Source organism: Thalassobaculum fulvum (assembly GCF_014652915.1).
GTDB lineage: Bacteria > Pseudomonadota > Alphaproteobacteria > Thalassobaculales > Thalassobaculaceae > Thalassobaculum_A > Thalassobaculum_A fulvum.
The window spans coordinates 1-451,752 of record NZ_BMZS01000004.1; the positions used below are offsets into that span (position 1 = coordinate 1).

Annotated in this window: 411 protein-coding genes, 6 tRNA genes, 1 pseudogene and 3 riboswitches (1 of these 421 only partly in view); of the genes and pseudogenes, 208 read left to right on the forward strand and 210 right to left on the reverse strand. The window is 70.4% G+C overall.

Features of this window, described 5'->3' with window-relative positions:
* The 7 genes from IE246_RS09335 to ssb all read right to left on the reverse strand — a co-directional run.
* A partial coding sequence (locus tag IE246_RS09335) for a DUF4347 domain-containing protein (protein ID WP_189988716.1) occupies positions 1–1,260 on the reverse strand: 1,260 nt, incomplete at its 3' end.
* Between the two features lie 423 nt (positions 1,261–1,683).
* Positions 1,684–1,759, reverse strand: a tRNA-Lys gene (locus IE246_RS09340).
* A gap of 107 nt (positions 1,760–1,866) precedes the next feature.
* Positions 1,867–2,478: a pantetheine-phosphate adenylyltransferase gene (gene coaD, locus IE246_RS09345; RefSeq protein ID WP_189988717.1), complete on the reverse strand. Its 612-nt coding sequence runs from the start codon at positions 2,476–2,478 to the stop codon at positions 1,867–1,869.
* Positions 2,475–5,261, reverse strand: a complete 2,787-nt coding sequence (gene gyrA / locus IE246_RS09350; RefSeq protein ID WP_229836910.1) for a DNA gyrase subunit A — start codon at positions 5,259–5,261, stop codon at positions 2,475–2,477. The genes coaD and gyrA overlap by 4 nt, the downstream gene beginning before the upstream one ends.
* A gap of 246 nt (positions 5,262–5,507) precedes the next feature.
* On the reverse strand, positions 5,508–7,238 hold the full coding sequence (locus IE246_RS09355) for a sensor histidine kinase (RefSeq protein WP_189988719.1): 1,731 nt from the start codon (positions 7,236–7,238) through the stop codon (positions 5,508–5,510).
* A gap of 63 nt (positions 7,239–7,301) precedes the next feature.
* The gene (locus IE246_RS09360; protein WP_189988720.1) at positions 7,302–8,147 is read right to left on the reverse strand and encodes a class I SAM-dependent methyltransferase; all 846 of its coding nucleotides are present in this window, start codon (positions 8,145–8,147) and stop codon (positions 7,302–7,304) included.
* An 8-nt stretch (positions 8,148–8,155) separates the two neighbouring features.
* A complete protein-coding gene (gene ssb / locus IE246_RS09365; protein ID WP_189988721.1) occupies positions 8,156–8,674 on the reverse strand; it encodes a single-stranded DNA-binding protein in 519 nt (172 codons plus the stop codon).
* A 360-nt stretch (positions 8,675–9,034) separates the two neighbouring features.
* On the opposite strand from ssb, the gene uvrA reads away from it, so the two are divergent.
* A complete protein-coding gene (gene uvrA, locus IE246_RS09370) occupies positions 9,035–11,917 on the forward strand; it encodes an excinuclease ABC subunit UvrA (protein WP_189988723.1) in 2,883 nt (960 codons plus the stop codon).
* A gap of 9 nt (positions 11,918–11,926) precedes the next feature.
* On the opposite strand, the gene IE246_RS09375 is transcribed toward uvrA, so the two are convergent.
* Positions 11,927–13,192 carry a hypothetical protein gene (locus IE246_RS09375; RefSeq protein ID WP_189988725.1) on the reverse strand — a complete coding sequence of 422 codons (1,266 nt, stop codon included), beginning with the start codon at positions 13,190–13,192 and terminating at the stop codon, positions 11,927–11,929.
* A gap of 202 nt (positions 13,193–13,394) precedes the next feature.
* Between IE246_RS09375 and trmFO the strand changes: the two genes are divergently transcribed.
* On the forward strand, positions 13,395–14,786 hold the full coding sequence (gene trmFO / locus IE246_RS09380) for a methylenetetrahydrofolate--tRNA-(uracil(54)-C(5))-methyltransferase (FADH(2)-oxidizing) TrmFO (RefSeq protein ID WP_189988727.1): 1,392 nt from the start codon (positions 13,395–13,397) through the stop codon (positions 14,784–14,786).
* Positions 14,787–14,789: 3 nt separating this feature from the next.
* Here the strand turns inward: trmFO and IE246_RS09385 are convergent, their stop codons facing one another.
* Positions 14,790–15,629 carry a phytoene/squalene synthase family protein gene (locus tag IE246_RS09385; RefSeq protein ID WP_189988730.1) on the reverse strand — a complete coding sequence of 280 codons (840 nt, stop codon included), beginning with the start codon at positions 15,627–15,629 and terminating at the stop codon, positions 14,790–14,792.
* A gap of 72 nt (positions 15,630–15,701) precedes the next feature.
* On the opposite strand from IE246_RS09385, the gene IE246_RS09390 reads away from it, so the two are divergent.
* Both IE246_RS09390 and IE246_RS09395 read left to right on the forward strand, forming a co-directional pair.
* Complete coding sequence (locus tag IE246_RS09390; RefSeq protein WP_189988732.1) at positions 15,702–16,496, forward strand: squalene/phytoene synthase family protein; 795 nt, start codon at positions 15,702–15,704, stop codon at positions 16,494–16,496.
* A gap of 4 nt (positions 16,497–16,500) precedes the next feature.
* A complete protein-coding gene (locus tag IE246_RS09395; protein WP_189988733.1) occupies positions 16,501–17,340 on the forward strand; it encodes a squalene/phytoene synthase family protein in 840 nt (279 codons plus the stop codon).
* Positions 17,341–17,353: 13 nt separating this feature from the next.
* On the opposite strand, the gene IE246_RS09400 is transcribed toward IE246_RS09395, so the two are convergent.
* From IE246_RS09400 to yajC, 6 genes are read right to left on the reverse strand one after another with little or no spacing between them, the layout of a single operon-like run.
* Entirely contained in the window at positions 17,354–18,433 is a 1,080-nt protein-coding gene (locus tag IE246_RS09400; protein ID WP_189988735.1) for a hypothetical protein, read from the reverse strand.
* On the reverse strand, positions 18,420–19,583 hold the full coding sequence (locus IE246_RS09405) for a 2'-deoxycytidine 5'-triphosphate deaminase (protein WP_189988737.1): 1,164 nt from the start codon (positions 19,581–19,583) through the stop codon (positions 18,420–18,422). The genes IE246_RS09400 and IE246_RS09405 overlap by 14 nt, the downstream gene beginning before the upstream one ends.
* 28 nt (positions 19,584–19,611) lie before the next feature.
* Positions 19,612–19,998 carry an Mth938-like domain-containing protein gene (locus IE246_RS09410; protein ID WP_189988739.1) on the reverse strand — a complete coding sequence of 129 codons (387 nt, stop codon included), beginning with the start codon at positions 19,996–19,998 and terminating at the stop codon, positions 19,612–19,614.
* A gap of 4 nt (positions 19,999–20,002) precedes the next feature.
* Positions 20,003–20,959: a protein translocase subunit SecF gene (gene secF / locus IE246_RS09415; protein ID WP_189988741.1), complete on the reverse strand. Its 957-nt coding sequence runs from the start codon at positions 20,957–20,959 to the stop codon at positions 20,003–20,005.
* A 16-nt stretch (positions 20,960–20,975) separates the two neighbouring features.
* Positions 20,976–22,538 carry a protein translocase subunit SecD gene (secD, locus tag IE246_RS09420; protein ID WP_189988743.1) on the reverse strand — a complete coding sequence of 521 codons (1,563 nt, stop codon included), beginning with the start codon at positions 22,536–22,538 and terminating at the stop codon, positions 20,976–20,978.
* Positions 22,539–22,571: 33 nt separating this feature from the next.
* Positions 22,572–23,003, reverse strand: a complete 432-nt coding sequence (gene yajC / locus IE246_RS09425) for a preprotein translocase subunit YajC (RefSeq protein ID WP_189988745.1) — start codon at positions 23,001–23,003, stop codon at positions 22,572–22,574.
* Between the two features lie 245 nt (positions 23,004–23,248).
* Between yajC and IE246_RS09430 the strand changes: the two genes are divergently transcribed.
* Genes IE246_RS09430 through IE246_RS09440 form a run of 3 tightly spaced genes read left to right on the forward strand, consistent with a single transcriptional unit; the run spans position 23,249 to position 25,264 of the window.
* Positions 23,249–24,151, forward strand: a complete 903-nt coding sequence (locus IE246_RS09430) for an ATP-binding protein (protein ID WP_189988747.1) — start codon at positions 23,249–23,251, stop codon at positions 24,149–24,151.
* 28 nt (positions 24,152–24,179) lie between these two features.
* Positions 24,180–24,551, forward strand: a complete 372-nt coding sequence (locus IE246_RS09435; protein ID WP_189988748.1) for a CidA/LrgA family protein — start codon at positions 24,180–24,182, stop codon at positions 24,549–24,551.
* A complete protein-coding gene (locus tag IE246_RS09440) occupies positions 24,548–25,264 on the forward strand; it encodes an LrgB family protein (RefSeq protein ID WP_189988750.1) in 717 nt (238 codons plus the stop codon). Before IE246_RS09435 ends, IE246_RS09440 begins: the two co-directional genes overlap by 4 nt.
* On the opposite strand, the gene IE246_RS09445 is transcribed toward IE246_RS09440, so the two are convergent.
* The 15 genes from IE246_RS09445 to argS all read right to left on the reverse strand — a co-directional run bounded on the left by IE246_RS09445 (position 25,261) and on the right by argS (position 39,182).
* Positions 25,261–26,127, reverse strand: a complete 867-nt coding sequence (locus IE246_RS09445) for an FkbM family methyltransferase (RefSeq protein ID WP_189988752.1) — start codon at positions 26,125–26,127, stop codon at positions 25,261–25,263. The genes IE246_RS09440 and IE246_RS09445 overlap by 4 nt on opposite strands.
* Positions 26,124–27,281, reverse strand: a complete 1,158-nt coding sequence (locus IE246_RS09450; protein WP_189988754.1) for a LysM peptidoglycan-binding domain-containing M23 family metallopeptidase — start codon at positions 27,279–27,281, stop codon at positions 26,124–26,126. Before IE246_RS09450 ends, IE246_RS09445 begins: the two co-directional genes overlap by 4 nt.
* A gap of 62 nt (positions 27,282–27,343) precedes the next feature.
* Positions 27,344–27,997, reverse strand: coding sequence for a protein-L-isoaspartate(D-aspartate) O-methyltransferase (locus IE246_RS09455; RefSeq protein ID WP_189988756.1), 654 nt, complete (start codon positions 27,995–27,997; stop codon positions 27,344–27,346).
* Positions 27,994–28,782 carry a 5'/3'-nucleotidase SurE gene (gene surE / locus IE246_RS09460; RefSeq protein WP_189988758.1) on the reverse strand — a complete coding sequence of 263 codons (789 nt, stop codon included), beginning with the start codon at positions 28,780–28,782 and terminating at the stop codon, positions 27,994–27,996. Before surE ends, IE246_RS09455 begins: the two co-directional genes overlap by 4 nt.
* Complete coding sequence (serS, locus tag IE246_RS09465) at positions 28,779–30,068, reverse strand: serine--tRNA ligase (RefSeq protein WP_189988760.1); 1,290 nt, start codon at positions 30,066–30,068, stop codon at positions 28,779–28,781. The genes surE and serS overlap by 4 nt, the downstream gene beginning before the upstream one ends.
* A gap of 108 nt (positions 30,069–30,176) precedes the next feature.
* A complete protein-coding gene (tatC, locus tag IE246_RS09470; protein ID WP_189988762.1) occupies positions 30,177–30,980 on the reverse strand; it encodes a twin-arginine translocase subunit TatC in 804 nt (267 codons plus the stop codon).
* Between the two features lie 3 nt (positions 30,981–30,983).
* Positions 30,984–31,676: a Sec-independent protein translocase protein TatB gene (tatB, locus tag IE246_RS28120; RefSeq protein ID WP_189988764.1), complete on the reverse strand. Its 693-nt coding sequence runs from the start codon at positions 31,674–31,676 to the stop codon at positions 30,984–30,986.
* Positions 31,677–31,735: 59 nt separating this feature from the next.
* A complete protein-coding gene (locus tag IE246_RS09480) occupies positions 31,736–31,978 on the reverse strand; it encodes a twin-arginine translocase TatA/TatE family subunit (protein WP_189988766.1) in 243 nt (80 codons plus the stop codon).
* A 105-nt stretch (positions 31,979–32,083) separates the two neighbouring features.
* The gene (locus IE246_RS09485; protein WP_229836835.1) at positions 32,084–33,193 is read right to left on the reverse strand and encodes an ABC transporter ATP-binding protein; all 1,110 of its coding nucleotides are present in this window, start codon (positions 33,191–33,193) and stop codon (positions 32,084–32,086) included.
* 51 nt (positions 33,194–33,244) lie between these two features.
* The gene (gene scpB / locus IE246_RS09490) at positions 33,245–33,919 is read right to left on the reverse strand and encodes an SMC-Scp complex subunit ScpB (RefSeq protein WP_189988768.1); all 675 of its coding nucleotides are present in this window, start codon (positions 33,917–33,919) and stop codon (positions 33,245–33,247) included.
* A complete protein-coding gene (locus IE246_RS09495; RefSeq protein ID WP_189988770.1) occupies positions 33,916–34,731 on the reverse strand; it encodes a segregation and condensation protein A in 816 nt (271 codons plus the stop codon). The genes scpB and IE246_RS09495 overlap by 4 nt, the downstream gene beginning before the upstream one ends.
* 18 nt (positions 34,732–34,749) lie before the next feature.
* The gene (locus IE246_RS09500) at positions 34,750–35,442 is read right to left on the reverse strand and encodes a site-2 protease family protein (RefSeq protein ID WP_189988772.1); all 693 of its coding nucleotides are present in this window, start codon (positions 35,440–35,442) and stop codon (positions 34,750–34,752) included.
* Positions 35,442–36,470, reverse strand: coding sequence for a beta-N-acetylhexosaminidase (gene nagZ, locus IE246_RS09505; RefSeq protein WP_189988774.1), 1,029 nt, complete (start codon positions 36,468–36,470; stop codon positions 35,442–35,444). The genes IE246_RS09500 and nagZ overlap by 1 nt, the downstream gene beginning before the upstream one ends.
* A 1-nt stretch (position 36,471) precedes the next feature.
* The gene (locus IE246_RS09510) at positions 36,472–37,428 is read right to left on the reverse strand and encodes an SPOR domain-containing protein (protein WP_189988776.1); all 957 of its coding nucleotides are present in this window, start codon (positions 37,426–37,428) and stop codon (positions 36,472–36,474) included.
* Complete coding sequence (argS, locus tag IE246_RS09515) at positions 37,425–39,182, reverse strand: arginine--tRNA ligase (protein WP_189988778.1); 1,758 nt, start codon at positions 39,180–39,182, stop codon at positions 37,425–37,427. Before argS ends, IE246_RS09510 begins: the two co-directional genes overlap by 4 nt.
* Before the next feature lie 263 nt (positions 39,183–39,445).
* Here argS and erpA point away from each other — a divergent pair, with 263 nt between their 5' ends.
* The 5 genes from erpA to IE246_RS09540 all read left to right on the forward strand — a co-directional run bounded on the left by erpA (position 39,446) and on the right by IE246_RS09540 (position 43,589).
* Entirely contained in the window at positions 39,446–39,802 is a 357-nt protein-coding gene (erpA, locus tag IE246_RS09520; protein ID WP_189988780.1) for an iron-sulfur cluster insertion protein ErpA, read from the forward strand.
* A 70-nt stretch (positions 39,803–39,872) separates the two neighbouring features.
* The gene (locus IE246_RS09525) at positions 39,873–40,667 is read left to right on the forward strand and encodes an exodeoxyribonuclease III (RefSeq protein ID WP_189988782.1); all 795 of its coding nucleotides are present in this window, start codon (positions 39,873–39,875) and stop codon (positions 40,665–40,667) included.
* Positions 40,664–41,536 (forward strand): GFA family protein, encoded by an 873-nt coding sequence (locus IE246_RS09530; protein ID WP_189988784.1) that lies wholly within the window; start codon positions 40,664–40,666, stop codon positions 41,534–41,536. The genes IE246_RS09525 and IE246_RS09530 overlap by 4 nt, the downstream gene beginning before the upstream one ends.
* Positions 41,508–41,948, forward strand: coding sequence for a GFA family protein (locus IE246_RS09535; protein ID WP_189988786.1), 441 nt, complete (start codon positions 41,508–41,510; stop codon positions 41,946–41,948). The genes IE246_RS09530 and IE246_RS09535 overlap by 29 nt, the downstream gene beginning before the upstream one ends.
* 132 nt (positions 41,949–42,080) lie before the next feature.
* Complete coding sequence (locus IE246_RS09540) at positions 42,081–43,589, forward strand: FkbM family methyltransferase (RefSeq protein ID WP_189988788.1); 1,509 nt, start codon at positions 42,081–42,083, stop codon at positions 43,587–43,589.
* Positions 43,590–43,623: 34 nt separating this feature from the next.
* Here the strand turns inward: IE246_RS09540 and IE246_RS09545 are convergent, their stop codons facing one another.
* Together IE246_RS09545 and IE246_RS09550 are read right to left on the reverse strand one after the other, a co-directional pair.
* On the reverse strand, positions 43,624–45,144 hold the full coding sequence (locus tag IE246_RS09545) for a M81 family metallopeptidase (protein WP_189988791.1): 1,521 nt from the start codon (positions 45,142–45,144) through the stop codon (positions 43,624–43,626).
* An 11-nt stretch (positions 45,145–45,155) separates the two neighbouring features.
* Positions 45,156–45,368 carry a hypothetical protein gene (locus tag IE246_RS09550; protein ID WP_189988792.1) on the reverse strand — a complete coding sequence of 71 codons (213 nt, stop codon included), beginning with the start codon at positions 45,366–45,368 and terminating at the stop codon, positions 45,156–45,158.
* Positions 45,369–45,529: 161 nt separating this feature from the next.
* Between IE246_RS09550 and IE246_RS09555 the strand changes: the two genes are divergently transcribed.
* A complete protein-coding gene (locus IE246_RS09555) occupies positions 45,530–46,141 on the forward strand; it encodes a LysE family translocator (protein WP_189988794.1) in 612 nt (203 codons plus the stop codon).
* Positions 46,142–46,151: 10 nt separating this feature from the next.
* A complete protein-coding gene (locus tag IE246_RS09560) occupies positions 46,152–46,628 on the forward strand; it encodes a thermonuclease family protein (RefSeq protein WP_189988796.1) in 477 nt (158 codons plus the stop codon).
* A 45-nt stretch (positions 46,629–46,673) separates the two neighbouring features.
* On the opposite strand, the gene IE246_RS09565 is transcribed toward IE246_RS09560, so the two are convergent.
* Positions 46,674–47,246, reverse strand: coding sequence for a LysR substrate-binding domain-containing protein (locus IE246_RS09565; protein ID WP_229836942.1), 573 nt, complete (start codon positions 47,244–47,246; stop codon positions 46,674–46,676).
* 104 nt (positions 47,247–47,350) lie between these two features.
* Here IE246_RS09565 and IE246_RS09570 point away from each other — a divergent pair, with 104 nt between their 5' ends.
* On the forward strand, positions 47,351–47,902 hold the full coding sequence (locus IE246_RS09570) for an EamA family transporter (RefSeq protein ID WP_189988800.1): 552 nt from the start codon (positions 47,351–47,353) through the stop codon (positions 47,900–47,902).
* Here the strand turns inward: IE246_RS09570 and IE246_RS09575 are convergent.
* The 4 genes from IE246_RS09575 to IE246_RS09590 all read right to left on the reverse strand — a co-directional run bounded on the left by IE246_RS09575 (position 47,886) and on the right by IE246_RS09590 (position 53,519).
* Positions 47,886–50,549 (reverse strand): valine--tRNA ligase, encoded by a 2,664-nt coding sequence (locus IE246_RS09575; protein WP_189988802.1) that lies wholly within the window; start codon positions 50,547–50,549, stop codon positions 47,886–47,888. The two genes, IE246_RS09570 and IE246_RS09575, sit on opposite strands and share 17 nt — an antisense overlap.
* A gap of 107 nt (positions 50,550–50,656) precedes the next feature.
* Positions 50,657–51,328 carry a DUF2497 domain-containing protein gene (locus IE246_RS09580; protein ID WP_189988804.1) on the reverse strand — a complete coding sequence of 224 codons (672 nt, stop codon included), beginning with the start codon at positions 51,326–51,328 and terminating at the stop codon, positions 50,657–50,659.
* A gap of 97 nt (positions 51,329–51,425) precedes the next feature.
* Positions 51,426–52,817, reverse strand: a complete 1,392-nt coding sequence (locus IE246_RS09585; protein WP_189988806.1) for a TolC family outer membrane protein — start codon at positions 52,815–52,817, stop codon at positions 51,426–51,428.
* 45 nt (positions 52,818–52,862) lie between these two features.
* On the reverse strand, positions 52,863–53,519 hold the full coding sequence (locus IE246_RS09590; protein ID WP_189988808.1) for a protein-L-isoaspartate O-methyltransferase family protein: 657 nt from the start codon (positions 53,517–53,519) through the stop codon (positions 52,863–52,865).
* A gap of 267 nt (positions 53,520–53,786) precedes the next feature.
* Between IE246_RS09590 and IE246_RS09595 the strand changes: the two genes are divergently transcribed.
* Both IE246_RS09595 and IE246_RS09600 read left to right on the forward strand, forming a co-directional pair.
* Positions 53,787–53,860: transfer RNA gene (locus tag IE246_RS09595), tRNA-Cys, on the forward strand.
* A gap of 82 nt (positions 53,861–53,942) precedes the next feature.
* Positions 53,943–54,017, forward strand: a tRNA-Asn gene (locus IE246_RS09600).
* 70 nt (positions 54,018–54,087) lie between these two features.
* On the opposite strand, the gene IE246_RS09605 is transcribed toward IE246_RS09600, so the two are convergent.
* Genes IE246_RS09605 through IE246_RS09615 form a run of 3 tightly spaced genes read right to left on the reverse strand, consistent with a single transcriptional unit; the run spans position 54,088 to position 56,509 of the window.
* On the reverse strand, positions 54,088–54,717 hold the full coding sequence (locus tag IE246_RS09605) for a class I SAM-dependent DNA methyltransferase (protein WP_189988810.1): 630 nt from the start codon (positions 54,715–54,717) through the stop codon (positions 54,088–54,090).
* A gap of 46 nt (positions 54,718–54,763) precedes the next feature.
* Positions 54,764–55,279 carry a SixA phosphatase family protein gene (locus IE246_RS09610; protein WP_189988812.1) on the reverse strand — a complete coding sequence of 172 codons (516 nt, stop codon included), beginning with the start codon at positions 55,277–55,279 and terminating at the stop codon, positions 54,764–54,766.
* A gap of 3 nt (positions 55,280–55,282) precedes the next feature.
* On the reverse strand, positions 55,283–56,509 hold the full coding sequence (locus tag IE246_RS09615; protein WP_189988814.1) for a bifunctional alpha/beta hydrolase/OsmC family protein: 1,227 nt from the start codon (positions 56,507–56,509) through the stop codon (positions 55,283–55,285).
* 43 nt (positions 56,510–56,552) lie between these two features.
* Between IE246_RS09615 and IE246_RS09620 the strand changes: the two genes are divergently transcribed.
* The 4 genes from IE246_RS09620 to IE246_RS09635 all read left to right on the forward strand — a co-directional run bounded on the left by IE246_RS09620 (position 56,553) and on the right by IE246_RS09635 (position 60,184).
* Complete coding sequence (locus IE246_RS09620) at positions 56,553–57,098, forward strand: GNAT family N-acetyltransferase (RefSeq protein WP_189988816.1); 546 nt, start codon at positions 56,553–56,555, stop codon at positions 57,096–57,098.
* Positions 57,099–57,240: 142 nt separating this feature from the next.
* The gene (locus tag IE246_RS09625) at positions 57,241–58,257 is read left to right on the forward strand and encodes a cysteine synthase A (protein ID WP_189988819.1); all 1,017 of its coding nucleotides are present in this window, start codon (positions 57,241–57,243) and stop codon (positions 58,255–58,257) included.
* On the forward strand, positions 58,254–59,117 hold the full coding sequence (sseA, locus tag IE246_RS09630) for a 3-mercaptopyruvate sulfurtransferase (RefSeq protein ID WP_189988822.1): 864 nt from the start codon (positions 58,254–58,256) through the stop codon (positions 59,115–59,117). Before IE246_RS09625 ends, sseA begins: the two co-directional genes overlap by 4 nt.
* Positions 59,114–60,184, forward strand: a complete 1,071-nt coding sequence (locus IE246_RS09635) for a GNAT family acetyltransferase (RefSeq protein ID WP_229836838.1) — start codon at positions 59,114–59,116, stop codon at positions 60,182–60,184. Before sseA ends, IE246_RS09635 begins: the two co-directional genes overlap by 4 nt.
* Before the next feature lie 9 nt (positions 60,185–60,193).
* On the opposite strand, the gene IE246_RS09640 is transcribed toward IE246_RS09635, so the two are convergent.
* From IE246_RS09640 to IE246_RS09660, 5 genes are all read right to left on the reverse strand, one after another.
* On the reverse strand, positions 60,194–61,267 hold the full coding sequence (locus tag IE246_RS09640; RefSeq protein WP_189988824.1) for an SDR family oxidoreductase: 1,074 nt from the start codon (positions 61,265–61,267) through the stop codon (positions 60,194–60,196).
* 112 nt (positions 61,268–61,379) lie between these two features.
* Positions 61,380–62,171: an amino acid ABC transporter ATP-binding protein gene (locus IE246_RS09645; protein ID WP_308434484.1), complete on the reverse strand. Its 792-nt coding sequence runs from the start codon at positions 62,169–62,171 to the stop codon at positions 61,380–61,382.
* A gap of 46 nt (positions 62,172–62,217) precedes the next feature.
* On the reverse strand, positions 62,218–63,567 hold the full coding sequence (locus tag IE246_RS09650; RefSeq protein ID WP_189988826.1) for an amino acid ABC transporter permease: 1,350 nt from the start codon (positions 63,565–63,567) through the stop codon (positions 62,218–62,220).
* A gap of 3 nt (positions 63,568–63,570) precedes the next feature.
* On the reverse strand, positions 63,571–64,770 hold the full coding sequence (locus IE246_RS09655) for an amino acid ABC transporter permease (protein ID WP_189988828.1): 1,200 nt from the start codon (positions 64,768–64,770) through the stop codon (positions 63,571–63,573).
* A gap of 97 nt (positions 64,771–64,867) precedes the next feature.
* The gene (locus IE246_RS09660) at positions 64,868–65,908 is read right to left on the reverse strand and encodes an amino acid ABC transporter substrate-binding protein (protein WP_189988830.1); all 1,041 of its coding nucleotides are present in this window, start codon (positions 65,906–65,908) and stop codon (positions 64,868–64,870) included.
* Between the two features lie 330 nt (positions 65,909–66,238).
* Here IE246_RS09660 and metC point away from each other — a divergent pair, with 330 nt between their 5' ends.
* The 3 genes from metC to IE246_RS09675 all read left to right on the forward strand — a co-directional run bounded on the left by metC (position 66,239) and on the right by IE246_RS09675 (position 69,167).
* Positions 66,239–67,435 carry a cystathionine beta-lyase gene (metC, locus tag IE246_RS09665; protein ID WP_189988832.1) on the forward strand — a complete coding sequence of 399 codons (1,197 nt, stop codon included), beginning with the start codon at positions 66,239–66,241 and terminating at the stop codon, positions 67,433–67,435.
* Between the two features lie 17 nt (positions 67,436–67,452).
* A complete protein-coding gene (locus IE246_RS09670; protein WP_189988834.1) occupies positions 67,453–67,797 on the forward strand; it encodes a winged helix-turn-helix domain-containing protein in 345 nt (114 codons plus the stop codon).
* Between the two features lie 149 nt (positions 67,798–67,946).
* Complete coding sequence (locus tag IE246_RS09675; RefSeq protein ID WP_189988836.1) at positions 67,947–69,167, forward strand: HD domain-containing phosphohydrolase; 1,221 nt, start codon at positions 67,947–67,949, stop codon at positions 69,165–69,167.
* Positions 69,168–69,180: 13 nt separating this feature from the next.
* On the opposite strand, the gene IE246_RS09680 is transcribed toward IE246_RS09675, so the two are convergent.
* Positions 69,181–70,782, reverse strand: a complete 1,602-nt coding sequence (locus IE246_RS09680; RefSeq protein WP_189988838.1) for a rhodanese-like domain-containing protein — start codon at positions 70,780–70,782, stop codon at positions 69,181–69,183.
* 24 nt (positions 70,783–70,806) lie between these two features.
* Positions 70,807–72,732, reverse strand: a complete 1,926-nt coding sequence (locus IE246_RS09685) for an ABC-F family ATP-binding cassette domain-containing protein (RefSeq protein WP_308434485.1) — start codon at positions 72,730–72,732, stop codon at positions 70,807–70,809.
* Positions 72,733–72,795: 63 nt separating this feature from the next.
* Here IE246_RS09685 and IE246_RS09690 point away from each other — a divergent pair, with 63 nt between their 5' ends.
* From IE246_RS09690 to IE246_RS09705, 4 genes are all read left to right on the forward strand, one after another.
* Positions 72,796–73,707, forward strand: coding sequence for a DMT family transporter (locus IE246_RS09690; protein WP_189988839.1), 912 nt, complete (start codon positions 72,796–72,798; stop codon positions 73,705–73,707).
* A gap of 68 nt (positions 73,708–73,775) precedes the next feature.
* On the forward strand, positions 73,776–75,035 hold the full coding sequence (locus IE246_RS09695; protein WP_189988841.1) for a putative sugar O-methyltransferase: 1,260 nt from the start codon (positions 73,776–73,778) through the stop codon (positions 75,033–75,035).
* Positions 75,032–77,395 (forward strand): putative sugar O-methyltransferase, encoded by a 2,364-nt coding sequence (locus IE246_RS09700; RefSeq protein ID WP_189988843.1) that lies wholly within the window; start codon positions 75,032–75,034, stop codon positions 77,393–77,395. Before IE246_RS09695 ends, IE246_RS09700 begins: the two co-directional genes overlap by 4 nt.
* A gap of 41 nt (positions 77,396–77,436) precedes the next feature.
* Positions 77,437–78,672, forward strand: coding sequence for a putative sugar O-methyltransferase (locus IE246_RS09705; protein WP_189988845.1), 1,236 nt, complete (start codon positions 77,437–77,439; stop codon positions 78,670–78,672).
* Between the two features lie 31 nt (positions 78,673–78,703).
* Here the strand turns inward: IE246_RS09705 and IE246_RS09710 are convergent.
* From IE246_RS09710 to IE246_RS09720, 3 genes are all read right to left on the reverse strand, one after another.
* A tRNA-Arg gene (locus IE246_RS09710) sits at positions 78,704–78,780 on the reverse strand.
* Between the two features lie 28 nt (positions 78,781–78,808).
* Positions 78,809–79,114 carry an ETC complex I subunit gene (locus IE246_RS09715; RefSeq protein WP_189988847.1) on the reverse strand — a complete coding sequence of 102 codons (306 nt, stop codon included), beginning with the start codon at positions 79,112–79,114 and terminating at the stop codon, positions 78,809–78,811.
* A gap of 42 nt (positions 79,115–79,156) precedes the next feature.
* A tRNA-Pro gene (locus IE246_RS09720) sits at positions 79,157–79,233 on the reverse strand.
* Positions 79,234–79,488: 255 nt separating this feature from the next.
* Here IE246_RS09720 and IE246_RS09725 point away from each other — a divergent pair.
* The 3 genes from IE246_RS09725 to IE246_RS09735 all read left to right on the forward strand — a co-directional run bounded on the left by IE246_RS09725 (position 79,489) and on the right by IE246_RS09735 (position 83,211).
* The gene (locus IE246_RS09725; RefSeq protein WP_189988849.1) at positions 79,489–81,021 is read left to right on the forward strand and encodes a T6SS phospholipase effector Tle1-like catalytic domain-containing protein; all 1,533 of its coding nucleotides are present in this window, start codon (positions 79,489–79,491) and stop codon (positions 81,019–81,021) included.
* A gap of 110 nt (positions 81,022–81,131) precedes the next feature.
* On the forward strand, positions 81,132–81,794 hold the full coding sequence (locus IE246_RS09730; protein ID WP_189988851.1) for a class I SAM-dependent methyltransferase: 663 nt from the start codon (positions 81,132–81,134) through the stop codon (positions 81,792–81,794).
* 79 nt (positions 81,795–81,873) lie between these two features.
* Positions 81,874–83,211, forward strand: a complete 1,338-nt coding sequence (locus IE246_RS09735) for a hypothetical protein (RefSeq protein WP_189988853.1) — start codon at positions 81,874–81,876, stop codon at positions 83,209–83,211.
* 7 nt (positions 83,212–83,218) lie between these two features.
* On the opposite strand, the gene IE246_RS09740 is transcribed toward IE246_RS09735, so the two are convergent.
* Both IE246_RS09740 and IE246_RS09745 read right to left on the reverse strand, forming a co-directional pair.
* Complete coding sequence (locus tag IE246_RS09740; RefSeq protein WP_189988855.1) at positions 83,219–83,662, reverse strand: DUF192 domain-containing protein; 444 nt, start codon at positions 83,660–83,662, stop codon at positions 83,219–83,221.
* Entirely contained in the window at positions 83,659–84,915 is a 1,257-nt protein-coding gene (locus tag IE246_RS09745; protein WP_189988857.1) for an acetoin utilization protein AcuC, read from the reverse strand. The genes IE246_RS09740 and IE246_RS09745 overlap by 4 nt, the downstream gene beginning before the upstream one ends.
* Before the next feature lie 63 nt (positions 84,916–84,978).
* A riboswitch (TPP riboswitch) is annotated at positions 84,979–85,089 on the forward strand.
* 64 nt (positions 85,090–85,153) lie between these two features.
* Here IE246_RS09745 and IE246_RS09750 point away from each other — a divergent pair.
* Together IE246_RS09750 and IE246_RS09755 are read left to right on the forward strand one after the other, a co-directional pair.
* Positions 85,154–85,921, forward strand: a complete 768-nt coding sequence (locus IE246_RS09750; protein WP_189988859.1) for an ABC transporter permease — start codon at positions 85,154–85,156, stop codon at positions 85,919–85,921.
* Between the two features lie 32 nt (positions 85,922–85,953).
* Complete coding sequence (locus tag IE246_RS09755) at positions 85,954–86,889, forward strand: ABC transporter substrate-binding protein (protein WP_189988861.1); 936 nt, start codon at positions 85,954–85,956, stop codon at positions 86,887–86,889.
* Here the strand turns inward: IE246_RS09755 and IE246_RS09760 are convergent.
* Complete coding sequence (locus IE246_RS09760) at positions 86,868–87,761, reverse strand: branched-chain amino acid aminotransferase (RefSeq protein ID WP_229836840.1); 894 nt, start codon at positions 87,759–87,761, stop codon at positions 86,868–86,870. The genes IE246_RS09755 and IE246_RS09760 overlap by 22 nt on opposite strands.
* Positions 87,762–88,038: 277 nt before the next feature.
* On the opposite strand from IE246_RS09760, the gene IE246_RS09765 reads away from it, so the two are divergent.
* The 13 genes from IE246_RS09765 to IE246_RS28290 all read left to right on the forward strand — a co-directional run bounded on the left by IE246_RS09765 (position 88,039) and on the right by IE246_RS28290 (position 98,678).
* A complete protein-coding gene (locus IE246_RS09765) occupies positions 88,039–88,479 on the forward strand; it encodes a Na+/H+ antiporter subunit E (protein ID WP_189988862.1) in 441 nt (146 codons plus the stop codon).
* On the forward strand, positions 88,479–88,805 hold the full coding sequence (locus tag IE246_RS09770) for an MrpF/PhaF family protein (protein ID WP_189988865.1): 327 nt from the start codon (positions 88,479–88,481) through the stop codon (positions 88,803–88,805). Before IE246_RS09765 ends, IE246_RS09770 begins: the two co-directional genes overlap by 1 nt.
* Positions 88,802–89,134, forward strand: a complete 333-nt coding sequence (mnhG, locus tag IE246_RS09775) for a monovalent cation/H(+) antiporter subunit G (protein WP_189988867.1) — start codon at positions 88,802–88,804, stop codon at positions 89,132–89,134. Before IE246_RS09770 ends, mnhG begins: the two co-directional genes overlap by 4 nt.
* A 3-nt stretch (positions 89,135–89,137) precedes the next feature.
* Positions 89,138–89,707: a DUF4040 domain-containing protein gene (locus IE246_RS09780; RefSeq protein ID WP_189988869.1), complete on the forward strand. Its 570-nt coding sequence runs from the start codon at positions 89,138–89,140 to the stop codon at positions 89,705–89,707.
* Positions 89,704–90,141 carry a Na(+)/H(+) antiporter subunit B gene (locus tag IE246_RS09785; protein ID WP_189988871.1) on the forward strand — a complete coding sequence of 146 codons (438 nt, stop codon included), beginning with the start codon at positions 89,704–89,706 and terminating at the stop codon, positions 90,139–90,141. The genes IE246_RS09780 and IE246_RS09785 overlap by 4 nt, the downstream gene beginning before the upstream one ends.
* A gap of 2 nt (positions 90,142–90,143) precedes the next feature.
* Complete coding sequence (locus IE246_RS09790; protein WP_189989606.1) at positions 90,144–90,533, forward strand: cation:proton antiporter subunit C; 390 nt, start codon at positions 90,144–90,146, stop codon at positions 90,531–90,533.
* Positions 90,530–92,029, forward strand: a complete 1,500-nt coding sequence (locus tag IE246_RS09795) for a monovalent cation/H+ antiporter subunit D family protein (protein WP_189988873.1) — start codon at positions 90,530–90,532, stop codon at positions 92,027–92,029. The genes IE246_RS09790 and IE246_RS09795 overlap by 4 nt, the downstream gene beginning before the upstream one ends.
* Entirely contained in the window at positions 92,026–93,516 is a 1,491-nt protein-coding gene (locus IE246_RS09800) for a monovalent cation/H+ antiporter subunit D family protein (protein WP_189988875.1), read from the forward strand. Before IE246_RS09795 ends, IE246_RS09800 begins: the two co-directional genes overlap by 4 nt.
* A gap of 16 nt (positions 93,517–93,532) precedes the next feature.
* Entirely contained in the window at positions 93,533–93,808 is a 276-nt protein-coding gene (locus IE246_RS09805; RefSeq protein ID WP_189988877.1) for a hypothetical protein, read from the forward strand.
* Positions 93,792–95,507, forward strand: a complete 1,716-nt coding sequence (locus tag IE246_RS09810; protein ID WP_189988878.1) for a Na(+)/H(+) antiporter subunit D — start codon at positions 93,792–93,794, stop codon at positions 95,505–95,507. Before IE246_RS09805 ends, IE246_RS09810 begins: the two co-directional genes overlap by 17 nt.
* 93 nt (positions 95,508–95,600) lie before the next feature.
* The gene (locus tag IE246_RS09815; RefSeq protein ID WP_373297873.1) at positions 95,601–96,239 is read left to right on the forward strand and encodes an SRPBCC family protein; all 639 of its coding nucleotides are present in this window, start codon (positions 95,601–95,603) and stop codon (positions 96,237–96,239) included.
* A 46-nt stretch (positions 96,240–96,285) separates the two neighbouring features.
* Positions 96,286–97,395, forward strand: a complete 1,110-nt coding sequence (locus tag IE246_RS09820; protein WP_189988882.1) for an S-(hydroxymethyl)glutathione dehydrogenase/class III alcohol dehydrogenase — start codon at positions 96,286–96,288, stop codon at positions 97,393–97,395.
* Between the two features lie 755 nt (positions 97,396–98,150).
* On the forward strand, positions 98,151–98,678 hold the full coding sequence (locus IE246_RS28290; protein WP_229836945.1) for a methyl-accepting chemotaxis protein: 528 nt from the start codon (positions 98,151–98,153) through the stop codon (positions 98,676–98,678).
* A 7-nt stretch (positions 98,679–98,685) separates the two neighbouring features.
* Here IE246_RS28290 and IE246_RS09830 read toward each other — a convergent pair whose 3' ends face one another.
* Positions 98,686–99,366: a GntR family transcriptional regulator gene (locus IE246_RS09830; protein ID WP_189988884.1), complete on the reverse strand. Its 681-nt coding sequence runs from the start codon at positions 99,364–99,366 to the stop codon at positions 98,686–98,688.
* 431 nt (positions 99,367–99,797) lie between these two features.
* On the opposite strand from IE246_RS09830, the gene IE246_RS09835 reads away from it, so the two are divergent.
* From IE246_RS09835 to ppa, 5 genes are all read left to right on the forward strand, one after another.
* Positions 99,798–100,259, forward strand: a complete 462-nt coding sequence (locus IE246_RS09835) for a (2Fe-2S)-binding protein (RefSeq protein WP_189988887.1) — start codon at positions 99,798–99,800, stop codon at positions 100,257–100,259.
* A 55-nt stretch (positions 100,260–100,314) separates the two neighbouring features.
* Entirely contained in the window at positions 100,315–102,690 is a 2,376-nt protein-coding gene (locus IE246_RS09840; RefSeq protein ID WP_189988888.1) for a xanthine dehydrogenase family protein molybdopterin-binding subunit, read from the forward strand.
* Between the two features lie 28 nt (positions 102,691–102,718).
* Entirely contained in the window at positions 102,719–103,516 is a 798-nt protein-coding gene (locus IE246_RS09845; RefSeq protein ID WP_189988890.1) for an FAD binding domain-containing protein, read from the forward strand.
* Between the two features lie 102 nt (positions 103,517–103,618).
* On the forward strand, positions 103,619–104,116 hold the full coding sequence (locus tag IE246_RS09850) for an anti-virulence regulator CigR family protein (protein ID WP_189988892.1): 498 nt from the start codon (positions 103,619–103,621) through the stop codon (positions 104,114–104,116).
* Between the two features lie 67 nt (positions 104,117–104,183).
* Positions 104,184–104,732: an inorganic diphosphatase gene (ppa, locus tag IE246_RS09855; RefSeq protein WP_189988894.1), complete on the forward strand. Its 549-nt coding sequence runs from the start codon at positions 104,184–104,186 to the stop codon at positions 104,730–104,732.
* A gap of 39 nt (positions 104,733–104,771) precedes the next feature.
* Here ppa and IE246_RS09860 read toward each other — a convergent pair whose 3' ends face one another.
* Positions 104,772–105,452, reverse strand: a complete 681-nt coding sequence (locus IE246_RS09860) for a hypothetical protein (protein ID WP_189988896.1) — start codon at positions 105,450–105,452, stop codon at positions 104,772–104,774.
* A 163-nt stretch (positions 105,453–105,615) separates the two neighbouring features.
* Between IE246_RS09860 and IE246_RS09865 the strand changes: the two genes are divergently transcribed.
* The 3 genes from IE246_RS09865 (at position 105,616) to IE246_RS09875 (ending at position 110,750) form a co-directional block, all read left to right on the forward strand.
* Positions 105,616–106,785 (forward strand): CaiB/BaiF CoA transferase family protein, encoded by a 1,170-nt coding sequence (locus tag IE246_RS09865; RefSeq protein WP_189988898.1) that lies wholly within the window; start codon positions 105,616–105,618, stop codon positions 106,783–106,785.
* Entirely contained in the window at positions 106,782–108,311 is a 1,530-nt protein-coding gene (locus IE246_RS09870) for an aldehyde dehydrogenase family protein (RefSeq protein WP_189988900.1), read from the forward strand. The genes IE246_RS09865 and IE246_RS09870 overlap by 4 nt, the downstream gene beginning before the upstream one ends.
* An 81-nt stretch (positions 108,312–108,392) precedes the next feature.
* The gene (locus IE246_RS09875) at positions 108,393–110,750 is read left to right on the forward strand and encodes a penicillin acylase family protein (RefSeq protein ID WP_189988902.1); all 2,358 of its coding nucleotides are present in this window, start codon (positions 108,393–108,395) and stop codon (positions 110,748–110,750) included.
* Between the two features lie 5 nt (positions 110,751–110,755).
* Here IE246_RS09875 and IE246_RS09880 read toward each other — a convergent pair whose 3' ends face one another.
* Positions 110,756–111,364, reverse strand: a complete 609-nt coding sequence (locus IE246_RS09880; protein WP_189988904.1) for an outer membrane protein — start codon at positions 111,362–111,364, stop codon at positions 110,756–110,758.
* A 217-nt stretch (positions 111,365–111,581) separates the two neighbouring features.
* Here IE246_RS09880 and IE246_RS09885 point away from each other — a divergent pair, with 217 nt between their 5' ends.
* Entirely contained in the window at positions 111,582–112,820 is a 1,239-nt protein-coding gene (locus IE246_RS09885; RefSeq protein ID WP_189988906.1) for a threonine ammonia-lyase, read from the forward strand.
* Positions 112,821–112,844: 24 nt separating this feature from the next.
* On the opposite strand, the gene IE246_RS09890 is transcribed toward IE246_RS09885, so the two are convergent.
* Positions 112,845–113,321, reverse strand: a complete 477-nt coding sequence (locus IE246_RS09890) for a flavin reductase family protein (RefSeq protein WP_189988908.1) — start codon at positions 113,319–113,321, stop codon at positions 112,845–112,847.
* 220 nt (positions 113,322–113,541) lie between these two features.
* Between IE246_RS09890 and motA the strand changes: the two genes are divergently transcribed.
* The 5 genes from motA (at position 113,542) to IE246_RS09915 (ending at position 118,909) form a co-directional block, all read left to right on the forward strand.
* Complete coding sequence (motA, locus tag IE246_RS09895; RefSeq protein ID WP_189988910.1) at positions 113,542–114,402, forward strand: flagellar motor stator protein MotA; 861 nt, start codon at positions 113,542–113,544, stop codon at positions 114,400–114,402.
* A 91-nt stretch (positions 114,403–114,493) separates the two neighbouring features.
* Positions 114,494–115,579: a flagellar motor protein MotB gene (locus tag IE246_RS09900; RefSeq protein ID WP_189988913.1), complete on the forward strand. Its 1,086-nt coding sequence runs from the start codon at positions 114,494–114,496 to the stop codon at positions 115,577–115,579.
* A 154-nt stretch (positions 115,580–115,733) separates the two neighbouring features.
* On the forward strand, positions 115,734–117,182 hold the full coding sequence (locus IE246_RS09905; RefSeq protein ID WP_189988915.1) for a circularly permuted type 2 ATP-grasp protein: 1,449 nt from the start codon (positions 115,734–115,736) through the stop codon (positions 117,180–117,182).
* The gene (locus tag IE246_RS09910) at positions 117,179–118,159 is read left to right on the forward strand and encodes an alpha-E domain-containing protein (RefSeq protein ID WP_189988917.1); all 981 of its coding nucleotides are present in this window, start codon (positions 117,179–117,181) and stop codon (positions 118,157–118,159) included. The genes IE246_RS09905 and IE246_RS09910 overlap by 4 nt, the downstream gene beginning before the upstream one ends.
* 15 nt (positions 118,160–118,174) lie before the next feature.
* Positions 118,175–118,909, forward strand: a complete 735-nt coding sequence (locus tag IE246_RS09915; RefSeq protein ID WP_189988919.1) for an arginyltransferase — start codon at positions 118,175–118,177, stop codon at positions 118,907–118,909.
* Here IE246_RS09915 and IE246_RS09920 read toward each other — a convergent pair.
* On the reverse strand, positions 118,886–119,785 hold the full coding sequence (locus IE246_RS09920; protein ID WP_189988921.1) for a CgeB family protein: 900 nt from the start codon (positions 119,783–119,785) through the stop codon (positions 118,886–118,888). The two genes, IE246_RS09915 and IE246_RS09920, sit on opposite strands and share 24 nt — an antisense overlap.
* Before the next feature lie 270 nt (positions 119,786–120,055).
* On the opposite strand from IE246_RS09920, the gene IE246_RS09925 reads away from it, so the two are divergent.
* The 3 genes from IE246_RS09925 (at position 120,056) to IE246_RS09935 (ending at position 125,095) form a co-directional block, all read left to right on the forward strand.
* On the forward strand, positions 120,056–121,147 hold the full coding sequence (locus IE246_RS09925) for a TRAP transporter substrate-binding protein (RefSeq protein WP_189988923.1): 1,092 nt from the start codon (positions 120,056–120,058) through the stop codon (positions 121,145–121,147).
* A 209-nt stretch (positions 121,148–121,356) separates the two neighbouring features.
* Positions 121,357–122,337 carry a TRAP transporter small permease subunit gene (locus IE246_RS09930; protein WP_229836868.1) on the forward strand — a complete coding sequence of 327 codons (981 nt, stop codon included), beginning with the start codon at positions 121,357–121,359 and terminating at the stop codon, positions 122,335–122,337.
* 91 nt (positions 122,338–122,428) lie between these two features.
* A complete protein-coding gene (locus IE246_RS09935) occupies positions 122,429–125,095 on the forward strand; it encodes a TRAP transporter large permease subunit (RefSeq protein ID WP_189988925.1) in 2,667 nt (888 codons plus the stop codon).
* A 279-nt stretch (positions 125,096–125,374) separates the two neighbouring features.
* Here IE246_RS09935 and parC read toward each other — a convergent pair whose 3' ends face one another.
* From parC to folK, 8 genes are all read right to left on the reverse strand, one after another.
* Complete coding sequence (gene parC / locus IE246_RS09940) at positions 125,375–127,612, reverse strand: DNA topoisomerase IV subunit A (protein WP_189988926.1); 2,238 nt, start codon at positions 127,610–127,612, stop codon at positions 125,375–125,377.
* Positions 127,609–128,382: a DNA repair protein RecO gene (gene recO, locus IE246_RS09945; protein WP_189988928.1), complete on the reverse strand. Its 774-nt coding sequence runs from the start codon at positions 128,380–128,382 to the stop codon at positions 127,609–127,611. Before recO ends, parC begins: the two co-directional genes overlap by 4 nt.
* A 41-nt stretch (positions 128,383–128,423) precedes the next feature.
* Entirely contained in the window at positions 128,424–129,353 is a 930-nt protein-coding gene (era, locus tag IE246_RS09950; RefSeq protein WP_189988929.1) for a GTPase Era, read from the reverse strand.
* Positions 129,350–130,033, reverse strand: a complete 684-nt coding sequence (rnc, locus tag IE246_RS09955) for a ribonuclease III (RefSeq protein WP_189988931.1) — start codon at positions 130,031–130,033, stop codon at positions 129,350–129,352. The genes era and rnc overlap by 4 nt, the downstream gene beginning before the upstream one ends.
* The gene (gene lepB, locus IE246_RS09960; protein ID WP_229836870.1) at positions 130,030–130,734 is read right to left on the reverse strand and encodes a signal peptidase I; all 705 of its coding nucleotides are present in this window, start codon (positions 130,732–130,734) and stop codon (positions 130,030–130,032) included. The genes rnc and lepB overlap by 4 nt, the downstream gene beginning before the upstream one ends.
* A gap of 151 nt (positions 130,735–130,885) precedes the next feature.
* Positions 130,886–133,027: a RelA/SpoT family protein gene (locus IE246_RS09965; RefSeq protein WP_189988935.1), complete on the reverse strand. Its 2,142-nt coding sequence runs from the start codon at positions 133,025–133,027 to the stop codon at positions 130,886–130,888.
* A 63-nt stretch (positions 133,028–133,090) separates the two neighbouring features.
* Positions 133,091–133,525, reverse strand: a complete 435-nt coding sequence (gene rpoZ / locus IE246_RS09970) for a DNA-directed RNA polymerase subunit omega (RefSeq protein WP_189988937.1) — start codon at positions 133,523–133,525, stop codon at positions 133,091–133,093.
* 88 nt (positions 133,526–133,613) lie between these two features.
* Complete coding sequence (gene folK, locus IE246_RS09975; RefSeq protein ID WP_189988939.1) at positions 133,614–134,123, reverse strand: 2-amino-4-hydroxy-6-hydroxymethyldihydropteridine diphosphokinase; 510 nt, start codon at positions 134,121–134,123, stop codon at positions 133,614–133,616.
* A gap of 170 nt (positions 134,124–134,293) precedes the next feature.
* Here folK and IE246_RS09980 point away from each other — a divergent pair, with 170 nt between their 5' ends.
* Positions 134,294–134,965: a LabA-like NYN domain-containing protein gene (locus IE246_RS09980; protein ID WP_189988941.1), complete on the forward strand. Its 672-nt coding sequence runs from the start codon at positions 134,294–134,296 to the stop codon at positions 134,963–134,965.
* Between the two features lie 9 nt (positions 134,966–134,974).
* Positions 134,975–135,664, forward strand: a complete 690-nt coding sequence (locus IE246_RS09985; RefSeq protein WP_189988943.1) for a uracil-DNA glycosylase — start codon at positions 134,975–134,977, stop codon at positions 135,662–135,664.
* On the opposite strand, the gene IE246_RS09990 is transcribed toward IE246_RS09985, so the two are convergent.
* Genes IE246_RS09990 through dapA form a run of 3 tightly spaced genes read right to left on the reverse strand, consistent with a single transcriptional unit; the run spans position 135,661 to position 137,463 of the window.
* Positions 135,661–136,101 (reverse strand): hypothetical protein, encoded by a 441-nt coding sequence (locus tag IE246_RS09990; RefSeq protein ID WP_189988945.1) that lies wholly within the window; start codon positions 136,099–136,101, stop codon positions 135,661–135,663. The two genes, IE246_RS09985 and IE246_RS09990, sit on opposite strands and share 4 nt — an antisense overlap.
* A complete protein-coding gene (gene smpB, locus IE246_RS09995; protein ID WP_189988947.1) occupies positions 136,098–136,568 on the reverse strand; it encodes an SsrA-binding protein SmpB in 471 nt (156 codons plus the stop codon). Before smpB ends, IE246_RS09990 begins: the two co-directional genes overlap by 4 nt.
* Before the next feature lie 19 nt (positions 136,569–136,587).
* Complete coding sequence (gene dapA / locus IE246_RS10000) at positions 136,588–137,463, reverse strand: 4-hydroxy-tetrahydrodipicolinate synthase (RefSeq protein ID WP_189989612.1); 876 nt, start codon at positions 137,461–137,463, stop codon at positions 136,588–136,590.
* 183 nt (positions 137,464–137,646) lie between these two features.
* Between dapA and IE246_RS10005 the strand changes: the two genes are divergently transcribed.
* Genes IE246_RS10005 through IE246_RS10020 form a run of 4 tightly spaced genes read left to right on the forward strand, consistent with a single transcriptional unit; the run spans position 137,647 to position 142,378 of the window.
* A complete protein-coding gene (locus tag IE246_RS10005) occupies positions 137,647–139,848 on the forward strand; it encodes a lytic transglycosylase domain-containing protein (protein WP_189988949.1) in 2,202 nt (733 codons plus the stop codon).
* Complete coding sequence (locus IE246_RS10010; protein WP_189988950.1) at positions 139,845–140,549, forward strand: haloacid dehalogenase type II; 705 nt, start codon at positions 139,845–139,847, stop codon at positions 140,547–140,549. Before IE246_RS10005 ends, IE246_RS10010 begins: the two co-directional genes overlap by 4 nt.
* Before the next feature lie 19 nt (positions 140,550–140,568).
* Positions 140,569–141,408 (forward strand): alpha/beta fold hydrolase, encoded by an 840-nt coding sequence (locus IE246_RS10015; protein WP_189988952.1) that lies wholly within the window; start codon positions 140,569–140,571, stop codon positions 141,406–141,408.
* Positions 141,386–142,378 (forward strand): threonine ammonia-lyase, encoded by a 993-nt coding sequence (locus tag IE246_RS10020; protein WP_189988954.1) that lies wholly within the window; start codon positions 141,386–141,388, stop codon positions 142,376–142,378. The genes IE246_RS10015 and IE246_RS10020 overlap by 23 nt, the downstream gene beginning before the upstream one ends.
* 18 nt (positions 142,379–142,396) lie before the next feature.
* On the opposite strand, the gene IE246_RS10025 is transcribed toward IE246_RS10020, so the two are convergent.
* Together IE246_RS10025 and IE246_RS10030 are read right to left on the reverse strand one after the other, a co-directional pair.
* The gene (locus IE246_RS10025; RefSeq protein ID WP_189988956.1) at positions 142,397–142,867 is read right to left on the reverse strand and encodes a bactofilin family protein; all 471 of its coding nucleotides are present in this window, start codon (positions 142,865–142,867) and stop codon (positions 142,397–142,399) included.
* Complete coding sequence (locus IE246_RS10030; RefSeq protein ID WP_189988958.1) at positions 142,842–144,311, reverse strand: M23 family metallopeptidase; 1,470 nt, start codon at positions 144,309–144,311, stop codon at positions 142,842–142,844. Before IE246_RS10030 ends, IE246_RS10025 begins: the two co-directional genes overlap by 26 nt.
* 140 nt (positions 144,312–144,451) lie before the next feature.
* Here IE246_RS10030 and IE246_RS10035 point away from each other — a divergent pair, with 140 nt between their 5' ends.
* A complete protein-coding gene (locus tag IE246_RS10035; RefSeq protein ID WP_189988960.1) occupies positions 144,452–145,084 on the forward strand; it encodes a hypothetical protein in 633 nt (210 codons plus the stop codon).
* Positions 145,085–145,122: 38 nt separating this feature from the next.
* Here the strand turns inward: IE246_RS10035 and ggt are convergent, their stop codons facing one another.
* Positions 145,123–146,913, reverse strand: a complete 1,791-nt coding sequence (gene ggt / locus IE246_RS10040; protein ID WP_189988962.1) for a gamma-glutamyltransferase — start codon at positions 146,911–146,913, stop codon at positions 145,123–145,125.
* 101 nt (positions 146,914–147,014) lie between these two features.
* Here ggt and IE246_RS10045 point away from each other — a divergent pair, with 101 nt between their 5' ends.
* The 4 genes from IE246_RS10045 to IE246_RS10060 are packed head-to-tail and all read left to right on the forward strand — an operon-like array spanning position 147,015 to position 152,232.
* Positions 147,015–148,271 carry a sarcosine oxidase subunit beta family protein gene (locus tag IE246_RS10045; protein WP_189988964.1) on the forward strand — a complete coding sequence of 419 codons (1,257 nt, stop codon included), beginning with the start codon at positions 147,015–147,017 and terminating at the stop codon, positions 148,269–148,271.
* 16 nt (positions 148,272–148,287) lie between these two features.
* Positions 148,288–148,581 (forward strand): sarcosine oxidase subunit delta, encoded by a 294-nt coding sequence (locus IE246_RS10050; RefSeq protein WP_189988966.1) that lies wholly within the window; start codon positions 148,288–148,290, stop codon positions 148,579–148,581.
* Positions 148,578–151,610 carry a sarcosine oxidase subunit alpha family protein gene (locus IE246_RS10055; protein ID WP_189988968.1) on the forward strand — a complete coding sequence of 1,011 codons (3,033 nt, stop codon included), beginning with the start codon at positions 148,578–148,580 and terminating at the stop codon, positions 151,608–151,610. The genes IE246_RS10050 and IE246_RS10055 overlap by 4 nt, the downstream gene beginning before the upstream one ends.
* Positions 151,603–152,232 (forward strand): sarcosine oxidase subunit gamma, encoded by a 630-nt coding sequence (locus IE246_RS10060; RefSeq protein WP_189988969.1) that lies wholly within the window; start codon positions 151,603–151,605, stop codon positions 152,230–152,232. The genes IE246_RS10055 and IE246_RS10060 overlap by 8 nt, the downstream gene beginning before the upstream one ends.
* Positions 152,233–152,237: 5 nt before the next feature.
* On the opposite strand, the gene IE246_RS10065 is transcribed toward IE246_RS10060, so the two are convergent.
* The 5 genes from IE246_RS10065 to IE246_RS10085 form a co-directional block, all read right to left on the reverse strand.
* Positions 152,238–153,155, reverse strand: coding sequence for a cation diffusion facilitator family transporter (locus IE246_RS10065; RefSeq protein ID WP_189988972.1), 918 nt, complete (start codon positions 153,153–153,155; stop codon positions 152,238–152,240).
* Positions 153,156–153,421: 266 nt separating this feature from the next.
* Complete coding sequence (locus IE246_RS10070) at positions 153,422–154,330, reverse strand: 4-hydroxy-tetrahydrodipicolinate synthase family protein (protein ID WP_189988974.1); 909 nt, start codon at positions 154,328–154,330, stop codon at positions 153,422–153,424.
* Positions 154,331–154,592: 262 nt separating this feature from the next.
* Complete coding sequence (locus IE246_RS10075; protein WP_189988976.1) at positions 154,593–154,988, reverse strand: VOC family protein; 396 nt, start codon at positions 154,986–154,988, stop codon at positions 154,593–154,595.
* Between the two features lie 42 nt (positions 154,989–155,030).
* Entirely contained in the window at positions 155,031–155,372 is a 342-nt protein-coding gene (locus tag IE246_RS10080) for a cupredoxin domain-containing protein (protein WP_189988979.1), read from the reverse strand.
* On the reverse strand, positions 155,360–155,899 hold the full coding sequence (locus IE246_RS10085; protein WP_189988981.1) for a DUF4142 domain-containing protein: 540 nt from the start codon (positions 155,897–155,899) through the stop codon (positions 155,360–155,362). Before IE246_RS10085 ends, IE246_RS10080 begins: the two co-directional genes overlap by 13 nt.
* Before the next feature lie 298 nt (positions 155,900–156,197).
* Between IE246_RS10085 and IE246_RS10090 the strand changes: the two genes are divergently transcribed.
* On the forward strand, positions 156,198–156,653 hold the full coding sequence (locus tag IE246_RS10090) for a VOC family protein (RefSeq protein ID WP_189988983.1): 456 nt from the start codon (positions 156,198–156,200) through the stop codon (positions 156,651–156,653).
* Between the two features lie 127 nt (positions 156,654–156,780).
* On the opposite strand, the gene IE246_RS10095 is transcribed toward IE246_RS10090, so the two are convergent.
* The 3 genes from IE246_RS10095 to IE246_RS10105 form a co-directional block, all read right to left on the reverse strand.
* Positions 156,781–158,370: an FMN-binding glutamate synthase family protein gene (locus IE246_RS10095; protein ID WP_189988985.1), complete on the reverse strand. Its 1,590-nt coding sequence runs from the start codon at positions 158,368–158,370 to the stop codon at positions 156,781–156,783.
* 309 nt (positions 158,371–158,679) lie between these two features.
* Positions 158,680–160,602, reverse strand: a complete 1,923-nt coding sequence (locus IE246_RS10100) for an ABC transporter ATP-binding protein (RefSeq protein WP_229836872.1) — start codon at positions 160,600–160,602, stop codon at positions 158,680–158,682.
* Positions 160,599–162,479, reverse strand: a complete 1,881-nt coding sequence (locus IE246_RS10105; RefSeq protein ID WP_189988987.1) for an ABC transporter ATP-binding protein — start codon at positions 162,477–162,479, stop codon at positions 160,599–160,601. Before IE246_RS10105 ends, IE246_RS10100 begins: the two co-directional genes overlap by 4 nt.
* Before the next feature lie 225 nt (positions 162,480–162,704).
* On the opposite strand from IE246_RS10105, the gene IE246_RS10110 reads away from it, so the two are divergent.
* Complete coding sequence (locus IE246_RS10110) at positions 162,705–164,405, forward strand: thiamine pyrophosphate-binding protein (RefSeq protein ID WP_189988989.1); 1,701 nt, start codon at positions 162,705–162,707, stop codon at positions 164,403–164,405.
* Positions 164,406–164,435: 30 nt separating this feature from the next.
* Here the strand turns inward: IE246_RS10110 and IE246_RS10115 are convergent, their stop codons facing one another.
* Positions 164,436–165,428 (reverse strand): NAD(P)H-quinone oxidoreductase, encoded by a 993-nt coding sequence (locus IE246_RS10115; protein ID WP_189988990.1) that lies wholly within the window; start codon positions 165,426–165,428, stop codon positions 164,436–164,438.
* Positions 165,429–165,532: 104 nt separating this feature from the next.
* On the opposite strand from IE246_RS10115, the gene IE246_RS10120 reads away from it, so the two are divergent.
* The gene (locus IE246_RS10120; protein WP_189988992.1) at positions 165,533–166,450 is read left to right on the forward strand and encodes an Fpg/Nei family DNA glycosylase; all 918 of its coding nucleotides are present in this window, start codon (positions 165,533–165,535) and stop codon (positions 166,448–166,450) included.
* Positions 166,447–166,827, forward strand: a complete 381-nt coding sequence (locus IE246_RS10125; RefSeq protein ID WP_189988994.1) for a VOC family protein — start codon at positions 166,447–166,449, stop codon at positions 166,825–166,827. Before IE246_RS10120 ends, IE246_RS10125 begins: the two co-directional genes overlap by 4 nt.
* A 182-nt stretch (positions 166,828–167,009) precedes the next feature.
* On the opposite strand, the gene IE246_RS10130 is transcribed toward IE246_RS10125, so the two are convergent.
* Positions 167,010–167,804: an aspartate dehydrogenase gene (locus IE246_RS10130; RefSeq protein WP_189988996.1), complete on the reverse strand. Its 795-nt coding sequence runs from the start codon at positions 167,802–167,804 to the stop codon at positions 167,010–167,012.
* Between the two features lie 115 nt (positions 167,805–167,919).
* Here IE246_RS10130 and IE246_RS10135 point away from each other — a divergent pair, with 115 nt between their 5' ends.
* Positions 167,920–169,149: an MFS transporter gene (locus IE246_RS10135; protein WP_189988998.1), complete on the forward strand. Its 1,230-nt coding sequence runs from the start codon at positions 167,920–167,922 to the stop codon at positions 169,147–169,149.
* A 3-nt stretch (positions 169,150–169,152) separates the two neighbouring features.
* Here IE246_RS10135 and IE246_RS10140 read toward each other — a convergent pair whose 3' ends face one another.
* The 4 genes from IE246_RS10140 to IE246_RS10155 all read right to left on the reverse strand — a co-directional run bounded on the left by IE246_RS10140 (position 169,153) and on the right by IE246_RS10155 (position 173,539).
* Positions 169,153–171,354, reverse strand: coding sequence for an alpha-ketoacid dehydrogenase subunit alpha/beta (locus IE246_RS10140; protein WP_189989000.1), 2,202 nt, complete (start codon positions 171,352–171,354; stop codon positions 169,153–169,155).
* 4 nt (positions 171,355–171,358) lie between these two features.
* A complete protein-coding gene (locus IE246_RS10145; RefSeq protein WP_189989002.1) occupies positions 171,359–172,303 on the reverse strand; it encodes a 3-hydroxyacyl-CoA dehydrogenase in 945 nt (314 codons plus the stop codon).
* Between the two features lie 293 nt (positions 172,304–172,596).
* Positions 172,597–173,340: a CbtA family protein gene (locus tag IE246_RS10150; protein ID WP_189989003.1), complete on the reverse strand. Its 744-nt coding sequence runs from the start codon at positions 173,338–173,340 to the stop codon at positions 172,597–172,599.
* Positions 173,341–173,356: 16 nt separating this feature from the next.
* The gene (locus IE246_RS10155; RefSeq protein ID WP_189989005.1) at positions 173,357–173,539 is read right to left on the reverse strand and encodes a CbtB domain-containing protein; all 183 of its coding nucleotides are present in this window, start codon (positions 173,537–173,539) and stop codon (positions 173,357–173,359) included.
* A gap of 174 nt (positions 173,540–173,713) precedes the next feature.
* Between IE246_RS10155 and IE246_RS10160 the strand changes: the two genes are divergently transcribed.
* From IE246_RS10160 to IE246_RS10225, 14 genes are all read left to right on the forward strand, one after another.
* Positions 173,714–174,229: an acyl-CoA thioesterase gene (locus tag IE246_RS10160; RefSeq protein ID WP_189989007.1), complete on the forward strand. Its 516-nt coding sequence runs from the start codon at positions 173,714–173,716 to the stop codon at positions 174,227–174,229.
* Positions 174,226–174,993, forward strand: a complete 768-nt coding sequence (locus IE246_RS10165) for an SDR family oxidoreductase (RefSeq protein ID WP_189989010.1) — start codon at positions 174,226–174,228, stop codon at positions 174,991–174,993. Before IE246_RS10160 ends, IE246_RS10165 begins: the two co-directional genes overlap by 4 nt.
* Positions 174,994–175,153: 160 nt before the next feature.
* Positions 175,154–176,752, forward strand: a complete 1,599-nt coding sequence (locus tag IE246_RS10170; protein WP_189989012.1) for an ABC transporter substrate-binding protein — start codon at positions 175,154–175,156, stop codon at positions 176,750–176,752.
* Positions 176,753–176,762: 10 nt separating this feature from the next.
* Positions 176,763–177,824: an ABC transporter permease gene (locus tag IE246_RS10175; RefSeq protein ID WP_189989014.1), complete on the forward strand. Its 1,062-nt coding sequence runs from the start codon at positions 176,763–176,765 to the stop codon at positions 177,822–177,824.
* Between the two features lie 10 nt (positions 177,825–177,834).
* The gene (locus tag IE246_RS10180; RefSeq protein ID WP_189989015.1) at positions 177,835–178,767 is read left to right on the forward strand and encodes an ABC transporter permease; all 933 of its coding nucleotides are present in this window, start codon (positions 177,835–177,837) and stop codon (positions 178,765–178,767) included.
* Complete coding sequence (locus tag IE246_RS10185; protein ID WP_189989018.1) at positions 178,764–179,639, forward strand: ABC transporter ATP-binding protein; 876 nt, start codon at positions 178,764–178,766, stop codon at positions 179,637–179,639. The genes IE246_RS10180 and IE246_RS10185 overlap by 4 nt, the downstream gene beginning before the upstream one ends.
* A complete protein-coding gene (locus IE246_RS10190; RefSeq protein ID WP_189989020.1) occupies positions 179,623–180,435 on the forward strand; it encodes an ABC transporter ATP-binding protein in 813 nt (270 codons plus the stop codon). Before IE246_RS10185 ends, IE246_RS10190 begins: the two co-directional genes overlap by 17 nt.
* A 316-nt stretch (positions 180,436–180,751) precedes the next feature.
* Positions 180,752–182,062 carry an ABC transporter substrate-binding protein gene (locus IE246_RS10195; RefSeq protein ID WP_189989022.1) on the forward strand — a complete coding sequence of 437 codons (1,311 nt, stop codon included), beginning with the start codon at positions 180,752–180,754 and terminating at the stop codon, positions 182,060–182,062.
* 52 nt (positions 182,063–182,114) lie between these two features.
* On the forward strand, positions 182,115–182,903 hold the full coding sequence (locus IE246_RS10200) for an ABC transporter ATP-binding protein (RefSeq protein ID WP_189989024.1): 789 nt from the start codon (positions 182,115–182,117) through the stop codon (positions 182,901–182,903).
* Positions 182,897–183,601: an ABC transporter ATP-binding protein gene (locus tag IE246_RS10205; protein ID WP_189989026.1), complete on the forward strand. Its 705-nt coding sequence runs from the start codon at positions 182,897–182,899 to the stop codon at positions 183,599–183,601. Before IE246_RS10200 ends, IE246_RS10205 begins: the two co-directional genes overlap by 7 nt.
* Positions 183,602–183,615: 14 nt before the next feature.
* Positions 183,616–184,491 (forward strand): branched-chain amino acid ABC transporter permease, encoded by an 876-nt coding sequence (locus IE246_RS10210; RefSeq protein ID WP_189989028.1) that lies wholly within the window; start codon positions 183,616–183,618, stop codon positions 184,489–184,491.
* A 13-nt stretch (positions 184,492–184,504) separates the two neighbouring features.
* Complete coding sequence (locus IE246_RS10215; protein ID WP_189989030.1) at positions 184,505–185,527, forward strand: branched-chain amino acid ABC transporter permease; 1,023 nt, start codon at positions 184,505–184,507, stop codon at positions 185,525–185,527.
* A 166-nt stretch (positions 185,528–185,693) separates the two neighbouring features.
* Positions 185,694–186,740, forward strand: coding sequence for a Glu/Leu/Phe/Val family dehydrogenase (locus tag IE246_RS10220; RefSeq protein ID WP_189989032.1), 1,047 nt, complete (start codon positions 185,694–185,696; stop codon positions 186,738–186,740).
* Positions 186,741–186,818: 78 nt separating this feature from the next.
* On the forward strand, positions 186,819–187,061 hold the full coding sequence (locus IE246_RS10225) for a hypothetical protein (RefSeq protein ID WP_189989034.1): 243 nt from the start codon (positions 186,819–186,821) through the stop codon (positions 187,059–187,061).
* Between the two features lie 6 nt (positions 187,062–187,067).
* On the opposite strand, the gene IE246_RS10230 is transcribed toward IE246_RS10225, so the two are convergent.
* Positions 187,068–188,540 carry an AMP nucleosidase gene (locus IE246_RS10230; protein ID WP_189989036.1) on the reverse strand — a complete coding sequence of 491 codons (1,473 nt, stop codon included), beginning with the start codon at positions 188,538–188,540 and terminating at the stop codon, positions 187,068–187,070.
* 108 nt (positions 188,541–188,648) lie between these two features.
* A riboswitch (cobalamin riboswitch) is annotated at positions 188,649–188,872 on the forward strand.
* Between the two features lie 33 nt (positions 188,873–188,905).
* Here IE246_RS10230 and IE246_RS10235 point away from each other — a divergent pair.
* From IE246_RS10235 to IE246_RS10245, 3 genes are all read left to right on the forward strand, one after another.
* On the forward strand, positions 188,906–189,541 hold the full coding sequence (locus IE246_RS10235; protein WP_189989039.1) for a HupE/UreJ family protein: 636 nt from the start codon (positions 188,906–188,908) through the stop codon (positions 189,539–189,541).
* A gap of 191 nt (positions 189,542–189,732) precedes the next feature.
* On the forward strand, positions 189,733–190,950 hold the full coding sequence (locus tag IE246_RS10240) for a polyhydroxyalkanoate depolymerase (RefSeq protein ID WP_189989041.1): 1,218 nt from the start codon (positions 189,733–189,735) through the stop codon (positions 190,948–190,950).
* Positions 190,896–191,450, forward strand: a complete 555-nt coding sequence (locus tag IE246_RS10245) for a protein-tyrosine phosphatase family protein (protein WP_189989042.1) — start codon at positions 190,896–190,898, stop codon at positions 191,448–191,450. Before IE246_RS10240 ends, IE246_RS10245 begins: the two co-directional genes overlap by 55 nt.
* 66 nt (positions 191,451–191,516) lie before the next feature.
* Here the strand turns inward: IE246_RS10245 and IE246_RS10250 are convergent, their stop codons facing one another.
* Entirely contained in the window at positions 191,517–191,873 is a 357-nt protein-coding gene (locus IE246_RS10250) for a RidA family protein (RefSeq protein WP_189989044.1), read from the reverse strand.
* Between the two features lie 91 nt (positions 191,874–191,964).
* Between IE246_RS10250 and IE246_RS10255 the strand changes: the two genes are divergently transcribed.
* The 3 genes from IE246_RS10255 to IE246_RS10265 are packed head-to-tail and all read left to right on the forward strand — an operon-like array spanning position 191,965 to position 194,618.
* Positions 191,965–193,167, forward strand: a complete 1,203-nt coding sequence (locus IE246_RS10255; RefSeq protein WP_189989046.1) for an acyl-CoA dehydrogenase family protein — start codon at positions 191,965–191,967, stop codon at positions 193,165–193,167.
* A gap of 3 nt (positions 193,168–193,170) precedes the next feature.
* The gene (locus IE246_RS10260) at positions 193,171–194,205 is read left to right on the forward strand and encodes a phosphotransferase family protein (RefSeq protein ID WP_189989047.1); all 1,035 of its coding nucleotides are present in this window, start codon (positions 193,171–193,173) and stop codon (positions 194,203–194,205) included.
* Positions 194,205–194,618, forward strand: a complete 414-nt coding sequence (locus IE246_RS10265) for a DUF6285 domain-containing protein (protein ID WP_189989049.1) — start codon at positions 194,205–194,207, stop codon at positions 194,616–194,618. The genes IE246_RS10260 and IE246_RS10265 overlap by 1 nt, the downstream gene beginning before the upstream one ends.
* Before the next feature lie 7 nt (positions 194,619–194,625).
* Here IE246_RS10265 and IE246_RS10270 read toward each other — a convergent pair whose 3' ends face one another.
* The 3 genes from IE246_RS10270 to IE246_RS10280 all read right to left on the reverse strand — a co-directional run bounded on the left by IE246_RS10270 (position 194,626) and on the right by IE246_RS10280 (position 198,753).
* On the reverse strand, positions 194,626–196,173 hold the full coding sequence (locus IE246_RS10270; RefSeq protein WP_189989052.1) for an ATP-binding protein: 1,548 nt from the start codon (positions 196,171–196,173) through the stop codon (positions 194,626–194,628).
* A complete protein-coding gene (locus IE246_RS10275; RefSeq protein WP_189989054.1) occupies positions 196,173–196,697 on the reverse strand; it encodes a YfiR family protein in 525 nt (174 codons plus the stop codon). Before IE246_RS10275 ends, IE246_RS10270 begins: the two co-directional genes overlap by 1 nt.
* Positions 196,698–196,779: 82 nt before the next feature.
* Positions 196,780–198,753, reverse strand: a complete 1,974-nt coding sequence (locus tag IE246_RS10280) for a TonB-dependent receptor plug domain-containing protein (RefSeq protein ID WP_189989056.1) — start codon at positions 198,751–198,753, stop codon at positions 196,780–196,782.
* A 344-nt stretch (positions 198,754–199,097) separates the two neighbouring features.
* Here IE246_RS10280 and IE246_RS10285 point away from each other — a divergent pair, with 344 nt between their 5' ends.
* On the forward strand, positions 199,098–199,973 hold the full coding sequence (locus IE246_RS10285; protein ID WP_189989058.1) for a DUF2189 domain-containing protein: 876 nt from the start codon (positions 199,098–199,100) through the stop codon (positions 199,971–199,973).
* Between the two features lie 55 nt (positions 199,974–200,028).
* Complete coding sequence (locus IE246_RS10290; protein WP_189989060.1) at positions 200,029–200,610, forward strand: MarR family winged helix-turn-helix transcriptional regulator; 582 nt, start codon at positions 200,029–200,031, stop codon at positions 200,608–200,610.
* A 31-nt stretch (positions 200,611–200,641) separates the two neighbouring features.
* On the opposite strand, the gene IE246_RS10295 is transcribed toward IE246_RS10290, so the two are convergent.
* The 4 genes from IE246_RS10295 to IE246_RS10310 all read right to left on the reverse strand — a co-directional run bounded on the left by IE246_RS10295 (position 200,642) and on the right by IE246_RS10310 (position 205,952).
* A complete protein-coding gene (locus tag IE246_RS10295) occupies positions 200,642–201,823 on the reverse strand; it encodes an enolase C-terminal domain-like protein (protein ID WP_189989062.1) in 1,182 nt (393 codons plus the stop codon).
* A gap of 80 nt (positions 201,824–201,903) precedes the next feature.
* Positions 201,904–203,010: a sensor histidine kinase gene (locus IE246_RS10300; protein ID WP_189989064.1), complete on the reverse strand. Its 1,107-nt coding sequence runs from the start codon at positions 203,008–203,010 to the stop codon at positions 201,904–201,906.
* A gap of 65 nt (positions 203,011–203,075) precedes the next feature.
* The gene (locus IE246_RS10305; RefSeq protein WP_189989066.1) at positions 203,076–204,317 is read right to left on the reverse strand and encodes a pentapeptide repeat-containing protein; all 1,242 of its coding nucleotides are present in this window, start codon (positions 204,315–204,317) and stop codon (positions 203,076–203,078) included.
* Between the two features lie 180 nt (positions 204,318–204,497).
* A complete protein-coding gene (locus tag IE246_RS10310; RefSeq protein WP_189989068.1) occupies positions 204,498–205,952 on the reverse strand; it encodes an amidase in 1,455 nt (484 codons plus the stop codon).
* Positions 205,953–206,139: 187 nt separating this feature from the next.
* Here IE246_RS10310 and IE246_RS10315 point away from each other — a divergent pair, with 187 nt between their 5' ends.
* Positions 206,140–206,607, forward strand: a complete 468-nt coding sequence (locus IE246_RS10315) for a PAS domain-containing protein (protein WP_189989070.1) — start codon at positions 206,140–206,142, stop codon at positions 206,605–206,607.
* Positions 206,608–206,638: 31 nt separating this feature from the next.
* Here the strand turns inward: IE246_RS10315 and IE246_RS10320 are convergent, their stop codons facing one another.
* The 11 genes from IE246_RS10320 to IE246_RS10370 form a co-directional block, all read right to left on the reverse strand.
* Positions 206,639–207,874, reverse strand: coding sequence for an MFS transporter (locus IE246_RS10320; protein WP_189989073.1), 1,236 nt, complete (start codon positions 207,872–207,874; stop codon positions 206,639–206,641).
* A 212-nt stretch (positions 207,875–208,086) separates the two neighbouring features.
* A complete protein-coding gene (locus IE246_RS10325; protein WP_189989075.1) occupies positions 208,087–208,635 on the reverse strand; it encodes a cytochrome b in 549 nt (182 codons plus the stop codon).
* A 160-nt stretch (positions 208,636–208,795) separates the two neighbouring features.
* Positions 208,796–209,497 (reverse strand): 16S rRNA (cytidine(1402)-2'-O)-methyltransferase, encoded by a 702-nt coding sequence (gene rsmI / locus IE246_RS10330; protein ID WP_189989077.1) that lies wholly within the window; start codon positions 209,495–209,497, stop codon positions 208,796–208,798.
* Positions 209,494–210,528 (reverse strand): RsmB/NOP family class I SAM-dependent RNA methyltransferase, encoded by a 1,035-nt coding sequence (locus IE246_RS10335; RefSeq protein WP_189989078.1) that lies wholly within the window; start codon positions 210,526–210,528, stop codon positions 209,494–209,496. Before IE246_RS10335 ends, rsmI begins: the two co-directional genes overlap by 4 nt.
* A 46-nt stretch (positions 210,529–210,574) precedes the next feature.
* A complete protein-coding gene (locus IE246_RS10340; protein WP_189989080.1) occupies positions 210,575–212,401 on the reverse strand; it encodes a sensor histidine kinase in 1,827 nt (608 codons plus the stop codon).
* A 234-nt stretch (positions 212,402–212,635) separates the two neighbouring features.
* Positions 212,636–213,448, reverse strand: a complete 813-nt coding sequence (locus IE246_RS10345; RefSeq protein ID WP_189989082.1) for a TrmH family RNA methyltransferase — start codon at positions 213,446–213,448, stop codon at positions 212,636–212,638.
* On the reverse strand, positions 213,441–214,250 hold the full coding sequence (locus IE246_RS10350; RefSeq protein WP_229836876.1) for an RsmD family RNA methyltransferase: 810 nt from the start codon (positions 214,248–214,250) through the stop codon (positions 213,441–213,443). The genes IE246_RS10345 and IE246_RS10350 overlap by 8 nt, the downstream gene beginning before the upstream one ends.
* Before the next feature lie 161 nt (positions 214,251–214,411).
* Complete coding sequence (locus tag IE246_RS10355) at positions 214,412–215,137, reverse strand: 4'-phosphopantetheinyl transferase family protein (RefSeq protein ID WP_189989084.1); 726 nt, start codon at positions 215,135–215,137, stop codon at positions 214,412–214,414.
* Positions 215,130–215,582 (reverse strand): MaoC family dehydratase, encoded by a 453-nt coding sequence (locus IE246_RS10360; RefSeq protein ID WP_189989086.1) that lies wholly within the window; start codon positions 215,580–215,582, stop codon positions 215,130–215,132. Before IE246_RS10360 ends, IE246_RS10355 begins: the two co-directional genes overlap by 8 nt.
* 82 nt (positions 215,583–215,664) lie before the next feature.
* The gene (locus IE246_RS10365) at positions 215,665–216,357 is read right to left on the reverse strand and encodes a B3/B4 domain-containing protein (RefSeq protein WP_189989089.1); all 693 of its coding nucleotides are present in this window, start codon (positions 216,355–216,357) and stop codon (positions 215,665–215,667) included.
* A 78-nt stretch (positions 216,358–216,435) separates the two neighbouring features.
* The gene (locus IE246_RS10370; RefSeq protein WP_189989091.1) at positions 216,436–217,245 is read right to left on the reverse strand and encodes an AraC family transcriptional regulator; all 810 of its coding nucleotides are present in this window, start codon (positions 217,243–217,245) and stop codon (positions 216,436–216,438) included.
* A gap of 128 nt (positions 217,246–217,373) precedes the next feature.
* On the opposite strand from IE246_RS10370, the gene IE246_RS10375 reads away from it, so the two are divergent.
* Both IE246_RS10375 and IE246_RS10380 read left to right on the forward strand, forming a co-directional pair.
* The gene (locus IE246_RS10375; RefSeq protein WP_189989093.1) at positions 217,374–217,937 is read left to right on the forward strand and encodes a GNAT family N-acetyltransferase; all 564 of its coding nucleotides are present in this window, start codon (positions 217,374–217,376) and stop codon (positions 217,935–217,937) included.
* Positions 217,938–218,002: 65 nt separating this feature from the next.
* A complete protein-coding gene (locus tag IE246_RS10380) occupies positions 218,003–219,010 on the forward strand; it encodes an alpha/beta fold hydrolase (protein ID WP_189989095.1) in 1,008 nt (335 codons plus the stop codon).
* A 168-nt stretch (positions 219,011–219,178) separates the two neighbouring features.
* On the opposite strand, the gene pobA is transcribed toward IE246_RS10380, so the two are convergent.
* The 7 genes from pobA to urtA form a co-directional block, all read right to left on the reverse strand.
* Positions 219,179–220,351, reverse strand: coding sequence for a 4-hydroxybenzoate 3-monooxygenase (pobA, locus tag IE246_RS10385; RefSeq protein WP_189989097.1), 1,173 nt, complete (start codon positions 220,349–220,351; stop codon positions 219,179–219,181).
* Positions 220,352–220,412: 61 nt separating this feature from the next.
* Positions 220,413–220,961: a MarR family winged helix-turn-helix transcriptional regulator gene (locus IE246_RS10390; protein ID WP_189989100.1), complete on the reverse strand. Its 549-nt coding sequence runs from the start codon at positions 220,959–220,961 to the stop codon at positions 220,413–220,415.
* 230 nt (positions 220,962–221,191) lie between these two features.
* Positions 221,192–221,887 (reverse strand): urea ABC transporter ATP-binding subunit UrtE, encoded by a 696-nt coding sequence (urtE, locus tag IE246_RS10395; RefSeq protein WP_189989101.1) that lies wholly within the window; start codon positions 221,885–221,887, stop codon positions 221,192–221,194.
* A 3-nt stretch (positions 221,888–221,890) separates the two neighbouring features.
* Positions 221,891–222,640, reverse strand: a complete 750-nt coding sequence (gene urtD / locus IE246_RS10400) for an urea ABC transporter ATP-binding protein UrtD (RefSeq protein WP_189989103.1) — start codon at positions 222,638–222,640, stop codon at positions 221,891–221,893.
* Between the two features lie 4 nt (positions 222,641–222,644).
* Entirely contained in the window at positions 222,645–223,793 is a 1,149-nt protein-coding gene (gene urtC, locus IE246_RS10405; RefSeq protein ID WP_229836879.1) for an urea ABC transporter permease subunit UrtC, read from the reverse strand.
* Positions 223,794–223,798: 5 nt separating this feature from the next.
* Positions 223,799–225,421, reverse strand: a complete 1,623-nt coding sequence (gene urtB / locus IE246_RS10410; RefSeq protein ID WP_189989105.1) for an urea ABC transporter permease subunit UrtB — start codon at positions 225,419–225,421, stop codon at positions 223,799–223,801.
* Positions 225,422–225,646: 225 nt separating this feature from the next.
* Entirely contained in the window at positions 225,647–226,915 is a 1,269-nt protein-coding gene (gene urtA / locus IE246_RS10415) for an urea ABC transporter substrate-binding protein (RefSeq protein ID WP_189989620.1), read from the reverse strand.
* Positions 226,916–227,273: 358 nt separating this feature from the next.
* On the opposite strand from urtA, the gene IE246_RS10420 reads away from it, so the two are divergent.
* Positions 227,274–228,632 carry an MFS transporter gene (locus IE246_RS10420; RefSeq protein ID WP_189989106.1) on the forward strand — a complete coding sequence of 453 codons (1,359 nt, stop codon included), beginning with the start codon at positions 227,274–227,276 and terminating at the stop codon, positions 228,630–228,632.
* A 118-nt stretch (positions 228,633–228,750) separates the two neighbouring features.
* Here IE246_RS10420 and IE246_RS10425 read toward each other — a convergent pair whose 3' ends face one another.
* The 3 genes from IE246_RS10425 to IE246_RS10435 all read right to left on the reverse strand — a co-directional run bounded on the left by IE246_RS10425 (position 228,751) and on the right by IE246_RS10435 (position 232,210).
* Positions 228,751–229,827: a tartrate dehydrogenase gene (locus IE246_RS10425; protein WP_189989108.1), complete on the reverse strand. Its 1,077-nt coding sequence runs from the start codon at positions 229,825–229,827 to the stop codon at positions 228,751–228,753.
* A gap of 79 nt (positions 229,828–229,906) precedes the next feature.
* Positions 229,907–231,022, reverse strand: coding sequence for a hypothetical protein (locus IE246_RS10430; protein ID WP_189989110.1), 1,116 nt, complete (start codon positions 231,020–231,022; stop codon positions 229,907–229,909).
* Positions 231,023–231,088: 66 nt separating this feature from the next.
* On the reverse strand, positions 231,089–232,210 hold the full coding sequence (locus IE246_RS10435; RefSeq protein ID WP_189989112.1) for a hypothetical protein: 1,122 nt from the start codon (positions 232,208–232,210) through the stop codon (positions 231,089–231,091).
* A 126-nt stretch (positions 232,211–232,336) separates the two neighbouring features.
* On the opposite strand from IE246_RS10435, the gene IE246_RS10440 reads away from it, so the two are divergent.
* Both IE246_RS10440 and IE246_RS10445 read left to right on the forward strand, forming a co-directional pair.
* Positions 232,337–232,750, forward strand: coding sequence for an ATP-binding protein (locus IE246_RS10440; protein WP_189989114.1), 414 nt, complete (start codon positions 232,337–232,339; stop codon positions 232,748–232,750).
* A gap of 26 nt (positions 232,751–232,776) precedes the next feature.
* Positions 232,777–233,109, forward strand: a complete 333-nt coding sequence (locus IE246_RS10445) for an STAS domain-containing protein (RefSeq protein WP_189989115.1) — start codon at positions 232,777–232,779, stop codon at positions 233,107–233,109.
* 12 nt (positions 233,110–233,121) lie between these two features.
* Here IE246_RS10445 and IE246_RS10450 read toward each other — a convergent pair whose 3' ends face one another.
* Together IE246_RS10450 and IE246_RS10455 are read right to left on the reverse strand one after the other, a co-directional pair.
* The gene (locus tag IE246_RS10450) at positions 233,122–233,889 is read right to left on the reverse strand and encodes an SDR family NAD(P)-dependent oxidoreductase (RefSeq protein WP_189989118.1); all 768 of its coding nucleotides are present in this window, start codon (positions 233,887–233,889) and stop codon (positions 233,122–233,124) included.
* 34 nt (positions 233,890–233,923) lie between these two features.
* Positions 233,924–235,168, reverse strand: coding sequence for an ROK family transcriptional regulator (locus tag IE246_RS10455; RefSeq protein ID WP_189989120.1), 1,245 nt, complete (start codon positions 235,166–235,168; stop codon positions 233,924–233,926).
* A gap of 219 nt (positions 235,169–235,387) precedes the next feature.
* On the opposite strand from IE246_RS10455, the gene IE246_RS10460 reads away from it, so the two are divergent.
* Genes IE246_RS10460 through IE246_RS10470 form a run of 3 tightly spaced genes read left to right on the forward strand, consistent with a single transcriptional unit; the run spans position 235,388 to position 239,570 of the window.
* Positions 235,388–236,479: a substrate-binding domain-containing protein gene (locus IE246_RS10460; RefSeq protein WP_229836881.1), complete on the forward strand. Its 1,092-nt coding sequence runs from the start codon at positions 235,388–235,390 to the stop codon at positions 236,477–236,479.
* A 56-nt stretch (positions 236,480–236,535) separates the two neighbouring features.
* The gene (locus tag IE246_RS10465) at positions 236,536–238,794 is read left to right on the forward strand and encodes an ABC transporter permease (protein ID WP_189989122.1); all 2,259 of its coding nucleotides are present in this window, start codon (positions 236,536–236,538) and stop codon (positions 238,792–238,794) included.
* The gene (locus IE246_RS10470) at positions 238,791–239,570 is read left to right on the forward strand and encodes an ATP-binding cassette domain-containing protein (protein WP_189989124.1); all 780 of its coding nucleotides are present in this window, start codon (positions 238,791–238,793) and stop codon (positions 239,568–239,570) included. Before IE246_RS10465 ends, IE246_RS10470 begins: the two co-directional genes overlap by 4 nt.
* 3 nt (positions 239,571–239,573) lie before the next feature.
* Here IE246_RS10470 and IE246_RS10475 read toward each other — a convergent pair whose 3' ends face one another.
* Positions 239,574–240,404: a DEAD/DEAH box helicase family protein gene (locus tag IE246_RS10475; protein ID WP_189989126.1), complete on the reverse strand. Its 831-nt coding sequence runs from the start codon at positions 240,402–240,404 to the stop codon at positions 239,574–239,576.
* Positions 240,405–240,796: 392 nt separating this feature from the next.
* Between IE246_RS10475 and IE246_RS10480 the strand changes: the two genes are divergently transcribed.
* Together IE246_RS10480 and IE246_RS10485 are read left to right on the forward strand one after the other, a co-directional pair.
* Positions 240,797–241,588: a bestrophin-like domain gene (locus tag IE246_RS10480; RefSeq protein ID WP_189989128.1), complete on the forward strand. Its 792-nt coding sequence runs from the start codon at positions 240,797–240,799 to the stop codon at positions 241,586–241,588.
* A gap of 11 nt (positions 241,589–241,599) precedes the next feature.
* Entirely contained in the window at positions 241,600–242,757 is a 1,158-nt protein-coding gene (locus tag IE246_RS10485; RefSeq protein WP_189989130.1) for a homocitrate synthase, read from the forward strand.
* A gap of 6 nt (positions 242,758–242,763) precedes the next feature.
* Here the strand turns inward: IE246_RS10485 and IE246_RS10490 are convergent, their stop codons facing one another.
* From IE246_RS10490 to IE246_RS10510, 5 genes are all read right to left on the reverse strand, one after another.
* Positions 242,764–245,181 carry an MFS transporter gene (locus IE246_RS10490; RefSeq protein ID WP_189989131.1) on the reverse strand — a complete coding sequence of 806 codons (2,418 nt, stop codon included), beginning with the start codon at positions 245,179–245,181 and terminating at the stop codon, positions 242,764–242,766.
* Between the two features lie 101 nt (positions 245,182–245,282).
* Complete coding sequence (locus IE246_RS10495; RefSeq protein WP_189989133.1) at positions 245,283–246,380, reverse strand: tetratricopeptide repeat protein; 1,098 nt, start codon at positions 246,378–246,380, stop codon at positions 245,283–245,285.
* 138 nt (positions 246,381–246,518) lie between these two features.
* Positions 246,519–247,709, reverse strand: a complete 1,191-nt coding sequence (locus IE246_RS10500) for an ABC transporter substrate binding protein (protein ID WP_189989135.1) — start codon at positions 247,707–247,709, stop codon at positions 246,519–246,521.
* A gap of 11 nt (positions 247,710–247,720) precedes the next feature.
* Positions 247,721–248,638: a TauD/TfdA dioxygenase family protein gene (locus tag IE246_RS10505; protein ID WP_189989137.1), complete on the reverse strand. Its 918-nt coding sequence runs from the start codon at positions 248,636–248,638 to the stop codon at positions 247,721–247,723.
* The gene (locus IE246_RS10510; protein ID WP_189989139.1) at positions 248,635–249,192 is read right to left on the reverse strand and encodes a hypothetical protein; all 558 of its coding nucleotides are present in this window, start codon (positions 249,190–249,192) and stop codon (positions 248,635–248,637) included. The genes IE246_RS10505 and IE246_RS10510 overlap by 4 nt, the downstream gene beginning before the upstream one ends.
* Positions 249,193–249,340: 148 nt before the next feature.
* Here IE246_RS10510 and IE246_RS10515 point away from each other — a divergent pair, with 148 nt between their 5' ends.
* Positions 249,341–249,988: a nucleotide-binding protein gene (locus IE246_RS10515; RefSeq protein WP_189989141.1), complete on the forward strand. Its 648-nt coding sequence runs from the start codon at positions 249,341–249,343 to the stop codon at positions 249,986–249,988.
* A gap of 6 nt (positions 249,989–249,994) precedes the next feature.
* Here IE246_RS10515 and IE246_RS10520 read toward each other — a convergent pair whose 3' ends face one another.
* From IE246_RS10520 to IE246_RS10540, 5 genes are all read right to left on the reverse strand, one after another.
* A complete protein-coding gene (locus tag IE246_RS10520; RefSeq protein WP_189989144.1) occupies positions 249,995–251,071 on the reverse strand; it encodes a COG4223 family protein in 1,077 nt (358 codons plus the stop codon).
* Positions 251,072–251,168: 97 nt separating this feature from the next.
* Positions 251,169–251,726 (reverse strand): hypothetical protein, encoded by a 558-nt coding sequence (locus tag IE246_RS10525; RefSeq protein ID WP_189989146.1) that lies wholly within the window; start codon positions 251,724–251,726, stop codon positions 251,169–251,171.
* A 143-nt stretch (positions 251,727–251,869) separates the two neighbouring features.
* Positions 251,870–253,132 carry a hypothetical protein gene (locus tag IE246_RS10530; protein WP_189989147.1) on the reverse strand — a complete coding sequence of 421 codons (1,263 nt, stop codon included), beginning with the start codon at positions 253,130–253,132 and terminating at the stop codon, positions 251,870–251,872.
* 384 nt (positions 253,133–253,516) lie between these two features.
* Positions 253,517–253,969, reverse strand: a complete 453-nt coding sequence (locus IE246_RS10535; RefSeq protein ID WP_229836884.1) for a hypothetical protein — start codon at positions 253,967–253,969, stop codon at positions 253,517–253,519.
* A 133-nt stretch (positions 253,970–254,102) separates the two neighbouring features.
* The gene (locus tag IE246_RS10540) at positions 254,103–254,549 is read right to left on the reverse strand and encodes a hypothetical protein (protein WP_189989151.1); all 447 of its coding nucleotides are present in this window, start codon (positions 254,547–254,549) and stop codon (positions 254,103–254,105) included.
* A gap of 211 nt (positions 254,550–254,760) precedes the next feature.
* Here IE246_RS10540 and IE246_RS10545 point away from each other — a divergent pair, with 211 nt between their 5' ends.
* Positions 254,761–255,834 (forward strand): hypothetical protein, encoded by a 1,074-nt coding sequence (locus tag IE246_RS10545; protein ID WP_189989153.1) that lies wholly within the window; start codon positions 254,761–254,763, stop codon positions 255,832–255,834.
* A gap of 78 nt (positions 255,835–255,912) precedes the next feature.
* On the forward strand, positions 255,913–256,335 hold the full coding sequence (locus IE246_RS10550) for a DUF6524 family protein (RefSeq protein ID WP_189989154.1): 423 nt from the start codon (positions 255,913–255,915) through the stop codon (positions 256,333–256,335).
* A 41-nt stretch (positions 256,336–256,376) separates the two neighbouring features.
* Here the strand turns inward: IE246_RS10550 and IE246_RS10555 are convergent, their stop codons facing one another.
* The 4 genes from IE246_RS10555 to IE246_RS10570 are packed head-to-tail and all read right to left on the reverse strand — an operon-like array spanning position 256,377 to position 260,401.
* Positions 256,377–257,246 (reverse strand): nuclear transport factor 2 family protein, encoded by an 870-nt coding sequence (locus tag IE246_RS10555; RefSeq protein WP_189989156.1) that lies wholly within the window; start codon positions 257,244–257,246, stop codon positions 256,377–256,379.
* Between the two features lie 28 nt (positions 257,247–257,274).
* Positions 257,275–258,867, reverse strand: coding sequence for an ATP-binding cassette domain-containing protein (locus IE246_RS10560; RefSeq protein WP_189989158.1), 1,593 nt, complete (start codon positions 258,865–258,867; stop codon positions 257,275–257,277).
* The gene (locus IE246_RS10565; protein ID WP_189989160.1) at positions 258,864–259,970 is read right to left on the reverse strand and encodes a hypothetical protein; all 1,107 of its coding nucleotides are present in this window, start codon (positions 259,968–259,970) and stop codon (positions 258,864–258,866) included. Before IE246_RS10565 ends, IE246_RS10560 begins: the two co-directional genes overlap by 4 nt.
* Before the next feature lie 5 nt (positions 259,971–259,975).
* Positions 259,976–260,401 (reverse strand): hypothetical protein, encoded by a 426-nt coding sequence (locus tag IE246_RS10570; RefSeq protein WP_229836887.1) that lies wholly within the window; start codon positions 260,399–260,401, stop codon positions 259,976–259,978.
* 317 nt (positions 260,402–260,718) lie between these two features.
* On the opposite strand from IE246_RS10570, the gene IE246_RS10575 reads away from it, so the two are divergent.
* Both IE246_RS10575 and IE246_RS10580 read left to right on the forward strand, forming a co-directional pair.
* Positions 260,719–260,910 (forward strand): hypothetical protein, encoded by a 192-nt coding sequence (locus tag IE246_RS10575; protein WP_189989164.1) that lies wholly within the window; start codon positions 260,719–260,721, stop codon positions 260,908–260,910.
* A gap of 130 nt (positions 260,911–261,040) precedes the next feature.
* Entirely contained in the window at positions 261,041–261,376 is a 336-nt protein-coding gene (locus IE246_RS10580; RefSeq protein WP_189989166.1) for a hypothetical protein, read from the forward strand.
* Between the two features lie 98 nt (positions 261,377–261,474).
* Here the strand turns inward: IE246_RS10580 and IE246_RS10585 are convergent, their stop codons facing one another.
* Together IE246_RS10585 and IE246_RS10590 are read right to left on the reverse strand one after the other, a co-directional pair.
* Positions 261,475–261,807, reverse strand: a complete 333-nt coding sequence (locus tag IE246_RS10585; protein WP_189989168.1) for a hypothetical protein — start codon at positions 261,805–261,807, stop codon at positions 261,475–261,477.
* 32 nt (positions 261,808–261,839) lie between these two features.
* Positions 261,840–262,202, reverse strand: coding sequence for a cation transporter dimerization domain-containing protein (locus IE246_RS10590; protein WP_189989170.1), 363 nt, complete (start codon positions 262,200–262,202; stop codon positions 261,840–261,842).
* 186 nt (positions 262,203–262,388) lie between these two features.
* Here IE246_RS10590 and IE246_RS10595 point away from each other — a divergent pair, with 186 nt between their 5' ends.
* The 9 genes from IE246_RS10595 to IE246_RS10635 all read left to right on the forward strand — a co-directional run bounded on the left by IE246_RS10595 (position 262,389) and on the right by IE246_RS10635 (position 273,799).
* Positions 262,389–264,488, forward strand: a complete 2,100-nt coding sequence (locus tag IE246_RS10595; RefSeq protein WP_189989172.1) for a 3-hydroxyacyl-CoA dehydrogenase NAD-binding domain-containing protein — start codon at positions 262,389–262,391, stop codon at positions 264,486–264,488.
* Between the two features lie 34 nt (positions 264,489–264,522).
* On the forward strand, positions 264,523–265,704 hold the full coding sequence (locus IE246_RS10600; RefSeq protein ID WP_189989174.1) for an acetyl-CoA C-acyltransferase: 1,182 nt from the start codon (positions 264,523–264,525) through the stop codon (positions 265,702–265,704).
* A gap of 163 nt (positions 265,705–265,867) precedes the next feature.
* Positions 265,868–267,067, forward strand: coding sequence for an acyl-CoA dehydrogenase family protein (locus IE246_RS10605; protein WP_189989176.1), 1,200 nt, complete (start codon positions 265,868–265,870; stop codon positions 267,065–267,067).
* A 36-nt stretch (positions 267,068–267,103) separates the two neighbouring features.
* Entirely contained in the window at positions 267,104–268,237 is a 1,134-nt protein-coding gene (locus tag IE246_RS10610; protein ID WP_189989178.1) for an acyl-CoA dehydrogenase family protein, read from the forward strand.
* Between the two features lie 29 nt (positions 268,238–268,266).
* Positions 268,267–269,472: an acyl-CoA dehydrogenase family protein gene (locus IE246_RS10615; RefSeq protein WP_189989180.1), complete on the forward strand. Its 1,206-nt coding sequence runs from the start codon at positions 268,267–268,269 to the stop codon at positions 269,470–269,472.
* Positions 269,473–269,797: 325 nt separating this feature from the next.
* Complete coding sequence (locus tag IE246_RS10620; RefSeq protein WP_189989182.1) at positions 269,798–270,811, forward strand: ArsJ-associated glyceraldehyde-3-phosphate dehydrogenase; 1,014 nt, start codon at positions 269,798–269,800, stop codon at positions 270,809–270,811.
* Between the two features lie 27 nt (positions 270,812–270,838).
* Positions 270,839–272,116 (forward strand): organoarsenical effux MFS transporter ArsJ, encoded by a 1,278-nt coding sequence (arsJ, locus tag IE246_RS10625; protein ID WP_189989184.1) that lies wholly within the window; start codon positions 270,839–270,841, stop codon positions 272,114–272,116.
* A 94-nt stretch (positions 272,117–272,210) separates the two neighbouring features.
* Complete coding sequence (locus IE246_RS10630) at positions 272,211–273,389, forward strand: amidase (protein ID WP_189989187.1); 1,179 nt, start codon at positions 272,211–272,213, stop codon at positions 273,387–273,389.
* Positions 273,386–273,799 (forward strand): AtzH-like domain-containing protein, encoded by a 414-nt coding sequence (locus tag IE246_RS10635; RefSeq protein WP_189989189.1) that lies wholly within the window; start codon positions 273,386–273,388, stop codon positions 273,797–273,799. The genes IE246_RS10630 and IE246_RS10635 overlap by 4 nt, the downstream gene beginning before the upstream one ends.
* Before the next feature lie 171 nt (positions 273,800–273,970).
* On the opposite strand, the gene IE246_RS10640 is transcribed toward IE246_RS10635, so the two are convergent.
* The 4 genes from IE246_RS10640 to IE246_RS10655 all read right to left on the reverse strand — a co-directional run bounded on the left by IE246_RS10640 (position 273,971) and on the right by IE246_RS10655 (position 278,425).
* Positions 273,971–275,224, reverse strand: a complete 1,254-nt coding sequence (locus IE246_RS10640; protein ID WP_189989191.1) for a ferredoxin reductase family protein — start codon at positions 275,222–275,224, stop codon at positions 273,971–273,973.
* 205 nt (positions 275,225–275,429) lie between these two features.
* Positions 275,430–276,131: a VIT1/CCC1 transporter family protein gene (locus tag IE246_RS10645; protein WP_189989192.1), complete on the reverse strand. Its 702-nt coding sequence runs from the start codon at positions 276,129–276,131 to the stop codon at positions 275,430–275,432.
* Between the two features lies 1 nt (position 276,132).
* The gene (locus IE246_RS10650; protein ID WP_189989195.1) at positions 276,133–277,098 is read right to left on the reverse strand and encodes a zinc transporter ZntB; all 966 of its coding nucleotides are present in this window, start codon (positions 277,096–277,098) and stop codon (positions 276,133–276,135) included.
* Positions 277,099–277,150: 52 nt separating this feature from the next.
* On the reverse strand, positions 277,151–278,425 hold the full coding sequence (locus IE246_RS10655; protein ID WP_229836890.1) for a M24 family metallopeptidase: 1,275 nt from the start codon (positions 278,423–278,425) through the stop codon (positions 277,151–277,153).
* A gap of 181 nt (positions 278,426–278,606) precedes the next feature.
* Between IE246_RS10655 and IE246_RS10660 the strand changes: the two genes are divergently transcribed.
* From IE246_RS10660 to IE246_RS10670, 3 genes are read left to right on the forward strand one after another with little or no spacing between them, the layout of a single operon-like run.
* Positions 278,607–281,921 (forward strand): transglutaminase family protein, encoded by a 3,315-nt coding sequence (locus IE246_RS10660; protein WP_189989197.1) that lies wholly within the window; start codon positions 278,607–278,609, stop codon positions 281,919–281,921.
* A gap of 49 nt (positions 281,922–281,970) precedes the next feature.
* Entirely contained in the window at positions 281,971–284,556 is a 2,586-nt protein-coding gene (locus IE246_RS10665; RefSeq protein ID WP_189989199.1) for a circularly permuted type 2 ATP-grasp protein, read from the forward strand.
* Entirely contained in the window at positions 284,553–285,467 is a 915-nt protein-coding gene (locus IE246_RS10670) for a transglutaminase family protein (RefSeq protein ID WP_189989201.1), read from the forward strand. The genes IE246_RS10665 and IE246_RS10670 overlap by 4 nt, the downstream gene beginning before the upstream one ends.
* A 116-nt stretch (positions 285,468–285,583) precedes the next feature.
* On the opposite strand, the gene ogt is transcribed toward IE246_RS10670, so the two are convergent.
* Both ogt and IE246_RS10680 read right to left on the reverse strand, forming a co-directional pair.
* Positions 285,584–286,105, reverse strand: a complete 522-nt coding sequence (gene ogt / locus IE246_RS10675) for a methylated-DNA--[protein]-cysteine S-methyltransferase (protein WP_189989202.1) — start codon at positions 286,103–286,105, stop codon at positions 285,584–285,586.
* A 25-nt stretch (positions 286,106–286,130) separates the two neighbouring features.
* Complete coding sequence (locus IE246_RS10680) at positions 286,131–286,568, reverse strand: Tat pathway signal sequence domain protein (protein WP_189989204.1); 438 nt, start codon at positions 286,566–286,568, stop codon at positions 286,131–286,133.
* 119 nt (positions 286,569–286,687) lie between these two features.
* Positions 286,688–286,912: riboswitch (cobalamin riboswitch) on the forward strand.
* A gap of 107 nt (positions 286,913–287,019) precedes the next feature.
* On the opposite strand from IE246_RS10680, the gene cobW reads away from it, so the two are divergent.
* The 3 genes from cobW to cobO all read left to right on the forward strand — a co-directional run bounded on the left by cobW (position 287,020) and on the right by cobO (position 292,606).
* Complete coding sequence (cobW, locus tag IE246_RS10685) at positions 287,020–288,063, forward strand: cobalamin biosynthesis protein CobW (RefSeq protein WP_189989206.1); 1,044 nt, start codon at positions 287,020–287,022, stop codon at positions 288,061–288,063.
* Between the two features lie 179 nt (positions 288,064–288,242).
* Positions 288,243–291,989, forward strand: coding sequence for a cobaltochelatase subunit CobN (gene cobN / locus IE246_RS10690; protein ID WP_189989208.1), 3,747 nt, complete (start codon positions 288,243–288,245; stop codon positions 291,987–291,989).
* A complete protein-coding gene (gene cobO, locus IE246_RS10695; protein WP_189989210.1) occupies positions 291,986–292,606 on the forward strand; it encodes a cob(I)yrinic acid a,c-diamide adenosyltransferase in 621 nt (206 codons plus the stop codon). Before cobN ends, cobO begins: the two co-directional genes overlap by 4 nt.
* 362 nt (positions 292,607–292,968) lie before the next feature.
* Here cobO and IE246_RS10700 read toward each other — a convergent pair whose 3' ends face one another.
* Positions 292,969–293,736 (reverse strand): carboxymuconolactone decarboxylase family protein, encoded by a 768-nt coding sequence (locus IE246_RS10700; protein ID WP_189989213.1) that lies wholly within the window; start codon positions 293,734–293,736, stop codon positions 292,969–292,971.
* A 204-nt stretch (positions 293,737–293,940) separates the two neighbouring features.
* On the opposite strand from IE246_RS10700, the gene IE246_RS10705 reads away from it, so the two are divergent.
* Complete coding sequence (locus tag IE246_RS10705; protein WP_189989214.1) at positions 293,941–295,722, forward strand: GumC domain-containing protein; 1,782 nt, start codon at positions 293,941–293,943, stop codon at positions 295,720–295,722.
* Here the strand turns inward: IE246_RS10705 and IE246_RS10710 are convergent.
* Positions 295,719–296,591, reverse strand: a complete 873-nt coding sequence (locus IE246_RS10710; protein ID WP_189989216.1) for a LysR family transcriptional regulator — start codon at positions 296,589–296,591, stop codon at positions 295,719–295,721. The two genes, IE246_RS10705 and IE246_RS10710, sit on opposite strands and share 4 nt — an antisense overlap.
* A 91-nt stretch (positions 296,592–296,682) precedes the next feature.
* Here IE246_RS10710 and IE246_RS10715 point away from each other — a divergent pair, with 91 nt between their 5' ends.
* The 4 genes from IE246_RS10715 to IE246_RS10730 all read left to right on the forward strand — a co-directional run bounded on the left by IE246_RS10715 (position 296,683) and on the right by IE246_RS10730 (position 299,689).
* Positions 296,683–296,985 (forward strand): YciI family protein, encoded by a 303-nt coding sequence (locus IE246_RS10715; RefSeq protein WP_189989218.1) that lies wholly within the window; start codon positions 296,683–296,685, stop codon positions 296,983–296,985.
* Between the two features lie 119 nt (positions 296,986–297,104).
* Complete coding sequence (locus tag IE246_RS10720) at positions 297,105–297,833, forward strand: hypothetical protein (protein ID WP_189989220.1); 729 nt, start codon at positions 297,105–297,107, stop codon at positions 297,831–297,833.
* Between the two features lie 117 nt (positions 297,834–297,950).
* Positions 297,951–298,532, forward strand: a complete 582-nt coding sequence (locus IE246_RS10725) for a DUF2061 domain-containing protein (protein ID WP_189989222.1) — start codon at positions 297,951–297,953, stop codon at positions 298,530–298,532.
* Complete coding sequence (locus IE246_RS10730) at positions 298,529–299,689, forward strand: cobalamin-independent methionine synthase II family protein (RefSeq protein ID WP_189989224.1); 1,161 nt, start codon at positions 298,529–298,531, stop codon at positions 299,687–299,689. Before IE246_RS10725 ends, IE246_RS10730 begins: the two co-directional genes overlap by 4 nt.
* A gap of 169 nt (positions 299,690–299,858) precedes the next feature.
* Here IE246_RS10730 and IE246_RS10735 read toward each other — a convergent pair whose 3' ends face one another.
* The 4 genes from IE246_RS10735 to IE246_RS10750 are packed head-to-tail and all read right to left on the reverse strand — an operon-like array spanning position 299,859 to position 304,897.
* Entirely contained in the window at positions 299,859–301,031 is a 1,173-nt protein-coding gene (locus tag IE246_RS10735; RefSeq protein WP_189989226.1) for an acyl-CoA dehydrogenase family protein, read from the reverse strand.
* A gap of 13 nt (positions 301,032–301,044) precedes the next feature.
* Positions 301,045–302,472 carry an amidase gene (locus tag IE246_RS10740; RefSeq protein WP_189989228.1) on the reverse strand — a complete coding sequence of 476 codons (1,428 nt, stop codon included), beginning with the start codon at positions 302,470–302,472 and terminating at the stop codon, positions 301,045–301,047.
* Between the two features lie 14 nt (positions 302,473–302,486).
* Positions 302,487–303,914, reverse strand: coding sequence for an amidase (locus tag IE246_RS10745; RefSeq protein WP_189989231.1), 1,428 nt, complete (start codon positions 303,912–303,914; stop codon positions 302,487–302,489).
* A gap of 14 nt (positions 303,915–303,928) precedes the next feature.
* Positions 303,929–304,897: a 2-hydroxyacid dehydrogenase gene (locus tag IE246_RS10750; RefSeq protein WP_189989233.1), complete on the reverse strand. Its 969-nt coding sequence runs from the start codon at positions 304,895–304,897 to the stop codon at positions 303,929–303,931.
* A gap of 104 nt (positions 304,898–305,001) precedes the next feature.
* On the opposite strand from IE246_RS10750, the gene IE246_RS10755 reads away from it, so the two are divergent.
* Positions 305,002–305,700, forward strand: a complete 699-nt coding sequence (locus IE246_RS10755; protein ID WP_189989235.1) for an HD domain-containing protein — start codon at positions 305,002–305,004, stop codon at positions 305,698–305,700.
* 6 nt (positions 305,701–305,706) lie between these two features.
* Here IE246_RS10755 and IE246_RS10760 read toward each other — a convergent pair whose 3' ends face one another.
* The 8 genes from IE246_RS10760 to gatC all read right to left on the reverse strand — a co-directional run bounded on the left by IE246_RS10760 (position 305,707) and on the right by gatC (position 313,076).
* Positions 305,707–305,934, reverse strand: a complete 228-nt coding sequence (locus IE246_RS10760; protein ID WP_189989237.1) for a hypothetical protein — start codon at positions 305,932–305,934, stop codon at positions 305,707–305,709.
* A gap of 71 nt (positions 305,935–306,005) precedes the next feature.
* The gene (locus tag IE246_RS10765) at positions 306,006–306,497 is read right to left on the reverse strand and encodes a DUF488 domain-containing protein (protein ID WP_189989239.1); all 492 of its coding nucleotides are present in this window, start codon (positions 306,495–306,497) and stop codon (positions 306,006–306,008) included.
* Between the two features lies 1 nt (position 306,498).
* Positions 306,499–306,921, reverse strand: coding sequence for a response regulator (locus IE246_RS10770; RefSeq protein ID WP_189989241.1), 423 nt, complete (start codon positions 306,919–306,921; stop codon positions 306,499–306,501).
* Positions 306,918–309,182 carry an ATP-binding protein gene (locus IE246_RS10775; protein ID WP_189989243.1) on the reverse strand — a complete coding sequence of 755 codons (2,265 nt, stop codon included), beginning with the start codon at positions 309,180–309,182 and terminating at the stop codon, positions 306,918–306,920. The genes IE246_RS10770 and IE246_RS10775 overlap by 4 nt, the downstream gene beginning before the upstream one ends.
* Before the next feature lie 48 nt (positions 309,183–309,230).
* A complete protein-coding gene (locus IE246_RS10780; RefSeq protein WP_189989245.1) occupies positions 309,231–309,569 on the reverse strand; it encodes a cupredoxin domain-containing protein in 339 nt (112 codons plus the stop codon).
* Positions 309,570–309,816: 247 nt separating this feature from the next.
* Positions 309,817–311,304, reverse strand: coding sequence for an Asp-tRNA(Asn)/Glu-tRNA(Gln) amidotransferase subunit GatB (gatB, locus tag IE246_RS10785; RefSeq protein WP_189989247.1), 1,488 nt, complete (start codon positions 311,302–311,304; stop codon positions 309,817–309,819).
* A 3-nt stretch (positions 311,305–311,307) separates the two neighbouring features.
* Entirely contained in the window at positions 311,308–312,789 is a 1,482-nt protein-coding gene (gatA, locus tag IE246_RS10790; RefSeq protein ID WP_189989249.1) for an Asp-tRNA(Asn)/Glu-tRNA(Gln) amidotransferase subunit GatA, read from the reverse strand.
* Complete coding sequence (gene gatC / locus IE246_RS10795; protein WP_189989251.1) at positions 312,789–313,076, reverse strand: Asp-tRNA(Asn)/Glu-tRNA(Gln) amidotransferase subunit GatC; 288 nt, start codon at positions 313,074–313,076, stop codon at positions 312,789–312,791. Before gatC ends, gatA begins: the two co-directional genes overlap by 1 nt.
* 84 nt (positions 313,077–313,160) lie before the next feature.
* Between gatC and ruvX the strand changes: the two genes are divergently transcribed.
* The 4 genes from ruvX to IE246_RS10815 all read left to right on the forward strand — a co-directional run bounded on the left by ruvX (position 313,161) and on the right by IE246_RS10815 (position 316,160).
* Complete coding sequence (gene ruvX / locus IE246_RS10800; RefSeq protein ID WP_189989253.1) at positions 313,161–313,631, forward strand: Holliday junction resolvase RuvX; 471 nt, start codon at positions 313,161–313,163, stop codon at positions 313,629–313,631.
* A complete protein-coding gene (locus IE246_RS10805; protein ID WP_189989255.1) occupies positions 313,628–314,542 on the forward strand; it encodes an AEC family transporter in 915 nt (304 codons plus the stop codon). Before ruvX ends, IE246_RS10805 begins: the two co-directional genes overlap by 4 nt.
* A gap of 72 nt (positions 314,543–314,614) precedes the next feature.
* Positions 314,615–315,247 carry a LysE family transporter gene (locus IE246_RS10810; RefSeq protein WP_189989257.1) on the forward strand — a complete coding sequence of 211 codons (633 nt, stop codon included), beginning with the start codon at positions 314,615–314,617 and terminating at the stop codon, positions 315,245–315,247.
* A 49-nt stretch (positions 315,248–315,296) separates the two neighbouring features.
* Positions 315,297–316,160 (forward strand): TauD/TfdA dioxygenase family protein, encoded by an 864-nt coding sequence (locus tag IE246_RS10815; RefSeq protein ID WP_189989259.1) that lies wholly within the window; start codon positions 315,297–315,299, stop codon positions 316,158–316,160.
* A gap of 10 nt (positions 316,161–316,170) precedes the next feature.
* Here the strand turns inward: IE246_RS10815 and IE246_RS10820 are convergent, their stop codons facing one another.
* Positions 316,171–317,190, reverse strand: a complete 1,020-nt coding sequence (locus IE246_RS10820; protein WP_189989261.1) for a sodium:calcium antiporter — start codon at positions 317,188–317,190, stop codon at positions 316,171–316,173.
* A 245-nt stretch (positions 317,191–317,435) separates the two neighbouring features.
* Positions 317,436–318,197 carry an SDR family oxidoreductase gene (locus IE246_RS10825; protein WP_189989263.1) on the reverse strand — a complete coding sequence of 254 codons (762 nt, stop codon included), beginning with the start codon at positions 318,195–318,197 and terminating at the stop codon, positions 317,436–317,438.
* A gap of 184 nt (positions 318,198–318,381) precedes the next feature.
* Between IE246_RS10825 and IE246_RS10830 the strand changes: the two genes are divergently transcribed.
* From IE246_RS10830 to rpmG, 9 genes are all read left to right on the forward strand, one after another.
* A complete protein-coding gene (locus IE246_RS10830; RefSeq protein WP_189989265.1) occupies positions 318,382–319,629 on the forward strand; it encodes a CaiB/BaiF CoA transferase family protein in 1,248 nt (415 codons plus the stop codon).
* A 57-nt stretch (positions 319,630–319,686) separates the two neighbouring features.
* Positions 319,687–320,682, forward strand: coding sequence for an aspartate carbamoyltransferase catalytic subunit (locus IE246_RS10835; RefSeq protein WP_189989268.1), 996 nt, complete (start codon positions 319,687–319,689; stop codon positions 320,680–320,682).
* Complete coding sequence (locus IE246_RS10840; RefSeq protein WP_189989270.1) at positions 320,679–322,007, forward strand: dihydroorotase; 1,329 nt, start codon at positions 320,679–320,681, stop codon at positions 322,005–322,007. The genes IE246_RS10835 and IE246_RS10840 overlap by 4 nt, the downstream gene beginning before the upstream one ends.
* 4 nt (positions 322,008–322,011) lie before the next feature.
* Complete coding sequence (plsY, locus tag IE246_RS10845) at positions 322,012–322,635, forward strand: glycerol-3-phosphate 1-O-acyltransferase PlsY (protein ID WP_229836971.1); 624 nt, start codon at positions 322,012–322,014, stop codon at positions 322,633–322,635.
* Positions 322,636–322,758: 123 nt separating this feature from the next.
* The gene (gene dprA / locus IE246_RS10850) at positions 322,759–323,889 is read left to right on the forward strand and encodes a DNA-processing protein DprA (RefSeq protein ID WP_189989274.1); all 1,131 of its coding nucleotides are present in this window, start codon (positions 322,759–322,761) and stop codon (positions 323,887–323,889) included.
* Positions 323,890–323,979: 90 nt separating this feature from the next.
* Positions 323,980–326,694, forward strand: a complete 2,715-nt coding sequence (gene topA / locus IE246_RS10855) for a type I DNA topoisomerase (protein ID WP_189989276.1) — start codon at positions 323,980–323,982, stop codon at positions 326,692–326,694.
* Positions 326,695–326,699: 5 nt separating this feature from the next.
* Entirely contained in the window at positions 326,700–328,934 is a 2,235-nt protein-coding gene (gene rnr, locus IE246_RS10860) for a ribonuclease R (RefSeq protein ID WP_189989278.1), read from the forward strand.
* Between the two features lie 74 nt (positions 328,935–329,008).
* Complete coding sequence (locus tag IE246_RS10865; protein WP_189989279.1) at positions 329,009–330,601, forward strand: S41 family peptidase; 1,593 nt, start codon at positions 329,009–329,011, stop codon at positions 330,599–330,601.
* An 85-nt stretch (positions 330,602–330,686) separates the two neighbouring features.
* Complete coding sequence (gene rpmG, locus IE246_RS10870) at positions 330,687–330,854, forward strand: 50S ribosomal protein L33 (protein ID WP_028792559.1); 168 nt, start codon at positions 330,687–330,689, stop codon at positions 330,852–330,854.
* Between the two features lie 115 nt (positions 330,855–330,969).
* Here rpmG and IE246_RS10875 read toward each other — a convergent pair whose 3' ends face one another.
* Complete coding sequence (locus IE246_RS10875; RefSeq protein WP_189989281.1) at positions 330,970–332,391, reverse strand: PleD family two-component system response regulator; 1,422 nt, start codon at positions 332,389–332,391, stop codon at positions 330,970–330,972.
* 6 nt (positions 332,392–332,397) lie between these two features.
* Positions 332,398–332,808 carry a response regulator gene (locus IE246_RS10880; RefSeq protein WP_189989283.1) on the reverse strand — a complete coding sequence of 137 codons (411 nt, stop codon included), beginning with the start codon at positions 332,806–332,808 and terminating at the stop codon, positions 332,398–332,400.
* A 162-nt stretch (positions 332,809–332,970) separates the two neighbouring features.
* Here IE246_RS10880 and IE246_RS10885 point away from each other — a divergent pair, with 162 nt between their 5' ends.
* Entirely contained in the window at positions 332,971–333,885 is a 915-nt protein-coding gene (locus IE246_RS10885) for an ROK family protein (protein ID WP_189989655.1), read from the forward strand.
* Positions 333,882–335,222: a DNA polymerase IV gene (locus IE246_RS10890; protein WP_189989285.1), complete on the forward strand. Its 1,341-nt coding sequence runs from the start codon at positions 333,882–333,884 to the stop codon at positions 335,220–335,222. The genes IE246_RS10885 and IE246_RS10890 overlap by 4 nt, the downstream gene beginning before the upstream one ends.
* A gap of 12 nt (positions 335,223–335,234) precedes the next feature.
* Here IE246_RS10890 and IE246_RS10895 read toward each other — a convergent pair whose 3' ends face one another.
* Entirely contained in the window at positions 335,235–336,074 is an 840-nt protein-coding gene (locus tag IE246_RS10895; RefSeq protein WP_189989287.1) for an EipB family protein, read from the reverse strand.
* A gap of 248 nt (positions 336,075–336,322) precedes the next feature.
* Between IE246_RS10895 and IE246_RS10900 the strand changes: the two genes are divergently transcribed.
* Positions 336,323–337,066, forward strand: coding sequence for a GGDEF domain-containing protein (locus IE246_RS10900; protein WP_189989289.1), 744 nt, complete (start codon positions 336,323–336,325; stop codon positions 337,064–337,066).
* A 34-nt stretch (positions 337,067–337,100) separates the two neighbouring features.
* Here the strand turns inward: IE246_RS10900 and IE246_RS10905 are convergent, their stop codons facing one another.
* Positions 337,101–338,075: an SPOR domain-containing protein gene (locus IE246_RS10905; RefSeq protein ID WP_189989291.1), complete on the reverse strand. Its 975-nt coding sequence runs from the start codon at positions 338,073–338,075 to the stop codon at positions 337,101–337,103.
* A gap of 199 nt (positions 338,076–338,274) precedes the next feature.
* On the opposite strand from IE246_RS10905, the gene rnd reads away from it, so the two are divergent.
* On the forward strand, positions 338,275–339,435 hold the full coding sequence (gene rnd / locus IE246_RS10910; RefSeq protein ID WP_189989294.1) for a ribonuclease D: 1,161 nt from the start codon (positions 338,275–338,277) through the stop codon (positions 339,433–339,435).
* Between the two features lie 37 nt (positions 339,436–339,472).
* Here the strand turns inward: rnd and IE246_RS10915 are convergent, their stop codons facing one another.
* The 6 genes from IE246_RS10915 to IE246_RS10940 form a co-directional block, all read right to left on the reverse strand.
* Positions 339,473–340,960 carry a Ppx/GppA family phosphatase gene (locus IE246_RS10915; RefSeq protein ID WP_189989295.1) on the reverse strand — a complete coding sequence of 496 codons (1,488 nt, stop codon included), beginning with the start codon at positions 340,958–340,960 and terminating at the stop codon, positions 339,473–339,475.
* A 47-nt stretch (positions 340,961–341,007) separates the two neighbouring features.
* The gene (locus IE246_RS10920) at positions 341,008–343,155 is read right to left on the reverse strand and encodes an RNA degradosome polyphosphate kinase (RefSeq protein ID WP_229836975.1); all 2,148 of its coding nucleotides are present in this window, start codon (positions 343,153–343,155) and stop codon (positions 341,008–341,010) included.
* Between the two features lie 183 nt (positions 343,156–343,338).
* A complete protein-coding gene (locus IE246_RS10925; RefSeq protein ID WP_189989297.1) occupies positions 343,339–344,118 on the reverse strand; it encodes an SDR family oxidoreductase in 780 nt (259 codons plus the stop codon).
* Positions 344,119–344,124: 6 nt separating this feature from the next.
* Complete coding sequence (locus IE246_RS10930; protein ID WP_189989659.1) at positions 344,125–344,814, reverse strand: P-loop NTPase family protein; 690 nt, start codon at positions 344,812–344,814, stop codon at positions 344,125–344,127.
* 2 nt (positions 344,815–344,816) lie between these two features.
* Positions 344,817–345,932, reverse strand: a complete 1,116-nt coding sequence (locus IE246_RS10935) for an AI-2E family transporter (protein WP_189989299.1) — start codon at positions 345,930–345,932, stop codon at positions 344,817–344,819.
* A 16-nt stretch (positions 345,933–345,948) separates the two neighbouring features.
* Positions 345,949–347,253, reverse strand: a complete 1,305-nt coding sequence (locus IE246_RS10940) for a DUF2066 domain-containing protein (protein ID WP_189989301.1) — start codon at positions 347,251–347,253, stop codon at positions 345,949–345,951.
* Between the two features lie 122 nt (positions 347,254–347,375).
* Between IE246_RS10940 and purM the strand changes: the two genes are divergently transcribed.
* From purM to IE246_RS10955, 3 genes are read left to right on the forward strand one after another with little or no spacing between them, the layout of a single operon-like run.
* Entirely contained in the window at positions 347,376–348,455 is a 1,080-nt protein-coding gene (gene purM, locus IE246_RS10945) for a phosphoribosylformylglycinamidine cyclo-ligase (protein WP_189989661.1), read from the forward strand.
* A complete protein-coding gene (gene purN, locus IE246_RS10950) occupies positions 348,452–349,117 on the forward strand; it encodes a phosphoribosylglycinamide formyltransferase (RefSeq protein ID WP_189989303.1) in 666 nt (221 codons plus the stop codon). Before purM ends, purN begins: the two co-directional genes overlap by 4 nt.
* A gap of 60 nt (positions 349,118–349,177) precedes the next feature.
* Positions 349,178–349,312 (forward strand): aa3-type cytochrome c oxidase subunit IV, encoded by a 135-nt coding sequence (locus IE246_RS10955; protein WP_189989305.1) that lies wholly within the window; start codon positions 349,178–349,180, stop codon positions 349,310–349,312.
* A gap of 75 nt (positions 349,313–349,387) precedes the next feature.
* Here the strand turns inward: IE246_RS10955 and ndk are convergent, their stop codons facing one another.
* The 6 genes from ndk to IE246_RS10985 form a co-directional block, all read right to left on the reverse strand.
* On the reverse strand, positions 349,388–349,810 hold the full coding sequence (gene ndk / locus IE246_RS10960) for a nucleoside-diphosphate kinase (protein WP_189989308.1): 423 nt from the start codon (positions 349,808–349,810) through the stop codon (positions 349,388–349,390).
* 129 nt (positions 349,811–349,939) lie between these two features.
* On the reverse strand, positions 349,940–351,517 hold the full coding sequence (locus IE246_RS10965) for a TRAP transporter large permease (RefSeq protein ID WP_189989310.1): 1,578 nt from the start codon (positions 351,515–351,517) through the stop codon (positions 349,940–349,942).
* Between the two features lie 16 nt (positions 351,518–351,533).
* Positions 351,534–352,118 (reverse strand): TRAP transporter small permease subunit, encoded by a 585-nt coding sequence (locus IE246_RS10970; protein WP_189989312.1) that lies wholly within the window; start codon positions 352,116–352,118, stop codon positions 351,534–351,536.
* A gap of 104 nt (positions 352,119–352,222) precedes the next feature.
* Positions 352,223–353,248 carry a TRAP transporter substrate-binding protein gene (locus IE246_RS10975; protein WP_189989314.1) on the reverse strand — a complete coding sequence of 342 codons (1,026 nt, stop codon included), beginning with the start codon at positions 353,246–353,248 and terminating at the stop codon, positions 352,223–352,225.
* A gap of 277 nt (positions 353,249–353,525) precedes the next feature.
* The gene (locus tag IE246_RS10980) at positions 353,526–353,975 is read right to left on the reverse strand and encodes a DNA polymerase III subunit chi (protein WP_189989316.1); all 450 of its coding nucleotides are present in this window, start codon (positions 353,973–353,975) and stop codon (positions 353,526–353,528) included.
* 16 nt (positions 353,976–353,991) lie between these two features.
* On the reverse strand, positions 353,992–355,464 hold the full coding sequence (locus IE246_RS10985; RefSeq protein WP_189989318.1) for a leucyl aminopeptidase: 1,473 nt from the start codon (positions 355,462–355,464) through the stop codon (positions 353,992–353,994).
* A gap of 137 nt (positions 355,465–355,601) precedes the next feature.
* Between IE246_RS10985 and lptF the strand changes: the two genes are divergently transcribed.
* The 9 genes from lptF to IE246_RS11030 all read left to right on the forward strand — a co-directional run bounded on the left by lptF (position 355,602) and on the right by IE246_RS11030 (position 365,780).
* A complete protein-coding gene (gene lptF, locus IE246_RS10990) occupies positions 355,602–356,711 on the forward strand; it encodes an LPS export ABC transporter permease LptF (protein WP_189989320.1) in 1,110 nt (369 codons plus the stop codon).
* Positions 356,712–356,718: 7 nt separating this feature from the next.
* The gene (gene lptG, locus IE246_RS10995) at positions 356,719–357,816 is read left to right on the forward strand and encodes an LPS export ABC transporter permease LptG (RefSeq protein WP_189989322.1); all 1,098 of its coding nucleotides are present in this window, start codon (positions 356,719–356,721) and stop codon (positions 357,814–357,816) included.
* Positions 357,813–359,981, forward strand: a complete 2,169-nt coding sequence (locus IE246_RS11000; RefSeq protein WP_189989324.1) for an LPS-assembly protein LptD — start codon at positions 357,813–357,815, stop codon at positions 359,979–359,981. The genes lptG and IE246_RS11000 overlap by 4 nt, the downstream gene beginning before the upstream one ends.
* A gap of 98 nt (positions 359,982–360,079) precedes the next feature.
* Complete coding sequence (locus IE246_RS11005; RefSeq protein WP_189989326.1) at positions 360,080–361,366, forward strand: peptidylprolyl isomerase; 1,287 nt, start codon at positions 360,080–360,082, stop codon at positions 361,364–361,366.
* A gap of 9 nt (positions 361,367–361,375) precedes the next feature.
* Positions 361,376–362,395, forward strand: coding sequence for a 4-hydroxythreonine-4-phosphate dehydrogenase PdxA (gene pdxA, locus IE246_RS11010; protein ID WP_189989328.1), 1,020 nt, complete (start codon positions 361,376–361,378; stop codon positions 362,393–362,395).
* On the forward strand, positions 362,392–363,246 hold the full coding sequence (rsmA, locus tag IE246_RS11015) for a 16S rRNA (adenine(1518)-N(6)/adenine(1519)-N(6))-dimethyltransferase RsmA (RefSeq protein ID WP_189989330.1): 855 nt from the start codon (positions 362,392–362,394) through the stop codon (positions 363,244–363,246). Before pdxA ends, rsmA begins: the two co-directional genes overlap by 4 nt.
* Positions 363,243–363,749, forward strand: a complete 507-nt coding sequence (locus tag IE246_RS11020) for a GNAT family N-acetyltransferase (protein WP_189989332.1) — start codon at positions 363,243–363,245, stop codon at positions 363,747–363,749. Before rsmA ends, IE246_RS11020 begins: the two co-directional genes overlap by 4 nt.
* Positions 363,750–363,882: 133 nt before the next feature.
* Complete coding sequence (locus IE246_RS11025) at positions 363,883–365,142, forward strand: polyhydroxyalkanoate depolymerase (RefSeq protein WP_189989334.1); 1,260 nt, start codon at positions 363,883–363,885, stop codon at positions 365,140–365,142.
* 143 nt (positions 365,143–365,285) lie between these two features.
* Positions 365,286–365,780, forward strand: coding sequence for a P-loop nucleotide/nucleoside kinase family protein (locus IE246_RS11030; RefSeq protein WP_189989336.1), 495 nt, complete (start codon positions 365,286–365,288; stop codon positions 365,778–365,780).
* Between the two features lie 7 nt (positions 365,781–365,787).
* On the opposite strand, the gene gmk is transcribed toward IE246_RS11030, so the two are convergent.
* Together gmk and IE246_RS11040 are read right to left on the reverse strand one after the other, a co-directional pair.
* A complete protein-coding gene (gmk, locus tag IE246_RS11035; protein ID WP_189989663.1) occupies positions 365,788–366,402 on the reverse strand; it encodes a guanylate kinase in 615 nt (204 codons plus the stop codon).
* 40 nt (positions 366,403–366,442) lie between these two features.
* Entirely contained in the window at positions 366,443–367,357 is a 915-nt protein-coding gene (locus IE246_RS11040) for a YicC/YloC family endoribonuclease (protein WP_189989338.1), read from the reverse strand.
* 121 nt (positions 367,358–367,478) lie between these two features.
* On the opposite strand from IE246_RS11040, the gene IE246_RS11045 reads away from it, so the two are divergent.
* Entirely contained in the window at positions 367,479–368,255 is a 777-nt protein-coding gene (locus IE246_RS11045; RefSeq protein ID WP_189989339.1) for an SDR family NAD(P)-dependent oxidoreductase, read from the forward strand.
* Between the two features lie 33 nt (positions 368,256–368,288).
* Here the strand turns inward: IE246_RS11045 and IE246_RS11050 are convergent, their stop codons facing one another.
* The 8 genes from IE246_RS11050 to IE246_RS11085 all read right to left on the reverse strand — a co-directional run bounded on the left by IE246_RS11050 (position 368,289) and on the right by IE246_RS11085 (position 377,624).
* Positions 368,289–369,776: a DHA2 family efflux MFS transporter permease subunit gene (locus IE246_RS11050; RefSeq protein WP_229836895.1), complete on the reverse strand. Its 1,488-nt coding sequence runs from the start codon at positions 369,774–369,776 to the stop codon at positions 368,289–368,291.
* 152 nt (positions 369,777–369,928) lie between these two features.
* The gene (gene mltG, locus IE246_RS11055) at positions 369,929–370,897 is read right to left on the reverse strand and encodes an endolytic transglycosylase MltG (RefSeq protein WP_189989343.1); all 969 of its coding nucleotides are present in this window, start codon (positions 370,895–370,897) and stop codon (positions 369,929–369,931) included.
* A gap of 13 nt (positions 370,898–370,910) precedes the next feature.
* Positions 370,911–372,176 carry a beta-ketoacyl-ACP synthase II gene (fabF, locus tag IE246_RS11060; protein WP_189989345.1) on the reverse strand — a complete coding sequence of 422 codons (1,266 nt, stop codon included), beginning with the start codon at positions 372,174–372,176 and terminating at the stop codon, positions 370,911–370,913.
* Positions 372,177–372,246: 70 nt separating this feature from the next.
* Complete coding sequence (locus IE246_RS11065) at positions 372,247–372,480, reverse strand: acyl carrier protein (protein ID WP_189989347.1); 234 nt, start codon at positions 372,478–372,480, stop codon at positions 372,247–372,249.
* 152 nt (positions 372,481–372,632) lie between these two features.
* Entirely contained in the window at positions 372,633–373,373 is a 741-nt protein-coding gene (gene fabG / locus IE246_RS11070; RefSeq protein ID WP_189989349.1) for a 3-oxoacyl-[acyl-carrier-protein] reductase, read from the reverse strand.
* Positions 373,374–373,390: 17 nt separating this feature from the next.
* Complete coding sequence (gene fabD, locus IE246_RS11075) at positions 373,391–374,350, reverse strand: ACP S-malonyltransferase (protein WP_189989351.1); 960 nt, start codon at positions 374,348–374,350, stop codon at positions 373,391–373,393.
* Between the two features lie 167 nt (positions 374,351–374,517).
* Complete coding sequence (locus tag IE246_RS11080) at positions 374,518–375,252, reverse strand: response regulator transcription factor (RefSeq protein ID WP_189989353.1); 735 nt, start codon at positions 375,250–375,252, stop codon at positions 374,518–374,520.
* Positions 375,249–377,624, reverse strand: a complete 2,376-nt coding sequence (locus tag IE246_RS11085; protein ID WP_189989354.1) for a sensor histidine kinase — start codon at positions 377,622–377,624, stop codon at positions 375,249–375,251. Before IE246_RS11085 ends, IE246_RS11080 begins: the two co-directional genes overlap by 4 nt.
* Before the next feature lie 328 nt (positions 377,625–377,952).
* Here IE246_RS11085 and rpsF point away from each other — a divergent pair, with 328 nt between their 5' ends.
* The 5 genes from rpsF to IE246_RS11110 all read left to right on the forward strand — a co-directional run bounded on the left by rpsF (position 377,953) and on the right by IE246_RS11110 (position 382,146).
* The gene (gene rpsF, locus IE246_RS11090; RefSeq protein ID WP_189989356.1) at positions 377,953–378,432 is read left to right on the forward strand and encodes a 30S ribosomal protein S6; all 480 of its coding nucleotides are present in this window, start codon (positions 377,953–377,955) and stop codon (positions 378,430–378,432) included.
* Positions 378,433–378,435: 3 nt separating this feature from the next.
* Positions 378,436–378,690, forward strand: coding sequence for a 30S ribosomal protein S18 (gene rpsR / locus IE246_RS11095; protein WP_189989358.1), 255 nt, complete (start codon positions 378,436–378,438; stop codon positions 378,688–378,690).
* A gap of 43 nt (positions 378,691–378,733) precedes the next feature.
* Positions 378,734–379,651: a DUF2232 domain-containing protein gene (locus tag IE246_RS11100; RefSeq protein ID WP_189989360.1), complete on the forward strand. Its 918-nt coding sequence runs from the start codon at positions 378,734–378,736 to the stop codon at positions 379,649–379,651.
* 78 nt (positions 379,652–379,729) lie between these two features.
* On the forward strand, positions 379,730–380,326 hold the full coding sequence (gene rplI, locus IE246_RS11105) for a 50S ribosomal protein L9 (RefSeq protein ID WP_189989362.1): 597 nt from the start codon (positions 379,730–379,732) through the stop codon (positions 380,324–380,326).
* A gap of 323 nt (positions 380,327–380,649) precedes the next feature.
* A complete protein-coding gene (locus IE246_RS11110) occupies positions 380,650–382,146 on the forward strand; it encodes a replicative DNA helicase (protein WP_189989364.1) in 1,497 nt (498 codons plus the stop codon).
* Here IE246_RS11110 and IE246_RS11115 read toward each other — a convergent pair.
* Entirely contained in the window at positions 382,128–382,838 is a 711-nt protein-coding gene (locus IE246_RS11115) for a DUF2161 domain-containing phosphodiesterase (RefSeq protein ID WP_189989367.1), read from the reverse strand. The genes IE246_RS11110 and IE246_RS11115 overlap by 19 nt on opposite strands.
* A gap of 361 nt (positions 382,839–383,199) precedes the next feature.
* Here IE246_RS11115 and IE246_RS11120 point away from each other — a divergent pair, with 361 nt between their 5' ends.
* The 3 genes from IE246_RS11120 (at position 383,200) to IE246_RS11130 (ending at position 385,980) form a co-directional block, all read left to right on the forward strand.
* Positions 383,200–383,922, forward strand: a complete 723-nt coding sequence (locus IE246_RS11120) for a TVP38/TMEM64 family protein (protein ID WP_189989369.1) — start codon at positions 383,200–383,202, stop codon at positions 383,920–383,922.
* 80 nt (positions 383,923–384,002) lie between these two features.
* Positions 384,003–384,830 (forward strand): CE1 family esterase, encoded by an 828-nt coding sequence (locus IE246_RS11125; protein WP_189989371.1) that lies wholly within the window; start codon positions 384,003–384,005, stop codon positions 384,828–384,830.
* Between the two features lie 82 nt (positions 384,831–384,912).
* On the forward strand, positions 384,913–385,980 hold the full coding sequence (locus IE246_RS11130; RefSeq protein WP_189989373.1) for a pyridoxal phosphate-dependent aminotransferase: 1,068 nt from the start codon (positions 384,913–384,915) through the stop codon (positions 385,978–385,980).
* Between the two features lie 140 nt (positions 385,981–386,120).
* Here IE246_RS11130 and IE246_RS11135 read toward each other — a convergent pair whose 3' ends face one another.
* Positions 386,121–386,927, reverse strand: coding sequence for a 2-keto-4-pentenoate hydratase (locus IE246_RS11135; RefSeq protein WP_189989375.1), 807 nt, complete (start codon positions 386,925–386,927; stop codon positions 386,121–386,123).
* Positions 386,928–387,053: 126 nt separating this feature from the next.
* Between IE246_RS11135 and alr the strand changes: the two genes are divergently transcribed.
* From alr to IE246_RS11170, 7 genes are all read left to right on the forward strand, one after another.
* Complete coding sequence (gene alr, locus IE246_RS11140; protein ID WP_189989378.1) at positions 387,054–388,175, forward strand: alanine racemase; 1,122 nt, start codon at positions 387,054–387,056, stop codon at positions 388,173–388,175.
* Between the two features lie 114 nt (positions 388,176–388,289).
* Entirely contained in the window at positions 388,290–389,063 is a 774-nt protein-coding gene (locus IE246_RS11145; protein ID WP_189989380.1) for an MlaE family ABC transporter permease, read from the forward strand.
* 8 nt (positions 389,064–389,071) lie between these two features.
* Positions 389,072–389,848 carry an ABC transporter ATP-binding protein gene (locus tag IE246_RS11150; protein ID WP_189989382.1) on the forward strand — a complete coding sequence of 259 codons (777 nt, stop codon included), beginning with the start codon at positions 389,072–389,074 and terminating at the stop codon, positions 389,846–389,848.
* A gap of 11 nt (positions 389,849–389,859) precedes the next feature.
* Positions 389,860–391,266 (forward strand): DNA repair protein RadA, encoded by a 1,407-nt coding sequence (radA, locus tag IE246_RS11155; RefSeq protein WP_189989384.1) that lies wholly within the window; start codon positions 389,860–389,862, stop codon positions 391,264–391,266.
* 12 nt (positions 391,267–391,278) lie between these two features.
* Positions 391,279–391,953 (forward strand): CvpA family protein, encoded by a 675-nt coding sequence (locus IE246_RS11160; RefSeq protein WP_189989386.1) that lies wholly within the window; start codon positions 391,279–391,281, stop codon positions 391,951–391,953.
* A gap of 56 nt (positions 391,954–392,009) precedes the next feature.
* Positions 392,010–393,473, forward strand: a complete 1,464-nt coding sequence (purF, locus tag IE246_RS11165; protein WP_189989388.1) for an amidophosphoribosyltransferase — start codon at positions 392,010–392,012, stop codon at positions 393,471–393,473.
* 11 nt (positions 393,474–393,484) lie between these two features.
* The gene (locus IE246_RS11170; protein ID WP_189989390.1) at positions 393,485–394,195 is read left to right on the forward strand and encodes an SDR family NAD(P)-dependent oxidoreductase; all 711 of its coding nucleotides are present in this window, start codon (positions 393,485–393,487) and stop codon (positions 394,193–394,195) included.
* Here the strand turns inward: IE246_RS11170 and IE246_RS11175 are convergent, their stop codons facing one another.
* The 3 genes from IE246_RS11175 to IE246_RS11185 form a co-directional block, all read right to left on the reverse strand.
* Complete coding sequence (locus tag IE246_RS11175) at positions 394,196–396,541, reverse strand: ATP-binding protein (protein WP_189989392.1); 2,346 nt, start codon at positions 396,539–396,541, stop codon at positions 394,196–394,198.
* 80 nt (positions 396,542–396,621) lie between these two features.
* Positions 396,622–397,131: a PAS domain-containing protein gene (locus IE246_RS11180; protein WP_189989394.1), complete on the reverse strand. Its 510-nt coding sequence runs from the start codon at positions 397,129–397,131 to the stop codon at positions 396,622–396,624.
* An 85-nt stretch (positions 397,132–397,216) separates the two neighbouring features.
* Positions 397,217–397,537, reverse strand: a complete 321-nt coding sequence (locus IE246_RS11185; RefSeq protein WP_189989396.1) for a hypothetical protein — start codon at positions 397,535–397,537, stop codon at positions 397,217–397,219.
* Between the two features lie 401 nt (positions 397,538–397,938).
* On the opposite strand from IE246_RS11185, the gene IE246_RS11190 reads away from it, so the two are divergent.
* Together IE246_RS11190 and IE246_RS11195 are read left to right on the forward strand one after the other, a co-directional pair.
* Entirely contained in the window at positions 397,939–401,736 is a 3,798-nt protein-coding gene (locus IE246_RS11190; RefSeq protein WP_189989398.1) for a beta strand repeat-containing protein, read from the forward strand.
* A gap of 151 nt (positions 401,737–401,887) precedes the next feature.
* Positions 401,888–405,814 (forward strand): Ig-like domain-containing protein, encoded by a 3,927-nt coding sequence (locus IE246_RS11195; protein ID WP_189989401.1) that lies wholly within the window; start codon positions 401,888–401,890, stop codon positions 405,812–405,814.
* A gap of 39 nt (positions 405,815–405,853) precedes the next feature.
* Here IE246_RS11195 and der read toward each other — a convergent pair whose 3' ends face one another.
* From der to IE246_RS11210, 3 genes are read right to left on the reverse strand one after another with little or no spacing between them, the layout of a single operon-like run.
* The gene (gene der / locus IE246_RS11200; RefSeq protein WP_189989403.1) at positions 405,854–407,260 is read right to left on the reverse strand and encodes a ribosome biogenesis GTPase Der; all 1,407 of its coding nucleotides are present in this window, start codon (positions 407,258–407,260) and stop codon (positions 405,854–405,856) included.
* Between the two features lie 12 nt (positions 407,261–407,272).
* Complete coding sequence (locus IE246_RS11205; protein WP_189989405.1) at positions 407,273–408,607, reverse strand: outer membrane protein assembly factor BamB family protein; 1,335 nt, start codon at positions 408,605–408,607, stop codon at positions 407,273–407,275.
* Between the two features lie 17 nt (positions 408,608–408,624).
* Complete coding sequence (locus IE246_RS11210) at positions 408,625–409,263, reverse strand: tetratricopeptide repeat protein (RefSeq protein WP_189989407.1); 639 nt, start codon at positions 409,261–409,263, stop codon at positions 408,625–408,627.
* Positions 409,264–409,450: 187 nt separating this feature from the next.
* On the opposite strand from IE246_RS11210, the gene IE246_RS11215 reads away from it, so the two are divergent.
* The 6 genes from IE246_RS11215 (at position 409,451) to IE246_RS11240 (ending at position 413,120) form a co-directional block, all read left to right on the forward strand.
* Entirely contained in the window at positions 409,451–409,789 is a 339-nt protein-coding gene (locus IE246_RS11215; RefSeq protein ID WP_189989409.1) for a DUF2794 domain-containing protein, read from the forward strand.
* A gap of 142 nt (positions 409,790–409,931) precedes the next feature.
* Positions 409,932–410,231: a hypothetical protein gene (locus IE246_RS11220; protein WP_229836898.1), complete on the forward strand. Its 300-nt coding sequence runs from the start codon at positions 409,932–409,934 to the stop codon at positions 410,229–410,231.
* 196 nt (positions 410,232–410,427) lie between these two features.
* The gene (locus IE246_RS11225; protein WP_189989412.1) at positions 410,428–410,781 is read left to right on the forward strand and encodes a PilZ domain-containing protein; all 354 of its coding nucleotides are present in this window, start codon (positions 410,428–410,430) and stop codon (positions 410,779–410,781) included.
* A gap of 39 nt (positions 410,782–410,820) precedes the next feature.
* A complete protein-coding gene (locus IE246_RS11230) occupies positions 410,821–411,372 on the forward strand; it encodes a hypothetical protein (protein WP_189989414.1) in 552 nt (183 codons plus the stop codon).
* A gap of 73 nt (positions 411,373–411,445) precedes the next feature.
* Positions 411,446–412,222 carry an SDR family oxidoreductase gene (locus IE246_RS11235; RefSeq protein ID WP_189989416.1) on the forward strand — a complete coding sequence of 259 codons (777 nt, stop codon included), beginning with the start codon at positions 411,446–411,448 and terminating at the stop codon, positions 412,220–412,222.
* Between the two features lie 7 nt (positions 412,223–412,229).
* Complete coding sequence (locus tag IE246_RS11240) at positions 412,230–413,120, forward strand: CAP domain-containing protein (protein ID WP_189989418.1); 891 nt, start codon at positions 412,230–412,232, stop codon at positions 413,118–413,120.
* Between the two features lie 31 nt (positions 413,121–413,151).
* Here the strand turns inward: IE246_RS11240 and IE246_RS11245 are convergent, their stop codons facing one another.
* Positions 413,152–413,775 carry a LysE family translocator gene (locus IE246_RS11245; protein ID WP_189989420.1) on the reverse strand — a complete coding sequence of 208 codons (624 nt, stop codon included), beginning with the start codon at positions 413,773–413,775 and terminating at the stop codon, positions 413,152–413,154.
* A gap of 138 nt (positions 413,776–413,913) precedes the next feature.
* On the opposite strand from IE246_RS11245, the gene IE246_RS11250 reads away from it, so the two are divergent.
* Complete coding sequence (locus IE246_RS11250; protein ID WP_189989422.1) at positions 413,914–414,321, forward strand: hypothetical protein; 408 nt, start codon at positions 413,914–413,916, stop codon at positions 414,319–414,321.
* Between the two features lie 7 nt (positions 414,322–414,328).
* Here IE246_RS11250 and IE246_RS11255 read toward each other — a convergent pair whose 3' ends face one another.
* Together IE246_RS11255 and IE246_RS11260 are read right to left on the reverse strand one after the other, a co-directional pair.
* Positions 414,329–415,189, reverse strand: coding sequence for a hypothetical protein (locus tag IE246_RS11255; protein ID WP_189989424.1), 861 nt, complete (start codon positions 415,187–415,189; stop codon positions 414,329–414,331).
* A 31-nt stretch (positions 415,190–415,220) separates the two neighbouring features.
* The gene (locus IE246_RS11260; RefSeq protein ID WP_189989427.1) at positions 415,221–416,192 is read right to left on the reverse strand and encodes a nucleoside hydrolase; all 972 of its coding nucleotides are present in this window, start codon (positions 416,190–416,192) and stop codon (positions 415,221–415,223) included.
* A gap of 150 nt (positions 416,193–416,342) precedes the next feature.
* Here IE246_RS11260 and IE246_RS11265 point away from each other — a divergent pair, with 150 nt between their 5' ends.
* The 6 genes from IE246_RS11265 (at position 416,343) to alkB (ending at position 420,630) form a co-directional block, all read left to right on the forward strand.
* Positions 416,343–416,558, forward strand: coding sequence for a DUF3126 family protein (locus IE246_RS11265; RefSeq protein ID WP_189989429.1), 216 nt, complete (start codon positions 416,343–416,345; stop codon positions 416,556–416,558).
* 11 nt (positions 416,559–416,569) lie between these two features.
* Positions 416,570–417,463 (forward strand): hypothetical protein, encoded by an 894-nt coding sequence (locus IE246_RS11270; RefSeq protein WP_189989430.1) that lies wholly within the window; start codon positions 416,570–416,572, stop codon positions 417,461–417,463.
* Between the two features lie 258 nt (positions 417,464–417,721).
* A complete protein-coding gene (locus IE246_RS11275; RefSeq protein ID WP_189989432.1) occupies positions 417,722–418,369 on the forward strand; it encodes a helix-turn-helix transcriptional regulator in 648 nt (215 codons plus the stop codon).
* Positions 418,370–418,526: 157 nt separating this feature from the next.
* Positions 418,527–419,348 (forward strand): DUF72 domain-containing protein, encoded by an 822-nt coding sequence (locus IE246_RS11280; protein ID WP_229836901.1) that lies wholly within the window; start codon positions 418,527–418,529, stop codon positions 419,346–419,348.
* 2 nt (positions 419,349–419,350) lie between these two features.
* Positions 419,351–419,983, forward strand: coding sequence for a hypothetical protein (locus IE246_RS11285; protein WP_189989434.1), 633 nt, complete (start codon positions 419,351–419,353; stop codon positions 419,981–419,983).
* Positions 419,980–420,630, forward strand: a complete 651-nt coding sequence (gene alkB, locus IE246_RS11290; RefSeq protein WP_189989436.1) for a DNA oxidative demethylase AlkB — start codon at positions 419,980–419,982, stop codon at positions 420,628–420,630. The genes IE246_RS11285 and alkB overlap by 4 nt, the downstream gene beginning before the upstream one ends.
* Positions 420,631–420,639: 9 nt before the next feature.
* On the opposite strand, the gene IE246_RS11295 is transcribed toward alkB, so the two are convergent.
* Positions 420,640–421,797, reverse strand: coding sequence for a glutaredoxin family protein (locus IE246_RS11295; protein ID WP_189989438.1), 1,158 nt, complete (start codon positions 421,795–421,797; stop codon positions 420,640–420,642).
* Positions 421,798–421,850: 53 nt separating this feature from the next.
* Here IE246_RS11295 and IE246_RS11300 point away from each other — a divergent pair, with 53 nt between their 5' ends.
* The 6 genes from IE246_RS11300 to IE246_RS11325 all read left to right on the forward strand — a co-directional run bounded on the left by IE246_RS11300 (position 421,851) and on the right by IE246_RS11325 (position 426,352).
* Positions 421,851–422,195 (forward strand): type II toxin-antitoxin system Phd/YefM family antitoxin, encoded by a 345-nt coding sequence (locus tag IE246_RS11300; protein ID WP_308434487.1) that lies wholly within the window; start codon positions 421,851–421,853, stop codon positions 422,193–422,195.
* Entirely contained in the window at positions 422,195–422,620 is a 426-nt protein-coding gene (locus tag IE246_RS11305) for a type II toxin-antitoxin system VapC family toxin (protein WP_189989441.1), read from the forward strand. Before IE246_RS11300 ends, IE246_RS11305 begins: the two co-directional genes overlap by 1 nt.
* Before the next feature lie 97 nt (positions 422,621–422,717).
* Positions 422,718–423,395: a hypothetical protein gene (locus tag IE246_RS11310; protein WP_189989443.1), complete on the forward strand. Its 678-nt coding sequence runs from the start codon at positions 422,718–422,720 to the stop codon at positions 423,393–423,395.
* Positions 423,396–423,686: 291 nt separating this feature from the next.
* Positions 423,687–424,613 (forward strand): DUF6615 family protein, encoded by a 927-nt coding sequence (locus IE246_RS11315; protein ID WP_308434488.1) that lies wholly within the window; start codon positions 423,687–423,689, stop codon positions 424,611–424,613.
* 472 nt (positions 424,614–425,085) lie between these two features.
* Positions 425,086–425,616, forward strand: coding sequence for a hypothetical protein (locus IE246_RS11320; RefSeq protein WP_189989446.1), 531 nt, complete (start codon positions 425,086–425,088; stop codon positions 425,614–425,616).
* Positions 425,609–426,352, forward strand: coding sequence for a hypothetical protein (locus IE246_RS11325; protein ID WP_189989448.1), 744 nt, complete (start codon positions 425,609–425,611; stop codon positions 426,350–426,352). Before IE246_RS11320 ends, IE246_RS11325 begins: the two co-directional genes overlap by 8 nt.
* A 101-nt stretch (positions 426,353–426,453) precedes the next feature.
* On the opposite strand, the pseudogene IE246_RS11330 reads toward IE246_RS11325, so the two are convergent.
* The 8 genes and pseudogenes from IE246_RS11330 to IE246_RS11365 form a co-directional block, all read right to left on the reverse strand.
* Positions 426,454–426,826, reverse strand: a pseudogene (locus tag IE246_RS11330) (GMP synthase (glutamine-hydrolyzing)); the annotation flags it as partial.
* Positions 426,827–426,892: 66 nt separating this feature from the next.
* Positions 426,893–428,518 (reverse strand): ABC-F family ATP-binding cassette domain-containing protein, encoded by a 1,626-nt coding sequence (locus tag IE246_RS11335; protein WP_189989450.1) that lies wholly within the window; start codon positions 428,516–428,518, stop codon positions 426,893–426,895.
* Positions 428,519–428,781: 263 nt separating this feature from the next.
* Positions 428,782–430,329: a glutamine-hydrolyzing GMP synthase gene (guaA, locus tag IE246_RS11340; RefSeq protein ID WP_189989451.1), complete on the reverse strand. Its 1,548-nt coding sequence runs from the start codon at positions 430,327–430,329 to the stop codon at positions 428,782–428,784.
* A 95-nt stretch (positions 430,330–430,424) separates the two neighbouring features.
* The gene (locus tag IE246_RS11345) at positions 430,425–431,000 is read right to left on the reverse strand and encodes a GNAT family N-acetyltransferase (RefSeq protein ID WP_189989453.1); all 576 of its coding nucleotides are present in this window, start codon (positions 430,998–431,000) and stop codon (positions 430,425–430,427) included.
* An 82-nt stretch (positions 431,001–431,082) separates the two neighbouring features.
* The gene (locus IE246_RS11350; RefSeq protein ID WP_189989455.1) at positions 431,083–432,420 is read right to left on the reverse strand and encodes an RsmB/NOP family class I SAM-dependent RNA methyltransferase; all 1,338 of its coding nucleotides are present in this window, start codon (positions 432,418–432,420) and stop codon (positions 431,083–431,085) included.
* 32 nt (positions 432,421–432,452) lie between these two features.
* Positions 432,453–433,913, reverse strand: coding sequence for an IMP dehydrogenase (gene guaB, locus IE246_RS11355; protein WP_189989458.1), 1,461 nt, complete (start codon positions 433,911–433,913; stop codon positions 432,453–432,455).
* 109 nt (positions 433,914–434,022) lie between these two features.
* Complete coding sequence (locus tag IE246_RS11360; protein WP_189989460.1) at positions 434,023–434,781, reverse strand: RlmE family RNA methyltransferase; 759 nt, start codon at positions 434,779–434,781, stop codon at positions 434,023–434,025.
* A 19-nt stretch (positions 434,782–434,800) separates the two neighbouring features.
* Positions 434,801–435,739 (reverse strand): Ppx/GppA phosphatase family protein, encoded by a 939-nt coding sequence (locus IE246_RS11365; RefSeq protein WP_189989462.1) that lies wholly within the window; start codon positions 435,737–435,739, stop codon positions 434,801–434,803.
* 361 nt (positions 435,740–436,100) lie between these two features.
* Here IE246_RS11365 and IE246_RS11370 point away from each other — a divergent pair.
* Positions 436,101–436,174: transfer RNA gene (locus IE246_RS11370), tRNA-Gln, on the forward strand.
* A gap of 43 nt (positions 436,175–436,217) precedes the next feature.
* Entirely contained in the window at positions 436,218–437,081 is an 864-nt protein-coding gene (locus tag IE246_RS11375; protein WP_189989464.1) for a TIGR01459 family HAD-type hydrolase, read from the forward strand.
* Between the two features lie 16 nt (positions 437,082–437,097).
* Here IE246_RS11375 and IE246_RS28125 read toward each other — a convergent pair whose 3' ends face one another.
* The 3 genes from IE246_RS28125 to IE246_RS11390 all read right to left on the reverse strand — a co-directional run bounded on the left by IE246_RS28125 (position 437,098) and on the right by IE246_RS11390 (position 441,177).
* The gene (locus IE246_RS28125; protein WP_189989466.1) at positions 437,098–438,744 is read right to left on the reverse strand and encodes an FkbM family methyltransferase; all 1,647 of its coding nucleotides are present in this window, start codon (positions 438,742–438,744) and stop codon (positions 437,098–437,100) included.
* Positions 438,745–438,799: 55 nt separating this feature from the next.
* Positions 438,800–440,188, reverse strand: a complete 1,389-nt coding sequence (locus IE246_RS11385; protein WP_189989468.1) for a radical SAM/SPASM domain-containing protein — start codon at positions 440,186–440,188, stop codon at positions 438,800–438,802.
* 89 nt (positions 440,189–440,277) lie between these two features.
* On the reverse strand, positions 440,278–441,177 hold the full coding sequence (locus tag IE246_RS11390) for a phytanoyl-CoA dioxygenase family protein (protein WP_189989470.1): 900 nt from the start codon (positions 441,175–441,177) through the stop codon (positions 440,278–440,280).
* A 386-nt stretch (positions 441,178–441,563) separates the two neighbouring features.
* Between IE246_RS11390 and IE246_RS11395 the strand changes: the two genes are divergently transcribed.
* Both IE246_RS11395 and IE246_RS11400 read left to right on the forward strand, forming a co-directional pair.
* Positions 441,564–441,725 (forward strand): hypothetical protein, encoded by a 162-nt coding sequence (locus IE246_RS11395; RefSeq protein WP_189989472.1) that lies wholly within the window; start codon positions 441,564–441,566, stop codon positions 441,723–441,725.
* A 54-nt stretch (positions 441,726–441,779) separates the two neighbouring features.
* Positions 441,780–443,630, forward strand: coding sequence for a carbamoyltransferase family protein (locus tag IE246_RS11400; protein WP_189989474.1), 1,851 nt, complete (start codon positions 441,780–441,782; stop codon positions 443,628–443,630).
* Between the two features lie 37 nt (positions 443,631–443,667).
* Here IE246_RS11400 and IE246_RS11405 read toward each other — a convergent pair whose 3' ends face one another.
* The 4 genes from IE246_RS11405 to IE246_RS11420 form a co-directional block, all read right to left on the reverse strand.
* A complete protein-coding gene (locus IE246_RS11405; protein ID WP_189989476.1) occupies positions 443,668–445,530 on the reverse strand; it encodes a hypothetical protein in 1,863 nt (620 codons plus the stop codon).
* Positions 445,531–445,568: 38 nt separating this feature from the next.
* Complete coding sequence (locus IE246_RS11410) at positions 445,569–446,828, reverse strand: hypothetical protein (RefSeq protein WP_189989478.1); 1,260 nt, start codon at positions 446,826–446,828, stop codon at positions 445,569–445,571.
* A 380-nt stretch (positions 446,829–447,208) separates the two neighbouring features.
* Positions 447,209–448,846 (reverse strand): capsular polysaccharide export protein, LipB/KpsS family, encoded by a 1,638-nt coding sequence (locus IE246_RS11415; protein ID WP_189989480.1) that lies wholly within the window; start codon positions 448,844–448,846, stop codon positions 447,209–447,211.
* A gap of 43 nt (positions 448,847–448,889) precedes the next feature.
* A protein-coding gene (locus IE246_RS11420) for a glycosyltransferase (protein WP_189989482.1) crosses the window boundary here: on the reverse strand, positions 448,890–451,752 show its 3' portion. The gene runs 686 nt beyond the window's last position; the window shows 2,863 of its 3,549 coding nt (coding positions 687–3,549); its start codon lies off the right edge, out of view; the stop codon is at positions 448,890–448,892.

A 451,752-nucleotide genomic window follows, 5' to 3' on the forward strand; every position in this document is an offset into this window, starting at 1 on the left:
CGACCCCGATTCCGTCGTGCCGTCGTCGCCGATCGCGGTGATGGCGTAGGAGCCGGCCGACAGCGAGGTGCTGAACGCCCAGGTGCCGCCGCCGTCCGGCGTGGCGGTGCCGACCGTCACGCCGTTGACCAGCACATGGACCTGGGTCGCGCCGCTCGAGGTGCCGGTGAAGGTCTGGGTGGCGGAGCTGGTGATGTTGTCGCTGCTGCTGGCACCCAGGTCGGTGCCGGCGGTCAGGTCCGGCGTCGACGGCGTCGAGGGGCCGGCCACGCTGAAGTTGATGTTGTCGAGGCCGACCCGCCAGCTGCTGCCGCTGGTGGTGTCGGCGTAGGACACGGTGAACGAGGTGATGCCGTTCCAGTCGCCGGGGTTGAGGGTGGCGATCGAGCCGACGATCGAGCCGCTGTTGTCGGCGATCGTCACCGCGGTGCCGGTGTTCGGCGTGAAGACGTAGTTGACGCCGGCGCTGAGGTTGTTGAACTCGCCCATCTGGAACGAGGTGACGTTCACCGCCGTCGAGAACGTCACCGTGTAGGAGATGTTGCTGGTGGTGAGCAGGTTCCCCGGATTGAGAAACCCGGAAGAGACCCCGGCCATCGCGGTCCCGTCGGACTTGGTCACGCTCAGCGTGACCCCGCCCTCGTTCGAGGTCAGCGTGGTGGTCGTGTTGAGGGTCGTGACCACGCCGAAGGTCGCGATGATCAGCGCGTGCGGAAAGGCTGCCCGCGCCGCCGGTGCAAAGGCGAGGTCGCCTGCTGCCGGCAGATCCCAGTTGCCGCCGCGGTCGGACGAACCGACCGGGCCCGCGGAAGCCGCGACCCGGCAGCCGAGCAGCGCCGACAGCCGCTCGACGAACGCCGCGCCATCGGTCCCCTCCGCCACCGAACAGCCGTACAGCACGATCTCGGCGTCGTCGGCCAGGGCGTCGCGAATCGGTTCGAGGAGGGCCGGGCGCGCCGCCAGCGCGGCGGCATCCACCATGCGTCCCGACAGCAGCAGGCGACCGGGAGCGCCGTGCGACAGGACGTGCAGGGCCGTCAGTTCGGGCAGCCCGGCCGAACGACGCCCGGCCAGTGCCATCGCGATCGCGGCAACCGGGTCACCCGAGACCGGCAGCCGGACGACTTCGATCCCGGGCCGCAGGCCGTCCAGCAGGATCCGGGAGTCGGCGACGCCCGGATCCACGATCAGGCATTCGGCGCCGGCCGAATCTGAAACCTTCCGCCCGATCCATGTGCCGGCTGGCGTCGTCTCAAGCATCTCTCGCTCCCCCAACTTCTGATCCCCGGCGCGTCCCGGCCCCTGGCTGCGGCCATTCAGCTTGGATGATAGTTCGCCCAACAACCCATCATCAAACATTCCAATTACTTTAGAATATTTTTAAACAAATGCTTGAGCACCCCTACCGGTCGCCCTCAACTTTCCCGGCAACCGATGCCACCGCGGCCCGCAGAAAGCACGACCGCAACGCGCAGCTCCTTCGACCCTGCCCCACGCTTCTAAAGATTTTCTTACCACGCATACGGCGACCTCGATCCGCCGGGCGTTCCGACTGGCAGCGTCCTGTCGTCCATTCGACAAATCCGCTGCGGCTCGTCATTCGCGGGCACGCGCCGCACCCGCGGGCCGAAGCCGCTCGCACCCGACGCCTTCCGGGGCCGGACGTGCCCGTCATCGCGGGAATGGTGAGCGCGACAGGATTCGAACCTGTGACCGGCTGATTAAAAGTCAGCTGCTCTACCAACTGAGCTACGCGCCCGCACCGGCCCCCGGGTCTGCATCGCGGCGGGGGCTTCGCGTCGGCCGGAACCTAGGCAGACCGCCCCCGGAGGTCAACTGTTATGGGCCGCCCCGCTCCGGCGTCGGTCAGTCGGCGAACGGGCCGGTCTGCTTGGCTTGCCCGACCTGACTCGGATCGCGGTCGAAGCGGTTCATGACCCGCTCGGCGACGCGCGGCGTGACGAACTCGGTGATTGCCCCGCCGAGCCGGCCGATCTCCTTCACGAAGCGCGAGGAGATGAACTGGTGGCGGTCCGAGGCCATCAGGAACAGGGTCTCGATCCGCGGGTTCAGCCGGGCGTTCATGCCGGCCATCTGGAACTCGTACTCGAAGTCCGAAACCGCCCGCAGGCCGCGGATGATCACCGATGCGCCCTGGGATTCCGCGAAGTGCATCAGCAGCGAGCCGAACGGCTTCACGTCGATGGCGCCGTGGAAGCCGTCCTCGCTGTTCTTGACCAGGATGTCGGCGATCTCGTCCTGGACCATCTCGACCCGCTCGTCGAGGCTGAACAGCGGCCCCTTGCCGGCGTTGCGGGCGACCGCCACGACCAGCCGGTCGACGGTCTTGCTGGCCCGCCGGATGATGTCGATGTGCCCCCTGGTGATCGGGTCGAACGTCCCCGGATACACCCCGACCCGCTCAGGCCCGACCCGCTCAGGCCCGACCCGCTCGGGACGCGTCACCGCGCTGCTCATTCCGCCGTATCCCCCTCGTCCACACCGGGCTCCGCGCCCCCGCCGCCATCGGCACGACCGGTGTCGGCACCACCGATGTCGCTACCACCGATGTCGCTACCACCGATGTCCGGGCCGTCAGCCCCGCCGCTGTCGTCGGCATCCCCGTTCTCGTCGTCGCCGGTCTCCCCGACCAGCGAGACCGAAACCACCTTCTCCTCGTCGCCGACCCGGAACAGCACGACGCCCTGGGTCTTGCGCGCCGCCACCCGGATGTCGTCGACCGGGCAGCGGATGATCTGGCCGCCGTTCGTGACCAGCATGATCTGGTCGCTGGGCGCCACCGGGAACGCCGCCGCCACCGGGCCGTTCTTGCGGGTGACGTCCATCGAGGCGATGCCCTGGCCGCCGCGCCCGGTGACCCGGTACTCGTGCGCCGAGGTCCGCTTGCCGTAGCCCTTCTCGGTCACCGACAGCACGAACTCCTCGGCGGCGCCCAGAACCGCGAAGCGCTCTTCGCTCAGCAGCACGTCGGGCGCGGTCGCGTCCTCGTCGCCCTCGCCGCTGCCGCGCCGGATCCAGGCGGCCTGGCGCAGGTAGATCTCGCGCTCGCTCTGCTCCGCGCCCTCGACGTCCCGATAGTCGACGTGGCGCAGGATCGACATCGACACCACCTCGTCGCCGCCGGCCAGCTTGATGCCGCGCACGCCCAGCGAATCGCGACCGCGGAACAACCGCACGTCGGCCACCTGGAAGCGGATCGCCTTACCCTGGCGGGTCGCCAGCAGCACGTCGTCGCCCTCGTTGCACGGCATCACCGCGATCAGCCGGTCGCCGTCGTCGAGCTTCATCGCCCGCTTGCCGGCACGGTTGATGTTGGTGAAGTCGCTCAGCGCGTTGCGCCGGACGGTACCGGCGGCGGTGGCGAACATCACGTGCAGTTCGCCCCAGCCGGCCTCGTCGGCCGGCATCGGCATGACGGTCTGGATCCACTCGCCCTCTTCCAGCGGCAGCAGGTTGACCATCGGCCGGCCTCGCGACTGCGGCGTGCCCTCCGGCAGGCGGTAGGTCTTGAGCTGGTAGACTTGGCCACGGGAGGTGAAGAACAGGATCGGGGCGTGGCTGTTGGCCACGAACAGCCGGTGCACCCAGTCCTCGTCGCGGGTCGCCATGCCGGCGCGGCCCTTGCCGCCGCGCTTCTGCGACCGGTAGGTCGCCAGCGGCACCCGCTTGATGTAGCCCGAGTAGCTGACCGTGACGACCATGTCCTCGCGGGCGATCAGGTCCTCGATGTCGTGCTCGAACTCGTTCTCCTGGATTTCGGTCCGGCGGTCGTCGGCCCATGCATCGCGGGTCGCCTGCAACTCCTCGCGCAGTACCTCCAGCAGCCGCGGCCGCGAGGTCAGGATCGCCAGGTAGTCCTTGATCCGGGCGGCGATGTCCTCCGCCTCCTCGATCAGCTTGGACCGCTCCATGCCGGTCAGGCGCTGCAGGCGCAGGTCCAGGATCGCCCGCGCCTGGGCGTCCGACAGCAGGTAGGTGCCGTCCTCGAGGACCCGGTGCCCCGGATCGTCGATGATCGCGATGAAGTCGGCGACGTCGCGCGCGTCCCAGGCGGTCTCGCACAGCCGGCGCCGGGCCTCGCCGGCATCCGGCGACGAGCGGATCAGCGCGATCACGGCGTCCAGGTTGTTGATCGCCACCATCAGGCCGGCCAGCACGTGGGCCCGCTCGCGCGCCTTGTGCAGCAGGTAGCGGGTGCGGCGGGTGATGACCTCCTCGCGGAACTCGACGAAGGCCGCGATCACGTCGCGCAGGTTCATCTGTTCCGGCCGGCCGCGGTTCAGCGCCAGCATGTTGACGCCGAAGCTGGTCTGCAGCGGGGTGTATCGGTAGAGCTGGTTCAGCACGACCTCGCCGATGGCGTCGCGCTTGAGCTCGACCACCACGCGGACGCCGTCGCGGTCGCTCTCGTCGCGCAGGTCGGCGATGCCCTCGACGGTCTTGTCGCGGACGATCTCGCCGATCCGCTCGATCATCCGGGCCTTGTTGACCTGGTACGGGATCTCGGTGATGACGATCGCGAACCGGTCCTTGCGAATCTCCTCGATCTCGGCCCGGCCGCGCATGATCACCGAGCCGCGGCCGGTGTGATACGCCTCGCGGATGCCGGAGCGGCCCAGGATCAGGCCGCCGGTCGGGAAGTCCGGCCCCGGCACGTGGGCCATCAGCTCGTCCACGGTGATGCCCGGGTTGTCGAGCATCGCCAGGCAGGCGTCGACCACCTCGCCGAGGTTGTGCGGCGGGATGTTGGTGGCCATGCCGACGGCGATGCCGCCGGCGCCGTTGACCAGCAGGTTCGGGTACTCGGCCGGCAGCACCGACGGCTCGTCGGTCGTCTCGTCGTAGTTCGGGACGAAGTCGACGGTTTCCTTGTCGATGTCGCGCAGCAGGCCCTCGGCCGCCTTCGCCAGGCGCGCCTCCGTGTACCGCATGGCGGCCGGCGGATCGCCGTCCATCGAGCCGAAATTGCCCTGGCCGTCGACCAGCGGCAGGCGCATCGAGAAGTCCTGCGCCATGCGGACCATGGCGTCGTAGATCGCGCTGTCGCCGTGCGGGTGGTACTGGCCCATGACGTCGCCGACGATGCGCGCCGACTTGCGGTACGGCCGGGTCCAGTCGTAGCCGCCGACCTTCATGGCGTACAGGATGCGCCGGTGCACCGGTTTCAGGCCGTCGCGGACGTCGGGCAGCGCGCGGGCCACGATCACGCTCATGGCGTAGTCGAGGTACGAGCGCCGCATCTCGTCTTCGATGGAGACCGGGGCGATGTCGTGGTGATCGGGTGTGATGTCGGACAACCGAGGGGTTCCGGATCAGGTGGCTGTGGATGGCCTGGAAAGGCCTTTGCGGCGCCGAATCGGGCGCGCCCGTGCTTCACGAAAACTTAGCAGAGCCGGGCGCATGCGGCAATGTTGCGGCGCCGAAGGCGGCGTCCCGGGCCGGCGACCGGATCGCATTCCCCGGGGACCGCCCGCCAGCCGGGCCGTTCAGCCGGTCACCGCGATCGGCTCCGACGGCAGACGACGCGCGGACGGGAGCCTGACGGTCGCCGCCGTGCCCACCCCGACCTCCGATTCGACGGTCAGCGTGCCGCCGTGCATCTCGACCAGCCCCTTCGCGATGTTCAGCCCGAGGCCGGAGCCCTCGGCGTCCCGCGAGACGTTGACCTTGGCCTGCCCGAACATCTGGAAGACCCGCTCGAGTTCCTCGCGCGTCATGCCGCAACCGGTGTCGGACACCGACAGGACGATCCCCTCGGCTTCGTCGGACACCGCAACCGCGATCTCGCCGCCGTCGCCCGTGAACTTCACGGCATTCGACATCAGGTTCAGCAGGATCTGCTTGATCGCCCGGGCATCGGCGATCAGCCGGACGTTCGTCGGGCGGTAGGACGACCGGATCCCCTTGGCCTCGATCCGCGGAGCCAGCAGGCCCAGGCACTGCTCGATGATCGGCCCGAGGCTGGTCGGCCCCTCGGCCAGTTCGAAGCGCCCCGCCTCGATCTTCGCGAGGTCCAGGATGTCGTTGATCAACGACCGCAGGTGGTCGCCGCTTTCGTGGATCATCCGGCCGTAGTCGCGGTAGCGCGGATCCGAGTTCGGGCCGTACATCTCCATCGAAATGATCTCGGAGAAACCGAGAATGGCGTTGAGCGGCGTCCGCAGCTCGTGGCTCATCCTGGCCAGGAAGTCCGACTTGGCGGCATTGGCACGGGCCGCCTCGGCCAATGCCCGCTGTAACGCCTCGGTGGAGGCCTGCAGCGCACGGGTCTGCGCCTCGAGCTGGTCGTGACTACGGGTCAGCGCGTCGGTCGACTGGCGCGCCCGGCGCACGATCAGGACCATCAGTGCCGTGGCCAGGACGGCAATCCCCAGCAGCGGCAGCGCGAGCTCGCGAAGCAGCGCCGTCCCCGGGCGGTGGCCGGTCCAGGAAAGGCGGGCGATGTCGCGGTCGTCGGTCGTGCTCAAGGGGATCGAGTCCGCCAGCTCGGCCGAGGCTGGCGCGAGCTTCATGTCGGACAGGAGATAGAGCTCGCCGAAGCGCCGGAGCATCGCCTCGTCGATGCGGCGCACGAAGACCAGGGCAACCGGGACGCCGTCGCGAAGCGGAATCGGCCGGTCGTCCTCCCACTTGAGGATCGCGGCGCCGGCGATCGCCGGAGCGCCGTCGAACTCCAGGAACGAGGTCGCGACGCCGGGCACGATCCCCGGCTCGCCGACGGTGCGCCGGGCATCGGCGACGATCCGCGCCAACTCCGGCGAGAACCGCGCCGCCATGTCGGCTTCCTGGATCGCCCCGTCGACCGAACCGAAGATCGGCTCCAGATCGGCATCGAGCACCAGTGTCGCGTCCATGCCGAGGCTCTCGTTGGCCCAGGCCCCGACATTGTCTTCCGCCCAACCCCGGTCGAACTCGACGGCGAGGTTCTCCACCGCGTCGTTCCAGAAGCTGTAGTCGCGGACCACCCCGCCGAGCTGCTCGGTCTCGACCCGCAGCGCGCTGCTGGCGAGATACTGATCGGAGCGGATGGCCAGGCGATTCTGGCTGTTCGCGGCGATGACGGCCAGCATCAGGATCAGGGCGACGACCGCGACGCCGAGAATCGCGATCGGGGTGACGACGTTGCGCAGGGGCGATCGCTGCGGCCCGGGCGTCCCGGCCGGCGCCGCCGCGGGTCGGGCCGGTTGCTCAGCGTTCGTCGTCGACGCCCTGCTCATCATATCGGGGTAGTAGCGACCATTGCCTTAAGGACTCGCTAACGGCCGCGGCCCCGACCGCCGTCAGTCCATCCGCGCGGAGAGCGACAGGCTGAGCGGCAATCGCGGGTCGAATCCGTGCGGCCAACGGTACTGCCCCGGCCCGCCCGGCACCAAGGCCGGCAGCAGCTTCCAGGCGATCTCGTCGTGCTCGTGCAGCCATTCGAGGCGCAGGCCGGCGCCGATCACGGCGTTCACGATGTCGGAGACGCTGTGCGCCCATTCGAAGTTCCGCCGGTTCTCGAGGACGGCGTCCGGATCGGCATAGTCCGCCGTCATCTCGAGCGCCGTCGGCTCCTCGCGATGGAAATACGGATAGCGCACCCGCAGCGTCCCGGCCGGGAGGCCGGCCGCCTCGTCGGAATCGTCGAACACCAATGCTGCCGGATGGGCGTCGCAGAAATAGAACCGCCCGCCCGGCTTCAGGAAATGGGCCGCCACCTTCGCCCAGGCCGCCAGGTCGGGCAGCCAGCAGACCGTGCCCCAGGTCACGTAGACCAGGTCGAAGCGCCCTTCGATCAGCGCCGGGGCCGCATAGACGTCGCCCTCGACGAACCGGGCGTCCAGCCCGAGTTCGACCGCCAACCCCCGTGCGGTCCGGACCGCCGCCGACGAGAAGTCGAGCCCGGTAACCCGGGCCCCGCGCTGCGCCAGGATCAGGCTGTCGACGCCGAAATGGCACTGCAGATGCAGGACGTCGAGCCCGTCGACCGGCCCGAGCTCGGCCTCCTCGATGGCATGCAGCCGCCGGGTGCCGCGCCTCAGCGCGTCGACGCCGTAGCCGTCCGGCCCGGTCGAGGCGACATGGATGCCGACCAGACCGTCCCAGAACGCCCTGTTCGCCTGGAGGTAGGGACCGGCATCGGGCATCCGAGACCTCAGAACGGGATTTCGTCGTCCAGGTCGCCGGGACCGCCCATCGGCGCCGGGCCGCCGCCACCGGAACGGCCGCCGCCGCCCTGACCGCCGCCCTGACCCCCGCCACTGCCGAAGTCACCGCCCCGGCTGTAGTCGTCACCGTAACCACCGCCGCCGCCGCCCTCGCCGCGGCCGCCGAGCAGCGTCAGTTCGCCGCGGAAGCGCTGCAGGACCACTTCGGTGGTGTACTTCTCCTGGCCGCTCTGGTCGGTCCACTTGCGGGTCTGCAGCTGGCCTTCGACGTACACCGAGCTGCCCTTGCGAAGGTACTGCTCGGCGATCCGGGCCAGGTTCTCGTTGAAGATCACCACCCGGTGCCACTCGGTCCGCTCGCGCTGTTCGCCGCTCGAACGATCGCGCCAGCGCTCGGAGGTGGCGAGCGTGAAGTTCACGATCTTGGTGCCGTCCTGGGTGGTCCGGACCTCCGGGTCGCGGCCGAGGTTGCCCACCAGAATCACCTTGTTGACGCTGCCCGCCATCGTCTCGCTCTCACTTGTCCGTCAGTTCCTGCAACGGCACGGGGGCATCGGGCTCCCGGCGGTCGCGTCGGCGGACCTTCCCACATCGCCCGGCCGGTTCCAAGCCCGTTGCCACCCGGCGGCGCCTGCGAAACCCACTTTGCAGTTAAAGGACATACCGCGGCGGGCCGATTCGATACCGATCCGCAACGAGGTAGCGAATCGGCGTACCGCCGGTCGGCGCGCCGGTTATCCACAGATACCGACAGCTTCTGTCAGCAGCCCCTGCGACCAAGTCGCATGGCCGGTGGCAATACCGTCCCCGGGCGCCCTATATTCCAGGATTGCTTCCACCCCCGTGTTCCCGAGTCGAGGCCTGCCATGGCGCCCCTTCCCGCGTCCGACAGCGAGCTCCGCGTGATCCGCGTACGCGGCGCCCGGGAGCACAATCTGAAGAACGTCGACGTCGACCTGCCGCGCAACGCGCTGTCGGTGCTGACCGGGCTCAGCGGCTCCGGCAAGTCGTCGCTCGCCTTCGACACGATCTACGCCGAGGGCCAGCGCCGCTACGTCGAGAGCCTGTCGGCCTACGCCCGGCAGTTCCTCGAGCTCATGCAGAAGCCCGACGTCGATCTCATCGAGGGACTCTCGCCGGCGATCTCGATCGAGCAGAAGACCACCTCGCGCAACCCGCGCTCGACGGTCGGCACGGTCACCGAGATCTACGACTATCTGCGGCTGCTGTACGCCCGGGTCGGCATCCCCTACTCGCCGGCCACCGGGCTGCCGATCGAGAGCCAGACCGTCAGCCAGATGGTCGATCGCATCCTGGAGATGCCGGAGGGCACCAGGCTGTACCTGCTGGCGCCGATCGCGCGCGGCAAGAAGGGCGAGTTCCGCAAGGAGCTGGCCGACCTGCGCAAGCGCGGCTTCCAGCGCGTGAAGATCGACGGCGAGCTGCTGGAGATCGAGGACGCCCCGGCCCTCGACAAGAAGCGCAAGCACGACATCGAAGTGGTGGTCGACCGGCTGGTGGTGCGCGACGGCATCCAGACCCGGCTGGCCGACTCGATCGAGACCGCGCTCGGCCTGTCCGACGGGCTGCTGTTCGCCGACGAGGCGGACGGCGGCGAGCGCCACACCTTCTCCGCCAAGTTCGCCTGCCCGGTCTCCGGCTTCACGATCGATGAGATCGAGCCGCGGCTGTTCTCGTTCAACAACCCGTTCGGCGCCTGCCCGTCCTGCGACGGCCTCGGCACCAAGATGTACTTCGATCCCGAGCTGGTGATCCCGAACCCGACGCTGTCCCTGAAGAAAGGTGCGGTCGGGCCGTGGGCGGCCAGTTCCTCCAAGTACTACGTCCAGACCCTGGAAAGCCTGGCACGGCATTTCGGGGTGTCGATGGACACCCCGTGGCAGGACCTGCCCGAGCGGGCGCGCGACGGCATCCTGAACGGCACCGGCGACGAGCCGGTGGTCATGGCGTTCGAGGACGGGCTGCGGACCTACAAGACCACCAAGCCGTTCGAGGGGGTTGTCCCGAACATGCAGCGGCGCTGGCGCGAGACCGACAGCGCCTGGGTGCGCGAGGAGCTCGGCCGCTACCAGTCGGTGGCGCCGTGCGAGGCCTGCGGCGGCCAGCGCCTGAAGCCGGAGGCGCTGGCGGTCAAGGTCGGCGGTCTGACGATCTCCGAGGTCTGCGACTTCTCGATCGGCAAGGCAGTGGCCTGGTTCGACGCGCTGGAGGACTCGCTGCGCCCGAAGGACCGCGAGATCGCCCAGCGTATCCTCAAGGAGATCCGCGAGCGGCTCGGCTTCCTGAACAATGTCGGCCTGGAGTACCTCACCCTGTCGCGCGGTTCCGGCTCGCTGTCCGGCGGCGAGAGCCAGCGCATCCGCCTGGCCTCGCAGATCGGCTCCGGCCTGACCGGCGTGCTGTACGTGCTGGACGAGCCGTCGATCGGCCTGCACCAGCGCGACAACGACCGCCTGCTGGCGACCCTGAAGCGGCTGCGCGACCTCGGCAACACGGTGATCGTGGTCGAGCACGACGAGGACGCCATCCGCGAGGCCGATTACGTGATCGACATGGGCCCGGGTGCGGGCGTGCACGGCGGCACGGTGGTGGCCAGCGGCACGCCCGAGGAGATCATGCACGCCCCGGAGAGCCTGACCGGGCAGTACCTCTCGGGCTTCCGGCAGATCGCCGTGCCGCAGCAGCGCCGCAAGGCCAGGAAGGGCCGCTTCCTGACGGTCAAGGGCGCGACCGGCAACAACCTGAAGAACGTCGACTTGACGATCCCGCTCGGCACCTTCACCTGCGTCACCGGGGTGTCCGGCGGCGGCAAGTCGACCCTGGTGATCGAGACCCTGTGGAAGGCCCTGGCCCGCCGGCTGCACAACGCCCGGGAGCATTCGGCCCCGTTCGAATCGATCGACGGCCTCGACAAGATCGACAAGGTGGTCGACATCGACCAGTCGCCGATCGGCCGCACGCCGCGCTCGAACCCGGCGACCTACACCGGCGCGTTCACGCCGATCCGCGACTGGTTCGCCGGGCTGCCGGAGGCCCAGGCCCGCGGCTACGCGCCCGGCCGGTTCTCGTTCAACGTCAAGGGCGGGCGCTGCGAGGCCTGCCAGGGCGACGGCGTCATCAAGATCGAGATGCACTTCCTGCCGGACGTCTACGTGCAGTGCGACGTCTGCAAGGGCCATCGCTACAATCGCGAGACTCTCGAAATTCGCTTCCGAGACAAATCGATAGCCGATGTTCTTGAGATGACGGTCGAGGAGGGCGCGAAGTTCTTCAAGGCCGTGCCGTCGATCCGCGACAAGCTGGAGACCCTGGAGCGGGTCGGCCTCGGCTACATCAAGGTCGGGCAGCCGGCGACTACGCTGTCCGGCGGCGAGGCGCAGCGCGTCAAGCTGGCCAAGGAGCTGTCGCGCCGGGCCACCGGCCGCACCGTCTACATCCTCGACGAGCCGACCACCGGACTGCACTTCGAGGACGTGCGCAAGCTGCTGGAGGTCCTGCAGGCGCTGGTCGAGCAGGGCAACACGGTGATCGTGATCGAGCACAACCTGGAGGTCATCAAGACCGCCGACCACATCGTCGATCTCGGCCCCGAGGGCGGCGACGGCGGCGGCCGGATCGTCGCCAGCGGTACGCCGGAAGAGGTCGCCGCGACCGAGGGCAGCTACACCGGCGAGTATCTGGCGCGCTACCTGAAACCGGCGACGGCGCCGGCCCGCAAGTCCGCCTGACGCCCCTCCCTAGACGCTGAACACCTTGCCGGCGACCGGCATTGCCGGGGCGACGCCGGCGCCCTGGACATAGTCGAACTGCGCCCGCCGGGCGGCGGTCGCCGCCTCGAACGTCGCCGCGCCGTAGAAGTAGCGGCGCATGCGGATGCCCTTGTTGGCCTGCATGAAGCCCTTGAGGGCGGTGATGTCGGCCGGGGTCGGGTTCGCCATGGCGTGGCCGTCGATGCCGATCGCCACCATCTTCAGGCCGCCGAGCTTCTCGGCGCGCTTGAAGGCCAGGCTGAAGTCCCCGATGAAGCCGGCGACGTACGGTGCCAGATAGGAGAACAACGTGTGCAGCCGGCCCTGCGGGACGTCGTCGGACAGACCGCGCACCATCAGGAACATCCGCTTCTCGGCGATCCGCGGCAGCAGCTTGCAGACCTCCAGGTACTGGGTGCGGTAGCCCTTGGCCGCCAGCGTGTCGTAGTGCACCGGCACCACCAGCAACGCCCGCCACTTCTGTGCCGCCGCATCGACCAGCGCCGCCCCGGCCCGCTGCAACACCATGCCGTCGATGGTCGCTTCCACGGCACCGGTGTCCGACGGCTCGTCCGGGTCGAACCCGAGTTCGGCGGCGTCGGGGACATGCAGCTCGGCGTGATAGCACGACACCAGCCGCTTGCGGACGTTGGCCACCGGCCAGAACCGCATGCGCATCTTGTCCTTGGCGGCCTCGACCTTGGCCGCCTCGGCGGCCTGCGCCCGCTTCTGCGCCTCCTCGACCGTCTCCTCGAGGGCGGCGGGCGACTTCAGGGCTACCGGGTCGTCGCGCGGAACCTCGAACACCATCGGCCGGACCGACACCGCGTCGCCGCCGGCCCCGGCCCCGGACAGCCGGGCGTTGACCTCGCGGCCGATGGCGTGGGCGGTCTTGTTGGCCTGCTCCTTGGTGGCCTTGCCGAACAGGACGATGAACCGCTCCTCGTTCACCAGGCAGTACACGTCGTCGGCGGTGATGTGCTTCTTGATGATGCCTTCGGTCAGCAGGTGGACCTTGTCCTTGATGCCGTGCCACTGCTCGCCGAACCGCTCCTTGAGCGCCTCGAAGCCGAGCATCTGGACGTTGCCGGCGATCAGCGCGTCCGCCGCCACCTTGTTCTGGCGGACGAACGACAGCAGCTTCGAAGAGAAGTCGGTGGGATCGCTGGGATCGAGCTTCTGGCGGTCGAACGACTGCAGGAAGCCGGTCTTGCGGGTCTCGCGGGGAATTCCGTCCTGGTAGCGATCGTCCATGCGTGCTCCGCCGGCCGCGGCACCACGCCCGCCCGAGGCCGTCATGATACCCCCCGGGTTGCTGGAGATTTAGGCAATTCGACCTTCCTGCCGTTCCGATGCCGCCGGACGTCCTCCGCGGGAGCGGTTGCACCCGGGGATCGCCACCGCTATCTGAACGCAGCATGATGAAACTTCCGTTAACCGACACCGGGGTCGCCCGATGACGTCCGCCCTTTCGCCCGTGCATGTGGTCGGCGGCGGGCTCGCCGGCTCGGAGGCCGCCTGGGCCCTGGCAAACGCCGGCGTTCCGGCGATTCTGCACGAGATGCGGCCGGTCCGCGGCACCGACGCCCACAAGACCGGTGGGCTCGCCGAACTGGTGTGCTCCAACTCGTTCCGCTCCGACGATCACGAGGCCAATGCGGTCGGGGTGCTGCACGAGGAGCTGCGGCGCTGCGGTTCGCTGATCCTGGAGGCCGGCGACGTCCACAAGGTGCCCGCCGGCTCCGCCTTGGCGGTCGACCGCGACGGCTTCTCGGCGATGGTCCAGGCGCGACTCGAAGCCCACCCGCTGGTGACGATCGAGCGCGGCGAGGTCGCCGGCCTGCCGCCGGCCGAGTGGGACAGCGTGATCGTCGCCACCGGCCCGCTCACCTCGCCGGCCCTGGCCGAGGCGGTGCGCGCCCGCACCGGTACCGACTCGCTGGCCTTCTTCGACGCGATCGCGCCGATCGTCCACACCGATTCGATCGACTTCGACACCGCGTGGTTCCAGTCGCGCTACGACAAGCCCGGCCCCGGCGGCACCGGCAAGGACTACATCAACTGCCCGCTCGACCAAGCGCAGTACGAGGCGTTCGTGCAGGCGCTGCTGGACGGCGAGAAGATGGACTTCCGGGAGTGGGAGGCCTCGACCCCGTATTTCGACGGCTGCATGCCGATCGAGGTGATGGCCAGCCGCGGGCCCGAGACCCTGCGCTACGGCCCGATGAAACCGGTCGGCCTCACCGACCCGCGGACCGGCCGGCGGCCCTACGCAGTCGTCCAGCTGCGCCAGGACAACGCGCTCGGCACCCTGTTCAACATGGTCGGGTTCCAGACCAAGCTGCGGCACGGCGAGCAGGTGCGGGTGTTCCGGACCATCCCCGGCCTGGAGAACGCCGAGTTCGCCCGCCTGGGCGGCCTGCACCGCAACACCTTCATCCATTCGCCGTCGCTGCTCGACGGCAGCCTGCGCCTCAAGGTCGAGCCGCGGCTGCGGTTCGCCGGCCAGATCACCGGCGTCGAGGGCTACGTGGAGAGTGCCGCCATCGGCCTGCTGGCCGGCCGGTTCGCCGCGGCCGAGCGGCTCAGACGGCAGCCCGAGGCGCCGCCCCGCACCACCGCGCTCGGGGCGCTGCTGGCGCATATCACCGGCGAAGCCAACCCCGAGACCTTCCAGCCGATGAACGTGAACTTCGGCCTGTTCCCGCCGCCCGACGAGGCCGAGACGGTCACCGCCAACGGCAAGCGGCGGCGGCTGAAGGGCCTGGACCGCAAGAAGGTGCAGGCGGCGCGGGCGCTGGCTGACCTCGACCTGTGGCTCGGCCACGGCCGGGCCGCCGCCGAGTAGCGCCTACAGCCCGAGGCGATAGCGCAGGACCCTGGCCGCATAGCGCCAGGCCAGGCCGGCCGCCGGCTCGGGTGGCAGGGCGAAAGGCTCGCAGCCGACCCGTTCGAGCCGGGCTGCGTGGTCCGCCGCCCGGTCGGCCAGCAGGCGCAACGGCCGGAAAGCCGGATCCCGGAATCCCGCCGAGTCGCGGGCCGCCGCGAGATGGCCGCGGGCCCGCTCGACGACCGGCCGGACCGCCGCCGACAGATGCACGGAGGCGCCCATATCTCTTATTTTCTGGTGAGATATGCCCGTTTTCTCAAGTAGTGCTGCGGGTAGCGGCGCCCGGCCGGCTGCCACAAGCACCGGTACCGCCCGCATCAGCCCGAGCAGCCCCCAGGCCGTCCCGGCCGACATTCCGGAGGCCGGATCCCCGCCAAGCACCTCGGCCAAGGCGGCGTGCAGTTCGCCCGCGGTGGCGGCGGCGTAGCGGTCGAGCTCGTCGAGGTCCGCCGGCGGCTCGTCCGCCAGGTCGGCCTCGCGGGCATCGACGATCCGCCGGAGCCGGTCGAGGCGCAGCCCCCGCCCGGCCGCGGCGTCGGCCAGCGGCAGCACGACCTCGTGGGCACGCGGCGTCCGCGCCTCGATCCCGTCGAAGGCCTCCCGCCACCACTGCAGCCGGATCGCGCCGATCGCCGGCTCGCTCACCACCTCGGCGGTCTTGGCGATCTCGTGATTGGCCGCCAGCACCGCCAGCAGCGCGTCGCGCCGCGACGCCGGCGCGTACAGGCAGGCCAGGTACCGCTCCCGGTCGTGCCGGCGGGCGATCTCGGCGCAGGCATCGCGGAACGAATTCTCTTCCATCTCGTGTCGCAAACCCGCCATCGTCCAGAACTAGAACGATCCGCAGCCCCCGTCCACCGCCGGCCCCTCGCCATGCTTCTCTCGACCCCGCGCGACATCCCGCTGCTTCCGGCCGCGCTCGGCTGCCGTGCGGCCCGGGAGATCGCCGGCGTGTACCGGTTCGCCCGCGGCCTGGACGACTTCGTCGACGATCCGCGCCGCCCGGTCGCGGCGAAGACCGGGCTCCTGACCACGGTCTCGGACTGGCTGCGCTCCCCGTCCGCGCCCGAGCTCGCGCGCGCCATCCGATCGCAATGCCGGGTGCCGCTCGACGGTCGGGTGCTCCGGCATGCCGGACGGCTCCGTCTCTTCGTCGAGCATCTGCAGCTGGACGCCGCCGGCACGCCGCTCCGCGACCGGGCGGCGTTCGACGGCTACTACCGCGGCGTCGCCGGGGTCTTCGGCGACATCGTCTGCGATGCGTTCGGCGAATCCTCCGAAGCGGTGCGCGCAGCGGTCCGGACCGCCGCGATCCGGCTCGGCATCCTGACCCAGCTCCGCGACGTCCCGGCGGATCTCGCGGCCGGGCGCCGGGTCTGCGGGCTGGAAGAGCAGGTCGCGGTGCTCGGACGTGCCGCAGCGACCGACGGCCGGCTCCGGCCCGAGATCGTCGCCGCCCATGTCCAGGCGGTACTGGCGATGCTTCCGCCCCCAGCGTCGCCCCCGGGTCCGGGCAGCTCGGCCACCCTGGGGCGCTATCTGGCGGCGGTGGAGGCCGCGAACGCGATCCTGACGGGCAGGCTGCTTCGGACGCCCGGACGCCCCGACCGCGCGACGCTCGGGCCGGCCGACCGGCTGGTCGTGGCCTGGCGCTTTCTGCGAGGCTGACCCGGTGCCGGACGTCGCGCTTGGTTCGGGATCCCTGAGGCGCTCGTCGTTCCGGTACTGCTTCCTGCACATGCAGGCGCGGCAGCAGGCCGCCATGGCGGCCCTGCACGGCCTGCTCCAGGAAGCCGACCGCCTGGCCGACGACCCCGGCGACCCGGAGCGGAAGGACGCCCGCATCGCCGCGTTCGACGGCTTCGAGGCCTACGTGCGCGATCAGTTCCGGCGTCCCGCCGGATCCGCACCGGAATTCATCGCCCTGACCGACGCCGGCGTGCGCTGGGACACGCTGGAGCCGGCGTTCGCCGCCATGCGCCGGGATCTCGAGGAACCGGCCCGGCTGGGCACCGTGGAGGAGCTCGACGCCTACTGCGATGCCGTCGCCGGTGCCCCCGGGCGCGCGATCCTGCAGATCGCCGGCTGCCCGCCGGCCCTGATCGACCCGCTCGCTCGGGAACTCGGCCGGGCGGTCCAGAAGACCAACATCCTCAGGGACCTGGAGGCGGACGCCCGGGACGGCCGCCGGTACCTTCCCGAACCGCTGGCGAGCCCGGCTGACATCGCGCGCAGCTGCCGGACCGGGACCTGCCTGACCGACCTGCCGGCGGTGGCGGCGGTCGCGGCCCAGGCCGAACGGCACTACGCGAACGCCCTCGCCGCCGTGGAAGCGGGTCCGGCGACCGTTCGCGTCCTGGTCGGCAACGTCGCGATCGCCTACCGCACCATCCTGGCGGCGCTGGCATCAAGGTCCTACGCGACCGGCTCGATCGGCCGCGTGACGAAGGTCCGGATCGCCGCCCGCATCGTCGCCCGCTCGCTGCTTGCCCGCGTCCTGGCGCGCGGCTGACCGGCGGTTCGCCTCAGGAACCGGCCAGCAGCCCACGCAGCTCGTCGTACCGGACCACCACCGTGATCGCCGGGCTGACCACCGGCACGACGACCGAGACCGCCAGCCGCGCGACATTGACCTTCGAGAGGACGCTCGCGGTGATCTGATCGATCTTCATCATCAGGTCGTACAGCCCGTCGATCTCGTCGACCGCGAAGCTCTTCGCCGTCGGGCTGTCGGCCAGGGCGGCGATCCGCTCCTGCAGCGCCGACTTGAGATGCGTGCCCGCACCGCTCACAGCCCCGTTCAGGCTGGAGATCGTCTGCAGGACGTACAGCATGTTGAACAGGAACACCGGAAACAGCACGAAGACCGACCCGAACCAGACCAGTTCGGGATGCTGCCAGCGAATGACGTGCAGCGCCGCCGCGAACAGCCCGACCACGAACGAGAAGTAGAAACAGAACGAAACGACCACGTCGACGATGCTGGTCAGCGCCGGCCCGAACGCGAACACGCTCGGCGACCGGGCGTTTGCCGGATCGGTGATCCAGTTCACCCAGGCGATCACCCGAACGCCCATGTAGATCCCGCCGCCCGACACGAACAGGACGACCAGCCCGCCGATCTGCAGCCAGGTGCGGACCGCAACGCCTCCCGGATAGCCGAGCGTCAGCGAGTAGAGCCACACCGGCAGTCCGAACGCCAGCGAGACGGCGAGGACGCCCCGGTCCGAGCCGATCGCGTCGACGACCGAGCGATACGCTTCGAGCCTGGAGCGGTCGACCAGCGTCTGTCGTGCGATGTCGTTGAAGCCGGCGATCCCCCTGTGAACGTTCTGATAGACGAACATCAGCGCGAACAGGATCAGCGCGGTGATCGCCAGGCCGAGCGCGGCGTCGGACACGACCGGCGCACCGGTCAGCGCCAGCAGTACGCACCCCACCAGGAAGTACCCGACCGCGATCATGTAGGCCAAAGTCACCGGCGAGACGCCGATCCTGCCGGCGCCGCGCCGCAGCCCGCGGACGATCCAGGTCTCCGCGTCCGCGACGCGCGCCCGCTCCGGCCGAGACCGCCGTCCCGGCGCGCCGGTCCTACCGGCCGGCAACTCCGCCCCCTCTCCCGGCCAGCGGCCGGAAGAACTTGGCGAGCGTCAGCCGCTGCTCGGCGTAGTTCGAACCGAGGTCCCGGCCGTACAGCACGTCGGGCACCGCCAGCAGCCGCTCGTATTTGAGCCGGGCGACCCGCTGGCCGTGCTCGAGCGCGAACGGCACCTCGTGCGACCGCACCTCCAGCACCGCCGGGGTGCCCCCCGGCCCCTCGCCGCGGTGGCCGAAGCCGGGATCGAAGAACCCGGCGTAGTGCACCCGGAACTCGCCGGCGGCGGTGTCGTACGGCACCATCTCGGCGCTGTAGCCGGGCGGCACCCGAACGCCCTCGCGCGACGCCATCAGGTAGAAGTCGTCGGGATTCAGGATCAGCCGCCCGGTGGCGTCCCCCAGGATAGGCTCCCAGAAGTCCAGCGGGTCGTAGTGGGCGACCTTCGAGAGATCGAGCAGCGGGGCGTGGCGACGGGCCCGATATGCGACCGGGTCGGCGCCGCGGGCCGCCAGATCGACCGATACCCAAAGCCCGTCGGCGATCACCGCCTCGGCGGACGCGCCGCCGGCGAACACCACCGGATCGAGGTCGTGGGCCTCGCGCAGCTGCCGGTCGCTGGTGCCGGTCGCCCCGACCCGGAACCGGATCTGGTTCAGCCGGTCGCCGGCCCGCACCACGATCGAGAAGGTGCGCGGCGCGATCTCCAGGTACATCGGCCCGGCGTAACCGGCGGGAACCTGCTCGAAGCCGGCGGCCCGGTCGACGATCAGCCGGGTGAACACGTCGAGGCGGCCGGTGCTGCTCTTCGGCGACGCGGTGCCGGAGACGCCGTCCGGCAGCGTCAGCCGCTCGGCCAGCGGCACGATGTAGACGCAGCCGCGTTCCAGCACCGTCGGCTTCGACAGGTCGAGCTCGTACATCTCCTGCGAGCGCTGCAGGTCGTCCAGCTTCTGCTCGACCGTGCGCTCGGGTCCCGGCAGGAAGCTGGAGACCACCCGATAGGCGCGGTCGCCGAGGCGCAGGTCCAGGCTGGCCGGCTGCAGCTGCGCGTCGAGGATCGCCGGCTCGGCCGCGATCCAGCCGTCGCGGATACCGTCGCGCAGGTGCTGGATCGCCAGGATGCCGTGATCATCGGTCTGGGTGAAATTCGCGGGCATGGGCGGGCCTGTCTCCCCGGAGAGCCGCTCAGTCGACCGGCAGCAGGGCCGCCGCGACCCGCCGGCCCTCGGCCAGCAGCAGGTTGAAGGTACGGCAGGCGGCGCCGGTGTCCATCATTTCCGCGACCGGCCCGCGCTCGCGGATCCGCTGCCGTATCGCCGGCGGAATGAACACCTGCGCCCGGCCGGTGCCGATCAGCAGGATGTCGAAGCCGATCTCCGCCCCCAGGATCGGCGCCAGGGTGTCCGGCTCCAGCGGCGCCAGCGCGGTCGCCGGCTCGACCGCCCACGGCACCGTGGTCTCGGGCATCACCAGGACCGGCCCGCGATGGAACACCTGGGCGATCCGGAAGCCGCCGTCGCCGTAACCGTGGATGATCTGGACGCCTTCCGGGACGAGCGGGGTGACGTCCATGGGCTCATCCCTCGCGTTCGGCCCGCTCGTACTCCGGCACCGCGACGTCCTCGGACGGCTCGTCCTCGCCCCGGCGCAGCCCGGTGTAGAGCAGCAGCGGGACCGCGATGAAGACCGACGAATAGGTGCCGATGACGATGCCCCAGATCATCGCCAGCGCGAAGTCCGCCAGCACCGCGCCGCCGAACAGGTAGATGGCGACCAGCGCGAGCAGGGTGGTGCCGGAGGTCAGCGTGGTCCGCGACAGGGTCTCGTTGACCGACAGCTCGAACAGGTCGGCCAGCGGCATCTTCTTGTACTTGCGCAGGTTCTCGCGGACCCGGTCGTAGATCACCACGGTGTCGTTGATCGAGTAGCCGGCGATCGTCAGCACCGCCGCCACCGTGGCGAGGTTGAACTCGTGCTGGATCACCGCGAACAGGCCGAGGGTCGAGACGATGTCGTGGGCGAGCGCCACGATGGCGCCGACGCCGAACTGCCACTCGAAGCGGAACCACACGTACAGCAGGATCGACAGCAGGGCGAGGCCGACCGCCAGGGCGCCGGCCTCGATCAGCTCCTGGCCGACCGTCGGGCCGACGAACTCGGTGCGCCGGTACTCGACTCCCTCGCCGAGCGCCGCCCGGACGGCATCGGTCGCCTTGATCTGCGCGGCCTCATCGCCCTCCTGGCGCTGGATGCGGATCAGCACCTCGTGCTCGTCGCCGAACTCCTGAAGGCTGACCTCGCCCAGCCCCAGCCCGCCCAGGTCGGCGCGCATCTGGGCGATGTTGGCCGGCGCGGACGTCCGGACCTCCATCAGGATGCCGCCCTTGAAGTCGATCCCGAAGTTCAGGCCGATGGTCGCGACCGCGACCAGCGAACCGATCACCAGGATGGTCGACAGGACGAAGGCGAGCAGCCGGCTGCGGATGATCGGCAGCTTGGCATTGCGCGGGACGAAGCGGATCGGTTTCAGCATCGCGGACCTCTCCGTCTCAAATCGGCAGTGTCGCGGGCCGCGCACGACGCGCCCACAGGGCCACGATCAGGCGGGTCACCATGACCGCCGTGAACATCGAGGTGAGGATCCCGATGCCGAGGGTGACGGCGAAGCCCTTGACCGGTCCCGAGCCGAGCGCAAACAGGAACACCGCCGCGAACAGGGTGGTCAGGTTGGAGTCGACGATGGTGGTGAACGCCCGTCGATAGCCGGCATCGAGCGCGTTGATCGGCGACCGCCCGTTGTCGAGCTCCTCGCGTACCCGTTCGAACACCAGCACGTTGGCGTCGACCGCCATGCCGATGGTCAGGACGATGCCGGCGATGCCGGGAAGCGTCAGGGTGGCCTGCAGCGCCGACAGGGCGCCCAGGATCAGGCCGATGTTCAGCAGCAGCGCCAGGTTCGCGAAGATCCCGAACAGCCCGTAGGCGACCACCATGAACCCGATCACCAGCAGCAGGCCGACGATCGAGGCGATCTTGCCGGCGGCGATCGAGTCGGCCCCCAGCCCCGGTCCGACCGACCGTTCCTCGAGCACGGTCAGCGGCGCCGGCAGCGCGCCGGCACGCAGCAGCAGCGCCAGGTCCTGCGCCTGCTGGACCGAGAAGCTGCCCGAGATGATGCCGGTGCCTCCGAGGATCGGCTCGCGGATCACCGGCGCCGAGATCACCTTGTCGTCCAGCACGATCGCGAACGGCTTGCCGACGTTCTCGGTGGTCGCCTGCCCGAACCGCCGGCCGCCGACCGCGTCGAAGCGGAAACTGACCACCGGCTGGTTGTCCTGGAAGGTCGGCTGGGAGTCGACGAGGTTCTCGCCGCTCACCATCACCCGGCGCTTCACCACGTAGAACGGCGGACCCTGGTCGTCGGCCGACGGCAGCAGCTTCGACCCCGGCGGCACCCGGCCCTGCCGGGCGTCATCGACCGACGCGTTCAGGTCGACCAGCTGGAAGGTCAGCTTGGCGGTCTGCCCGATCAGCGCCTTGATGCGCTGCGGGTCGTCGACGCCCGGAAGCTGGATCAGAATGCGGTCGTCGCCCTGGCGCTGAATCAGCGGCTCGCGGGTGCCGGTCTCGTCGACCCGGCGGCGGACGATCTCGATCGACTGCTGGACCGCGTTGCGGGTGATCTCGGTGACCGTCGCCTCCGACAGCGCGACCGTGACCCAGTTGCCCTCGGTCGCGACCTCGGTGCCCGGCTCGAGCTTGCGCGCGAGATCGCGGGCGGTGTCCAGGTCACCGGCCTCGCGGACCTGGAAGCGGGCGACACCGGCATGCACGCCCAGGCCGAGATAGCCGATCTTGGCGTCGCGCAGCTCGCGCCGGGCGCTCTCGACGATCGCCTCGAGCCGCTCCTGCACGACCACCTTGCTGTCGACCTCGAGCAGCAGGTACGACCCGCCCTGGAGATCGAGGCCGAGGTTGATCTGCCGTCCCGGAACGCCCGTCGGCACGTCGCCGAAGGCGTTCCGTTCGAACGCGTTCGGGGCGGCGTAGACCACGCCCAGGAGGCACACGAGCACCACCAGCGCGATCTTCCAAGTGGGGAACTGAAGCATGTCGCTCGCCTAGCGTCGCCTTGCCGCCGGCGGTCAGCCCGAGGTCTTCGGGGTGTCCGCCGCCTCGTCCTGCTCGTCCTCGGCCGGTTCCTCGTCCTTGTCGGGCTTGCCCTTGCCCTTCGCGGCCGGCTTGGCGGCGACCGGCTGGCCCTTGCCGCGGACCTCGGCGACCATGGTGCGCACGACCTGCACCCGGACGCCCGGGGCGATCTCGACGGTCAGCATGTCGTCGCCTTCGGTCACCTTGGTGACGATGCCGACGAGACCGCCGGTGGTGACGATGCGGTCGTTGCGGCGGATCGCCGCCAGGGCCTCGCGATGCTCCTTGGCACGCTTTTGCTGCGGGCGGATGATCAGGAAATAGAAGACCGCCATGATCGCCACGAAGGGCGCCAACTGCAGCATCAGGTCCGGGGCGCCGCCCCCTCCCCCCGCCGCCTGCGCATAGGCCGGTGAAATCAACATGCCGCTCCGTCTCCCGCGGATTTGGTTCCCAGTCTCAGCGCGCCGAAACGGGCCGCGCGAGGTGGCGGGACTATAGCGGCGCACCCGCGAATTGCAACGACCGGCGGCCGGTTCGTGCGGCGCGGCGTTGACCGTGCCCGAACGCGTCGGTAACGTCCGCCGCTTCCATGGCGGACGCCCGTTTTCGCCGCCGCAAACCGCCGCCCCAGATCGCCGAACCAGATCGCCGCACCGAGACCCGCGCCATGCCCGCCGACCAGCCGATCATTCCCGTCCCGACCGTCCCGATCCCGGCCGACGCCGAAACCCTCGCGGTGCTCGGCCGGATTGCCGACGCCCTCGAGCGGATGGCGCCGCCGCCGCAGGCGGCGTCCGACATCCACGCCGCCGACGGCTTCATCTGGGACGCCGCCCAGGGCCGGCTCGACCCGGTCAGGAAGATCAACCGCGTGCCGATCGAACTGCTGCGCGGCGTCGAGCTGCAGCGCCAGACCCTGTACGAGAACACCGAGCGGTTCGCACGCGGACTGCCGGCCAACAACGCCCTGCTGTGGGGCGCCCGCGGCATGGGCAAGTCGTCGCTGGTCAAGGCGGTGCACGCCGAGGTCAACGCCAACCACCCCGGCTCGCTGGCGTTGATCGAGATCCACCGCGAGGACCTCGAGACCCTGCCGAAGCTGCTGCAGGTACTGCGCGACGCCGACCGTCGCGCCGTCGTGTACTGCGACGACCTGTCGTTCGACCATGCCGACAACAGCTACAAGTCGCTGAAGGCGGTGCTGGAAGGCGGCATCGAGGGCCGTCCGGAGACCGTGCTGTTCTACGCGACGTCGAACCGCCGCCACCTGATGGCGCGGGACATGATCGAGAACGAGCGCTCGACCGCGATCAACCCGTCCGAGGCGGTCGAGGAGAAGGTCTCGCTGTCGGACCGCTTCGGGCTCTGGCTCGGCTTCCACAGCTGCGACCAGGACACCTTCTTCGCCATGATCGAGGGCTACGCCAACGCCTTCGGCATCGACGTCCCGCGCGAGCAGCTGCAGGCCGAGGCCCGGGAATGGCAGGTCACCCGCGGCTCGCGCTCCGGCCGCGTCGCCTGGCAGTTCATCCAGGACCTGGCCGGCCGGCACGGCAAGCGGGTCGCCTGACGGCCGGCACCGGAACGGAGGGAACGGCATGATCGAGAGCCTGACCCTCCTCCTGGTCTGCCAGCTCGCCGGCGAGGTGATCGTCGGGCTGTTCCGGCTGCCGATCCCCGGACCGGTCCTCGGCATGGTGTTCCTGTTCGCCGGCCTGCTGGTCCGCGGCGGGGTTCCGCAGGCGATGCAGACCACGGCCGGCACCCTGCTCTCGCACTTCTCGCTGCTGTTCGTGCCGGCCGGGGTCGGCGTCATGCTGCACCTCGGGCGGCTCGAGGACGCCTGGCTGGCGATCGGCGTGGCCCTGATCGCCAGCACCCTGGTCGCGGTGGCGGTGACCGCGCTCGCCATGCTGGGGCTGGAGCGCCTGGCCGGCCGCCGGGGGAGTCCCGAGGGAGGTCCGTCGTGAGACCGGTCGGCGAGCTCTGGGTGTATCTGGCGGCCAACCCGCTGCTGCACCTGACCTTGACGCTGCTGGCCTACCTGATCGGCTACCGCATCTACCGCCGGTTCGGCATGAATCCGCTGCTCAACCCGGTGGTGATCGCGATCGTCATCCTGGTCTCGCTGCTGGTCGCGACCGGGACCTCCTACGAGCGCTTCTTCGAGGGCGCGCAGTTCGTCCACTTCCTGCTCGGGCCGGCGACGGTGGCGCTGGCGATCCCGCTGTACAACCAGTTCGACCGGGTGCGGAAGTCGGCGGGTCCGCTGCTGGCGGCCGTCGTCCTGGGCTCGCTCGCCGCCTCGCTCAGCGCCGTCGCGATCGCCGCCCTGCTGGGGGCCGGGCCGGAGATCGTCGCCTCGATCGCGCCGAAATCGGTGACTACCCCGATCGCCATGGGCATCGCCGAGCAGCTCGGCGGCCTGCCCTCGCTGACCGCCGTGCTGGTAATCCTGACCGGCGTCGCCGGGGCCATGCTCGGGCCGCCGCTGCTCAACCTGCTGCGGGTCCGCGACTGGCGGGCCCGTGGCCTGGCGATCGGCGTCGCCGCCCATGGCATCGGCACCGCCCGGGCCATGCAGGTCAACGAGGTCGCCGGGGCGTTCTCCGGCCTCGCCATGGGCCTCAACGCGCTGGCGACCGCGATCCTGCTGCCGCTGGTCTGGTCCTGGCTGTTCTAGACCGGCCGATCCGGCCGGTCCTTGACGATCCCCGCGGAGAGTCGCTCGAAATCGGCCCGGTTCTCCACCGGCTGCAGCGACGCGAGGTTTGCCCGATCGAGGGTCTGCAGCCGGTGCTCCGGCACCGACAGCAGCATCAGCGTCGAGATCCGGCCATAGTCGTCGATCGGTGCGCCCTTCGGGTTCGGAGTCCGCATGTTGGCGCCGCGAAAGCGCCAGAGCCGATAGCCGGCGGCCGTAAGCGCGCCGATCGCTGGAGCCACCAGCTGCGGCCGGTCGCACTCCACGCTCAGGATCGGCCGGCACCGCCCGATGGTCCCGGCGGCGCCTCTCAGGACCAGGCCCTCGGCGCCCTCGACGTCGACCTTGATGAAGTCGCAGCGGGTCAGCGCCAGACCGTCGACGGTCCTGATCGGAGTCGAGGCCATGCCGCCGTAGCTCGCGAAAGTGCGGCTGGCGATGCTGAGACTGCCGTAGTTGACCGCACGGCCTATGGGCGGGCTGTGCAGGTCGACGAACTCGCCCTCGCCCTCCGCGTCGGACAGGATCGCCCGTTCGGCCTCGGCCTGCGACAGGCCGTGCCCCGCCAGATTGCGCTGCAGCAGCGGAAAGATCGAGGGTTGCGGCTCGAAGGCCAGCACCCGGCCTGTTGGCCCGACCGCCAGCCCCATGGCGATCGAGAAGATTCCGACGTTGGCGCCGATGTCGAGGGCCACGTCCCCGGGTCGCAGCAAGGCTTGGTAAAGGTCGATCTCGGCGCCGCTGTACTCGCCGGTGACCGCGACCGCCTGGCGGATGTAGTGGTCGGCAGCAGGCAGTTCGAGCCTGCCGAACCGCCAGTCGAGCGTTACCGTGTCGATCATCCGGACGGTCCAGCCGGCCTTTCCGGAGCGGCGGACACGCGCGCGGCCCCCAGCTCGTCGCGCGGGTCGACGGGCCGCGGCCCCTTGCGGATCTCGAAGTGGAGCTGCGGCCGGTCGACGTTGCCGGACTGGCCCACCGTGGCGATCGTCTGGCCGCGTTCGACCCGGTCGCCGCGCCGGACCAGCAGCTTGTCGGCATGCGCATAGGCGGTCGTCCAGCCGTCGGCGTGCTTGATCAGCAGCAGATTGCCGAACCCGCGCAGCTCGTTGCCGGCATACACCACGACCCCGTTCTCGGCGGCCCGGACCTTGGTCCCGAGCGGGGCCGCGATGTTGATGCCGTCGTTGTGCAGGCCGCCCTCGCGCGGGCCGAAGCCGGAGATCACCCTGCCCTGGACCGGCCACAGGAAACGGCCGGACGCCCGGGGCGGCGGGGTGAGCACCGCGGCCCGCGCGGCACTCGAACTCCCGCCCGACCGGGCGGCGGCCGGCGCCGGCGCCGAGGCGGCCTCGGTCGTCTGTCCCGACGGCCGCGGTGCCGGCAGCGGCGGTCCCTCCGTCCCGGCGGGCCGGCCGGCGACCGGGAAGTTCAGGGTGCCGCCCTCCGACCACGGTTGCTGAGGGTCGCGCGGCTCGCTCGACGCCCGGCTCGGGGCCGGCGGGGTCCGCGGCGTGCGGGCGGCGACCAGGCCGCCGTCCGACCCGTCGGTCGCTCCCGGCAGCCGTAGCCGCTGCCCCACCCGGATCTCGTAGGGCGGCCGCAGGTCGTTCAGGCCCGCAAGCCGCCTGAAGTCGATCCGGTAGTCGCGGGCGATCTCCGACAGGGTGTCGCCGGAGCGCACCACGTGCACCCGTGGGGTCGGCAGGAACAGCCGGTCGCCGACGTGCAGAAGGTAGGGCGGCGACAGCCGGTTGGTCTCGATGATGGTGCGCGAACTGACCCCGTAACGGCGCGCCAGCGCATAGACCGTGTCGCCCGGCCGGACCGTGATCACCCCGTCCGGCGGCAGCGCCCGGCCGGCGGCGGTCGACGGCGGGTTGGAGGCCGGGTCCGGGTTGGCCAGCCGCGGCAGCGACGGGCCCGACCCGCAGGCGGCGAGCGTCAGGCAGAGCAGCAGGCCGGCGGCGGCCAGTCGGAGGGTGGGGCGCAGCATGGCGGCAGTGTAAGGGGCGTCGGACTCGGGCTCAACGCGGCATGGCACGCGAGTCCGCGGGTTCATGGCGCTCCGCCGGGCCGGGCCGCTCCGCGGACCAGCGGGACGAACCGGACGTCCAGGAGCTTCTCCTGCTCGATCGCGTCGCCGCGCCGGCGGAACCGCACCAGGCGCTGCACCTCGCTGGTGTTGCCGATCGGGGCGACCAGGCGCCCGCCCTCCCCGAGCTGCTCGAGCAGCGCCGCCGGCGGCTCGGAGGCCGCCGCGGTGACGATGATCGCCTCGAACGGCGCCTGCTCGGCCCAGCCCTTCCAGCCGTCGCCGTGGCGGGTATGCAGGTTGTGGAGCTTGAGCTGGGCGAACCGCCGCTCGGCGGTCTGCAGCAGCTCGGCATGGCGCTCGACGGTGTACACCCGCCGGGCGATGCGGGCGAGAATCGCGGCCTGGTATCCCGACCCGGTGCCGATCTCCAGGACCTTGGTCCGGTCGGTGAGCTCCAGCGCCTGGGTCATGAAGGCGACGATGAACGGCTGGCTGACGGTCTGCCCGGCGGCGATCGGCAGCGCCCGGTCCTCCCAGGCCTGATCCAGGAAGGCCGGATCGACGAACAGCTCGCGCGGCACCCGCTCGAGCGCGCCGAGGACCGCGCTGCTGGTGATTCCGCGGCCCCGCAGGCTCATGATCAGGCGGATCTTGCGAGCCTCGTCGTAGCTCAATGGAAAGTCCCGGCGAGCTTCGTCAGGGTCGGGTGGTCGGTCATGTTCATGCCGATCGGCGTGACCGCCACCGCATTGGAGTGCACGGCGTTGAGGTCGGTCCCGGCGACCGTCGGGTCCTCGGTCCGCATGCTGCCGATCCAGTAGTACGGATTGCCGCGCGGGTCGTGCCCGGCGACGATCTGGTCGCCGATCTTGCGGCGGCCCTGCTCGGCCGCCCGTATGCCGGTCACCCGGTCCGGCGACACGCCCGGGAAGTTGATGTTGATCAGCGAGTTGCGTGGCCAGCCGATGGCGCAGATGCGGCGGATCAGGTCGGGCGCCAGGGTCTCCGCGGTCTCCCACGGCACCGGCCCGCCGTTCGGATACTCCTGGCTGAGCGCGATCGACGGCACGCCGAGCACCGTGCCCTCCATGGCGGCGGCGACGGTGCCGGAATAGGTCACGTCCTCGCCCAGGTTGCCGCCACGGTTGACGCCGGACAGCACCAGGGTCGGCCTGCCGTCCTTCAGGATCTCGTTGATCGCCAGCAGGACGCAGTCGGTCGGCGTGCCGTCGACCGCGTAGCGCCGGTCCTCGACCCGGCGGATCCGCAGCGGCCGGCGCAGGGTCAGCGAATGGCCGGCCCCGCTCTGCTCGGTCTCCGGCGCCACCACCCAGACGTCGTCGGTCAGCGCCGCCGCCACCCGCGACAGCACCTTGATGCCCGGCGCCTCGATGCCGTCGTCGTTCGACACCAGGATTCGGGCCCCCGAAAGGTCCTTCGGCAGATTCCAGTCGCTCATCGCACGCGCTCGATCTTCTCCAGGCCGCGCAGGTAGGGCCGCAGGGCGTCCGGGATCGCAACCGACCCGTCGGCCTCCTGGTAGTTCTCCAGGATCGCAATCAGGGTCCGGCCGACCGCCAGCCCCGAGCCGTTCAGGGTGTGGACGAACTCGGTCGCCTTCTCGCCCTTGCGGCGGAACCGGGCCTTCATGCGTCGGGCCTGGAAGTCGCCGCACACCGAGCACGAGGAGATCTCGCGGTAGCGGCCCTTTCCGTCGTCCTGCCCCGGCAGCCAGACCTCGATGTCGTAGGTCTTGTGGGCCGAGAATCCCATGTCGCCGGTCGACAGCACCATCACGCGGTACGGCAGGTCGAGGCGCTGCAACACGGTCTCGGCGCAGGTGGTCATGCGCTCGTGCTCCTCGGCCGAGCGGTCCGGGTGGGCGATCGACACCAGCTCGACCTTGCCGAACTGGTGCTGGCGGATCATGCCGCGGGTGTCGCGCCCGGCCGAGCCCGCTTCCGAGCGGAAGCACGGCGTGTAGGCCGTGAACCGCAGCGGCAGCTCTTCCTCGTCGAGGATCTGGTCGGCCGCGAGGTTGGTCAGCGGCACCTCGGCAGTCGGAATCAGCCAGAAGCCGTCGGTGGTCCTGAACTGGTCCTCGGCGAACTTCGGCAGCTGGCCTGTGCCGTACAGGGCCTGGTCGCGCACCAGTACCGGCGGCGACACTTCGGTGTAGCCGAACTCGCCGGTGTGGATGTCGAGCATGAACGAGGCCAAGGCCCGTTCCAGACGGGCCAGGTCGGCCTTCAGCACGACGAATCGGGCGCCGGACAGCCGCGCTGCCGCCTCGAAGTCCATAAGCCCGAGACCTTCGCCGATCGCCACGTGGTCGCGGGCCGCGAAGTTCCGCTCGCGCGGCGCGCCGACCTTGCGGATCTCGACGTTGGCGTCCTCGTCGGCACCGACCGGCACATCGGGTCCCGGCAGGTTCGGGACGCCGGACAGCAGCTCCTCGACCTCGGCGGCGAGCCGGCGCTCGTCCTCCTCCAGCCGGGCCATGCGGTCCTTCAGCTCGGACACCTCGGCCATCAGCGCGTCCGCTGACTCGCCGTTGCGCTTGGCGACGCCGATCTGCTTGGACGCCTCGTTGCGGCGCTGCTGGGCCTGCTGCAGTTCGGTGGTGACCCGCCGCCAGTCGGCGTCACGGGCCAGGATGGCGTCCGCCACGGGGGCGAGGCCGCGCTTGGCAAGGGCGGCGTCGAAAGCCGCGCCGTCCTCTCTTATGCGTCGGATGTCGTGCATGGCCGGGTCGTCGGGTCGCAGTTTCGGTGCCCGCCCTTATACGTAGGCGCCGGGCCGCGGTCCAGGGAGCGGCGGTCGGGCGTGCCCGCGGCTCTCGCCTCCCGGCTCCTACGGCCCTTCGGCCGCCTGCTCCTGCTCGCGTTTCTTCTCGATGAACTGCGCGCAGATAATGGAGATCTCGTAGAGCAGGATGATCGGCACCGCGAGCATCACCTGGCTGATGACGTCCGGCGGGGTCAGGATCGCGGCGGCGACGAAGGCGACCACGATCGCGTATTTGCGCTTGGTGCGCAGGCCGTCGACGCTGACGATACCCACCTTGACCAGCAGGACCAGCAGCACTGGCAGTTCGAACGCCACGCCGAACGCGAAGATCAGCCGCATGACCAGCGACAGGTACTGGTCGACCTTCGGCTCCAGCACCAGCGGCAGGTCGCCGTTGCCGCCCGGGTGCTCGAAGCCCAGGAAGAACTGCCAGGCCAGCGGAACCACGATGTAATAGACCATCGCCGCGCCCATCGTGAACAGCACCGGCGTGGCGACGATGAACGGGATCGCGGCCTTGCGCTCGTGCTTGTACAGCCCCGGCGCCACGAACTTCCAGATCTGCAGCGAGACGATCGGGAACGACACGCAGGCCGCGAAGAAGAACCCGACCTTGATGTAGGTGAAGAACGCTTCGTGCAGCGCCGTATAGATCATCCGCCGGCCCTGCTGGCCGGAGGTGATGTCGGCCAGCGGCTGCACCAGGAACGTGAAGATCGGCTCGGCCAGCCCGTAGCCGACGAAGAAGCAGAGGATGAACGCGACACCGGAAATGACGAGCCGCTGCCGCAGTTCCACCAGATGGTCGAGAAGCGGCATCTTGCCGCCCTCGAGATCGTCCTCGGGATCGTGGGTGCCCTGGGCCATCGATCAGGCCTCCCCGGCGTCGGTCGCGGCTGGCTTGCGGGTCGTCCGCTTCGGCTTGGCGGCCGGCTTCGCCGCGGCATCGCTCGCCTTGGCGGCCGTTCGCCTGGCGGGAGCTTTCGCCGGCCTGGCATCCCCGTCCGTCTTGGCTGCGGCCTTGCGTGCCGCCGGTTTCGTCGCTGCCGGTTTCGTCGCCGCCGGCTCCGTCGCTGCCGGCTGGTTCTTCGCCGGAGCCGCCGCTGCCGGCTTCGGCGCCTCGGCCGGCGGCGTCACCGAGTTGTCGGGAACCGGGTTCCGGGCGGCCGCCGCTTCATAGCTGCCGGCGGCGCTGCCGTCGGAACCGGCGAGCGCCCGGGTATCGCGGCGGGCCTCTTCGATCGCCCCCTCGATCTCGTCGGCACCGGAGGAGTCCCGCGCCTCCTCGACCGACCGGCGGATCTCTCCATCCGGGTCGACATGCTTCTCGATCGAGGCGCCGATGCCCTCGCGCGAGACCTGCTGGATCGACTTGCGGACATCGTCCAGTTCGGCCTCGCGGGCCATCTCCTCCAGGCTGCCCTGGAACTCCGAAGCGAGCGAACGCGCCTTGCGGACCCACTGGCCGACCGTCCTGATGACCCTCGGCAGATCCTTCGGACCGACGACCACGACGGCCACGAGCGCGACCAGGATGAACTCCTGCCAGCCGATATCGAACATCGTGATCCCCGCGCCCGACCGGGCGCCTCAGGCGAACGAAACGAGCGTGTGACGCCCCCTCAGCCCTTCACGGCCTGATCGGACTTGGAGGAAGACTTGGTCGACCCGCTGTCGTCGGTGACCGAACGGTTGGCCTGCTCGCTCGCCTCGCCCTCGGCTTCGTCGCCCTTCACGCCCTGCTTGAAGCTCTTCAGGCCCTTGCCGAAGTCGCCCATGAGCGCCGAGATCTTGCCCTTTCCACCGAAAAGCAGAAGCACGACGGCGAGAACCACCAGCCAGTGCCAAATGCTGAAGCTACCCATCGTAATGCTCCGAAATCTCGTTACGCCCCCGTATGTCGCGGCGGACTATACGCGACCACAGCCGCGCGCCGCAACGCAAACGCCGTTGCCATCTCATATGGCGATTCAGTCCGCGAAAACGAAGGTCTGGGCCGGATCGATCTGGATCCGCACCCGCGCCCCCGGACGCGGCAGATAGACCCCCGGAACCCGGGCGTGCAGGTGAACCGACCAGTCCGTCTGACCGGGGGCGGTCACGGTCATGTGCACCAGGCTGGTGCGGCCCAGCAGCCTGGCCTGCTCGACCACGCCGCCGGGATCGTCGGCGTACGCCGGTCCCCAGGGCTGAAGTGACACCGCCTCGGGGCGCACGACCACCGTCACCGGGGTGTCCTCCTGCAGTCCGCGGGCCGGAATGATGCCGATCGGCGTCTCCACGGCACCGCCATGGACCACGCCCTCGATCCGGTTCACCTCGCCGAAGAACGACGCCACGAAGGCGTCCACCGGCTCGCAGTACAGCTCGACCGGCGTGCCTTCCTGGACGATCCGGCCGTCGCGCATCACCGCGATCCGGTCGGCCATGAACATCGCCTCCTCGGAATCGTGGGTCACCATCAGGCAGGCCGAGCCGCTGGCCTTCAGGATGTGCAGGACCTCGTCGCGGACCCGGTCGCGCAGTCGCGCGTCCAGCCCCGAATACGGTTCGTCCAGCAGCACCACCCGCGGCCGCGGCGCCAGGGCCCGGGCCAGGGCGACGCGCTGCTGCTGGCCGCCCGACAGCTCGTGCGGAAAGGCGTGCGCGTAGTCGTTCATGCCGACCAGCGCCAGCACCTCGTCGGCGCGCGCCCGGCGGTCGGCGGCCGGCCAGCCGGTCAGCCCGAACGCAACGTTGTCGAGGACGTCGAGATGCGGGAACAGCGCGTAGTCCTGGAACACCAGCCCGACCCCGCGGCGCTCCGGCGGCACCTCGACCCCGCCGCCGGCGATGGTGACGCCCGACAGTCGGATCGTTCCCTCCTGCAACGGCTCGAGCCCGGCGGCGATGCGCAGGACCGTGGTCTTCCCGCAACCGGAGGGGCCGAGCAGGCACAGCACCTCGCCCGGCGCGACCGATACCGAAACCCCGTCGACCGCCAGCACGCGGCCGTAGCGGTGGCGGATCTCTTCCAGCTGCAGGGCCGGCGGCGCGGGTTCGGTCTTCAGGGCGGTCGCGGTCATCGCGCTGAGATACAAGGGCGTCTCCCGTCCCGCAAGTCGGCAACCGGGGCCCCGGGTCGCGGACGGTCACTCGTCCTCGGCTCCGTCGTCCGGCAGGAAGTCCAGCTGCTCGGCCTCTTCCTCGGGCTCGCCCAGCAAGTCGTCCTGCTGCATGGCAATGCTGGTCAGGCCGGCGCGGCGCTCCAGCAGGCCCATCGCCTTCAGTTCCTCGAGGCCCGGCAGCTCCTTGATGTCGCCGAGCCCGAAATGGTCGAGGAACCCGGCGCTGGTTCCCCACTGCAGCGGCCGCCCCGGCGTGTCGCGCCGGCCGCGCGGCCGGATCCAGCCGGCTTCCAGCAGCGTGTCCAGCGTCCCCTTGGAGAGCGCGACACCACGGATCTCCTCGATCTCGCCCCGCGTCACCGGCTGGTGATAGGCGATGATCGCCAGGGTCTCGACGGCGGCCCGCGACAGCTTGCGGCGGACCGACTGCTCGGTGCGCAGCATGGCGCCGAGGTCGGGTGCCGTCCGGAAGCTCCAGCGGTTGCCGTGCCGGACGAGGTTGACCCCGCGCTCGGCGTAGGCCTCCGAAAGCTCGGCCAGGATCTGCGTCAGGTCGATCGGCTCGGGCACCCGCTGCCGCAGGACCGCCTCGTCGACCGGATCGGCGCTGGCGAACAGCACCGCCTCGACGAACCGCGTCCAGCGCCGCCGCTCCTCCGCGGTCAGGAGGTCGGGCATGTCGGAAGCGGCGTCGGTCATGCCGGATTCCCGGACGACGAACCCTCGGACGGCGACCGCAGCCAGATCGGCCCGAACGTCCCCTCCTGGCGGATCTGCGCCTGCCCGTCCTTCACCAGCTGCAGGCTGGCGACGAAGGTCGAGGCGACTGCCGACCGCAGCACCAGCGAGCCCTTGAGGAACTCCGGCAGGAAGCTGAACAGGGTCCGCCATTCCGGCACCCGGCCGACCAGGCCGCGCAGCCGCTCGATGGCGTCCTCGACCGCGTACAGGTCGGTGGCGGCGATCGTCAGGGTGTGCCCCTGCTCCCTCACCTTGTGGTCGGCGTAGGCGCGCAGCAGGTCGTAGAGCGTGACGTCGTAGACCGAGCGGAACCGCGCCGACAGGTTCTCCGGCGCGCCGCGGGCGAACACGTCGACCCCGAGTTGCGGCAACGCCATCAGCCGGGTGCCGGCCTCCTGCATCGCCTCCAGCCGCAGCAGCTGGAAGCGTAGGGCCTCGGCCAGGGCGGCCGGATCCTGCTCCTCCTCCTCGGTCTCGTCCGGCGGCAGCAGCAGGCGCGACTTCAGGTAGGCCAGCCAGGCCGCCATCACCAGGTAGTCGGCCGCCAGTTCCAGGTTCAGGACCTGGGCCTCGCGGATGAACACCAGGTACTGTTCGGCCAGCTGCAGGATCGAGATCTGGGTCAGGTCGACCTTCTGGTCGCGCGCCAGGGTCAGCAGCACGTCGATCGGCCCTTCGAACCCGTCCAGGTTCAGGAACAGCGAGAGCTGCACCGGCTCGCGCCGGCGGTACTCGGGCTCGGGGCTCTCGAACGGTTCGTGGGTCGCCAAATCGCCGCCCGTGCTCAATCAGTGACCGGTGACCGCCATGATCGCCGAGGCGAGCGTCTCCACCGGTATCCACACCAGGACGCGCGCCACGTCCAGTCTAACCCCGACCTGGGCCGCCATGAAGGGCAGCAGGAACAGCACGCCGATGACGATGAACAGACCGGCCCGCTCGAGCCGCGCCATCTTCCAGGCCAGCCGGTCCGGCAGGATCGACACCAGGATCCGGCCGCCGTCGAGCGGCGGGATCGGCAGCATGTTGAAGACCGCCAGGACCAGGTTCAGCCAGAACAGGTTGCTGAGGTTGTCGGCCAGCCACTCCGAGGCGAACGCCGGAACCGCGTCCACCAGATGCACCAGGAGTGCGGCGACGACCGCCAGCAGCACGTTCGAAGCCGGCCCGGCCAGCGCCACCAGCGCCATGTCACGCCGCGGGTTGTTCAGCCGCGAGAAGTTCACCGGCACCGGCTTGGCGTAGCCGAACAGGAACGGCGCCTTGATCACCAGCAGCAGGGCGGGAAGGATCAGGGTGCCGAACGGATCGATGTGAGCGACCGGGTTCAGCGTGACCCGCCCCATCAGCCGGGCAGTCGGATCGCCGAGCCGCGAAGCGGCCCAGCCGTGCGCCGCCTCGTGCAGGGTGATGGCCAGGATCACCGGGATGATCCAGACCGTGGCGCTGCGGATCAGGTCGGCCAGGTAGGCGCTGTCCATCACGCGCTCCCGCCCCGTGCCAGCAGGCCCTCCAGTCGCGCGGCGGCATCCGCCGGCGGCGGCGCGGCGGCGGCGGTATTGCGGCGCCTGATCTCGTCGGCCGCGACCGCCCGCGCCAGCGCCGGGCCGGTCAGTTCCCCGACCGCGCCGGCCACCTCGCGCATCTCGTCCATCCGGCCGTTGCAGTGCAGGGCCAGGTCGCAGCCCGCCGCCAGCGCCTTCGCCGCGCGCGCGCCGAGCGGGCCGCCGAGCGCCGACATCGACAGGTCGTCGGTCATCAGCAGCCCGTTGAAGCCGATGGTGCCGCGGATCACGTCGTGGACGACCGTCGGCGACAGGGTCGAGGGCCGGTCGGGATCGATCGCCTCGAACAGCAGATGCCCGGTCATGCCGTACGGCACGTGCGGCGCCAGGGCGGCGAACGGCGGGAAGTCGACCGCCTCCAGGGCCGCCAGGTCGGCCTCGACCCTGGGCAACTCGGCATGGCTGTCGACCATGGAGCGGCCGTGCCCCGGCAGATGCTTGAGCACGCCGGTGACCCCGACGCCGGCCATCGCCTCGACCTGGATGCGGGCCAGCCGGGCGACGGTCCGCGGGTCCTCGCCGAACGCCCGGTCGCCGATCACGTCGTGGCTGCCCGGCTGGCGGACGTCGGCCAGCGGCACGCAGTCGACGTCGATGCCGAGGCTCGCCAGGTCCGCTCCCATCAGGCCAGCCGACAGCCGCAGCGCCTCCTCGGCCAGCGCTGGGTCGACCGCGTCCAGACGGACGAATGCCTGGGCCGGCGGATACCGCCGCCAGTGCGGCGGTCCGAGACGCTGCACCCGCCCGCCCTCCTGGTCGATCAGAACCGGCGCGTCGCGCCCGACGGTGTCGCGCAGCGCCGCCACCAGCGACCGCACCTGCTCGGGGGTCTCGACGTTGCGCTTGAACAGGATGAAGCCGTACGGATCGGCATCGCGCAGGAAGGCCGCCTCGTCGGCGGCCAGCTCTGGCCCCGCGCAGCCGAAGATCAGGGCTGTCGGCATCTCAGGGCTTCACCACGATGCAGGGCTGCGCCTTGGCCTTCAGGCTGGTGCAGATCGCCCCGGCCGCGGCCTCGGATACCCCGGTGGACTGGATCCGGTAGAACACGCCCTTGCCGGGGCCGAGGTCGACCCGCTGGATCCGGTGCTCGAGGCCGGACAGTTCGTCCGGGAAACGCCTCTGCACGCGCTTCCATTCGGCCTCGGCGGCGGCCTGTTCGCGCAGCGCACCGACCTGGATGCGGAAGTTGCCGGGTGCGGCCTTCGGGGCCGGCGCGGGTGCAGAAGGCGCGGGTGCAGATGGCGCAGGTGCAGGCGCCGGCTTGGGCTCGGCCACCGGGGTCGGCGCCGGAGCGGTCGGCGGCGGCGGAGCCGGTTCCGGCTTGGCCTCGGCAGCCGGTTCCGGGGCCGCCGGTTCTGGGGCGGCCGGTTCCGGGGTCGGAATCCGCGGCGCCGGTGCCGGCGCGACGATCCGCGCCGGCGGAATGCCGGACTCCGCCGCGGCTGGCGGCGGTGGCGGCGGTGGCGGCGGTGGCGGGACGGAAGCCTCGGCCGACGGCGCCGCCGCGGCGGCGGTCTGCGGCGGCGGGGCCGGCGGGTCGACCGGTTTCTCCGGCGGCGGCAGCAGGCGCTCGACCTTCGGCCCCTCGGCCTCGCCCGGCCGCATCGCCTCGTAGACCAGCTTGTCCTGGTTCGGCACCTGCAGCCCGCCCGGCTGCGCCGGCCGGACCTTGGTCGGGGTCGGATCGGCCTTGATCAGCGGCGCGGTCGCCTCGGAGCCGCGCTGCAGGCCCTGGTCGTAGGCGTACCAGACGACCGCCGCGAAGGCGGCCAGCGCAAACGTTGCGACGAAGACCCCGAGCGCGCGCGAGCGGCGCTGCGGCGGCTCCCGCAGCTCAGGCGGCGGACCGGGCCGGAACGACCGGTCCGCATGCAGTTCCTCGTCGCGGCCATCGCTCATTCACGCAGCTCCTCGACCGGCTGGACGCCGATCACCGCCAGACCGGAAGCGATCACCGTCGCGGTCGCCCGGACCAGGGCCAGCCGGGCCAGGGTGGTTTCGGCGTCGTCGGCCAGGATGAACCGAAGCCGGGCCTCCTCCTTGCCCTTGTTCCACAACCCGTGGAACGCGGCGGCGACTTCGCCGAGATAGAACGCGACGCGGTGCGGCTCGTGCGCCTCGGCCGCGCTCTCCACCAGACGCGGCCACCCCGCCAGGACCTTGATCAGACCAAGCTCGTCCGGGTCGGTCAAGGAAGCCAGCGGCACCTTGGCCAGCGCGGCGTCCGAGAGGTCGCGGCCGGGCAGCGCCTCGCCGGCATGGCGAATCACCGAGGTCGCCCGGGCGTGCGCGTACTGCACGTAGAACACCGGGTTGTCGCGGCTCTGCTCGCGGACCTTCTGGTAGTCGAAGTCCAGGGTCTGGTCGTTGCGGCGGGTCAGCATGATGAACCGCACGACGTCCGGCCCGACCGCGTCGATCACGTCGCGCAGGGTGACGAAGGTCCCGGCCCGCTTCGACATCCGCACCGGCTTGCCGCCGTCGAACAGGTGGACCAGCTGGCACAGCTTGACGTCGAGGCTGCCCTCGCCGCCGGTGATCGCGGTCACCGCCGCCTTCATCCGCTTGACGTAGCCGCCGTGGTCGGCACCGAGCACGTCGATCAGTTCCGGCGAGCCGCGCAGGAACTTGTCGAGGTGGTAGGCGATGTCGTTGGCGAAGTAGGTCCAGGACCCGTCCGACTTCTTCAGCGGCCGGTCGACGTCGTCGCCGAACTCGCTGGCCTTGAACAGCAGCTGCGGGCGCGGCTCCCAGTCCTCCGGGACCTTGCCCTTCGGCGGCTCCAGCACGCCGGTGTAGACCAGCCCACGCTGCTCCAGGGTGTCGAGCGCGCGCTGCACGGCACCGACCTCGACCAGCGCCCGCTCCGACGAGAACGTGTCGAACCGGATGCCCATGTCCAGCAGGTCGCGCTTGATGTCGGCGACCATCAGCTCGACGGCCCGGGACCGGAACACCTCGAGCCACTCGGTCTCCGGCCGGCCGACCCACTTGTCGCCGTCGCTGGCGGCGATCGCCTGGCCGACCTCCTTGAGGTACTCGCCGGGGTAGTGGCCCTCGGGGATCGCCCCGATGTCCTCGCCCAGCGCCTCGCGATACCGAAGGTGGGCCGATCGCGCCAGGGTCTCTACCTGGGCGCCGGCGTCGTTGATGTAGTACTCGCGGGTGACCGCGTGCCCGGCCTTCTCCAGCAGCGACGCCAGTGCGTCGCCGAACACCGCGCCGCGGGCGTGCGCCGCGTGCAGCGGCCCGGTCGGGTTGGCCGAGACGTACTCGACATTGACCCGCCGGCCGGCGCCCAGCGTCGAGTTGCCGTAGGCCGTGCTGGTTGCCAGGATCGCCGACACCTCGGCCCGCCAGACGTCCGGCGCGAGCCGCAGATTGATGAAGCCCGGCCCGGCGACCTCGGCCGCCGCGACCTCCGGCAGTGCCGCCAGCGCCTCGGCCAGCGGCCCGGCGATCGCACGCGGATTGCTGCCGACCGGCTTGGCCAGCAGCATCGCGGCGTTGGTGGCGATGTCGCCGTGACTGGGATCGCGCGGCGGCTCGACCGTCACCCGGTCGAACGGCAGGCCGTCAGGCCAGCCCTGGCGTCCGGCCAGATCCTGCAGCGCCGCTTGAATCTTCTCTCGGAACTGATTGAATACGTTCATTGTAGTGCAGCGATCATACCATGATGTTGCGGCCCTGTCGCGAGCGAAGCGCGGCTGCCCGGCCGGATACGGCCGCGATCGGGCCGTCACGGCCGGCCGGGAGGGCATGGCGGCCGCCCGTCGCGCGACTCCTGGGCGGCGAAAGGCGCGCGGACCCTACTCGCTCGGCCCGGTCACAGCAACGCGAAACCGCGTTGAACCCTTCGGTTTCCGGCCCTATATCAGTTGTTCAAGTTGGGGCGCTGAGGAGTGGAGGCCGAAGCATGCCTGACGCGGCATTGTCCGATCGTCGATTTTCGCTGACCGAGAGCGCGGCCCGTCGCATTGCCAGGTTGCGCGAGAGCGAACCGAACGGCGACGCGCTGATGATGCGCGTCGCGGTGCTGGGGGGCGGCTGCTCCGGCTTCCAGTACAAGTTCGACTTCGACGACACCGTCAACGACGACGACCACGTGTTCGAGCGCGACGGCCAGAAGGTCCTGGTCGACGACGTCTCGCTCGACCTGCTGGCCGGCGCCCAGCTCGACTACAAGGACGAGCTGATCGGGGCCTACTTCGCGGTCGAGAACCCGAACGCCACCTCCTCCTGCGGCTGCGGCACCTCGTTCGCGATCGGTTGATCGGTCGCCCCGGCCGGTTGACCGGCGGGGCCAGCATGGCACGATGCAGGCCCGTCACCGGAGGCCCGCCGTGAAGATCGCAAGCTGGAACGTCAACTCCGTCAAGGCCCGGCTGGACAACGTCCTGGACTGGCTGAAGTCGGCCGCGCCCGATGTCCTGCTGCTGCAGGAGATCAAGACGGTCGACGACGGATTCCCGCTGCTCGAGATCCAGGCGCTCGGCTACCGGTGCGCCGTGCACGGGCAGAAGTCGTACAACGGCGTCGCGATTCTCTCGAAGGTCGGGCTCGAGGACGTGCAGCCGCGGCTGGCCGGCGACGACGGCGACGAGCAGGCCCGCTACATCGAGGCGACCGTGGGCGCAGAAGGACCCGGCGGCGGCGTGCGGGTGGCCTCGATCTACCTGCCGAACGGCAACCCGGTCGACAGCGACAAGTTCGGCTACAAGCTGGCCTGGATGAAGCGCCTGAAGGCCCGCGCGGCCGAACTGCTGGCCAGCGAGCGGCCGGTGGTGCTGGGCGGCGACTACAACGTCATTCCGACCGACGACGACGTCCACGACCCGGCCGCCTGGGCCGGCGACGCCCTGTTCCGGCCGGAGACCAGGGCCGCCTTCCGCGAGCTGGTGTGGCTCGGCTACACCGACGCGTTCCGGGCGCTCGACCCGACCCCCCACAAGTACACGTTCTGGGACTATCAGGGCGGAGCCTGGCAGCGCGACGAGGGCATCCGGATCGACCACCTGCTGCTGTCTCCGCAGGCTGCAGACCGGCTGGCCGCCGCCGGCATCGACACGGCACCACGCGGCAAGCCCAAGGCCAGCGACCACACCCCGGTGTGGTGCGAGCTCGGCGAGGCGGCGTGACCAGGGTGCTGGAGGGAGGCTGCCTGTGCGGCCGTACCCGCTGGCGGGCCGACGGGCCGGTGCTGCATCGCGTGCACTGCCACTGCAGCCTGTGCCGCAAGGGCTCGGGTGCCGTCGAGGTGCCCTGGATCACCGTCGAGCGGCGGCACTTCGCCTGGACCGGCGGGCCACCGACGTTCTACCGCTCGTCCGCCGAGGGCGAACGCGGCTTCTGCCCGGTCTGCGGCACCAAGCTGACCTTCACCCACGACGACGTGCCGGACGACATCGACCTCGCGGTCGGCTCGCTCGACGACGCCGAAGCCGGCTATCCCCTCACCCAGATCCACGGCGAGAGCCGGGTCGCCTGGCTGTCGGTCGACCCGCAGCTGCCGTTCCGGGCCGACCACGACCCGGGGCCGCCGGTGACCGACCCGCCGCCGCTCGCCGGGGACGCCGAGCTCGAGGGCGGCTGCCTGTGCGGCGCCTTCCGCTATGCCGTCACCGGCCCGCCGGTGCGCAGCGGGCTGTGCCATTGCGGCCTGTGCCGGCGCGCGACCGGCGGGCTGGCCGCCGCCTGGGCGATCTGGCCGCGCGAGCGCTACCGCGACAACGGCGCCCCGACGGCCGAATGGTCGGCCTCGGCGACCGGCGCCCGGCGCTTCTGCCCGACCTGCGGCGCCACCCTCGGCTATGCCTTCACCCGCCGGCCGGACCTGGTCGAGATCATGATCGCCGGGCTCGACGACCCGGGTGCGGTGGCGCCGGACTCCCACGGGTTCGCCGCCGATGCGCCGTCCTGGCTGGTGATCGACGACACCAGGCCGCGCTGGCCGGGCCGGGTCGGCCAGGGAGAGCCCGATGACGGGCTGCTGCGCCCCGCCTTCTGAGCCGACCCGCCACGGGGCCTGCCTGTGCGGCGCCGTCCGGGTGACGTTGACCGGCGCGCCGACCGACGTGACGCTCTGCCACTGCACGACCTGCCAGAAGAGCGGCGGCGGCGCCTTCATGGCCGCGGTCGGCGCCCGCCTCGGCCAGGTGACGCTGGAGGACACCGCCGGCACCCTCGCCTACTGGCGGTCGGGCCCGGCCACGCAGCGCGGCTTCTGTGCCCGCTGCGGCACACCGGTCGCGTTCCACCAGGACGACGCGGCGCGCGACCGGATCACGGTCTGGCGCGCTCTGTTCGACGATCCGTCCGATCTGGTCCCCACCGGCCAGATCTGGACCGACAGCCGGCCCGACTGGGTGTGCCGGCTCGGCGGTCTGCCGGGCCGGCCGAAGCACGCCCGGCTGCCCTGAGGCCGACGGCCGCGGACCGGTCGGCATCGGGCCGCGGACAACACCGTCGCCGGTCGCCCGAGATCCGGTGTAGTACGATCCCCAAGATCGCCGGACGATCCCGGCCGCCGCGAACCGACGGACACGCAGGCCATGACCGATTCCATTCCGGGATATTTCTCCGCGACCGCGACCGTGAGCTACCGGTCGGCCGCGGCGTACGATCTCGGCACGCGCCGAGGCTTCGCCCGCGCCGAGCGCGAGCTGCAGCGGCTGCTGGACCAGAGCCCCGAGGCCGCGGACGCCCTGTACCTCGACCTCGTCCGCCAGGCCGGCTCGAACCCCGGGTCCCTGGCCAGTGTCCTGCAGCTGAGCTACCGACCGAGACGGCGGGCCGCGATCCAGGCGATGTTCGACATCGCCTGTTCGCTGTCGGAGACCGGCGCCCCGGAAACGATCAGAATGATTCCGGAGGCCTATCGGTTCGGCAGGCCGGACATCGCGCGCCGGATCTTCGGCAACATCGCGGCTGCCACCGACGACGCCTACGTCCTTCACCAGCTGTCGATCCAGATGCTGCAACACGAGCAGGACGACGACGCGCTCGTCGCGGCCCTGTCGGTGATCAACGGCAAGACTCCCTACCGGGTCGGCACCCTGGTCTACCAGGCCGAGTTCGCGAGCCGCCGGCAAAGCCGGGAGATCCTGCGGGACGTTCCGCCGATCACCCGGGTCGTCCTCGACGAGCTGGAACCCGGGCACCCGATCGTGTTCCTGGACGGCGGCGCCACCGGCTCGACGATGGAGGAGCAGTTCGCGGGCTGGCCCGCGGACCGCTGGAAGGTGTTCGGCTTCGACCCGCACCCGAACGCCGACCTCTCCGTCGATCACACGGCCAACGTACAGATGATCCGGACGGCACTCGGATCGTCGCGCGGCAAGCTCCACCTGTACCACACCCGGATCGACGGCGGCTCGTCGAGCTTCCGGCCCAACCTCGACTACATCAGGCACCTGGAACACGGCTCGGCGCAGTCCCTCGAGGCGCTGATGTCGGTGGTCTCCGAGAGCGACGTCGACGTGATCGATCTCGACAGCTGGCGGCGTGAGGCCGGGGTCCCTCCGTTCGACTTCATGAAGCTCAATGTGCAGGGCGGCGAGCTGGAGATCCTGCGCGGGGCGACGGAAACCCTCGACCGCTGCCTCGGCGTGCAATGCGAGGTCTCGTTCGTCCCGCTGTACCGCGAGGCGCCCCTGTTCCGCGATGTGGACGCAGTCATGGACGCGGCCGGCTTCACGTTCTTCGATGTGCGCAAGGCGACCACGAACGGGCGCCTGTCGCGGCGCAAGACCCCGATGGCGGGGTCGCGGGTCGGGCTCTACCGCTGGCCGAGCCGGCACATGACGGAAGCCCACGTCCTGTACCTTCGCGATCCGTTCCGGCCGGAGGAGCGGGATGCGCCGCGGTGGCGCGACCCGGTCCACTGGTTGCGGCTGGCGGTGGTCGCCGAGATGGCCGGCCAGGTCGGATTCGCCATGCAGCTCTGCGAGACCGTCCTGCGCGACTTTCCCGACGCCCTGCGCGACCGCGGCGCCGCCATGCAGCGCGGTCTCGATGCCGCCGACTCGTTCTACCGGAACTTCGACGTCCGCAACCGCTGAGCCGCCGGGCCGGACGCGGTCAGGCCGCTCGCACCTACAGCGCCCCGGCGCTGCCGCGCCAGACCGGGCCCTTCGGCGACAGCCGCACGCCCGGTCGCAGCCGGTGCCACGGCAGCTTGGCCGGGTCGGCCACCATCGGTCCCGGCGCTGCCGCCACCAGGATCGCCTCGGCGATCGGCGTGAAGTCGGCCCGGAAGTGGACCGAGGACTTGTTGACCAGGATCGCCTGCTCGGTCGGCTCGATGCCGACGAACCGGTACAGCGCCTGGTCGGCCATCTGCACCTTGTTCGAGGCCACCGCGATCCGCACGCCGCCGATCCGCAGCCCGGCCGACGGGCCGAGCGTCATGCGGGCGTTGCGGTAGAACGGACCGGTGCCGGTGGTGTTGCCGTCGTGCAGCGCCTCGACGACGAACTCGCCCTCGAACGGCGCGTCGCCGGGAATACCCGAATGGCCGCCCAGCTTCAGGTGGATGGTCGCGCCGACGCCGGCCGCGTGCGCCGCCCGCGCCGCCGCCGGATCGACGATCAGGCCGATGGCGGCACGCTGGACGCCGGCGGCGACCAGGGCCCGCAGCATGCCTGTGGTGTCGCTGTTGCCGCCGGCGCCCGGGTTGTCCTGGGTGTCGGCGATGACCACCGGCCGCGACGCCCCCACCGACAGCCGCAGCGCCTCGGCCACCGCCTCGTCCGGCCCGTGGATCGTGCCGGCGAACTCGGCCTCGTGGTCGGCGACGTCGGCGGCGACCGCGTCGGCCGCCCGGTCGGCATCGGCCTGGCTGGCCCCGTAGGCGAGCACGGTCGGCCCGCAGTCGACGATGTCGGCGGCCGGGAACCCCGGCAGGTATGACGCACTCCAGATCCCGTCGGTCTCCAGGACGCCCATCCGGTCGTAGATCGGGCCGGACGGCTCGGCCATCGTGCACTGCCACGACAGCGGAATGAGAAAATCGAGCTGCCTAAATGCTTTGCTTGGCACTCCTTCAACCAAAATCTTATCGAGTAGTGCTGCGGTCCGGCGGCCGGTGTCGGCCATGTCGACATGCGGATAGGTCTTGTAGGCGACCATCGCGGTGGCGAGGTCGAAGCAGGCGCGGGTGATGTTGCCGTGCAGGTCGAGCGAGGCGACCAGCGGCAGGTCCGGGCCGATCACCGCGCGCACCCGGCGCAGCAGTTCGCCCTCGCCGTCCTCGAAGCTCTCGGTCACCATGGCGCCGTGCAGGCACAGATAGACCGCGTCCAGCGGTCCGTCGGCCAGCGCCCCCCGCATGCCCTCGACGATCAGCCCGGCGATCCGCTCGAACGCGTCGTCGGTCACCTCGGCCGACGGCGCGGCAGCCGCCCAGGTGGTCGGCACCAGCTCGTGGCCGGCGGCCTGCGCCCCGTCGATGAAGCCGGCGATCGAGATGTTGATGCCCTTGACCGCCTCGAACAGGGCCGGGCCGCCGACCAGTGCCGGCCAGCCGCCACCGCGGGCGAACGCCTCGTAGTCCGCCTTGGTCGGGGCGAAGGTGTTGGTCTCGTGCTGGAAGCCGCCGATCGCGATACGGGCCATGAGGTGTCGACCTATCGATGGACGCCCGCCCAGTAGCGCAGGCCGGCGCCGAGGTTGTCGAGGACCCGGCCGTCCGACAGCAGCGGGTACGCCGCCAGGCCGAGCAGGAGGATCAGGGCCAGGGCGACCAGCGTCGCCCTGGGGTCGAGGGGTCCGGAGCCGGCTCGCGACGGAGACGGATCCGGTCTTCGGGAGTGTGCGGTTCGGCGCCCGGAAATCCGCATGGCAAGGGCTCGGCCTTCGCGCGCTGTCGCGGCGGCAAGTTTAGCCGGGCGCCGGCGGCCGGCGCAACGCGGCCGCGCCGTCGGATTCCGGTTTCGGCGCGGCCCCGAAGCCGTCATGGTGTGTCGACGCCGGGAACGACGCGGTCGATCGAGGTGGCGCGATGGAGATATCGGTTCTGCTGGTCTTCGCAGGTGCGCTGATCCTGGCCGCCGGCCTGCCCGGGCCCAGCATCGCCGCCCTGGTGGCCCAGGTGCTCACCCGCGGTGCCCGCTCGGTGCTGCCGTTCCTGCTGGCGATGTGGATCGGCGAGGCGATGTGGCTGTCGTTCGCGGTGTTCGGGCTGGTGCTGATCGCCGAGACCCTGCACGGCCTGTTCGTGGTCGTGAAGTACGCCGGCGTGCTGTACCTGGCCTATCTGGCCTGGAAGATGTGGCACGCCCCGACCGGACAGGACGCGCTGCCGGCAGCCGGCGACCGGCCCTGGCGGATGTTCCTCGCCGGCCTCGCCGTCACCCTCGGCAACCCGAAGATCATGATGTTCTACCTGGCGCTGCTGCCGTCGATCGTCGACCTGGCGCGGGTCGGCGCGGCCGCCTGGGCCGAGCTGGTGGCCACCGCGCTGCTGGTGGTGATCGCCGTGGACTTCTTCTATCTCGGGCTTGCCGACCGGCTGCGCCGGTTCGTGGTCGATCCGTCCCGCCGCAGGGCCGCCAACCGGATCGGCGCGGTCGCCATGGGCGGCGCCGCCGCGGCGATCGCCGCCCGGTCGTGAGGACGGGCCGGTGACGGTTCGCGGCCCCCTGCTGCCGATCGCCCTGCTGCCGATCGCCCTGGTGTCGAGCGCCCTGGTGTCGAGCGCCCTGCCGGCGGCGGCCGACGCGGCCAGCGCCGGCGAACCGGTCGTGATCGCCGGCGTCGCCGAGGTGGTCGATGCCGGCACGCTGGCGGTCGATGGCGTGACGCTGCGGCTCGCCGGCTTGGTCGCCCCCGGACCCCGCCAGAAATGCCTGGACGGCAACCTGCCCTGGCTGTGCGGGGCCGCCGCCCGCCAGCATCTGGCGAAGCTGGTCGGCGACCGTCCGGTGCGCTGCGAGACGGTGACGGCCGGGGTGGCCCGCTGCCGGGCCGGCGACCTCGACCTGGCGGCCGCCATGATCCGCGACGGCTGGGCGGTCGCGGGCCGCGACGGCGAGGCGTACCGGCCGCTCGAGGCGGAGGCCCGGGAAGCCAGGCGGGGGCTCTGGGAGAAGGCGCCCTGAGGCCACCGCCGGCACCGGCCGGCCTCGGCTGGCGATCGCCGGTCGCTACCCGCCCTGCTGCGGCCCGCGCTCCAGCGCCTGGAAGGCCTCCACGATCCAGGATGCCACCGCGCGCACCGATGGGTTCCGCGACAGGTCCGGATGGGCGATCGCCCAATAGTCGGCGCGCAGCGCCTCGATCGGCGCGGTCAGCCGCATCAACTCCGGCTGCGCGTCGCCGAGATAGCAGGGCAGTACGGCGACGCCGATCCCGCCGGCGGCGGCGGCGATCATGAGGTCGGTGCGCATCAGCCGCGCCACCGGCGGACGGTCCCGCACCTGCTCCCGCAGCCAGCGCATCGTGACGTAGTGCTGCTGCTCCTCGACGAATCCGAGCCACGGCAGGGTCGCCACGTCGGCCGGTGCGAGCGGCAAGGCCCGGCCGTCCGCGAACCCCGGCGCACCGTAGACGGCACATCCGAGCGACCCGACCCGTCGGGTCAGACCGCCGCCCGCCTCCGGCAGGCCGTGCCTGACCAGGATCTCGGGGGTCCGGCCGGCGGTCGGCGCCGCCTCCCCGGTCACCGCCAGCTCGATGCGCGGTCCGTCGGCGATGCCGGAAAGCCGCTTCGCCAGCACCAAGGCCGCCCATTCGCCGGCGGCGACCCGGACCGTCTCGGCCAGCCGCCCGACCAGGCCGTGCGACCGTCGTTCGACCCGCAGGGCCGCGGTTTCGACCGCGCGTGCCTCCGGCAGCAGATCCTGTCCTGGTCACCCTTGCCGCGGTCCTGTCCTGGAGTGCCCTGGTCGCGGCGAGCCGGGTGCTGCTGCTCCGCCTCGGTCTGGCCCCGTGGGCGTTCAGCTTCGTGCAGCTGCTGGTCGGCGGCGGCGTGCTGTTGGCGATGGGCGGGCGGCAGCGCCTCGACCTGGGCAGCTTCCGGCGCCCTTCGACCTGGGCCCTCGGTGTCCTCCGGGTGCTGTCGGCCGCCTCCTACACCGCGGTCCTGGCCTGGGTCAGCGTGCTGGAGGCGGGCATCCTCGCGGCGGTCAACGTGCCGATGGTGGCGCTCGCGGTCTGGCTGGCGTTCGGCCGTCGCCCGGTCCCGGGCGAGTGGCTGGGCCACCTGGCGATCGGCGCCGCCGTCCTGCCGTTGGTCGCCGGCCTGGACGGCGGGTTCCGGCACCCGGCCGTCGTGCTGATGCTGTTCAACGAGATCTGCCTGGTCGCCGGCACCCTGCTGGTGGTCGCGGTGCGGGCCCGGGCGCGGCCGACGGCGGCTATCCCGCCGCGTTGAGCCGTGCCAGGGCGGCCGCCAGCCGGTCGCGCTTCTGCCGCTCCTCGGCCAGGCGCTCGCGGTTCTCCTCGATGACCTCCTCGGGCGCCTTGGCGATGAACGCCTCGTTCGACAGCTTCTTGTCGATCTTGACGATCTCGCCCTCGGCCTTGGCGACCTCCTTGGTCAGGCGGGCCCGCTCCTGCGCCACGTCGATGACGTCGGCGATCGGCAGTTGCAGGGTCGCCTCGTCGAGCACGCCCTGCACCGAGCCGGCAGGCGCGTCGGCGCCGGTCCGCGCCTCGGACAGCCGTGCCAGCCGCAGAATCAGGTCGCGATACCCCGCCAGACGGGCCGCGGTGGCGTCCGCCGCGCCGGTCAGGATCAGCGGGATCTGCGCCGACGGCGGGACGTTCATCTCGCTGCGGATCGAGCGGACCTCGGAGATCAGCCGGATCAGCCAGTCCATCTCGGCCTCGACCGCCGGGTCGACCAGGGTCTCCGGCAGGTCCGGCCACGGCCGGCGGATCAGCAGGGTGCCGGCCTCCTCGCCGAAGCTCTCCCACAGTTCCTCGGTGATGTACGGCATGATCGGGTGCAGCAGGTGCAGCGCCCGGTTCAGCGCCCAGGCGGTGGCGGCCCGGGTCTCGGCCGCGCCGGGGTGCTCCGCGGCGCCCTCTGGGGTCTGCAGGATCGGCTTGGTGAACTCCAGGTACCAGTCGCAGAAGGTGCCCCAGAAGAACTGGTAGAGCGCCGCCGCGGCCTCGTTGAACTTGTACGCCTCGATCGCCTCGGCGACCGCCACGCTGGTCTTCTGCACCTGGCCGACGATCCAGCGGTTGACAGTCTCGCTGCAGGCCGCCGGGTCGAACGCCGGATCGGCGGCGCAACCGTTCATCTGGCAGAACCGGGCGGCGTTCCAGATCTTGGTGGCGAAGTTGCGGTAGCCCTCGACCCGACCCTCGGCCAGCTTGATATCGCGGCCCTGGGCCGCCATCGCCGCCAGGGTGAAGCGCAGCGCATCGGTGCCGTAGCGCCCGATCAGGTCGAGCGGGTCGATCACGTTGTTCTTCGACTTCGACATCTTCTGGCCCTTGGCGTCGCGGACCAGGGCGTGGATGTAGACCGTGCGGAACGGCACGTCCTTCATGAAGTGCAGGCCCATCATCATCATCCGGGCGACCCAGAAGAAGATGATGTCGAAGCCGGTCACCAGCACGTCGCCGGGATAGTAGCGCGCCAGTTCCGGGGTCTGTTCCGGCCAGCCGAGGGTCGAGAACGGCCACAGTGCCGACGAGAACCAGGTGTCCAGCACGTCCTCGTCGCGGGTCAGTTCGACCGGCGTGCCGTAGTGCGCGGCGGCAGCGGCGGCCGCCGCCTCCTCGCTCTCCTCGACGAACACCGTGCCGTCCGGTCCGTACCAGGCCGGGATCTGGTGGCCCCACCAGAGCTGGCGAGAGATGCACCAGGGTTGGATGTTCCGCATCCACTCGAAGTAGGTCTTCTCCCAGTTCTTCGGGACGAACACCGTCTTGCCGGTCTCGACCGCCTCGATCGCCGGCTTCGCCAGGGTGACGGCGTCGGCGTACCACTGGTCGGTCAGCCAGGGTTCCAGCGGCACGCCGGAGCGGTCGCCGTGCGGGACCGCGTGGCGGTGCGGCTCGATCTTCTCGACCAGATCGAGCGCCTCCAGGTCGGCGACCACGCGCTTGCGGGCCTCGAACCGGTCGAGGCCGCGATACGCCTCGGGTGCGTTCTCGTTCACCCGGGCATGGGAATCGAAGATGTTGATCAGTTCGAGCCCGTGGCGCTTGCCGACCTCGAAGTCATTGAAATCATGGGCCGGGGTCATCTTGACGGCGCCGGACCCCTGCTCCGGGTCGGCATAGCCGTCGGCCACGATCGGGATGCGGCGGCCGACCAGCGGCAGGATCGCGTGCTTGCCGACCAGGTCCTTGTAGCGCTCGTCGTCCGGGTGCACCGCGACGCCGGTATCGCCCAGCATGGTCTCCGGCCGGGTGGTCGCGACCACGATGTGGCGCCCGTCCTCCCCCTCGATCGGATAGCGGAAGTGCCAGAGGTTGCCGTCGACTTCCTTCGACTCGACCTCCAGGTCGGAGATCGCCGACTGGAACTTCGGGTCCCAGTTCACCAGCCGCTTGTCACGGAAGATCAGACCTTCCCGGTACAGCTGGACGAACACCTTGCGGACCGCGGCGGACAGCCCCTCGTCCATGGTGAAGCGCTCGCGCGCCCAGTCCGGGCTGGCGCCGAGGCGGCGCAGCTGGTTGACGATGGTGCCGCCGGACTCCGCCTTCCATTCCCAGACCTTGTCGACGAACGCCTCGCGGCCGAGGTCGCGCCGGTCGACGCCGTCGGCCGCCAGGTTGCGCTCGACCACCATCTGGGTGGCGATGCCGGCATGGTCGGTGCCCGGCTGCCAGAGCGCGTCCCGCCCGGCCATCCGGTTGTAACGGATCAGGATGTCCTGGACCGTGAAGGTGAGCGCATGACCCATGTGCAGGCTGCCGGTGACGTTCGGCGGCGGCATCATGATGGTGTAGGGGGCGGCGTTCGACGCTACGTCGCAGGCGAACGCGCCGGACTGCTCCCAGCGCCCGTACAGCTTCGCCTCGACCTCGGCGGGGGAATAGGTTTTCTCCAGCATCGCGCCACGTCCTCGACTTGCACACCTCGCGCGCCCGCAGGAAGGCGGGCGGCGGGGTTGTTTAGGACATGACGGCTGGAAAGGCTACAGCCGGTTCGCCGCCCGCTTCACCAGCGGTCGCGACGTTGCGACAGCATGACCAGGCGCTCGATCTCCTCGCGGACCAGCCGTTCGACCATCGACGGCAGATGCTGGTCCAGCCAGTCCTTCAGCATCGGCCGCATGAGCTCGCGGGTCAGCCGCTCCAGCGTGACCGCGCCGTTGCCGACCGGCAGTTCCTGGTAGTCCTCGTTGAGCTTGGCCTGAAGCTCGGCGAAAGAATGCACGGTCTCCTGGGCCTGCGACGGTGAAACCAGTCCCTCGGGGGCCGGGGCCGGACGCGGGGGTGGCGGCGGAGGAGGGGTATAAACCGGCGCCGGTGCCGCTGCCGGTGCCGGCTCGGGCTGCGGGGCCGGCTCAGGCTCGTCGCGCCTGTAGCGCTGTTCGTCGAACAGCGGCTCGACCTCCTCCTCCTCTTCGTCCTCGTCCTCCATCTCGGACAGGTCGAGGACGTCCTCCTCCTCTTCTTCTTCCTCTTCTTCTTCGTCTTCGGGCTCGGGTTCCGGCTCGGGCTCCGGTTCCGGCTCGGGCTCCGCTTCAGGCTCCGGCTCCGGCTCCGGTTCAGGCTCGGCCTCCGGCGCCGCCGCCTCCTCTTCCGGCTCGTCGCCGTCCTCGGAAATGATCCGGCGGATAGACGCCAGGATCTCCTCCATGGAGGGTTCTTGCGCGGTATCAGTCATGCTCGAGTGCCCCGCCGACTCGTCCGGAACGGCCGATATCGAATCTGAAGATTACCCGACAAGCCCCTGTCAGGCCAGAAAGTAGTCGTCGGGTATGTCAATTGCCCGGCATCCGGCCGGGAGGCTCGGTACCCCAGAGCTTCCCGGAAACGTCGACGTAGTGCGAGTCGTAGTCGTAGACCTGGACCGGCAGGTTGAGATCCTGGGCGGTCAGGCGCCCCAGGGCCTGCAGCAGCTGGTAGCTGGCAACCGTGGCGTCGCGCTGCGCCTGCACCAGGTTGACCTGACCGTCCAGCAGTTCCTGCTCGGCGTCGAGCACGTCCAGCACGGTGCGCGCGCCGACCGTGGCCTCCTGCTGAACCCCCTCCAGCGCGATCTCCGAGGACTTCACCTCGGCCTTGAGCGACTCGATCCGGGCCAGCGCGGTCTGATAGGCCTCGAACGCGCTCGCCGCCGAATCGACGACCGCGCGCCGGGTGTTGTCGACCAGCAGTCGTGCCCGGTTGGCGGTCTCCTTGGTCTGCCGGATCGAGGAGTACTCCGTCCCCTGCTGATAGATCGGGATCGTCAGCTGCAGCTCCGCCGACAGCGACGTCGTCTCGTTGTCGCCGCCGGAGGTGTCGTAGGTCTTCTGGGCCTGACCGATGAGGTCCAGGGTCGGCATCAGGCCCGCCTCGGCCTCCTCGACCGCGTGGCGCGCCGAAAGCTCGGTGAACTTCGCCTCGACCAGCGTGAAGTTCTCGCGGACGGCGATGTCCACCGCCTCGTCCCGCCCGGTCGGCAGGCCGGCGGGGGTCCCGGGTGTCTCGACGCTGCCCGGCACCTGCCCGACGATTCGCTCGAAAGCGACCCGGGCGGTGATCAGGTTGCCCTCGGCCTGGGTCCGGTCCGATCGGGCCCGCGAGACGCGGGCCTCGGCCTGGGCGACGTCGGTGCGGGTGACTTCGCCGACCCGGAAGCGGTCGCGGGTCGCCTCCAGTTGCTTCTGGAGCCGGGTCAGGTTGTTGACCTGCAGCTCCAGGGTCGCCTGCTCGCGAAGAACGTTGACGTAGGCGGTGACCGCCTGCAGCAGGGTCTCCTGCTCGCTGTTGAACAGGTTGGCACGCTGCGCCTGAACGTCGGCTTCCGCGCCGGCGATCGCGGCCCCGAACGCACCGCCCGAGTACAGCGCCTGACTGACGCTGAGGTTGCCGGTCCGCGGGAAGCTGCTGTCGTCGGTGGTCGTGACGCCCCGCGTCTTGGTGTTCTGGTCCGTAACGCCGAGGCTGAGCGAGGAACTGACGTTGGGGCGCCAGGACGCTCGCGCCTGCGATACGTTCTCGTCGACCGCCCGCAGCTGGGCGCGCGCCGCCAGCAAGCCCGGGTTGGTCTCGTAGGTCAGGGCAAGCGCCTCTTCCAAGGTCATCGCCTCTGCCGGCACGAGCCCGGTGCCGGACAGCCAGCCGGCCAGCAGCCCGGCCAGGACAATAGAGCGACGTTTCATCGGCATGACGGAACAACCCTTCTCGTCACAGGCATGGATCGGCTCGGCGACTCAGAACACGAAGCCCGGCTCGCGCCGGAACCCGGCAAGCATCGGCGTGCCGGCATCGAACAGGATCCGGCGGCCGATGCGTCCGGCCAGCTTCTCGTACAGCACGGCCTGCCCCGGTCCGACCGCCGTACCGCCCTCGATCGTCACCAGCCGCCCGCCTTCGGCAAGCTGTGCGAACAGCTCGTCGGGCAGCGTCTCGACCGCGCCGTTCACGAGGATCACGTTGTACGGGGCCTGCTTGCGGTAGCCGGCCGTCAGCGCCCCCTTCACCAGGGCGGCGTTGTCGATCTCCAGCCCCGACAGAATTCCGTTGCCCTGTTCGACCAGTTCCCCGGCGTCGTCGACCCCCACCACCGTCGAGGCCAGGCGCGACAGCAGGGCGGTCGCGTAGCCGGTGCCGCACGCGAGGTCGAGCGCGACATCGGCCGGGCCGGGCATGGCCGCCTGCAGCAGCCGGGCCAGCACCATCGGCTCGAGCATGTAGCGCCCCTCGCCGATCTCGAGCGCCTCGTCGGTATAGGCGATGCCACGCTTGCCCTTCGGGACGAACAGCTCGCGCGGGACGCTCTCGAAGGCGGCGATCAGGTCGGGATCGGTCACCTTGTTGGTGCGGATCTGGCTTTCGACCATGTTGAGACGGGCAAGGGCGTAGTCCATCGCTTCCCTCGGCAAGAATCAGGGCCTTCGCGAACCGGCCCGCCCGGGTTTTATAGGCATTGCACACGCCGGACACAATTGGCGGAGCGGCGTTTTATCGTCGCAAACCCCACCGGCCCGGCGCTTCGCGGCCGCACAGATACCGGAACGACACACCCCGAGCCGGCCGCCGGGAGCGTCGAATCCGCGCCGGTCGGCGCGCCGACCCGCAACTCCCCCTTGCCCCTCGGGGGGCGCTTCGGCTAAGAGGTCGGCTCGCTCGGCGACGGCCCCGTGGCAGAGTGGTTATGCAGAGGACTGCAAATCCTTGTACATCGGTTCGATTCCGGTCGGGGCCTCCAGCGAGCGAAGCGCAGTGACCGCGGAGTGACATTCTCGGTTGCGCGACGACCCGGGGCGGCGCTATAGAGGCCGCCTCACTGGTCCCGGGTAGCTCAGTGGTAGAGCGAGCGGCTGTTAACCGCTTGGTCGGGGGTTCGAATCCCTCCCCGGGAGCCAGCTTCCAGACTGTCCGGCCCAGGCCTACCGGCCCGGGCCGTTCGTTTTTCCGCCGACCGCTGCCGCCCGCCTACAGCCGCCGCATCGCGTAGACCCGGCCGGGATGCCGGTGGTCGTCGTCGGCCGCCGGCAACGGGAAGTAGGAACCGCTGGTCGCCGCCCGCTCCCACGCGCCCTCGCCGACCAGACCGTCGATCGCCGCGCGGAAGCCGCCGGATTCGTAGACCGGGTCGGTGATCGAGACGACGAAGATGCCGCCAGGCCGAAGGACCCGGGCGATCTCGCCGAACGCCGACGCCGGGGCGTGGCCGACGGTGAACACCCCGGACGCGACCACGCCGGCGAACCCGGCATCCGGCAAGGCGAGCGGCTCTCCCAACGTGGCGGTCGCCAAGCTGCGATAGCAGCCGCGGGCCTCGGCCCGCCGCAGCATGCCGGGCGACAGGTCGATTCCGGCGATGTCACGGTAGCCCACCAGGGCGAGCATCCATCCGATCAGGCCGGTGCCGCAGCCGGCATCCAGGACCGGCGCCTCGATGTCGGGCATCAACCGGGCGAACAGGGCGGAAACCACCGCCGGGTTGGTGTAGCCGGCGGCGCCGACGCTGTCGTCGTACTCGTCCGCCCAGGCGTCGTAGACCTCGGCGAGCTTCGCGGTGTCGTTGCCGGCCGTGTAGACCTTCTCCAGCCAGTCGGTCATCGCTCTCTCTCCCTCTCGCATGGATGACGGAAACGAGCGAGCGACCCTACACCAGATCCTTCGGGGTTATGAACCGGGTGAGCCGGGCCCCGCCGGCCGCCAGCGCCGCCCAGGCGCCGTCGAACGCCAGGGTCGCGAGGGCTCCGGTCGAGAACTTGCGGGCCAGGGCCTCGCGCGAGCCCGGATCGCTGTCCGGTCCGGCCAGCGCCGTGGCAAGGTCCTCCAGGCCCGGATTGTGGCCGACCAGCATCAGGGTCTCGACCGTGTCAGGCACCCGTAGCAGCGCATCGAGGAGATCGCCCGCCCCGACCTCGTAGAGGTCGCGCCGGGTCTCGACCGCCAGGCGATCCGGCAGGCCGCGCCGCAGCAGCGCGAGGGTGTCGGCCGTGCGGCGGGCGCTCGAGCACAGCACCAGGTCCGGCGCGATCCCGGACTGCCGCAGGTAGGCGGCCATCGCGGCCGCCGCCCGTTCCCCGCGCTCGGACAGCGGGCGGTCGTGGTCCGCGACCCGCAGGTCGTCCCAGCTCGACTTGGCGTGTCGCAGGAGGTGCAGTGTCGGCACGGCCTAATCCTTCGGTTCCGCCCGGGTGACGATCGAGATCGGACCGTGCAGCGTGCGATGCACCGGGCACTTGTCGGCGATCTCGATCAGCCGGGCCCGTTGGTAGTGGTCCAGTGGGCCGTCGATCGAGATGTGCCGCTCGATCCGGTCCACCATGCCCTCCCTCACCTCGCAGTCGCCGCAGTCCTCGGCGTGGATCCGGTCGTGCGTCAGCCGGGTCTCCAGGTGGTCGATCCGCCAGCCCTTGCGGGCGGCGTACATCTTCAGGGTCATGTTGGTGCAGGCACCGAGCGCGGCCAGCAGGAAGTCGTACGGTGCCGGGCCGGTATCGGTGCCACCGACCTTCACCGGCTCGTCGGCGCGCAGCCGGTGGCCGGCCGCGACCACCCATTGCGGGAACGTCCCCTCCCCGGCGTCCACGACCGCGACCTCGCCCTCGGCCGAGATCACGTCGACCGCAGGCCCGATCGGCAGGAACCGCTCGGCCCAGCCGGACAGAACGGCGGCGACGTAGGCCGCATCCTCGGGCCTGGACAGCAGATGGTCAGCCCGGTCCAGCGACACGAAGCTCTTCGGATGCTTGGCGGCGACGAACAGCCGGGTGGCGTTGTCGATCCCGACGACCTGGTCGAGCGGCGCGTGGAAGACCATCAGGTCGCGCCGCAGCCGGCCGACCATCGCTTCCAGCCCGTTGTCCTTGAGGGCGTCGAGGAACGCCCTGCGGACCCGGAAGCGCCGGCCGGCGAACTCGACCTCGGCCTCGCCGTCGCGCTCGATGTCGGCGATCCGGTCGCCGAGATGATGCAGGACGTGGGCCGGATCCGCCGGCGCTCCGATGGTGGCGACGGCCTTCGCTTCCGGAATCCGCTCCGCCGCCGCCAGCACCGCCGCCCCGCCCAGCGAATGACCGATCAGGACGACCGGGGCCCGTCTCTCGCGGCGCATCCAGTCGGCCGCCGCCACCAGGTCCTCGACATTCGAGGCGAAGCTGGTGTTGGCGAACTCGCCGTCGCTGTGGCCGAGGCCGGTGAAGTCGAATCGCAGCACGGCGATGCCGCGCTCCGCCAGACCGGCGGCGATCCGGCGTGCCGCCGCCAGGTCCTTGGAGCAGGTGAAGCAGTGGGCGAACAGCGCAAAACCGCGGATCGGCCCGAACGGCCGGTCGATCCGGGCCGCCAGGGTATCGCCCAACGCCCCGGTAAAGTTGACACTTTCGCTGCGCACGGCCATCGTCGACCTCATGAAATGCGGGGCTGGGGCGGATTCTTAACACATGGCGGTCGAGGAAGATGCCGCCGCGGCCGGATCGCCCGCGATCGAAGTGCGGCCCGCCGTACCGGCCGACGCCGAGGCGATCGCCCTGCTCTCCCAGGAACTGCTCGCGTTCTACGGCCTGCCGGTTCGCTACCAGCGCTCGTACATGAGCCATGTGATCGCCGAGAAGGCGTTTACCGACCCGCCGTCGATCGAGATCCTGATGGCCTTCGAGCGCGGCCAGCCACGGGGTTTTCTCGCGTTTTCGCAGAACTTCGCAGTCGCCAACTGCCAGACCAGCGTGTTCATCCAGGACCTGTTCGTCACCCGCAAGGCCCGCGCCCTCGGGATCGGCCGGCGGCTGATGGCCGAACTCGCCCGGATCTGCGTGGCCCGCGGCGTCGGCCAGCTCGATTGGACCGCCGATCCCTGGAACGAGAAGGCCCGCGCCTTCTACGAGGCGATGGGACCGCTGCTGCGCAGCGACAAGACCTATTACCGGCTGCTGTCGCCCCGGCTGGCGGACCTCGCCGCCGGCGCTCCCCCGACCGCCCGGGGACGCTGACACGACCGTTCAATCGCGTTCACGGAACGGCTGCGTTCCGGGCTGCGGCCTTTATCGCACCCCGCACCCCGGCTAGGCTCCCTCCCTCGCACCGCGCGCCGCCCCGCCGGCAAGGGGCCGCCGCGAGGGATGGAGATCGCAGATGGACATACGCAACGGCTTCGTCGGCACGGTCGGCAACACGCCCCTCATCAAGCTGAAAGCGGCATCGGAACGGACCGGCTGCACGATCCTCGGCAAGGCCGAGTTCCTGAACCCGGGCGGTTCGGTCAAGGACCGGGCGGCGCTCGCCATCATCCAGGACGCCGAGGACGCCGGCCGCCTCCGCCCCGGCGGGGTGATCGTCGAAGGGACCGCCGGCAACACCGGGATCGGCCTGGCGCTGGTCGGCAACGCCCGCGGCTACCGGACCGTGATCGTGATCCCGGAGACCCAGAGCCAGGAGAAGAAGGACATGCTCCGGCTGTGCGGGGCCGACCTCCGGCAGGTGCCGGCGGTGCCGTACCGCGACCCCGGCAACTACGTGCACGTGTCGCAGCGGATCGCCGAGGAACTGGCGAAGACCGAGCCGAACGGCGCGATCTGGGCCAACCAGTTCGACAACACCGCCAACCGCGACGGCCACTACCGGACCACCGGCCCGGAGATCTGGGAGCAGACCGACGGCAAGGTCGACGGCTTCATCTGCTCGGTCGGCACCGGCGGCACCCTGTGCGGCACCGCCATGGCCCTCAAGGAGCGCAACCGGGACATCGTCATCGGTCTCGCCGATCCGATGGGGTCGGCGATCTACAACCATTTCGCCCACGGCGAGCTGAAGGCCGAAGGCGGCTCGATCACCGAGGGCATCGGCCAGGGCCGGATCACCAGGAACCTGGAGGGCGCGCCGGTCGACGAGCCGTTCCAGGTGACCGATTCGGAAATGCTGCCGATTGTGTTCGACCTGCTCAGGCACGAGGGGCTGTGCCTCGGCGGCTCGACCGGGATCAACGTGATGGGGGCGATCAAGCTGGCCGAGAAGCTCGGCCCCGGGCACACCATCGTCACCATCCTGTGCGACGGCGGAACCCGCTACCAGTCCAAGCTGTTCAACCCGGTGTTCCTGAAGGAAAAGGGCCTTCCCGTCCCGGAATGGCTCGACGATGGAGATGCGGCATGAGCGACCCTGTTGCCGGCGGCGTGGTCTCGACCGCCTGGCTGGCGGACCGCCTGAACGATCCGACGGTCAAGGTGCTCGACGGCACCTATCACCTGCCGACCGCCAAGCGCGACGGCAACGCCGAGTTCCTGGAACGTCACATCCCGGGCGCGGTACGGTTCGACATCGACGACGTGTGCGATCCCGACGACCCGCTGCCGCACATGATCCCGTCGCCGGATCGGTTCGCCGAGAAGGTCTCGGCACTCGGCATCGGCAACGGCGACACCGTGGTGGTGTACGACGTCTACGGCCTGCAGAGCGCGGCGCGCACCTGGTGGATGTTCCGGCTGTTCGGGCATGACAAGGTGGCCGTGCTGGACGGCGGCATGCCGGCCTGGACCGCCGAGGGCCGTGCCCTGGAATCCGGCCCGGCGAAGGTCGCACCGGCCCGGTTCACCGCCGGCTTCCGGCCCGAACTGGTGCGCCGGCGCGAGGACGTGCTGGCCAACATCGCCTCGAAGGCCGAGCAGGTCGCCGACGCCCGCTCGGCCGGCCGGTTCACCGGCACCGAGCCGGAGCCGCGGGCCGGCATGCGTTCGGGACACATTCCGGGTTCGCGCTCGCTGCCGATCTCCGAGCTGCTCGATCCGGCCACCAAGACCGTGCTGCCGAACGAGGGCCTGCGCGCGGCGTTCGACAAGGCCGGCCTCGACCCAAGCAAGCCGATCGTCTCGTCCTGCGGGTCCGGCGTGACCGCCTGCGTGATCGCGCTCGCCGCCCATCGGCTCGGTCACCCGGGTGTCGCGGTCTACGACGGCTCCTGGTCGGAATGGGGCGGGCGCGACGACACCCCGGTCGAGACCGGGCCGGCTGCGTGACCGTCGAGTTCCGCCCGATCGGCGACGGCGACGTCGAGGCCGTGGTCGCGCTCTGGCAGCGCTGCGGCCTGACGGTCCCGTGGAACGACCCGCGCCGGGACATCGCGACGGCGCGGTCGGTGGCCGATGCCGACGTGCTGGTCGGCGAAGACGGCGGCACGCTCGTCGCCAGCGTCATGGTCGGCTACGACGGCCATCGTGGCTGGCTGTACTACCTCGCTGCCGACCCCGACCGGCAGGGTCAGGGCCTCGGGCGCGCAACAATGGCAGCGGCCGAGGCGTGGTTCGCGGCCCGCGGCGTACCGAAGGCCGAGCTGATGGTGCGGCGGACCAACGACAAGGTCCACGGCTTCTACCAAGCGCTCGGCTGGACCGAGGAGCCGGTGACGGTGTTCAGCCGCAGGTTCGACGACACGCCACCGCTCGGCGCGGCGACCGTCGAGACGGTCGTCACCACGCTCGAGATGACCGAGCGCCCGACCCGCCCGGCGACGCACCCGCCGGCCGGACTGCCGACGGCGCTGGTCCGGGCGCGGACCCCGACCGTGGCGTTCTACCGATGGCTCTACGGGCAGGTCGGCGCGCATTGGACCTGGATGATGCGCCGCCTCGTGACTGACGGCGAGCTGCGGGCGGCGATCGAGGATCCGGCCGTCGAGATCTATGTCCTGCACATCGGCGGGGTACCCGCGGGCTATGGCGAGGTCGATCGCCGGAAGGGCCCGGACGACGTCGATCTCGCCTATTTCGGGTTGATGCCGGAATTCATCGGGCGCGGCTACGGGCGCTACCTGCTGGACGCCGTGATCGATCTCGCCTGGTCGGCCGGACCGTGCGAGCGGCTGCGGGTGCAGACCTGCGACCTGGATCACCCGCGCGCGCTCGGGGTGTACCAGAAGGCCGGCTTCCGCCCGGTCGGACAGCACACGGCCACCCTTTCGGATCCCCGGCTCGTCGGCTTGCCGCTGCCCACCCGACATGCGCCGAGCGCGGTCGGCGCTCCCGCGGGCCCCGGCGCCACGGTCACGCCGCTGCGCCGTCCCGGCATTGACGACGGCCCGGCGTGACCCAGCCGACTAAGGGATGACCCTGCGGCGCCGGTACTCGGTCAGGGCATCCGCGATGCTCTCCCAGCTGCCGTAGACCCGGTCGAAGCCGGCCCGTCGGATCTTCAGGGTCGACGACATGTCGTCCCAGCCGATCCGCAGCATGAAGTCGCCGTAGGCCCAGTTGGCGATCCGCCCGAGGTCCGGCTCGACCAGGCCGTGCTCGCGGACCAGCGACCGCCAGAGCCGGCCGCTGTCCCGCTGGGTCTCGGCCAGGGTCTCGGTCGCCACGCCGCCGGGCTCGACCCCGAAATACCCCGCCAACCGCGGCCACAGGTCGCGCCAGCGGAAGTAGTCGGCGTCAACCACGTTGAACGCCTCGCCGGCCGCCTGCGGCGTCGTCATCGCCCACAGCATGGCGTCGACCAGCAGGCGCGTGTCGGTGATCTGCGACACCGTCTCGAAACACTCCGGCGTGCCGGGAAACGTCAGCGGTCCGCCGCGGGCCTTCGCCAGGGTCGCGTAGGCGGCGAGAACGCCGACCGCGTTGTGCGGATAGCCGAGCGAGAACCCGGCCAGGATGTGCGGCCGCAGCCCGGTCCAGCTCCAGCCGGACTCCCTGGCCCGAGCCTCGGCCCAGTCCTGCTGGCCGTAGTAGAAGTTCGGGACCGAGACGCGCGGATCGTCCTCCTCGGCCGGGGTCTTGAACGGGCCGAGCTGGCTGCCGTACCACTTGGTGCCCTGGACCAGCAGGACATGGGCGAGCGGCGCCCGCGCCGCCTCCAGCGCCTCGACCGTATTGGCCAGCATGGCGGTGTTGAGCACGGCCTCGGTCGCCGGATCCGGGTCCGGCGCCCGCCCGGCGTAGACGACGTGGGTCGCGTCGGCCGCCGCGGCCGCCAGGGCAACCCGGCACGCCTCCGGGTCGGCCAGGTCCAGCGGCAGATGGACGAGTCCCGGAAGGCCGGGATCGGGAGCCCGACGCGACAGCCCGACGACCTTCCAGCCCTCGGCAAGCAGCCGGCCGGCGACGGCCCGCCCGACGATGCCGGACACCCCGGCGATCACCGCCGTCCGACGCGTGCCGATGTCCCGCCCGCTCATCCTCACCTCCCCGTCGTGCCCCGAACGTGAAGGAGGCGCGCTGGGCCGAGCCCGCGCGCCTCCTCCGGACCGCCCCCCGCCCCCGCGGTGCGGTCGACCCGACTATCCGACGTCAGTGTGCCAGGATCTGGCTCAGGAACAGCTTGGTCCGGTCCGACTTCGGATTGTTGAAGAACTCGCCCGGGGTGTTCTGCTCGACGATCTCGCCCTGGTCCATGAAAATCACCCGGTCGGCGACCCGCTTGGCGAACCCCATCTCGTGGGTGACGACCAGCATGGTCATGCCCGATTCCGCGAGACCGACCATCACGTCCAGCACCTCGGAGATCATCTCCGGGTCGAGCGCCGAGGTCGGCTCGTCGAACAGCATGATGTTCGGGTTCATAGCCAGCGAGCGGGCGATCGCCACGCGCTGCTGCTGACCGCCGGACAGTTGCCCCGGGTACTTGGCCGCCTGCTCGGGGATCTTCACCCGTTCGAGCAACTGCATGGCCAGCCGATCGGCCTCGGCCTTCGGCGTGTTCCTCACCCAGATCGGCGCCAGCGTGCAGTTCTCCAGCACCGTCAGGTGCGGGAACAGGTTGAAGCTCTGGAACACCATCCCGACGTCGCGACGGATCGCGTCGATGTTCTTCAGGTTGGTGTCCATGGTCACGCCGTTGACCAGGATGTCGCCCTGCTGGTGCTCCTCCAGCCGGTTGATGCAGCGGATCAGGGTGGACTTGCCGGAGCCGGACGGCCCGCAGATCACGATCCGCTCGCCCTTGTAGACGGTGAGGTCGATGTCCTTGAGGACATGGAACTCGCCGTACCATTTGTTCACCTTGCTCAGCTCGATCACCACCTCGTCGGAGATGGCGGACGCAATGTGCTCCTGGCCGGAGTCGAGGGTCTCGAGGCTCATCGTCGGTCGATCTCCAAAATCGTTCGTTCGGTCGATACCCGCACCCTCAACGCCGGCCGTAGCCGCCGCCGATCGTGCGCTCGAGATGCTGGCTGTACTTCGACATGCAGAAGCAGACGACGAAGAACACCGCGGCGGTGAACAGGAACGGCTCGGTGTGCATGCCGAGCCACTTGCCGTCCTGGCCGGACGCCTTCGCCATCAGCAGGATGTCGTAGAGGCCGATGATCGACACCAGGGTGGTGTCCTTCAGCAGCCCGATGAAGTTGCCGACGATGTTCGGGATCATCACCTTCAACGCCTGCGGCATGATGATGAGGGTCATCATCTTCCAGTAGTTCAGCCCCATCGCCTGGGCCGCCTCGTACTGCCCCTTGTTGATGGCCTGCAGGCCGCCGCGCACGATCTCCGCCATGTAGGCCGCCGCGAAGATGCAGACCGCAACGATCACGAGGACAAGCTTGTCCGGGTTGATCTCCACCGGCAGGAAAAGCGGCATCATGGTGACCGCCATGAACAGGATGGTGATCAGCGGCACAGAGCGGAACAACTCGATGAACGCGGTGCAGAACACCCGGATCACCGGCATCTTGGAGCGCCGTCCCAACGCCAGGATGATCCCCGACGGCAGCGCCGAGGAGATGCCGATGCCGGAGATCACCAGGGTCAGGAACAGGCCGCCCCAGTTCTGGGTCGGGACCGCTGCGAGCTCCCAGGTCGACTGATAGGCGAAGGCGATCACGAAGCCGACGCCGAACGCCCCCAGCAGCACGTACTTGTGGAGATGGTCGCCCTTGTTCTCGAATCCCGACAGCCGCAGCAGCGCCACGCGGAGCGACGGATAGCCGAGGTAAGATGCGCCGACATTGAGCCAGACCGTCGCGAACAGGGTCATTGCGACGGCGACCATGACCTGAAGGAACAGCCCGGCCTCGCCGCCCAGGAACAGGTGCGCGGCCAGGAACGGGAAGGTCAGGACCGCCGACATGCCGACCAGGATCTTGGCCTTGATCTTGGGGAACCAGAACGGCGCAAGCCACACTGCCAGGACGACACCCGCGAGATTGACCCGCCATTGCTCGACATCCGGGTATCGGCCGTACATGTAGCCGTTCATCCAGGTCGACACGCCGGCCCAGCACGCACCATTGCCCTTGGTGACGTCGAGGCACTCGCGGTAGGTGTCGGCCTCCCAGACGGCGTTGGCGATGCCGTACTGGTAAAGGCTGTACGCCACGTAGGCGATCAGGGAGACACCCACGATCGTCAGCAGCGAGTCGAACGGCCCGCCGAACAGGTTCTTCCGCAGCCAGCCGACCACGCCGACGGTGTTCGGCGGCGGCGGCAGGCTGGGCTTCGGACGGAAGACCACATCGTCCTGCGTCGTTTCAGCCATGGCTCATCTCTCCTTCAGCTGAACGAGCTTGTTGTAGTAGTTCAAGGCCATCGAAATGGTCAGGCTGACGGACATGTAGAACAGCATGACCATGGCAACGATCTCGATCGCGTGCCCGGACTGATTGAGCGAGGTCTGCATGTACACCGCGACCAGATCCGGATAGCCGATGGCGATCGCCAGCGACGAGTTCTTCACCACGTTCATCCAGTTGCTGATCATCGGCGGCACCACCGCCCGCATGGCCTGCGGGATGATGACCAGCCGCAGCGTCATGCCGGGCCGAAGCCCCAGCGAGTAGGCCGCTTCGGTCTGGCCGTGACTGACCGACAGGATGCCCGCCCGCACCGCCTCGGCCATGAAGGCCGAATGATAGATCATCAGCGCCAGGAGCAGCGCGCAGAACGCCGGCGGCACGCTTACGCCGCCCTGGAAGTTGAAGCCCTTCAGGGCAGCGAAGTCGAACGACAGCGGGCTGCCGGTGGCCAGAAACACCAGGATCGGCAGGCCGAACAGGATGCCGAGGCCCACCCAGAAGGTGTGGAACTGCTGCCCGGTCGCCATCTGCCGCTTCTTGGCCCAGACGGCAACCGCATAGGTCGCCGCGATCGCCAGCAGGATGGCGATCATCGTGTAGTCGAAGCCGGCACCCGGAACCGGTGCAGGCATGTAGAAGCCCCGGTTGTTCAGGAAGAACATGTCGAGGAGGCCGAAGCTCCCCCGCGGCGGCGGCAGCAGCGAAAACACCGCCAGGAACCAGAACAGGATCTGCAGCAGCAACGGCGTGTTGCGCAGGATCTCGACATACCAGGCGGCGATCTTCGAGATCAGCCAGTTCTTCGACAGCCGCATGATGCCCATGATGAAGCCGAGCAGCGTGGCGAAGACGATCGCGACCAGCGACACGATCAGCGTGTTGACGATGCCGACCAGATAGACGCGGAAGTAGCTGTCACCCGCCTCGTACGGCAGGACCGTCCACGCGATCGAGAACCCGGCTGTGCCCGACAGGAAGTCGAACCCGCTGGACATGCCCCGCGCCTGCAGGTTCTCCGACGTGTTGACGAACAGGTACCGTGCGACGGCGATGACGGCGATGGCAACGATCGCCTGATAGAGGACGGAACGGACGCGCTCGTCGTTGAGCCATTCGATGATCGAACGGCTCTGTCGTCGAGGCGATCCCTTCTCGAGAACGGCCATGACCGGACCCTCCGTCTTTGAAACGGATCAATGAATAAGGTGATGAAACGCAGGCGCCCGGTCGACTTCTCGACCGGGCGCCGCGTCAATCAGTTGCTCACCGGAACGGCGGCGAGTACAGCAGGCCGCCCTTGGTCCACAGGGCGTTCGGAGAACCGTCCCGCGGGATGTTCATGACGGTCTTCTCGCCCATGAACTCCTCGTAGTTCTCGCCGTAGTTGCCCACCATCTTGATGATGTTGTAGGCCCACTTCGGATCGACGCCGAGACCCTTGTTCAGGTCACCCTCGACACCGAACATGCGCTTGATCTCGGGGTTGGTGGTCTCGGCGATGACCTTGTCGATGTTCGCCGACGACACTCCGTATTCCTCCGCCGCGATCATCGCGAACAGCGACCACATCACGAGGTCTTTCCACTGCGAATCGTTCTGACGAACGACCGGACCCAGCGGCTCCTTCGAGATGGTCTCCGGCAGGATCTTGAAGATCGTGGTGTCCGGAGCCTTCGCACGGGTCGACGCCAGGCTCGACTTGTCGTTGGTGATGGCGTCGCAGCCGCCGGTGAAGAACGTGTTGTCGCGGACGTTGCTGTCCTCGAACACCACCGGCTTGATGTCCAGACCGTTGGTCCGGCTGTAGTCCGCCAGGTTCAGCTCGGTGGTGGTGCCGGTCGCGACGCAGACGGTGGCGCCCTTCAGCTCCAGCGCGCTGTTCACGCCCGCGTCCTTCAGGACCATGAAGCCCTGGCCGTCGTAGAAGTCGACGGTGGTGAAGTCGAGGCCGAGCTGGGTATCGCGGAACAGCGTCCAGGTGGTGGTCCGGGACAGCATGTCGGACTCGCCGTTCGCCATCGCGGTGAAGCGCACCGCCGAGGTGACCGACTGGACCTCGATCTTGTCCGGATCACCGAAAATCGCCGCCGACACGGCACGGCAGTTCTCGTAGTCGAAGCCCGACCACTGGCCGCTGTCGGACAGCATGTACCAGCCCGGCGCCGGCGTTCCGAGCTGGCACCGCAGATGGCCGCGGCTCTTGACGATGTCCAGCGTGCTCTGCTGCGCAGACGCCGGCTCGGCAGTGAGCGTCAGGGCGGCCAAAAGCCCCGCGCCCAGACCGAAAAGGCTGACCTTCTTCATGTGAAACCCACCCAGTTATTGTTTGTGACAAAGACCGGATACCACGGTCTTTAGCGCCCCCTCGCAAGGACCTTGCCAGACCGCAGTCCTCCAGGTTTCGCGCCTTCTATGCCCCTCCCCGGACCCGCACCTGCTCAACGCGAGTGCAGCGCGATGCGGAGTGCCGCGAAAGCGGGCAGCCGCCCGAAACGCCGACATCACACCATGCTACACACGACCCTGGCAAGTCTTGCGGCCCGACCAACTGGATCACCATCGGGTTTTGCCGCTAGGCTCGCGAAGGCTTTTCGGACACTGTCCGGAGCCTCTGCTTCCGGAGGACTCGCGAAAATGGACGACCTGAAGGGAATGTCGGCGCGCACCCGGCTCGTGCATGCAGGCCGGCACCCGCACGACAACCACGGCGTGGTCAATCCGCCCGTGTATCACGCATCGACCATCCTGCAGCCGTCGCTGGCGGTCTGGGAGGCCTCGCGCAAGCCGGACTTCAAGGGCTACCGCTACGGCCGGGCCGGCACGCCGACCAGCCGCTCGTTCGAGGAAGCGGTGGCCGACATGTACGGCGCCGCCGACGCGGTCGCCGTGTCGTCCGGGATGGCGTCGATCGCCTGCGCCCTCATGGCCGTGCTGAAGGCCGGCGATCACCTGCTCGTGACCGACAGTGCGTATTTTCCGACCCGCAAGTTCTGCGACCAGATGCTCGCCCGCTACGGCGTCGAGACCACCTACTACGACCCGCGCATCGGTGCCGGCATCTCCGAGCTGATTCGCCCGAAAACGCGCGCCGTTTACACGGAAGCCCCGGGCTCCCTCACCTTCGAGATGCAGGACATCCCGGCGATCGCCGAGGCCGCCCACGCCCGCGGCGCCGTGGTGCTGACCGACAACACCTGGGGCACCGCCTTGCACTTCGACGCCTTCGCCAAGGGCGTCGACATCGTCGTCGAGGCCGTCACCAAGTACATCTGCGGCCATTCCGACGTCATGATGGGCGTGATCGCCAGCACCGCCGAGCACGCCGCCGCCGTCCGCGACATGGTGCGGCTGCACGGCAACTGCTCGGGACCGGACGACCTGTACCTGGCCCAGCGCGGACTGCGGACCATGGGCGTCCGTCTCAAGCAGAACGAGGCCAGCGGCCTCGCCCTCGCCGGCTGGCTGGAGAATCGGCCGGAGGTAGCGGCGGTCCTGCATCCCGGCCTGCCGAGCCACCCGGACCATGCGATCTGGAAGCGCGACTTCACCGGCGCCTGCGGCCTGTTCTCGTTCGTCCTGAAGCCGGTGCCGAAGGCGGCGCTGGCGGCGTTCCTGGACGGCCTGAAGCTCTATGGCATGGGGGCGAGCTGGGGCGGCTTCGAAAGCCTGATCCTCCCGGGGGATCCGGCCGCGCTGCGCACGGCGACCAGCTGGGACATGCCCGGGCAGCTGCTGCGAATCCACGCCGGGCTCGAGGACCTCGACGACCTGGTCGCCGACCTGGAGGCCGGATTCGCGCGCCTGAACGCGGCCTCGGCCGCCGCCGCCTGAACGCCGGGAGCGAGCGCATGGCACGACCGAGAATCCGCCTTCTGATCGGCGATTCGGTCGCGCTCGGCCCCGGCAAGGCACGGCTGCTCGAGGCGATCGGGGATTCCGGCTCGATCGCCGCGGCCGCCCGGTCGATGGGCATGTCCTACGGCCGGGCCTGGCAACTGGTGCAGGCCATGAACGGCGACTTCCGGGGCCCGCTGGTGGAGCGCGCCGCCGGCGGCCGCGGTGGCGGCGGCGCGGTCCTCACCGGGCTCGGCCGCGACGCCCTGGACCGCTACCGGGCCATGGAGGCCCAGGCCGATGCCGCGGTTGCCGCCGCCCTCGACGAGTTCACCGCGCTGCTGAAGTCCCAGGAGTGACCCTGCCCGGCCCCCTCGTCTGCGCATGTTTGACATGGATCAATGTGGCGGACGGCGCCGTGCCCTAAGTTCCACTTGTCTCTGCGACCCTCCACGAACGCAGAAACTCCCAACCACGGCGGGGCCGGTAGCTTGCTACCGGCCTCGTTGTGATTCCGGGCCCATCATTCCAGGTCGCCGTTCACGAGATTTTAAGCGAGACCGTTCAGTGTCCGGCCCATTCGGGCCCGAGTGTCGCCGGGCGCACAGACAGGATCGCATCGGGAATGTCGCAGGAACGCCTGCTCTTGGCCGTCGCCTCCCCGGCCCGCTACCAGGCCATCCGGGTCGTCCTGGCCGAAGCATTCCGGCTCCGCACGGTCGAGAACCGCTGGGACGCCGACAGCGCCGTGGACGAAGGTCAGGACATCGTCGTCGTCGACCACGTCCTGCCGGGCGGCCGGGGTCTGAAAATCTGCGAGCGGGCCCGCGCGCGTTCGGACGGCATGCAGCGTCTCATCGTTCTCTTGTGCGATCAGCCGAGCCCCGCGGTCGAAGACGCCTTGCGGGCCGGGATCATCGACGGCTGGCTGCCGCGAAACCTGCCGGCGGGCGCGCTGCTCACCGGATTCTGGGAACTGTTCAAGGGCCGCGACGACAGCCGGCTGTTCGCCGCCGGCCAGGAGGCGCGCCCCCTGATCGGGTGCGGTCGGGCGCTGTTCGACGACCTCGGTACCGGCACGGTGACCGAAAGAACCCGCGCGCTGCTGTCGGAGACCGCGACGCAGGTCGTCCGATATGCCGATGCCTGCTCCGCGTCGACCCTGCTCGACCTGTTGCAGGGCCACCATGCCTACACGTTCGCGCACAGCCTTCGGGTCGGGATCCTCATGGCCACCTTCGGGCGCCATCTCGGGCTCGACGACGAGCAGGTGACGTTGATGGCCGAGACCGGCCTCGCCCACGACGTCGGCAAGCTGCGCATCCCGCTCGAGATCCTGGCCAAGCCCGCCAGGCTGACGGGCGACGAGATGGCGGTCATGCGTACCCATCCGGCAATCGGCGCCGACATGCTCGCCGACATCTACGAAGACCGGCCGCAACTGCTCTCCGCCGTCCGGCACCACCACGAGCAGCTGTCGGGCGACGGCTACCCTGACGGCCTCAAGGGCGGGCAGATCGACGAGCTGTCGCTGCTGACGGCCGTCGTCGACGTCTATACCGCGTTGACCGACCGGCGCGACTACAAGCAGGCGATGCCGGCCGGCCAAGCCATGGCGATCATGCAGGACATGGCCGGGCCGCATCTCGAGCCGAAGCTCTACCGCCGATTCGTGGAGGTCGCCAGCGACCTCGGCGCCGCCGGATCGAGTTCTCCGGCGGCCGCCTGACCGGTCCTCTGGGTTATGCCGGGTAGTGGCGGAACGACAGGCCGCCGGCCTTCTTGATCTGCTCGACCAGGGCGATCTCCCAGGTCAGGTAGTCGTTCATCGCCTTCTCGATCTCGGCGCGGTTGGTGCGGTCATAGGGCCGCAGATAGGTGTCCTGCGGTTCCGACAGGACGGCGGTCATGCCGCTCTGCAGCGGCAGTCCGGCCGCCTCCCAGGCGGCGCTGCCGCCATCCAGCAGCAGGACCTCGCGTCCGCAGTCGGCCAGGTCGGCCGCCGTCAGGCGGGCGAGCGACGCTTCCGGCGCGGTCAGTACGAGCGCAGCGCCGTCGGGGATCTTCGACAGGTTGCCGGCAATCGCGGTGCGGCACGCCCACCACGCGCCCTCGGGGTGCCGGTCGCGGTAGTCCAGGCTGCGCGCGAGGTCGAGCAGCACCGCCGAACCGGCATCCATGCGCCGCTTGGCCTCGGCCGGGGCGATCGACGCGCAGGCCGGCAGCGATTCGAGACCAAGGGCCGGCGAGACGTACCGCCCGGACGCGATTTCCTGCCCCTCGAGCCCGCTCTCCAGCACGTACACGTCCTTCCAGCCGAGCTGGGCCAGCCAGCTGCCGGTCATGTCGGCACGCACCCGCTTGTCGTCGACCAGGACGACGCGGGCGTTGCGGACCGGCAGGTAGAGGTCGGTCGCCTGCACCAGCTGGCCGCCGGGCGCGTGCCGGGAATCGGCGATCCGGCCGGCCTCGAACTCCTCGATGGTCCGCACGTCGAGGATCGCCAGGGTGCGGCGGTCGGCCTCGGCCCGCCAGGAGTCCAGGGTCGCGGCATCGACCGTGCGGACCCCGAACCTCGCGGCGGCCGCCGCCGACCGCGCCCGCGCCGCAGCCAGTGCCTCGCCGGCGGGCTCCGGCGCCGTCCGGGCGTTGCCGTGCTCCAGCTGGTAGCCGGCCAGGTGCCAGCCCATGGTGCCGTTGCGCAGCGCCACCACCTCGTTCGGGATCCCGGCATTGATCAGCGACTGGGCGCCGATGATCGAGCGGGTCCGGCCGGCGCAGTTCACCACCACCAGGGTGTCGGGTTCCGGCGCGACCTCGCCGACCCGGTAGACCAGCTCGGCGCCCGGCACGTCGACGCCGGTCGGGATGTTCATCACCCGGTACTCGTCCATCGGCCGGGAATCCAGGACCACCAGCTTGCGGCCGGAATCCATGATCCCCTTCAGCTCCTCGGCCGACACCGAGGGCGTGCCGTAGGCGTGCTCGACGAACTCGCCGAACGCCTTGGACGGGACGTGCATGCCGCTGAACAGCTCGAGCCCGGCCGCGCTCCAGGCCGGTGTGCCGCCGTCCAGGATCGAGACGTCGGTGTAGCCGAACGCTTCCAGCTTGGCCGCGGCGGCCTCGGCGATCCCCTCGCCGGCGTCCTCGACCACGATCGGGGTCGAGCGCCGCGGGATCCGCTCGCCGGCCAGCAGTTCCAGGCGCGACAGCGGGATGTTGGCCGCCAGGATCGGGTGCGACGCGGCGTAGGGCGCCTGCTCGCGGACGTCGATCAGCGCCGTCTCCTCGGGCCCTTCCAGGCGGGCATGCAGGGTCCGCGCGTCGATCCTCTTGGCCATCGGTCGTTCTCCCTCGGGTTCGGATCAGGCGGACGCCGCCTCCAGCGCCTCGGCGGCGGCGAGCCAGAGCTCCTCCGCCTCCGCGACCTGGGCGTCGAGCGCCGCCTTCTTCTGGATGAGCTTCTGCAGTTCGGCCGTGGAGCCGTCGTAGGTCCGGGCGTCGCCGAGCTTGGCGACCAGGGCATCGCGCTCGAGCGTCAGCTTCTCCAGGCGCTTCTCGGCGGCCTGGGCGGCCTTGCGCATCTCGACGGTCTGCTGGCGCGTCTGGGCGGCCTGCCGGCGCTGGTCCTTCTTGTTGACCCGGCCGCCGTCGTCGGCCTCCGGCCGCCGGGTGGCCCCGCGGCGCTCCTCGCGGACCCGCTCGGCATAGGCGGCGATGTCGCCGTCGAACGGCGTCACCGTGCCGTCGGCGACCAGCCACAGCCGGTCGACCGTCAGTTCCATCAGCCGCCGGTCGTGGCTGATCAGCACGACGGCGCCCGGAAAGTCGTTCAGCGCCTGCACCAGGGCCAGCCGGGCGTCGATGTCCAGGTGGTTGGTCGGCTCGTCGAGCACCAGCACATGCGGGTCGTCGGCCATCACCAGGGCCAGCGACAGCCGGGCCTTCTCGCCGCCGGACAACTTGCCGACGGCGGTCGTCTGCTTGTCCTGGGTCAGGCCGACGGCGCCGAGCCGGGCCCGCACCCGTTCCGGCGGCTGGGTCGGCAGCTTGCGCCGGAGGTGGTCGACGGCGGTCTCGCGGCCGTCCAGCTCGTCGGCGTGGTGCTGCGCCACATAGCCGACCCGCAGCCGCGCCGCCCGGTGGATCTCGCCGCCGTCCTCGTGCAGGTCGCCCGAGATCAGCCTGGCCAGCGTGGTCTTGCCGTTGCCGTTGGAGCCGAGCAGGCCGATCCGGTCGTCGGGATCGAGCCGCAGGTTCAGCCGTGACAGCACCGGCCTGCCCGGCACGTAGCCGACCGCCGCCTTCTCGATCGACAGCAGCGGCGGTGCCAGGTTCTCCGGCGTCGGGAAGCTGAACCGGGTCTCCGGGTCGGCCAGCGCCGCCGGCAGCACCTCCATCTTCTCCAGCATCTTGATCCGGCTCTGGGCCTGCCGGGCCTTCGACGCCTTGTAGCGAAACCGGTCGACGAACGACTGCAGGTGCTTGCGCTGCAGCTCCTGCTTGACCCGCTGCGCCTCCAGCAGGGCCAGCCGGGCCTCGCGCACCTTCTCGTAGGTGTCGTAGTTGCCGGTGTACTGGACCAGCTTGAGATGTTCGACGCTGAGGATCGAGGTCGCGACCTCGTTCAGCAGGTCGCGGTCGTGGCTGACCACGATCAGGGTCTTGGGATAGGCCTTCAGGTGGCCTTCCAGCCAGACCGTGGTCTCCAGGTCCAGGTGGTTGGTCGGCTCGTCGAGCAGCAGCAGCTCCGGCTCCTGGAACAGCACCGCCGCCAGCGCCACGCGCATCCGCCAGCCGCCGGAGTACTCCGACAGCGGCCGGTTCTGCATCGGCTCGTCGAAGCCGAGGCCGGCCAGGATACGGGCGGCGCGGGCCGGGGCGGCGTGTGCGCCGATGTCGGCGAGCCGGGTCTGGATCTCGGCGATCCGGTGCGGGTCGGTGGCGGTCTCCGACTCGGCCAACAGGGCGGCGCGCTCCCGATCGGCCGCCAGCACGTGCTCGATCGGGGACTCGGTCCCGCCCGGCGCCTCCTGGCGCACCCAGCCGATGGCGTTCTCGCGCCCGAACGGCCCGCTCAGTTCGACGGTACCGGTGTCGGGATGCAGCTCGCCGCCGATCACCTTCAGCAGGGTCGACTTGCCGGTTCCGTTGCGGCCGATGAATCCGACGTGATGGCCGGGCGGGATGGTCGCCGAGGCGTCGTCGAGAAGGATGCGGCCGGCCACGCGGACGGTGATGGAGCGGATCGAGAGCATGGCCGCGGTGATAGCACCGGCGGCGGCGACCATCCAAGGGCTTCCCGGTGCGTCCCGCCGCTTCCCTGCAGCCGCCACGCGTCGTATGACCGGGGCATGGCTTCATCCGCCTCTTCCGCATCGTCGGTCCCGGCCGCGACGCCGGCCCGCGCGATCCTGCTGATGGTCGCCGCCATGGCGGTGCTGACCCTGAACGACAGCATCGCCAAATGGCTGACCCAGCGCGTGCCGGTCGGCGAGGTGATGGCGGTCCGCGGCGCCCTGGTGGTGGCGTTCGCGGTCGCCTGGGCCGCCGCGCGCGGAAGACTCCGGGACCTGCGGGTGCATCGCTGGCGCCCGCACCTGCTGCGCGGTGCGCTGATGGCGAGTTCGACCTTCCTGTTCGTCACCTCGCTGTCGCTGATGCCGATCGCCGACGCCATCGCGATCTCGTTCGCCGGGCCGATCTTCGGCACGGTGCTGGGCGCCCTGGTCCTGCGCGAGCGGGTCGGCTGGCGCCGCTGGACCGCGGTCGCGGTCGGATTCGCCGGCGTACTGGTGATGGTCCGTCCGACGCCGGAGACCGTGCGGATGGTCGCCCTGGTGCCGCTCGCCGCCGCGCTGATCGGGGCGTTCCGCGACGTGGTCACCCGGCGCATGGGAACCGGCGGCGAGTCGACGCTCGCCATTCTGGTGTTGTCGACCGCGGTGGTGGCGGTCGCCGGGCTGCTCACCCTGCCGTTCGGCTGGGTGGTTCCCGATTGGCCCGAGATCGGCCTGTTCGCCGTCACCGCGGTCCTGGTCGGGGTGGCCCAGGGACTGATGATCGAGTCCCTCCGCCATGGCGAGGTCGGGCTGGTCGGGCCGTTCAAGTACACCAGCCTGGTCTGGGCGGTCCTGCTCGGGGCGCTGGTCTGGGGCGACCTGCCGGGTCCCTGGACCTGGGCCGGCTCGGCCATCGTCATCGCCAGCGGCCTGTACATCTGGCGCCGCGAGGCGTCGCTCGCCCGCCGGCCCCGCCAGGGCTGAGTAATCCCTTGCCCGGCCGATGCGTACCGTGCCACTGACACCGTCCCGACACCCGAAGCACGGCCTGAATGTCCGAGAAGCCCGTCGACCGGTTCCGCCGCCTGCTGCTGTCCGATCCGGGGCGGAGCGAGGGCTATGACGCCCTGACGGTCACGCTCGGCACGGACGACGTTCAGGCGGCGGCACGGGCGGCGCGGCAGGCCTGCGCGGCCGACCCGGAAAACCGGCGCCTGCGCAAGAACCTGCTGTTTCTCCTGCAGCGCTCCGGTGCCTGGGATCTCCTGGACACCTGGACCCCGCGGCAGCCTCGCTCCCTGCCCGGCCGTCGCAGCCACCCCGTCGACCTCGATCGGGCGCGGGCCGTGTACGACCGGCTGATGAAGGAACTCGATGCCCGCCGGGACGAAGGCTGGACGCCGTCGCGGGTGGAGCACTGGAAGCGCTCCTTCACCATGGGTCGCGGTCATCTGGCCAACTTCCGCCGCTCCGAGCTGTCGAGCGGGACCCAGAACCCGCCGGACCGCCCCGTCGGCTTCCCGAACCTCGACTTCAGCCGGCTCTATCCCGACGTGACGGCCGAGGAAAGGAAGCGGGAAGTGCCGGCCCTGCGGCGCCTGGCCATGAAGCTCCTCGCCCGCCTGTTCCGGCGGGACTGCCCCGACATCGACTGGTTCGACGCGCTGGCGCGCGACGACGACCGGTTCGGCGCCCGGGTGTTCGAAGTGCCGGGGCTCGGCACGGTGACCTTCAAGAGCATCCAGTCCGCCTACTACGCCTGCCGCGCCGCCTCGCTGGTGCCGCGGAACGGGACGGTGCTGGAGATCGGCGGCGGCTTCGGGATGCTGGCCTCGCGGCTGCTGGCGATCCGGCCGGACGTCACCTGCGTGCTCACCGACCTGCCGGTGAACATGGTGCTGACCCACACCTACCTGGCCTCGCTGTACGGCGACGCCGTCGCCGGGCTGTGGGAGGACGGCGACCGGCCCGGCCCGGGGCAGCGGGCCCTGGTGGTGCCGCCCTGGCGGCTGGCCGAACTGCCGCTGCAGGTCGACCTCGCCGTCAACACCATGAGCTTCCAGCACATGGACGAGCGCAACCACGCCTTCTACGGCGACGTTCTGCGCCGGCTCGGCACCCGGCGCCTGTACCACGTCAACCGAAACGTCCACCTCGACAACCCCGACCACGACACCATGGTCATGCCAGCCGAAAGGTACGGCTTCATGGGCGATTACGCGGTGTCGGAGCAGCGGGACTTCGACGGGCGGTGGATCGAGGTCGTCGCCGAGGCCCGACCCGGCCTGCCGGAACCGGGCGGAAGCCGATGACCTACGTGCCCGCAGCGGCGGTCCGCCGACCGGTCCTGCTCGACCCGGACCGGCGCCCCGGCTACGACGCGCTGGTCCGCGAGAGCCACCGCCTCGACCTCGGCACGGCGATCCGCGCGGCACGGCGATCCTGCGTGCTGACACCGGGCAGCCGGCGGCTCCGCAAGAACCTCCTGAACCTGCTGATCGCCGCCGAGCGGTGGAGCGAGGTCCCGGCCGCCGTCCCGCGCCGCCGCATCGCGCGACAGGCCCCCGGCCGGCACCCCGTCGACCTCACGGCAGCACTGAGACGCTATGCTTGGCTGCTGGAGCAGCAGCGGCGGCGCGCCGCCGAGGGCTGGGTGCCGTCCCGAGTCGAGGACGTCGAGCGCCGGCTCTCGATGACCCCGGAGCAGCTCCCGGCGTTCCGGCGCCCGGGTCCCGCCCCGGATGTCGAGAACCACCTGCTCCGACACTACGCAGGCTTCCTGAACCGCCTGTACCAGATCGATTCGCCCGACATCGACCGATACGACGCGGCCGCCCGCGACGACGGCCGGTTCGGTGCCCGCCCGGTCGATCTCCCCGGGGTCGGCGCGGCGACCGCCGACAGCCTGCAGGCCGCCTACTTCGCCTGCCGGATCCGGTCGCTGGTGCCCGCGAACGGTGTGGTGCTGGAGATCGGCAGCGGATTCGGCGCGCTTGCGTCGCGGCTGATGGCGATCCGGCCGGACGTCACCTGCATCGTCACCGACCTGCCGGCGAACCTGGTGCGCACCCACGTCTACCTGACGTCCCTGTACGGCGACGCCGTCGCCGGGCTGTGGGAGGATGGCGAGGTGCCGGCAGCCGGGCAGCGGGCGCTGGTGGTGCCGCCGTGGCGGCTGGCCGGGCTGCCGCTGCGGGTCGACCTCGCGGTCGACGCCACGGGCTTCCGGCACATGGACGAGCGCAACCACGCCTTCTACGGCGAGACGCTGCGCCGCCTCGGCACCCGGCGGCTCTTTCATGTCGACCGGGAGGCCAGGCCGGGCCGGCCCGACGCCGACACCAGGATCGTTCCGACCTCGCGACACGGGATCCTCCGCAACTTCGAGGTCCGCCAGTCCGACACGTTCGCCGGCGAGTGGGTCGAGGTCGTCGCCGAAGCCCGGCGCCCGCCGCCGCCGGTCACGGCGATCCGCCGGGCCCTGGTCGCGAGCCCGGCCGACGGACGGGCCCTGCAGGCGTTGCTGCCGGCCGAGGAGAAACGCGACCCCGACGCGGCGATCCGCGCCGCCCGCCGCCACTGCATGATCGATCCCGACCGCCGGGTCACCTGGCACAACCTGCAGTTCCTGCTGCGCAGCAACCGGCGCTGGGACGACCTGCACGACGCGATCCCGCGCCGCGCCAACAAGCTGCCGCCGATGCACCGGCTGCCGGTCGACCTGGACGCCGCCGTGGCCCGCTACGGTCGGCTGATGGACCAGATGGACCGACGATCGGGCGAAGGCTGGACCCCGTCGCGCATCGAGGGCGGCAAGCGCCGGTTCCCGCTCGACCGCGATCACCTCGCCCGGTTCCGCCGGTCCGAGGTGTCGAGCGGCACCCAGACCTTCCCGGACCGGCCGAACGAGTTTCCCGCCCTCGACTTCGGCCGGTTCTACCCGGACCTGTCCCCCCAGGAACGAGCCCGTGTCGTCCCGACCCTGCAGGGCCAGTACCTCGGCCTGCTCTGCCGCCTCTACCGCTGCGGGTCGCCCGGCATCGACTGGTACGACGCGGCCGCACGGGACGACGCGAGGTTCGATCCCCGCACGGCCGAACTTCCCCGGCTCGGCACCGTCACCGCCAAGAGCCTGCAGGCGGCCTACTATGCCTGCCGCATCGTGTCGCTGGTGCCGCGGAACGGGACGGTGCTGGAGATCGGCGGCGGCTTCGGGATGCTGGCCTCGCGGCTGCTGGCGATCCGGCCGGACGTCACCTACGTGCTCACCGACCTGCCGGTGAACATGGTGCTGACCCACACCTATCTGGCCTCGCTGTACGGCGACGCCGTCGCCGGGCTGTGGGAGGACGGCGACCGGCCCGGCCCGGGGCAGCGGGCCCTGGTGGTGCCGCCCTGGCGGCTCGCCGAACTGCCGCTGCAGGTCGACCTCGCGGTCAACACCATGAGCTTCCAGCACATGGACGAGCGCAACCACGCCTTCTACGGCGACGCCCTGCGCCGCCTCGGCACCCGGCGGCTCTATCACCTCAACCGGGAAGTCCCGATCGCCGGCTGGGACACGATGGACATCCCGGCCTCGCAGTATGGTTTCATGGCCGACTATTCGGTGGTAGAGACCGACGACTTCGACCAGAAGTGGGTCGAGGTCATCGCCGAAGCGCGCGGCTGAGAGGCCGTCCGACCGACCCCGCCACGCCGGAGCCGTCCTCGATGGCCCAGCATCCGATCGACCGTCTCCGACGACTGCTGGTGTCAGAGCCGGCACGCGCGCCGGCCTACGACGCCATCGTGATCGCGGCCGGTACGCACGACATCGGCGCGAGCCTGGCGGCGGCGTTCCGGGCCTGCGTGCTCGCACCGGCCGACCGGCGCCTGCGCAAGAACCTTCTGTTCCTTCTGCAGAGATCCGATCGGTGGGACGAACTGTCCTCCTGGGTGCCGCGGCAGCCGCAGCCCCTGCCCCCGTCCGCGACGCATCCGGTCGACCTCGGGGCGATCCAGGACCGGTACCGGTGGCTGATGGATCAGCTCCACGGCGAGCGGAGCGGCGAAGCCTGGACGCCGTCCGCGATCGAAGGCTGGAAGCGGGACTTCCACATGGACGACCGGCACCTGGCCAACTTCCGCCGGTCCGAGCTGTCGAGCGGCACCCAGACCCCGCCCGACCGGCCGGCGGCATTCCCGAGACTGGACTTCGAGCACCTGTACCCGGCCCTGACCGACGAGGAGCGCGCCCTCCACGCACCGGTTCTTCGGCGCACGTTCCTGACGCTGTTGACCCGGCTGTACCGTGCCGGCTGTCGCGAGATCGACCGGTACGACGCGGCGGCGCTCGACGACGACCGGTTCGGCGCCCGGCTGGTGGAACTCGACGGCGTCGGTCCGGTCACGGCCAAGAGCATCCAGTCCGCCTACTACGCCTGCCGCGTCGCCTCGCTGGTGCCGCGGAACGGGACGGTGCTGGAGATCGGCGGCGGCTTCGGGATGCTGGCCTCGCGCCTGCTGGCGATCCGGCCGGACGTCACCTACGTGCTCACCGACCTGCCGGTGAACATGGTGCTGACCCACACCTACCTGACCTCGCTGTACGGCGACGCCGTCGCCGGGCTGTGGGAGGACGGCGACCGGCCCGGCCCGGGGCAGCGGGCCCTGGTGGTGCCGCCCTGGCGGCTCGCCGAGCTGCCGCTGCAGGTCGACCTCGCGGTCAACACCATGAGCTTCCAGCACATGGACGAGCGCAACCACGCCTTCTACGGCGACGCCCTGCGCCGCCTCGGCACCCGGCGCCTGTACCACGTCAACCGGAACGTCTTTCGGCAGCCTGCCGGCCAGGACACCATGGTCGTCCCGGCCGAGCGGTACGGGTTCATGGCCGACTACGCGACGGTCGTCTCGGACGGCTTCGACGGGCAGTGGGTCGAGGTGATCGCCGAGGCACGCGCCTGAGTCCCGGCCTGAGGATCGGCCGGTCCGGCGGTGGCGCGCCCAGCAGGACTCGAACCTGCAACCGTCCGCTTAGAAGGCGGGTGCTCTATCCAGTTGAGCTATGGGCGCCTGGTCGCCGGCGGGGCAGAGCGCCCCGTCAGTGGGTCCAGTTCAGCTTGCGGTCGAACGCGAAGTTGTCGGCGTAGGCCTTGGGCCGCGGCTGGCGCTCGTGCGGCTCGACCACCGAGTACTCGAAGCCGTGGCGCTTGGCGAAGGCGACCGCCTCCTCGCGGGTGTCGAACGGGATCCGCACCTGGTTGGTGGTGTCGCCGGCCGAAACCCAGCCCATCAGCGGCTCGGGAATCCGCGCGGTCTCGGCACGGTACTCCAGCACCCACTTCTTGGTCTTGGCCCGGCCCGACTGCATGGCGTTCTTGGCCGGCTTGTAGATACGGACCCTCATGTACCCGCCGCTCCCGTGCGCGTGCGGCTGCCGCCGCCGTGTTGGTCGGGGTGGACGGATTCGAACCGCCGGCCCTCTGCTCCCAAAGCAGATGCGCTACCAGGCTGCGCTACACCCCGAGACCCTGCAAAGTCGCGGAATTCCTAGCCCTGCGGAACGCCGGGATCAAGCGTTCTGTGGCCTGCCGCCGGGACAGGCGGTCGCAGGCGCTCGGGGTCCGGGCCGGACCCGACGACGGGAATCCGGCTCGCAGCTTCGCCCTCGCGCGCCCTTCACACCGGCCGGGTCGGACGGCGGCGCCGAAAAATATCCCTGAAAAGTTGTTTGGCTTTAATCCATACTAGCGCGTCGGGTTTGAGCGACGGAGGTCGGCGATGAAGCGACTGATCGTGTGCTGCGACGGGACCTGGAACACCCCGGACCAGACCGACGGCGGGATCCCGGCGCCGACCAACGTGGTCAGGCTGATCAACTGCGTCACCGAGGCCGACGCGGCCGGCGTCGAGCAGGTGAAATACTATCACCCCGGGGTCGGAACCGACCCGGGGCTGCTGAGCCGGGTCGCCGGCGGCGGACTTGGCCTCGGACTCGATCGCAACATCATGAGCGCCTACCGGTTCGTCGCCGAGACCTACGCGGCCGGCGACGAGATCTACCTGTTCGGCTTCAGCCGCGGTGCCTACACGGTACGCAGCCTGGGCGGCATGATCGGCCGGTGCGGCCTGCTCGACACCGCCGGGCTGGACGAGGCGACCGTCTGGAGCCGCGTCCAGGACCTGTTCGACAACGACTACCGGAAACCGTCCCCGGGCGAGCGGGCCGCGGGCGGGCGGGACGGCTGGGCGTTCCGGGCTCCGCCGGCGGGCGAGCCCGGGATCCCGATCCGCTTCCTCGGGGTCTGGGACACGGTCGGGGCGCTCGGCATCCCGGACGACATGGCTCTCCTCAACCTGCTCGACGGGTTTCGCGACCGCAGCTTCCACGACACCGAGCTCGGTTCGGGCGTGCAGACCGCCCGCCACGCCGTGGCGATCGACGAGCGGCGTGCCAGTTTCCAGCCGACCCTGTGGACCAACGTCGCGCCCGGGCGCGACGTCCGGCAGCTCTGGTTTCCCGGCGTGCACAGCGACGTCGGCGGCGGCTACGCCGACACCGGCCTGTCGGACGCCGCGCTGCAGTGGATGGTCGAGGAAGCCGGCGCCGCAGGCCTGGCATTCGATCCGCAGCTTCTGGCCCAGATCGCCCCGCGCCACCACGGCACCCTGCACGACTCGCTGTCCGGCCCGTTCGCCCTGTTGCCGACCAAGCCGCGCTGCGCCCCGTGCCTGGCCGACGGCGCCGACCTGCACGCCTCGGCGACGGCACGCTACGGCAATCCGCCCATCACCCAGGCGCCGTACCGCAGGACCCGGATCCTGGGTCCGGGCGAATCGGTCTCCCTCGACGTGTTCGCCGCCGATCCCTGGAACGACACCGGCCTGTATCTCGAGGCGGGCGTCACCTACGCGATGACCGCGACCGGCCAGTGGCTGGACAAGAGCGTCCCGACCGGCCCGGCCGGATCGAACGACGGCAAGTTCCACATCGGCGAGCTCGCCCATGTCGTTGGCAGCGCGATTGGCCAGGCCGAGAGCCTGTTCAAGTATTTCACCAAGAACGAGAGCGCCGATTTCATCATGACCCGGCGCCACGAGGGGTTCCCGTGGTTCTGCCTGGTCGGCGCCGTCGCGAACGGAACCGGCGTGGACCCGGACGGCAAACCGATCCCGCACGAGACGTGGGCGATCGGTGACGGCGGCCCCCGGACCCCCGGGAAATCCGGCTACTTCTATGCCTACGCGAACGATGCCTGGCGGTTCTACGGCAACAACAAGGGACGCGTACGGCTTACCGTGACCCGGGCCTGACGCGGACACCCGACACCCCCTTCCGCGCCGGGTCGGGAACGCGCATGGTTCCCGGCGGCGGCGCTGGCGCCGCGACCGCTCGAAGCCGAACACACCGACCGGAGCCGCCGATGACCCCGCGCCCCCTCCACCTCGACGCCCGGCTGTACGACTACGTCGTCGATGTCGGCGGCCGCGAGCCGGCGGTCGGACGGCGGCTGCGCGAAGCGACCCAGGCGATGCCGATGGCGGCGATGCAGATCGCCCCCGACCAGGGCAACGCGCTGGCCCTGCTGGTCGAGCTGATCGGCGCCCGCCGGGCGGTCGAGATCGGCACCTTCACCGGCTACTCGGCGCTGCGCACGGCGCTCGCCCTGCCGGCCGACGGCGAGCTGGTGTGCTGCGACGTCAGCGAGGAGTGGACGTCGGTCGGCCGGCCGTTCTGGGAGGAAGCCGGCGTCGCCGACAAGATCGACCTGCGGATCGCACCGGCGGTCGAGACCCTGGACGGCCTGATCGCCGGCGGCTGGGCCGGGACCGTCGACTTCGTCTTCGTCGACGCCGACAAGCCGGGCTACGACGCCTACTACGAGCGCGCGCTGGTGCTGCTGCGGACCGGCGGCCTGGTCGCAATCGACAACGTGCTGTGGGACGGCGCGGTGATCGACGACGCCGACCGCAGCGCCGACACCGAGGCGATCCGCGCCCTCAACGCGAAGATCCACGGCGACGAGCGCGTGACCATGGCGATGCTGCCGATCGGCGACGGGCTGACCCTGGCGCGCAAGCGCTGACGTCACTGACGCTGGCAACGCGCGCGCCCGCACGGCAGAATGCCGGTGCTGTCCCATGGGTCTGCAGGGGAGCCCCCCGATGGGCGCGTCGGTCGCAAAGCCATCGGGAGTTCGCCGCCTCGGTCTCGAGGACGAGGTCATCTGGATCTGCGAGGATCTCGGCTGCGCCGGCCCGATCCTGCTGGTCATGGACTTCGCCGGCCGGCTCGACGAGCGTCTTCTGGCCCATGCCGCCCGCCTGCTGCCGGCGGCCGAGCCGGCCCTGGCCTGCCGGGTCGAGGCCACACCGGACGGCCCGGTCTGGCGGCCCCTCGACGACCTGGACGCGGCTTCCTGGTTCACCTTGCACGAGACCGACGATCCCGAGACCGCGATCCGGGCGATCCTGACGCCGCGCCCGGAGCACCACGGCTCGACCTTCCATCTGCACCTGGCCCGGCATGCCCACGGCGATTCCCTGCTGCTCTGGCTGACCCACGTGATCGGCGACGGCTTCTGGACATACGAGTGCGCGTATCGGCTCGCCGGGATCTACAGCGGCCTGGCCGCGGATCCCGGCTATGCCCCGAAGCCGAACACCGCTCCGCCGGTCGGGCTGGAGTGGATGGACCGGCTGGGCTGGCGGGACACCTGGCGGATCACCCGGCGGGACCTGGCGACGGCGCTGCGCTCGCGCGGGACCGTGGTCGGCTTCCGGCGCGACTACGACGCCTACCGGGCCGCCGGGACCCCCGACGCCGCCCACGTGGTCCACCGCCTGTCGGCCGACACGGTCGCCACCATCGACCGCGCCGGCGTCCGCGGCGTGTCCCGCAACGACATGCTGCTGGCGGCGTTCGCCCGGGCGTTCCCGGAGTTCGTCGGGGGATCCGCGACCGGGTCGGCCGGGGCCACGGTGAAGATCGCCCTCACCGTCGACCTGCGGCGGTTCGCGGAGGGCCGGCCCCTGCGCGCACCCGGCAACATGGTGGGAATCGCCTACGTCACCCTCGGCTCGGACCTCGGACCGCGCTTCGACGACACCCTGGCGCTGGTGGCGGCCGAGACCGGCCGCCAGAAGCGCGACCTGATGGGCGTCGGCAACCCGTTGTTCGTCAAGCTGCTCGGCGCCCTGCCCTACCGCTGGCGCCGCCGCCTGGTGGAGGCCATCCTGCGCCGCTCGATGGCCAAGCCGCTGTTTCCGACCCTGTCGAACGCCGGGACGGTCGACGCCGGCCGGTTGCGGTTCGCCGCCGCCGCCCCGGAGGCCGTCGAGGTGGCGTTCTACCCGCCGGCGCTGCCGCTGTTCCTGGTCAGCGTGCTGCGCTACCGCGACACCATCGCGCTGACCGCCTGCTTCCAGCCGGCCGACCTGGAGCCGCAGCGGGTGCGCGGCCTGCTGGAGCGCATCGAGCGCGAGATCCGCGACGGATCCTGAAGCCCCGTCAGCCGCCGACGCCGGCGCCGGTGACCCTGTCACCGACCGCGAGGCCGAGGCGCTCCACCGTCCCGCCGTTCACCTCCAGCACGTAGCGCGCGCGTCGGCCGGCGGCGATGGTGTCGAGCGAATACGGCACCGCCCGCTCGTGCAGGTCGACGATCCGCCCGTCGTTGCCGATGAACAGCATGTCCAGCGGCAGCGGCGTGTTCTTCATCCACATGGTGACGCGGGTCGGGCGGGCGAACACGAACAGCATGCCGTGGTCGGGCGCCAGTTCCTGGCGGTACATCAGGCCGCGGTTGCGCTCCGCCTCGGTCGCGGCGATCTCGACCTGGAACTCGTGACGGACGCCTGCGGCGGTCTCGACGGTCAGCGGCACCCGCTCCTGCGCGGCCGCGGCGGCGGTCCAGGCCAGCAGCGACAGGACCACGTAGAGCAACGTTCTCATGGGCTCAAAACAGCCTCGATGATGCGGTGGATGGAATCGCGCACCGGCCCCGGATTCGGCCGGTCGGCGAGCGTGGTGAACCAGTGTTCCGGTGGATTGCGGCCGCGGCTGTGATTCCAGGTCAGCTCGCGCAGCACGCGCTCGGCATCAGAACCAAGATCAACATCGGGATTTATCCCATTGATCGTAGCCCATATTCCGGACCACGCCCGTGCCACGGACCACGGATTGTAACCGCCGCCGCCGACCACCAGCACCCGCGGTGCCGTCGGGATCAGGGCGGCGACCGCGTCCCACAGCGCCCGGTTCGACAGCTCCAGCCTGGCCTGCGGATCGTCGGCGAGGCCGTCGGCCCCGGTCTGGATCACCAGGGCATCCGGGAAGAATCGCTGAACCAGCGGCACCACCGCCCGGGCGATCAGCAGCGCCAGCTCGCTGTCGTTCAGGCCCGGCGGGACCGGCAGGTTGCGGGCCATGCCGCCGGCCCGGTCGTCGAGCGCGCCGGTCTTCGGCCAGCGGCCGTCCTCGTGCAGCGAAATCGTCAGCACCCGGTCGTCATGATGGAAGGCGTCCTGCACGCCGTCGCCGTGATGGGCGTCCAGATCGACGTAGGCGACCCGCTCCAGTCCATGGTCGAGCATCGCCAGGATGCCGAGCACCGGGTCGTTGAAGAAGCAGAACCCCCAGGCCATGTCGCGGCGGCCGTGATGGGTGCCGCCGGCGAGCGAATGGATGATGCCGCGCTGAACATGGGCCAGCGCCGAGCCGGCCAGGATCGAGGCGCCCGACGAGGTGGCCGGGCGGCGGAAGATCTCGGCGAACACCGGGTTGCCGTTGCGGCCGATGTTGTAGCGCTCGCGCACCGCCTCCGGCACCTGGCGGGTCCGCTCCGCCTCGACTACCGCGGCGACGTAGTCCGGGTCGTGGAAGCGCTGCAGCTGCTCGGGATCGGCCTGCCCGCTCTCGACGTAGTGCGCGTCGTCGAGCCAGCCGATCGCGCGGGCGATGTCGATCGCCGGAGTCACCCGCTGGATCGAGAGCGGATGGCGCTGGCCGTAGACCGAGTGCCGGTAGATCTCGTTGCCGACCATGATAGGCCGGGCCGGAAACGCCGGCGGCAGGACCGACGGGTCGAACCGGGTCCAGGCCGGGTCGCGGCGCGCCGTGATCTCGGGCGGAACCCGGTACGGGACAGGCTGCGGCGCGGGGCGTCGGGCGGCGGGGCGTCGGATGATCGTCTCTGAAGCGTCCATGCCAGCAGAAACTGCGTCACCGAAGCGGGCTTGCCAAGGGGGCGGCCGGTCGCCATGATCGCCTCGCCACTTCGGGGGAGCCGCAATCCGGCGGCTGAGAGGTCCAGGCGACTGGACGACCCCACGAACCTGATCCGGGTCACGCCGGCGGAGGGAGCAAGGAGGCAATGATGCGCGCCCGCGCAACAGGCCGGTCCGAATCCGACGCAGTGCACGCCCGGGAACCCCATTCCCGGCGATGACGCGCGTCCACCGTTTCGCCCGCCCCCTGGCGATCGCCGCCGGGCTGGTGGCGCTGTGGCAGGCCGTGGTGTGGGCGACCGCCGCCCCGCCCTACATCCTGCCGGGCCCGGGGCGGGTGGTCGCGGCCTGGATCGAGCGTCGTGACATCGTCCTGCACCATGCCGGCATCACCGTGCTGGAGATCGTGGTCGGCCTGACGCTCGGCGCCGCCGTCGGCCTGGCGGTCGCCACCACCCTGCACGCCGTCCGCCCGATCCGGCCGTGGCTGCTGCCGGTGCTGGTGGTCAGCCAGGCGATCCCGGTGTTCGCGATCGCCCCCCTGCTGGTGCTGTGGCTCGGCTACGGCCTGGCCAGCAAGGTCGTGATGGCGGCCCTGATCATCTTCTTCCCGGTCGCCACCGCGTTCTACGACGGGCTGCGGCGGGTCGAGCCGCTGTGGCTGGACGCCGCCCGCACCCTCGGCTGCCGCGGCCCGCGGCTGTTCCGGCGGGTGCGGTTGCCGGCCGCCCTGCCGGCGCTGGCGTCCGGCCTTCGGGTGGCGACCGCGGTCGCCCCGATCGGCGCCGTGGTCGGCGAGTGGGTCGGGTCGTCGGCCGGGCTCGGCTACCTAATGCTGCACGCCAACGGGCGCATGCAGACCGACCTGATGTTCGCCGCCCTGCTCACCCTCGCGATCCTGTCGGTCGCGCTCTACACCGCCGTCGACCTCGGCCTGCGCCGGGCCATGCCCTGGCAGGCCGGCGAGCTGGACGAGTCCCGATGACCTCCCTCCACCGACAACCCCGGAGACCCCGAATGCGTCTGCTGCCCACCCTCGTCGCCGGCGCTCTGCTGGCCGCGGCCCCGGCCCACGCCGCCGACAAGATGACCGTGCTGCTCGACTGGTTCGTCAACCCGGACCACGGCCCGCTGATCGTCGCCGAGGAACTCGGCCTCTATGAGCAGCAGGGCCTGGACGTCGAGCTGATCGCGCCGGCCGACCCGAACGACCCGCCGAAGCTGGTCGCCGCCGGCAAGGCCGACGTGGCGATCTCCTACCAGCCGCAGTTGCACCTGCAGGTCGACCAGGGCCTGCCGCTGGTGCGTTTCGGCACCCTGGTCGCGACCCCGCTGAACACCCTGACGGTGCTGGCCGACGGGCCGGTGAAGACGCTCGCCGACCTGAAGGGTCGCAAGGTCGGGTTCTCGGTCGCCGGCACCGAGGAGGCGATGCTGACCGCGATGCTGGGGACCGTCGGCCTCGGCGTGGCCGACATCGAGCTGGTGAACGTCAACTTCTCGCTGTCGCCGTCGCTGATCTCCGGCCAGGTCGACGCGGTGATCGGCGCCTACCGCAACTTCGAGCTCAACCAGATGGACATCGTCGGCCGCCCCGGCCGGGCGTTCTACGTCGAGGAGCACGGGGTGCCGCCGTTCGACCAGCTGATCTACGTCGCCCACAAGGACCGCGCCGCCGACCCGCGGCTGCCGCGGTTCCTGGAGGCGACCGAGCGGGCCGTGCAGTTCATGGTCAACCACCCGGACGACGCCTGGAAGCTGTTCGTGAAGAACCACAAGGACGTGGACGACGAACTGAACCGCCGGGCGTGGCGCGACACGCTGCCGCGCTTCGCGCTGCGCCCGGCGGCCCTGGATACCGGCCGCTACGACCGGCTGGCGGGCTTCCTGAAGGAGGCCGGCCTGATCAAGGCCGTGCCACCGGTCGCAAGCTACGCCGTCGCGGTGCGCTGAGCCGACCCGGCTTCCGCCGCCGGCTCGTCGACGATCCGGCAGGTCTCCAGGAACTCCCAGTAGAGCTTCCGGGCCTGCCGGAACACCGGTCCCGGCTGCAGCTCGCGGCCTTCCCAGCCGGTCACCGTCTGGATCTTGCCGGCATTGCCGGACATCCAGATCTCGTCGGCATCGTCCAGGTCGGCGACGGTCAGCGTGCGCTGCTCGACCGGCACGCCGGCGGCGGTCAGCAGGCCGGCCACCCGATTCTTGGTGATGCCGTCCAGGAAGGTGCCGTTGGCCTGCGGCGTGATCGCCACCCCGTCCTTGGCGATCCACAGATTGGCGTGGCTGAACTCGGCGACGTTGCCGTCGGGATCCAGAACGACCGCCAGCTGGAAGCCTCGGCTCATCGCTTCGCGCCGGGCGCGCTGCGAGTTCGGGTACAGCGCGCCGGCCTTCGAATCGGTCGGCGCCTGGTCCGGGGCGGCCCGGCGGTACGGCGACAGCGTGGCCTTGCCGGCGTTCTCCGGCGGCATCGGCGCCTCGAAGATCGACAGCGCGAACAGGGTCTCGCCGGTCTCGGGCAGCAGGCTGCCCTCGCGGCAGAAGAACATCGGCCGGACGTAGTAGTCGGCGTCGGCCGGCAGCATGCGGATGCCCTCGACGCACAGCGCGTGGACCTCCTCGGCCGTCATCGCCGGCTCCAGCCCGATCGCCCTGGCCGAGCGGATCAGCCGGGCGCAGTGGCGGTCCAGGTCGGGCGCGCAGCCGTGGATGGCCCGGGCACCGTCGAACACGTTGTTGGCGGACCAGAAGCCCAGGTCCATCGGCCCGGCCACCAGCGGCGGATCGTTGCGCCAACCCCCTTCGTAGAAGTGCACGGCTTTCATTTTACCCTCCCGATTTGAACGAACGTTACCAGGACAGTCTTTCTGACCCATTTTAGGTCAGCACTCCATACCTATTTTCGCAAAGCACGTTGCGGCGACTCGGTGTCACCGGGACATTGCGGATCATACGGAGGGGGACATACGGTAGCGGGCTTGGCGCGCCCGTCGGACCTGTGGCATGAATCGCCGCTCCGACGCGGCCGGCGTCGGCTGGCGTGGTCGGGAGAGGGACAGCGGCGGAATGCTTCACGCATTGGTCTTGGGAGCGAGCTTGGCCGTGTTCTGGCTCCTGCTGTCCGGCTATTTCCACGAGCCGCTGCTGCTGACGCTGGGCGCCCTGTCGGTGCTGCTGACGCTCTGGCTGTCGTTCCGCATCGACCGCCACGACGGCGAGCGGGTGCGGCTGCGGATCGACCCCGCCATCATCCGCTACTGGGCCTGGCTCCTGGTCGAGATCGTCAAGGCGAACATCGACGTGGCGAAGCTGATCCTGGCGCCGAAACCGGCGCTCAGTCCGCGCATGATCCGGGTCAAGGCGACCCAGTCGACCGACATGGGGGTGGTGATCTACGCCAACTCGATCACCCTGACGCCGGGAACCGTGACCGTCGATATCGACGGCGACGAGCTCGTGGTCCACGCCATCACCCAGGACATGGCCGACGGCCTGACCGGCGGCGACATGGGCGACCGGGTCACCGCCCTGGGCGAGCGCTGATGGACTACTCGTTCATGCTGCTCGCCGCCGCCACGACCGGCCTGCTGGTCGCGATGCTGATCACCCTGGCGCGAACCATCGCCGGCCCCAGCCTGTACGACCGGGTGCTCGCCGTGAACAGCGTCGGCACCAAGATCGTGCTGCTGATCGCCGCCATGGGGTTCCTGGCCGGACGGCCGGACTTCCTGGACATCGCGCTGCTGTACGCACTGGTGAACTTCATCGGCACCCTGGCGGTCCTGAAGTTCTTCCGGTACCGCCATCTCGGGATCGCCGGCAGCGCCGACGACAGGACCGCCGCAAGTGAGACTGGGGGGCGGCGATGACGTTGATCGCCCACATCCTGGCCGGGGCGTTCCTGGCGGCCGGCGCGGTCTTCGTACTGATCGGCTCGTTCGGCCTGTGGCGCCTGCCGGACTTCTACACCCGGCTGCACGCCGCCGGCATCACCGACACCCTCGGCCTGTCGCTGCTGCTGGTCGGCATGATGTTCCTGGCCGGCTGGACGCTGGTCACCGTCAAGCTGATCTTCATCCTGCTGCTGATCCTGCTGACCAGCCCGACGGCGACCCACGCGGTCGCCAACGCCGCCTACACCGTCGGCCTCCGGCCGTTCGGGGTGCCGGCGGAGGACCTTCCGGAGAAGGACGGCTGAGGCATGGAACTGCTGATCGACATCGTTCTGCTGGCCATCCTCGGGATCATCGCGGTCGCCATCCTGTGGACCCGTCACCTGTTCGTCGCGACCATGCTGTCGGGCGCCTACAGCCTGACCTCGGCCGCCCTGCTGGTGGCGCTCGACGCGGTCGACGTGGCGTTCACCGAGGCGGCGGTCGGCGCCGGCATCTCCACCGTGCTGATGCTCGGCACCCTGACCCTGACCCGGCGGCGCGAGAAGGCCACCAACCGGCGGGTCTCGATCGGCCCGCTGCTGCTGGTGATCGTCACCGGCGCGTTGCTGATCTACGGAACCGTCGACATGCCGGCGTTCGGCGACCCGAACGCGCCGGCCCTGCTGCACGTGGTCCCGGAGTATCTCGCCGGCACCCGCGACGACATCCAGATTCCGAACATCGTCACCGCGATCCTGGCCAGCTACCGCGGCTTCGACACGCTCGGCGAGACCGCGGTGATCTTCACCGCCGGTGTCGGCGTGCTGCTGCTGCTCGGGCGGCGGCGCGAGGAGGACGAGGAAGCCGGCACGCGCCGGCCGGAGCGTGAGGCATGAGGCATCACCTGGTCCTGCGCGTCGTCTCCAAGCTGCTGATCCCGTTCATCATCCTGTACGGGCTCTACGTGCAGTTCCACGGCGACTTCAGCCCGGGCGGCGGCTTCCAGGCCGGCGTGATCGTGGCGGCGGCGATCATCCTGTACGCGCTGATCTTCGGCACCGAGCGCGCCAAGCAGGTGTTCAAGCCCCAGGCCCTGATGGTGCTGGCGCCGGTCGGCGTGATGATCTTCGCCCTGGTCGGGTACTACGCGATGGCCATGGGCGGGGCCTATCTCGACTACGACTGGCTGGCCGGCGACGACACCACCGGCCAACACATCGGCATCATCACCGTGGAATTCGGCGTCGGCCTGACGGTGACCGCGGTGATGACGCTCATCTTCCTGGCCTATGCGGGCCGGACCCACGAGATCGACGACGACGACTGGTGACGATGCTCGAGCTGATCCTCGCCAAGTACAATTACTGGATCGTCATCGTGCTGATGATGGCGGGCCTGTATGTCGTCGTGGCACGCGGCAACCTGGTCAAGAAGATCATCGGCCTGAACGTGTTCCAGACCTCGGTCTTCCTGCTGTACATCTCGATGGGCAAGGTCGCGGGCGGCACCGCGCCGATCCTGACCGGCAAGGACGAGGTGTTCTCGAACCCGATCCCGCATGTGCTGATCCTGACGGCGATCGTCGTCGGCATCGCCACCACCGCGCTCGGGCTCGCCCTGGTGGTGCGGATCCGGGAGGCCTACAGCACCATCGAGGAAGACGAGATCGACGAGGCGGAGAGCCTGGACATGACCGCCGACCTCGCGGAGCGGCGCCGATGAGCACGCTGTCCGCCGCGCTGCCGCACCTGCCGATCCTGCAGGTCGTGGTCCCGCTGATCTCGGCGCCGATCTGCTTCCTGCTGCAGCGCGCCGGCCTGGCCTGGGCGTTCTCGACCCTGGTCAGCTGGCTCGCCTTCGCGACCTCCGTGATGCTGCTGCGGGCGGTCATGGCCGACGGCACGATCCACTACGAGATCGGCGGCTGGGCGGCGCCGTGGGGCATCGAATACGTGATCGACGCCGCCAACGCGATCGTGCTGGTCATCGTCTCCGGGATCGGCGCCGCGGTGAGCAGCTATGCCCCGCGCAGCGTGCTGGCGGAGATTCCGGCCAGCCAGCGCGGGCTGTACTACACTGCCTACCTGCTGTGCCTCGCCGGCCTGCTCGGCGTGACGATCACCGGCGACGCCTTCAACGTCTTCGTGTTCCTCGAGATCACGTCGCTGTCGTCCTACGTCCTGGTGGCGGCCGGCGCCGGCCTGGACCGGCGCGCCCTCACCGCCGCCTACAACTACCTGGTCATGGGCACGGTCGGCGCCACGTTCTTCGTCATCGGCGTCGGCCTGCTGTACATGGTGACCGGAACCCTGAACATCGCCGACCTGCACGAGCGGGTGCCGCCGCTGCTGGACAACCGAACGGTCCACGTCGCCTTCGCCTTCATCGTCGTCGGCCTGGGGCTGAAGCTGGCGCTGTTCCCGCTGCACACCTGGCTGCCGAACGCCTACACCTACGCCCCGTCGACCGGGACCGCGTTCCTGGCCGCGACCTCGACCAAGGTCTCGGTCTACGTCCTGCTGCGCTTCCTGTTCGGGGTGTTCGCGCCGACCTCCGGGTTGATGGCGCTGACCATGGACTACGTGCTGCTGCCGCTGGCGGTGATCGGCATGATGGCCGCCACCGTCGCCGCCATCTACCAGTACAACCTGAAGCGCCTGCTCGCCTATTCGTCGGTCGCGCAGCTCGGCTACATGGTGCTCGGCTTCGCCTACGGCAGCGTCGACGGCCTGACCGCGGCGGTCCTGCACCTGTTCAACCACGCCCTCATGAAGGGTGCGCTGTTCCTGGCTCTCGGCTGCGTCATGCTGCGGGTCGGCGACGTCACCATGCACGGCGTGCGCGGGCTCGGACGGCAGATGCCGTGGACCATGGCGGCGTTCGTCGCCGGCGGCCTCAGCCTGATCGGCGTGCCGCTGACGGTCGGTTTCATCAGCAAGTGGTATCTCGTGGGGGCCGCCCTGGAGGACGGCCGCTGGTGGATCGCCGCGCTGATCCTGGCCAGTTCGCTGCTGGCGGTGATCTACGTCTGGAAGGTGGTCGAGGCCGCCTACCTGCGTGAGCCGCCGGCCGGCCGCACGGTGCGCGAGGCGCCGCTGTCGATGCTGGTGCCGACCTGGATCCTGGTGCTGGCCAACATCTGGTTCGGCGTCGACGCCGAGCTCACGGTCTCGGTCGCGCGCACCGCCGCCATGGGCCTGCTGGGAGTGGCGCCATGAACCCGTCCTTCCTGCTCGCGGCCACCCTGCTGCTGCCGCTGATCGGCACGCTGTTCATCGCGCTGACCGGCAGCCGGGCGAACCTGCGCGAGGCTGTCACCCTGGTGACCGCCGGGCTGCTGGCGGTGATCGTCTACTCGCTGCTGCAGGACGTGCTGGCCGGCGCCCGGCCGGCGGCCACGCTCGTCGAGGTGGTGCCGGGCCTGCCGCTGGCGCTGGAGATCGAGCCGCTCGGCATGCTGTTCGCCTGCATCGCCAGCGGCCTGTGGATCGTGAACTCGCTGTATTCGATCGGCTACATGCGGGGCAACCACGAGCACAAGCAGACCCGGTTCTACATGTGCTTCGCGATCGCGATCGCCAGCGCCATGGGCATCGCGTTCGCCGGCAACATGTTCACCCTGTTCATCTTCTACGAGGTCCTGACGCTGTCGACCTACCCGTTGGTCGCGCACAAGGAGACCGCGGAGGCCAGGCAGGGCGCGCGGATCTATCTCGGGCTGCTGATCGGCACCTCGATCGGCTTCCAGATGGTGGCGATCATCTGGACCTGGCTGGCGGCCGGCACCCTGGACTTCGCCGCCGGCGGCATCCTGCGCGGCAAGGTCGACCCGGCGGTGCTGCCGTTCCTGCTGGCGCTCTACATGTTCGGCATCGGCAAGGCGGCGCTGATGCCGTTCCACCGCTGGCTGCCCTCGGCGATGGTGGCGCCGACCCCGGTCAGCGCGCTGCTGCACGCGGTGGCGGTGGTCAAGGCCGGGGTGTTCACGGTCCTCAAGGTCGTGGTCTACGTCTTCGGCGTCGACCTGCTCGCCGAGACCGGCGCGTCGCAGTGGCTGATCGGCGTGGCCTCGTTCACGCTGATCGCCGCCTCGCTGGTCGCGATGACCAAGGACAACCTGAAGGCCCGGCTCGCCTACTCGACGATCAGCCAGCTCTCCTACATCGTGCTCGGGGCGGCGCTCGCCACTTCCTACGGCGTGCTCGGCGGGGCGCTGCACATCGCCACCCACGCGCTCGGCAAGATCACGCTGTTCATGTGCGCCGGCGCCATCTACGTGGCGACCCACAAGACCGAGATCAGCGAGATGGACGGCCTCGGCCGCCGGATGCCGTTCACCTACGGCGCGTTCCTGGTCGGCGCGCTCAGCATCATCGGCCTGCCGCCGCTCGCCGGCGTGTGGAGCAAGTGGTACCTGGCGATGGGCGCGGTCGAGACCGGCCTGTGGGCGGTCGTGGCGGTCTACATGATCAGCTCGCTGCTGAACGTCGCCTACCTGATCCCGGTGGTCGCCCGCGGCTTCTTCAAGCCGTCGGCGGAGCCGGTCCCGCAGTCGGTCGGCGCGGCCGCGGCGCCGGCCGCCGGCGGCCTGCAGGAAGCCCCCCTGCTGTGCGTCCTGCCGCCCTGCCTGACCGCCGCCGGCTGCGTCGTCCTGTTCTTCTACGCCGATGCGGTGGTCGCGCTGCTGCGGCCGCTGGTCCAGTGATCCCCGGGAGGTGACGATGGCGCAACATTCCTCCCCGCCTCCCGGCGAGACGCGGCGCTGGCTCGACGAGCCGCGCAACGTCACCAAGGTGGTCTGGACGCTGGTCGCGGTGTGCGCGCTGCTGTTCCTCGGGGACCTCCTGTACGAGAAGCACCCGCACTTCGCGGTCGAGTACCTGTTCGGCTTCTACGCGATCTACGGTTTCGTCGGCTCGGTCGGGCTGGTCCTGGCGGCCAAGTGGATGCGGAAGATCCTGATGCGCGACGAGGACTACTATGACCGCGATCGCTGAGCTCGCGATGCCGCTGAGCCCCGGCCTGCTGGTCGTCCTCGGCGGCCTGCTGGTCCCGCTGCTGCCGGTCGCGCTGGCCCGGCTCTACGTGCTGGCGCTGCCGGCCGCGGTGCTCGCCTACACGCTCGCCCTGCCGTCCGGCGAGCATGCCGCCATCGCCTTCATGGGCCTCGATCTGCAGCTGCTGCGGGTCGACAAGCTCAGCACGGTGTTCGGGAGCATCTTCCTGATCGCGCTGTTCCTCGGGAACCTGTACGCGTGGCACGAATCCGACCGGATGCAGCGGACGGCGGCGCAGATCTACGCCGGCGCGGCGATCGGCGCGGCGTTCGTCGGCGACCTGGTGTCGCTGTTCGTGTTCTGGGAACTGACCGCGATCGCCTCGGTGTTCCTGATCTGGGCCGCCGGGACCGACCGGGCGTTCCGCGCCGGCATGCGCTACCTGGTGATCCAGGTCGGCTCGGGCGTGATCCTGCTGGCCGGCGTGCTGTTCCACGTCCACGGCACCGGCTCGCTGGCGTTCGGCCACATCGGCCTGGACTCCCCGGGCGGCCCGCTGATCCTGATCGCCTTCGGCATCAAATGCGCGTTCCCGCTGCTGCACAACTGGCTGCAGGACGCCTATCCGGAAGCCACCGTCACCGGCACCGTGGTGCTGTCGGCGTTCACCACCAAGCTCGCGGTCTACGCGCTGGCCCGCTCGTTCGCCGGCACCGAGATGCTGATCTGGATCGGTGCGACCATGACCGCGTTCCCGATCTTCTACGCGGTGATCGAGAACGACCTGCGGCGGGTCCTGGCCTACAGCCTCAACAATCAGCTCGGCTTCATGGTGGTCGGCGTCGGCATCGGCACCGAAATGGCGCTCAACGGCACCGCCGCCCATGCGTTCTCGCACATCCTGTACAAGGCCCTGCTGTTCATGGCGATGGGCGCCGTGCTGTTCCGCACCGGGACCTGCAAGGGCTCCGAGCTCGGCGGCCTGTACAAGACCATGCCGTGGACCACCGGCTTCTGCATCGTCGGGGCCGCCTCGATCTCGGCGTTTCCGCTGTTCTCGGGCTTCATCTCCAAGTCGATGATCCTGACGGCGGCGGGCAGCGAGGGGCACTACATCACCTGGGGCGTGCTGCTGTTCGCCTCCGCCGGCGTGTTCCACCACTCCGGCATCAAGGTGCCGTTCTTCGCATTCTTCGCGCACGACAGCGGGAAGCGCCCGAAGGAGGCGCCCTGGAACATGCTGCTGGCGATGGCCGCCACCGCGGCACTGTGCATCGGCATCGGGATCTGGCCCGATCCGCTCTACGCCATGCTGCCGTTCCCCGTCGACTTCGTGCCGTACACGACCGGGCACGTGATCACCCAGCTGCAGCTGCTGCTGTTCGCCGCCCTGGCCTTCACCTTCCTGATGCGGACCGGCCTGTATCCGCCTGAGCTTCGCTCGACCAACCTCGACAGCGACTGGATCTACCGCAAGGTCCTGCCGGCGATCGTCCGGGGAATCGGCCGCGGGATCGACGCGGTGTGGGGCAGCCTCACCGGTATCGGACTGGCGCTGGTGTCGGTCGCCATCGACGGCTCGGCCCGCAACTTCGGCCCGAACGGGCTGGTCGGACGGACCGTGCGGGTCGGCAACGGCGTCGCCTGGGTGACCGCGCTGCTGCTGGTCGTCCTGCTGGTCAGCTACGCGGCGAGCTGACGGCCGGCGCCACCGGTTCTGGCGGTGCCCGGCCGAATTTGATAAGCGGTATCCATCACTGGTTCCGCCCATGAAAGGCCCATCGCGATGGACATGACCGGCCAGCACACCATCCCGGCGCCCCGGCAGACCGTCTGGGAGGCGCTGAACGACCCGGACGTGCTCAAGCAGTGCATTCCCGGCTGCGAGGAGATCGAGAGGACCGGCGACGACGGCTTCACCGCCAAGGTGTCGGTCAAGGTCGGCCCGGTGAAGGCCAAGTTCGGCGGCCAGGTCACGCTGTCGGACATCGACCCGCCGAACGGCTACACGATCTCCGGCGAGGGCAAGGGCGGGGCCGCCGGCTTCGCCAAGGGCGGCGCGAAGGTCCGCCTGGAGGACGCCGACGGCGGAGCCGCGACCGTTCTGAGCTACGAGGTCAACGCCTCGGTCGGCGGCAAGCTCGCGCAGATCGGCGCCCGGCTGATCGACTCGACCGCCAAGAAATACGCCAACGACTTCTTCGCAACGTTCAGCGAGATCGCCGCCGGCCGCGCCGGCGGCCCCGCCGCGCAACCCGAACCGCAACCGGAGGAAACCACAGTGGCAGCAAGCAGCCCGCTCAAGGAAGAGATGAAGCGCCTCGGCATCCCGGAGGAGAACGTGTACCCCGGCCTGCACTGGTCGGCCGTTCTGACCTGGGGCATCGTCGTCGCCGGCGTGGTGCTGTTCCTGGTTTCCGCGCACAGCTGACCGCGGCGGGTCCGCGCCGCCGACACCAGAACCCCGGGAGGATGCCATGAAGGCACGCGCCGCCGTTGCCGTGGAGGCCGGCAAGCCGCTGGAGATCGTCGAGGTCGACCTGGAAGGACCGAAGGCCGGCGAGGTGCTGGTCGAGGTCAAGGCCACCGGCATCTGCCACACCGACGCCTTCACCCTGTCGGGCGGCGATCCGGAGGGCATCTTCCCGTCGGTCCTCGGCCACGAGGGCGCCGGGGTGGTGGTCGAGATCGGCCCCGGGGTGAAGGGCCTCAAGCCCGGCGATCACGTGATCCCGCTCTACACTCCCGAGTGCCGGGAGTGCGAGTACTGCCTGAACCCGAAGACCAACCTCTGCCAGGCGATCCGATCGACCCAGGGCCAGGGGCTGATGCCGGACGGCACCTCGCGGTTCTCGCTGAACGGCAAGAAGCTGTTCCACTACATGGGCTGCTCGACGTTCTCGAACTACACGGTGATGCCGGAGATCGCGCTGGCGAAGATCCGCAGCGACGCGCCGTTCGACAAGGTCTGCTACATCGGCTGCGGCGTCACCACCGGCATCGGCGCGGTGATCAACACCGCCAAGGTCGAGCCGGGCTCCAACGTCGTGGTGTTCGGCCTCGGCGGGATCGGCCTGAACGTGGTCCAGGGCGCCCGCATGGTCGGCGCCAACATGATCGTCGGCGTCGACCTGAACCCGGCCCGCAAGGAGCTGGCGACCAGGTTCGGCATGACCCACTTCGTCAACCCGAAGGAGGTCCAGGGCGACCTGGTGGCCCATCTGGTCGAACTGACCGGCGGCGGCGCCGACTACTCGTTCGAGTGCATCGGCAACGTCAACACCATGCGACAAGCCCTTGAGTGCGCTCACAAAGGCTGGGGCGAAAGCATCATCATCGGAGTCGCCGGCGCCGGCCAGGAGATCTCCACCCGGCCGTTCCAGCTGGTCACCGGCCGGTCCTGGCGCGGCACCGCCTTCGGCGGCGCCAGGGGCCGGACCGACGTGCCGAAGATCGTCGACTGGTACATGGACGGGAAGATCAACATCGACGACCTGATCACCCACACCATGCCGCTCGAGCAGATCAACCACGGCTTCGACCTGATGCACGAGGGCAAGTCGATCCGCAGCGTGGTGGTCTACTGACCGCCGGCACCTGAGATCCGAGGTCCGGCTCACGGCCCGCTCACACGGCCGTGGCTGGACCGGATCCGGCAACTTCCCATCTCCGACGACGTAACGCCCCGACCGGCGGTCGCATTCTGGTTGTCCGACGCCGGGCACCGGACCAGCCGCCCCGGCCGTCGACCACGTCGATACGGAGAACCTCGATGGATCTCGCACAGCTGCTGTCCGGCTGCCGCCTCGCGTCCGCCGAAGACCGCCTGGATCTGCGGACCGCCTGGACCGGCCATGTGAAGGCGGTGCTCGACCCGTCGCTGCGCGCGACCTGGCGGGCCTGCGACGGGCACCCCGCCCTGCGGGCGTTTCTGTGGGGCCAGGACGAGAACACCTGGACGGCGGCCCACACGGCACGCTGGCAGGCGGTGTTCGAGACCGGGATCGACCAGACGCACTACGACCGGGTACTCGGGTTCGCCGAAGGCGACCTGGAGGCCGGTCTCGATCCGGCGGTGTACGGCATGTTCTTCGCCGAGCTCGCCGAGCAGATCACCTCCCGCATCCTGGCGATCGATCCCGTCGGCGACGGACAGCGCCGGGCCGTCGCCGCGGTCGCCCGGCTGATGAGCGCCGAGGCGGTCGTCGCAACCACCGCCTACGACCAGGCGCTGCGACGCCGGGCCGCCCGCAGCGTCGCCGACCTGACGGGCTCGCTGCGGGACAGCGTCGGCACGACCATTGACGGCGTCGCCGCCGCCACCGAGGAGCTGTCGGCCAGCATGGCGACGGTCGAGGCGAACGTGACGCGCAGCCACGGCCAGGCCCACACGATCGCCGGCACGGTCGGCGGCACGGTCCGGCAGCTCGACGACTTCCGACGGGCGATCGGCGAGATCCTGGCCCTGCTCGGGTCGATCCGCTCGATCGCCGGCCAGACCAACATGCTGGCCCTGAACGCCACCATCGAGGCGGCCCGGGCCGGCGATGCCGGCCGCGGCTTCGCCGTCGTCGCCCGGGAGGTGAAGGAACTGGCCAACGCTGCCCGGAGCGCCGCCGACACCATCGGCGTGAACACCGATCGGCTCCAGGCTTCGCTCGAGGTGGTCAACGGCGCGTTCGGCGACGTGACGGACAAGGTCGCCGTCATGCTGGCCCTGATCGACGCGACCGGCGAGGCCACCCGCGAACAGCAGCGCGCGACGGCTGAGATCGCCGCGCGGATGGCCGGCGTCTCGGGCGAGGTCGAGCAGGCGATCTCCGGCATCAACCGCCAGCACGCGGTCGATGCGGAGGCGGCAGCGGCGTGACCGGCCGTCAGTCGGCGACCGCCGCCTGCTCCATGCTGTCGAGATAGTCGCCGATCGTCCGGGTCATGTGGTGCACCAGCAGGTCGCGCGCGGCGTCCACGTCGCCGGCGGCGATCAGGTCGCGCAGCCGGCCGTGGTCGCGCAGCGAGACCGCGTTCAGCGCCGGGTCGCTGCACAGCCGCGCCCGCAGCGCCTGGATGCGGAACGCGAAGCCGGCATAGCAGTCGGCGAGGTAGCGGTTGCCGGCATGTTCGAACAGGGTCCGATGGAACGCCGCGTCCAGGATCCGGTAGCGGCCGTTGTCGCCGGTCCGCACCGCTTCGGCCATGGCGTCGACGATCGCCGTCAAGGCGGCGACCAGCGGCTCGCGCCGGCCCTTCATGGCCCGCTCCAGCGCGGTCACCTCCAGGGTCTCGCGCAGGTCGCCGAGCTGCTTGATCTCCTCCGGGCTCATGTCGAACACGAAGCTGCCGCGCTGCGGCTGGATCGACACCAGCCCCTCCATCTTGAGCTGGAGCAGCGCCTCGCGGATCGGCGTCTTGCTGACCCCCAGCTCGAGCGCCAGGGCGTTCTCGGAAAGCGGCGAACCCAGCCCGAGTTCGCCCCGCACGATACGGCCGCGGATCTCGTCGGCGGCCAGGGCGGTCAGGGATTTCGGTCGCTGCAGGACCCGTAGCGGTTCAGCCATACGTTCGATCTTCTCCCGTTCATCTCGACGGCCGGACTGCCTGCGCGTCACGCACCCTGGCACATGCGGTGGAAACGTCACCGCGCCGGCCGCGATCCCGCCGCGGTCCGTCAGCCGTCCCGTCGTTGAGGGCAGTTATGCCACAGAACCGTGGATTTTGCTGCCTGGAACGCGCGGGCCGGCACGCCGCCGGCGATACTGGATATCATGTATGCGTTACCCGGACGTAAACGCCGGCCGGCCGGGGCTCCCCGAACCGGCGCCGGCAGCCGGTGCGCCGTGGTTAACGGTCGCGGCCTCCCCGCTTGACCTGCGTCGAACTGGGAAAGAGACTGGAGCCGACAAGGGCGGCGACCGGCACGGACTGCCTGCGCTATCGCCTGGAAACACTGACAATTTCGAATCGCACGCTTCACGAGGGAGATGAGGGCATGCCCACGGTTACCATGACGGTGAACGGCAAGAAGGTGTCGGGCGAGGTCGAAGCCCGCACCCTGCTCGTTCAGTTCCTGCGCGAGAACCTGCACCTGACCGGCACCCATGTCGGCTGCGACACCAGCCAGTGCGGCGCCTGCGTCGTCCACGTCAACGGCGATTCGGCGAAGTCCTGCACCATGCTGGCGGTGCAGGCCGACGGCGCCGATGTCGTCACCATCGAGGGTCTGGCGAACGGCGACGAGTTGCACCCGATGCAGGCGGCGTTCAAGGAGCATCACGGCCTGCAGTGCGGTTTCTGCACCCCGGGCATGGTGATGAGTGCGGTCGACCTGGTGAAGAAGAACCCGAAGGCGACCGAGCACGAGATCCGCGAGTGGCTCGAAGGCAACATCTGCCGCTGCACCGGCTACCACAACATCGTGAAGGCGATTCAGCACGCGCAACAGACGATGTGACCGATCCCGGACAAGCAAGAAATCAACAGGGAATCGGCCAAACAGGGAGCGAGAAATGCCTGATGGAGGTACCGGTATCGGCGCGGCCGTGAAGCGCGTCGAAGACAAGCGGTTCCTGACCGGTCGCGGCACCTACACCGACGACATCAACCGTCCGGGACAGACCTACGCCTACATCCTGCGCAGCCCGCAGGCGCACGCCAAGATCGACCGGATCGACACTTCGGCGGCCGCCTCGGCGCCGGGGGTGCTGGCGGTGTTCACCGGTGCCGACATGCAGGTCGGTTCCCTGCCCTGCGGCTGGCAGGTGCATTCCAAGGACGGCTCGCCGATGCACGAGCCGCCGCACCCGCCGCTGGCCCAGGGCAAGGTCCGCTGCGTCGGCGACCAGGTCGCGGTGGTGATCGCCGAGACCTACGCCCAGGCCAAGGACGCGGCCGAGAAGATCGTCGTCGACTACACGCCGCTGCCGGCGGTGGTCGACATGAACAAGGCGCTGGCCGGCGGCACCCTGGTGCACGACGAGATCGGCACCAACCTCTGCTACGACTGGGAGATCGGCGACGAGGGCCAGATCGACGAGGCGTTCGCCAAGGCTGCGCACGTCACCAAGATCGACATCGTCAACAACCGCCTGATCCCGAACGCGATGGAGCCGCGGGCCGCGGTCGGCGAGTATGACCGGGCGACCGGCGAGTACACGCTGTACACCACCAGCCAGAACCCGCACGTGATCCGGCTGCTGATGGGCGCGTTCGTGCTGTCGATCCCGGAGCACAAGCTGCGCGTCGTGGCGCCCGACGTCGGCGGTGGCTTCGGCTCGAAGATCTACCACTACGCCGAGGAGGCGATCGTCACCTGGGCGTCGAGCCGGGTCGGCCGGCCGATCAAGTGGACCGCCGAGCGCTCGGAATCCTTCATGAGCGACGCCCACGGCCGCGACCACATCACCCACGCCCAGCTGGCGATGGACAGCGAGGGCAAGTTCCTCGCCCTCAAGGTCGAGACCAAGGCCAACATGGGAGCCTATCTCTCGACCTTCGCGAGCTGCGTGCCGACCTACCTGTACGCCACGCTGCTGGCCGGCGTGTACACGACGCCGCTGATCTACTGCAATGTGAAGGCGATCTTCACCAACACCGTGCCGGTCGACGCCTATCGCGGCGCCGGCCGACCGGAGGCGACCTACCTGATCGAGCGGCTGGTCGACCGCGCCGCCCGCGAGATCGGGCTGAGCCAGGTCGAGATCCGGCGGCGGAACTTCATCCCGGCCGACGCCTTCCCGTACCAGACCCCGGTCGCGCTGCAGTACGACAGCGGCAACTACACCGCCACGCTCGACGCGGCGCTGAAGGCGGCCGACGCCGACGGCTTCGCGGCCCGCAAGGCGGCGTCCGAGGCCAAGGGCAAGCGCCGCGGCCTCGGCTTCTCGACCTACCTGGAGGCCTGCGGCATCGCGCCGTCGGCCGTGGTCGGCTCGCTCGGTGCCCGCGCCGGGCTCTACGAGTCGGCCGAGGTCCGGGTCCATCCGACCGGCTCGGTGACGGTGTTCACCGGCGCCCACAGCCACGGCCAGGGCCACGAGACGACCTTCGCCCAGCTGGTGTCGGAAAAGCTCGGCCTGCCGATGGACAACATCGAGATCAGCCACGGCGACACCAACAAGGTGCAGTTCGGCATGGGCACCTACGGATCGCGCTCGCTCGCCGTCGGCGGAGAGGCGATCGTCAAGGCGCTCGACAAGATCATCGCCAAGGCCAAGAAGATCGCCGCCCACGTGATGGAGGCCTCGGAGGCCGACATCGAGTTCAAGGACGGCAACTTCACGGTCGCCGGCACCGACAAGAGCATGGCGTTCGGCGAGGTCGCGCTGACCGCCTACGTCCCGCACAACTTCCCGCACCAGGAGCTGGAGCCGGGGCTGGACGAAAAGGCGTTCTACGACCCGCTGAACTTCACCTTCCCGGGCGGCTGCCACATCGCCGAGGTCGAGGTCGACCCGGACACCGGCGTGGTAAAGGTCGAGCGGATGACGGCGGTCGACGACGTCGGCCGGGTCATCAACCCGATGATCGTCGCCGGGCAGATCCACGGCGGCCTCGCCCAGGGCATCGGGCAGGCGCTGCTGGAAGGCTGCGTCTACAACGAGGACGGCCAGCTGGTGACCGGTTCGTACATGGACTACACCATGCCCCGCGCCGACAACCTGCCGTCGTTCTCGGTCGGCACCGAGAGCACGCTGTGCGCCCACAACTCGCTCGGCGTGAAGGGCTGCGGCGAGGTCGGGGCGATCGGCTCGCCGCCGGCCGTCATCAACGCGGTCGTCGACGCGCTGTGGGACCTCGGGGTGCGCGACATGCCGATGCCGGCCAACCCGCAGACCGTTTGGAAGACCATCCAGAGCGCCCGGCCGGCGGCCGCGGCGGAATGACCACGGACGAAATCCGAGGAGACAGACGATGTACGCATTCGACTACCACAAGCCGTCGTCCGTGGCGGACGCCGTCAGCGCCCTGAAGGGGGCGGATGACGGCAAGTTCGTGGCCGGCGGCCAGACCCTGATCCCGACGCTCAAGCAGCGTCTGGCGCAGCCGTCCGACCTGATCGACCTGGGCGGGATCGCCGAGCTGAACGGCATCGCCGTCAGCGGCGACACCGTCACCGTCGGGGCGATGACCAGGCATGCCGCGGTCGCCGGCTCGGCGGACGTGGCCGGCGCGATCCCGGCGCTGGCGGCGCTTGCCGGCGGCATCGGCGACCCGCAGGTCCGCAACCGCGGAACCATCGGCGGCTCGATCGCCAACAATGATCCGGCGGCCGACTATCCGGCGGCCTGCCTCGGCCTCGGCGCCACCATCAAGACCAGCGCCCGCGAGGTGTCGGCGGACGACTTCTTCACCGGCCTGTTCGAGACCGACCTCGCCGAGGACGAGATCATCGTCTCGGTGTCGTTCCCGAAGGCCGAGAAGGCGGCCTACGTGAAGTTCGACAACCCGGCCTCGCGCTATGCCCTGGTCGGGGTGTTCGTCGCCAAGACCGCCGGCGGGGTGCGGGTCGCGGTGACCGGCGCCGGCCAGGACGGCGTGTTCCGGGTGCCGGAGATGGAGCAGGCGCTGGCGGCCAACTGGTCGCCGGACGCGGTCGCGGGTATCGCGGTCGATCCGGGCACGCTGAACTCGGACATTCACGCCAGCGCCGAGTACCGCTCGCACCTGATCACGGTGATGGCCAAGCGGGCGGTCGCCGCCGCCGGCTGACCGGCCGACGACCGATGCATCGACGGCGGGCCGGTCCCATAGGGGCCGGCCCGTTTGCGTGGTAGATTGCCGTTCCCGGAATCCCGCAGCGGAGAAATGTCGATGCCTGGCCGCCTTCTCGTCGCCCTCGCCTGCGCCGCCTGCCTTACGGCGGCAAGCGCCGGCGCGTCCCTCGCCAAGTCCGAAAAGGCCCAGGGCGCCCAGGACAAGGCTGCACTCCACGGCAAGGCCGGAAACGCCGTCAAGGGCAACGCCGTCAAGGGCAACGCCGGCGGTTCCGACGCCGCGGCGGCCGCCGCCGCGGCCGGCGCCGCCATCGCCGGCGTCCTGCTCTCCGACCAGGACCGCACCACCATCACCCGGTACTTCCAGCAGCACCCGCAGCCGGCGACCGCCCTGCCCCCGGGCATCGCCAAGAACGTCGCCCGCGGCAAGCCGGTGCCGCCGGGGATCGCCAAACGCGGCGTTCCGAACGGCCTGACCGGGAAGCTCTCGATCCCGAAAGGCTACGAGTTGCAGACCGTCGGCACCGACGTGGTGCTGATCGAGGCCGGGACGCGGATCATCGCCGACGTGCTGAAGGACGTGCTGCGAAAATAGTCCCTTGATTGCGGCGCCGCAGCAGATATGTTGCGCCGCAACATAGCGAGGTCACGAGGACCAGGACATGAGACTCGACAAGATCGCCATCGGCCACAACCCGCCCTACGACGTGAACGTGGTCATCGAGGTCGGCCTCGGCTCCGACCCGGTCAAGTACGAGCTCGACAAGGAATCCGGCGCCCTGTTCGTCGACCGGTTCCTGCACACCGCGATGAGCTACCCGGTCAACTACGGCTTCATCCCGCACACCCTGGCCGACGACGGCGACCCGCTCGACGTCATGGTCGCCGGCATGGTGCCGATCCTGCCGAAGTCGGTGGTCCGGGTGCGCCCGGTCGGCGTGCTGATCATGGAGGACGAGGCCGGCCAGGACGAGAAGATCCTGACCGTGCCGGTCGACAAGCTGCACCCCTACTACACCGACGTCGGCTCCTGGCGGGACCTGCCGAAGATCCTGATCGACCAGATCCAGCACTTCTTCACCCACTACAAGGACCTCGAGGCCAACAAGTGGGTCCAGGTGAAACGCTGGGGCGACGCCGAAGAGGCGCTCGACCTGATCCGCGCCGGCATCCGGGCTGCCGAGGCGAAGCCGGCCAAGGCCGCCGAGTAGGCGGCCCCGGCCCGTCCTTCACAATCGGTTCCGCCGCGCTTAGTTCTGCGCGGTCTTCATCGCCCGCACTTCGGCCGTGAGCTGCTCGCGGCGGCGCTTGAGGTCGTCGAGATCGCGCTGGCAGTGGTCGTCGAGGGCGGACGACCCCGGCGACTGCTCGGCCTCGCACAGCGCCCAGCGCAGCTTGCGCCAGGCTTCCATGTCCTGCTCGATCTCGGCCGCGCGGCGGTCTGCGAACGCCTTGCGGTCGGCCGGGCCGGCCGAGGCCGGCGGGGCCAGGCTGACCGTCGCCGTCGCCGGGAACTCGTAGACGTCGGTTCGCTGCGCCATCCCGGTCGCCAGGGCCGGCAGGCCGCCGAGCAGCAGGAACATCGCACCGGTTGCCGCCTGTCCCTGCTTGGCCTCCGACGATTCCTGCGACGTCAGGTAGCGGGCCGTCGCCGGGCCGCCGCCGACCGGGGCGCAGACCAGTTCCACGACGCGGGCGTTCCGCGGCAGGTGAACGGTCGCCGGCGCCTCCACGGTAGCTTCCCATTCGGGCTTGCTCCGCGAGCGGTTCATCAGCAGCGCCCGGGCCGTGCAGCGCGCCGCACCGCCGTCGGTGGCCACCGCCACCGGTTGCATGCGCACGTCGCCTTCCATCACTTCGCCGTTCTTCGGGGTCGCGCCACAGCCCACGACCGCCAATGCCAGACCGGCGACAATCGATATACGAATCATCCTATCCTCCCTGCCCCCTATGAGTGCCGTTCGGCCTCTATACGGCGATTCGCGGATGCCGGCCACCACCGCGCCGCAGGCCGCCGACGTCGCCTTGTCCGGCGCCCGGCCGTGGTCTAAAACCGCCGGAAACCATGAACGCGCGCAGCAGGGAGGCATGCCCATGGCCGCCGACGGCCAACACGCCCGCACCGGTCCCCTCGCCGGGATCACCGTCGTCGACGTCAGTCGTATCCTGGCCGGCCCGTACTGCACCCTGCTGATGGCCGAACTCGGCGCCCGGGTGATCAAGGTCGAGACCCCGGAAACCGGCGACGACGCCCGCCACTACGGGCCGTTCGTCAACGGCAAGTCGGCGTATTTCCAGTCGATCAACCGCGGCAAGGAGAGCATCGCGCTCAACCTGAAGGACGCCGACGACAAGGCGATCTTCGAGGCCCTGCTGGAGAACGCCGACGTCGTGGTCGAGAACTTCCGGCCCGGCACCATGGAGAAGCTGGGCTACGGCTGGGACGCCCTGCACGCCCGGTACCCGCGGCTGATCTACGCCGCTGCCTCCGGCTTCGGCCACTCCGGCCCCGACATGACCCGCCCGGCCTACGACATGGTCGTGCAGGGCATGGGCGGCATCATGAGCGTGACCGGCCACGAGGGCAGCCCGCCGACCCGCATCGGCATGTCGATCGGCGACATCGGCTCCGGCCTGTACGCCACCGTCGGCGTGCTGTCGGCGCTGTACCACCGGGCGATCACCGGCGAGGCCACCAAGGTCGACATCGGCATGTTCGACTGCCAGCTGGCGCTGCTGGAGAACGCCGCGGTGCGCTTCTTCACCTCGGGCAAAGCCCCCGGGCCGCTCGGCGCCCGGCACCCGTCGATCACCCCGTTCGAGGCGTTCGAGACCGGCGACGGCTACATCATCATCGCCGCCGGCAACGACGGCCTGTTCCGCAAGCTGGCCGACGGCCTCGGCAAGCCGGAATGGAAGGACGACCCGCGCTACGTCAGCAACCCGAAGCGGGCCGAGCACGTCGAGCAGCTGAAGGCCGAGCTCGAGGCGATCCTGAAGACCGACACCACCGAGCACTGGATGAAGGTGCTCGACGACGCCGGCGTGCCGGCCGGGCCGATCAACGACATCGGCCAGGCCGTCAACTACCCGCAGGCGGCGGCCCGCAACATGATCGTCGACGTAGACGATCCGATCACCGGGCCGATGAAGGTGATCGGCAACCCGGTCAAGATCTCGGGCTTCCCCGACCCCACGACCCGCGATCCGGCCCCGAACCTGGACCAGGACCGCGCCAAGATCCTGAAGGAGATCGGACGATGAACCTGATGGTAAGCGATCTCGACTACGGCCAGGCGCCGTCGCTCGAGCCGAACCTGGATCCCTACGGCCTCGCCAAGGCCCTGTCCGGCCGCCACCTGATCGGCGGCGAGCTCGTGCAGGCGGCGTCCGGCAAGACCTTCGAGGTGATCTACCCGGCGACCGGCGAGATCATCGGTTTCGGCGCCGCCGGCGATGCCGAGGACGTCGACCGGGCGGTCGCCGCCGCCGTCGAGGCCCAGAAGCCGTGGGCGAAGATGCGGGCCCGCGACCGCGGCAAGCTGCTCTACAAGTGCGCCGAGGCGCTGGAGCAGCATGTCGAGGAGCTCGGCCGGCTGATCGCGCTGGAAACCGGCAAGGCGCTGCGCACCGAGAGCCGGGTCGAGGCCTCGATCCTGGCCGACGCCTTCTACTTCCATGCCGGGCTCGGCTCCGAGCTGAAGGGCGAGACCGTCCCGCACCACCCGGACATGCTGACCATCACGGTGCGCGAACCGATCGGCGTGGTCGGCGCGATCATCCCGTGGAACGTGCCGCTGCTGCTGATGGCGCTGAAGATCGCCCCGGCCCTGCTGGCCGGCAACGCGGTGATCGTGAAGTCGGCCGAGGAGGCGCCGCTGACCGTGCTGCGGGTCTGCCAGATCATGAACTCGGTGCTGCCGGCCGGCGTGTTCCAGATGCTGTCCGGCTTCGGCCCGGAATGCGGCGCCCCGCTGGTCGCCCACAGACAAGTCGGCAAGGTCACCTTCACCGGCTCGGTCGAGACCGGCAAGATCGTCTACAAGACCGCGGCCGACAAGCTGATCCCGGTGACCCTGGAGCTCGGCGGCAAGTCGCCGATGATCGTGTTCGACGACGCCAATGTCGACAAGGCGGTCGACGGCGCCGTCATCGGCATGCGCTTCACCCGCCAGGGCCAGTCCTGCACGGCCGCCAGCCGGATCTTCGTGCACGACAAGGTCTATGACGACTTCGTCGCCAAGCTGCGCGCCAAGGTCGACGCCATGGTCATGGGCGATCCGCTGGACGAGAAGACCGACATCGGCACGATCATCTCGCCGGAGCAGTTCTCCAAGGTCCAGGGCTACATCGACCACGGCCGCAAGGAGCCGGGGGCGAAGCCGATCGAGTGCTCGGCCATGCCGAGCGACCCGAAGTTCAAGGACGGCCTGTTCGTCCGGCCGGTGGTGTTCACCGAGATCGGGCACGACAGCAAGCTGGCCCGCGAGGAGATCTTCGGCCCGGTGACCTGCATCTTCCGCTGGTCCGACCGCGACCAGGTCCTGGCCGCCGCCAACGACACCGAGTACGGGCTGGCCGCCACGATCTGGACCAACGACCTGCAGGCCGCGCTGTCGTTCACCGAGAAGCTGGAAGCCGGCTTCGTGCAGGTGAACCAGAACCTGGTGGTGCAGCCGGGCCTCAGCTACGGCGGCGTGAAGAACTCCGGCCTCGGCAAAGAGGCCACCCTGGAGGCGATGCTGGAGCACTTCACCCACAAGAAGACCATCATCTTCAACAAGACCTGACGCGTGGCGGAAACGCCATCAGCGACGACGAGCGGCGGGACCGGCCCCGGCAGAGGGGCCGGCTCCCGCCGCAGCCGTTTCGTGGTCTGGGCCGTGCTGGCCCTGCTGGCCCTCAACGGGTTGGCCGCCGGCGGCCTCCTCTGGCTGCGCGGTTCGGTGCCGTCGATCGACGGCCGCCTCGACGGGTTGGCCGGACTGCACGCCCGGGCCGCCGTCACCCGCGATACCCGCGGCGTCCTCTACATAACCGCCGACCGCCCGGAGGACGCCAGCTTCGCGCTCGGCTTCGCACACGCCCAGGACCGGCTGTGGCAGATGGAGCTGATGCGGCGGATCGGTGCCGGCCGGCTCGCGGAAATCGTCGGCGACGCCGGACTGCGGGTCGACCGGATGACCCGCACGCTCGGCCTGTACCGCCTGGCCGAGGCCAACCTGCAGCGCCTGTCGCCGGAGGCACGGTCCCATCTCGTGGCCTACGCCGCCGGCGTGAACGCCCATCTGGCGACGCGGTCGGGTCCGCTGCCGCCCGAATTCGTGCTGCTGCGGCACACGCCCGAGCCCTGGAAGCCGGCCGACAGCCTAGTCTGGGGTCGGCTGATGGCGCTGCAGCTGTCCGGCAACTGGTTCGACGAGATCCTGCGCGCCCGGCTGCTGACGGCCGGCCTGACCCCGGCCGACCTGGCCACGCTCTGGGCTCCGCTGGACGGCGCGGAGGGTCTTGCCGAGTCGCGGAAGAGCGCTGCCGGCAGCGAGCTCGACGCAGCGCGGCTGGATAACCTGGCCGCCGCCCTGCCGGACGTGCTCGCCCCCCGGTTCGCCTCCAACGCCTGGATCCTCGCCGGGTCCCGAACGCCGACCGGCATGCCGGTCCTGGCCGGCGACCCGCATCTCGGGTTCTCGGACCCCAATCTGTGGACCCTGGCCCGGGTCGAGGCCCCCGGCTACCGGCGGGTCGGGGCCTTCGTGCCCGGGGTGCCGTTCCTGCTGCTCGGTCACAACGGCCAGGTGGCCTGGACCATGACCACCACCCACGCCGACACCCAGGACCTGTTCGTCGAGACGGTCGACCCGACCGATCCGGCCCGCTACCTGACCCCCGACGGCAGCGCCGCGTTCGAGACCCGGACCGAGGCCATGCGGGCCGCGGACCGGGTGGTCGAGCTGACGGTCCGTACGACCCGGCACGGACCGGTTGTCTCGGGGATCGCCGACGGCGCCGCGACCGAGGGCACGGTACTGACGCTCGCCTCGCCGACGCTGCGCGAGGACGACGACACCGCCGAAGCGCTCTACCGCCTGGGCGAGGCCGAGGATGCGGATGCCTTCGTGGCGGCGCTGCGGGGTTTCCAGTCGCCCGGCCAGAACGTCGCCTTCGCCGACGTCGACGGCCGGATCGGCATGGTGGCCGCCGGCCGCGTTCCGGTCCGCAAGGGCGGCGACGGCTTCCTGCCGGCCGACGGGCGTTCCGGCGACCACGACTGGGTCGGCTGGGTGCCGTTCGAGGCGCTGCCGCAGACCCGCGCGCCCGCGGACGGCCTGATCGTCGGCGCCAACAACCGGCTCTGGGACCCGTCCGACGACCGTTCCTTCGGGCAGGACTACGACGCGCCCTACCGTGTCGACCGGATCCGGGAGCGGCTGGCGACTGCCGACGGCACCCTCGACGCCATGGCGGCGCTGCAACTCGACACGGTCTCGCCGTTCGCCCGCGAGGTCGTGCCGATCCTGTTGCGACAGGTCGACGGCCTCGCACCCGACAAGATCACGCGGACGGCCCTCAACCTGCTGGCGACCTGGGACGGGGACATGGCGATCGGGCGCCCGGAGCCGGTGATCTTCGCGGCCTGGACCGCGGCGCTGCACGACCGCCTGTTCCTCGACGAGTTGGGCCCGTCGCTGACGCGCTACCGGCGCATCCGGTCCGCGACCCTGATCCGCGTCCTGACCCGGGAGCCCCGGTGGTGCGACGACCGCCGGACGGAGACCACGGAGACCTGCCCGGACACCGTCGCCGGCGCCCTGTCCGAGGCCCTGGCCGGCATGACCAGGCGGTTCGGGCCGGACATCGCCGGGTGGCGCTGGGGCGACGCTCACCAGGCGGCGTTCGAGCACCGTGTCTGGAGTCAGGTCCCGGTCGTCGGTCAACTCCTGGAGCGGCGCGCCGTGACCGGCGGCGGCGACTACACGGTCAGCCGCGGCAGCTGGTCCTGGGGCGGCGACGGGGCGATCGCCTTCCCGCACGAACACGGGGCCGGGCTGCGGATGGTGTTCGACCTCGCCGATCTCGACCGCTCGCGCTTCGCGGCCGCGCTCGGTCCCTCCGGCAACCTGTTCTCGCCGTATTTCGCGTCCTGGCAGAAGGATTGGGTCGCCGGGCGAAGCTTCACGATTCCCCGACAGCCGGACATCGTGCGCGCCCGGCTCGAACTGCTGCCGTGAGCGGCTCAGAAACGGATCTTCGCGCCGACCGTGAACTTCTGATCCAGCCGGCTCTCGCCGAGCCGACCGTCGCGCTCGGTCTCGCCGAGATACATCGCCCGGTATTCCGCGGATACCGCCCAGGTGTCGCCGAGATCGAAGTCCGCCCCGAAGCCGATAAGCGCCGTCGGGGCGACATCCTGCCGGGCCGTCGGATCGCTGCCGGACGACGCGCCGCCCGGCGTGTCGCCGAGATAGCTGACCCCGATACCGCCGACGATCCGCGGGGTCACCAGGGTACCGGTCTCGAAGTCGTAGGCGCCGGACACCAGAAACGAATAGCCGCCGCTGCGTTCCGGCTGGGGTTTCGTCGGTCCGGCGGTGAAGGTGATGATGTCGCGCGGCGAAATCCGCGAGAAGGTCACGCCGAAATCGACCCTCGACGGCCGCCCCTCATCCCCCGCCCGTCCGCCGAATCCGGCCGGCGCCGCTTCCGGGCCGCCGACGATGTACCAGCTCGCAGTGTCTGGAGCGGTCTCGTCGGCCCGCGCCGCGCCGCCGGGAATCAGGATTGCGCCGACGAGCGCCGCCGTCAGGGCCGAGGAAAGGACGTTCCGATGCGGTTGTGCAGCCAAGGCGCCGCCCTCCGCGTATCGGCGGCGGCCGGGAGAACCGGGCACACTGCCGAACATTGCATTCCCCTTGCCTCCCTCGACGATCTCTATCACGGGAGGCGTCGAAAGCCAACGTGCGTCCGCCGATCCGGAGATAGACTACACCCTGATCCCTAACGAATTCTTGACCTGAATCATACGGCAGCCAGCCGCATCACCCGTGCCGCGAGACCCAGACATGCCAATCACCGTCAACCTCGACGACATCCGCGACGCCGCCGCGATCATCGCCGGCTCGGTGGTACGCACGCCGACGGTCTACAGCCCCAGCCTCTCCAAGCTGTTCGGCTGCGAACTCTCCCTGAAGCTCGAGACCCAGCAGCACACCAGCTCCTTCAAGGAGCGCGGCGCTCTGACCAAGCTGACCGGGCTGAGCGCCGACGAGCGGCGCCGCGGGATCATTGCGATGTCGGCGGGCAATCACGCCCAGGGCGTCGCCTACCATGCCGCCCGGCTCGGCATCCCGGCGACCATCGTAATGCCCGAGACCACGCCGTTCTCGAAGATCGAGCGGACACGCTCGCACGGCGCCCGCGTCGTCCTCAGCGGCCGCACGCTGGCCGACTGCCGGGCCGAGACCGAGCGCCTGATCGCCGAGAACGGGCTCGTCCTGGTGCATCCCTACGACGATCCGGACATCATCCGCGGACAGGGCACCGTCGGGCTCGAGATCATCGAGGATGCCCCGGATATCGACACGCTGGTGGTGCCGATCGGCGGCGGCGGCCTGATCAGCGGCATCGCGATCGCCGCCCGGGCGCTGAAGCCGGGCATCCGGGTGATCGGCGTGCAGGTCGACAGCTTTCCGTCGATGTACCAGGCCATCCACGGCCTGCCGGCGACCTCCGGCGGCTCGACCCTGGCGGAGGGCATCGCGGTCAAGTACCCGGGACAGCTCACCCAGCCGGTGGTGAGCGAGCTGGTCGAGGACATCGTCCTGGTGCCGGAGCGGGCGATCGAGCGCGCGGTGCAGATCCTGATCGAGGAGCAGCGCCTGGTCGCCGAAGGCGCCGGCGCCGCCGGCATCGCGGCGTTGATCCACGCACCCGAGCGGTTCGCCGGGCATCGGGTCGCGACGGTGATCTGCGGCGGCAACATCGACTCGCGGATCCTGGCCTCCGTGATGATGCGCGGCCTGGTCCGCGACGGCCGGCTGGTCCGCCTGCGGATCGAGATCTCCGACGAGCCCGGGGTCCTGGCCACCGTCGCCAGCGTGATCGGCGAGACCGGCGGCAACATCGTCGAGGTCTATCACCAGCGGCTGTTCCAGGACGTGCCGGTCAAGCTGGCCGAGCTCGATACCGTGGTCGAGACCCGCAATGCCGAGCACGTCCGCGAGATCGTGTCGCGGTTCGCCGCCCTCGGCCTGAACGCCCGGCTGCTCGGAACCAGTGCGATCGACGGCGAGGTGATCTGACGCCCGCCGCGGCCGCCGGCCGCGTCAAGCGAGTCCCTGGTAGGTGCCCCGCCAGTACACCAGCGGCGGCCCGTCGCGCAGCACTTCGGCCCGCAGCACGCGACCGACCAGGATGACGTGATCGCCGCCCTCGTGCCGGGCATGGACCCGGCAATCCAGCGCCGCCAGGGCATCGTGCAGGATCGGCGCCCCGGTCTCCCAGATGGTCGTGCCGTCGTTCACGAACCGGGCTGCGACCGGGTCGGCGAAGCGCGCCGACACCGAAGCCTGACCGGCCGCCAGGATGTTCACCGCGAAGCAGTCGCTGGCGGCGAAGGCCGGGCCGCTGCCGGCGGCCCGGTCGAGGCAGAACAGCACCAGCGGCGGCTCGAGCGACACCGAGGTGAAGCTGTTGACGGTCAGACCGGTCGGCCGGCCCTCGGGCGTCCGCGTCGTCACGATTGTCACGCCGGTCGCGTAGCGCCCGAGCACGGCCCTAAAGGCAGACGGATCGATCGACATGCAAAGGGCCTCGGCTGACGGAGCGCGTCCCGCCCTACATATCGCGCGCCCGGAGAGCTTTCAAACCCGACGCGCGCCGACCGACCACTCGACGTCGAAAAAAAGATCGGATGCGCAACAGTTTGCCGGATCATCTTGGCAAACCGTCTAAGTTAGCGAATTATCAACGCTTGATGGGGATTCTGCGCCCCGGGGGGACGTTCGGACACGGGAGCCGATCATGTTCATTATAATCGGCTGGGTCGTCGTGATCGTCTGCGTGATCGGCGGCTACATGGCGATGGGCGGCAAGCTCGGCCCGTTGTGGCAGCCGTTCGAGCTCGTGATCATCGGCGGCGCCGGCGTCGGTGCCTTCATCACCGCGAATCCGAAGTATGTTCTTGCGAAGGCCGGCTACGGCTTCAAGGCCGCGCTCAAGGGGCCGAAATACTCGAAGGACGACTACCTCGAACTTCTCTCGCTGCTGTACGCGATCTTCAAGCTCGCCAAGACGAAAGGCATGCTGGCGATCGAGTCGCACATCGAGAGACCGGAGGAGAGCAGTCTGTTCCAGGCGTTCCCCCGGTTCTCTTCCGACCACCACGCCATGGAGTTCCTCTGCGACTACCTCCGAATGATGACGCTCGGCACCGACAACCCGCATGAGCTGGCCGACCTGCTGGACGAGGAACTGGAGACCCATCACGCCGAGGACGCGCAGATCCAGAGCGCCTTTCAGACCATGGGCGACGGGTTCCCGGCGCTCGGCATCGTCGCGGCGGTGCTGGGCGTGATCAAGACCATGAGCTCGATCACCGAACCGCCCGAGGTGCTCGGCAAGCTGATCGGCGGCGCGCTGGTCGGCACCTTCCTCGGGATCCTGCTGTCCTACGGTTTCGTCAGCCCGATGGCAGCCGCCATGGGCGCGACGTTCTCGGCCGACGCCAAGTACATGCAGTGCATCCGGGCGGGGCTTCTGGCGCATGTCTCGGGCTACGCCCCGGCGGTGTCCGTGGAATTTGCCCGCAAGGCGCTGCTGTCCAAGGACCGTCCTTCGTTCTTCGAGGTCGAAGAGGCGGTCGCGGCCCTGCCGCCGGTCTGACGTTCTGGCGGTTCAGCGATTGAAATCCGGACTGCTGGCCCCGACCTTGCAAGACTGTCGGACGGGCGAAACTTGAGGAAGGTGCCGGTCGGTGGACAACCACGCGACAATCGTCATCAAGAAGGTCAAGAAGGGTGGTCACGGCGGCCATCACGGCGGCGCCTGGAAGGTCGCCTACGCCGACTTCGTGACCGCGATGATGGCGTTCTTCCTGCTCCTGTGGCTGCTCAACGCGACCACCGAAGAGCAGAAGATGGGCATCTCCAACTACTTCGACCCGACGGCGATCTCGCGGGCCACCCGGTCCGGCTCGGGCGGCGTGCTCGGCGGCACCTCGATCACGGTGCCCGGGGCGCTGAAGTCGCCGAGCTCGCCGCCGCAGATCTCCACACCGCAGGTCGCGCGCCCGCAGGCGGAACGCACAGAGGCGCTCGACCCGGATTCCGACGACCCCGAGAACATCGAATCCCGCCTCGGCTCCCGCCAGGACGAGGAAGGCGTGAGCGCCAGCCAGGAGGCCCTGGAGCAGTTGCTGCGCGAGCGCGAGCAGCAGCAGTTCGAGGACGCCGAGACTGCCATCAAGGAGGCCATCCAGGAGTCGCCCGAACTGGGCGAGGTGGCCGGCTCCCTGAAGATCGACGCGACCCCCGACGGGCTGCGGATCCAGCTCATCGACCAGGAACGCGTGGCGCTGTTCCCGAACGGCAGCGCCTCGATGTACGACACGACCCGCCAGCTGCTGACCAAGGTCGCGGAGATCGTCGCCAAGCTGCCGAACAAGATCGAGATAACCGGTCACACCGACTCCAAGCAGTTCGCGCCCGGCTCGACCTACACCAACTGGGACCTGTCCTCGGATCGCGCCAACGCCTCGCGGCGGGTGCTGGTCGCCAACGGTATCGACGAGAGCCGCATCAGCGAGGTTGTCGGCAAGGCCGACCGCGATCCGCTGGTGGACGACCCCTCCGACCCGACCAACCGCCGGATCAGCATCATTCTCAAGCACCTGTCGGCCTCCGATGCCGAAGGGCTGAAGCTGGCCGAGGACGAGGCCCGGCGCCGGGCCGCCCAGGCGGCCGGCAGCCCGACGGGCACGCCGGCGCCCGACGACCGCGGGTCGCCCCCGGCGATCGATCGCGGCGGCCCGGTGGTCCAGCCGCCGCGGGTCGGCGGCTGAGCCGTCCCGGCCCCGCGGTACCCCCTTCCCGTGCTGTGGATCGCCCCCTGCGACTCGGCATCGCGGTTGTGATCCTCCCGGGATGCTTCTAGCCTTGTCCGGAAGAGCGCCCGCCGACGGCGGGCGTTTCCGGGCCGGCGATAACGGGGAGAACATGTCCGACGGGACCGACCTGCTGACCGCCTACGACAGGCAGGGCCACTGGTGCGAGATGCTGGGCGGCGACGGCGCGCCGGCCGAGCACGCCGCGATGGTCCGGAACCGCCTCGGCCGGCTCACCCTGTCCGACCTCGTGCGCCGGGCCGAGATCGCCGAACGCGAACTCTACAACCTGGGGATCACCTTCACGGTCTATTCCGAACGGGACGTGATCGACCGCATCCTGCCGTTCGACGTCATTCCCCGGATCATCTCGCCCGGCGACTGGGACATCATCGAACGCGGCTCGAAGCAGCGCGTCGCGGCGCTCAACCTGTTCCTGCACGACGTCTACCACGAGGGCAGGATCATCAAGGAGGGCGTGGTCCCGGCCGAACTGATCTACGGCAACGCCTACTACCGGGAACAGATGCGCGGGGTCGCCGTTCCCCACGGATCGTACGTGAACGTCTGCGGCGTCGACCTGGTCCGCGACCATCTCGGACGCTTCAAGGTGCTCGAGGACAACGCCCGGACCCCGTCCGGCGTGTCCTACGTGGTCGAGAACCGCCACATGATGCAGCGGACCTTCCCGGACCTGATGGACGAGATCGGCATCAGGCCGGTCAGCGACTACGGCCAGAAGCTGCTGGAGGCGGTGGCCGAGCTGGCCCCCAGCGAGGTGACCGATCCCCAGGTCGTGCTGCTGTCGCCGGGGGTCTACAACTCGGCCTATTTCGAGCACGTCTTCCTGGCCCGCGAGATGGGCGTGCCGCTGGTCGAGGGCTCCGACCTGTTCGTCGAGAACGACCGGGTCTGGATGCGGACCACCGCCGGCAAGGCGCCGGTCCATGCGATCTACCGCCGGATCGACGACGCCTTCCTCGACCCGGAGGTGTTCAACCCCGAGAGCCTGCTCGGGGTTCCGGGGATCTTCGGCGCCTACATCAAGGGCAATGTCGGGCTGGCCAACGCGGTCGGGACCGGGTGCGCCGACGACAAGGCGGTCTACGCCTACATGCCCAGGATCATCCGGTTCTATCTCGACGAGGAACCGATCCTCGACAACGTCGAGACCCACATCTGCCGCGAGCGCGACGGCCTGGCCTATACCCTCGCCAACATCGAGAACCTCGTGATCAAGCCGGTCGGCGAGTCCGGCGGCTACGGCATCGTCATCGGGCCGCGCGCCACCCGCGAGGAGATCGACGACGTCCGGGCCAAGCTCACGGCCAACCCGTCCAACTTCATCAGCCAGCCGATGATCGACCTCTCGGTCTGTCCCACCCTGATCGACGGCATGATCGAGCCGCGCCACGTCGATCTCAGGCCGTTCGTAGTCACGGGACAGTCGTCCTGGGTGCTGCCCGGCGGCCTGACCCGGGTGGCGCTCAGGCGCGGCTCGCTGGTGGTGAATTCCAGCCAGGGCGGCGGCTCCAAGGACACCTGGGTGCTCGAGCCATGACCATCGGAACCAAGTTTCTGCTGGCCCGCTACGCCGACTGCTCGTTCTGGCTCGGGCGCTACATGGAGCGCGCCGAGAGCCTGGCCCGGATCCTGGACGTCAACCTGCACTTCTCGCGCGACTCCCGGGGCAGTCAGAACTGGCGGTCGATCGTCCAGCTCAACGCCGACGAGGAGCGCTTCGACGAGGCCTACGACGTGGCCTCCTACGCCAACGTCGTGCATTTCTACGTCCTCGACCGCGACAACCCGTCGTCGATCATCTCGACCATCCGGGCGGCCAAGGAGAACGCCCGCGCCCTGCGGCCGACCATCTCGACCGAGATGTGGAGCCATCTCAATGTGTTCAACAACACGATGGCGACCCTGACCTCGGACGACCTCAAGCAGAGCGAGCTGTCGCGGGTCTGCGCCAACATCAAGCTCGAGTGCCAGACCCACGCCGGTATCACCGAAGGCACGTTCTTCCGCGACCAGTCCTGGTATTTCTACCTGATCGGCCGCGAGATCGAGCGGGCCGACCAGACGACGCGCCTGCTCGACATCAAGTACCACCTGCTCCTGCCGCCCGACCAGCGGGTCGGCAGCCCGGTGGACGTCAGCCAGTGGAACGCCCTGCTGCGCTCGGTCGCTGGCTATCACGCGTTCCGACGCGAGCATCCGCGCGGCATGTCGCCGAAGCAGGTGGCGGCCTTCCTGCTGTTCAACATGAGCTTCCCACGCTCGATCGCACTCTGCCTGTCGCAGATCGACCAGCATCTGCACCGCCTGCGCTCGGGGTTTGGGCTGCGGGCCGGCATTTCCGCCATGGAACTGCTCGACGAGACCCGGGCGGCGCTGGCCGGTCACACCTCCGACACCGTGGTCCAGTACGGGCTGCACGAGTTCTCCGACTACCTGCAGCGCCAGCTGATGGCGATCACCATTGCCGTCCGGCAGGAGTTCTGCGGCGCTCCGACCGAATCCGACGGCGACTGAGGCACCGGACCGAAGATGCACGACGCCACGCTGGCTCCCCCGCTCACCTTCTTCCATACGCTGCCGATGCCGTGCCCCTACCTCCCGGGGCTGCAGGAACGGCGGCTGGTGTGCGACCTCTCGACCCGGCGCGGCCGTCACGCCCACGACACCCTCGCCCGCGCCGGTTTCCGCCGCACCCAGCACCTCGCCTACCGGCCGGCCTGTGCCGGTTGCAGCGGTTGCGTGCCGGTCCGGCTGCGCACCGCCGACTTCCGCTGGACCCGCGGGCACCGCCGCGTGCTGCGGTCCAATGCCGACCTGCTCGGCGAGGAGGTCCCGAACGAGGCCACCCGCGAGCAGTTCGAGCTGTTCTCGCGCTATCAGGCCGGCCGCCACGGCGACGGCGAAATGGCCCTGATGGACTATCCGGACTACGCCGCGATGGTCGAGCGCTCGCCGATCGAGACCGCCCTGATCGAGTACCGCGACCCGCGGAAGATCCTGTGGGCCACCGTGCTCATCGACCGGCAGGACGACGGACTCTCGGCGGTCTACAGCTTCTTCGAGCCGGGCGCCGACAAGCGCGCGCTCGGGCGCTTCATGATCCTCGATCTGGTTCGGCGCTCGGCCGCCCAGGGACTGCCGTACGTGTACCTTGGATACTGGGTCGAGGGCAGTCGCAAGATGGCGTACAAGACCCAGTACCAACCGGTGGAGGGCCTTGGCCCCGGCGGTTGGAGCGAGCTAACCGACCCGGCCACCGACTGAGGCGCCGCCGTCGAACGCCGCGTCCAGCGCCGCCGCGACGATCCCCGGCATCGCCCAGTCCCGAACCCGCTCGTAGGCCGCCTCGCCGCGGGCCCGCCAGCTGCCGTCGGCGACGATCGACCGGCAGGCCTCGATCAACGCCGTTTCGTCCGGGCTCGGATACGCCGCCTGCAGATAGCCGTCCGGGTCGGACACGGCGTTGGACACGCAGCAGCGCCGGTTGTTCGCCAGGTACACAACCCGCTGCGGGCTCGCGTGCTCGGCATGCGCCAGGTTGAGGTCGACCTTGGCGCGGGCGAGGCGAGCGTTACGGACCAACTCGTGCGGCGCGTTCGTGGCGTTCGCCAGGACGTCGACCGTCAGGCCGGCCTGCCTGAGCCGTTCGATGGTCCGGACCCGTGCCGGGTAGCGGTCGACGTCGCCGAAGAAGGCCACGTCGACCGGTCGGTCGGCCGCGTCGGGGATCTCGTCGAGCGCCGGATGCACGCCGTACCGCAGGTAGAGCGGTCTCGACGTGACCGCCCGATAGGGTTGGAGGTCCTGCCGGAACAGGCACAGCACCGCGGTGGCCTCGCCGAAGAACCGCCGGAACGGGTCGAGGTCGTCGGCGGCGTCCGGCGCCCGCCCGTGGGAGAAGCCGTCGAAGGTCTCGACGCCGACCACGAGATAGCGCCGTCGACGGCCCGCCAGTTCGTCGACCAGTTCCGGCACCCGGAACGCCATCGGCGGCAGAACCAGGCTGACCGCGTCGGTCGCCACGCGATTCTGCGAGACGCTGACGTCGTGCCCGGCATCGACCAGGCTGTGATACAGCAGGGCGATCAGGTTCCGGTACATGTTGAACCGGTTGCCGATGCAGCAGATGTCGATGCGCATGGGACCTTTCGACACAGGGTGTGCGCTGGGTCGGCGAGTGTGCCGGAACCCGCCTCCTGCATCAATCACAGGCACTTCGCTGCACCGCACAATCAAATGACGAAACGCGTCGGTCTGCGGGGTCGATTGTTGCGCGGCACTGCCGCATCACTATAATCCCCGCGATCTGCGTGGTGCAGGGCCACGCTCCGCACGGCACAAGAACGTGCGGCTCAGGGGACGCTCCGCCTGCATTGAAGGGCGGACGGCAACACCGTCGGGAGAATACTCATGAAGCGTCGTCAATTCATTACCGGGGCCAGCGTCGGGGGACTCGCCGCGGCCGCCAGCACGCTCGCCGCGCCGGCGATCGCGCAGCAGCGGATCGAAATGGTGATCGTTTCCACCTGGCCGCGCGACTTCCCGGGCCTCGGCACCGGCGCGCAGCGACTGGCGAAGCGCATCCAGGACGTCTCGGACGGCCGGATCCAGGTTCAGTACTTCGCCGCCGGTGAGCGGGTTGGCGCGTTCGACGCCTTCGACGAGGTCGCGTCGGGCAACGCGCAGGCGTACCACGCCGCCGACTACTACTGGAAGGGCAAGCACCCGGGCTGGGCGTACTTCACCTCGGTGCCGTTCGGCCTGACCGAGAACGAGATGGGCGCCTGGATCGAGTACATGGGCGGCCAGGAGCTGTGGGACGAGCTGGCCGGCGAGTTCGGCCTGAAGTGCCTGCCGACCGGCAACACCGGCGTGCAGATGGGCGGCTGGTTCAACAAGGAGATCAACTCGGCGGAGGAACTCAAGGGCCTGAAGATCCGCATGCCGGGCCTGGGCGGCGACGTCATGGCCAAGCTCGGTGCCTCGCCGGTGTCCCTGCCGGGCGGCCAGATCTACGAGAACCTGGTCTCCGGCGCGATCGACGCGACCGAGTGGGTCGGCCCGTGGAACGACTATTTCCTGAAGTTCTACGAGGCGGCCAAGTACTACTACTATCCGGGCATGCACGAGCCGGGCGGCTTCCTGTCCTTCGGGATGAACAAGTCCTGGTGGGAGGGCCTGTCCAAGGCCGACCAGCTCATCATCAGGGCCTGCACCGGGCAGGAGAACCACCAGATGATGGCCGAGTTCAATGCCAACAACGGAACCTACCTGCGGAAGCTGATCGACGAGCACGGCGTCGAGCTGCGCGCGTTCAACGACGACGTGTACGACGCCTTCGGCCGGGCCTCGGCGGAGGTCTACGAGGAGGCCCGCTCCCACAGCCCGCTCGCGAACCGGATCCACGAGAGCTTCGCGAAGGCCCGGGCCGACGTCGGCGGCTGGATGAAGCTGTCCGAGGGCGCCTACTACGCCCAGCGCAACCGGGTGCTGGGTCTCTAATCAGGCCGGCATTCTCGACTGATGGCGGACGGGGTCTCAGGGCCCCGTCCGTTTTTCAAACGGCCGGCCGAAACACCCGGGCACAGCCGGCGTTCGAAACGGCGCGCTCTACGGTTACAAGACCCGGGCCAAGAGCCGGGCATCGTGCTCCAAGCAATCGAACGTGACGGTCGCGGCCAGCCCGCGATCGCGGACGGAGAGTTCCAGCCATGGCCACCATGGAATCGCCAGCCCTCTCGCGGTCGTCCGGCGGTTTTCCCGGACCCGGCCTCACCCGCTCGGTCTCCTGGGTGATCGTCGGCCTGACCTTCGCGTTCCTGACAAACACATACCTCTCGATATGGCACGGCTGGCCCGGCGCCCTGCGTGGCGGCCTCGGCTTCGTGCAGGCCGGCGTCTACGCCGCCGGCGTCCTGGCGCCGATCCTGTTCGTCCTGCGTACCGACCGCAGTCTGCGCCGGGATGCCCAGGTTCTGACCGGTCTGGTCGCCTACATCGTCCGCACGGCATTCTGGGCCGTGGTGCTGATCGGCCTGGTCGACATGGCGATCTCGTTCCTGCGGGTCGAGGCCCTGCTCGGCGGCCTAGTGGGACACGACTTCGCGACCGAACTCGGTCGCTCGCAGTTCCGCGGCCCCTATGTCCACATGCCGCTGCTGGCGCTCTCGCTGGTGATCGCCGCGAGGACCCGGACCATCGGCTTCCACTGGCTCGCCCTGCTGGTGGTGGTTGCCGAACTGCTGATCGTGATCACCCGCTTCGTGTTCTCCTACGAGCAGGCCTTCCAGGGCGACCTGGTCCGGTTCTGGTACGCCGGGCTGTTCCTGTTCGCGAGCGCCTACACCCTCTACGAGGACGGCCATGTCCGCGTCGACGTCCTGTACTCGGGCTTCCGCCCGAAGACCAGGGGCGCCTTCAACGCGTTCGGCAGCCTCGTGATGGGGGTCTCGCTCTGCGCCGTGATCCTGGCCTTCGGCATGTGGGACAAGACCAGCGTGATCACCAGCCCGCTGCTGAACTACGAAGTCTCGCAGTCCGGCTTCGGCATGTACGTGAAGTACCTGATGGCCGGCTTTCTGGGGGTGTTCGCAGTCACCATGATGATCCAGTTCGCCGCCTACCTGATGGACAGCATCGCGGACTACCGGGAAGAGCCGGGCCACCGCGACACCGAAGCCCCGATGTCCTGACCGGCGCGCCGGAAACGGCGTGACGATCAGGCACCAGTGACCCCCGGGCCACCGGCCCGTTGACCGAACAGAGCGAAAGCGGCGTCTCAAGATGGAGCTTTTCTTTCTCGCACTCCTGGTGATCCTGATGGCCGCGGCCCTCGGATCCGGCTTCCCGGTCGCGTTCGCCCTGCCGGGCTCGGCAATCGTCACCATCGGGCTCGCCGCCCTCGCCGGCACGCTCTTCGAGGGCAATCCGGACGCCTTCTTCGCCCAGGGCGGCCCGGTGAACTGGCTAAGTGCCGGTGTCACGAACTTCCGCGGCATCTACTGGGAGGTCGAACGCGACACCCTGATCGCGATCCCGCTGTTCGTGTTCATGGGCATCATGCTGCAGCGCTCGAAGATCGCGGAGGACCTGCTGGTCTCGATGGCGCAGCTGTTCGGTCCGGTCCGCGGCGGTCTCGGCATCTCGGTGGTGTTCGTCGGCGCCCTGCTGGCCGCGACCACCGGCATCGTCGGCGCCACCGTCGTGGCGATGGGGCTGATCTCGCTGCCGGCGATGCTGCGGAACAACTACTCGCACACGCTGGCGACCGGCACGATCGCCGCCTCCGGCACGCTCGGCCAGATCATCCCGCCGTCGATCGTGCTGATCATCCTGGCCGATCAGCTCTCCGGCGCCGTCGACCAGGCCGCCACCGCCCGCCTCGCGCTCTACAAGGCGAACACCGGCGAATTCTCGATGCCGAGCGAGTTCAGCGTGACCTCGACCAGCGCCGGCGACATGTTCATGGGCGCCCTGCTGCCGGGTCTGATCCTGGTCGGCCTGTACATGGTCTACATCCTGGTGCTGTCGTTCGTTCGGCCGAAGACGGCGCCGGCCGTGCCGTTCGACGGCGCCTACGACCGGCGCTTCGCCGGCAAGGTGCTGCTCGCGCTGGTGCCGCCGCTGACCCTCATCTTCGTGGTGCTGGGCTCGATCATCACCGGCATCGCCACCGTCAACCAGGCCGGAGCGATCGGCGCGGCCGGCGCCATGATCATGGCCGGCTACCGGCTCTACGACGGCAGGGGGGCGTTCCGCCCCGCGATCCTGGCCGTCGTCTCGGTCGTCGCGATCCTCGGCACCCTGCAGGTCGTCCCGCTGAACATCCGGCAGATCACCACCGACGCCGACGTCATCGGCATGATCGTCGCGTCGATCGGCGTCGTCGGCCTGCTGGTTGCGCTCGGCTGGAGCGGCTATCGCACGCTGAGGATCGAGAACACCCTGCGCGACGTGATGGTCGAGACCGCGAAGACGACCTCGCTGGTCTTCATCATCCTGCTGGGTGCGGCGATGCTGACCGCGTCGTTCCGGGCCTTCGGCGGCGAGGATCTGGTCCGCGAGTTCCTGACCGGCCTGCCCGGCGGGTTCTGGGCCCAGTTCATCATCGTCATGACGGTGATCTTCGTCCTGGGCTTCTTCCTCGACTTCATCGAGATCGCCGTCGTGGTCGTGCCGATCGTCGCGCCGATCCTGCTGATGGATCCCTCGGCGAACGTGACCGCGGTCTGGCTCGGCGTCATGATCGGCCTGAACATCCAGACCTCGTTCCTGACCCCGCCCTTCGGCTTCGCGCTGTTCTACCTGCGCGGCGTGGCGCCGGCGATGGTCCGCACCATCTCCATGTACAAGGGAGTGGTGCCGTTCATCTCGCTGCAGCTGTTCGCCCTGTTCATCGTCGGCGTGATCCCCGAGTTGGTGAACTACATCCCGAGCCGGGTGTCGCTCACCTCCGTGACCGCCCCGCCGCCGAAGAACCCGCGCCTGCAGGCCTGCATCGAGGACTACATCGCAGAGACCAACGCCGTGCGCGGCAACGAAATCCGGGCCGCCATCGAGAAGGCGAAGGGCTGGGACCTCTCGTCCCTGCCGAAGCGCCGGGCCGACGAGATCACCAAGGCGATCGACAATGCCGGCAAGACCTTCGCCGCCCTCGACGAGGTGTTCGTGACGGCGAAGGCGATCGACGACGCCGCCGTCGACTACCGGCCGCTGCACGTCAAGGTCCGCGCCATCCAGGACGACATCCGCGACCACAAGGCGGAGATCCAGGAGCTCAGGCAGCGCCTCGACCTGGCCAAGCGGTTCCGGGCCGACGACACGGGCTACCACGCCGCTCTCGCAGCCGACCGCGAGCGGCTGGAAAGCGAGTTGAAGCAGCTCGAAGCCTCAATCCCGGACGACTGGGAGCCACGGCACCGCGACTTCAAGAAGGTCCTGGCCGAGGAGAAGCGAGCCCGCCTGACCTATCGCCGCGTCACCGATCAGGCCTACGAGCCGATCATGGAGCTGATCGGCGTGCTCAACTCGACCGATGCCCTGCTCGCCCTCGAGGACGACATCCGCGGCCTGGCGGAGGTCATTCGCAGCGACCGGGCCCCGGCCGCCAAGGAGGAGGCGTTCAAGGAGGTCGAGCGGCAGCTCAACGAGGGGGTCGCCGACGTCAACGCGATCCGCAGCGCCCTGTCCTCGACCCGCCGGGTGGTCAGCCGGGAGTCCGACAAGCTCGAGAAGATCGAGCAGGAGTTCCAGAAGGTCCTCGCGATCCTGGACGAGGAGGTCGCCTGGCGCACCGCCGCGAAGCGGGCTCTCCTGCCGGAGCTCACGGCCTACGACGCGGCGATCAAGTACACGATCGGCCTGCGCCTGCTCAACCGGATGCCGGACGATATCGCCATCGAGATCGCGGCCTGCCAAGCCCACCACCGCGACATCTCGCTGTACTTCTGAGGCAAGGGGGCGACGACGGCCACGGGCCCGGTTCGTCGCCCCCGCCATTGCGCCCGGATCGTCGACAGGCCCCGGCCGTCGCCTCGAGGCTGGACGCCTTGAGACACGCCGAGGCGGCCGCCGGCCCCGCGGATCGGCCCCGTGCCGCCGGCGCCGGGTCGCCTGCCGCCGGGTCGCCTGCCGCCGGGTCGCCTGCCCGGCCGGGCCGGCCGGCGCCGACCCCTGGACAGGATGTCTCCTCCTTGGTTCGGGGGCGCGCCCCGCGATCCCGGCCCGGGATCAGGTGAACCGGGGCGGTCGCGGAAAGCCGTTCGGTGGGTTCCGGCCGGCACCGGCACGCTTGCCGCGCCACGGAGCGAGTTCGGTTTCGGTGCGCCGGCGGCCGTCGGCCTCCCGGACCCACGAAAGCCCCTCCTCGGCCCTGAAGACCAAGGCGTCCGCCAACCGGCCGCCCGACTTGTACTTCTGCAGGATGACGCCCTTGCCGCGCGACATCTCGGGCAGGTCGGCGAGGTCGAAGATCAGCAGGTTGCGGTTGCTGCCGACCACGGCGACGGTGTCGCCGGCGGCTGGTACGCAGACCTTCGCCTTGGCTCCGCCGTCCAGCACCAGGATCTGCTTGCCGGCGCGGGTCTGTGCCACCACGTCGTCCGCCGGTACCACGAAGCCCCGTCCCTCGGTCGACGCCACCAGCAGCTTCTCGCCCGGCCGCAGCGGCCGGATCGCCACCAGATCCTCGTCGTTGGCGAGGTCGATCATCAGCCGGATCGGCTCGCCGTGGCCACGACCGGACGGCAGCTTGTCGCCGCCGATCGTGTAGAAGCGGCCGTCGGTGGCGAACACCAGGATCTTGTCGGTGGTCTCGGCGTGCAGCCGGAACCGCTCGCCGTCGCCCTCCTTGTACTTGACCTCCTGGTCCGGCCCGATATGGCCCTTCAGCGCCCGGATCCAGCCCTTCTCGGAACAGATCACGGTGATCGGCTCGCGCTCGACCAGCGCCTCGGTCGGCACGATCACCGGGCTCGGCGCGCTGCCGACCTCGGTCCGTCGGCGGCCGATCTCGGTGTTCTTGCCGAACGCCCGGCGCAGCTCGCCGAGCTGCTGCGACACCGTCCGCCAGCGCCGCCCCTCGTCGTCGAGCAGGGCCGTCAGGTCGTCGCGCTCGGCCGACAGCTCCTCGTACTCCTTGCGGATCTCGATCTCCTCGAGCCGGCGCAGGGCCCGCAGGCGCATGTTCAGGATCGCCTCGGCCTGCACGTCGGTCAGCTCGAAGGTCCGCATCATGACGGCCTTCGGCTCGTCCTCCTCACGGATGATGCGGATGATCTCGTCGAGGTTCAGGTACGCGATCAGGTAGCCGCCGAGCACCTCGAGCCGGTGGGCGATCTTGTCGAGCCGGTGCCGGGTGCGCCGCACCAGGACCTCGTGCCGGTGGTCGAGGAACGCCTGCAGCGCCTCGCGCAGGCTCATCACCCGCGGCACGTTGTCCTTGTCGAGGACGTTCAGGTTGAGCGAGATCCGGCTCTCCAGGTCGGTCTGCCGGAACAGGCTCTCCATCAGCACGTCGGGATCGACGTTGCGGCTCTTCGGCTCCAGCACCAACCGGATGTCGGCCGCGGATTCGTCACGGATGTCGCCCAGCAGCGCCAGCTTGCGGTTCTGCAGCAGCTCGGCCATGCGCTCGATCAGGCGCGACTTCTGGACCTGGTACGGGATCTCGGTGACGACGATCTGCCAGGTCCCGTTCTTGAGCGGCTCGACCTCCCAACGGGCGCGGACCCGGAAGCTGCCCCGGCCGGTGCGGTAGGCCTCCAGCACCGACTCCCGCGATTCGACCAGCGTGCCGCCGGTCGGGAAGTCCGGCCCCGGCACCAGGTCGACCAGTGTCTCGTCGGCCGCGTTCGGATGCTTGATCAGGTGCTGCAGGGCGGCGCACAGCTCGTCGACATTGTGCGGCGGGATCGAGGTCGCCATGCCGACCGCGATGCCCTGGGCGCCGTTGGCCAGCAGGTTCGGGAACGCCGCGGGCAGGACGATCGGCTCCTCGCCCTCGCCGTCGTAGGTCTGCCGGAAGTCGACGGCGTCCTCGTCGATGCCGTCGAGCAGCAGGCGCGCGACCTCGGTCAGCCGCGCCTCGGTGTAGCGCATGGCCGCCGCGTTATCGCCGTCGACGTTGCCGAAGTTGCCCTGGCCGTCGACCAGCGGGTAGCGGACCGCGAAGTCCTGGGCCAGGCGGACCATGGCGTCGTAGATCGCGGCGTCGCCGTGCGGGTGGAACTTACCCATGACGTCGCCGACCACGCGCGCCGACTTCTTGTACGCCGAGCCCGGGTCGAGCCGGAGCTGCCGCATCGCGAACAGCAGCCGCCGGTGCACCGGCTTCAGGCCGTCCCGGACGTCCGGCAGCGACCGCGCCATGATGGTCGACAGGGCATAGGCGAGGTAGCGCTCGCTCAGCGCGTCGGCCAGCCAGGTGTCGCGGATCCGCGGTGGTTCTTCGGCAGATGTCGTGGTCATGTATCCGATCCTCCACCAGATACTGTAGCGCCCCGCGCGAAGCGTTCAACGAATCGCGTGCGGGCCGGCGGTGGCTGCCGGCCGTGGGTCGCAAACACATGGCGTTCCAGGAAGAACCCGGAGAGCGCCAGGCCCCGGAACAGGTCGTCGGGATCGCCGCCCGCCCCCATGCCCACCTGCCCGGTCAGGAATCGGGGCAGCGGCAGCAGCCGGTCACGGTACGGCTCGCCGGCGGCCAGCGACACCGCCCGCCCGGACCTCGGGCTGACATAGGCGAGGCCGTCGTTGGCGCCGGTCGCGGCACAGCTCTCCAGGTCGAGCCCGTAGCCGAGATCGGCCAGCACCCCGATCTCCCAGCGTACGTAGGCCGCCACCCAGGCATCGCCCAGATCCGGGTTCGCCATGGCGCCCAGCAGCGCGACCAGCGCGTCGTGCACCCGCGGATGCGGCTCGCGCTCCGGCAGCGAGGCCTCGGCGACCGCGCAGGCGGCGGTCAGGCCGGCCAGCTTCAGCGGATCGTCCAGCATCGCCGCCGCATGGCCTTCGGCCAGTTCGCAGACGTAGTTGCCGAGATGCTCGGCCAGCCGCGCCCGCCATTCCACCGTCACCCGGTTCCCGGTCTGGTAGACCCCGCGCGCCCGCCCCGAGAACGCGCCGCGCACCAGCCCGGCGTGCCGGCCGTGGCCGCGGGTCAGCAGCACCACCACGGCCGAGCCCTCGCCGTGCGGCCGGGCCGCCAGCACGATCCCCTCGTCGCTCCACTCGACCATGGGTCAGACGCCCGTCTCCGGTACCGTGCCGGGGCAGCGGCTCACACGTCCCACTCGAGCCCCCAGGTGGTGTAGCGCTCGCGATCCTCCTGCCAGGCCTCGCGGACCTTCACGAACAGGAACAGGTGGACCCGACGCTCCAGCATGGCCTCGAGCTGCTCGCGGGCCAGTTGGCCGATCTCCTTGATCTTCCGGCCGCCCTTGCCGAGCACGATCATCCGCTGGCTGTCGCGCTCGACGTAGATGGTCTGGTCGATGCGTACCGACCCGTCGTCGCGCTCGGTCCACATGTCGGTCTCGACGGTCGCCTCGTAGGGCAGTTCGTCGTGCAGCTTGAGAAACACCTGCTCGCGGGTCACCTCGGCGGCCAGCAGCCGCATCGGCAGGTCCGACAGCTCGTCCTCGGGATAGTGCCACGGCCCTTCCGGCATGTGGCCCGCGAGGTAGCCCCTGAGATCGTCGCAGCCGCTGCCGGTCAGCGCCGAGATCATGAAGACCGCGTCGAAGTCGAACAGCTCGGCGCACTCCTGGGCCATCGGCAGAAGCTTCTCGCGCTTCATGCCGTCGACCTTGTTCAGCGCCAGCACCGCCCGCTGACCGTTGGCCTTCAGCCCTTCGACGATCCGCCGGGTGTCGTCGTCGACCCGCCCCCTGGCGGCGTCGACCACCAGCACGATCACGTCGGCGTCGCCGGCACCGGCCCAGGCGGCGTGCACCATCGCCCGGTCGAGCCGGCGGCGCGGCTTGAAGATGCCGGGCGTGTCGACCAGGATGATCTGTGCCGGCCCGGCCATCGCGATGCCGCGGATGCGGGCGCGCGTGGTCTGTGCCTTGTGGGTGACGATCGACACCTTGGCGCCGACCAGATGGTTGGTCAGCGTCGACTTGCCGGCATTCGGCGCGCCGACCAGGGCCACGAACCCGCAGCGGGTCGGCTCCCCGGTGCCCGCTTCGCCCTGTGTCCCGCTCATTCCGCTATTGCTCCGAGCATGGCCGCCGCCGCCGACTGCTCGGCGAGGCGCTTGGACTTGCCGACCGCACGCTGCGGCACCTGACCCTCGACCCGTACCTCGACCGTGAACTCCGGGGCATGGGCCGGCCCGGTCTGCGCGACGGTGGCGTAGATCGGCAGCGGCAGGCGCCGGCCCTGGGCCCACTCCTGCAGCGACGTCTTCGGGTCCTGCGGCGGCCGGCGGTCGAGCTCGAGGACCGGGTTCCAGTACCTCAGGATGAACCGGCGCGCCGCCTCCAGCCCGCCGTCCAGATACAGCGCACCGATCACCGCCTCCATGGCGTCGGACAGGATGGTGTCGCTGGCGCGCGCCCCGGCCTCGGCCTCGCCGCGCGAGATTATCAGATATCGACCGAGTTCGATGTTGTGGGCGACCTCGGCGAGGGTCTCGCGCCGCACCAGACTGACATGGCGTTTGGCGATCGAGCCCTCGCGCTCGTGCGGGAAGCGGTCCAGCAGATGTTCCGCCAGGATCAGCGCGATCACCCGGTCGCCGAGGAATTCGAGGCGCTCGTAGGCGTTCCAGGCGCGCGGCTCGGCGCTGGCATGGGTGACGGCCCGACGCAGAATGTCCGGGTGGTTGAAGGTGTGGCCGAGGGTCTCGGCCAGGCCGCCGAGGTCGCGTTCGGCCTCGCTCATCCGATGCCCTTCAGCAGGCGGCCGAAGCGTGTCGCAGGCAGCCACTTCCAGATCTCCACGATGCCGGCACTGGCCGAGGTCGAATAGAAGATCACTTCGGCCCGGCCGACCAGATTGTCCCGCGGGATGAAGCCGACGCGGGCGAACCGGCTGTCCACCGAGTTGTCGCGGTTGTCGCCCATCGCGAAGAAATGGCCCTCGGGCACGCGGTAGACGCCGGTGTTGTCGTTCGGCTGATCGTCGCTGATCTCCAGGATGCGGTGCTCGCTGCCGTTCGGCAGGGTCTCGATGTACTGCTTCACGTCGGCCGGGCGACCGTACCGGTCTTCGTCCCGGTAGTCCTCGACCTGGCGCCGCTTCACCGCCTCGCCGTTGATGTACAGGATGCCTTCCTTGACCTGCACGGTGTCGCCGGGCAGCCCGATGATCCGCTTGATGTAGTCGGTGGAGTTGTCGGTCGGCAGCTTGAAGACCACGACGTCGCCGCGCTCCGGCTCGGAATAGAGGATCCGGCCGGGGATCAGCGGCAGCGACAACGGCAGCGAGTGCCGGCTATAGCCGTAGGAGAACTTCGACACGAACAGGTAGTCGCCCACCAGCAACGTCGGAATCATCGACCCCGACGGGATGTTGAACGGCTCGTAGGCGAAAGTCCGGATGAACAGCGCGATGCCCACGGCGATCAGGATCGTGCGGATCATCTCGCCGAATCCGCCCGCTTTTCTTACCGCCATATGTCGAGATCTCGCTTGCATCGGAGGAATCGGACCGGTCGTCCAGCCGCGGTCGGTATGCCGAATTTCCGCCCCCGGGGCAAGAACCTGGACAGCAAAACCGCCCGGCCGCGACGTTTCATCCGCGGGCACGCTCGACGGAATTGATCACCGGTGTGGCGCGCAGCGCGGCGATGATGGTGGTCAGGTGGCGGACGTCGCCGACCTCCACGTCGATCAGCAGCTCGAAGAAGTCGACCGACCGGGTGGTGATCTTCAGGTTGATGATGTTGCCGCCGTTCTTGCCGATCACCGTCGACAGCGAGCCCAGGCTGCCCGGCTCGTTCGCGATCACCACGTCGAGCCGGCCGACATGCACCGACGCCCGCTCGGCGTCCCAGCCGATGTCCAGCCAGCGCTCCGGCTCGTGGTGGTAGTTCTCCAGGGTCTCGCAGTCGATCGTGTGGATCGTCACGCCCTTGCCGGTGGTCACGATGCCGACGATCCGCTCGCCCGGCAGCGGGTGGCAGCAGCGCGCGAAATGCACCGCCATGCCGTCGATCAGCCCGGTGATCGGGATCGCGTCCCGGCTGGCCTTCTTCGGCTTGCCGCGGGCCCGGGCGATCGGCACCACGTTCGCCGGCTTCTCGGCCGGTCGCGCCGGCGGATAGGCCGCATGCACGATCTCGACGGCGCTGGCGAGCCCCTCGCCGACCGCTGCGTACAGATCCTCGACGGTCTCGGCCCGGAACTTCTCGGCCAACGGCGCGACGGTCTTCTCGCTGAACGGATGGCCTTCCTGGCGGAACGCCTTCTGCAGCATGGCCTTGCCGAGATCGGAGAACTGCTGGCGCCGCTTCAGCCGCACGAAGCGGCGGATCCGCGCCTTCGCCTTGCCTGTGACGACGAACTGTTCCCAGGTCGGTGACGGGGTCGAGGTCTTGGACGAGACGATCTCGACCTGGTCGCCGTTCTTGAGCTGGGTCTGCAGCGGCACCAGCCGGCCGTTGATCTTGGCGCCGACGCAGGTGTCGCCGACCTCCGAGTGCACCGCGTAGGCGAAGTCGATCGGCACCGAGCCCTGGGGCAGCGCGATCAGGTCGCCCTTCGGCGTGAAGCAGAACACCTGGTCCTGGTACATCTCGAGCTTGGTGTGCTCGAGGAACTCCTCCGGCCCGGACGCCTGGTCGAGGATGTCCAGCAGCTCCCTGATCCAGCGGTACTTGCGGCCTTCGCTGGCGCCCGATCCCTGCTTGTAGGACCAGTGCGCGGCGACGCCGAGCTCGGCCACCTGGTGCATGTCGGCGGTGCGGATCTGCATCTCGATCCGCTGCCGCTGCGGGCCGATCACCCCGGTGTGGAGCGAGCGGTAGCCGTTCGGCTTCGGCGTCGATATGTAGTCCTTGAAGCGTCCCGGCACCACCGGATAGCGGGCGTGGATCAGGCCGAGCGCGTGGTAGCAGGCACCGATGTCCGCCACCACCAGCCGGAACGCCATGATGTCCGACAGCTGCTCGATGCCGACGTTCTTGCGCTGCATCTTCTGCCAGACCGAGTAAGGGGTTTTCATGCGCCCGGCGATCTGCGCCTCGACGCCGCCCTCGGCCAGGGTGGTCCGCAGTTCCTCGATGATCCGCTCGACCAGGTCGCCGCCTTCGGAGCGCAGGAAGTCGAGCCGGGCCTTGATCGACGTCCGGGCGTCCGGGTTGATCTCGGCGAACGCCAGGTCCTCGAGCTCGTCCTTGATGTCGTTGATGCCGATCCGCGCCGCCAGCGGCGCGTAGATGTCCATGGTCTCGGCGGCGATCCGGCGGCGCTTCTCGGGCTTCCCGATGAAGTGCAGCGTGCGCATGTTGTGCAGCCGGTCGGCCAGCTTGACCAGCAGAACCCGGATGTCCTGGCTCATCGCCAGGACCAGCTTGCGGAGGTTCTCCGCCTGCTTGGTACGGTCGGACTGCAGCTCGATCCGGGTCAGCTTGGTGACGCCGTCGACCAGGCGCGCGATCTCGTCGCCGAACATCCGGCGGATGTCCTCGAGCGAGGCGTCGGTGTCCTCGATGACGTCGTGCAGCAGGGCGGTGATGATGGTCCCGTGGTCGAGCTTCATCCGGGTCAGGATCCCGGCGACCTCGAGCGGGTGCGAGAAGTACGGGTCACCGGACGCGCGCGTCTGGCTCCCGTGCATCTTCATGGCGTACACGTAGGCGCGGTCGAGGGCCGCCTCGTCGGCGGTCGGATCGTATGCGCGTACGGTTTCGACCAGTTCGTATTGCCGGATCATCGGGCCCTACCTGCGATACCGATGAAGGTAGGACCGGAACTCCGGGTTGGCGAGACGGGATCGTCAGTCCTCGTCGTTGAGCGTACCGTCGTCCACGTCTTCGAAGCCACCGCCGCTCTCGCCATCTTCCTCGACCTGCATGCCCAGGTCCGATGCCGCATTCTCGTCCAGGGTGTCGCCCTCGGCCAGACGGCCGTCCAGCCCGGCCGCACCGCCGAGGCCTTCGCTGCCGATCAGGCGCTCCAGGTCGTCGTCCTCCGGCTCGTCGACCTCGACGTGCTTCTGAAGGCCCTTGATCAGGCTTTCCTTCAGGGCCTCGGAGTCGACGGTCAGGTCGGCGATCTCGCGCAGGGCGACCACCGGGTTCTTGTCGTTGTCGCGGTCGACGGTGATCTGCGAGCCGGCGGAGATGTCGCGGGCCCGCTGGGCCGCGGCCATCACCAGGTCGAAGCGGTTCGGGATCTGGAGGATGCAGTCCTCGACGGTAACCCGCGCCATGGGAGCCTCTCGAATGCGGACGGAGAAAGTCGGCGAGCCGCGGAATATAGCGATGCGACCCTCGCGAAACAAGGACTATCCACAGCCATCACGCATCCGGAATCGGCCGGATAGACGGGCCGTCGGCCGGCAGCGCGGCGATCAGTTCGACGACCTCCCTGCCGCCGACCGGATCCCGCCAGTCCGGGGCCACGTCGGCCAGCGGCAGCAGCACGAAGGCGCGCTCCCGGGCCCGGGGGTGCGGCAGGACCGGGCCGCCGCCGCGGCCGTCCCGGACCATGCCGTCGTAGTCGATCAGGTCCAGGTCGAGTGGCCGCGCCTCGTTCCGGACCACCCGCACACGGCCGAATGCCGCCTCGATGCCGTGCAACCGGTCCAGCAGCGCCGCCGGGTCCAGCGTGGTCTCGACCAGGACCACGCCGTTGACGTACCAGGGCTGGCCGGACGGCGGCACCGGCTCCGATTCGTACCAACGGGAGATCGCCACCACGGCGACATCGGGCTCCCGTCCGAGCCGGTCCACCGCGGCCTGGCAGGTCTCGAGAGCGGTCGCGAAACCGTCGGCCGGCAGGTTTGCGCCGATCGCGATGACGATCATCGGACCAGCCCGGCCGGACGCGCCGGTCGTCCGGCGTTTCGTCTGTACACACCCCTGTACGGGCTCATAGTATGACATCCGCTTCGCGCTGACCCGTGATACCGCTGTGATCGACGGGATTTGGTCTGAATATTGACGCTCGTTTGAACACCATTTGAGAGGCCCCGGCCATGTTCTTCTATCCGCACGAGAAAATTGCCTTGTTCATCGACGGCGCGAACCTCTATTCCGCTGCCCGGGCGCTCGGATTCGACATCGACTATAAGCGTCTACTGGAGCTGTTCGGCAGCAAGGCGCATCTGATCAGGGCGTTCTACTACACCGCCCTGCTCGAGGATCAGGAGTACTCGCCGATCAGGCCGCTTGTCGACTGGCTGGACTACAACGGCTACAGCCTGGTCACCAAGCCCGCCAAGGAGTTCACCGACTCCCAGGGCCGCCGCCGGATCAAGGGCAACATGGATATCGAGCTGGCGGTCGACATGATGGAGATGGTCGACCGCCTCGACCACGTGGTGCTGTTCTCCGGCGACGGCGACTTCCGTTCGCTGATCGAGGCGGTGCAGCGCAAGGGCGTCCGGGCCAGCGTGGTGTCGACCATCCGGTCGTCGCCGCCGATGATCGCCGACGAGCTCCGCCGCCAGGCCGACCAGTTCATCGACCTCGATCAACTGGCCAACGACATCGAACGGGTCCACGCCGACCGGCCGCCGCGGCGCGACCGGGTCGCCCCGACGCCGACCGACAGCTCGAACGGCGACGAGGACTACGACGACGACGAGATGCCGGCCGTCGTCACCCGCCGGTCGCCGCGGCGGCCCGGCGGCTACGACGGCGCCTGACCGCCGGCGATGCCCGCCCCGACCGCCGACATCCGGCCGGCCGCCGAAGCGCCCGCCGATCCCTCGCCCGCCGATCCCTCGCCGGACTGCGCGCTCTGCCCGCGCCTGGTTGCGTTCCGCGACGCCAACCGGAAGGCGTACCCGGACTTCTTCAACGCGCCGGTGCCGAGCTTCGGCCCGACCGACGCACGCCTGCTGATCGTCGGGCTCGCCCCGGGCCTGCGTGGGGCCAACCGCACCGGCCGGCCGTTCACCGGCGACTATGCCGGCGACCTGCTGTACGCGACCCTGGTCGGCCACGGCTTCGCGCGCGGGTGCTACGACAAGCGGCCGGACGACGGGCTCGAGCTGGTCGACTGCCGGATCACCAACGCTGTGCGCTGCGTGCCGCCGGAGAACAAGCCGGTCGGCGCCGAGGTGTCCGGCTGCCGCCCGTTCCTGGTACGGACGATGGAGCAGATGCCGTCGCTCCGGACCATCCTGGTGCTCGGGTCGGTGGCGCATGGCGCCACCCTCGCCGCCCTCGGCCTGCGCAAGTCGGCCTACAGGTTCGGGCACGGCGCGGTGCACCCGCTGCCGGACGGCCGCACGCTGGTCGGCTCCTACCACTGCTCCCGCTACAACACGAACACCGGCAAGCTGACGACCGCGATGTTCGACGCCGTCTTCGCCACGGTCCGCCAAGTCATCGACCGCTAGCCGCAGGCGCTCCGGAAGCGGGCATCGTACAGTTCGACCATCCAGGCAAAGTCGACGCCGGTCAGGTACAGGACGACTGCAGCTACCGCCACCACCGCCGCGAGCTCGCCGAGGCGGATCCACTCGACGTACCAGAACATCGCCGCCAGCAGCACGATCACCGGCGCCCAGAACGGCAAGGTCGCACTGAAGAACAGCAGGTGGATCTCGAACGGGAACAGGACCTTGCCGCCGGACTCCTTGAGCGGCTTCAGCCAGCAGGTGGATTCGGGGTCGAGGAAGGCCTGGACCAGCGCCGCGGCATCCAGGACCAGCAGGAACAGCACCGGACAGAGCAGGACGATCGCCGCCGTCCAGGGCTTGTAGCGGGCGCGTCGGCGTGTCGGGGTCGCCCCGGGCGGCTCAGGCGGGCCGACCCTGGAGCGCCCGTCGCTCATGCGCGTTCCCGCATGATCCGGGACTTCTGGCGCTCCCAGTCGCGCTTCTTCACGTCCTCGCGCTTGTCGGCGAGCTTCTTGCCGCGCGCCAGGCCGATTTCGAGCTTGGCGATTCCGCGGTCGTTGAAGTACAGCGCGATCGGCACCAGCGTGTAGCCCTCGCGCCGGATCAGGCCGAGCAGCCGGTTCATCTCGCGCTTGTGGACCAGCAGACGGCGGATTCGCCGCGGCTCGTGGTTGAACGGCTCGGCCGGCTTGTACTCCGGGATGTGCGCGTTGATGAGCGCGAGCCCGCCCTGGTACTCGCCGGCATAGGCCTCGTTGATCGACGCGCGGCCCTCGCGCAGCGACTTGACCTCGGAGCCGGTCAGCATCATGCCGGCCTCGATGGTGTCCTCGATCTGGTAGTCGAAACGCGCCCGCCGGTTCCGCGCCACTTCCCGGCGGGCGCCTTGGCTGCCCGCCATGACGCCCTCGCTGTCCTCGTCAGTTCAACAACCCGGCATGCCGCATCGCGTCCTCGACGCGGCGCTTGCTGGACTCGGCGATCTCGACGATCGGCAGCCGGGCGGTGCCGTCGCACAGCCCCAGCAGCTTGGCCGCGTACTTCACCGGCCCCGGGCTTGTCTCGCAGAACAGCGCCGCGTGCAAGGGCTGCAGGCGCTCGTTGATGGTGAACACGGTGTCGAGGTCGCGGCGCTGCCACGCCTCGTGCATCTCGGACAGCGGCTTCGGCGCCACGTTGGCGGTCACCGAGATGCAGCCGTGCCCGCCGTGCGCGAGATACGGGACGATCGAGGCGTCCTCGCCGGAAAGCTGGGTAAAGTCGGCGCCGATCGCCATCCGGGTCTTGATCGGCCGCACCAGGTCGGCGGTCGCGTCCTTGACCCCGACGATGCGCGGCAGCTCCGCCAGCCGGGCCATGGTCTCCACCGTCATGTCGACGATCGAACGGCCCGGGATGTTGTAGATGATCACCGGGATCTCGGCGCAGTCGTGCACAGCCTTGAAGTGCTGGTACAGCCCTTCCTGGGTCGGCTTGTTGTAGTACGGCGTCACGTGCAGCACCGCGTCGGCGCCGGCCTCCTTGGCGTGCCGCGTGAAGTCCATCGCCTCGGCGGTCGAGTTGGAACCGGCGCCGGCGATCACCGGGACCCGGCCGCGGGTCTCGTCGATGCAGATCTCGACCACCCGCTTGTGCTCCTCGTGGCTGAGCGTCGGGCTTTCGCCGGTGGTGCCCACCGGCACCAGACCGTGGGTGCCGTTGGTGATCTGGAAGTCGACGAGCTTCCGGAACGCCGTCTCGTCCACCTCGCCGTCCTTGAACGGCGTGATCAGGGCGACCAGCGACCCCTTGAACATCGGCTCTCCGAACGCGTAACCCATCGGCCTTCTCCCCGAACGGCGACTTCACATGTCGCGGAGCCGGACCTTACGCCGCGGAATCCCGCGGGGCAAGGCTCGCGGCCCCCTCCCGCGGCCCCGTCGAACCGGGTATGGTGGTGTGCGTTGCGGAATTCGGACGAACGAAGCGGCGAGCCCTCGATGCCCTGGCCCTGGCGGCAATCAGCCTACTTCCCTTCCCATCCTGCGCGAGGCCTGACCGGCCGGTCGCTGACCGTTCGCGTCGCGGCGGTCGCGGTTGCGCTCGCCCTGCCGGGCGGGCCGGCGGTCGCGAAGACCACCGTGCCGCAGCCGGTACCGCGACCCGTGGCGGCCTCCCCGACGCCAGACACCCGATCCGCCGACGCGCCGCCGCTGCCGACCGCGCGGCCGCTGCACGCCGAGGGCCGCCTGCCGCCCGGCGACTCCGCCTGGCGGACCACCCTGGCGTTCGCCGAGGACGGCGACTGGGCGGCCGCGCTCGCCGTGCCCGGCCGGACCGACGACGCCGAGCTCGCATCGGTTCTGACGTGGCTGACCCTCCTGGACGATGGCCGCCCCGCGGACTTCGCCGCGATCGCCGAGTTCCTGACTGCGCACCCGAATTGGCCCGGCGAATACCAACTCGAACTGCGGGCCGAGCGGCTGATGCCTGGAACGATTCCGGCGTCCGCCAGGGTGTTGTGGTTCCGCACGCATCCGCCGCGCACGACCGAGGGCCGTCTCGCCTATCTCGACGCCCTGGCGACCACCGGGGCGACCGACACGCTGGTCCCCGAGGTCCGTCGGGCGTGGCGCGAACTCGACCTGGGCAACAAGGCGCTCAAGGACTTCCTGGACCGCTACGGCAAACACCTGCGGCCGGTCGACCACCAGGACCGCCTGGACGAGATGCTGTGGCGAGGCAAGGCGGCGGCCGCCACGCGCACCCTTCCCCTGGTGTCCGACGGCTGGCGCAGGCTGGCCGACGCCCGCATCCGGCTGCGCGAGGGGCGCGGCGGTGTCGACCGCGCGATCGAGGCGGTCCCGGTCGAGCTGCGGGACGACCCCGGGCTGCTCTACGAGCGGATCCGGTGGCGGCGCCAGCGCGGCATGGTGACCGGCGCCCGGGACCTGCTGTTCGAAGCGCCGCCGAAGCCGGAGTTCGAGGCGCTGTGGTGGCGCGAACGCTCCTGGCATATCCGCGAGGCGCTGGATGCCGGCAACGCCGAGGATGCCTACCTGCTGGCGGCCTCGCACGTCCAGCGCGGCGGGGTGGCGTTCGCCGAGGCGGAATGGCTGGCCGGCTGGATCGCCCTGCGGTTCCTCGACCGGGCGGAAGACGCGCTGCGGCACTTCCGGGTGCTGTACGAGAACGTGTCCACGCCGATCAGCCTCGGCCGGGCCGCCTACTGGGCCGGGCGCGCCGCCGAGGCTCTGGGCGACGCCGCCACCGCGCGCGCCTGGTATGGCCGGGGGGCCGAACAGCCGACCACCTTCTACGGGCAGCTCGCCGCGGCCCGGCTGGGCGCCACCGAGATCGCACTCGCGCCGTCGGCGCCGGTGTCCGAGGCCGACGCGCGCCGCTTCCACGCCCGCGACCTGGTACGCGCCACCGAGGCCCTGATCCGGATCGACCGGCGCAAGCTGGCGGAGCGGTTCCTGCGCACGCTGGCCTACCAGGCCAGCAGCGAGGCCGACTCGCTTGCCGTCGCCCGGCTGGCGGCACGCAGCGGCTACACGTCGGCGGCGGTCTACGCGGCCCGCCGGGCGGCCCGGGGCGGTGCCTCGCTGATCGAGATCGGCTACCCGATCCTCGACCCGTTGCCCGACGACTCGCCGGAGCCGGCCCTGGTGCATGCGATCATCCGGCAGGAGAGCGGGTTCGACGCCGATGCCGTCAGCCGGGTCGGCGCCCGCGGCCTGATGCAGCTGATGCCCGGCACCGCCAAGCAAACCGCCAGGACGGCCGGCGTGGAGTACGACCTCGGTTCGCTGATCGCCGACCCGAACTACAACGTCAGGCTCGGACGGACCTACCTGAACGAGATGATCGCGCGGTTCAATGACCAGTACGTGCTGGCGATCGCCGCCTACAACGCCGGCCCGCACCGCGTGAACCAGTGGATCGCCCGCTACGGCCACCCGGCCTCGCCGGATGTCGACGTGATCGACTGGATCGAGAAGATCCCGTTCTCCGAGACCCGGAACTACGTCCAGCGTGTGCTCGAGGGGCTGCACGTCTATCGCGGACGGCTGCCGCGGGCGCCGGCCTATGCCGAAACGGCTGGCGGGTGGCGCCCGCAGGCGGTGTGGTGCGTCTACAGCTGCGGCGTGCTGCTCGACGGACAACAAGCAGCACTGCCCAGGGGGAAGAAGCAATGACCGAGCGCCTGACCGGCATCGAGGCCTGCGTGTTCGATGCCTACGGCACGCTGTTCGACGTGCATTCCGCGGTCGCCCAGTGCCGGGACCGTTTCGGCCTGGAGGCCGGCGCCGCCCGGACCATGTCCGACACCTGGCGGACCCGCCAGCTCCAGTACTCCTGGCTGCGCTCGCTGATGGGCCGGCACGTCGACTTCTGGCAGGTCACCGGAGAGGCCCTGGATTTCGCCCTCGATACCGCGTTCGGCGTCGGCAAGGCGCCCGGCGGCCTGCGCCAGGCGCTGATGGACAGCTACCTGACCCTGCACACCTATCCGGAGGTTCCCGCGGTCCTGCGCCGACTGAAGGACGGCGGCATGAAGACCGCGATCCTGTCGAACGGCTCGCCGACCATGCTCGAGAAGGTCTGCGCGAGCACCGGGATCGACGCGGTGCTCGACGCCGTGCTGTCGATCGAGGACGTTGGGATCTACAAGCCGCACCCGAGCGTGTACCGGCTGGCGGTCGACCGGCTCGGCCTCGGCGGTCCGGCCGCCGTCAGCTTCCAGTCGTCGAATGCCTGGGACGCGGCGGCCGCCGCCGACTTCGGCTTCAAGGTGGTGTGGTGCAACCGGTTCGGCCAGGCCCGCGAGCGGCTGCCCGGGTCGCCGGACGTCGAGGTCACGAGCCTGACCGACCTGCCGACGATCGTCGGCCTCTGAGCCGGCGGCGCGCCCGACCGTGCGCGAACTGTTCGTCAGCAACCGGGTGGGCCGTCGCATCCACGTCTCGGACTGGGGCGACCCGCTGGACCCCCGCACCCCGGTGCTGGGCCTGCCGGGCTACGCCCGCTCCGCCCGGGACTTCGGGCACGTCGCCGCTCGCCTGACACCGCGGCGCGTGGTCTCGCTCGACTACCGGGGGCGCGGGCGGTCGGACTACGAGGCCGACTGGCGGGCCTACGATCCGCGCACCCTGGTGGACGACGTCCGGCAGGTGGCGGTCGCCACCGGCCTGCACCGGTTCGTCGCGATCGGCACGTCGCTCGGCGGCATCCTGGCGATGGCGCTGGCGGTCGCCATGCCGGCCTCCCTCGCCGGTGTCGTGCTGAACGACGTCGGTCCGGCCGCGGTCTCCGGCGGCGCCGACTACCTGATCGACTACATGGGACGGGACCGGCCGCAGCCCGACTGGCCCGGCGCGGTCGCCGAGCTGCAACGCAACATCCCGAACCTGTCGCTGCGGACCGACGAGGAGTGGCTGGCGTTCGCGCGCAACACCTTCCGGCGGGGCGAGGACGGGCTGCTGCACATCGACTGGGACCCGGCGATCGTGAAGCCGTTGCAGGCGGGCGCCGCCCGGGCGACCGACCTGTGGCCGCTGTTCAAAGCCCTGCGCCCCTACCCCGTGCTGGCGATCCGCGGCGGCCTGTCGATGCTGCTGTCCGCCGAGACCTTCGACGCCATGGCGGCGGCGCATCCGCGGATGCGCCGGGTGACCCTGGATGGGGTCGGGCACGCACCTACCCTGGACGAACCGATGCTTTGCGAGACCCTCGATGACTTCCTCGACTGCCTCTGATCTCCCGACCGTGTCCGACATCCGCGACGCCGCCCGCCGGCTTTCCGGCGTGGCGGTACGGACGCCCCTGCTCGAATCCCCGTTGCTGAACGCGAGGTTGGGCGGCCGCCTGCTGGTGAAGGCCGAGCCGCTGCAGCGCACCGGTTCCTTCAAGTTCCGCGGCGCCTACAACCGGATCGCCCTGATCCCGGAGGCCGACCGGGCAAAGGGCGTGGTCGCGGTGTCGTCCGGCAACCACGCGCAGGGCGTCGCCGCGGCCGCCCGGCTGTTCGGGCTGGCCGCGACGGTGGTGATGCCGGACGACGCCCCGGCCATTAAGCGCGCCAACACCGAAGCGCTGGGCGCCACCGTGATCCCCTGCGACCGCTATCGCGACGACCGCAACGCGATGGTCCAGGCGATCGCGGAGCGCACCGGCGCCACCCTGGTCAGGCCCTACGACGACCCGGGGATCATCGCCGGCCAGGGTACGATCGGCCTGGAGATCGCCGAGCAGACGGCGGAGATCGGCGTGCGGGCCGACGCGGTCCTGGTGTGTTGCGGTGGCGGCGGGCTGGTGTCCGGCACCGCCCTCGCGCTGTCGGAAACGGCACCCGGCGTACCGGTCTGGTGCGTGGAGCCCGCGGACTTCGACGACACGCGACGGTCGCTGACGGCCGGCGAGCGGCTCGGCAATGCGGCCGAGGCCCGGTCGATCTGCGATGCGCTGCTGTCGCCGATGCCGGGCGAGTTGACCTTCGCGTTGAACCGCCGGTTGCTGGCCGGCGGCCTCGCGGTCGACGACGACGAGGTTCGCTATGCGATGCGGGTCGCCTTCGAATCCCTGAAGCTCGTGGTCGAGCCGGGCGGTGCGGTCGCGATCGCCGCGGCCCTGGCCGGCCGAATCCCGACCGCCGGCCGCACGACCGTGGTCGTCGCCTCGGGCGGCAACGTCGATCCCGAAACCTTCAGGCAGGCGCTGGCGGCCTGACGGCCGCCGGCACGGAGGTCAGCTGCCGGCCGCGATCGGCGACGGCGCCGAGGCGGCCTCGCCCTCGCGCTGAACCGTCGGCTTGATCGGCTCCAGGCGCGGCAGCACCTTCTTCTCACCCTCCGGCGGGAAGTGGCGGCAATTGCCCTCGAAGAACGCGCCGGGCTCGATCGACAGCCGCTCCTGAACGACGTCGGCGATCACCCGCGCGGTCTTGATCAGGGTCACGTGCCGGGCCTTGATCTGGCCGGTGACCGACCCGGCGATCACCACCGTCTCGGCCTCGATCGCGCCGCGGACCGTCGCCGAGCTGCTGACCGTCAGCTTCTTGGAGACGATGTCGCCCTCGACCGTGCCGTCGACCTGGATGTCGCCGCCGCTGTTCAGGTTGCCGTTGATCGACAGGTCCGAACTGATGATCGACGGCGCCGCAGGCTTCGGGGCCGTCGACGTCTCGGGTTTGCTAGTCTGCTTCTTTGGACTGAACATACGCGCCCGCCTTCAGAAATTTGGCCGGATTGAGGGCCCTGCCGTGATACCGGACCTCGTAGTGGACGTGAGGCCCGGAACTCCGGCCGCTCGATCCGAGCAGCCCGATGGTCCGGCCGAGTCTCACGGCCTCTCCCCGTCGGACCGTGATCTTAGCGAGATGGGCGTATCGCGTCATCAATCCATGGCCGTGGTCGATCTCGACCACCCGGCCGTAGGCCCGGCGCCGGCCGGCGAACACCACCGTACCGTCGGCCGTCGCCGTCACCGGCTCCTTGTAGGGGCCCGCCATGTCCAGCCCGTCATGCATCGCCCGCCGGCCGTTCAGCGGGTCGACCCGGGGGCCGAACCGGCTGGAGATCCGGTAGTTGGCGACCGGCGGGACCAGCGGCAGCGAGACGAACACCCCCCGCAGCGCCTCCCAGCGCTCCAGCCGCTGGGTCAGCGACACCCGCAGGGAATCTTCGTCCTCCTCGACCTGCATGTCGGGATGATAGGGAACGAACGGACCGCCCTGCCCCATGATCTGCTTGGGCGGCAGCGGCGCGATCGCGTCCAGCTTCAGCCCGGTGCGCTTGATCACTTCCTCGACCGTGCGGATGTTGGCCTGCGCCCGATCGGAGATCCGGCGCAGCTCGGTGCGGTGCGCATCCCGTTCCTCCTCGAGCACCCGCTGCAGCGAGGACAGCTGGTTGCGCAGCCCGTCGTTGTCCGACGCGATCGCGCTGCGTTCGAGGATCACGGTGCGCAGGTCGCCCTTCAGCGCCTTCACGTTGTTCTGCAGCAGCGCGATCTTGGAACTCGAGGATTCGAGCTCGTTGTGCAGCGCCCAGAGCCGATCGTCGAGGGCGGCGCGTTCCGCCGCGATCTCGGCCTTCTCGGCCTCGATGGTCTCCAGGTGCCGGCGCAGCGTCCCGATATGGGCTTCCAGCGCGTTGTTCTTCCCGGTCATCTGCCGCAGCTCGGAGCCGAGCAACTCGAGCTGATCGCCGAGGGCGACGCGCGCGTTGGCGATCCGGGCCCGCTCCTTCTCGGAGGTGCGCAGCGCCACCTCGGTCGAGTTGAGATCCTGCTTCAGCGCCTCGTTCTGGCTGAACAGGCGCCTCAGATGCGCCTCGGTCTCCTTCAGGTCCCGGGTGATCCCGACGATCGAAAGCTGATAGTCGGAGACTTGGTCGAGCAGCTTGCGGTAGGCCTGACGGGACCGGTCGATCGACTCGTTCTTGGCGAGGATCATCGCCCCTTGGGTGTAGTAGCCGACCGTCGTGAACCCGACCCAGCCGGCGAATGCCAGCCAGCCGCCGAGCGCCGCGAGCTGCAGCCCGGTGGTCAGCCGGATGTAACTGGTTTCGCCGTCCGTGCGGAGGATGATCTGTCGTTCCGGGAAGAACCGGCGCACGCCACCCTTCAGGCGATCCGCCCACCCAATGGCGTCGTCTGTCATGCGGCCACCCCCCGTCGATTACGTTCGTGTGGTTCGGGCCCGCCCGCCCGACCTGTTCGCACTCGTCTCTCCCACGCGGCACGCGCAAATTAGCTTTCGTCGGTATCATAGGCAAGAAGTTGCCGCAGCCGGAGCACTGCGTGGGGCGGGATCTAGACCTCGACGACCAGATCCGCGGCGTCGCCATGGCCTTGCGGCACTGGTTCGACGTCCGCGACCTGGAGTCGTTGCAGCGCGAGGTGGGCATCCTGCCCGCCGGCGGCGCGAGCCGGCCGTACGACAAGCATCGCCGGGTGCTCACCGTCACGGCACTGCCACCGCAGATCGTAAGACTGAAGGCCGACGCCCCGATGGCGACGCTGCACTACATGCAGGACGTCTACGACGACGGCACCTTGCGGGCGGATCCGTGGCGCTGGTGGTTCGCCTGGGTCGCGATCGAGCTGATCGCCCGCGTCGGCCCGGATCGGGACGGCTCCAAGACCCGTCGATTTGTTGCCGAGGATCCGTCGATCGAGAGCGTGCGGGTATCCGCCCCGCGCTGGCTGGCAGCCAACCCCCTGCGTCTCCGCCTGATCGAGCGACGGCTGGCCGAACTGGTCGACCGTGCCTCGGATCCGGACGCGTCGCCCGGCCGGACCATCCAGGAGCGGGTGCGCGGCAACCTGGCCGGCAACCTGGCTCGCACCCTGGTGGACGCCATGGCCGACGAAGCCGCGGGGATCGCCGCGGCGATCACCCTGCGGCTCGACGAACGGGCGCGCCGCGGCTGAGGCCTCGATCCGGCTGAGAGCTCGATCCGGCCGCGACGTCAATCCGGCCCTGCCGCCAGACCGCCGGGGCGTCGGGGATCCGCGAACCCCCGGTAACCCTCCGCGACCCGGCGAACGTTCTGCACCGTCGCGCCGGACCGGCGGCGCACGACCCGGTGCCCCATGGCTTCGAGCAGCGCCGCGGTATCCGGCGAAAAGCCCTCCTCGATCCGCAGTTCGTCCGGCAGCCACTGGTGATGGATCCGCGGCGCCAGTGTCGCTTCCGCGAGGTTCATGCCGTGGTCGATGGTGTTCACGAGGAACTGCAGCACCGAGGTGATGATCCGGCTGCCGCCCTGCCCGCCGGTGGCGATGGCCGTCGCCGGCCCGTCGAGCACCAGGGTCGGCGCCATCGAGGACAGCGGCCGCTTGCCGGCCTCGACGGCGTTCTCCTCGCCCTGCACCAGCCCGTAGGCGTTGGCCGCACCGGGCCGGGCGGCGAAGTCGTCCATCTCGTTGTTCAGGAAGATGCCGGTGCCTTCGGCAACAATGCCGGTGCCGAACGCGAAGTTCAGGGTGGTGGTCAGGGCGACCGCCGTGCCGTCCCGGTCCATCACCGAAAGGTGGGTGGTGTTGTCGCTCTCGTAGGCCTTCGGCTCACCGGGGCCGAGCGCCGACGACTCGGTCGCCCGCTGCAGGTCGATGCCCTGGCGCAGCGACGCCGCGTAGTCCTTCGAGACCAGCCCGGCCAGCGGCACGTCGTGGAAGGCGGGGTCGGCGATGTGCTTGAAGCGGTCGGCATAGGCCCGCCGCATGGTCTCGGCCATGCGGTGCAGGGTCGCTGCCGAGCCGAACCCGAGCTCGGCGATCGGCCAGCCCTCCAGCACGTTCAGCATCTGGATCAGCAGGGCGCCGCCGGAGCTCGGCGGCGGCATCGAGACGACCTCGACCCCGCGATACGTCCCGCGCACCGGCTCGCGCAGCACGGTCCGGTATTCCGCCAGGTCGCCCTCGTCGATCAGCCCGTCGTGCCGCCGCATCTCGTCGGCGATCGCGACCGCGATCGGGCCGCGATAGAACCCGTCCGGGCCGTCGCGGGCGATCAGCGCGAGCGTATTGGCGAGGTCGGGCTGCCGGAATATTTCCCCCGGCAGATAGGCGCCGCCGTCGGCCCGGGCGACCACCACCTTCGACTGCGGCCAGCGGCTCAACCGCTCGTGCGAACGGGCGATGTCGCGGGCGAGCGCCCGGGTCATCGGGAAGCCGTCCCGGGCCAGCGCGATCGCCGGCTCGATGACCCGGTCGAGCGGCCAGGTTCCCCAGCGCGCCAGCGCGTCGGCATAGCCGGCGACCGATCCGGGAACGCCGACCGACCGGTGCGAGTACCGCGCCAGCCGCTTGTCGACCTCGCCGTCCGGCCCGATGAACAGCTCCCGCCAGGCCCGCCCGGGCGCAGTCTCGCGGAAGTCGAGGGCGACCGGCGCCGACCCGTCGGCCGGCCGCACCAGCAGGAATCCGCCGCCGCCGAGGTTGCCGGCCTGCGGCAGCGTCACCGCCAGGGCGAAGGCCGTGGCGACCGCGGCGTCGATCGCGTTGCCGCCGGCCGCCAGGACGTCGACCCCGACCCGGGTCGCCGTGGCCTCGCGGCTGGCCACCATGCCGTAGCGGGCCTCGGCCGGGATGATCCGGTCGCCGCGATCGAGCGCCGGCGCCTCGAGCGATGCCCCCGCCGCGAAGGCCGGGCCGAGCAGCGCCAAGCCGCCGCCGGCCAGGACGCCGCCGCCGGCCAGGAAGGCGCGCCGGCCGAGCCGCGGGCCCGGCCCCGATGGGAGACGATGTCGCTGGCTCACCGAATGGTCCTCCACCCGTCGTCTCGGGGACAATAAGCGTCCGATGCCGGTCTCGCCACCCGCCAGCGGTTGTTGCAGAGTGGCGCGGCAGGGAGGGTCCGATGGCCGAATATTCCGTTCTCAGCCTGGTGCGCAACGCACTCGGCGGTCACCGGCGCTGGATCCGCGCCTGGCGCGATCCCGAGCCGAAGAAGCGCTACGACGTGCTCATCGTCGGCGGCGGCGGCCACGGCCTCGCCACCGCCTACTACCTGGCGCGCAACCACGGCATCACCGACGTCGCGGTGCTGGAGAAGGGCTGGATCGGCGGCGGCAACGTCGGCCGCAACACCACCATCGTCCGCTCCAACTACCTGCTCGACGGCAACAACCATTTCTACGAGCACTCCCTCAAGCTGTGGGAGGGGCTGAGCCGCGAGCTGAACTACAACGTGATGTTCAGCCAGCGCGGCGTGCTCAACCTCGCGCACTCCGACGGACAGATGGACGCCTATGCCCGGCGCGGCAACGCCATGCGCCTGAACGGCGTCGATTCCGAACTGCTGGACCGCAACGGCGTGCGCCGGCTCTACCCCTACCTCGACTACTCGGCGAACGCCCGGTTCCCGATCTACGGCGGCCTGCTGCAGCCGCGCGGCGGTACCGCTCGACACGACGCCGTCGCCTGGGGCTTCGCGCGCGGTGCCGACCGGCTGGGCGTCGACATCATCCAGAACTGCGAGGTCACCGGGTTCGAGCGTTCGGGCGATCGCATCACCGGCGTACAGACGACCCGCGGCACCATCGGCTGCGGCCGGGTCGGCATGGCGGTCGCCGGCAACACCAGCCGGGTCGCGCAGATGGCCGGGCTGGAACTGCCGATCGAGAGCCACGTGCTGCAGGCCTTCGTGACCGAGCCGCTGAAGCCGCTGATCGACGGCGTGATCACCTTCGGGGCCGGGCACTTCTACATCAGCCAGTCCGACAAGGGCGGGCTGGTGCTGGGCGGCGACATCGACTTCTACAACTCCTACGCCCAGCGCGGGAACCTGCCGACCGTCGAGCACGTGATGGCGAACGGCTGCGCAATGATGCCGAACCTGCGGCGGCTGCGGATCCTGCGCAGCTGGGGCGGCATCATGGACATGTCGATGGACGGCAGCCCGATCATCTCGAAGACCCCGATCGACAACCTCTACCTCAACGCCGGCTGGTGCTATGGCGGCTTCAAGGCGACGCCGGGCTCCGGCTGGGTGTTCGCCCACACCATCGCCGAGGACCGGCCGCACCGGTTCAACGAGCCGCTGTCGCTGGGGCGGTTCACCACCGGCCACCTGCTGGACGAGGGCGGCAAGGGGCCGACCCCGAAGCTGCACTGACCGCCGGAGCAAGCCGATGATCCGCATCCCCTGCCCGTACTGCGGCCCGCGCGACCACGACGAGTTCAGCTATGCCGGCGACGCCACCAAGGTGCGGCCCGCCGACCCCGCGGCGGCCACCCCCGAGGACTGGCACCGCTACGTCTACCTGCGCGACAATCCGCGCGGCGCGCATCTCGAGTACTGGCACCACGTCCAGGGCTGCCGGGCCTATGTGAAGGTACTGCGCGACACCGCCACCCACGAGGTGCTGGCCGCCGGCCTGCCGTCGGACGACCTGCCATTTGAAGATCTGGAGGCCGGACGATGACCGGTTCCGACCAGAGCCACCGGCTGCCGACCGGCGGGGCGATCGACCGCCGGCGCCCGCTCGCCTTCCGGTTCGACGGCCGCGAGTACCGCGGGTATGCCGGCGATACCCTGGCCTCGGCGCTGCTGGCCAACGGGGTGCGCGTGGTCGGGCGCAGCTTCAAGTACCACCGGCCGCGCGGCGTGCTGACCGCCGGCCCGGAAGAGCCGAACGCCCTGGTCGAGCTGCGCGGCGGCGCCCGCATCGAGCCGAACACCCGCGCCACCATGGTCGAGCTGTTCCACGGGCTCGAGGCGACCAGCCAGAACCGCTGGCCGTCGCTGCGGTTCGACGCCCTGGAGGTGAACGACCTGCTGTCGCGCTTCCTGGTCGCCGGCTTCTACTACAAGACCTTCATGGGGTTCCCGGGCTGGCATTTCTGGGAGCAGCGGATCCGCGCCGCCGCCGGCATGGGCCGCGGCACCACCGAGCCGGACCCGGATGGCTACGAGACCATGAACGCGCATTGCGACGTGCTGGTGGTCGGCGGTGGGCCGGCCGGGCTCGCTGCGGCACTGGCGGCCGGCCGCACCGGCGCCCGGGTGATGCTGCTGGAGGAGACCGACGGCCTCGGCGGCCGGCTGCGCAGCGACCGCGAGACCCTGAATGGCACCCCGGCGATGCGCTGGGCCGAGGCAGCCGCCTTCGAACTGGTCGATCTGCCCGAGGTCACGGTCCTGACCCGCACCACCGGCTTCGGCATCTACGACGGCAACGTGGTCGGCGCGGTCGAGCGGGTGGCCGACCACCTGCCGGTGCCGCCGGCGCATATGGTCCGCCAGCGGCTCTGGCACATCCGCCCGCGCCGGGTGATCGTCGCCGCCGGCGCGATCGAGCGACCGCTGGTGTTCGGCGGCAACGACCGCCCGGGCGTGATGCAGGCCGGTGCCGTGCGGACCTACCTGAACCGCTACGCCGTGGCGCCCGGCCGCCAGGCGGTGGTGGTCGCCAACAACGACGACGGCTATCGCACCGCCCTCGACCTCGCCGCCGCCGGCATCCACGTCGCCCAGGTGGTCGACACCCGCAGCGCCGGCCGCGGCGAATGGTGGCGCCGGGCGGTCGACGCCGGGCTCGACGTGGTCGACCGCGCCGCGGTGACCAACGCCTACGGCCGCATGGGGCTGGTCGGCTGCGACGTCACCCGCCTCGACGGCAACGGCGGCACGGCCGGCAACGGCCGGTTCGTGCCCTGCGACCTGATCGCCAGCTCCGGCGGCTGGACCCCGTCGATCCACCTGCACAGCCATGCCGGCGGCAAGGCCGAGTGGGACGACGCGATCGCCGCCTTCGTGCCGGGCCCCGGGCGGGCCGGCGTGACCACGATCGGCGCCGCCGCCGGCCGGTTCGCGCTGTCCGACTGCCTGGCCGACGGCTTCCGGGTCGGCGCCGAGGCCGCCCGGGACTGCGGTTTCGGCAGTGGCACGGCGCCGGACGCGCCGGTCGCCGACGAGGCTTCGGTCGCACCGCTGCAGGCGATCTGGTCGGTCCCCGGCACGCCGGGCCGGAAGGTGAAGCGGTTCGTCGACCACCAGGACGACGTCACGGTCGAGGACATCGAACTCGCCCACCGCGAGGGCTTCGTCTCGGTCGAGCACCTCAAGCGCTACACCACGCTGGGCATGGGCACCGACCAGGGCAAGACCTCGAACACCGCCGGCCACGCCCTGATGGCCGGGTTGCGCGGCCGACCGATCCCGGCGGTCGGCACCACCACCTTCCGGCCGCCCTATACCCCGGTCGCCATGGGCGCGTTCGCCGGCCGGGCCGCCGGCCGCCACCTCGCCCCGATCCGCCGCACCGCCCTGCACGACTGGCACGCCGCCAACGGCGTGGTGTTCGTCGAGGCCGGGCCGTGGTTGCGCCCGCAGTACTACCTGCGGCCCGGCGAGACGAACTCCAGGGAGGCCATGGACCGGGCGATCACCGAGGAGGTGGTCGCCACCCGCACCAGGGTCGGGATCTCCGACGTCTCCAGCCTCGGCAAGATCGACGTGCAGGGACCGGACGCCGCCGAGTTCCTGAACCGGGTGTACTGCAACGGCTTCGCCAGGCTGCCGGTCGGCAAGGCGCGCTACGGGCTGATGCTGCGCGAGGACGGGCTGGTCGACGACGACGGCACCACCTCGCGGCTGGCCGACACGCATTTCCTGATGACGACCACCACGGTTCACGCCGCCGAGGTGCTGGCCGACCTGGAGTGGTACCTGCAGGTGGTGTGGCCGGAGCTCGACGTGCGGGTGTCGTCGGTCACCGAGCAGTGGGCCGGCATGGCGCTGGCCGGCCCGCGGGCGCGCGACGTGCTGGCGGCCGCGCTCGACCCGGGCACCGCCGACGTCTCCAACGAGGCCCTGCCTTTCCTCGGCGTGACCACCACCGCGACCGTCCGCGGCGTGCCGGTGCGGATCTTCCGCATCAGCTTCTCCGGCGAGCTCGGCTACGAGGTCAATGCGCCGGCCGACTGGGGCATCGATGTCTGGGAGGCCCTGATGCACGCCGGCGAACCGCACGGCATCCGGCCCTACGGGCTCGAGGCCATGGGCATCATGCGGATCGAGAAGGGCCACGTCGCCGGGGCGGAGCTGGACGGCCGGACCACGCCGGACGACCTCGGCCTCGGCCGAATGGCCAGCACCGCCAAGTGGTATGTCGGCCGCGGCATGCTGGGCAAGCCGGCCTACACCGATCCGGATCGGCCGAAGCTGGTCGGGCTGGTGCCGGTCGACGGCAGGACCCGGATCCGCGCCGGCGCGATCCTGGTCGCGGACCCGGACGCGCCGACCCCGATCCCGAAGCTCGGCCACGTCACCTCCAGCGCCTACCTGTCGCCGACGGTCGGCCACCCGATCAGCCTGGCCCTGCTGGCGCGCGGGCGGGAGCGCATCGGCGAGGAGGTCTGGGCGGTGTTCCCGACCCGCAGCCAGCGGATCCGGGCACGGGTGACCGAGCCCTGCTTCGTCGACCCGGAGGGGGAGAAGCTGCATGGCTGACGCGACCTCCCTGCCCCAAGCCCCCCTGCCCCCGCGCCGGTCGCCGCTGGATGCGGTGTGGGTTGCCGGCGACTACGGCGCCGCCGCCGTCGGCGGGCCGGGCGTGACGATGCTCCGGCGAAGCGGCCTGTCGTCGGTCCAGCTCGACGCCCGCCGCGGCACCGCCGCCAGCCTGCGCGCGGCGGTCGCCGGGGCGCTGGGCCTCGCCCTGCCCGGCCCGGGTCGGGCAGCCTCGGGCGGCGAGGTCCGGGCCCTGTGGCTCGGCCCCGATCGCTGGATGCTGCTGGCGGAGGACACCTTCGCCCTGGAGGCGAAGCTGCGGGCCGCCGCCGAGCCGGCCGGTGGCGTGGTCGTCGACCAGAGCCACGGCCGCACGATCCTGCGGCTTTCGGGCCCGGCGGTGCGCGAGGTGCTGGCCAAGGGCACCGGCGTCGACCTGCATCCCCGCGCCTTCGCCGAGGACGCGGTCGCCCAGACCGGGCTGTTCCACCTGGCGGTCACCCTCGACAGGCGGCGCGGCACCGGGACCTTCGACGTGCACGGGATGCGCGGCTTCGCCCAGAGCCTGTTCGAGAGCCTGTGCGAGGCGGCGGCAGAGTTCGGTTACCGGCTTTCGGAATAGCGGGGTCAGTCTCCCGCCGGCCCCAGGACGGGAACCGGTGAGACCAGCAGCCGCGACTTCGGCACCAGTTCCTCGACCCGGGCCGCCATGCTGCGGATCACGTCCTCCAGCTCGGCCACCGGCATCGCCGGGTCGAAGCCCATGTCGATCTCCACATGGACCCGGTCGCCGACCGCGCGGGTCCGGATGTCGTGCACGGTATCGAACCGCTCGAAGTGCTCGGCCAGCATGCGCATGATCAGCAGCTGGACCTCCTCGTCGACCGCCCGGTCGATCAGGCAGGTCACCGACCGGGTCGCCAGGCCGTAGATCATCGCCCAGCTGAACGCGACCAGCACGAACGCGCCGACCGGGTCGGCATACAACGCCAAGGACTGCAACCCGCTGAAGGTGCCGAGCAGGATCGGCGTCAGCACCACCAGGTTGTTCAGGATGTAGATCGGGATCAGCGCCTTGAAGCTGCGGACGATCGGCGAATCGCTGGTCCGGAACTGCTCGCGGAAGGCGATGTAGACTGTTGCGTGCACAAGGGTCGCCGCGATCAGGACCGCCATCCCGACCCCGGCCCCGCGCAACGGCTCCGGGTTGCGCAGGGCCTCGATCGCCACCGACAGCACCAGCAGGGTTATGGCAGTCTCGAACACGCAGACCACCAGGACCGAGAGGTTCTCCAGCTTGCCGAAGCCGAACTGGAAGCGCGCGCGCCGGTTCCCGTCGGCCCCGGCCCCGTAGCGGTGGACGATCCACACCAGCCCCATCTGCAGGACGTTGATGTAGACGCCGAGAGCATCGGCCAGGATCACGATGGAGTTCGACAGGTAGACCGCGTAGCTGACCAGCGGCACCTGGACGAGCGGCAGGACGAAGTTGATCTGCAGCAGCCGGTGCGCCGCCTGTCGTGCCGAGCCCGAGGCCGAGATCATCCTGCCGCTTCGTCCCTCCCGTGCCGCCCGCCGACGCGGCCGAAGCGCCGACCTTCGCATGCCCGGCCGGATCGGCCAACACGTGAGGGCCCGGACGCTGCGCCCCTTCCCTACCCGTCGTCATTCCGGACCGGTCCGCCAGCGGCGGAGTGGAGCCGGAACCCACCGGCCGCGGCTGTCGCCCGTCGCTGCGTGGGTTCCGGCTCGGCCGCGCCGGGGCGGCGCGTCCGTCCGGAATGACGACAGAGTGAGGGTGCTCGGCCTCGCTACGCCGCCAGCGCCACCCCGCGCCGCGCCATCTCGGCGTCGAGCCGGGCCGCCAGCGCGTCGCTGACCCCGGTCATCGGCAGCCGGACCTCCGGGCTGGCGATCAGGCCGGCGCGCCAGAGCCAGTGCTTGATGGCGGCCGGGCTCGGCTCGCTGAACAGCAGACGGGCCAGCCGCTCGAGCGCCGGCCAGCGCCGCAGGGCCTCGCCCCGGTCGTCGGCCAGCAGCGCCGCGCGCACCGCCGCCCACTCCGCGGTCTCGATGTGCGCCGAGGCCAGGATGCCGCCGTCGGCGCCCTGCGCGACCGCCCCGTACAGCAGCGCGTCCTCGCCGGTCAGCACCGCGAACCCGTCGGGCCGCCGGCACAGCAGGTCGAAGGACTGGGCGGCGTCGGCGCAGCAGTCCTTCAGCCCGACGACGTTGGAGCAGTCCCCGGCCAGCCGCAGCAGCGTGTCGTTGGTCATGTTCACGCCGGTCCGGTACGGGATGTTGTAGACCGCGACCGGCCGCTCGGTTCGCCCGGCGAGCGCCGCGAAATGACGGTACAGCCCCTCCTGCGACGGCCGCGAATAGTACGGGCAGGCGATCAGGTAGCCCTCGACCGGAAACCCGGCGGTCCACTCCACGGTCGCCGACATCTTGCGGGTGTCGCTGCCCGACAGGCCGAGCCACAGCGGCAGCCGGCCGTCGGCGGCGTCGGCCGCGACCTCCACCAGCCGCAGGGTCTCGGCGGCGTCCAGGGTCATGCCCTCGCCGGTGGTGGCGGCCAGGATCAGGCCGTCGACCGGCTGGGCGGCATAGTGCGCGACCAGCCGGCGGACCGAGGCCTCGTCCAGCTCGCCGTCGCGGAACGGGGTGACCAGCGGCAGCCAGATGCCGGAGATCGCGGGGGTTCGTTGCCCTTGCATGGTGTGCTCCTTCCGATGGAGGCCGGGCGGAGCGGGAGTGCGCGCATGCGAAAATCCCCGTCCGAGCCGGCCGGGGATGATGGTTGGTCGTCGTAGCGATGCTGCGCGGTGCGCTTACGGCATGCGAACGGAACCGGTCCCCGGGTCGAGGAGCGGTTTGACTTTCCGGACGCTGTGGGTGCTCGGGCGCATGGCCGGCACTGTCGGTGCGAAATCGGCCGAAGTCAACCGGGCGGACACGGGTCCGCCCGGCGACCTTCGGTCAGGCCTGAGCCGAGAAGCCGTTGTGGATCACCTCCAGCTTGTTGCCGAACGGATCGCGGACATAGCCGGTGTAGACGTCCGGGATCGGATAGGCGGCGCGCGGCCCCGGCGCGCCTTCGTCGGACCCGCCGTTGTCGAGGGCGGCACGGTAGGCCGCATCGACCGCCGCCCTCGACGCCGCAGTCAGCGCGATGTGGGTGCCGTTGCCGCCGGTCGGGTCCCGGCCGTCGAACGGCAGGATGACGATGAACTCGACCCGGCCGGAGCCGTAGGCGGCGATGCCGTCGGCGGCGACCAGGCACTTCGCCCCGACCGCCGCCATGACCGGGTCGTAGAACTTGCGGGCTTCGGCGATGTCGGGAACGCCGACGCTCAGGTGATCGACGATGGACATGGGAGTCTCTCCGGTTGGCGCAGCCGTCCGGCCGCGCGGGTCTCACTCCGGGACGACGCGGATGCGCGCCCGCATGCTGGGATGGAAGATGCAGACGTAGGGGAAGGTCCCCGCCGCCTCGAAGGTGACGCGGGCCGCGGCACCGAGACTGAGGGTGCCGGTGTCCCAGCGTCCCTCCCCATCGGTCGCGGTGTGCGGGACCAGGTCGCGGTTCACGAACCTCACGGTGTCGCCCGGCCGGATCGACAGCTCGGCCGGCACGAACGCGAACCGCTCGATGACCACGCGATGGGTCTCCGCCGCCGGGTCGGCCGGGGCGAGCGCCAGGGCGGCCCCCACCAGGAGGCCGCCCAGACGCGTCACCCGACGGGTCAGGCGCCGCACTTCAGGCCCTTCACCATGGCCCCGGCATGTTTCTCGTGCGCCTGGAAGGTCGCCAGGGCGCCCTCGAGAAGCTGCTTCAGCTCGGGGACCGTGGTCTGCGGGATGAAGGTGCCGGCGACCGTCTGGTTGACCACCTGGTGATAGCCTAGCTCGTTGGTCGCGTAGGCACAGTCGAACGCCTTGCCCGACAGCCTGCCGAACTCGGCGCGTTTCTCGGCCGCCCCCTTGACCAGCGCCCGGCTCAGCGGGTTGTCCTGCGGCGTCACCTTGAGCTTGCCGATCAGCGCCACCGCCTGGTCGTTCACCGCGCTGTGGTCGCGGATCATGGTCCGGGCGAAGTCCAGCACCGCCGGGTTCTCGCTGACCGCCAGCGCCATATGGGCGTAGCGGATGTCCAGGTTGCCGGCGGTGTAGGCGGTATGGGCGATCTCCAGGTCGTTCATCTTCGGCTGCTCGGCGGCGGCGCAGCCGGCGGCCGACACCACGAGCGCGGCGGCGGCGGCGGTCAGTCTCAGGGCCTTCAGCATGGCGGGTCTCCTCCTGGTGTGTCGGGCCCATGGCGCGGTCGCGGGTACGGCGTTCCCCGTGGCGGGACGTCGCCGATCCCGCGCCGGTCATGGCGTTGATGCAGGGCTGGAAGACGGTCAGGATACCGGCGTCGCTCCAACGTCCGGCCCGCCGTCTCCGGTCTGCGTGACCCGGTTGAATTGCGCCGCGCAGGACGATTGGTCAATCGACCCGGAACGCTTGCGGATAGACTGCAAATCGTTTGGGACGACAGGCAAAGAAGATGGCCAGACAGCCACATCCCGGGAGGAACCGACCGTGCCGCTGACCGATCTCCAGCACTTCCTGCTCCAGGTCGACGACCTCGACGCGACGCGCGACTGGTACGTCGACGTGCTCGGGCTGGAGGAAGGCCCGCACCCCGACTTCGGCTTCCCGGTGCGCTGGCTGTACCTCGGCGGCAAGGACGTGCTGCACCTGACCGCGGGCGGCGCCGGCGTGTCGGAGCAGCGCCGCCGCTATGTCGGACAGCAGACCGAGGCGACCGAGGGCACCGGCGCCATCGACCACGTGGCGTTCGGCGCCACCGGGCTGGATGCCGTGATCGCCCGGCTCAAGGACCGGGGCGTCGCCTTCACCGAGCGCCGCGCCGACCTGGTCTCGGCCTACCAGCTGTTCCTGTTCGACCCGAACGGCGTGAAGGTCGAGCTGAACTTCCCGGCCAGCGAGGCCGAGGGGCGGACCACCGAGGTGATGGGCGGGAGCGGGCGTTAGCCGGCGTCCCGGCGCCCGTCGCTGCATGGGTCCCGGCTCGGGGGCCGGGATGAGGGGATAGTGGCGGCTCCCCTTCGCTCCTCATCCCGGACGGCGCGCGTCGGCGCGACGATCCGGGACCCGCCTATCACGCCGCCGCGTGGGTTGCGCGCGCGAAGCTGGCGGCCTGGGCCTCGGCCCAGGGCACCGCGAAGGGTGCTGCGCAGTCCGGCCGCAGGAGTTCGCCCGGCGCCAGCCGGAGGTGCAGCAGGCTGCCCGGGTCGGCAGTTCGGATGTGCAGAACGTCGAAGGTGATCTGGCCCGGCCGCTCCAGCCCCATCGCCCCCAGCATCTCGCCGAAGCCGACCAGGGTGTTGCGGTGGAAGTTGGCGACCCGCACGCACTTGTCCTCGACCACCAGGGCCTTCTGGCGCACCGGGTCCTGGGTCGCCACCCCGGTCGGGCAACGGTTGGTGTGGCACGACCGCGCCTGGATGCACCCCAGCGCGAACATGAAGCCGCGCGCCGAATTGCACCAGTCGGCGCCGAGCGCCAGCGCCATTGCGATGTCGGCGCCGGAGATGATCTTGCCGCTGGCGCCGATCCGGATGCGGTCGCGGATGCCGGCCCCGACCAGGGTCATGTTCACGAAGTGCAGCCCCTCGCGCAGCGGCATGCCGAGGCTGTTGGTGAACTCCACCGGCGCCGCCCCAGTGCCGCCCTCGCTGCCGTCGACCACGATGAAGTCGGGATAGATGTCTTCCTGCTTCATGGCCTTCACGATCGCCATGAACTCGTGGGCGTGGCCGACGCACAGCTTGAAGCCGACCGGCTTGCCGCCGGACAGCTCGCGCAGGCGCTGCAGGAAGTGTACGAACTCGACCGGGGTCGAGAACGCCGGGTGGGCGGCCGGCGACACGCAGTCGATCCCCATCGGCACGCCGCGCGCCTCGACGATCTCGGGCGTGATCTTGGAAGCCGGCAGCACGCCGCCGTGGCCGGGCTTGGCGCCCTGCGACAGCTTGACCTCGACCATCCTGATCTGCGGGTCGGCGGCCTGCTTCTCGAACTTGGCCGCATCGAAGCTACCGTCCTCGGCGCGGCAGCCGAAATAGCCGGAGCCGAGCTCCCAGATGATGTCGCCGCCGTGCATGCGGTGGTAGCGCGAGATCCCGCCCTCGCCGGTGTCGTGGGCGAAGCCGCCGAGCTTCGCCCCCTTGTTCAGGGCCTGGATGGCGTTGCCGCTGAGCGAGCCGAAGCTCATGGCCGAGACGTTGAACAGCGAGATGTCGTAGGGCTGCCGGCAGGCCGCCCCGCCGACCCGCACCCGGAAGTCGAAGCCGGCCGGGTGGCGGGGGGCGAGCGAATGGGTGAAGTAGACGTATTCCGGGCGATAGACGTCCTGCTGGGTGCCGAACGGGACGGTCTGCACCTCCTGCTTGGCGCGCTGGTAGACCAGCGAGCGCTGCTCGCGATTGAACGGGAAGGCGTCGGCGTCGCTCTCGATCAGGTACTGGCGGATCTCCGGCCGGATGCCCTCGAACAGCCAGCGCATGTGGGCGATGACCGGGTAGTTGCGCAGCAGGCTGTGGTGGGTCTGGCGCAGGTCCCATAGGCCGATCAGCACAAACGGCGCGGCCAGCGCGGCGGCCAGCCAGCCGTACCAGATCCCGGCGGCGCCGAGCGCCGCGCCCGCGACGAGAGCGGCGATCAGCAGTACGAAGACGGCGTAGCGCATGGTTCCTCCCCCAAGGCGCGCGGGTTCGGCCCGCGGCGGCCGCTGTCCTGGCCGGAGGGTAATGCCGAGAAATTGAAGGAGATACTAACGAAAGCGGGATGGATGGGCGGTGCGATGCGCTACGGCGCGTTCGGATAGTGAGCGGTCATTGGTACCTTCTCTCTTCCGTCATCCCGGTGCGACCGCGTAGCGGGCGACTCCGGGATCCCTCGGGCAACATGGGTGTCCGCGGCTCGGTTTGACGGATGGATCCCGGAGTCCGCTCCGCGGCCCCGGAATGACGAGAGCGGGCCGAGACCCGCCCTTCCCTCAAGTCGCCCCCTCGCCGCGCGTCGCCTTGGCGATCTCCTCGTCCGGGATGTCGTCGAAGCTGGCGTAGTTCATACGGTACAGCCTTGCGTACAGCCCCCCGGCGGCCACCAGGGCGTCGTGGCGGCCCTCCTCGATCTTGCGGCCGTCCTGCAGAACGATGATGCGGTCGGCGCCGCGGATGGTCGCCAGGCGGTGGGCGATCACCAGCGCCGTGCGGCCCTGCAGCAGGCGGGCGAGTGCGCGCTGGATCTCCAGCTCGGTGTAGCTGTCGACGTTCGCCGTCGCCTCGTCGAGCACCAGGATGCGGGCGTCGGCCACCAGGGCGCGGGCGAAGCTGATGAGCTGGCGCTGGCCGAGCGACAGGTTGGCGCCGCGCTGCTCCAGCATCGTGTCGTAGCCCTGCGGCAGCTTCAGGATGAAATCGTGGGCGCCGACCGCCTTCGCCGCCGCCTCGACGTCGGCCCGGGTCGCCGCCACATGGGCGTAGCGGATGTTGGCCTCGACCGTGTCGGAGAACAGGAACGGCTCCTGCAGCACCATGGCGATGTGGCGGCCGAGCGAGGCCTGGGTGACCGCCCGCACGTCGCGGCCGCCGACCAGCACCTGGCCGTCCCACACGTCGTAGAACCGGTGCACCAGCGCCGTCGTGCTGGTCTTGCCGGAGCCGGTCGGCCCGACCAGCGCCACGGTCTCGCCCGGCGCCACCTTGAAGCTGACGTCGTGCAGCACCGGGTGGCCGGGCACGTAGCCGAAGGTGACGTTCCGGAACTCGACGGCGCCGTCGATCCCGGCCGGGTCCTCGGCGTCCGGCGCGTCCTTCACCTCGATCTCGACGTCGGTCACCTCGAAGATCCGCTGCCCGGCCGCCATGGCGCGCTGCATGATCGAGTACTGCAGGGTCAGCGAGCGGATCGGGTCGAAGAACCGCTGCACGTAGAACAGGAACGCCACCATCACGCCGATGTCGAGGCGGTCCGACAGCACCATCGAGCCGCCGGCCACCACCACGATCGCCATCGCCGAGCCGGTCAGGGTGTCGACGATCGGGATCATCACGTTGGTGAACTTCGAGGCCAGCAAGTGGGCGTTCAGGTTGGTCCGCGCCTTGGCGTCGAACAACCGGAAGTTCACCTCCTCGCGGCCCAGTTCCTGGATCGCGCGGATGCCGTGGACGTTCTCGGCGAGCGCGCCGTTGACCGCGCTGGAGGCCTCGCGCGCCGCCATGAACGCCTTGCGGGCCAGCGGCAGCCAGACGATCCGCACCAGCAGCAGCAGCGGCACCACCGACAGGGTCAGGCCGCCGAGCACCGTGTCGAGGCTGAGCACCACCGCCACGATCCCGAACAGCAGCACCAGGTCGCCGATCGCGAAGATCGAGGACTCCAGGAACTCCTGCAGGGCGTAGACGTCGCCCTGAAGGCGCGACATCAGCCGGCCGACCTCGGTCTTGTCCATGAACGACAGCGAGACGACCTGCAGGTGCGCGTACATCGCCCGGCGCAGGTCGAACAGCAGGTTCTGCGCCGTGCGGCTGACCGTCGCCTCCATCAGGTGGTTGGCGGCGTAGTTCAGCGCCACGACGCCGACGAACACGCCGACGAACAGCTGCAGCAGGTCGAGGTCGCCCGCTCCTTCGGCGAGTGCGTGGTCGATGGCGGCGCGCACGATCAGCGGGATCGACAGCTGGGTGGCGGTGAAGGTGAGCACCGCGGCGACGCCGAGCGCGATGCGCCGGCGGTAGGGCCTGAGGTACTCCAGGAAGCGCTTGACCACCCACGGGTCGAAGGCGCGGCCGAACAGCTCCTCCTCCTGGTCGACCTGCGAGCCGACCACGGCGAGCGGCGCCGGACGCTCCCCCATGGCATGACCCGGTCCCTGCTCGGGATGCGGTGCGGTCGGGGTCTTCTCTGGCGCGCTCATCGGCTGCCCTCCCCGGCGCCCTCTCCGGCCACGCTGCGGGCCTGCAGCTCGTAGAGCTGGGCGTAGCGGCCGCCCTGCTGCATCAGCGCGTCGTGGCTGCCGCGCTCGACGATCCGCCCGCCCTCCAGGAACAGGATCTCGTCGGCGTGCATCAGCGAGCTGAGCCGGTGGGCAATCACGATCACCGCGCGGTCCCTGGTGAACTCGCGCAGCGCCTCGCGGATCCGGCGCTCGGTGGCGGCGTCGACGGCGGCGGTCGAGTCGTCGAACACCAGCACCTTGGCGTCCGGCAGCACCGCACGGGCGATCGACAGCCGCTGGCGCTGGCCGCCGGACAGCGAGACCCCGCGCTCGCCGACCAGGGTCTGGTAGGCCTGCGGCAGGCCCTTGATGTAGCTGTGCAGCTGCGCCATCTGCGCCGACTTCTCGATGTCGGTGCGCCCGGCCCACGGGTCGCCGTAGGCCACGTTGTGGCCGATGCTCGCGGTGAACAGGAACGGCTCCTGCGGGACGATGCTTACGGCGGCGCGCAGCGACTTCAGCGTCACCCCGCGGATGTCCTGGCCGTCCAGGGTGATCCGACCCTCGGCCACGTCGTAGAACCGGCCGACCAGCTGGGCGATGGTGGTCTTGCCGGAGCCGGGCGGACCGACGATGCCGATCATCTTGCCCGGCCGGGCCTCGAAGCTGACGTCCTCCAGGATGCGGTCGTCGCGCGCCGCCGCCGGGTAGCGGAAGCCCACGTTCTCGAACCGCAGCACGCCGTCGGTCACCTGGAGCGGCCTGGCGTCGGGCGCGTCGGAAATCGACGGCTCCAGGTCGAGCACGTTGAACAGCCGGCCGCCGCAGGTCGAGGCACGGGCGATCGAGTTGATCATCCAGCCGATCTGCCGCACCGGCATCTGCAGGATCAGCATGAACGCCAGCGCCTCGGCGAGCTGGCCGAGCGTCACCTCGCCGGCCACCACCTTGGTGCCGCCGACCCAGAGCGTCAGCGCCATCGCCAGGAAGTAGACGAAGGTCATCTGCGTGGTCGACAGCACGAACAGCCGCACGCGCCTGCTGGCGATCGCCAGCGCGGTGTCGGAGATCGCGTCGTAGCGCGCCAGCTCGTGGGCCTGGGCCGCGAAGGCGCGCACCACCCGGATGCCGCCGAGGTTCTCCTCCATCACCTTGGTCAGCAGCGACATCTGGTCCTGCAGGGCGATCCAGGTGTCGCGCAGCTTGAGCCGGGCGATCGAGGCGCGGATGCCGACGATCGGCACGAAGCTCAGCGCCGCCAGCGCCAGGACCGGGTCGTTGCGCAGGAGCACGACGGCGCCGCCGCCGATCAGCACGGTCAGCAGGATCGAGCGCAGCACGCCGGTGTCGACCCACAGCCGGACCCCCTCGATGTCGAGGATGCCCCGGGTCATCAGATCGCCGGTGTGCACCCGGTCGTGCCAGGACAGACTCAGCGACTGGAGCTTGCGGTAGTAGTCGAGCCGGAGCCGGTAGCCGATCAGCTGGCCGACCGCCTCGCCCTGGTAGTTCTGCAGCATGGTGAAGCTGCCGCGCGCGATCGCGGCGCCGAGCAGCAGCAGTGCGGTGGTCAGCAGCGCGTCCTCGGCGGCCGAGCGCGCCACCTCGCCGGCGGCGGCCCCGGCCAGCAGCCCGCGCGCCTGGTCGACGGCGCGGCCGAGATACTGCGGCACCAGCAACTGGAAGCCGCCGGCGCACAGCGTCGCGACCACCGCCACCGCCATCCGCAGCCGGTGGCGGAACGCCATCGCGGTGATGCGCCACAGCACCGCCGCGTCGAGACGCGAGACGTCGATGCCGTACTGCGCGTCGACCTGGGTGTCGACGCGTCTGGAATGCTGCTGCGAGCCGGACATGGGAACGGGGCGGGTTCCGGGATTGGGCTCGGATTATGGCACGGCTACGGCGGTGCGAACACCCGGCCGATGGGGCTCGGCGCGGCCGGGATGAGGACGGTAGTGGGTCCCCCGTAACCCCCTCATCCCGGACCGGTCACACAGCGAATGCATCCGGACCCCACGCCCATTGCTCCTGTCACCCCGCCGTGCGTTCATGCAGGGGTACTTGCCAGAGGATTCCCCATGAAAGCCACCGCCGGACGCATCCTATACGAGACCCTGAAGGCCCACGGCGTCGCCTGCCTGTTCGGCATGGAGGACCCGATCCAGGTGTTCCACGCGGTCGACCGGGCGGTGACCAGGGTGGTCACGGTGCGCGACGAGAAGCACGGCGCGATCATGGCGCACGGCTATGCCCAGGCGACCGGACGGCCGGGGGTTTGCGCGTCGACCTCCGGCCCCGGCGCCACCAACCTGATCACCGGGCTGCTGGAGGCCCTGCAGTCCTCGGTTCCGGTCGTGGCACTGGTCCAGGACCATCCGCTGCGGCTGAAGGGCCGGCACGCCGGCAGTGCCCTCGACCACACCGCCGCCCTGGCGCCGTTCGTCAAGGCGGTGCTGCGCATCGACCTGCCGGAACGCACCGCCGAGCTGACCCGCTCCGCGCTCAGGATCGCCACCTCCGGCCGGCCCGGCCCGGTCGCGCTGCTGTGCCCGACCGACGTGATGGCGGCCGAGACCGAAGGCGAGCCGTTCGCCGACGAGCCGTACGCGCACTGCCCGTCGGTCCGCAGCCGCGCCGACGCCGGCGCCCTGGCGCGCGCCGCCGGCCTGCTGGCCAAGGCCGAGCGGCCGCTGATCGTCGCCGGCGGCGGCAGCGTCGCCTCCGGTGCCTTCGCCGAGATCGTCGAGCTGGCCGAACGGTTCGCCGCCCCGGTCGCCACCACCATGACCGGCAAGGGAGCGATCGCCGACGGCCATCCGCTGTCGGCCGGCGTGCTCGGCACCTCGACCGGCGGGCTGTACGGCCGCGGCAAGGTGCCGAACGCGCTTCTGGAGGAAGCCGACGTGGTGTTCGTGCTCGGTTCGCGCACCGGGCAGATCTGCTACTCGAACTGGACCCTGCCGAAGCCCGGCACCGCGCTGATCCACCTGGACGTCGATCCCGGCGAGATCGGCCGCAACTTCCCGACCGACGTGCCGATGGTCGGCGACGTGCGCGACAGCCTGCGCGACCTGTTGGCGCACTGCCGGACCGCCTCGATCGCGCGGGCCGACCGCGGCAACGGCGGCCGCATGGCCGAGTTGAAGGAGCAGGTCGCCCGCGAGCTGGCGACCGTCGCGGAATCCGACCGCCGGCCGATGCGGCCCGAGCGCGTGATGGCCGAGATCGGCCGGGTCGTCGATCCGTCCACCCTGATCGTCACCGACGCCAGCTACGTCACCGGCTGGGCGATGAGCCAGCTCGACGTGCCGGTCGCCGGGCGCTTCATGCTGTCGCCGCGCGGCACCGCCGGCATCGGCTGGAGTCTGCCGGCGGCGATCGGCGCCCGCCTCGGCGACCCGTCGCGCACGGTGATCTGCGTCGCCGGCGACGGCGGCTTCGGCTACGTGATGAACGAGCTCGAGACCGCCGCGCGCTACGGCGTGAAGGTGCTGACCGTGGTGTTCAACAACTCCACCCTGGCGTTCCAGCGCCACTGGGAGGAGCTGTCGATGGGCAGCTACCTCGACTGCGATTTCCTGGAGGTCGACTACTCCGAGGTGGCGCGCGCCCTGAAATGCCGGGGCGAGAGCGTGACCGACCCGGCCGAGCTGCCGGCGGCGCTGGCCCGCGGCCTAGCCTGCGACGGCCCGTATCTGATCAACGCGGTCATCGACCCCGAGGCGGCCGCCCCGATCATGGGCTTCGACAAGCCGATCCCGCCCGACGCGGCGCACTGACGAGCGCCGTGCGGACAGGTGGCCTACACATTACACCTGCAGCAGGATCTTCCCGATGTGCTGGCTCGACTCCATCAGCGCGTGGGCGCCGGCGGCGTCGGCCAGCGGGAAGGTCGAGTGGATCAGCGGCTTCACCGTGCCGGCCTCCAGCAGCGGCCAGACCTTGTCCTCGAGCTGCCGGGCGATGGCGGCCTTCTGGGCCACCGTTCGCGGCCTGAGCGTCGAGCCGGTGATGGTCAGGCGCTGGGTCATGACCTTCAGGAAGTTGAACTTGTCGACCACCGGCGGCTGCAGGAAGGCGATCTGCACCAGCCGGCCCTCCAGCTTCAGGCAGTCCAGGTTGCGCTGGATGTACGGGCCGCCGACCATGTCCAGGATGACGTCGGCGCCGCCGGCCTCCTTCATCACCTCGACGAAGTCCTCATCGCGGTAGTTGATGCCGCGCACCGCCCCCAGCTCCTCGCAGACCTTGACCTTGTCGGCCGAGCCGGCGGTGGCGAACACCCTGGCGCCGAACGCGTGGGCGAGCTGGATCGCGGTGGTGCCGATGCCGGACGAGCCGCCGTGGATCAGGATGGTCTCGCCCTTCTGCAGGCGGCCGCGCTCGAACACGTTGGTCCAGACCGTATAGTAGTTCTCCGGCAGCGCCGCCGCCTCGGCCAGGCCGTAACCCCTGGGCGGCGGCGAGCAGGTGTCGGCTGGTGCGGTGCAGTACTCGGCGTAGCCGCCGCCGGCGACCAGCGCGCAGACCGGATCGCCGACCTTCCAGCGGGTCACGCCCGGGCCGACCGCGACCACCTCGCCGGCGATCTCCAGCCCGGGGATGTCGGACGCGCCCGGCGGCGGCGGATAGCCGCCGGCCCGCTGCAGGCAGTCCGGCCGATTGACCCCGGCGAACGACACCTTGACCAGCACCTCGCCGTCGCCGGCCGCCGGCACCGGCCGGGTCGTCGGCTTCAGGACCTCGGGGCCGCCGGGCTCTGTAATCTCGATCGCGGTCATGGTTGCGGGTAGGTCGGACATGGTTCGCTCCCTCGCTGGGTCTTCCCCTACCTAGCCCGCCCCGCCGTCCGGGAAAAGACCGCCGGCCGCTTGCCCGCGCCGGAGCGGCGGACGACACTCGTGCCATGCCGGAACTGCCGGACATCGCGATCTACCTGGAGGCGCTGGAGCGCCGCATCCTCGGGGCCGAGTTGACCGGGCTCAGGATCGCCAGCCCGTTCCTGGTGCGCTCGGTGGATCCGCCGATCAGGACCGCGGCCGGGCACCGGGTCGAGAGTTTGCGCCGGCTCGGCAAGCGGATCGTGATCGGGCTCGACGGAGACCTGTTCCTGGTGCTGCACCTGATGATCGCCGGCCGCCTGCAATGGGCTGCGGCCGGCGCGCCGCTGCCGGGCAGGAAGGGCCTCGCCGCCTTCGACTTCGCCGGTGGTCCGTCCGGGGGCGGGACCCTCCTCCTGACCGAGATGGGCTCGAAGAAGCGGGCCAGCCTGCATCTGGTGCGCGGGGCCGCGGCCCTGGCCGAGCACGATCCGGGCGGCGTCGAGCCGCTGGAGGCCAGTCGCGACGGGTTCGCCGCGGCACTGACCGCCGGGAACCACACCCTCAAGCGGGCGCTGACCGACCCACGCCTGTTCGCCGGCATCGGCAACGCCTATTCCGACGAGATCCTGCACGCCGCCGGGCTGTCGCCGATCGCCATGACCTCGAGACTGGACGAGGCGGAAATCGACCGGCTGTACGAAGCAACCCGGGCAACGCTGCTCGCCTGGATCGAGCGTGGCCGCCGGGAGGTCGGCGACGGCTGGCCGACCAGGGTCACCGCGTTCCGGCCGGCGATGGCCGCCCACGGCAGGTACGGCAAGCCCTGCCCGGTCTGCGGCACGCCGATCCAGCGCATCGTGCACGCCGACAACGAGACCAACTACTGCCCGCGCTGCCAGACCGGCGGCAGGCTGCTGGCCGACCGGGCGCTGTCCGGCCTGCTGAAGAAGGACTGGCCGAAGACCATCGACGAGCTGGAGAACCGGAGGAAGAACCCGTGATCGACCACGTCTCGGTCGCCGTCAGCGACCTGGCCGCCGCCGCGGCGTTCTACGACAGGCTGCTCGGCCCGCTCGGCTACACGAGGCTGGTCGAGCGCGAGCGCACGGTCGGGTTCGGCAAGAGGTATCCGGAGATCTGGCTGAACCTGCGCGAGGCCATGGCCCCGGTCGAGCCCGGCACCGGCGCCCACGTCGCCCTGCGCGCCCGCGACGAGGCGGCGGTTCGGGCGTTCCACGCGGCAGCGCTGATGCACGGCGGAAGCGATGCCGGCGCACCGGGACCGCGGCAGGCGGCGATGACGGCCTATTACGGGGCATTCGTGCACGACCCGGACGGCAACAAGATCGAGGCGGTGACGTTTCCGGCGGGGAAGTAGCGTCCCGAGCATCCGCCCGTCGCTCCGCGGGTTCCGGATCAGCCGCGCGGTGGCGCGCCTGTCCGGAATGACGAAAGGATATTGGAACTCCCACTTCACTCGTCATTCCGGACCGGGCCGCGCCAGCGGAACGGATCCGGAACCCACGAACCACCTCGTTGCTCGAAGAATGCCGCCGCACCCTACCCCCCGATCCGCACCGACGACACCAGCTGCCGGACCGTCTTGGTGACCGCCATCGCCACGATCTTGCCGGTCTTGCGGTTCTCCTCGGCGACCGCGACGTCCTCGACGAAGGTGAAGGACCCGAAGGCGCCCTTGGCCCGGACCTCGATGACGTGGGTGTCGATGGTGGTGTCGGCGACGATGGTCAGGCGGGTGCGGTCCAGGCCGATGCCGGCGAGCGCCACGGCGGCCGAGATGTTGACGTTCTGCGGATAGGTCGCCGCCCCCTCGCGAGCCGTGCCCTCGAAGATCACCGTCGGCTCGGTCATGCCGGCCAGGTCGAACATGTCCTCGGCGGCGGTGCCGAACCAGGCGCTCGGATCCTTGCGCACGATCATCTCGACCGAATCGAGCCCGCCCATCGCCGCGCCCGACAGGATGTCCAGCGCGCCGATCCCGGCCGAGGCCAGGGTCAGGGTGGCGCCGCCGGCCTCGGCCGCCTCGCGGCAGCGGGCGTGCAGCGCGTCGTCGGTCAGTGCCCCGATCGAGGTCATGATCACGCTCACCCCGCGCTCCAGCAGCCGCGGCACGTGGTCCCGCACCGCCTGGTGGCCCGCGCCCTCCAGCACCACGTCGAACGCCTCGGCGTGGAACGCCTCGGGGTCGGCCAGCAGCTTCGGCCCCGGGGCCGGCGGACGCGGCTTGCGCACCAGCACCGCCGGGATCGTCACCCGGTCGGACAGGTCGCGTGCCACCAGGTCGATCACGTGCGCGCCGATGGCACCGGCGCCGATGAGGCCGAGACGAAGCATGGGGATCCTCCGGAGACTGCTTTAGGCAACCAGCCTAACGACAGCAGCAGCCCCGGGACAGCCGGGAGAACGCCGCGTATAGTCCGTCGCCCTGCCTGACCAGCGTTCCCCGCCGATGGACACCGCCGAACCGACGCCGCTCCTGCGCAACCGCGACTTCCTGCTGTTCGTCAGCGGGCGGACCAGCAACACCATCGCCGTGCAAGCCCTGACCGTCGCGGTCGGCTGGCACGTCTACCAGGTCACCGGAGACCCGGTGGACCTCGGATTAGTCGGGCTCGCGCAGTTCGCCCCGGCGCTGGCACTGTTCCTGGTCTCCGGCCTGGCGTCCGACCGGTTCGACCGCAAGCGCATCCAGGTCGCCTGCAACCTGACCCACATGGTCGTGGTCGGACTGCTGATCGCGATCCTGTCGCACGACGATGGCGCGGTCTGGCCGATCCTGGCGGTGCTGGTGCTGCACGGGGCGGCGCGCTCGTTCTTCCACACCGCCAGCCAGGCGATCCTGCCGAACCTGGTGCCGCGGCCGCAGTTCCCGAACGCGATCGCCTACTCGTCCTCGGCCAGCAAGGCGGCGCAGCTGATCGGGCCGGCGCTCGGCGGCCTGCTGATCGCCTGGACCGGCGACGGCGTGTACTGGGTGATCCTGGCGACCTTCGCGGTGTCGGCGGCCTCGGTCGGGGCGATCGGCGCCCGCCTGAAGGTCCAGGCGCCCGAGCCGTTCGGCCTGGCGATGATCCTCGGCGGGTTCTCCTACGTCTGGCGCAACAAGCTGGTGCTGGGCGCGATCTCGATCGACCTGATGGCGGTGCTGTTCGGCGGCGTCATGGGCCTGCTGCCGGTGTTCGCCAGCGACGTGCTGCACGTCGGGCCGGACGGCCTCGGGGTGATGCGGGCGATGCCGGCGGTCGGCTCGCTGGTGATCGGCCTGGCGCTCACCCAGATCGCCGCCCCGCGCCAAATGGGGCCGGCGTTCTTCGTGGCGCTGGCGATTTTCGGCGCCTCGATCGTGGTGTTCAGCCTGTCCGAGACGTTCTGGCTGTCGCTGCTGGCGCTCGGGGTGTACGGCGGCGCCGACATGGTCAGCGTCTACATCCGCCAGACCCTGGTGCAGATCGCCACGCCCGACGGCATGCGCGGCCGGGTCAGCGCGGTCAACTCGGTCGCCATCAACGCCTCGAACGAACTCGGCGACTTCCGGGCCGGCATGATGGCCGGCGCCATCGGCTCGGTGCCGTCGGTGCTGGTCGGCGGCATCGTCACCATCGGCATCACCGCGCTGTGGTGGCGGCTGTTCCCCGGTATCCGGCGGGTCGACCGGCTCGACGACCTGTTCGAGAAGTAGCCGCTACTCGGCGGCCGCCGGCAGCGGCCGGCCGATCTCGGCCATCGCCCGGCGCAGCCCGGCCTCGACCCTGGCGTCGTTGGCCAGGGCCGCGTGCTCCAGCACCTTCGAGATCGTCGGCGACGCCTCGCCGCCATGGATCCGCAGCACCGGCGCGTCCAGCCAGTCGAACAGCCGGCGCTGGGCCTCGTCTGACACCATCTGGCCGTAGGACCCGGTCAGCGGCCCCTGCTCGGCGACCACCAGGGCGCCGGTCTTGCGGACGCTGGCGCAGATGGTGTCCCAGTCCAGCCCGGCCCGGTCGAGGCTGCGCAGGTCGACGATCTCGGCGTCGATGCCCAGCCGCTCGGCCGCCGCCCGCACGCGCTCGACCATCGCCAGGTAGGTCACGATGGTGACCGCACCGCCCTGGCGCGCCACCCGGGCCCGGCCGAGCGGGACGTGGAAATCGTAGTCGTCGACCGGCCCCGGCCCCGACGACGCGTACAGCTCCAGATGCTCGATCACCAGCACCGGGTCGTCCGAGGTCAGGGCCGAGTTCATCAGCCCGACATAGTCGAACGGCGTGGTCGGGGCGACGATCCGCCAGCCCGGGAACAGCGCGTACAGCCCGGCCGGATCCATCGAGTGCTGGGAGCCGTAGCCGGAGCCCATGGCGACCTTGCCGCGCACCACGACCGGCATGGTCAGGGTATCGCCGAACATGTGCCGGAACTTGCCGATCTGGTTGAACAACTGGTCGCAAGCCACTAAGGCAAAATCGGGATACATCAGCTCGACAACCGGCCGATAGCGCCCGTCGACGGCCACGCCGCCGGCGAAACCGCTGAAGGTCTGCTCGCAGATCGGGGTCGGCAGCACCCGGTCCGGATACTTCTCGTACAGCCCCTTGGTGGCGCCGTTGGTGCCGCCGCGCAGCCGGTGGATGTCCTCGCCCAGCACGATCACCCGCCGGTCGCGCGCCATCCGCCGGTCCATGACGGCGCTGACCACGTCGATGAACTTCCGCTCGGCGACCGCCCCCTCGTAGGTATCGAGCTCGACGAACTCGATTCCGGCGAACTCGCGGCCGTCGCTGCGCAGGCCGTCGTCGACGGTCGCGGTGTCCGGCCACAGCGCCGGCACGATCCGCCGGCCGTTGCCCTCGGGCTCAACCAGCTTCGCCACGACATCGGCCATGGTCCGGACCGAGCGCTCGCGAAGCTGCGCGTCTTCGGCGTCGTCGATCAGGCCGGCGGCGGCCGCCTCGCGCGCCACCCGCTTGATCGGGTCGCGCTTGCGCCACTCGTCCTCCTCCTCCTTCGTCCGGTAGCCGAAGGCCGAGCCCGGCAGCGGGCCGGACTGGTGGAAGTAGCGGTAGGTGTCGGCCTCGACCAGCACCGGGCCCTCGCCGGCGCGCAGCATCCCGACCGCCCTGTCCATGGTCAGCGCCACCGCCAGCGGGTCCATGCCGTCGACCCGGAACGCCGGGATCCCGAAGCCGAGGCCGCGGGCCGACAGCCGGGTCTCGCGGGTCGCCTCGTCGACCCGGGTCGCCACCGCGATCTGGTTGTTCTCGACGAAGAAACAGATCGGAAGGTTCCAGGCGGCGGCCAGGTTCAGGCTCTCCAGCGCCGCGCCGATGTTGAGGGCACCGTCGCCGAAGAACGTCACCGCCACGTCGCCGGTGCCGGCCTGCTTGCGCGACCACGCCGCCCCCAGGGCGAACGGCACGCCGCCGCCGACGATGGCGTTGGTGCCGATCACCCCGGCCTCGGCCCAGCGCAGGTGCATCGAGCCGCCGCGGCCGCCGGTGAAGCCGGGCTGCAGCCCCATGATCTCGGCCAGAGTGCGCGTCAGCATCGGCGCCACCGCCGGGTGCTCGTCACCGGCCAGCGGATCGATCGCCTCGCCGTCCAGCACGCGGCCGAGCGCCTTGGCGAGGAACTGGTGGTGGGCGCGGTGCGAGCCGTTGATCTGGTCGGCCGGGGTCAGCGCCGCCATGGCGCCGACGGCGGCGCCCTCCTGGCCGATCGAGGAATGCGCCGGACCGTTGACCAGCCCCTCGCCGGCCAGCTCCAGCACCGCCTCCTCGAAGGCGCGGATCAGGTGCATGCGGTGCAGCAGGGCGCCGAGCCGGCCGCGGCCGGCCTTCTTCCAGTCCGCCGCGGTGGTGCGGATCTCCTGCCACGGGGTATCGGTGGAAAGCCGGATGACGCGCGGCATGGCCCTACCCCCCGTATTCGTCGGTGGCGTCCTTCTTGTGGCGCAGCAGCGCCATCAGCCGGCGGTCTCGCCAGACCTGGCGCTCGCCGAGCCGGTCGGCCGTCAGGTGCTTGCGGCGCTCGGCCTCGATCCGGGTCACCAGGTCGGCATCCCAGGCCAGCACCGGCGCCTGCTCGGCCTGCAGGCGCTCGTAGAACGGGCCGTAGCGCGCGCAATAGTCGGCGACCCCGCCGGGGGCGTTCAGGTCGATGGTCTCGAACGGCCCCATGAACGACCAGCGCAGGCCGAGCCCGTCCTTGACGGTCTTGTCCAGGTCGTCGGCCGAGATCGTGCCGTCGGCCACCAGCTTGAACGCCTCGGCCAGCAGCGCGCCCTGCAGGCGGTTCAGCACGAAGCCCTCGACCTCGCGGTTCACCGAGACCGGCACCATGCCGACCGCCTCCATGACGGTCCGCGCCTTCGCGACCACCGCCTTGTCGGTCCACGGCGACGGGCACAACTCGACCAGCGGCACCAGGTAGGGCGGGTTGACCGGGTGGGCGACCAGGCAGCGCAGCCGGCCCGGCAGTTCCTCGGTGAAGCGCGAGGCGGCGATCGCCGAGGACGACGAGGCCAGGATCGCAGTCGGCCCGGCCAGCCGGTCGGCCTCCGCGAACAGCGCCGCCTTCGGCTCGACCTGCTCGGCGATGCATTCCTGCATCCATGCCGCCCCGTCCAGCGCGTCGCCCAGGCTCGCCACGGTCTCGACCCGGCCGACGACCTCGGCGGCGCTGGCGATCAGGCCCTGGGCCTCCAGGTCGTCCAGGTTGGCGCGCAGCAGCGGCAGCGCCGCGTCCAGGGCGGCCGGCACGCCGTCCCACAAGCGCACGCGGTGACCGGCGCGGGCGAACACGATGGCCCAGGCGCGGCCGATCAGGCCGGCGCCGGCAACGGCGAAGGTCTCGGGCATGGCGTTTCCTCGAACGTCTTCGTGGTTGGGCGCACCGGACGGCACGCCGTGTTTCGAGGAAGTCTAGCGGGAGTGAACCGGGCTCGGGAAGCGGCGTCGCCTTCCCCGGGCCACCTCTCCTTCTGCCGTCATCCCGGACCGGGTCGCCATAGGCGGGACGGATCCGGGACCCACCCGCCGCTCCGCGGTCGACGCGACGAAGGCCCGTCGCCTCCTGGGTCCCGGCACGATCGCGCCGAGGCGCGCTCGTCCGGGATGACGTCAAATGAGCGGTGGTTGAGGCGTCGGCGGCCTCAGGCCGTCGCGGTCTCCGCCCCGGTCTCCGGGGGTCCGAGCCGTTCGTAGACGGTACCGGCCAGCCAGCCGATCAGCGCCCAGGTCAGCGCCGAGACGACGATGGAGGTGGCGGCGAACCGGGCCGCCAGCTCGGGTGGTGCGATCCCGGCCTCGCCGCCGTGCGGGTGCGGGGCGCCGACCAGATGCGGCAGGGCGAGGACGGCGACGCCGACGACCTTCAACAGGGTCGAGCGCCCGAACGCCAGCAGCCACAGCCCGAGTGCCGCGGTCACGACGGCCGACAGCCACCAGACCTGCCGTGCGGCGAGATCGGCGGCGACGCTGCCCGGCACCTCCGGCGGCAGGCCGAGCGACGGCGACAGGGTCATGGCGGCGAAACCGGCCAACCCCCACAGCAGCCCGCGCCGGCCGCCGACGCTGTCGCCGCGCAGCACGAAGCCGGCGGTCAGCAGCAGCGCGAAGCCGACGCCGCCGACGACGTTGGCGACGGTCGTGTAGAAGAGCCGCTCGATCCCGTCGGCCGGCGCCCAGGCGTCCTCGTCGTGGACGTGCCCGGCTGCCGCCGTGGCGCCGGCGGGTACGGCGTGATCGTGGCCCCCGGCCGGCGCCGCCGACTCGGCCGACTCGAAGGTCTCGGCCTGCAGGATGAGCGGCGTGGTGGTCACCGCCTGCAGTGCCGACGTCGCCAGCCCGGCCAGCAGGCCGGCGAACAGGGCCGATATCAGGACGCGCCGGAGCACTGCGACACCCGTCAGGTCAGTGGCAGGGGAAGCCCATCGAATGGCGCCAGTCGTGCGCGGCGTTGTGCACCGCGTCCGGCGCCGCCATGCCGGTCCCGAAGGTCAGCACGCTGCCGAGGAACAGCGCCAGGAAGGCCGCGACCATCGCGTCGCGCCGAGACACCCTGGCAGCGCCTTGCTTCAGAGCTTGCGTGGTCATGCCGTTACCCCTCCATTCCTCGACGCTTGGCGGCACAGTGTACCGCCGGATTGCCGGAATCCCTAGTCGACCTGCGGTCGCCGGTCAACGCGGGCGAGCGAGACCGGCACGGACGGTTGCCGACGCCGGGTCGCTCGCCGAAGATGCCGCGATTCCACCTGCGCGACCTGTACCATGAACGACAGCCTTTCCCCCACCGACGACCCCCGGCTCGCCGGAACGCCGACCGACCGCATCTCCGACGCGGCCCGTACCCGGTTCCGGATCGACCCCGGCTGGCACTTCGGCTTCGAGCGGCTGGTCGAATGGAGCGACGTCGATGCGTTCCGGCACGCCAACCACACCAGCTTCCTGCTGTGGTTCGAGGCGGCCCGAAACCGCTACCTGCAGGCGGCCGGGCTGCCGCGGCTGTCGGCGGACACCCCGGGTCCGGTCATGATGAGCCTGGAGGCCCGCTACCTGCTGCCGCTCGCCTACTACGACCCGGTGTTCGTCACAGCCCGGGTGCGCTCGATGCGGCGCACCTCGTTCGTGATGGAGTACGCCGCCTGGGGCGAGGCCGGCTGCCACGCCAGCTGCACCGCGGTGCTGGTGCTGATGATCAACGCCACCGGCGAGAAGGTGGCGATTCCCGACGGCGTCCGGACGGCGATCCGGGCGCTCGACGCTCCATCGGAGGAAGGCGCATGAGCAGGACACACAGCGGCCGCGTCGCGGTCGTCACCGGCGGCGGTTCCGGCATCGGCCGGGCGATCGCCGAGGCGCTGGCCGAGGCCGGGGCGGCGGTCGCCGTGCTCGACGCCAACGGCAACGCCGCCGAGGACGCCGCGGGCGCGATCGCCGCGGCCGGCCACAAGGCGATGGCGGTCGCCTGCGACGTCGCCCGGTTCGAGGCCGTCGAGTCGGCCGGCCACGAGGTCGCCGCCGCACTCGGGCCGGTCGACATCCTGGTCAACAACGCCGGGATCTCGCCGAAGCACGCCGGCAAGCCGGCCTCGGTGCTGGAGATGGACCCGGCCGAGTGGAACCGGGTGGTGGAAGTCAACCTGACCGGCGCGTTCCATGGGGTGCGGGTGTTCGCGCCCGGGATGGCGCGACGCGGCTGGGGCTCGATCGTCAACCAGTCCTCGGTCGCCGGAAAGACCCATGTCGGCTTCGTCGCCGCCCACTACCCGGCCACCAAGGCCGGGCTGATCGGCCTGACCAGGCACCTGGCCGGCGAGCTCGGGCCGAGCGGCGTCAACGTCAACGCCCTGGCGCCCGGGCGGATCGACACGCCGCTGATGCGCGGGGTGGCGACCGAGGTCAACGACGCGATCGTCGCCGACACCCCGATGCGGCGGCTCGGCACGCCCGCGGACGTGGCGGCGGCCGCGCTGTTCCTGACCTCGGCCGACGGCCACTTCGTCACCGGCCAGGTGCTCGACGTCGCAGGCGGCTGGAAACTCGCCTGAGTGCCGCGTTCGGAATTCATCGATGGGCGACATTCGCCCTGACCGGTCGGTTAGGATTCGGGTTCTCTCGCGCCGCACAAACGAGTAACAATCGGGACCGTCCATGGAAGGCGGTCCAGGGGACCAACGCGACCGCCGGTCCTAACAGGAGGCATCACAGATGACCAAATTCACGTCCGCGTTCGCGGCGGGCATGCTGGCCGTGGTCACCATGACCTCGACGGCCGCCCTGGCCGCGACGCCGAAAGACACGCTGGTGGTCGCGGCGGCCATCGACGACATCGTATCGCTCGATCCGGCCGAGGCGTTCGAGTTCTCCGGCGGCGACCTGCTGCAGAACACCTACGATCGTCTGGTCGAGTTCGACCCGAAGAACCTCAGCGCCGGCTACCAGCCGGGCCTGGCCGCCTCGTGGACGGTCAGCGAGGACGGCAAGACCTACACCCTCACCATGCGCGACGGGGTGACGTTCCAGTCCGGCAACCCGTTCACCGCCGAGGACGCCGAGTTCTCGCTGCGGCGCGCGGTGCTGCTGGAGAAGACCCCGTCCTTCATCCTGACCCAGTTCGGGTTCACCAAGGACAACATCAACGACACCATCAAGGCGACCGACGCCAAGACCCTGGTGATCGTGACCGACAAGAAGTATGCGCAGTCCTTCGTGCTGAACTGCCTGAGCGCCACCATCGGCTCGATCGTCGACAAGAAGACGGCGCTGTCCCACGAGAAGGACGGCGACATGGGCTACGGGTGGCTGAAGACCAACACCGCCGGCACCGGGGCCTACGCGCTGAAGTCGTGGAAGGCCAACGAGTCCTACGTGCTTGAGGCCAACGCCAATTTCTGGCGCGCCAAGCCGGCCATGAAGCGGGTGTTCGTGCGCCACGTGTCGGAGTCGGCGAGCCAGCGCCTGCAGCTCGAGAAGGGTGACATCGACGTCGCCCGCAACCTGACCCCGGACGACATCGCGGCGATCTCGGGCAACGCCGACCTCAAGGTCGACGAGGATCTGCGCGGCCGGATCGTCTACATGTCGCTCAACCAGAAGAAGGCGCCGCTGAACGACCCCAAGGTCGTCGAGGCCTTCAAGTGGGCGGTCGACTACGAGGGCATGACCAAGACCATCCTGCGCGGCCAGTACACCGTGCATCAGGCGTTCCTGCCGCTGACCTATCTCGGCGAGCTGAAGGACAAGCCGTACAAGCTCGACATCGCCAAGGCCAAGGCGCTGCTGGCCGAGGCCGGCCACGCCTCCGACGTCGCGGTCAAGATCAACGTCCGCAACGAGCCGACCTACATGGCGATCGCCCAGGCCATCCAGGGCACGCTGACCCAGGCCGGCATCAACGCCGAGCTGACCCCGATGACCGGCAAGCAGTCGCTCGGCGAGTACCGGGCCCGCGAGCACGACGTCTACCTCGGCGCCTGGGGGCCGGACTATCCGGACCCGCACACCAACGCCGACACCTTCGCCCACAACCCGAACAACTCCGACGAGGCGAAGCTGACCGGCAAGCTGGCCTGGCGGAACGGCTGGGACATCCCCGAGATGACCAAGGCGACCGCGGCCGCCGTCGAGGAGGCCGACTCCGCCAAGCGCGCCGAGATGTACCGCGCCATCCAGCGCGAGCACCAGCAGACCAGCCCGTTCGTCATCATGTTCCAGAAGATCGAGCAGACCGGGCTGCGCAAGAACGTCGAGGGCCTCGTGACCGGCAGCGCGATCTCGTCGGTGCACTACTGGACCGTCACGAAGTAACACGGTCCAGATGAGCCTCACCGGCACCACTTCGGGCGGGAGGAGAGCCTGGCTCTCCTCCCGTTCCGGCATTCTGAAGGGCGGCCGCCTGCTGGTTTCGCTGGCGGTCACCATGCTCGGCCTGCTGCTGATCACCTTCCTGATCGGCCGCGTGATGCCGATCGACCCGGTCCTGGCCGTGGTCGGCGAACGGGCGACCAAGGAGGTCTACGAGGCGACCCGCGCCGCGATGGGCCTGGACGACCCGCTGTACATCCAGTTCTGGAACTACATCACCGAGGTGCTGCGCGGCGACTTCGGGATGTCGCTGCTGACCTCGCGCCCGGTGATCGAGGACATCGCCCGGGTGTTCCCCGCGACCCTGGAGCTGGCGACCGTCGCCACCTTCCTGGGCGTCGCGATCGGCGTGCCGGCCGGCGTGGTCGCGGCGGTCAACCAGGGACGCTGGCCCGACCATCTGGTCCGGCTGCTTGGCCTGTTCGGCTACTCGATGCCGGTGTTTTGGCTCGGCCTGATGGGGCTGCTGGTGTTCTACGGCAAGCTCGACTGGGTCGCCGGCCCGGGCCGCCTCGACGTATTCTTCGAGGACGTGGTGCCGCAGGTCACCGGGGTGATCCTGATCGACAGCCTGCTCGCCGGCGACACCGAGGTGTTCGCCAACGCGCTGTCGCACATCGTGCTGCCGGCCTCGGTGCTCGGCTACTACTCGCTCGCCTATGTCAGCCGCATGACCCGCAGCTTCATGCTCGAGCAGCTCGCCCAGGAATACGTCACGACGGCCCGCGTGAAGGGGCTGTCCGAGGCCCGGGTGATCTGGCGGCACGCGCTCGGCAACGTCATGGTACCGCTGATCACGGTGATCGCGCTCAGCTACGCCAACCTGCTCGAGGGATCGGTGCTCACCGAGATCGTGTTCGCCTGGCCGGGCATCGGCTTCTACATCACCAACGCCCTGCTGGCGGCCGACATGAGCGCCGTGCTGGGCGGCACCGTGGTCGTCGGCATCGTGTTCATCGGCCTCAACCTGCTGTCCGACGTGCTGTACCGCTTCGTCGACCCGCGGGCACGGTGAGGAGGCACGCATGACCCATCACGCCGTCTCCGCCCCCGGCCACCGCGGCCTGCACGCGTGGCTGACCTCCGATTCGCCGACCAGCCGGCTGCAGGCCCGATGCGTGCAGGTCTATCTCGGCTGGCTCGGCCTGGCCCGCAACCCGCTGGCCATGCTCGGGCTCGGTATCGTGGTCGTCCTGGTGCTGGCGGCGATCTTCGCGCCGCTGCTCGCCCCGGCCGACCCGATCGCCCAGGACCTGACGCGGCGCCTGCAGCCGCCCGGCGCGCCCGGCTTCGTTCTCGGCAGCGACGAACTCGGCCGCGACATCCTGAGCCGCCTGCTCTACGGCGCCCGGGTGACCCTCTACGTGGTCGCGCTGGTGGTGGTGACCGCGCCGGTGTTCGGGCTGATCATCGGCACGGTCGCCGGCTATGCCGGCGGCTGGGTCGACACCGTGCTGATGCGCTTCACCGACGTGTTCCTGGCGTTCCCGCGGCTGGTCCTGGCGCTGGCGTTCGTGGCGGCGCTCGGCCCCGGGATCGGCAACGCCGTGCTGGCGATCGCCCTCACCTCCTGGCCGCCCTACGCCCGTATCGCCCGGGCCGAGACCCTGACGATCCGCAACTCCGACTTCATCGCCGCGATCCGCCTGCAGGGCGCGTCGCCGCTTCGCATCGTCATCGGCCACGTCATGCCGCTGTGCATCTCCAGCGTGATCGTCCGCGTCACCCTCGACATGGCCGGCATCATCCTGACCGCCGCCGGCCTCGGCTTCCTCGGCCTCGGCGCCCAGCCGCCGCTGCCGGAATGGGGCGCGATGATCTCGACCGGACGGCAGTTCATCCTCGACCAGTGGTGGGTGGCGACCGTGCCCGGCCTGGCGATCTTCACCGTCAGCCTCGGCTTCAACCTGCTGGGCGACGGCCTGCGCGACGCCCTCGACCCGAGGTCCGGCCGATGACCGGGAACGCAAGCAAGCCGCTGCTCGAGGTCGAGGGCCTCTCGGTCCGGTTCCCGACCCGCACCCGCGTGGTCGAGGCGGTCCGCAACATCAGCTTCTCGGTCGGCCGCGAGAAGGTCGGCATCGTCGGCGAGTCCGGCTCCGGCAAGACCATGACCGGGCGTGCCGTGCTCGGGCTGATCCGGCCGCCGGGCATCGTCGAGGCCCGCAAGATGGAGTTCGACGGCATCGACCTGCGGTCGCTGTCCGAGCGCCAGTACCGCGAGATCCGCGGCAACCGCATCGCCATGGTGATGCAGGACCCGAAGTTCTCGCTGAACCCGGTGATGACGGTCGGCCGGCAGATCGCCGAGGCCTACCGGGTGCACACCAAGGCGTCGCCGTCGGAAGCAAGGCGGCGGACGCTGGAAATGCTCGAGGCTGTGCGCATCCGCGATCCCGAGCGGGTTTACGGCGCCTATCCGCACGAGGTCTCGGGCGGCATGGGCCAGCGCATCATGATCGCCATGATGCTGATCCCGGACCCGGACCTGCTGATCGCCGACGAGCCGACCTCGGCACTCGACGTCACCGTGCAGATGCAGGTGCTGGCGATCGTCGACGACCTGGTCAGCCGTCGCGGCATGGGCCTGATGTTCATCAGCCACGACCTGAACCTGGTGGCCTCGTTCTGCGACCGGGTGGTGATCATGTATGCCGGCCAGATCGTCGAGACCTGCCGGGCCTCGGAGCTGCACGCCGCCAAGCACCCCTACACCCGCGGGCTGCTGGCCTCGCTGCCGCGGGTCGACCAGCCTGTCGAGCGGCTCTCCACCCTCACCCGCCAAGAAGCCTGGAAGACGGAGCCCGGTGTCGATGCGCGCGTCCTCTGAGATCGCCCTCCAACAAGCGGCACTGGCCATCGAGCATCTCGACGTCCGCTTCGGCAAGGGCGACGAGATGGTGCATGCGGTCCGCGACGTCTCGTTCGCGGTCGACCGCGGCGAGAGCTTCGGGCTGGTCGGCGAATCCGGTTCCGGCAAGTCGACCGTGCTGCGCGCGATCGCCGGGCTGGCGACCGACTGGACCGGGCGCATCGCGGTCGAGGGCCAGAACCTGGGGCCGAAGCGGACCGCCGCGTTCTACGAGACCGTCCAGATGGTGTTCCAGGACCCGTACGGCTCGCTGCACCCGCGCCACACGGTCGACCGCACCCTCGGCGAACCCGGCCGGATCCACGGGGTCGCCGACCTCGACACCCGAATCGTCGACCTGCTGCGCGACGTCGGGCTCGGCCCGGAGTTCCGGTTCCGCTACCCGCACCAGCTCTCGGGCGGCCAGCGCCAGCGGGTGGCGATCGCCCGGGCCCTGATGCTGGAGCCGAAGATCCTGCTGCTGGACGAGCCGACCTCGGCGCTCGACGTCTCGGTGCAGGCCGAGATCCTCAACCTGCTGCAGCGGCTCAAGCGCGAGCACGGCCTGACCTACGTCCTGGTCAGCCACGACCTGGCGGTGATCGCCCACATGTGCGACCGGCTGGCGGTGATGAACGCCGGCCGGGTGGTCGAGGAGATGACGGTCGACCAGCTGCGCCGGTCGGAGCCGTCGCACCGCTACACCCAGCAGCTGCTGAAGGCCTCGCTCGGCTACGACCGCGCGGCGGTAGACGCGCTGGAGACCTTCGACTGAGGATGGCGGGGAGAGCGGCAGGCCGCTCTTCGCCATGCCGGTCATCGAGTCCTTGAAGATCGCCGACCCGGGCCGATGAGCCCAACGCCGGACCGCCGACCTGCCCTCATCCCGGATCGCCCCGCTTGCGCAAGACGTCCGGGATGAGGGCAGGTCGGCAACCGGAGATGATCGCTCGCCCGGCCGCGGGTCGCAATCGAGGATCATCTGATATCTCAGGCGGTTGACTCCGCGCCGTTTTGCCGCGGACACTGCGCCTGCCATCGTTCCAGAGCCGGGTCCGCCGGCCGGCATTCTCAAGACAGGAGGAAGCGTCATGACGTTCACGACATCCGTGCGTCGGGCGATGTGGGGTGTTCTCGGGGCCGCAGCGGTGGCCACCGTACCCTTCGCGTCTCCCCAGGCCGCCGACCCGATCAGGATCGGCGTGATCTACGACTTCACCGGGCCGTTCGCGGCCGGCGGGTCGCAGGCCGCCGCCATCGGCACCCAGATCGCCATCGACCTGATCAACGAGAAGGGCGGCGTCGAGGGCCACAAGATCGAGGCCATCACCGCCGACGCCCAGTCCAAGGCCGAGGTCGCGATCAACGAGGCGACCCGCCTGCTCGACCAGGAGAAGGTCGACCTGATCATGGGCGTCTACTCGTCGGCGCACTGCGTGCCGATGGCCCAGAAGGTCGACTCCCAGAAGAAGTTCATGTGGGCGAACGTCTGCGTCGCCTCGGCGGTGTTCAAGGGCAAGAACCTGCAGTACGTGTTCCGCGGCCAGGTCCATTCCGACCAGTTCGGCTGGGCATCGTGCACCTTCCTGAACGAGAACGCCGAAGCGAAGCTCGGCATCAAGCCGTCGGACCTCAAGGTCGCGATCATCCACGAGGACGGGCCGTACGGCTCCGGCGTCGCCTCGGGCAACGAGGAGAACTGCAAGAAGTACGGCATGAACGTGGTCCTCAAGGAGGGCTACGCCGCCACCGCGCCCGACCTGTCTAGCCTGGTCACCAAGCTGCGCCGGGCCCGGCCGGACGTCATCCTGCACACCGGCTACAACCCGGACATCACGCTGTTCCTGCGCCAGGCCAAGGAGCAGGGCCTGAAGTGGCTGGCGCTGATCGGCCACGGTGCCGGCTACGGCCAGATCGACAAGCTGGTGGCGACCTTCGGCAAGGACGCCGACTTCATCTACAACGTCGACCCGGTGGCCGCCCAGCTGCTGGACCCGAAGACCCTGGCCCCCGGCCTCGGCGACCTGACCGCCGAGATGGTGAAGCGCTACAAGGCGCAGACCGGCGCCGAGCAGGTGCCGCCGCACACCTCCATGGGCTTCAACCAGGCCTGGATCTTCTTCACCGACGTGCTGCCGCGCGCCATCAAGACCTACGGCGGCTACGATCCCGAGGCCCTTCGCAAGGCGGCGCTGGACACCGACATTCCGGTCGGCGGAACGATCCAGGGCTACGGCGTGAAGTTCAACCCGCCGGGCCACGAGATGGCCGGCCAGAACGAGCGTTCCTCGCCGGTCGTGATGCAGTACGTGGACGGCGTGACCAAGATCGTCTGGCCGTCGGCCATCCGCACCATGGATCCGGTGCTCCCGCTGCCGGCCGGCCACGCCTACGCGCGCTGACCGGACGGCACTAGCCTACCGACGTCGATTGGGGGGACCGGCGATGGGGACCATGCTGGAAGTGCGCGACCTGACCAAGCGGTTCGGCGGCTTTACCGCCGTCGACCGCATCGGCTTCGACCTGGCCGAGGGCGAGATCCTCGGCCTGATCGGGCCGAACGGCTCGGGCAAGAGCACGACGTTCAACCTCATCGCCGGCGCCCTGCCGCCGAGCGCCGGTTCGATCAAGCTGGAAGGCCGCGAGATCGGGGGCCTGTCGCCGACCGAGGTCTGCCACCTCGGGATCGCCAGGACCTACCAGATCCCGCGGCCGTTCCGGAAACTCACGATTCTCGAGAACGTGGCCCTGGCCGCGTATTTCGGGGCCAACCGCCTGATCTCCCGCTCGGAGGCCTGGAAGCGGGCCGAAGACGCGCTGACCCTCACCCAGCTGCCGACCGACCCGAGCGTCCGGGTCGACGGACTCGGCGCCGCCGGGCTCAAGAAGCTCGAGCTGGCCCGTGCGCTGGCCACCCAGCCGCGGCTGCTGCTGGCCGACGAGAGCCTGGGCGGTCTCGACGAGCAGGAGATGGACCAGGCCGCCGACATGCTCAGCGACATCCGGCGCGAGCGCGGGATCACCATCATCTGGGTCGAACACATCATGGGCGTGCTGATGCGGGTCGTGGACCGCTGCGTGGTGCTGGACCACGGCGAGATCATCGCCACCGGGTTGCCACAGGAGGTCGCCCACGACCCCAAGGTGGTCGAGGTCTACCTCGGGACCGACGCCGAGAGCGTCCAGACCCAGGTCGCGGGGCGGTCTGCCGGTGAAGCTGCCGGGGGAGCCGCCGCATGCTGACACTGGAGAACGTATCCGCCGGCTACGGGACCTTCCAGGCCCTGTTCGGCGTCAGCCTCGAAGTGCGCGCCGGCGAGGCGGTCGCCGTCATCGGGCCGAACGGCGCCGGCAAGACCTCCCTGCTGCGGGTGATCTCCAAGGTGATCCCGCTGAACGGCGGCCACATCGCCATGGAGGGCCAGTCGCTCGACAGCGTGCCGGCCCACCGGGTGATCGAGCTCGGCATCGCGCACGTGCCGGAGCACCGGCGGCTGTTCCCGCGGCTGACGGTCGAGGAGAACCTGCGCATGGGGGCGTTCATCAACGGCGCCCGGTCGCGCTTCGACGAGCGCCTGGCGTTCGTCTACGAGCTGTTCCCGCGCATGAAGGAGCGCCGCCACCAGCTCGCCGGCACGATGTCCGGCGGCGAGCAGCAGATGTGCGCGATCGGCCGCGGCCTGATGTCCGGGCCGAAGCTGCTGCTGCTGGACGAGCCGTCGGCCGGCCTGGCGCCGGTGATCGTGCAGCAGGTGTTCGACCTCGTCCGGCGGATCCGCCAGGAAGGCTACACGGTGCTGATCGTCGAGCAGAACATCCAGCAGGTTCTGAAGGTGGTCGACCGGGCGTACCTGCTCGAGGTCGGCCGGATCAAGATGAGCGGCGCGTCCCAGGAGCTCCTGGAGAACGACGAGGTCCGCCGCGCCTATATCGGTCTCTGAGGAAAGGGTAGACGATGGAATTCTCGCTGCTCGATCCGTTCCTCTGGGAGACGGTGATCCAGGGCCTGCTGTTCGGCGGGGTGCTGGCGCTGCTGTCGCTCGGCCTGAACATCATCTTCGGCGTCATCGACGTGGTGTGGATCTGCTACGCCGAGCTGATCATGCTCGGCATGTACACGATTTACTTCCTGTACACCGATTTCGGGGTGCCGCTGCCGCTGGCGTTCCTGGCCGGCATCCTGGTGGTCGCCGTGCTCGGCGCCCTGCTCCACCACCTGGTGATCCGGCCGATCCTCCATACCGAGCCGATCAATCAGCTGCTGGTGACCGGCGGCGTGCTGTTCTTCCTGCAGGGCCTCGCCACCATGATGTTCTCGGTGGAGTTCCGGAACCTCGGGGTGTCGTTCGGCAGCGTCTCGGTCGCCGAAATGTACTTCCCGGTGTCACGGATCATCGCGTTCTCGGTGTCGATCGTCGCGGTCGTGGCGCTGTGGCTGTTCCTGAAGAAGACCTATCTCGGCACCGCGATCCGGGCGATCAGCCAGGACCGCGACGTCATGCCCCTGATGGGGGTCAGCCCGCGCAAGATCTACCTGGTGACCTCGGCGCTCGGCGGCGGGCTGGCCGGCCTCGGGGCCTGCCTGCTGGTGCTGCTGTACGACATCCACCCGGCGATCGGCCTGACCTTCGGCCCGATCACCTTCATGGTCTGCGTGCTGGGCGGCCTGGGCAACATGATCGGCGGGTTCATCGCGGCGTTCATCTTCGCCGAGTTCATTGCGCTCGGCGGCTTCTACGCCGAGGTCGAGTGGGGCTACGTCCTCGCCTTCGTGTTCTTCATCGTGATGATGTTCATCCGCCCGCAGGGCATTCTCGGATCGAAGAGCTGAGGAGGACCGGACGATGGACGCCTCGACCTCCCGCAACCTGACCATCCTCAAGGGTGCCGGCCTCGCCGCCATCCTGGCGTTCCCGCTGCTCGGGTTCAGCGACTACGTCCTGCACATCGCGATCTCGATCCTGCTGTGGGGCTTCGTCTACACCGGCTGGTCGGTGATGGGCCGGTTCGGGCTGGTATCGCTCGGCCACGGCGCGTTTCTCGGCATCGGCGCCTACGGCACCACCATGCTGTGGAACCTGGCCGGACTGACGCCCTGGATCGGCATTCCGCTGTCGGTACTGGCCTCGGCGATCCTCGGCCTGCTGATCGGCCTGCCCTGCTTCCGGTTCCGAATCACCGGCCACTACTTCGCGCTGGTCACCCTGGCCCTGACCGAGGTCGCCCGGCTGCTGATCGTGGCGCTGCGCGACACCACCGGCGGCTCGCTCGGCGTGACGCCGGTCGGCGTGGTCTCGCCGGAGGACCCGGTCTCGCTGTACGCCCTGCAGTTCGCCTCGAAGACCGTCTGGTTCTACATCATCGTCGGGGTCTGGCTGGTCGGGCTGCTGATCTGGCGCGCCGTCGACCGCTCGATGATGCGCTACGCCATGGAGGCGATCAGCCAGGAGGAGGACGCGGCGGCGTCGCTCGGCGTCCACGTCACCCGCACCAAGCTGACCGTGACGGTGATCTCGGCGGCGATGACGGCGTTCGGCGGCGCGGTCTACGGCCAGTACCAGCAGTACATCAACCCGGAGACGGTGTCGGGCATCGCGATCTCGCTGCAGATCGTGTTCGCGGTGATCGCCGGCGGCATGTTCGTGCAGCTCGGCCCGACCGTCGGCGCGGTCATCACCCTGCTGCTCGGCGAGGGCCTGCGGCTCGGCTTCGGCCACGAGTTCCACGGCCTCGACGTCACCGTCTACGGGCTGATGCTGGTGCTGTTCATCATCTATATGCCGCGCGGCGTTCTCGGCAAGGCGGTGGAGGTGATGGCGGCACGCGGGTCCCGCCCCGGCACCCCGAGCCCGCAACCGGGCGAGTAGCGGTCCGGCAGGTTTCTGTCGCCGACGGCCGGTCCGGCGCAATGCCGGTGGCCGTCCGGCCGCACGACAGGACCGGATCGGTCTTTTCCCGCCGCCCCGTCTTCCGCAACCCGCCACCGCTTCCCATCCTGGGGAAAAGGGGCGGGGCTGTTGCGGGAGAGAAGCCATGCCAGTGTTCAAGGCCCCCGACTACGCCGGCCACGAGCAGGTCGTGTTCGCGTCGGATCCCGACGCCGGCCTGCAGGCCATCATCGCCATCCACGACACCACACGCGGACCGGCCCTCGGCGGCTGCCGGATGTGGGCCTACCCGACCGAGCAGGATGCGATCGCCGATGCCCTGCGGCTGTCGCGCGGCATGACCTACAAGTCGGCGCTGGCCGAACTGCCGCTGGGCGGCGGCAAGGCGGTCGTCCTGGGCGACCCGGGGCGCGACAAGTCGGCCGCCCTGTGGCGCGCCTTCGGCCGGGCGATCGAACGGCTGGGCGGCCGCTACGTCACCGGCGAGGACGTCGGCACCTCGGTCGCCGACCTCGAGGTCGTGCGCACCGCGACGGCCCATGTCGCGGGCATCCCCGAAGGCGGCGCCGGCGATCCGTCACCGGCCACCGCGTTCGGCGTGTTCGTGGGCATCCAGGCCGCGGCAAGGCGGCGGCTCGGCGGCGACAGCCTCGCCGGGCTGAGGGTCGCGGTCCAGGGGCTGGGCCATGTCGGGCTGTGCCTCGCCGAGCACCTGGCCGACGCCGGCGCGGAGCTGGTCGTCGCCGACCTCGCCGCCGAGCGCGTCGAGACCGCGGTCGGGCGCTACGGCGCCCGCGCCGTCGCGCCGGCCCGGATACATGCGGAGCCGGTCGAGGTATTCGCACCCTGCGCCATGGGGGCCGTCCTCAACGACGAGACGATCCCGGAGCTGCGGGCGCCGGTGGTGGCGGGCTCGGCCAACAACCAGCTCGCCGAAGCCCGCCACGGGGCGGCACTGGCCGAGCGCGGGGTGCTGTACGCGCCGGACTACGCGATCAACGCCGGCGGCATCATCAACGTGAGCCACGAGTCGACGCGCACTGGACGCCCCTACGACCGGCAGGCGGCGTTCGCCCGCATCGCCCGGATCCACGACACCCTGGAACGGATCTTCGAGATCGCCGACGCCGAGCGCATCCCGACCTCGACCGCTGCCGACCGGCTGGCCGAGGAGCGCCTGCGGGCGGCGTGACCGACTTTGCGCTGGATCAATGCCGGAACGGCGGCCCTGGCCGATTATGCTGCAGCCGTGTGCCCCGAGGAGCCGACCATGACCGAGACCGTCCTGGACCTGCCGGACCGATCGCCCATCGCCCGACTGAGCCGGGCCGTCGCCGACTGGTTCGCCCCGGTTCGGGCCGCCGGGCTCGACCTGGAACTGCAGCCGGCCGGCGACACCGATATCCAGATCGACCGGTGCGGCGACACCCTGACGATCCGCGGCGCCGTCGTGACGATCCGCCGGCCGGAGGAGCCGGCCGCCCTCGCCGGCTCCCGCAAGCTCTACTACTGACGCCGGCTACTGCAGGGGCACCTCGTTGAAGCTGCGCAGCTTGCGGGAATGCAGCTGCTCCGGCGGCAGCGCCCGCAGCAGTTCCATGGTCCGAAACCCGATGTCCAGGTGCTGCGCCACCTGCCGACGGTAGAAGTCGTCGGCCATACCCGGCAGCTTGAGCTCGCCGTGCAGCGGCTTGTCGGAGACGCACAGCAGCGTCCCGTACGGCACCCGGAACCGGAAGCCGTTGGCGGCGACCGTGGCGCTCTCCATGTCGAGGGCGATCGCCCGCGACAGCGACAGCGCCCGGTCCGGCTCGTGCTGCTCGCGCAGTTCCCAGTTGCGGTTGTCGGTCGACGCCACGGTGCCGGTGCGCATGATCCGCTTCACCCCGACCGGATCGAGGCCGGTGACGTCGGCCACCGCCTGCTCCAGCGACTGCTGGACCTCGGCCAGGGCCGGGATCGGCACCCAGACCGGCAGGTCGTCGTCGAGCACGTGGTCGTCCCGATGGTAGGCGTGCGCCAGCACGTAGTCGCCGAGCCGCTGGGTGTTCCTGAGGCCGGCGCAGTGTCCCAGCATGACCCAGGCGTTCGGCCGCAGCACCGCCACGTGGTCGGTGATGGTCTTGGCGTTCGACGGCCCGACCCCGATGTTGACCATCGTCACGCCCTGGTTGTCGTCGCGGACCAGATGGTAGGCCGGCATCTGCGGGGCCCGGGACGCCGGCACCCCGACCGCCGTGCCGTCCTTGCGCAACACCCGGCCACCGGGCTCGACGAAGGCGACGTAGCCGCTGCCGGGATCGCGGACCAGCGCCTCGGCCCGCTGCACGAAGCCGTCGACGTAGACCTGGTAGTTGGTGAACAGCACGAAGTTCTGGAAGTGCTCGGGCGCCGTGCCGCAATAGTGGCGCAGGCGGTGCAGCGAGTAGTCGACCCGCGGCGCCGTGAACAGGCCGAGCGGCAGCGGCTCGCCGGGCTCCGGCGCGAGTTCGCCGTTGACGATCCGGTCGTCCATCAGGGCCAGCGCCGGCATGTCGAAGTGCCGCTTCAGCCGGGTCATCGCGGCGGCGTCGAAGCCGTCGCCCACCACCATCCCGTCCGGGAACGCGAACGGCAGCGGAATCGGCGTGTCGGACAGGCACACCTCGATCGGGGCGCCGTGGTTCTCGATGATCCGGGCGAACTGCTTCCGGAGATGCGGGCCGAACAGGTCGATCCGGGTGAAGGTGCCCTCGTACACGCCGGGCTGGTCGGCGAACCCGAAGGTGGCGAGCGGCCGATGCGCCTGCTCGTCGTCGACCACCAGCCGGGCCATCGGATAGACCGCCCGGGTCCGCCCCTCCAACCCGCCCGACTCGAACGTCCGGAACCGCGACTGCAGGAACTCGACCTGCCGCCGGTAGAGCCGGTCCAGCTCGGCGACCACGCCGGCTGCGTCGCGGCAGACCACCGGTGGCTCGGCCGATGCGCGGGCAACGTTCGAGGCGTCCATGGCAGGTTCGTCCGGTCCGGTTGCGGGGCCGGATTTTATCACGGACAAAGTCTGCGCGACCACGCGGACGGCAGCCGAAATCCGTCGTTGATCGCGGGCACCGGTCGCCCGAGAATGCCGCCCGGCGGTGCCGTCCGAGCGGACGCGGAGACGGCACAATAGGGAACACGGTGAGGCGTACCCATCAGGGGCCGATGCCGTGGCTGCCCCCGCAACTGTGAGCGCCGAGCGTCGCCCTGCATGCCACTGCCGCGGACCGGGTCCGGGTGGGAAGGCTGGGCGAGCCGCGACGACGCGCGAGCCAGGAGACCTGCCGCCGCCCACGAAACCCCAATGGTCGTCGGGTGGACGACCGAGGAGATTACATGATGCATTCACGTCGCGCCCTGGCGCTCGTTCCCGTCGTCCTGGCCGCCTCGGCGTCGCCGGCCCTGGCCCACCACGCGATGGGCGGCCAGGTTCCCGATACCCTCGCGACCGGCCTGCTGTCGGGCCTCGGCCATCCGGTGATCGGCGTCGATCACCTGGCGTTCGTGGTCGCCGCCGGAGTCGCGGCGGCGTTCACCGGCAACCGCCTGCTTTCGCCGCTGGCCTTCGTGGCCGCCACCGTGGCCGGCTGCCTCCTGCAGGTGGCGGGCACCGCGCTCCCGGCCGCCGAGTTCGTGATCGCGCTGTCGGTCGTGGCGATCGGCGCGGTCGTGCTGTCCGGCCGGTCGATCGGCAGCCCGGCCCTGCTCGGCCTGTTCGCGCTCGCCGGGCTGTTCCACGGCTGGGCCTACGGCCAGAGCATCGTCGGTGCCGAGCCGACTCCGCTGCTGGCCTACCTCGCCGGCTTCTCGGCGGTCCAGTACGGCATCGCCGTCGCCGCCGGGCTGCTGGCCGTGCGGCTGTGGAAGGCGGCCGGGCCCGAAGCCGTCCGGCCGCGCCTCGCCGGTGCGGTGGTCGCGGGCATCGGCCTGACGTTCTTCCTGGAGCAGGTCGAGAGCCTGATCCTGGCCTGACGCGGACCCTCACGGGTCCTGGCGACGGACGGCGGCGGCAGCGACGCCGTCGTCCGACCGGCCGGTCATATGACGATACGACTCGGCGAACATAGATTCGAAAACCGGTCAATCTTGATCTTTTGAAATTCGGGGAGCCTGATACCGGTCCTTTCGGGGGAAAGTTCCGTCACGGCACGGAGTCACCGGTCTTGCTCTATTCCCTGTACGAGACCCAGCGGGCGCTGCTCGCCCCGGTCCGCCTGCTCACCCAGACCACCGTCGCCTTGAACGGCCACCCGCTCGCCCCGTTGTCCTATCTGGCCTTCGGCCGCGCCCTCGAGGCGGGAGTCGAGGTGCTGGACGGGATGATCAAGCACCGCGGCAAGCCGGACTGGGAGATCGACACGGCGGACACGCCGGACGGACCGGTCGCCGTCGCGTTCGAGCCGGTGCTGTCGACGCCGTTCTGCGATCTCGTCCACGTCCGCCGCGAGACGTCCCGAAGCGATCCGAAGGTCCTGCTGGTCGCACCGATGTCGGGCCACTTCTCGACGCTGCTGCGCGGCACCGTGAAGGCACTGATCGCCGACCACGACGTGTACGTCACCGACTGGATCGACGCCCGTGGCATCTCGCTCAGCCAGGGCGCGTTCCACCTGGACGACTATATCGGCGTCCTGATGGACTTCATGCGGCATCTGGCGCCCGACCTGCACGTGATCGCGGTCTGCCAGCCGGCCCCGATTACGCTGGCGACGGTGGCGCTGCTGGCCGACCAGGAGGACCCGGCGCAGCCGGCGTCGATGACCCTGATGGGCGGGCCGATCGACCCGGACGGCGCGCCGACCGTGGTCACCCAGCTCGCCGATGCCCGCGACATGAGCTGGTTCGAGACCCGCTGCATCACCACCGTGCCGCCCTACTACCCGGGCGCGCACCGGCGGGTGTATCCGGGATTTCTGCAGATCGGCGCGTTCATCGCCATGAACCCGGACCGGCATTTCGCCGCCCATCTGCAGATGTTCCGCCACCTGGTCGAGGGCGACGGCGAGTCCGCGGAAGGCAAGCAGCGGTTCTACGACGAGTACCTGTCGGTGATGGACGTGCCGGCCGAGTACTACCTCGAGACCGTGCAGCGGGTGTTCAAGGAGCGCCAGCTGCCGCGCGGCGTCATGCGGTGGCGCGGCCTGCCGGTCCGGCCCGAGGCGATCCGCAGGACCGCCCTGCTGACGATCGAGGGCGAGTTGGACGATATCTCGGCCCCCGGCCAGACGCTGGCGGCCCATCGCATGACCCCGAACATCCCGGAGGCGCGCCGACGCGACCACCTGGAACCCAGGGTCGGGCACTACGGCATCTTCAACGGCCGCAAGTGGCGGGAGAACATCGCCCCGACCATCGGCCGCTTCATCAGGGACGTCGGCTGACGGACTATCCGATCGCGGCGGTCGACGACGGCCGCTGGGCGGGGCGGCTGGCGCTCGGCCCGGTGCCGGCGGAGGACGGCGATGCCACTGCCATTGCCGAATGGGGCGCGTCCTGCGTGCTCGGCCTGACGACGCCCGGCGAGGCCGCCGCCCTCGGCTGGGGCGATATCGCCGGCCGGTTCGCGGCACTCGGGATCCCCTGGCTGAACGCGCCGATCGAGGACTTCACCGCACCCGACACCGGCTTCGAACGGCGCTGGCCGGCGATCCTGGACCGGCTGCTCGCCCGGCTCGCCGCCGGAGAGCGTGTGCTGGTGCATTGCCGAGGCGGAAAGGGGCGCAGCGGTACGGTGACGGCGGCGCTACTGGTCGCGGGCGGCATGACGCCCGACGCCGCGATCGCGGCGGTACGGCGGGTCCGTCCGGGCGCCATCGAGACACCCGAACAGGAAGCCTGGATACGTCGGCTGGCGACCACCGGCGCGACCGGCCCGGACTGAACGGCTCGGGCCGAAAGGCTCGGGCCGGCGCCGGCGCGAACAGGGCGCCGACGCCGGTCCGTCCCGTCACTTCACGGCGGCGATGACGCCGATCTCGACGGTGTACTGCGGCGCCGCCAGCCGGGGCGACTCCACACAGGCGCGCGCCGGGGCATGGCCGGCCGGCACCCAGGCGTCCCACACGCCGTTCATCTCGGCGAAATCGTCCATCGAGTTCAGCCAGATGGTCGCCGACAGGACGTGCTCCTTGTCGCTGCCCGCCTCGGCCAGCAGCGCGTCGATGCGGCCGAGGATGTCCTTCGTCTGCTCGGCGACGCTCTTGCCGCCGGCGCCCTGGGCCACCTGGCCGGCGAGATAGACCGTGCCGCCGTGAACCACGCCCTGGCTCATCCGGGTCGCGGTCTGGAAGCGCTTGATGCTCATTGGATGTTTCCCTCTTCTTCGGGGTCTGGTGCGTTGCGCCGCGGCGCGGCGGCGGTATCTTAGGCGGTCGAAACCAGCCGAGCGACCCCCCATGGACTTCCATCTTCCCGCCGAGGTCGAGGCCTATCGCGCCAAGGTCCGCGCGTTCGTCGGCGAGCACATCCTTCCGCTCGAAGCCGACCCGTCAGCCTATGACGAGCACGACAACATCCGGCTCGACCGCCTGGAGACGGTTCGCGCCAAGGTCAAGGCAGCCGGACTCTGGGCGCCGCAGATGCCGCGCGAGATGGGCGGTCTCGGGTTCGACCAGATCGGCATGGCAGCGGCCTACGAGGAGATGAACCGGTCGATCTTCGGGCCGGCCTGCTTCAACTGCGCCGCCCCCGACGACGGCAACATGTACGTGCTGAACCGGGTCGCCACGCCGGACCAGAAGCAGCGCTGGCTGAAGCCGATCGTCGACGGCGCGGTTCGCTCGGCCTTCGTGATGACCGAGCCGTCGCCCGGCGCCGGATCCGACCCGGGCATGATGCTGACCAGGGCCGAGCCGGCCGGCAACGACCGCTGGAAGGTCACCGGTCGCAAGTGGTTCATCACCGGGGCCGAGGAAGCCACCCATTTCATCCTGATCGCCCGCACCTCGGACGACGCCCGCAAGGGGCTGTCGGCCTTCATGTTCCACAAGGACCAGCCGGGCTGGCGGATCATCCGGCGGATCCCGATCATGGGTCCGGAGGAGCACGGTGGTCACTGCGAGATCGAGTTCGAGGGGCTGGAGATCGACGACAAGGACCGGCTGATGGAGGTCGGCGACGGCCTCAAGCTGACCCAGATCCGGCTCGGCACCGCACGCCTGACCCACTGCATGCGCTGGCTCGGCCTCGCCAAGCGCTCGATGGAGATCGCCATCGAGTACGCCGAGCGCCGCGAGGGCTTCGGCATCCGGCTGGCCGACCGCGAGACCGTCCAGACCATGCTCGGCGACCTCGCCTACAAGATCGAGATCGGCCGGCTGCTGACCATGAAGGCGGCCTGGAAGCTGGCGAACGGCGACTTCGCCCGCAAGGAGGTGTCGATGGCGAAGATCCACGTCGCCGACACCCTGCAGGAGGCGGTCGACGTCGGCATCCAGATCAACGGCGCGCGCGGCTACTCCAAGGACACGCCGCTGGAGTGGATCTACCGCTACGCTCGCCAGGCCCGCCTGGTCGACGGCGCCTCCGAGGTCCACAAGATGGTGCTGGCCCGGTTCTACCAGAAGGAGCGCGGCGACTTCTGGTCCTGGGGCGTCTAGCCGATGCAGGGCGAGGCGCTGGAGGCACTCGGCCGCTGGATCGCCGGAGCCCTCGGGGCCTCGGAGATCCGGCTGACCGAACCGGCCAAGATGCCGGGCGGCGCAATCCAGGAGAACTGGACCTTCGACGCCCTGGTGACCGACGGGCCGCACGCCGGAACCCTCGGGCTGGTCCTGCGCACCGACGCGCCGTCGGGCGTCTCGGCCAGCCGCACCAAGGTCGAGGAGTACGCCCTGCTGAAGGCGGCCTTCGCGGCCGGGGTGACGGTTCCGGAGCCGCTCGCCGCCGATCCTGCCGGCGACCTGCTCGGCAAGCCCTTCTACCTGATGCGCCGGGCCGCCGGCACCGCCAACCCGCGCACCCTGGCGCGGGATCCGGCGCTCGATCCGCACCGCGCCGCACTGACCGAGGCGATCGGACGGGAGCTCGCGCGCATCCACTCGATCGTGCCGCCGCGCCCCGACCTCGCGTTCCTGGACGCCGACGCCGGGCCGCCGGCCCGCCGCCGGGTCGCCGAGTTCCTGGCGCAGCTCGACGCCCTGCCCCGGCCCTACCCGGTGCTCGAATGGGCGACCCGCTGGCTCGACCGCAACGCGCCGGAGACCGCTGCCGCCGCGCTCGGCCACGGCGACTTCCGCTGCGGCAACCTGATGGTCGACGCGACCGAGGGGCCTGTCGTGACGGCGGTGCTGGACTGGGAGTTCGCGAGCTGGTCGGACCCGCTCGAGGACATCGGCTGGCTGTGCGCGCGCTGCTGGCGGTTCGGCGCCGACGACCGGCCGGTCGGCGGGATCGGCGAGCGGGCCGACTTCCAGCGCGGCTACGAGGCCGAGTCCGGCCGCAGGCTCGACTGGGCGGCCGTCCCGTACTGGGAGGTCCTCGGCACCGTGCGCTGGGCGATCATCGCCCTGCAGCAGGGCGAACGGCACCTGTCCGGCCGCGAGTTCTCCATGGAACTGGCGCTGACCGCACGCAAGGCGGCCGAGATGGAATACGACCTGCTGACCCAGATACGGGCGATCGAGGAGGCTGCGTGATGTTCGACCGTCCGGACCGGCTGGATCTTCTGCTCGCCGCCGAGACGACCCTGCGCGACGAGGTGCTGCCGTCGCTCGACGGCGGCGCCCGCTACGCCGCGCTGATGGTCGCCAGCGCGATCGCCATCGCCCGGCGCGAAGTCGAGGCCGGCAGCGAACCCGCCCGCACGGTACTGGACGCGTTCGCCGAGCTCTACGGCCAGGACAACGTGCACCGGGCCGGCGGCGACTCCGGCGAGCGCGTCCGCTCGCTGCTGAGCGATCTCGCCCGCGAGATCCGCGACGGCGAGTACGACGACGACCTGCTCGGTCCGGTCCACGGCGTGTTGACCACGCTGGTGGTCGAGCGGCTGAAGTGCTCGAATCCACGCTTCCTGGAAGCCAGCGAGTACAGCCAGCCCAGCCGCAGCTGACCCGCTCTCAGGGCGCCGGTGCCTCCAGCCGGGCCGGCGGGAACCACAGCAGGACGGTCGTGCCCTCGCCGAGCTTGCTGCTCAGTTCCAGCCGGCCCTGGTGGTGCTCCATCAGGGTCTTGCTCAGCGACAGCCCGAGCCCGGTCCCCTGGTACCGCCGCGAAAAGGTGTTCTCGACCTGGGCGAACGGTGTCAGGACCCGGGCGATATCGGACTCGCCGATCCCGATGCCGGTATCCGAGATCGCCAGCTTCAGCCCCTCCCCCGGTTCGACCCGGACCGAGATGCTGCCGCCGGACTCGGTGAACTTGACGGCATTGGACAGCAGGTTGATCAGGACCTGCCGGATCCGCATCGGATCGCAGCGCAGGCGCGGCAACGCCGCCTCCGCCTGCGGCCGCTGCAGGTCGATCTCCTTCGATCGCACCAGGGGCAGAACGATCCGCTGCGCGTCGTCGATCAGGGTCGAGACGTCCACGGTCTCCTCGCGCAGCACCAGGTTGCCGGACTCCATGCGGGTCATGTCCAGGATGTCGCCGATCACCTCGACCAGGTGCTCCGCGCTCTGGCCGATGTCCTTGACGTAGTCCACGTAGCGGCGGTCGCCGAGCGGCCCGTACAGCTCCTCGACCATGATCTCGGAGAACCCGATGATCGCGTTCAGCGGGGTCCGCAGTTCGTGGCTCATGTTGGCGAGGAACTCGGACTTGAAGCGGTTGGCCGCCTCCAGTTCGCCCTTCGAGACACGCAGGTCGGCGATGGTCTCGTGCAACCGGGTGTTGGCCTCCTGGAGCTGGGACGTCCGCTCGTCGACCAGCCGTTCGAGCTGCGCGCGATACATCGCGAGCTCCGTGTGCTGCGACTCGATCTGCTCGAGCATGTTGTTGAACCCGGCGATCAGATCCCCCAGCTCGTCGTTGGTCTGCCGCTCGGCCCGGCGGTTGTACGCCCGATCGGTGCTGACCTTCCGCATGACGTCGGCCAGATGCATGATCGGCCGTACCAGCGTGTGCTGGAGCGTCGACGACAGGGCGAACGCGACCACGGTCGACAGCACGACGATGACACCCGCGATCGACAGCACGGCGTTCCGTTCGTCCCGCAACCCGTCGAGCGACGCCACCAGTTCGACCGCGCCGACCACCTCGCCGTCGAGCAGCACCGGCTGCCTGACCCACAGACCCTCGAGTTCGAAGCGTGCCCCGTCCCGGGCCAGCTGGATGCTGCCGTTGCCGGCCTCCGGCATGGTCCCGAAATGTGCGAACGCGGTACCGTCCGGCTTGACGATGCGGCCCGCCACCACGTCGGGTCTTCCGCGCAACGCCGACAGGGTCTCCGAGGCCGCCACCGGGTCGTTGAAGACCAGGGCCGCACCGGTGTTCTCGGCCAGCACCTGCGCCAGCGCGGTCATTTCCCGGACCATCCCCGAACGGGTCGCGCTGTTGGCGTAGAACAGGAACCCGACGGTGACGAGTGCGGTCGCCACCGAACCGACCAGCATGGTCGCGGCGACGAACTTGGCGTGAAGCGATAAATCCGAGAACCACCTGGGCATCATTGACTCGCTGGACCGACGATCTCCGCCAACTGGAGGAGCTTGGAGCTCAACTTCACGCCCGTCCGCGTGACGGAATCGAGATTCACCTGAAAGCGCAACCGGTTGTGGTCCTGGACAAGCCCGATATGACCTCCGAGCGACGCGAATCCGGGCATGTCGGACACCATCAGTACCGCGTATCGACTCGCCGTCGCCAATGCATCGCGCAGCGATCCGCCGGACACGAACTCGCTGGAGAAGAAGATATGACAGGCGTCCACCGGCATATCGGCGTCGAGGACCCTCACCTCGACCGGGTGCTCGCCGATCTGCTTCTCCGTCAGCGGCCGCAGCGCGCGCCATTCCAGATCGTCCCCCCGCACGCACAGGATGACCGGGGCGGACGGCGAGAGGAACCGGCGGGCCGGCCAGGTCGCGAACTTCGCGAAGTTGTAGACGAACGCAGCCTTGACCGCCGCGGCCTTGGGATCGTCGTCCGGATGCGCCACGGCTCCCGTCGCGAGCAGCGACGCGAGCGCCACGACGGCGGCACCCAGAACCGGTCTGGGCCGCCGTCGTTCTGGTCGCGTTGCTCGGGCGTTGACGGTGCCGCGCGGCATGCTCTTAGAACTTGAGGGTTAGCGAGCCGAAGACCGACCGTTCGGCCTTGGTCGAGATGGTTCCGGCCAGTTCGTCTCCCTTGAACTCCAACCGCTCGCTGTGCAGGAGGTTCTGGCCGAGAATCGCCAGTTCCAGGTTCGGCACCGGCCGCCAGGCCAGCCGGATGCCCAGTTCGGCGTAGGCGTCGGTGTCGTTGCTGTCGATCTCGCTGACGTAGCGGGCGGCCGCGTCGAGGGTCACGGTCCGGGTCAGGTTGAGCAGGCTGCGGACCCCGACCTGATGGTTCGGATCGGCGTTCAGCGCATAGTCGGTCTGCAAGAACGAGTACCAGCCCTGCAGCCGAAGGCTCTCGACCGGCTGCCAGTTCCCGACCAGCTCGAAACCGTAGACGTCCGCCTCGCCGTCGTTGGCGGTATCGAGCGGGAGCACGACATGGGTCGTGCCGCCGGAGGTCGAAACGTAGGGCTGGCCGGCCGTCGAGGTGACCAGCCGGTCATAGAAGTTGTAGAAGGTCGCGAGGTCGAACGACACGCTGTCCAGCGGCCGCCACCGGTAACCGGCCTCGAGCGCCAGCAGCTCTTCCGACCGTACGGCGCGGTCGCCGACGAACCGGATCGCCGTCGGCAGCCCCGCGGCCGTGGACGGCGGCAGCACGATCCCCAGGATGTCGAGGTCGTTCTCGGCCCGCGACGGCGTGCGAACGGCCCGCGACACGCCCGCCCACACGGCGTTCCGGTCGTCCAGGTGCCACAGCGCCCGGAGATTGGGCTGAACCTCGAGACCGGTGTAGCTGTTGTATTCCAGCTTGGTGCCGAGCGTGACCTCCACCCGCCCGCCGAAGAACTGCATGGTGTCCTGCCCGAAGGCGTTGACCAGGTACTGGTCGTCGCTGTCCGGCTCGAAATCGACCGAGAAGCTCTCGGCGAGATCGTCCCGGCTGTAGCGTCCGCCGACACCCCAGACGATGTTGTGCCGGCCGCCGACCACGAAGCGGTGCAGCGCCTCGACGTCCAGGGTGCCGCGTTCCTCCCCGACCCGCGGGTCGTCGAACACTTCGCTCTGGTAGTAGGCGCGCAGCTCGATCTTGTTGTCGGCGGCGAGTTCGCGGCTCCAGCTGCCGAGCACGAAGCTGCCGGTCACCTCCGAATCGACCTCCAGGCGCTCGGAATACGGCGCCGTCAGGGTCGGCCCGATGTAACCGTCGCCGACGACGCTGCTGAACGACCCGCCCTGGAAATGCCAGGAGTCGCCGGACCGATCGACCAGATCCGCGCGAAACCCGACCCGCGCGGTCCGCCAGTCGTCGGCGCCTCCGACACCGTCGGTGCCGGGACGGCTGCCCTCGTTGAAGGCCTGCCCGTACACCCGGTAGTGCCCGCCGTCGCCGAGCCGGCCGCCGTGGCGCACGGCGCTGCGGATCTCGTCGTCGGAGCCGGCCCCGGCGGCGAGGTACGTGCCCTGGGTGTCGCGTGAGTGCTTGGTGATCACGTTGATCACCCCGTTGACCGCGTTGGCGCCCCACAGGGCGGCGCCCGGCCCGCGGATCACCTCGATCCGGTCGACGTCCTCGAGCAGCGTGTCCTGCCGGTCCCAGTACACCCCGGAGAACAGCGGCGTGTACACTGTCCGGCCGTCGATCAGAACCAGCAGCTTGTTCGCGAATCGGCTGTTGAATCCGCGTGCGGAGATCGCCCAGGAACTGCCGGTGATCTGCGCGACATTGAGCCCGGGCACCATGCGGAGCGCCTCGGGAATCGACCGCGCGCCCATCCGCCGGATGTCCTCGTCGGTCAGCACGAACACAGCGGCCGGCGTGTTCTCGATCGACTCCGGACGTTTCGCCGCGGAAGTGATCTCGATCTTCATGAGCTGCTCGAGCGTCAGATCCGCGTAGTCCTGTGCCGACGCCGGCCTGGCCGCCGCCACGGCCGACAGGACCGACGCGGCAACCGCGGCAGCCACCCAATGTCGCTTCATTGCCCCCTCCCCGACGACATTGGGTGTGACAATACCTCAACCCGGCGGACGTACGGCACAGGCAATGTCCGAATGCGGTGGTAGAGCATCCGAACTTTCGGCAGCCAGTGCGTTTGTATGATAATGCATGATTCAGTTTTTGGTCGTTCGAAAACCGCCTCGCGCCGGCGCCCGACCGCCGGGGCGCCGGCCGGACCCCCGTGTCGGCGTGTGACCTCGGCCGAAATTCGGCGTATGCTGTTCGACCATGGCGGGTCGCGGCGGTCTCGTGACCGGCGCCCGAAACGTCGCCAAGCCACGACCGGCCCGCGGCCGCTCGAACCAACCGTTCGGGAGTGTGCACGATGGCCATCGGAACTCAGATCCGGAATCCCCTGGAATGGGGATGGGACCAACTCAAGAAGGCCGAGTCGGCCGTCGAGGCGACCGGACACGCCCTCGGCGGGGCGGAGGCCGGGAGCGAAGCCGGTCCGGCGGCCGTCCGGCGTATCCGAATCGACGACCTCCGGGATGCCCTGGCCCGGGGCGTCGACGACTTCCGGGCGTGCCGGACCGACGTGCTGTTCCTCTGCCTGGTCTATCCGGTCGCCGGCCTGCTCCTGGCCTATCTGGCGTTCGGCTACGACTTCCTGCACCTCGTTTTCCCGCTGGCGTCGGGCTTCGCGCTGCTGGGCCCGATCGCGGCGATCGGCCTGTACGAGATGAGCCGCCGCCGCGAGCGCGGCCAGGCCCCGAGCTGGGCCGACGCCCTGAGCGTCGTCGGTTCGCCGGCGTTCGGCGCGATCCTGGTCCTAGGCCTGTACCTGCTGGCGGCGTTCCTGCTCTGGCTGGTCGCCGCCGTCGCGATCTACGGGGCGACCCTCGGGCCGGAGCCGCCGACCTCGATCGGCGCCTTCGCGCAGGAGATCGTCACCACCGGCGCCGGCTGGGCGATGATTGCGATCGGCATCGCGGTCGGCTTCGTCTTCGCGGTCGTCGTCATGACCGTCAGCGTGGTGTCGTTTCCCATGCTGCTCGACCGCGACGTCGGACTGTACCCGGCGATCGGCACGTCGATCCGGGCGGTCGCCGCCAATCCGCTGCCGATGGCGGTGTGGGGCGCGATCGTCGCCGGCGGCCTGCTGCTGGGTGCCGTCACGCTGTTCATCGGGCTGGCGGTCGTCATGCCGGTGCTCGGCCACGCGACCTGGCATCTCTACCGCAAGCTGGTGGCGGATTGACGGCGGGCGCGGCGGTCGCCTTGATGCACCTGCATTGGCCCGCTATCGTCCTCGGATGAGCGGAACGACCTCGTCGCCGTCGGAACAGAGCATCGTCGCCTGGGCCCGTCTGGTCCGGGTATCGCAGGCCTTGCTGGAAGCGGTCGAGGCCGACCTGAAGGCCGCCGGCATGCCGCCGCTGGTCTGGTACGACGCGCTGCTCGAGCTGCGGCGCAACGAGCCCGACGGGCTGCGGCCGTTCGAGCTCCAGGACCGCATGCTGCTGGCCCAGTACAACCTTTCCCGCCTGCTCGACCGGATCGTGAAGGCGGGCTACGCCGAACGCCGGCCGTGCCCGGAGGACGGGCGCGGCCACGTGCTGCACGTCACGGCGGCCGGCCGCGACCTGCTGCGGGCGATGTGGCCGCCATACCGGGACGCCATCGCCCGACGCTTCGCCGACCGTCTCGACGACGGGGACGCCGCCGAGCTCGGCCGGCTGCTCGGCAAGCTCCAGGGCCTCGCGCCCGCGCAGCCGACGACTCCGCCCGAAACCGTGCCGCCATCGCCGCCGGCGGCCGAGCCGGCACGCCGCGTCCATCTGACGGCCAAGCCGCAGCGGCGCGTCCGGTTCTTCGCGATGAAGCCGCGGCCGTGAGCCGGCTGGCGGCGCCCCGGCCCTGCGCCGGTCAGGCCGCCTCGAACACCTCGAGACGGGTCCGGTTCCTCGCGATGAAGTCCCAGTCGTAGGTGACGCCGAGCCCGGGGCCGGTCGGCACCGGCACGCAGCCGTCGCTGCCGACGCAGTCCAGCTGGTCGGAGTAACCGCAGGCATAGACCGGCGGCACGGCATTCGGGCAGTCCGGGCCGACCAGTGCGACCTCGTAGTAGTTGCTGTTGCGGGTCGCGGCCATGACGTGGCGATGCGCCGGCCCGCAGGCGTGGACCTCGACGTCGACCCCGAACGCCTCGGCCAGGTGGTGGATCTTCATCGCCCCGGTGATGCCCATGTCGTACTCCGGGTCCGACCGCAGGAAGTCGGTGCCGCCGGCCATCAGGAAGTCGGCTTTCGGCTCGACACCACGGATGTGCTCGGTCTGCAGGATCGGCGTGCGGATCATCTCGCGCAGCTTCCTGTGCGCGAACGCCGACACCCCGGAATCCCGGAACGGATCCTCGTACCAGAAGTAGTCCGCCTCGTCGCAGGCCCGGCCGACGTACAGGGCGTCGGCGAAGGTCCGCAGTTCGCAGGCCGGGTCGAGCATGAGGGTCATCCCGTCGCCGACCATCTCGCGAACCTTGAGCACATTCGCCGCCTCCTCCCGGCGGTCGCCGTCGTGCCAGCCGTGGACCTTGAAGGCCCGGTAGCCGATCTGCCGGCACTGCAGCGCGAACTCGCCGAACGCCTCGGGGCTGTCCAGGCCGCCCGAGCGGTCGCCGTGGTAGGTCGATGCGTAGGCCGGCAGCCGCTCGCGATGGGCGCCCAGCAGAGTCGCGATCGAGCAGCCGAGGCGCTTGCCGGTCCAGTCCCACAGCGCGATGTCGATCGGCCCGTGACCCATGTGGTCGAACTGCCGGGCCTCGCGTTTCAGGTCGTCCCAGATGCCCTCGCGCTGCTCGGCATGCCGGCCGAGCAGCAGGGGCGCCAGCATCAGGGTCTGCCCGAGCGCCGACGGCGACGCCACCCAGTGCGTGACGTACTCGCCACGGCAGCCGTCCTCGGTCTCGATCCGCACCGCGTACTTCGAGACCCGCGAGGTCGCGCCGCGCCGGAAGCTCAGCGAGCCGATGCTGCCGCCTTCGGCAGCCCGACCCAGATTGACGGCGTCGAAGCCGAACTCGTGCACCTCGACACGGGTGATGCGGGTCATGGGGCCTCTCCTCCGGCGCTCGATCACTGCCCCCGGATCATGCGCGCCCGGTCGCCGGCCGACAACGCCCGGGGGCTGGTTCAGAGCAGGTTGAGCAGACCGCCGCGACCCGGTGCCGCCACGAGCCGGTTGGCCGGCAGGACGACCGTCACCGTGGTCCCGCGCCGCGGGGCACTGTCGATCGTCATCCGGCCGCCATGGGCCTCCACGATCGCCTTGCTGATCGGCAGGCCGAGCCCGGTACCGGCCTCGCCGGTCCGGATCGCCGACTCCGTGCGTCCGAACGGCAGCAGCGCGATGGCGACCTCTTCGCGGGTCATGCCGGTGCCTTGATCGACCACGTCGATCCGGATTTCGCCGTCGTCGTCCAGGCGATGCCGGACCACCACCGGCCGGGACGACGGCGAATACTTGATGGCGTTGCCGATGAGGTTCACGAACAGCTGCCGCATCCGGGTCTCGTCCGCGTAGACCAGCGGCAGCCCGGCGAGATCGTCGACGGTGAGCGCGATCGACTTCGCCGACGCCGCCTGTTCCAGCATCGCGATCGCCGACGACAGCACCGAGCGGAGTTCCACCGGCCGCTCGTCCAGCGACGCCGCCCCGGCACTGGCCCGGCCGAGGTCGAGCGCTCCGTTGACCAGCGCCAGCAGGTGATAACCGGCCCCGACGATGTCCCGCGCGTAGTCGCGATAGCGGCCGGCCAGCGGACCGAAATGCTCCCCCAGCAGGATCTCGCCGAACCCGATCACCGCGTTCAGCGGGGTCCGCATCTCGTGGGCGAGGTTCGCGAAGACATCGGCGATCTGTCCCCTGGCCTCCGCACGGGCCTCGACGTCGAGCAATCCGCCGTTCCGCTCGGAGGCGGCCGGAACCACCACCAGCATGCGCAGCCGTTCGCGTCCGCGCGCCCACTCCTCGCCGCGCGACACGAGGACCGGAAGGGAACCGCCATTCAGCGGACGGATCAGCGCGTGGCGCCATTGCGTGCCGGCGCCGTCCGGTGCGACCCCGCCGTCCAGGTCCACCGACACCGGATCGCCCAGCACCAGGATCTCCGAGGTCGGGCGGCCGACGATACTGGCCGGACCGTCTGCACCGATCAGCCGGAGCCCGTTCGCGTTGATCTGGACGACACGGTCGCCGCCGACCACGAAGACCGCAACCGGCCAGGCGTCGAGGGGCACCGCCGGCGTCCCGGTTCCGTCGGGCGCCGTCGACGGCGACAGGCTTCCCTCCGGCGGCTTCACGCCTACAAGCCCCGCACGCCGTCGAGATCGACACCGTCCAGGACTGCCCCCTGGAGCTTTGCGCCGTCGAGCATGGCCCCGCGCAGCGTCACCCCGGTCAGATCCGCGTCCGACAGGTCCACCCGGCGAAGGTCCGCCCCGCTCAGGTTCATGGCATTCAGCCGCGCCCCGGTGAGGCGGGCGCCGACGAACGACGCCCCGACGCCGTTCGAGGCGATCTCCCGGCTGCTGCCGCCGACCGAGAGCGGGCCGAGATTGGCGCCCCGCATGTCCGCCTCGTTCAGATGGGCATCGCTGAGGTTGGCGCCACGCAGATCCGCAGACCGCAGGGACGCCTGCCGAAGATCGCTGCCCGTCAGGTCGACCAGGGCCATCGTGGCCCCTGTCAGGTCCGCGGCAAACAGCACCATGGTCCGCAGCGACGCGGCCGCCAGGGAACGGCCGGCCCACTCCAGCTTCGGCAGCATCATGCCCGAGAGCACGAGGCGGGCGCCGCCGGCCGAGTTGGTCTCGACCCAGGTGCGGTGGCCGTCGAGCAGCGCCGGCAGGTCGAGCCCGGCCTCTTCGTCGGTCTTCGGCTTGGTCGCCTTGCTCAGGGCCGGATGATCGAGCAACGCGATGTCGATGATCGCGCCGGTCAGGTCGGCGCCCGCGAAGTCGCAGTCCTCGAGCACCACGTTGGTCAGGATCGCGCCGCGGAAATCCGCTTCGGACGCCTTGCACCCGACGAACTGCGCCCCCTCCAGGTTGGCGTTGCGGAACACCGCCGTCCGCAGGTCGGCCCTCTGGAACGACACCCCGCGCATCTGGGCGCCCGAGAAATCGGCCCGCACCGCGAACGACTGCCCGAGCCGCGCAGACGAGAAGTCCGCCCCGTTGGCGCGCACGCCGGAAAGATCGGCGGCCCCCGCCGGGTTCTCCAGCCCGGCCAGTCCCGCCTCGGTGGCGCGCGCCAGAACCGCCTCGCGGATATCGGCCTGGGCCAGGTTGGCGCCGGCCAGCGACGCCCCGCGGAAGCAGGCACCCCGCAGGTCGGCGCGTGTCAGGTCGGCACCGTCGAGGCGCGCCCGCGTGAGGTCCGCGCAGAAGAAGGTGGCAAAGCAGAGCACGCTCCGGTCGAGCTTGGCGTCGACCAGCGACGAGCCGGTGAAGTCGGCCTCGTCGAGCCGTCGTCCGCTGAGATTGATGCCGTCGAGACGCAGGTTGGCCAGTTGCGCGCGCCGTCCGCCCGGGAGGCGCTTCACGTACCGATCGTGCTGCTTGATGGCGGTCGCAACCGCACGGCTGTCGGGAGCGACGGGGCCGTCAGCCGAAATCTTCCCTGCGGTAGACATGCTCGTCCCGGCTCCTCCTCCGCTACGCGACCGTAACCGGGACTAGTTAAGGGAGCGTTGACGTCGTCCGGTCTGGTTGTGCCGAGCCCCCTAATCGTAGCCCGGAGGCGGCACGAACCCGCCGATCTGCTTCTCCATCATCTTCGCGAACGCCAGCGCGGTCTTGTCCCGGCCGTGACCGGCGATGATCTGCAGGCCGCACGGCAGACCGTCGCGCGCCGCCCCGACCGGGACCACCGTGCTCGGCAGATACACGACCGACGACAGGCCGGCCCAGAACAGCTGGTCGACGGTCGGCTCGGGCCGCCCGTTCACCGGGATGGTGCGCTCGTGGCGCTGTCCCTCCTGCTGGTGGGCGAAGGCCGTGGACGCGGCCGTCGGACACAGCAGGAGGTCCCATTCGCGGAAGAACGCCGCCCAGGCCTCGCGGAGATGGGTGCGGCGCTCGTGCGCCCGCAACCAGTCCCGGTGCCCCTGCGTGAAGGCCCGGGCCACCATCGGCACGTAGCGAAAATCGTCCGGGTCGGCCTCGGCGGCGATCCGGCGCTGCTGCTCGAGGTCGGCGTCCGAGAGACGGCCCGAGGTGGCGGCACGGAGCAACTGGATGTAAAGCCGATGCGACTCCGTCGTGTCGAGCGCGGGCCTCGCCGTATCCGACACCCGGACGCCCAGTCTGGCGAGCTCGTCCACCGTGGCCTGGAGCTTGCCAGTGAGCCCGTCGTCCTGGGCGCAGTTCGGGTCGGTCAGCATCACCGCGACCCGGAACTCCCGCGGCTCGGCGCGGGCGTCCTCGGGCAGGTCCAGCCGCCAGCACTCGGCGTCGAGCCCGTCGGCGCCGGCCATGGCGTCGAGCGCGAGCTCAAGGTCGTCGGCCGAGCGCGCGAGCGGCCCCACCACCGAGATGTCGGCGGCGGCCAGCACGCCGGGCAGCGCATGCCCGCGCATCGGCACCACGCCATAGGTCGGCTTGTGGCCATACACGCCGCAGTAGTGCGCGGGGTTCCGGATCGAGGCGCCGATGTCGGATCCGGCTTCCAGCCCGGTCAGCCCGGCCGCCAGGGCGGCGGCGCTTCCACCCGACGAACCGCCCGGCGTCCGCCCCGGATCCCACGGGTTGTTGGTGCTGCCGTACACCGGGTTGTAGCTCTGCCAGTCCGCCAGCATCACCGGGACGTTGGTCTTGCCGAACGGCACGGCCCCGGCTTCGCGCATCCGCCGGACCACCGTCGAATCGCGCTCGGCCGGCCGGTCGGCGAACTCAGGCAGCCCCCATGTGGTGGGCAGCCCCTCCATGTCGTAGCTCTCCTTGAACGTCATCGGGACGCCATGCAGCGGCCCCCACACGTCGCCCCGGGAGAGCGCCGCGTCGGCCGCCTCGGCCCGGGCCCGCGCACGCTCCACATCCCGGACGACGATCGCGTTCAGCCTGGGATTGTGGCGGTCGACCCGGTCGAGGAAGTGATCGAGAAGCTCAAGACAGCCGATCTGCCTGGCCCTTATCCGGGCGGCGAGCTCGGTGGCGGGCAAAAAGGCGATCTCCGTCATGGCGTCCTCTCGCGATCGGGTCGGTTCGGCAAGCTTGGACCGCCGGGCGGGCTCGATCAACTTGCCGCAGCATTCGGAAAACACGTTCTATGCGTGTGTAAAAATATACCTCTTTCACCTGATGCAGGTTATCGCATACGATCATGTTCAGTCCGGGCAACCGGGCCGGAGCAACCGGACGACACCGATGGGGCACATCCCGACAAACCCGCTGGAGCGGCGGCTGAGACACCCGCCCCATCAGTCGGCGCTGGCCTACTGGGCGGATCGCTGCCGGTCGGTCGGCGGAACCCCGGGACGCCGGGACATCGACCCGCTCGACATTCCGGAACTGTTGCCCTGGGTGAACCTCGTCGACGTGTTTCGGCGCGCGAACGGCCTGGCGTTCCGCCATCGCCTGGTCGGCACGGCCATCGTCGAGATGTGGAACCGCGACAGTACCGGCCTGTGGTTCCACGAACTCTATGCCCCGGAGAAGATGGCGCGCGTGCAGCCGGCCCTCGAGGAGGCCGTGCTGAGCACCCGGCCCCGGCTCGTCCACGACGACCTCGGCGAGATCGGCAAGCCGTACTGGTCGTTCACCTCGCTGGTCCTGCCGCTCGCCTCCGACCGGCGCAACGTCGACATGCTGATGCTGGTCTCGCAGTACGAGTGACCCGACGGTCAGGCCCATCGGCGCGCCCTTCTCACCGCGGTGCCGAGCGCCGGGCCGCCAGCTCCGGCACGGTCCAGAACAGCGCGACGCCGGTGGCCACGAACACGGCGGAAAGCAGGAACCCGGCGTTGTAGCCGCCGGTCAGATCGTGGAGGTAGCCGGCCAGCCAGGACCCGGCGGCCGCGCCGAGCCCCTGCCCGGTCGTGATGGTGCCGTAGATCACGCCGAGACCGCGGCCGGCGAACAGCGTGGCGGCGATCGTCGACACGACCGGGCCGCGCGCGCCCATGCTGACGCCGAAGAACACGACGAACACCACGACCAGCGCGAACGCGGGCACCGCCTGCATGGCGAACAGCGCGGCGACGCCGGTGAAGGTGCACAGGTAGCTGACCGTCGCCGTGACCCGGTTGCCGTAGCGGTCCGCCGCCGTGCCGGTCGCCAGCATGCCGACGATCGACAGCACCCCGGTGAAGCCGAACGCGCCGGCGGCTTCCAGGGGCGAGAATCCCTGCTCGACGAGATAGGCGACCGACTGCAGGCTGACGGAGAACACCGCGACCGCGGTCAGGAAGAACACCAGGAACAGCGCCCAGAACGGCCGCCCCCGCATCGCCCGCAGCAACCCGGAGCCGTTCTCGGGACCGGGCGCGGTCCGGCGGTCGGCGACCTGCCCGCGCCCGATCGCCCGCCACGGCAGCAGGGCGACCGGCAGCGCCGCCACCAGCACGCCGCCGCCGAGCCAGGCATAGGCGGCGCGCCAGCCGTCCTGCTGGATCAGCAGCTGGGTGACCGGCACCAGCACGAGCGTGCCGGTCCCGAGCCCGGTGGACGCGACCGCCATCGCCGTCGCCAGCCGTTTGTCGAACCACCGGCTGATCAGCGCCGACGCCGGGATCATCCCGAGCGAGGCGATGCCCAGCCCGGCCATCAGGCCGACGCTCAGATACAGCTCCCACAGGCTGCTCATCGACCCGGCCAGCAGGAAGCCCCCGCCGAGGGCGAGCAGACCGAGCACGTAGAGCACCCGCGGGCCGAACCGGTCGAACGCCAGCCCGACAAACGGCGACGCCAGCCCGTTCGCCGCCATGTAGATCGAGTAGGCCGACGTCAGGGCGCCCCGGTCCCAGCCGGTTTCCTCGCCGATCGGCAGCAGGAACACGGCATAGGTCTCGCCGGCGCCGCGGGCGAGCGCATTCATCACGAAGCACAGGGCGAGAACGCCGAAGGCAGCGAGTCCGCCCCCGGAGACCTGGGGTCGAAGCATGGCGGCAGAAGTCTATGGGGCACCGACCCAAGGCGAAACTGCGCGGCTCGGCATCGCAGCCATGGCGTTCGAACATGACACGGTCGACGCGCCCGACCGGAATCGCCCGCCCTGGACCGCCGCCTGATCCGGTTCGCCCCCGCCGGACCAGGCGATGCGCGGCGCGCCCTCCGGGGCCGAGCGCGCCGCGGGCGCCCGCCCGTGCCCTGCGCTCAGGCCGACCTGCGGCCGTTACCCGGCAACATCCGACGCAGCACGTCGTCGCGGCGGACGAAGTGGTGCCAGAACGCCGCCGCCGCGTGCACCCCGGCCACCAGCAGAATCGCGTTCGCCGCCAGCTCGTGCAGCTCCTTCACGAGGCGCGCGGTCTCGCGGACCGGGACGACCGGGGACCCGATGGTGAACAGGCCGAAGAAGCTCAGCGCGTCACCCCGGTACCAGGTCAGGAGGATGCCAAGCACCGGAATCGCGATCAGCAGCACGTACAGCGCACCGTGCACGACCTTCGCGAGGGCCCTCTCGGGCGGCGTCATCTCGGGCGACGCCGCGGGCGCGCCCCTGGCGAGCCGCCAGGCGACCCGCAGCCCGACGACGGCGACCATCAGCAGGCCGAACGAGATGTGCAGCCACCAGACCATGTCCCGGCCGGGATCGCCCCTCGGGTACAGTTCCTCGCCGTAGGTCAGGGCGTACAGGCCCACGACGAGCACGACCGCAAGCCAGTGGGACAGCTTCTGGACCGGGCTGTAGGACGTCGACATTCGCAGCTCCAGCGTTGGATTCATCGTCAGGGACGAGCGGTCGCACGACGCGAGGGTCGGCAGGCCCGTCCTGCTCCGCTGGCATGAACGTTCCATCCGGGGGGTTCCGTCGCCGCCGTTCGCCCGGAAGAATCCGACGGACCCGAGCGCCGGGACGCGCCTACCCGTCCGAGTCGAACCAGTCGGGCGGGACCTCGGCGCCGGCGATCACAAGGCAGCACTCCCCGACCAGCTGGCCGCCGCGCCGCTCCAGCTCCGCGGCCAGCTCGGACAGGCGGCCGCGAACCACCTCCTCGTGCAGCTTGGTCAATTCGCGCGCGAAGGCGGCCGGCCGGTCGCCGAACACGGCGATCGCGTCCTCGATCAGCTTGGCCACGCGGTAGGGGCTCTCGTAGAACACCAGGGTATGCGGCGACGCGACGTCGACCTCGAGGAACCGCCGGCGCGGCCCGGACTTCTTCGGCGCAAAGCCACGGTAGGTGATGCCGTGCACCGGCAAGCCCGACAGCACCGCCGCCATCACGAAAGCCACCGGGCCCGGCACCATCGAGACCGGCACGCCGGCCCGTGCGGCGGCGCGCACCAGGGTGAAGCCGGGATCGCTGACGCCGGGGGTGCCGCCGTCGCTGGCCACCGCCACCCGCTTGCCCTCGGCGGCCCAGCGCACCAGGGTTTCGGCCATCTGGCGCTCGTTGTGTTCGTGATAGGCGACCATCCGGGTCTTCACCCCGGCCGCCGAGAGCAGCCGGCCGGTCCGGCGGGTGTCCTCGCAGGCCACCACGTCGGCCGCCTCGAAGGCGGCCCGGGCGCGCGGGCTGAGGTCCTCGAGATTGCCGATCGGCGTCGCCACCAGCTCGATCATCGCGCCATCCTCTGCATGCCAGCCCCCTCCTCACCCGGAGCGTCTGCGGCCTTGCGGATCCGGCACACGAAGAATGCCTCCATGAACGGCGACGGCACGACGCGCAGCGCATGCCGGAGGTCCGGGTGATAGTCCCGGCCCTCCCAGCGGGCCAGACCCGCCATCCGCTCCGGGATCGCCAGGTCGATCGGCTCGACCGACGCGTCCGGGTAATGGCGCAGCAGGTGGTCGACCGGCGCCTCGTTCTCCTCCGGCGAGATCGTGCAGGTCGAGTAGACCAGGAGGCCGCCGGGCCGCAGGCGCTTGAAGGAGGCAACCAGCATGCGCTGCTGCAACCGGCTCATCTGCTCGACCCGGTCCAGGGTCCAGAACCGCAGGGCATCCGGCCGTGCGAGATCGGCCATGCCTTCGCCGGAGCATTGGGCGTCGAGCAGGATGCGGTCGAAGCTCCGGTCCACGAACTTGTCCAGGTACTGACCCGGATGATTCGTCATGTCGACCGTTTCGACTTTCAATAAATCAATGACTTCCCTTAACTTCTTAAGACGTCCCTTTATCCCGTCGTTGACCGTCAGCCGGGCCCGGTTGCCGGTCAGCGCGGCGATGTGCGCGGCCTTGCCGCCCGGCGCCGAGCAGACGTCGAAGATGTCCTGGTCGGGCCGCGGTTCGAGCGCCAGCGCCGGCACCAGCGACGACGCGTTCATCACATAGACCTCGCCGGCGGCGTGCGGCGCACTCTCCGTCACCGCCCGCTTGTCGCCGAGGATGTGGAAAGCGTCCTGGCACCACGAAATCGGCTCGAGCCCGGTCAGCGCCTCGAGGTCGGCCCGGATCGCCGCGACCGGGCGACCGGCGAGCGGGTTGAGGCGCAGGCTCGAGCGGCGCTCGCCGGACAGCCGGCGGACCGCCTCCTCCGGGCGCACGCCCCACACCGCGGCGACCCGCGCCAGGAAGCGGTCGCGGCGTCGCGCCTCGGAAGGATGCAGGCCGCGGGGGCCGGATGCTCGGGAACGGGGTGCGGGACGCGCCATACCGCGGTCATACAAGGCCGACCGGCCGCCGTCACGCCTCTTGCCGTCACGCCCCTTGCTCGACGCCCTCCGCGGAGGCGCCGGCACCGGCCACCGGCAGCCACACCGAGATCGTGGTCCCGACCCCCACCTCGCTCTCGACCGACACGGTGCCCCGATTGCGGTCGACCAGTGCCTTGACGATCGACAGGCCGAGCCCGGTTCCGCCCTCGCGCCGGGCATGCGCCGGGTCGCCGACCTGGTGGAACGGCTCGAAGATCTCGTCGAGCTGATCCTCGGGGATGCCGATGCCGCGGTCGCTGACCGCCAGCCGCAGGCGATCCCCCTCCTGCACCACCGAGAGCCGCACCACGCCGCCGTCGGGCGAGAACTTGACGGCGTTGCTCATCAGGTTGACCAGGATCTGCCGCACCGACCGGGGGTCGGCCAACGCCGGCGGCAGGTCGCGGGCCAGGTCCGCCTCCAGCCGGATCGAGTGCGAGCGCGCCACCGCGCGCATCAGCCGGACCGCCTCGGCGACCGCCCGGCGCGGGTCGATCGGGCGCGGATGGACCGCGAAGCCGCCGGCGTCCAGGCGGGTGAAATTGAGGATGTCGTCGATGTGGGTCAGCAGGATCCGCCCGGCCTGCAGCACGTCCCCCAGGTACTCGCGCCGCTTGGCCGGCGACAGCCGCGCCTCCATGAGAATCAGCGTCTCGGTAAGGCCGAGTATGGCGTTCAGCGGCGTGCGCAGTTCGTGGCTCATCCTCGCCAGGAACGCCGACTTGGCGGCGTTCGCCTCCTCGGCGGCGTCGACCGCCTCCAGAAGCTCCAGCTCGGTTTCCTTGGTCCTGGTGACGTCGGTGGCGAGCAGCAGGGTCCCGCCGTCGCCGAGCTTCTGGTCCTTGGCGCGGAACCAGCGGCCGAACCGCCGGATGTCCATCGGCCCCGTCGGGTTGCGGAACTGTGCCAAGCGTTCGGGAATCGCGACTTCCGGCTGATCGATGATGCCGCGCTCCGCGAACGCCTCCAGGATCCCGGCCATGGTGATGCCCGGCACCAGCACGTCGTCGAGCCCCGGATGCAGGGTCTTGAACAGCCGGTTGGCGAACACCAGGCGCTCGTCGGCGTCGAACAGCGCGACCAGGTCCTCGATCGCGTCCAGGGCCCGGATCAGCCGGTTGACGGTCTCGTCGGCCCGGCGGCGCTCCGTGACGTCCTCGCGGATCGCGACATAGCCCTCGTGACGCCCGTCGGCCGAGCGGAACCGGTCCATGCGCAGCGCGAACACCCGCGTGTTCCCGTCGCGGTCGCGGTTCTCGACCTCGCGCTGGAAGCTGCCGGTCTCGGACAGCGCCCGGCGGACCTCCGGAACCAGCCCGGTGCTGGCAGGATCGTCGTACAGGACGTCGCTGGGCCGCCGCCCGATCGCCTCGTTCCAGGTCAGCCCGAAGGTGTCCAGGAACGGCCGGTTCATCCATACCAGCCGATAGTCCAGGTCCATCACGTAGGTCGGGTTCGGACTGTGCCGGACGATCTCGGCGAGGCGGGCGTTCTCGGCCATGTGCCGCTCGAGCGCGGCGCGCCGCTCCTCCAACTGCTCGCCCCGCTCGATGACCTCGGTCTCCAGCCAGTCGCGAGCCCGCCGATGGGCGATCCCGAGCCCCAGCAGGCCGACCGTGTCGCGCAGCATCCGCTCGACCGGCGCGAAGCCGGCGGTATCGGAGACCCGGAGCCGCAGGATGCCCAGCCGTTCGCTCCCCGATCCGATCTCGTAGCGGTAGCTCCAGCCCTCGGCCGGCGCGGCGTCGGACGGCAACTCGGGACTCAGCTCCACGTCGGCGTCGAGAACCAGGGGAAGCGAGAGGCAGGCCCGGCGGATCGCCGTGGCCATGACCGGTCCCAGCGGCATCGACTGCACGCGACTCGCAAGATCCAGAAGGATCGGTCCGGCGTCGGCCGTTACTGTATCGGCATCGCGGAGACGCACGTGGCGTTCCTCCCCAGGTCCGAAGCGCTGCCTGAACCCTGTCACGGGGCACGTCAAGATGACCCGACCGTCGTCGACAGGCATTCTGCTTCCGTCGGACTGTCGGCCGGTCCAGCCCCCCGCTTCAACGGACCGGCATCACGCGTCGGCCGGAGCCGCAATCGCGTACAGCATGATGGCGGTTGCCGCCGCCAGGTTCAACGAATCCGCGCCCTCGCGCATCGGGATTCTGACGAGATCGGTGCAGCTCGCCGCAATCCTGTCCGTCAGTCCGCTCTGTTCGTTGCCCATCAGCAGCAGCGTCGGCGCCCCCCGCGTCACCGACTCGGGCCGGCCGGTCGCCTTGAGGTGCGTGCCGACGATGCGTCCGCTCCAGCGCGTGTACCATTGCAGGTAGGCGGCCTCGTCGATACGGACCAGCGGCACGTTGACGATCGATCCCATGGAGGCGCGCACCGCCTCGGTCGAATACGGGTCGACGGTGTGGCCGATCAGCATGATGCCGGCGACCGAGAAGGCGTCGGCACTGCGGATGATCGAGCCGAGATTGCCCGGGTCGCGCACCCCTTCCAGCGCCAGCCACGTCGTCCCTGGCTCGGCCCGCACCGCGTCGAGCCCGGCCCAGCGCTGCTCGATGACGGCGATCACGCTCTGGGCGTTGTCGCGGCGGGCGATCCGGGTCATCAGCTCGTCGGTCACCGTCAGGATCCGGCCGCCGCCGCGGCGGCAGCCGTCGGCCGCCTCCTGCAGCAGCGGGCTGGACCCGGCGCTCTCGGACAGCACCAGCCGCCTGACCCGCCAGCCCTTGCGAACCGCCTCGACCACGTGCCGCAGCCCCTCCGAGACGAAGGCGTTCTGCTCGCTCCGGCCCTTCTTGGAGTCGAGCGCCCGCAGCGCCTTGATCTCGGGGTTGGCGGCGCTGCTGATCACGATCGGCGTCTGCTCACGCATCGCGGCTCCAGCGGACGTAGAGCGAGGTCGGCAGCAGCTTTCCGGTGGCCTCCTCGCGCAGCGCCATCTCGCCGACCGCGATTTCGCCCGGCAGGTCGACGAAGGCGTCCTCGACCAGCCGCTGCAGGGTCAGCATCGACAGGTGGGTCGCGTAGGCCGTGAGAACCAGCGCCGACGAGCGCACGTCCATCAGCGCCCGGCAATCGGCCAGCAACTGCGGAAGCTGCTCCTCCAGCCGCCAGACCTCGTTCTTCGGGCCGCGGCCGTATTTCGGCGGATCCAGCACGATGACGTCGTAGCGGCTGCCGCGCCGGACCTCGCGGGCGGCGAACCGGGCCGCATCGTCGCAGATCCAGCGGATCGGCGCCGCCGACAGCCCCGACAACTCCTGGTTCGCCCGCGCCCAGGCGATCGCCTTCTTCGACGCGTCGACGTGGGTGACCTTGGCGCCGGCGGCGGCCGGCAGCAGCGACGCCATGCCGGTGTAGCCGAACAGGTTCAGCAGCGTGGTCTCGCCGCCGCGCCGCCGCACCGTCTCGACGACCCGGTCCCAGTGCACCCGCTGCTCGGGAAAGATGCCGAGATGCCGGAAGGTGGTGAGCTGCGCCTCGATCTGCACCGGGCCGTAGGCCAGCGGCCACGGCCCCGGCACGCCACGCTTGCCCGTCACCCCCTGGCCGGCCTCCCAGCGGCCGCTGCCCTCCTCCTCGCGGCCGGCCAGGAACCGGGCGTCGGCCGCCGCCCAGCGGTCCGGCGCCAGGCTCGGGCGCCAGATCGCCTGGGAATCCGGCCGGTCGAGCACGCGGCGCCCGAACCGCTCGAGCTTGCGGCCGCCGCCACTGTCGAGCAGTGCGTAGTCGGGCCAGCCTTCGGCTACCAGGATCTCGGGAACCAGGGTTTCCTCCCGTGGAGTCGGTACGGTCGCGGCGAAACTACAATCCCGGGCCGCCGGGCGCGAGCCCGTTAGAAGGCCAGCTCCGCCGGCTCCAGCACCCGGACCTCGAGCCTAGGCTCCGCTCCCTCGCCGGCCCGCCATCCGGCCGCGACCAGGAACCGCCCGGCCAGCACGTGCTGGTGGAACCGCCAGGCCCGCTCGTCGTCGGCGATCGCCGGCGTGAACCGGATGCGCGGCGGCTCGACCTCGAACCAGAACTCGTCGAGCGGCTGCGACAGGCCGCGGCCGGTCGCCTTGATGTAGGCTTCCTTCAGGGTCCAGAGCCGCAGGAAGCCCTCGGGCCGTCGCTCCGGCGCCAGGCCGGCGAGCCACTGCGCCTCGGCCCCGAAGAAGTAGCGGTCGGCGACCCCGAGATCGACCTTGCGGTCGGCCGCCTCGACGTCGAGCCCGAGCTCGAGGCCATGGGCGGCGGCGACCGCGACCATGCCGCCGGTGTGCGAGAGATTGAACTGCACCCCGACCGGACGGCCGCGGCACAGCGCCACCGGCTTGCCCTTCTCGCCGGCCTCGTAGCCGAAGGAACCCGGCGGCTCGCCGGTCTCCCGGCTCAGCAGGGCCCGCGTCAGGGCATGGGCCGAGACGTACTCGACGCGGTTGCGCTCGAACGCGAAGCGCGCCGCCCGCGCCCGTTCGGCATCGTCGAGGACCTCCCGCCAACGCTCGACATCCGGCTCCAACAGCGCGCCGACCGGCATCGCCCACAGCCGGACCACCGGGTCCGTCGGGTCAGACATCGGAGCCCGCCGGCGGCTCGGTGAAACCGACCGTCGCCTTGCCGGTGGCCGCCGTCTCGCCGCTCGTCAGGTCCTGGACGGCGACCTTGATGACGGCGCTGCGCACCGCCTCGGACACCTGGTCGACGGTTCCGGTCACCGCCAGCCGCGCGCCGGCCGCCACCGGCCGCCGGAACTGCATGCTGACCGACTGCAGCAGGCAGTTCTCGCCCGGCAGGTGGACCCCGACCAGGCGCGATACCAGCGCTGTCAGGTAGGCCCCGTGCGCGACGCGGCCGGCGAACCCGCGCGACCGAGCGAACCCGTCGTCCAGGTGCAACGGGCTGACGTCGCCCGACACGCCGGCGAAACCGTCGATGTCGGCTTCGGTCACCTGGGTCTCGAACCCGGCCTGCTGGCCGACCCGGAGATCCTCGAAGCTCAAGCGAGCTGGTCCGGCGCTCATCGCCGCTCCCGTCCTGCGTGACACGCCGGATATTGCGGCAAGTCCGGCCGGCATTCCAACGATCGGCGTCCTCCGCCGGTTCTCAGAATGCGAAGGCCGGCGCGGACGCCGACAGCATCGCCGCCGTCACCGGCACCGACCAGGCGGCGCCGATGTCACCCGACAACGCCTCCAGCAGGCGCGGCACGTCCGCGGCGGCGGTGTCGTGCAGCGCTTCCGCCACGATCAGCACGTCGGTCGTGTCGGCGCGGACCGCCGAGTAGCCGCTCTGCCGGTTGGTCCAGCGCCGGGCGTGGGCGCGCCCCTCGCGGTCGGCGAAGACCACCTCGCCCGCCGCCGGATGCTCGACCTCGCCGGAGAAGGTCTCGTAGACCTCGTCGCCGACGGCATGGCGCACCTCCAGTCCCCCGGCGATCCGGCCGATGTCGAACACCGCGACCGGGATCGCGAACGCCATCGACGCGGCGTTGCACAGGTCGATCATCGGGTGGATCCGGGGCAGCGCCGCCTCCTTGCGGAACCGCCGCAGCAGCGCCTCCGATGCGCAGCGGTACTGGGTCGGCTTGAGTCCCATCCGCGAGAACGCCCGCCGCCAGGCCTGGATCTCCGGCAACCCGCCCTCAGCGGAGCCGGCCAGGCGCGCCTGCGCCGCCACCTCGTACCGGGCGACCGCGGCATCGACCGATCCGCCCGGCGCGATGCCGCGGGCGACCAGCGCGCCGGCCGCCAGTTCCGGAAACTCGCCCCACAGGGCGCTCGAATGGCTGAACTGCATGGCCTCACCTCGTCGTCGCGTGTCCGTCGAAGAAACCGCAGCCCCGCCCGACCGGTCTTGAACGGAATTGCGGGCCGGTCAGCGCAACGCGTCGGCATAGACGCCGGGCGACAGCCCGTACTTGCCGACGAACACCCGGGTCATGTGGCTCTGGTCGGCGAAGCCGCTGCCGGCCGCCGCCTCGGCCAGGGAGACCCCTTCGGCGATCAGCGCGCGCGCCCGGTCGATCCGGCGCTGCACCAGGTAGGCGTGCGGCGTCATCCCGGTGGCCTTGGCGAACGCCCGGATCAGCTGGTAGCGGCTCAGCCCGCAGGCCCGCGCGAGGTCGGCCAGCGCCAACGGGGCGGCCGGGTCGTCGTCGATCATCTCGCGGGCCGGGGCGATGGCATCCGGCACGGTTGAACCGCGGCCGGTACCGGTGCCTGTGCCGAGCCCCACCAGCAGGGTCAGCAGCAGCGCCTCCCAGCGTCCGCCCGCATCCGGCTCGCGGTCGTCGGTCAGCGCGTCGAACAGGCCGCACACCCGGCGCCCGGCCCGGGGATCGGCCACCACCGGGCTCATGAACTCGTAGGCCCGGCGACGGCCGTCGGTAATGTCGGCGGCCGCTTCTGCCACCAGCGCCGGGTCGAGATAGACGATCCGCCACGAGCGCCCGGCGTCGCCGATCGGGGCGCCGTCGTGCACTTCGCCCGGGTTGACCGTGATGACGTCGCCGCTGCCCGCCTCGACGGGGCCGCGGCCGCTGAGCGACCGCTGGGCCCCGCGCTCGATCACCCCGATCCCGAAGCGGTCATGGGTGTGGCGCGCGAAGCTGTGGCGCGAGGCGGCCTCCACAGCCTCGATCCCGGGAACCGCGCAGCGATGCATCGTGAACCGGCCCCTCGCCATTCGCCGTCTCCGTCCCTGACCCCGACCGGCCGCATCATCGCAGTATCGACGGCGAGTGCCAGTGTAGCGTGTCGGGCGACATGACGGCGCGACGTGACAGGGGGCCAGATCGCTGGAAAGATCAGGCCATGTCCACCATCGAGATCGCCCCGCTCACGCCCGATCGCTGGTCCGACTTCGAGGCGGTGATGGGACCGCGCGGCGGCGCCGGCGGCTGCTGGTGCATGCTGTGGCGCCTGAGGAAGCGCGACTTCGACGCCCTGAAGGGCGACGGCAACCGCGACGCCATGCGCAGCGTGGTCGAAGCCGGCCCGCCACCCGGCCTGCTGGCCTATGACGGCGGCAGCTGCGTCGGCTGGATCTCGGTCGCGCCGCGCGCGGATTTCCCGCGGCTGGAGACCTCGCGGGTCATGCAGCCGGTCGACGACACCCCGGTCTGGTCGGTGTCCTGCTTCCTGATCGCCAAGGGCCATCGCCGGCGCGGCGTCGGGGTGGCGCTGCTGGAGGCCGCCTGTGCGTTCGCCAAGGCGCACGGCGCCACGGTGGTCGAGGGCTATCCGGTGGCACCCGGCAAGGACGGCTATCCCGACACCTACGCCTGGACCGGCTACGACAGCGTCTTCCGCCGGGCCGGCTTCGCCGAGGTGGCGCGGCGGTCGGCGACCCGGCCGATCATGCGGCGGAGCGTCTGAGCACCCCTCGTCGCGCCCCGCCGTTCCGCACCGAAATCGACTCCGCCCGCGAAGGACCGAACACCATGACCCAGACCCAGAGCATCGGCGACCTGCCGCTTCGCCTCGGCGGCACGCTGAAGGACGCCAAGCTCGCCTATGTCGCCCTCGGCCGGCTGGCCCCGGACGGGCGCAACGCCGTCCTGATGACCCACGGCTACACCTCGTCGCACGAGTACATCCTCGGCGGCGCCGCGGCGTCCGAGGGCAGCTGGTCCGGGCTGGTCGGGCCCGGCAAGGCGATCGATACCGACCGCTGGTTCGTCGTCAGCTCGAACATGCTGGGCTCGGCCTTCGGCTCGACCGCGCCGCGCAGCCGGAACCCGGCGACCGGCCGGCCCTACGGCCCCGACTTTCCGCCGATCACCCTGGCCGACATGGTCGCCGCCCAGCGCCGGATGCTGGACGCGCTCGGCGTGAAGCAGTTGGTCGCCGTGGCCGGGCCGTCCTACGGCGGCTTCCAGGCCTTCACCTGGGGCGTCGAGTACCCCGACTTCATGAAGGGGCTGGTGCCGACCGTCACGGCGCCGGTCTGCCGCGCCATCGACATCGACGCCACCGAGGCGTTCCTGGCCCGGGACCCGAACTGGAACGGCGGCCACTACTACGAGGCCGGCGGCATCCTCGACACCATGACCCGGCTGCGCGAGGACACCCTGCGGCGCTACGGCATCGACGAGAGCCTCGCGGCGAGACTGCCGGACAAGGCGGCCCGGGACGCCGAGATCCTGAAGATGGCGCGGGCCTGGGCCGGAGCGTTCGACGGCCACTCGCTGCTGGCGCTGGGACGGGCGATGAACCGCTACGACGTCCGGCCGGACCTGGCGAAGATCAGGGCCAAGGTGCTGTACGTGCTGTCGCGGACCGACACGCTGTTTCCGCCGTCGCTGGCGGCCGAGGTCATGCCGGCGCTGGCCGCCGCCGGGGTCGACGCGACCTACGAGGAGATCGACAGCGAGCACGGTCACCTGGCGTCGGGCAGCGACTCCGCCAAATGGGAGCCGGCGCTGCGGCGGTTCCTGGCGGAGCTGTGAGGCAGATGCCCGTCACCGCGTGGGTCCCGGCTCCGTTCCGCCTGCGGCGGCCCGGTCCGGGATGACGTCAGAGAGGGGCGCCGGGCCTTCCTATTCATGCCGTCATCCCGGACGACCATGCGCGAGCATGGACGATCCGGGACCCATGCAGCGGCGGGCCGCGAAGGATCAGTACGGCAGGCCCACGTAGTTCTCCGCCATCGCGGTCATCGCCGCCTTCGAGCCGAACAGGTAGTCGAGCTCGGCGTGCTGGATGCGCTGCCCGAACGAGCCCTCGGCCGGGAACCTGTGCAGCAGCATGGTCATCGACCACGAGAACCGCTCGGCCTTCCAGATCCGCCGCAGCGCCTTCTCGGAATAGGCGCGCAGCGCGCTCTCGTCGCCCTCGTGGTAGTGGGCGATCAGCGCCCGGCTGAGATAGTGCACGTCGGAGGCCGCCAGGTTCAGCCCCTTGGCGCCGGTCGGCGGCACGATGTGCCCGGCGTCGCCGGCCAGGAACAGCCGGCCGTAGCTGAGCGGCTCCGCCACGAAGCTGCGCAGCGGCGCGATCGACTTCTCGATCGACGGGCCGGTCTCCAGCCGCGCGGCGACCTCCTGAGGCAGCCGGCGCTTCAGCTCCTCCCAAAACCGGTCGTCGCTCCACTGCCCGATGTCGGTGTCGAGCGGCACCTGGACATAGTATCGGCTGAGCACGTCGGACCGCATCGAGCACAGCGCGAAGCCGCGCTCGTGGTTGGCGTAGATCAGCTCGTGGTCGACCGGCCTGGTGCGCGACAGCACGCCGAGCCAGCCGAACGGGTAGACCTTCTCGTGCTCGACGAGCCGGTCCTTCGGGATCGACTGGCGGCCGACGCCGTGGAACCCGTCGCAGGCGGCGACGAAGTCGCAGTCGACCCGGAACGCCTCGCCGCCCTTGGTCCAGGTCAGGTATGGGCGGTCGGTGTCGAGGCCATGCGGGGTGACGTCGTCGGCCTCGTGGATCACGGTCCCGCCCATGGCGTCGCGCGCTTCGTACAGGTCGTGCGTGACCTCGGTCTGGCCGTAGACCATGACGGTCTTGCCGCCGGTCAGCCCGGCCAGGTCGAGCCGTTCGAGACGGCCGTCGAAAGCCAGGTTGACGCCCTCGTGGACCAGGCCCTCGGCATCCATGCGCTTGCCGACCTCGGCGGCCCGCAGCATGTCGGCGAGCCCCTGCTCGAGCACGCCGGCACGAATCCGGCTCAGCACGTAGTCGCGGGACTTGCGCTCCAGCACCACGCTGTCGATGCCGGCCAGATGCAGGATCTGGCTCAACAGCAGGCCGGACGGCCCGGCCCCGATGATGCCCACCTTGGTCTTCATGTCGCTTCGCTCCCGTCGCTGCGTGGCGCGGAGCTTCTTTCGGCCGGCCCCACGTCCTGTTTCACTTCCCTCGGTCCGAGGCGATTCCGTCGACGTTCCGGCGCATGATCCGCATGACCCGGAGAAAGGTCTCCAGATCCTCGGGATCGACGCCGTCGATAAGCCGGCGCTCGCGCTCCAGGGCGACCGCCAGGATCCGGTCGTGCAGGCGGTAGCCCTCGTCGTTCAGCCACCAGACCTTCTTGCGGGGATCCGGCTCCGGCGCCTCGAAGCCGAGGTATCCGAGCTCGTGCAGACGGGCCAGCGCCCGGCTTGTGGCCGCCTTGTCGAGCGCCACCAGCTCGCAGATGCGGGCGGCCGGGATGCGCGGCTCGCTCGCCAGGGTCGCCATCGCCCGCCACTCGACGATGCCGACGCCGAAGGTCTCCAGGTAGAGCTGCGAGGCGCCGCGCGACAGCGCGTTGGTCACCGAGGTCAGGAAGTACGGGATGTACGCGGTCACGTCGATGACCGGCCGCCCGTCCTTGTCCCTGGTCGGATTGGACAGCCGCCCCTCCGGGCAGACGGCCCGTCTCGCCGTCGGCCGGCGTGCCGGATCTTGTTCGTTCATCGGACCGCCATCCAGGCATCGTGTCTCGCGAAAGTCCCGCGGATCCCGGCCTCCGACCGCCAGCGCGTCCCCCGTCACGGGCTGTCCCGGTTCAGCGGGTCCGGCGGCGACGGCTGCGGTCATCGACCAATGAGTTGCGACATCAACTCAGGCTACGCGGTGACGAGTTGCGATGTCAACTGAAACGGTCGGGAACGCCGGCGATCGACCGTATCCCACGCTAGCCGGGCTCACACCGCCATGTGCCGCTCGAGCTCGGCGCCGAGCGCGCCGCGCGGATCGCCCGAGGCGACCACCCTGCCCCGGTCCAGCACCAGCACCGTATCGGCCAGCTCCTGGGCGAACTCCAGGTACTGCTCGACCAGCAGGATCGCCATCTCGCCGGTCGAGCGCAGGAACCGGATGGCGTTGCCGATGTCCTTGATGATCGACGGCTGGATGCCCTCGGTCGGCTCGTCGAGGATCAGCAGCCGCGGCCGGGTCACCAGGGCCCGGGCGATGGCGAGCTGCTGCTGCTGGCCGCCGGACAGGTCGCCGCCGCGCCGATCCATCATCTGCTCGAGCACCGGGAACAGCTCGAACAGCGTGCCCGGCATGCTGCGCTGGTTCCGCGGCAAGGCGGCGAAGCCGGTCTGCAGGTTCTCGCACACCGTCAGCAGCGGGAAGATCTCGCGGCCCTGCGGCACGTAGGCGATGCCGCGCCGGGCCCGCTCGAACGGCGGCAGGGTGCCGAGGTCCTCGCCCTCCCAGCGCAGGGTGCCGCCGCTGATCGGGTGGTGGCCGACGATGCCGCGCAGCAGGCTGGACTTGCCGACGCCGTTGCGGCCCAGCACGCAGGTCACCTTGCCGGTCTCGGCCGTCAGGCTGACGCCCCACAGCGCCTGGGCGGCGCCGTAGTGCAGGTCGATCCGTTCCGCTTCCAGCATGGCTCAACGCCCCAAGTAGACTTCGATGACGCGCTCGTCGGCGCTGACCTGGTCGAGCGAGCCCTCGGCCAGGACCGAGCCCTCGTGCAGCACCGTCACCCGCACGCCGAGGTCGCGCACGAAGGTCATGTCGTGCTCCACCACCACCACCGAATGGGTCTCGGCGATCCGCCGCAGCAGCACGGCGGTCTCCGCCGTCTCGGCGTCGGTCATGCCGGCCGCCGGCTCGTCGACCAGCAGCAGCGCCGGGTCCTGGGCCAGCAGCATGCCGATCTCCAGCCACTGCTTCTGGCCGTGCGACAGCGAGCCCGCCAGCTCGTTGCGCCGCTCGCCGAGCCGGATGGTGTCCAGCACCTCGTCGATGCGGTCGCGCTGCGGCCCGGTCAGCCGGGCGAACAGGCTGGAGAACACGCCGCGCGGCCCCTCCAGCGCCAGCACGATGTTGTCGAGCACGGTGTGGCTCTCGAACACCGTCGGGCGCTGGAACTTGCGGCCGATGCCGAGCTCGGCGATCGCTGCCTCGTCCAGCCTCGTGAGGTCGTGCGCGCCGTGGAACAGGACGTCGCCCTTGTCCGGCCGGGTCTTGCCGGTGATCACGTCCATCATGGTGGTCTTGCCGGCGCCGTTCGGGCCGATGATCGCCCGCATCTCGCCGTGGCCGACCACCAGCGACAGGTTGTTGAGCGCCCGGAACCCGTCGAAGCTGACGGTGACGCCGTCGAGGTACAGCAGGGAGTTCGCAAGCTCGGTCATCGTCTTACTCCGCCGCCCGCTGTTCCGACACCCGCACCGCGGGCTCGTCGTCGAGCGCCGGCGCCGGCTTCGCCGCCCGCGGCCGGAGCACGCCGAGCAGGCCTTTCGGCAGGAACAGGGTCACGAACACGAACAGCCCGCCGAGCGCGAACAGCCAGAGTTCCGGCAGGGCGCCGGTGAACCAGCTCTTGCCGATGTTGACCACTACCGCGCCGAGGGCCGCGCCGACCAGGGTGCCGCGGCCGCCGACCGCCACCCAGATCACCGCCTCGATCGAGTTGGCCGGCGCGAACTCGCTGGGATTGATGATGCCGACCTGCGGCACGTACAGCGCCCCGGCGACGCCGGCCATCATCGCCGAAACGGTGAACACGAACAGTTTGTAGTGCTCGACCCGGTAGCCGATGAACCGGGTCCGGCTCTCGGCGTCGCGCACCGCCACCAGCACCTTGCCGAGCTTGCTGGACACGATCGCCCGGCACACCAGGAAGCCCGCGCCCAGCGCGAGCGCCGACAGCGCGAACAGGCCGGCCCGCGTCGAGTCCTTCTGCAGGTCGATCCCCAGCACGTCCTTGAAGTCGGTCAGGCCGTTGTTGCCGCCGAACCCCATGTCGTTGCGGAAGAACGCCAGCATCAGGGCGAAGGTCATCGCCTGGGTGATGATCGACAGGTAGACGCCGGTGACCCGCGAGCGGAACGCGAAGGCGCCGAACACGAAGGCCAGCAGGCCAGGTACCAGCAGCACCATCAGCACCGCGAACCAGAGATGGTCGAAGCCGTACCAGTACCAGGGCAGCTCCTTCCAGTTCAGGAACACCATGAAGTCCGGCAGCTCCGGATTCCCGTAGACGCCGCGGCTGCCGATCTCGCGCATCAGGTGCATGCCGATGGCGTAGCCGCCGAGCGCGAAGAACGCGCCGTGGCCGAGGCTGAGGATCCCGCAGTAGCCCCAGACCAGATCGATCGACAGCGCCAGCAGCGCGTAACAGAGGTACTTGCCGAACAGCACGACGGTCGTGGTCGGCACGTGCCATGCCGACTGCGGCGGGACCGCCAGGTTGAGCACCGGCACCGCCACCGCGGCGACCGCCAGCGCGGCCAGGAACACGACCCCGGTGCGCCCCAGACCGAGGAACATGGGCCCGAGCGGCATGGTTCTCACGACTCCACCGCCCGGCCCTTGAGCGCGAACATGCCGCGCGGGCGCTTCTGGATGAACAGGATGATGAACACCAGCACCAGGATCTTGCCCAGCACGGCGCCGGCATAGGGCTCGAGGAACTTGTTCACGACCCCGAGGGTCAGCGCCCCGACCAGGGTGCCCCACAGGTTCCCGACGCCGCCGAAAACCACGACCATGAAGCTGTCGATGATGTAGGACTGGCCGAGGTTCGGGCTGACGTTGTCGATCTGCGACAGCGCCACCCCGGCGACCCCGGCGACCCCGGAGCCGAGGCCGAAGGTCAGGGCGTCGACCCAGGTGGTGCGGATACCCATGGAGCTTGCCATCCGGCGGTTCTGGGTCACGGCGCGCATCTGCAGGCCGAACGCGGTGCGCTTCAGCACCACCACCAGCAGGGCGAACACCGCGATCGCGAACACGATGATCCAGACCCGCCCGTAGGTCAGGGTCAGGCCGCCGAGGTCGAAGGCGCCGCTCATCCAGCTCGGCGCGCCGACCTCGCGGTTGGTCGGGCCGAACAGTGAGCGCACGGCCTGCTGCAGGATCAGCGACAGCCCCCAGGTGGCCAGCAGCGTCTCCAGCGGCCGGCCGTACAGCCAGCGGATGATGCCGCGCTCGATCGCCACCCCGACCGCCCCGGCGGTCAGGAAGGCCAGCGGCAGGGCGATCACCAGCGAGACGTCGAACAGCCACGGCGCCGAGGTCCGGATCAGTTCCTGCACCATGAAGGTGACGTAGGCGCCGATCATCACCATCTCGCCGTGCGCCATGTTGATGACCCCCATCACCCCGAAGGTGATGGCGAGGCCGATCGCGGCCAGCAGCAGCACCGAGCCGAGCGACAGGCCGTACCAGACGTTCTGGACCGCCGCCCACATCGCCAGGGTCTGCTCGATCAGCGCGATCGCCTTGGCCGCAGCCGTCTTCACGTCGCCCTCGGCCGAAGCCGCGACCGCCGCCAGGATATCCTTGGCCTCCTGGTCGCCGCGCTCGGCGATCACCCGGACGGCGGCCAGCTTCTCGGCCTCCGGACGATCGGTCTGCAGGACCGCCGCGGCCTTCGCCTGCTCCAGCAGCCGGCGTATGGCCGGCACGGTCTCGGCGGCGATCGCCTCGTCGAGGGTATCGATCGCGCCCGGGTCGCGGCTCTTGAGCACGGATTCGGCGGCCTGCCGGCGCACCCCGGGATCCTTCGACAGCAGGGTCAGCGAGCCGATCGCCGCCCGGACCGCCCGGCGCAGGTTGTTGTTGACCCGGATCTTGTCGAGCAGCTTGCGGTCGACCTCGCCGAGGTCCTCGCCGGTGATCGGGTCGCTGGCCCTGTAGAGCTTGCCGTCGCGCACCGCGATGACGACCTTGCCGTCCGACTTGCGGAGCTGCAGGTCGCCGTCGCCGAACGCACGCAGGGCCGGCACCGCCGTCGCGTCGCCCATGGCCGCGAGCTCGGAGACGATGGCTTCCTTGGCGGCGAAGTCGGCGGTGGCCAGGGCCTCGACCCTGGCGCGGATCGTGTTGACGTCCGCCAGCGCGGCGGCCTGGAGGGCGAGCAGTACGCTGACGGCGAGAACCGCGCGCCGGGCATTCGTCCAGAATGACATCGGCAAGTCTCCTTGGCCGACTTCGGGGAGTCGCGGGCCGATGCATGGGTCCCGGCTCTACGGCCGGGATGAGGGGGTACAGGGAACCACCCTCGATCCTCATCCCGGCCGCAGCGGCAAAGCCGCGGAGAGCCGGGACCCATGCACCCGGCGGAAGCGACTGGCGTCCGGCCCCGGGGCGGGCTGGACGCCCCGGGACGCGGAACCGTCAGACGGCGACCGGCGTCAGCTGCCCTTGCCGCCGCACTTGCCGGTCGCGGTGTTGAAGTTTCCGCACGACATCGGCTTGCGCCAGTCGGCGATCAGCGGCTTGGAGTCCGGCAGGAAGTCCGACCAGGCGTCGCCCGGCACCAGGCCCGGGGTCTTCCAGACCACGTCGAACTGGCCGTTGTCCTGGATCTCGCCGATCAGCACCGGCTTGGTGATGTGGTGGTTCGGCATCATCGCCGAGTAGCCGCCGGTCAGGTTCGGCACGGTCACACCGATCAGGGCGTCGATGACCTTGTCCGGGTCGGTGGTGCCCGCCACCTCGACCGCCTTCACCCACATGTTGAAGCCGATGTAGTGGGCCTCCATCGGGTCGTTGCTGACCCGCTTGTCGTTCTTCGTGAACGCCTGCCAGTCCTTGATGAACGCGGCGTTCTCCGGCGCGTCCACGGACATGAAGTAGTTCCACGCTGCGAGGTGGCCGACCAGCGGACCGGTGTCGATGCCGGCGAGTTCCTCCTCGCCGACCGAGAACGCCACCACCGGAATGTCTTCGGCCTTGATGCCCTGGTTCGCCAGTTCCTTGTAGAACGGCACGTTGGCGTCGCCGTTGATCGTCGACACCACCGCCGTCTTCTTGCCGGCCGAGCCGAACTTCTTGATCTCGGCGACGATGGTCTGCCAATCGGAATGCCCGAACGGCGTGTAGTTGATCATGATGTCTTCGGCCGGCACGCCGCTGTCCTTGAGATACTGCTCGAGGATCTTGTTGGTCGTGCGCGGGTACACGTAGTCCGTCCCGGCCAGCACCCAGCGCTTCACGCCCTCGACGTCGCGCAGATAGTCGACCGCCGGGATCGCCTGCTGGTTCGGCGCCGCACCGGTGTAGAACACGTTGCGCTGGCTCTCCTCGCCCTCGTACTGCACCGGGTAGAACAGGATGCTGTTCAGTTCCTCGAACACCGGCAGCACCGACTTGCGCGACACGCTGGTCCAGCAGCCGAACACCGCGGCCACCTTCTGGCCGGCGATCAGTTCACGGGCCTTCTCGGCGAACAGCGGCCAGTTCGACGCCGGGTCGACGACCACCGGCTCGAGCTTCTTGCCGAGCAGCCCGCCCTTGGCGTTCTGCTGCTCGATCAGCATCAGCATGGCGTCCTTCAGCGTGGTCTCGCTGATCGCCATGGTCCCCGACAACGAATGCAGGACACCGACCTTGATGGTCTCCGCCGCCGACACCGCATGCGCACCGAAAAGCGTTCCCGCCGCGACGGCCGCCGCTGCCAGTTTCGTGTGGAAGTGTGCTTTCACTCCCCGCCTCCTCTGTTGAGTCACGGGCAGCCCCCGGCCCGTGCGAAGTGTGCACTGCAAGAGGTGTGCCCGTGACTTTGAGAGGAACTAGCTCGCTGTTATCGCGCATTGAATCGGGATCGATCGCGTGAATTTGTCTGATGAATGCCGCACTGCGAAATGGCGCCGAAATAGGCAAAGGCGACAAAAATGCGCAACAAGGCCGTTGTCGATGGCGCCAGTAGACGGCTCGACGCAGACGGCCACGATCGTTTGGCGCTTAGGATGATCGACCGAACGCCGGACAACACCGGCCCGGCCGGATCGGCACGGACCGCGAGAGAGGGACCGCATCATGCCGCAAGCTCGCCACGGCCCGCGTCCCTGGCTGACCCTGGCGGCGGCGTCCGGCGCCCTCGGGCTGTCGGTGCTGGACGAAACCATCGTCGGTGCGGCCCTGCCGACCATCCGATCGGAGCTCGACCTGTCCGCGGCCGCGGCCCATTGGGTGGTGAACGCCTACCTGCTGACGCTGGCCTGCCTGGTCGCGATCGGCGGACGGCTGGGCGACGTCCTCGGGCACCGGCGGCTGTTCGTCCTCGGAGCCGCGGTCTTTGCGTGCGCCTCCGTGGTCGCGGCACTGTCCGGGAACGGGTCGTTCCTGATCGGCGCGCGGGCACTGCAAGGCGTCGGAACCGCCCTGATGTTTCCGGCCGCCCTGGCCATGGTGACCCGGGCCTATCCTCCCGAGCGTCGCGGCGTCGCCTTCGGCGTGCAGACCACCGTCGCCGCCGTCTTCATGGCCGGCGGCCCGTTCCTCGGCGGGTTGCTGACCGAGGCCCTGAACTGGCGCTGGATCTTCTGGATCAACCCGCTGCCGGTGCTGGTTCTGGTCGTCGCCGCGATCGTGGCCGGCGAGCCTGAGGAGACCGAGAATGCCGCCGCGGCACCGGGCTCCGCCGGACCGCTCGACCTGCCCGGCGTCGCGACCCTGACGGTCGGATTGACGGCGCTGGTCGTGGCCTTGATGCAAAGCGACGACTGGGGCTGGACGGCCTTCGGGACCCAGACCCTGCTGGCCCTCGGGATCGTCTCGCTGGTCGCCTTCTTCCGGGTCGAGGCCCGCGTGGCCGCCCCGATCTTTCAGCTCGGGCTGTTCCGCGCCCGGGCGTTCAACGGCGGGAATCTCGTGTTCTTCGTGTTCCAGGCCAGCAAGATGATCACCTTCGTGTTCGTCGTCCAATACCTGCAGGCGGTGCCGGGCCTGCCGCCGGTCGCGGCCGGGGCGATGGTCGCCACCGCGATCCTGCCGACCCTGGTCACCTCGGTCCTGGCGGGCCACGCCGCCGACCGGTTCGGCTCCCGGCTGCCGCTGCTGGCCGGGTTGGTCCTGAACGGCGGGGCGCTGATCCTGGCCGGGATCGTCATGCAGCAGGGCGACTACAAGGCGATCGCCTGGATCCTGCCGGCCTGGGGGGCGACCTTGCCGTTCCTGGCGGTCACGTCGCGCCGGGCGCTGATGAGCGCCGCCCCGGCGGAGCTCCGGGGTCAGGCCGGCGGCGCCAACCTGACCATCCAGATGCTCGGCGGGACCATGGGTATCGCGCTTGCCAGCACCCTGCTCGCAAGCGGCGGGGGCTACGGCACGCTGTTCATCGCCACCGGCGCCGTCACCCTGGGGACCGTCGCCGGAGCGTGGTCGCTGATCCGCTGACGATCGGGACTCCCATCGGCTGCGGCGGCGGGACGACTCCGACGCGAGGCGTCGGCCATCAGTTCGAGAGGCAGTGTCCGGCCGGCGACGGCCGGCGGTTCGGCCGGCCGGGCTCCGGTCAGGCGTTCTCGAGCTTCAGGGCCGCCAGCACCGCGTCGGTGACCTCGCGGGTCGTGGCGGTGCCGCCGAGGTCGCGCGGCATCACCTGGCCCGCCGCCGTCACCCGCTCGACCGCGGTCATCAGGCGTTGCGCGGCCGCCGGCTCGCCCAGGTGCTCCAGCATCATCGCCGCACTCCAGAACGAACCGATCGGGTCGGCGATGCCCTTGCCCATGATGTCGAAGGCGGAGCCGTGGATCGGCTCGAACATCGACGGAAAGTCGCGTTCCGGCCGCAGGTTGCCGGTCGGCGCGATGCCGAGGGAGCCGGACAGCGCCGCCGCCAGGTCGGACAGCACGTCGGCGTGCAGGTTGGTGGCGACGATGGTGTCCAGGCTCTCCGGCTTGAGCACCATGCGGGTGGTCATGGCGTCGACCAGCATCTTGTCGGTGGTGACGTCCGGATAGTCGCCCTTGATGCTGTCGAACACCGCGTCCCAGAACACCATGCCGTGGCGCTGGGCGTTCGACTTGGTGACCAGGGTCAGCAGCTTGCGCGGCCGGCTGCGCGCCAGCTCGAAGGCGAAGCGCTGGATGCGCTCGACGCCGGCGCGCGTGAAGATCGCCACGTCGAGCCCGACCTCCTCCGGCAGGCCCTGGTGCACTCGGCCCCCGGCCCCGGAATACTCGCCTTCCGAGTTCTCCCGCACGATCACCCAGTCGAGCTGGTCCGGCCCGACGCCCTTCAACGGGCCGTCGATGCCCGGCAGCAGCCGCGACGGCCGGACGTTGGCGTACTGGTCGAGGGTCTGGCAGATCCTCAGCCGCAGCCCCCACAGCGTGATGTGGTCGGGCACGTGCGGGTCGCCGGCCGAGCCGAAGTAGATCGCGTCGAATCCGCGCAGGGTGTCGACTCCGTCCTCCGGCATCATCACGCCGTGCGCACGGTAGTAGTCGGCGCCCCAGGGGAAGGTCTCGACGTCGAGATGGAAGCCGCCATCCCGCTCCGCCACCGCCCGCAGCACCTCGACGCCTGCCGTGATCACTTCGGGGCCGATGCCGTCTCCGGGAATGCTGGCGATGCGATAGGTCTTCATGGTGGTCTCCTGAGGAATGGCGGGGCGCTGCGCAGCGTCGCCGGACACTAGCGGAAATCGCCGGCGCGGGAAGCGGCGATCAGGCGCCGATGTCGGCGAGTGCCGCCTCGATCTCGGCCAGGCGGACGGCATGGCCCTTCGGGGCGCCCGGCTGAGCCAGCGAGGCCCGCAGCCAGTCGCGCAATGCCACCATGCGCTTCAGCGTCGCTTCGTGGTTCAGCCGGACCTCCAGGATATCGACCGAGACCAGCAGGGCATGCTCGAGCCGCAGGACCCGACGCAGCAGCTGCAGAACGGACAGCACGAAGGCGCCGGCCGCCCCGTCCGCCAGCAGGTTGGTCTCGGCGATGTCAAGATACCGCCCGGTCATGCGCTCCAGTCCGTCGACGAAGTCCTGCAACGCCTGCTCGCCGAGCGTCAGCACGAACGGATGGCTGCCGGCGAGGCGGTCGTCGCGGTCGCTTTCAAGTACGCGCAGGATCACCACCAGGAGGTCGTCCACGGCCGACAGCGTGGCGACGGCGTCGAAGTGGGTGAACTCGTCCGGCGCCGCCTTGAAGCGGTCGAACACCCGTCCGGCCCACTGCACGGCCTGGCGCGCGGCGCGATGCGCGAGATGCCTCAGATCCGCGGCCCGCGAGACGCCGCCGGCGACCGACACGGCCCACTCCACGGCCTCCACCCGCAGGATATCGCGGGCCAGCAGCCGGACGTCCGGAAAGTCCTGGTCGCTGCCGACCCGCAGGTGCTGCTCGATCCGGAGCCGGCAGGTCCTTGTGATCGCGGCCAGCCGGTCCTGGATGGCGGCCCGCAACCGGGTATCCGACCCCGCGGCGCTCTCCCAGCTGAACACGGCTGCGATAGCGTCGGCATAGTCGGTGGCCGAAGCCTCGTCGGCGGACCGGCCGGGCGTCTCGCCGCCGACGATCGGCAGCAGCGCGCAGAACCGTGCCAGCAGCACCGGGCAGACCGCCGCGACCAGATGATCCGACACGGCCTTCGCGGACCGCTCGGCATGGCCCCGCGAGGCCGGCGCCTCGATCCGGCCCAGATGCACCGCGTCCGCATGCGCCGTCACCATGGCGCGCAGCCGGTCGAGCCCGTCGGCGGTCAGGGCGGCATGGTCCGGCCGGACCGACAGGATCTGCCGCTCGATCGTCTCCAGGGACGTCCGCCTACGCTCGTCGAGCGTCACCCTTTTCCCCCACGGTGGATCGAAACGCGGTGCGCGGCATCAGCATGGCACGACTGCTCCGTCCGGTCAGGACCCAACCACGGGGAGCGCCCTGTCGATCGCCTCGAGCCGGGCGGCGTGATCGCGGGAGGCGCGCGGGGTCCCGAGCACGGCCAGCAATCTGCTCCGCATCGCCAGCATCCGCTTCACCGTCGCCGCATGGTCCAGCTCGATCCCCAGGGTCGCGAGCACCGGCTGCAGGACCCTCTCGACCCTGAGAACGCGCTCCAGAACCTGCAGCACCGACATCACGAACGCCCCGGGCGCCCCGCCTTCCAGGAGGTTCTGTTCGGCGATCTGCAGGTAGCGGGCGGTCATGTGCGACAGGCCCGCGACGAAGTCCTGCAGGGCCTGCTCGCCGATGGTGAGGACGAACGGATGGCTGCCCGCCTCTCTTTCCACCTGGTCGCTCTCGTGGACGTGCAGGATCACCAGAAGCAGTTCGTCGACCGCCGCCACCGTGGCGACCGCGTCGAAGTGGCTGAGCTCGTCGGGATCCCTCCTGAAGCGCTCGAACACCCGGGCCGCCCAGGTCACCGACTGCCGGGCGACCCGGCCCGCACGCAGCGCGATCGCCTCGGAATGCTCCGGCGCGCCGGCCAGCCGGAACGCCCATTCGGCCACTTCGGCGCGCAGGATCTCGCGCCCGAGCCGCCGGAAATCCGGAATGTCGGCATCGTTCTCGAACCCGAGATGGCTCTCGATCCGCACGACGCAGGCCGCCGCCACCCGCGCCAGCCGCTTCTTGATCGCGGCCCGCAGCAGCACGTGCTTTCCGACACTCGTCTCCCATGCGAACACCGCGGCGACGGTTTCGGCGTAGTCGATGACCGACGTCTCGCCGGGCTGCCGATGGCCATGGTGCTTGTCGCCGGCGGGCAGCAGCGCGTCGAACCGGTCGAGCACCAGCGGACAGAGGCGGTCCACGAGGTGCTTCGACACCGCCTCCATCGACCGCCAGATCGGTCCCCGGATCGTCAACATGTCGGAACGGGCGTTGCGAACGGCGGCCGAGTGAACCCCGAGCATCGCCGAGAGCCGCGCCACGTCGTCGCCGGACAGCCAAGCCCGCTCCGCTCCGATCCGCAGGATCTGCCGGTCGATCGCATCGATCGACGCCCGTGTCCGATCCGCTCTGGTCCCGCCCATGTCCGGTCCATCCTCGACCTGCGAGCGACCCTCGCTTCCGACGGCCAGGATATATATAAACGATCAGAGCGTGTCGCCGGGCTCAAACATGACGGGTCCGCGTCCAAGGCTGCGCAACCCGGCACGATGATACCGACCAGGACACTTCGACTCGCCAGCAAGCTCTCCGAAATCCGCCGACTGGCGCAGGCCGTGGACGAATTCGCGGCCCGCAACGGCGTGTCCGAGAAGGCGGCCCATCATGTCAATCTCGCGGCCGACGAACTGATCACCAACGCGATCGAGTACGGCGGCGCGGAGCCCGGCCGCCGTATCGTGGTGACGCTGCGGCGCGAGCCGGACAGCCTCGTCATGGAGATCACGCACCGCGGCGTGGCCTTCGACCCGACGCTCGAGGTCGCGCCGCCCGATCTCACCGCCGACGTCGAAGACCGGGCCGTCGGCGGCCTCGGGGTGCATTTCGCCAAGACATTCCTGGACGGGCTGAGCTACGTTCGGCGCCGTGGCGCCAACCACCTGATCCTGACGAAGAAACTCTGAACTGACCGACAAGAGGTAGCTGTATCATGACGATGTCCATCGAGAGTCAGGGGGATTTGGCCGTCGTCGTGCTGACCGGACGGCTGGACAGCACCAACGCGGCGGACACCGAGGCCAAGATCCTGGAGCAGATCGAGGCCGGCCGGCCGCGCATCGTGGTCGACGCCGCCGGGCTGGACTACCTGTCCAGCGCCGGGCTCCGCGTGTTCCTGGTGGTCGCCAAGCGCGTCAAGGCGAACGGCGGTGCGCTGGCCCTGCACTCGCTGACCGACCACGTCCGCGAGGTGTTCGAGATCAGCGGGTTCGTCAACGTGCTGACGGTGTGCGCCGACCGCGACGAGGCCGTGTCGCGGGTGTGAGCGCCGGCGGCGCTACACCCAGCCGCCGTCGACCACATAGTTCTGGTTGGTGCAGGCCGACGCCTCGTCGGAGGCGAAGAACACCACCACTCGCGCGACGTCGTCCGGGACCAGCTTGCGCTTCAGGCACTGGTTGCGCATCAGGTCGGCCTCGCCTTCCGGAGTCAGCCATTTCTCGACCTGCCGCTTGGTCATGATCCAGCCCGGCAGCACCGAGTTGACCCGGATGTTGTGCGGGCCGAGATCGCGGGCCAGCGACCGGGTCAGGCCGACGACCGCCGATTTCGCCGCCGAATAGCCCGGCATGCCGCCCTGCCCGACCATCCAGGTGACCGAGCCGAGGTTCACGATGGCGCCGCCGCCGGCGCCGGCCATGTCCTTCCAGACCGCCTGGGCCGCGAAGAACTGGTGCCGCAGGTTCACCGCCATGCGATCGTCCCAGTATTCCGGCGTGACCGAGTCGATGTCGTGGCGCTCGTCGTGGGCCGCGTTGTTGACCAGCACGGCGATCGGCCCGAGCCGGTCGCGGATCGCCGCGATGGCGCGGCGCAGGGCCTCGATGTCCCGCAGGTCGCAATGCTCGAACGCCGGCGCCGGCAGCCCGGCCGCCGCCATGCGAGCGACCAGCGCCTCGGCGCCCGGCCGGTCATAGTCGAGAAATCCCACGCGGGCGTGCTGGCGGCAGAAGTGCTCGACGATGGATTCGCCGATTCCGCCGGCCCCACCGGTCACCAGGACGACCCGGTCCTTCAGGCTCGGGTAAACGGCTCCGTTCGCCATCGCTGATCTCCTTTCATGAACTCGACCGGCCCGCTCATCCGGCGGCCGAGAAGACCTGACGATCCGGGCGCTCGGCAAGGCCCGCGTCGACCGCCTCGAGCGCCAGATGCGCCATCCCCGCGGTGATCCGCTCGGCCCCGCCGGGAACGAACAGCACGTCGCGCTCGGGCACCAGCCCCGGGGCAAACGCCCGGGCCAGCGCCGACCGGAACGTCGGCTCCATCAGCCGGAACGCGCGCAGTCCCGAGCCGGTGACGACGATCCGACGGGGGGCCAGCACCGAGCCGACGATCGAGATCGCGTCCGCCAGCGCCACCCCGGCCTCCTGGTACAGCGCCAGCAGCCCGGGCTCGCCGGCCTCGGCGCGCCGGGCCAGCTCGACCATGTGGTCCTCGGTCGGCTGCTGGGAATCGGTGTGCGGCAGGTCGGCCAGGCTGCGACCGTCGCGGTACAGGGCGTAGTCCGCCAGGTAGGCCTCGATGCAGCCGCGCTGGCCGCACCGGCACTGCGCGCCGCCCGGCAGCCGCCGGACGTGGCCGATCTCCGACGAGAAGCCCCGGCTGCCGGGAAACGCGCCGCCGTCGCGCAGCAGGCCCATGCCGACGCCGTGCCCGAGCATCAGCACCGCCACCAGGCCGCGCTGCAGGTCGGGCTGATCGCGCACCACCGCCAGCGAGGTGGCCGCCGCGTCGTTCTCGACCAGCACCGGCACCCCGAACCGGGCCGCGACCGGCGCCGCCAGGTCCATGCTGCCGGTCCGCAGCACCGGGCTCCAGAGCTGCCGCCCGGTGCCCGGGTCGACCATGCCCTGGGCCGCCAGCCCGATCGCCCGGGGCCCCGGCCCGGGGGCGCGCTCGAGTGCGCCGTCGATGGCCTGGGCACAGCGTTCGATCACGCCGGCCGCGTCGAGCGAGCGGGTCTGGCAGACGACCGCATGGCGGGCGATCGCCCGACCCGAGAAATCGGCGACCACGCCCTCGATCAGGTTCATGCGGATCGAGACCGCCGCGACCCGTGCGTGATCCGGGTTCAGGCCGAGCTCCACCGGTGGCCGTCCGCGCGGACCCGCCGCCCCCTCCGCCGGGGCCGGCGCCGGCGCCGCCAGCTCGCACAGGATCCCCTCGTCGATGAGCTCGCCGGTGATCGCCGACACCGCGCCGGCGCTCAACCGCGTGCGCCGGGCCAGCGCGACCCGCGCCATCGGGCCATGGCGCCGCAGCTGGCGGATCAGCCGCGCCCGGTTGGTGTCCTTGACGGTGGTGCGGGTCGGAACGGTCATCGCGGTGGCCGGAAGAATGATCGTCGGTTCAATTTATTTCATTATTCACATTTAATCAAACCGCGGACAACCGGGATTGGCCAGGATTCCGCAATCTGGACGCGATATCCGGTTGACCGCACCCAGGCCGGGCGGGATATTAGTTCACCATACAAATAAATCGGCCAAAGCCGCGGCGCCGCGCGACATCGGCGCCCGACACTTCAGGGAGGATTGCACATGACACCGAAGACGATGTCGGCCGCAGCCGCCGCCGCGATCGCGGTTCCCCTCGCCTTCGCCGCACCGGCGATAGCGCAGACCGGCGCGCTCGACAAGGCGGTCGGCGGCTATTCCTTCGAGGACGCCGCCAAGGAGGCGCCGGGCACCAAGGACTTCCACTCCAAGGACGGCCGGCTGACCTTCGCGATCATCACCCACACCGCCGGCAACGGCTTCTTCGACCCGACCTATGTCGGCGCCAAGGTCGCGGCCGACGCGTTCGGCATCAACCTGCTGATGCTCGGCTCGGAAGCCCCGGTCGACGACATCCCGCGGCAGATCGAGATCATCAACCAGGTGATCCAGGACCCGACCATCGACGGGCTGATCATCACCACGCCGCAGGCCGGCGCCTACAACGACATCGTCAACACCATGCTGAAGCGCGGCGTGCCGGTGGCGACCACCAACTCGTTCGACCCGACGCTGGCGCACCGCAGCCGGATCAGCCACACCGGCCAGGACGCCTCGGCGGCGGCGATCGGCGGCGAGGCGCTCGCCAGGTGCGTGCTCGACTCCGGCGCCTCCGGCGGCACCATCATCTTCCCGAACACCACAACGCTCGGGAACGTCGAGGTCAACAACCGCATCACCGCCGCCTTCGAGGCGACCGTGAAGGCGCTGAACGACGCCGGCAAGCTCGGCAACTTCAAGGTCGACGCTGGCCCCGAGAACATCGGCGTGGACGTCGACGCCAAGAACATCGTCGGCTCGATCACCAGCCTGATCGAGTCGCGCGGCGACGTGGTCGGCGCGTTCGCGGCCAACGGCTTCGTCACCCCGGCGCTCGGCGACGCCATCGCCCAGCTCAAGATAGGCGACAAGGTGTGCTCCTACGGCTTCGACCTGGGCCCGGCCCAGCAGGAGCAGATCCGCACCGGCGCGCTCGACGGTTCGCTCGGCCAGCAGCCGTTCCTGCAGGGCTTCTGGCCGGTCATGCAGCTGTACCTGCAGATCGACCGCGGCATCGCGGCCGCCAACCTGGACACCCGCGCCCAGCTGGTGACCAAGGAAGGCGTCGATCAGGTCGGCAAGCGCTTCGAAAATTGAAGCGGCACGGGCGGGGCCATCCGCGGCCCTGCCCGACCGTTTTCCGACGGGACCCGATGTCCGACAGATCCGCTTTCCGCGCCCTGTTCGCCGGCTACGGCTGGGAGATCGGGCTGCTGGTGTTCATGGCGCTGCTGTATGCCGCCGGGACCCTGATCAACCCCGATTTCTTCGGCGACTTCCACGCCCTGCGCGCGACCCTGCGGGACGCCGCGCGGTTCGGGGTGATGGCGGTCGGCATGACGTTCGTCATCGTCAACCGCGACCTCGACCTGTCGGTCGGCTCGACACTCGGGCTGGTCGCGGTGGTGTTCTCGCTGCTGTACGCCCCGGCGCACTACGACCTCGGCCTCGGCTGGACGGTCGCCGGCGCGCTCGGCGTCGGGCTGGCGATCGGGCTGGTCAACGGCGTGCTGGTGACCTTCCTGCAGGTCCCGGCCTTCATCGCCACCCTGACCATGCTGTTCATCGGCCGCGGCCTGGTGCTCGGCCTGACCGGCGGCAAGACCATCGCCTACGACGCCAAGGCGGCCGAGAGCGCGTTCTTCGCGATCGGCGAAGCCAACCCGCTCGGCTTCAACAACCAGATCCTGGTGTTCGTGGCGATCGCCGCGGTCGGGGCGCTGCTGCTGGCGCGCACCCGCTGGGGCTACGAATCCTACGCGGTCGGCGGCAACCTCCAGGCGGCGGAGTTCGCCGGCATCGACACGAGGATCGTGCGGATCCGCGGCTTCGTGCTGGCGTCGCTGTGCGCGGCGGTCGCCGGCATCATGAACGTGGCCCAGGACAAGGGCGTGACCAGCCAGTACGGCCAGGGCGCCGAGCTGATCGTGATCGCCGCGGTGATCGTCGGCGGCGCCTCGATCCTCGGCGGCCGCGGCCGCGTAGTCGGGTCCTGCCTCGGCGCCATCCTGGTGGTGCTGATCGACAAGGTGCTGCGCGAGGGCGTGCCGACGGTCCGCGTCATCAAGATCGGCGGCGTCGACATGCAGGTGCAGGCGATGGCCCAGCTGCCGCCGGGCGCGGTGCCGGCGTTCCTCGGCCTGATCCTGGTGGCGGCGGTGCTGATCGAGCCGCTGGTGCTGCGCCGCCGGCTGCCGCAGCGGCTGTGGGCCTGGCTGCGCGGTCACACGCCGCCGCCGGCCGAGGACGCCGACGGGGTCGCCATGGTCGGCATCAAGACCATGGGCCATTCGGTGCAGGCCCGCGAGTTCTCGGGCGGGCTGGTCAACCGCCTGCTGGCCCGGCGCGAGGCCGCCGCCGTGCTGTTCATGGTGGCGCTCTGGCTGGTCGGCATGTGGCTGCGGCCGGATTTCTGGGGTTCGCTCGACAACAGCTTCAACCTGCTGCTGGCGTTCACCGAGGTCGGCCTGCTGGCGGTCGGCATGACCTTCGTGATCGTCAACGGCGACATCGACCTGTCGGTCGGGGCGGTGCTGGCGCTGTCGGGGGCGACCGCGGCGTTCCTGATGAAGACCCTGGGCGCCGATCCCGGCTTCGCGATCCTGGCGGCGTTCGTGGTCGGGACCGCCGCCGGCGCGATGAACGGGCTGCTCGCCACCCGGGCGCGGCTGCCGGCCTTCGTCGCCACCCTCGGCATGTTCTACATCGCCCGCGGACTGGCCGCCTGGATGGTCGCCGGCCGCCAGCTCTCGCAGTTCCCGGAGAGCTTCGGACTGCTCGGCCGCAAGCTGATCGAGCCGCTGCAGGCGCTCGGCCTGGCCCCCGCCCCCGGCACCCTGGCGTTCAAGATCGCCGGCGCGCTCAGCACCCAGACCCTGATGCTGGCGGTCATCGCCGTGGTCGCCGCCGTCGTCCTGGCCAGGATCCGCTGGGGTTGGGCCTGCTACGCCACCGGCGGCAACCCTCGGGCGGCCGGCTACGCCGGGATCGACACCGACCGGGTGCGGTTCGCCGCGCTGGTGTTCTCGGCGATGTGCGCGGCGGTCGCCGGCATCGTCTACGTGGCGTTCCTGCGCAGCTTCAACCCGTCGGCCGGCCAGCTGCGCGAGCTCGACGCGATCGCCGCGGTGATCATCGGCGGCGGCAGCATCTTCGGCGGCTACGGCTCGGTCATCGGCTCGCTCGCCGGCGCGGCGGTGATCGCGCTGATCCGGGCCCTGCTGTCGCTGCAGATCATCGGGGCCGACGGCCAGTCCTTCGTAATGCCCCAGCATTGGGTGAACGTGTTCATCGGCCTGATCCTGATCGTCGCCGTGCTCGGCGACATCTGGCTGCGGCAGCAGGCCGTGCTCGGCCGGCTCCTGGGCCGGCTGACCATGCGCAGACGCGCGTCGAGGAGTGCAGCGACATGAGCGAGACGGAGACGCCGATCGTGGAGATGCGGAACATCTGCAAGGCGTTCGGGGCGGTGCGGGCGCTCCACAACGTGAACTTCCGACTGATGCCCGGCGAGGTCCTGGGCCTGGTCGGCGACAACTCCGCCGGCAAGTCGACGCTGATGAAGATCCTCACCGGCGCCTATCACCGCGACAGCGGCGACGTGCTGGTGTCCGGCGCCGCCACGCAGTTCCGCAGCCCGCAGGACAGCCGGGATTCCGGCATCGAGATGATCTACCAGGACTTCGCGCTCTGCGGGAACATGGACGTCGGCCAGAACATCTTCCTCGGGCGCTGGCCGCGGCGCGGCCTGTTCGTCGACAAGAAGCGCATGTACAGCGACGCCGAAGCGGTGCTGAAGCGGCTCAAGGTCGACGTGAACTCGGTCCGCCAGCGGGTCGAGAGCCTGTCCGGCGGCCGCCAGCAGTCGGTCGCGATCGCCCGCGCCATCAGCTTCGAGCCGCAGGTGGTGATTCTCGACGAGCCGACCGCCAACCTGTCGGTGATGGCCACCAACGAGCTGCTGCGCACCATGCAGGAACTGAAGGAGCACGGCGTCGCCCAGGTGATCATCAGCCACCGCCTGACCGACATCTTCGAGGTCGGCGACCGGGTCATGGTCCTCAAGCGCGGCGAGAACGTCGGCGACCGCTACATCGACCACACCTCCGAGAAGGAGGTGCTGGAACTGATCGTCGAAGGCACCCCGGAGACCGCGCTGACCGCCGACCAGGCGCGCGCGGCCGCGTGACGCCTATTCGCCGGCCAACCAGTCGGCAGCGGCGCGCGCGACCGTCTCCGGATCCAGCTTCGCGGTGTCCAGGACCAGCGTCCGGTCGGGCGCCAGCCGCAGCAGGGCGGCACGCGCCTCGTCGGGGTCGTAGTGGTGGGATTCCTCGACGATGATCGCGGCACTGCGGGCGACGGCCTCGGGCCCGACCGCCCGGTCCACGAGCGTGCGGACGAGCCGGGCGAAATCCGCCGCGCCGACCAGTGCGTCGAAGCCCTCGCCCCGAAGCGCCTCCCGGATCGCGTCGGTACCGTGGGCGGAAGCGTCGACCGCCGTCGTGGCGGACGCCTGGTCGAACGGATCGTTGCGCCCGCACAACCGCCACAGGCGGTGCGCCGGCGGACAGTCCAGCACCAGAAAGCGCCCGTTCGCCAGCGCCGCCGCGGCGGTGACCTCGGCCTCGCCCCGCAGGCCGTCGAACAGAATCGCCCCGGCCGGCAGGTCGGCGGGCAGCCGCAGCCACGACAGCACCTCGCCCATCCCCCCGGGGTGACGCTCCTTGAACGCCGCGGTCAGGCGGAACCGTTCGACCCGGTCGGTGACCGCGGCGGCGCCGCCGGTCATCGACGGCAGGATCACCCGGTCGGTCAGCGCCCGGCGGTCGGGCAGGACGGCAGCCAGCGGCATGCGCGCGGCCAGATGCTGCGCCGTCGTGGTCTTTCCGGCCCCGGTCAGCCCGACCAGCACCAGGACGGTCCGCCCGCCGAGCGCCCCTGCGGCCGGGACCGCCGCCGGGCCCTGGACGACATCCAGTTCGCCCGCTTCCAGGTGCCGTACGTCACCAACGCTGTGCACCGGCGTCCCCCTCGCCGCCTCAACCGGCCCAACCCTCGAACGAACGCTTCGAACGCGTCAAGCGCGCGCCGAACTGTCGGATCGGGCAGGGTCTTGCCCGCCATGCCTAAGTGTTTGATGCAGCGTCGCGGTCGGGATTAGGTTAGTCTGCGTCGACTTGGCGGGCACGGATCATGGGAGGGGCGTCGCGCAATGACCGCGGTGGCGCTGGTGTCGGATTCACCTTCTCGACGGAGCCGTCGGGGTCGGTACCGGACGGGTCGAGCCGACCGCCCGAGGACAGGGCAGTCGGCCGCCGGAGTCGGGTGCGATGCCTGACCGGAACCGCCGGCGTCCCGCTTCCGGCCGACCTTCGTCCGCCCGCAACCAGCCCGAACCGCGATAGCCCGCCGATGACATACGAACTCGCCGTTCTGCTCGCCCGAATTCCGCTCGACGTGGCGGTGCCCCTGCTGATCGGCATCGCGGTCATGGTCTCGCTGATCGGGACCTGGGTCGTAAACACGATCTACACGCCGTTCCAGCTCGAGCCGAACAACCTTGTCGGCGGCGCCAAGTTCAGCTTCCTGGGCGAGGTCTACGCGGTCACCCTGGCGCTCGCCCTGATCGGCGCCTTCGACCGGTATACCGACGCGCAGACCACCGTTCAGAAGGAGGTCGCCACGCTGGTCTCCCTCGAGCGGGCCGCCGACATCTACGATCAGCCCGGCCAGGCCGAAGTGCGGGCCAAGATGAAATCGGCGATCCGGGAATACGCCCGGGCGGTGGTCGAGAAGGAATGGCGGACCATGAGCCTGGGCGTGCCGAGCTTCGAGGTCACCCACCGCCTGAACCAGCTTTCCGACGTCTTCCTGAAGGCCGACCCGATCACCGCCGGCCAGCAGGCGCTGCAGCAGAACACCGTCGAATGGGTCCGGCAGATCAACGAGAGCCGGAGCTTCCGGCTCACCACGGTGTCGCGCAGCCTGGTATCGCTGGTGTGGATCCTGCTCGGGCTCGGGACCACGATCGCGATCGTGTTCCCGTGGTTCTTCGGCACCGTCAACGTGGTCAGCCAGGCCATGATGTCGGCGATCCTGGTCAGCTTCCTGGTGATGCACCTGGTCGTGGTCCTGCACCTCGCCTACCCGTTCGTGGGCGAGACCGCCGTCAGCCCGAGTGCGTTCCTGGCGGTCGCTCAGTAAGGAGGCGAGCCATGCCGCTTTCCGACGTCGTCATTGTCGACACCACCCTGCGGGAAGGCGAGCAGTTCATCCACGCCGACTTCAGCAGCGAGTCCAAGCTCGAGATCGCCCGCGCCCTGTCCGACTTCGGGGTTCGCTATCTCGAGGTCACCTCGCCGGCGGCCAGCCGCCGGTCGCGCGAGGACGCGCAGGCGATCGCGAGCGCCGGCCTGCCGGGCACGGTCGCCGCCCATGTGCGCTGTCACCCGGACGACGCGGCGATCGCCCTCGACACCGGGGTCGGCGCGTTGCACATGGTGATGGCGACCTCGCCGATCCTGCGAGCCGCGAGCCACGGCAAGGCGATCAGCGAGGTCGTCCGGATGGCCGCGGAAGTCGCCGAGTTCGTGCGCAAGCGGGCGCCCGACGTCAGCATCCGGTTCTCCAGTGAGGACGCCTTCCGGTGCCCGCTCAGCGACCTGATGAACGTGTACCTGCCGTTGGCCGAGCTGAAGCTGTTCGACCGGTTCGGGATCGCCGACACCACCGGCGCGGCGACGCCCGACCGGGTGGCCGACGTGGTCGGTCTGCTGCACCGGCTGACAGCCATGCCGATCGAGTTCCACGGGCACAACGACATCGGATGCGCGGTCGCCAACGCCCATGCGGCCGTCACCAACGGGGCGACCCACATCAACACCTCGGTCCTGGGGCTGGGGGAGCGCAACGGCATCACCCCGCTCGAAGGGATGATCGCGGTCATGTACGCGGCCGACCGGGCCGGGACGATGGCGCGGTTCCGGCTCGACGCGCTGCCGGGACTGTGCCGTCGGGTCGCGGAACTGGCCGAGGTCGCGGTCCCGTTCAACCAGGTGCTGGTCGGCGAGACGGCCTTCAGCCACAAGGCCGGAATCCACACCAAGGCGGTGTACAACGACCCGCGCGCCTACGAGGCGCTCGATCCCGCCGATTTCGGACTGACCCGCGAGATCGCCATCGGGCACCGCCTGACCGGCTGGAACGCGGTCCGGGTCCGGGCCGACGCGCTCGGAATGCGCCTGGCGCTCAGCGACCTGAAAGAGGCGACGGCCCGGGTCAAGCACGCCGCCGACGGGCAGCGGCTGACGCTCGACGACGTCGACCGGATCCTGGCGGAGGTCGCCGCCGAATCCACGCGGCGCTCTGCCTGAGCGGCCTCAGGCCACGCCTCGCCGGTCGTGACCGGCGATCGACCAGATGCCGTACAGCACGGCCATCCCCGCGAACACGACCGCGAACACCGTGAGCGGCGTCGCGTTGCCGTGGGCCGCCAGCAGCACCGGCCCGACCAGGGTCGGCCCGAGGATGTGGCCGGCCCGCTCGGCCAGCCGGTACACCGCCAGCGTCCGCTCCCGGCCGACCGTGCTGGCCACCCGACTGTCCGCCACCCGGGCCACCACCGGGGCGGCGATCAGCCCCTGCCCGACCCCCAGGGCGGCGACCGCCACCACGACCGCGAGCCCGGTCGCGACCGGAACGACGCTGGCGCCCAGCGCACCCTGCAGGTCGGCCGCCAGCACCGCCACCCAGGTGGGCACGAAGGGCGGCGGCGCGGCCCCGTCCAGCGGCGCGACCAGCAGCCCCAGCAGGCCGATTCCCAGTGCGAGCATCACCATGCCGATGGTCAGCACCCCGTCGATCGAGCCCAGGCGGCCGACCAGCCGCGGCGCGATGCCGGTGATCAGATAGGTGACCACGGCGAACACCATCAGGGCCTGGCCGACCTCGTCGTCCTGGTAGCCGGCCTGGTGCAGCACCAGCGGCATCGCGAACATCGCAACGCCGGCCAAAGCGAACTTCGAGGTGATCCCGACCAGCCCGAGCACCGCCATGAAGTCCGGGGCACGCGCCAGCCGGCCAACGGCCCCGATCAGGCTGACCGACTCGCCCGCAGGCTGCCGGCGGTGCGGAAGCGCCGGCAGCACGAAGACGATGTACAGACAGGCGGCGACCGCCACCAGGCCGCCGACGAACAGGACATCGCGGTCCGGGTTGAACACCGCCAGCAGGCCGCCCAGCCCGGTGCCGACGATCAGCCCGCCGTTGTAGCCCATGACCTGGACCGCCGCCGCCCGGGTGCGCTGACCGGAACCGACCACGTCGAAGGCGTAGGCCTGCACCGCGACCAGGAGCGTCCCCTGGCCGACGCCGCCGATGGCGCGCCCCAGGCACAGCGACCAGAACTCCGGCACCAGCGACACCAGGAACAGGCCACCGCCGACCGCCGCCGCCCCGATCAGAAACAGCTTCCTGACCTCGATGCGCTCGGTCACGTACGACGCCGGCAGCAGGGCGCCGGTCAGGCCGACGAAGAACAGGGTGAAAGGAAGCGACACCCACTCCGAGGGCAGCCCGGCCGCCGCGACCGTCTCCTTGGCGATCTCCGGCAGCATCGACAGCGACAGGGCGTCGGCGAAGATCCCCAGGAAATACGCCGGGCGGAGCAGCGCGAGCCGCACCGCCGTGTCCTCGGACCCGGCGCCCCCCTGCCCCTCGCGAACCGCCCGCAGGAACATCAGTGCGAACACCGCACAGCCGAAGAACAATGCGAGGAAATTGCGCGCACCGGTCGCCATCGCCGCCAGAACCACCGACACCGGCAGCTCGACCGACAGCACCACGTTGTGCTCCGGCGAATCCTGGATCGGCAGATCGAAGGTCAGCCGCTCGAACACCCCGTCGGCGAGACCGAGGGCGACCCGCTGGTCCTCGACCGAATACAGCACCTTGCTCTGGTCGAGCAGCGAGATCGCCGCGATGTTCGGATTGATGCGGCGGTACTCCGCGAGCGTCGCGTCGATGCCCGAGAAGGCCGACAGCGGAATCCCGATTTCGGTCGCGGCGGAGATCCGGGCCGCCATCGACCGTGCCAGGGCCTCGGCCTGACCTTCCGTACCCTTGCGGTACAGGTCGAACATCACGGTCGTCAGGACGGCGAGATTGACCGCCAGGACGCCGAGGAAGAGCGGCGTCAGCCAACGCTGCCGGACGGCTTCGCCGCGCCAGGCCCACAGTATCAGCTGAACCGCGGTGAACAGCAGGAACAGGCCGCCGGTGATGATGAACACCGGATAGAACGCCTCGTCGACGACCTGCTTGATGCGCATCTGGTCGACGTGCAGGAGCACGCTGCCGACCACGCCGAACTTGTCCCGGATCGGCAGTCTGACCGTCGCGTCGGTCTCCAGCCCGCGATGCTGCGGCGTCGCGGTCCAGCCGGCGGCCGGGCCGCCGGTGTCGCCGGCCGGCCGGCACAGCCGGTCACGCACCGTGGCGTCCGCCTCGCAGAAGATCGGCCGACCGTCGACGTCGACGATCAGCCCCGCCATGATCGCGGGATCGACCGTCCGGACCTGCTGGCTCCGGCGCTCGAACCCGCCGAACTGGTCGAGCGGCAGGCCGGACTTGGCGAACTGCCCGACCGCCGTCTGCAGCGTCGCACCGAGCTGGTCGATGCGTTCCATGCGGATCTGCAGGTAGACCCGGGTCGCTTCGCCGTAGCCGACATAGGCGAACAGCAGCAGGCTGATCGCCGTCAGCATGATGCCCGGCAGCACGCGTCGCAACGCCGTCATGTCACGTCCGATCCGAGTTCCGTACCGACACCGGGCTCAGGTCCTCGCGACACGTCGCCGACCCGATCGGAACGCGATGGCCTGCGCTGCCGCCGCCGCCCTCACTTCTTCCCGGCTCCGACCTGTTCGATCTCGGCGAGGATCGGGTCGATCTCGCCCTGCACCTTCCGCAACGCCGCCACGTAGGACTTGTTCCGGCCGCCATCGAGCTCGACCGCCTGGTGCAGGTACTCGGCCGCCCGGGCCTTCTCGCCCTTGTGCGCGAGGTATTTGCCGTAAGCGAACACGATCCGCGGGAACTCCGGATCCATCGCGAGCGCTTCCTGGTACTTCTTGTGAGCCTCCTCGTGCTGCCCCAGGGCCTCCAGCGAGTCGGCCCAGTAGACCAGCGCCTCCGGGTAGATCGGCGCGATCTCGAGCGTCTTCTTGTAGCGGCCGATGGCCTCCTCGTGACGGCCCTGGTCGGCAAGCGCATTGCCCCACCGCATCATCGGTCGCGGGAACGACGGGTTGAGCAGGAGGGCCTGCCGGAACTTCACCACCGCATCCTCATACCGGCCCTCGCGGCGCAGCACGTCGCCGAGCAGCGCGTAGACCCACGGCAGTTCCTTGCGCGGCGCGTAGACGAAGCAGTGATCGATCGCGGCCTTGGTCTCCGGATAGCCGCTGTCCGGCGCCTCCTCGCGGAAGTGGTAGACCGCCACGAGGTAGGGGTCGATCTTCTGCATCAGCTTGATCGCACCCCGTTTCAGGAGTCCGCTGACGTCGTCGACGCTGCCCTTCTCCGACATCGCGAACTCCCAGTACGCCGGAGACTCGCCGTAGACCTTGAGGCTGAGGGTGTCGCCCTTCTGGATCAGCTTGCCGGAGAAGGTGTAGGGCAGGAACCCGAGTGCGACCTGGGTCGACCGGATCGGCTCCCCCAGCCCGAACCAGTCGCTCAAGGCCTCGACCGAGCGGCCCTGGGCGGTCAGTTCTGTCGTCCGCGTACCCCGGTTGGTGCCGGCAGCCTCGGCGATCTCGGAGACGTAGCGGGTGAACTCGCCGGCGGCCGCGTAACCGTTGTAGCCGGTCTCCTCCTCGAAATCCTCGGGAACGGACATCTTCTCGATGATGATCGTGCCGGGATTGACGAAGTACGAGACCGTGAAGAACGCGGCCACGGCCATCACCGGCAACGACAGGAACCCGTCCAGCATTACTCACTCTCCCCCGATGGGCGGCCCTGTCCTGCAGGCGCCGCCGCGCGAAACCCACCAACCGTCAGAAGTCCGGAACTCTCAGGCATTTGCGGAATATACCATACGCCGGCGCGCGACGCCGGACCGAGATCGCGGCTACCCCCCGACCCGCTGCCCGAACTCGATCACGGCACGCCCCTCCGGATCGTAGACGAAGGTCGCCGACTCGAAGAACGAGAACGGGATCTTGATCCCGATCCGCTCGGCGACCAGGAAGTTGATGGCCAGGTCCGGCGGCGACACGGTTCCGACCGGCAAGGTCGCCGGATCGGCGCGGCCGAGCAGGATGTCCTTGGCATAGACCGCGGCGAGCGCGACCGCGCTCGACTGGTTGACCCCGATCGACAGCAGCGCCGAATCCGGACCCGGCCGGACGACGTCCGGCAGCATCGAGACCACCGGAACCCGCCCGGAATGACGGTTGACCTGGGCGATCCGCTCGTACACCGGCGTCGAACCGGTGACCAGCAGCACGCTGCGCTTGAGGTCCGGGTCGCTGCGCCGCATGGCGTCGAGACCGTCCGGGATCGCGGTGTTGAGCTCGGTCTCGGCGGAACTGTCGTTCTCGACCGAGATGTCGACGACGGTCAGGCCGAGATCGTCGGCGGCGGCCTGCAGGGGCTCCACCTGGGTCTTGATGGCGCTGCTGTTGTCGCGCGAGAACATGATCCCGATGGTGGTCAGTTCGGGCACCAGCCGCCGCAGATAGGCCACCAGCGTGTCGGTCGACACGTTGATCGAGGTGTAGGCGATATTGGTGCCGCTGCCGGCCTTCGGGTCGGCTACCTGGCCGGAGGCCACCGGGTCCTTCGACGCACTGGTCACCGCCGGAATGCCGTTGCCGATGTGGTGGTCGTGGAGATAGGCGGTCGCCACCGATCCCACCGACATGATCAGGTCGACGGGCTGGGCGTACGCCCAGTCCAGCGCCTCGCCCGCCACCGCGTCGTCCTCGTCGTAGAACCAGACCGAGAAGCGCGCCGGCAGCCCGTGCTGGCGGAACACCCGCAGGATCGTGTTGACCGACGTGGAGTACGCGATCTCCGAGCGCTTCGGGATCAGCAGCATCACCAGCTTGGCGGTTCGCCGCTGGCCCTCGGGCGCCCAGGACGGCTCGATGCTGTGCCGGGCGGTGTCGCCGGTGTTCTGGTCGATCGCGTAGTCGGCCCTGGCCGCCGCGTCGTAGTCCAGCCAGTCCAGCACCGGCCGGGCCTGGCCCGGCCCGGCCCCGAGAAGCAGCACCAGACCGGCTATCATCACCCCGGCGATCCAGCGGCCTGCGGCCATGTCCGGTCTCCTCAGAACGGAACCGTCCCCTCGATCGTCAGCCGGTGCATCACGCGCGGCTCGTCGGGGGGCGTGAAGGTCGCGGTATGGACGGTCGCGGCGTTGTCCCAGGCCACGATGTCGCCCTGCCGCCATTTGAAGCGGAGCACGCGGTCGGGCGCGGTGGCGACCTCGCACAGGCGCCGCAGGAGCGGTACCGCCTCGGCTTCCGGCATGCCCTCGATCCCGACCGTCATCTCGTCGTTGAGGTACAGCGCCTTGCGACCGGTGACCGGATGGGTTCGCACCAGCGGGTGCAGGCGGTCCGGCTCGCGGTTGCTCCGCCGGGCGGTCGGCGACGGTGCGGCGGCCGCCTCCTCCGCCAGGCGGGTCGCCTTCAGGCGCTCGATCTCGGCCCGCTCCGCCGCGTCGACCGCGCGGTCGCCGGAGAACACGAACTCCTTGCGCTGGTAGCGATGCACGGCGCGCCTGCCGTCGATCAGGGCCTTGGTCGCGGGGTCGAGACGCTCGTACGCGTCGACCGTGTCCGCGAACAGCGTGTCACCGCCGCGCGACGGCACGGTCACCCCGTGCAGCAGGGTCACGCTGCTCGGCTTCTCGGTGAACGTGCTGTCGCTGTGCCAGTGGGTGCCGGCTCCGTCGCGGCCGATCGGCTTGCCGTCCTTGCGGACATTCGAGAGCACGTAGATCTGCGGATGCGACGGCAGATTGTAGGCGCTTATGAAGAACGGCTCGATCGCCCCGAACGCCTCGGCGAACCGGATGAAGCCGTCCGGGTCGACGTCCTGGCCGCGGATCGCGATGACCTTGTGGCGCCAGAACTGCTCCAGCAACGCGGCCCGGTCGGCCGGATCGATCGGCCTGGACAGGTCCAGCCCCTTGATCTCGGCCCCCAGGAACTCGGAAAGTGGCTCTGCCGTCAGGGTCATTGGGTGACCATCGCCTTCGAGAAGATGAGCCGGGACGAGACCGCATCGTCCACCCGGACCTCGACGCCGGTCAACATGAACCGGCCGCCGCTGCCGGCGTCCCGCCAGTCGGACGCGTCCAGCAGGATCCGCAGCAGCGAAAGCTCGGGCCGGACATCCAGCGAGGCCGGGTCCTGGAGCTCGCGCGCGAGGGACTGGCGCTCCGCCGGATCGAGCTCGCGGGCGTAGCGGAACTGCAGAACCATGTCCTGCCGATCGCCTCGGGCGACGGAATAGGCCGACAGGGAGTATCCGGCGCGGTCGGCCAGTTCGTCGATCCGACCGGGTGCCTCGACCAGCAGCTGACGGAAGGCCCCGGCCGCCCGCTCGTCGCGGCCGGAGGCGACGGCCCGGCTCCAGACACGGTCGATCCATTGCGCTACCGCGGCCTCGGTCGCGCTCACCCAGCCGCCGACCGCCACCACGGCGTCGCCGATCGCCCCGGCCCGCGCCGATTGCGTCACGCCGCCGAGGGCCGCTGCGACGAGCATCGCCGCGACCAACGTACCCTTCATAGCCAAGCTCTTCCGTTGCCCGTGCCGGAGCCAACGCCTGCAGTGCGCACAGCAAACCGCATTCCGGGGGCGTGCGCAACGCGGGCATTGCGTTCATTGCCTGTTCCGCCATTATGAATCAGCGCTGCAGCGGGGGAGCGGAACTGACATGGCGAGCGTTCTCGTGGTCGCCACCAGCAAGGGCGGCACCGGCAAGACCACCATCGCCGCGTCGCTTGCCGCGTACTGGCGGGACGCCGGCAAACGCGTCGCCGTCCTGGACACCGACCCGAACCAGGCCGCCACCCGCTGGATCCGCAAGGGCGAGAGCTACAAGGACGTCGAGTCTCAGGCGACCGCCGACGAGCATGCGATCATCGGCGCCGTCCAGGACCTCGGCCAGCGGGCGGACCTGGTGATCGTGGACACCGCCGGGTTCGGGAACCAGTCGATGATCTACTCGGTCGGCATCGCCGACCTCGTGCTGATCCCGGTCATGGCCGACGAGGCGAGCCTGTTCGAGGCCGTCAAGATGAAGAAGGTGATCGAAAGCGCCAGTGCGCTGACCCGCCGGAGCATCGCGTTCCGCACCGTACTGAACCGGGTCAAGCGCGCGACGGTGGTGCGCCATACCGAGCGTCAGCTGGAGAACCTCGGCCTGAACCCGGTCGAGGCCCGGATCGGCGATCGCGCCATCTTCCAGGAAGCGTCGTACCATGGCGCCTCCCCACAGGAGCTCGCCCCGAAGACCAACGCCTCCCTGGAGATACGCCGGCTCGCGCGGGAGCTCGAGCCGGCGCTGTTCGCGACCGCCTGACGCGCCCTACTGGACGCGCGCGGCCATCGAGATGATGTAGGCGTCCAGATCCTCGCGGACCGTATCGGCCTGCATGCGGGCCTTGACCGACTCGATCCAGGACGCGGCGAGCGCCGCCCGTCCCTCGGGAAGCGTTCCGAGGGTGTCGATCGCCGTCTGCAGTTCACCGCCCATCACGGCCTGCTCGGCCCGCGCCACGACCGCCGGAACGCCCTCGCCGGTGGGCGCGCCGTCGATACGCCAGCGCAGTCGCATGGTCGCCGCCGCCAGACTGGCGACGGTGTCCGACATCTGGGCCGCCAGATCGCCGCTGGCCGTCGGCCGCTGCTCGGCCATGAGGATGGCATGGGCCACTTCGTCGAAGGATTCCTGTACCTCCTCGACGGTCGGCACGCCGACCTCGGCCCGGGCCTCGATCGCCGCCACGATCGGCGCGGCGGCAGCGTCGCCCCCGGTCAGCGAACGGAAGAGGTTGAGCGGCCCGGCATAGGGCTCGGACCCGCCGAGCGCCGTCCGCAGGTCCTCGGCGACCATCAGGATGCCGGGGATCTTGGCGGTCTGAACCGCCTTCTCGAGGGCCGCCTCCTTCTCGGACATGGCCGCGATCGTCGCCTTCAGGGCCTCGACCTCGCCCTTCAACTCGGTCCGGACCTGATCCGCGGTCACCCGCTGCTCGGAGCCGGAGGAGCCGTACACGATCGGCGTCCACTGCGGATAGGTCAGGGCCAGCACGATCCCGACCACGCCGGCGATCAGGCCGGCCAGCGCAACACCGCTGCCGGAGCCCGACGACTCTGCCGCCGGTGCCGGGTGTGGCGCCGGTGCGGGCTGCGGCGCCGGCTTGGCCGCGGCAGCCTTGGCTTCGGACGCGGCGGCCTTGGCCTCCGACGCGGCGGCCTTGGCCTCGGACGCGGCAGCCTTGGCCTCCGAAGCGGCAGCCGTCTCGGCGGCCGATTGCTCGGCCGCCGGCTTCTCGGCCGCGGTCTCCTTGCCGCTTGCCGCCGCCGCGGTTGCCTTGGTGCGGCCCTTCCGGGTGGCACCGGTCGAAGTAGAACGCGAAGTGCGCTTAGGTTCGTCGGCCATTGTGCCTCCGATCGATTGTGGCTGTTCCGGAAGGGTTCAAGTCGATCATGGTGCCCCGACCGTTCGAGTCAAGACGCGCCTGCGGCGCGGCTCGACCCTAGCGGCCCCCATGGGTCGCCAGGTGCCTGTAGTACTGAAGGACGGCCAGCGCGACCAGCGCCGCCCAGAAGTTCAGGGTATTCAGGGTGTAGGCGAACAGGGCCGTCACATAGATCGTGACCGCCTGCGAAAACAGCACCAGGAACGGAATGCCCAGCAAACCGGCCGCCAGGTCCATGTCGCGCAGATAGACCAGCGCGGCGACGACCGCGATCACCAGTAGCACCCCGATGCTGAGCAAGGCGAGGGCGAGGCTCGGGTCGATGTCGGGCGTCCGCAGCACCGGCAGGAGCTTCTCGTAGCCGTACAGCGCCGGATCGGCGCGGTTCGTCAGGAAGGTCGTCCACGGGATGTCCCACGGGCCGCCGACCTCGAACACCGCCGAGATCCGGAAGCTGGGGCCGAAGGGATCGGCGTACAGGATGCACCACGCCAGGGCCACGCCCGCACTCATGGCCGGCCAGGTGATGATCGGCACCCGCCAGTACGACCGCAGATGCGGCAGGCGGTGGAACCAACCGAGCCCTGCGAACGCCATCACCGGCAAGCTGAGCAACAGGCATCCGACGAGCCCCCGTAGCCCCAATTCCGCGACCCAACCGAGCAGTCTCCCGAACTCGCCGTCCACGACGCCCTCGATCGTGTGTTGCCGGGTCGCGGGTGCCGGTCACGGCCGGACACGACGACCGATGACCACGGCTACCCGGCAGTCCCGATCCGCGCGTAGATCCGCTCGGCCAACGTGTCGAACGCCTGCTCGGTGGCGAACCGCTTACGCGCCTCGACGATCCAACCTTCCAACAGCACGTCGCTGCGACGGCCGTTCAGGGCGACCGCCTCGCTGATCGCCAGATCGAGCTGCCCGGCCTCCAGCGCGGCATCGATCGACGCCACCGCCGCGGTGACCTCCCCGATCGGGTCGGCCTCGGGCAGGCTGCGGGTCCCGACCAACACTTCCAGCCACGAACTGAGGCGCTGCGTCCAGCTCTGGATACGGGTCAGGGAACCGCCCATCTGGGTCGCCACGAAGGCGAAGTCGCGCCGGAGCCCGCCCAGCGTGGTCACGCCGGTCCCGGCATAGGCCCCGAGGTCCGTCAGCGCCGCCATCGCCTCCGGGTCGTTGCCGACCAGCCGCTCGGCCAGCGTCAGTTCCGCCTTGTACGGGGTATCCCGGTCGAGGGCGAGCCGCAGCTGGGTCATGCCGATCAGCGGCAGCTCGATGGCCTTCCGCTGCGCCGCGACCTGATTGGCCATCTCCGCCACCGGCCCGAGGCCGGCATTGGCCTTGGCCACCTCGCCCGACAGCCCGGCGATCCGCTCGCCGATCTCGGCGACCGCGGCATCGACCCGCTTGGACAACTCGCCGACCGCGCCGGCAGTCCGCTCGCCGTCGTCGGCCAGCGCCGAGAGCCGGGGCTCGAGCGCCTCGACGGCCTCGCGCAGGCCGGCGATCGACTGCTCTGCCGCGTCGGCCCGCGCGGCCAGCCCCTCCAGCGTCTGCTGGACCTCGTCGAGCGCGGCGATGCGCTGCTCGAGCGCGTCGATCCGGTTCGATACCGTCTCGACCACGGTCGCCTGTGCGGACACCGCCTGCTCGGCCGCGCCCAGCCGCTGGTTCTGCTCGGTCTTCAGCAGCAGTTCGCGCGCGGCACCGGCGTCGAGGCCCGGGGTACCGGTGATCCGCTCGAGCGCCGCGGTCAGCTGCGCGATCCGCTGGTCGAGTCCGTCATAGGTGATCTCGAGGCGCCCGGTATCCTGACCGGTGATGAAGTCGACCCACTTCGGGCTCATCTGCGGCACGTAGCGATGCAGCGCCGTCCGCGCCTCGTCGCGCAGGCTCGGAGCCGCCAGCGCGCCGAGCGCACCGCCGACGGCGATCACCGCGAACACGAAGGCCCAGGCCCCTGATCCCCGGCCCCCGGCCGCCCCCGCCGGAGCCTTCGCCGGCTCGCTGCTCGCCACCGGGCGCTCGCCGGACGGCGTCGCGGTCGAGCCCGTTGCGCCCTTGCCGGTATCCCTGCCGGCAGCGCTCCTGTCCGAGGCCCCCTTGTCCGAGGCCCCCTTGTCAGCAGTGCTCTTGTCGGCAGCGGCCTTGTCGGCAGCGCTCTTGTCGCCCGGGCCGCCATTCTCACCCGAGCCGCCGTCGCCACCCGAGCCCGAGCCACCTGAGCCGCCCGAGCCACCCGACCCGGAACCGCCAAGCTTCGGCTCGGTTCGCGTCTGACCGCTTCCCGGATACTGGCTCGCCAGCTTCGAGAGCGCATCAGGATCCACGTTCGGTAGCGGTCGGTTCGCCATTTTAGCAATCCCCCTCGGCCGGCCCGAGTCCGGGCCGCCAGTGTCCCGTCAGCTCGCCTTGATCGAATTGAACCAGCGGCGCGATCGGATCACCCACCCGGCCCGCTTCGGCCGAATGTCGTTCTCCTCCATGATCGCCTTGACCCGGAGACGTGCCTCCTCCTGGGTCACCCGCCCTTTCGTCTTGGCGCGGTACATGTCGACCGCCTGATCGAACTCGCCCCGCGACAGGCGGCGGCCGCGGTTGCGGGCCGACTGCACCAGGATCAGGTCGCGGATCTCCGCCTCCGTGGTGCGTTGCAGCGAAAACCCCTGGTCGTTGACCGTCGACAGGAGAACGCCCCGCGCCTCCTCGAGCGACAGGTTGTATCGCGCCATGCCGTCCTGAAGCAGCCGCCGCTCTTCGTCGGCCCGGATGAAGCCGCCGTTCATCGCCTCGATGCGGACCATGTCGGCGAAGCGGCGTCGCCCGTCCGTACCCTGCGGCATCGTCTGGTCCATCGTGATGTCGCCCGCCCCTTGCTCAACTGTCAGGCCTGAACGGCCTAAGAACCGCATCAGGCCTGATTTTTCAAGCTATTACCGACGACGACGCGTTTCAAACGTCGGAACGACGTCGGAACCGTTTCGACCTTCAGCTCTCGCCGGCCGGCTGAAACGGCGGGACCGCGGTCATGATCCAGTGCGCCGCGACGCCGCCGACCACGGCCCCTGCAACGGTTGCGATACCGCCACCGCCGAGCAGATCGATGAGGATCGCCCCGCCGGCCGCACCGAGCGCGATCGCCGCGATCTCGGTCGTGCTGACGACGACCGTCTGTCCGCCGCCGGCGAGCCGGCCGGCGGTGCTCCGAGCCGAGGCGACCATGTCCTTCATGGCCGACTGCATCCGCCCTACCATGGCTTGCAATTCCTCGATCTGCTCCGGCGTCAGTACGCGCTGGCCGCCATCCGTGGAAGGGGCTGCCGCCGCCGGCGCGGACTCGGTCGCCGCGCCGCCGGACTGGGTCTGCGCCTGGGCCCCGACCGCCGTGAACCACAGCGCTCCGACCACGAGTACGGCGATTCGCCAAACGTGCATCTGCCTCTCCTCTGTACCGCTTCTCGTTTCGAGCCGCTGTCGCCAGGCCGGCGTACCGCAACCTTTCGATAGCATTATATCATTATGATGACAGTCGCGTTATCGGTACGCCACTGTCTTTATTTCGCGGTGCGGCAAATGGCCTTCTCGCGAGAGGCCGACGGCCGGCGCCGCCTGCAGGACCATCCCATACCAGCTCGCGGGAGATCCGATGCTGTCACATTCGCCGGTAGCCCGGGTCGGTTCCGTTCCCCGTGCACCCCGGCAGCGCCGTGCCGCGGCGCGATGGCTGGCGCCGATCCTCGCCCTCGTCGGCACGATGGTCGGGGCCACGGCGCTCGCCGACACCCTCGACGACCGCGCCGCGGCCTGGTCGAACGACGACGCGCGGATCATAGCACGGGCCGCTCCGCGGCTGATCGACGGCGCGATCGCCCCGACCTTCGAGGCGATGGACCGGCGGGTCGGCGCCTATGCCGACTGGGTCTACGGCTGGTTCTCCAGCCTGCTGACCGCCTGGGATCTCGCGGCAGTCGGTGCGATCGAGGCGCAGCAGGAGATCTCCGCCGGCCGGTTTCCCGATCCCGGCGCCGTCTACGACCGGCTGGCCGAGGTCGTCCAGGAGCGCTTCGACGGGACCGTCGCCCACGCGGAAGGCACGGAGATGCGGATCGTCCAGGCATGGGATCGAACCATGGCACGCCTCGCGGCGCTCGACGCCAGGCTCGCCGCCGAGCGCCGCGTCCGCATCCGAACGCTGGCACGCCGCCTCGGCGCCGACCCGGCACCGGCGTTGGACCGCTACGGGGGGCCGCTGCTGGCGGCGTCGGCCGCCGGCCGGGATCTGCCGGCCGCCGCCGTCCGGCACGCCCTGTCGGGCGTCGAGGACGGCGCCGGCGGCACCACGGACAGGGTCCTGGTCCGGTCGCTCCGTCCGCTCGCGACCAGGGCGGTCAGCGTCACGACCCGGCTCCTGCTGGCCCCGGTGATCGGCGGCGTCGTGGCATCGCCGGTCGCCGGCACCAACGGGCTCCTGGCGGCGGCCGCAACACTGGCGACGATCTCGGCCGGCATCTGGGGCGCCGATTACGCCGCCAACCGGCTCGACAGCGCCCTGACCCGGCCCGATTTCGAGGCCACACTGCGGTCCCTGGTCCGCGACACCCACGCCAGGACTTCCAGGATCCTGCGCGCCCGGGCCGAGTCCGCCGTCTGCGCCGCGCTGACCGACCCGACAGCGTGCGCGGCACCGCAGCCGGTTGCGGCCCCGCGGCCACGAGGCTAGGCTCGGTCAGCCGGCCGGGTCCGCAGAAGGGCCCGGGATGCGGAGCACGATGACGGTGGGCTGGGCCGGAGGGCGGCCATGGGCAATCATACCCTGGATTTCGGCGGCGTGATCGCACGCGTTCTGCTGTGCGTGTTCTTCGTGTTCGGCGCCTACAACGTCAGCGGCTACTCCTACTATCACTGGGTTACGTCGGACCAGCTGCAACCGCCGTCCGAGCACGTCCTGCAGATCGCCGTCGCCGGGGCGCTCGGCTTCGGTTTCTACACGATCGGCGACATCACGCGCCGGTCGCTGCAGAAGGCCGGCGTGCCGCTGATCTCCGTCATGTTCGCGGCGTTCGCCTGGTATCTGGTGGAGGCCGACTGGATCGAGATCCGGACCTTCGAGGATCTGGTCACCGCCATCCAGCTGACCGCCGTGGCGATTCTCACCTTCGGCGTCTGCTTCTCGTTCCTGCACTACCGCCTGGGCGGCGTGAAGCAGGTCGAGGAGACCTGACCGCCAGCGGGACGCCGGCCGTCGGCTGCCCCGGCGGCAGCCTAGACCGGACAGCCGCCGGCGCCGCCGAACGGGATTGCCGAGGAATGGTGCTGGAGGATCGCCCCGACCGTCCCGGCGCCGTCGCGCGTCACCACGTAGGTGAACCGGGCCGGGGTCGTGACCGGGCCCCGCGACGGGTCGGTATAGCGGAACTCGTACAGCCCGCTGGCGACCGCCGGGTCGGTGCCTTCGACCGACAGGGTCGAGCCGAACTGCACGCTGGCCGACTGGGCGATCATCAGGTTCTCGAAGTAGCTCCGCATCGCCGCACGGCCGCGTCGCGGCTCCGGGGTGGCCGTCGCCAGCAGCAGCCCGTTCGGCGCGTAGAGCGCCAGCACGCCGGCCACGTCGCCGGCATTGAACGCCGCCGCCCAGGCCGCGAGCGTGGCCTGGACCGGCGCCTGGATCTGGCCGCCGGCCGGCAGCGGGACGGCCGGCTCCGCGACCGTCTCGGGACCGGGCAGCGGAATCCGGTTGAACCATCGCCGGCTGCGCAGCAGCAGCCCCGACGGCCGGGCCGAAAGGCCCCGCCGGAGCATCAGGTCCTTGACCCGGCTTTCGGCCTGGCCGGCCCCGACCCGGCCACGCGCCCGCGACCGGAACAGCTCGGCGGCCGACAGGAACGCGGCACGCGATACCCGTCCGGACCGGTCGACCCGCGACTGCAGGTAGTCGGCGACCGAGTCCTCAACCGCGCTCTCGAGCACGAGGCTGTCGGCCGCCGCCGCATCGAAGACGGCGCCGCGGGCCCGCTCGTAGTCGAGACCGTAGCCGGCGGTGCCGATCCGCAGCAGAGCCCGCTCCTGGGCCCGGCTCACGTAGCCGCCGGTCCCGGCGTAGGCAAGGATCTGGTCCCGAAAGCTCGCCATGCGTTCCTCCCGCCCCCGGGCCGTCGCCTCAGAACGTGGTTTCCAGCCGTGCCGACACGTACTTGAACTCGATCAGCGTCAGAACCGACTGCCAGATCAGGATATAGGATAGCCCCCAGATCAGCGCCTGGGCGATCGACTGGTTGATGTCGACCACCGTCGACTTGGCCCGATAGCCGAAATACAGGGCGATCCCGGCGGCGCCGACGATCGAGGGGACTGCCTTGGCCGCGATCCAGTCGGTCCCGTCCATCAGCAGTTGCCCCGGTGGCCACAGGCGCTGGAAGTACTGGTCGCGCCACATGTAGGTGGAATCGTCCGGGAAGATGTACGCCCAGGTCGCCATCGCCACCCAGCCGGTCAGGCACTCCGACATCAGGACCAGGACGATCGAGGCGACCGCCGAGGCGACCAGGATGGTGCCGGTCAGGTAGACGTCGTGCGGAACGTTCAGGTTCCGCATCGCCTTGATCTGGTCGGAGTAGACCTTGTGGCCGATGTCGGCGCCGATCAGTGCGGCGTTGCGGGTCCCGATCAGCACCGCCGTGGTCAGCGGCGCCAGCACCCGCAGCTCGGCGAACGCGACACCGGCCAGCGCATCGGAATGGATGATCGGCAGCAGCAGGTCGCGGAACGGCAGGTACTGGAAGATGAACCAGGTGGTGACGAACCCGACGATGACGCTGCCGAGCCCGACGAACAGCAGGGCCGACGGCGAGAAGCACAGTTCCCACAGGTAGCCGGCCAGGAAGCGCATCGTCCAGTCCAGGCGCCAGGCGGCCGAGGCCCGCATCGGGCCGGCGGACACCGCGACCTTCGCCGTCACCCGGTCCGGGGCGACCGGCCGATCGGCCTCCGCGACCGGCTCGCCGTGGGCCGCCTCGATCGCTTCCAGCTCCTGCTCGAGGCGATGGGCGTCGGCCGGCAGTTCGACCAGGGCGTGGCTGCGCGGATCGAGCATCAGGACCCGGTCGGCGACGTCGATCAGGTGACGGTAATGGTGGGCGATGATCACCACCGGCACGCCGACATCGCGGCTGAGCGACCGGATCAGCCCGGCCAGCCGCTTCGATGCCGATACGTCGAGGCCCGAGTTCGGCTCGTCCAGGAACAGCACCGGGTGGTTGCCGAGCAGGGTCCGCGCGATCGCCACCCGCTGCTGCTGGCCGCCGCTGCAGGAATTCACCGGCACCGAACGGTCGACGTCCTTCAGCAGCCCGTCGATCGCCGACACCAGCGCCGGCCCGACCAGCTCGTTGTGTTCGGCGGCGATCGCCAAGTTCTGGCCGACGGTCAGTTCGTCGAACAGGGCGAAGTTCTGGAACACCACGCCGCCGAGCGTCACCCGTTCGCTCGCCAGGTCGACCCGGGAACCGCCGTAGGTGACGTGGCCGGCGATCCGCCACCCCTCGTCGGCCGCGGAGATCGCCCCCGACAGCAGGTTGACCAGCGTCGACTTGCCCGACCCGCTGGGGCCGGCCAGGATCACCACCTCCCCGGCCGCCAGCGCGAAATCGGCCTGGTGCAGGAGCACCCGCCCGTGCGGCTGAGCAATGGTCAGCTTCTCGACCGCGACGACCGGCGTGCCGGCCGGCGGGCGTCCCGCCTTGGATTGGCTCATGAGCGGCTCTCGACCAGGGGTTCGTAGCGCGACAGCTCCCGGGCGGCGGGAGAGCCGTCCTTGACGACCAGCGCGACCAGGCGTCGCCGGTTCAGCAGGATATAGCGGATGACCCGGACCGCCAGGGTGTCGGGATGGCCGTTGCCGCGCTCGACGATCCGCGAGAACACCTGCATCGACATCGCCGACAGCTCGGTCTCGAGGGTACGCAGTTCACGCGAGAAGCGGGGATCGCGCAGCATCCGCTCGACCAGCGGCTCGAGCCGCGGGTCGGCCGTCAGCGTGTCGAAGAACGCATCCACCATCAGCGCCCCGACCCGCCACGACCGCTCGTCCTCGGCGATGTCGAACAGGTGCCGCATCATCAGCCGCTGCACCTTCGGATCGATCATGATCTCGGCCGCCGCCCGTTCGAGCGGCCGGGTGTCGAGCTTGCCCTCGACCACCAGGTCGTGCATCGCCTCCCAGCTCGGCAGCACCATCTCGAACACCGCCGAGCGCAGCTTCGGCAGGGCGATCGGCAGCACCGCCGCCGCCAGGCGTTCGCCGTCGGCCTGGTTGAACATGTCGCTGACGGTGCGGTTGATCAGCTGCATCTTGGGGTCGCGCCACATGCTCACGTAGGCGTCCTCGATGATGCGCTGCAGCGGCTCGCGATAGTCTGTCACGAAGGCCGGCTGCGCGACCATCGCGACGAACCGGTCGCGCATGAGGCTGACCAGACGCTCGCCGACCCGGGCGATCTCGTCCTTCGAGGCCGCCGGCACCAGCGCCCACAGCGCCTTGACGTCGGTCTCCAGCAGGACCACCCGGGAGTCGTCGTAGGATACCGCTTCCACGTCCGGGAACAGCCGCATCTCGACCCGCCGGTCGTCCAGCAGGACCACCCGACCGACCGGCACCGCGGTCCCGTCCGCCGACAGCCGATAGGCCGGGTAGCTGCCGGGAGTGTCGATTCCGACAGTCCAGTCGGGCCGTTCGAACACCCGGGCATCGGCGGTGTCCAGGAACGGCGAGCCCCGGAACCCCCAGATCCCGAGCAAGCCCGAGATCGCGAGCACCGCGACCGCCAGGGCATAGGTGAAGGGCGTTCCCCTGCGCACGGCGGCTACTCCGCGCCGGTATCGTTCGGGGCCCCGGGGGCCGGCGGAGCCGCGGGATCCGGGCGACCGGGGGCCGACCGCATCTCCCGTTCCAGCACCTCGGCGAAGTGCTCGACGTCGCGCTGGTCGAAAAATCCGCACATGTGGACATTCTCCGCGAAGGCGTCGCGCCAGTAGTGGCCGGTCAGCGGCCGACTGCCGGCATAGTGCAGAACCAGCAACGGGGGCAAGAACATAGGCCGGTATATCTCGAATGCGCTGAGTTGTTCGAGCCGCACGACGGTCTCGGCCTCGGCGCGGAACGTGCCGAGCACCTCCGCCATCGCCGCGGCGACGCCGTCGCGGACCATGCGGATCCGGTCGCGGTACAGTTCCGTACGGCCGGCGAAGCCGCGCATCCGTGCGAGCACCGAACCTTCGTTCCCGGTCATCGTCGAGCGGCCGCCTCCCGTCCGCCTCCCTGCCCGGCAGCGGCCAACGGCCGCAGCCACGGAGCGGCCGCATCCGGATTTGGCCGCGCGAGCGGCCATGGTATAGTTTATTCGGGGATCACGTCAGCGAGGGTGGAGCGGTGCAGCGCGTTCTCTGTTTGCTCATCGGACTGTTGATCGTATCTGCGCCCGGCCTGGCGGCGGCGCAGACAGATATTCCACCGCCGGTCGTACAGAGCCTGACCTCGCCCGAGACGCCGACTACCTACCGTCCATGGATCGGGGCCACGGCCGGCACCACCATAGCGGTCATCGGCGTGAATGCCTGGACCGGCGGCGCCCTGCTCGCCCCGGCGCTCGGCCCGGCGCTGTCCGGCATTCTCGGCGGGTACTGGCTGGGGATGTCGGCGCTCACCCCGTTGAGCGCGCAGGGCGTGTTCCAGACCACGTCCCTGATCGCCGTCGGTGTCGCCGGCGGGGTGTTCGGGCACTGGCTGGGCAGCCGCTGAGTTCTGCTGACGTATCCGCCAAGTGCGCCATAGACGTCGTGGACATCGACGCGCCGATAGGCGATGCTTCGTCTACGGTCCCGCAGGTAGGCGGGTCAGGAAAAATCTGGCCGACGGGGAGTATTCCACGATGATGAAGTCACTCGTTACATTGAGTCGCGCGCTGGTGATCGTGGCGGCTCTCGCAGTTGTCCCGGCAGCAGCCAAGGCACAGAGCTCGGGTTTCTCCGGCTCGTCGGCTGCCAGCAGCTTCGATGCCTATCGTGCCCTGGCGATCACCGCTGGCGTGATCGGTGGCGCGGTGGTGGCGACCATCGTCACCGATGGCCTCATCCTCCCGGTCCTGGCGGCTGGCGGCCGCGGCGGCATCTCCGGAGTCGCGGATCAGTTGATCAGCACCGGCGGCACCGTGTTCGGTGCGGTGGCCGGCGGCCTGTATGCCGACGACTGGTACGGCAAGCAGTAACGGCGAAGCGCTCGCTCGTCCGCAAAAGGCCCGGCATCAGCCGGGCCTTTTCGATTCCGCGAGGCGTGTCGATCCGGAACGGTCGCCGTCGCGCCGCGTCAGTTGAGCTCGCCCGGTTCCGCCGGTTTGAAGTAGTACGAGCTGTAGACCCACATCGTGATCACGCCGCCCGCGAACGCCGCGGCGATCGCCGTGGTCGTCACCGGCATCGTCGCGTAGAGGTAACCGGCACCGGCGCCGAGCGCCGCATAGACGAGACGGGCCGCGAGATCCACCGACGAGATCGGGCGACGGCCGCAGTCGCATTCGGCCGGCGGCTGCTGGGCCTGGGCCAGCACAACGTGCGCGCCGGTGATCGTGCTTCCCGCAGACGCCGGCGATGAACCGAGCAGCAGCCCGACCGCCAGGACCATCATCGCCAATGCGCGCATACCCGTCCTCCTATCGTTGCGGCCCTGCAAGGTTAGCGCCCCGTCGCACCGAAATCGACCTCGACCGTGGCGTGCCCCACCCCGAACCGCTCAAGCAACCGACTCTTGACCGCCGCGACCACCAGCGTGGCGTCCGCTCCTTCCGTCAGTCGGACGTTCAGGGTAATCATGGGCCCTTCCAGGCTGATCGACCAAGCATGAATGTGGAGGGCGTCGCCAACCCCTTCGACCGCCTCGACGAGGTCCGCCCGGACTGCGTCGGGGTCCAGGCTCGCCGGCGCGCCCTCGAGCGGGATATGAAGCGAGTCCCGGGCGACCAACCGGCCGCTGCGCAGCACCAGGAGAGACACGCGGACCGACAGGCCGGGGTCGATCGGCAGCCACCGGGCTTTCACAGGAAATGGCAACCCGCCCCCGTGCGCGTCCGCCCTCGGTCGACGCGCGACAGTTCTCCTGGCAGAAAATGGAACATAGTTCCGGCTAGAGGAACGAACTCGATTGGCGCCCGGCTCGGAGTCCTGCTATCGAGTATGTCCGCGGTCCGCCAAGAAGACCGCCCGAGCTTCGTCCAGGGAGGACGCATGAGCGCCACGCAGATCGAGCGTCGCGGCCCCGTCGCGGTGATTTCCCTCGTCAATCCGCCGGTCAACGGGCTCGGCTCCGCGGTCCGGTCCGGGCTGGAGGCGGCGTTCAACGAGCTGCTGTCGGACGACGCCGTCACCGGCATCGTGATCGCCGGGGCCGGCCGGATGTTCAGCGCCGGCGCCGACATCCGCGAGTTCGGCAAGGCCCCGCCGCCGGACGTCCCGAACCTGCCGGAGTTGATCGACTGGCTGGAGGAGTCCAGCAAGCCGGTGGTCGCCGCGATCCACGGCGTGGCCGCCGGCGGCGGCCTGGAGCTGGCGCTCGGCTGCCACTACCGGATCGCCGCGCCGAAGACCCGGCTCGGCCTGCCCGAGGTCACGCTCGGCATCCTGCCGGGTGCCGGCGGCACCCAGCGGCTGCCCCGGGTGGCCGGCGTCGAGGCGGCGCTGGAGCTGATCGTCTCCGGCCGGCTGGTTTCCGAGCGCGAGGCGCTGAAGCTGGGGATCGTCGACGAGATCGCCCACGGCGATCCGGTCGAGGCGGCGGTCGCCAAGGCCCGGGCGCTGGCGGATGCCGGCACGCCGCCGCGGCGCTCAAGCGCGCGCGACGAGGGTTTGGCCGCCGCCCGTTCGAACCCGGGGCTGTTCGACGAGTTCCGCAAGGGCATGGCCAAGCGCGCCCGCGGCATGAACGCGCCCTACGCCTGCGTGCGCTGCATCGAGGCGGCAGTCCGGCTGCCGTTCGCCGAGGGCCGGCACTTCGAGCGCGAGGAATTCCGCAGGCTGGTCGACGCGACCGAGGCCAAGGCGATGCGCCACGCGTTCTTCGCCGAGCGCGAGGTCGCCAAGATCCCGGACGTTCCCGACGACACCCCGACCCGCCCGGTCGAGACCGCCGGCGTGATCGGCTGCGGCACCATGGGCGGCGGCATCGCCATGGTGTTCGCCAACGCCGGCATCCCGGTCACCGTGGTCGAGAACGACTCCGCGGCGCTGGAAGCCGGCCTGGCGAAGATCCGGGCGAACTACCAAGCGACCGTCGACAAGGGCCGCCTCGCCCAGGACGTCATGGACAGGCGCATGGCGCTGATCACCGGCGCCACCGAGTTCGAGGCGGTCGCCGGCGTCGACTTCGTGGTCGAGGCGGTGTTCGAGGAGATGCCGATCAAGAAGCAGGTATTCGGCATCCTCGACCGGGTCTGCAGGCCGGACGCGATCCTGGCGACCAACACCTCGACCCTGGACGTCGACGAGATCGCCGGCGCCACCGGCCGGCCCGAGAGCGTCATCGGCACCCACTTCTTCAGCCCGGCCAACGTCATGCGGCTGCTCGAGGTGGTGCGGGGGGCGAATTCCTCGGCCGGGACCATCGCCACGACCATGGGGCTGTCCAAGACGCTCGGCAAGGTCGGGGTGCTGGTCGGCGTGTGCGACGGCTTCGTCGGCAACCGCATGCTGCACCAGTACCTGCGCGAGGCCGCCTTCCTGGTCGAGGAAGGTGCCCTGCCGCAGGACGTCGACCGGGTGATCTACGAGTTCGGCTTCCCGATGGGGCCGTTCGCGATGAGCGACCTTGCCGGCAACGACGTCGGTTGGCGGATCCGCAGGGCCAAGATGGCGGACCATCCCAGCAACCAACGCTATTCCGGGACGATCTCCGACCGGCTGTGCGAGCGCGGTCGGTTCGGCCAGAAGACCGGTGCGGGCTGGTACCGCTACGAGCAGGGGCGCACCCCGGTGCCGGACCCGGAGGTCGAGGCGCTGATCGCCGAGACCTCCCGCGAGCTCGGGATCGAGCGGCGGACGATCTCGGACCAGGAGATCCTGGAGCGCTGCCTGTACCCGCTGGTGAACGAGGGCGCGAAGATCCTCGAAGAGGGCATCGCCCTGCGCGCCGGCGACGTCGACGTGGTGTGGATCCACGGCTACGGCTTCCCGCGCCACCGCGGCGGCCCGATGTTCTGGGCCGACACCGTCGGGCTCGGCACGATCGCCGCGGCGATGCGCCGGTTCCGCGACGAGCACGGCGAATGGATGGCCCCGGCACTGCTGCTGGAGAAGCTGGCGTCCGAGAACAGGGGCTTCAAGGATCTTTAATTATTTCAAACTTCTATGGCGAGGAGTTACATCAATGCGTGAAGCGGTGATCGTCTCGACGGCACGCACGCCGATCGGCAAGGCCTTCCGCGGCGCCTTCAACAACACCCACGGCGCCACCATGGCCGGGCACGCCATCGAGCATGCGGTCAAGCGCTCGGGCCTCGACCCGGCGGAGATCGAGGACGTGATCCTCGGCTGCGGCTTCCCGGAGGGCGCCACCGGCCACAACATCGGCCGCATCGCCGCGGTCCGCGCCGGCCTGCCGATCACCACTGCCGGCACCACGGTCAACCGGTTCTGCTCGTCCGGCCTGCAGTCGATCAGCATGGCCGCCCAGCGCATCCTGATCGACGGCGTGCCGGCCATGGTCGCCGGCGGTGTGGAGTCGATCAGCCTGACCCAGGCCAACGTCAACACCACCTACCGGATGGAACCGAAGCTCGCCGAGACCAAGCCCGAGATCTGGATGAGCATGATCGAGACCGCCGACACGGTGGCCGGTCGCTACGGCGTCTCGCGCGAAGCCCAGGACGAGTACGCGCTGCAGAGCCAGATGCGCACCGCCGCCGCCCAGCAGGCCGGCTATTTCGACGACGAGATCGTGCCCCTGCCCTCGGTCATGCTGGTCAAGGACAAGGAGACCGGCGCGGTCAGCGAGAAGCCGGTCACCCTGGACAAGGACGAGGGCAACCGGCCGTCGACCACGCTGGAGGGCCTGGCCTCGCTGCAGCCGGTGCGCGCGCCCGACCAGTGGATCACCGCCGGCAACGCCAGCCAGCTCTCCGACGGCGCCTCGGCCTGCGTGGTCATGGACTCCAAGCTGGCCGAGCAGCGCGGCATCGAGCCGATGGGCATCTATCGCGGCCTGGCGGTCGCCGGCTGCGAGCCCGACGAGATGGGTATCGGCCCGGTGTTCGCGGTGCCGCGCCTGCTTGAGCGCAACGGCCTGAAGATGGACGACATCGGCCTGTGGGAACTGAACGAGGCGTTCGCGGTGCAGGTGCTGTACTGCCGCGACAAGCTCGGCATCCCGAACGACCTCCTGAACGTCAACGGCGGCTCGATCTCGATCGGCCACCCCTACGGCATGAGTGGCGCCCGCATGGTCGGGCACGCCCTGATCGAGGGCAAGCGCCGGGGTGCCAAGTACGTGGTTACCACCATGTGCGTCGGCGGCGGCCAGGGCGTCGCCGGCCTGTTCGAGGTGGTGTGAGCGGCTGACGGCATGGGTCCCGGCTCTCCGCGGCCTCCCCCGGACTTCGATCCGGGGCGGGATGAGGATCGGGGGAACAACACCCCCTCATCCCGGACGGGGCGATCGCGACCGCGAACGGCCCGATCCGGGACCCAGCAAGCGGGGAAAGGCAGGTAGAGTGATGGAACTGGTGCTGTCGCCCGAGGACGAGGCCTTCCGGCAGGAGGTCCGCGCCTTCCTGAAGGAGAAGCTGCCGCCCGACTTGGCCAACCAGTCGGCGACCGGGTTGCGGCTCGGCAAGGACGACCACGTCCGCTGGCAGAAGATCCTGTACGAGAAGGGCTGGGTCGCCGCCAACTGGCCGGTCGAGTACGGCGGCACCGGCTGGACCGCGATGCAGAAGCACATCTTCGAGGAGGAGTGCGCGGCCGCCGGGGCGCCGCCGCTGATCCCGTTCGGCCTGCTGATGGTCGCCCCGGTGATCATGGCGTTCGGCAACCAGGCCCAGAAGGACCGCTACCTGCCGCGCATCCTGCGGTCGGACGACTGGTGGTGCCAGGGCTACTCGGAGCCCGGCTCCGGCTCCGACCTGGCCTCGCTGCGCACCAAGGCGGTACGCGACGGCGACCACTACGTGGTGAACGGCCAGAAGACCTGGACCACGCTGGCCCAGCACGCCGACATGATGTTCACCCTGGTCCGGACCAGCGACACCGGCAAGCGCCAGGAGGGCATCAGCTTCCTGCTGATCGACATGCGCTCGCCGGGCGTCACCGTGCAGCCGATCACCACCATGGACGGCAGCCAGGAGATCAACAGCGTCTTCCTCGACGACGTCCGGGTGCCGGTGGAGAACCGGATCGGCGAGGAAGGCAAGGGCTGGACCTACGCCAAGTACCTGCTCGGGCACGAGCGCACCGGCATCGCCGGGACCGGCCGCTCCAAGGCCCAGCTCAAGCGCCTGAAGGAGATCGCCCGCACCGAGATGTCGGGTGGACGGCCGCTGATCGAGGATCCGGACTTCGCCCAGCGGATCGCCCAGCTCGAGCTCGACCTGCTGTCGCTGGAATCCCTGGTGCTGCGGGTGCTGTACGCCGAGAAGGCCGGCAAGGGGCCGGGCCCGGAGGCCTCGTTCCTGAAGATCAAGGGCACCGAGGTGCAGCAGATGCTGACCGAGCTGATGATGGAGGCGGCCGGCCCCTACGCCATGCCGTTCCAGCCGGAGACGTTCCGTGATCCGCAGTGGAACGAGGAACCGGCCGGGCCCGACTACGCGCCGCCGCTCGCCTCGGTGTACTTCAACTGGCGGAAGGCGTCGATCTACGGCGGGTCCAACGAGATCCAGCGCAACATCATCGCCAAGGCCGTGCTCGGACTCTGAACCGGGCCAGCGGATCGACACGCAGGGAGCGCCGCAATGAGCTTCGCCTTCACCGAGGACCAGCAGCTGCTGGCGGAAAGCGCCGACCGGTTCCTGGCCGACAAGTACGACTTCGATGCCCGCAAGGCGATCCGCCGCGGCGAGGACGGCTGGAGCCGTGAGATGTGGGCCGCCTTCGCCGAGCTCGGCTGGCTGGCGCTGCCGCTGCCGGAGGAGCATGGCGGGCTCGGCGGCTCGACCGTCGACGTCGCCGTTCTCATGGAGCGGTTCGGCCGGCACCTGGTGGTGGAGCCGTTCGTCGCCACCGTCGTCCTGGGTGCCGAGGCGATCGTCCGGGCCGGCAGCGACGTGCAGAAGGCGGCCATCCTCCCGGCCGTCGCCGAGGGCGGCATGCTGCTCGCCTTCGGAGTCGGCGAGCCGCAGGCCCGATTCGACCTGCACCGCGTCGCCACTGCTGCCCGGCGCGACGGCGGCGGCTGGAAGCTGGCGGGCCACAAGGCCGTGGTGCTGCACGCCGATGCCGCCGACCGGCTGATCCTGTCGGCCCGGACATCCGGCGCCGAGGACGACCGCGACGGCATCACCCTGTTCCTGGTCGACCCGAAGGCGGACGGCGTGACCCTGCGCCCCTACCCGACCGTCGACGGGCTGCGCGGCGCCGAGGTGCTGCTCGACGGCGTGTCGGTCGGCGAGGCGGACATCGTCGGCGGCGTCGGTGCCGGCCTGCCGGTCATCGAGGCCGTGATCGACCGGGCGATGGTCCTGCTGTCGGCCGAGTCGGTCGGCGCCATGGCGGAGACGGTGCGGCTGACCACCGAGTACCTGAAGACCCGGGTGCAGTTCGGCCAGCCGCTGTCGTCGTTCCAGGTGCTGCAGCACCGCCTGGTCGAGATGCTGCAGGCCAAGGAGTTCGCGCACGCGCTGTGCTACCGCGCCGCCGGCGCCATGGACACCACCGACGGCGTCGAGCGCGCCCGCGCGGCCGCCGGCATCAAGGCCGAGGCCGGCCGGGCCGGCAAGATGATCGGCCAGGAGGCGATCCAGCTGCACGGCGGCATGGGCATGACCGACGAGATGGCCATCGGCCATTACTTCAAGCGCATGACCATGATCGACGTGCAGTTCGGCAACGCCGCCCACCATCTGCGCCGCTTCGCGACCCTTTCCTGAAGTCCGCCTTTCCCGACAGGAGCCTCGCCATGATTCCCGACATGAGTCCCAAGGCCGCCGACCTGGAAGCGCGCGTGCGCGCGTTCATGGAAGAAAACGTCTACGCGGCCGAGGCGGTGTACCACGAGCAGCTCGAGGCCTCCGGCAACCGCTGGCGGGTTCCGCCGGTGATGGACGAGCTGAAGGCCAAGGCCAGGGCGCAGGGGCTGTGGAACCTGTTCCTGCCGGAGTCCGAGCGCGGTGCCGGCCTGACCAACCGCGACTACGCCCCGCTGTGCGAGGTGATGGGCCGCTCGCCGATCGGGCCCGAGGTGTTCAACTGCTCGGCCCCCGACACCGGCAACATGGAGGTGCTGGAGCGCTACGGCACCGAGGAGCACAAGAAGCGGTGGCTTGAGCCGTTGCTGAACGGCGAGATCCGCTCCTGCTTCGCGATGACCGAGCCGAAGGTCGCCTCTTCCGACGCCACCAACATCGAGTCGAGCATCCGCCGCGACGGCGATTCCTACGTGATCAACGGCCACAAGTGGTGGTCGTCCGGCGCCATGGACGAGCGCTGCAAGATCTTCATCTTCATGGGCAAGACCGACCCGAATGCCGAGAAGCACAAGCAGCAGTCGATGATCCTGGTGCCGGCCGACACGCCGGGCATCACCATCAAGCGGGCGCTGACCGTGTTCGGCTACGACCACGCGCCGCACGGCCACGCCGAGGTCGTGTTCGACAACGTGCGGGTGCCGGCCTCCAACATCCTGCTCGGCGAGGGCCGCGGCTTCGAGATCGCCCAGGGCCGCCTCGGGCCGGGCCGCATCCACCACTGCATGCGCTGCATCGGCCAGGCCGAGCGGGCGCTGGAGATGATGAAGGCGCGGGCCCGCTCGCGCGTCGCCTTCGGCCGGCCGCTGTCCGACCAGGGCGCGCTGCGCCACACCATCGCCGAGTGCCGGATCGCCATCGATCAGGCCCGGCTGATGGTGCTGTACGCCGCCCACAAGATGGACACCGTCGGCAACAAGGCCGCCCGCAAGGAGATCGCCATGATCAAGGTGATCGCCCCGCGCATGGCCTGCGACGTCATCGACAAGGCGATCCAGGTGCACGGCGGCGGCGGTGTCAGCCAGGAGTTCAGCCTGGCCTACGCCTACGGCTCGCAGCGCACCCTGCGGCTGGCCGACGGCCCGGACGAGGTGCACCTGGAGTCGATCGCCAAGGCCGAGCTGCGCAAGAACGACTGAGGGTTGGCGGCAGCGCCCGTCGCTTCGTGGGTCCCGGATGCGTCCCGCCGTCGGCGGTCCGCTCCGGGATGACGAGGGGGTGATGGGAGCGCGGCAGAGTTGCCCTCCCCCCTACTCGTCATTCCGGAGCCGCACAGCGGACTCCGGAATCCGCCCGTCCGCTGTCCCCCTACTCCCGGTCCCCGGTGGTCCGTTCCAGCGGCCGGCCCGGTCACCGGACGGGGCTTCATTTCAACCATACATGAAGCGTTGAATTTTGTTGTGGCGCCGGGCACCGCTCGGCATATGGTCTCGCCGGTTGGTCGAAGCGAACTGGAGGATCCCGATGGCCGCGCGGGTCGCGATAAACGGCTTCGGCAGAATGGGCCGGCTGGGGGTACGGGCCGGGTTCGCCTGCCCCGACTACCGGCTGGTCGCCGTCAACGAGATCGCCGGCGACGCCGCCACCGCCGCCCACCTGCTCGAGTTCGACAGCGTGCACGGCCGCTGGGGGACGCCGGTGTCGGCCGAGGGCGGGGACATCGTGGTCGACGGCCGGCTCCTCGCCTTCACCTCGGCGGCCCACCCGGCCGACATCCCGTGGATCGGCGACGACGTCGACGTGGTGCTGGAGTGCTCGGGCAGGTTCAAGACCGTGGCGGAGCTGCAGCCGTATTTCGAGCGCGGCATCCGCAAGGTGGTGGTCTCGGCCCCCGTCAAGGAAGCCGACGCGCTGAACGTCGTCGTCGGGGTGAACGACCATCTCTACGACCCGGCGAGCCACCACGTGGTGACTGCGGCGTCCTGCACCACCAACTGCCTCGCCCCGGTGGTCAAGGTGCTGCACGAGGGCCTGGGGATCGTGCGCGGCACCATGACCACGATCCACGACGTCACCAACACCCAGGTGCTGGTCGACGCCCCGCTGAAGGACCTGAGGCGCTCGCGCTCGGCGCTGAACTCGCTGATCCCGACCACCACCGGGTCGGCGACCGCGATCGGCCTGATCTATCCGGACCTGCAGGGCAAGCTGAACGGCCACGCGGTCCGGGTCCCGCTGCTGAACGCCTCGCTGACCGACTGCGTGTTCGAGGTCGCCCGCGACACCACGGCCGAGGAGGTCAACGGGCTGTTCCGGGCGGCGGCCGAGGGCGCGCTGAAGGGCATCCTCGGTTACGAGGAGCGGCCGCTGGTCTCGGCCGACTATCTGAACGACCCCCGCTCCGGCATCGTCGACGCGCCGTCGACCATGGTCGTCGACCGCCGCATGGTGAAGGTCTACGCCTGGTACGACAACGAATGGGGCTACGTGAACCGCATGATGGAACTGACCGCCACGGTCGCCCGCTCGCTCGCCTGACCCTGCCCCACCGGGCGGAGGCCCGCCATGACCAGTCTCCGGGACTACGCCACCGTCACCGCCGCCTACTGGGCGTTCACCCTGACCGACGGCGCCCTGCGGATGCTGGTGCTGCTGCACTTCCACCGCCTCGGCTACGCGCCGCTCGACATCGCCGTGCTGTTCCTGCTGTACGAGGCGATGGGGGTGGTGACCAATTTCCTGGGCGGCTGGGTCGGCGCCCGCTTCGGTCTCCGGATCACGCTGTTCACCGGCCTCGCGGTGCAGATCGTCGCACTGACCATGCTGTCGCTGACCGATCCGGCGTGGACCGCCGCCCTGTCGGTCGCCTACGTGATGGTCGCCCAGGCCCTGTCCGGCATCGCCAAGGACCTGACCAAGATGAGCTCGAAGTCGGCGGTCAAGCTGGTGGTCGACGCCGGCGACCACGGCGGGCTGTTCAAGTGGGTCGCGGTCCTGACCGGCTCGAAGAACGCCCTCAAGGGCATCGGCTTCCTGCTCGGCGGCGCGCTGCTGGAGCAGCTCGGATTCGAGTGGGCGCTGTGGTCAATGGCCGGCATGCTGGCGTTCGTCCTGGCCGGCGCCCTCATGCTGGTGCGGGCCGATCTCGGTCGCGCCAAAAGCAGGATCCGGACCCGCGAGCTGTTCTCGAAGACCCGCGAGATCAACCTGCTGTCGGCCGCCCGGATCTTCCTGTTCGCGTCGCGCGACGTGTGGTTCGTGGTCGGTGTCCCGATCTTCCTGTACGACCGGCTCGGCTGGAGCTTCGACGCGGTCGGCGCCTTCATGGCGGCCTGGGTGGTCGGCTACGGCATGGTCCAGGCGGCGGCCCCCAGGCTGCTGGGCCGCAGCGCGGCGGAGCGCGGGGCCGGCGCGGCCAAGCTGTGGGGGGCGGTCCTCACGGTCCTGCCGGCGGTGATCGCCGTCGGCCTGTCGCCGGCCTTCGAGAACTGGCTCGCCTCGGCCGCCGGCACCGCCCTGCCCGACGCCTACCAGCCGGTCGTGCTGATCGGAGGGCTGCTGGTCTTCGGCGTGGTGTTCGCGCTCAACTCGTCGGTCCACTCCTACCTGATCGTGGCATATTCCGACGCCGACAAGGTCGCGCTGAACGTCGGCTTCTACTACATGGCGAACGCCGTCGGCCGGTTCGGCGGGACCCTGTTGTCCGGGCTGCTGTACCAGGTGGCCGGGCTCGCCGGGACGCTCTGGACCTCGTCCGCGCTGCTAGCGCTGACCGTCCTGATCACGCTGTTCCTGCGCTCGACCGCGGTAACGACCTCGGCCGGCAAGGCCGAAGCGGCCTGAGGCGGCTGTTGGTTCGCGGGCGCGAGATCGCACGCGACACGGGCCGCCGGGCGCCCTACCCTTGTTGTCCCGCCACCGACCGCCCGCTCTCCGCATGATCCCAGATCCCGTGAATGCCTTCGTGCCCGGCACCGACGTCCGGATCGCCGGCCGGCCCGGCGGCCCGCTCGCCGACCTCACCTTCGCCGCCAAGGACCTGTTCGACGTCGCCGGCTTCGCGACCGGCGGCGGCAACCACGACTGGGGCCGCGGCTACCGGGTGCCCGACCGCCACGCCTGGGCGGTGCAGACCCTGCTGGACGCCGGCGCCGGGCTGGTCGGCAAGACCATCACCGACGAGGTCTCGCTCGGCATCCTCGGCGAGAGCGCGTTCGACGGCACGCCGCTGAACAGCAAGGCGCCGGACCGGGTGCCCGGCGGCTCGTCCTCGGGCTCGGCCGCCGCCGTCGCCGCGGGGCTGTGCGACACCGCCATCGGCACCGACACCGGCGGCTCGGTCCGGGTGCCCGCCAGCTTCTGCGGGCTGTACGGCATCCGCCCGACCCACGGCCGGCTGCCGCTCGACGGCATGATGCCGCAGGCCCCGTCGAGCGACACCACCGGCTGGTTCGCCCGCGACGCCGCCACCTTCGCCCGGGTCTCCGCGGTCATGCTGGGCGAGCCGGTCCCGAAGACCCTGCCGACCCGGCTGGTGGTCGCGGTCGACGCCTTCGGCTTCGCCGACCCGGAAGTCGCGGCGGCCCTGAAGCCCCTGGTCGAGCGCCTGGGCGCCCTGGCCGGAGAGGTCCGCGAGGAGCTGCTGGCGCCGCAGGGCCTGTCGGTCTGGGGTCGCGCCCAGCGCACCCTGCAGCCGGCCGAGGCGTGGAGCACGTTCAAGGACTGGCTCGACCGCGACAACCCGCGGCTGGCGTTCAACGTGGCGCGCGGCCTGGTCATGGGCTCGACGATCCCGGAGAGCGAGCTCGGCTGGGCCCGGCTGATGCGCCAGGAGGCCCGTGCCCGGCTGTCGTACCTGCTGCCGCCCGGCACCATCCTGGCGATGCCGACCACGCCGTTCCCTGCCCCGCCCAGGGGACTGCCGCTGTCCCGGCAGAACCCGGTCCGCGAGCGCATCCTGTGCCTGGCCGCCCATGGCGGGCTCGCCGGCTTCCCGCAGGTCAGCATCCCGGGCGCGACGGTGGACGGCCTGCCGGTCGGCCTTTCGATCCTGGCGGCCCGCGGGGCGGATACCCAGCTCGTCGCCGTCGCCAAAGCCCTGGAGGAGTCCCGATGACCGACGCCGACGACCTGACCCCGAACATCCCCGAAGTGGTCGCCGAAATCCGCGCGCTGTTCGAGCGCTACGAGCAGGCGCTGGTCGACAAGGACGTCGACGTGCTCGACGCCACCTTCTGGAACTCGCCGCACACCATCCGCTACGCCATGAACGAGATGGGCTACGGCTTCGACGCCATCCACCGGCACCGGGTCAACCGCAAGCCCGGCACCCGCTTCAAGGGCGAGCGGCGTCGCCTGGAGATCCTGACCCTCGGCCGCCGCTTCGCCACCGTGAACCTGGAGTTCCAGGTCGCCGGAAGCGACAAGATCGGCCGGCAGAGCCAGACCTTCGTGAACTTCCCCGATGTCGGCTGGAAGGTGGTGGCGGCCCACGTCTCGGCGACCGACGGCCAGCCGTCCTGGTAGCGCTCAACGCAGGGCGAACGCCAGGGCCATGACCACCAGCAGAAGGCTGGTGCCCCAGAACGCCAGCGAGATCCTGGTACCGGGTCTCATCGGGCACAACCGGGCGCTGCGATCGGGAAGACGCCACGCTGGCACCCGACCGTCAGCCTCGGTCGCCGGCATTGTGGTCGGTCAGTCATAACGGAACCTCTCCGACACGATTTGCCCCGTCGGGACACCCAGCCCGACCAGCGCATCCTCGACAGCGTCGAGCATCGGCGCCGGGCCGCACACCAGGTACAGCCAGTCCCTGGCGCCTTCGAAGCCGAACACCCGCTCGATCGCGGCACGATCGATCCAGCCGGTCGAGCCGCCCCAGTCCGGAGCCGGCTGGGAAACGACATGCTCGACCCGGACGCTCGGGAGACGCCCCATGCGGTCGAGTTCGTCCCGGTAGACGATCTGCTCCTCGACCCGGTTGCCGTACAGCAGCACCAGGGGCCGCCGGTCGCCCTCGGCTTCAAGCTGCCGGGCGATGGCCAGAAGCGGGGCGATGCCCACGCCGCCGGCGATCAGCGCGATGCCCGCGCCGGTCCGGCCGTCCAGGGTGAGGTTGCCGTGCGGGCCGTCGAGATAGGCGACGGTGCCCGGCCGGACCGAGCCGATGCGGTCGGTCAGGTCTCCGGCTTCCTTGATGACGAATTCGAGCCGCGGCCTGCCGGCCGGCGCCGACGAGATGGAAAACGGATTCTCGGCCAGCGAGAACGCCGAACGGCCGAGCGAGAGCCAGGCGAACTGGCCGGCGGTGAAATCGTGCGCCTGGCCCCGGATCGGGGAGATCGCGACCTCCCAGGTCTTGAGTGCGATCTTCCGCACCGATACGACGCGGTATGGCCGGCGGGCCTTCAGGATCGGTGCGACCACCCTGGCGTAGACGAGCGAGCCGATGGCCACGGACAGCAACGCCAGCCAGAAGCCGGAGAGCATCGGATCGGCGCTGTATCGCCCTATGGTCAGCGTGTGATGAGACATCGCGACCGCAATCACGACGGCGCCGACGAGATGCAGCAGCCGCCAGGTCTCGTAGCGATAGGGCAGCTGGTCCCGCCAGATCGATATCGCCACGAAGCCGGGCAGGACGACCCAGGCGAGCATCCCGCTGGCGAGCGCCCGGATGTCGAGGTCCAGTGCCGACTGCCCGGTGACGTCCCACGGCAGCGGCGGCCCGAACGGGGTCCGGTACAGGAAGGGGTGCAGCAGTACGAAGGCGAGCGCCGTCCGGGCGACCAGCTGGTGAAACCGCATGGTCACGTCCATGCCGATCCGGCCGGAGATCGTCCGGAACCGCCCCGACAGCACGAACTCCACCAGCAGTATGGCGAAGGCCGCCATCGCCAGTCCCGACGAGAGATCGTCCAGCACCGGCCGCCGCGGCAGATCCTGCATCCAGGCCAAGACCAGAGGCGCAACGGTGATTGCGAGATACGCGGGCAGCAGAATGACCGAATGCACGACTCCCCCCTGCCGGGTCGGTGTCAGGCCCGCCGTACCCTAGCTGCTCGGCGGGCCGTTCACCAAACGACGCATCGCGAACGCACGTTCGACGCCATCGGTCGTGCCGGCGCAGCGGCGGGATGCGTCGACCCAGAACCTACACCACCGTGCCGAAGACCGCGCCGATCGCCGCGGTCGCCGCCATCGCCAGCACGCCCCACAGCGTCACCCTGAACGCCGCCTTGAGGGTCCCGGCCCCGCCGGCCCGGGCCGACGCGCCGCCCAGCAGGGCCAGGCACGCCAGCGACGCGACCGACACCACCGGGATCGCATGCTCGACCGGCGCGACCGCGACCGCCGCCAGCGGCAGGGCGGCGCCGACCGAGAACGTGGCGGCCGAAGTCAGCGCCGCCTGGATCGGCCGCGCACTCAGGGTGTCCGATATCCCGAGCTCGTCGCGGGCGTGGGCGCCCAGGCTGTCGTGCGCCATGAGCTGCGCCGCGACCTGCCGCGCCAGCCCGATCTCGACGCCACGCCCGACATAGATCTCGGCCAGTTCCTCGAGCTCGGCCTCCGGCGCCTCCTCGAGCGCCTGGCGCTCGGTCTCGAGGTCGGCCCGCTCGGTGTCCGCCTGCGAGCTGACCGACACGTACTCGCCGGCCGCCATCGACATCGCGCCCGCGACCAGCCCGGCGACGCCGGCGATCAGAATGCCCTCCCGGCCAGCTTCGGCGGCGGCAACGCCGACGATCAGGCTGGCGGTCGACACGATGCCGTCGTTGGCGCCGAGCACGGCCGCGCGCAGCCAGCCGATGCGGTGGATGAAGTGGTGCTCCGGGCCCGCGACCGGTCCCGCCATGTCAGATCAGCCTCGCCCGCCGCATGATCCAGACCTCGATCGCGATCAACCCGGCGAGCAGGCCGACCAGCGCCGCGAAGCCCCATGGCGACTCGGCCCCGGGGATGCCGCCGACGTTGACCCCGAGCAGCCCGGTGACGAAGCCGATCGGCAGGAACACGGTGGCCACGATCGACAGCCAGTACATGTTGCGGTTCATCCGCTCGGCCGCCTTCAGCGCCAGACCGTCTTCGACGATCGCCGCGCGCGAGCGCAACGCGTCCAGATCCTCGACCAGCCGGGTGACCCGGTCGATGGTCTCCTGGAAATCCATCGGGTCGAGCTCGGCCAGGCGCTCGCCGCCAGTGCGCCGAAACTCCACCAGGGCCTCGCGCTGCGGCGCCAGGTAGCGGTGCAGCACCAGGGCGCGGCGGCGGATCTCGCCGAGCCGGCCGCGGTCGACCGCGCTGCCGTCCCCGAGCGAGGCGACCTCCAGCGCGCCGAGATCCTCCTCCATCCCATCGATCTCGGGGATCATCCGGGCGGTCAGCCGCTCGACGATCCGCAGCACCAGGTCGGCGACCGTCCCCGGCCCTTCGCCGCGCTCCAGGCTCTCCTTAAGGTCGTTGACCGCCATGACCCGGTACCGGCGCAGCGACAGCAGCCGGCCGGGCTCGACCCAGAGCCGGACCGCGATGGTCTCCTCGTGCTGCGCCGCCGGGTCGAAGTTGATGCCGCGCAGGATCAGCAGGATGCCGTCGGGCCGGACCACGCAGCGCGGCCGCGTGTCCTCCTCCAGCAGGGCCCGGGCGACCGCCGGCGGCACACCGGCGTCGGTTGCCAGCCAGGCCTGCACGGCGGGATCGTGGCGCTCGAGATGCAGCCAGAGCGGCCCGGCGGAGGTGTCGCCCTCGACCGGCACCGACCCGCCCCGACCGTCGAGGCGGATACCAAAGATCAGACCGCTGCCGGGCCGTTCCTGAGCCATCGTCAGAGTGTCGGTGATTCGACGCGATCCAGATAGCCGGGACCGCCTGATTTCACCCGGTCAGCGGCTCGAACCCCCAGGAGAACAGCGGCCGGCCGCCGTCGGCGCGGATGTGGATGACGTCCTCCAGCCACATCCGCGCGTGCTCGCCGCCCGGGTACAGCAGGTGGAACGGCACCACCATGTTCTCCTCCAGCGTCCAGTCGGCGTTCGGCCGGCCGTTGGCCGTGGTCTGCTCCAGGTCCATGTGCGACAGGCCGAGACCATGGAAGAAGATCACCGCGGCGTCCGGGTCCGGCGCCCCGGCCTTGCGGTACACGGCCCGCGCCCGCGCCTGCAGTTCCGAGACTTTCGCCCCCGGCCGCATGGTGTCGAGCAGGTCGGTCGCCACCGCCGCCGTCGCGTCGGCGAAGCGGCGGGCCGGCACGGTCGGCTCGCCGCCGACGACCCAGGTCTTGCCGCCGTCCCAGCAGTACTGGTCGATGGTGCCGTGACAGTCGAACATGACGTGGCAGCCGGCGGTGACCTCATGGGTCTCCAGCCCGGTCTGCAGCATCAGCGCCGGATCGGCCCCGCGCGGATGCCCCCAGACCATGCCGCCCGGGTCGTGCACGAAACCGCCGAGTTCGCTGACCGCCACCGAGTAGGCCCGGTTCAGGTCGCGCCAGGTGGCGCCCGGCGCCCAGGCGTCGACGGTCCGGCGGATCGCCGTCTCGTTCAGGGCGGTCGCCCGTTCGAGCAGGCCGATCTCGGTCCCGGTCTTCACCGCCCGGGCATACATCATCGGGTCGTAGCCCTCGGCGACCTCGACCCCGTCGAGGCACAGCCGCAGGCCGTAGCCGACGTCGTCGAACGCGACCCGGCCGCCGTTCAGCCCCAGCTCCGCGACCGCCTTGCGGACCACCTCGGCCATGCTGAAGCCGTAGGTCTTGCGGGCGCGCTCGACCCACGCCACCCCCTTGCCGTGCGCCGGGATGAAGCGGTCGATGTCGGCCGGGGTCGCCGGCAGGTCCAGCGGCATCATCACGGCCCGATAGGGACGGATGTCTTCGACCCAGCTCGGTTGGCCGAGGAAGCTCGCGAGGTAGTAGTCGGCCACCACCGCGATCGGATGGTCGGGAGCATGCCGCGACAGGATCACCGCATAAGGCCTCGGTTCGTCCGACTTGTGAGCAATCGGGTTCAGGCCACTGAGATAAAACATATTGTTTGGCTGTATGGCGACGATCCCGTCGATGCCGCGGGCGGCCAGGGCGTGCCACAGCCGGTCGAGATTGCAGAACCGCTTGGGCAGCGGCGTCCGCTCGAACGGGGCGGTTTCGGACATGGCGTCGGTTTCCTCCGGTTTTCCGGAAGCGTGTCACCGGGAGCCGCCGGCGATCAATTGCCGCCGCGGCACGAGTGACATCCACACCCCGACAGGGCCGGCACACCCCGACAGGGCCGGTTGTGATTCCCGGCCCCACGCGGTATCGATTGCGACCGCTTTGCAGTGCAGCAGAGGCAGCATGGCCATCCACGTCGCCCTCACGCACGAGACCCGCTACCACTACGACCGGCCGGTAGCGCTCGGTCCGCAGGTGATCCGGCTGCGCCCGGCGCCGCATTCCCGCACCAGGATCCTCAGCTACAGCCTGAAGATCGAGCCCGAGCAGCACTTCCTGAACTGGCTGCAGGACCCGCAGGGCAACTACCTCGCCCGGGTCGTGATACCGGAGAAGACCGACCGGTTCCGGGTCACGGTCGACCTGGTCGCCGACATGGCGATCATCAACCCGTTCGACTTCTTCGTGGAGCCCGAGGCCGAGCACTATCCGTTCGAGTACGAGCCGGAGCTGAAGCACGACCTGGCGCCGTACCTGAAGGCCGACCCGGCCGGGCCGCTACTGAACGAGTTCCTGGCACAGACCCCGCGCGACCGCCGCCAGATCACCGACTTCCTGGTGGCGCTGAACCAGCGGCTGCAGGGCATGATCGGCTACATCGTCCGCATGGAGCCCGGCATCCAGACCACCGAGGAGACCCTCGGGAGCGCCAAGGGCTCATGCCGCGACACCGGCTGGCTGCTGGTCCAGATCCTGCGCCACCTCGGGCTCGCCGCCCGGTTCGCGTCCGGCTACCTGATCCAGCTGAAGCCGGATGTGAAGGCGCTGGACGGCCCGTCCGGCACCGAGGCGGATTTCACCGACCTGCACGCCTGGGCCGAGGTCTACATCCCCGGTGCCGGCTGGATCGGTCTCGATCCGACCTCCGGCCTGCTGTGCGGCGAAGGACACATCCCGGTCGCCTGCACCCCGGATCCGCGCTCGGCCGCCCCGATCGAGGGCATGGTCGAGCCGGCGACGGTGGACTTCTCGCACCACATGGCGGTGACCCGCGTGCTGGAGACGCCGCGGGTCACCAAGCCGTACGACGAGGCCCAGTGGCAGGCGATCGACGCGGTCGGCCGACAGGTCGACGCCGACCTCGCCGCCGGCGACGTGCGCCTGACCATGGGCGGCGAGCCGACCTTCATCTCGATCGACGACCTGGACGGCGACGAGTGGAACACCGCCGCGGTCGGCCCGACCAAGCGGACCCTCGCCGACACCCTGATCCGCCGGCTGCGCGACCGGTTCGCGCCGGACGGCCTGCTGCACTACGGCCAGGGCAAGTGGTATCCGGGCGAGAGCCTGCCGCGCTGGGCGTTCGCGCTGTACTGGCGCGGCGACGGCATGCCGCTGTGGCGGACCGAGCGGCTGATCGCGCGCGAGGGCGTCGACTACGCGCCGACCGCCGAGCAGGCCGAGGCGCTGACCAAGGCGATCGCCCGCCGGCTCGGCGTCACCGAGGCGGCGGCCCTGCCGGCCTACGAGGACCCGGCGAAGTTCCTCGACCGCGAGAGCAAGCTGCCGGAGAATGTGGACCCGTTCGACTCCAAGCTCGAGGACCCGGAGGAGCGGGCCCGGCTGGCGCGGGTGTTCGACCGCGGCCTCGGCAACCCGGTCGGCTACATCCTGCCGATCCAGGCCTGGCAGGCCCGCGACGGCGGCCGGCACTGGATGACCGAGGTCTGGTCGTTCCGGCGCGGCCGCGTGCTGCTGGTCCCGGGCGACTCGCCGGTCGGGTTCCGGCTGCCGCTGGGCGCCCTGCCGTGGATTCCGCCGGCCAGCTATCCCTACTACTACCCCGCCGACCCCTTCGAGGATCGCGGCGAGCTGCCGGCTCCGGAGATCCGCCAGCCGTTCCTGTCGGGCCGGCCGAGCGAGGCCGAGATCCGCCAGGACGTCCGCCACCAGCCGGCGGTTCCCGCGGACAGCGCCCCCGGCAAGCACGTTCGTACCGCCATGGCGGTCGAGCCGCGCGACGGACGGCTCTCGGTGTTCCTGCCGCCGACCCGCTCCGCCGACGAGTACGTCGAGCTGCTGTCGGCGGTCGAGGACGCGGCGGCCGAGATCGGAACGCCGGTCCACCTGGAGGGCTACACCCCGCCGCCGGACCCGCGGATCAACGTCATCAAGGTCACGCCGGACCCGGGCGTCATCGAGGTCAATATCCACCCGGCGCGGGGCTGGGAGGAGCAGGTTGCGATCACCGAGGCGCTGTACGAGGAGGCCCGGCTGTCGCGCCTCGGCACCGAGAAGTTCCTGGTCGACGGCCGGGCGGTCGGCACCGGCGGCGGCAACCACGTGGTGGTCGGCGGTGCCACACCGGTCGACAGCCCATTCCTGCGGCGTCCCGACCTGCTGCGCAGCCTGGTCGCGTACTGGCAGAACCACCCGTCGCTCAGCTACCTGTTCTCCGGCCTGTTCATCGGCCCGACCAGCCAGGCGCCGCGGATCGACGAGGCCCGCCACGACCAGCTCCACGAGCTGGAGATCGCGTTCCGGCAGGTGCCCGACCCGACCGCCGGGCAGATCCCGCCGTGGCTGGTCGACCGGATATTCCGCAACCTGCTGATCGACGTCAGCGGCAATACCCACCGCACCGAGATCTGCATCGACAAGCTGTACTCGCCGGACGGGCCGACCGGCCGGCTCGGGCTGGTCGAGTTCCGGGCCTTCGAGATGCCGCCGCACCCGCGCATGAGCCTGGCGCAGGCGCTGGTGTTGCGGGCCCTGATCGCGTGGTTCTGGAAGACGCCGTACCAGGGCCGGCTGAAGCGCTGGGGCACCGCCCTGCACGATCGGTTCATGCTGCCGCACTTCGTATGGCAGGATTTCGGGGACGTGCTGGCCGACCTGCAGGGCGCCGGCTACCCGCTGCAGGCCGACTGGTACCGGCCGCATCTGGAGTTCCGGTTCCCGACCATGGGCACCGTCGACTGGCGCGATCTCCGCCTGGAGATCCGCTCGGCGCTGGAGCCCTGGCACGTGATGGGCGAGGAGGGTGCCATCGGCGGCACCGTGCGCTACGTCGATTCCTCGCTGGAGCGCCTGCAGGCCAAGGTCACCGGCTACGACCCGACCCGCTACCGGGTAACCTGCAACGGCTGGGACCTGCCGCTGGCCGGAACCGGCCGCAACGGCGAGGCGGTAGCCGGCGTGCGGTTCCGGGCGTGGCACCCGGCCTCGGCCCTGCACCCGACCATCGGCGTGCACGCGCCGCTGACCTTCGACGTCGTCGACGACTGGACCGGCCGGGCGGTGACCGGCTGCGTCTACCACGTCGGGCACCCGGGCGGGCGCAACCACGACACCGCCCCGGTCAACGCCTTCGAGGCCGAGGGACGGCGACTCGCACGGTTCGAATCCATGGGTCACACCCCGGGTCGGCCGGCCGGGTTCCGCCAAGCCATTGATAACCCGGAGTTTCCGCTTACCCTGGACCTTCGCCTGACGTAATCCCCCGCCGCGTGATAGCGTCTCGGCCTGTTTGTGTCCGGATTGCAGAATGCCGTCGAGCGCCGTCGTGCACCCCCAGGATTCCGACGATCTCCTGACCGGCTATCGCACGGTCGAGGGGATCTACGACGAGCTCGTCGCCCCGGGCGGCGAGAGCCGCGCCTACTGGCGGCCGTTCATCGACGGCATGCGCGCGCTGCCGGCCGACGAGGTCGCCCAGCATCCGGAGACCGCGCTGCGGCTGATCCGCCAGCACGGCGTGACCTACAATGTCTACGGCGACCCCAAGGGCGAGCAGCGCCCCTGGGAGCTCGACGTCATGCCGCTGCTCATCCCCGAGCCCGAATGGGCGGTGCTGGAGCGCGGCCTGAAGCAGCGGGCCCGCCTGCTGAACGCCGTCCTGGCCGACCTGTACGGGCCGCAGAACCTGATCTGCGACGGGGTGCTGCCGGCGGCGCTGGTCTACGCCAACCCGCATTTCCACCTGCCCTGCCACGGCATCGTCCCGCCCTACGAGACCTTCCTGCAGATCTACGCCGCCGACCTGGCCCGTTCGCCGGACGGCCGCTGGTGGGTGTTCAACGACCGAACCCAGGCGCCGTCCGGCGCCGGCTACGCGCTCGAGAACCGGGTGATCACGGCGCAGTGCCTCAGCGACCTGTTCCGCGAGGGCCGGGTGCGCCGGCTGGCCCACTTCTTCCAGGCCCTGCGCGAGAACCTGCGGGCACTGTCCGGCCGCGACGACCCGCGCATCGTGCTGCTGACGCCGGGCCCGCTCAACGAGACCTATTTCGAGCACGCCTTCCTGGCCCGCTATCTCGGCTACCCGCTGGTCGAGGGCGCCGACCTGACGGTCCGCGACAACCGGGTCTACCTGAAGACCGTCGGCGGCCTGCAGCCGGTCGACGTGATCCTGCGCCGGGTCGACACCGAATGGTGCGACCCGCTGGAGCTGCGCCCCGATTCGGCGCTCGGCATCGCCGGGCTGGTCGAGGCCGCCCGCGCCGGCCACGTGGTGATCGCCAACGCGCTCGGCTCCGGCCTGGTGGAGTGCACCGCCCTGATGGGCTTCCTGCCGGGCCTGTGCCGCCACCTGCTCGGCGAGGACCTGGTCCTGCCGCACATCGCCACCTGGTGGTGCGGCCAGGAGGACGCCCGCGAGCACGTGATCGCCAACCTGGACGACCTGGTGGTGGCCCGCACCTTCCAGACCCCGACCCTGGTGACCGCCGATGCCGGCCAGGTGCTGGGGTCCGAGCTGACCGACGAGCAGCGCGCCGGGCTGATCGAGCGCATCCGCCAGCGCGGCTACGACTATGTCGGCCAGGAAGCGATCACCCTCTCGACCGCCCCGGCCTGGGACGGCGGCCACCTCGTGGCCCGGCCGATGGCGCTGCGCATGTACGCCACCGCGCTCGGCGACGACTACGTGGTGATGCCGGGCGGCCTGACCCGGATCTCGTCGAGCAACTCGACACGCGCGGTGTCGATGCAGCGCGGCTCCGGCTCGAAGGACACCTGGGTGCTGTCCTCGGCCCCGGTCGGCAGCTTCAGCCTGCTGCGCCAGGAGGACACCTCGCCGATGCTGCGCCGGGCCGGCGATGACCTGCCGAGCCGGGCGGCCGACAACATGTACTGGCTCGGCCGCTACGCCGAGCGCACCGAGAGCGCCATGCGGCTGCTGCGCAGCCTGCTGACCCGGCTGGCCGAGGACCCGGTCCAGGATTCGACCGCCAACGTCGCCATGCAGAAGCTGCTCTACATGCTGGCGCATCCGGGCGATGTCGACGGGCTGATGCGGCGGCGCGGCCGCACCCTGTCGGCCACCCAGATCGAGCAGCGGGTGCAGGCCTACCTGTTCGACCCGAGCGAGCCGAACGGGATTCCGCAGCTCGTCAGGACCGTGAACCGGGTGGCGTCGCTGACCCGCGACCGGCTGTCGCTCGACGCCTGGCGCACCCTCGACCAGCTGCACCAGGACGTGCTGCGGCAGCGGCCCCGGGTATGGCTCGACATCGGCGAGGCCTCGGCGATCCTCAACGACATGCTGCGGACCATGTCGGCGTTCGCCGGGCTCGGCATGGAGAACACCACGCGCACCCAGGGCTGGCGGTTCCTGGACATGGGTCGCCGGCTGGAGCGGGCCTCGACCATGGCCGGCCTGCTGCGCGGCCTGCTGTCGGTCGGCGACCCGGAGGGCTACGGCTTCCTGGACCGCCTGCTGGAGCTGGCGGACAGCTTCATGACCTACCGGGCGCGCTACGTCAGCACGCCGCGGCTGGTGCCGGTGCTCGACCTGCTGCTGATCGACGAGAGCAACCCGCGCTCGGTCGCGTTCCAGCTCGACGCCCTGGAGCAGCACGCCGCCCGGCTGCCGCGCTTCGACGACGCCCTCGACCGCTCGCCGGAGCAGCGCCAGATCCTGTCCTGCCAGGCGGCGATCCGGCTGGCCGACGTGCGCGCGCTGGCACGGACCGACGCCAAGGGCCGCCGGACCGAGCTCGACACCCTGCTCGCCCGGGTCGGCGGCGCCATCGGCGACCTGTCCGAGACCATCGGCCGACACTACTTCAGCCACGCCGACCTCGGGCGCCACACCGAGGCCGCCTCGCTCCGGCGGTTCTTCGAGCCATGAGCGCCCACACCGGCCCGGCAACCGTCCGCTACGACGTCAGGCACCGGACCGACTTCGAGTATTCGGCGCCGGTCTCGATCTCGCACCATCTGCTGCACCTGACGCCGCGGCCGACCGCCAACCAGCGGACCGAGTCCTGGCGGGTCGCGCTGACCCCCGCGCCGGCGATCCGGCGCGTCGAGGTCGACTTCTTCGGCAACCCGGTCGAGCACCTGACGATCCAGGACGAGCACTCCAGGCTGGTGGTGCACGCCCGCGGCACCCTGGCGGTCGACCCGCCGCCGCCGGTCGACCCGTCGGCGACGCCGGCCTGGGAGGACGCCCGGGTCAACGGCTCGTCGGTCACCGACCCGGAGATCCTGGCGGCCCAGCCGTTCGCCTACGACTCGCCGATGACCCGCTCGAACGAGGCGGTCTGGGCGTGGGCTCGGCAATCCTTCGTGCCCGGCCGGCCGGTGCTGGAGGCGGCGCTCGACCTGAACCACCGGATCTTCGCCGAGCTCGAATACGATCCGACCGCGACCACCGTGTCGACGCCGGTCGCCGAGGTGTTCCGGATCCGCCGCGGGGTCTGCCAGGACTTCGCGCACCTGATGCTGGCCGGCCTGCGCGGGCTCGGCATCCCGGCCCGCTACGTCAGCGGCTACCTGCTGACCTATCCGCCGCCCGGCGGCGAGAAGCTGCAGGGCTCCGACGCCAGCCACGCCTGGGTGTCGGTCCGGGTGCCCGGTCACGGCTGGGTCGACCTCGACCCGACCAACGACAAGCTGACCACCACCGAGCATGTCACCCTGGCCTGGGGCCGCGACTACGGCGACGTCAGCCCGGTGAAGGGCGCGATCGTCGGCGGCGGCGAGCACGAGGTGAAGGTGGCGGTCGACGTCGTGCCGGTCGGGAACGGCGCGGCGTAGCGCCAAGCCATTGGGTCCCGGCTCTACGCTTCGCTTCGGCCGGGATGAGGCTCGAAACGAAACGTCTCTCCCTCATCCCGGACGTGCGCAGCGCGATCCGGGACCCATGCGAGACTTCAGTCGATCGCCACCCCCTCGTGGCGGAGCAGCCAGCGTTTGCGCTCGATGCCGCCGCCATAGCCGGTCAGCGAGCCGTTCGCCCCGATCACCCGGTGGCAGGGGACGACGATGCTGATCGGGTTCGAGCCGTTGGCGTGCCCGGCCGCGCGGACCGCCGCCGGACGGCCGGCCCGCGCGGCAAGCTCGCGGTAGTTGATGGTCGTCCCGCACGGGATGCCGCGCAGCGCCTGCCATACCGAGCGCTGGAACCCGGTGCCGCCGGTCTCGGCCGGCAGGTCGTCGATGGCATGGAGGTCGCCGGCGAAATAGGCCGCGCAGGCCTGCGACAGCCCGGCCGGGTCGTGCGCCGGGGTCAGCGAGATCTCCCGACCCCGGTACTGGGTGCGAAGCAGCGCCAGCATCCGGTCCTCGTGGTCGGTCCAGTCGACCGCCCGCAGCCGCCCGTCGCGGTCGGCCACCACCACGAGTTCGCCGATCGGCGTCGGCAGCCGGTCGACCAGGAAATCCAGCGACGGCATCCGCCCGGCCGCTCCCGCAACCCGGCTACTTGTAGAACGTCGCCTTGGCCTTGCTCGACGGGTTGATACGGTCCACGCAACCAGCGATGTCGCCGGCCGCGTCGGCGCACGCGGTGACGTCGTTCAGCAGGATCGACCCGATCTTGTCGCAGGCCACGCCCGACACGTCGAACAGCTTGACCGAGGTCTTGCCGGCCCGCAGCGGCGCCGCGTCGATCGCCAGCCACTTCTGGATGATGCCGCCGGTGTCGAACACCAGCAGTTCCATGTTGAAGGCCTTGTACTCGGTGGACCCTTCCGGGCGGACCACGAAGTAGGCCCGGCAGCTGCCTTCCAGCGGCTCCAGCTTGTTCAGCTCGATGTTGATCGCCGACTTCCCCTCGGCCTGTGCACCGGCTGCAAGCCCGGCCGTCAGCCCGGCCGCCAGCACCGCACCGGCGACCCCGCTCGCCAAACGACGCATGCCCTGTCCTCCGTGTCGGTCACCCAGGAACGGACTCCACATACCCGCGATATGTGACCGTCACAAGGCAGCAGGATAAGCGCGTCCCGGCGTCGCTTGACATGCCCTCCCCCGAAACCGATAAGCGAAGGGCCGACGGTTCCCCAGCAAGGGACGAATCCCCGGGGATTGAAAGGGAACGCGGAGCGCGCGCCGGATCGGTGCGCGAAGCCGCGGCTGCCCCCGCAACTGTGAGCGGCGAGCGACGGGTGACCATGCCACTGCCTCGGATCGAACTGGGGCGGGAAGGCGACTCGGAGCCGAGACCCGCGAGCCAGGAGACCTGCCGTCGGCCGTCGCCCGTTCCGGCCCGGGGTGCGGTCGGGGCGCGGGGTCTCCCCGGCGACGCCACGCGTGCACGACGGCCGCTCCCCCGAGCCGCCGCCCGGAACCCAGTATTGGGGAGGCCAGCATGGCGCAGACCACCCGAACCACGAAGATTCCCGCCACCGTCGTCACCGGCTTTCTCGGGGCCGGCAAGACCAGCCTGATCCGGCACATGATCGAGCAGGCCGGCGGCCGGCGGCTCGCCTTCATCATCAACGAGTTCGGCGACCTCGGGGTCGACCGCGAGCTGGTGCGCGGCTGCGGCGACGAGAGCTGCACCGACGACGACATCGTCGAGCTGACCAACGGCTGCATCTGCTGCACCGTGGCCGACGACTTCCTGCCGACCATCACCGCCCTGCTCGACCGGCCGGAGCCGCCGGAGCACATCATCATCGAGACCTCCGGCCTCGCGCTGCCGAAGCCGCTGGTCAAGGCGTTCGGCTGGCCGGAGGTGCGGACCCGCGCCACGGTCGACGGGGTGATCGCGGTGGTCGACGCCGCCGCCGTCGCCGCCGGCCGGTTCGCGACCGACGTGGAGGCGGTCCAGGCACAACGGGCCGCCGACCCGTCGCTCGACCACGAGAGCCCGCTCGAGGAGCTGTTCGAGGAGCAGCTCGCCTGTGCCGACCTGATCGTGCTGAACAAGACCGACCTGGTCGACGCCGCGACCCTGGAGCGGGTGAAGGCCGGCATGGCCGAGCACCTGCGCCCGGCGGTCCACGCCGTGACCGCCGTCGGCGGCGCCCTCGATCCCGCCGTGCTGCTCGGCCTCGACGCCGCCGCCGAGGACGACCTGGACAGCCGGCCGTCGCACCACGACGACGGCCACGAGCACGACCACGACGACTTCGCCAGCATCGTCGTCGACCTCGGCGAGGTCGCCGACCCGGCGGCGCTCGAAGCGCGGATCAAGGACGTCGCTTCCCGCCATGACATCCTGCGGGTGAAGGGCTTCGTCGCGGTCCCCGAGAAGCCGATGCGGCTGATCGTGCAGGGTGTCGGCGACCGGGTTCAGCGCTATTTCGACCGACCGTGGGAGGCCGGCGAGATCCGCACCTCGCGGCTGGTCGTCATCGGTCAGGCCGGGTTCGACGCCGAAGCGGTGGCGGCCGAGCTGCGGGCCTAGGACTCCGGGATGGCGCCCGTCACTGCGTGGGTTCCGGCTCGTCCGCGCCTGGACGGCGCGTCCGTCCGGAATGACGAGATGAAAAATTGCCGTCATTCCGGACGAGACGATCCGCGCCAGCGGAGCGGCTCGAGCCGGAACCCACCGGCCGCCATAAAGTGCGCGACGAGGATCTCCTGATGCACCTTCTCGCCACCCGCTCGGGCGCGATCGACGACGGGTCGGAGGCGGTCGACCTCGGCCAGACGCCCGGCGAAGTGGTGGTGCTGTCGGCCGCCGACACCGACCTGTCGACACTGGCCGCGGCACGCGCCCGGCGGCCGGCGGACGCCACCGGCCTGCGGCTCGCCAACGTCATGCGGCTGCAGCACCACCTGTCGGTCGACATCTACGCCGAGGAGATCGTCGCGCACGCCCGGCTGGTGATCGTCCGGCTGATCGGCGGGGTCGCCTACTGGCCGTACGGCATCGAGCAGATCGCCGGTGCCGTCCGCGAGAACGGCGTCGCGCTCGCCTGCGTGCCCGGCGACGACACACCGGACGCCGACCTGATGGGCCGCTCGACCCTGCCGGCCGAGGCGGTGCACCGGATCTGGCGCTACCTGCAGGAGGGCGGGCCGGACAACGCCGGGCAGCTGCTGGCCTATGCCGACGACCTGCTCGGCCGGCCCGCCGACTGGCGGGAGCCGGCACCGATCCCGCGCGCCGGGCTGTACTGGCCGGGGCTCGACCGCCCGGACCTGAACGCGATCCGTTCCCGCTGGCCGTCGCCGGACGCCCCGGCGGTGCCGCTGGTTTTCTACCGGGCGCTGGTGCAGGCCGGGCAGCTCGGCCCGGTCGACGCCATGGTCGAGGCCCTGGCGGCGCGCGGCCTCGGCGCCGTGCCGATCTACGCCCAGAGCCTGAAGGAGCCGATCTCGGCGGCCCTGGTGTCGGACACCCTGGCGGCCTGCCCGCCGGCGGTGATCCTGAACGCGACCTCGTTCGCAGTGTCGCAGCCGGGCAAGGCGGTCGACGGGCCGTTCGCCGCCAGCGACCGGCCGGTGCTGCAGGTGGTGTTCTCCAGCGGGGCACGGGACGCTTGGGAGGACGGAACACGGGGGCTCGGCCCGCGCGACATCGCCATGCACGTGGCCCTGCCGGAGATCGACGGAAGGCTGCTGACCCGCGCGGTGTCGTTCAAGGGCGACGGGCGTTGGGACGAGGCGACCGAATGCCCGATCGTCGCCCCCGAGCCGGTGCCGGACCGGGTCGCCCATGTCGCCGACCTGGCGGCCGCCTGGGCCCGGCTCGCCGCCACCCCGCCGGCCGAGCGCCGGATCGCCCTGGTGCTCGCGAACTACCCGACCAAGGAAGGCCGGCTCGGCAACGGCGTCGGCCTCGACACCCCGGCCGCGACGGTGGCGATCCTGCGGGCGCTGGCCGGCGCCGGGTATGCAGTCGACGGCATCCCGGCCGACGGCGACGCGCTGATGCGGCGACTTGCGGCCGGGCCGACCAATGCGCTCGACGGCCGGACGGAGAAGACCGGCGGCGAAACTCTGGCGCTCGCCGACTACGCCCGGTTCCTGGCGGCGGTCCCGGAGGCGGCCCGCCGGACCGTCAGCGACCGTTGGGGCGCCCCCGGGGCCGACCCGCATGTCGAGGGCGACCGCTTCCGCCTCGCCGCCCACCGGCTCGGCAACGTCGCGGTGGCGATCCAGCCGGCCCGCGGTTACCACATCGACCCGAAGGCCAGCTACCACGACCCCGACTTGGCCCCGCCGCACGGCTACCTCGCCTTCCACGCCTGGCTGCGCCAGACCTTCGACGCCCACGCCGTGGTGTTCGTCGGCAAGCACGGCAACCTGGAGTGGCTGCCCGGCAAGGCGCTGGCGCTGTCCGGGTCCTGCTTCCCGGAAGTCGCCCTCGGCCCCCTGCCCGTCCTGTACCCGTTCATCGTCAACGATCCCGGCGAGGGCAGCCAGGCCAAGCGCCGGATCGCCGCCACCGTCATCGACCATCTTACGCCGCCGCTGACCCGGGCCGAGCTGCACGGCCCGCTGCAGGAGCTGGAGGCGCTGGTCGACGAGTATTTCCAGGCCATGGGCGTCGACCCGCGCCGCCTGCCGGTCCTGGCCGAGCGCATCCTCGACGCCGCCCGGCGCACCGGCCTCGACAAGGATGTCGGCATCGACCCCGAGGAGGCCGACGAGATCGCGCTGGGCAAACTCGACAACCACCTGTGCGAGCTGAAGGAACTGCAGATCCGCGACGGGCTGCACGTGTTCGGCACCGCACCCGAAGGGCGGCTGCTGACAGACCTGCTGGTGGCGCTCGCCCGGGTGCCGCGCGGTCGGGGCGAGGCCGGCGACGCCTCGCTGCATCGGGCGCTGGCCGCCGACCTCGGGCTGGAAGGCTTCGATCCGCTCGATACGGTGCCGGCCGAGGCCTGGACCGGCCCGCGTCCGGACGCACTCGCCGCCGTCGACGACCAGCCCTGGCGGACCGCCGGCGACGCGGTCGAGCGGCTGGAGCTCCTGGCGGCCCGTCTGGTCGACGGCATCGCACCATGCTCCGCCGCCTGGACCCGCACCGCCGCCGTGCTGGAGCAGATCGAGTCCCGGCTGCGTCCGTCGGTGCTGCAGTCCGGCCCGGACGAGATCGCTAACCTGCTGCGCGGTCTCGACGGCCGGTTCGTCCCGCCCGGCCCATCCGGCGCGCCGAGCCGCGGCCGCCCGGACGTGCTGCCGACCGGGCGCAACTTCTACTCGGTCGACACACGGGCGGTGCCGACCCCGGCGGCCTGGACCTTGGGCTGGAAGTCGGCCGGCCTGGTGCTCGACCGCTACCGGCAGGAGAACGGCGACTGGCCGAAGCGGCTCGCGGTCTCGGCCTGGGGCACCGCCAACATGCGCACCGGCGGCGACGACATTGCCCAGATCCTGGCCTTCCTCGGGGTACGCCCGGAGTGGGAGGCCGCCTCGGGCCGGGTCACCGGCTTCGAGATCCTGCCGCTGTCGGTGCTGGACCGGCCGCGGGTCGACGTCACCGTGCGGGTCTCCGGCTTCTTCCGCGACGCCTTCCCGCACCAGATCGACCTGGTCGACAGCGCCGTGCGCGCCGTCGCGGCGCTGGACGAGCCGGCCGACCTCAACCCGGTCGCCGCCCGCGTGACGGCCGACGCCGCGCGCATGACCGCCGCCGGGGTCGACGCGAAGACCGCCCGCGCCCGCGCCGCCTTCCGGGTGTTCGGCTCCAAGCCCGGCGCCTACGGGGCCGGCCTGCAGGCGCTGATCGACGAGCGGGTCTGGGAGGACGAGGCCGACCTCGCCGAGGCCTATCTGGAATGGGGCGCCTACGCCTACGGCCAGGGCGCCGAGGGCGCGTCCGAGCCGGAGCTGTTCCGCGCCCGGCTGGCCGGCGCCGAGCTGGTGGTGCACAACCAGGACAACCGCGAGCACGACCTGCTGGACAGCGACGACTATTACCAGTTCGAGGGCGGCATCACCGCCGCGGTCCGCCACCTCTCGGGCGCCCAGCCGGCGGTGTTCCACACCGATTCGAGCCGTCCGGAGAGCCCGAAGGTGCGGACCCTGGCCGAGGAGATCGCCCGCATCGTGCGCGGCCGCGCCGCCAACCCGAAGTGGATCGCCGGGGTCATGCGGCACGGCTACAAGGGCGGCTTCGAGATGGCCGCCACCGTCGACTACCTGTTCGCCTTCGCGGCGACGGCACGCTGCGTCGACGACCACCACTTCGAGCAGCTGTTCGACGCCTACCTGGAGGACGACGCGGTTCGCGACTTCCTGGAGGAGCACAACCCGGCGGCGCTCAGGGAGATCGCCGAGCGCTTCCAGGAAGCGATCGACCGCGGACTCTGGCATCCGCGGCGGAATGCGGTGCAGGATCGGCTGGCGACACTCACGAAGGGAACACAGCGATGACCGACCAGACCATCGACCCCGAGGTCGCCGCCCGGCACGCCGAGAAGATGGCGAAGAAGCGGGCCGCACGGAACAAGATCATGGCCACCAAGGACAAGACCGGCGGCCTGCTGATCGTCCACACCGGCAAGGGCAAGGGCAAGTCGACCGCCGCCTTCGGCATGGTCTGCCGGGCCATCGGCCACGGCATGAAGGTCGGCGTGGTGCAGTTCGTGAAGGGCAAGTGGGAGACCGGCGAGCGCAAGGTGCTGGAAGCGTTCCCCGACCAGGTCTCGATCCGCACCATGGGCGAGGGCTTCACCTGGGACACCCAGAGCCTGGAGCGCGATGTCGCCGCCGCCCGCGCCGCCTGGGAGGCCGCCAAGGAGCTGATGGCCGACCCGTCGATCGGCATGGTCCTCATGGATGAGCTGAACATCGTTCTGCGCTACGACTACCTGCCGATCGCCGAGGTTGTGGAGACCCTGGCGAACAAGCGCCCCGACCTGCACGTCATCGTCACCGGCCGCAACGCCAAGGACGAGCTGATCGAGGCCGCCGACCTGGTCACCGACATGACCATGGTCAAGCACCCGTTCCGCAGCGGCTTCAAGGCGCAGGCGGGGATCGAGTTCTGAGGGGGAGACGCCCGTCGCTCCGTGGGTTCCGGCCCGGCCGCGCCCCCTGGCGCGTCCGTCCGGAATGACGACGGGAGGGTGGCAGCCGATTCTCCCCCCTGTCGTCATTCCGGCCGCAGCGGCGAAGCCGCGGAGAGCCGGAACCCACCGGCCGTTCAGGGTCAACTGTAGGAACCTGCGCAGAGGGATCGAGTCCCGAGTGCGACACGTCCGGCGCTCCGTAGGTTCCGGCCCGGCCGCGCCCCCTGGCGCGTCCGTCCGGAATGACGACGGGAGGGTGGCAGCCGGTTCTCCCCCTGTCGTCATTCCGGCCGCAGCGGCGAAGCCGCGGAGAGCCGGAACCCACCGGCCGTTCCGTCGCCTTACACGTCCGCGAACGCCTCGCCGACGATGCCGAGGCCCTTCAGCATGAACGCGAAGCCGCCGTACGGGCCGCTCTGGACGATCGCCTCGATCACCTCCTCGCGGGTCGCGCCGACGTTCAGGGCCGACAGCGCGAACTTGCGCAGCAGGGTGTCGTGGTTGAGCGCCGCGAAGCACGCCACCGCGCACAGCGCCCGGACCCGGCGGTCGAGGCCCGGACGGTCCCAGATCTCGCCATAGGCGTACTGCACCACCAGCGGATAGATCGGGCCGGTGACCGGGTTGTCGGGCGCGGCGTGGCCGTCGTGCCGGCGCTCGCCGTGCAGAGCGGCCTGCAGCTCGCGGCCGCGCTCCGCCAGGGCTTGCAACGGGTCCTCGCGCGGCAGGTCGTCGAGCCGCAGGCCGCGCTCGGCGAACACCTCGAGCGCCACCTCCAGTGCGGTCTCGGATGCAGCAAAGCCGCGGTAGATTCCGGTCTGCAGCAGGATCTCGACGATCGCCCGCGGCGCCAGCCCGAGGTCGAGGGCCGGGCCGACGTGCCGGCGCAGCTGGGTCCCGTTCTGCATGGCACACAGCACGCCCAGGGTGACCGCCATGCGGTCGGCGCGCGACAGGCCGGGGCGGTCCCAGACCTTGGCGTAGACCAGCTCCGCCATCAGGTCGCCGAACCCCAGCACCCCGTTCGCCAGGGCCGCCGGCCCGGCGGCTCCGAATAGCTCCTCCCGGATTGCCTCGCCGGCCCGCCGGACCTCCTCGCGCGTCGTCACCGCAGCCTCCCCGTCGATCTGCTGGTTGCGATCTGAGCCGCCGCCGGCCGCCGCGTCCAGCCATTCGACGCCGCGCCGGGGCCGGCATGGAGCGGACGCCGACGGCAGGCCCGCCGTCACGACCGCGGCCGCCCCAGGCGACGGCAGAAAAAATCCAGGCCGTTCTCCCGAAATAAGCGTACCCTTCGGGGCGGAGGTTCAGCGATGGCGAACGTTCAGCCCCCACCGTCGCCGGTCACCGGCCGGACGCCGTGGGACGCGGTCACCGAGATCGCCGGACGGCTCGGCCCGCTGGTGCTGGCGGCCGCCGTCTTCGTCGGAGGCTCGATGTGGTTCTACATCGAGTTCGCGAAGATCAACCAGGAGAAGGTCGTCCTCGCCCGGCAGGTCGAGACCAGCGCCAAGGAGGCCGAGGCGCGGACCCGCGCGCAGTACGAGGAGCAGCTGCGCAGCCAGCTCAACTCCCTCCTGCAGGTCTCCAAGCATGTCGGGGAACAGCAGGAACAGCAGATCAAGATCGCCAGCGAGTTCCACGAGCTGCACGAGACCAAGCTGAAGCAGCTGACCGCGCTCGAGGAAAAGACCCGGCAGCTGATCGCCGATTCGCGGGAGGCGGAGCGCAAGGCCGGCGTGCTGCAGGAACAGGCGAACCGTGCGCTCGCCGAGCAGAAGCGGACCCAGGAGGATCTCGACACCACGCGCTCACGCCTGAGATCGGTGCAGGCGGAGCTAGAGGCCAAGGAAAAGCAACTGGCGGTCAAGGAGCGCGAGCTGGACGGCCGCGCCACCCAGATCCAGGGCCTGCAGTCCGAGCTGGTCGAGTTCGCCAGCCGGTTCATCGACTCCGACAACGATGTCGATGCAGACCTGATCGCGGTCGCCCGGACCATCGTGGCCTCGTTCGGCGATCCCGCCGGCGTCCTGGTCGGCTTCGCCGCCGACGCCGCGGCCGACCGCAAGATGCTGGAAAAGCTGGTCGGCCTGCCGGACGACAAGCTCCAGGCGATCGTCGCGTCGGTCCCGGGCTTCGACTTCTGGTTCCGCGCCGGAGACCTCGACAGCCGCGCCGGCGAGCAGATCTATTTCGGCGTGATCGGCCAGGAGAGCCACGCCCTGCGCCGGATCGCCATCCTCAGCACCCGCGAGAACAAGGTCGTCGACATCGAGTACGCCCAGGACGTCATCATGGTCGACGGGCCGAGCGAGACCAACTGGCTGGTCACGCAACGGCTGATCGCCAGCCGCAACAACGGGCGCGTGGACCTCGACAAGGTCCGCGGGCCGATCGCCGGCGACGGCAGCTGGGACCTCGCCCGCTTCATCCAGGCGGAGGACCGCAATGTCCGGATCGAGGGCCTGCAGGGCGACATGCGCCCGTTGCGGATCGTTTCCTTTCCCGATCTCAAGGTCCTGGAGCCGGAGCTGTACGGGCGCCTGACCGACAACCGGACCGGCCGGATCAGGATCGCCCAGGTCGAACGGGCGCAGGCCGTCACCCCCGACAACGTGCTCGGCACCCTTCCAGACGGCTTTCCGGACGACGCGCGCGCGGTGCTGGCGCAGACCCTGGTCGCCGTCGTCGCCCGCGACCCGGAGGCCATGCGGCGGTACGTGCTGCGGCAGGTGCAGGACGAGCAGCTCGGGGAGCTGGCCAGCCTCGTGCTCGGCCCCGACTTCGCGGTCACCGGGGCCGAACGCCTGCTGTGCGCCCCGCTCGCGGCCGACCGGCCCGGACCGTCCGCCGGCCCGGTGACCCAGCAGGCCATCCAGTCCGCCCCACCCCCGCCGGCCTGCATCGGAACCGAGGCAGGCGCCTCGGAACTGGTCGTCCACGCGCGATACGCGGAGCAGCCCGGGCAGCCGGCGGAGGGGCGCATCCGGTTGACCCTGCGCCGGTCCGGCGACCAGCTGCCGTGGGCGCTGGCGGCGATCACCGATCTCGGTGCCGACGGGCGTGTCTCGGCAGTCCACCAGCGGTCGAACTAGCCGGCGCGCGGCGCCGCCGCCCGCATCACCCCCTCGAGCCACTCGACGACCGCACGGATCCGCGCCAGGCCGCGCAGCTCCGGGTGGACCAGCAGCCACAGCTCGCGCTCCAGCGCCGCGTCCGGGTCGTCGAGCCGGACCAGGCCGCCGGCCCGGTCGCCGACCGGCCGCGGCAGCACCCCGCGCCCGATCCCGGCCCGGATCGCCTGCAGCAGGCCGCCGCCGTCGTTCACCCGGAGCCCGGCCAGCGGAACACCGTCGCGGGCCGCCAGCTCGGACGTCCTCCTGGCCGGCGGCAGGTCGGCCATGGAATCGTCGTAGCCGATCCACGGCAGGCCCGCGGCATCCACGCCGGCCGGCGCGTAGGCGGCATACGCCAGCCGGCCGATCCGGCGGGCCAGGGTCGCCTGCTCGCCGGTCGGACGTGCCAGCCGCAGCGCCAGGTCGGCCTCGCGCCGGGTCAGGCTGAGCGAGCGCGGCTCGGCGATCAGTTCCAGGATCAGGCCGGAATGCCGGGCCAGCAGCGCCGGCAGCGCCGGGATCAGCACCCGGTCGACCAGCAACGGCACCGCGGTCAGCCGCACCGTGCCGGCGACCCGGGTGTCGGCCCCGGCGAGCGCCTCGGCGAGGCCGCCGGCCTCGCCCTCCATCCGTTCCGCGGCGGCCGCCGCCGACGCCCCGGCTCCGGTCGGCCGCCAGACGCCCTCGACCCGGTCGAACAGCCGCACGCCGAGCGCCGCCTCGGCCTTCGTGATCCGGCGCGCCACGGTGGTCGGGTCGATCCGCAGGCGGCGCGCCGCCTCGGCGAGCGTGCCGAAGCGCGCCAGCCCGAGGACGATGCGCAGGTCGCTCCAGTCCAGTTCCTGCATTCTTGCCGTCCGGCACGGCCAGGTTCCCGCTACGTGCCGCAGTTTTGCCGGTTCAGGATCGGCATGCCAAGCCCGACCGATGGAGGCCGACATGCTGTTCGCCGTGCTGTTCGAAGACGATCCCGCCCGTGCCGACGCCCGCGACCGTCACATGGCCGCACATCTGGCGTTCCTGGAAGACCACGCCGACCAGGTTCGCGGCGCCGGCCCGCTGCTCGACACCGGCGACGGCGGCGGCAACGCGGCGGGCGGCCTGTGGCTGGTCGAGGCCGACTCCGAGTCGGCCGTCCGGGATCTGGTCGAACGCGATCCGTTCTGGCCGACCGGTCTGCGCCGCTCGGTCCGTATCCTGCACTGGCGCCGGGTTTTTCCCGAGGGCAGCCGGCGCCGCTGACCGGCCGGTTGCCCAGAAGCTGGACCAAGATCGTTTCTTAAGAGATATTTAAGGGGGAGACGTTGAAGCTCGGCAGTATCCGAGCCGACGAAAGGGGACACCATGTCGAGCGAATCGGCATGACCGACGACAACGACGACCTGTCAGACGTCGACCGGCGCAGCATCCGTATCCTCGCCCGCAGCACCAAGGCGGCCGGGCCGGCCAATGCCCGCATCGCCGAGCGCCTTGAGAAGGCGGCCGGCAGCGGCACGCGGACCGACTACCGGCGCGCCGAGGAATCGTTCGATTCCCTCCCGGCCCGGGAACGCCGCCGCATCGGCACCCACGCCGAGCGGCAGGCCGAGACCGAGCGCCAGCTCAGCGCGGCCCGCAAGCAGCAGCCCGCGGTCCCGAGGGTCGCCAAGCCGCCGGCCCCGGCGGTCGACGACACCCTCGACTGGAAACCGATGATCCTGGACCACAGTCCGGCGACCGATGCGCCGGACGCGCTCTCCTGGAAGCCGATCCCGCCGGAGGCCAACGCCAAGGCCAAGCCGGCGGCGTCGATCCCCAAGCCGACGATGCCGAAGCCGGCGGCCTCGACCGGCCGGGCTCCCGGCAAGGCCGCCCCCGCAACGGGCAGGCCGGCACCTGCACCCGGACGGCAGAAGGGTCCGGCCATCGCACTCGATCCGTCGGCCGACGCGACGGCTGACGCGACGGCCGCCGACGACGACAAGGGCTGGGACTGGCAGCGGATTCCCGATGACCCGGTGCTCAAGTCGACCCGCAAGAAGCCTGCGGCGGCCGATCCGATCGAGGAACTGCGCCGCCAGATGCTCGGTGACGACCTGAAGCGGCGCTGACGGCTCCCGGCCGTCACGGCTCCATTCGTGCAATCGGACCTGACGAACCGGACCGGCGGTGCCATGCTGTCCGGGCGCCGGATCATCCTGCCCGGTGCGAAACCCGGGAGGACGGCGTTGCCGCAGCGAAGAACGCAGATCCTTCTCCACCTGATCGCGGTCGTCCTCCTGGCCACGATCGTCGTGGCCTCGCCGGCACGGGCGTCGGCGCAGGGTGCCGACGCGGCCGCGGATCCGCCGGTGCTGGAGCGTTCGCTCTACAAGACGGTGGTGTTCGAAGGCGCCACCAACACCATCGATCTGCTGCTGTTCGGCAGCCTCCTCGGCGGCCACCTCTACGCCGGACCGGCGTTCCTGGCGGTGAATGCGACGGCGGCCGCCGTGCTCTACTACGGTCACGAAGTCGCCTGGGGCTACCTCGGCCCGCCGGACACCGACTACGACGTCAACACCAACATCCTCAAGGGCATCACCTTCCGCCTTGCCAGTTCGACGCGCGCGTTCGCCGTCGGCTACGGCTTCACCGGCAACCCGATCGCGGCCGGCGGCTTCATGGTCGGCAGCGCGGTCGGCGAGACCGTCGTCTACGTCGCCAGCGAGTACGGCTGGGAGTTCTACGACCAGTACCGCGACCAGGCGGCCACGACCCGGGTCAAGGCGATTCCCGCAGCATGGCACGGAGACCGGACATCCCGATGACTTCCACCAAGCGCATCCTGACGACCCATGCCGGCAGCCTGCCGCGCCCCGGACGGCTGGTTCAGCTGTACGCCCACCGCGTCAACGGCGAGCCGATCGACGAGGCGGCCCTGGCCGCCGAAGGCGATGCCGCGACCCGGGCCGTGGTGGCCCGCCAGCGCGAGGTCGGCATCGACGTGCCGAGCGACGGCGAGCAGGTCCGCGAGGGCTTCTTCCTGTACGTGCAGCGCCGGATGTCCGGCTTCGGCGGCCGTTGGACCCGCCGGCCCAGCCGCGAGTTCGACGCCTACCCGGAGTTCGCGGAGGTGCGGCGGCAGGCCCTGGCCACCACCAAGGGCGTGACCAACTTCTCGCCGCCGATGGCGATCGGCCCGGTGCGCTACGAGGACCGGGCGGCCAACGCCGCCGAGATCGAGGGCTTCAAGACCGCGCTGGCCGCCGCCGGCGACGAGTTCGCCGACGCCTTCATCACCGCGCCCTCGCCCGGCATCGTCGCGATGGCGATGAAGAACGACTACTACCCCGACGACGAGGCCTACCTGCACGACGTCGCCGAGGCCCTGAAGGTCGAGTACGAGGCCGCGATCGCCGCCGGGCTGATGCTGCAGATCGACGCGCCGGACCTCGCGCTGGAACGGCACCTGACCTATGCCGACCGGCCGGTGACCGACTTCGTCGGCTTCGTCGACCGCGTCGTGGCGACCATCAACAAGGCGATCGCCGGGCTGCCGCGCGACCGCATCCGGCTGCATGTCTGCTGGGGCAACTACGAGGGGCCGCACGACCACGACGTGCCGCTGCGCGACATCCTGCCGTCGATCCTGGCGGCCGATGTCGGCACCTACATGATGCCGTTCGCGAATCCACGACATCAGCATGAAATCAAAGTGTTCCGGGACATTCCTCTGAAGAAGGATCAATCCCTGATCGTCGGCTGCATCGACACCCAGACGGCCTATGTCGAGCATCCGGAGGTGGTCGCCGACCGGCTCGAGCGGGCCGCCGAGATGGTCGGGGACCCGGCCCGCATCCAGGCCGGGACCGACTGCGGCTTCGACACCTCGGCCGGCATGGGACGGGTCACCTCGGACGTGGTCTGGGCCAAGCTGCGCAGCCTGCGCGAGGGCGCCGACATCGCCGCCGGCCGGCTGTTCTAGGCTTGCGCAAGACGAAGCGGCGGGTGGGTTCCGGATGCGTCCCGCTCCGGAATGACGACAGAGAGAGTGCGTTCCCCTTCCCTCGTCATTCCGGACGGATGCGCCAGTCCGGCGCAGCCGAGCCGGAACCCACGCTGCGACGGGCGCGTCCAATCCGCCCGAAGGACCGCTAGTAGCTCTTCGGCAGGCCGAGCACGCGCTCGGCGATGAAGCATTTGATCAGCTCCGGCGACACCGGCGCGATGCGGTTGATCAGGACCTCGCGGAACAGCCGCTCGACCCCGTACTCGGCCGCGTAGCCCATGCCGCCGAGGGTCATCACCGCCCGCTCGCAGGCCTTGAACGCCGCCTCGGCCGCCAGGTACTTGGCGGCGTTGGCCTCGGCGCCGCACGGCTCGCCGGCGTCGTACAGGGCGGCCGCCCGCAGCACCATCAGCCAAGCCGCCTCCAGCTCCATCCAGTTCTCGGCCAGCGGGTGCTGGATGCCCTGGTTCTGGCCGATCGGCCGGCCGAACACGACGCGCTCCTTGGCGTAGGTCACCGCCCGCGACAGCGCCTGGCGGCCGATCCCGACGGCCTCGGCGGCGATCATGACGCGCTCCGGGTTCAGCCCGTGCAGCAGGCATTTGAAGCCCTGCCCCTCCTCGCCGATCCGGTCGGCCACCGGCACCTCCAGCCCGTCGATGAACAGCATGTTCGAGTCGACGGCGTGCCGGCCCATCTTGTGGATCGCCCGGATCTCGACCTTGGATCGGTCGAGCGGCGCATAGAACAGGGTCAGCCCGTCGGTCGGCTTGCGCGTCGAGTCGATCGGCGAGGTCCGGGCGATGATCAGCACCCGGTCCGCCTCCTGGGCGGTCGAGGTCCAGATCTTGCGGCCGGTGATCCGGTAGACGTCGCCGTCGCGCACCGCCGCGGTCTTGATGCGGCCGGTGTCGAGCCCGGCGTCGGGCTCGGTGACACCGAAGCAGGCCCGCTCCTTGCCGGCGATCAGCGGCGGCAGGAAGCGCCGGCGCTGCTCCTCGTTGCCGAACACCACCACCGGGTTCAGGCCGAAGATGTTGATGTGGATCGACGACGACGCCGCCATGCCGCCGGCCGAGTTGGCCACCCGGTTCATCATCAGCGCCGCCTCGGTGAGCCCGAGCCCGGCGCCGCCGACATCCTCGGGCATGGCGATGCCGAGCCAGCCGCCTTCCGCCATCGCGGTCGTGTACTCGACCGGGAAGCGCGCCTGCTCGTCGGCCTTGCGCCAGTAGTCGTCGTCGAACCGGTCGATGATGCGGCCGACGGCCTCGACGACGGCCTTCTGGTCGTCGGTCAGCAGCTGGACTCCGGTCATTTCTCGCGCTTCCTCAAAGTTGGGGCCGTCGGTCGAACCACGGGCGTTCCGCCTCGAGCTGGCCGGCCAGCCGGAGCAGCAGGTCCTCGCGGCCGTAGCCGGCGCCGACATGGATTCCGACCGGAAGGCCGTCGCCGGTCCAGTGCAGCGGCACCGACATCGCCGGGCATCCGGTCATGTTGAAGAAATGGGTCACAGGCATCTCGGCATGGCACTGCCGGCCGAACGCGTCGCCGCCGGTCTCGTCCGGCCGCAGGGTGCCGAGCGCGAACGGCGGCCGTCGCATGGTGGTCGACACCAGCACGTCGAACCGCTCGAAGAACTGCCCGAACATCCGGCCGGCCCGGTGAAACGCGGTCACGGCGGCCGCATAGTCCGGCGCCGTCAGCGACCGGCCCGAGCGGGCGATCTCCCAGCTGGCGCGCTCGTAGCCGGTGCCGTCCGGCTCGCGGCCGAGCTCGGCCGAGCGCATCGCCACGGTGTTCCAGGAGTTGGCCGCGACGATCACCATGATCGCCCGGTTCAGGGCGGCTGCGTCGATCTCCGGCATCGCCTCCTCGACCTGGTGGCCGAGCCCCTCCAGCAGCCGGCCCGCCGCCTCGACCGCCCGCCGGTTCTCCGGGTCGAGCAGGAGGCCGTCCAGGCCCTGAAGATGCAGGGCGACGCGCAGCCGGCCGGGATCGGCGCCGACCTCATCCAGGAACGGCCGTGCCGGGGCCGGAGCTGCGTACGGATCGCCCACCTCCGGTCCCGAGGTCGCATCCAGCATGGCGGCGCTGTCACGCACGCTGCGGCTGATCACGTGGCTGCAGGCGAGCCCGGCCCAGCCCTCGCCGACGAACGGCCCCATCGGATTGCGTCCGCGGCTGGGCTTCAGGCCGAACAGCCCGCACTGCGCCGCCGGGATCCGGATCGAGCCGCCGCCGTCGCTGCCGTGGGCCATCGGCACGATGCCGGCGGCAACCGCCGCCGCCGCGCCGCCGGACGAGCCGCCTGCCGTCCGCCCGAGGTCCCAGGGGTTCCGGGTCGGGCCGGTCGCGACCGGCTCGGTGGAGATGCTGATCCCCTCCTCCGAGGTCGCCGTCCGCCCGAAGCTGACCAGCCCCGCCTCTCGGCAGCGTGCGACATAGGTGAAGTCGGCGGGCGCGGTGAACCCGTCCCAGAACCGCGACCCGTTGCCCGCCGGCACCCCGGCCTCGAAGGTGTAGAGGTCCTTGAACAGGAACGGCACGCCGGCGAACGGCCCGGAGCCGATCCCGTCCCGGACCGCCTGCCGGGCGCGCTCGTCGAGCCGTCGGACGATCGCGTTGACCCGCGGGTTCACCGCGTCGGCCCGCGCCAGGGCGGCCTCCAGCACCTCGGACGCCGACACCTCGCCCCGCCGGATCAGGGCGGCCAGGCCGAGCGCGTCGTGACGGGCGTAGTCGTCGTGGCCGAGCATCGGATCTCCAGCGCCTAGAGGGCCGGCACGCGGTCGAACCAGGGCCTGGCCTGCTCGAGCTGGGAGGCCAGCCGGATCAGCAGGTCCTCGCGCCCGAACGCCGCCCCGATGTGGATGCCGACCGGCAGGCCGTCGGCGGTCCAGTGCAGCGGCACCGACATCGCCGGGCAGCCGGTGGCGTTGAACAGCGGCGTGACCGGCATCTCGTCCATCAGCAGGCGGTAGTAGTCGTCGAGGTCCTGCTCGTTCTGTCGCAGCACGCCGAGCTTCACCGGCGGCTCGCGCATGGTGGTCGACAGCATCACGTCCCAGCTCTCGAAGAACGCCGCCAGCTGGCGGCCGGCGACGTGCACCGCGGTCACCGCCGCGGCGTAGTCGGCCGCGGTGTAGGACCGACCCTCCTCGGCCCAGGCCCAGGTCGCCTTCTCCAGGCCGTAGCCGTCGGGCCGGCGGCCGAGCGCGTCGTAGCGCAGCGCCACCGCGTTCCACAGGTTGCCGGCGATGATGACCCGGAACGCCCTGGAGATCGCGGCGACGTCGAGCGTCGGCATCGCCTCGTCGACCTCGTGCCCGAGCTCCTGCAGCAGCCTGGCCGCCTCCTCGGCGGCGCGCCGGTTCTCCGGGTCGAGCGGCCGGCCGTCGAGGCCGGTGGTGTGCAGGGCGACCCGCAGCCGGCCCGGATCGGTGCCGACCTCCTGCAGGAACGGCCGGGCCGGCGGCGGCGCCGCGTACGGGTCGCCGGGCGCCGGGCCCGAGGTGGCGTCGAGCATGGCGGCGCTGTCGCGCACGCTGCGGCTGACCACGTGGCCGGTCGCCAGGCCGGACCAGCCCTCGCCGACGAACGGGCCGGCGGGGTTGCGGCCGCGGGTCGGCTTCAGGCCGAACAATCCGCAATTGGCCGCCGGAATCCGGATCGAGCCGCCGCCGTCGGTGGCGTGCGCCACCGGCACGATGCCGGCCGCCACCGCCGCCGCGGCGCCGCCGGACGAGCCGCCGGCCGAGCGCTCCAGGTCCCAGGGATTGCGGGTCGGGCCATTGGCCACCGGCTCGGTGGTCCAGGCGACCCCGAGTTCCGGCGTGTTGGTCTTGCCGAACACCACCAGGCCGGCGGCCCGGCAGCGCCGGGTGTAGGTGAAGTCGGCCGGCGAGGCGTAGTCCTGCCACAGCCGCGAGCCGTTGCCGAGCGGCGCCCCCTCGTAGCCCATGTACAGGTCCTTGAGCAGGAACGGCACGCCGGCGAACGGCCCTTGCGGCAGGTCGGCGGCGACCCGGCCGCGCGCCTCGGCGTCCATGCGGTGGACGATGGCGTTGATCGTCGGATTGACCGCGTCGGCCCGGGCGATCGCCGCCTCCAGGACCTCCTCCGGCGTGACGTCCCCGCCGGCGATCAGACGGGCGAGGCCGAGGCCGTCGTGCTCGGCATAGTCGGAAAACGCAGCCATGGGGCCTCCGCGGTCTACAGGTCGACCTTGTCTTCCAGGGACTGGCCGCGGAAGAACCGGTCGGCATTGGCGAACATCTGGCGGAACTTGCGGTGCATGATGTCGCGGGTACCGGGCGCATTGTGCGGGGTCAGCACGACGTTGCGGAACGGCGCGAACGGCGACGGCCCGACCACCGGCTCGATCTCGAACACGTCGAGCCCGGCGCCGCCGAGCTTTCCGGATGTCAGGCCGTCAAGCAGCGCCGGTTCCGAGACCACCGGGCCGCGGGCGCAGTTGATCAGGATCGCGCCGTCCTTCATGGCGGCGATCGCCTCGGCGTCGATCATGTGCCGCGTCAGGTCGGTCAGCGGGACGTGCAGGGTAACGAAATCGGAGCTGGCGATCAGTTCGTCGAACGGCAGCCGCTCGACCCGCAGCGCATGCTCGACCGCCGGGTCCATGTCGAGGATGTCGTGATAGGCCACCCGGCCGCACTCGAACGGGATCAGCCGTCGCGCCACCTGCTTGCCGATCCGGCCCAGCCCGATGATCCCGACATTGGCGCCGCCGAGGCCGCGCGCCTCGGCCCGGACCGTGTTCGAGTGCCAGCGCCCGGCCCGCAGTTCCGAGTCCTGCCAGGCCAGCCGGCGGCCGACCGCCAGCATCATCATGATGGTGTGCTCGGCGACGCCCTCCGGGGTGCCGCCGGGCGTGATCGCCAGCGGAATCTGGCGGTCGCGCAGGGCCGTGGTGGCGACCGTGTCGTGGTAGCCGACCCCCTGGTGCAGAACCAGCCGCAGCTTCGGGGCGGCCTCGACATGCCATGCCTCCAGGCGCTTGGCGCCGATCAGCACGACCTCGGCGTCGGCCAGCCTCTCGCGCACCTCGGCGTCGTCGCCGGTTTCCAGGTAGACGATCTCGAAGCCCTCGGGCATCTCCTGCTCGATCAGTCCGCGCAGGTTGGCGTCGGCGGGCACGAAGTAGAGAACTCGGACGGTCATGGCTCGCACGCGAGAAGGTGGCGGGACACGGCCGATGACGGGATCGCACAGGGCGAGCCGGGCCGCGGGGGCCGGAATGCTAGCGGTCCGGAAGGAGGTTTGTCATGCGGTCACACGAAGAAGATGCGCATCCGTCGCCGGCCGGCGACACCGTGGCGTCCTGGCGGCCCCGTCTGCGGGCGCTGGTGGCCGACGACCCGGCGGCCGATTCGGCGCACGATATCCATCACCTGGACCGGGTCTGGGCGAACGCCCGGTCGATCCTGAACGCGCCGGAGCACGTCGGGCGGGCCGACGTGCTGGTGGTCCTGGCCGCCGCCTACCTGCACGACTGCGTGGCGGTCCCGAAGGACTCGCCGGACCGGCCGCGGGCCTCGCGCATGGCGGCCGAACGCGCCACCGGGCTACTACGGGGCATCGGCTTTCCGGCCGACCGGCTGATGGCGGTCGGCCACGCCATCGCCGCGCACAGCTATTCCGCCGGCATTCCCCCGGAGACCCTGGAGGCCGAGATACTGCAGGACGCCGACCGGCTGGACGCGGTCGGCGCCATCGGCCTGGCCCGCACCATCGCGGTCGGCGCCGAGCTCGGCCGGCCGCTGTTCCACCCGACCGATCCGGCGGCCCGGCACCGGCCGGTCGACGAGGCGACCTGGTCGGCCGACCACCTGATGGAAAAGATCGTCAAGCTGCCGGGGCGCATGAACACGGCAGCCGCCCGGGCGATCGCCGAGCGGCGCATCCGGATCGTGCACGACTTCCTCGACGGCCTCGCCGAGGAGACCGCTACCGACCAGGTCTAAGCCGGGTCAGGACCGCTTCGGACCGGCGTCGGCCACCGTGATCGGCGGCGCCAGCGGCCGGCAGGTGACCTCGACATCCCCGACCGGGAACGTCCCGTAGGCCTGGACCATGGCGCGACCGCCGATGAAGTGGCCGAGTCGCTGGCAGTCCTCGTAGGTCCGGGTCACCGTCGTGTCCGAGCGGTAGGTGCAGACGTCCTGACCGGGCGAGCAGGCGATGATGAGAGCGAGCATCCACATGCGACAAGGATGTGCGCACACCGTGCGCCCGTCAAGCGCACTTGGTGCGCTTTGAGACAGTTGCGTTACAGCAGCCGGTCCTGGCGCGGGTCGCCGCCGTCGACCTCGACGATCCGGTCGGCAACCGCCGCGTGCTCCTCCACCGATCCGTCGGCCTGCAGGTGCCGGACCGTGTGCCCGCGCGCCAGCAGCAGCGGCGCGACCAGCCGGGACCGGTGGCAGCGGGCCGGGTCGGATTCGGCGCACATCAGCGCGACGCGATAGCGGGCGGCCCCGTCGGCCAGCCGGTCGAGGGCGGCGTTCACCGCGTCCTCGGACGGCGGCGGCGCGTCGCCACGCTTGCCGCCCAATGCCTCGCCGAGCCAGACATAGGCGATGCCGGCTTCCGCCAATGCGGCGCGCAGCGGCTCGCGGTTGAAGTGCTTCACGCGACGCGAATACGGGGCCGAGCGGACGTCGGCGATCGCCGTCACCCCGGCCGAGCGCAGCAGCGCGATGAACCGGTCGAGCGCGTGGTTGGAGTGCCCGACGGTCCAGAACTCGGCGCGCCCGCCCATGTCAAAGCGTGAACAGCGCCTCGATCTTCCGGCGCAGCTGGTTGGGACTGAACGGCTTGACCACGTAGGCGTCGACGCCGTTGCGGGCGGCCGCGACGACGAAGTCCTGGGTCGCCTTGCCGGTCAGCATCACGAACTTCATGTGCGGCCAGCGCAGCCGGACGGCCTTGAGGAAGTCCAGGCCGGAGACCTTCGGCATGTTCCAGTCCGACACGATCAGCTGGAACTGGCCCTGCTCGCGCTCAAGCACCGCCAGCGCCTGCTCGCCGTCGCGGACCGCGACGATGTCGGTGATGCCCATGACCTTGAGGGCGCCCTGCGCCAGCTTGGTGGCCATCGGCTCGTCCTCGGCCAGCAGCACGCGCAGCCCGGCATAGGTCGGCAGCGGCTGCGGGGCGGACGGACGGTCGGCTTCCTGGTTCATTCGGCGGCGGTCCTGCGGACTGAGGCGCGCAAGGCGGCGAGGCCTTCCGCGATCGCGGCCGGCAGGGCGTCGCACCCGGCCGCCGCGTCCTGCATATGCCCCGACGCGACCGCCTCTTCAACCGTTCGTGCCCACGACCACACTCCGCGCAGGCCGATCGAGCCGGCCGCACTCTTCAGCCCATGGGCGGCGTCGCCGATGGCGGCCGGGTCGCCGCCGTCCCTGCCCGCCTCGAACGCCGCCAGCGCGTCGCGCGCGGTCTCCTCGAACGCGCCGACCAGCTCCTCGGCCATCTCGGCGCCGAGCTGGTCGGCCAGGGCCCGGTAAACCGCCGGCTCGAACGGGTCGGACCCGGCCTCCAGCAGAGCCGTCGGGTCGCCGTCATCGAGCGGCTCGGAGCCCGGCCCGTCCTCCGGCTCCGGCACTGTCGAGACAGCCCGGGCCAGGGTCCGGAACAGCGCCCGCGGGTCGATCGGCTTCGCCACCGCGGCATCCATGCCGGCGTCGAGGCAGGCCCGCACCTCGTGCTCCATCGCCCCGGCGGTCGCCGCCACCACCGGCACTGCCGAGAGCGGCGGGTCGAGCGCGCGGATCGCCCGGGTCGCGGCGACCCCGTCCATCTCCGGCATGTGCAGGTCCATCAGCACCAGGTCGACGCCGCCGGCCGCGACCGCGGCCACCGCCTGCCGGCCGTCCGGCACCACCGTGACCCGATGGCCGCGCTTCTCCAGCAGGCCGCGGGCGACCCGCTGATTGACCGGGTTGTCCTCGGCGACCAGCACGTGCAGGGGCGGCAGGTCGTCCGCCCCGTCCGCCGCCTCGGCCGCCGGCTCGACGCCCTCCGGCAGGGTCAGGGCGATCCGGAAGGTCGAGCCCCGCCCGGGCGCGCTCTCGACCTCGATGGTGCCGCCCATGCGGTCGACGATGCGCTTCGAGATCGACAGCCCGAGCCCGGTGCCGCCGTAGCGCCGCGCGATCGAGGCGTCGGCCTGGGCGAACTCCTGGAACAGCCGGGACCGTGCCGCCTCGTCCATGCCGATCCCGGTGTCGGTGACCTCGACCACCAGCGGGATGCCACCCTGCCCAGTGCCACGAAGGACCGAGACCGTGACCGAGCCGGAGTCGGTGAACTTGACCGCGTTGCCGACGAGATTGAGCAGGACCTGCCGAAGCCGCCCGGCATCGCCACGCAGGTACGGCGGCACGTCGTCCGCGACCCGCGCGTGCAGCAGCAGCCCCTTCTCCGACGCCCGGCCGCTCATCAGCGCCACGGTGCCCTCGACCAGCCGCCGGACGTCGAAATCGGCTTCCTCGAGCTCGAACCGCCCGGCCTCCAGCTTCGAGAGGTCGAGGATGTCGTTGAGGATGGTCATCAGGGCTTCGCCGGAGTCCAGCACGATGCCGGCGGTCTCGCGCTCGCGGGCCGCGAGGTCGCCGTCCAGCAGCAGGCGGGTCATGCCGATCACGCCGTTCATCGGCGTACGGATCTCGTGGCTCATCATCGCCAGGAACTCGGACTTGGCGCGGGTCGCCGCCTCCGCCCGCTCCTTGGCGTCGCGCACCTCGGCCATGGCGTCCTTGAACACCGCCAGCGCCGACGCCATCGCGCCGACCTCGTCGCGCCGGCCGAGGTCCGGCACCGCAATGTCGCGGGCGCCGCCGGCCAGCGCCGTCATCGCCCGCTCCATGCGGCCGAGCGGGCGCACGATGGTCTGGATCATCCAGCCCGCCACCGCCAGGGCGACCAGCGCCACGCCGGCCACCACCGCCAGGGTGAAGGTCTTGGTCTGGTCGATCAGGCGCTCGGCCTCCAGCCAGAACCGGAATCCGCCGGAAGCCGCCGCCTCGACCAGGATCTCCAGATCGTCCCGGATGCCCTCGGCGAGGTTCTCCACGAACTGCACCTCCGCGGCACTCATCCCGGCCTTTCCCTGGCGTGTCCACCAGGTCTCGACATCGGCCTGAATCGCCGCCACCAACCCACGCATCTCGTCGGACTGCGATCGCTCCGACACCACCTCCAGATCGGACGACAACTGGCCCCAGCGCTCCGCCCGCTCCTCGGGCGAAGCCGCCCGCTGCATGACCTCGAACGCGGTCTGGGCCGAGCGCGCATAGTTGATCGCCTGCAGCGGCTGGTCGTACAGGCGCTGGGCGAGATCGCCGAGCGACCAGGTGGCGGTCAGGGCGACGCCGGCCAGCGCCGCCGCCGCGACCACGGCGACCAGGAACGCCCCCAGCAGCTTGAACCGGATCGACACGTCGGGTCCCGCGCTCCCTGTCCGAGCGGCCGCCTACTCGACCGTGGCCTACTCGACCGTGACCGTCAGCTTCATCTTCGGGTGGATCCGGCAGCGGACCTCGACCGTGCCGGGTGCGGCAAGGGTCACCGCGTTGCTCTGCCCGGGCGGCTGGATCCCGAGGTTGAAGACGTTGCCGTCGGACTCCGAATAGACGTTGTGGTCGTAGAAGTCCTCGTTGGCGAACACGACGCTGTCGCCGGCCTTGACGGTCAGAGCCGCCGGCTCGAAGGCCTTGCCCGACTGCACGACCCGGCTCTCGCCGGCGAAGGCCGCGGCCGCGGCGAGCGTGCCGATGGTGCTACCGATGGCGACCGCGCCCGCGAGCGCCCGGAGGTTGTGGCGCATGATGTGGTTTCCTCGACCGTTGCGATCCCGGACACACTACCGCAAGGCGAACGCAGGACGCGAGAAAGCGCACGCCGTCACGGGGTGTTGAAGCCACGACGACGGAGCGGCGGGTGGGTCCCGGCTCTGCGCGACTGCGTCGCTGCAGCCGGGATGAGGTGGAGGAGCGATGGGGCGCACTACTTGTGTCCCTCATCCCGGCCGGAGCGCAGCGCAGAGCCGGGACCTACAGGCTGCCCCTGCCGCCCTACCCCGCCAGCTTGGCCTTCAGCAGTTCGTTGACCATGCCCGGGTTGGCCTTGCCGCCGGAACGCTTCATGGTCTGGCCGACGAAGAAGCCGAACAGCTTGTCCTTGCCGCCCCGGTACTCGGCGACCTTGTCCTGGTTCTCGGCCAGCACCGCGTCGACGATCGCCTCGATGGCGCCGGTGTCGGAGACCTGCTTGAGGCCCTTCTCTTCGACGATGGCGGCGGCGTCCTTGCCGGTCTCCAGCATCTCGGCGAACACGTCCTTGGCGATCCGGCCGGAGATCGTGCCGTCGCCCAGCAGGTCCATCAGCCCGCCCATCGCGTCGGCCGAGACCGGGCTGTCGGCGAGGTCGAGGCCGGCTTTGTTCAGGGCGCCGAACAGCTCGCTCAGCACCCAGTTGGCGGCGATCTTCGGGTCGCGCTTACCGGAACCGCCCTTGACCACGGCCTCGTACCAGTCGGCGGTCGCCCGCTCCTCGGTCAGCGACGAGGCGTCGTACAGCGACAGGCCGTACTCGCTCATGAACCGCGCCTTGCGGGCGTCCGGCAGCTCCGGCAGCGACGCCTTCAGCTCGGCGATCCGGGCCGGGTCGAGCACCAGCGGCAGCAGGTCCGGGTCCGGGAAGTAGCGGTAGTCGTGCGCCTCCTCCTTGGAGCGCATCGACCGGGTCTCGCCGCGGTTGGCGTCGAACAGCCGGGTCTCCTGGTCGATCGTGCCGCCGGCCTCAAGGATCTCGATCTGGCGCCGGGCCTCGTACTCGATGGCCTGCTGCACGAACCGGATCGAGTTGACGTTCTTGATCTCGCAGCGCGTGCCGAAGCCCTCGCCCGGCCGGCGCACCGAGACGTTCACGTCGCAGCGCATCGAGCCTTCCTGCATGTTGCCGTCGCAGGTGCCGATGTAGCGCAGGATCGAGCGCAGCTTCCTGATGTAGGCGGCGGTCTCTTCGGGCGAGCGCAAATCCGGCTTGGAGACGATCTCCATCAGCGCCACGCCGGAGCGGTTCAGGTCGATGTAGGACTTCGACGGGTGCTGGTCGTGCAGCGACTTGCCGGCGTCCTGCTCCAGGTGCAGCCGCTCGATCCCGACCTCGCAGGTCCGGCCGTCCTCGAGATCGAGATGGACCACGCCCTCGCCGACGATCGGCTGCAGATACTGGCTGATCTGGTAGCCCTGCGGCAGGTCGGCGTAGAAGTAGTTCTTGCGGTCGAAGACGCTGACCTCGTTGATCCTCGCCTCGAGCGCCAGGCCGGTGCGCACCGCCTGGTCCACGCATTCCCGGTTGATCACCGGCAGCATGCCCGGCATGGCGGCGTCGACCAGGCTGACCTGGCTGTTCGGCTCGGCCCCGAACGCGGTGGCCGCGCCGGAGAACAGCTTGGATTTGGAGGTCACCTGGGCGTGGACCTCCAGGCCGATCACCAGCTCCCAGGGGCCGGTCTCGCCCTGGATGCGGTACGGCTGGGCGCTGTCTGCTTCAGCCATGGTTCAGATCCCTTCCAGCATGGCGGGGCGGGCGGCGAACGCCGCCGCCTTCTCGAGCGCGCGGGCGACCCGCAGCAGCTTCGCCTCCTCGAACATCGCCCCCATGACCTGCAATCCGAGCGGCAGGCCGCGGGCCGACAGCCCGGCCGGCACCGAGATGCCGGGCAGGCCGGCCAGGTTCAGCGGCACCGTGAACACGTCGTTCAGGTACATCTTCACCGGGTCGTCGACCTCGGCGCCGATCGCGAAGGCGTCGGACGGGGCGGTCGGCGCCAAGATCGCGTCGACGGTCTCGAACGCCTGGTCGAAGTCGCGGCGGATCAGCGAGCGCACCCGCTGGGCCTTGCGGTAGTACGCGTCGTAGTAGCCGGCCGACAGCACGTAGGTGCCGATCAGGATGCGGCGCTGGACCTCGGCGCCGAAGCCCGCGCCGCGGGTGTTGGCGTACATCTCCGCCAGGCTGTCGCCGTCGACCCTGAGGCCGTAGCGCACGCCGTCGTAGCGCGCCAGGTTCGACGACGCCTCGGCCGGGGCGATGATGTAGTAGGTCGGCAGCGCGTACGGGGTGTGCGGCAGCGAGATGTCGACGATCTCCGCACCCGCGTCCTTCAGCCACTCGACACCCTGGGCCCACAGCTTCTCGATCTCGGCCGGCATGCCGTCGATCCGGTACTCCTTCGGCACGCCGATCCTGAGCCCCTTCACGCCGTCCTCCAGCCCGGCCGAGAAGTCCGGCACCGGCAGCGGGGCCGAGGTCGAGTCCTTCGGATCGTGACCGGCCATGCCGGACAGCATCAGTGCGGCGTCGGCGACCGTGCGGGTCATCGGCCCGGCCTGGTCGAGCGACGAGGCGAACGCCACGATGCCCCAGCGCGAGCAGCGGCCGTAGGTCGGGCGCATGCCGACGATGCCGGTGAACCCGGCCGGCTGGCGGATCGAGCCGCCGGTGTCGGTGCCGGTCGCGGCCAGCGCCGCCCGGCCGGCGACCGCCGAGGCCGAACCGCCGGACGAACCGCCCGGCACCAGCTTGGTCTCCGCGTCGTCGGCGGCGCGCCACGGGTTGACCGCCGGGCCGTAGTACGAGGTCTCGTTCGACGAGCCCATAGCGAACTCGTCGAGGTTGGTCTTGCCGAGCATGACGGCGCCGGCGCCCCACAGGTTCGACGTCACCGTCGACTCGTAGGGCGGCTTGAAGCCGTCGAGGATGTGCGAGGCGGCGGTCGTCAGCACGCCCTCGGTGCAGAACAGGTCCTTGACCGCGATCGGCAGGCCTTCCAGCGGCCCGCCCTCGCCCTTGGCCAGCTTCTCGTCACACACCTTGGCCATCGCCAGCGCCCGGTCGGCGGTGACGGTGATGTAGGCGTTCAGGTTCCGGGTCGCCTCGATGCGGTCAAGATAGGCCCGCGTCAGCTCGGTGCTGGTGGTCTCGCCGGCGCGCAGGGCATCGCGGGCGGCGACGAGATCGAGGTCCAGAAGCCCGCCCATCACTCGACCACCTTGGGCACGGCGTAGAAATCGCCCGCCGGGTCCGGCGCGTTCAGGGTGACCCGTTCGGGATAGCCGCCGTCGGTCACCGCATCCTCGCGCTGCGGCAGCGCGTGGCCGGTCACGTTGGCCAGCGGCTCGACACCGTCGGTGTTCACCTGGTTGAGCTGCTCGACGAAGCCGAGGATCGCGTTCAGGTCGCCGACCATCGGCTCCAGCCGATCGTCGGGAACCCGGAGGCGGGCGAGGGTCGCGATGGACGCGACGGTGGCCTTGTCGAGCGACATGGGCTAAAGACCGTACCAGTTCATTGTGAAAGCCTGAGAACGGCGGATTTCCGCCGTTTCGGAGCGCGGAAGCTAACACCGCCCATGCCCCTCTGCAAGCTTGCCGACCTGCCCCGGCTGCTGCCGCCCGGCGGCCGCCTGATGGGCCTCGACTTCGGGACCAAGACGATCGGCGTCGCGGTGTCCGACGCGGCACTTCGCGTGGCCTCGCCGGTCACCATCATCCGGCGCCGCAAATTCTCGGCCGACGCCGCCGAGATCGCCGAGCTGGTGGAGAGCCGCAACATCGGCGGCTTCGTGGTCGGGCTGCCGCTGAACATGGACGGCACCGAGGGTCCGCGTTGCCAGGCGACCCGCGACCTGACCGCCGAGCTGCTGCTGCGCCTCGACCTGCCCTGCGCCTTCCAGGACGAGCGCATGAGCACCCAGGCGGTCGAGCGGGCGATGATCGCCGAGGCCGACCTGACCCGCGCCAGGCGCAAGAAGGCGATCGACTCCGCCGCGGCCGCCTGGATCCTGCAGGCGGCGCTGGATTCCCTACCCTCGACCGAATGAGCGCCACGCTCGCCGCCCTGGCCCCGGTGTTCGGGCTGATCGTGCTGGGGGCGATCCTGCGGCCGATCGGGCCGATCGGCGAGGACGGCTGGCGGGCGCTGGAGCAGATCACCTACTGGCTGCTGCTGCCGGCCCTGCTGGTGCTGAAGCTCGGCGGCACCGACCTGACCGGCTACGAGATCGGCCCGATGGTGGCGGCGATGGCCGGCGCGGTGCTGATCGTCACGGCGTTCCTGGTGGCGGTGCGCCGGGCCACCGGCATCGGTGCCGCCGCCTACACCAGCGTGATCCAGGGCGCGATCCGGCAGAACACCTATATCGGCATCGCCGCCGCCGGGCCGCTGTACGGCCATGACGGGGTGGCGCTGGCGGCGGTCGGCATCGCCGCGGTGATCCCGCTGGTCAACGCCCTGTCGGTCTGGTTCCTGACCCGCATGATCGGCGACCGGCCGGCCGGCCTCGGCACGGTGCTGAAGTCGATGGCCAGGAACCCGATCATCATCGCCTGCCTGATCGGCATCGCCCTGAACGCCAGCGGCATCGGCCTCCACAAGCTGCTGGCCGACGGGCTGGAGCTGCTGGCCCGCGGCGCGCTCGCGCTCGGCCTGCTGGCGGTCGGCGCCGGGCTGCGCTGGGCGGCGATCCGCACCGGCTGGGGCGCACTGCTGCTGTCGAACCTGCTGAAGCTGGTCGCGGTTCCCGCGCTGACCCTGGCGCTGGCCGGCCCGCTCGGCCTGTCCGGCGTCGCCCTGCAGGTGGCGGTGCTGTTCAACGCGCTGCCGAGTTCGGCCTCGTCCTATGTGTTCGCCCGCGCGCTCGGCGGCGACCACGGCCTGATGGCGGCGATCCTGACCACCCAGGTGGCGATGGCGGCGGTCACCCTGCCGCTGTTCATCGCGCTGGTCGGATAGATCCTCGCGGACGGCGCTTTTCGGCACCGCAGCATCGCTCTAAGCTTCGCCGTCACAGCCCGAGTCCCCGCCATGCTGCCCATGTTCGAGTTCTGGCCCGCCCTGACCGCCCTCGCCGTCCTGCACCTGCTCGCCGCCATGGTGCCGGGGCCGAACACCGTGGTGGTCAGTCATCTGGCCGCGGCACAGTCGCGGGGCGCGGCGTTCCGAGCGGTCGCGGGAGTTGCGACGGCGACCGGCACGTGGGTGGTCGTCACGCTCAGCGGCGTCGCCGTGGTCCTCCACCAAGCCGAAGGACTGCTCTGGCTGATGCGGGTCGCCGGCGCGCTCTACCTGTTCTACACAGGACTGCGGCTGATCTCGGCGCTGGTCCGATCGTCCGGTGCGGACGCGGGCGCCGGCCGCGCAGCGGTCGTGGCACCGTACCGCCTCGGCCTGCTGACCAACCTGCTCAATCCCAAGTCGGGGGTGTTCTGGGTCAGCGTGTTCGCCGTCGCGGTACCGACCGGCGCCCCGACGGGCTTCTACGTTGCCGCGGTCGCCCTGATCCTGGTGCAGACATTCCTGTGGTACGGCCTGGTCGCCCTGGTGTTCGCAAGCGGCCCGGCCCGCCGATTGTACCGCCGCGCCGCCAAGTGGCTGGAGGGAATGGCCGGCCTCGCGATGATCGGCTTCGGCATCAAGCTGGCGGTCGCGGGGCGGTAACCCGCCCGCGGGGTTCCCCGGTGCCCGCATCCCGCCTAGGGTGCCGGCCATGGCAACCGACCTCGCCCTGGAGCCGGTCACCCCGCGCCTCGGCGCGCACCTGACCGGCGTCGACCTCAAGCAGCCGATCCCCGAGACCCTGGCCGCCGGCCTGCGGCAGGCCCTGGCCCGGCACCTGGTACTGTTCCTGCCCGGCCAGTTCCTCGACATCCCGGCCCTGAAGCGCGCGACCGAGGTGTTCGGACCGGTCGTGCGGGTGCCCTACATCGCGCCCTCGGCCGAGGACCCCGACGTGGTGGCGGTGCTGAAGGAGGCCGACGAGAACCGGATCTCGACCTTCGGCGGCGACTGGCATTCCGACTTCTCGTTTCTGGAGCGGCCGCCCGGCGGCTCGCTGCTGCAGGCGGTCGAGCTGCCGCCGGTCGGCGGCGATACCCTGTGGGCCGACCAGGCGACCGCCTGGGAAACCCTGCCCGACGACCTGCGCGCCGTCGTCGCCGGCCGCCGGGCCATCCAGACCGGCGCGCCCTATGGCGTGAGCCACGCACCGACTCCGGGCACCGCGACCAGCCGCTCAATAACGATCACCCGCGGCGACCCGGAGGCCGACCGCGAGCGCGCCCACCCGATCGTCCGCCGGCATCCCGACAGCGGCCGCGAGGCGCTGTTCCTGAACCCGATCTACACGATCCGCCTGGAGGGCCTGAGCGAGGCGGAGAGTGCCCCGATCCTGGCCCGCCTGTACGCCCACATGACCCGGCCGGAGTTCTGCTGCCGGCACCGCTGGCGGCCGGGCGACCTGGCGATCTGGGACAACCGCACGACCCTGCACTTCGCGGTCAACGACTACGACGGCCATCGCCGGCTGCTGTGGCGCACCACCTTCGCCGGGGAAGTGCCGATCGCGGCGTGACCGGGCCGGCTCAGAACGCCAGAATCAGCGCCGCCACGCCGCCGGCGTACAGCACGATCAGCGACGCCCCCTCGAAGCCGATGTTGGCGAAGCCCCGGCGCTCGCGCCGCAGCAGCCCGAAGATCAGGACCGCCGTCATCACGATCGACAGCATCACCAGGAACACCTGGTCCGGCGGCATCGTGTGGTAGATCGAGCCGGGCCGGTAGGCGATGTCGGAGAACGCGGTGAACAGCACGTCGAACGCGTTGCCGCCGAGGATTCCGCCGACAGCCAGGGCCAGCGCGCCCCGGCGTACCGCCGCCAGGGTGGTGACGAGCTCGGGCGTCGAGGTGACGACCGAGGTCAACAGCGCGCCTACCAGGCCCTCGCGGACGCCCGTTCTGTCCGCCAGAGCGAGTGCGCTGCCGGAGATGACGTAGCCGGCGATCCCGACGGCGATGCCGAGGCCCAGTATCACGATCGCCTGCCGAACTGGCCCGCCGGACCACCGGGCGGGCTGGTCGGGGCAGTCGAGGCTGGTCTCCGAGGTCCTCCGCGGTATCCAGCTCTGCTCGCGCTCCGACCGGTCCGCGGCCCGGACGCCCAGCAAGTAGACCAGCAGCAGCACCGGGGTCAGCGGATGCACGCCGGCCACGGCGACCGGCGGCAGCACCCGAGCCAGCAGGATCAGGCCGAGTATGATCACCAGAAGGGTGCCGGACAGGATGTTGGTGAGCGAGGCCGCCGCATGTTCGAGGTTGGCGCGCCGATAGGCCATGTCGCCGAACACCAGGAACACGGTCTGCGCGGCGATTCCACCGATGGCGTTGGCGGTCGCGAGCTCCGGAGAGCCGGCGGCGGCCGCCGACACCGAGGTGACGCTGCCCGACAGCGAGGTCAGGGCGCCGAGCAGCACCGCGCCGGTCGCCGCCTCCCCCAATCCGGTTCGGTCGGCGAACTCGTCGGCGAGCCGGGTCAGGCGGATGCCGCAGACCAGCACGACCACCGAACTCGCCGCCAGGACCGCGACGATCAGGGGAACGGTCAAGGAGGAGAAGTCGATCAACGGTCGGGCGAAGCTCCCCGGGACGGTGGCGGGCGGTATCCTCTCCCCCGCCAACGCCTGCACGGCCGGAAGGCTCCTGCAAAACTTTGCCGGACACCCGGCGCCGGTGGCGGCCTCCGCGTCGGCACGGGGATCGGGCCGGCGGCGGCGGCGCGACCACGGCGCGCCCGAGAAGACCCGCAGCCCCGACGACCTGCGCGAACGTGCTCGACCGGCGAACGTCCGCGCTACAGCCCGCCGGAGACCCGCAGCACGGCGCCGGTGACGTAGGACGCCTGCGGCGACAGCAGCCACAGCACCGCCTCGGCGATCTCCGACGGCTCGCCGGCCCGTCCCATCGGGATGCGCGCCGCCACGCGTGCCGGGCGCCCGGGCTCGCCGGCGGCGGCATGGATGTCGGTATGGGCGGTACCGGGTGCCACCGCGTTCACCCGGCTGCCGCCGGCCGCCAGCTCCTTGGCGAGGCCAATGGTGAACGCCTCGACCGCCGCCTTCGACGCCGCGTAGTGCACGTACTCGCCGGGCGCACCGAGCGTCGAGGCGACCGACGAGACGTTGACCATCACGCCGGCCACATCGCGGGCGCGCCATCGCCGGACCGCTTCCTGGGCGCACAGCATGGTGCCGAGCACGTTGACGTCGAGCACCCGCCGCAGGGTGGCGAGATCGGTGTCGACGAACGTCCCGAGCCGCCCGGTGACGCCTGTGTTGTTGACCAGGCCAGCGACCGGGCCGAGAGCGTCCTCGGCGGCCGCGAACAGCGTCGCCACCGCCTGCGGATCGGCGACGTCGCCCTGCAGCCCGACCGCCGACCCGCCGGCATCGCGGACCTCGCCCTCAAGGCGCCGCGCCGCCTCGCGGTCCTGCACGTAGCTGAACGCGACCGCCCAGCCCCGCCGCACGGCACCGCGCACGACCTCGGCACCGATCCCGCGCGACCCGCCGGTCACCAGCAGGACGGACGGCTTGTCGTCTGGATTTCCGGGCATCGTTTCACCTCGTTCGCTCGCATCTCGAGGGCTCGATGATGACCCGGCACGCCCGACCTGGGCAGAGCGCATCCGTTATGGCGATCATAAGCGATGCTTTGGAACCTGGACGGCACGCCTTGATCCGGCCGTCCTGCCGTCGCAGGATCGCCCGCCCCGCCCCTTCCCCTGCGCGACGAGCCCCATGTCCGATACTTCGCTTTCCGGCGGCCTCACCCCCGGCGCTCTCGCCGGCATCCGCGTCGTCGACTGCTCGCGCATCCTGGCCGGCCCGATCTGCACCCAGACCCTGGGCGACCTCGGTGCCGACATCGTCAAGATCGAGCGGCCGGGCATGGGCGACGACACCCGCAAATGGGGCCCGCCGTTCCTGAAGGACGCGGACGGCAACGACACCTCGGAGAGCGCCTACTACCTCTCGACCAACCGCAACAAGCGTTCGGTCGGCCTCGACATCTCGCGCCCCGAGGGCCGCGAGGTGCTGTTCCGGCTGCTGGAGACCGCCGACGTCTTCATCGAGAACTTCAAGGTCGGCGACATGGCCCGCTACGGCCTCGCCTACGATCAGATCAGGGAGCGCTTCCCGCGGCTGGTGTACGCCAGCATCACCGGCTTCGGGCAGACCGGCCCGTACGCGCCGCGCGCCGGCTACGACTTCCTGGCCCAGGGCATGGGCGGGGTGATGAGCGTGACCGGCGAGGCCGACGGCGAGCCGATGAAGGTCGGCGTCGCGATCGCCGACGTGATGACCGGCATGCACACTGCCATCGCCATCCTGGCCGCGCTACGCCACCGCGACGCCTCGGGCCGCGGCCAGTACATCGACGCCGCCCTGCTCGACACCCAGGTGAGCTGGCTGATCAATCAGGGCATGAACTACCTGGTCGGCGGCACCGCGCCGGGGCGGCTCGGCAACGCCCACCCGAACATCACGCCCTACCAGGTGTTCGCCACCTCCGACGGCCACGTCATCCTGGGCGTGGGCAACGACCAGCAGTTCGCCAAGTTCTGCCGGTTCGCCGGCCGCGAGGATATCGCGGCGGACCCGCGCTTCGCCGACAACGTCGCCCGGGTACGCAACCGGGCCGAGACCGTCGCGCTGGTCGCCGGCATCATGAAGACCCGAACCATGGCCGAGTGGGTCGAGGGGCTGGAGGCCGTCGGCGTGCCGTGCGGCCCGGTCAACACCATCGACCAGGTGTTCGCCGACCCGCAGGTTCGGGCCCGCGGCATGCAGCAGCAGATCCCCGACCACGCGCTGACGGCGGAGCCGATCCCGACCATCGCCTATCCGCTGAAGCTGTCCGACACCCCGGCGAGCTACCGCCGCCCGCCGCCGATTCTCGGCCAGCATACCGACGAGGTGCTGGGCGGCGAGCTCGGGCTGTCGGCGGACGAGCTGGCCAAGCTGCGGGAATCCGGGGCGATCTGAGAATGCCGTCGGCCACCCTTGCCGGTGTCCCGGAACGAGGCCTATAACGGCGCTTTAATGACAAGCGCCATCTCCCCCGGGCCCGCGACCGCTCTCTCCGACGGCACGCGCTATCCCTATCGCCACCTCCTCGGTATCGAGGGGCTGTCGCGACCCGACATCGATTTTCTCCTGGACCGCGCCGACGGGTTCGTCGAGCAGAACCGGCAGGCCGACAAGAAGGCCTCGACGCTCAGGGGGCGGACCCTCATCAACCTGTTCTTCGAGAACTCGACGCGCACCCGCACCAGCTTCGAGCTGGCCGGCAAGCGGCTCGGCGGCGACGTCATCAACATGTCGGTCTCGACCTCGTCGATCAAGAAGGGCGAGACCCTGATCGACACCGCCATGACCCTGAACGCCATGCACCCGGACGCCCTGGTGGTGCGGCATTCGGAGTCGGGGGCGGTCCACCTGCTGGCCGAGAAGGTCAACTGCTCGGTGATCAACGCCGGCGACGGCAGCCACGAACACCCGACCCAGGCGCTGCTCGACGCGCTCACCATCCGCCGCCGGCTCGGCCGGCTGGAGGGGCTGGTGGTGGCGATCTGCGGCGACGTCGCGCACAGCCGGGTGGCGCGCTCGAACATCCACCTGCTGTCGATCATGGGCGCCCGGGTCCGGGTGGTGGCGCCGCCGACCCTGCTGCCGTCCGGCATCGACCGGATGGGCGTCGAGGTGCATCACGACATGGAACGCGGGCTCGACGGGTGCGACATCGTCATGATGCTGCGGCTGCAGACCGAGCGCATGAAGGGCAGCTACGTGCCGTCGATCCGCGAATACTTCCGCTACTACGGCCTGGACGACGAGAAGCTGAAGGCGGCCAAGCCGGACGCCCTGATCATGCATCCGGGGCCGATGAACCGCGGCGTCGAGATCGACTCGGTGGTGGCCGACGACATCTCGCGGTCGCTGATCCGCGAGCAGGTCGAGATGGGCGTGGCCGTGCGCATGGCCGTGCTCGAGATCCTCGTGACCAACCAGACCGAGCCGTGGGCGAAGAACCAGTGAGACCGACCCTCTACAAGAACGCCCGCCTGCTCGACCCGGCCTCGCGGCTGGACGCCAGGGGCGGCGTGCTGGTGCGCGACGGCCGAATCGCCGAGGTCGGGCCGCAGGTGTTCGTCGACGCCATCCAGGACGACGTCGAAGTGGTCGACTGCGGCGGCCGCTGTCTCGCCCCGGGCCTGGTCGACATGCGCGCCCAGACCCGCGAACCGGGCGAGGAGCACATGGAGACCCTGGCCTCGCTGCAGGCGGCGGCGGTCGCCGGCGGCGTCACCACCCTCGCCACCCTGCCGAACACCACCCCGGTCATCGACGACGTCTCGATCCTGGAGTTCGTCGAGCGGCTGGCCCAGGAGGTCGGGCTGATCAACATCCATCCCTACGCCGCCGCCACCAAGGGCATGAGGGGCCAGGAGATGTCCGAGGTCGGCCTGCTCGCGGCCTCCGGCGCGGTCGGCTTCACCGACGGCACCAAGGCGATCGCCGACGCCGTGGTGATGCGCCGGCTGCTGTCCTACGCCACCATGTTCGGCCGGCCGGTGATCCAGCATCCCGAGGAGCCGTCGCTGGCCCGCGAGGGCTGCGCCACCGAAGGCGAAACCGCCACCCGGCTCGGGCTGCCGGGCATCCCGGCCTGCGCCGAGGTCATGATGGTCGAGCGCGACCTGCAGCTGGTGCGCCTGACCGGCGGCCGCTACCACGCCGCCCACGTCTCCACCGGCGCCGCCATCGAGGCGATCCGCAAGGCCAAGGCCGAGGGCCTGGCCGTGACCTGCGACACCGCCCCGCAGTACTTCGCGCTGAACGAGGGCGCGATCGTCGACTACCGGACCTTCGCGCTGATGTCGCCGCCGCTGCGCAGCGAGGCCGACCGGCAGGCGGTGGCGGCCGGCGTCGCCGACGGCACGGTCGATGCGATCGCCAGCGACCACAACCCGGAGGACCAGGACTCCAAGCGCGTGCCGTTCACCCAGGCGGTGCCGGGCGCGGTCGGGCTGGAGACCCTGCTGCCGATCAGCCTCGGCCTGGTGCACGACGGCACCATGGACCTGCTGGACCTGCTCGACCGGCTGACGGTCCGGCCGGCCCGGATCCTCGGGCTGGAGGTCGGCACGCTGGCGGTCGGCGGCTGGGCCGATCTGGTGCTGTTCGAGCCCGACCGGGCGGTCCGGATCGACGCCCACCGGTTCCGCTCGAAGTCCAAGAACAGCCCGTTCGACGGCAAGCCCGCCCAGGGCCGGGTGTGGCGCACGGTCTATCGCGGCCGCACCGTGTTCGACCTGGAGGCCGAGGAGCCGAGGCCCCGACGCGAGCCGGCCCATGCCTGACCCGATGGGCAGCTTCGCCTACACGTGGCCGTTCTACGCCGGCTTCGCCCTCGCCTATCTGCTTGGCTCGATTCCGTTCGGCCTGGTACTGACCCGGCTGGCCGGGCTCGGCGACATCCGGTCGATCGGGTCCGGCAACATCGGCGCCACCAACGTGCTGCGCACCGGCAACAAGAAGCTCGCGGCCGCCACCCTGATCCTGGACGGGGCCAAGGGCGCGGTGGCGGTGCTGATCGCCTGGCAGTTCGGCCCCGACATGGCGGTGCTGGCCGCCGCCGGCGCGATCCTCGGTCACTGCTTCCCGGTATGGCTGAGGTTCAAGGGCGGCAAGGGCGTGGCGACGACCGTCGGTACCTGGCTGGCGCTGTCCTGGCCGGTCGGGCTGATCGTCTGCGCGAGCTGGCTCGTCGTGGCGGCGGTGACCCGGTACTCCTCGCTCGCGGCCCTGATCGCACTGGCGCTGGCACCGGTGGCCGCCTGGCACTTCGAAGGGCCGCAGTTCGCCGAACTCGGCGCCTTCATCGCGGTGCTGGTCTGGATCCGCCACCACGAGAATATCCGCCGCCTGCTGCGCGGCCAGGAAGGCCGGATCAGCTTCGGCGGCTCGAAGAACAAGGGCGAAACCTGAGACGGAGTTTCCGAAACCCGACGTGCGGTTTCACCCGCACGCTCGTTCCGCTTTCGCAACGAGAGAAAACTGCGCTCCGGGTTTCATAGGCAAGGGGACGACCGCTGACGGAGTCCCCCGACGATGCCTGCCGCAAACGACAGCCTGCCCGAGCGCGAGCGCCTCGACCGCCTGCGGCTGATCCGTACGGAGAACGTCGGGCCGGTCACCTTCCGCCAGCTGCTGGCCCGCTACCGCTCCGCCACCGCCACCCTGGAGGCCCTGCCCGACCTGGCACGGCGCGGCGGCCGCCGCCGGCCGCTGAAGGTCCCGACGGCGGCCGATATCGACCGCGAGATCACCGCGAACCGGCGGGCCGGCGCCCGGCTGCTGGTGCTCGGCGACTCCGGCTACCCGGTCCGGCTGGCGGCGACGTCGGACGCCCCGCCGTGCCTGTCGGTCGCCGGCGATCCGGCCCTGCTGGCGCGGTCGTCGGTCGCAGTGGTCGGGGCCCGGAACGCCTCGCTCAACGGGGCCCGGTTCGCAGGGTTGCTCGCACGGGCGTTCGGCGTCGCCGGATTCGCCGTGGTCTCCGGACTGGCACGCGGGATCGACGCGGCGGCGCACCAAGGATCGCTGGCGACCGGGACCGTCGCGGTGCTGGCCGGCGGCATCGACGTGGTCTACCCGCCGGAGCACGCCGACCTGCTGCGGCGCATCGCGGAGTCCGGCGCGGCGGTCGCCGAGATGCCGGTCGGCACGGTCCCGCAGGCCCGACATTTTCCGTCCCGGAACCGGATCATCGCCGGGCTGTCGCTCGGCACCGTGGTCGTCGAGGCGGCCCGGCGCTCCGGCTCGCTGATCACCGCGCGCCGCGCGCTCGACCAGGGTCGGGAGGTGTTCGCGGTCCCGGGCTCGCCGCTGGACCCGCGCTGCAGCGGCTGCAACGCCCTGATCCAGGAGGGGGCGGCGCTACTGGTCCAGGAGGCCGACGACGTTCTCGACGTCCTGCGGGCGGTCCCGCCGGCGGTCCAGGCGGCCGGCTCCCTGCGCGAGGACGTGGCGGAGTTCCCGGCTGTCGAAACCGACGACACCGCGCGTCGTCTGATCCTGGACGCCCTCGGACCGGAACCGGTGCCGGTTGACGAACTGATCCGCGGCTGCCAATTGTCTGCTCCAATCGTCGCGACCGTGCTCCTGGAAGCGGAGCTCGCCGGTCAGATCGACCGGTACCCGGGCAACCTGGTGGCGCGACGGCTGGATGCCCCGGCCTGAAGGCGCCCCGCCGACGGGCACGTCGCGAGGCGATCGTTCGCGGACCCGACGGGCATTGCCGGGAAATGCCACAGGAAGCGAACCTACCGCATGAGCAAAGTCGTCGTCGTCGAGTCCCCCGCCAAGGCCAAGACGATCAACAAGTACCTGGGTGACGACTACCGAGTCCTCGCCAGCTACGGACACATCCGGGACCTGCCGCCGAAGGACGGGTCGGTCGACCCCGATCACGACTTCGCCATGCTGTGGCAGACCGACCCGCGTTCCGAGAAGCAGGTCAAGGCGATCGCCGAGGCCCTGCGCGGCGCCGAGCAGCTGATCCTCGCCACCGACCCGGACCGCGAGGGCGAGGCGATCAGCTGGCACGTCCAGCGGGTGCTGGAGGAGCGCAAGGCGCTCAGGGGCATCGACGTCAAGCGGGTCGCCTTCAACGAGATCACAAAATCGGCGGTGCTGGACGCCATCGCCCGGCCGCGCGAACTCGACCAGGACCTGATCGATGCCTACCTGGCGCGCCGGGCCCTCGACTACCTCGTCGGCTTCACCCTGTCGCCGGTGCTGTGGCGCAAGCTGCCGGGCGCCCGTTCGGCCGGCCGCGTGCAGTCGGTGGCGCTGCGCCTGATCTGCGAGCGCGAAGCCGAGATCGAACGCTTCCGGGCGCAGGAATACTGGAGCATCGAGGCCGACTTCCGGACCCGCGAGCGCAAGTCGTTCACCGCCCGCCTCACCCATCTCGACGGCAAGAAGCTGGACCGCCTGGAGATCGGCGACGAGGGGGCCGCGAAGGCCGCCGTCGCCGCGGTCGAGGCCGGCGCATTCGAGGTAGGCGAGGTCGAGAAGAAGCGGGTCCGCCGCAACCCGCAGCCGCCGTTCACCACCTCCACCCTGCAGCAGGAGGCGTCGCGCAAGCTCGGCTTCGGCGCCACCCGCACCATGCAGCTCGCCCAGCGCCTGTACGAGGGTCTCGAGCTCGACGGCGAGACCGTCGGCCTGATCACCTACATGCGGACCGACGGCGTCCAGCTCAGCCAGGAGGCGATCCAGGCGATCCGCGGCGCCATCGGCTCGACCTACGGCGACCGCTACCTGCCGAACACCGCGCGGGTCTACACCTCGCGGGCCAAGAACGCCCAGGAGGCGCACGAGGCGATCCGGCCGACCGACGTCAAGCGCACGCCGGACAGCCTGCGCGGCCGCCTCGATCCCGACCAGCTCAAGCTCTACACCCTGGTGTGGAAGCGTGCGGTGGCCAGCCAGATGGCGAGCGCCGAGCTCGACCAGACCACGATCGACGTGGTCGACCGCAACGGCCGCTCGACCCTGCGGGCGACCGGCTCGGTGGTGGTGTTCGACGGCTTCCTGACGCTGTACCAGGAGGATCGCGACGAGCCGGCCGCCGAGGACGACGAGTCCGGCCGGATCCTGCCGCCGGTCGAGCGCGGCGAGGACGTCGCCCGCCAGGAGGTCCGCTCGGAGCAGCACTTCACCCAGCCGCCGCCGCGCTATTCCGAGGCGAGCCTGGTGAAGAAGCTGGAGGAGCTCGGGATCGGCCGGCCCTCGACCTACGCCAGCATCCTGCAGGTCCTGCAGGACCGCGAATACGTCACCCTCGACAAGCGGCGCTTCGTGCCGGAGGACCGCGGCCGGCTGGTCACCACATTCCTGAGCAGCTTCTTCAACCGCTACGTCGCCTACAACTTCACGGCCGACCTAGAAACCAAGCTCGACGACGTGTCGGCCGGCCAGCTCGACTGGCGGCGGGTGCTCCACGAGTTCTGGGACGCCTTCAAGGGCGCGGTCGACGGCACCAAGGACCTGTCGATCGGCCAGGTCATCGAGGCGCTGGACGCCGAGCTCGCCGACCACTTCTTCCCGACCGGCCCGGACGGCCAGCCCGACCGCGCCTGCCCGGGCTGCGGCGACGGCCGGCTGTCGCTGCGGCTCGGCAAGTTCGGCGCGTTCATCGGCTGCTCGAACTATCCGAACTGCCGCTACACTCGTCAGCTCGGCGAGGCCGCCGGCGGCCGGACGCCGGGTGCCGAGGGCGAGGAGGCGCTGCCGAAGGTTCTCGGCACCGACCCCGCGACCGGCCAGGACGTCAGCATGCGCAAGGGCCCTTACGGGATCTATGTGCAACTCGGCGAGCCGGCCGAGGGCTCGAAGGAGAAGCCGAAACGGGCGTCCCTGCCCCGCCAGCTGCCGCCGGCCGACGTCGACCTGGCCAAGGCGCTGGTGCTGCTGTCGCTGCCGCGGCCGATCGGCGACCACCCGGAGACCGGCGACACCATCGAGGCCGGCATCGGGCGCTACGGGCCGTACCTGAAGTACGACAGCACCTACGTGAACCTGCCGCCCGACGACACCGTCCTGACCATCGGCTTGAACCACGCGGTGCAGCTGATCGCCGAGAAGGGTGCGAAGAAGAAGCCGGCGCGCAGCCTCGGCGACCACCCGGACGACGGCAAGCCGGTGACGGTCCAGGCCGGCCGCTTCGGCCCGTACGTGCAGCACGGCGCCCTGCGGGCGACTCTGCCGCGCGGCGAGTCGATGGACGACCTCTCCCTGGAGCGGGCGCTCGAGGTACTGGCTGCCAAGGCGGCCAAGGGCGGCGGCACCGCGCCGAAGCGCGGCAAGGCCGGCAAGGCGGCGGGCGAGGCCAAGGCAGCCGCCAAGAAGGCCCCGGCGAAAAAGGCCCCCGCCAAGAATGCTGTCGCCAAGAAGCCCGCGAAGAAGACGGCGGCGAAGAAGACGGCGGCGAAGAAGACCGGGAGCAAGGGGAGCGGGGCCGGCACGGCCGCGTCCTGATCCCGATGGCCCGTCCCTCCGGCCCGGTTCCGTCGCGCGAGGCGATCCTGGAGTTCGTGCGCTCGAGCCCGACCCCGGTCGGCCGCCGCGAGATCGCCAAGGCGTTCGACGTCCGCGGCCCCGAGCGCGCCGAACTGCGCCGTCTGCTCAAGGAGATGGCCGACGACGGGCTGCTCGACTTCGGCCGCCGCCGCAAGGTGGCACCGCCGGGCGCGCTGCCCGAGATCACCGTGGTCGAGGTGATCGGCACCGACGAGGACGGTGAGGCGCTGGCGCAGCCGGCCGGCTGGCGCGACGAGGCCCCGCCGCCGGCGATCCTGGTGCTGGAGGATCGCCGGGCCGGCGCCCTCGGACCCGGCGACCGCGCCCTGGTGCGCCTGGAGCGGCGCGGCGAGAGCCGCTACGTCGCCCGCATCATCCGCCGCCTGCCCCGCGCGGCCGCGCGGGTGCTCGGGATCTACGAGGCGACCGAGCACGGCGTCGGCCGGGTCCGGCCGACCGACAAGAAGGCCAAGTCCGAGATCGTCGTCGATCCCCGGGACGCCGGTGGCGCCGAGACCGGCGACCTGGTGGCCGTCGAGCTGCTGCCGCGCAGCCGCAACCGTCTGGGCCTGCCCGCCGGCCGGGTCGTCGAGCGCTTCGCCGGCATCGCCGACCCGCGCTCGTTCAGCCGGATCGCCATCCAGGAGCACGACATCCCGGACGTGTTTCCGCCGGAGGTCGAGGAACAGGCCGAGCGGGCCAAACCGGTCACCCTCGGCAAGCGCGAGGACCTGCGCGACATTCCGCTGGTGACCATCGACGGCGAGGACGCGCGCGACTTCGACGACGCGGTGTTCGCGGCCCCGGACGACGATCCGGCCAACCCCGGCGGGTTCCGCCTGCTGGTCGCGATCGCCGACGTGGCGCACTACGTCCGGCCGGCCGACCCGCTGGACCGCGAGGCGCTGAAGCGCGGCAACTCCGTCTATTTCCCCGACCGGGTCGTGCCGATGCTGCCGGAGGCGCTGTCGAACGGCCTGTGCTCGCTGCGGCCGGACGAGGACCGGGCGTGCATGGCGGTCGAGATCGTGATCGACGCCGAGGGCAGCAAGCGCCGCCATCGCTTCACCCGCGGCCTGATGCGGTCGCGCGCCCGGCTGACCTACCGCCAGGTGCAGCGCGCGGTGGATGGCGGCGACTCCGAGGGCGTGCCCGAAGGCGTCCTGGCCCCGCTTTACGGCGCCTACCGCGCGCTGAAGCTGGAGCGCGAGCGCCGCGGCGCGCTGGAGCTCGAGATTCCTGAGAAGCGGGTGATCCTCGACGAAGCCGGCAAGGTGGTGGAGATCGGCATCCGTGACCGGCTGGATTCCCACATGCTGATCGAGGAGTTCATGATCCTCGCCAACGTGTGCGCCGCCGAGACCCTGGAGGCCCGCCGCCAGCCCTGCATGTACCGGGTGCACGAGGATCCGGATCCCGAGAAGGTGAACGCACTCGCCGACGTGCTCGAGAGCCTTGGCATCAAGCTTGCGAAGGGACAGGTGGTACGCCCCAAGACCTTCAACGGCGTCCTGGCCAAGGTGCGCGGCCAGGCTGCCGAGCGGATGGTGAACGAGATGATCCTGCGCTCCCAGGCCCAGGCGCACTACGCGCCGGCGAATGCCGGGCACTTCGGGCTCGGCCTTGCCCGCTATGCCCACTTCACCTCGCCGATCCGGCGCTATTCCGACCTGCTGGTGCACCGCGGCCTGATCCGCGGGCTGCGGCTCGGCGACGGCGGGCTTGGCCCGGACGACGACGAGAAGTTCGCCGAATGGGGCGAACACATCTCCGCCACCGAGAGACGGGCGGCCGCGGCCGAACGCCAGACCGTCGACCGCTACCTGGCCCGCCACCTCGCCGACCGCATCGGCGGCCAGTTCACAGGCCGGATCAACGGGGTGACCCGGTTCGGCCTGTTCGTCACCCTGGACGAGACCGGCGCCGACGGCCTGGTGCCGATCCGGTCGCTGCCGGACGACTACTACGACCACGACGAGGCCCAGCACAGCCTGACCGGCCGGTTCCACGGCCTGGTCTACCGGCTGGGCGATCCGGTCGAGGTCCGGCTGGTCGAGGCCGATCCGGTCTCCGGCGCGCTGGCGCTCGAAATCCTGTCGGGCGGCAGCCAGGAGGCACCGGGCCGCGCCGGTCGGATCCGCCGCCGGAACGGCCCGCCGAAGCGCTCCCAGCACGGCCGGACCGGGCGACGACGTTGATCCGGCAAGCGGAATACCGCATGCTTTCGCAACCGCACACGCCCGCCGAGACCGAACCGGGACCCGGATACCGCATGAGCCGCTCGACCAACCGATCCGCCCGCCGCCGACCGTCGACCGCGCTCCGGGCCGGGTTGGCGGTGCTGGCGTTGCTCGGCCTCGGGTCGTGCGTCAACGCGCGGCACACGGTACGGTCCGAGCACTACGATCGGCAGACCGTGGCCGAAGTGTTCTCCGCCGGCTACGAAGGCATCGCCGACTACTACGTCGACGCGGTCCCCACCGAGGCGATCGCGATCGGCGCCCTGAGCGGCATCACCACCCTCGATCCGGCGATCGGCTATGCCCGCCGGGGCGACCGCCTAACCGTGACCATCGACGGCCGCCCGATCGCCGAGTTCGTGACCCCCGGCAGGGACGACACCGTCCGGTGGGCCATGCTGACCTCTGCCGCCATCGACGCCGGCCGCGGCGTGTCGAAGCCGATCCACGACGCCACGCCGGAGCGAATCTACGAGGTCGCCTTCGACTCCGCCCTGCGCAAGCTCGACCGGTTCTCGCGCTACCTCAGCGCCGAGGCCGCGCGCTCCGCCCAGGCGTCGCGCAACGGCTACACCGGGATCGGGATCACCATCGTCGGGCGCGACGGCGAGACCTACGTGACGTCGGTCTTCGAGCACTCGCCGGCGCAGGAGGCCGGCGTCGAGCCCGGCGACCGGATCGTCGCGGTCGCCGGACAACCGACCAGCGGTCTCGACATCGCCGAGGTGGCGGACCGCCTGCGCGGCCTGATCGGCAGCCGGGTCGACGTCACCTTCGACCGCCAGGGCCGGCAGATCACCGCCAGCCTGGAACGCCGGCCGGTGATCGAGACCACGGTCCGGGTCCACCGGCTCCGCGACGTCGGCTACATCCAGCTGTCCGGCTTCAACCGCGAGACCGCGAACAGCCTCGAGAGCGGCCTGGAAGAGTTGCAGAGCGGCGGCCCGCTGCGCGGCCTGATCCTCGACCTTCGGCAGAACCGGGGCGGCCAGCTGAACCAGGCGATCCGGGTCTCCGACCTGTTCATCGACCAGGGAACCATCCTGGCGACCCGCGGGCGCCACCCGAACTCGGTCCAGCACTTCGAGGCGCACGACCGCGACGCGACCTCGGCGCCGATGGTCGTGCTGATCGACAGCGGCTCGGCCTCGGCCGCGGAAATCGTCGCCGCCGCCCTCCAGGACGCCGGCCGGGCCCTGGTCATCGGGGCGCGTTCCTACGGCAAGGGCACCGTGCAGCAGATCGTGCCGATGCCGAACGAAGGCGAGCTGATCCTGACCTGGGCGCGGATGCACGCGCCATCCGGCTACGGACTGTCCAGGTTCGGTGTGTTCCCGTCGATCTGCACCGCCGAGAGCAGCGTGGACGTCGAGGTCGTGGTCCAGGGCCTGCGGGACGGGCGGCTGCGGGCCGGCGAGGCGGTGCATCGCCGACGCGGCGCCGACACCCTGGACCCGGCCGGGCAGGAAGCGCTGCTGTCCTGGTGCAAGGCCAACCACCCGCCGAGCGACGACGACCTGGATACCCGGATCGCGCGTCGGCTGCTCGACGAGCGGGACCTGTTCCAGCAGGCCTTCAACGCCTCTCGGATCGCCCTCGGGGAGCGCCCGGAGACCCTGCGGTAGCCGGCTCGCGGCTGCGCGAAGGCGCGCTTGACTTCCGAACCGCTATCGCTATGTTGCGCGCTCCGATTTCGCGAAGGAGACGACCATGGCGAAGCCTGCGACCGTTCTGATCAAGATGGTCAGCACCGCCGAGACCGGGTACTTCTATGTCACCAAGAAGAACCCGCGCACCAAGACCGAGAAGCTGGAGCTGCGCAAGTACGACCCGGTCGCGCGCAAGCACGTGCTGTTCAAGGAAGCCAAGATCAAGTAGTCAGGCCGACGCCGGATACTGGTTTGCGGGCCGCCCTCCGGGCGGCCCGTCGGTTTTTTGGACCAGTTGCTTCTTGGACCACCGGCGAGGCGAGCGGGACCGCGGACACCGCCTCTCAGAAGCCGGTCGCACCGCCGAAGGCTGCGGAATCGCCGTCGTCCGCCCCCGACGCCTGCTCGACCCGGTTGCGGCCGGCCCCCTTGGCCCGGTACAGCGCCCTGTCGGATCGCTGCATCAGCGCCTCCACGGTGTCTTCGTCCGGCGGCGATCCGCGCATCGCACAGCCGATGCTCACCGTCACCGACAGTGCCCTGCCGTCGGGCAGCGCCATCGGCGTGTCGGCGATGCGCTGGCGCAGCCGGTCGGCGATCCGCACCGCGAAGGTCTCGTGGGTGTCCGGCATGACGATGACGAACTCCTCGCCGCCCAGGCGCGCGACGGTATCGACGTTGCGGACGTTGGTCCGCATCACCTCGGTGATGTGCTGCAGCGCCAGATCGCCGACGGCATGCCCGTAGGTGTCGTTGACCTGTTTGAAGTGGTCGACGTCCAGCATCAGCACCGACAGGGGCTTCTGCCGGTTCGCGGTGTCCTGCATCAGCCGCCGCAGGTGGCTCAGCAGATAGCGGCGGTTGTACAGCCCGGTCAGGCTGTCGGTCAGGGCCAGCGACAGGCTCTGCTCGTAGTTCTCGCGCAGCAGCTCCTGGTAGCGCCGGCGCCGGATCTGCGTGCGCACGCGCGCCAGCAGCTCGTTGCGGTCGACCGGCTTCATCAGGTAGTCGTTGGCCCCGAGGTCCAGCGCCTTGGCCAGCCGGTCGGTCTGGTCCTCCTCGCCGACCATCAGGATCGGCAGGTGCCGGGTCGCCTCGTGGGCCCGGAACTGCGACAGCAGGCGCAGCGCGTCGTCGTCCTCGAGGTTGAGGCTGCAGATCACCAGGTCGGGGTCCTCGTTGCTCGCCGCCTCGAAGCCGGCCCGACCGGAATCGACGCGGCTGACCTCGTCGTTGTCGACCGCCAGGCTCTCGATCATGTTGACCGCGTCGATCGTGTTGTCCTCGATCACCAGCAGGCGCGCCGAGGTGACGTCGAGCTCGGTCATCGCCCGCGGCGCCAGCATGCCGAGCTGGCTCGAGGTCTGCTCGCGCAGCCGCCACTCGTCCATCATCATCTTCAGGCGCAGCAGCGAGCGGACCCGGGCGAACAGCGCCGAATCGTGCACCGGCTTGGTCAGGAAATCGTCGGCCCCGGCCTCGATGCCGCGCACCCGGTCGGCCACGTCGCTCAACGCGGTGACCATGACGACCGGCAGGTGGGTGGTCCGCGGGTCCGCCTTGATCCGGCGGCAGACCTCGAACCCGTCCATCACCGGCATCATCACGTCGAGCAGGACGATGTCGGGGTTCTCGCGCTCGATCACCTCGAGCGCTTCCGGCCCGTTGTTGGCGGTCAGGACCTCGAAGTACTCGCTGCTGAGCTTGGCCTCCAGCAACTTCACGTTCGGCAGAACGTCGTCGACGACGAGGACCCTTCCCGGCATATCCGGTTACCCGAGGTACTTCTTGACCGTCTCGAGAAAATTGGTCACCGAAATCGGCTTCGCAATGTAGGCTTCGCATCCGCCTTCGCGGATCTTCTCCTCGTCGCCCTTCATGGCGAAGGCGGTGACCGCGATCACCGGTATCGACTTGAGGCGGTCGTCCTCCTTGATCCATTTGGTGACTTCCAGCCCGGAGACCTCCGGCAGCTGGATGTCCATCAGGATCAGATCGGGACGACTGTCGCGCGCGATTCGCAGCGCTTCCATCCCATCCCGGGTTCCGATGATGTTGTAGCCGTGGGCCTCCAGGAGGTCATGGAACAACTTCATGTTGAGCTCGTTGTCCTCGACGATCAGGACCGTCTTGGCCCCGCTGGCCGAATCGCCAGGCCCGCTGCCCGTCTCGACGGAGGTCATGCGCTCATCCACCCTGTACCGTTATCGGGATATGATTGCGCCACAATCCGGCCCTCACGCAAGGTCTCCCGGTTGGACATGTCCGAAGTATAGACACTTAAGCCGGCGTATACCACTGACGAGGCTGCGTTGTCGAACTCACGCGACCGGCGCGGATCGCCGATCCGCATCGGGGTCGATCTGGGCGGGACCAAGATCGAAACCATTGCACTCGGGACGGATGGACAGGTGCTCGACCGACGCCGCGTCGGGACGCCGCGCGACGACTACCGGGCCACGGTCCGGGCGGTGGCCGCGCTGGTAACCGCCGTCGAACGCGACCTCGGCCTCGCCGGCCGGGTCGGGGTCGGCATTCCCGGCACCCTGTCGCGCGCCACCGGCCTGGTGAAGAACGCCAACTCGACCTGGCTGAACGGCCGGCCGCTCGACCGCGACCTGTCGGCGGCGCTGGACCGGCCGGTCCGCCTGCAGAACGACGCCAACTGCTTCGCGGTCTCCGAGGCCTCCGACGGCGCCGCTGCCGGGGCCGCGGTGGTATTCGGCGTGATCCTCGGGACCGGGGTCGGCGCCGGCATCGTGATCGACGGCCGGCCGATCGACGGCCCGAACGGGATCGCCGGCGAATGGGGACACAACCCCCTGCCCTGGCCGGCCGACGACGAGCGCCCCGGGCCGGCCTGCTACTGCGGCCTGCACGGCTGCATCGAGACCTTCCTGTCGGGCCCCGGCTTCGCCGCCGGCTACCGAAGGGAGACCGGGCGCGACCTCGCGCCCCGCGAGCTGGCGGCGGCAGCGGCGGCCGGCGACGCGACCGCCGCCGGGCACCTCGGATCGTATGTCGACCGGCTGGCCCGCGGCCTCGCCCACGTCATCAACATCCTCGACCCCGACGTCATCGTGCTCGGCGGCGGGATGTCCAACCTGGAGGTCCTGTACCAGGCGGTCCCGGCCCGCTGGGGCCGCTACGTGTTCTCCGACCGGGTCGACACGCGGCTGGTGCCGCCGCGGCACGGTGATTCGTCCGGGGTCCGCGGGGCGGCATGGCTGTGGCGCCCGGAAGAGGCGCCGCCCGCATGACCGTCCCGGCCGGAAGCGGGGCGCCGACGCTGTGCCGCGACTGTTTCGCCTGGGCACGGTCCCGGGCCCCGGTCGAGCGCTGTCCCCGCTGCGGATCGCGCCGGCTGGCGGCCCACCCCGAGCTCGACCGGCTCAGCATCGCCCACCTGGACTGCGACGCCTTCTACGCCAGCGTCGAAAAGCGCGACGACCCGTCCCTGCTCGACCGGCCGGTGATCGTCGGCGGCGGCAAGCGCGGGGTGGTCTCGGCGGCCTGCTACGTCGCCCGCGTCTACGGCGTGCGCTCGGCGATGCCGATGTTCAAGGCGCTCGACGCCTGTCCGCATGCCGTGGTCATCAAGCCGAACATGGAGAAGTACGCCGCCGCCGGCGCCGAGGTTCGGGCGCTGATGCGCGAGGTCACGCCGCTGGTCGAGCCGCTGTCGATCGACGAGGCGTTCCTCGACCTCTCCGGCACCGAGCGCCTGCACGGCGGGCCGCCGGCCGAGACCCTGGCGCGGCTGACCCGGCGCATCGAGGAGTCCGTCGGCGTCACCGCCTCGATCGGCCTCAGCTACAACAAGTTTCTCGCCAAGGTCGCCTCCGACCTGGACAAGCCGCGCGGCTTCTTCGTGATCGGCGAGGCGGAGGTCGAGCAGTTCCTGGCCGAGCGCCCGGTCTCGATCATCTGGGGGGTGGGCAGAGCGCTGCACCGCACGCTGCTGGCCGACGGCATCAGGACGGTCGGCGACCTGCAGCGGCTGGACGAACGCGACCTGATGCGGCGCTACGGCAGCATCGGGCAGCGGCTGGCCCGGTTCTCGCACGGCCGGGACTCCCGGCGGGTCGAGCCGGGCTCGGTCATCAAGAGCGTGTCGTCGGAGACCACCTTCGACACCGACATCGGCGCCGTCGATGCCCTGCGCCCGTATCTGTGGCGGCTCAGCGAAGAAGTGTCCGGTCGCCTGAAACGCAAGGCGATCGCCGGCCATGTGGTGACGCTCAAGCTCAAGACCGCCGACTTCCGCCTGCACACCCGGCAGCGCCGGCTGTCGTCGCCGACCCAGCTCGCCGACCGGATCTACCGGACGGCCGACGACCTCCTCGCCGGCGAGGCCGACGGCCGCAAGTTCCGCCTGATCGGGGTCGGCGTGTCCGAACTGAGCGGCGAGGCCTTCGCCGACCCGCCGGACCTGGCGGAGCCGGCGCTCGACCGCCGGCGGCGCGTCGAGGCGGCGATCGACGCGGTCCGGGCCAAGCTCGGCAGCGAGGCGATCGTGAAGGGACGCGGGCTGCGGGCCGGTACCCTCAAGCAGACCCCGTCGGAACGCGGCCGTCCGGACGACGACCCGACCTGACGGCAACCGCTCTCAGCAGGCCTTCGCGTCCAGGGTCTCCAGCCGCTCCATCGTCAGCGCGACCCGGATGTCACCGTAGTCCAGCAGCATCCGGCGGGCGATTCCGTTGGCCAGCAGCTCGAGGGACATCTCGAAGTCCGGACGGCTCTCCGACTGGCCCGGCTTGAAGAACGCCAGCCGGATCGGCCAGTACTCGCCGGACAGCACCGGCAGGTCGAGCGGCGGTGCATCGGACTTCGGGGCACCGATCACCGCCGAGACCAGCGACCCCGGCTCGACCTCGCTGCCGTCGAACACCTTGGCCCGAAAGAACCGCTTCCCGAGCTTGGCCTGCTCGATCAGACGCAGCGTGTGCTCGGTCGGCAGCAGGGTGTCGGCCTCCAGCAGGATCTCCTCCGGCCGCGGATCCGTGAACACCGCCTTCCCGCTTCCCGACCCGAGCGGGAGCGGCATGACCGCCCTGCCCCGGACGAGCTCGGCTCCGCCGCCGCGCTGGCGCTCCACGATGAACCGGTACAGGTCGCCGGTCTTCGCTTCCCACGTGGTGTAGCGCGAGGAGATCTCGTAGCCGTCGCCCGAGGTCCGCGAGAACGACATCAGGTAACGCTGCTCGATCGCCCAGCCGTCACAGTCGTCCCGCCACTCGAAGCCCATGCGGCCGCGCACGTCGATGATCTCGGACGACGACGCCGAGCGGGCCAGGGAAACCTTGTACAGGGCTCGGTGCGGCACGATCCCGGCAAACGGGGTCGCGGCCGCTGCCGACGACGCCGCAATGGGCACCGCGACAACCGGCGCCGCGAACACGGCAACGAGAGCCAGCAACGAAACGATCCCGCGGGTGACCCGCATGAGTTCCTCCTCAATCGTCCAGACCCGACTATCGCACGCGGCGGGTCACTCGGCATCATCGGCCGGACGCCGGGTCCGGCCCGGCAAATCCTGCCGGCTCGCCCCGGTCCGGGCCGGGGTGGGCCCGCGATTCCGGTGCGCGATGGCGAGGATCAGACTGAATTTCGGCGGATTTCCGGCAAGGCCGGCCCGCCCCGACTGGCACGCCAGTTGCTTGTACGTCGTCGACTCCCGATGGAGGACCGACGATGGCGACCGAATCACGAATCCTTGCGGCCCCGCTCGACGGGACCAGTGCGCGCCTCTACGCCGAGGTCACCGGGCTGCTGGCGCGCTTCAACGCCGCCCTCCGCCCGCAGGATGCGGCCAACGAGGATCATCCGGTCCTCGGTCCCGACACCGCCGAGGCCGAGGCGGCATTGCGGATCGCCCTGGTCGCGATGTCCGAGGCGCAGCGCCGCATCGAGCGGCAGGAAGCCCGGATCCGCGAACTCGAAAGCCTGTCCGTCACCGACGAGCTGACCGGCTTGCTCAACCGCCGGGGCTTCGACATGCATCTCGGCAAGGCACTCGCCCAGGCCCGTCGCGGCGAACGGCACGGCGCGGTCATGATGATCGACCTCGACCGCTTCAAGCCGATCAACGACACCTACGGTCACGCCGCCGGCGACGGCTTCCTGCAGGCCGTGGCCGGCGTCCTGCTATCGGACGTGCGGGAGTGCGACGTGGTGGCCCGGCTGGGCGGCGACGAGTTCGCGGTGCTGATGACCGACCTGGACCCGGCGAGTTGCGGCTCGCGGGCCCGGGCCCTGACCGACCGCCTGAACGACCACGTAGTCGACTGGCACGGGACCCTGCTCCCGATCTCCGCCAGCGTCGGCTTCGTCGAGTACGGCGCCGACGACACCGCGAGCGAGATCCTCGAGCGGGCCGACAAGCTGATGTACCTGCAGAAGAACGCCCGCCGCAGCCCCGACAGTCTCCCGAACTGAGGAAACCGGGCGGCCGAGCGGTGGACGGAAGGCCTCAGCGCGCGGCCTTCACGACCCAGGGCTGGCGGCCGTCGACCTGACCGAGACCGTCGCGAACCTGCCGGGCGGCCGACGGCGTCAGCGGCCCGATCGCCACCCGATGCCACCGACCGCCGTCGACGGTCGCCGCCAGGATGGCCGGCTCACGGTCGGCGAACCGGGACGCCATGACCTTCGCCCGGTCGATGTCCCGGAACGAGCCGATGACCACCCAGCGGTCGGCGTCGCCACCCGTCACGGAAACCTTCGGCGCCGCCGGAGCGATCGCCGCCGGAGCGATCGCCGCCGGGACCGCGGCGAGTTGCCCGGCCTTGGCGCCGGTCGGCGCGGCCGGCTTGGCGACCGGTCGCGGCGCCACGGCTGTCGCGGGCGTCGCCGAGGGGGCAGCCGAACGGGTAACCGACGGGGCAGCCGACGGAGCGGTCACCGACGGGACCGGCGCCGCCAGCGGCGCCACCTCGATGGTGCGCGACGGCACCAGCGTCGCCCACGAGCTGTCGGCGGCGACCGGAAGCGCCCGAGACTTCGGCGCCGGAACGATCTGGTCCTTGTCGACCACCACGCCCGCCATGGAGACCCGCGGCGGCGGGGCCAGGAACCGCGGCGCGATCGCGACCTGCCGGGTCTCCTCGACCGCGTCGGCCAGATTGAGGGCGCCCCGGGTCCGGTAGGAGTCGAGTTCGTCCTGGGTCATGCCGTCGTCGCGATCGCCGGGGTAGTAGGCCACGGTGACGGCGTTCGTCCGCCCCTCGCCGCCCGGCCCGACCTCGCGGCAGACCGGGTCGCCGAACACCGGGCGGGTCAGGGCGCAATCCTCCTCCATCGCGGCCGACAGCACGTGATCGCTCGTCGACTTGCCGGTCGTCAGATAGGAGATCCCGGAGAACGCGGTCGAGGCGATGGTGATCGGCAGCGGCAGGCATCCACCAAGGGCCAATGGCAGGAGCGCGACGGCGAGTTTGCGCTTCATGTTGATTCCCCCGCTTGAATCAATCGTTTGTGGCGCGAATCGTCAGCCATTTCTCAGCATTTGGCAAATCTAATCTTTCAGCGTCAAAGCAGGCGCCCAGTACCCGCTTGAGGCGAACCGTGGTTTTGAATCCGTTTTCAACGACTTACCCGGATCGTGGTGGTTGCACCGGGGGACCGGTGGTGTATAGGGGGCGACCATGACCCTAGTGACCGATACCGCCTCCCTCGCCGCGCTGTGCGACCGACTGGCCCGCGAGCGATTCGTCGCCGTCGACACCGAGTTCATGCGCGACAAGACCTACTATGCCAAGCTCTGCCTGGTGCAGCTGGCGGGCGCCGAGGAGGCCGTCGCCGTCGACACCCTGGCCCCCGGCCTGGACCTGGCGCCGCTGTACGGGCTGATGGCCGACCCCGGCGTCCTCAAGGTGTTCCACGCGGCGCGTCAGGACGTCGAGATCTTCGTCCACCAGGCAGACGCGGTCCCTGCCCCGCTGTTCGACACCCAGATCGCCGCCATGGTCTGCGGCTTCGGCGACGCCGTCAGCTACGACCGGCTGGTCCGCGGGCTGACCGGCGTGCGCCTGGACAAGACCTCGCGGTTCACGGACTGGAGCCACCGGCCGCTGACCCCGCGCCAGGTCGACTACGCGCTCGCCGACGTGATCCATCTGCGGCCCGCCTACGAACGCCTGCATCGCCGGCTGGAGAAGACCGGGCGGCTCGACTGGCTGAGCGAGGAGATGGCGGTCCTGACCGACCCGGCGACCTATCGCGTCGCCCCGGACGATGCCTGGCGCCGCCTGAAGATCCGCAGCACCAAGCCGAAGTTCCTGACGGTGCTGCGCGAGCTGGCGGCGTGGCGGGAACGCGAGGCGCAGACCCGGGACGTGCCGCGCAACCGCATCCTGCGCGACGATGCGCTGGTCGACGTGGCGGCGCAGATGCCGCAGTCGCCGGACGAGCTGGCGCGGTCGCGCGCCTTCAACCGGGACTCCTCGAACGGCAAGACGGGGCGCGCCATCCTGGAAGCGGTCGAACGGGCGCTGTCGCTGCCGAAGGACCAGTGGCCGACGCTGCCCGAGCCGGCCGAGGCGCCGCAGGGGCGGCAGCCGGTGGCCGACCTGCTGCGGGTCCTGCTGAAGATCAAGTGCGAGGAGAGCGACGTCGCGCCCAAGCTGATCGCCAGCTCCGACGACCTGGACGCCATCGCCGCCAGCGACGACGCCGACGTGCCGGCCCTCAAGGGGTGGCGCCGCGAGGTGTTCGGCGAGGCCGCGCTGGCGGTCAAGCACGGCCGCCTCGGCCTAGTCTACGACCCGGCCAAGGATCGGGTCACGCTGGTCGAAGTTCCCGGCTGACCGCCCGCCGTCGGCGGCGCCGGCACGCGGATGGCGGCTACGAGCGGCGGTTCCGGCGCGAGGTGATCTTGATCGGCGCCCCGACCGCCGAGGACAGCGCGGCCACCCGCCGGTCGACCACGTCGCCGAGCAGGGCGAGCGCCTCGCCCGACAGCACCAGCGAGAACCCGCCGCCCGGGTCGGCCGTCAGCCGGGTCCGGCGGAGCAGCGTGGTCGCCCCGCCCGACAGCGTCAGCGCCAGCCGCAGGGCGTGCCCGACCTGGATCGCCAGCGCGCGCCGGCCCGGCTCCAGCAGCCCTTCGACGGCCTTCGCCGCCGCCAGGTCGGTGTGCCCGACGTAGCGCACCAGCAGCCCCAGCCCCAGGAACACCCGGTCGGCGTGGTCGAGGCCGGCCACCGGCAGGCGCAGGACCCGCAGGAATCCGTGCTCGCCCCGGTAGCTCGGGTGCTCCGACCAGGCCACGTCGCTCAGCATGCAGAGCGCCTTGATCAGTCGGCCGTCGCGGTCCTTCAGGTCGGGGAACAGCGGCGTCAGCCAGGCGTAGATCGTTTCGGGATGCGGCGCGAACCGGTTGGTCTCGCGGGCGATCTCGCCGGCCGCCATCAGCAACGGGTCCTTTTCCCGCTCCGCCTCGGTCAGCCGGTCGTACAGGCAGCCCTCGCGCAGCCCGAATGCCGAAAAGACCACCCGCGCGGGCTGGCCGCGCGCCAGCACCCGGTCGAGGACCAGCGCCGCCGTCGGCAGCACGTCGCCGCGCCGCCGCGACACCCCGGGAATGTTCCGCACCGACTTCTTGGATGTCTGGGCCAGCGAGCCGAGATAGTCCGACAGGGCGTCCCGGTCGACGGCGTAGCCGTGGATCACCTCGATCGGATAGGAGATCCGGGCCATGTGCGCCCGGGCGATGCTCCGCCAGGCGCCCCCGACCGCGTACAGCGTCCGGCCCTTGAGCGCCGCGAGCCACGACGCAGTATCGAGATGCCGGTCGATCATGCTCGAGAACCTGCGGCGCTGGCCGCGGGCGACCTCGCCGATCCGCAACGGGCCGAGCGGCATCGTGGCGTGCGCCCCGAGCCGGCGGTCGGCGACGTCGATCAGCTCCAGGCTGCCGCCGCCGAGATCGCCGACCACGCCGTCGGCGTCGGGAAAGCCGCTGAGCACGCCGAGGGCCGACAGCCGGGCCTCCTCGTCGCCGCTGATGACGTCGACCGGATGTCCGATCCGGCGCTCCAGCTCGCCCACGAAAGCCGGGCCGTTGGCCGCGTCCCGGACCGCCGAGGTCGCCACGACGTCGAGGTGGCGGACCCGCATGGCACGGGCGATCTGGCCGAACCGGTCGATGTTGATCAACGCCGACGCCATGCCGTCGACCGGCAGGTTGCCGGTTTCCGTCACGCCGCGGCCGAGACCGCACAGCGCCTTCTCGTTGAACACCGGGATCGGCGACCGTCCGGCGTGGTCGTAGACCACCAGACGGATCGAGTTGGAGCCGATATCGAGGACGCCGACGCGCTGACCGCGCACCGGCTCCCGTGTCCCACGGCCCGCGCGGTGGGAAACGCTGGATTCGGTCACTCGGCCTCGCGCAGGGTCCTGGGGGCCTCGCCGCCGCGCCGGAGCGCGCTGCCGCGACCGGACAGGCTCGGATTGGTCATGAAGTAGGTGTGGGCGGAGAAGTCGTCGACGGAATGCGGCACCCGCTCGTACTGCCCTTCGCTGTTGAGGACCCAGCTGTTGGTCCGGTCCTTCATGTTGGCCACCATGATCTGGTCGAGGACCTGCCGGTGAACCGTCGGGTTCTCGATCGGAACCATGTGCTCGACCCGCCGATACAGGTTGCGCTGCATCCAGTCGGCCGAGGAGATGTAGACCTTCGCGCGGTCCGATGGAAGCTTGTGGCCGTCACCGAACGCGACGATCCGGGAGTGCTCCAGGAACCGGCCGACGATCGACCTGACGCGGATGTTCTCCGACAGCCCGGGAACCCCCGGCCGCAGGCAGCAGATGCCGCGGATCACCAGGTCGACCTCGACCCCGGCCTGGCTTGCGACGTACAGGGCGTCGATGATCGACGGGTCGACCAGCTGGTTCATTTTCGCCCAGATCGCCGCCGGGCGCCCGGCCTTGGCATGCTCGACCTCGCGCCGTATCGCATCCAGCAGGGTCGTGTGCATGTTGATCGGCGAGATCGCCAGCTTCTCCATGGTGTCCGGCGTGGCGTAGCCGGTCATGTAGTTGAACATCCGGGCAGCGTCGCGGCACAACGCCGGGTCGCAGGTGAAGAACGACAGATCGGTGTAGATCTTGGCGGTGATCGGGTGGTAGTTGCCGGTCCCGAAATGCACGTAGTTGCGCAGCCCCGAGCCCTCGCGGCGGACCACCAGCGACACCTTGGCGTGGGTCTTCAGGTTGACGAAGCCGTACACCACCTGGACGCCCGCCCGCTCCAGGTCGCGCGACAGCCGGATGTTGGCCTCCTCGTCGAACCGGGCCTTGATCTCCACCATCGCGGTCACCGACTTGCCGGCCTCGGCCGCCTCGATCAGCGCCTTGACGATCGGGCTGTCCTTCGAGGTGCGGTAGAGCGTCTGCTTGATGGCGATGACCGACGGGTCGGACGCCGCCTGCCGCAGGAACTGGACGACGACATCAAAGCTCTCATAGGGGTGGTGGACGATGATGTCCTTGCTGCGGATCGCCGCGAAGCAGTCGCCGCCGAAGTCGCGGATCCGCTCCGGGAACCGGGCGTTGAACGGCGTCCACAGCAGGTCCGGTCGCTCGGAGACGATGAGCTGCGACAGGTCGGCGAGCCCGACCATCTCCTCCAGCGCGAACACGTCCTCGCGCGCCACCTTCAGCTCGTCGATCACAAGCTCCTGAAGCGGCACCGGCATCGACCGGTCGACGGCCAGCCGGATGACGTTGCCGCGCCGCCGCGCCTTGAGCGCGGTCTCGAACGACAGCACCAGATCCTCGGCCTCTTCGTCGATCTCCATCTCGCTGTCGCGGATCACCCGGAACACGCCCTGGCCCCTGACCCGGAAGTTCGGGAACAGTCGGTCGACGAACAGCAGGATCACCTGCTCGATCGGGATGAAGCGGATGGTGTCGCCCGGCAGGCGTACGAACCGGCCGATCTGCTGCGGCAGCTGGATCAGCCCCTGCATCTCGTGGGCGCCGCCGACGGCACGCAACTGCATCGCCAGGCAGATGCCCTTGTTGGCGACGAACGGGAACGGATGCGCCGGGTCGATCGCCAGCGGCGTCAGCACCGGGTAGATCTGCTCGCTGAAGTGGTTGGCGAGCCAACTCAGATCGTCCGGGCCGAGCTCGCTGCCGTCGACCAGGTGAAAGCCGGCGTCCTTGAGCGCCCCCCGCAGGGTCCGCAGCGCCACCTGCTGGTCGGCCATCAGCCTGGCCGCCTCCTCGGTGATCGCCACGAGCTGCTGCGCCGGGGTCGCCCCGTCGTCGCTGGCCGAGGTGATGCCGGCCGCCATCATGCCCTTCAGGCCGGCGACCCGGACCATGTAGAACTCGTCCAGGTTCGAGGCCGAGATCGCCACGAACCGCAGGCGCTCCAGCAGCGGATTGCTGGGGTTGAGCGACTCCTCCAGCACCCGGGTGTTGAAGGCCAGCCAGGAGATCTCCCGGTTGATCAGCCGCTTCGGGCTGTCCAGGGTGATCGGGGGCGGGGGCGGAGCCGCGGGCTCGCTCGGCACGGCGGCAGTCTTTCGCCGCGGTGCCCGGCGCGGCCGAACCGCCCGCGCCTCGCCCAGGTCGCCCACCTTTTCCGTCGCGTCGGTCACGGCTCGCCTCCTGTCTGACACGGCGCCGACCGGCGGCCCCGGCACGGGGTGTACCGCCGGTCCATGACAGCCGCGTGACGGTCGGTCCCGCCTCCCTCAGAGAGTGCCGGGGAAGGCGCCGCCGTCCATCAGCAGATTCTGCCCGGTGATGAAGCCGGCGTGAACACTGCACAGGAACGCGCAGGCCGCCCCGAACTCCTCCGCGGTGCCGAACCGGCCGGCCGGGTTCTTCTCCGCCTGCTGCTTGGCAAAGGTCTCGTACGGCACGCCGGCCCGGTCGGCCTGCAGCTTCATGTTGCCGCGCAGCCGGTCGGTGTCGAACGGCCCCGGCAGCAGGCCGTTGATGGTCACGTTGTGCCGAACGGTCTCGCGCGCGATCCCGGCGCAGAATCCGGTCAGGCCGGTGCGGGCGCCGTTCGACAGGCCGAGGATCGGGATCGGCGCCTTCACGGCCCCCGAGGTGATGTTCACGACCCGCCCGAACCTGCGCTCGATCATGCCGTCGACGGTCAGCCGGATCAGCTCGATCGCGGTCAGCATGTTGGCGTTCAGCGCCTTCTGCCAGTCCTCGACCGACCAGTCGCGGAAATTACCCGGCGGCGGGCCGCCGGCGTTGTTCACCAGGATGTCGACCGGGCCGGCGGCGTCGAGCACTTCGGCCCGCCCTTCCGGCGTGGTGATGTCGCAGGCGATGGCGGTCACCGCCGCACCGGTCGCCCCCCGGATCTCGTCGGCGGTGGCGTCCAGCGTCTCCTTGGTCCGGGCGTTGATGACCAGGTCCACGCCCTCGCGGGCGAGCGCCATCGCGCAGCCCTTGCCGAGCCCCTTGCTGGCGGCGCAGACGATCGCCTTCTTGCCCTTCAGTCCGAGATCCATGCGCCGTCACTCCCCTCGATCGCTGTCGTCATCGGCGAGCGCCCGCCTGGCGAGCGCCCGGTCCACCCTGCGTCCCTCGGCGAGCGCCAGCCGGTCGAGGCGATCGACCAGCCGGTCCGCGGCCGCGAAGGACCGTTCCATACGGGTCACCAGATAGGCGACCACCTCCTCGCGCACGGCAACCTGACGATCCGCGAAATGCTTGGCCAGGACCCCGGCCAGGAGAACCTCGTCGGGCCCGCCGACGGTGGCCACCGGCAACGTCGCCAGCCGGGAGGCCAGATCGGGCAGCCCGACGTCGAGTCGGGCCGGTGCCGCGCGCGACAGGATAAGCACAGAACCGCCGCGCTCCGCCACCGTGTTGTACAGGTGCAGCAGGGCCCGCGGGGCAGCCAGTTCGGTCAGGTCGTCGACCACCGCGTTCGCCGCCTCGCCGAGCGCTTCCGGCACCCCGGCCACCGTCAGCGTAGCCGCATTCAGGCCGGCGGCCCCGCTCGCCTTGCGCCACACCGCCCCGAGGTGGGTCTTGCCGCAGCCGGCCGGGCCGACGATCGCCAGGCCGCGCAGCGGCGCCGGCCAGTCCGGCCAGCGGTCGACCCAGGCCGCGGCGTCGGCGTTGCACGCCGACACCAGGAAGTCGCTGCGGCCGAGCGCCGGGCGGTGGCCGAGGTCGAGGATCAACTGATTGGGCACCATGCTCACCGAGGGAGAGTGTCGTCGTCGGGGCGGGCCGTTGCGTCGGGGCGGGCGGTGTCGTCGGCCGGCGGAATGCCGTGCAGGTGCAGCGGGCTGGCCAGGTACTGCGCCAGCGCGAACCGCGCGACCACGCCGATGACGGCGGCCGCCGGCACCGCCAGCAGGACCCCGACGAACCCGAACAGCGCGCCGCCGGCCAGCAGGCCGAAGATCACCCAGACCGGATGCAGGCCGACCGCGTCGCCGACCAGGTTGGGGGTGAGGAAGTTGCCCTCGAGCGCCTGACCGGCGACGAACACCGCGGCAATGATCGCCACCGGCTGCCAGGCATCGAACTGCGCCAGCGCGAGGCCGACGCTCATCACCCCGCCGAGGAACGCGCCGACGAACGGCACGAACGAAATCAGCCCGGAGAACAGCCCGATGACCAGGCCGAAATCCAGCCCGGCCAGGGTAAGCCCGGCGGCGTAGAACACGCCGAGCACCAGGCAGACCGTGCCCTGGCCGCGGATGAACGCCGCCAGGGTGCGATCGACCTCGGCGACCTGGGCCCGGATGACCGGCGCCTGCTCGCGCGGCAGCCAGCCGTCGACGGTGGCGACCATGCGGTCCCAGTCGCGCAGCAGGTAGAACGAGACGATCGGCGTGATCACCAGTAGCGACAGGATGTTGGCGACCGCGAAGCCGCCGGTGATGATCCGGCGGATCAGCCCGCCGACCCAGCGCACCAGCTCGCCGGTCATGCCGGAGATCTTCTCCAGCGCCGCCTGCCGGTCCAGGCCCTCGTTGAAGTGTTCGAGCAACGGACCGAGCCGGTCGCGGACGGTCTGCAGATAGCCCGGCAGCACGCTCGCCAGCTTCTCGACCTGGGTCTGCAGCAGTGGGATCAGCAGCAGCACCAGGCCGATGGCGACCGCGAAGAACCCCAGCAGCACCAGGAACGTCGCGAGGCCGCGGCCGATCCGCAGGCGCTCCAGGCGGTCGACGACCGGGTCCAACAGGTAGGCCACCGCCATGCCGGCGACGAACGGCACCAGCACGTCGCGCAGCACATAGAGCGCCAGGACCACGGAAGCCAGAAGCAGCGCCCAGAACAGGCCCCGCTCACGTCGGGTCATGAAGCCGCTCCCGCGCTCACTGGATCGCCGGGGCGCGGATGGTCGGTGCCGGGGCCGCGGGGGAAGCCGCCGGGGCCGTGCCGGCCGGTGGCGCCTCCGGCGCCGGCCCGACGATCACCGTCTCGGCGGTCCCGTAGGCCGGCGCCCGCGGATAGGCCGGCGCCGAGGTGTCGGAACCGGCCGGGGCGGCGCCCGTCGGCTGCGGCATCGGCTGGCCGCGCTGTTTGAGAATGTAGTCCCCGGCCCCCGGCACCAGTTCCAGGTCGCGCTGCGCCAGGGCGACCCGGAACTGCTCGGCGTCGCCGTTGACCCAGACGTCGACCAGGGCCTCGCGCCGCATCAGCTGGACCACCTCGTAACGCGAGACGATCGACAGGCCGTCCAGCGCCTCGCGGACCGTCAGCCAGCGCTGCAGCGAATCGAGCGGGACGGTCGCCGTCACCAGGGTCTCGAAGCCGGGACGGATCAGGTTGTCGCGCTTCCAGGCCTCCTCGACCAGGGCCACGGTCCGGAGCACCGCCGGTGCCAGCCGCTTCGCCTCGTCGAGATCCCCGGTCCCGTCGACGGTCTCCAGCATCGTCGTGTCGGTGCCGCTCGGCCCGAGCCGCTGGATCGCCAGCTCGACCGCCCCGCCGGCGCGCGGCCGGGCGGCGACGACCACCGTGTCGCGCGCGCCATAGCGCTCGGCGATCCGCATCAGGGCGTCGACATCGCCGGCCACCGCCTGGTCCGGCGACAGGTCGCGGATGTCCGCGACGTCGCCGTACGGCACCACGAACGGCACCAGGCCATCCTGCGGCGGCAGGTCGTACCAGGCGTTGCGCCAGGGATTCGGTTCCCTCCACAAGACCGTCTCGCCGCCGGTCTCGTACAGCGGGATCACCAGCACCGGCAGGCTGCGGGTCTCGGCGTACGACACCCCCGCCGACCGCAGCACGCCGCGCACGGTGCCGGGGTCGAACGCCAGGGTCAGCTCGGCGATCCAGCGCACCGCCGAGCTGCGCTCGTTCGCCACCTCGAAGCCGAGCACCATGCGCTGCAGCTCGGCATCGGTCGGCGCCGGAATGCCGGCGGCCTCGGCCGCCGGTACCAGCCGGTCGACCAGGCGGCGGAACCCTTCCCGCCGACCTTCGGCGACCGCCCGGTCGCGGGCCGCGGGGGCGGTCTCGGCCGTCGCGTCGACCGGTACGGCGCGGACCGTGAACAGGTCGGCGTCGGCCGCCGTCGCCGCGGCCGACGACAACGCCGGAACCAGCACCGTCGCCAGCACCAGGAGGGCACGCAGCAGGCCCGGAAATTCGCGCCGCGAGGACTCGATCATTGTCGTTCGACCCACTTGCCGCTTGCGGGGAGCGTCGGCACCGCGGCATATACCGCGATCCGGGCGATACCAAGGCACCGCCCGACAGCCCGGCCTTATACCGCAGCCCGGCGGAGGACACCATAAGCGCCCCCGATCGCCCGAACGCTCCCCTCACCTACCGCGACGCCGGCGTCGACATCGATGCGGGCGAGGCGCTGGTCGAGGCCATCAAGCCGCTGGCGGCATCGACTCGCCGGCCCGGCGCCGACGCCGATCTCGGCGGATTCGGCGGCCTGTTCGACCTCAAGGCGGCCGGGTTCCGGGACCCGGTCCTGGTGGCCGCGACCGACGGCGTCGGCACCAAGCTGCGGGTCGCGATCGACGCCGGCCGGCACGACGGCGTCGGCATCGACCTGGTCGCCATGTGCGTCAACGACCTGGTCGTGCAGGGCGCCCAGCCGGTGATGTTCCTGGACTACTACGCGACCGGCAAGCTGGAGGTCGCGGTCGCCCGCGACGTGGTCGCCGGCATCGCCGAGGGCTGCCGGCAGGCCGGTTGCGCCCTGGTCGGGGGCGAGACCGCCGAGATGCCGGGCATGTACCGCGCCGGTGACTACGACCTCGCCGGCTTCGCGGTCGGTGCCGCCGAGCGCTCGGAGATCCTCACCCGCGACCGGGTGAAGGCCGGCGACGTGGTGCTGGCGCTGCCGTCGTCGGGCGTGCATTCCAACGGGTTCTCGCTGGTCCGCCGGATCGTCGAGCGCAGCGGCACCGCCTGGGCCGCGCCGGCGCCGTTCGCGCCCGACCGCAGCCTCGCCGAGGCGCTGCTGGAACCGACCCGGATCTACGTCCGTGCCTGCCTGGCGGCGATCGCCGCCGGTGGGGTGACGGCGTTCGCGCACATCACCGGCGGCGGCCTGATCGAGAATCCGCCGCGGGTCTACGGCGACGACCTGGCCATGCGGATCGACCTGGCGAGCTGGCGGCTGCCGCCGGTGTTCCGCTGGCTGGCCGCCGAGGGCGGGGTCGAGCCGCGCGAGATGCTGCGGACCTTCAACTGCGGCCTCGGCATGCTGGTGGTGGTCGAGGCCGACCGGGCCGACGCCGTCGGCGACGCCCTGGCCGCCGCCGGCGAGCAGCCGGTGACCGTCGGCCGGGTCGAGGCGCGGACCGGCGACGCCGTGGTGTTCGACGGCCTGTCCGCCGCCTGGCTGGCATGAGCCCCGCCTCCCGCAAGCGGGTCGGTGTCCTGATCTCCGGGCGCGGCAGCAACCTGCAGTCGCTGCTGGATGCCGCCGCCGACCCGGCCTACCCGGCCGAGATCGCCCTGGTGATCTCCAACCGGCCCGGCGCCTACGGGCTGCAGCGGGCGAAGCTCGCCGGGGTGCCGACCGCAGTCATCGACCACAAGGCGTTCCCCGACCGCGAGAGCTTCGACGCCGCGGTCGATGCGGCGCTGCGCGGGGCCGGCTGCGAGATCGTCTGCCTGGCCGGCTTCATGCGGATCTTCACCCCCGGCTTCGCCGAGGGCTGGGCCGGCCGCATGCTGAACATCCACCCGTCGCTGCTGCCGTCGTTCATCGGCCTGCACGTCCAGCGCCAGGCGATCGAGGCCGGCGCCACCATCGCCGGCTGCACGGTCCACTTCGTCACCCCGGACCTCGACGCCGGGCCGATCCTGGCCCAGGCGGCCGTGCCGGTGCTGCCCGACGACACCGAGGACAGCCTGTCGGCCCGGATCCTGGAGCAGGAGCACCGGCTGTACCCGGCGGCGCTCGGCTGGCTGGCGGCCGGTCGGGTGCGGATCGTCGGCAACCGCGCGCTGGTCGACGGCGCCACCGCGGCGGGCGACCTGTTGTCGCCCCGTCCGGAAGGGCTTTGAGGGCGCCCGCGGCTTCGCTATAAGGAGCCGAATTCGCCGTTTCGCCGGGAGGAGGGCAATATGGCCGTCGAAGACCGTTTCCCCGATATGACCCGTGAGCACCGCGAGATCTGGGAGGGGTTCCTGTCCTTCCTGAAGATCGGCACGGCGCTGTGCATTGTCACGGTCGCGCTGCTGGCGCTGTTCGTCGCCTGAGCCCGGGCCCGGGGTTGCAATGAGAAAGGGCCGGCCCCGCGGGGCCGCCCTTTTCGATTCCGACGGTCGCGATCGTCAGCCGACGATCTCGTTGCCGCTGAAGAACTGGGCGATCTCGATCGCCGCGGTCTCCGGGGCGTCCGACCCGTGCACGGTGTTCTCGCCGATCGACAGGGCCAGCTCCTTGCGGATGGTGCCGGCATCGGCCTTCGACGGGTCGGTGGCGCCCATGACCTCGCGGTACTTGGCGACCGCCCCCTCGCCTTCCAGAACCTGCACGACCACCGGGCCGGAGGTCATGAAGTCGACCAGCTCGCCGAAGAACGGCCGCGCGCTGTGGACGGCGTAGAAGGTCTCGGCCTGGCCGCGGGTCATCCGGATCCGCTTCTGGGCCACGATCCGCAGACCGGCGGCCTCGATCATGGCGTTGACCTTGCCGGTCAGGTTCCGCGCGGTGGCGTCCGGCTTGATGATGGAAAAGGTGCGCTCGAGGGCCATGGGTCTCTCTCGGAAATCGGTGAAGGGGTGTGGACCGTACAGGCCCCACGCCCGCCGGTCGGCGGGCGCCTTATAGCGGCGGGAGTGCGGCCGGGCAAGCAGCCCGGCCGCCGGGCGCCGCCGCCGGGCTCAGCGCAGCAGCATGGTGATTTCCGGGAACAGCAGCACCAGCAGCAGGACGAACAGCTGGATCCCGATGAACGGCAGGAACCCGCGGAAGATGTCGGGCAGCGTGATGTACGGCGGCGCCACCGACTTGAGGTAGAACGCAGCCGGCCCGAACGGCGGCGACAGGAAGCTGACCTGCATGTTCACGCAGAACAGGATGCCGAACCAGACGGACACGAAGGCGGCGTCGAGCGACCCGAACAGCCCCAGTTCCTCGACCGGCAGCTTCTTCACGATCGGCAGGAACACCGGCATCACCAGCAGGACGATGCCGGTCCAGTCCATGAAGGCGCCGAGGAACAGGAAGATCAGCATCATCACGGCGAGGACGCCCATGGTGGCCATGTCCGCCCCGACGATCAGGTTGGCCACGTAGGTCGGCCCGCCGGCGATCGTATAGGCGCCGGCCAGGGCGGTGGCGCCGAAGGTCACCCAGATGATGGTTCCGGTCGACTTCCAGGTCCGCATCAGCGCTTCGCGCAGCAGGGTCATGGAGAACTCGCCGCGCGCGGCGATCAGCAGCAGCACCGCCACCGTCCCGATCCCGGCGGCCTCGGTGATGCCGGTGATGCCGCCGTAGATCGAGCCGAGCACCACGAACACCACCGCGAGCGGCGCCACCAGGCCCTTGCCGCGGGCCCAGGCCTCCAGCGCGGTCTGCTTGCCGACCACCAGGAACACGTGGGCGACCGCGATCCCGAGCAGCACCAGGCAGGTCACCAGCGTCGTGGTGTCGGCCAGGGCGGTGTCTTCCTCGATGGTGCCGAGGCCGTGCAGGAACACCCAGCGGACGGTCAACACCAGCGCCGCCGCCGCCGCGACCATGATCAGCAGGGTGATGCCGAGCCTGGCCTTCTTCGATCCGGTCATGTCGTCCGGCGACGGCTCCGGAAGCGGCGCCTCCTCCGGGCGCAGCCGGGTGCGGACCAGGATGTACACGATGTAGAGGCCGGCCAGGATGAAGCCGGGCACGAAGGCGGCCTTGAACAGGGCATGGATCGAGGTCTCGGTGATCAGCCCGTAGAAGATCAGCACGATCGAGGGCGGGATCATGGTTCCGAGCGAGCCGGAGGCGCAGATCGTGCCGATCGCCAGGTCCTGGTTGTAGCCGAGCCGCAGCATCTGCGGCAGCGCGATCAGGCCCAGCAGCACGACCTCGCCGCCGATGATCCCCGACATCGCCGCCATGACGATCGCCATGATCGCGGTCACCACCGCGATCCCGCCGCGGGTCCGCGACAGCCACAGGTTCAGGGACGAGTACATGTCGCGGGCGATGTTCGACCGCTCGAGCAAGGTCGCCATGAAGATGAACAGCGGTACCGAGATCAGCACGTAGTTCGTGGTGATGCTGTACAGCCGCTGCGCGAGGATGTTGAGCGGACCGGTGCCGAAGCTCGAGAACAGCAGGTCGGGGCCGAACTTCAGCACCAGCACCACGACCGCCAGGAAGCCCGACGCGAAGCCGAGCGGCATGCCGATGGCCAGCAGCACCAGCATGCCGACCAGCAGGATCAGCGAGATCGTCCCGATGTCCACGGGGGGTGCTCCGATGTCAGGTCGACGACCGGCCGCCGGTCCCGGAGGGATCGCGCGGGGTGTCGAGGTTGGCCGGAACGTCGAGGTCGTCGGCCGGGTCGTGCGACACCGGCTCCCGGTTCCAGTCGTGGATCAGGTTGGAGATCGACTGCACCGCCAGCAGCACCAGGGTCAGCAGGATCAGCGGCTTGATGGTCGCCGGGATCGGCGGGTCCCAGGCGGTCCCGAAGGTCTCCCAGCGCAGCAGCTTGGCCTTGGCCTCCCCGAAGCCGCCCCACACCACCGCGAAGGCGAAGATGCACACGCAGACCACCGACAGCACGTCGAAGGTCTGGCGCAGCCGGCGCGGCACCATGTCGTAGATGATGAAGATCCGGATGTGGCTCCGCTGCTGGAGGGCGTACAGGCCCGCGGTCAAGTAGATCCCGCCGCCGACCCACAGCGACATCTCGTTGACCCACAGCGTCGGTGCGCCGAGCACGTAGCGCACGAAGACTTCGTAGAAGATGATGGCGACCACGAACGCCGGCGCCCACATCGCGACCCGGCTGATGGCGATCGTGATGCGATCGAGCCAGCCGGTTACCTCATGCTCAACCATCCAGCCGTCCCCCGGTTGCGCGGTTCAGACGCCTCGGGACGGCGCACGGCCGAGGCGGGGGCCGCAAGCGCCCCCCGCCCCACCGTCCGTCCCGGCGGACGATCCTAGTTGATCAGGCCGAGCTGGGTCAGGAACTTGACGTGGCTGTCGACCAGCGCCCGCGCCTCCGGGGTCTTGTCGGCCCAGCCCTGCCAGGCCGTCTGCGCCGCCTTGCGGAACGTCGCGCGGTCCTCGGCCGACCAGTCGTGCAGGGTGACGCCCTGCGCGCGCAGCTTGGCGGCCGCCTCCGAGTTCTTGATCTCGAAGGTCATGGCGGTCTGGAACGCCAGCTTCTGCATCGCGACCTGCATGATGCGCTTCAGGTGCTCCGGCAACGCGTCCCACTTGGCCTTGTTGATCGCCAGATGGTCGGACGGCATGGAGTGGAAGCCCGGATAGGTCGCGTGCTTGACCAGGTCGTACAGGCCGAGGCCGACGTTGTTGGCCAGGCCGGATGCGTCGGCGCCGTCGATGATCTTGGTCTCGAGCGCGGTGAAGATCTCGGTGAAGTCCATCACGATCGGCTTGGCGCCGAGCGAGGCGAAGATCTCGGTCTCGAGGCCCGGCGGCGACCGGAACTTGAAGTCCTTCAGGTCGTCGATGCCCCGGATCGGCTTGGACGACGCCAGCGACTCCTGGCCGTACACCCACCAGCCGATCAGTTCCATGTCGTACTTGTTGTACAGCTTGTTGGCCGCCTCGAAGCCGCCGTTGTACAGCCAGGCGTACTGCTGCCAGGGCGTGTCGTAGCCGCCCATGATGTCGCCGACGAACTGGAAGGCCGGGTTCTTGCCGGTCTGGTAGGCGCCGCCGGTCATGTCGCCGTCGAGGATGCCGGTCGCCGCCGCGTCGAAGGTCTCCACCGACTTCACGACCGACGACGAGTAGAACATCTCGATCTTGAGCTGGCCGTTCGACATCGTCTGGACGTCGTCGACGAACTGCGCGGCCAGCTTGCCCGACACCGTCTCCGGCGCGTAGTGGGTCTGGATCCGCAGGGTGTAGGTCTCGGCCGCGGTCGCCGCGAAGCCGGCGCCGGCGACCATGCCCGCGACCAGCAGGCCGGTCAGACTCTTCGTGATGGTGTTCATCGAGTTTCCTCCATTGATCCTCGACCGTCACCGGATCTCGCGCGGCGAGCGGCCCTGTGAGGGTCGTCCCTGCGGGCCGCATCGTGGCGTGCGGCCCGGAGCCCTTTTCGGTTTTCCACGCGCAGACCACTCGTTCGAGCTTGTATGGTGGAACTGCACGGAGTCGCGAACCTAGAGCACCGGCCCGGCTGCGACAAGGATGATCGCCGTAAATGATACGATCATCATATAACATTCTTGCGATGGATCGGATTTGCCGGGGACCCGCCGGCATGGCCTAGCCGGCCTTCTCCCAGCCGCCGCGGTCGGTCTGGCGCCAGTACGTCAGGGCATGGCCGGCGTCGCGCGCCGCCTTCCAGCGCCGGCGGGCCGCCGCCACCGCCGCGTCGTCGCGGCCGTCGAACAGGTCGAACACCCGGGTCCAGGGCCCGAGGTCGGCCGCCTCGACGCCGTCCGTCAGGAACAGGAACCGGGCGGCGTTCGGGTTCTCGTCATCGGCGGTCAGCCAGATCGGCTGGTCGTCGGCAAAGCCGTCGCGGGCCGAGCCGTGCGGCAGCCAGGAGCGCTCCTCGTAGGTCCACAGCAGGCCGTTCAGCGCCTGCACCCGCTCGTCGCTGGCGGTCCGTACGACCGCCCGCTCGCCGGCCTGCAGGGTGCGCTCGAGCAGCTTCGGCAGGGCGCGCTCGAGCGGCGTGGCCGTCAGATGGTAGAATCCGATCTCGGTCACGCCGCCCGCCCGCTCGTCAGCGCTTCTCGACGTAGTCCCGGACCAGCCGGTCGAGCGCCCTCACCCCGAACCCGCTGGCGCCCTTCGGCGTGGTCGCGCGGTCCTTGCGCGACCAGGCCACGCCGGCGATGTCCATGTGGATCCATGGGGTCTTGTCGACGAACCGCTCCAGGAAGCAGGCCGCGGTGATCGCCCCGCCCCAGCGCGCGCCGGCGTTCTTCATGTCGGCGACGTCGCTGTCCATCATCTTATTGTAGGCGTCGCCGAGCGGCATCCGCCAGACCGCCTCGCCGGTCTCGTCGCCGGCCGCCTTCAGGGCGTCGGACAGCTTGTCGTCGTTCGCGAAGTAGCCGCAGGTCTCCTCGCCCAGCGCCACCATCATGGCGCCGGTCAGGGTGGCGAGGTCGATCATGAAGGCCGGCTTGTACTTCTCCTTCGTGTACCAGAGCGCATCGGCCAGCACGAGCCGACCCTCGGCGTCGGTGTTGATGATCTCGATGGTCTGGCCGGACATCGAGGTGACGATGTCGGACGGGCGCTGGGCGTTGCCGTCCGGCATGTTCTCGACCAGGCCGATCACGCCGATGACGTTGGCCTTGGCCTTGCGGCCGGCGACCGCCTTCATCAGGCCAGCGACCACGCCGGCGCCGCCCATGTCGAACTTCATGTCCTCCATGCCGCCGGCCGGCTTGATCGAGATGCCGCCGGTGTCGAAGCACACACCCTTGCCGACGAACGCCACCGGCTGCTCGTTCTTGCCGCCGCCGTTCCAGCGCATGACCGCCAGCTTGGACTCCCGACGGCTGCCCTGGCCGACGCCGAGCAGCGCATTCATGCCGAGCTTGGCCATCTCCTTCTCGCCCAGTACCTCGACCTCGACGCCGAGCTTCTTCAGCTCCAGGCAGCGCTCGGCGAAGCTCTCCGGGTACAGGACGTTCGGCGGCTCCGACACCAGGTCGCGGGTGAACGCCACGCCCTCGGCGATCGCCGCCTCGACCTCGTACAGCTTCTTGGCCTCGGCATGGCCGTCGACCATGACGGTCAGCTTCTCGAGGCTCGGCCTGTCGTCCTTTTTCAGGGTCGTGCGGTACTTGTCGAACCGGTAGGACCGCAGCTCGGCGCCGAGCGCCAGATGCGCGGCCCGGGCCGCGCGCTCCTCGTCGCCGCTCTCGGTCACCACCGTGACCTCCTTCTCGCCCGACTGGGCGAGTGCCGCGTAGATGCCACCGCCGGCCGCCTCGGCCCACTTCAGATCGAGCTTGGCCGGATCGCCGAGGCCGTACAGCAGCACCCGACCGGCCGGGGTGAACACGGTCAGGGTCTGGTGCGGCTTGCCGGTGAAGCGCGACCCGGCGATCGCCTTGCCGATCAGGCCGCCGCTCTCCTTGTCGATCGCCACCGCCGTCGGCGACAGCTTTCCGCCCTCGGCCACGGAGACGACGAGCGCTCCCTTCTTCGGACGTCCGGGCTTGGCGAAGGCGATCTTCATCTGGGGCTCCTCGAATCGCAGGGTCGCGGGTTGCGGGACGGCGGTCTTTGGGGTAGCCGTCGCCCGCGGGCGCTGTCAACGGACCGCGGGTCCGATATCATGCGCCGACAAGCCTGTGAACGCGAGCCGGGGAAGGCATGCGCATCAACCGCTACCTGGCCGGTCAGATCGTCACCGCGATGCTGTTCATCGTGGTGTCCATGACCTGCGTGATCTGGCTGTCGCAGTCGCTCCGGTTCGTCGACCTGATCGTGAACCGCGGCCTGCCGATCCCGAGCTTCATCTACCTCACGCTCATGCTGATGCCGACCTGGCTGTCGATCGTGCTGCCGGTCGCCGCGTTCGCCGCCACCCTGTTCGTCTACAACAAGATGACGAACGACCGCGAGATGGTGGTGCTGTCGGCCGCCGGGATGAGCCCGATCCGACTGGCCACGCCGGCCCTGATGGTGGCGGTCGCGACCACCGCGCTGGCCTACCTGATGACGCTGTACCTGGTGCCGATGAGCTATCGCGGCTTCAAGGAGCTGCAGTTCCAGATCCGCCACAATTTCGACCATCTGGTGCTGCGCGAGGGCGAGTTCCGCTCGATCGGCGACGGGCTGACCGTGTACGTGCGGGCGCGCGAGGACCAGGGCCAGCTGGCCGGCATCGTGGTCCACGACCAGCGCAACCGGAAGCGGACCGTGACCCTGGTCGCCGAGCGCGGCGCCCTGGTGACCACGCCGGAAGGGCCGCGCGTGGTCATGGCGAACGGCTCGCGCCAGGAGCGCGACGCCGACACCGGCCGCGTCAACGTGCTGTACTTCGACCGCTACACCATCGACCTCGGCGCCATGCGCGAGGAGGTCCAGCGCACCTTCCGGGACCAGAACGAACTGTTCATCGACGACCTGCTGTACCCGACCGAGCGCATCACCGACCCGAAGAACTTCGACGAGTACGTCGCCGAAGGCCACCAGCGCCTGACCTCGCCGCTGCTGGCCCTGACCCTGACCACGATCGGGCTGGCGATCCTGCTGTCCGGCGAGTTCTCGCGGCGCGGCCAGACCGCACGGATCGTCGCCGCCATCGTGCTGGCCGGCACGGCGGAGGCCATGGGGCTCGGCTCGAAGTACCTGGCGGTGCGCTATCCGGCGCTGATCCCGGTGATGTGGCTGGCGGTGATCGGGCCGTTCCTGATCGCCCTGCTGACGATGACCCGGCGGCGCCTGCGCCGGCGCGGTCCGGCCCCGGTCACCGCGTGAGGGCACCATGCGTCTGTCGCTGACCCTCTCGACCTATTTCGGCCGCCAGTTCGTGGTGTGGGTGCTCGGCACCTTCTCGGCGATCATGGGGATCGTGTTCCTGCTCGACCTGATCGAGCTGATGCGGCGCGGCTCCGGCAAGGAGGACGCGTACTTCGCGGTGCTGGTCGAGATGGCGCTCCTGAAGCTGCCGAACATGGGTCAGCAGATCCTGCCGTTCGCGGTGCTGTTCGGCTCCATGCTCGCCTTCACCCGCCTGACCCGAACCAACGAGCTGGTGGTGGCGCGCGCCGCCGGGGTGTCGGTCTGGCAGTTCCTGATGCCGGCGATCGCGGTGGCGCTGATGCTCGGCGCCCTCAAGGTCGGGGTGGTCAACCCGATCGCGTCGGTCATGACCGCCCGCTTCAACGCGCTCGAGGACACGGTCCTGCGCAACCGGGTCGACAGCTTCATGACCGTCGGCCAGGGCGGCCTGTGGATCCGCGAGCGCACCGAGGAGGGCCAGCACGTCCTGCACGCGCTCGCCGCCCGGCAGAACGACGCCGAACTGGCCGAGGTCCTGGTGATCCGGTTCGGCCCGCACGACGAGTTCCTCGAACGCCAGGACGCCCGCATCGCCCATCTCGGCCCCGGATACTGGGAGCTCAAGGACGTGGTGGTCACGTCGACCTCCGGCCGGCCCGAGCATCGCGACTCGATTCGGATACCGACACGCCTGACCATCCAGAACATCCAGGACAGCTTCGCCTCGCCCGAGACCATGTCGTTCTGGGAGCTCCCGGGCTTCATCCGGATCCTCGAGAACGCCGGATTCTCCGCGGTCAAGCATCGGCTGTACTGGCACGCCCTGCTGGCCTCGCCGCTGCTGCTGACGGCCATGGTGCTGATCGCCGCCACCTTCTCGTTGCGGCTGACCCGGCGCGGCGGCACTCTGCTGTGGGCATCGAGCGGGCTGTTCACCGGATTCCTCCTGTACTTCATGTCGGACATCGTCTTCGCACTGGGGCTTTCGTCCCGCATACCCGAGGTGCTGGCGGCCTGGACGCCCGCGACGGTGACCATGCTGCTCGGCATGACGAGCCTGTTGCACCTCGAAGACGGATGAGCCGGGTCGCCGCCCTCCTCCTCGGGCCGTTGGCCGGGTTGCTGCTGCTGTTCGCCGCGGCGCTGCCCGGGCGCGCCCAGGACCTCGACGTCGAGAAGACGCCGGTCCTGCTGCAGGCCGAGGAACTCACCTACAATGAGGACCTCGGCGTCGTCACCGCGCGCGGCAACGTCGAGATGAGCCAGGGCCCGCGGGTCCTGATGGCCGACACCGTCACCTACAACCAGAAGGCCAACACGGTCACGGCGAGCGGCAACGTCGCCCTGATGGAGCCGACCGGCGAGGTGCTGTTCACCGACTACGCCGAGTTGCACGACGAGTTGAAGACCGGGTTCATCGAGAACCTGCGGGCGCTGCTGTCCGACGGCTCCCGGCTGGCCGCGAACCGGGCGCGGCGCACCGCCGACCAGCGCAAGGTGATGGACCGCGGCGTGTTCTCGCCCTGCAACCTCTGCAAGGAGGACCCGGCGCGGGCTCCGCTGTGGCAGATCAAGGCGATCAAGGTCGTCCACGACGAGGTCGCCAAGGACATCATCTACGAGGACGCCACGCTCGAGATGTTCGGCGTGCCCGTCCTGTACACCCCGTACATGCGGCACCCCGACCCGACCGTCGAGCGGCGCTCCGGTCTGCTGGCGCCGACCATCGGCTACTCCGGCGACCTCGGCGCGATCTTCGGGCAGCCCTACTACTACGTCTTCGATCCCTCACGCGACGTGACCATCGAGCCGATGGTGTTCAGCTCCGAGGGCACGGTACTGCGCGGCCAGTACCGCCAGCGCTTCTCGAGCGGCCGGATCGACCTGAAGGCCACTGCGGCCTATGTCGACGAGCACGACGACAACGGCAACGAGACCGGCAACCAGGGCCTGGAGGGCAGCGCCGACCTGGAAGGCCGGTTCGCGCTGGACCGGACCTGGCGCGGCGGCTTCGACTTCCAGCAGTCGAGCGAGCGCACCTATCTGAAGCGGTTCCGGCTCGGCCACGAGGACGTGCTGACCTCGCGCCTGTACGCGGAGGGCTTCCGAGGCCGCAACTACGCCGCCGTGAACGCCTACAAGTGGCAGGACCTGCGGGCCTCCAGCGACCCCGACGACACGCCGCTGGTGATGCCGTTCGCCGAGTACAGCTTCGTCGGCCAGCCGAACGGCCTCGGCGGGCGGTCGTCGATCGACGCCAGCCTGCTGGCGCTGACCCGCGAACGCGGCACCGACAGCCGCCGCGCCTCGCTGGTCTACGGCTGGAAGATGCCCCACACCACGGGCAACGGTCAGCTCCTCACCCTCGAGAGCCGGGTCCAGACCGACGGCTACTATGCCAGCGACCTGTCCGGGGCCACCGGCGGCGACGACGAGACCACCGCCCGGCTGTTCCCGCAGGTCGGCGTGAAGTGGCAGTATCCCTGGGCCCGGCGCGCCGCCACCTACACCCACGTGGTCGAGCCGATCGTCGGCATCGTCGGCGGGCCGAACGGCGGCAATCCGGACGAGATCCCGAACGAGGACAGCCGGTCGTTCGAGTTCGACACCACCAACCTGTTCCGGATGAACCGGTACGAGGGGGTGGACCGGGTCACCAGCGGCTCGCGCGTCGACTATGCGCTACGGACCGGGGTGTACGGCGACAACGGCGGATCGACCGAGCTGCTGATCGGCCAGAGCTATCGCTTCTACGGCAACAGCGCGTTCGATGCCGGCACCGGGCTCGACGAGGATCTGTCGGATATCGTCGGCGCCCTCACCGTCCGCCCGCGCGAGCAGTTCGACCTGTCCTATCGCTTCCGGCTGGACAAGGAGACCGGCTCGGTCCGCCGCAACGAGTTCGGCTTCGGCTACCACCACCCGCGGTTCGCTGCCCTGATCGACTACATCGCGATCGACGACTCCGCGGCATCCGATCTGGCCGGCAACCGGGAGCAGGTCGAGGCCACCCTGAACGTGGCCCTGGCCCCCCACTGGAGCACGCTGTTCAATGCCGTCTACGACCTGTCCGACGGCGACAACAGGCTGCTGCGCGGCCGTGCCGGCTTCACCTACTCGGACGAATGCCTGACCTTTGGCGTCGATCTCGAGCGCTCCGACATCGAAGATCAGGACATCGAGGCCGACACCCGGGTGATGTTCCGGATCGTGTTCAAGTATCTCGGTGGCGTGGAGAGCCAGTGAGCCGTGTCGTGCGGCGATCGGCGCGCGGTGCCGCGATGGCCGCGGCCTCCGCCGGCTGATATAATTCCCGTCCTGACCCATCACTCCGGTTGACCGCGATGACGTCTGCCCTCCGCTCCGCCCTGGCCGCGCCGATCATGGCTGCCATGTTCGCCGTGGCCACGGCCGTGCCGGCGCCTCCGGCGCTCGCGCAGGAGCCGCAACGCATCGCGGCCGTGGTGAACGACGAGATCCTGTCGATGCGCGACCTGAGGAACCGGCTGCGCATGGTGATCGTCACCTCGCGGCTGCCGCCGACCGACGAGACCGCCCGCCGCATCGCGCCGCAGGTGCTGCGCGGCCTGATCGACGAGCAGATCCAGCTGCAGGAGGCCAAGCGCCTGAACGTCTCGGTGACCGATCAGGACATGGCCCGCGCCCGCTCCGATCTGGAGCAGCGCAACAACCTGAAACCCGGCCAGTTCGACGCCTTCGTGCGCGACCTCGGCGTCGACCCCGACACCGTCGAACGCCAGCTGCGGGCCCAGATCGCCTGGGGCAAGCTGGTGCGCCGGCGCTTCGGCAACGACGTCAACATCAGCCAGGAGGAGGTGAGCGACGTCCTGGCCCGCCTGGAAGCGGACGCCGGCAAGACCCAGAAGCGGATCGCCGAGATCGTCCTGCCGGTCGAGAGCGCGGCCAACGAGACGCAGGTCAGGGAACTGGCCGACCGGATCGCCGAACAGCTCCGCGGCGGCGCCAACTTCGGGGCGATCGCCCGGCAGTTCTCCGGGGCGGCGAACGCGGCCGTGGGCGGCGACGTCGGCTGGGTCCTGCCCGAGCGCATGGCGCCGGAGATCGCCGAGGCGGTCTCGCGGATGGCGGCCGGCGAGATATCCGCGCCGATCCGCACCGTTCTCGGCTTCCACATCATCAAGGTCGTCGACTCCCGCGTGCTCGCCCAGCCCGACCCGGCGACCGCCGTCGTCGATCTCAAGCAGCTGTTCCTGCCGGTGCCGCCGAACGCCGCGAGCGACGCCCGCGACTCCCAGCGCGCGCTGGCCGAGGCGGTCGCCAGCTCGGCGCAGAGCTGCGACGACCTGGTCGAGCTGGCCAAGGAAGTGAAGTCGCCGGCGTCGCCGAACCTGGGCGAGATGAAGGTCGGCGAGCTCGCCCCGGTCCTGCGGGACCCGGTGTCGTCGCTGAAGGCCGGCGAGCTGACCGGGCCGATCGACCTGCCGAACGGCGTGATGGTGCTGATGGTGTGTTCGCGCAAGGCGCCGCCCAGCAACCTGCCGAGCCCCGAGCAGATCCGCACGCAGCTCGAGGCCCAGCGCTTCGAGATCCTGGCCCAGCGCTACCTGCGCGATCTGCGGCGCAGCGCCTTCGTCGAACCGCGCGTCTGAGGAACGGGCATGGTCGCCCCGCTGCCGCTGGCCCTCACCCCCGGCGAGCCGGCCGGCGTCGGTTGCGAGCTGGCCGCCGACGCCTGGCTGCGGCGCGCCGACGGCATCGCCCCGTTCCTGCTGATCGACGACCCGGACCGGGTGGCCGCCCGGCTGCAGAAGATCGGCCGTTCGGTGCCGTTGCAGCCGATCGACTCGCCGGAGGATGCCGTCGCGGCTTTCGGCGACGCGCTGCCGGTGCTGCCGCAAGGCTTTGCCGCTCCCGACCGTCCCGGCACGCCCGACCCGGCAAACGGCCCGGCCGTGGCTGCCGCCATCGAGCGGGCCGTCGAGCTGGTGCGGGACGGCCGCGCCGCGGCGGTCGTCACCAACCCGATCCAGAAGGAGACACTGTACCAGGCCGGATTCGCGTTTCCGGGCCACACCGAGTTCCTGGCCCATCTGGCCGGCCCCGGCGTGACCCCGGTGATGCTGCTGGCGAGCGACGCGCTGCGGGTGGTGCCGGTGACCATCCACATCCCGCTCGCCGAGGTGCCGCGCCAACTGACGACCGACGGCATCGTCAAGGTCGCTCGGATCACAGCGGCGGCCATGACCGGCGATTTCGGTATCGCCCGCCCGCGCCTGGCGCTCGCCGGCCTGAACCCGCACGCCGGCGAAGGCGGGGCGCTCGGCCGCGAGGACATCGAGGTGGTCGCGCCCGCCGTCGCGATCCTGCGCGCCGACGGCATCGATGCGGTCGGTCCTCTGCCGGCCGACACCATGTTCCACGCCGAGGCCCGCGCCGGCTACGACGTGGCGCTGGGCATGTACCACGACCAGGTGCTGGTGCCGCTGAAGACCCTGGACTTCTGGGGCGGCGTCAACGTCACGCTCGGCCTGCCGTTCGTGCGCACCTCGCCGGACCACGGCACCGCGCTGGCGCTCGCCGGCACCGGCCGGGCCCGGCCGGACAGCCTGATCGCCGCGTTGCGGACGGCCGCCGGGATGGCTGAGCGTCGCACCGGGGCGTCGGGAGCCTCGGCGTGAAGGATCCCGTGGCGGCGCGGGTCGCCGCCCTGCCCCCGCTGCGCGAGGCGATCGCCGCCGCCGGGTTCTCGGCCAAGAAGAGCCTCGGACAGAACTTCCTGCTCGACATCAACCTGACCCGCCGGATCGCCCGGGCCGCCGGTGAGCTCGACCGGGGCACCACCATCGAGGTCGGTCCCGGTCCGGGCGGCCTCACCCGGGCGCTGCTGATCGAGGGCGCGACCGACCTGATCGCGATCGAGCGCGACGCCCGCGCCGCCGCCGCCCTGGCACCGCTGGTCGAGGCCGCCGACGGCCGGCTGCGGCTGGTCGAGGCGGACGCGCTGGAGGTACCGATCGCAACCCTGGGCACGTCGCCCCGTCGGATCGTCGCCAACCTGCCCTACAACGTCGCCACCCGGCTGCTGCTCGGCTGGCTGGAGACCCCGACCGCCTTCGAATCCCTGACCCTGATGTTCCAGAAGGAGGTCGCCGAGCGCCTGCTCGCCGCCCCCGGCAGCGAAGCCTATGGCCGCCTGTCGGTGCTGGTGCAGTGGTTGTGCACGGTGCGCCGGGTGACCGACCTGCCGCCGTCGGCGTTCACCCCGCCGCCCAAGGTCTGGTCGAGCGTGGTCAGGATCGAGCCGCGTCCGGCGCCGTCCCACCCGGCCGAACGCCGGGCACTGGAGCGGATCACCGAGGCGGCGTTCGGCCAGCGCCGCAAAATGCTGCGGCAGAGCCTCAAGGGCCTCGGCGGCGACGCCCTGCTGGCGGCTGCCGGGATCGAGCCGACGGTCCGCCCCGAACGCCTGCAGATCGCCGAGTTCTGCCGCCTGGCCAATGCCCTGTCCGACCGCGAGAAGCGCCGATGACCCAGCCCCTCGATACCGCCCTGGACGCCGTGCAGCGCGAGAGCGACGGGCTGACGATCCGGCCCGCGACCGAGGACGATCTCCCGGCCATCGTCGCGCTGCTGGCGGACGACGGCCTCGGCAAGAGCCGGGAACGCCCCGAGACACCGCTGCCGGCGGTCTATGGCGAGGCGTTCCGGCGCATGACGGCCCAGGGCGACAACCTGATCCTGGTGGCCGACCTCGACGGTGCGGTGATCGGCTGCCTCCAGCTCACCCTGATCCACGGGATCAGCCGGCTCGGTGCCACCCGGGCGCAGGTCGAGGGCGTGCGCGTCGGGACCGCGGCGCGCGGGCGCAAGGTCGGCGAGCGGCTGATGCGCTCGGCGATCGCGCGCGCCAGGGCGCACGGGGCCGTGCTGATGCAGCTCACCACCGACCACCGGCGGATCGACGCTCACCGGTTCTACGAGCGCCTGGGGTTCGTGGGCAGCCATCTCGGCATGAAGAAGGAGCTCGGCTGACCGGCTTCCGGCACCGTCCGCACGGACGAATGCTGCAGGTGCGTCATTCATCGACTTCTAACGATTATCGGCGCACCATGCGCGCCGACCGGGGCCGTTCCCCTTCCCGTCCCCGGACCCGAAAGGACCGGAAATGCTCTACCACATGCACGAGTTTTCCCGCCTGGCGATGATGCCGTGGCGCAGTGCGGCCCAGATGGCGCGGCTGATGGCCGGCGCACCCTGGAACCCGCTCGCCTACACGCCCTACGCCCAGCAGGTGATGGCCGGCGCCGAGGTGTTCGAGCGCGCCACCCGCCGCTACGGCAAGCCGGACTGGGGCCTGGCGACCACCCCGATCGACGGCCGCGAGGTCGAGGTCGAGGTCGATCCGGTCATCAAGCGCAGCTACTGCCACCTGCTGCACTTCAAGCGCGCCGTGACCCGCGAGGACCCGCGGGTGCTGGTGGTGGCGCCGCTGTCCGGGCATTTCGCGACCCTGCTGCGCGGCACCGTCGAGGCGCTGCTGCCGGACCACGAGGTGTACGTCACGGACTGGCAGGACTGCCGGATGGTCCCGACCGAAGCGGACCGCTTCAACCTCAACGACTACATCGACTACGTGATCGACTTCCTGCACTACCTCGGCCCGAACACCCACGTGATCGCGGTGTGCCAGCCGAGCGTGCCGGTGCTGGCCGCGGTGTCGGTGATGTCCGGCTGGGGCGACCTGTGCGCGCCGGCGTCGATGACCCTGATGGGCGGGCCGATCGATACCCGGCGCAACCCGACCGCGGTCAACAAGCTGGCCGAAGAGCACGACTTCGAGTGGTTCGAGAACAACGTGATCACGGTCGTGCCGCCGCCCTACCCGGGGGCCGGCCGGCGGGTCTATCCGGGCTTCATCCAGCTGACGAACTTCATCTCGATGAACCTGGACCGGCACATGCAGTCGTTCCATGAGCTGTTCGACCACCTGGTCCAAGGCGACGACGAGGAGGCCGAGAAGCGGACCGCCTTCTACGACGAGTACCTGGCGGTGATGGACCTGCCGGAGGAGTTCTACCTGCAGACCATCAAGGTGGTGTTCAAGGACCATGACCTGCCGCGCGGCGAGATGATCCACCGCTGGCACCCGGTGAAGCCCGAGGCCATCACCCGGACCGCCATCCTGTGCGTCGAGGGCGAACTCGACGACATCTCCGGCGTCGGCCAGACCAAGGCGGCCCTGGACCTCGCGACCTCGCTGCCCGACGACATGAAGAAGTACCACCTGCAGAAGAAGGTCGGGCACTACGGCATCTTCAACGGCGGCCGCTGGCGGCGCGAGATCGCGCCGGTCGTCAAGGAGTTCATCCGCGAGCACGACCATCGGGTCGGCAAGCGCAAGGCCCGGCTGAAGGCGGTCGGCTGACCGGGAGACGGACGACGACGTGACGAGGCATCGGACACCGACGCGGCGAATTATCGTCCCGGCCTGAGGGCTCAGGCCGGGACGTCGCCGTCTGTCCGATCCGGCGCCCACCGGGCGCCCGTACTGCCTCGATGGAGTCCGTCATGACCGCCGACAATCCGACCCTGCACCTGCTGTGCGGCAAGATCGCCGCCGGCAAGTCGACCCTCGCCCGGGAACTCGCCGCCGGGCCCGGTACGGTCCTGATCGCCGAGGATGCCTGGCTCGCCCGGCTGTATCCGGGCGAGATCGCCGCGCTGGACGACTATGTCCGCTGCAGTGGTCGCCTGCGCAGCGTCATGGGCCCGCACGTCGCGGAACTGCTGCGCACCGGCCTGTCCGTCGTGCTGGATTTTCCGGCGAATACCATCTCAAGCCGGCAGTGGATGCGCGGCATCGCCGACGACGCCGGCACCGCCTGCCGGCTGCATTGGCTCGACGTGCCCGACGAGACCTGCAAGGCGCGGCTCCGGGAACGCAACGCGCACGGGGAGCACGACTTCGCGCCGACCGAGGCGGATTTCGAGCTGTTCACCAGCTACTTCGTGGCACCCACGGAGGACGAGGGACTGGACGTCGTGATCCACAATCCCGGCTGACGGCGGTTCAGTCGTCGCCGCTGCCCTCGCGCAGGCCCTTCACGAAGTCCGGCAGGCCGACCTGGCGCTCGCGCTTGAGCCGTTCGGCCGCCAGGATCGAGCGGACCGCGGCGACGCTGCGTTCGATGTCGTCGTTCAGGATGATGTACTGGTATTCGGGATAGTGGCTGATCTCGTCGGCCGCCTTCGCCATGCGGGCCGCCACCACCTCGTCGGAATCCTGGGCGCGGGCCCGTAGCCGGCGTTCCAGCTCGCGGGTCGAAGGCGGCAGGATGAACACGCTGACCAGGTCGCGCGGGGCCGAGTCCTGGAGCTGTTGGGTGCCCTGCCAGTCGATGTCGAATAGCACGTCGCGCCCGGCGGCGAGCGCCTCCTCGACCGGTCCGCGCGGGGTGCCGTAGTAGTTGCCGAACACCTTGGCGTGCTCCAGCAGCTCGCCGCGGTTGACCATCAGGTTGAACTCGGTCGGGTCGACGAAGAAATAGTCGCGCCCGTCGACCTCGCCCGGCCGGCGCGCCCGCGTCGTCGCCGAGACCGACATGAACAGTGTGCGCTCCTCGTCCAGCAGCCGCCGGGAGATCGTCGTCTTGCCGGCCCCCGAGGGCGACGACAGCACCAGCATCAGACCGCGCCGCGTAATTGCCACGACCGCCTCTCCCCGCTTACTCGACGTTCTGGATCTGCTCGCGGAACCGCTCGATCCTCGTCTTGAGCTCGACGCCGATTCCGGTCAGCTCCAGGTCGACCGCCTTCGAGCACAGGGTGTTGGCCTCGCGGTTCAGTTCCTGGCACAGGAAGTCGAGCTTGCGGCCGATCGCGCCGCCGTCCGACAGCAGCTCCCGGCAGGCCGCGACGTGCGCGGTCAGGCGGTCGGTCTCCTCGCGGACTTCGGCCTTGGTCGCCAGCAGCGCCAGCTCCTGGACCATCCGCTCCTCCGACACCGGCGGCGAGGCTTCCAGCAGCAGGGCGAGCTGGTCGGCCATGCGGGCGCGCAGGGCGGCCGGCTGCGTCTCGGCGGCGGCGACCGCCCGACCGGTCAGCTCGGCCATCTCGTCGAGATGGGTCTCCAGCACAGCCTTCAGCTTGGCGCCCTCGCGGCCGCGGGCCTCGACCATGCCGTCCAGGGCCCTGTCCAGGTCAGCCAGGGCCGGCGCCTCCAGGGCGGCGATCACCGCGGTGTCCGCCACCCGCTCGACCACCTCGACCACGCCGCGGATGGCCAGCAGACGGTCCAGGCTCGGTGCCGTCGGATAGACCAGCCCGTCCGCCTCCAGCTTCTCCTGCAGGGCCAGGATCTCGCGCAGGAACGGCTCGTTGACCACAACCTGGGGAACCTTCGCGCGGTCGGCCTGCTCCAGCGTCCAGGTCACGGTGACCGAACCGCGCGCCAACCGGGCCTGCGCCCGCTCGCGAATCCTGCTCTCCCAACCCTCCGCCAGCGACGGCAGGCGGGTGCGCAGGTCCAGGCCCTTGGCGTTGACGCTGCGGATCTCCCAGGTCCAGGTCCACGGGATCGGGGATTCGCCGCCTTCCGGCGCGGCCTCGGCGCCGCCGTCGACGCGGGCGAAGCCGGTCATGCTCATCACGGACAACGGAGAACCCCACTGGACGGTCGCGGAACGGGTTGCCGCCCTTATATCCTGGGGTATCGGGGGCGCCAAGCCGCCCGACCCCGGACACCGGAGAGCAAGCCGTTCGATGCAGCCGAAGTCGATCCTCATCACCGGAGCCTCGAGCGGAATCGGCGCGGCCCTGGCGCTCGAATACGCCGCCGCCGGGACAGTGCTCCATCTCGGCGGCCGGCGGGCCGACCGGCTGGAAGCGGTCGCAGCGCAGGCGCGGGCGGCCGGCGCCGACGTCCGGGTCCGAACAATCGACGTGACCGACGCCGCGGCGGTACGCGCCTGGGTGCTAGAAGCCGACGACGCCGACCCGCTCGACCTGGTGGTGGCCAACGCCGGGATCTCCGCCGGAACCTCGGGCAAGGCCGGCGGCGAGCCCGAGGATCAGGTGCGCGCGGTGTTCGCCGCCAATGTCGACGGGGTGATGAACACCGTGCTGCCGGTCCTGCCGCGCCTGCAGCGGCGCGGCCGCGGGCAGGTCGCCCTGATGGCCTCGCTGGCCGGCTATCGCGGGTTCCCGGGGGCGCCGGCCTATTGCGCCTCCAAGGCGGCCGTGAAGGTGTTCGGCGAGGGCTTGCGGGGCACCCTGCACGCCAGCGGGGTGCGGGTGTCGGTGATCTGCCCGGGCTACGTCCGGACGCCGATGACCGATGCGAACGACTTTCCGATGCCGTTCCTGATGGACGTCGACCGGGCCGCCCGGATCATCCGCCGCGGCCTGGAGCGCAACCGCCCGCGCATCGCCTTCCCCTGGCCGATGGCGCTGGCGGTCACCCTGCTGCAGGCGATCCCGCCGGCCTGGATCGACCCGATCATGCGCCGGCTGCCGGGCAAGGCGACCCGCGAGGCGTAGACGCCTCGATACCGTTGGCCGAGCCCCGCCCGCTCAGGCCCGCCGCCTGAACAGGAGCACCGCGGGGGCCGCGATCGCCGGCACCAGCGCCAGCAGGTTGAACGAGTTGACGTAGCCGATCATGGCCGCCTGGCGCCTTACCTCCTCCCCGAGCCTGGAATGCAGGACCGGGTCGCCCAGATCGCCGAACCGGGAGATCCAGGCCAGGATGCTGTCGGTGCTGAAGATCGTGATGCCGGCACCGAGGTGTGCGTAGGCCTCGGCGGCCGACCGCACGAACACCACGAGGATGACGGCGATGAACAGGCTGCTCCCGAGCATGCGAAGCAGGCTGAAGATCGCATTCCCCTGAGTCAGCAGCCGTGAGTCCAGGGTGGAAAAGGCGAGCACGGCCATCGGGGTATAGGCCAGGCCGAAGCCGAACCCGTGCATGAGGTTGGTCCAGAGCACCTGCTCGAAGGTCATGTTCAGGTCCAGAAGCCCCATCCAGGCCGCCGCCCCGGCCTGGATCAGCAGGCCCGCCGCCAGGGTCGCCCTGGCGTCCAGGCGGGTGAGCTGCGCGACCACGAAGAAGCTGAGGAAGTTGCCGACGCCGCGCATGGAGATCAGGTAACCGACGATCGACTCGGGATAGCCGCGCAGGTCCTGCAGGAGGGCCGGAAACAGCACCATCGGGGTGAACTGGAGCATTCCCATGACCAACGCGAAACCGGCCCCGAGCACGAAGTTGCGGTCCCGGAAGGTCGCCCCCTCGAACAGCGGTGACGGCGAGAACCGGGCGTGGATGAGGAAGAGATAGAAGGCTCCGGCCGCCAGCACGCATTCCGTCACGATTTCCGCCGACTCGAACCAGTCCTGTCGCTGCCCTCGATCGAACATCAGCTGCAGGGCGCCGATCGCGACCGCGACCAGGACGAAGCCGACGAAATCGAACCGCCGCGAGGTGCCGCGCTCCTCGTCGCCCAGGGCCAGCACCGTGGGAATGCACGCCACCAGGCCCAGCGGCAGGATCATGAAGAACGACCAGCGCCAGTCCAGGACGTCGGCGACCAGGCCGCCGAAGGTGGGGCCCAGGATCGGTCCCATGACCCCGCCGACCCCCCACATCATCACCGCAATCGGATGGTGGCGGCGCTCGAAGCGGGCGAGGATGATCGCCTGTCCCATCGGGAAGATCGGGGCGCCGAGCGCCCCCTGCACCACCCGGAAGACCAGCAGGGTCTCCAGCGACGTGGCGGTGCCGCAGGCGACGGAAGCGGCCGTGAAACCGAGCACGGACCCGACCATCAGCCGGCGCCAGCCCAGCTTCGAGGCCAGCCAGCCGGTGAGCGGCGTCGCCGCCGCCGTCGCGACCAGGTTGAGGGTAAGCACCCAGGCGATCTGGTCCTGGGTCGCGGCCAGGGCGCCCTTCATCTGCGGCAGGATCACCGCGACACTGGTCACGGTGATCCCGAACAGGATGGTGCACAGCTGGACAGTGAGCAGGGTGAGCCACTGCCGCGAGGTGAATTCGCTCAACACGCGGGAGATCCCGGAACGGCGCGGGGGGGTCGGCACGACACTCGATCCGGCATGATAGCCGAACCAGTGCATCCGCCCAGAGCCAGCGATCCGCCCAGAGCCAGCGATCCGCCGGCCGGGACCGCGGCTCCATCACGCCGGCCGCCCGGATCCTAGCGCTGCAGCCTGCGCCACTTGCGGACGTTGCGGTTGTGCTCGGCCAGGGTCTTGGCGAAGGCGTGACCGCCGGTGCCGTCGGCGACGAAGTACAGGTAGTCGGTCTCGGCCGGCCGCAGCACCGCCTCCAGCGACGCCAGGCCGGGATTGCAGATCGGCCCCGGCGGCAGGCCGGCGATGACGTAGGTGTTGTAGGGCGTCGCGGCGCGCAGGTCGGCCCGGGTCAGCGGCCGGTCCAGCCCGTCCCCGCCGGCGATCCCGTAGGCGACCGTCGGGTCCGACTGCAGTCGCATCCCGCGCTTGAGCCGGTTGACGAACACCCCGGCGACCAGGCCGCGCTCGGCGGCGACGCCGGTCTCGCGTTCCACGATGGAGGCCAGGACCAACGCCTCCTCCGGCGTCTCGAACGGCAGGTCCCCGGCCCGGCCTTCCCACAGGCGCGCGAGCGTCTCGCGCATCGAACGTTCCATGCGGCGGACCAGCATTTCCCGGTCGTCGCCCCAGGAGTAGTGGTAGGTCTCGGGCAGCAGGCTGCCTTCCGGCGGCACCGCGTCGATCGTGCCGTCCAGCCCTTCGGCCTCGCCGAGCAGCGCCACCACCTGAACGCTGGTCAGCCCCTCGGCCACCGTAACCCGCCGCACCACGGTCTCGCCGCGCTCCAGGATCGCGAGCGCCTGCTCGGGGCTGACCGCCGCCGGAAACCGGAACTCCCCGGCCTTCAGGCCACGCGCCTTGCCGGAAATCTTGGCGCCGAGCGAGAACAGGGTGGTGTCGGCGATCACCCCGGCCTCGGCCAGCTGCCGGGCGATCGCCTCCAGGCCGGCGCCGCGGGGGATCACCACGTTGGCCGGCTCGGGCAGCGGGCCGGGCTGCCTGAACGCCGACCAGCCCCAGACCGCAGCCATGGCCGCGACGATCAGGAACGAGGTCGCCAGCGAGGCGAGCCGGAGAAGCCAGCGCCCCATCCGGCCGGCTCGCCTAATCCGTCTTGGAGAAGATCAGCGAGGCGTTGGTGCCGCCGAAGCCGAACGAGTTCGACAGCGCGGCCCGCACGGTCCGTTGCTTGGCGGTGTGCGGCACAAGGTCGATGCCCTCGATGCCTTCGGACGGATTGTCCAGGTTCAGGGTCGGCGGCACGACCTGGTTCCGGATCGCCAGCACCGAATAGATCGCCTCGACCGCCCCGGCGGCGCCCAGCAGGTGGCCGATCGCCGACTTGGTGGACGACATCGAGATCCTGCCGGCGGCGTCGCCGAACAGCCGCTTGATGGCGCCGAACTCGATGGCGTCGCCGAGCGGCGTCGAGGTGCCGTGAGCGTTGACGTAGTCGATGTCGTCCGGGGTCATGCCGGCGCGCTTCAGTGCCGCCGTCATCGCCCGGAAGCCGCCGTCGCCGTCGTCGGCCGGCGCGGTGATGTGGTGGGCGTCGCCGGACAGGCCGTAGCCGACCACCTCGGCATAGATGGTGGCGCCGCGCCGCTTGGCGTGCTCGTACTCCTCGAGCACCACCACGCCGGCGCCCTCGCCCATGACGAAGCCGTCACGGCCCTCGTCCCACGGACGCGAGGCCTTTTCCGGGGTGTCGTTGTAGGCGGTCGACAGCGCCCGCGAGGCGGCGAAGCCGGCCACGCCGAGGCGGCAGACCGCCGCTTCGGCACCGCCGGCGACCATGACGTCGGCATCGTCCAGCGCGATCAGCCGGGCCGCGTCGCCGATGGCGTGGGCGCCGGTCGCGCACGCCGTCACCACCGAGTGGTTCGGTCCGCGGAAGCCGAAACGGATCGAGACCTGACCGGAGATCAGGTTGATCAGCGCCGACGGAATGAAGAACGGGCTGATCCGGCGCGGGCCGCGCTCGGCCAGCACGAGGCTGGCCTCGTAGATCGTGGTCAGGCCCCCGATGCCGGAGCCGATCATGACGCCGGTACGGTTGAGGGCCTCGTCGTCGGTCGGCTGCCAGCCGGCATCGACCACGGCCTGATGGGCGGCCGCGATGCCGAGCAGGATGAACCGGTCGATCTTGCGCTGCTCCTTCGGCTCGACCCACTCGTCGGGGTCGAAGCCGCCATCGGCGCTGGTTCCGGCCGGCACCTGACCGGCGACCTTCGCCGGCAGGTCCGACACGTCGAAGCCGTCGATGGCCCGGATCCCCGAGCCGCCGTCGGTCAGACGCTTCCAGTTGTGTTCAATCCCGCAGCCCAGCGGGGTTACGAGCCCGAGGCCCGTGACGACCACTCGTCGCATGCCGGCGTCCCCTTAGCTCGGCGACCTCCGGTGTCGCCGGGCGTTCGTTCCGGCGACACCGAGGCAATCGTCAGGAGTTGCTCTCGATGAAATCGATCGCGTCCTTGACGGTCTGGATCTTCTCGGCCGCGTCGTCCGGGATCTCGCAGCCGAACTCCTCCTCGAATGCCATCACGAGCTCGACGGTGTCGAGGCTGTCGGCGCCCAGATCGTCGATGAAGCTGGCGTTCTCGGTGACCTTGCTCTCCTCGACCCCGAGATGCTCGACGACGATCTTCTTCACCCGGTCGGCGACGTCACTCATGTCTCAAGACCCTCTGATCTCTCTCTCGATATCGGCCGGACCGGCCGGATTTGCTTGTCTTCCGGGCCACCTTGGCGGGACCCCGGTCGTCAGATCGGCGGGCTGTATCACAACTCTCGCCGCAAAACCAGCACGCCCCGCGCTTGCGCGCCTCAAAGCATCGCCATGCCACCGTTAACATGAATCGTGGCGCCGGTAACGTAGCTCGCTTCCTGGCTCGCCAGGTAGACGACCGCCGCCGCGATGTCCTCCGGCGTCCCGAGTCGCCCGGCCGGAACCGCCGCCAGCAGCTTCTCCTTCTGGGCATCGGCCAGCGCCTCGGTCATGGCGGTGTCGATGAATCCCGGCGCCACCACGTTCACGGTGATGCCGCGATTGGCGATCTCGGCCGCCAGCGCCTTCGAGAACCCGACCATGCCGGCCTTGGCAGCGGCGTAGTTCGCCTGCCCCGGATTGCCGGTCGCCCCGACGATCGACGAGATCCCGATGATGCGTCCCCAGCGGCGCTTCATCATGCCCCGCACCAGGGCCCGCGACAGCCGGAAGCCGGCGGTCAGGTTGACCGCCAGGACCGCGTCCCAGTCCTCGTCCTTCATGCGCATCAGCAGGCCGTCGCGGGTGATCCCGGCGTTGTTCACCAGGATGTCGATGCCGCCGCCGGCCGCTTCCTCGGCCCGCTTCGCCAGGTCGTCGATCGAGCCGAGGTCGGCGAGGTTCGCCGGCACCACCGACACCCGGTCGCCGAGTTCCGCCGCGCGCTCCGCCAGCACCCCCTCGCGGGTCCCGGACAGCACCACGTGCGCGCCCTGCCCGTGCAGCGACGCGGCGATGGCGGCACCGATGCCGCCGGTCGCCCCGGTCACCAGGGCGGTCTTGCCCGTCAGGTCGAACATCCTGCTTCCCCCTGTTGTCAGCCGAGCGACGCCAGGAAGGCGTCGACATCCGCCGGGCCGTTGACCGCGACGGCCTCGAGTTCCTTGTCGATGCGTCGGACCAGACCCGACAGCACCTTGCCGGACCCCAGTTCGGCGACCGACCGGATGCCGAGCCCGGCGAACGACGCCACCGACTCGCGCCAGCGTACCCGACCGGTGACCTGCTCGACCAGTTGCCGCCGGATGACGTCGGGATCGCTGGTCGGCGCGGCGCTGACGTTGGCGACGACCGGGACCACCGGCGGCCGCGGGTCGGCCGAGGCCAGCGCCTCCGCCATGGCATCGGCCGCCGGCGCCATCAGCGCGCAATGGAACGGTGCGCTCACCGTCAGCTTCAGGGCCCGCTTGATGCCGTACTTCGAGGCCAGGGCGACCGCCCGGTCGATCGCGGCCGCATGCCCGGACAGCACGATCTGGCCGCCGCCGTTGTCGTTGGCGATATCGCAGATCTCGCCTTCCGCCGCTTCGGCGGCGAGCGACTGGGCGGCCTCGAGTTCGACACCGATGAGCGCGGCCATCGCCCCCTCGCCGACCGGCACCGCCTTCTGCATCGCCTCGCCGCGCAGCCGCAACAGCCGCGCCGTGGTCGCCACGTCGAAGGTCCCGGCCGCCGCCAGCGCCGAGTACTCGCCGAGCGAATGCCCGGCGACGTAGTCGCACAGCTCGTCGAACCGGCGGCCGCTCTGCGCCTCCAGCACGCGCGCGACCGCCAGGCTGACGGCCATCAGCGCCGGCTGCGCGTTGGCGGTCAGCGTCAGCCTGTCCTCCGGGCCCTCCCACATCAGGGTCGACAGCGATTCGCCGAGAGCGTCGTCGACCTCCTGGAAGACGGCGCGGGCGACCGGATAGGTGTCGGCCAGGTCCTTGCCCATGCCGACGGCCTGGCTGCCCTGGCCCGGAAACACGAAGGCCCGACCGCTGTTCGTGTCGCCCATCATTTCCCCCGTTGCGATCTCGTTGGGCGGCTTGCCGCCGTTTAGCGGCGGGGAGATGCGCCCGGGAGCCCCGGATGTCAAGGCACGGGGTGCTGTTGGCGCGGAGACCGCGCCGGTGTCGACGGGCCGCGAAAAGGGGAATTCCCCGCGCTCTGAGTGCGGCCCGGCTAAGCGTCGATCCGCTTGACCGAGTCGACGACATAGTAGCCCTGCCCGTGGGCCGCCCCGATCGGCGCATCCCAGCCGAGGCTCGTCGCGATCTTGCGGCGCAGGCGGCTGACGACCTGGTCGACGTATCTGTGCTCTCCCAGGGTCGGCAGCTTGCCCATGCGCTCGGCGATGATGTCGCGGGAGACCGGCCGCCCCGGGTCCTCGGTCAGGCATTCGAGCAGCTGTGCCTCGGCCCTCGTCAGCCTGATCGACGCCCCGGACGGCGCCGCCAGGCGCCACGCCGCGAGGTCCAGGCGCCAGGTCAGGTCCGATGCCGGTTCGCCGGCACTTGCCGGCCCGCCGGTCGGACGGTTGCGCCGGGTCGCCCTGATGGCCGCCAGCAGTTCCCGGTAGTCGACCGGCTTGACGAGGTAGACGTCGGCCCCGGTGTCGTAGCCCAGGATCCGTTCCTCGACCCGCGCGCGCGCCGTCATCATGACGATTCCGACCGACTCGGCCCGCGACCGAAGCCGGTTGGCGACCGCGATCCCGTCCTCGTTCGGCAGCCCGAGGTCGAGCACGACCACGTCGGCGGCCTTCGCGCCGAGCAGCCGGTCCAGGGCCGCGCCGCTGGCGGCCTCCCGCACGTTCAGCCCCTTGGCGAGGAGATAGTCCACGACCTCCTCGCGCAGGTCGGGATCGTCCTCCACGACGATCACCTCGATAGGCTCGGCAGGGGTCCGGTCGGTCATTCCGCGACCTCGGCCATGGCCGCCGCCTCGTCGTCGCCCGGGAACCGAAGCACGAAGCGGCTGCCGGCGGGGCCGGTGGAGGCGCATTCGACCGTCCCGCCGTGCGCGCCCATGATGGCGCGAACCAGATGCAGGCCGAGCCCCGCCCCTGCCGTCCCGGAGGTGTTCTCGGCCCGATAGTACTTGTCGAAGATGCGCGCCCGTTCCGGTTCCGGGATCCCGGGCCCCTCGTCGGATACCGACACTTCGGCCCCTCCGTTCGGGCCGGGCGCCAGCCGGACCGTCACCGTCGTGCCGGGCGGCGAGTACTTGACGGCGTTCTCTAGCAGGTTGTTCACGGCGATCTCGGTGAGCCGCCGATCCGCCCGGGCAACGACCGGCGCCTCCGGAAGCTCCACGATTATGGTGTGGCCGGCAGCCGCGGCCCTGATGACATCGCCCGCCTCCCGGAGCAGGCCGCCCAGCACGACGCATTCGCGCCGAAGGACGATCGCGCCGCCGTCGACCCGCTCGTCGACCAGGCAGGCGTCGATCATGCTGAGCAGGCGCCGGACCGCCGCCCGGATCTTCTGAAGACGCCCGACACTACGGGTATCGCTCACCTCGATGTTCTGGGCGGCGCCGTCGATGATCGCCAGCGGCGTCCGGAACTCGTGGCTCACCATCGCGACGAACTGCTGCTGCAGGCGCCGGGCCGACCGCTCGCGCTCCGCTGCCGCCGCCTCGAGTTCGGCAGTCTGGCGCAGTTCGTGCTCCAGGTCCTTGCGCCGCGTGATGTCGTTGAGCGCCACCACCCGCACCGGTTCCCCGTCATAGACGATCCGAACCACCGACATCAGCGCCCAGAAGGCGGTACCGTCGCTCCGCCTCAGCTCGGCCTCGAGATCCTCGACCACGCCCCGCTCGTCGAGGACGGCGAGCAGCGTGTCCCGGGCGGCCGGATCGACCAGCCACTCGCGTCCGGGACGCCCGACGATCAAATCGCTCGACGCGCCGAGCAGGTCGCATGCCCGCTGGTTCGCGTACAGCACGCCGCCGTCGGCCTCGCGGACCAGGAGAAGAGGAAACGGCGCCGAACTGACGATCGCCCGAAGCCTGACGTTGGCCGCGTCGAGCTCCGCGGTGCGATCCGCGACCCGCCGCTCCAACACCATCTCGTGCTCGCGGGCGGATGCGAGCGCCTCGCGCTGAATCTGCTCCTTCTCCCTCTGCAGCCGCCCCAGCCGCTCCACCAGCATGCAGGCGAACACCAGCATCTCGAAGATCGAACCGAGTTGGGCGCCGCTCAGGGTGAAGGTGTTGTTCGGGATGGCGCCGATGTCGCGCAGCAGCGCGAAGACCACGGCAGCGACCAGGCCGAGCCAGGTCAGCATCAGCGGCCGCGCGGCCGGCTCGCCGCGGTACAGGCCGATCCCGGTCAGGCCGAGCAGTGCCGCAAGGATCGGCAGGGCGATGGTGCTGACCAGGGCGTGCGACCAGTAGATGTCGTCCTCGGGCACGAAGAAGCCGGCGACCCCCAGGACCAGCCCGGCGGCGGCCATGACCTTCAGGGCCGTGCAGACCACGGCCGGCACCCGGGTGGTGGACAGGAAGTCCGCCGCGAACGCCCCGGTTCCGTAGACCGTCAGCCAGATGAACGGATGCGGGTCGAGGTGAACCGACCGGGCGAGCGTCGGCCACAGATAGCCCGGTCCGGTCCCGTTGATGAGCAGCCACAGCATGGTGTGGGCCATCAGGTTGACGACGTAGACGAGATAGATCGCGTGCCGCGTGTAGGCGAAGAGGCCGAGTGCCGACAGCGCGAATATCGCGGCGATGCCCAGGTAGAAGGACTGCAGGGCGAAGAACGCCCGTTCCTCGATCAGCAGGGCGTCGAGCTTCCGGAGCTTGAGGTCGAGGGTCATCGTGCTGCCGGTCCGGCCGCGTACCAGCAGCACGGTCCGGCCGGGCGGCAGGTCGATCGGGGCAATGTGGAACCGGGTCAGGATGTCGGTCGGCTCCGGCACCCGGTCGCCGAGCTCGACGAACGGTACCGGGTCGCCGTCGGGATCAGGCAGCGTGAAGACCTGCAAGCGGTCGAAGTTCGGCAGCTCGAGGCTCAGATACCAGCGCCCGGCCGCCTCCGGCGCAACCTCGACGACGATGCGGGCCCACAGCGTGTCGGGAACATAGCCATGGCTGACCGTGCTGTCCTCGACCGTGACCCCGGACCAGGACAGTCGGCGACGCGCCTCCTCCGTCGGAAGCGAGCCGTCCGGGTCGAACACGACGGCCCGCGGCACCAACGGAACCGACACCGCCGACCCGACCACCCGGACCACCGGTTCGGCGCGCACGGCGACAGGCGCCAGCAGGACCAACAGAACCAGCACGATCCCGTAGACGGGACACGCCGTTGGGCACAGCCCCGGATCGACACGCCCGCGTCCCGCTCGAGCACAAGGCATCGGCCCCGACCATCCGTTCCACCAAATCGCGAATAACCCGCAGTTTCGGGGAAAACCGCGACAGGTCAACGGGTTTCCCGCAACGCGAAGGCGCACCGCTATTCCGCTTGCACCGACGCCCGCGATGCGTATAGTGCGCGCCTTCCGGCCGCCCATCGCGTCCGGAGACATAGCTCCTTGCCGGCATGGATCTCGTCCTGCCGGCTTTGCCCCGGGGTGATGCCCGGGGCGCAACATCCACAAGGAGTGCGCAATGCCGTACTACGAGAGCGTGTTCATCGCACGCCAGGACATCTCGTCCACCCAGGTCGACCAGCTCGCCGATCAGTTCGCCGAGATCGTGGCGACCGGCGGCGGTGAGATCAAGAAGCGCGAATACTGGGGCCTCCGCAGCCTAGCCTACCGGATCAAGAAGAACCGGAAGGGCCACTACATGCTGTTCAATCTCGAGGCGCCCGCCGCTGCGGTGTCCGAGATGGAGCGCATCATGCGCCTGAACGAAGACATCCTGCGCTACCTCACCATCAAGGTCGACGCCCTCGAGGAGGGTCCGTCCATCATGATGCAGGCGAAGTCGGACCGCGATCGCGGCCGTCGGGGCGACCGCTTCGGCGACCGTGGTGACCGCGGCGACCGTGGTGATCGCGGCGACCGGGGCGACCGTGGTGATCGCGGTGACCGGGGCGATCGCGGCGACCGTCGCCCCCGCGACGGTGACGAGCAGGGAGAGTAAGCCATGAGCCAGCTTCAGATTGCCCGGGCGGCCGTGCGTCGCCCGTTCATGCGCCGTCGCAAGTCGTGCCCGTTCTCGGGGCCGAACGCGCCGACCATCGACTACAAGGACACCAAGCTCCTGTCCCGCTTCATCTCGGAGCGCGGCAAGATCGTGCCGAGCCGGATCACCGCCGTGTCGGCCAAGAAGCAGCGCGAGATGGCCCGTGCCATCAAGCGGGCCCGCTTCCTGGCCCTGCTGCCCTACGTCCTGAAGTGACGTGAGGCGGCCGGCGCGATCGCCAGACGAACGGTCATGACCGATGAACTCCGGATGGCTCCCAGTCGGGGCGGCAGCGGCGACCAGTGCGCTGCTGCTGTTCGGCGCGCCGGCCGGCTCGCCGGGCGGAATGCTGCTCGCCGTGCTGGCGACGCTGCCTCTGTTCCTGGTGGGGCTGTCCTGGGGGCTGTTCCACGGGGCGGCGGCCGGGGCTGCGGCCACCTTCGCCATCCTGTTCTCGGTCGGGACCAGCGCCGGTCTGTACTACGGCGTGGTCAACGCCCTGCCGGCAGCCTTGCTGATGTGGCAGGCGGAGCGCGCTCCGGACAGGCCGGACCGGCTGGTGATCATGCTGACGACCTGTGCGGCGGCGCCGATCGTGGCCGCGGCCCTGTACTTCGGCATGCAGGAAGGCGGGCTGGAGGCCGCGGTCCGTGGGCAGCTCGAGGCCATGCTGATCGACGCCGTGGTCGATCCGTCTGGCTCGCCCCCGCCGCAGTGGAGGGAGTTCGTCGAGGCGATCGCCGGGATCTTCCCGGCCATGGCGGCGACGTTCTGGGCCTTGCTGATCGCGGTCAACGGGGCGCTCGCCCAGGGTCTGCTGCGGCGGTTCGGCAAGAACCGGCTGCCGACGCCGGACATCGCGGCGATCCGCGCCCCGCGTGTGATGCTCGGGGCGCTGGCCGTGGTGCTGGCGCTGACCTTCGTGCCGGGCGGGACCGGCTTCCTGGCGAACAACCTGGTGCCGGTCGTGGTGCTGCCGTTGTTCTTCGGGGGGCTGTCGCTCATGCACTGGGCGCTCCGGCGCAGCGCGGCTCCGGGCCTCTGGCTCGGCCTGCTGTACCTGCTGCTGGTGGTGTTCGGCTGGCCGGCCCTGATCCTGCTGCTGATCGGGCTGGTGGACACGATCTTCGATTTCCGCGGACGGGCCGGCCCGCCCCCCGCAGCGCCTACGGTGTAACGGGCGTTCGATGAGACCAAGCGGGGTGCTGAGGGCATCCCTCGGGGCCGAGGCCCCGCATGACGAGGAGTGAGGACGATGGAAGTCATCCTGCTGGAGCGGATCGAGAGCCTCGGCCAGATGGGCGAGGTGGTTAAGGTGAAGGCGGGCTTTGCCCGCAACTTCCTGCTCCCCCAGAAGAAGGCGCTGCGCGCGACCGACGCCAACCGCAAGGTGTTCGAGGAGCGTCGGGTGCAGCTCGAGGCCGAGAACCTCGAGCGCAAGAGCGAGGCCGAGAAGGTCGCCGGGACCCTCGACGGCCTGTCGGTGGTGCTGGTGCGCGCCGCCAGCGAGACCGGCCAGCTCTACGGCTCGGTCACCGCGCGCGACGTCGCCGAGTCGATCACCGCCGCCGGCGTCACCGTCGGCCGCTCGCAGGTCCGCCTCGACAAGGCGCTGAAGCAGCTCGGCCTGGAGCCGGTGCGCGTCCAGTTGCACCCGGAGGTCGCGGTCAGCGTCACCGTCAACATCGCGCGCTCGCAGGAAGAGGCGGAGACCCAGGCCAAGCTCGGCCGGGCGCTCGACCGCGAGGCGATGGAGGACGAATTCGAGCGGGCCGACGCCGCGGCGGAAGCCGCTTCGGAAGCCGGGGCTGCCGCTTCGGAAACCGAGGGCGAGAAGGCCGCCGAGGCCTGAGCCCGCGCGGCCGCTCGCGGTCGCCAGGAGTGCCGATCCAGACGACCCGCGCGGACCGTCCTGCGCGGGTCGTCGCATTTCGGCAACACCGCCGCGGTCTTTCCGCTCGCGCACTGTCCACAGCAGCGCACCTCGTGCGCTCTTGCCGCACAACGGGTTACGCGAACGATCCACAGAGTCGCGGCCCATTCGTCCCCACGATTCTCTCTGCCGACCGGTAGCTTGCGCGCCGCCGACGGGCTATCGGTTGTGATATTCTCATGACGCACGGCAGAACCGCCGGCCCGCCTCGTACCCGAAACCCAACCGGCCCGTCGTCCGCCATGCCCGAGACCGAGTCCCGCGTTGCCCTGTTCCCCGGCGTCGAGCCGGTGGCCCATCGCGAACCGCCGCACAACCTGGAGGCCGAACAGGCCCTGCTCGGCGCCATCCTGGTCAACAACCGCGCCTATGAGCGGGTGTCGGAGTTCCTGGCGGCCGAGCATTTCGCCGATCCGGTGAACGGCCGCATCTTCGAGGCCTGCGGCCGGCTGATCGACCGCGGCCAGATCGCCACGCCGGTCACCCTCAAGGGTCTGTTCGACCAGGACGAGGCGCTGAAGGAGGTCGGCGGCGCCGCCTACCTGGTCCGGCTGGCCGCCTCGGTCGTGACCGTGATCAACGCCGAGGACTACGGGCGCGAGATCCACGACTGCTTCCTGCGCCGCCAGCTCATCGAGATCGGCGAGACCATCGTCAACGACGCCTTCGCCCGCGACCTCGACACCCCGGCGACCGACCAGATCGGCAAGGCCGAGGCGCATCTGTTCAACCTCGCGGAGAACGGCCAGTCGGAAGGCGGGTTCACCGAGTTCAAGGTCGCGCTCAGCGAGTCGGTGGCGATGGCCGAGGCGGCGTTCCGCCGCGAGGGCGGCCTCGCCGGCCTGTCGACCGGGCTGCTCGACCTCGACAACCTGCTGGGCGGCCTGCACAACTCGGACCTGCTGATCCTCGCGGCCCGGCCGGCCATGGGCAAGACCTCGCTGGCCACCAACATCGCCTTCAACGTGGCGACCGCCAACCTGCGCGACCCGAGCCTGCCGCGCCAGCCGGTGGCGTTCTTCTCGCTGGAAATGTCGTCCGAGCAGCTCGCCACCCGTATCCTGGCGGAGCGCACCGGCATCCCGTCGGAGAAGCTGCGGCGCGGCCAGCTCATCGACGACGATTTCGGCCTGCTGGTGCAGGCCAGCCAGGACCTCGAGCGCACCCCGATCTACATCGACGACACCCCGGCGATCCCGGTGTCGACCCTGCGCACCCGGGCGCGCCGCCTGAAGCGCCAGCACGGGCTGGCCATGATCGTGGTCGACTACCTGCAGCTGATGCGGCCGTCGCCGGGCATGCGGATCGACAACCGGGTGCAGGAGATCTCGATGATCTCCCAGGGCCTCAAGGCGATCGCCAAGGAGCTGGACGTGCCGGTGATCGCGCTGTCGCAGCTCAGCCGTGCGGTCGAGCAGCGCGAGGACAAGCGGCCGGTCCTGGCCGACCTGCGCGAGTCGGGGTCGATCGAGCAGGACGCCGACGTGGTGATGTTCATCTTCCGCGAGGAGTACTACCTGCAGAAGGCCGAGCCGGTGCAGCGCGCCGACGAGAGCCCGGAGAAGTTCCACGACCGTCACGAGCAGTGGCTGGAGCGCTGCGAGAAGGCCTACGGCAAGGCCGAGGTGATCATCTCGAAGCAGCGCCACGGCCCGACCGGCACCGTCACCCTGCACTTCGAGGGCGCCACCACCAAGTTCTCGAACTACGTCTCCGAGGATCACATTCCGGCGCACTGAGCCTCGGCCGCGAGGTCCCGGATAGCCTGTCCCCAGGTCTCCAGCGCGGCCGCGCCGGCCGGCGACAGCCGGTAGTGACCGCGCCGCTCGCGCTCGAACCAGCCGTAGACGTTCTGCTGCAGCAGCCGCGCCGCCGGCACCGACCGGGCCAGCGGCCGCAGGTCCGCGACAGGCAACACCGCGTCGCCGGCGAGCGCCGCGGCGATCCGCAGCGCATCCTGCCGGTATGCGGTGACGATCTTCACGCCGGTCGAGCCGGCGGTGTTCGGGTCGCCGACCCGGGTCGCGAACTCCTTCAGCAGGCGGCCGCGGCGGCGGGTGTCGGGACGCGGCCGGTACGGCCCGGGATCCAGCTCCGGCAGCACCGCGTAGCCGCCTTCCGGCCGGGCCCGCAGCACCAGGATGCCGAGCCCGAGCCGCCGGCAGGTCTTCAGCACCGACTTCCGGCGCCGCTTCCAGGCGTCGCCGGCGGTCTCGGCCGGAAACGCCAGGTAGACCGTGTCGGCGACCGCCAGCCGGTCGACGCCCTGCAGCAGCAGGTCGAACGAGAACCGCCGCTTCAGTTCGACGACCACCGGCGGCTCGCCGCCGCGCACCGCCACCAGGTCGCAGGCGCCGACCTCGCTCTTCACGGCATAGCCCTGGCCCTCCAGGAACGCCACCACCGGGGCCGCCAGGTCGGTCTCGCGCATGCCGCCTCCTCAGCCCCCTTCACACGAAGAAGGGCCGCCCCGAGAGGCGGCCCTTCCGTGAGCCGGTCGGCTCTGACCCGTGTTGGTGCCTCAAACGTCCGCCGAAGGCTGCTCCGACATCCGACCCAGGCACACGGGCTCGACCCGTACCGCGATCTCACTCGACATCGGATCACCTCCTTTCTGTTGTTGCACTAGATGCCGAAAGCATGGGGGCGCCCGAACGAGCCGACAAGGCCGTCAGGGAAAATTCCTGTTTTCAACGATTTGTCTCGAAGCGCTCACCGACGGTGACATCCGCGACTCGGTTTGCCGACGATGCGGCCTGGACGCCGGGCGGTGCCGGTGCCATCTCCACCGGATGTCCGACGTCACCGCTTCCCAAATCGCCCTCCGTCTCGCCCGCCGCCCGCGAACCGCCGCCGGGCTGGCGCTGCTGGTGCTGGGGCTCGGCCTGGTCGCGGCGGCCCCGGACCCTTCGGCGATGCTGGCGGCGTCGCGCGACGTGACCGACTGGATCGGGCGGAACCCGACGCTCGGCGCCGGGCTGTTCCTGGTGTTCGCGACCCTCGGCAAGGTCACCCCGGTGCCGGGCGGCGTGGTGGTCATGCTGACCGCCGGCTTCCTGTTCGGGCCGGTGGCAGGTCCGGCGCTGGCGTCGCTGGGATCGGCACTGGCCGCGGTCGGGGTGACGGCGGCCGGGCGCTGGGTGTTCCCGGACACCGTCGCCCGCATCAAGGGCAGCCGGTTCGCCCGTTACGAGGAGGCGGTGGCGCGCGACGGCGTCGCCTACCTGGCGGCGATCCGGATCCTGCCGGTCGTGCCGGCCTGGATCGGCAACCTGCTGCCGGTGGCGGTCGAGATCCGGCTGCGCTGGGTGTTCCTGGCCACCCTGATCGGCGTCGCTCCGCTGACCATCGTCATGGGCGGCGTCGGCAGCCGCCTGCAGGACCTGACCGAGGCTGCCAGCTTCGACGCGGCACTGCTGTTCGATCCGGCCACCCTGCTGCCGCTTGTCGGGTTGCTGGTCGTCGCGCTGCTGCCGGTCGCGGTGCGCCGCTGGTGGAGCCGGGCGCCACGCTGACGGCCGTCCCCTCACCCGATCGTCATTGGACCGGCCGGGCCGCCGACCGCACTCTCGCCCGGCAACCGCCATGTCATTCCATGCTGCGCCTCATCCTGAGCCTGCTCCTGACACTCGCCGGCACCACCGTCGCGTCCGCCCAGGAGGTCCATAGCATCCGGGTCGAGGGCGGCAGCTACGTCGCGCGGACGCCGGCCGGCTGGGATGGCCGCTCGCAACTGCCGCTGCTGGTGTTCTTCCACGGCTACCGCCAGCAGGGCTCGGCGGTGATGACGATCGGCCAGCTCACCGAGGCCGCGAACCGGCACGGGCTGCTGCTGGTCGCGCCGGACGGGCTGGAAGGCAGCTGGGCGCACCAGGGCTCGCCGTCGACGCGGCGCGACGAGAGCGCGTTCATCGACACGCTGCTGGCCGATATCGACCGGCGCTGGCCGATCGACCCGGCCCGGCGCTGGGCCGGCGGCTTCTCCCAGGGCGGCTCGATGGCTTGGCACGCCGCGTGTTTCCGGGGCAGTTCGTTCACCGCCTTCATGCCGGTCGCCGGCGCGTTCTGGCGCCCGCACCCGCTGGCCTGCCCGGGCGGCCCGGTCAACATGCTGCACACCCACGGGACCGGCGACACCGTGGTGCCGATGACCGGCCGGCCGATCCGCCAGAGCTTCCACCAGGGCGACGTTCGCGAGGGTATGACGTTCTGGCGCGGCAAGGACGGCTGCAGCGCGGTGCCCGTGCGCAAGGCCGGTGTCGGCGAGCTCGACTGCGAGATCTGGAACGGCTGCGCGAGCGGCCGCGAGCTCCGCCTGTGCCTGCACGCCGGCGGCCACAAGATCCCCGCGGGCTGGGCCGAGACGGCGATCGGCTGGGCCGAGGGCGTGTCGGCCCGCACCGCCGCCCGCGCCGCGCGCTGATCCGGCCCTTCCCACGGCCTCTCCCCTTGCGAAAAGCCTGGAAACGGTGTCTTTGCAGGCCCGTATCCAAGGGGAAATCGCCATGAGCTACGAACGCGACGCCATCGCCCGGATGTCCGGCTACACCCCCGGCGAGCAGCCGGCCCGGACGGTGATCGCCAAGCTGAACACCAACGAGAACCCCTACCCGCCCTGCGCCGCCGTCATGGACGCGCTGCGCGGCATCGACGGGCACGCCCTGCGCCGCTACCCGAGCGCCATGGCCGACGGCTTCCGGGCCGAGGCGGCCCGGCTGCACGGCCTGACCCCGGACCACATCATCGCGACCAACGGCGGCGACGAGCTGCTGCGGCTGGCGATCACCACCTTCCTCGAGCCGGGCGGCCCGCTCGGCATCGCCGAGCCCGGCTACTCGCTGTACCCGGTGCTGGCCGCGGTGAACGACAGCCCGCTGGTGCGGGTGCCGCTGGCCGACGACTGGTCGACCCCGGACGGCATCGCCGATCGCTGGAACGCGGCGGGCGCCCGGCTCGCCATGCTGGTCAACCCGCACGCCCCGTCCGGACGGCTGACCCCGGCCGCCGAGATCGCGGCGATCGCCCGGGCGTTCGACGGCGTGCTGCTGCTCGACGAGGCCTATGTCGACTTCATCGACCCGGCGCGCGGCTACGACTCGATCCCGCTGGTGCGCGACCTGCCGAACGTGCTGCTGCTGCGGACCATGAGCAAGGGCTACTCGCTGGCCGGCCTGCGCTATGCCTACGGCATCGGGGCGCCGGACCTGGTGGCGCCGATGCTGACCAAGTCCAAGGACTCCTACAACGTCGACGCGGTCGCCCAGGTGCTGGCGACCGCCTCGCTGAAGCACCGGGACGAGGCCGCCAGGACCTGGGCCGCGGTCCGCGTCGAGCGCGAGCGCCTGCGCGCCGCCCTGGTCGAGCGCGGGTTCGACGCCCCGCCGTCGGAGACCAACTTCCTGCTGGCCGCGGTGCCCGGCGGCAACGCCCGGGCGGTGTACCGGGCGCTGGCCGATTCCGGGATCTATGTGCGCTGGTTCGACCAGGACCGGCTGCGCGACAAGCTGCGCATCAGCATCGGCACGCCGGAAGAGAACGACGCCCTGCTGGCGGCACTCGACGCCATCAAGTAGGCCCACATTCGTCCTCATCCCGGCCGCAGCGGCAACGCCGCGGAGAGCCGGGACCTCCCCGTCGCCCCCCGATGGGTCCCTGATACGTCCCGCCGGTGGCGGGCCGTTCCGGGATGAGGGTCAGAGGGGAGACGCCCGCGTCACACCACGTCGACCTCGACGCTGCCCAGCCCCTCGACGGTGTAGACCGCGCGGTCGCCGGCCTCGGCGAAGCGGGTCTTCAGGGTCGAGCCGGTCATCACCCACATGCCGGCCTCCAGCGGCCGGCCCTGGCCGCACAGCACGTTGGCGACCCAGGCGAGCGCGTTCAGCGGGTCGCCGAGCGCCGCACCGGTGGTCGCGGTCTCGGTCTCGGTGGCGCCGCCATGGGTGTACTCGAGGCGCACCGGGTTCGCCGACAGGTCCAGGGACCGCCAATCGCCGGTGACCTGGCCGAGCACGATGCCGCCGCACCAGCAGTTGTCGGCGACCAGCGAGATCGCGTTCAGCTTCGCATAGTCGCTGGCCCGGTCCTCGACCAGTTCGAACGCCGGCACCGCCATGTCGACGGCGTCGCGCACGGTCTCCGCGGTATAGGGCTGCGGGCCGCCCGGCAGGTCGCAGCCGAGCCGCAGGCACAGCTCGAACTCCAGGCCCAGCCGCACGAAGTCGCCGCGCGCCACGGTCGCCGGGCTCTCGACCACGGTCGAGCCGAAGATCGCGCCGGCGCACGGATGGTCGACCCCGCAGAGTTCCTGGACCGCCCTGGAGGTCAGCGCGATCTTGTAGCCGGCGATCGGCCCGCGCGTGCCCTCGCTCCAGCGCTGGATCAGCGCCCGCTGGGCGGCGTAGGCCTCGTCCAGGCTGTCGAGCGCCAGGTCGCCTGCCAGCGGCTCGAACCGCTCGCGGGCGGCGTGCTGCCCCGCCAGCGCCTCGGCCACGCGCTCGACCTTCTCGGTGTAGGCCATTCCGTCATCCTCCCCAAGGTCCTTGCCGGGTGTTTTGCCGGGAGCATGCGTCGACCGCGCCGGCAAGGAAAGAGCCCGTGGCCGCGCCGCCTTGCCAATGTCGGAATGCATTGATATCTCGCCGTCATGAACCCGAGCCATCCCGCCGTCGAGGCGGCCCTCTCCCGCCTGACGATCGACCTCGGCGCGGTCCGCCGGAACTACCGTCGGCTGCTCGACCGGCTGGGCGGCGTGCCGTGTGCCGGCGTGGTGAAGGCCGACGGCTACGGCCTCGGCGCCGACCGGGTGGCGCCGGCGCTGTGGGCCGAAGGCTGCCGGATCTTCTTCGTCGCCACGCTCGAGGAGGCGGTGCGCCTGCGCCCCGCCGTCCCGGAGGCGACGGTGTGCTGCCTGAACGGGTTGTTGCCCGGCACCGAGGCGGTGTTCGCGGAGTACCGGCTGGTGCCGGTGCTGAACGCCGTCGACCAGATCGGGCTCTGGCGCGACTTCGGAGCCCGATCGGGCCGGGCGCTGCCGGCCATCCTGCATGTCGACACCGGGATGAACCGGCTCGGGCTCGGCGACGACGAGTGGAGCCGGGTGCTGGAGACGCCGGATGCGCTCGCGGGCGTGGACTGGCTCTACCTGATCTCGCACCTGGCCTCGGCCGACGAACCCGCCGACCCGATGAACGCCCGCCAGCTCGCTCGTTTCAAGCAGGTCCGGAAGGCCCTGCCGACGCCGATGAAGGCGTGCCTCGCCAACTCCTCCGGCGTGTTTCTGGGGGCCGACTACCACTTCGACCTCGCCCGGCCCGGCATCGCCCTGTACGGCGGCCGGCCGAACGCCGACGGACCCAACCCGATGGAGTGCCCGATCCGAATCGAGGGCCGAATCCTCCAGGTGCGGACCGTCCCGGCCGGTGCCACGGTCGGGTACGCCACCTCGTGGACCAGCCCGCGGGCATCCCAGATCGCCACGGTAGCCGCGGGCTACGCCGACGGCTACCTGCGGAGCCTGTCGGGGGTCGGGGTCGTGGCGCTTGGTGGGCGAACTTGTCCCGTGGTAGGACGCGTCTCGATGGACCTGATCACGGTGGACGTCACCGATGTACCGCCCGTCGAGGCGGTACCGGGAGCGTTCGTCGAGGTGCTGGGGCCGGCGGTGACGCCGGACGCCGCCGCCGACGCGGCCGGCACCATCGGGTACGAGTTGCTGACGTCGCTCGGCCGCCGGTACGTCCGGCACTATGTCGGGACCGGCCAGTGATCGAGCGGAGCGAGGGCGTGGCAGCGTGAGGACCCGACGGATGCCCCGAACCAGCGCGCGCCGGGCCGCCTCCGCGCAGGTTGCCCCGTCCCGTTCCGTCGGACCCGCCGGCGCATGAACCCGCTCGCCACGATCGGCAGCGCCTTCATGGTCTTCCTCGGCGCCCTCGGCAGCCTGGCGATGTTCGCCGGCAATGCCGTCAGCCATTGCGTCCGGCCGCCGCTCTATCCGCGGCTGATCGGCCGCCAGCTGCTGGAGATCGGTTACTACTCGCTGCCGGTGGTGGGATTGACCACGCTGTTCTCCGGCATGGTGCTGGCGCTGCAGAGCTACACCGGCTTCGCCCGGTTCTCGGCCGAGAGCGCGGTCGCCACGGTGGTGGTGCTTTCGATGACCCGCGAGCTGGCACCGGTGCTGGCCGGGTTGATGGTCGCCGGCCGGGTCGGCGCCGCCATGGCCGCCGAGATCGGCACCATGCGGGTGACCGAGCAGATCGACGCCCTGACCACGCTGTCGACCAACCCGTTCAAGTACCTGATTGCGCCGCGGCTGATCGCCGGCACCGTCAGCCTGCCGATCCTGGTGCTGATCGGCGACATCATCGGCGTGTTCGGCGGCTACGTGGTCGGCGTCTACAAGCTCGACTTCAACGCCGGCACCTACATCCAGTCGACGGTCCAGTACCTGGAGCAGGTCGACGTGGTCTCCGGCCTGGTGAAGGCCGGGGTGTTCGGCTTCATCGTGGCGCTGATGGGCTGCTACCACGGCTTCCATTCGCGCGGCGGCGCCCAGGGAGTCGGCGCCGCGACCACCAACGCCGTGGTCACGGCGTCGATCATGATCCTGATCGCGAACTACGCGATCACCGAGATGTTCTTCTCGAGCTGAGGCGAGGAATGGCCGAGCAGCCGAAGATCCGCATCCGGAACCTGCACAAGCGCTTCGGGCCGAAGGTCGTCCTGAACGGCCTCGACCTGGACGTCGGGGTCGCGGAGTCGGTGGTGGTGATCGGCGGCTCCGGCACCGGAAAGTCGGTGCTGCTGAAGTGCATCCTCGGCCTGATGGAGCCGGACTCCGGCACCATCGAGATCGACGGCCGGAACGTCGTCGGCCTGCCGCGGGCCGAGCGCGAGGCCTTCATGCGCAAGTTCGGCATGCTGTTCCAGGGCGGCGCCCTGTTCGACTCGCTGCCGGTCTGGGAGAACGTGGCGTTCGGCCTGATCCAGGCGCAACGCATGGACCGCGCCAAGGCGCGCGAGATCGCCCTGCAGAAGCTGGCGCAGGTCGGGCTCGGCGAGGACGTCTCGAAGCTGTCGCCGTCGGAACTGTCGGGCGGCATGCAGAAGCGGGTGTCGCTGGCCCGCGCCATTGCCGCCGAGCCCGAGATCATCTTCTTCGACGAGCCGACCACCGGTCTCGACCCGATCATGGCCGACGTGATCAACGACCTGATCGTCAAGTGCGTGCGCGAGCTCGGCGCCTCGGCGCTGTCGATCACCCACGACATGGCGAGCGCCCGCAAGATCGCCGACCGGATCGCCATGCTGTACGAGGGCAAGATCATCTGGGCCGGGCCGGTCGCGGACATCGACGGCAGCGGCAACCCGTATGTCGACCAGTTCATCAACGGCCGGGCCGAGGGCCCGATCCAGATGGCCGTGCTGAGGCCGTAGCGGGTATCGGAATGGCGAAGTCGACCAGCCGCTACGTCTGCCAGGACTGCGGCGCCGTCCATGCCAAATGGGCCGGCAAGTGCGAAGCCTGCGGCGCCTGGAACACCCTGGTCGAGGAGGTCGTCGAGGCGGCGGCGCCGAAGGGTCTGAAGCCCGGCGGCGGCCGCCGGCTGTCGTTCGTCGAGCTCGACGGCAAGACCACCGACGCGCCGCGCCGGGTGACCGGGATCGGCGAGTTCGACCGGGTGCTGGGCGGCGGGCTGGTACCGGGCTCGGCGACCCTGATCGGCGGCGACCCGGGGATCGGCAAGTCGACGGTGCTGCTGCAGGCGGTCGCCGGCCTGTCCAGCCAGTCGCGCTGCGCCTACGTCTCCGGCGAGGAGGCGGTCGACCAGGTGCGCATGCGGGCGCGCCGGCTGGGGGTGGCGAACGCGCCGGTCGGGCTCGCCGCCGCCACCAACGTGCGCGACATCGTCGCCAGCCTGGAGGCCGCCGACGGCCCCGACGTGGTGGTGATCGACTCGATCCAGACCATGTACGTCGACGCCCTCGACAGCGCGCCCGGGACGGTCGCCCAGGTGCGGGCCTCGGCTCAGGAGCTGATCCGGGTCGCCAAGCGCCGCGGCATCGCCCTGCTGCTGGTCGGGCACGTGACCAAGGAGGGCGCGATCGCCGGCCCGCGGGTGCTCGAGCACATGGTCGACACCGTGCTGTACTTCGAGGGCGAGCGTGGCCACCAGTTCCGCATCCTGCGCGGCGTCAAGAACCGGTTCGGACCGACCGACGAGATCGGCGTGTTCGAGATGACCGAGGCCGGGCTGGTCGAGGTCGGCAACCCGTCGGCGCTGTTCCTGTCGGACCGCCAGGACGACGTGTCCGGCGCCTGCGTGTTCGCCGGCATGGAGGGCACCCGGCCGGTGCTGGTGGAGATCCAGGCGCTGGTCGCGCCGTCCCCGTTCGGCACGCCGCGGCGCGCGGTGGTCGGCTGGGATTCCAACCGGCTGGCCATGGTCACCGCGGTGCTGGAGGCGCGCTGCGGCGTCAGCCTGGCCGGCAACGACGTGTTCCTGAACGTGGCCGGCGGCCTCCGGGTATCCGAACCGGCCGCCGACCTGGCGGTTGCCGCCGCCCTGGTTTCGTCGCTGACCGGGGTGCCGGTCCCCAAGGGCAGCGTGGTGTTCGGCGAGATCGGCCTGGCCGCCGAGGTGCGGGCCGTCACCCACGCCGAGCCGCGCCTCAAGGAGGCGGCCAAGCTCGGCTTCACCAAGGCGCTGCTGCCGGCGGTGCGCCGCAAGGGCGCGCGACCGGCCGCCGGCGGTATCGAGCTGGTGCCGATCGCCCGCCTGCACGACCTCGTCGACCTGCTGCACGATCCGAGCGACGACGCCGGCTTCGGCCGGCGCATCGTCTCCGGCTGAGGAACCGTCCCGATGGACAGCCTGCCGATCAACATCACCGACCTGATCATCCTGCTGGTGCTGCTGCTGTCCGGCCTGCTGGCGTTCCTGCGCGGCTTCGTCCAGGAAGTCCTGTCGGTTGCGTCCTGGATCGGCGCCCTGTTCGTCGCCGTCTACGGCTACGTCCACCTGCAGCCCTTCGCCCGCCAGTTGGTGACCGTCAACACCACGATCGCCGATGCCGCCGCCGGGCTGGTGCTGTTCCTGTTCGCGCTGGTCGTGTTCGTCATCGTGTCGCGCTTCCTGGCGCGGACCCTGTCGATGGCCGGACTCGGCGCCCTCGACCGCACGCTCGGCTTCCTGTTCGGCCTGGCCCGCGGGGCGGCGCTGGTCTGCCTCGCCTACCTGCTGATCCTCTGGGCGGTGCCGGAGCGCAAGGACCACCCGGCGTGGCTGACCCAGGCGCGCGCCCTGCCGCTGATCGAGGAAGGCGCCGAGTTCCTGTGGAGCCTGGTGCCGCCGCACCTGCTGGACGAGGCCGACGTGGCCGCCGCCCGGGCGCGCCGCCAGGCCGAGGAGCAGGCGCGCCGCGAGCTCGGCGAACGGATCCTCAATCCGACGCCGAAAGCCGATGCGCCGGACGGCTCGAACGGTTATACTGACAAAGAACGTCAAGAGATGAACCGCGTGATCCAGGGCACCCAGTAACCGGGTGCTCTTCGCCATTTCGGGACGACCCTTCGCTCACCCAGGATGCGGGACGCATGACGCTCACCACCTCGCCCTTCGACGACGACCACCTGCATGAGGAATGCGGGGTGTTCGGGATCTTCGGAACCCCCGACGCCGCCGCCCACACCGCGCTCGGCCTGCACGCCCTGCAGCACCGCGGCCAGGAGGCCACCGGCATCGTCGCGACCGACGGTGAGCACTTCAACGCCCACCGCGGTCTCGGCCATGTCGGCGAGAACTTCGGAGCCGACGCCCAGAACACGGTGGCCAAGCTGACCGGGTTCGCGGCGATCGGCCACAACCGCTACGCCACCACCGGCGAGACCGCGATCCGCAACGTCCAGCCGCTGTTCGCCGACTTCGAGTTCGGCGGCTTCGCGCTGTGCCACAACGGCAACCTGACCAACGCGCTGATCCTGCGCCAGCAGCTGGTCCGCCAGGGCTGCATCTTCCAGTCGACGACCGACACCGAGACCATCGTCCACCTGATCGCCCGCTCGCGCCGGCGCACCGTGGTCGACCGGCTGATCGAGGCGATGAACCAGGTCGACGGCGCCTATGCGCTGGTCTGCCTGTCGAGCAGCGCGCTGATCGGCCTGCGCGACCCGAACGGGGTCCGGCCGCTGATCCTCGGGCGGCTCGGCGATTCCTACATCATCACCTCGGAGAGCTGCGCGCTCGACATCATCGGTGCCGACTTCGTGCGCGACGTCGAGCCCGGAGAGCTCCTGGTGATCGACGGGACCGGGCTGAAGTCGTATTTCCCGTTCCGCCCGGCGGAACGCCGGTTCTGCATCTTCGAGTACATCTACTTCGCCCGCCCGGACAGCCTGGTCGAGGGCATCAGCGTGTACGCCGCCCGCAAGGCGATCGGCGCCGAGCTCGCCAAGGAGTCCGGCGTCGAGGCCGACGTGGTGGTGCCGGTGCCGGACTCCGGCGTGCCGGCCGCCGTCGGCTACGCCGCCGCCGCCGGCATCCCGTTCGAGCTCGGCATCATCCGCAACCACTATGTCGGGCGCACCTTCATCCAGCCGACCGATCAGGTCCGCCACCTCGGCGTCAAGCTGAAGCACAACGCCAACCGGGCCCAACTCGCCGGCAAGCGGGTCATCCTGGTGGACGACTCGATCGTCCGCGGAACCACCTCGACCAAGATCGTCGAGATGGTCCGCCAGGCCGGCGCCCGCGAGGTGCACATGCGGATCGCCAGCCCGCCGACCACGCACTCCTGCTTCTACGGCGTCGACACGCCGGAGCGCGAGAAGCTGCTGGCGGCCCGGATGTCGGTCGAGGAGATGGCCCGGGTGATCGGCGTCGACAGCCTCGCCTTCATCTCGATCGACGGCCTGTACCGGGCGATGGGCGAGCCGCGCCGCGATCCCGAGGCGATCCAGTACTGCGACGCCTGCTTCACCGGCGATTACCCGATCGCCCTGACCGACCGCGACGGCGGCAACGCCGCCCGGCAGCTCTCGCTGCTCGCCGAAGCTTCCTGAGGCCTGAAGTCATGACCGGACGTCTCGAAGGGCGCCTCGCCCTGATCACCGGCGCGTCGCGCGGTATCGGCGCCGCCGTCGCCGAAGCCTTCGCCCGCGAGGGCGCGCACCTGATCCTGGTGGCGCGCACGGTCGGCGGCCTGGAGGAGACCGACGACCGGGTGAAGCGGGCCGGCGGCAGCGCCACCCTGGTGCCGCTCGACCTGACCGACTACGCGGCCATCGACCGGCTGGGCGCCTCGATCTACGAGCGCTGGAAGAAGCTCGACGTGCTGGTGGCCAACCACGGCAGCCTGGGCGTGCTGACGCCGATCGCCATGTACGACCCGAAGATGTGGGACGAGGTCATGGCGATCAACCTGTCGGCCTGCCATCGCCTGATCCGCAGCCTGGACCCGCTGCTGCGGCAGTCGGACGCCGGCCGGGCGGTGTTCGTGACCTCGAACGCCGCGATCGGCGAGCGGCCGAACTGGGGGGCCTACGCCGCCTCCAAGGCGGCGCTGGAGGCCATGGTTCGCAGCTACGCCGGCGAGACCCGCAAGTCGTCGCTGCGGGTCAACCTGCTGAACCCCGGCGCCGTGCGGACCAAGATGCGCGCCACCGCATTCCCCGGCGAGGATCCGATGTCCCTGAAGACGCCGGAGGACATCGCCCCGGTGTTCGTCGATCTCGCCGACCCAGCCTGCACCCGGCACGGCGAGCGGGTCGACGCCCAGGGCTGATCACGCGCCGGCCGACGGCTGCCCGGCCGGCAACCGCACCCGGACCCGGGTGCCCGAGCCCGGAGCGCTGTCGATCTCGACGCTGCCGCCGTGCAGGTCGACCAGCATGCGCACGATCGACAGCCCGAGGCCGACGCCGGCGCGTCCGGCGTTCCAGGCCGATCCGCCCTGCCAGAACGGTTCGAACACGTGCGGCAGGTCCTCCGCCGCAATGCCTGCGCCGCTGTCCGCGACCACGATCTCGATCCCGCCGTCCGGGCCGCCGGCCACCGTGGTCGCCACCGGGGATCCCCGCCGGGAAAACTTCACCGAATTGGAGGTCAGGTTCACGACGATCTGACGGATCGCCGACGGGTCGGCGAAGATCCGCTCCGGCAGCCGTTCCCGGTCGACCCCGAGTTCGAGCGCGACGCCCGCCTCGTCGGCGGACGGACGGACCATCTCGACGGCCTCCCGGATGGGCGCCACCGGATCGGTGTCCTGCATCGATACCTGCAGCGCGCCCTGCTCGATCCGCGAGACGTCGAGCACCCGGTCGATCAGATCCTTCAGATGACGGGCGCTGGTCTCGATGTGGCCGACATACTCGGCGTAGCGCCGCGAGCCGATCGGCCCGAAGATCTCGCTCCGCATGACGTCGCTGAAGCCGATGATGGCGTTCAGCGGCGTCCGCAACTCATGACTCATCTGCGCCAGAAAGGCGGTCTTGGCCCGGTCGCTGCGCTCGGCGGCGTTTCGGGCATCGATCAGATGGCTCTCGACCCGCTTCCGGCCGCTGACGTCCTCGACCACCAGGACCGCCCGGCCGTCCCGCCCCTGCTCCGCGGACAACGGCGAGAGCATGCACTGCAGCACCGCCCCGGTGCCGTCGTCCGCGCGTGGCACGGTGATGTCCTCGCGGACCGTCCGGCCGGCGTGCAGGGCCTCGAGCCGGCCCGCCATCCCCTCGCCGCCGTCGCCGGCCGGCGCGAACACGCATGGCGGCTTCCCGAGCGGGTCTTCCGGACCGACCACCCGCCGGTAAGTGGTGTTCGCGAACGCCACGCGGCCGTCCGGCTCCAGAATGGCGATGCCGACCGGCGCCTGCTGCACGGCCTGTTCGTACTCGCGCAGGGTGTCGACGAGCGTCCGGTTGGAGCGCTCGCGCTCCTGGATGCGGGAACCGGCCTCCAGCGCCGCCGCGTCCAGCTCCCGGAACTCGCTCGGTCCGCGAAGCTTCGGCCGCGGATCGAGGCCGCCGTCGGCGATCCGTCGCAGCCGCATCGTGACGTGGTCCACCGGCCGCTCGACCCCGTATCGCCAGGCGATCAGCGTCAGCATCACCGCCGCCACGGCTATCGCCAGCACGGCGACGACGATTCGGTCGCGCAGCGCATTCACCCATCCGAACAGCGAATCGGGTCGGACGGCGACCACCATCAGCCAGGGCGGCGACACGGTCTCGAACCGTTGCAGGTCCACCCAGTAGTCTCCGCCGCCACCGTCGATCTCCCCGAAACGGCGCCCCAGCCGACCGGCCTCCTCGACCAGGTCGCGGAACCGCTGTCCGGAAACCACCGTCCGGCCGGTCAGCGGATCGGCCCCGAACACCCCCGGCCAGCGTTCCGGGCGGTCGGGCGCCGCAACGATCGCCCCGAACCGATCGACGACGAACGCGACCTCCGAACTCGTCGAGAGCTCCGAGAGCAGGCCCTCGAATGCGCTGAGCTCAATATCGACCGCGACCGCTCCCCATCGGTCGCCTTCGGCGTCGACGACCGCCGTGGCCGTACTGACACCCGGCCGGCGCGAGGTGAAGAAGACGTAGGGCGTCGTCCATGCCGGCGCGTCGGTCTCGGTAGCCGCCGAGAACCACGGCCGGAGACGAGGATCATACCGATCCTCGGGGTCCAGCCAGGTCTCGACGATCCGCTTGTCATCGTCGCGCCGCCTGAAGGTGACCCGCCGCTCCCCGTCGACGTGGCGGATCTCCTTGACCAGGAAGCCGCCGCCGTCACGGTCGCGGGCCACGTACAGGAAATCGCCGTCGGACAGGCCGTAGTAGATCGAATCGAAGCTCGGGTTCAGCCGCAGCGGCTCGATCATGAACCGCTCCAGCCGCTCGACGTCCGACAAGCCGAGAACCCCATCGGAAATCAGCCGCCGGAGCAGCCCCGATGCCGCCTCGGCCGGCGAAATGAAGCGCTGAAACCGGTCGCGCGCCGCCCGCCCGAGCCGGTGCATGGACTCCCGCGCGTTCGCGCTGACACCGTCCGAGACCGACTGCCAGGTCGCGCCGACCACCAGTGCCGCCGCCGCAAGCTGGACTCCGACGACGGTGAGAACCACCAGCCACTTGAGCCGCACGCCGGACTCCGCCGAGACTCCGTCCGGATCATACTGACCATTGCGCGAACCGGCGTCGAGTCCGGTCGCTGCCGCACGACCTAGCTCCCTGGAGCCGGGGCCGAAACCCGCTGAAACGTAACGGGTTCCAGCGCCTTCAGAACGCGGGCGACGCCGGTCGGGTCCGGCTGGATCGGCACCAGCAGCCGCGTGTAGCTCCACATCTTCTGATTGATCGACACGTAGCGCCTGCGCGTGAGCAACGGCGAGCCTTCCGCCTGGACCCGACGGAGATCGGCCAGGACCTGGCCCGCCCCGTCCTGGTCGAAGAACGCGTGAACCGAGGTTCCCTTCAACTCCCGCCCGTAGATGTCGCAGGCCAGTGTGCCGGCCAGCCGGATCACGGCCTCGTCCGGGTTCGGAAGGTCGACCAGGATCAGGTGCCTCAGCGACCGCGGCGGCAGTTCGACCGGATCGACACCGGGCGGCAAACCATCGCCATGGCTCCGCCACCACTGAAGAACACCATCCAGGACGGGGAACCGGGCGATCTCCGAAATCGGAAGATGCTCGTTGACCGTCGATACGAGCTTTGACAGATCGCGTACCATGTGACTTTGGTCCGGGGCGTTTCGGCCCTCCGGTTGCTGCAGGAAACTTGCGGGACGGCGCGCGGGCCTGCGCACGCCGAGACGATCAGGTCCCGCGCAACGTCATCTCCATGCCGCGGATCGCCAGTTCCAGGTTGTGCAGGATCTGCCGCAAGACCTTGGCCTGCGCGGCGGACTGGTTCTCATACTGCAGGGCAAAGCGAATACCCTCGGCGCGCGCCTTGAGACGGGAGAGTCGGACGTCGCCCTGGCTGACGGTAAACGATCGCGGCTTGGCAGAACCGCGCCCGGGCGCCGGACGCGCCGCCGGGAGCCGTACCGGCCGGCCCGCCATGGTTCGGTCGTAGGCATTCGCCAGATCGTCGATCGTGACGCGCTCCTCGAATTTCTGCCTGCGCTGTCTCATGTACCCTCGCCAGAGCCTCTCCGACCGAACCTGCAGATACCGTGCCATGGTAACCGGCAGGACGCTGCGCGCCACCCCCGAGCGCCCTCTGCCGCCCCGATTGCGGTGACCGCCGCCGCCGGCGGCTCTCCGGGACGGCGCGCTCGGCACGACCGTAGATGGTACTGACTTCCTGGACTCGATTTCTGCCCGGGATTCGATGTCGCGTTTTCTCTTATGACCGGGAAAGAAAAATACCGCCTAAACAACCGGTAGTACCATTCCATTCAAGCGCGACATCAAGCCATTCATCGGCATTCTATTGCAAATCATGGTTAATACGCGGTTGCGTCACCCGTCGAGTCAAACAACAATAAATTCTCGGGACCGTTGAAAATTATTTTTCCGAGCCGGGGGTGGAGATGGCTAGCATCACGGGTACGGTCGGCAACGACACGATCACCGGGACGTCCGTCAACGACATCATCTCGGGCCTCGACGGTCACGATGTGCTGTCGGGGATCGGCGGCAACGACACCCTGTATGGCGGCGGGGACGACGACACGATCTACGGCGGCGCCGGCAACGACTTCAACTACGGCGCCACCGGCGACGACCTGCTGTACGGCGAGGACGGCAACGACGCGGCGTCCGGCGGCGACGGCCAGGACACCGTCTTCGGCGGCCTCGGCAACGACACCCTCATCGGCAGCAGCGGGCAGGATCAGCTGTTCGGCGGCGACGGCAACGACTGGATGTGGGGCGGCAAGGGCAACGACCTGGTGTCCGGCGGCTCCGGCGCCGACACGCTGTCCGGCGGCGACGGCGAGGACACCATCTTCGGCGGCGCCGAGAGCGACACGCTCAGCGGCTTTTCCGGCAACGACCTGCTGTACGGCGGCGAGGGCAACGACGTGCTGCGCGGCGGCGCCAACGTCGACACGCTGTCCGGCGGTGCCGGCGAGGACACCTTCACCGGCAGCCAGGCGAACCACGACGGCGACACGATCGGCGACCTTGCCGCCGGCGACGTCATCCAGATCACCGGCATCACCGGGCTGACCAATGCCAACGTGCAGTTCAACGGCAGCAGCCTGGAGGTCGACACCGATGCGACCGACTTCGCGTCGCCCGAGATCACCATCGGCACCGTCATCGATCTCGGCGGTACCCTCACCTTCACGGTAACCGACTTCGGCGGCAGCACCCTGATCACCTTCGCCGAGGCGCCGGCGGGCATCACCGGCAGCGCCGGCAACGACGACATAACCGGCACCACCGCCGGCGACGTCATCAGCGCGCTCGACGGCGCCGACACGGTGTCGGCCCTGGACGGCGACGACCTCGTCCTCGGTGGGACCGGCCACGACATCCTGTACGGCGACGCCGGCAGCGACACCCTTTCGGGCGGCGCCGGCAACGACATCCTGGGGGGTGGCGCCGGGGCCGATCTCCTGGCCGGCGGCGCCGACCGGGACGCGGTCGAGTACGTGCAGGACACGGTCGGCATCTCCGTCAATCTGAGCACCGGGTCGGGCTCCGGAGGACAGGCGCAGGGTGACACCCTGTCCGGCATCGAGGATGTCCTCGGCGGCCAGGGCGACGACCTGCTGGTCGCCGCCAACTCCGGCAGCTACCTCTTCGGGTTCCTCGGCGACGACACGCTGGTGGGCGGCGTCGGATCCGACACGCTGATCGGCGGCGACGGCAACGACGCCCTGTCCGGCGGTGCCGGGACCGACGTACTGGCGCCGCGCGCCGGCAACGACCTGGTGTCGGGCGGCAGCGGCGCGGACGCCGTGCTGTACGACGGAACCGGCACCCCGTCGGGCGTCTCGGCGACCCTGGCCTCGGCCGGCGGCACCGTGGTCGAGACCGGTCTCGGCTATACCGACACGCTGGTCAGCATCGAGACGGTCGTCACGAGCGACAACGATGACGTCGTCTCGACGGACGGTACCGTGTCGGTATCCCTGGGGGCCGGGAACGACCAGGTCTCGGTCACCGGCGGAACCTATGTCGGAATCAACCTGGGCAGCGGCGACGACACCCTGACGATCTCGCCCGGCGGCTCGGCAGTCCTGTATATGCGCGACGACGGCCTGGAGACCACCGGCGCGGCGAGCCAGGGCGCGCTCGTCAACCTGGCGAACGGGACCGCCGTCGATGCCTGGGGGGACCTCGATACCTGGACCGGGCTCGTCGGTGCGGTCGCCGGCTCCAGCTTCGCCGACACGCTGATCGGCGGCAGCTTCGGCGAGGCATTCCTCGGCGGCGACGGCAACGATGTGATCTCGGGCGGCGACGGCGGCGACGCCCTGTCGGGGTCCGACGGGGCCGACACGCTGTCCGGCGGATCGGGCAACGACTTCCTCACCGGTGGCGACGGTCCCGACGTTCTGCATGGCGGCGACGGCAACGACTCCCTGCTGGCCGGCGGCGGGTCCGACCAGATGTACGGGGGCAGCGGCGGCGACTGGTTCGTCTTCGCCGCCCAGATCGCGACCGGGGCCTCGCATGTGATCGGCGACTACGTGGCCGGCGAGGACACGATCACCCTCCAGGGAGTGACCGCCGCGAGCATCCTGACGGCGACCAGCCTGGGGTCGGATGCGCTGCTGAGCATCGACACCGACAGCGATCTCTCGGCCGACATGACCCTGCGGGTCAGCGGCGGGGCCGGCCTGACCTTCTCGGTCGAGGACGGGGCCTACGGCATCGACATCGTCGGATCGACCGCGGCGAGCAGCCTGATCGTCGGCAGCTCGGTCGACGAGCTGCTGTACGGGACCGGCGGCAACGACGTGATCAGTGCGCTGGCGGGCAACGACTCGGTCTCGGCGCTGGCCGGCGACGACGCGGTGTACGGCGGCGACGGCAACGACCTGCTGTCCGGCGGCGACGGTGCCGACAGCCTGTACGGCGACGGCGGCAACGACACCCTGTACGCCGGCAGCGCGCCGGGCCTGCTGCTCGGCGGCGTCGGCAGCGACGTGCTGGTCGGCGGCGACGGCAACGACACCCTGTCCGGCGGTGCCGACGCCGACGTGCTGTACGGCGTCTCCGGCAGCGACGTGCTGTATGGCGGCGACGGCGACGACGTGGTCTCCGGCATGCAGGGCGACGACCTGCTGCGCGGCGGCAGCGGCGCCGACGTGCTGTCCGGCGGGCTCGGCAACGACACGCTCTCCGGCGGCGACGGCAACGACCTGCTGATCGGCGTCGCCGGCAGCAACCTGTTCGCCGGCGGCGGCGGGATCGACACCGTGATCGGCGCCGACGGCGACGACACCCTGTCCGGCGGTGCCGACGCCGACGTGCTGTACGGCGTCACCGGCAACGACCTGCTGGTCGGCGGCGACGGCGACGACGCCATGTCCGGCATGCAGGGCGACGACCTGCTGCTCGGCGGCTCCGGCGCCGACGTGCTCTCGGGCGGGCTCGGCAACGACACCCTCTCGGGCGGCGACGGCGACGACTTCCTGCAGGCGGTCGCCGGCAACGACCTGCTGGTCGGCGGCACCGGCGCCGACATCCTGATCGGCGCCGACGGCCAGGACACCCTGTCCGGCGGCGACGGCGACGACGTGCTGTACGGCGTCACCGGCGACGACCTGCTGGTCGGCGGCAACGGCGCCGACCACCTGTCGGGCCAGGCCGGCGACGACCTGCTGCGCGGCGGCAGCGGCGCCGACGTGCTGCTCGGCGGCGCCGGCAACGACACTCTGTCCGGCGGCGACGCCGACGACGTGCTGGAAGGCCAGGCCGGCGACAACCTGCTCGACGGCGGCGGCGGGGTCGACACCCTGATCGGCGCCGACGGCCAGGATACCCTGTCCGGCGGGGCCGGCGACGACATCCAGTACGGCGCCACCGGCAACGACCTGCTGGTCGGCGGCGACGGCGCCGACAGCCTGTCCGGCCAGGCCGGCGACGACACCCTCGCCGGCGGCACCGGCGCCGACATCCTGTCGGGCGGCGCCGGCAGCGACGTCTTCGTGTTCAACGCCGGCGACGGCGCCGACACCGTCCTCGACTTCCTCGACAGCGACGACCTGGTCGACCTGGACGCCGGCTTCGGCATCACCGACCAGACCGCCCTCGACGCCGTCGCAGCCGACGACGGCTTCGGCAACGCCGTGCTCGACTTCGGCAACGGCGACAAGATCACCCTGCTCGGAATCGACTACCGAGACCTGCTGATCGGCAACTTCACATGAGCGGCGGCCGAAAGGCCGCTCATACCCGGCTGCACAGCCGCGGCGGCCTGTCGGCCACTGGAAAGGACATCGAACGCCCGGACCCCGCACACCCGACCAGCGTTCATCGAGAAACGGAGGCAATGAAATGGCAGTCGAACGACGTTCCGCGATGAACCCACTGTCCGTATCCCGATCGCTCGAGGACAAGCGGCCCCGGGAGTTCCTGTTCGTCGATCCGGACGTCGCCGACCCCGATATTCTACTCGCCGGACTGGCCCGGCCGTTCGCCATCGTGCGCCTGGCCCGGGAGGGCGATCCCCTGGGTCAGATCGCGGCGGCGCTGGCCGGCGAACGAGAAGTCGAGGCCCTTCATCTCCTGTCGCATGGCGCGCCGGGCGGTATGCAACTGTCGGGGCAGATGGTGGATGCCGCGGCCCTGGCGGCACGCCCGGCCCTGCTCGGGTCGATCCGCGACGCGCTCGCCGACGACGCCGAGATCGTGCTCTACGGCTGTTCGGTGGCCGAGGGGGCCGAAGGTGCGGCGTTCGTCGAACGGCTGTCGATGCTGCTCGGCCGGCCGGTGGCCGCGGCCGCCGGGCTGGTCGGCTCGGCGGCGCTCGGCGGCAACTGGGACCTGCCGGCCGCCGGCGAACTCGCCTTCGAGACGGCGGCACGGGCAGCCTACCCGCATGCCCTGATCGTCGCGACCTTCGGGGTGGTCACGACCCTCAACACCACCACGACGCTGACTTCGAACGAGGGCGGGGTCACGCTCAGCGTCACCAAGTCCGATGGCACCGCGATGAACGGGGTCTCCTCCGGCTTCCTCGACCCGGGCCAGATGGTTACCACGAGCAACGTGTCCTACACCGTCACGTTCTCGACCTCCGTGAACGTCACACAGTTCCAGCTTGGCGAATTCACCAACCTCAGTAGCGGCGCCAACTACACCTTCACGCCCAACTCCGGCACGGCGGTGACGATCGCCGACAACAGCGGCTCAATCGTCGGCTCGATCGCCACCCTCAGCCCCGGCGACTGGACCGGCATCACCTCCTTCACCGTGTCCTATGCGGACACGACGAGCGGCAGCAGCTGGCGGGTCGGTCTCGACAACATCGTCTTCACCGTCGCCGGCCCCTCGGCGCCGAGCACGCCGGACCTGACCGCAGCGACCGACACCGGGACCAGCAACACCGACAACATCACCAGCGCGGCGGTCCAGACCTTCGCCGGGACGTCGTCGGGCGCCACCCAGGTGCATGTGCTGGTCAACGGCGTCACGGCCGGCACCGCCACGCCGGACGGCGGCGGGACCTGGAGCTTCAACGCGTCGCTCAGCGCCGGCTCCTACGCCATCTCCGCGATCGCCGACGACGGCGCGACCGAATCCAGCGCCTCCGGCACCCTCAACATCGTGGTCGACCAGACCGCGCCGGGAACGTTGGGCGCGCCAGACCTGCTGGCTGCGAGCGACACCGGCACCTCGAACACCGACAACCTCACCAACGCGGCCGCGCAGACCTTCAGCGGCTCGGCGACTACCGGCGACGCCGTCAGCATCCTGGTCGGCGGGGCGACGCTGCAGACGGTGACCGCGGCCGGCGGGTCGTGGACCGCCACCACCTCGCTGTCGGCCGGCAGCTACGCGATCACGGTGCAGGCCACCGACACCGCCGGCAACATCGGCGGGACGTCGTCGGCGCTGGGGCTGACGGTCGACACCACCGCGCCGGCGACGCTGGACGTGCCGGACCTGCTGGCGGTCAGCGACACCGGCGTGTCGAGCACCGACAACGTCACCGGCTCGACGACCCAGCAGCTGTCGGGCTCGGCGACCACCGGCGACCGGGTGAACATCCTGGTCGGCGGGGCGACGCTGCAGACGGTGACCGCGGTCGGCGGGTCGTGGACCGCCACCGCCTCGCTGTCGGCCGGCAGCTACGCGATCGTCGTGCAGGCCACCGACGCGGCCGGCAACGCCGGCCCGGCCTCGGGCGCGCTCGGCCTCGTGGTCGACACCACCGCACCGTCGACGACCGGCATTCCGGACCTGCTGGCGTCGAGCGACAGCGGGACGTCGAGCACCGACAATCTCACGAACGTGTCGCTGCCGACGATCTCGGGCACCGGGGCGGTCGCGAACGCGCTGGTGCACGTCCTGGTCGGCGGGGTGACCGTCGGCTCGGCGACGGCCAGTGCCGCCGGGGCGTGGACCTATACCTTCACCACCACCCTGAGCGCGGGTTCCAACGCGATCTCGGCGGTCGGCGAGGACGTGGCCGGCAACGATGGCCCGGCCAGTGCGGCGCTGAACGTGGTGGTCGACACCGCCGCGCCGACGACACTGGACATGCCGGACCTGCTGGCAGTCAGCGACACCGGCGTGTCGAACACCGACAACGTCACCAGTTCGACGACCCAGCAGCTCTCGGGCTCGGCGACCACCGGCGACCTGGTGAACATCATCGTCGGCGGGGTGACGCTGCAGACCGTGACGGCGACCGGCGGATCGTGGTCGTACACCGCCACGCTGACGGCCGGCAGCTATGCGATCGTGGTCAATGCGGTCGACGCCGCCGGCAACGTCGGCGCCAACTCGCCGGCGCTCGGGCTGACGATCGAGAGTTCCGGCGGCAGCTCGGTCGACGAGCTGCTGTACGGGACCGGCGGCAACGACGTGATCAGTGCGCTGGCGGGCAACGACTCGGTCTCGGCGCTGGCCGGCGACGACGCGGTGTACGGCGGCGACGGCAACGACCTGCTGTCCGGCGGCGACGGTGCCGACAGCCTGTACGGCGACGGCGGCAACGACACCCTGTATGCCGGCAGCGCGCCGGGCCTGCTGCTCGGCGGCGTCGGCAGCGACGTGCTGGTCGGCGGCGACGGCAACGACACCCTGTCCGGCGGTGCCGACGCCGACGTGCTGTACGGCGTCTCCGGCAGCGACGTGCTGTATGGCGGCGACGGCGACGACGTGGTCTCCGGCATGCAGGGCGACGACCTGCTGCGCGGCGGCAGCGGCGCCGACGTGCTGTCCGGCGGGCTCGGCAACGACACGCTCTCCGGCGGCGACGGCAACGACCTGCTGATCGGCGTCGCCGGCAGCAACCTGTTCGCCGGCGGCGGCGGGATCGACACCGTGATCGGCGCCGACGGCGACGACACCCTGTCCGGCGGTGCCGACGCCGACGTGCTGTACGGCGTCACCGGCAACGACCTGCTGGTCGGCGGCGACGGCGACGACGCCATGTCCGGCATGCAGGGCGACGACCTGCTGCTCGGCGGCTCCGGCGCCGACGTGCTCTCGGGCGGGCTCGGCAACGACACCCTCTCGGGCGGCGACGGCGACGACTTCCTGCAGGCGGTCGCCGGCAACGACCTGCTGGTCGGCGGCACCGGCGCCGACATCCTGATCGGCGCCGACGGCCAGGACACCCTGTCCGGCGGCGACGGCGACGACGTGCTGTACGGCGTCACCGGCGACGACCTGCTGGTCGGCGGCAACGGCGCCGACCACCTGTCGGGCCAGGCCGGCGACGACCTGCTGCGCGGCGGCAGCGGCGCCGACGTGCTGCTCGGCGGCGCCGGCAACGACACTCTGTCCGGCGGCGACGCCGACGACGTGCTGGAAGGCCAGGCCGGCAACAACCTGCTCGACGGCGGCGGCGGGGTCGACACCCTGATCGGTGCCGACGGCCAGGATACCCTGTCCGGCGGGGCCGGCGACGACATCCAGTACGGCGCCACCGGCAACGACCTGCTGGTCGGCGGCGACGGCGCCGACAGCCTGTCCGGCCAGGCCGGCGACGACACCCTCGCCGGCGGCACCGGCGCCGACATCCTGTCGGGCGGCGCCGGCAGCGACGTCTTCGTGTTCAACGCCGGCGACGGCGCCGACACCGTCCTCGACTTCCTCGACAGCGACGACCTGGTCGACCTGGACGCCGGCTTCGGCATCACCGACCAGACCGCCCTCGACGCCGTCGCAGCCGACGACGGCTTCGGCAACGCCGTGCTCGACTTCGGCAACGGCGACAAGATCACCCTGCTCGGAATCGACTACCGAGACCTGCTGATCGGCAACTTCACATGAGCGGCGGCCGAAAGGCCGCCCTCGCCCTCGGTCGGCGCCTCACCCTTCGTCGACGTAGGGGTTCTTGCGCTGCCGCAGATGCAACCGGATCGGCACGCCGACCAGTCCGAATTCGTCGCGCAGCCCGCCGGTCAGGTAGCGGACGTAGGAGTCCGGCAGTTCCGACGCCTGGCTGACGAACGCCGCGAAGGTCGGCGGTCGAGCCTTCACTTGGGTCATGTAGCGGATCCGCACGCGGCGGCCCTTGGCGAGCGGCGGCGGATGGGCCTCCAGCATGGCCTCGAGCCAGCGGTTCAGGCGCGCCGTCGGGATCCGCTTGTTCCAGCGGTCGTAGGTCTCCAGCACCGCGTCCAGCAGCTTGTCGAGGTTGCTGCCGCGGACCGCCGAGACCGGCACCCACGGCACGCCGCGCACCTGGGTCAGCGAGGTGTCGAGGCGATCGCGGAGCATCCGGGTCGCGGCGTTCTTGTCGCGGATCGCGTCCCACTTGTTGGCCGCGATCACCAGGGCACGGCCCTCGTCCAGCGCCATCCGGGCGATCGTCAGGTCCTGCTTCTCGAGCATCATCTCGGCGTCCAGGACCAGCAGGACGACGTGCGCGAACTTCACCGCGCGACGGGTGTCCGCGGTCGACAGCCGCTCGAGCTTCTCCGAGACCCGGGCGCGACGGCGCAGGCCGGCGGTATCGACCAGCCGCAGCGGACGGCCGCGGTACTGCCACTCGACCTCGATGGCGTCGCGGGTGATGCCGGCCTCGGGCCCGGTCAGCAGGCGGTCCTCGCCGAGCAGCCGGTTGACCAGGGTCGACTTGCCGACGTTCGGACGGCCGACGATGGCCAGCCTGATCGGTCCTTTCTCCTCCTCGACGAGGTCTTCGTCTTCGCCCGGCTCGGCGAACTCCGCTGTCGGCTCGTCCTCGGGCTCCTCGTCGTCATAGCCGAACTCGCCCTTCTCCTCCGCGACCTTGCGCAGGATGTCGTAGAGCTCGCCCATACCCTCGCCGTGCTCGGCCGAGATCGGCACCGGGTCGCCGAGGCCGAGCGCGTAGGCCTCGGCCAGCCCGGCCATCCCGGCCCGCCCCTCGCACTTGTTGGCGAGCAGCACGACCGGGGGGCGGACCCGCCGCAGCCAGTCGGCGAAGTGCGCGTCGAGCGGCGTGACCCCGGCCCGGGCGTCGATCAGCATGAGGACGATGTCGGCTTCCTCGACCGCCCGCTCGGTCTGCCGCCGCATGCGGGCCTCGAGGCTGTCGTCGAAGGCGTCCTCGAGTCCGGCGGTGTCGATCACCCGGAACGTCAGGTCGGCGATCCGCCCCTCGCCCTCGCGCCGGTCGCGCGTGACGCCGGGGGTGTCGTCGACCAGGGCGTGCCGGGTACCGGTCAGCCGGTTGAACAGAGTCGACTTGCCGACGTTCGGGCGTCCGATGACGGCGACCTTGATGGGCACGGTGGCGCCCTCCTACCGGTACGCGTGCAACGTACCGTCGTTGCCCAGAATATAGACCGTTCCGTCGGCGACGACCGGCGACACGTAGACCGGGTCGCCGATCTCGATATGTCCCAACAGCTCGCCGGTATACGGCGAGATCGCATAGACGAATCCCTCGGAACTGCCGACCAGCAGCCGGTCCCCGACCAGCACCGGCCCGGTATACTGGATCGGCCCCTTGCGATCCTCCATGTCCTCGAACGGCGGCAGCCGGTGCACCCAGCGCACCCGCCCGTCGCGCCGCGACATCGCCACGACTTCGCCGTTCAGGCCGGTCACGAACAGGAAGTCGCCGGCGACCCAAGGCATGTGGACGCTACCGACCGGCCGTTCCCACACGCGCGCGCCGGTGCGCAGGTCGATCGCCGCCATCCGACCGGCATGGCTGACCGCGAACGCCAGGTCGCGATCGATCACCGGGTTGCCGCGGATGTCGGCGAGCCGCGCGATCGCGCTCAGCGTCCGGATGCTGGCCAGGTTCTCGACCCAGACCACCCGTCCGTTCTCGGCCAGCAGGGCGTACAGTTCGCCGGAGGAGTACGGCGTCAGCACGGTCGAGCCCTCGACCGCCGGGGCAGCGCCGCCGAGCAGTGCGGCGACCTCGTTGATCCCCTGGTGCTCCCACAGCCGCTGGCCGTCATCCGTCGACAGCGCGATCGTCCGGTTCTCGATGGTGACGACGTACATCTGGCCGTTCGCCACCGTCGGTGCGCCGCGGACCGGGCCGGACAGCCGGACCCGCCAGATCTCGCGCCCGTCCGCCGCCGACAGGGCCATCGCCTCGCCGACCCCGGTGGCGGCGTAGATCCGGTCGCCGTCGGCCGCGATCCCGCCGGCGAACACCGCGTCGTCGTCGCCGGGGTTGAGGTCCCTGGTCCACAGCGTGCGACCGTCGCGCGGATCGAGCGCCCGGAGTTCGGCCGCGGAATCCAGCACGTAGATTCGGCCCCCGGCGACGATCGGCTGCGCGAGCAGCGACTGCTCGTCGTCGCCGCCGTCGCCGATCGAGGCCGACCAGGCCTCGCCCAGGGCATCGCCGGCGGCCAGGTGACCGGGATTCTTGGCTGCGCTGCCGCCCGACTGCGGCCAGCCGGGATTTCGGTACGGCGGCGGCAGCACAACCGGAACCGACTCGAACTCGGTGTCCGCCTTGATGAGGTCGTCGGTCGTCAGGATCGAGATCCGATTGCCGGGCAACGGGACCTCGGCATCCTCGCCGAAGAAACCGTTGCCGCCACAGGCCGAGAGGGCCATCAGGGCGAGCAGCGCGGCAGCGGCGGGGAGGCGGCGGGCGATCGGGCGCATCGATTGTGTTCCGATCGTCAGCCGCCGAGCGCCCGGACCATCTCGGTCGCGCGTCCGCGGAGTCGGCTCGGCGTCGTCGCGTCGTCGGCCAGCGACTTGTAGAGCGCCAGCGCCTTGTCGGTCTCGCCGGCCTGCAGGCGGATCGCGGCCTCGGTCTCGACCGCCAGCGGGCGCCACGGGTTGCCGTCCACCAGTGCCGGCGCGAGCTCGCCGACCAGGGTCGCGGCGTCGACCGAACCGATGCGCATCCGCGCGGCCCAGACCCGGGCGAGGTCGGCATACGGTGCCTCGCCCTCGGCCGCGACCCTCCGGAACACGGCGAGCGCGGCATCGACGTCGCCGGCGGCGGCCAGGGCCGACGCCTCGCGAAGCCGGGCCAGGGTCGCATAGCCACTGCCGGCGTCCTCGGCCAGCCCGGCGAACGCCTCGGCCGCTTCCTTCGGCTTGCCGGACGTCGCGAGATCGGCCGCGGCCTCGTAGCGGTCGCCCCGTTCGGCCTGGCGCTCGGCACTGTAGCGGGTCCAGAACACGTTCCCGGACACTGCCAGCACGACGCCGACGGCCACGGCGATCACCCAGCCGCCGTAGCGCTGCCACAGCTTCGCAGCCTTCTCCTGCTGAAGCTCCTCGTCGATCTCGCGGAAGATGTCGGCCACGTTCGTCGTCTCCTGATCGATGGCCGGCCCGGCCACCGCTGGCTGCGGGCGCGCCACCGTAGCGAGGCGCCTGCCCGAAATCAAACTAGCACGTCGCCACGCGACGTTGCGCGGGGTTTACCCCAGGCGCGAATTCGGGAAAACTCCTTCTGTAACAATTCGGCAATCGGGGGATTCGAACCAGCCGATGGACAATCTGATCCGCCTCCAAAGAGACCGGAAATCCCTCGGACATTTCTTCTTCACGCGCGGCGAGCTGGGCCAGCTCCTGTCGCTCTACTCGAGCCGGGTGGCATCGGGCGAGTGGCGGGACTACGCGCTCGACCACCTCGACGACATGGCGCTGTTCTCGATCTTCCGGCACACCCACGAGCGGCCGCTCTACTCGGTCGCCAAGGTCCAGCCCAAGGGCCAGCGCCGCCCGAGCTATGCCCTGTACAGCGGCCCGAAGCGGCTGAAGACCGCCCAGAACCTGCGCGACCTGCTGCTGGCCTTCGACAAGCTGCCGCGCCTCGTGACCGGCTGAGCCCGGATCCCCTCCGACCCCGATATCCCCGTTCCCGGGGCCAACCTGACGACCCCGGCGCCGCCGGATCGGCCGGCGTCGCCGTCGACGCCCCTTGTTCGCCGCGAATGTTCCTGTTATGTTCTCATTCCAAGGAACGGACATGGACGGTCGTGTCATGGGACGGATGAAGCGGGAGCTGCTCGAGCGGGAAGACAACGCGTTGCGGGTGGAGCGGCTGGCCGACCTGCTGGCCGGGCGGGTCGGCGTGGCGTGCTCCTGCAACCGCTGCGGCCATCGGGCCGAGGCGCCGGTGACCCTGCTGCTCGCCCAGCTCGGGCCGGACTTTCCGGTACCCGAGATCGGGACCCGCATGCGCTGCGGGTCCTGCGGTTCGAAGGACGTGGCCACGCGCCCCGCACCGGTCGCCGAGCAGCGGCTGTCCCAGGCGGCGGTCGGATAGGCGCGGCACCGCCGGGCGGGCAAAATCTGCCGACGGGAAAGCCGCGACCGCCGGGGTGGCTTCCAGCAGCACCCGGTTCGTTGCGAATCGCCGGGGTTCCGTAGCCTCGCCAGCGGCACGGCGGTTGCAGAACGGGTGGACGGCACCGCCCGGACGGCGGTCCGCTCCGCAACCAGCCAACGGAGGCGCCTCTGCCATGTCCCCCCAAGCCGACACCGATCTCTCTTCGAACGACCGGCGGCGCGACCGACGGATCGACGCCCCGATGACCGTGGTCATCGGCAATACTCCCTACGCGATCGGCGACTGGAGCCTGGGCGGCGCCCGGATCGTCGACTACGTCGGCACCCTGACGCCGGGCGACGTCGCGCAGCTTCGCGTCCTGGTCCCGACCGCCGGTCCCGGGGCGCTGTTCCGGACCGAAGGGCGGGTCCAGCGGGTCGACCCCGACAGCGGCTCGCTGGGCCTCGAGTTCGAGGAACTCGACACCGTCGCGTTCGCCACGCTGAACCGGTATTTTCGAGAGCGTCTGTTCCGCGGCCACGCCTGACCGCGGGACGGAAGACGCGTCATGACTGCCGAGCGACGCATGCGCCGACCGACTGCCTCCGCTTCGTCCACGGCCGCGGGCCGGGCTCCGGCCCGGCCGGTCGCCGACCGGAGCGACGACGACGCCGACTCCGAACCGCTCTTCCCGAGCCTGCGCAAGCGCCCGGCCGAAGAGCGTGCCGACGAGATCGTCGACGCCCTGAAGGACGCGATCCTGAACCCCGGCCGAGGCGACGGTGGCACCGGCATGGCCTATGCCGACTGGGCCAAGGTGGCCCGCAAGCGCATCACCCGGGCGATCCGCGAGGCCGAGGCTTCGGCCTCGATGCGCGAACTGATGTCGGCCCACCGGATCGGCGGCATGTGCCTGAGGGTCGGCTTCATGCTGCTGGCCTCGGTGATGGCGTTCACCGCGTTCTGGTACGGGATCGTGCACATCTGGCGCACCTACGGCGCGGCCTGGGGGCTCGGCGCGACGCTGTCGGCGCTCGGGCTTTCGTTCGCGTTCGTGGTCTCCGGCCTGTTGATGAGCAGCAGCGACATCGACGAGATGCGGAGCAAGATCCGCGACCGCTTCGGCGGCGACCGCTGAGAGGCGGCGATTGCCGGTCGGCGCCCCCGGCGGCTATCGTCGCCGGGACGAGAACCGACCGGGAGACGCCTCCATGAACCTCGACCTGACCGGCAAGCGCGCGATCATCAGCGCCGGCGGTGCCGGCATCGGCCGCAGGACCGCCGAACTGTTCACCGCCGCCGGTGCCCGGGTGGTCGTCTGCGACCTCGACGCCGACGCGCTGGAAACCGCCAAGGCCAGCATTCCCGGACTCGAAGGGTCGGTCTGCGACGTCGCCGACGCCGGCGCCTACCAGGCGTTCCTGGAGGGCGCCATCGACCGGCTCGGGGGGCTCGACATCATGGTCAACAACGCCGGCACCGCCGGCCCGACCGCCCCGGTCGAGGAGGTGGCGCTGGAGGACTGGACGGCCTGCCTGACCGTCAACATGACCAGCGCGTTCCTCGGCACCCGCACCGCGGTGCCGGCGCTCAAGAAGGCCGGCGGCGGCAGCATCGTGAACCTGTCCTCGGCCGCCGGGAAGTTCGCCTTCCCGATGCGCAGCCCGTACTCCGCCGCCAAGTTCGGCATCGTCGGCTTCACCCGCACCTGCGCGATGGAGCTCGGCCAGTACGGCATCCGCGTCAACTGCATCCAGCCCGGTCCGGTCGAGGGTGCGCGCATCGACCGGGTGATCAGGGCCAAGGCCGAGGCCCAGGGCATCTCCGAGAACGCCATGCGCGACCAGATGACCTCGGGAACCCATCTGCGGTCGTTCGTCACCGCCAGCGACATCGCCCACCAGATCCTGTTCCTGTGCTCGGACGCCGGCTGCCGTATCACCGGCCAGGCACTGAGCGTGGACGCGGGGCTGGAAGGGCTGATGTAACCGGCAAATGGTGCGGCGACTCGCCCGGCTGCTGCTCGTCCTGGCGCTGGCCGCCGCGGTTCCGGCGGCCGCCGCCGAGGACCCGACCGGTGCGGCCATCGCCACCCTGAACGCCGCGCGCGCCGACCGCGGGCTGGGACCGGTGGTCGAGCGCCGGGAACTGTCGGCGGCGGCGAGCGATCATGCGGCCGACCTGGCCCGGCACCGGTCTTTCGACCTGGAGGCGTCCGGGACGGTGCCGCTGCGCGAGCGCATGGCCAGGGCAGGATACGTGCCGCCGGCCAGCCGGACCCTGCTGACCGCCGGCTATCCGGACATCGGGCTGCTGTTCGAGAGCCTGCTGGGCGAGGACGCGTCGGTCGCGGCCTTGCTGGACCCGGACGTCGGCGAGATCGGCATCGGGCACACGCCCGGCCCGTACCGGGTCGCCGACGGCAGGATCGTCACCCACACCTGGCTGCTGATCCTGGCGCAGACCCGGTTCCAGCCGGTCGCCGACCCCGGCGGCCGGCTGCTGGCGGCGATCAACCGGGCACGGGGCCAACGCGGGATCGGAGCGGTCAGTCCGGTCGCCGGCCTCACCGCCGCCGCCCAGGACCATGCGCGCGACATGGTGGCCCGCGGCTACTTCGATCACCGGTCTCCGGAGGGCCGCAGCATCGCCGACCGGGCCCAGGGCCGGCACTACGACTTCCGCAAGATCGGCGAGAACCTGGCGGTCGGTCAGGCGACGCCGGACCAGGTGGTCCAGGCCTGGACCGACAGCCCAGGCCACGCCCGGGTGCTGTACGACCCGACGCTTCGCGAGGTCGGGATCGGCTACCTGCCCGGACCGCTCCGGAAGCCGCCGCAGACCTTCAACCACGTCTGGGTGGCGGTATTCGGCACCCGCCGGTAGGTGTCCCGGGAGGGGGCCGCGAACCGGCCGGTCAGTCGCCGCGCCGGATCGCCGCCATGCCGAGGCCGGCGGCGATCAGCAGGCCGCCGGCCGCCCGGTCGAACCACATCACGACCGCCGGCCGGGTCGCGAAGCGCCGTAGCCGCCCGGCGAGCCCGCCATAGGCCGCCAGCACCACGAACTCGACCGCCACCGAGGTCAGGCCGAGCAACAGCAGCTGGGCCGCGACGTTGCCGGCCGGATCGACGAACTGCGGCAGCAGCGCCCCGAAGAACAGGATCGACTTGGGATTTGCCGCCTGCACCAGAAAGCCGCGCCGCAGCACCCGCCAGGCCCCCGCCGGCCTGGCCCGTGCCACCGCCAGCGCCTCCGGCCGGGCCAGCAAGGCCTGCAAGCCGATCCACAGCAGGTAGGCCACGCCCAGCCACTTGATCGCGAAGAACACCTCGTAGGACGCCAGCAGCAGGGCGCCGAGGCCGGTCGCCGACACCGCAAAGTACAGGGTGTTGGCCGACAGGATCCCGAGGCCCGCGGCGATCGCCGGGCGCGGTCCCTGCACCAGCCCCTGCCCCATGACGAACAGGACGGCGGGTCCCGGCACCAGGCAGAGCAGGGTCTCGAGGACGGTGAAGGCGATCCAGGTCTCAAAGGACATCGGGCTCTCCAGCGCGTTCGGCTGCAACGCTAGACCAGACCACCCTCGGGAAACCAGCCGCGAAGACCGCAGAAAGGTTCCGGACCGGCCGGATTGCGGATACCCTTGGGGCGTCGCACCATTGCCGAGAGCCGTCCCATGCGTGCGTACGTCCTGGCCTTGAGCCTGATCCTTCTCGTCGCCGGCGGTGCCCGGACAAGTGCCGCCAGCCATCCCGATCCCGCCGCGCACGATCACAGCGACCGGATCGGCGTCCTGCCGGACTCCTGGGTGGAGACCCTGGAGAGCGCGCATATCAGCGAGCAGACCGCCCTGATCGCGGGCGGTGCCACCGCCGCCGCGCTCGGCGTCGGCGCCGTGGCCGGCGCGTCCGCCGGCGGTGCCACCGGGGCCACGCTGTTCGCCCTCTGGCTCGCACATTGGCCGGTGCAGATCGCCCTGATGGGCGGCACCGGGTATCTCGCCTGGAACTATCTGTGGCCGGAGCCGCGGAAGCCGCTGGTGGTGGCGCCGGGCCCGTCGATCGACATCGGCTGGCGTCCCTAGCGGAACCTCAGCCGTACAGCGCAGGCACCAGGCCTGGAACCAGCCAGGCGATCAGGATCGCGACGGCCGACGGCACCGCGACGACGACGGCGGTCGCCAGCGGCCGCAGCGCCGGGCTGGCGAGCGCCGGGACCCGCCTCGCCAGTGCCGGCACCACCGGCTGGAACAGCAGGGCCGACAGCGCCAGCAGCACCAGCGTACCGTTGGCCGGCGTCAGCAGAGCCGCATTGCCGGCCAGTACCAGAGCCACGCCGGACCCGCCCAGCAGGCCGGCCGCCCCGAAGCCGAACCGCCGCCGCGGCCAGTTGCTCGCCAGCCAGCCGAGCCCGCAGGCGGCCAGCGGCAGCCCGATCGCCGCCAGTTCCGGCGCACCCGACACCAGGCCGAGACAGGCGACACCGCCGGCAACAACGGCGGCGGTGACAGGGCCCTGAAGACCGTCGCCGGAAAGCTGGCCGAGCCTGGCGAGCAGCAGCCCGAGCACCAGCGACACCTCGCCGAACCGGTACAGGCTGCTGTCCTGCCCGTTCAGCAGCTCCGGCCCGCCGAGCCAGGCGATGCCGACCGCCGGCCACGCCAGGGCCGCCATGATGGTCAGGATGCGGCCGCGGGTCCCGAGGTCGATCGCCAGCCCCAGGAGCCCGCCCCCGAGCGCCAGCCAGGCGAGCTTGTCGATCGCCTCGGTCGGCGGCGTCCAGGGCCAGCCGGGCTGCACGGCGTAGCCGGCGATCATCCCGGCCGGGACAGCGACCGAGGCGATCCGCGCGGCCTCGTTCCGCCCGCCGATCAGGCGGACCAGCACCGCCACCGCGACGGTGACGGCGAGGGGCACGACGAGCCGGGCCAGATAGGTGTCGGTACTCGGCATGAACTCAGGATGGCAAGGAACGGCCGACCGGTCACGCGGGGATGGTGCCGGCGGCCGGAGCCGGCCGAGGATACGACCGCAGGCGTTCGAACAGCCGCTCCAGGAAGCGCCCGGCGTCAAGGTCGACGACCACCTCCGCGTTCGGCTCGCCCGAGGCGAAATCGGCGACGGTCCGCCCGCGCTCGGCTCCGGCGTCGGTCACCACGCTCAGCCGGGCCGGCCGGCGCTCGAACAGCTCGGGCCAGACCAGCACCGCCAGCGCCATGGCGTCGTGGACGTAGGCGCCCGGACGGTCGGTCCCGACATTGGCGTGATACGACCGCAGCAGCGCCGCCGCCTCCGGCGCGACCCCCTCGCCGCTGGCCGCCAACTCGTCGATCATCGCGAAGGTCACCGGCGCCCGATGGGTCGCGTCGAGCGGCACCAGCACCGGCCGCAGGCCGGATTCGACCACCGTGCGCGCCGCCTCGGGATCGAAGAACACGTTGAACTCGGCCGCCGGGGTGACGTTGCCGCGCTCCAGCCCGCCGCCCATGACCACCAGGGTGTCGATCCGCGACGCCACCTCGGGCCGCTTGACCAGCGCGACGGCGAGGTTGGTCAGCGGCCCGACTGCGGCCACCGCCAGGCCCGGCCGGTCGGCCGCCTGCTCGACGATCGCGTCGACCCCGTGGCGGGCCGCCAGCCCGCCCGCCTCGCCCGGCAGCGCCACGCCGCCCAGACCGTCGACGCCGTGGACGTGGTCAGCGAACACCGGCTGCGCCAGCATCGGCCGCGGACAGCCGGCGAACACCGGGACCTCGGGCCGGCCGGCCAGCCCCCGCACCCGCATGGCGTTGCGCGAGGTCGAGGCCAGCGAGACGTTGCCCGCGACGGTGGAAACGCCGGTCACCTCCAACGCCTCGGGGACCGAGAACGCCAGCAGCAGCGCGATCGCGTCGTCGATGCCGGGGTCGCAGTCGATCAGCAGGGGACGCGGCGCAAGCGGGCTCTGGTCGCTCACCGGGACGGCTCCAAAATCCGTGGACCAGCGACCATATCGACACGGGCCGGTCGCGTCATCCCCGCAGCCGGCGACCGCCTTCACGGTTGCGTCGGCGGTCGGCCATGCGATAAGCCCATCCGTCCCTGTACACAGTCCGGGAGAACGGCCGTGACGCCAAACGACATCGCCCAGGTTCAGAACTATCTGCGGCGGCGCTTCTCGAACCCGCGTATCGGCCTGGTCCGGCGCGGCAAGAAGACCGACTCCGTGGAGGTGATGCTGGAGGACGAGTTCATTGGCGTCATCTACAAGGACGTTGAGGAAGGCGAGACCTGCTTCCACTTCCAGATGACGATCCTGGACATCGACCTCGAGGACGTCTGATCCGGCAGACAATGGACCTTCGCGCCCTGATCGCCGAGGAGCGCGCCGCAGCCGAAGGTCCGTCCGCCGCGGCCTATGCCGAACTGCTGAAGCGCCGGCTCGCGAGCCGCCCGATCATCCTGGACGCCGAGCTGCTCGAACGGACCATCGTGTGCAAGCCGTGGGCCGACGCGCTCCGCGGGGTCGCCGGGCCGCTGCTGGTACAGACGGCGTCGTGCCCGGAAGCACTGGTCCTGGTCAACACCTTCCCGCGGGTCCCCACCGCCGCCGCCGAGACGATCCTCGTCCAGGAACTCGGGCTGCGGCGCGACACCCTGCACTCCGCCAATGCCGGCTTCGACCAGGTCTTCGACCGGATGTCCGCGATCCGCGCGTTCCGCCCGAAGACGCTGGTGCGCGGCCACGTCATCGCCTCGGTCCGGGTCCGAGCCTACCTGGACCTGCTCGGCGTCCGGCCGATCCTGCTGGTCCGCGACATCTTCGATACCATCGCCAGCTACGCCGACGACCGCACGGATCGCCCGGTCGCTCCCGGCTATCAGCTCGCGTCGCGGTCACCCGCAGAGCGGCGGCGGATCCAGACGCTGCGCATGGCCTCCTACCTCGTCGACTTCTACGCCTCCTGGATGGCCGCCCAGACCGACGGCCGGTGCACGGTGCAGCGCTGGGAGGACGTGCGGCAGGACTGGCCCGGCTTCGTCGTCGACAGGCTCGCGGAACACGGACGGACGGTCGACCGGGCATCGATCGCCGAACGCCTGGCCGCAATGCCCGCCCAGGCGCACTCGAGTCCCGGGCACGGCGCGACCCTGTCGGACGAGGACAGGGCCCTGGTCCGCAGCCTGTATGTCCAGTACCCGCATCTCGACTTCCGGCCGATCGACGCCGGCGCGCCCGTGGCCTGACCGCCCTCCGCTTCGATCGTGTCGTGCCGATGACTCCATCGCCGCATCCGAAACACAAAGCGGCGCGCTTCTCCCTGCACCCGGCCCGCCTTCCTGCCGAACACCTGGGGCAGTCAATAATCGTCAAGATAACTACTTTTGTTACTTGATCCTCAACACGGGATTACCGAATTATTACCGCGAATTAACGAAAAATCACTGCAACACCCGCCTATGTACAGAGTCCTAGCAAGGGATCGACAACGGCAGGGGGCTGCTATGAACGCGATGTCGAAACTGACGAGCGAGGTGAGCACGCCGGCGCGGCGATGGGCCGCTCGACTGTGCCTCGCGAAGGACGCAACGCAAGCGAGCCGGATCCTGGATCGGGCGTTTCTCGATCTCGGGTTCGAAGCGGACGACCATCGTCGCCGTGAAGACCGGGACCCGCACGACGGGATTCGCGAGATCGCGGCCCGGAGCGCCACGAACGACCGCGAGGCTTCGGTCCATGCGCTCCACCTCGCATCCTGGTCGAACGGAACCAAGCGGCCATGCTGCGGGAGCCACGAGCGTTCCGCCCGTCGCCCCCATGACGGGCTCGCCGGGAACGGCACCGCCGGTGCCGAGGACCTGCGGTTCCTGGCCGAGCTCTACCGGCGTCTCCACCGGGAAACGGTCCACGGCAAGTGCGAATGCGAGCGGATCGCGGAGCCGACGCCGCTCAACCAGAAGCAGATCGAGTGCCTACGCTGGGCGGCGGCCGGCAAGTCGTACGGCGATATCGCCGCCATCGTCGGGATCAGCGAGCGGACGGTGCGCTATCATCTGGACAACGCCCGGAGCGTGTACGGCTTCGCGACGATCACCCAGGCCATCGTGCAGGCCGCCAAGCAGCTGGACTTCGATCCGCTGGACGCCCGGTAGTGCACCAACCGCGCCGACGGGCAACGGAACGGCTGCTGACGGCATCCTGTCAGCAGCCGTTCGATTCCGGCGGTCTCGGCGCAAGCGCCGGAGTGCGGCCGGGGCGCCGGTCCCGTAGAGTGACCCCGATAGAGCACAACCGGCAGGAGACCAGGGCGTGTCGGAACCCTCGACGCCAGGCATTCGCATCGGGCAAGGCATTCGCATCGGAATAGGCGGCTGGACGTACGAGCCCTGGCGCGGCCCGTTCTATCCGGCCGGGCTGCCGCACAAGCGCGAGTTGGAGTACGCCGGCCGCCGGCTCACCAGCATCGAGGTGAACGGCACGTTCTACGGCTCGCAGAAGCCCGAGAGCTTCGCGCGCTGGCACGACGAGACCCCGGACGGCTTCGTGTTCTCGCTGAAGGGCCCGCGCTACGCCACCAACCGCAAGGTCCTGGCCGAGGCCGGCGCCTCGGTCGAGCGCTTCCTGACCGGCGGCCTGCTCGAGCTCAAGGACAAGCTCGGGCCGATCAACTGGCAGCTCGCCGCCACCAAGAAGTTCGACCCGGAGGATTTCGAGGGTTTCCTGAAGCTGCTGCCGGCCTCGGTCGAGGGCCGGGCGTTGCGCCACGCCGTCGAGGTCCGGCACCCCAGCTTCCAGACCCCGGAGGTGATCGACCTGGCCCGCCGGTACGGCGTGGCGATCGTGGTGGCCGGCGACAGCGACTACCCGACCATCGCCGACCCGACCGCCGACTTCGTGTATGCCCGCATCATGGGGACCAGCGAGGGCGAGCCGCTCGGCTATTCCCCGGCGGCCCTCGACCGCTGGGCCGAACGGGCGCGCATCTGGGCGGCCGGCGGCATGGCGGAAGGGCTGGAGACCGTGGGACCGGCGGCCGAGCGGCGTCCGCGCGACGTGTTCCTGTACGTCATCAGCGGCCACAAGGTCGGCAATCCGGCGGCCGCGCAGGCGCTGATCGAGCGGATCGGCTGACCGTGCCGCTGCAGAACCGGGTGACGCCGTTCGGCGAGATCGTGGCGGTGCCGGAGCGCGGCCTGTTCACCGGCAACCGCGGCATCATCCACGACCCGGCGACCCGCACCCTGCTGAACCGGCGCTGGACCACCAAGGCCTGGATCACCTGCGTCTGCGAGTTTCGCGGCCGCAGGCGCGAAGTCATGGCCCAGCGCGGCTGGACCGAGCTGTTCTTCCTCGACGAGGCGACCGCGCTGGCCGCCGGACACCGGCCCTGCTTCTACTGCCGGCGCGCCGACGCCGTGCGGTTTCGCGACGCCTGGGCCGCCGGCAACGGCATCGCGCGCCCGCTCGCCCCGGTCATGGACGCGACGCTGCACGCCGAGCGGCTGGAGCGCCGGGCCAAGCGGCGGCATCCCCTGCCCCGGTCGCTCGGCGAGCTGCCCGACGGCACCATGGTCGCGGCCGACGGCGAGGCGTTTCTGGTCAACCGCGGCCGGCTGTTGCGCTGGAGCCCCGCGGGCTACCGGCCGGCCGACCCGCTCCCCATCTGTCAGGCGATGATCACCCCGCCCTCCACCGTCGCCGCCCTTGCTGCCGGCTACCGCCCGGTCCTGCACCCGAGCGCGGCCGCTGCGGGGATCGGTCCATGACCGACCTGTTCGGCGACACCGAGCCCCTCGGACCGGCACGCGAGGACCTGGCCCCGGGCGCGGTGGTGCTGCACGGCCGGGCGCTGGCGCTGCAGGACGACCTGCTGGCGGCGGTCGATGCGGTCGCGGCCGAGGCCCCGTTCCGGCGCATGGTGACCCCCGGCGGCTTCCGGATGTCGGTCGCCATGACCAATTGCGGGACCGCCGGCTGGGTAACCGACCGCAAGGGCTACCGCTATTCCCCGACCGATCCGGAGACCGGCAAGCCCTGGCCGGCGATGCCCTCGGCGTTCCTGCGCCTCGCCGCCGCGGCGGCGGCCGAAGCCGGGTTCCCGGGCTTCGTGCCGGACGCCTGCCTGATCAACCGCTACGAGCCGGGGGCCCGGCTGTCGCTGCACCAGGACCGCGACGAGCGCGACTTCGGCCAGCCGATCGTCTCGGTGTCGCTCGGCCTGCCGGCGACCTTCCAGTTCGGCGGCCAGAAGCGCGCCGACCCGGTGCGCAAGGTGGCGCTGCGCCACGGCGACGTGGTGGTCTGGGGCGGCCCGTCGCGGCTGTTCTTCCACGGCGTTCTGGCCCTGAAGGACGGCGAGCATCCGGCGACCGGCCGGACGCGGATCAACCTGACGCTCCGCAAGGCGCTCTGACCGCCGCTCTCAGCGCAACAGCATCCAGAGCCCGAGCCCCAGCAGGACCGCGCCGCCGGCACCGCGGCTGAACGCGGCGTAGCGGGTGTCGACGGCCTTCTGCACGGCGAACGCCGCGAGGCCGAACACCACCAGGTCGTCGAGCATGAAGAACGCCACGTACAGCGCGATGTAGCCGTAATGGGCGAGCGGCGGGAGCCCGGTCAGCGCGAGCGTGTGGGCGTAGACGGCCGGCAGTGCCGCCGAGCAGGCGAACTCGATGGCGTTGACGGTGAACGCCAGCCCGACCATCAGCACCAGGCTGACGAGACCGACGGGGGCCAGCACGACCCGGCGGGCCCACCGCATGGTGCGCTGCCGGCTCTCGAAGTCGCCGACCTCGCAGACGATCACGCCGCGGCTGACCGCCAGCCGGTACAGGTGGTCGGCGCCGAAGCCGATGGCGGTCAGCCCGACCAACTGGGTCAGCGGCCGGATGTAGCCGAGCACCATGAAGGCGTTCAGCCAGGCGGTCATCAGCAGGAAGTAGATCGCCCCGGAGGCGACCACGAACGTACCGACCAGCCACCAGATCTTGGCGCGGTCCTGCAGCCCGGCGATCAGCGAGATCAGGTAGACCAGCACCCACATGGCGCACGGGTTGAAGCCGTCGGCGAGCCCCATGACGACGGTCAGCAGCGGCAGCGAGTAACGCGCCGGGTCGATGGTGCCGAGCAGCGGCAGCCGCAGTTCCGCGGCCTCGCCCGGCGGGCCGGAACCGGCGAGGCTGCCGGTCGCCAGCGCCCGCAGCGCCGGGCCGGTCGCCCCGGCGCTCTCGAACCCGATCAGGTAGCGGTCGCCGCGCACGAACATCGGCACGCCGAGCTCGTCGTCCGGCACCCCGAACGACCGGGCGGCGGCCAGCAGCAGGGCGTGGCCGGAAGCGGTCGCGGTGTCGTGCAGGTCGTAGGCGAGGTCCGTCTGGCCGGCCAGGAACGCGATGGCCCGGTGGCAGTGCGGGCAGTCGGGATGGAAGAACACGTGCAGCCGGTCGCCCCGCTCCCAGGCCGGCGCGGCGGCCGGCGGTGCGGTGCGATCGGCGACCTGCAGCAATGCGAACGCGGCCGCCAGCAGCACGACGACGGCAATCCGGAACCGGAACGGCGTGAGCGCGGCGAGACGGAGCATGCGACCCTTCGTCGAGCGGGTCGCCAGAGTAGCGTGCCTGGAGCCCCGACGGGTTGATCCGCCTCAAGCGTCAGGCCTGCGGTCGGTGCAATCTTACCGTTGATAACAACGGCCGCCAGTCGCAATATGACCATCTACATGGTCAGGAGCGCCACATGGATGCCGTCAGTCTGGCCGAAGCGAAGGCCCATCTGAGCGAGTTGGTCGACCGGGTCGAAGCGGGCGACTCGATCGACATCACCCGGCGCGGCAAGGCGGTCGCGAGGCTCACGGCCCTGTCCAGGCCGCGCAAGCCGATCGACGCGGCACAACTCCGGTCCGTGACAGCCTCCATGCCCCCGCAAGCCCCCGACGCCGCCGATCTGGTGCGATCGATGCGGGACGGCGACCGCTACTGATGATCTATCTCGACACGTCGCTGATCGTCGCGGCGCTTTCCAACGAAGCGATGACCCCGCGGGTCCAGGACTGGCTGGCGGAGCAGGACGCGGCGCAACTGCTGATCAGCGACTGGACCGTAACCGAGATGTCGTCCGCCCTGGCGATCAAGCTGCGGACCGGCCAGATCACGCTGGCCCAGCGCGCGGCGGCTCTCGCGATGTTCAACAAGCTGATCGCCGAGAGCCTGTCCGTGCTGCCGGTGACGGGCGCCCACTTCCGGACGGCGGCGAAGTTCGTCGACCAGCACGCACTCGGGCTCCGCGCCGGCGACGCCCTGCACCTCGCGACCGCGTCGGAACACGGCGCTGTCGTGCACACGCTCAACCACCGCCTGGCCGAGGCCGGGCCGGTGATTGGCGTACCGACGAGACTGCTCGAGTGACCGGGGTCGATGCCTGCCGCGTGTCGGCCGCAAGGCGCCAATGCCGGGTTACTAGACCGCCGCTCAAAACGACCCCATTGTCTTGGGTGAATTGGCAATGTCGGCCCAGAGCACCGACTGGCGCGCTGATCTACAGGATGACGACCCGATGGTTGAGCCGACAATCGACCAAACCAAGGCAACCGCCGGGCGGCCCATCATCGGTGTCATGGTCGCTGATTTTCTACCCGTCGATATCGAGGAGGACGTGGAAACGGACCTCGAAGCACCCGGTTTACCTCTTGCTGTAAGACGTATGCCATTTGGTCCATTCGCGGGCCTTGAGTTGTACCTCCCGAGCGCTGTGATGATCTTCATTGCTGCTGGGTACTTCAACGGCTTCCTCGCGAAACTTGGCGAGGACCACTATGATAAGCTCAAACGCGTCGCTAAGCGCCTATTTCACCGATCGTCGACAATTGGAATTACAAAAGTCAGCACGTCCGGCAAGGATAGCTCATCGGGCTTCTCACTTGCCTACTCGGTAACCGGCGAGGTTGTACCGGGTCTCCACTTCAAACTAATTCTGCGGACTGACATTGACCCGGACGCTGGACAGCGCGGAGTCGAAACCTTCCTTAATTTGATTCGAGACATTCATGCGGGTGTACTGGACCAAACGACGATCGATCGTCTGCTCGATCACCGACCCATCGGCGGCACGGTACTGGTAACCTTCGACTCGGAGAGGGGCGAGATCGTGACGGTCCCACCACATTTAGGACCGCAAAAATAACAACCTAAACAACTCTTTACGATCCACCCAACACTCGTTCGCTCCGCGACTGACCATCACACTCTAGACCATTGTAAGCTTATTAAATCGGCAGCGCTCCATTTCATTGATTGACCTATAGGCTGCGTCATTCCGAAATTCCCCTCTAGATACCCTACTTGCCTTTGGTTCACGGAGGACGTGTATCTCGCTGCAGGGGATTTCAGCGTACGTCGCAGCGCACCGCGGGTAGCATGCGCATGATACAAACTGTATCGCGAGCCAGGGCGTGAAGTTGATGAGGGAAACAACGTGTCTGTAGCGCCGATATTCAAGTCGCCTTGCGACCTTGCCACCCGGCTACCCGCGATGATCGCGGAGTTTCTGGATATCGAACAACACCTGAAACGCCGCTTTCGTGAGGACAGCATCACGGACATTTTGATCGCCTCGCTATTATCTCTGCCGGGCAACCAAGTAGTGGTCATGACCCCGCCTGAAGCTACGACTGGCGGTGACTTCGATATAATCGTAGTTGAACCTACCAGCAGTAACGCGGTCCAATTTCGGATTCAGGCGAAACGTTTAACCCCTCATCATCATAACTGGCCGATAGGCTCCTACACTGAACTAGCTCACCCGCATAATAGCGGCGTCCAATCCCAGAAACTCGTGGGTAACCTGGGCCGTGAGCTTCTACCGACCATTCCACTCTACGCCTTCTACAATCCGGCCCATGTATGCACGGCCTCGGGCGGCACCGTATCCGGCATCGAGTTGGCAAGCGGTTGGGAGGTCCGCGAATACATCAAAGCGATCGTAAGAGTGAAACCGAAGCGATTGCCACTTAAGCGGATCGGAGCACTGCAACCACTTTTCTTCCCCCTCGCGACGATACTCTGCCCTCCGCAGCAACAGTCTGACGACACGCATTTCCCGTTACCCTCTGTATCACGCGCTGCTGTCGAAGAAGCGATTGAGAAGCGTAGCGGCTTCCCGACGTACACTCGGACTCTGGATGTCGAAACCGAGGCGCAGCAGCGGACCTTGCCTAGCTCCCCACGCGCACCAGTAGATACTCACGCCCAACAACGCCACGGTGGGCACGACCGCGACTCCGGGGAAACACGTCTTCCGGCGATTATTCGCACGGCGATCGAGCGACGAGACGAGCGGATCATCAAGGTGAAGGCAAGACGGCCTCGCATCCTGCTAATCTCCGAACCGAAAGAGAAGTAGACTATTCTGCTGCTCGCCACACGTCACTCTTCGTAACCTGCCCCTGGGTACCCCCTGCTTGAGGTCAGCGGCGCGCCGTCGTTGAGTGTTGACAACTGAACTGCACCAAACGCGCGCGCACTTGGATCACAACGACAAGACGGCCAAGGCCGCATTCAGCCCGTCCGCAGAGACTCTGAACTGGGGACGTGACAGAGATCCGACCGAGAGCCAACTGCCAAAGCTATTTATCATTATAGCCCCTTCGGGGCGAACGGGCGTCGGCCGACCAGCCACACCGACAGGCCGAGTTCGCATCCGAGTGCGTGGACCTCGTCCTTGAGCATCTGACATAGCGGCTCCACCAAATCCAGTCTCAAAAACCCCCTCTCAAGCCACAGAAGCCTGAGGCGGTCCGTCCGAACGACCATCGGCTTTACATTCGCTCATGTTTCGATATAATGTGACAATAAATTACCAGGACACTTGAGTCATGAGCGACAGCGCGACAACTGAACTCAATGCAATCAAGATCATACATGATGCCCTAGCCCCCCTTGACGTCGAAGCGAGGACCAGGGTGCTGACTTATGTGACCAGTCTGCTCGGCCTCGATATAATGGCTTCCAGCAGCCGAATGAGCGGGAGGCCGGCGGACCGCGTGAGCCCCGAGACCACGGAATCGTCGAGCGAGGCCACGACGAAGGACCCGACCTTCTCGACGTTCGCCGAGTTGTATGCCGCTGCCGACCCTCAGAGTAATGGCGAAAAGGCCCTTGTTGCGGGCTATTGGCTTCAAGTGTGTCAAGGTACCGAAAGCTTCACCGGAGCATCGGCTAACAAGGAACTAACGAATCTGGGCCACAAGGTCGCAAATATCACGGATGCGATCGACTCGGTGAAAAACCAGAAGCCGATGCTGATTCTCCAAATCAGGAAGAGCGGTAATAGCCGCCAAGCGCGCAAGCTCTACAAGGTTAGTCATGAGGGGATTAAACGTGTCGAAGAACTGATCAATGAATGAAACCCGCTTGGCAAACGCACTCGCCAGTCTTCTTGGAACGACGCTAGCGGCTGATTTGTCCGCCAGCCTCGTGAAAATCAGACACGACTGCGCCACTCAAAATCTGGAGCGCGCTACCGCCGGTAAGTTCGTCGAGACATTCGTTCAATGCCTACAATACATCGACTCAGGCAAGTACGACGCAAAACCCACGGTCGACGAGTATCTATCAAGAAAAGTAGAAGGAACAGCATTATCGGAAGGGCTTCGCATCTGCGCTGCTAGGGTAGCACGTGCGATCTATACATTTCGAAACAAGAAGAACATCGCCCACAAGAACGATGTCGACACAAACACGCATGATCTGGTATTCACCCACGAGGCAGCTGCTTGGATTACAGCCGAACTACTGCGTCACGCAACGGGCGTCTCGATGCAGGAAGCAGGGGCATTGATTAAACTTGTTCAAGCTCCCGTGGGCACGCTCGTGGAGGAGATCGACGGCACCCGTATCGTTCATGCCGATGTTCCCGTGAGAGTGGAGCTACTCATACTCCTCCATAGTCATTATCCCGACGTAGTGCCTGTGGGAGACGTGATCAAGAGCCTCAGCCGTCGGAGTTCAAGCTCGGTTCGGAATCGACTTCGCGATCTGCATGCCGAAAAGCTCACTCATGGTGATGTGAAATCAGGATACCGCCTTACACAGGCAGGGCACGCAGCCGCCATTAAGGAAATTAAGGCCCGATCTTCTTAGATCATCGTTCAAGCGCAGAATACAACAAGCTCAACGCCAAGAAATTCCGCATCGTCACAAAGAAGATGTGACGTCTCGGGAGTTTTAACGCTTGTCGCCCCTCACTCCCACTCGATCGTCCCCGGCGGCTTCGAGGTGATGTCGTAGGTCACCCATTTGATGCCGCGCACCTCGTTGGCGATGCGGGTCGAGACCCGGCGCAGGAACCCGTACTCGAACGGATAGTACTCCGCCATCATGCCGTCGGTCGAGGTCACGGCGCGCAACGCGCAGGCGTACTCGTAGGACCGGGCGTCGCCCTTTTACGCCGACCGTGCGCACCGGCAGCAGCACCGTGAAGGCCTGCCAGATCACGTCGTACAGGCCGGCCTTGCGGATCTCGTCGATGTAGATCGCGTCAGCCTTGCGCAGGATATCCAGCTTCTCGCAGGTGATCTCGCCCGGCACCCGGATCGTCAGCCCCGGCCCCGGGTACAGCGTGCCGTCGGCGCGCGGCTCCTGCGCCGCAAAGGCCCGGGCCTCGGTCTGCTTCGGCGCGTCTCAGCCCGGATGCAGCCCCGGCGCCTCCTGCCCCGTGCGCGCCACATAGTCCGTATACCCGCCGCCGAACTGGTGCACACCCTCGGGCGTCAGTTCCAACACCCGGTTCGACAGCGCCGCCAGGAAATGGCGGTCGTGGCTGACGAACAGCATGGTGCCCTCGAATTCCGACAATGCCGCGACCAGCATGTCCTTGGTTGCCATGTCCAGGTGGTTGGTCGGCTCGTCCAGCACCAGGAAGTTCGGCGGGTCGAACAGCATCATCGCCATCACCAGCCGCGCCTTCTCGCCACCGGAGAGCACCCGGCAGGTCTTCTCGACATCGTCGCCGGAGAAGCCAAAGCAGCCGGCGAGCGTGCGCAGCGCCCCCTGCCCGGCCAGCGGAAACGCCGCCTCCAGCGTTTCGAAGATCGTGTCGTCGCCGTCCAGCAGGTCCATGGAGTGCTGCGCGAAATAGCCCATGCGCACGCTGGCGCCGAGCGCCACGCTGCCCCGGTCCGGCCCGATCTCGCCCGCCGCCATCTTCAGCAGCGTCGACTTGCCCGCGCCGTTCGCGCCCAGCACGCACCAGCGTTCCTTGCGCCGCACCTGGAAATCCAGCCCGGCATAGATCGGCAGGCTGCCATAGCCCTTGTGCACGTCCCTGAAGCTGGCCACGTCGTCGCCGGAGCGCGGGGGCGCGCGGAATTCGAACTGCATGGACTGGCGGCGCCGGGGCGGTTCCACCCGCTCGATCTTGTCCAGCTTCTTCACCCGGCTCTGCACTTGCGCCGCATGCGAGGCCCGCGCCTTGAAGCGCTCGATGAACTTGATCTCCTTCGCCAGCATCGCCTGCTGGCGCTCGAACTGCGCCTGGCGCTGCTTCTCGTTCAGCGCGCGCTGCTGGTCGTAGAAATCGTAGTTGCCGGAATAGGTGGTGAGCGTGCCGCCGTCGATCTCCACGATCTTGCCGACGATGCGGTTCATGAACTCGCGGTCGTGCGAGGTCATCAGCAGCGCGCCGTCGTAGGTCTTCAGGAAGGCTTCCAGCCAGATCAGGCTCTCGAGGTCCAGATGGTTGCTGGGCTCGTCCAGCAGCATGGCGTCGGGCCGCATCAGCAGGATGCGGGCGAGTGCCACGCGCATCTTCCAGCCGCCCGAGAGCAGGCCGACGTCGCCGTCCATGCGCTCCTGGCTGAAGCTCAGGCCGGCCAGCACCTCGCGCGCGCGGGCCTCCAGCGCATAGCCGTCCAGCTCCTGGAACCGCGTCTGCACCTCGCCATAGCGTTCGACGATCGCCTCCATCTCGCCGGCCCGGTCGGGATCGACCATCGCGGCCTCCAGCGCGGCCATCTCGGCCGACAGCGCGCTGACCGGCCCGACGCCGTCCATCACCGCGGCGACGGCGCTCTGGCCCGCCATCTCGCCGACATCCTGGCTGAAATAGCCGATGGTCATGCCGGTCTCGACCGTCACCTGGCCATCGTCCGGCTTCTCCTCGCCGGCGATCATGCGGAACAGCGTGGTTTTGCCCGCGCCGTTCGGCCCGACCAGCCCGACCTTCTCCCCCTTCCGCAGGCCCATCGAGGCGGCGACGAACAGGATCTGATGGCCGTTCTGCTTGACGATGTTGTCGAGACGAATCATGAGGCCCGTGCTGAAGGAAGGGTGGATGCCGGGGCGGGGTTATAGACGGCGAGCCGCCCACGCGTCGTCGCAAATCTCCCGCGCCGGGGCAACGGCAGGCGCGGTCTGGCCAACGCCTTCAGCCGGTCTTGAACCGTCGGAAAAAGCGGAAGGCAGGCCCAGGCGCTTCATCTGGGCCATGCGGCACCGTGTCCAGTCGTGCACCGCCGCGCCGCCGGACCGGGCGAGCGCTTTCGTGCCGGATACCTACGGATGGGCCGAAGTCACTCCCACTCGATCGTCCCCGGCGGCTTGCTGGTGATGTCGTAGGTCACCCGGTTGATGCCGCGGACCTCGTTGGCGATGCGGGTCGAGACCCGGCGCAGGAACTCGTGCTCGAACGGGTAGTACTCGGCGGTCATGCCGTCGGTCGACGTCACCGCCCTGAGCGCGCAGGCGTACTCGTACGACCGGGCGTCGCCCTTCACGCCGACCGTGCGCACCGGCAGCAGCACCGTGAAGGCCTGCCAGATCACGTCGTACAGCCCCGCCTTGCGGATCTCGTCGATGTAGATCGCGTCGGCCTTGCGAAGGATGTCGAGCTTCTCTCGGGTGATCGTCCCCGGCACCCGGATCGCCAGCCCCGGCCCCGGGAACGGGTGGCGGCCGACCAGCCGCTCCGGCAGGCCGAGCTCGCGCCCCAGCGCCCGGACCTCGTCCTTGAACAGCTCGCGCAGCGGCTCGACCAGCTGCAGGTTCATGCGCTCCGGCAGGCCGCCGACGTTGTGGTGCGACTTGATGGTGACCGACGGGCCGCCGGTGAACGACACGCTCTCGATCACGTCCGGGTACAGCGTGCCCTGGGCCAGGAACCGGGCGTCCTTGATCTTGTCCGCCTCCTCCTGGAACACGTCGATGAACAGCCGGCCGATGGTCTTGCGCTTGACCTCCGGGTCGTCGACGCCGTCCAGCTCGCCGAGGAACAGGTCGCTGGCGTCGCGGGCGATCAGCGGGATGTTGTAGGCGTCGCGGAACATCGAAACGACCTCGTCGCCCTCGCCGGCCCGCAGCAGGCCGTGGTCGACGAACACGCAGGTCAGCTGGTCGCCGATCGCCTCGTGGATCAGCACCGCCGCCACCGAGGAGTCGACGCCGCCGGACAGGCCGCAGATCACCCGGCCGTCGCCGACCTGCTCGCGGATCCGGGCGATCGCCTGGTCCTTGAACGCCGCCATCGTCCAGTCGCCGGCCAGGCCCGCGACCTTGTGGGTGAAGTTGCGCAGCAGCTGCGCCCCGCGCGGGGTGTGCACCACCTCGGGGTGGAACTGCACGCCGTAGAACCTGCGCTCGTCGTCGGCGATCGCCGCGAACGGCGCGTTGCCGCTGGTGCCGACCACCCGGAACCCCGGCGGCAGCGCCATCACCCGGTCGCCGTGGTTCATCCACACCGGCTCGATGGTGCCGGGCGCGAAGAGCCCGTCGAAGATCCCGCAGTCGTCGGTGACGGTCAGCTCGGCGCGGCCGAACTCCTGCTCGTCCGACGGATCGACCCGGCCGCCGAGCTGGTGGCACATGAGCTGCTGGCCGTAGCAGATGCCGAGCACCGGCACGCCGAGCTCGAACACGACCGTCGGCGCCTGCGGCGAGCCCTCGCCGAACACCGAGGCCGGACCGCCCGACAGGATCAGCGCGTCGGCCCCGAAATCCGCGATCCGGGACGGGTCGACGGTGCAGGGATAGATCTCGCAGTAGACCCCGTTCTCGCGCACCCGGCGGGCGATCAGCTGGGTGAACTGGCTGCCGAAATCCAGGATCAGGACACGGTCGGTCATGGGGCTTCACCGGGCGGTTCCGAGAAGCGCCGGACGCTAACGCAAGGGGGGTCCGGCGGCAAGCGCGAAGCGGGCCGGGAGCGCGGAAATCCGCGCTATGCGGCCGGTGCGTCGAGTCGCTGCACCAGCCGCTCCATGTCCGGCCAGAAATACGGCACCTGGTCGGCCGGCGACCCGACCACGACCGAGGGAATCGCCTCGCCCACGGCACCGCCGATCCGGTCGTAGAACCGGCGGCCGTGGCGGTTGTCGGCCAGGGTCAGCAGGGCCAGCGACTCGAAGCCGTGGGCGATCAGCCGGCGGGTGACGTCGGCCAGCAGGGCACGGCCGATGCCCATGCCCTGGAAGCTCGGGTCGACGTACAGCGCGTAGACCTCGGCCACCGGCTCCAGCCGGTCGACCGCCTCGGCCACCGCGCGCCGCCCGGCGCCGCCGTGGCAGAACCCGACCAGCCGGCCCTCGATCTCCGCCACCGCCAGCGCCTCGGGCGCCCGCAGGCCGCCGACCACCCGGGTCCAGCGCACCGCCGCCCGCATGTCGTCGAGGTCCAGCAGGGTGTCGTCCGGCAGCATCCCGACATAGGCGTCGCGCCAGGTGTCGATCTGGATCCGGGCGAGCCCGAGGGCGTCGCCGGGCTCCACCGGCCGGATGGTGACGTTGTACTCGGCCATCGCATTCTCCCGGGCGGCCGACGGTATCCGGCCGCTGGAAGAAGTCTAGGCACCGCCGTCGGGGGCTGTCCAGCCGGGTACCCTAATCGGTCCCGACCGCGTAGCCGCGCTCGAGCACCGCGACGAAGAAGCCGTCGGTGCCGTGGCGGTGCGGGCTGAGCCGCAGGTACGGGCCGTCGGCCGGGCAGGCCGGGCCGCCGCGCGCGGTCACGGTCTCGGCCCAGACGTCGGCCACCGGCACCGCCCGGAACGCCGTGGTCTCGGCCAGGAAGCCGTCGACGATCGCCTCGTTCTCGTCGGTCAGCACCGAGCAGGTCACGTAGACCAGCCGGCCGCCGGGCTTCACCATGGCGGCGGCGCGCTCCAGGATCTGCCGCTGGCTGGCGGTGATTTCGGCCAGCGCCTCGGTGTCGTACCGCCACTTGGCGTCCGGATTGCGCCGCCAGGTCCCGGTGCCCGTGCACGGGGCGTCGACCAGCACCCGGTCGGCCTTGCCGGCCAGCCGCTTCACCGACTTGTCGCCGTCGGCCAGCTGGCGCCGCTCGGCGTTGTTGACCCCGGCCCGGCGCAGCCGCACCGCGGCGCGGTCGAGCCGCGCCTTCGACACGTCGTACAGGATCAGCCGGCCCTTGTTCGCCATGTCGGCGGCCAGCGCCAGCGACTTGCCGCCGGCCCCGGCGCAGTAGTCGACCACCAGGTTGCCCGGCGCCGCCCCGACCAGCAGGGCCGCCAGCTGCGAGCCCTCGTCCTGGACCTCGATGCGGCCGTCGCGGAACGCCGGCATCTGGTCGACCGGCCGCCGCCGGTCCAGCCGCAGCCCGACCGGCGACAGCGACGTCGGCTCGGCCGGGACGCTGGCGGCCGCCAGCTCGGCGATCACCGCCGCCCGGTCGGCACCGGCCAGCGGATTGACCCGCAGGTCGAAGCTGGCTTCGGCCCCGAGCGCCCGCACCGCGGCCTCGACCTCGCCCCCGAACACCGCCTCCATCCGCGGCCACAGCCAGTTCGGGCATTCGGCGCGCACCGCCGGTGGCATGCCGGGATCGTCGAGCCCGTGCCCAACCAGCCGGCGCAGCGCGTCGCTCTCGTCACGGCCGAGCGCCGGCGGGGCATGGCGCGAGCCGTCGAACAGCATCGCGATCCCGGCGACGTCGATGTTGTCGGTCAAGGCGACGTCCGCCAGCACCCGGCCGCGGGCGTCGCGCTGCAGGCCCTTGCCGGCCTTCTTGATCCACCAGTCCAGCCGGGCCCGGCGGCGCAGCACGCCCCACACCCGCTGAGCGATCGCCCCGCGGTCGCTGCCGCCGATGTAGCGCCGGTCCTTCAGATAGCGGTCGAGCACGCGATCGGCCGGGCGATCGGTCGCCGCAACCGCCTCGAGCACCTCGATCGCCGCAGCAAGGCGGGCGCTATCTTTCATTCTTTACAGTCCTTTATGACGCTTTGTTAACGTCACATGCCAGGACGATAGTTCGGCGCCTCGCGGGTGATCGTCACATCGTGGACATGGCTCTCGCGCAGCCCGGCGCTCGAGATCCGCAGGAACCGGGCGTTGGCCTGGAAGTCCGGGATCGAGGCGCTGCCGGTGTAGCCCATGGCGGCCCGCAGCCCGCCCACGAGCTGGTGCACCACCTGGCTGGCCGATCCCTTGTAAGGCACTTGTCCTTCAATGCCTTCGGGGACGAGCTTCAGGTTGTCCCGCACCTCTTCCTGGAAGTAGCGGTCGGCCGAGCCGCGGGCCATGGCGCCGAGCGAGCCCATGCCGCGGTACGCCTTGTAGGAGCGGCCCTGGTACAGGTAGACCTCGCCCGGGCTCTCGTCGGTGCCGGCCAGCAGCGAGCCGATCATTGCGCAGTTGGCACCGGCGGCGATCGCCTTGGCGAGGTCGCCGGAGTACTTGATGCCGCCGTCGGCGATGCACGGAACCCCGGCGTCGCGGCAGACCTTGCCGGCGTCGACGATGGCGGTCAGCTGCGGCACGCCGACCCCCGCGACCATGCGGGTGGTGCAGATCGAACCCGGGCCGATACCGATCTTCACGCCGTCGGCGCCGGCATCGATCAGCGCCTTTGCCCCCTCGGCGGTGGCGACGTTGCCGGCGATGATCTGGGTGTAGTTGGCCAGCTTGCGGATCTCGGAGACCGCCCCCAGCACGCCCTCGGAATGGCCGTGCGCGGTGTCGACGATCACGATGTCGACCTCGGCGTCGATCAGCGCCTCGGCGCGGGCGATGCCGTCCTTGCCGACGCCGGTCGCCGCCGCCACCCGCAGCCGCCCCTTCTCGTCCTTGGCCGCGTTCGGATGGGTTTGCGCCTTCTCCATGTCCTTGACGGTGATCAGGCCGACGCAGCGCCGGTCGTCGTCGACCACCAGCAGCTTCTCGATCCGGTGCTTGTGCAGCAGGTCGCGGGCGGCGTCCGGCGATACGTCCTCGCGCACGGTGACGACTCGCTTGGTCATCAGGTCGCGCACCAGCTGGCCGCGGTCCTTGGCGAACCGGACGTCGCGGTGCGTCAGGATTCCGGCCAGCCTGCCGTCGCGCCGACGGACCACCGGCAGGCCGTTGATGCCGTGGCGCTGCATCAGGTCGAGCGCCTCGGCCAGGGTGGCTTCGGGGTGGATGGTCAGCGGGTTGATGACCATCCCCGCCTCGAACTTCTTGACCGCGCGGACCTCGTTGGCCTGCTGCTCGACGCCGAGGTTCTTGTGAACCACGCCGATGCCCCCCGCCTGCGCCATGGCGATCGCCAGCCGGCTCTCGGTCACGGTGTCCATCGCCGCCGAGATCAGCGGGATGCCGAGCTCGATGGTCCGGGTGACCTTGGTCCGTGTATCGACATGGGCGGGGAGGACGTTCGAGCGCGCGGGCTCAAGAAGGACGTCGTCGAAAGTGAGCGCGTCGCGGATGTCCATGGTGCCTCCGAAAGCCGGTGGCGGCGCACTATACACCGCGACTTTCGGAAGCCAAGCGACCATTCGATGACCGGCCATGCGCCCGACGCATGGCGCGGAACCCCGCGGCTCAGCCGCCCTCGGGCTCGCCCCGGAAGCCGGTCGCGACCACGTAGGTCTCGGCCGACTCGGCACGGCTGGCCGGTGGCTTGGCGTGCCGGACCGTACGGAATGCCCGCTTCATTCGGGCCAGCAACTCGCCTTCGGTGCCGCCCTGGAAGACCTTGGCGACGAACGCCCCGCCGGGCGCCAGCACCTCGATCGCGAACTCCAGGGCCGCCTCGCACAGCCCGACGATCCGCAGGTGATCGGTCTTCGAGTGCCCGGTGGTCGGCGCCGCCATGTCCGACAGCACCACGTCGACCGGCCCGCCGAGCGCCGCCTTCAGCCGGGCCGGGGCGTCCTCGGCCATGAAGTCGGCCTCGATCAGGGTGGCGCCGGCGATCGGCTCGACCGGCAGGTAATCGAGCCCGACCACCTGCCCCTTGTCCGGCGCCCCGACCCGGGTGACCGCGATCTGGGTCCAGCCACCCGGGGCGGCGCCGAGATCCACCACCCGGGCGCCCGGCTTCAGGAAATGGTACTTGTCGTCGAGCTGCAGCAGCTTGAACGCCGCCCGCGAGCGGTAGCCCAGGCGCTTCGACTCGGCGACGTACGGGTCGTTGAGCTGGCGCTCCAGCCAGCGCTGCGACGAGGCGGTGCGGCCGCGCGCGGTCTTCACGCGCACCGTCGCCTGCCGTGACCCGCCGGTCCCGCCTCCCGCCGCATGTCCCGAAGCGGCGCGTCCCCGCGCCCCGGGACGCCGACCGCTGCCGCGCGCGCCTGTCATGCCCTACTCCTTGCGCCCGCTACTGCTGCGCCAACAAACCGAACAGGATGCCTTCTCTCACACCCCTGTCGGCGACACGCAAGCGCGGAACCGGCCAGGCCCGGCAAATCGCCTCAAGAATCGCACAGCCGGCGACGACAAGGTCGGCCCGGTCGCGGCCGATGCAGGGGTGCGCGGCGCGCCCGGCGAAGTCCATGCCGGCCAGCCTCCGGGCGATCGACAGGGTCTCGGCGACATCCAGGAACACCCCGTCGACCCGGTCGCGGTTGTAGCGCGGCAGGTCGAGCCGGACGCCCGCCAGCGTCGTGACCGTGCCCGACGTGCCGAGCAGTTGGACGTCGCCGGAAGCCGCCGCCGAGGCGATGGCGTGCTCGTGCTCGAAGCCACGCAGCCGGTCCTCGATCTCCCCGACCATCGCCTCGTAGTCCTCGGCGGTGAAGCGGTCGCCGCCGTAGCGCTCGGCCAGGGTCACGACGCCGATCGGCATCGACACGGCCGCGATCTTCGGCTCGCCCGGTCCCGACCATTGCCAGGCGATCTCGGTGGACCCGCCGCCGATGTCGAACACCAGGGCGCCCGGGACCGACGGGTCGAACAGCGGGCGGCAGCCGGCCAGTGCCAGCGCCGCCTCCTCCTCGGCGCTGATCACCTCCAGGGTCAAGCCGGTCTCGGCGGCGACCCGCTCCAGGAAGGCCACGCCGTTGCCGGCGCTCCGGCACGCCTCCGTCGCGACCGCCCGGAACCGGGTCACATGCCGGCGCCGCATCTTTGCGGCACAGATCGACAGCGCCTCCATGGTCCGCTCGATCGCGTCGTCGGCTAGCCGCCCGGAACGGCCCAGCCCCTGCCCCAGGCGGACGATCCGCGAGAACGCGTCGACGACGCGAAAGCCGCCGCCCTCGGGCCTGGCCACCAGCAGCCGGCAATTGTTGGTGCCGAGATCGATCGCCGCCAGCATCTCCCTGTCGGAGCGCAGGCGTCTGTCGACCGCACCGTGCGGTGCCGCCGCCCCGTCCCTTGGTGTCGCTCCCTCGCCGCAGCCGTTGACCGGCCGTCGCGTTCGTCGCCGGGACGGGGCGGAACGGCGGCCTCCCAGCCCCGTCCCCATCCCGATCCTCGCAGTTCCATCGGTCCGTCAGGACTCGTATCGGGATCAGTGTAGCCGCCCTGCGGTGGCCGCGGCCATCCCCTTCGCGCGCCCGGTCGCATGCCCGGTCGCGCAATCGCCCGTCGTCGCCGACTCTCGATCATCGGGGTTTGCATACCGGGTCGAGGATGTGATAAGCACACGGCCCGTTCCGCATTGCGGCGCGCCCTGCTGGGGGATCGTCTAGCGGTAGGACAGCGGACTCTGACTCCGCCAGCCCAGGTTCGAATCCTGGTCCCCCAGCCAACTTCCCCATTACCCGTCGCGTTCCGACCGCAGGATCCACGGCATGCAACGCTTGACCGGACTGCGCGGGCTCGTCGATGCGTATGACGGCTTCATCCTCGACGCCTGGGGCACCCTGCACGAGGGCGGCCCGGTCCTGCCGGCGGCGCTGGATGCGGTCCGGCGCCTTCACGCGGCCGGCAAGCGGCTGGCGGTGATGTCCAACACGCCGCAGCTCGGCCCGGTCCTGGCGCGCCGGCTGGAGGGCCAGGGCCTGCCGAGCGACCTCTACGACTTCCCGTTCACCGCCGGCGACCTGGCGCACGAGGACCTGCGGGCGGCCGACGGCCCGTGGTTCGCCGGCATCGGCCGGCGCGCCTACCACCTGGCGCCCGCGCGGTTCCCCGACCTGCTGCCGGGCACGCCGTTCACCCCGGTCGACCGGATCGAGGACGCCGACCTGCTGGTCAACGGCGGCCCGGACCGCGACGACCTGCCGCTGTCGTCGTTCGAGGCGCTGTTCCGGGCCGCGATCGCCCGCGACGTCCCGATGGTCTGCGCCAACCCGGACCGGGCGATCGTCAACCAGGGCATCCTGACCATGTGCGCCGGCGAACTGGCCGCCGCCTACGAGGCGCTCGGCGGCCGGGTCCGGTACTACGGCAAGCCGTTCCCCGGGGTGTTCGAGCGCACCCTCGAGCGCCTCGGCACCGAGGCCGCGCGCACCGTCGTGGTCGGCGACGGGCTCACGACGGACATCGCCGGCGCCGACGCCGCCGGCCTCGACAGCCTGCTGATCGCCGGGGGGCTGTACGCCGACACGCTGGTGACCGGCTCCGGCAAGCTGGTCGACGACCTCGAGGCCGCGGTCCGCGCCATCAGCCCGGTCGCCCGGCCGCGCTACGCCGTGCCCCGGTTCGCCTGGTAGCCGGTCGTCACGCGACCTACCAGCGGTCCTTGCGATAGCCGCGTCCCTGGGACTGATCGACCTGCTCGGGCCACGCCCTGGCCATCTGCGTCAAGGCCTGCGCCAGGGGCCGGGCCGCCGGATACCGGCGCACGACCGCCGGTCGATGAAGCAGCATCAGCGCCCGATCGGTCAGCCGGTACGCCATGGCGATCGCGCAGTAGCGCACGACCGCGGCCCAGTCCGGCTGCTTCGAGGCGAAGTCGTCGAGGGTCCGGACGTACAGCGCGTGCCCCCAGCCGAGCTCGAGCCGACTGGGCACATCAGAGAACTCCGTCCCCAGCCGGCGCAGGTTGCGGCGCAGCAGCACCAGCTCGAAACCGCGCTCGACCAGGAAGCGGTCGACGTCGCCGAACAGCGGCTGGCCCTCGTACAACGCCCGGAACTCCACCTCGACCTGCACCGAGAGCGCGTGGTCGCGGACCGTCTCCTCGGCCCCGCGCAGGATTTCCAGCTCGGTTCCCTGGGTATCGAGCTTCAGATGCGAGGGTGCCGGCAGTCCGAGCGGCCGCAGCGCCTGCTCCAGCGGAACCGCATCGACCGCCCGGCTCTCCAGGATCTCGAGCCCGTCGGTCATGCCGAGCGTCGCCGCCACGTCCCTGTTCGGGTCGAGCAGCGACGACAACCCCGCCTGCCGGGTCAGCCGCAGCCGGCGACGCTCCGCCCGCTCCCCCAGGGTCGCGGTGAGCGGGCGCAGGTCGTGCCAGCCGGCCAGATCGCCGAGCGCCGCCGCCAGCTCCCCGGCGACCGCGTCGTCGGCATCGACGGCGACGACGGTCGCGACCGCCGGCAGCAGCGGCGCGTCGCCGAGCGGCAGCCCGCGGGCACCGATGTCGACCGCGACGAGACCGGCATTCCGAAGAGCCTCGAGCAGCGTTCCGTCCGGCAGCGCGATCGAAGCGGCCGACGCGGCCTCGGCCAGCGGGCGCAGCCGGGGCGCATGCTTCAGGACCGCGGATGCCGCTTGCCCGACATCGGCGGCGGGCCGTCGCAGCCACGCCTCGATCGCCGGGCCGGTCGGCAGGGCCGCCAGCCCGGTCAGGCCGATCGCCGTCGCGACCGCGGGCGTCGTGCCGGCACGCGCCGCCAGCCGCCGCCACGCGGCATTCGCCGCACCCGTCCCGGGCAACCGGCCGCACACCGCCCACAGCGCGTCGACCACCGCCGGCTGGGCCGCCACCGCCGGCGAGGCCGCGTCGATCGCCCGTTCCACCGCCCGCCAGTCGGCCGCCGCCCGCATCCGGGCGACGACCGCCCGGGCCTCGAGCCCGGGATCCTGCCGCCCCAACGGCAGCAGCCAGCGGGCGACCTGCCCGGCCGTCGCTTCCCGGCCCGCCGCGTCGAGGTCGTCGACCATCCGGGACAGCGCCTTGGTCGCCCGCGGGTCGAGCACCGCCTCCGCCCGGAACGCCCGCACCGCCCCGTCCCGGTCGCCCGCCTGCCGCGCCGCCAGGGCGCTCGAATGCAGCACGAACCCGGCACCGGGCGCCAGCCGCCGGGCCCGCCGCAGCCATGCCTCCGCCTCGGGCGCAGGCCGCCCGCGATAGAGCGCCTCGGCATACCGGACCACCGCACCGGCGTCGTGCGGGGCCGTCACCACCGATACCCGGGGATCGCCGTTCACGCAGCCCTGCCCTCTGCCAACCCTGCCCTCCGCCAGCCCTCTGCCCTGCCGCTGCTCAGGCGGAGCGCCGCTCCTCCGCCGGCATCAGCCCCGCGGCGGCGTCCCGAACCTTCCGCTCGGCCGGGGTGTCGGCGACCCGGACCGCGGTGCATTCGTGGCACGGGGCGGCCTTCGGGTTGAAGCCCAGCAGGTGCCGGCGCCAGCCGGCCAGCGCCTCGTTCGCCCAGGCCTCGTAGATCGTGTCGTAGTCGGCCAGGTTGCCCGTGACATAGGGCTTGTGGTCGTCGGCATCGCCGCGGATCCGGCAGCACGGCGTGAGATTGCCGTTGTAGGTGACGGTCATCGACTTGAACGGCTCGTCGCACGGCGACAGCCGCTCGGTCGGCGCCGGGATGTGCCGCATCAGACCGCCGATGTTGTAGCCGAACTGGTTGTAGTTGCCCTGCACCACCTCGACCTTCATGCCCTCGAACGGAATGAACGCCTGGTACATCCGCCCCGGGCGGAAATCGATGTGCTCCGGTCGGCGGCCGAGCCGCTCGTAGATCTGTTCGGCCCGGAACCTCACCTTGTCGTCGTCCCAGTCGACCACCGCCGACACGTGCAGCGAGATCATCAGGTGGTTCAGCCCGGCGTCGCGGATCTCCGCCAGGGAATCCCGATTGAGGTAGTCGCCGTTGGTGTTCATGCGGATCGACGCGACCGGCAGCGCCGCCCGCAGTTCCCGGCAGGCCTCCAGCGTCACCGGGTCGGCCATCGGTTCGTTGTAGAAGTTCAGGGTGACCTTCGAGCGGTAGCCGATCTCCGCCAGATCCCGCACGATCATGCGGTAGACCGGCCCGGGCAGGTAGTTGTTGGCGCTGATCCGGTCGATGAACGCGTTGGGGCAGTACAGGCAGCGGCGGTTGCAGTACGAGAAGAGTTCCAGGTCGATGTTCCGGATCGACTGCGCGAACAGCCGCTTGGCCCGCTCCCGGTCGGTCACGCCGACGAAGTGGTCGCGCCTGAAGAGGCCGCCGATCGGCTCTCCGGAGACCGGGCGCGGGTGCGGCGACAGGTTCTTGAACAGATCCTCGACCACCCGGTCCGTGGAACCGGCCGCGACCAGCGGCAGGACCCTGCGAAACGCCCCGGAGCGGTCGCCCTCGCGCAGTTCGATCTTGGCAAGGTACCTCGACGCGCCCGGGTGGCGCGGATCGACGACCAGGGCATTGCGGTAGCGCCGGACGGCGGCTGCGACGTCCCCCCGGTTGTGCTGCTCGAGGCCCCGCTTGAACGCCGTTTCCGCGACGTGCATCTGCCGCGCCCCGGACAGCGGGACGGGTCCACCGACGTTTCCGTGGGCGGTCTCGCCGGCAGCGGGCGTCGCCACGCTGCCCACGACATTGAGAAGATGATCGGCGGGAAGTCCGGTTCGGTCGATGTCCTTCCAGCGCGAGACCATTCCCGGCTCCTTATCGGTTGCCTGCCAACGAACCGGCTCACCCTGCCACCCGGGCAGCCATCGAACAATCCGGCATGCGGTGGCCGACGTCAGGCGACGGCGAAGTTCATCTGCAGCATCAGCCGGTGCCCCTGCCGCACGAAGCCTCCCCGATGCACCCCGTTGTTGTCGAAGCAGATGACGTCCCCGTCGCTCGACTGCACGGCCCACTCCCGGGCCAGGAGGTCGACGGCGAGAGGGTCGGCCGCGTCGATGAAGTCACCGAACAGGGCGTGCTGCCGGAACTCCTCCGGCAGGGCGAGGAACTCGGCCGGCGGCAGCTTCAGGCCGTCGTTGGTCTTGCGGACCATGAACTCCAGCAGGGACGGCAGGACGTGGGTGCCGACGGAGAACCGGAACGGCCCGGTATCGATGTCGATCTCGTTGAGGTAGATGAGAATCTTGACGGTCGGCCAGATCGCCGAGTCGATGTGCATGTAGCTGGCGGGGACGGTCGGCAGGCCCTCTTCGGAAATCTCGCCGTAGTGCAGCCGCGAGGTCTCGGCATCGTTCTTCTGCAGGAACAGGCTGCCGATCTTGAGGCGGGCCCCCGCATAGGCACTGCACATGCCCTGGATGCCGGAGTCGTCGAGCCATCGCTGAAACGCCTCGAAGACGCCCGGGAAGCGCTCCGGCTCGACCTGGCGGTTGAGATCCTTGAACTTGCGCTCGTTGACCGGCTTGCCTTCGATGCCCGCGGAAAGTTCCTCGATCAGCGGTGCCAGCTCGGCGATCACACCGGCCTTCACGGCTTCGGGCAGCCGGCTCGCGGAAATGCCGCGGCGTGCCAGCGCCCGCAGATTCCGGTCCTCGGCGTTCAGCGCTTCCGCCTTGGGGGCATATCCCGGCGTCGCGTAGTAGTAGGCGTAGCCCCGCTGGAAAGCGTGAAAAAACTTGCCCAGGCTCTCGGCGCGCACCTCAGGGGTGATGCTGGACAAATACTTCGCCATCTTACGGTGCTGAGAGTAATCCGGCATCGGCAGCATGTAATTGACCGCAGGATGGGGAAACAACATCGCGAACGTCCTCGGGGTCTTCGATGATGGCTCGGCAGAGCGTACTTCATCCCGGCGACGGGCGTCCCGGAAATTCCCCCGGCCGGCAGCCGCCGGGCGACGCCTTCGACCGACCGGCGATCGCCGGCCCGGAACCCGCCGCTCCCGACGAAACGAACCCCGCGGGCACGGCAGGTCGCTGACGGTTCAAGCAGTTGCGGCTACGGGCCGGCACCGACATCGGACGCGACAGCCGCTCCGTTCGCATGCCATCATTCGCGACAGCCGCGGTTACGGTGGACCGGATCGCGGGCGTCGGACTTCTGTTGGGGGAGGCACGGGTGTCCAGTCTGATCTATTTCCTGGTCGTCACGCCGGCCGGCCTCGTCTATCGACTGTTTCGGCGCGATCCGCTGCAACGCGGCACCCGGGGCGGCGACGGCGGCTACTGGTCGTCCCCCCGGCAGGCGCGCTTCGAGGGCGGTGATTTCCGGCGACGCTGACGACGCCGCCATGCCCCGCCCGGCGCCTTCACATTCTCCTGCTGCGACGGACTCATGCTCATTCTCGGACTTTCGGCCTACTACCACGACAGCGCCGCCGCCCTGGTCGAAGACGGCCGGGTGGTCGCGGCAGCGCAGGAGGAGCGTTTCACCCGGCGCAAGCACGATCCGCGCTTTCCGGGGAACGCCATCCGCTACTGCCTGGAGGAGCGCGGGGCGACGCTGAACGACGTCGACCGCATCGCCTTCTACGAGCGTCCGTCCCTGAAGTTCGACCGCGTCCTCAAGACCACGCTGGCGGTGGCGCCGTCCGGCCACGAGGCGTTTCGCGAGGTCCTGCCGATGTGGCTCGGCGAGCGGTCGCGGCAGACCGACGAGATGATCCGCGCACTCGAGGCCATCGGCCCGGGGGCGGACGTCGAGCGGAAGCTGCGCTTCACCGAGCACCATCTGAGCCATGCCGCGTCGGCCTTCTATCCCTCCCCGTTCGAGCGCGCCGCCATCCTGACCATGGACGGGGTCGGAGAGTGGGCGACCACCACGGTGATGCTGGGCCACGGCTCCACCATCGAGCCGCGCCGCGAAATCCGCTTCCCGCACTCGCTCGGCCTGCTCTACACGGCGCTGACCTACTTCCTCGGCTTCAAGCCGAACTCCGGCGAGTACAAGGTGATGGGCCTCGCCCCCTACGGCGAGCCACGGTTCGCCCGGCGCCTGCTGGACACGGTGATCGACCTGCGCGAGGACGGCAGCTTCGGGCTCGACCAGCGCTACTTCAACTACTGCACCGGCCTGACGATGACCGGCCCGGCGATGGAGGAACTGCTGGGGGTGCCGAGGCGCACCCCGGAGCAGCTTCTGGAGCCGGTCCACATGGACATCGCGGCGTCGCTGCAGGCGGTCACCGAGGAAGCCGTGCTGCGGCTCGCCCGCTCGGCGGTCCAGGAGACCGGGGAGCGCCGGCTGTGCCTGGCGGGCGGCGTCGCCCTGAACTGCGTCGCGAACGGCAAGCTGCTGCGCTCCGGGACGGTCGACGACATCTGGATTCAGCCGGCGGCCGGCGACGCCGGGGGCGCGCTCGGCTCGGCCCTCGCCATCCACTACCTGGAGCCCGACCGGGCGCACGCCCCGGCGCGGACCGTGGCGGGCGACGCGCGCGATTCCATGGCCGGCGCCTATCTCGGCCCGGCCTTCGACGACGACGAGATCCGCCGGCAGCTCGACGCGTCGGGCGCCCGGTACACGGCGCTCGACCGCGATGCCATGCTCGAGACCGCCGCCTCCGCGCTCGCCGAAGGGCAGGCCGTCGGCTGGTTGCAGGGCCGGATGGAATTCGGCCCGCGGGCGCTCGGCAGCCGCTCGATCCTCGGCGATCCGCGCTCGCCGACCATGCAGCGGGACCTGAACCTCAAGGTGAAGTACCGCGAGAGCTTCCGGCCGTTCGCCCCGTCGGTGCTTCGCGAGCGGGTCGCCGACTGGTTCGAGTTCGACCACGACAGCCCGTACATGCTGCTGGTCGACCAGGTACGGGAATCGCTGCGCCGGGCGATGACCCCCGAAGAAGAGGCGCTGTTCGGGATCGACAAGCTCAACGTCCAGCGCTCGACCATTCCCGCGGTGACCCACATCGACTACTCGGCGCGCATCCAGACGGTGCACGCCGACACCAACCCGCTCTACCACGAACTGATCCGCCGGTTCGGGGAACGCACCGGCTGCCCGGTCCTGATCAACACCAGCTTCAACGTGCGGGGCGAGCCGATCGTGTGCACCCCGGAGGACGCGTTCCGTTGCTTCATGGGAACCGACCTCGACCTGCTGGCGGTCGGCAACTGCGTGCTGCGCAAGGCCGATCAGGATGCCGGGCTGGCGCAGGACTACAAGGACCAGTTCGAGCTGGACTAGGGCGGACCGCATCGGGTCGCTGCGGTCGGCTGAGGCTTCAGGCCGGCGCCTTCTCGCGCAACGACCACAGACGGCCTAGCTCGGCCGCCATCGCCTCGGCCATCAGGCGATAGCCGTCGCTCTCGCCGGTGTTTCGGTCGAGCAGGCAATGCGGCCAGTCGGCATAGATCGTCTCGGTCCGGTCCTGAAAGACGTTCACCAGGCTCGCGCTCGGCACCCCTTCGTCGGCCGCCATCGACTGCATCGCCGCTTCCATCATCCGGTAGATGTCGACCAGCCGGTCGCCGAGCGGCTTGGAGTACCCCTGTTCCTGTTCGGTCAGCTGCTTGCCGAGACCCGGGATCGGCTGGAGGAAGTGCGCGCTTCGAATACCGACCTGCCGGCAGGCACCGTGCAGGAACCGCACGTAGTCGGCATAGCGCTGTACCGCGTAGCGCCACCGGCGCTCGGTCCCGAGCTTGGGCATCTCGAAGATGCTCAGCAGGTAGCTCTGGTCGTCGCCCTGCTCGAGCGCCAGCGGGATGGCCCGTCGTATGCCCTGGCTGACCATGCAGAAATAGTTGGAGTGCCGTGTCCACCAGTGCCGCAGCGACTGCTCGTAGACCCAGCTGGCCAGCCAGTCCCCGACCATTCGCTCGTACCCGTGCTCGAGCCCGGGGTTGGACATCAGAAACTTGCGGCCCGGCGTCTCGACGAGCACGCCGTCCCGCATCATCATGGCCGCCTCGTTGAACCCGTCGAGCGTCACCACCGCGTCCACCGCCGACGCCGTCATGGCGGAAATGCCGACCTGCTGGGGATACCGCCAGCCGCCGAGTGCGCCGTTCAGCACCACGAAGCGCTCGCCCTTGGGCGGCAGGAAGCGGCGGTTCAGCGCCTCCTCGAGATAGCGCGGTCCGTTCCGGTTCATCTGGGCGAACTGGGTCGCCACGGATCCGCCCGACACCAGAATCTGGAACAGCCCCGGATCCCGCTCGTACGGAAACGGGCGGTTGAAGAACCCGTAGTTGTTGGGCGCCAACGGGTGGTCGGGACTGCGCGGCGGCTTGTTGACGTAGGCGACATACGGGTGCGGCGTGAGAGCCGACGCGAACGAGCGCCGCCGGAACCCCTGCTTTCGCCCTCCCTGGTCCTCCGTGACCTGGCTGATGTAGCTGTTGGTCTCGCCCTGGAGGCGCCGCGCCGGACCGACCAGTTGGCCGGTCTCGCCGGTCAGCCTCACGAAACCGTAGAACTCCAGAACCAGGGCCGGCGCCACCATCCCGGCCAGGGCCGCGACTGCGGTCCACCACCACGGCAGGGCCCAGGCCTGGGCGAGGGTCGCCCCGGCGAGCGCGCCGAACGGTCCCAGCAGGACGGGAGCGAGAGCCGCCAGGACCCAGCGGTCGACCCGCGCGCCGGGCTGCTCGCCGGGCCGCCCGTCGGGCTTCGGCGAGGCCGCGGCCGGCGCCTCGGTCGCCGCCGGTGTGGCAGCGTCGGTCATCGGCCGGGCATCGGTCGCCTCGCCGGCCTGCGGCGGCTCCGCCGGCGGCGAGAACAGGCCCTGCACGACCGTCGACTCCGGATCGAGGACACGCGCCCAGCGAAGCGGGGTCAGGTCGGGGCTGCCGGCAGACCGCTGGCGACCGATCTTGAACAGGTAGCGATACGACTTGGTTTGCGGGTGGGCACAGGCGGCACGACGGTAGAACCTCTCGGCGGTCTCGAGATCGCCGAGGTTGTGCGCCGCGATTCCACCGAACTCGAGCAGGCCGGGCTCCGAGAGCCCGGCCGCACGGTCGCTCTCGACCAGCGCGACCACCGCGCTCCAGTCGCCTTCCTTCGCGAGCCAGCGGGCGCGGTCGAGCGTGCTCTCCCGTGCTGGACGGGCACCCTCATGTTCCGCGATCACAGAACTCATGTCGGTCCTTGACGTCTCGGCTGTCGGGAAAACCCCGCTCAGGGGGCGAGCAGTACCTGGATGATCTCGCGCTCGCCGGATTCGAAGATGGCGCCGCGGTGAATGCCGTTGTTGTCGAACAGCAGCATGTCGCCGTCGTCGCTGGTCATGACCCGCTCGCGCTCCAGCAGCGGCTCGAGTTCCGGATGACCCGGCTGCAGGTCGTTGCCGAAGTTGGCCTTCTTCTGGAGGAACGGCGGCAGCCCGACGAACCGGCGCCGGAACTTGGTCTTGCTGGAATCGTAGTCGCTCTTGTCGGTCGCCTTGCGGACGCAAAGCTCGAACGGCGTCACCCCGATCCGGTTGCTGCCGGGAACGTACCGGAAGGCCCCCTGCTCGGCCGACACCTTCGAGCGGTAGATGATCACCTTCATGACGCCGATGCTGGAGTCGATGTGCATGTAGTACGCCGGCGACAGCGGCAGGTCCCCGACCAGGGAGTTGCCGACGATGCTCATGTCCTCGACCGAATTGATCTGCAGGTTCGCCAGCTTCACGGCCATCGGCACGCCCTGATAGGCCGAAGCCATCTCCAGAATGCCGTGGTTCTCGAACACCCGGTTGAGGAAGTCGACGAAGTCCGTCGGCTTGTTCTTCACGTGATACAGGTGCCCCGACGAGGCCTCGACCCCGCGCTTGCCCGGCTCCAATTCGGCGCGCCGCCGGCGGACCTCCTCGGCCACCGGCTCGGTCCGCTCGAGCAGTTCCGCGCGCTCCGCGTCGGTCATGCGCAGGCCGAGGATGCCGTCGCGCTCGAGCGTCCGGAACGTCTCCGCGTGGGCCGGTGACACCGGGCGACTGCTGGCCCGGGACTTCATGGACAGGTAGCCGTTCCAGATCGGCGCGAAGGCCTCGTAGAACGGCTTGATCACATCGCCTTCCTCACCGGTCAGCAGCCCCTTGTCCGCGCCGTAGCCGGGATGGTTGGCATAGTCGATGCTGGGGTAGCCGAAGTCCGCAAATCCTTCGGGCGGCGGAATGAGACGCCCCGACACCCGTTCGTTGTCGACGCGCCGGGCGATATCCGACATCACGGCCAACGGGTCCTCGGGGTCCTGCGGAGCCTGCCCCTGCGTCTCGACCGGGGTCGGCTTGGCCTCGCCACCGCCGGTGCCCGCAAACCCGGCCTGCTGCACCGCCACGGCCAGGCGCCGCGCCAGCTTGTCGTCGCCGGGATTCGCCAGCACGGCTTCGCTCAGCGGGCGGACGGCTTCTCCGAAGCGTTGCGCCTTGAAGTAGCTGGTCCCGATGTCCGCCATGTACGCGCTGTGATCTCCCGGCCGCGCCAGGACTTCGCGGTAAGCCTGGGCCGCGTCCGACCAGCGATGCGCGCGGGCCAACTCACGCGCACGGTCGACGAGTACCGACAACTCGCTTGCCGAGCCGGAGGGCGCGTCAATCATCGACTTGCTCACGGCGAGTACCTCTCTCTGCTCTCGAGGGCGATCCGCCCTACCACATGGGGTACAGGTCCTCGGAGTTCTTATCCTGCTTCTTCTTTCTGCGGAATATCAGCGATAAGAGCCAAACGAAAAACCGTTTCATCAGTCCTGTCTCCGTCCCCGCCGCGCAACGCCCGGGCCCACGATAACGTCTCCGCCACCGACGACCAACCGCGTCGGCCGGTCCCCCCGCCCGCTCAGGCCGTGCCGAACCCCACACTGCCGGTGCGCTCGGACATGGTCTGAGGGCCATCGTAGACGAACGGCCGGGCATCCAGAATGCCGCGGCAGATCACGTCGATGCCGGGCGACCGGCCCGGCCGCAGCGCTGCCAGGGAGTCGAACTCGAAACGGAACCGGCCCTTCTCGCCGACGTCGATCAGCTCGACCGGGATCATCCGCCGGAAGAAGAAATGGTAGGCGTAGCGGCGGGCCCGCTGCACCTCCTCGCCGGACATCCGCCGCTCGAACGGCAGGCGGTTCAGCATCTCCCGGTATCCCGACGGCGTGACCGCGTCGAAGGAGAACCCCTTGCCCCGGATCCAGGCCTCGCCGGCGACGATGGTCGGCAGGCCGCGGGCCGAGGCCTCGATCCCGGTCTTGGTGCTGTAGATCAGCGCGGCGTTGCTGCGATCCAGCAGCGCGTAGGTGCTGAGGTCGCTTTCGGCCGGGACGACCACGACGTTCTCGGGTAGCGTCGGGAAGAACCGGGCGATCTCGTCGCCGATCTTCTGCCGCGACGGATTGGTGCCGGTGACCTCGGCCGGATGGACGCGGACGACGAGCTGCAGCTCGGGTCGGGTCGCGAAATACGCGATCGTGTATCGGACCCAATCGGCCATGCCCGGGAACGCGTTGGACTCGTAGTGCAGCTGCGCGTCCCACACCACGCTGGTCAGCAGCGTCACGATCGGGCGCCGGCCGTCGATACCGAGCGCCGCCAGCCGCTCCGCGCTGTCGTCCGCCACCTCCTTGTTGAACCAGATCCAGTCGTGCGAGCCGCGGCGCCGGCTCTCCAGATAGGCGTCGAGGACGGTCGCCTGCTCGCCGCTCAGCTCCAGATCCTCCCAGACCGCCGAGTCCTCGGTGATCATGGTGTGGTGATAGGAGTCGTCGTGGCTGAAGATCAGGGTCTGCTTCTTGTAGGACGGGTTCCAGGTCACGACCCGGACGCCCCGTCGGGCCGCGGCCTCGCGGACCAGCCCCTGCGGCGCGTAGATCCCGTGGTTGACGACTACCACGTCGATGCCGCGTCCCTCGATCATCCGGTCCATTCCGAGCACCGTCAGCAGGCCCGCATGCAGGTAGCGCCGCACGACCTTCTCGGCCTCCGGTTCCGATTCGAGATCGCCGCACGCCAGGTAGCGCAGCGCACCGGCGAGCGCATGCTCGCCGACCCTGGCCCCGTCCAGCTCGAACGCCGCGATCTCCGCGAACGGCACCGACTCGGAAAGTGACTTCGCCGTCGCGAGATCCTCCGTCGTGAGCCATTCCGACAGCCGGTTGATCGGCAGCCCCGTCTCGCCCAGCTCCTCTGCACCGGCGGGAAAGCAGTTCGGGCAGCGCGGCGGCCGATCCGCCGACAGCAGCTTCTGCGGCGGCACGCCGCCGTACTTGATGGCGATGCACGCCGGCAGCGCACCGTCGCAGAGCGAGAACTCGACCCGGGCCCCGCGGAGCGTCAGGGCGACGGCGACCAGGGATTCGACCGCGATCCCGTGCTGCCAGCTGCCGACCGACGTCGCCACCAGCACCTTGGGGGCATCCTCGGTCACCGCCTCCAGCGCCGCCTGCCAGGCCGCCCGGTCGTCACCCTGCAGTATCGCCGACCACACGTATGCCCTCCTTCCTCGGAAACCCGGACGCCGCCCGGCCCCGTCAGTGCCGGCCCAGGACGTGCTCCCGCAACGCCTGGAACTCGGCCGGAATGAACGATTTGGTCCGTACCATCGCCCGGTAGGCGCTGCGCAATGCAAGCGGCAGCATCCGCAGATCGACGCCGCGTCGCCCGGGCGGCGAGATCGCGGTGTCCCAGACCAGCAACACCGCGTTGGCGAGCGTCGCCATCCGCATCAGGAACGGCGGACGCCCGTCCTCGAACGAGATCTTGAGCTGCCGGACGACGGTGTCCTTGGTCGACAGGCCGTCCGGGATCAACCCGAACTTGCCGACGTCCGGGGCCGAGACCTTGTCGCGCAGGATGCCCTTGTAGCGCCGCCACCAGAGCACCTCGTTGACCTGGACGAACTCGCCGACGGCCGCCAGTTCCAGCAGGAACAGCCGGTCCCACCAGACCGTGGTCCGCACCCGCACCTGGTCGAGCGCGGCCCGGCGATACAGGCCGTAGACCTTCGAGCCCGATCCGCGCATCCGGTCGGTCACCAGCCGCATCCGCTGCGCCATCGTACGGCCCGAGGTATCGAACCGGACGAGGTGGTCGCCGACCCGGGCGCCGCGGTCGTCGATCATCCCGAAATAGGGATACGCCAGGACCGCGTTCGGCCGCCCTTCCAGGGCGCGCACCATCCGCTCCAGCCAGACCTCGTCGTACACGTCGTGGTCGCTGGCCCAGCAGAAGTACCGACCGCGCGACAGCGACAGCGCGAACCGGAAGTTGCCCACCGCCCCGACGTTCTTGGGACGCGGGTAGATGCTGATCCGCGGATCGCGATCGGCGTAGGACCGCGCGATGTTCAGCGTGGCGTCGGTCGAGCCGTTGTCGACCACGATCACCTCGTAGTCCCAGTAGGTCTGCGCGAGGACGCTCTCGAGCGCCTCCTTCAGGGCCTCGGCACCGTTGTAGACGACGAGGCCGATCGTGACGCTGGGATTGCCGAGGACCTGCGGCCACGCCTTCACGTCCGGACGGCCGGAAAGCGCCTTCATGACCGCCGACCGCGAGACCGCGACCGAGGTCAGGTACCGCTCGTCGCCGCTCTCGCCGAGATCGGTCAGCCGGAACGAACGGCGCAGCGCCGCCGACAGTTGCGGATAGCGGGCGGCCCGCGGGTGCTCGGCATCGATCGAGAGCGCCAGGAACGGCACCGACCACTCGGCCAGCCGGGTCGCCAGGATCAGGGCGCGTTCCTCCGGAACCAGGCTGAGCGCCGACTGCGCGATCGCCACCGACGGCACGTAGGCCTTGATGTCCGAAAGCCGCTTGTCGAGGGTGTAGACGAAGTCGAGCGACCGGATGAGCTTGCCGGGGGAGCTCTCGACGGCGTTGGCGATGCGGGCGTCCGGAAAGACCTCCCTGACCGCCCGCTCGGCTTCCTCGAAGCGCTCCTCGACGTCGACCAGATAGATCGTCAGGTCGGGGAACACCGCCTTCAGCAGCAGGGCGGACTGCACCTGGCCCTCGGGGAAATCGATGCCGCCGAGCAGCTGCGCCAGCAGCGGGTTCGAGGATTCGCCGGTCAGCTGCCCGGTCAGTCCGGAGCGCTCGAGCCCGCGGACCAGGGCCGCGGCCGCGTCGAGGGCCGGGCGCAGGCTGTCGCGCAGCGGGGCGCTGCCGGCCCGGAGTTCCGGCGCCACCGTGAGGGCGCTGCCGGCGGCGGCCAGCGCTCGATCGGCGGCCTCGAACCAGTTCGCGTCGACGTCGCCGCCGCCCTGGCCGTCCCCGGCCGACCCCGAGGATGCACCGAGGGCGTCGTGGAACTCGGACAACAGCAGCTTGGAGACCCGCTCGACCGTCTCGCCGCCCGCCACCAGCTCGACCCCGTGGCCCAGCAGGTCGCCGAGCGTGGAGAACCGGCTGCGCCCGGCCAGGTCGCTTGCCGAGACGAACACCGAACGGGCGGCCGCCGCCGGGTCGCATCCGTCGACGATGTCGCCGAGCAGGCGCACGGCCTCGCCGAGCGTGTCGCAGCGATAGGTGCCGGAGGCGTATGGCCCGTCCACGCGGGCCGGACTGCCGTCGGTCTCGAGCACGATCGCCGGCCGGTCGCCCATCACCGCCGGGCCCAGTTCGCCGACGGTGTGCGAGACCACCGCGGTCGCCCGCTGTATGCCGACCCGCAGCATGACCGCGGTGTTCGAGTCCTGGCTCGCATCCGGACGGGGCCAGAGCACCAGATTGTCCGGCATCGCGTACTGGAACGGCAGGCGCGCCGGCATCGCCGACCGGTACACCACCGCCAGCCTGCGCAGAGCCATCCGGTTGGACTGCCGGAGGCGGGCCGCCAGCGTCCCTGCCCTCCTCAGTTCGTCCAGCGGCGCACAGGCCGGATCCGCCATGTACAGGACGAATCCGGTACCGGCGAGGGTCGGGAAGATCTGGTCGAACACCCTGAAGTCGGTCTTGTCGGGGACCGGTCGGAAGGCCGGCTCGAGCGTCAGGTCGCCATGCACGACGATCGAGTTCTCCCGCAGGGCAACGACCTGCTCCACGCGCTCGGCACCGTTGGCGACGCAACGGATCCGGGGAATCGTACGGTCCAGACGGCGCTCCACCGCAGTCGGCCGGTCCGAGACACTCAACCCGCAGATCAGGTATCCGGCATCGTCGGCCGCCTGGACGTACGCCTCTGCGAACATCGGATCGGTCCGGTCGAGGCAGACCAGCATGAGGTCGGCCGCCATCTTCAGGGTCCAGCCCCGGAGCTCCTTGCTGACCGGCGCGATCCACGGCCGGCCCTCGGTCGTGGCGTACGGCTTGTCGAGCAGCCGCGACAGCCTCGCCAGCCGCCGCCGATGGATCGTCGCGTGATCGGTGATGTCGACCCCCGGGTGCCGCCGCACC

What these genes read in the sequence shown, in the direction of transcription:
- folK (WP_189988939.1), bottom strand. Translation starts at nt 134,123, where the DNA reads ATGATCGTCATCGCGATCGGCGCAAACCTGCCGGCCGACGGTTTCGCG.
- IE246_RS09715 (WP_189988847.1), bottom strand. Translation starts at nt 79,114, where the DNA reads ATGAGGGTCCGTATCTACAAGCCGGCCAAGAACGCCATGCAGTCGGGC.
- IE246_RS09670 (WP_189988834.1), top strand. Translation starts at nt 67,453, where the DNA reads ATGGCACGACCGAGAATCCGCCTTCTGATCGGCGATTCGGTCGCGCTC.
- IE246_RS10115 (WP_189988990.1), bottom strand. Translation starts at nt 165,428, where the DNA reads ATGTCCGACCTACCCGCAACCATGACCGCGATCGAGATTACAGAGCCC.
- IE246_RS10220 (WP_189989032.1), top strand. Translation starts at nt 185,694, where the DNA reads ATGCCAGTGTTCAAGGCCCCCGACTACGCCGGCCACGAGCAGGTCGTG.
- IE246_RS28290 (WP_229836945.1), top strand. Translation starts at nt 98,151, where the DNA reads ATGGCGACGGTCGAGGCGAACGTGACGCGCAGCCACGGCCAGGCCCAC.
- IE246_RS10450 (WP_189989118.1), bottom strand. Translation starts at nt 233,889, where the DNA reads ATGGCGAACGGAGCCGTTTACCCGAGCCTGAAGGACCGGGTCGTCCTG.
- IE246_RS10250 (WP_189989044.1), bottom strand. Translation starts at nt 191,873, where the DNA reads ATGAGCATCAAGCGCTTCCAGACCGCGACCCGGATGAGCCAGGGCGTG.
- IE246_RS09800 (WP_189988875.1), top strand. Translation starts at nt 92,026, where the DNA reads ATGAACCCGTCCTTCCTGCTCGCGGCCACCCTGCTGCTGCCGCTGATC.
- IE246_RS11335 (WP_189989450.1), bottom strand. Translation starts at nt 428,518, where the DNA reads ATGATTCGTCTCGACAACATCGTCAAGCAGAACGGCCATCAGATCCTG.
- urtC (WP_229836879.1), bottom strand. Translation starts at nt 223,793, where the DNA reads ATGCCGCTCGGGCCCATGTTCCTCGGTCTGGGGCGCACCGGGGTCGTG.
- IE246_RS10295 (WP_189989062.1), bottom strand. Translation starts at nt 201,823, where the DNA reads ATGACCCGCATCACCCGTGTCGAGGTGCACGAGTTCGGCTTCGACGCC.
- IE246_RS10100 (WP_229836872.1), bottom strand. Translation starts at nt 160,602, where the DNA reads ATGAGCGCGCCAGAGAAGACCCCGACCGCACCGCATCCCGAGCAGGGA.
- IE246_RS11350 (WP_189989455.1), bottom strand. Translation starts at nt 432,420, where the DNA reads ATGAAAGATAGCGCCCGCCTTGCTGCGGCGATCGAGGTGCTCGAGGCG.
- IE246_RS10315 (WP_189989070.1), top strand. Translation starts at nt 206,140, where the DNA reads ATGGGGCACATCCCGACAAACCCGCTGGAGCGGCGGCTGAGACACCCG.
- IE246_RS09890 (WP_189988908.1), bottom strand. Translation starts at nt 113,321, where the DNA reads ATGTCGATCGATCCGTCTGCCTTTAGGGCCGTGCTCGGGCGCTACGCG.
- IE246_RS09690 (WP_189988839.1), top strand. Translation starts at nt 72,796, where the DNA reads ATGGCTTCATCCGCCTCTTCCGCATCGTCGGTCCCGGCCGCGACGCCG.
- ruvX (WP_189989253.1), top strand. Translation starts at nt 313,161, where the DNA reads ATGCCCCTCTGCAAGCTTGCCGACCTGCCCCGGCTGCTGCCGCCCGGC.
- IE246_RS09360 (WP_189988720.1), bottom strand. Translation starts at nt 8,147, where the DNA reads ATGCCCGATGCCGGTCCCTACCTCCAGGCGAACAGGGCGTTCTGGGAC.
- IE246_RS10770 (WP_189989241.1), bottom strand. Translation starts at nt 306,921, where the DNA reads ATGAACCAGGAAGCCGACCGTCCGTCCGCCCCGCAGCCGCTGCCGACC.
- IE246_RS10225 (WP_189989034.1), top strand. Translation starts at nt 186,819, where the DNA reads ATGACCGAGACCGTCCTGGACCTGCCGGACCGATCGCCCATCGCCCGA.
- IE246_RS10255 (WP_189989046.1), top strand. Translation starts at nt 191,965, where the DNA reads ATGGACTTCCATCTTCCCGCCGAGGTCGAGGCCTATCGCGCCAAGGTC.
- IE246_RS10375 (WP_189989093.1), top strand. Translation starts at nt 217,374, where the DNA reads ATGTCCACCATCGAGATCGCCCCGCTCACGCCCGATCGCTGGTCCGAC.
- pobA (WP_189989097.1), bottom strand. Translation starts at nt 220,351, where the DNA reads ATGAAGACCAAGGTGGGCATCATCGGGGCCGGGCCGTCCGGCCTGCTG.
- IE246_RS10335 (WP_189989078.1), bottom strand. Translation starts at nt 210,528, where the DNA reads ATGGCGCGTCCCGCACCCCGTTCCCGAGCATCCGGCCCCCGCGGCCTG.
- IE246_RS11150 (WP_189989382.1), top strand. Translation starts at nt 389,072, where the DNA reads ATGGCCGAGCAGCCGAAGATCCGCATCCGGAACCTGCACAAGCGCTTC.
- IE246_RS10550 (WP_189989154.1), top strand. Translation starts at nt 255,913, where the DNA reads ATGGGCAATCATACCCTGGATTTCGGCGGCGTGATCGCACGCGTTCTG.
- purF (WP_189989388.1), top strand. Translation starts at nt 392,010, where the DNA reads ATGACGCTCACCACCTCGCCCTTCGACGACGACCACCTGCATGAGGAA.
- IE246_RS11270 (WP_189989430.1), top strand. Translation starts at nt 416,570, where the DNA reads ATGGACCTTCGCGCCCTGATCGCCGAGGAGCGCGCCGCAGCCGAAGGT.
- IE246_RS10545 (WP_189989153.1), top strand. Translation starts at nt 254,761, where the DNA reads ATGCTGTCACATTCGCCGGTAGCCCGGGTCGGTTCCGTTCCCCGTGCA.
- IE246_RS10355 (WP_189989084.1), bottom strand. Translation starts at nt 215,137, where the DNA reads ATGTCTGACCCGACGGACCCGGTGGTCCGGCTGTGGGCGATGCCGGTC.
- IE246_RS10710 (WP_189989216.1), bottom strand. Translation starts at nt 296,591, where the DNA reads ATGCAGGAACTGGACTGGAGCGACCTGCGCATCGTCCTCGGGCTGGCG.
- IE246_RS09735 (WP_189988853.1), top strand. Translation starts at nt 81,874, where the DNA reads ATGGGCGCGTCGGTCGCAAAGCCATCGGGAGTTCGCCGCCTCGGTCTC.
- IE246_RS09985 (WP_189988943.1), top strand. Translation starts at nt 134,975, where the DNA reads ATGCCCGCCCCGACCGCCGACATCCGGCCGGCCGCCGAAGCGCCCGCC.
- IE246_RS10505 (WP_189989137.1), bottom strand. Translation starts at nt 248,638, where the DNA reads ATGACCCTGACGGCAGAGCCACTTTCCGAGTTCCTGGGGGCCGAGATC.
- surE (WP_189988758.1), bottom strand. Translation starts at nt 28,782, where the DNA reads ATGAGCGACTGGAATCTGCCGAAGGACCTTTCGGGGGCCCGAATCCTG.
- secF (WP_189988741.1), bottom strand. Translation starts at nt 20,959, where the DNA reads ATGCTGAAACCGATCCGCTTCGTCCCGCGCAATGCCAAGCTGCCGATC.
- IE246_RS10655 (WP_229836890.1), bottom strand. Translation starts at nt 278,425, where the DNA reads ATGTCCGAAACCGCCCCGTTCGAGCGGACGCCGCTGCCCAAGCGGTTC.
- IE246_RS10735 (WP_189989226.1), bottom strand. Translation starts at nt 301,031, where the DNA reads ATGACCGGAGTCCAGCTGCTGACCGACGACCAGAAGGCCGTCGTCGAG.
- IE246_RS10050 (WP_189988966.1), top strand. Translation starts at nt 148,288, where the DNA reads ATGATCCGCATCCCCTGCCCGTACTGCGGCCCGCGCGACCACGACGAG.
- IE246_RS11080 (WP_189989353.1), bottom strand. Translation starts at nt 375,252, where the DNA reads ATGACCGACCGGACCCCTGCCGAGCCTATCGAGGTGATCGTCGTGGAG.
- IE246_RS09860 (WP_189988896.1), bottom strand. Translation starts at nt 105,452, where the DNA reads ATGATTCGTATATCGATTGTCGCCGGTCTGGCATTGGCGGTCGTGGGC.
- IE246_RS10470 (WP_189989124.1), top strand. Translation starts at nt 238,791, where the DNA reads ATGAGCGAGACGGAGACGCCGATCGTGGAGATGCGGAACATCTGCAAG.
- IE246_RS11180 (WP_189989394.1), bottom strand. Translation starts at nt 397,131, where the DNA reads ATGGTACGCGATCTGTCAAAGCTCGTATCGACGGTCAACGAGCATCTT.
- IE246_RS10580 (WP_189989166.1), top strand. Translation starts at nt 261,041, where the DNA reads ATGATGAAGTCACTCGTTACATTGAGTCGCGCGCTGGTGATCGTGGCG.
- IE246_RS11100 (WP_189989360.1), top strand. Translation starts at nt 378,734, where the DNA reads ATGAACTCCGGATGGCTCCCAGTCGGGGCGGCAGCGGCGACCAGTGCG.
- IE246_RS11235 (WP_189989416.1), top strand. Translation starts at nt 411,446, where the DNA reads ATGAACCTCGACCTGACCGGCAAGCGCGCGATCATCAGCGCCGGCGGT.
- uvrA (WP_189988723.1), top strand. Translation starts at nt 9,035, where the DNA reads ATGGCGCCCCTTCCCGCGTCCGACAGCGAGCTCCGCGTGATCCGCGTA.
- IE246_RS11005 (WP_189989326.1), top strand. Translation starts at nt 360,080, where the DNA reads ATGACGTCTGCCCTCCGCTCCGCCCTGGCCGCGCCGATCATGGCTGCC.
- rnr (WP_189989278.1), top strand. Translation starts at nt 326,700, where the DNA reads ATGGCCCGTCCCTCCGGCCCGGTTCCGTCGCGCGAGGCGATCCTGGAG.
- IE246_RS10510 (WP_189989139.1), bottom strand. Translation starts at nt 249,192, where the DNA reads ATGAAGGGTACGTTGGTCGCGGCGATGCTCGTCGCAGCGGCCCTCGGC.
- IE246_RS09980 (WP_189988941.1), top strand. Translation starts at nt 134,294, where the DNA reads ATGTTCTTCTATCCGCACGAGAAAATTGCCTTGTTCATCGACGGCGCG.
- IE246_RS09905 (WP_189988915.1), top strand. Translation starts at nt 115,734, where the DNA reads ATGTCCGACGGGACCGACCTGCTGACCGCCTACGACAGGCAGGGCCAC.
- IE246_RS10060 (WP_189988969.1), top strand. Translation starts at nt 151,603, where the DNA reads ATGGCTGACGCGACCTCCCTGCCCCAAGCCCCCCTGCCCCCGCGCCGG.
- IE246_RS11360 (WP_189989460.1), bottom strand. Translation starts at nt 434,781, where the DNA reads ATGACAGGCGCGCGCGGCAGCGGTCGGCGTCCCGGGGCGCGGGGACGC.
- IE246_RS11135 (WP_189989375.1), bottom strand. Translation starts at nt 386,927, where the DNA reads ATGGCCTACACCGAGAAGGTCGAGCGCGTGGCCGAGGCGCTGGCGGGG.
- IE246_RS10010 (WP_189988950.1), top strand. Translation starts at nt 139,845, where the DNA reads ATGACCGAGCGCCTGACCGGCATCGAGGCCTGCGTGTTCGATGCCTAC.
- IE246_RS09920 (WP_189988921.1), bottom strand. Translation starts at nt 119,785, where the DNA reads ATGCGCATCGACATCTGCTGCATCGGCAACCGGTTCAACATGTACCGG.
- IE246_RS10610 (WP_189989178.1), top strand. Translation starts at nt 267,104, where the DNA reads ATGAGCTTCGCCTTCACCGAGGACCAGCAGCTGCTGGCGGAAAGCGCC.
- IE246_RS09615 (WP_189988814.1), bottom strand. Translation starts at nt 56,509, where the DNA reads ATGGCCGTGCGCAGCGAAAGTGTCAACTTTACCGGGGCGTTGGGCGAT.
- IE246_RS09650 (WP_189988826.1), bottom strand. Translation starts at nt 63,567, where the DNA reads ATGGCTGAAACGACGCAGGACGATGTGGTCTTCCGTCCGAAGCCCAGC.
- IE246_RS09620 (WP_189988816.1), top strand. Translation starts at nt 56,553, where the DNA reads ATGGCGGTCGAGGAAGATGCCGCCGCGGCCGGATCGCCCGCGATCGAA.
- IE246_RS11065 (WP_189989347.1), bottom strand. Translation starts at nt 372,480, where the DNA reads ATGAGTGACGTCGCCGACCGGGTGAAGAAGATCGTCGTCGAGCATCTC.
- IE246_RS10900 (WP_189989289.1), top strand. Translation starts at nt 336,323, where the DNA reads ATGGCGACCGAATCACGAATCCTTGCGGCCCCGCTCGACGGGACCAGT.
- IE246_RS11410 (WP_189989478.1), bottom strand. Translation starts at nt 446,828, where the DNA reads ATGGCGGACATCGGGACCAGCTACTTCAAGGCGCAACGCTTCGGAGAA.
- IE246_RS09730 (WP_189988851.1), top strand. Translation starts at nt 81,132, where the DNA reads ATGACCCCGCGCCCCCTCCACCTCGACGCCCGGCTGTACGACTACGTC.
- scpB (WP_189988768.1), bottom strand. Translation starts at nt 33,919, where the DNA reads ATGACCGACGCCGCTTCCGACATGCCCGACCTCCTGACCGCGGAGGAG.
- IE246_RS10020 (WP_189988954.1), top strand. Translation starts at nt 141,386, where the DNA reads ATGACTTCCTCGACTGCCTCTGATCTCCCGACCGTGTCCGACATCCGC.
- cobW (WP_189989206.1), top strand. Translation starts at nt 287,020, where the DNA reads ATGGCGCAGACCACCCGAACCACGAAGATTCCCGCCACCGTCGTCACC.
- era (WP_189988929.1), bottom strand. Translation starts at nt 129,353, where the DNA reads ATGAGCGGGACACAGGGCGAAGCGGGCACCGGGGAGCCGACCCGCTGC.
- dprA (WP_189989274.1), top strand. Translation starts at nt 322,759, where the DNA reads ATGCCTGCCGCAAACGACAGCCTGCCCGAGCGCGAGCGCCTCGACCGC.
- IE246_RS10325 (WP_189989075.1), bottom strand. Translation starts at nt 208,635, where the DNA reads ATGTCGACGTCCTACAGCCCGGTCCAGAAGCTGTCCCACTGGCTTGCG.
- IE246_RS11255 (WP_189989424.1), bottom strand. Translation starts at nt 415,189, where the DNA reads ATGCCGAGTACCGACACCTATCTGGCCCGGCTCGTCGTGCCCCTCGCC.
- IE246_RS10460 (WP_229836881.1), top strand. Translation starts at nt 235,388, where the DNA reads ATGACACCGAAGACGATGTCGGCCGCAGCCGCCGCCGCGATCGCGGTT.
- mltG (WP_189989343.1), bottom strand. Translation starts at nt 370,897, where the DNA reads ATGGGGCGCTGGCTTCTCCGGCTCGCCTCGCTGGCGACCTCGTTCCTG.
- IE246_RS09430 (WP_189988747.1), top strand. Translation starts at nt 23,249, where the DNA reads ATGCCCGCCGACCAGCCGATCATTCCCGTCCCGACCGTCCCGATCCCG.
- IE246_RS10165 (WP_189989010.1), top strand. Translation starts at nt 174,226, where the DNA reads ATGAGCAGGACACACAGCGGCCGCGTCGCGGTCGTCACCGGCGGCGGT.
- IE246_RS10635 (WP_189989189.1), top strand. Translation starts at nt 273,386, where the DNA reads ATGACCGACGCCGACGACCTGACCCCGAACATCCCCGAAGTGGTCGCC.
- lptF (WP_189989320.1), top strand. Translation starts at nt 355,602, where the DNA reads ATGCGCATCAACCGCTACCTGGCCGGTCAGATCGTCACCGCGATGCTG.
- urtD (WP_189989103.1), bottom strand. Translation starts at nt 222,640, where the DNA reads ATGACCGAGCTTGCGAACTCCCTGCTGTACCTCGACGGCGTCACCGTC.
- IE246_RS09740 (WP_189988855.1), bottom strand. Translation starts at nt 83,662, where the DNA reads ATGAGAACGTTGCTCTACGTGGTCCTGTCGCTGCTGGCCTGGACCGCC.
- coaD (WP_189988717.1), bottom strand. Translation starts at nt 2,478, where the DNA reads ATGAGCAGCGCGGTGACGCGTCCCGAGCGGGTCGGGCCTGAGCGGGTC.
- IE246_RS10720 (WP_189989220.1), top strand. Translation starts at nt 297,105, where the DNA reads ATGACCGACGACAACGACGACCTGTCAGACGTCGACCGGCGCAGCATC.
- IE246_RS10185 (WP_189989018.1), top strand. Translation starts at nt 178,764, where the DNA reads ATGACCGGGAACGCAAGCAAGCCGCTGCTCGAGGTCGAGGGCCTCTCG.
- IE246_RS10485 (WP_189989130.1), top strand. Translation starts at nt 241,600, where the DNA reads ATGCCGCTTTCCGACGTCGTCATTGTCGACACCACCCTGCGGGAAGGC.
- IE246_RS09790 (WP_189989606.1), top strand. Translation starts at nt 90,144, where the DNA reads ATGCTCGAGCTGATCCTCGCCAAGTACAATTACTGGATCGTCATCGTG.
- IE246_RS10970 (WP_189989312.1), bottom strand. Translation starts at nt 352,118, where the DNA reads ATGGTTGAGCATGAGGTAACCGGCTGGCTCGATCGCATCACGATCGCC.
- IE246_RS10140 (WP_189989000.1), bottom strand. Translation starts at nt 171,354, where the DNA reads ATGCCGCGCGTCATCCGGCTTTCCACCGATACCCCGTGGCAGGAGATC.
- metC (WP_189988832.1), top strand. Translation starts at nt 66,239, where the DNA reads ATGGACGACCTGAAGGGAATGTCGGCGCGCACCCGGCTCGTGCATGCA.
- IE246_RS10120 (WP_189988992.1), top strand. Translation starts at nt 165,533, where the DNA reads ATGCCGGAACTGCCGGACATCGCGATCTACCTGGAGGCGCTGGAGCGC.
- IE246_RS10065 (WP_189988972.1), bottom strand. Translation starts at nt 153,155, where the DNA reads ATGATCTCGGCCTCGGGCTCGGCACGACAGGCGGCGCACCGGCTGCTG.
- IE246_RS10930 (WP_189989659.1), bottom strand. Translation starts at nt 344,814, where the DNA reads ATGGTGCCCAATCAGTTGATCCTCGACCTCGGCCACCGCCCGGCGCTC.
- IE246_RS09680 (WP_189988838.1), bottom strand. Translation starts at nt 70,782, where the DNA reads ATGGCCAAGAGGATCGACGCGCGGACCCTGCATGCCCGCCTGGAAGGG.
- parC (WP_189988926.1), bottom strand. Translation starts at nt 127,612, where the DNA reads ATGACCACGACATCTGCCGAAGAACCACCGCGGATCCGCGACACCTGG.
- IE246_RS11000 (WP_189989324.1), top strand. Translation starts at nt 357,813, where the DNA reads ATGAGCCGGGTCGCCGCCCTCCTCCTCGGGCCGTTGGCCGGGTTGCTG.
- IE246_RS09835 (WP_189988887.1), top strand. Translation starts at nt 99,798, where the DNA reads ATGCCCACGGTTACCATGACGGTGAACGGCAAGAAGGTGTCGGGCGAG.
- rnd (WP_189989294.1), top strand. Translation starts at nt 338,275, where the DNA reads ATGACCCTAGTGACCGATACCGCCTCCCTCGCCGCGCTGTGCGACCGA.
- IE246_RS11230 (WP_189989414.1), top strand. Translation starts at nt 410,821, where the DNA reads ATGCGCCGACCGACTGCCTCCGCTTCGTCCACGGCCGCGGGCCGGGCT.
- guaA (WP_189989451.1), bottom strand. Translation starts at nt 430,329, where the DNA reads ATGACCGACCGTGTCCTGATCCTGGATTTCGGCAGCCAGTTCACCCAG.
- IE246_RS09540 (WP_189988788.1), top strand. Translation starts at nt 42,081, where the DNA reads ATGACCGATTCCATTCCGGGATATTTCTCCGCGACCGCGACCGTGAGC.
- IE246_RS11025 (WP_189989334.1), top strand. Translation starts at nt 363,883, where the DNA reads ATGCTCTACCACATGCACGAGTTTTCCCGCCTGGCGATGATGCCGTGG.
- IE246_RS10680 (WP_189989204.1), bottom strand. Translation starts at nt 286,568, where the DNA reads ATGCGTCGTTTGGCGAGCGGGGTCGCCGGTGCGGTGCTGGCGGCCGGG.
- IE246_RS09385 (WP_189988730.1), bottom strand. Translation starts at nt 15,629, where the DNA reads ATGGAAGAGAATTCGTTCCGCGATGCCTGCGCCGAGATCGCCCGCCGG.
- IE246_RS11250 (WP_189989422.1), top strand. Translation starts at nt 413,914, where the DNA reads ATGCGTGCGTACGTCCTGGCCTTGAGCCTGATCCTTCTCGTCGCCGGC.
- IE246_RS10155 (WP_189989005.1), bottom strand. Translation starts at nt 173,539, where the DNA reads ATGACCACGCAAGCTCTGAAGCAAGGCGCTGCCAGGGTGTCTCGGCGC.
- IE246_RS10500 (WP_189989135.1), bottom strand. Translation starts at nt 247,709, where the DNA reads ATGGCCGCAGGCCGCTGGATCGCCGGGGTGATGATAGCCGGTCTGGTG.
- IE246_RS10490 (WP_189989131.1), bottom strand. Translation starts at nt 245,181, where the DNA reads ATGACGGCGTTGCGACGCGTGCTGCCGGGCATCATGCTGACGGCGATC.
- IE246_RS10195 (WP_189989022.1), top strand. Translation starts at nt 180,752, where the DNA reads ATGACGTTCACGACATCCGTGCGTCGGGCGATGTGGGGTGTTCTCGGG.
- IE246_RS09645 (WP_308434484.1), bottom strand. Translation starts at nt 62,171, where the DNA reads ATGAGCCTCGAGACCCTCGACTCCGGCCAGGAGCACATTGCGTCCGCC.
- secD (WP_189988743.1), bottom strand. Translation starts at nt 22,538, where the DNA reads ATGCTTCAGTTCCCCACTTGGAAGATCGCGCTGGTGGTGCTCGTGTGC.
- IE246_RS11115 (WP_189989367.1), bottom strand. Translation starts at nt 382,838, where the DNA reads ATGCGCGAGACCGACCTGGCGGCCCCGGTGGTGGCGTTCCTGGAGGGC.
- IE246_RS10055 (WP_189988968.1), top strand. Translation starts at nt 148,578, where the DNA reads ATGACCGGTTCCGACCAGAGCCACCGGCTGCCGACCGGCGGGGCGATC.
- IE246_RS10005 (WP_189988949.1), top strand. Translation starts at nt 137,647, where the DNA reads ATGCCCTGGCCCTGGCGGCAATCAGCCTACTTCCCTTCCCATCCTGCG.
- IE246_RS10270 (WP_189989052.1), bottom strand. Translation starts at nt 196,173, where the DNA reads ATGCCCAGGTGGTTCTCGGATTTATCGCTTCACGCCAAGTTCGTCGCC.
- IE246_RS09445 (WP_189988752.1), bottom strand. Translation starts at nt 26,127, where the DNA reads ATGATCGACACGGTAACGCTCGACTGGCGGTTCGGCAGGCTCGAACTG.
- rpoZ (WP_189988937.1), bottom strand. Translation starts at nt 133,525, where the DNA reads ATGGCGCGGGTTACCGTCGAGGACTGCATCCTCCAGATCCCGAACCGC.
- IE246_RS10925 (WP_189989297.1), bottom strand. Translation starts at nt 344,118, where the DNA reads ATGGATCTCGGACTGAAGGGCAAGAAGGCGATCGTCTGCGCCGCCAGC.
- alkB (WP_189989436.1), top strand. Translation starts at nt 419,980, where the DNA reads ATGACCGACCTGTTCGGCGACACCGAGCCCCTCGGACCGGCACGCGAG.
- IE246_RS10535 (WP_229836884.1), bottom strand. Translation starts at nt 253,969, where the DNA reads ATGGACCAGACGATGCCGCAGGGTACGGACGGGCGACGCCGCTTCGCC.
- IE246_RS10660 (WP_189989197.1), top strand. Translation starts at nt 278,607, where the DNA reads ATGGCCATCCACGTCGCCCTCACGCACGAGACCCGCTACCACTACGAC.
- IE246_RS09700 (WP_189988843.1), top strand. Translation starts at nt 75,032, where the DNA reads ATGACCTACGTGCCCGCAGCGGCGGTCCGCCGACCGGTCCTGCTCGAC.
- IE246_RS09755 (WP_189988861.1), top strand. Translation starts at nt 85,954, where the DNA reads ATGCGTCTGCTGCCCACCCTCGTCGCCGGCGCTCTGCTGGCCGCGGCC.
- IE246_RS10715 (WP_189989218.1), top strand. Translation starts at nt 296,683, where the DNA reads ATGCTGTTCGCCGTGCTGTTCGAAGACGATCCCGCCCGTGCCGACGCC.
- IE246_RS09585 (WP_189988806.1), bottom strand. Translation starts at nt 52,817, where the DNA reads ATGCCGATGAAACGTCGCTCTATTGTCCTGGCCGGGCTGCTGGCCGGC.
- IE246_RS10200 (WP_189989024.1), top strand. Translation starts at nt 182,115, where the DNA reads ATGCTGGAAGTGCGCGACCTGACCAAGCGGTTCGGCGGCTTTACCGCC.
- IE246_RS10755 (WP_189989235.1), top strand. Translation starts at nt 305,002, where the DNA reads ATGCGGTCACACGAAGAAGATGCGCATCCGTCGCCGGCCGGCGACACC.
- IE246_RS09640 (WP_189988824.1), bottom strand. Translation starts at nt 61,267, where the DNA reads ATGAGCGGGCGGGACATCGGCACGCGTCGGACGGCGGTGATCGCCGGG.
- IE246_RS10230 (WP_189989036.1), bottom strand. Translation starts at nt 188,540, where the DNA reads ATGGACGCCTCGAACGTTGCCCGCGCATCGGCCGAGCCACCGGTGGTC.
- IE246_RS11405 (WP_189989476.1), bottom strand. Translation starts at nt 445,530, where the DNA reads ATGAGTTCTGTGATCGCGGAACATGAGGGTGCCCGTCCAGCACGGGAG.
- topA (WP_189989276.1), top strand. Translation starts at nt 323,980, where the DNA reads ATGAGCAAAGTCGTCGTCGTCGAGTCCCCCGCCAAGGCCAAGACGATC.
- IE246_RS09555 (WP_189988794.1), top strand. Translation starts at nt 45,530, where the DNA reads ATGGAGATATCGGTTCTGCTGGTCTTCGCAGGTGCGCTGATCCTGGCC.
- ssb (WP_189988721.1), bottom strand. Translation starts at nt 8,674, where the DNA reads ATGGCGGGCAGCGTCAACAAGGTGATTCTGGTGGGCAACCTCGGCCGC.
- IE246_RS09745 (WP_189988857.1), bottom strand. Translation starts at nt 84,915, where the DNA reads ATGGACGCTTCAGAGACGATCATCCGACGCCCCGCCGCCCGACGCCCC.
- IE246_RS10320 (WP_189989073.1), bottom strand. Translation starts at nt 207,874, where the DNA reads ATGCTTCGACCCCAGGTCTCCGGGGGCGGACTCGCTGCCTTCGGCGTT.
- rpsF (WP_189989356.1), top strand. Translation starts at nt 377,953, where the DNA reads ATGCCGTACTACGAGAGCGTGTTCATCGCACGCCAGGACATCTCGTCC.
- IE246_RS09660 (WP_189988830.1), bottom strand. Translation starts at nt 65,908, where the DNA reads ATGAAGAAGGTCAGCCTTTTCGGTCTGGGCGCGGGGCTTTTGGCCGCC.
- rpmG (WP_028792559.1), top strand. Translation starts at nt 330,687, where the DNA reads ATGGCGAAGCCTGCGACCGTTCTGATCAAGATGGTCAGCACCGCCGAG.
- IE246_RS09545 (WP_189988791.1), bottom strand. Translation starts at nt 45,144, where the DNA reads ATGGCCCGTATCGCGATCGGCGGCTTCCAGCACGAGACCAACACCTTC.
- arsJ (WP_189989184.1), top strand. Translation starts at nt 270,839, where the DNA reads ATGACCAGTCTCCGGGACTACGCCACCGTCACCGCCGCCTACTGGGCG.
- IE246_RS10280 (WP_189989056.1), bottom strand. Translation starts at nt 198,753, where the DNA reads ATGAAGCGACATTGGGTGGCTGCCGCGGTTGCCGCGTCGGTCCTGTCG.
- IE246_RS11185 (WP_189989396.1), bottom strand. Translation starts at nt 397,537, where the DNA reads ATGAGACAGCGCAGGCAGAAATTCGAGGAGCGCGTCACGATCGACGAT.
- IE246_RS09990 (WP_189988945.1), bottom strand. Translation starts at nt 136,101, where the DNA reads ATGAGCGACGGGCGCTCCAGGGTCGGCCCGCCTGAGCCGCCCGGGGCG.
- gatB (WP_189989247.1), bottom strand. Translation starts at nt 311,304, where the DNA reads ATGGCTGAAGCAGACAGCGCCCAGCCGTACCGCATCCAGGGCGAGACC.
- IE246_RS10645 (WP_189989192.1), bottom strand. Translation starts at nt 276,131, where the DNA reads ATGGCGGGACCGGTCGCGGGCCCGGAGCACCACTTCATCCACCGCATC.
- IE246_RS10110 (WP_189988989.1), top strand. Translation starts at nt 162,705, where the DNA reads ATGAAAGCCACCGCCGGACGCATCCTATACGAGACCCTGAAGGCCCAC.
- IE246_RS10235 (WP_189989039.1), top strand. Translation starts at nt 188,906, where the DNA reads ATGATGCATTCACGTCGCGCCCTGGCGCTCGTTCCCGTCGTCCTGGCC.
- IE246_RS11120 (WP_189989369.1), top strand. Translation starts at nt 383,200, where the DNA reads ATGTCCGACGTCACCGCTTCCCAAATCGCCCTCCGTCTCGCCCGCCGC.
- gatC (WP_189989251.1), bottom strand. Translation starts at nt 313,076, where the DNA reads ATGTCGCTCGACAAGGCCACCGTCGCGTCCATCGCGACCCTCGCCCGC.
- ndk (WP_189989308.1), bottom strand. Translation starts at nt 349,810, where the DNA reads ATGGCCCTCGAGCGCACCTTTTCCATCATCAAGCCGGACGCCACCGCG.
- IE246_RS10340 (WP_189989080.1), bottom strand. Translation starts at nt 212,401, where the DNA reads ATGGCCACGGCGATCCGCCGGGCCTGCCTCTCGCTTCCCCTGGTTCTC.
- IE246_RS11040 (WP_189989338.1), bottom strand. Translation starts at nt 367,357, where the DNA reads ATGACCGGCTTCGCCCGCGTCGACGGCGGCGCCGAGGCCGCGCCGGAA.
- IE246_RS09550 (WP_189988792.1), bottom strand. Translation starts at nt 45,368, where the DNA reads ATGCGGATTTCCGGGCGCCGAACCGCACACTCCCGAAGACCGGATCCG.
- IE246_RS10365 (WP_189989089.1), bottom strand. Translation starts at nt 216,357, where the DNA reads ATGCAGTTCAGCCATTCGAGCGCCCTGTGGGGCGAGTTTCCGGAACTG.
- IE246_RS10595 (WP_189989172.1), top strand. Translation starts at nt 262,389, where the DNA reads ATGAGCGCCACGCAGATCGAGCGTCGCGGCCCCGTCGCGGTGATTTCC.
- trmFO (WP_189988727.1), top strand. Translation starts at nt 13,395, where the DNA reads ATGACGTCCGCCCTTTCGCCCGTGCATGTGGTCGGCGGCGGGCTCGCC.
- serS (WP_189988760.1), bottom strand. Translation starts at nt 30,068, where the DNA reads ATGCACGACATCCGACGCATAAGAGAGGACGGCGCGGCTTTCGACGCC.
- IE246_RS09815 (WP_373297873.1), top strand. Translation starts at nt 95,601, where the DNA reads ATGACCGGCCAGCACACCATCCCGGCGCCCCGGCAGACCGTCTGGGAG.
- IE246_RS10045 (WP_189988964.1), top strand. Translation starts at nt 147,015, where the DNA reads ATGGCCGAATATTCCGTTCTCAGCCTGGTGCGCAACGCACTCGGCGGT.
- smpB (WP_189988947.1), bottom strand. Translation starts at nt 136,568, where the DNA reads ATGGCGGGCAGCCAAGGCGCCCGCCGGGAAGTGGCGCGGAACCGGCGG.
- IE246_RS11275 (WP_189989432.1), top strand. Translation starts at nt 417,722, where the DNA reads ATGAACGCGATGTCGAAACTGACGAGCGAGGTGAGCACGCCGGCGCGG.
- IE246_RS10175 (WP_189989014.1), top strand. Translation starts at nt 176,763, where the DNA reads ATGAGCCTCACCGGCACCACTTCGGGCGGGAGGAGAGCCTGGCTCTCC.
- IE246_RS11160 (WP_189989386.1), top strand. Translation starts at nt 391,279, where the DNA reads ATGGACAGCCTGCCGATCAACATCACCGACCTGATCATCCTGCTGGTG.
- IE246_RS10390 (WP_189989100.1), bottom strand. Translation starts at nt 220,961, where the DNA reads ATGAACGAACAAGATCCGGCACGCCGGCCGACGGCGAGACGGGCCGTC.
- nagZ (WP_189988774.1), bottom strand. Translation starts at nt 36,470, where the DNA reads ATGCCGACAGCCCTGATCTTCGGCTGCGCGGGGCCAGAGCTGGCCGCC.
- IE246_RS10145 (WP_189989002.1), bottom strand. Translation starts at nt 172,303, where the DNA reads ATGCCCGAGACCTTCGCCGTTGCCGGCGCCGGCCTGATCGGCCGCGCC.
- IE246_RS10650 (WP_189989195.1), bottom strand. Translation starts at nt 277,098, where the DNA reads ATGGCTCAGGAACGGCCCGGCAGCGGTCTGATCTTTGGTATCCGCCTC.
- IE246_RS11125 (WP_189989371.1), top strand. Translation starts at nt 384,003, where the DNA reads ATGCTGCGCCTCATCCTGAGCCTGCTCCTGACACTCGCCGGCACCACC.
- IE246_RS09910 (WP_189988917.1), top strand. Translation starts at nt 117,179, where the DNA reads ATGACCATCGGAACCAAGTTTCTGCTGGCCCGCTACGCCGACTGCTCG.
- rpsR (WP_189989358.1), top strand. Translation starts at nt 378,436, where the DNA reads ATGAGCCAGCTTCAGATTGCCCGGGCGGCCGTGCGTCGCCCGTTCATG.
- IE246_RS11385 (WP_189989468.1), bottom strand. Translation starts at nt 440,188, where the DNA reads ATGGTCTCGCGCTGGAAGGACATCGACCGAACCGGACTTCCCGCCGAT.
- dapA (WP_189989612.1), bottom strand. Translation starts at nt 137,463, where the DNA reads ATGTTCAAGGGGTCGCTGGTCGCCCTGATCACGCCGTTCAAGGACGGC.
- IE246_RS11215 (WP_189989409.1), top strand. Translation starts at nt 409,451, where the DNA reads ATGGACAATCTGATCCGCCTCCAAAGAGACCGGAAATCCCTCGGACAT.
- IE246_RS10880 (WP_189989283.1), bottom strand. Translation starts at nt 332,808, where the DNA reads ATGACCTCCGTCGAGACGGGCAGCGGGCCTGGCGATTCGGCCAGCGGG.
- IE246_RS10180 (WP_189989015.1), top strand. Translation starts at nt 177,835, where the DNA reads ATGACCCATCACGCCGTCTCCGCCCCCGGCCACCGCGGCCTGCACGCG.
- IE246_RS09510 (WP_189988776.1), bottom strand. Translation starts at nt 37,428, where the DNA reads ATGAGCGATGGCCGCGACGAGGAACTGCATGCGGACCGGTCGTTCCGG.
- IE246_RS10160 (WP_189989007.1), top strand. Translation starts at nt 173,714, where the DNA reads ATGAACGACAGCCTTTCCCCCACCGACGACCCCCGGCTCGCCGGAACG.
- IE246_RS10665 (WP_189989199.1), top strand. Translation starts at nt 281,971, where the DNA reads ATGCCGTCGAGCGCCGTCGTGCACCCCCAGGATTCCGACGATCTCCTG.
- IE246_RS09865 (WP_189988898.1), top strand. Translation starts at nt 105,616, where the DNA reads ATGGCCGCCGACGGCCAACACGCCCGCACCGGTCCCCTCGCCGGGATC.
- IE246_RS09795 (WP_189988873.1), top strand. Translation starts at nt 90,530, where the DNA reads ATGAGCACGCTGTCCGCCGCGCTGCCGCACCTGCCGATCCTGCAGGTC.
- IE246_RS11305 (WP_189989441.1), top strand. Translation starts at nt 422,195, where the DNA reads ATGATCTATCTCGACACGTCGCTGATCGTCGCGGCGCTTTCCAACGAA.
- IE246_RS09830 (WP_189988884.1), bottom strand. Translation starts at nt 99,366, where the DNA reads ATGGCTGAACCGCTACGGGTCCTGCAGCGACCGAAATCCCTGACCGCC.
- IE246_RS10560 (WP_189989158.1), bottom strand. Translation starts at nt 258,867, where the DNA reads ATGAGCCAATCCAAGGCGGGACGCCCGCCGGCCGGCACGCCGGTCGTC.
- IE246_RS10890 (WP_189989285.1), top strand. Translation starts at nt 333,882, where the DNA reads ATGACCGTCCCGGCCGGAAGCGGGGCGCCGACGCTGTGCCGCGACTGT.
- IE246_RS09785 (WP_189988871.1), top strand. Translation starts at nt 89,704, where the DNA reads ATGAGGCATCACCTGGTCCTGCGCGTCGTCTCCAAGCTGCTGATCCCG.
- IE246_RS11345 (WP_189989453.1), bottom strand. Translation starts at nt 431,000, where the DNA reads ATGGCCGAGTACAACGTCACCATCCGGCCGGTGGAGCCCGGCGACGCC.
- IE246_RS10345 (WP_189989082.1), bottom strand. Translation starts at nt 213,448, where the DNA reads ATGCGTGAGCAGACGCCGATCGTGATCAGCAGCGCCGCCAACCCCGAG.
- IE246_RS10515 (WP_189989141.1), top strand. Translation starts at nt 249,341, where the DNA reads ATGGCGAGCGTTCTCGTGGTCGCCACCAGCAAGGGCGGCACCGGCAAG.
- IE246_RS10260 (WP_189989047.1), top strand. Translation starts at nt 193,171, where the DNA reads ATGCAGGGCGAGGCGCTGGAGGCACTCGGCCGCTGGATCGCCGGAGCC.
- IE246_RS10555 (WP_189989156.1), bottom strand. Translation starts at nt 257,246, where the DNA reads ATGGCGAGCTTTCGGGACCAGATCCTTGCCTACGCCGGGACCGGCGGC.
- IE246_RS10730 (WP_189989224.1), top strand. Translation starts at nt 298,529, where the DNA reads ATGACTTCCACCAAGCGCATCCTGACGACCCATGCCGGCAGCCTGCCG.
- IE246_RS11190 (WP_189989398.1), top strand. Translation starts at nt 397,939, where the DNA reads ATGGCTAGCATCACGGGTACGGTCGGCAACGACACGATCACCGGGACG.
- IE246_RS10435 (WP_189989112.1), bottom strand. Translation starts at nt 232,210, where the DNA reads ATGGGCGGGACCAGAGCGGATCGGACACGGGCGTCGATCGATGCGATC.
- IE246_RS11195 (WP_189989401.1), top strand. Translation starts at nt 401,888, where the DNA reads ATGAACCCACTGTCCGTATCCCGATCGCTCGAGGACAAGCGGCCCCGG.
- rplI (WP_189989362.1), top strand. Translation starts at nt 379,730, where the DNA reads ATGGAAGTCATCCTGCTGGAGCGGATCGAGAGCCTCGGCCAGATGGGC.
- IE246_RS09935 (WP_189988925.1), top strand. Translation starts at nt 122,429, where the DNA reads ATGGAGCTTTTCTTTCTCGCACTCCTGGTGATCCTGATGGCCGCGGCC.
- IE246_RS10815 (WP_189989259.1), top strand. Translation starts at nt 315,297, where the DNA reads ATGGCAACCGACCTCGCCCTGGAGCCGGTCACCCCGCGCCTCGGCGCG.
- IE246_RS10765 (WP_189989239.1), bottom strand. Translation starts at nt 306,497, where the DNA reads ATGGGCGGGCGCGCCGAGTTCTGGACCGTCGGGCACTCCAACCACGCG.
- IE246_RS10985 (WP_189989318.1), bottom strand. Translation starts at nt 355,464, where the DNA reads ATGAAGATCGCCTTCGCCAAGCCCGGACGTCCGAAGAAGGGAGCGCTC.
- IE246_RS09780 (WP_189988869.1), top strand. Translation starts at nt 89,138, where the DNA reads ATGGAACTGCTGATCGACATCGTTCTGCTGGCCATCCTCGGGATCATC.
- IE246_RS09695 (WP_189988841.1), top strand. Translation starts at nt 73,776, where the DNA reads ATGTCCGAGAAGCCCGTCGACCGGTTCCGCCGCCTGCTGCTGTCCGAT.
- IE246_RS10975 (WP_189989314.1), bottom strand. Translation starts at nt 353,248, where the DNA reads ATGAACACCATCACGAAGAGTCTGACCGGCCTGCTGGTCGCGGGCATG.
- IE246_RS10440 (WP_189989114.1), top strand. Translation starts at nt 232,337, where the DNA reads ATGATACCGACCAGGACACTTCGACTCGCCAGCAAGCTCTCCGAAATC.
- IE246_RS11295 (WP_189989438.1), bottom strand. Translation starts at nt 421,797, where the DNA reads ATGCTCCGTCTCGCCGCGCTCACGCCGTTCCGGTTCCGGATTGCCGTC.
- IE246_RS11205 (WP_189989405.1), bottom strand. Translation starts at nt 408,607, where the DNA reads ATGCGCCCGATCGCCCGCCGCCTCCCCGCCGCTGCCGCGCTGCTCGCC.
- mnhG (WP_189988867.1), top strand. Translation starts at nt 88,802, where the DNA reads ATGACGTTGATCGCCCACATCCTGGCCGGGGCGTTCCTGGCGGCCGGC.
- tatC (WP_189988762.1), bottom strand. Translation starts at nt 30,980, where the DNA reads ATGGCCCAGGGCACCCACGATCCCGAGGACGATCTCGAGGGCGGCAAG.
- IE246_RS10750 (WP_189989233.1), bottom strand. Translation starts at nt 304,897, where the DNA reads ATGACCGTCCGAGTTCTCTACTTCGTGCCCGCCGACGCCAACCTGCGC.
- IE246_RS09390 (WP_189988732.1), top strand. Translation starts at nt 15,702, where the DNA reads ATGCTTCTCTCGACCCCGCGCGACATCCCGCTGCTTCCGGCCGCGCTC.
- IE246_RS10780 (WP_189989245.1), bottom strand. Translation starts at nt 309,569, where the DNA reads ATGCGCCACAACCTCCGGGCGCTCGCGGGCGCGGTCGCCATCGGTAGC.
- IE246_RS10085 (WP_189988981.1), bottom strand. Translation starts at nt 155,899, where the DNA reads ATGCTGAAGGCCCTGAGACTGACCGCCGCCGCCGCCGCGCTCGTGGTG.
- IE246_RS11240 (WP_189989418.1), top strand. Translation starts at nt 412,230, where the DNA reads ATGGTGCGGCGACTCGCCCGGCTGCTGCTCGTCCTGGCGCTGGCCGCC.
- IE246_RS10805 (WP_189989255.1), top strand. Translation starts at nt 313,628, where the DNA reads ATGAGCGCCACGCTCGCCGCCCTGGCCCCGGTGTTCGGGCTGATCGTG.
- fabG (WP_189989349.1), bottom strand. Translation starts at nt 373,373, where the DNA reads ATGTTCGACCTGACGGGCAAGACCGCCCTGGTGACCGGGGCGACCGGC.
- IE246_RS09450 (WP_189988754.1), bottom strand. Translation starts at nt 27,281, where the DNA reads ATGCTGCGCCCCACCCTCCGACTGGCCGCCGCCGGCCTGCTGCTCTGC.
- IE246_RS10745 (WP_189989231.1), bottom strand. Translation starts at nt 303,914, where the DNA reads ATGGCTGCGTTTTCCGACTATGCCGAGCACGACGGCCTCGGCCTCGCC.
- rnc (WP_189988931.1), bottom strand. Translation starts at nt 130,033, where the DNA reads ATGAGCGAGGCCGAACGCGACCTCGGCGGCCTGGCCGAGACCCTCGGC.
- IE246_RS10605 (WP_189989176.1), top strand. Translation starts at nt 265,868, where the DNA reads ATGGAACTGGTGCTGTCGCCCGAGGACGAGGCCTTCCGGCAGGAGGTC.
- IE246_RS09355 (WP_189988719.1), bottom strand. Translation starts at nt 7,238, where the DNA reads ATGAGCAGGGCGTCGACGACGAACGCTGAGCAACCGGCCCGACCCGCG.
- IE246_RS11375 (WP_189989464.1), top strand. Translation starts at nt 436,218, where the DNA reads ATGCAACGCTTGACCGGACTGCGCGGGCTCGTCGATGCGTATGACGGC.
- argS (WP_189988778.1), bottom strand. Translation starts at nt 39,182, where the DNA reads ATGAACGTATTCAATCAGTTCCGAGAGAAGATTCAAGCGGCGCTGCAG.
- IE246_RS09605 (WP_189988810.1), bottom strand. Translation starts at nt 54,717, where the DNA reads ATGACCGACTGGCTGGAGAAGGTCTACACGGCCGGCAACGACACCGCG.
- IE246_RS09760 (WP_229836840.1), bottom strand. Translation starts at nt 87,761, where the DNA reads ATGAAAGCCGTGCACTTCTACGAAGGGGGTTGGCGCAACGATCCGCCG.
- IE246_RS11145 (WP_189989380.1), top strand. Translation starts at nt 388,290, where the DNA reads ATGAACCCGCTCGCCACGATCGGCAGCGCCTTCATGGTCTTCCTCGGC.
- IE246_RS10705 (WP_189989214.1), top strand. Translation starts at nt 293,941, where the DNA reads ATGGCGAACGTTCAGCCCCCACCGTCGCCGGTCACCGGCCGGACGCCG.
- IE246_RS10190 (WP_189989020.1), top strand. Translation starts at nt 179,623, where the DNA reads ATGCGCGCGTCCTCTGAGATCGCCCTCCAACAAGCGGCACTGGCCATC.
- IE246_RS11170 (WP_189989390.1), top strand. Translation starts at nt 393,485, where the DNA reads ATGACCGGACGTCTCGAAGGGCGCCTCGCCCTGATCACCGGCGCGTCG.
- IE246_RS11220 (WP_229836898.1), top strand. Translation starts at nt 409,932, where the DNA reads ATGGACGGTCGTGTCATGGGACGGATGAAGCGGGAGCTGCTCGAGCGG.
- IE246_RS10600 (WP_189989174.1), top strand. Translation starts at nt 264,523, where the DNA reads ATGCGTGAAGCGGTGATCGTCTCGACGGCACGCACGCCGATCGGCAAG.
- radA (WP_189989384.1), top strand. Translation starts at nt 389,860, where the DNA reads ATGGCGAAGTCGACCAGCCGCTACGTCTGCCAGGACTGCGGCGCCGTC.
- IE246_RS10290 (WP_189989060.1), top strand. Translation starts at nt 200,029, where the DNA reads ATGAGCGGAACGACCTCGTCGCCGTCGGAACAGAGCATCGTCGCCTGG.
- IE246_RS09535 (WP_189988786.1), top strand. Translation starts at nt 41,508, where the DNA reads ATGACGGGCTGCTGCGCCCCGCCTTCTGAGCCGACCCGCCACGGGGCC.
- IE246_RS10865 (WP_189989279.1), top strand. Translation starts at nt 329,009, where the DNA reads ATGAGCCGCTCGACCAACCGATCCGCCCGCCGCCGACCGTCGACCGCG.
- IE246_RS10935 (WP_189989299.1), bottom strand. Translation starts at nt 345,932, where the DNA reads ATGACCCGACGTGAGCGGGGCCTGTTCTGGGCGCTGCTTCTGGCTTCC.
- IE246_RS11320 (WP_189989446.1), top strand. Translation starts at nt 425,086, where the DNA reads ATGAGCGACAGCGCGACAACTGAACTCAATGCAATCAAGATCATACAT.
- IE246_RS10955 (WP_189989305.1), top strand. Translation starts at nt 349,178, where the DNA reads ATGGCCGTCGAAGACCGTTTCCCCGATATGACCCGTGAGCACCGCGAG.
- IE246_RS10445 (WP_189989115.1), top strand. Translation starts at nt 232,777, where the DNA reads ATGACGATGTCCATCGAGAGTCAGGGGGATTTGGCCGTCGTCGTGCTG.
- IE246_RS10540 (WP_189989151.1), bottom strand. Translation starts at nt 254,549, where the DNA reads ATGCACGTTTGGCGAATCGCCGTACTCGTGGTCGGAGCGCTGTGGTTC.
- IE246_RS10425 (WP_189989108.1), bottom strand. Translation starts at nt 229,827, where the DNA reads ATGAAGACCTATCGCATCGCCAGCATTCCCGGAGACGGCATCGGCCCC.
- IE246_RS09655 (WP_189988828.1), bottom strand. Translation starts at nt 64,770, where the DNA reads ATGGCCGTTCTCGAGAAGGGATCGCCTCGACGACAGAGCCGTTCGATC.
- IE246_RS10205 (WP_189989026.1), top strand. Translation starts at nt 182,897, where the DNA reads ATGCTGACACTGGAGAACGTATCCGCCGGCTACGGGACCTTCCAGGCC.
- gyrA (WP_229836910.1), bottom strand. Translation starts at nt 5,261, where the DNA reads ATGCGGCGCTCGTACCTCGACTACGCCATGAGCGTGATCGTGGCCCGC.
- IE246_RS10360 (WP_189989086.1), bottom strand. Translation starts at nt 215,582, where the DNA reads ATGAGCGCCGGACCAGCTCGCTTGAGCTTCGAGGATCTCCGGGTCGGC.
- IE246_RS10585 (WP_189989168.1), bottom strand. Translation starts at nt 261,807, where the DNA reads ATGCGCGCATTGGCGATGATGGTCCTGGCGGTCGGGCTGCTGCTCGGT.
- IE246_RS10895 (WP_189989287.1), bottom strand. Translation starts at nt 336,074, where the DNA reads ATGCGGGTCACCCGCGGGATCGTTTCGTTGCTGGCTCTCGTTGCCGTG.
- fabD (WP_189989351.1), bottom strand. Translation starts at nt 374,350, where the DNA reads ATGGGCGACACGAACAGCGGTCGGGCCTTCGTGTTTCCGGGCCAGGGC.
- IE246_RS10740 (WP_189989228.1), bottom strand. Translation starts at nt 302,472, where the DNA reads ATGCTCGGCCACGACGACTACGCCCGTCACGACGCGCTCGGCCTGGCC.
- IE246_RS09575 (WP_189988802.1), bottom strand. Translation starts at nt 50,549, where the DNA reads ATGCTGGAGAAAACCTATTCCCCCGCCGAGGTCGAGGCGAAGCTGTAC.
- IE246_RS09580 (WP_189988804.1), bottom strand. Translation starts at nt 51,328, where the DNA reads ATGACTGATACCGCGCAAGAACCCTCCATGGAGGAGATCCTGGCGTCT.
- IE246_RS10835 (WP_189989268.1), top strand. Translation starts at nt 319,687, where the DNA reads ATGACAAGCGCCATCTCCCCCGGGCCCGCGACCGCTCTCTCCGACGGC.
- IE246_RS09840 (WP_189988888.1), top strand. Translation starts at nt 100,315, where the DNA reads ATGCCTGATGGAGGTACCGGTATCGGCGCGGCCGTGAAGCGCGTCGAA.
- IE246_RS11020 (WP_189989332.1), top strand. Translation starts at nt 363,243, where the DNA reads ATGACCCAGCCCCTCGATACCGCCCTGGACGCCGTGCAGCGCGAGAGC.
- IE246_RS09965 (WP_189988935.1), bottom strand. Translation starts at nt 133,027, where the DNA reads ATGATCCGGCAATACGAACTGGTCGAAACCGTACGCGCATACGATCCG.
- IE246_RS09915 (WP_189988919.1), top strand. Translation starts at nt 118,175, where the DNA reads ATGCACGACGCCACGCTGGCTCCCCCGCTCACCTTCTTCCATACGCTG.
- sseA (WP_189988822.1), top strand. Translation starts at nt 58,254, where the DNA reads ATGAGCGACCCTGTTGCCGGCGGCGTGGTCTCGACCGCCTGGCTGGCG.
- IE246_RS09410 (WP_189988739.1), bottom strand. Translation starts at nt 19,998, where the DNA reads ATGGACGTCACCCCGCTCGTCCCGGAAGGCGTCCAGATCATCCACGGT.
- IE246_RS10265 (WP_189989049.1), top strand. Translation starts at nt 194,205, where the DNA reads ATGTTCGACCGTCCGGACCGGCTGGATCTTCTGCTCGCCGCCGAGACG.
- IE246_RS09375 (WP_189988725.1), bottom strand. Translation starts at nt 13,192, where the DNA reads ATGGACGATCGCTACCAGGACGGAATTCCCCGCGAGACCCGCAAGACC.
- IE246_RS10615 (WP_189989180.1), top strand. Translation starts at nt 268,267, where the DNA reads ATGATTCCCGACATGAGTCCCAAGGCCGCCGACCTGGAAGCGCGCGTG.
- rsmI (WP_189989077.1), bottom strand. Translation starts at nt 209,497, where the DNA reads ATGATCGAGCTGGTGGCGACGCCGATCGGCAATCTCGAGGACCTCAGC.
- IE246_RS10810 (WP_189989257.1), top strand. Translation starts at nt 314,615, where the DNA reads ATGCTGCCCATGTTCGAGTTCTGGCCCGCCCTGACCGCCCTCGCCGTC.
- IE246_RS09435 (WP_189988748.1), top strand. Translation starts at nt 24,180, where the DNA reads ATGATCGAGAGCCTGACCCTCCTCCTGGTCTGCCAGCTCGCCGGCGAG.
- IE246_RS09405 (WP_189988737.1), bottom strand. Translation starts at nt 19,583, where the DNA reads ATGCCCGCGAATTTCACCCAGACCGATGATCACGGCATCCTGGCGATC.
- IE246_RS11400 (WP_189989474.1), top strand. Translation starts at nt 441,780, where the DNA reads ATGCTCATTCTCGGACTTTCGGCCTACTACCACGACAGCGCCGCCGCC.
- IE246_RS09750 (WP_189988859.1), top strand. Translation starts at nt 85,154, where the DNA reads ATGACGCGCGTCCACCGTTTCGCCCGCCCCCTGGCGATCGCCGCCGGG.
- IE246_RS09685 (WP_308434485.1), bottom strand. Translation starts at nt 72,732, where the DNA reads ATGGTCGCCGCCGCCGGTGCTATCACCGCGGCCATGCTCTCGATCCGC.
- fabF (WP_189989345.1), bottom strand. Translation starts at nt 372,176, where the DNA reads ATGCGACGAGTGGTCGTCACGGGCCTCGGGCTCGTAACCCCGCTGGGC.
- cobO (WP_189989210.1), top strand. Translation starts at nt 291,986, where the DNA reads ATGACCGACCAGACCATCGACCCCGAGGTCGCCGCCCGGCACGCCGAG.
- IE246_RS11045 (WP_189989339.1), top strand. Translation starts at nt 367,479, where the DNA reads ATGCAGCCGAAGTCGATCCTCATCACCGGAGCCTCGAGCGGAATCGGC.
- plsY (WP_229836971.1), top strand. Translation starts at nt 322,012, where the DNA reads ATGGGCAGCTTCGCCTACACGTGGCCGTTCTACGCCGGCTTCGCCCTC.
- IE246_RS11365 (WP_189989462.1), bottom strand. Translation starts at nt 435,739, where the DNA reads ATGCTGGCGGCGATCGATCTCGGCACCAACAATTGCCGGCTGCTGGTG.
- IE246_RS10370 (WP_189989091.1), bottom strand. Translation starts at nt 217,245, where the DNA reads ATGGCGAGGGGCCGGTTCACGATGCATCGCTGCGCGGTTCCCGGGATC.
- IE246_RS10310 (WP_189989068.1), bottom strand. Translation starts at nt 205,952, where the DNA reads ATGACGGAGATCGCCTTTTTGCCCGCCACCGAGCTCGCCGCCCGGATA.
- IE246_RS10095 (WP_189988985.1), bottom strand. Translation starts at nt 158,370, where the DNA reads ATGCGCTACGCCGTCTTCGTACTGCTGATCGCCGCTCTCGTCGCGGGC.
- IE246_RS10495 (WP_189989133.1), bottom strand. Translation starts at nt 246,380, where the DNA reads ATGCTGGACGGGTTCCTGTCGTTGCCGGTGATGGCCGTGGCCGCGTTC.
- guaB (WP_189989458.1), bottom strand. Translation starts at nt 433,913, where the DNA reads ATGGACATCCGCGACGCGCTCACTTTCGACGACGTCCTTCTTGAGCCC.
- IE246_RS11390 (WP_189989470.1), bottom strand. Translation starts at nt 441,177, where the DNA reads ATGGCGAAGTATTTGTCCAGCATCACCCCTGAGGTGCGCGCCGAGAGC.
- IE246_RS11130 (WP_189989373.1), top strand. Translation starts at nt 384,913, where the DNA reads ATGAGCTACGAACGCGACGCCATCGCCCGGATGTCCGGCTACACCCCC.
- IE246_RS10670 (WP_189989201.1), top strand. Translation starts at nt 284,553, where the DNA reads ATGAGCGCCCACACCGGCCCGGCAACCGTCCGCTACGACGTCAGGCAC.
- IE246_RS11325 (WP_189989448.1), top strand. Translation starts at nt 425,609, where the DNA reads ATGAATGAAACCCGCTTGGCAAACGCACTCGCCAGTCTTCTTGGAACG.
- IE246_RS09705 (WP_189988845.1), top strand. Translation starts at nt 77,437, where the DNA reads ATGGCCCAGCATCCGATCGACCGTCTCCGACGACTGCTGGTGTCAGAG.
- IE246_RS09480 (WP_189988766.1), bottom strand. Translation starts at nt 31,978, where the DNA reads ATGGGTAGCTTCAGCATTTGGCACTGGCTGGTGGTTCTCGCCGTCGTG.
- IE246_RS11245 (WP_189989420.1), bottom strand. Translation starts at nt 413,775, where the DNA reads ATGTCCTTTGAGACCTGGATCGCCTTCACCGTCCTCGAGACCCTGCTC.
- IE246_RS09930 (WP_229836868.1), top strand. Translation starts at nt 121,357, where the DNA reads ATGGCCACCATGGAATCGCCAGCCCTCTCGCGGTCGTCCGGCGGTTTT.
- IE246_RS10105 (WP_189988987.1), bottom strand. Translation starts at nt 162,479, where the DNA reads ATGTCCGGCTCGCAGCAGCATTCCAGACGCGTCGACACCCAGGTCGAC.
- IE246_RS10215 (WP_189989030.1), top strand. Translation starts at nt 184,505, where the DNA reads ATGGACGCCTCGACCTCCCGCAACCTGACCATCCTCAAGGGTGCCGGC.
- IE246_RS10875 (WP_189989281.1), bottom strand. Translation starts at nt 332,391, where the DNA reads ATGCCGGGAAGGGTCCTCGTCGTCGACGACGTTCTGCCGAACGTGAAG.
- pdxA (WP_189989328.1), top strand. Translation starts at nt 361,376, where the DNA reads ATGGTCGCCCCGCTGCCGCTGGCCCTCACCCCCGGCGAGCCGGCCGGC.
- IE246_RS10520 (WP_189989144.1), bottom strand. Translation starts at nt 251,071, where the DNA reads ATGGCCGACGAACCTAAGCGCACTTCGCGTTCTACTTCGACCGGTGCC.
- IE246_RS09845 (WP_189988890.1), top strand. Translation starts at nt 102,719, where the DNA reads ATGTACGCATTCGACTACCACAAGCCGTCGTCCGTGGCGGACGCCGTC.
- IE246_RS10760 (WP_189989237.1), bottom strand. Translation starts at nt 305,934, where the DNA reads ATGCTCGCTCTCATCATCGCCTGCTCGCCCGGTCAGGACGTCTGCACC.
- IE246_RS10380 (WP_189989095.1), top strand. Translation starts at nt 218,003, where the DNA reads ATGACCCAGACCCAGAGCATCGGCGACCTGCCGCTTCGCCTCGGCGGC.
- cobN (WP_189989208.1), top strand. Translation starts at nt 288,243, where the DNA reads ATGCACCTTCTCGCCACCCGCTCGGGCGCGATCGACGACGGGTCGGAG.
- IE246_RS09850 (WP_189988892.1), top strand. Translation starts at nt 103,619, where the DNA reads ATGCCTGGCCGCCTTCTCGTCGCCCTCGCCTGCGCCGCCTGCCTTACG.
- IE246_RS09625 (WP_189988819.1), top strand. Translation starts at nt 57,241, where the DNA reads ATGGACATACGCAACGGCTTCGTCGGCACGGTCGGCAACACGCCCCTC.
- motA (WP_189988910.1), top strand. Translation starts at nt 113,542, where the DNA reads ATGTTCATTATAATCGGCTGGGTCGTCGTGATCGTCTGCGTGATCGGC.
- urtB (WP_189989105.1), bottom strand. Translation starts at nt 225,421, where the DNA reads ATGTCATTCTGGACGAATGCCCGGCGCGCGGTTCTCGCCGTCAGCGTA.
- IE246_RS09500 (WP_189988772.1), bottom strand. Translation starts at nt 35,442, where the DNA reads ATGGACAGCGCCTACCTGGCCGACCTGATCCGCAGCGCCACGGTCTGG.
- tatB (WP_189988764.1), bottom strand. Translation starts at nt 31,676, where the DNA reads ATGTTCGATATCGGCTGGCAGGAGTTCATCCTGGTCGCGCTCGTGGCC.
- erpA (WP_189988780.1), top strand. Translation starts at nt 39,446, where the DNA reads ATGCCTGACGCGGCATTGTCCGATCGTCGATTTTCGCTGACCGAGAGC.
- ogt (WP_189989202.1), bottom strand. Translation starts at nt 286,105, where the DNA reads ATGCCGTCGCTGGATTTCCTGGTCGACCGGCTGCCGACGCCGATCGGC.
- IE246_RS10640 (WP_189989191.1), bottom strand. Translation starts at nt 275,224, where the DNA reads ATGCAGGATCTGCCGCGGCGGCCGGTGCTGGACGATCTCTCGTCGGGA.
- IE246_RS10420 (WP_189989106.1), top strand. Translation starts at nt 227,274, where the DNA reads ATGCCGCAAGCTCGCCACGGCCCGCGTCCCTGGCTGACCCTGGCGGCG.
- IE246_RS10570 (WP_229836887.1), bottom strand. Translation starts at nt 260,401, where the DNA reads ATGACCGGGAACGAAGGTTCGGTGCTCGCACGGATGCGCGGCTTCGCC.
- IE246_RS10940 (WP_189989301.1), bottom strand. Translation starts at nt 347,253, where the DNA reads ATGATCGAGTCCTCGCGGCGCGAATTTCCGGGCCTGCTGCGTGCCCTC.
- IE246_RS10030 (WP_189988958.1), bottom strand. Translation starts at nt 144,311, where the DNA reads ATGACAGACGACGCCATTGGGTGGGCGGATCGCCTGAAGGGTGGCGTG.
- IE246_RS09870 (WP_189988900.1), top strand. Translation starts at nt 106,782, where the DNA reads ATGAACCTGATGGTAAGCGATCTCGACTACGGCCAGGCGCCGTCGCTC.
- IE246_RS10620 (WP_189989182.1), top strand. Translation starts at nt 269,798, where the DNA reads ATGGCCGCGCGGGTCGCGATAAACGGCTTCGGCAGAATGGGCCGGCTG.
- IE246_RS09810 (WP_189988878.1), top strand. Translation starts at nt 93,792, where the DNA reads ATGACCGCGATCGCTGAGCTCGCGATGCCGCTGAGCCCCGGCCTGCTG.
- IE246_RS10135 (WP_189988998.1), top strand. Translation starts at nt 167,920, where the DNA reads ATGGACACCGCCGAACCGACGCCGCTCCTGCGCAACCGCGACTTCCTG.
- IE246_RS10830 (WP_189989265.1), top strand. Translation starts at nt 318,382, where the DNA reads ATGTCCGATACTTCGCTTTCCGGCGGCCTCACCCCCGGCGCTCTCGCC.
- IE246_RS10480 (WP_189989128.1), top strand. Translation starts at nt 240,797, where the DNA reads ATGACATACGAACTCGCCGTTCTGCTCGCCCGAATTCCGCTCGACGTG.
- IE246_RS09590 (WP_189988808.1), bottom strand. Translation starts at nt 53,519, where the DNA reads ATGGACTACGCCCTTGCCCGTCTCAACATGGTCGAAAGCCAGATCCGC.
- IE246_RS10075 (WP_189988976.1), bottom strand. Translation starts at nt 154,988, where the DNA reads ATGTCCATCGTCGATCACCTGAGCGTCGGCGTTCCCGACATCGCCGAA.
- gatA (WP_189989249.1), bottom strand. Translation starts at nt 312,789, where the DNA reads ATGGGCGGGCTTCTGGACCTCGATCTCGTCGCCGCCCGCGATGCCCTG.
- purN (WP_189989303.1), top strand. Translation starts at nt 348,452, where the DNA reads ATGAGCCCCGCCTCCCGCAAGCGGGTCGGTGTCCTGATCTCCGGGCGC.
- IE246_RS10170 (WP_189989012.1), top strand. Translation starts at nt 175,154, where the DNA reads ATGACCAAATTCACGTCCGCGTTCGCGGCGGGCATGCTGGCCGTGGTC.
- IE246_RS09805 (WP_189988877.1), top strand. Translation starts at nt 93,533, where the DNA reads ATGGCGCAACATTCCTCCCCGCCTCCCGGCGAGACGCGGCGCTGGCTC.
- IE246_RS10285 (WP_189989058.1), top strand. Translation starts at nt 199,098, where the DNA reads ATGGCCATCGGAACTCAGATCCGGAATCCCCTGGAATGGGGATGGGAC.
- lptG (WP_189989322.1), top strand. Translation starts at nt 356,719, where the DNA reads ATGCGTCTGTCGCTGACCCTCTCGACCTATTTCGGCCGCCAGTTCGTG.
- ppa (WP_189988894.1), top strand. Translation starts at nt 104,184, where the DNA reads ATGAGACTCGACAAGATCGCCATCGGCCACAACCCGCCCTACGACGTG.
- IE246_RS10130 (WP_189988996.1), bottom strand. Translation starts at nt 167,804, where the DNA reads ATGCTTCGTCTCGGCCTCATCGGCGCCGGTGCCATCGGCGCGCACGTG.
- IE246_RS11310 (WP_189989443.1), top strand. Translation starts at nt 422,718, where the DNA reads ATGTCGGCCCAGAGCACCGACTGGCGCGCTGATCTACAGGATGACGAC.
- IE246_RS10630 (WP_189989187.1), top strand. Translation starts at nt 272,211, where the DNA reads ATGATCCCAGATCCCGTGAATGCCTTCGTGCCCGGCACCGACGTCCGG.
- IE246_RS10025 (WP_189988956.1), bottom strand. Translation starts at nt 142,867, where the DNA reads ATGTTCAGTCCAAAGAAGCAGACTAGCAAACCCGAGACGTCGACGGCC.
- IE246_RS09925 (WP_189988923.1), top strand. Translation starts at nt 120,056, where the DNA reads ATGAAGCGTCGTCAATTCATTACCGGGGCCAGCGTCGGGGGACTCGCC.
- IE246_RS10905 (WP_189989291.1), bottom strand. Translation starts at nt 338,075, where the DNA reads ATGAAGCGCAAACTCGCCGTCGCGCTCCTGCCATTGGCCCTTGGTGGA.
- IE246_RS09770 (WP_189988865.1), top strand. Translation starts at nt 88,479, where the DNA reads ATGGACTACTCGTTCATGCTGCTCGCCGCCGCCACGACCGGCCTGCTG.
- IE246_RS10825 (WP_189989263.1), bottom strand. Translation starts at nt 318,197, where the DNA reads ATGCCCGGAAATCCAGACGACAAGCCGTCCGTCCTGCTGGTGACCGGC.
- lepB (WP_229836870.1), bottom strand. Translation starts at nt 130,734, where the DNA reads ATGATCCGCACGATCCTGATCGCCGTGGGCATCGCGCTGTTCATCCGG.
- IE246_RS09885 (WP_189988906.1), top strand. Translation starts at nt 111,582, where the DNA reads ATGCCAATCACCGTCAACCTCGACGACATCCGCGACGCCGCCGCGATC.
- IE246_RS09820 (WP_189988882.1), top strand. Translation starts at nt 96,286, where the DNA reads ATGAAGGCACGCGCCGCCGTTGCCGTGGAGGCCGGCAAGCCGCTGGAG.
- IE246_RS10070 (WP_189988974.1), bottom strand. Translation starts at nt 154,330, where the DNA reads ATGCAAGGGCAACGAACCCCCGCGATCTCCGGCATCTGGCTGCCGCTG.
- IE246_RS10210 (WP_189989028.1), top strand. Translation starts at nt 183,616, where the DNA reads ATGGAATTCTCGCTGCTCGATCCGTTCCTCTGGGAGACGGTGATCCAG.
- recO (WP_189988928.1), bottom strand. Translation starts at nt 128,382, where the DNA reads ATGGTCGAGTGGAGCGACGAGGGGATCGTGCTGGCGGCCCGGCCGCAC.
- IE246_RS11225 (WP_189989412.1), top strand. Translation starts at nt 410,428, where the DNA reads ATGTCCCCCCAAGCCGACACCGATCTCTCTTCGAACGACCGGCGGCGC.
- yajC (WP_189988745.1), bottom strand. Translation starts at nt 23,003, where the DNA reads ATGTTGATTTCACCGGCCTATGCGCAGGCGGCGGGGGGAGGGGGCGGC.
- IE246_RS11110 (WP_189989364.1), top strand. Translation starts at nt 380,650, where the DNA reads ATGCCCGAGACCGAGTCCCGCGTTGCCCTGTTCCCCGGCGTCGAGCCG.
- IE246_RS10455 (WP_189989120.1), bottom strand. Translation starts at nt 235,168, where the DNA reads ATGACCGTTCCGACCCGCACCACCGTCAAGGACACCAACCGGGCGCGG.
- IE246_RS09725 (WP_189988849.1), top strand. Translation starts at nt 79,489, where the DNA reads ATGAAGCGACTGATCGTGTGCTGCGACGGGACCTGGAACACCCCGGAC.
- alr (WP_189989378.1), top strand. Translation starts at nt 387,054, where the DNA reads ATGAACCCGAGCCATCCCGCCGTCGAGGCGGCCCTCTCCCGCCTGACG.
- IE246_RS10465 (WP_189989122.1), top strand. Translation starts at nt 236,536, where the DNA reads ATGTCCGACAGATCCGCTTTCCGCGCCCTGTTCGCCGGCTACGGCTGG.
- urtE (WP_189989101.1), bottom strand. Translation starts at nt 221,887, where the DNA reads ATGCTGGAAGCGGAACGGATCGACCTGCACTACGGCGCCGCCCAGGCG.
- gmk (WP_189989663.1), bottom strand. Translation starts at nt 366,402, where the DNA reads ATGCTGGTGCTGTCGTCGCCCTCGGGGGCCGGCAAGACGACGATCTCC.
- IE246_RS11030 (WP_189989336.1), top strand. Translation starts at nt 365,286, where the DNA reads ATGACCGCCGACAATCCGACCCTGCACCTGCTGTGCGGCAAGATCGCC.